Annotated in this window: 448 protein-coding genes, 2 tRNA genes and 1 pseudogene (1 of these 451 cut by a window edge); 188 read left to right on the top strand and 263 right to left on the bottom strand. The window is 53.8% G+C overall.

The window, feature by feature from the left end; all coding sequences use genetic code 11:
* Window positions 1-553 (top strand): T9SS type B sorting domain-containing protein (locus tag DYU11_RS19840; RefSeq protein ID WP_147367975.1); only part of this gene is annotated, 553 nt, incomplete at its 5' end.
* 97 nt (window positions 554-650) lie between these two features.
* On the opposite strand, the gene DYU11_RS19845 is transcribed toward DYU11_RS19840, so the two are convergent.
* Both DYU11_RS19845 and lysA read right to left on the bottom strand, forming a co-directional pair.
* Window positions 651-1364, bottom strand: a complete 714-nt coding sequence (locus DYU11_RS19845) for a YebC/PmpR family DNA-binding transcriptional regulator (protein WP_119669471.1) — start codon at window positions 1362-1364, stop codon at window positions 651-653.
* An 86-nt stretch (window positions 1365-1450) separates the two neighbouring features.
* Window positions 1451-2734, bottom strand: a complete 1284-nt coding sequence (gene lysA / locus DYU11_RS19850; protein ID WP_119669472.1) for a diaminopimelate decarboxylase — start codon at window positions 2732-2734, stop codon at window positions 1451-1453.
* A 41-nt stretch (window positions 2735-2775) separates the two neighbouring features.
* On the opposite strand from lysA, the gene DYU11_RS19855 reads away from it, so the two are divergent.
* Window positions 2776-3234: a DUF7800 domain-containing protein gene (locus DYU11_RS19855; RefSeq protein ID WP_229365948.1), complete on the top strand. Its 459-nt coding sequence runs from the start codon at window positions 2776-2778 to the stop codon at window positions 3232-3234.
* Window positions 3235-3660: 426 nt separating this feature from the next.
* Window positions 3661-5079 (top strand): tyrosine-type recombinase/integrase, encoded by a 1419-nt coding sequence (locus DYU11_RS19860; RefSeq protein ID WP_119669473.1) that lies wholly within the window; start codon window positions 3661-3663, stop codon window positions 5077-5079.
* A 200-nt stretch (window positions 5080-5279) separates the two neighbouring features.
* On the opposite strand, the gene DYU11_RS19865 is transcribed toward DYU11_RS19860, so the two are convergent.
* Window positions 5280-6449, bottom strand: coding sequence for an RNA polymerase sigma factor (locus DYU11_RS19865; protein WP_147367976.1), 1170 nt, complete (start codon window positions 6447-6449; stop codon window positions 5280-5282).
* A gap of 147 nt (window positions 6450-6596) precedes the next feature.
* Here DYU11_RS19865 and DYU11_RS19870 point away from each other — a divergent pair, with 147 nt between their 5' ends.
* From DYU11_RS19870 to DYU11_RS19915, 8 genes are all read left to right on the top strand, one after another.
* On the top strand, window positions 6597-6938 hold the full coding sequence (locus DYU11_RS19870) for an HNH endonuclease signature motif containing protein (protein ID WP_119669475.1): 342 nt from the start codon (window positions 6597-6599) through the stop codon (window positions 6936-6938).
* A complete protein-coding gene (locus tag DYU11_RS19875; RefSeq protein ID WP_147367977.1) occupies window positions 6925-7242 on the top strand; it encodes a hypothetical protein in 318 nt (105 codons plus the stop codon). Before DYU11_RS19870 ends, DYU11_RS19875 begins: the two co-directional genes overlap by 14 nt.
* Window positions 7235-7648 (top strand): hypothetical protein, encoded by a 414-nt coding sequence (locus DYU11_RS19880; protein ID WP_119669477.1) that lies wholly within the window; start codon window positions 7235-7237, stop codon window positions 7646-7648. Before DYU11_RS19875 ends, DYU11_RS19880 begins: the two co-directional genes overlap by 8 nt.
* 167 nt (window positions 7649-7815) lie before the next feature.
* Complete coding sequence (locus DYU11_RS19885) at window positions 7816-8085, top strand: hypothetical protein (RefSeq protein WP_119669478.1); 270 nt, start codon at window positions 7816-7818, stop codon at window positions 8083-8085.
* A gap of 590 nt (window positions 8086-8675) precedes the next feature.
* Window positions 8676-9149: a phage terminase small subunit P27 family gene (locus DYU11_RS19895; protein ID WP_119669480.1), complete on the top strand. Its 474-nt coding sequence runs from the start codon at window positions 8676-8678 to the stop codon at window positions 9147-9149.
* On the top strand, window positions 9142-10836 hold the full coding sequence (locus DYU11_RS19900) for a terminase large subunit (protein ID WP_119669481.1): 1695 nt from the start codon (window positions 9142-9144) through the stop codon (window positions 10834-10836). The genes DYU11_RS19895 and DYU11_RS19900 overlap by 8 nt, the downstream gene beginning before the upstream one ends.
* A gap of 203 nt (window positions 10837-11039) precedes the next feature.
* Window positions 11040-11228, top strand: a complete 189-nt coding sequence (locus tag DYU11_RS19905; RefSeq protein WP_119669482.1) for a hypothetical protein — start codon at window positions 11040-11042, stop codon at window positions 11226-11228.
* A gap of 496 nt (window positions 11229-11724) precedes the next feature.
* Complete coding sequence (locus DYU11_RS19915; protein WP_119669484.1) at window positions 11725-11922, top strand: hypothetical protein; 198 nt, start codon at window positions 11725-11727, stop codon at window positions 11920-11922.
* On the opposite strand, the gene DYU11_RS19920 is transcribed toward DYU11_RS19915, so the two are convergent.
* Window positions 11919-12722: an HIRAN domain-containing protein gene (locus DYU11_RS19920; RefSeq protein WP_119669485.1), complete on the bottom strand. Its 804-nt coding sequence runs from the start codon at window positions 12720-12722 to the stop codon at window positions 11919-11921. The two genes, DYU11_RS19915 and DYU11_RS19920, sit on opposite strands and share 4 nt — an antisense overlap.
* 383 nt (window positions 12723-13105) lie before the next feature.
* Between DYU11_RS19920 and DYU11_RS19925 the strand changes: the two genes are divergently transcribed.
* From DYU11_RS19925 to DYU11_RS20100, 35 genes are all read left to right on the top strand, one after another.
* Window positions 13106-13909 (top strand): antA/AntB antirepressor family protein, encoded by an 804-nt coding sequence (locus DYU11_RS19925; protein ID WP_158600321.1) that lies wholly within the window; start codon window positions 13106-13108, stop codon window positions 13907-13909.
* Window positions 13909-14553, top strand: a complete 645-nt coding sequence (locus DYU11_RS19930) for an antA/AntB antirepressor family protein (protein ID WP_119669487.1) — start codon at window positions 13909-13911, stop codon at window positions 14551-14553. Before DYU11_RS19925 ends, DYU11_RS19930 begins: the two co-directional genes overlap by 1 nt.
* A 225-nt stretch (window positions 14554-14778) precedes the next feature.
* Window positions 14779-16071, top strand: a complete 1293-nt coding sequence (locus DYU11_RS19935; protein WP_119669488.1) for a phage portal protein — start codon at window positions 14779-14781, stop codon at window positions 16069-16071.
* Window positions 16064-16714: an HK97 family phage prohead protease gene (locus DYU11_RS19940; protein WP_119669489.1), complete on the top strand. Its 651-nt coding sequence runs from the start codon at window positions 16064-16066 to the stop codon at window positions 16712-16714. Before DYU11_RS19935 ends, DYU11_RS19940 begins: the two co-directional genes overlap by 8 nt.
* Before the next feature lie 51 nt (window positions 16715-16765).
* Window positions 16766-18112, top strand: a complete 1347-nt coding sequence (locus DYU11_RS19945; protein WP_119669490.1) for a phage major capsid protein — start codon at window positions 16766-16768, stop codon at window positions 18110-18112.
* 68 nt (window positions 18113-18180) lie between these two features.
* Window positions 18181-18372: a hypothetical protein gene (locus DYU11_RS19950; RefSeq protein WP_147367978.1), complete on the top strand. Its 192-nt coding sequence runs from the start codon at window positions 18181-18183 to the stop codon at window positions 18370-18372.
* Window positions 18373-18375: 3 nt separating this feature from the next.
* Window positions 18376-18930 (top strand): head-tail connector protein, encoded by a 555-nt coding sequence (locus DYU11_RS19955; protein WP_147367979.1) that lies wholly within the window; start codon window positions 18376-18378, stop codon window positions 18928-18930.
* Window positions 18930-19274: a phage head closure protein gene (locus DYU11_RS19960; RefSeq protein WP_119669493.1), complete on the top strand. Its 345-nt coding sequence runs from the start codon at window positions 18930-18932 to the stop codon at window positions 19272-19274. Before DYU11_RS19955 ends, DYU11_RS19960 begins: the two co-directional genes overlap by 1 nt.
* Window positions 19271-19789 (top strand): HK97-gp10 family putative phage morphogenesis protein, encoded by a 519-nt coding sequence (locus tag DYU11_RS19965; protein WP_119669494.1) that lies wholly within the window; start codon window positions 19271-19273, stop codon window positions 19787-19789. The genes DYU11_RS19960 and DYU11_RS19965 overlap by 4 nt, the downstream gene beginning before the upstream one ends.
* Window positions 19786-20175 (top strand): tail completion protein gp17, encoded by a 390-nt coding sequence (gp17, locus tag DYU11_RS19970; protein WP_119669495.1) that lies wholly within the window; start codon window positions 19786-19788, stop codon window positions 20173-20175. Before DYU11_RS19965 ends, gp17 begins: the two co-directional genes overlap by 4 nt.
* Window positions 20176-20177: 2 nt before the next feature.
* Window positions 20178-20639 carry a hypothetical protein gene (locus tag DYU11_RS19975; RefSeq protein WP_119669496.1) on the top strand — a complete coding sequence of 154 codons (462 nt, stop codon included), beginning with the start codon at window positions 20178-20180 and terminating at the stop codon, window positions 20637-20639.
* Between the two features lie 2 nt (window positions 20640-20641).
* Entirely contained in the window at window positions 20642-21022 is a 381-nt protein-coding gene (locus DYU11_RS19980; RefSeq protein WP_119669497.1) for a hypothetical protein, read from the top strand.
* Window positions 21023-21039: 17 nt separating this feature from the next.
* Window positions 21040-21309, top strand: coding sequence for a hypothetical protein (locus DYU11_RS19985; protein ID WP_158600322.1), 270 nt, complete (start codon window positions 21040-21042; stop codon window positions 21307-21309).
* Window positions 21310-21315: 6 nt separating this feature from the next.
* Entirely contained in the window at window positions 21316-24039 is a 2724-nt protein-coding gene (locus DYU11_RS19990; protein WP_119669499.1) for a tape measure protein, read from the top strand.
* Window positions 24039-26474, top strand: coding sequence for a hypothetical protein (locus DYU11_RS19995; protein ID WP_119669500.1), 2436 nt, complete (start codon window positions 24039-24041; stop codon window positions 26472-26474). The genes DYU11_RS19990 and DYU11_RS19995 overlap by 1 nt, the downstream gene beginning before the upstream one ends.
* On the top strand, window positions 26467-27849 hold the full coding sequence (locus DYU11_RS20000; protein ID WP_119669501.1) for a hypothetical protein: 1383 nt from the start codon (window positions 26467-26469) through the stop codon (window positions 27847-27849). Before DYU11_RS19995 ends, DYU11_RS20000 begins: the two co-directional genes overlap by 8 nt.
* Before the next feature lie 2 nt (window positions 27850-27851).
* Window positions 27852-29969 carry a right-handed parallel beta-helix repeat-containing protein gene (locus tag DYU11_RS20005; RefSeq protein WP_119669502.1) on the top strand — a complete coding sequence of 706 codons (2118 nt, stop codon included), beginning with the start codon at window positions 27852-27854 and terminating at the stop codon, window positions 29967-29969.
* Between the two features lie 2 nt (window positions 29970-29971).
* Entirely contained in the window at window positions 29972-31192 is a 1221-nt protein-coding gene (locus DYU11_RS20010; protein ID WP_119669503.1) for a hypothetical protein, read from the top strand.
* A gap of 2 nt (window positions 31193-31194) precedes the next feature.
* On the top strand, window positions 31195-31743 hold the full coding sequence (locus DYU11_RS20015) for a hypothetical protein (RefSeq protein WP_119669504.1): 549 nt from the start codon (window positions 31195-31197) through the stop codon (window positions 31741-31743).
* A gap of 5 nt (window positions 31744-31748) precedes the next feature.
* Entirely contained in the window at window positions 31749-33149 is a 1401-nt protein-coding gene (locus tag DYU11_RS20020; RefSeq protein WP_119669505.1) for a hypothetical protein, read from the top strand.
* 4 nt (window positions 33150-33153) lie between these two features.
* The gene (locus tag DYU11_RS20025; RefSeq protein ID WP_119669506.1) at window positions 33154-33492 is read left to right on the top strand and encodes a hypothetical protein; all 339 of its coding nucleotides are present in this window, start codon (window positions 33154-33156) and stop codon (window positions 33490-33492) included.
* A 1-nt stretch (window position 33493) separates the two neighbouring features.
* On the top strand, window positions 33494-33877 hold the full coding sequence (locus DYU11_RS20030) for a hypothetical protein (RefSeq protein WP_119669507.1): 384 nt from the start codon (window positions 33494-33496) through the stop codon (window positions 33875-33877).
* A gap of 11 nt (window positions 33878-33888) precedes the next feature.
* Complete coding sequence (locus DYU11_RS20035; protein WP_199736751.1) at window positions 33889-34818, top strand: hypothetical protein; 930 nt, start codon at window positions 33889-33891, stop codon at window positions 34816-34818.
* Window positions 34819-34821: 3 nt separating this feature from the next.
* Window positions 34822-35250: a hypothetical protein gene (locus tag DYU11_RS20040; protein ID WP_119669508.1), complete on the top strand. Its 429-nt coding sequence runs from the start codon at window positions 34822-34824 to the stop codon at window positions 35248-35250.
* A 17-nt stretch (window positions 35251-35267) separates the two neighbouring features.
* Window positions 35268-36425, top strand: a complete 1158-nt coding sequence (locus tag DYU11_RS20045; RefSeq protein WP_119669509.1) for an SGNH/GDSL hydrolase family protein — start codon at window positions 35268-35270, stop codon at window positions 36423-36425.
* Window positions 36425-36754, top strand: coding sequence for a hypothetical protein (locus tag DYU11_RS20050; RefSeq protein ID WP_119669510.1), 330 nt, complete (start codon window positions 36425-36427; stop codon window positions 36752-36754). Before DYU11_RS20045 ends, DYU11_RS20050 begins: the two co-directional genes overlap by 1 nt.
* Before the next feature lie 2 nt (window positions 36755-36756).
* Window positions 36757-36978, top strand: a complete 222-nt coding sequence (locus DYU11_RS20055) for a hypothetical protein (protein ID WP_119669511.1) — start codon at window positions 36757-36759, stop codon at window positions 36976-36978.
* A gap of 75 nt (window positions 36979-37053) precedes the next feature.
* Entirely contained in the window at window positions 37054-37341 is a 288-nt protein-coding gene (locus tag DYU11_RS20060) for a hypothetical protein (RefSeq protein WP_119669512.1), read from the top strand.
* Window positions 37342-37351: 10 nt separating this feature from the next.
* Window positions 37352-38725 (top strand): right-handed parallel beta-helix repeat-containing protein, encoded by a 1374-nt coding sequence (locus DYU11_RS20065; RefSeq protein ID WP_119669513.1) that lies wholly within the window; start codon window positions 37352-37354, stop codon window positions 38723-38725.
* 1 nt (window position 38726) lies between these two features.
* Window positions 38727-39014: a hypothetical protein gene (locus DYU11_RS20070; protein ID WP_119669514.1), complete on the top strand. Its 288-nt coding sequence runs from the start codon at window positions 38727-38729 to the stop codon at window positions 39012-39014.
* A 132-nt stretch (window positions 39015-39146) separates the two neighbouring features.
* The gene (locus tag DYU11_RS20075; RefSeq protein ID WP_119669515.1) at window positions 39147-39335 is read left to right on the top strand and encodes a hypothetical protein; all 189 of its coding nucleotides are present in this window, start codon (window positions 39147-39149) and stop codon (window positions 39333-39335) included.
* 249 nt (window positions 39336-39584) lie between these two features.
* Window positions 39585-40220, top strand: a complete 636-nt coding sequence (locus tag DYU11_RS20085) for a hypothetical protein (RefSeq protein WP_119669517.1) — start codon at window positions 39585-39587, stop codon at window positions 40218-40220.
* Between the two features lie 2 nt (window positions 40221-40222).
* The gene (locus DYU11_RS20090) at window positions 40223-40510 is read left to right on the top strand and encodes a hypothetical protein (protein ID WP_119669518.1); all 288 of its coding nucleotides are present in this window, start codon (window positions 40223-40225) and stop codon (window positions 40508-40510) included.
* A gap of 214 nt (window positions 40511-40724) precedes the next feature.
* Window positions 40725-41135, top strand: coding sequence for a hypothetical protein (locus DYU11_RS20095; protein ID WP_158600323.1), 411 nt, complete (start codon window positions 40725-40727; stop codon window positions 41133-41135).
* A 2-nt stretch (window positions 41136-41137) separates the two neighbouring features.
* Entirely contained in the window at window positions 41138-42037 is a 900-nt protein-coding gene (locus tag DYU11_RS20100) for a hypothetical protein (protein WP_119669520.1), read from the top strand.
* Window positions 42038-42042: 5 nt separating this feature from the next.
* Here DYU11_RS20100 and DYU11_RS20105 read toward each other — a convergent pair whose 3' ends face one another.
* The 3 genes from DYU11_RS20105 to DYU11_RS20115 are packed head-to-tail and all read right to left on the bottom strand — an operon-like array spanning window position 42043 to window position 42691.
* The gene (locus tag DYU11_RS20105; protein ID WP_119669521.1) at window positions 42043-42258 is read right to left on the bottom strand and encodes a hypothetical protein; all 216 of its coding nucleotides are present in this window, start codon (window positions 42256-42258) and stop codon (window positions 42043-42045) included.
* Window positions 42255-42506, bottom strand: coding sequence for a hypothetical protein (locus tag DYU11_RS20110; RefSeq protein WP_119669522.1), 252 nt, complete (start codon window positions 42504-42506; stop codon window positions 42255-42257). Before DYU11_RS20110 ends, DYU11_RS20105 begins: the two co-directional genes overlap by 4 nt.
* Window positions 42507-42508: 2 nt before the next feature.
* Window positions 42509-42691: a hypothetical protein gene (locus DYU11_RS20115; protein ID WP_119669523.1), complete on the bottom strand. Its 183-nt coding sequence runs from the start codon at window positions 42689-42691 to the stop codon at window positions 42509-42511.
* Window positions 42692-42887: 196 nt separating this feature from the next.
* Between DYU11_RS20115 and DYU11_RS20120 the strand changes: the two genes are divergently transcribed.
* Together DYU11_RS20120 and DYU11_RS20125 are read left to right on the top strand one after the other, a co-directional pair.
* Window positions 42888-43181 (top strand): hypothetical protein, encoded by a 294-nt coding sequence (locus DYU11_RS20120; protein ID WP_158600324.1) that lies wholly within the window; start codon window positions 42888-42890, stop codon window positions 43179-43181.
* A gap of 216 nt (window positions 43182-43397) precedes the next feature.
* A complete protein-coding gene (locus tag DYU11_RS20125) occupies window positions 43398-43982 on the top strand; it encodes an N-acetylmuramidase family protein (protein ID WP_119669525.1) in 585 nt (194 codons plus the stop codon).
* Window positions 43983-44057: 75 nt separating this feature from the next.
* On the opposite strand, the gene DYU11_RS33280 is transcribed toward DYU11_RS20125, so the two are convergent.
* Complete coding sequence (locus tag DYU11_RS33280) at window positions 44058-44297, bottom strand: hypothetical protein (RefSeq protein ID WP_158600325.1); 240 nt, start codon at window positions 44295-44297, stop codon at window positions 44058-44060.
* Between DYU11_RS33280 and DYU11_RS20135 the strand changes: the two genes are divergently transcribed.
* On the top strand, window positions 44289-44606 hold the full coding sequence (locus DYU11_RS20135; protein ID WP_147367981.1) for a hypothetical protein: 318 nt from the start codon (window positions 44289-44291) through the stop codon (window positions 44604-44606). The genes DYU11_RS33280 and DYU11_RS20135 overlap by 9 nt on opposite strands.
* On the opposite strand, the gene DYU11_RS20140 is transcribed toward DYU11_RS20135, so the two are convergent.
* The 26 genes from DYU11_RS20140 to DYU11_RS20245 form a co-directional block, all read right to left on the bottom strand.
* On the bottom strand, window positions 44603-44827 hold the full coding sequence (locus DYU11_RS20140) for a hypothetical protein (RefSeq protein WP_119669528.1): 225 nt from the start codon (window positions 44825-44827) through the stop codon (window positions 44603-44605). The genes DYU11_RS20135 and DYU11_RS20140 overlap by 4 nt on opposite strands.
* Window positions 44824-44982, bottom strand: coding sequence for a hypothetical protein (locus DYU11_RS33285; protein WP_158600326.1), 159 nt, complete (start codon window positions 44980-44982; stop codon window positions 44824-44826). The genes DYU11_RS20140 and DYU11_RS33285 overlap by 4 nt, the downstream gene beginning before the upstream one ends.
* A 215-nt stretch (window positions 44983-45197) precedes the next feature.
* Window positions 45198-45479: a hypothetical protein gene (locus DYU11_RS20145; protein ID WP_119669529.1), complete on the bottom strand. Its 282-nt coding sequence runs from the start codon at window positions 45477-45479 to the stop codon at window positions 45198-45200.
* Window positions 45480-45711: 232 nt separating this feature from the next.
* The gene (locus DYU11_RS20150) at window positions 45712-45966 is read right to left on the bottom strand and encodes a hypothetical protein (RefSeq protein ID WP_119669530.1); all 255 of its coding nucleotides are present in this window, start codon (window positions 45964-45966) and stop codon (window positions 45712-45714) included.
* Window positions 45963-46250 carry a hypothetical protein gene (locus DYU11_RS20155; RefSeq protein WP_119669531.1) on the bottom strand — a complete coding sequence of 96 codons (288 nt, stop codon included), beginning with the start codon at window positions 46248-46250 and terminating at the stop codon, window positions 45963-45965. The genes DYU11_RS20150 and DYU11_RS20155 overlap by 4 nt, the downstream gene beginning before the upstream one ends.
* Before the next feature lie 265 nt (window positions 46251-46515).
* The gene (locus DYU11_RS20160) at window positions 46516-46788 is read right to left on the bottom strand and encodes a hypothetical protein (RefSeq protein ID WP_119669532.1); all 273 of its coding nucleotides are present in this window, start codon (window positions 46786-46788) and stop codon (window positions 46516-46518) included.
* Window positions 46789-46825: 37 nt separating this feature from the next.
* Entirely contained in the window at window positions 46826-47158 is a 333-nt protein-coding gene (locus DYU11_RS20165) for a dATP/dGTP pyrophosphohydrolase domain-containing protein (RefSeq protein ID WP_158600327.1), read from the bottom strand.
* On the bottom strand, window positions 47130-47339 hold the full coding sequence (locus DYU11_RS33290; RefSeq protein WP_158600328.1) for a hypothetical protein: 210 nt from the start codon (window positions 47337-47339) through the stop codon (window positions 47130-47132). Before DYU11_RS33290 ends, DYU11_RS20165 begins: the two co-directional genes overlap by 29 nt.
* On the bottom strand, window positions 47314-47775 hold the full coding sequence (locus tag DYU11_RS20170; RefSeq protein WP_119669534.1) for a YopX family phage-derived protein: 462 nt from the start codon (window positions 47773-47775) through the stop codon (window positions 47314-47316). Before DYU11_RS20170 ends, DYU11_RS33290 begins: the two co-directional genes overlap by 26 nt.
* A 13-nt stretch (window positions 47776-47788) precedes the next feature.
* Complete coding sequence (locus DYU11_RS20175) at window positions 47789-48304, bottom strand: hypothetical protein (protein WP_119669535.1); 516 nt, start codon at window positions 48302-48304, stop codon at window positions 47789-47791.
* Window positions 48305-48346: 42 nt separating this feature from the next.
* Window positions 48347-48604, bottom strand: a complete 258-nt coding sequence (locus tag DYU11_RS20180) for a hypothetical protein (protein ID WP_119669536.1) — start codon at window positions 48602-48604, stop codon at window positions 48347-48349.
* A gap of 1 nt (window position 48605) precedes the next feature.
* Window positions 48606-49361: a Rha family transcriptional regulator gene (locus DYU11_RS20185; RefSeq protein ID WP_119669537.1), complete on the bottom strand. Its 756-nt coding sequence runs from the start codon at window positions 49359-49361 to the stop codon at window positions 48606-48608.
* 2 nt (window positions 49362-49363) lie between these two features.
* On the bottom strand, window positions 49364-49669 hold the full coding sequence (locus DYU11_RS20190; protein WP_119669538.1) for a hypothetical protein: 306 nt from the start codon (window positions 49667-49669) through the stop codon (window positions 49364-49366).
* 297 nt (window positions 49670-49966) lie between these two features.
* Window positions 49967-50125 (bottom strand): hypothetical protein, encoded by a 159-nt coding sequence (locus DYU11_RS33295; protein ID WP_158600329.1) that lies wholly within the window; start codon window positions 50123-50125, stop codon window positions 49967-49969.
* Window positions 50112-50897 (bottom strand): DNA cytosine methyltransferase, encoded by a 786-nt coding sequence (locus tag DYU11_RS20195; protein ID WP_199736752.1) that lies wholly within the window; start codon window positions 50895-50897, stop codon window positions 50112-50114. Before DYU11_RS20195 ends, DYU11_RS33295 begins: the two co-directional genes overlap by 14 nt.
* Window positions 50876-50998 carry a hypothetical protein gene (locus DYU11_RS33835; protein ID WP_262697120.1) on the bottom strand — a complete coding sequence of 41 codons (123 nt, stop codon included), beginning with the start codon at window positions 50996-50998 and terminating at the stop codon, window positions 50876-50878. The genes DYU11_RS20195 and DYU11_RS33835 overlap by 22 nt, the downstream gene beginning before the upstream one ends.
* Window positions 50995-51186: a hypothetical protein gene (locus DYU11_RS20200; RefSeq protein WP_119669539.1), complete on the bottom strand. Its 192-nt coding sequence runs from the start codon at window positions 51184-51186 to the stop codon at window positions 50995-50997. Before DYU11_RS20200 ends, DYU11_RS33835 begins: the two co-directional genes overlap by 4 nt.
* A gap of 4 nt (window positions 51187-51190) precedes the next feature.
* On the bottom strand, window positions 51191-51718 hold the full coding sequence (locus DYU11_RS20205) for a hypothetical protein (RefSeq protein ID WP_119669540.1): 528 nt from the start codon (window positions 51716-51718) through the stop codon (window positions 51191-51193).
* On the bottom strand, window positions 51715-51984 hold the full coding sequence (locus DYU11_RS20210) for a hypothetical protein (protein WP_119669541.1): 270 nt from the start codon (window positions 51982-51984) through the stop codon (window positions 51715-51717). The genes DYU11_RS20205 and DYU11_RS20210 overlap by 4 nt, the downstream gene beginning before the upstream one ends.
* Complete coding sequence (locus DYU11_RS20215) at window positions 51981-52487, bottom strand: hypothetical protein (protein ID WP_119669542.1); 507 nt, start codon at window positions 52485-52487, stop codon at window positions 51981-51983. The genes DYU11_RS20210 and DYU11_RS20215 overlap by 4 nt, the downstream gene beginning before the upstream one ends.
* A 30-nt stretch (window positions 52488-52517) precedes the next feature.
* A complete protein-coding gene (locus tag DYU11_RS20220; protein ID WP_119669543.1) occupies window positions 52518-52766 on the bottom strand; it encodes a hypothetical protein in 249 nt (82 codons plus the stop codon).
* Entirely contained in the window at window positions 52763-53086 is a 324-nt protein-coding gene (locus DYU11_RS20225; protein WP_119669544.1) for a hypothetical protein, read from the bottom strand. The genes DYU11_RS20220 and DYU11_RS20225 overlap by 4 nt, the downstream gene beginning before the upstream one ends.
* A 2-nt stretch (window positions 53087-53088) precedes the next feature.
* Entirely contained in the window at window positions 53089-53343 is a 255-nt protein-coding gene (locus DYU11_RS20230) for a hypothetical protein (protein WP_119669545.1), read from the bottom strand.
* 90 nt (window positions 53344-53433) lie between these two features.
* Complete coding sequence (locus tag DYU11_RS20235; RefSeq protein ID WP_119669546.1) at window positions 53434-53832, bottom strand: hypothetical protein; 399 nt, start codon at window positions 53830-53832, stop codon at window positions 53434-53436.
* A 105-nt stretch (window positions 53833-53937) separates the two neighbouring features.
* A complete protein-coding gene (locus DYU11_RS20240) occupies window positions 53938-54576 on the bottom strand; it encodes a phage replication initiation protein, NGO0469 family (protein WP_119669547.1) in 639 nt (212 codons plus the stop codon).
* Between the two features lie 46 nt (window positions 54577-54622).
* On the bottom strand, window positions 54623-55051 hold the full coding sequence (locus tag DYU11_RS20245; RefSeq protein ID WP_119669548.1) for a hypothetical protein: 429 nt from the start codon (window positions 55049-55051) through the stop codon (window positions 54623-54625).
* Between the two features lie 383 nt (window positions 55052-55434).
* On the opposite strand from DYU11_RS20245, the gene DYU11_RS20250 reads away from it, so the two are divergent.
* Genes DYU11_RS20250 through DYU11_RS20260 form a run of 3 tightly spaced genes read left to right on the top strand, consistent with a single transcriptional unit; the run spans window position 55435 to window position 57284 of the window.
* Window positions 55435-55803: an SHOCT domain-containing protein gene (locus DYU11_RS20250; protein ID WP_119669549.1), complete on the top strand. Its 369-nt coding sequence runs from the start codon at window positions 55435-55437 to the stop codon at window positions 55801-55803.
* Window positions 55804-55857: 54 nt separating this feature from the next.
* Window positions 55858-56424 carry a hypothetical protein gene (locus tag DYU11_RS20255; RefSeq protein ID WP_119669550.1) on the top strand — a complete coding sequence of 189 codons (567 nt, stop codon included), beginning with the start codon at window positions 55858-55860 and terminating at the stop codon, window positions 56422-56424.
* Window positions 56424-57284: a hypothetical protein gene (locus DYU11_RS20260; RefSeq protein ID WP_119669551.1), complete on the top strand. Its 861-nt coding sequence runs from the start codon at window positions 56424-56426 to the stop codon at window positions 57282-57284. The genes DYU11_RS20255 and DYU11_RS20260 overlap by 1 nt, the downstream gene beginning before the upstream one ends.
* A gap of 2 nt (window positions 57285-57286) precedes the next feature.
* Here DYU11_RS20260 and DYU11_RS20265 read toward each other — a convergent pair whose 3' ends face one another.
* The 5 genes from DYU11_RS20265 to DYU11_RS20285 form a co-directional block, all read right to left on the bottom strand.
* Window positions 57287-57523 carry a hypothetical protein gene (locus DYU11_RS20265; RefSeq protein ID WP_119669552.1) on the bottom strand — a complete coding sequence of 79 codons (237 nt, stop codon included), beginning with the start codon at window positions 57521-57523 and terminating at the stop codon, window positions 57287-57289.
* A 115-nt stretch (window positions 57524-57638) separates the two neighbouring features.
* Window positions 57639-59474, bottom strand: a complete 1836-nt coding sequence (locus DYU11_RS20270; RefSeq protein ID WP_119669553.1) for a BT4734/BF3469 family protein — start codon at window positions 59472-59474, stop codon at window positions 57639-57641.
* Window positions 59459-60349, bottom strand: a complete 891-nt coding sequence (locus DYU11_RS20275; RefSeq protein ID WP_119669554.1) for a hypothetical protein — start codon at window positions 60347-60349, stop codon at window positions 59459-59461. The genes DYU11_RS20270 and DYU11_RS20275 overlap by 16 nt, the downstream gene beginning before the upstream one ends.
* Entirely contained in the window at window positions 60346-60651 is a 306-nt protein-coding gene (locus DYU11_RS20280; protein WP_119669555.1) for a J domain-containing protein, read from the bottom strand. Before DYU11_RS20280 ends, DYU11_RS20275 begins: the two co-directional genes overlap by 4 nt.
* Before the next feature lie 73 nt (window positions 60652-60724).
* Window positions 60725-60991, bottom strand: coding sequence for a hypothetical protein (locus DYU11_RS20285; RefSeq protein ID WP_119669556.1), 267 nt, complete (start codon window positions 60989-60991; stop codon window positions 60725-60727).
* 106 nt (window positions 60992-61097) lie between these two features.
* Here DYU11_RS20285 and DYU11_RS20290 point away from each other — a divergent pair, with 106 nt between their 5' ends.
* The 3 genes from DYU11_RS20290 to DYU11_RS20300 all read left to right on the top strand — a co-directional run bounded on the left by DYU11_RS20290 (window position 61098) and on the right by DYU11_RS20300 (window position 63630).
* Complete coding sequence (locus DYU11_RS20290; protein WP_119669557.1) at window positions 61098-61724, top strand: VIT1/CCC1 transporter family protein; 627 nt, start codon at window positions 61098-61100, stop codon at window positions 61722-61724.
* Between the two features lie 92 nt (window positions 61725-61816).
* Entirely contained in the window at window positions 61817-62839 is a 1023-nt protein-coding gene (locus tag DYU11_RS20295; RefSeq protein ID WP_229365952.1) for an alkaline phosphatase D family protein, read from the top strand.
* A gap of 62 nt (window positions 62840-62901) precedes the next feature.
* Entirely contained in the window at window positions 62902-63630 is a 729-nt protein-coding gene (locus DYU11_RS20300) for a 6-phosphogluconolactonase (RefSeq protein WP_119669558.1), read from the top strand.
* 64 nt (window positions 63631-63694) lie between these two features.
* Here DYU11_RS20300 and DYU11_RS20305 read toward each other — a convergent pair whose 3' ends face one another.
* Window positions 63695-64222, bottom strand: coding sequence for a DUF2911 domain-containing protein (locus DYU11_RS20305; protein WP_119669559.1), 528 nt, complete (start codon window positions 64220-64222; stop codon window positions 63695-63697).
* A gap of 151 nt (window positions 64223-64373) precedes the next feature.
* Between DYU11_RS20305 and DYU11_RS20310 the strand changes: the two genes are divergently transcribed.
* The 5 genes from DYU11_RS20310 (at window position 64374) to DYU11_RS20330 (ending at window position 71582) form a co-directional block, all read left to right on the top strand.
* A complete protein-coding gene (locus DYU11_RS20310; protein WP_119669560.1) occupies window positions 64374-66167 on the top strand; it encodes an acyl-CoA dehydrogenase in 1794 nt (597 codons plus the stop codon).
* Window positions 66168-66356: 189 nt separating this feature from the next.
* Window positions 66357-67376 carry a YheT family hydrolase gene (locus tag DYU11_RS20315; protein WP_119669561.1) on the top strand — a complete coding sequence of 340 codons (1020 nt, stop codon included), beginning with the start codon at window positions 66357-66359 and terminating at the stop codon, window positions 67374-67376.
* A gap of 206 nt (window positions 67377-67582) precedes the next feature.
* The gene (gene serA / locus DYU11_RS20320; protein WP_229365953.1) at window positions 67583-69568 is read left to right on the top strand and encodes a phosphoglycerate dehydrogenase; all 1986 of its coding nucleotides are present in this window, start codon (window positions 67583-67585) and stop codon (window positions 69566-69568) included.
* A 96-nt stretch (window positions 69569-69664) separates the two neighbouring features.
* Complete coding sequence (locus DYU11_RS20325) at window positions 69665-70741, top strand: aminotransferase class V-fold PLP-dependent enzyme (RefSeq protein WP_119669562.1); 1077 nt, start codon at window positions 69665-69667, stop codon at window positions 70739-70741.
* Between the two features lie 166 nt (window positions 70742-70907).
* Window positions 70908-71582, top strand: coding sequence for a hypothetical protein (locus tag DYU11_RS20330; protein WP_119669563.1), 675 nt, complete (start codon window positions 70908-70910; stop codon window positions 71580-71582).
* Window positions 71583-71656: 74 nt separating this feature from the next.
* Here the strand turns inward: DYU11_RS20330 and DYU11_RS20335 are convergent, their stop codons facing one another.
* Window positions 71657-72775 (bottom strand): acyltransferase family protein, encoded by a 1119-nt coding sequence (locus tag DYU11_RS20335; protein ID WP_119669564.1) that lies wholly within the window; start codon window positions 72773-72775, stop codon window positions 71657-71659.
* A gap of 80 nt (window positions 72776-72855) precedes the next feature.
* Entirely contained in the window at window positions 72856-73719 is an 864-nt protein-coding gene (locus DYU11_RS20340; protein ID WP_119669565.1) for an SMP-30/gluconolactonase/LRE family protein, read from the bottom strand.
* A gap of 202 nt (window positions 73720-73921) precedes the next feature.
* Here DYU11_RS20340 and DYU11_RS20345 point away from each other — a divergent pair, with 202 nt between their 5' ends.
* Complete coding sequence (locus tag DYU11_RS20345) at window positions 73922-74131, top strand: hypothetical protein (RefSeq protein ID WP_119669566.1); 210 nt, start codon at window positions 73922-73924, stop codon at window positions 74129-74131.
* 151 nt (window positions 74132-74282) lie between these two features.
* The gene (locus DYU11_RS20350) at window positions 74283-74861 is read left to right on the top strand and encodes a dTDP-4-dehydrorhamnose 3,5-epimerase family protein (RefSeq protein ID WP_119669567.1); all 579 of its coding nucleotides are present in this window, start codon (window positions 74283-74285) and stop codon (window positions 74859-74861) included.
* On the opposite strand, the gene DYU11_RS20355 is transcribed toward DYU11_RS20350, so the two are convergent.
* The 3 genes from DYU11_RS20355 to DYU11_RS20365 are packed head-to-tail and all read right to left on the bottom strand — an operon-like array spanning window position 74770 to window position 77827.
* Window positions 74770-75657 (bottom strand): glycosyltransferase family A protein, encoded by an 888-nt coding sequence (locus tag DYU11_RS20355; protein WP_119669568.1) that lies wholly within the window; start codon window positions 75655-75657, stop codon window positions 74770-74772. The two genes, DYU11_RS20350 and DYU11_RS20355, sit on opposite strands and share 92 nt — an antisense overlap.
* Window positions 75654-76568 (bottom strand): Gfo/Idh/MocA family protein, encoded by a 915-nt coding sequence (locus DYU11_RS20360; RefSeq protein ID WP_119669569.1) that lies wholly within the window; start codon window positions 76566-76568, stop codon window positions 75654-75656. Before DYU11_RS20360 ends, DYU11_RS20355 begins: the two co-directional genes overlap by 4 nt.
* 5 nt (window positions 76569-76573) lie before the next feature.
* Window positions 76574-77827 (bottom strand): MFS transporter, encoded by a 1254-nt coding sequence (locus DYU11_RS20365; RefSeq protein ID WP_119669570.1) that lies wholly within the window; start codon window positions 77825-77827, stop codon window positions 76574-76576.
* A gap of 117 nt (window positions 77828-77944) precedes the next feature.
* Between DYU11_RS20365 and DYU11_RS20370 the strand changes: the two genes are divergently transcribed.
* A complete protein-coding gene (locus DYU11_RS20370; protein WP_119669571.1) occupies window positions 77945-78589 on the top strand; it encodes a phosphoribosylanthranilate isomerase in 645 nt (214 codons plus the stop codon).
* An 86-nt stretch (window positions 78590-78675) separates the two neighbouring features.
* On the opposite strand, the gene DYU11_RS20375 is transcribed toward DYU11_RS20370, so the two are convergent.
* Entirely contained in the window at window positions 78676-79122 is a 447-nt protein-coding gene (locus tag DYU11_RS20375) for an Hsp20/alpha crystallin family protein (protein ID WP_119669572.1), read from the bottom strand.
* 369 nt (window positions 79123-79491) lie between these two features.
* Between DYU11_RS20375 and DYU11_RS20380 the strand changes: the two genes are divergently transcribed.
* Window positions 79492-80829 (top strand): tetratricopeptide repeat protein, encoded by a 1338-nt coding sequence (locus DYU11_RS20380; RefSeq protein ID WP_119669573.1) that lies wholly within the window; start codon window positions 79492-79494, stop codon window positions 80827-80829.
* A 77-nt stretch (window positions 80830-80906) separates the two neighbouring features.
* Here the strand turns inward: DYU11_RS20380 and DYU11_RS20385 are convergent, their stop codons facing one another.
* Both DYU11_RS20385 and DYU11_RS33960 read right to left on the bottom strand, forming a co-directional pair.
* A complete protein-coding gene (locus DYU11_RS20385) occupies window positions 80907-82433 on the bottom strand; it encodes a T9SS type B sorting domain-containing protein (RefSeq protein WP_119669574.1) in 1527 nt (508 codons plus the stop codon).
* Window positions 82434-82648: 215 nt separating this feature from the next.
* Window positions 82649-82783 carry a DUF4180 domain-containing protein gene (locus tag DYU11_RS33960; RefSeq protein ID WP_374755996.1) on the bottom strand — a complete coding sequence of 45 codons (135 nt, stop codon included), beginning with the start codon at window positions 82781-82783 and terminating at the stop codon, window positions 82649-82651.
* A gap of 42 nt (window positions 82784-82825) precedes the next feature.
* Between DYU11_RS33960 and DYU11_RS33965 the strand changes: the two genes are divergently transcribed.
* A complete protein-coding gene (locus DYU11_RS33965) occupies window positions 82826-82906 on the top strand; it encodes a hypothetical protein (RefSeq protein WP_374755997.1) in 81 nt (26 codons plus the stop codon).
* On the opposite strand, the gene DYU11_RS20395 is transcribed toward DYU11_RS33965, so the two are convergent.
* From DYU11_RS20395 to DYU11_RS20435, 9 genes are all read right to left on the bottom strand, one after another.
* Window positions 82893-83522: a hypothetical protein gene (locus tag DYU11_RS20395; RefSeq protein WP_147367983.1), complete on the bottom strand. Its 630-nt coding sequence runs from the start codon at window positions 83520-83522 to the stop codon at window positions 82893-82895. The genes DYU11_RS33965 and DYU11_RS20395 overlap by 14 nt on opposite strands.
* 246 nt (window positions 83523-83768) lie before the next feature.
* Complete coding sequence (locus tag DYU11_RS20400) at window positions 83769-84407, bottom strand: hypothetical protein (RefSeq protein WP_119669576.1); 639 nt, start codon at window positions 84405-84407, stop codon at window positions 83769-83771.
* Window positions 84408-85015: 608 nt separating this feature from the next.
* Window positions 85016-85864, bottom strand: a complete 849-nt coding sequence (locus DYU11_RS20405) for a hypothetical protein (protein ID WP_119669577.1) — start codon at window positions 85862-85864, stop codon at window positions 85016-85018.
* Window positions 85865-86130: 266 nt separating this feature from the next.
* The gene (locus DYU11_RS20410; protein WP_119669578.1) at window positions 86131-86556 is read right to left on the bottom strand and encodes a hypothetical protein; all 426 of its coding nucleotides are present in this window, start codon (window positions 86554-86556) and stop codon (window positions 86131-86133) included.
* A gap of 187 nt (window positions 86557-86743) precedes the next feature.
* On the bottom strand, window positions 86744-87778 hold the full coding sequence (locus DYU11_RS20415; RefSeq protein WP_229365956.1) for a transposase: 1035 nt from the start codon (window positions 87776-87778) through the stop codon (window positions 86744-86746).
* Window positions 87779-87806: 28 nt separating this feature from the next.
* Window positions 87807-88133, bottom strand: a complete 327-nt coding sequence (locus DYU11_RS33690) for an IS110 family transposase (RefSeq protein WP_229365958.1) — start codon at window positions 88131-88133, stop codon at window positions 87807-87809.
* Window positions 88134-88509: 376 nt separating this feature from the next.
* The gene (locus tag DYU11_RS20420; RefSeq protein ID WP_119669579.1) at window positions 88510-89181 is read right to left on the bottom strand and encodes a hypothetical protein; all 672 of its coding nucleotides are present in this window, start codon (window positions 89179-89181) and stop codon (window positions 88510-88512) included.
* Window positions 89182-89745: 564 nt separating this feature from the next.
* Complete coding sequence (locus DYU11_RS20430) at window positions 89746-90564, bottom strand: tyrosine-type recombinase/integrase (RefSeq protein WP_229365960.1); 819 nt, start codon at window positions 90562-90564, stop codon at window positions 89746-89748.
* A gap of 426 nt (window positions 90565-90990) precedes the next feature.
* Entirely contained in the window at window positions 90991-91761 is a 771-nt protein-coding gene (locus DYU11_RS20435; protein WP_119669582.1) for an AMP nucleosidase, read from the bottom strand.
* A 104-nt stretch (window positions 91762-91865) separates the two neighbouring features.
* On the opposite strand from DYU11_RS20435, the gene DYU11_RS20440 reads away from it, so the two are divergent.
* A complete protein-coding gene (locus DYU11_RS20440) occupies window positions 91866-92318 on the top strand; it encodes a type I restriction enzyme HsdR N-terminal domain-containing protein (protein ID WP_119669583.1) in 453 nt (150 codons plus the stop codon).
* Between the two features lie 11 nt (window positions 92319-92329).
* Here the strand turns inward: DYU11_RS20440 and DYU11_RS20445 are convergent, their stop codons facing one another.
* From DYU11_RS20445 to DYU11_RS20475, 7 genes are all read right to left on the bottom strand, one after another.
* Complete coding sequence (locus tag DYU11_RS20445; protein WP_119669584.1) at window positions 92330-93406, bottom strand: AI-2E family transporter; 1077 nt, start codon at window positions 93404-93406, stop codon at window positions 92330-92332.
* Between the two features lie 134 nt (window positions 93407-93540).
* Entirely contained in the window at window positions 93541-94917 is a 1377-nt protein-coding gene (locus DYU11_RS20450; protein WP_119669585.1) for an L-serine ammonia-lyase, read from the bottom strand.
* 42 nt (window positions 94918-94959) lie between these two features.
* Window positions 94960-95742, bottom strand: a complete 783-nt coding sequence (locus DYU11_RS20455) for an oxygenase MpaB family protein (RefSeq protein WP_119669586.1) — start codon at window positions 95740-95742, stop codon at window positions 94960-94962.
* A complete protein-coding gene (locus DYU11_RS20460; protein WP_119669587.1) occupies window positions 95739-96512 on the bottom strand; it encodes an OmpA family protein in 774 nt (257 codons plus the stop codon). Before DYU11_RS20460 ends, DYU11_RS20455 begins: the two co-directional genes overlap by 4 nt.
* A gap of 52 nt (window positions 96513-96564) precedes the next feature.
* On the bottom strand, window positions 96565-97566 hold the full coding sequence (locus DYU11_RS20465; RefSeq protein WP_119669588.1) for a bestrophin family protein: 1002 nt from the start codon (window positions 97564-97566) through the stop codon (window positions 96565-96567).
* Between the two features lie 94 nt (window positions 97567-97660).
* Entirely contained in the window at window positions 97661-98065 is a 405-nt protein-coding gene (locus tag DYU11_RS20470) for an OsmC family protein (RefSeq protein ID WP_119669589.1), read from the bottom strand.
* A gap of 35 nt (window positions 98066-98100) precedes the next feature.
* Window positions 98101-99015: a pirin family protein gene (locus DYU11_RS20475; RefSeq protein ID WP_119669590.1), complete on the bottom strand. Its 915-nt coding sequence runs from the start codon at window positions 99013-99015 to the stop codon at window positions 98101-98103.
* Window positions 99016-99308: 293 nt separating this feature from the next.
* On the opposite strand from DYU11_RS20475, the gene DYU11_RS20480 reads away from it, so the two are divergent.
* Window positions 99309-102836: a PAS domain-containing sensor histidine kinase gene (locus tag DYU11_RS20480; RefSeq protein ID WP_119669591.1), complete on the top strand. Its 3528-nt coding sequence runs from the start codon at window positions 99309-99311 to the stop codon at window positions 102834-102836.
* 110 nt (window positions 102837-102946) lie between these two features.
* Here DYU11_RS20480 and lepA read toward each other — a convergent pair whose 3' ends face one another.
* Together lepA and DYU11_RS20490 are read right to left on the bottom strand one after the other, a co-directional pair.
* Window positions 102947-104734 carry a translation elongation factor 4 gene (gene lepA, locus DYU11_RS20485; protein ID WP_119669592.1) on the bottom strand — a complete coding sequence of 596 codons (1788 nt, stop codon included), beginning with the start codon at window positions 104732-104734 and terminating at the stop codon, window positions 102947-102949.
* Window positions 104735-104962: 228 nt separating this feature from the next.
* Window positions 104963-105310 (bottom strand): hypothetical protein, encoded by a 348-nt coding sequence (locus DYU11_RS20490; RefSeq protein WP_119669593.1) that lies wholly within the window; start codon window positions 105308-105310, stop codon window positions 104963-104965.
* Window positions 105311-105869: 559 nt separating this feature from the next.
* Here DYU11_RS20490 and DYU11_RS20495 point away from each other — a divergent pair.
* A complete protein-coding gene (locus DYU11_RS20495; protein WP_119669594.1) occupies window positions 105870-106349 on the top strand; it encodes an Lrp/AsnC ligand binding domain-containing protein in 480 nt (159 codons plus the stop codon).
* 13 nt (window positions 106350-106362) lie between these two features.
* Here the strand turns inward: DYU11_RS20495 and DYU11_RS20500 are convergent, their stop codons facing one another.
* Window positions 106363-107442, bottom strand: coding sequence for an SMP-30/gluconolactonase/LRE family protein (locus DYU11_RS20500; protein WP_119669595.1), 1080 nt, complete (start codon window positions 107440-107442; stop codon window positions 106363-106365).
* 121 nt (window positions 107443-107563) lie between these two features.
* On the opposite strand from DYU11_RS20500, the gene hslV reads away from it, so the two are divergent.
* From hslV to DYU11_RS20515, 3 genes are all read left to right on the top strand, one after another.
* Window positions 107564-108103: an ATP-dependent protease subunit HslV gene (hslV, locus tag DYU11_RS20505; RefSeq protein ID WP_119669596.1), complete on the top strand. Its 540-nt coding sequence runs from the start codon at window positions 107564-107566 to the stop codon at window positions 108101-108103.
* 98 nt (window positions 108104-108201) lie between these two features.
* A complete protein-coding gene (locus tag DYU11_RS20510; protein WP_119669597.1) occupies window positions 108202-109686 on the top strand; it encodes a sensor histidine kinase in 1485 nt (494 codons plus the stop codon).
* Complete coding sequence (locus DYU11_RS20515; protein WP_119669598.1) at window positions 109640-110107, top strand: response regulator; 468 nt, start codon at window positions 109640-109642, stop codon at window positions 110105-110107. The genes DYU11_RS20510 and DYU11_RS20515 overlap by 47 nt, the downstream gene beginning before the upstream one ends.
* Before the next feature lie 85 nt (window positions 110108-110192).
* Here DYU11_RS20515 and dacB read toward each other — a convergent pair whose 3' ends face one another.
* Entirely contained in the window at window positions 110193-111782 is a 1590-nt protein-coding gene (gene dacB / locus DYU11_RS20520) for a D-alanyl-D-alanine carboxypeptidase/D-alanyl-D-alanine endopeptidase (protein ID WP_119669599.1), read from the bottom strand.
* Between the two features lie 98 nt (window positions 111783-111880).
* Here dacB and DYU11_RS20525 point away from each other — a divergent pair, with 98 nt between their 5' ends.
* Window positions 111881-113302, top strand: coding sequence for an MBL fold metallo-hydrolase RNA specificity domain-containing protein (locus DYU11_RS20525; RefSeq protein WP_119669600.1), 1422 nt, complete (start codon window positions 111881-111883; stop codon window positions 113300-113302).
* Between the two features lie 93 nt (window positions 113303-113395).
* The gene (locus DYU11_RS20530) at window positions 113396-114349 is read left to right on the top strand and encodes an acetyl-CoA carboxylase carboxyltransferase subunit alpha (RefSeq protein WP_119669601.1); all 954 of its coding nucleotides are present in this window, start codon (window positions 113396-113398) and stop codon (window positions 114347-114349) included.
* Window positions 114350-114494: 145 nt separating this feature from the next.
* Here DYU11_RS20530 and DYU11_RS20535 read toward each other — a convergent pair whose 3' ends face one another.
* From DYU11_RS20535 to aroQ, 4 genes are all read right to left on the bottom strand, one after another.
* A complete protein-coding gene (locus DYU11_RS20535) occupies window positions 114495-114968 on the bottom strand; it encodes a pyrophosphohydrolase domain-containing protein (protein WP_119669602.1) in 474 nt (157 codons plus the stop codon).
* Between the two features lie 119 nt (window positions 114969-115087).
* Window positions 115088-115663 carry a MarC family protein gene (locus DYU11_RS20540; RefSeq protein WP_119669603.1) on the bottom strand — a complete coding sequence of 192 codons (576 nt, stop codon included), beginning with the start codon at window positions 115661-115663 and terminating at the stop codon, window positions 115088-115090.
* Between the two features lie 35 nt (window positions 115664-115698).
* On the bottom strand, window positions 115699-116715 hold the full coding sequence (locus tag DYU11_RS20545) for an aminotransferase class V-fold PLP-dependent enzyme (protein ID WP_119669604.1): 1017 nt from the start codon (window positions 116713-116715) through the stop codon (window positions 115699-115701).
* A gap of 7 nt (window positions 116716-116722) precedes the next feature.
* Entirely contained in the window at window positions 116723-117145 is a 423-nt protein-coding gene (gene aroQ, locus DYU11_RS20550) for a type II 3-dehydroquinate dehydratase (RefSeq protein WP_119669605.1), read from the bottom strand.
* An 82-nt stretch (window positions 117146-117227) separates the two neighbouring features.
* Between aroQ and xerD the strand changes: the two genes are divergently transcribed.
* The gene (gene xerD / locus DYU11_RS20555) at window positions 117228-118151 is read left to right on the top strand and encodes a site-specific tyrosine recombinase XerD (RefSeq protein ID WP_119669606.1); all 924 of its coding nucleotides are present in this window, start codon (window positions 117228-117230) and stop codon (window positions 118149-118151) included.
* A 129-nt stretch (window positions 118152-118280) separates the two neighbouring features.
* Here xerD and DYU11_RS20560 read toward each other — a convergent pair whose 3' ends face one another.
* From DYU11_RS20560 to DYU11_RS20575, 4 genes are all read right to left on the bottom strand, one after another.
* Window positions 118281-118817 carry a DUF8685 domain-containing protein gene (locus DYU11_RS20560; protein ID WP_119669607.1) on the bottom strand — a complete coding sequence of 179 codons (537 nt, stop codon included), beginning with the start codon at window positions 118815-118817 and terminating at the stop codon, window positions 118281-118283.
* A gap of 94 nt (window positions 118818-118911) precedes the next feature.
* Window positions 118912-119301, bottom strand: coding sequence for an SMU1112c/YaeR family gloxylase I-like metalloprotein (gene gloA2, locus DYU11_RS20565; RefSeq protein WP_119669608.1), 390 nt, complete (start codon window positions 119299-119301; stop codon window positions 118912-118914).
* A 5-nt stretch (window positions 119302-119306) separates the two neighbouring features.
* A complete protein-coding gene (locus DYU11_RS20570) occupies window positions 119307-119516 on the bottom strand; it encodes a hypothetical protein (RefSeq protein WP_119669609.1) in 210 nt (69 codons plus the stop codon).
* A gap of 1 nt (window position 119517) precedes the next feature.
* Window positions 119518-120021, bottom strand: coding sequence for a SixA phosphatase family protein (locus DYU11_RS20575; protein WP_119669610.1), 504 nt, complete (start codon window positions 120019-120021; stop codon window positions 119518-119520).
* 284 nt (window positions 120022-120305) lie between these two features.
* Between DYU11_RS20575 and DYU11_RS20580 the strand changes: the two genes are divergently transcribed.
* From DYU11_RS20580 to DYU11_RS20610, 7 genes are all read left to right on the top strand, one after another.
* A complete protein-coding gene (locus DYU11_RS20580) occupies window positions 120306-120638 on the top strand; it encodes a hypothetical protein (protein WP_147367984.1) in 333 nt (110 codons plus the stop codon).
* Window positions 120639-120844: 206 nt separating this feature from the next.
* Entirely contained in the window at window positions 120845-122311 is a 1467-nt protein-coding gene (gene asnS / locus DYU11_RS20585; protein ID WP_119669612.1) for an asparagine--tRNA ligase, read from the top strand.
* A 108-nt stretch (window positions 122312-122419) separates the two neighbouring features.
* Window positions 122420-123505 carry a complex I subunit 1/NuoH family protein gene (locus tag DYU11_RS20590; protein ID WP_119669613.1) on the top strand — a complete coding sequence of 362 codons (1086 nt, stop codon included), beginning with the start codon at window positions 122420-122422 and terminating at the stop codon, window positions 123503-123505.
* Between the two features lie 55 nt (window positions 123506-123560).
* Entirely contained in the window at window positions 123561-124253 is a 693-nt protein-coding gene (locus DYU11_RS20595) for a phosphatase PAP2-related protein (RefSeq protein ID WP_119669614.1), read from the top strand.
* A 538-nt stretch (window positions 124254-124791) separates the two neighbouring features.
* Window positions 124792-125607 (top strand): phytanoyl-CoA dioxygenase family protein, encoded by an 816-nt coding sequence (locus DYU11_RS20600; protein ID WP_119669615.1) that lies wholly within the window; start codon window positions 124792-124794, stop codon window positions 125605-125607.
* A gap of 68 nt (window positions 125608-125675) precedes the next feature.
* Window positions 125676-126449 carry an SDR family NAD(P)-dependent oxidoreductase gene (locus tag DYU11_RS20605; RefSeq protein ID WP_119669616.1) on the top strand — a complete coding sequence of 258 codons (774 nt, stop codon included), beginning with the start codon at window positions 125676-125678 and terminating at the stop codon, window positions 126447-126449.
* Window positions 126450-126511: 62 nt separating this feature from the next.
* Complete coding sequence (locus tag DYU11_RS20610; protein ID WP_119669617.1) at window positions 126512-127780, top strand: DEAD/DEAH box helicase; 1269 nt, start codon at window positions 126512-126514, stop codon at window positions 127778-127780.
* Window positions 127781-127903: 123 nt separating this feature from the next.
* Here DYU11_RS20610 and DYU11_RS20615 read toward each other — a convergent pair whose 3' ends face one another.
* Window positions 127904-128686, bottom strand: a complete 783-nt coding sequence (locus tag DYU11_RS20615; RefSeq protein WP_119669618.1) for an MBL fold metallo-hydrolase — start codon at window positions 128684-128686, stop codon at window positions 127904-127906.
* A gap of 121 nt (window positions 128687-128807) precedes the next feature.
* On the opposite strand from DYU11_RS20615, the gene DYU11_RS20620 reads away from it, so the two are divergent.
* Window positions 128808-129140, top strand: a complete 333-nt coding sequence (locus tag DYU11_RS20620) for a winged helix-turn-helix transcriptional regulator (RefSeq protein ID WP_119669619.1) — start codon at window positions 128808-128810, stop codon at window positions 129138-129140.
* Window positions 129141-129266: 126 nt separating this feature from the next.
* Here the strand turns inward: DYU11_RS20620 and DYU11_RS20625 are convergent, their stop codons facing one another.
* The 6 genes from DYU11_RS20625 to DYU11_RS20650 form a co-directional block, all read right to left on the bottom strand.
* Window positions 129267-130313, bottom strand: coding sequence for an adenylate/guanylate cyclase domain-containing protein (locus tag DYU11_RS20625; protein ID WP_119669620.1), 1047 nt, complete (start codon window positions 130311-130313; stop codon window positions 129267-129269).
* Window positions 130310-130684 (bottom strand): response regulator, encoded by a 375-nt coding sequence (locus DYU11_RS20630; protein ID WP_119669621.1) that lies wholly within the window; start codon window positions 130682-130684, stop codon window positions 130310-130312. The genes DYU11_RS20625 and DYU11_RS20630 overlap by 4 nt, the downstream gene beginning before the upstream one ends.
* Before the next feature lie 72 nt (window positions 130685-130756).
* Entirely contained in the window at window positions 130757-132121 is a 1365-nt protein-coding gene (locus DYU11_RS20635; RefSeq protein ID WP_119669622.1) for a sensor histidine kinase, read from the bottom strand.
* A gap of 64 nt (window positions 132122-132185) precedes the next feature.
* Entirely contained in the window at window positions 132186-133625 is a 1440-nt protein-coding gene (locus tag DYU11_RS20640) for a sensor histidine kinase (protein WP_229365962.1), read from the bottom strand.
* A gap of 39 nt (window positions 133626-133664) precedes the next feature.
* A complete protein-coding gene (locus DYU11_RS20645) occupies window positions 133665-135437 on the bottom strand; it encodes a hydroxysqualene dehydroxylase (protein ID WP_119669623.1) in 1773 nt (590 codons plus the stop codon).
* 78 nt (window positions 135438-135515) lie between these two features.
* Window positions 135516-137759, bottom strand: coding sequence for a tetratricopeptide repeat-containing sensor histidine kinase (locus DYU11_RS20650; RefSeq protein WP_119669624.1), 2244 nt, complete (start codon window positions 137757-137759; stop codon window positions 135516-135518).
* Window positions 137760-137990: 231 nt separating this feature from the next.
* Between DYU11_RS20650 and DYU11_RS20655 the strand changes: the two genes are divergently transcribed.
* Window positions 137991-138572, top strand: a complete 582-nt coding sequence (locus tag DYU11_RS20655; protein ID WP_119669625.1) for an HD domain-containing protein — start codon at window positions 137991-137993, stop codon at window positions 138570-138572.
* On the opposite strand, the gene DYU11_RS20660 is transcribed toward DYU11_RS20655, so the two are convergent.
* Together DYU11_RS20660 and DYU11_RS20665 are read right to left on the bottom strand one after the other, a co-directional pair.
* Window positions 138569-141829 carry a cyclic nucleotide-binding domain-containing protein gene (locus tag DYU11_RS20660; protein ID WP_119669626.1) on the bottom strand — a complete coding sequence of 1087 codons (3261 nt, stop codon included), beginning with the start codon at window positions 141827-141829 and terminating at the stop codon, window positions 138569-138571. The two genes, DYU11_RS20655 and DYU11_RS20660, sit on opposite strands and share 4 nt — an antisense overlap.
* Window positions 141830-141980: 151 nt before the next feature.
* The gene (locus DYU11_RS20665) at window positions 141981-142940 is read right to left on the bottom strand and encodes a hydrogen peroxide-inducible genes activator (RefSeq protein WP_119669627.1); all 960 of its coding nucleotides are present in this window, start codon (window positions 142938-142940) and stop codon (window positions 141981-141983) included.
* A 103-nt stretch (window positions 142941-143043) separates the two neighbouring features.
* On the opposite strand from DYU11_RS20665, the gene DYU11_RS20670 reads away from it, so the two are divergent.
* The 3 genes from DYU11_RS20670 to DYU11_RS20680 all read left to right on the top strand — a co-directional run bounded on the left by DYU11_RS20670 (window position 143044) and on the right by DYU11_RS20680 (window position 149154).
* Entirely contained in the window at window positions 143044-143832 is a 789-nt protein-coding gene (locus DYU11_RS20670; RefSeq protein ID WP_119669628.1) for a hypothetical protein, read from the top strand.
* Window positions 143833-143872: 40 nt separating this feature from the next.
* Entirely contained in the window at window positions 143873-144961 is a 1089-nt protein-coding gene (gene hemH, locus DYU11_RS20675; RefSeq protein WP_119669629.1) for a ferrochelatase, read from the top strand.
* A gap of 302 nt (window positions 144962-145263) precedes the next feature.
* Complete coding sequence (locus tag DYU11_RS20680) at window positions 145264-149154, top strand: hypothetical protein (protein ID WP_147367985.1); 3891 nt, start codon at window positions 145264-145266, stop codon at window positions 149152-149154.
* A 111-nt stretch (window positions 149155-149265) separates the two neighbouring features.
* On the opposite strand, the gene DYU11_RS20685 is transcribed toward DYU11_RS20680, so the two are convergent.
* Window positions 149266-150330, bottom strand: a complete 1065-nt coding sequence (locus tag DYU11_RS20685; RefSeq protein ID WP_199736753.1) for a hypothetical protein — start codon at window positions 150328-150330, stop codon at window positions 149266-149268.
* Between the two features lie 254 nt (window positions 150331-150584).
* Here DYU11_RS20685 and DYU11_RS20690 point away from each other — a divergent pair, with 254 nt between their 5' ends.
* A complete protein-coding gene (locus tag DYU11_RS20690) occupies window positions 150585-151415 on the top strand; it encodes an OmpA family protein (RefSeq protein ID WP_229365963.1) in 831 nt (276 codons plus the stop codon).
* Between the two features lie 92 nt (window positions 151416-151507).
* On the top strand, window positions 151508-152011 hold the full coding sequence (locus DYU11_RS20695) for a helix-hairpin-helix domain-containing protein (RefSeq protein WP_119669633.1): 504 nt from the start codon (window positions 151508-151510) through the stop codon (window positions 152009-152011).
* A gap of 8 nt (window positions 152012-152019) precedes the next feature.
* Here DYU11_RS20695 and DYU11_RS20700 read toward each other — a convergent pair whose 3' ends face one another.
* Genes DYU11_RS20700 through nadE form a run of 3 tightly spaced genes read right to left on the bottom strand, consistent with a single transcriptional unit; the run spans window position 152020 to window position 155133 of the window.
* Window positions 152020-152889 carry a DMT family transporter gene (locus DYU11_RS20700; protein WP_229365964.1) on the bottom strand — a complete coding sequence of 290 codons (870 nt, stop codon included), beginning with the start codon at window positions 152887-152889 and terminating at the stop codon, window positions 152020-152022.
* Window positions 152890-152903: 14 nt separating this feature from the next.
* Entirely contained in the window at window positions 152904-153044 is a 141-nt protein-coding gene (locus tag DYU11_RS33970; RefSeq protein WP_119669635.1) for a DUF433 domain-containing protein, read from the bottom strand.
* Window positions 153045-153072: 28 nt separating this feature from the next.
* The gene (gene nadE, locus DYU11_RS20710; protein WP_119669636.1) at window positions 153073-155133 is read right to left on the bottom strand and encodes an NAD(+) synthase; all 2061 of its coding nucleotides are present in this window, start codon (window positions 155131-155133) and stop codon (window positions 153073-153075) included.
* Window positions 155134-155361: 228 nt separating this feature from the next.
* On the opposite strand from nadE, the gene DYU11_RS20715 reads away from it, so the two are divergent.
* A complete protein-coding gene (locus DYU11_RS20715; protein WP_119669637.1) occupies window positions 155362-155697 on the top strand; it encodes a DUF5615 family PIN-like protein in 336 nt (111 codons plus the stop codon).
* Between the two features lie 57 nt (window positions 155698-155754).
* Here the strand turns inward: DYU11_RS20715 and DYU11_RS20720 are convergent, their stop codons facing one another.
* The 21 genes and pseudogenes from DYU11_RS20720 to DYU11_RS20820 all read right to left on the bottom strand — a co-directional run bounded on the left by DYU11_RS20720 (window position 155755) and on the right by DYU11_RS20820 (window position 193266).
* Window positions 155755-156696: a phosphatase domain-containing protein gene (locus tag DYU11_RS20720; protein ID WP_119669638.1), complete on the bottom strand. Its 942-nt coding sequence runs from the start codon at window positions 156694-156696 to the stop codon at window positions 155755-155757.
* A 303-nt stretch (window positions 156697-156999) separates the two neighbouring features.
* Complete coding sequence (locus tag DYU11_RS20725) at window positions 157000-157848, bottom strand: hypothetical protein (RefSeq protein WP_119669639.1); 849 nt, start codon at window positions 157846-157848, stop codon at window positions 157000-157002.
* 70 nt (window positions 157849-157918) lie between these two features.
* Window positions 157919-159130, bottom strand: a complete 1212-nt coding sequence (locus DYU11_RS20730) for an alpha/beta hydrolase family protein (protein ID WP_119669640.1) — start codon at window positions 159128-159130, stop codon at window positions 157919-157921.
* Between the two features lie 274 nt (window positions 159131-159404).
* Window positions 159405-162107 (bottom strand): SMP-30/gluconolactonase/LRE family protein, encoded by a 2703-nt coding sequence (locus tag DYU11_RS20735; protein ID WP_158600330.1) that lies wholly within the window; start codon window positions 162105-162107, stop codon window positions 159405-159407.
* 821 nt (window positions 162108-162928) lie between these two features.
* Window positions 162929-164077 carry a hypothetical protein gene (locus tag DYU11_RS20740; RefSeq protein WP_119669642.1) on the bottom strand — a complete coding sequence of 383 codons (1149 nt, stop codon included), beginning with the start codon at window positions 164075-164077 and terminating at the stop codon, window positions 162929-162931.
* A gap of 200 nt (window positions 164078-164277) precedes the next feature.
* Window positions 164278-165414 carry a M23 family metallopeptidase gene (locus tag DYU11_RS20745; protein ID WP_119669643.1) on the bottom strand — a complete coding sequence of 379 codons (1137 nt, stop codon included), beginning with the start codon at window positions 165412-165414 and terminating at the stop codon, window positions 164278-164280.
* Window positions 165415-165475: 61 nt separating this feature from the next.
* Window positions 165476-165940 (bottom strand): hypothetical protein, encoded by a 465-nt coding sequence (locus DYU11_RS20750; protein ID WP_119669644.1) that lies wholly within the window; start codon window positions 165938-165940, stop codon window positions 165476-165478.
* A 231-nt stretch (window positions 165941-166171) separates the two neighbouring features.
* Window positions 166172-167422 (bottom strand): serine hydrolase domain-containing protein, encoded by a 1251-nt coding sequence (locus DYU11_RS20755; protein WP_119669645.1) that lies wholly within the window; start codon window positions 167420-167422, stop codon window positions 166172-166174.
* Window positions 167423-167723: 301 nt separating this feature from the next.
* On the bottom strand, window positions 167724-171956 hold the full coding sequence (locus tag DYU11_RS20760) for a two-component regulator propeller domain-containing protein (RefSeq protein ID WP_310589491.1): 4233 nt from the start codon (window positions 171954-171956) through the stop codon (window positions 167724-167726).
* 314 nt (window positions 171957-172270) lie between these two features.
* Entirely contained in the window at window positions 172271-173557 is a 1287-nt protein-coding gene (locus DYU11_RS20765) for a DUF5690 family protein (protein ID WP_119669647.1), read from the bottom strand.
* 103 nt (window positions 173558-173660) lie between these two features.
* Window positions 173661-174056, bottom strand: a pseudogene (locus tag DYU11_RS20770) (GxxExxY protein).
* Between the two features lie 71 nt (window positions 174057-174127).
* On the bottom strand, window positions 174128-176374 hold the full coding sequence (locus tag DYU11_RS20775) for a TonB-dependent receptor (protein WP_119669648.1): 2247 nt from the start codon (window positions 176372-176374) through the stop codon (window positions 174128-174130).
* A gap of 98 nt (window positions 176375-176472) precedes the next feature.
* On the bottom strand, window positions 176473-179226 hold the full coding sequence (locus DYU11_RS20780; RefSeq protein WP_119669649.1) for a bifunctional YncE family protein/alkaline phosphatase family protein: 2754 nt from the start codon (window positions 179224-179226) through the stop codon (window positions 176473-176475).
* A 79-nt stretch (window positions 179227-179305) separates the two neighbouring features.
* On the bottom strand, window positions 179306-179872 hold the full coding sequence (locus tag DYU11_RS20785) for a phosphonate degradation HD-domain oxygenase (protein ID WP_119669650.1): 567 nt from the start codon (window positions 179870-179872) through the stop codon (window positions 179306-179308).
* Window positions 179873-180041: 169 nt separating this feature from the next.
* Window positions 180042-180953: a metallophosphoesterase family protein gene (locus DYU11_RS20790; RefSeq protein WP_119669651.1), complete on the bottom strand. Its 912-nt coding sequence runs from the start codon at window positions 180951-180953 to the stop codon at window positions 180042-180044.
* Window positions 180954-181068: 115 nt separating this feature from the next.
* Entirely contained in the window at window positions 181069-182583 is a 1515-nt protein-coding gene (locus tag DYU11_RS20795) for a SusD/RagB family nutrient-binding outer membrane lipoprotein (protein WP_119669652.1), read from the bottom strand.
* Window positions 182584-182643: 60 nt separating this feature from the next.
* Complete coding sequence (locus tag DYU11_RS20800; protein WP_119669653.1) at window positions 182644-185973, bottom strand: SusC/RagA family TonB-linked outer membrane protein; 3330 nt, start codon at window positions 185971-185973, stop codon at window positions 182644-182646.
* Between the two features lie 243 nt (window positions 185974-186216).
* On the bottom strand, window positions 186217-187785 hold the full coding sequence (locus DYU11_RS20805) for a SusD/RagB family nutrient-binding outer membrane lipoprotein (protein ID WP_119669654.1): 1569 nt from the start codon (window positions 187783-187785) through the stop codon (window positions 186217-186219).
* Window positions 187786-187809: 24 nt separating this feature from the next.
* The gene (locus DYU11_RS20810; protein WP_119669655.1) at window positions 187810-191061 is read right to left on the bottom strand and encodes a SusC/RagA family TonB-linked outer membrane protein; all 3252 of its coding nucleotides are present in this window, start codon (window positions 191059-191061) and stop codon (window positions 187810-187812) included.
* Between the two features lie 198 nt (window positions 191062-191259).
* A complete protein-coding gene (locus DYU11_RS20815; protein WP_119669656.1) occupies window positions 191260-192429 on the bottom strand; it encodes a TIGR03364 family FAD-dependent oxidoreductase in 1170 nt (389 codons plus the stop codon).
* Window positions 192430-192531: 102 nt separating this feature from the next.
* Complete coding sequence (locus DYU11_RS20820; RefSeq protein ID WP_119669657.1) at window positions 192532-193266, bottom strand: HAD family hydrolase; 735 nt, start codon at window positions 193264-193266, stop codon at window positions 192532-192534.
* A 292-nt stretch (window positions 193267-193558) separates the two neighbouring features.
* Between DYU11_RS20820 and DYU11_RS33300 the strand changes: the two genes are divergently transcribed.
* Window positions 193559-193753 (top strand): hypothetical protein, encoded by a 195-nt coding sequence (locus DYU11_RS33300; protein WP_119669658.1) that lies wholly within the window; start codon window positions 193559-193561, stop codon window positions 193751-193753.
* Between the two features lie 263 nt (window positions 193754-194016).
* On the opposite strand, the gene DYU11_RS20830 is transcribed toward DYU11_RS33300, so the two are convergent.
* Together DYU11_RS20830 and DYU11_RS20835 are read right to left on the bottom strand one after the other, a co-directional pair.
* Window positions 194017-194757 (bottom strand): hypothetical protein, encoded by a 741-nt coding sequence (locus tag DYU11_RS20830; RefSeq protein WP_119669659.1) that lies wholly within the window; start codon window positions 194755-194757, stop codon window positions 194017-194019.
* Window positions 194758-194875: 118 nt separating this feature from the next.
* Window positions 194876-196372 carry a nicotinate phosphoribosyltransferase gene (locus tag DYU11_RS20835; RefSeq protein ID WP_119669660.1) on the bottom strand — a complete coding sequence of 499 codons (1497 nt, stop codon included), beginning with the start codon at window positions 196370-196372 and terminating at the stop codon, window positions 194876-194878.
* A gap of 153 nt (window positions 196373-196525) precedes the next feature.
* Between DYU11_RS20835 and rpoN the strand changes: the two genes are divergently transcribed.
* The 6 genes from rpoN (at window position 196526) to DYU11_RS20865 (ending at window position 202996) form a co-directional block, all read left to right on the top strand.
* Entirely contained in the window at window positions 196526-197977 is a 1452-nt protein-coding gene (gene rpoN, locus DYU11_RS20840; RefSeq protein WP_119669661.1) for an RNA polymerase factor sigma-54, read from the top strand.
* 132 nt (window positions 197978-198109) lie between these two features.
* Entirely contained in the window at window positions 198110-198748 is a 639-nt protein-coding gene (locus tag DYU11_RS20845) for a hypothetical protein (RefSeq protein ID WP_310589492.1), read from the top strand.
* Window positions 198749-198894: 146 nt separating this feature from the next.
* Window positions 198895-199692: an enoyl-CoA hydratase/isomerase family protein gene (locus tag DYU11_RS20850; protein WP_119669662.1), complete on the top strand. Its 798-nt coding sequence runs from the start codon at window positions 198895-198897 to the stop codon at window positions 199690-199692.
* 115 nt (window positions 199693-199807) lie between these two features.
* Window positions 199808-199881, top strand: a tRNA-Arg gene (locus DYU11_RS20855).
* Between the two features lie 233 nt (window positions 199882-200114).
* A complete protein-coding gene (locus tag DYU11_RS20860; protein WP_119669663.1) occupies window positions 200115-201338 on the top strand; it encodes a phage integrase SAM-like domain-containing protein in 1224 nt (407 codons plus the stop codon).
* A 488-nt stretch (window positions 201339-201826) separates the two neighbouring features.
* Window positions 201827-202996 carry an acyltransferase family protein gene (locus tag DYU11_RS20865; RefSeq protein WP_119669664.1) on the top strand — a complete coding sequence of 390 codons (1170 nt, stop codon included), beginning with the start codon at window positions 201827-201829 and terminating at the stop codon, window positions 202994-202996.
* A gap of 315 nt (window positions 202997-203311) precedes the next feature.
* Here the strand turns inward: DYU11_RS20865 and DYU11_RS20875 are convergent, their stop codons facing one another.
* The 3 genes from DYU11_RS20875 to DYU11_RS20885 are packed head-to-tail and all read right to left on the bottom strand — an operon-like array spanning window position 203312 to window position 205751.
* A complete protein-coding gene (locus DYU11_RS20875) occupies window positions 203312-204280 on the bottom strand; it encodes a DUF5677 domain-containing protein (protein WP_147367986.1) in 969 nt (322 codons plus the stop codon).
* A complete protein-coding gene (locus DYU11_RS20880; protein ID WP_119669667.1) occupies window positions 204258-205148 on the bottom strand; it encodes a DUF2971 domain-containing protein in 891 nt (296 codons plus the stop codon). The genes DYU11_RS20875 and DYU11_RS20880 overlap by 23 nt, the downstream gene beginning before the upstream one ends.
* A 27-nt stretch (window positions 205149-205175) precedes the next feature.
* Window positions 205176-205751, bottom strand: coding sequence for a recombinase family protein (locus DYU11_RS20885; RefSeq protein WP_119669668.1), 576 nt, complete (start codon window positions 205749-205751; stop codon window positions 205176-205178).
* A gap of 265 nt (window positions 205752-206016) precedes the next feature.
* Here DYU11_RS20885 and DYU11_RS20890 point away from each other — a divergent pair, with 265 nt between their 5' ends.
* Entirely contained in the window at window positions 206017-206352 is a 336-nt protein-coding gene (locus DYU11_RS20890; protein WP_119669669.1) for a hypothetical protein, read from the top strand.
* A 77-nt stretch (window positions 206353-206429) separates the two neighbouring features.
* Here the strand turns inward: DYU11_RS20890 and DYU11_RS20895 are convergent, their stop codons facing one another.
* From DYU11_RS20895 to DYU11_RS20915, 5 genes are all read right to left on the bottom strand, one after another.
* Window positions 206430-210062, bottom strand: coding sequence for a YobI family P-loop NTPase (locus tag DYU11_RS20895; RefSeq protein WP_119669670.1), 3633 nt, complete (start codon window positions 210060-210062; stop codon window positions 206430-206432).
* A 63-nt stretch (window positions 210063-210125) separates the two neighbouring features.
* Window positions 210126-210542, bottom strand: a complete 417-nt coding sequence (locus DYU11_RS20900; protein WP_147367987.1) for a hypothetical protein — start codon at window positions 210540-210542, stop codon at window positions 210126-210128.
* 81 nt (window positions 210543-210623) lie between these two features.
* A complete protein-coding gene (locus DYU11_RS20905) occupies window positions 210624-210809 on the bottom strand; it encodes a type II toxin-antitoxin system HicA family toxin (protein ID WP_119669672.1) in 186 nt (61 codons plus the stop codon).
* Window positions 210810-210955: 146 nt separating this feature from the next.
* Window positions 210956-211186: a hypothetical protein gene (locus DYU11_RS20910; protein WP_119669673.1), complete on the bottom strand. Its 231-nt coding sequence runs from the start codon at window positions 211184-211186 to the stop codon at window positions 210956-210958.
* On the bottom strand, window positions 211183-212112 hold the full coding sequence (locus DYU11_RS20915; protein WP_119669674.1) for an amidoligase family protein: 930 nt from the start codon (window positions 212110-212112) through the stop codon (window positions 211183-211185). Before DYU11_RS20915 ends, DYU11_RS20910 begins: the two co-directional genes overlap by 4 nt.
* A gap of 216 nt (window positions 212113-212328) precedes the next feature.
* Here DYU11_RS20915 and DYU11_RS33305 point away from each other — a divergent pair, with 216 nt between their 5' ends.
* The gene (locus tag DYU11_RS33305) at window positions 212329-212499 is read left to right on the top strand and encodes a hypothetical protein (protein WP_158600331.1); all 171 of its coding nucleotides are present in this window, start codon (window positions 212329-212331) and stop codon (window positions 212497-212499) included.
* A gap of 69 nt (window positions 212500-212568) precedes the next feature.
* Window positions 212569-212835 (top strand): hypothetical protein, encoded by a 267-nt coding sequence (locus DYU11_RS20920; RefSeq protein ID WP_119669675.1) that lies wholly within the window; start codon window positions 212569-212571, stop codon window positions 212833-212835.
* A gap of 197 nt (window positions 212836-213032) precedes the next feature.
* Here the strand turns inward: DYU11_RS20920 and DYU11_RS20925 are convergent, their stop codons facing one another.
* The 23 genes from DYU11_RS20925 to DYU11_RS21035 all read right to left on the bottom strand — a co-directional run bounded on the left by DYU11_RS20925 (window position 213033) and on the right by DYU11_RS21035 (window position 241292).
* Window positions 213033-213653 carry a hypothetical protein gene (locus tag DYU11_RS20925; RefSeq protein ID WP_147367988.1) on the bottom strand — a complete coding sequence of 207 codons (621 nt, stop codon included), beginning with the start codon at window positions 213651-213653 and terminating at the stop codon, window positions 213033-213035.
* Between the two features lie 117 nt (window positions 213654-213770).
* Window positions 213771-217268 carry a phage tail tape measure protein gene (locus DYU11_RS20930; protein ID WP_119669677.1) on the bottom strand — a complete coding sequence of 1166 codons (3498 nt, stop codon included), beginning with the start codon at window positions 217266-217268 and terminating at the stop codon, window positions 213771-213773.
* 63 nt (window positions 217269-217331) lie between these two features.
* A complete protein-coding gene (locus DYU11_RS20935; protein ID WP_119669678.1) occupies window positions 217332-217862 on the bottom strand; it encodes a hypothetical protein in 531 nt (176 codons plus the stop codon).
* A gap of 2 nt (window positions 217863-217864) precedes the next feature.
* A complete protein-coding gene (locus DYU11_RS20940) occupies window positions 217865-219952 on the bottom strand; it encodes a hypothetical protein (RefSeq protein ID WP_119669679.1) in 2088 nt (695 codons plus the stop codon).
* Window positions 219953-220037: 85 nt separating this feature from the next.
* Window positions 220038-221480, bottom strand: coding sequence for a right-handed parallel beta-helix repeat-containing protein (locus DYU11_RS20945; RefSeq protein WP_119669680.1), 1443 nt, complete (start codon window positions 221478-221480; stop codon window positions 220038-220040).
* 30 nt (window positions 221481-221510) lie between these two features.
* Complete coding sequence (locus DYU11_RS20950; RefSeq protein ID WP_119669681.1) at window positions 221511-222692, bottom strand: SGNH/GDSL hydrolase family protein; 1182 nt, start codon at window positions 222690-222692, stop codon at window positions 221511-221513.
* Window positions 222693-223601 (bottom strand): hypothetical protein, encoded by a 909-nt coding sequence (locus tag DYU11_RS20955; protein ID WP_158600332.1) that lies wholly within the window; start codon window positions 223599-223601, stop codon window positions 222693-222695.
* Window positions 223570-224037 carry a hypothetical protein gene (locus DYU11_RS20960; protein WP_119669683.1) on the bottom strand — a complete coding sequence of 156 codons (468 nt, stop codon included), beginning with the start codon at window positions 224035-224037 and terminating at the stop codon, window positions 223570-223572. The genes DYU11_RS20955 and DYU11_RS20960 overlap by 32 nt, the downstream gene beginning before the upstream one ends.
* Window positions 224037-224777, bottom strand: a complete 741-nt coding sequence (locus DYU11_RS20965; protein WP_119669684.1) for a hypothetical protein — start codon at window positions 224775-224777, stop codon at window positions 224037-224039. The genes DYU11_RS20960 and DYU11_RS20965 overlap by 1 nt, the downstream gene beginning before the upstream one ends.
* Before the next feature lie 19 nt (window positions 224778-224796).
* Complete coding sequence (locus DYU11_RS20970) at window positions 224797-225387, bottom strand: hypothetical protein (RefSeq protein ID WP_119669685.1); 591 nt, start codon at window positions 225385-225387, stop codon at window positions 224797-224799.
* Between the two features lie 79 nt (window positions 225388-225466).
* Window positions 225467-228211: an SGNH/GDSL hydrolase family protein gene (locus tag DYU11_RS20975; RefSeq protein ID WP_119669686.1), complete on the bottom strand. Its 2745-nt coding sequence runs from the start codon at window positions 228209-228211 to the stop codon at window positions 225467-225469.
* A gap of 29 nt (window positions 228212-228240) precedes the next feature.
* Window positions 228241-230331 carry a hypothetical protein gene (locus DYU11_RS20980; RefSeq protein ID WP_119669687.1) on the bottom strand — a complete coding sequence of 697 codons (2091 nt, stop codon included), beginning with the start codon at window positions 230329-230331 and terminating at the stop codon, window positions 228241-228243.
* Window positions 230332-230333: 2 nt separating this feature from the next.
* The gene (locus DYU11_RS20985; protein ID WP_119669688.1) at window positions 230334-232619 is read right to left on the bottom strand and encodes a right-handed parallel beta-helix repeat-containing protein; all 2286 of its coding nucleotides are present in this window, start codon (window positions 232617-232619) and stop codon (window positions 230334-230336) included.
* Window positions 232609-235341 (bottom strand): hypothetical protein, encoded by a 2733-nt coding sequence (locus tag DYU11_RS20990; RefSeq protein ID WP_119669689.1) that lies wholly within the window; start codon window positions 235339-235341, stop codon window positions 232609-232611. Before DYU11_RS20990 ends, DYU11_RS20985 begins: the two co-directional genes overlap by 11 nt.
* 57 nt (window positions 235342-235398) lie before the next feature.
* Window positions 235399-235899: a hypothetical protein gene (locus tag DYU11_RS20995; protein WP_119669690.1), complete on the bottom strand. Its 501-nt coding sequence runs from the start codon at window positions 235897-235899 to the stop codon at window positions 235399-235401.
* A complete protein-coding gene (locus DYU11_RS21000) occupies window positions 235896-236795 on the bottom strand; it encodes a hypothetical protein (RefSeq protein ID WP_119669691.1) in 900 nt (299 codons plus the stop codon). The genes DYU11_RS20995 and DYU11_RS21000 overlap by 4 nt, the downstream gene beginning before the upstream one ends.
* The gene (locus tag DYU11_RS21005) at window positions 236792-237124 is read right to left on the bottom strand and encodes a hypothetical protein (RefSeq protein WP_119669692.1); all 333 of its coding nucleotides are present in this window, start codon (window positions 237122-237124) and stop codon (window positions 236792-236794) included. Before DYU11_RS21005 ends, DYU11_RS21000 begins: the two co-directional genes overlap by 4 nt.
* 12 nt (window positions 237125-237136) lie before the next feature.
* Entirely contained in the window at window positions 237137-237733 is a 597-nt protein-coding gene (locus tag DYU11_RS21010) for an N-acetylmuramidase family protein (protein WP_119669693.1), read from the bottom strand.
* Window positions 237734-237745: 12 nt separating this feature from the next.
* Window positions 237746-238282: a hypothetical protein gene (locus tag DYU11_RS21015; RefSeq protein WP_147367989.1), complete on the bottom strand. Its 537-nt coding sequence runs from the start codon at window positions 238280-238282 to the stop codon at window positions 237746-237748.
* The gene (locus DYU11_RS21020) at window positions 238230-238631 is read right to left on the bottom strand and encodes a hypothetical protein (protein WP_119669695.1); all 402 of its coding nucleotides are present in this window, start codon (window positions 238629-238631) and stop codon (window positions 238230-238232) included. Before DYU11_RS21020 ends, DYU11_RS21015 begins: the two co-directional genes overlap by 53 nt.
* A gap of 11 nt (window positions 238632-238642) precedes the next feature.
* On the bottom strand, window positions 238643-239602 hold the full coding sequence (locus DYU11_RS21025; protein WP_119669696.1) for a DUF6712 family protein: 960 nt from the start codon (window positions 239600-239602) through the stop codon (window positions 238643-238645).
* Complete coding sequence (locus DYU11_RS21030) at window positions 239602-241023, bottom strand: hypothetical protein (RefSeq protein WP_119669697.1); 1422 nt, start codon at window positions 241021-241023, stop codon at window positions 239602-239604. The genes DYU11_RS21025 and DYU11_RS21030 overlap by 1 nt, the downstream gene beginning before the upstream one ends.
* Window positions 241023-241292 carry a hypothetical protein gene (locus DYU11_RS21035; protein WP_119669698.1) on the bottom strand — a complete coding sequence of 90 codons (270 nt, stop codon included), beginning with the start codon at window positions 241290-241292 and terminating at the stop codon, window positions 241023-241025. The genes DYU11_RS21030 and DYU11_RS21035 overlap by 1 nt, the downstream gene beginning before the upstream one ends.
* A 128-nt stretch (window positions 241293-241420) precedes the next feature.
* Between DYU11_RS21035 and DYU11_RS21040 the strand changes: the two genes are divergently transcribed.
* The 4 genes from DYU11_RS21040 (at window position 241421) to DYU11_RS21055 (ending at window position 244482) form a co-directional block, all read left to right on the top strand.
* Window positions 241421-241633, top strand: coding sequence for a hypothetical protein (locus tag DYU11_RS21040; protein ID WP_119669699.1), 213 nt, complete (start codon window positions 241421-241423; stop codon window positions 241631-241633).
* 206 nt (window positions 241634-241839) lie between these two features.
* Entirely contained in the window at window positions 241840-242697 is an 858-nt protein-coding gene (locus DYU11_RS21045) for a chromate resistance protein ChrB domain-containing protein (RefSeq protein ID WP_119669700.1), read from the top strand.
* Between the two features lie 209 nt (window positions 242698-242906).
* Window positions 242907-243326, top strand: coding sequence for a hypothetical protein (locus DYU11_RS21050; protein WP_229365968.1), 420 nt, complete (start codon window positions 242907-242909; stop codon window positions 243324-243326).
* A gap of 10 nt (window positions 243327-243336) precedes the next feature.
* Window positions 243337-244482, top strand: coding sequence for a chromate transporter (locus tag DYU11_RS21055; protein ID WP_119669701.1), 1146 nt, complete (start codon window positions 243337-243339; stop codon window positions 244480-244482).
* A 372-nt stretch (window positions 244483-244854) separates the two neighbouring features.
* Here the strand turns inward: DYU11_RS21055 and DYU11_RS21060 are convergent, their stop codons facing one another.
* The 10 genes from DYU11_RS21060 to DYU11_RS21105 form a co-directional block, all read right to left on the bottom strand.
* Window positions 244855-246630, bottom strand: coding sequence for a hypothetical protein (locus tag DYU11_RS21060; RefSeq protein ID WP_158600333.1), 1776 nt, complete (start codon window positions 246628-246630; stop codon window positions 244855-244857).
* Window positions 246596-247228 (bottom strand): hypothetical protein, encoded by a 633-nt coding sequence (locus DYU11_RS21065; RefSeq protein ID WP_119669703.1) that lies wholly within the window; start codon window positions 247226-247228, stop codon window positions 246596-246598. Before DYU11_RS21065 ends, DYU11_RS21060 begins: the two co-directional genes overlap by 35 nt.
* 12 nt (window positions 247229-247240) lie before the next feature.
* On the bottom strand, window positions 247241-247474 hold the full coding sequence (locus DYU11_RS21070; RefSeq protein WP_119669704.1) for a hypothetical protein: 234 nt from the start codon (window positions 247472-247474) through the stop codon (window positions 247241-247243).
* A 79-nt stretch (window positions 247475-247553) separates the two neighbouring features.
* Window positions 247554-248306 (bottom strand): DNA adenine methylase, encoded by a 753-nt coding sequence (locus DYU11_RS21075; protein ID WP_119669705.1) that lies wholly within the window; start codon window positions 248304-248306, stop codon window positions 247554-247556.
* A gap of 31 nt (window positions 248307-248337) precedes the next feature.
* Complete coding sequence (locus tag DYU11_RS21080; RefSeq protein ID WP_119669706.1) at window positions 248338-248976, bottom strand: hypothetical protein; 639 nt, start codon at window positions 248974-248976, stop codon at window positions 248338-248340.
* 62 nt (window positions 248977-249038) lie between these two features.
* Window positions 249039-249239 (bottom strand): hypothetical protein, encoded by a 201-nt coding sequence (locus tag DYU11_RS21085; RefSeq protein ID WP_119669707.1) that lies wholly within the window; start codon window positions 249237-249239, stop codon window positions 249039-249041.
* A gap of 7 nt (window positions 249240-249246) precedes the next feature.
* Window positions 249247-249777, bottom strand: coding sequence for a hypothetical protein (locus DYU11_RS21090; protein ID WP_119669708.1), 531 nt, complete (start codon window positions 249775-249777; stop codon window positions 249247-249249).
* A 93-nt stretch (window positions 249778-249870) separates the two neighbouring features.
* Window positions 249871-250290 (bottom strand): hypothetical protein, encoded by a 420-nt coding sequence (locus DYU11_RS21095; RefSeq protein ID WP_119669709.1) that lies wholly within the window; start codon window positions 250288-250290, stop codon window positions 249871-249873.
* Between the two features lie 112 nt (window positions 250291-250402).
* Window positions 250403-251497 carry a hypothetical protein gene (locus DYU11_RS21100; RefSeq protein ID WP_119669710.1) on the bottom strand — a complete coding sequence of 365 codons (1095 nt, stop codon included), beginning with the start codon at window positions 251495-251497 and terminating at the stop codon, window positions 250403-250405.
* 74 nt (window positions 251498-251571) lie between these two features.
* The gene (locus DYU11_RS21105) at window positions 251572-253080 is read right to left on the bottom strand and encodes a S49 family peptidase (RefSeq protein ID WP_119669711.1); all 1509 of its coding nucleotides are present in this window, start codon (window positions 253078-253080) and stop codon (window positions 251572-251574) included.
* 265 nt (window positions 253081-253345) lie between these two features.
* On the opposite strand from DYU11_RS21105, the gene DYU11_RS33310 reads away from it, so the two are divergent.
* Window positions 253346-253504, top strand: coding sequence for a hypothetical protein (locus DYU11_RS33310; RefSeq protein ID WP_158600334.1), 159 nt, complete (start codon window positions 253346-253348; stop codon window positions 253502-253504).
* Window positions 253505-253573: 69 nt separating this feature from the next.
* Here the strand turns inward: DYU11_RS33310 and DYU11_RS21110 are convergent, their stop codons facing one another.
* From DYU11_RS21110 to DYU11_RS33315, 4 genes are all read right to left on the bottom strand, one after another.
* Complete coding sequence (locus DYU11_RS21110; RefSeq protein ID WP_119669712.1) at window positions 253574-254050, bottom strand: hypothetical protein; 477 nt, start codon at window positions 254048-254050, stop codon at window positions 253574-253576.
* A gap of 436 nt (window positions 254051-254486) precedes the next feature.
* On the bottom strand, window positions 254487-254828 hold the full coding sequence (locus DYU11_RS21120) for a hypothetical protein (protein ID WP_119669714.1): 342 nt from the start codon (window positions 254826-254828) through the stop codon (window positions 254487-254489).
* 73 nt (window positions 254829-254901) lie between these two features.
* Complete coding sequence (locus DYU11_RS21125; RefSeq protein WP_147367990.1) at window positions 254902-255489, bottom strand: hypothetical protein; 588 nt, start codon at window positions 255487-255489, stop codon at window positions 254902-254904.
* Between the two features lie 361 nt (window positions 255490-255850).
* Window positions 255851-256036, bottom strand: a complete 186-nt coding sequence (locus DYU11_RS33315; protein WP_158600335.1) for a hypothetical protein — start codon at window positions 256034-256036, stop codon at window positions 255851-255853.
* Window positions 256037-256478: 442 nt separating this feature from the next.
* Here DYU11_RS33315 and DYU11_RS33020 point away from each other — a divergent pair, with 442 nt between their 5' ends.
* The 3 genes from DYU11_RS33020 (at window position 256479) to DYU11_RS33320 (ending at window position 258302) form a co-directional block, all read left to right on the top strand.
* Window positions 256479-257132 (top strand): T9SS type B sorting domain-containing protein, encoded by a 654-nt coding sequence (locus DYU11_RS33020; RefSeq protein WP_147367991.1) that lies wholly within the window; start codon window positions 256479-256481, stop codon window positions 257130-257132.
* Window positions 257133-257143: 11 nt separating this feature from the next.
* A complete protein-coding gene (locus DYU11_RS21130) occupies window positions 257144-257767 on the top strand; it encodes a T9SS type A sorting domain-containing protein (protein WP_119669716.1) in 624 nt (207 codons plus the stop codon).
* Between the two features lie 70 nt (window positions 257768-257837).
* Window positions 257838-258302 (top strand): hypothetical protein, encoded by a 465-nt coding sequence (locus tag DYU11_RS33320; RefSeq protein WP_158600336.1) that lies wholly within the window; start codon window positions 257838-257840, stop codon window positions 258300-258302.
* A 108-nt stretch (window positions 258303-258410) separates the two neighbouring features.
* Here the strand turns inward: DYU11_RS33320 and DYU11_RS21135 are convergent, their stop codons facing one another.
* The 16 genes from DYU11_RS21135 to DYU11_RS21205 form a co-directional block, all read right to left on the bottom strand.
* A complete protein-coding gene (locus DYU11_RS21135; RefSeq protein ID WP_147367993.1) occupies window positions 258411-258866 on the bottom strand; it encodes a DUF6011 domain-containing protein in 456 nt (151 codons plus the stop codon).
* Window positions 258867-258898: 32 nt separating this feature from the next.
* Window positions 258899-259285 carry a hypothetical protein gene (locus DYU11_RS21140; RefSeq protein WP_119669718.1) on the bottom strand — a complete coding sequence of 129 codons (387 nt, stop codon included), beginning with the start codon at window positions 259283-259285 and terminating at the stop codon, window positions 258899-258901.
* A gap of 18 nt (window positions 259286-259303) precedes the next feature.
* Window positions 259304-259663: a hypothetical protein gene (locus DYU11_RS21145; RefSeq protein WP_119669719.1), complete on the bottom strand. Its 360-nt coding sequence runs from the start codon at window positions 259661-259663 to the stop codon at window positions 259304-259306.
* On the bottom strand, window positions 259647-260012 hold the full coding sequence (locus DYU11_RS21150; RefSeq protein WP_119669720.1) for a hypothetical protein: 366 nt from the start codon (window positions 260010-260012) through the stop codon (window positions 259647-259649). The genes DYU11_RS21145 and DYU11_RS21150 overlap by 17 nt, the downstream gene beginning before the upstream one ends.
* Window positions 260005-260319 (bottom strand): hypothetical protein, encoded by a 315-nt coding sequence (locus DYU11_RS21155; RefSeq protein ID WP_119669721.1) that lies wholly within the window; start codon window positions 260317-260319, stop codon window positions 260005-260007. Before DYU11_RS21155 ends, DYU11_RS21150 begins: the two co-directional genes overlap by 8 nt.
* 11 nt (window positions 260320-260330) lie before the next feature.
* Window positions 260331-260495 carry a hypothetical protein gene (locus DYU11_RS33030; RefSeq protein WP_158600337.1) on the bottom strand — a complete coding sequence of 55 codons (165 nt, stop codon included), beginning with the start codon at window positions 260493-260495 and terminating at the stop codon, window positions 260331-260333.
* A gap of 16 nt (window positions 260496-260511) precedes the next feature.
* Window positions 260512-260862, bottom strand: coding sequence for a hypothetical protein (locus tag DYU11_RS21160; RefSeq protein WP_119669722.1), 351 nt, complete (start codon window positions 260860-260862; stop codon window positions 260512-260514).
* On the bottom strand, window positions 260859-261299 hold the full coding sequence (locus DYU11_RS21165; protein WP_119669723.1) for a hypothetical protein: 441 nt from the start codon (window positions 261297-261299) through the stop codon (window positions 260859-260861). Before DYU11_RS21165 ends, DYU11_RS21160 begins: the two co-directional genes overlap by 4 nt.
* A 6-nt stretch (window positions 261300-261305) precedes the next feature.
* Window positions 261306-261704: a hypothetical protein gene (locus DYU11_RS21170; RefSeq protein ID WP_147367995.1), complete on the bottom strand. Its 399-nt coding sequence runs from the start codon at window positions 261702-261704 to the stop codon at window positions 261306-261308.
* Between the two features lie 9 nt (window positions 261705-261713).
* Entirely contained in the window at window positions 261714-261998 is a 285-nt protein-coding gene (locus DYU11_RS21175) for a hypothetical protein (protein ID WP_119669725.1), read from the bottom strand.
* A 32-nt stretch (window positions 261999-262030) separates the two neighbouring features.
* On the bottom strand, window positions 262031-262750 hold the full coding sequence (locus tag DYU11_RS21180; RefSeq protein ID WP_147367996.1) for a hypothetical protein: 720 nt from the start codon (window positions 262748-262750) through the stop codon (window positions 262031-262033).
* Window positions 262751-263255: 505 nt separating this feature from the next.
* Window positions 263256-263347, bottom strand: a tRNA-Met gene (locus DYU11_RS21185).
* Between the two features lie 343 nt (window positions 263348-263690).
* Window positions 263691-264068: a hypothetical protein gene (locus tag DYU11_RS21190; RefSeq protein WP_147367997.1), complete on the bottom strand. Its 378-nt coding sequence runs from the start codon at window positions 264066-264068 to the stop codon at window positions 263691-263693.
* Between the two features lie 10 nt (window positions 264069-264078).
* The gene (locus DYU11_RS21195) at window positions 264079-264360 is read right to left on the bottom strand and encodes a hypothetical protein (protein WP_147367998.1); all 282 of its coding nucleotides are present in this window, start codon (window positions 264358-264360) and stop codon (window positions 264079-264081) included.
* A 141-nt stretch (window positions 264361-264501) separates the two neighbouring features.
* Window positions 264502-264738, bottom strand: a complete 237-nt coding sequence (locus DYU11_RS21200; protein WP_119669729.1) for a hypothetical protein — start codon at window positions 264736-264738, stop codon at window positions 264502-264504.
* A gap of 6 nt (window positions 264739-264744) precedes the next feature.
* Entirely contained in the window at window positions 264745-264975 is a 231-nt protein-coding gene (locus DYU11_RS21205; RefSeq protein ID WP_147367999.1) for a hypothetical protein, read from the bottom strand.
* A 629-nt stretch (window positions 264976-265604) separates the two neighbouring features.
* On the opposite strand from DYU11_RS21205, the gene DYU11_RS21215 reads away from it, so the two are divergent.
* Both DYU11_RS21215 and DYU11_RS21220 read left to right on the top strand, forming a co-directional pair.
* Entirely contained in the window at window positions 265605-266105 is a 501-nt protein-coding gene (locus tag DYU11_RS21215) for a helix-turn-helix domain-containing protein (protein ID WP_119669732.1), read from the top strand.
* A gap of 531 nt (window positions 266106-266636) precedes the next feature.
* Window positions 266637-271598, top strand: a complete 4962-nt coding sequence (locus DYU11_RS21220; protein ID WP_119669733.1) for an ATP-binding protein — start codon at window positions 266637-266639, stop codon at window positions 271596-271598.
* Between the two features lie 103 nt (window positions 271599-271701).
* On the opposite strand, the gene DYU11_RS21225 is transcribed toward DYU11_RS21220, so the two are convergent.
* Both DYU11_RS21225 and DYU11_RS21230 read right to left on the bottom strand, forming a co-directional pair.
* A complete protein-coding gene (locus tag DYU11_RS21225; RefSeq protein WP_147368000.1) occupies window positions 271702-272100 on the bottom strand; it encodes a hypothetical protein in 399 nt (132 codons plus the stop codon).
* Window positions 272101-272325: 225 nt separating this feature from the next.
* Window positions 272326-272913, bottom strand: coding sequence for a hypothetical protein (locus tag DYU11_RS21230; protein ID WP_147368001.1), 588 nt, complete (start codon window positions 272911-272913; stop codon window positions 272326-272328).
* A gap of 460 nt (window positions 272914-273373) precedes the next feature.
* Here DYU11_RS21230 and DYU11_RS21235 point away from each other — a divergent pair, with 460 nt between their 5' ends.
* Together DYU11_RS21235 and DYU11_RS21240 are read left to right on the top strand one after the other, a co-directional pair.
* Window positions 273374-275218, top strand: coding sequence for an alkaline phosphatase (locus tag DYU11_RS21235; RefSeq protein WP_119669736.1), 1845 nt, complete (start codon window positions 273374-273376; stop codon window positions 275216-275218).
* A 27-nt stretch (window positions 275219-275245) separates the two neighbouring features.
* Window positions 275246-276628, top strand: coding sequence for a purple acid phosphatase family protein (locus DYU11_RS21240; protein ID WP_119669737.1), 1383 nt, complete (start codon window positions 275246-275248; stop codon window positions 276626-276628).
* Between the two features lie 57 nt (window positions 276629-276685).
* Here DYU11_RS21240 and DYU11_RS21245 read toward each other — a convergent pair whose 3' ends face one another.
* Both DYU11_RS21245 and DYU11_RS21250 read right to left on the bottom strand, forming a co-directional pair.
* Window positions 276686-278293, bottom strand: coding sequence for a calcineurin-like phosphoesterase C-terminal domain-containing protein (locus tag DYU11_RS21245; RefSeq protein WP_119669738.1), 1608 nt, complete (start codon window positions 278291-278293; stop codon window positions 276686-276688).
* Window positions 278294-278344: 51 nt separating this feature from the next.
* On the bottom strand, window positions 278345-280852 hold the full coding sequence (locus DYU11_RS21250; RefSeq protein WP_119669964.1) for a phosphocholine-specific phospholipase C: 2508 nt from the start codon (window positions 280850-280852) through the stop codon (window positions 278345-278347).
* Between the two features lie 243 nt (window positions 280853-281095).
* Between DYU11_RS21250 and DYU11_RS21255 the strand changes: the two genes are divergently transcribed.
* Together DYU11_RS21255 and DYU11_RS21260 are read left to right on the top strand one after the other, a co-directional pair.
* Window positions 281096-282082, top strand: a complete 987-nt coding sequence (locus DYU11_RS21255; protein ID WP_119669965.1) for a ThuA domain-containing protein — start codon at window positions 281096-281098, stop codon at window positions 282080-282082.
* A 232-nt stretch (window positions 282083-282314) separates the two neighbouring features.
* Complete coding sequence (locus DYU11_RS21260) at window positions 282315-283004, top strand: YceI family protein (protein WP_119669739.1); 690 nt, start codon at window positions 282315-282317, stop codon at window positions 283002-283004.
* Window positions 283005-283171: 167 nt separating this feature from the next.
* Here DYU11_RS21260 and DYU11_RS21265 read toward each other — a convergent pair whose 3' ends face one another.
* The 5 genes from DYU11_RS21265 to DYU11_RS21285 all read right to left on the bottom strand — a co-directional run bounded on the left by DYU11_RS21265 (window position 283172) and on the right by DYU11_RS21285 (window position 287591).
* Window positions 283172-284224: a sugar phosphate isomerase/epimerase family protein gene (locus DYU11_RS21265; protein WP_119669740.1), complete on the bottom strand. Its 1053-nt coding sequence runs from the start codon at window positions 284222-284224 to the stop codon at window positions 283172-283174.
* Between the two features lie 93 nt (window positions 284225-284317).
* Window positions 284318-284743, bottom strand: a complete 426-nt coding sequence (locus DYU11_RS21270) for a four helix bundle protein (RefSeq protein ID WP_119669741.1) — start codon at window positions 284741-284743, stop codon at window positions 284318-284320.
* A 34-nt stretch (window positions 284744-284777) separates the two neighbouring features.
* The gene (locus DYU11_RS21275) at window positions 284778-285923 is read right to left on the bottom strand and encodes a Gfo/Idh/MocA family protein (protein WP_119669742.1); all 1146 of its coding nucleotides are present in this window, start codon (window positions 285921-285923) and stop codon (window positions 284778-284780) included.
* A 41-nt stretch (window positions 285924-285964) separates the two neighbouring features.
* Window positions 285965-286342, bottom strand: coding sequence for a four helix bundle protein (locus tag DYU11_RS21280; protein WP_119669743.1), 378 nt, complete (start codon window positions 286340-286342; stop codon window positions 285965-285967).
* Between the two features lie 115 nt (window positions 286343-286457).
* On the bottom strand, window positions 286458-287591 hold the full coding sequence (locus DYU11_RS21285; RefSeq protein WP_119669744.1) for a Gfo/Idh/MocA family protein: 1134 nt from the start codon (window positions 287589-287591) through the stop codon (window positions 286458-286460).
* Between the two features lie 244 nt (window positions 287592-287835).
* On the opposite strand from DYU11_RS21285, the gene DYU11_RS21290 reads away from it, so the two are divergent.
* The 5 genes from DYU11_RS21290 to DYU11_RS21305 all read left to right on the top strand — a co-directional run bounded on the left by DYU11_RS21290 (window position 287836) and on the right by DYU11_RS21305 (window position 293733).
* Window positions 287836-289092, top strand: a complete 1257-nt coding sequence (locus DYU11_RS21290) for an MFS transporter (RefSeq protein WP_119669745.1) — start codon at window positions 287836-287838, stop codon at window positions 289090-289092.
* An 89-nt stretch (window positions 289093-289181) separates the two neighbouring features.
* Window positions 289182-290714, top strand: a complete 1533-nt coding sequence (locus DYU11_RS21295; protein WP_119669746.1) for a serine hydrolase — start codon at window positions 289182-289184, stop codon at window positions 290712-290714.
* A 202-nt stretch (window positions 290715-290916) separates the two neighbouring features.
* Complete coding sequence (locus tag DYU11_RS33495) at window positions 290917-291063, top strand: hypothetical protein (RefSeq protein WP_199736754.1); 147 nt, start codon at window positions 290917-290919, stop codon at window positions 291061-291063.
* 837 nt (window positions 291064-291900) lie between these two features.
* Window positions 291901-292239 carry a hypothetical protein gene (locus DYU11_RS21300; protein WP_119669747.1) on the top strand — a complete coding sequence of 113 codons (339 nt, stop codon included), beginning with the start codon at window positions 291901-291903 and terminating at the stop codon, window positions 292237-292239.
* Between the two features lie 780 nt (window positions 292240-293019).
* Window positions 293020-293733: a hypothetical protein gene (locus DYU11_RS21305; protein WP_119669748.1), complete on the top strand. Its 714-nt coding sequence runs from the start codon at window positions 293020-293022 to the stop codon at window positions 293731-293733.
* A gap of 702 nt (window positions 293734-294435) precedes the next feature.
* Here the strand turns inward: DYU11_RS21305 and DYU11_RS33035 are convergent.
* Both DYU11_RS33035 and DYU11_RS21310 read right to left on the bottom strand, forming a co-directional pair.
* Window positions 294436-294726 carry a hypothetical protein gene (locus DYU11_RS33035; protein WP_147368002.1) on the bottom strand — a complete coding sequence of 97 codons (291 nt, stop codon included), beginning with the start codon at window positions 294724-294726 and terminating at the stop codon, window positions 294436-294438.
* A 412-nt stretch (window positions 294727-295138) separates the two neighbouring features.
* Window positions 295139-295993: an AraC family transcriptional regulator gene (locus DYU11_RS21310; protein WP_119669749.1), complete on the bottom strand. Its 855-nt coding sequence runs from the start codon at window positions 295991-295993 to the stop codon at window positions 295139-295141.
* A 113-nt stretch (window positions 295994-296106) separates the two neighbouring features.
* Here DYU11_RS21310 and DYU11_RS21315 point away from each other — a divergent pair, with 113 nt between their 5' ends.
* The gene (locus tag DYU11_RS21315; RefSeq protein ID WP_119669966.1) at window positions 296107-296982 is read left to right on the top strand and encodes a 3-keto-disaccharide hydrolase; all 876 of its coding nucleotides are present in this window, start codon (window positions 296107-296109) and stop codon (window positions 296980-296982) included.
* Window positions 296983-297286: 304 nt separating this feature from the next.
* On the opposite strand, the gene DYU11_RS21320 is transcribed toward DYU11_RS21315, so the two are convergent.
* From DYU11_RS21320 to DYU11_RS21340, 5 genes are all read right to left on the bottom strand, one after another.
* Entirely contained in the window at window positions 297287-298738 is a 1452-nt protein-coding gene (locus DYU11_RS21320; RefSeq protein WP_119669750.1) for a S41 family peptidase, read from the bottom strand.
* Between the two features lie 101 nt (window positions 298739-298839).
* Entirely contained in the window at window positions 298840-299670 is an 831-nt protein-coding gene (locus DYU11_RS21325) for a LytR/AlgR family response regulator transcription factor (RefSeq protein WP_119669751.1), read from the bottom strand.
* Entirely contained in the window at window positions 299651-300697 is a 1047-nt protein-coding gene (locus DYU11_RS21330; protein ID WP_119669752.1) for a sensor histidine kinase, read from the bottom strand. The genes DYU11_RS21325 and DYU11_RS21330 overlap by 20 nt, the downstream gene beginning before the upstream one ends.
* A 108-nt stretch (window positions 300698-300805) precedes the next feature.
* Window positions 300806-302263, bottom strand: a complete 1458-nt coding sequence (locus DYU11_RS21335) for a dihydrolipoyl dehydrogenase family protein (protein WP_119669753.1) — start codon at window positions 302261-302263, stop codon at window positions 300806-300808.
* A gap of 25 nt (window positions 302264-302288) precedes the next feature.
* On the bottom strand, window positions 302289-303197 hold the full coding sequence (locus tag DYU11_RS21340) for an LEA/WHy family protein (protein ID WP_119669754.1): 909 nt from the start codon (window positions 303195-303197) through the stop codon (window positions 302289-302291).
* Between the two features lie 95 nt (window positions 303198-303292).
* Between DYU11_RS21340 and DYU11_RS21345 the strand changes: the two genes are divergently transcribed.
* A complete protein-coding gene (locus DYU11_RS21345; protein ID WP_119669755.1) occupies window positions 303293-303865 on the top strand; it encodes a Uma2 family endonuclease in 573 nt (190 codons plus the stop codon).
* A gap of 68 nt (window positions 303866-303933) precedes the next feature.
* Here the strand turns inward: DYU11_RS21345 and DYU11_RS21350 are convergent, their stop codons facing one another.
* Window positions 303934-306351 (bottom strand): endonuclease MutS2, encoded by a 2418-nt coding sequence (locus DYU11_RS21350; RefSeq protein ID WP_119669756.1) that lies wholly within the window; start codon window positions 306349-306351, stop codon window positions 303934-303936.
* Between the two features lie 156 nt (window positions 306352-306507).
* Here DYU11_RS21350 and DYU11_RS21355 point away from each other — a divergent pair, with 156 nt between their 5' ends.
* The 4 genes from DYU11_RS21355 (at window position 306508) to DYU11_RS21370 (ending at window position 308779) form a co-directional block, all read left to right on the top strand.
* On the top strand, window positions 306508-307458 hold the full coding sequence (locus DYU11_RS21355) for a polysaccharide deacetylase family protein (protein ID WP_119669757.1): 951 nt from the start codon (window positions 306508-306510) through the stop codon (window positions 307456-307458).
* 94 nt (window positions 307459-307552) lie between these two features.
* Window positions 307553-307900, top strand: coding sequence for a hypothetical protein (locus DYU11_RS21360; protein ID WP_119669758.1), 348 nt, complete (start codon window positions 307553-307555; stop codon window positions 307898-307900).
* A 148-nt stretch (window positions 307901-308048) separates the two neighbouring features.
* Window positions 308049-308297: a molybdopterin converting factor subunit 1 gene (gene moaD, locus DYU11_RS21365; RefSeq protein WP_119669759.1), complete on the top strand. Its 249-nt coding sequence runs from the start codon at window positions 308049-308051 to the stop codon at window positions 308295-308297.
* Window positions 308298-308368: 71 nt separating this feature from the next.
* Window positions 308369-308779 carry a molybdenum cofactor biosynthesis protein MoaE gene (locus tag DYU11_RS21370; protein WP_119669760.1) on the top strand — a complete coding sequence of 137 codons (411 nt, stop codon included), beginning with the start codon at window positions 308369-308371 and terminating at the stop codon, window positions 308777-308779.
* A 3-nt stretch (window positions 308780-308782) separates the two neighbouring features.
* Here DYU11_RS21370 and DYU11_RS21375 read toward each other — a convergent pair whose 3' ends face one another.
* On the bottom strand, window positions 308783-309910 hold the full coding sequence (locus DYU11_RS21375; protein WP_119669761.1) for an endonuclease/exonuclease/phosphatase family protein: 1128 nt from the start codon (window positions 309908-309910) through the stop codon (window positions 308783-308785).
* A gap of 287 nt (window positions 309911-310197) precedes the next feature.
* Between DYU11_RS21375 and rimP the strand changes: the two genes are divergently transcribed.
* From rimP to DYU11_RS21435, 12 genes are all read left to right on the top strand, one after another.
* Complete coding sequence (rimP, locus tag DYU11_RS21380) at window positions 310198-310707, top strand: ribosome maturation factor RimP (protein WP_119669762.1); 510 nt, start codon at window positions 310198-310200, stop codon at window positions 310705-310707.
* Window positions 310708-310783: 76 nt separating this feature from the next.
* Window positions 310784-312028, top strand: coding sequence for a transcription termination factor NusA (gene nusA / locus DYU11_RS21385; RefSeq protein WP_119669763.1), 1245 nt, complete (start codon window positions 310784-310786; stop codon window positions 312026-312028).
* A gap of 176 nt (window positions 312029-312204) precedes the next feature.
* Entirely contained in the window at window positions 312205-315699 is a 3495-nt protein-coding gene (infB, locus tag DYU11_RS21390; RefSeq protein WP_119669764.1) for a translation initiation factor IF-2, read from the top strand.
* 170 nt (window positions 315700-315869) lie between these two features.
* The gene (locus tag DYU11_RS21395) at window positions 315870-316223 is read left to right on the top strand and encodes an S-adenosylmethionine decarboxylase family protein (RefSeq protein ID WP_119669765.1); all 354 of its coding nucleotides are present in this window, start codon (window positions 315870-315872) and stop codon (window positions 316221-316223) included.
* The gene (locus DYU11_RS21400) at window positions 316220-317527 is read left to right on the top strand and encodes a DUF4178 domain-containing protein (protein ID WP_119669766.1); all 1308 of its coding nucleotides are present in this window, start codon (window positions 316220-316222) and stop codon (window positions 317525-317527) included. The genes DYU11_RS21395 and DYU11_RS21400 overlap by 4 nt, the downstream gene beginning before the upstream one ends.
* A 6-nt stretch (window positions 317528-317533) precedes the next feature.
* The gene (locus DYU11_RS21405; RefSeq protein WP_119669767.1) at window positions 317534-317728 is read left to right on the top strand and encodes a hypothetical protein; all 195 of its coding nucleotides are present in this window, start codon (window positions 317534-317536) and stop codon (window positions 317726-317728) included.
* Window positions 317729-317740: 12 nt separating this feature from the next.
* On the top strand, window positions 317741-317947 hold the full coding sequence (locus DYU11_RS21410) for a DUF350 domain-containing protein (RefSeq protein WP_119669768.1): 207 nt from the start codon (window positions 317741-317743) through the stop codon (window positions 317945-317947).
* Entirely contained in the window at window positions 317940-319487 is a 1548-nt protein-coding gene (locus DYU11_RS21415; RefSeq protein ID WP_119669769.1) for a polyamine aminopropyltransferase, read from the top strand. Before DYU11_RS21410 ends, DYU11_RS21415 begins: the two co-directional genes overlap by 8 nt.
* Window positions 319477-321123, top strand: a complete 1647-nt coding sequence (locus DYU11_RS21420) for an NAD(P)-binding protein (protein ID WP_119669770.1) — start codon at window positions 319477-319479, stop codon at window positions 321121-321123. Before DYU11_RS21415 ends, DYU11_RS21420 begins: the two co-directional genes overlap by 11 nt.
* Entirely contained in the window at window positions 321120-322166 is a 1047-nt protein-coding gene (locus DYU11_RS21425; protein ID WP_119669771.1) for a hypothetical protein, read from the top strand. The genes DYU11_RS21420 and DYU11_RS21425 overlap by 4 nt, the downstream gene beginning before the upstream one ends.
* Window positions 322163-322864, top strand: a complete 702-nt coding sequence (locus DYU11_RS21430; RefSeq protein WP_119669772.1) for a metallophosphoesterase — start codon at window positions 322163-322165, stop codon at window positions 322862-322864. Before DYU11_RS21425 ends, DYU11_RS21430 begins: the two co-directional genes overlap by 4 nt.
* A gap of 107 nt (window positions 322865-322971) precedes the next feature.
* A complete protein-coding gene (locus DYU11_RS21435; RefSeq protein WP_119669773.1) occupies window positions 322972-325056 on the top strand; it encodes a BatA domain-containing protein in 2085 nt (694 codons plus the stop codon).
* Between the two features lie 10 nt (window positions 325057-325066).
* Here the strand turns inward: DYU11_RS21435 and DYU11_RS21440 are convergent, their stop codons facing one another.
* On the bottom strand, window positions 325067-326443 hold the full coding sequence (locus tag DYU11_RS21440) for an ethanolamine ammonia-lyase subunit EutB (RefSeq protein WP_119669774.1): 1377 nt from the start codon (window positions 326441-326443) through the stop codon (window positions 325067-325069).
* Window positions 326444-326563: 120 nt separating this feature from the next.
* On the opposite strand from DYU11_RS21440, the gene DYU11_RS21445 reads away from it, so the two are divergent.
* Window positions 326564-326683, top strand: a complete 120-nt coding sequence (locus DYU11_RS21445; RefSeq protein WP_119669775.1) for a 30S ribosomal protein THX — start codon at window positions 326564-326566, stop codon at window positions 326681-326683.
* A 69-nt stretch (window positions 326684-326752) separates the two neighbouring features.
* Here the strand turns inward: DYU11_RS21445 and DYU11_RS21450 are convergent, their stop codons facing one another.
* The 9 genes from DYU11_RS21450 to dusB form a co-directional block, all read right to left on the bottom strand.
* Entirely contained in the window at window positions 326753-327553 is an 801-nt protein-coding gene (locus DYU11_RS21450) for an alpha/beta hydrolase (protein ID WP_119669776.1), read from the bottom strand.
* Window positions 327554-327556: 3 nt separating this feature from the next.
* Window positions 327557-328660 carry an alcohol dehydrogenase catalytic domain-containing protein gene (locus DYU11_RS21455; protein WP_119669777.1) on the bottom strand — a complete coding sequence of 368 codons (1104 nt, stop codon included), beginning with the start codon at window positions 328658-328660 and terminating at the stop codon, window positions 327557-327559.
* Window positions 328661-328692: 32 nt separating this feature from the next.
* Window positions 328693-329841, bottom strand: coding sequence for a T9SS type B sorting domain-containing protein (locus DYU11_RS21460; protein ID WP_119669778.1), 1149 nt, complete (start codon window positions 329839-329841; stop codon window positions 328693-328695).
* A 5-nt stretch (window positions 329842-329846) separates the two neighbouring features.
* Window positions 329847-332462 carry a YfhO family protein gene (locus DYU11_RS21465; RefSeq protein ID WP_119669779.1) on the bottom strand — a complete coding sequence of 872 codons (2616 nt, stop codon included), beginning with the start codon at window positions 332460-332462 and terminating at the stop codon, window positions 329847-329849.
* A 395-nt stretch (window positions 332463-332857) separates the two neighbouring features.
* A complete protein-coding gene (gene frr, locus DYU11_RS21470; RefSeq protein ID WP_119669780.1) occupies window positions 332858-333418 on the bottom strand; it encodes a ribosome recycling factor in 561 nt (186 codons plus the stop codon).
* A gap of 88 nt (window positions 333419-333506) precedes the next feature.
* A complete protein-coding gene (gene pyrH / locus DYU11_RS21475; RefSeq protein ID WP_119669781.1) occupies window positions 333507-334226 on the bottom strand; it encodes a UMP kinase in 720 nt (239 codons plus the stop codon).
* 188 nt (window positions 334227-334414) lie between these two features.
* Window positions 334415-334909 carry an acyl-CoA carboxylase biotin carboxyl carrier protein subunit gene (locus DYU11_RS21480; protein WP_119669782.1) on the bottom strand — a complete coding sequence of 165 codons (495 nt, stop codon included), beginning with the start codon at window positions 334907-334909 and terminating at the stop codon, window positions 334415-334417.
* A gap of 60 nt (window positions 334910-334969) precedes the next feature.
* Window positions 334970-335881, bottom strand: coding sequence for a DMT family transporter (locus DYU11_RS21485; protein WP_119669783.1), 912 nt, complete (start codon window positions 335879-335881; stop codon window positions 334970-334972).
* A gap of 41 nt (window positions 335882-335922) precedes the next feature.
* Entirely contained in the window at window positions 335923-336915 is a 993-nt protein-coding gene (gene dusB / locus DYU11_RS21490; protein ID WP_119669784.1) for a tRNA dihydrouridine synthase DusB, read from the bottom strand.
* A 173-nt stretch (window positions 336916-337088) separates the two neighbouring features.
* On the opposite strand from dusB, the gene DYU11_RS21495 reads away from it, so the two are divergent.
* The 4 genes from DYU11_RS21495 (at window position 337089) to DYU11_RS21510 (ending at window position 340117) form a co-directional block, all read left to right on the top strand.
* Complete coding sequence (locus DYU11_RS21495; RefSeq protein ID WP_119669785.1) at window positions 337089-338033, top strand: CPBP family intramembrane glutamic endopeptidase; 945 nt, start codon at window positions 337089-337091, stop codon at window positions 338031-338033.
* A gap of 108 nt (window positions 338034-338141) precedes the next feature.
* Window positions 338142-338360, top strand: a complete 219-nt coding sequence (locus DYU11_RS21500; RefSeq protein ID WP_119669786.1) for a putative signal transducing protein — start codon at window positions 338142-338144, stop codon at window positions 338358-338360.
* Window positions 338341-339174, top strand: a complete 834-nt coding sequence (locus DYU11_RS21505) for a phosphatidate cytidylyltransferase (protein ID WP_119669787.1) — start codon at window positions 338341-338343, stop codon at window positions 339172-339174. The genes DYU11_RS21500 and DYU11_RS21505 overlap by 20 nt, the downstream gene beginning before the upstream one ends.
* Before the next feature lie 214 nt (window positions 339175-339388).
* A complete protein-coding gene (locus DYU11_RS21510; protein WP_119669788.1) occupies window positions 339389-340117 on the top strand; it encodes a carboxypeptidase-like regulatory domain-containing protein in 729 nt (242 codons plus the stop codon).
* 42 nt (window positions 340118-340159) lie between these two features.
* On the opposite strand, the gene DYU11_RS21515 is transcribed toward DYU11_RS21510, so the two are convergent.
* On the bottom strand, window positions 340160-340948 hold the full coding sequence (locus DYU11_RS21515) for a UDP-2,3-diacylglucosamine diphosphatase (protein WP_119669789.1): 789 nt from the start codon (window positions 340946-340948) through the stop codon (window positions 340160-340162).
* Window positions 340949-341103: 155 nt separating this feature from the next.
* On the opposite strand from DYU11_RS21515, the gene DYU11_RS21520 reads away from it, so the two are divergent.
* Window positions 341104-341907: a hypothetical protein gene (locus DYU11_RS21520; RefSeq protein ID WP_119669790.1), complete on the top strand. Its 804-nt coding sequence runs from the start codon at window positions 341104-341106 to the stop codon at window positions 341905-341907.
* 150 nt (window positions 341908-342057) lie between these two features.
* Here the strand turns inward: DYU11_RS21520 and DYU11_RS21525 are convergent, their stop codons facing one another.
* Together DYU11_RS21525 and bioB are read right to left on the bottom strand one after the other, a co-directional pair.
* Window positions 342058-342555, bottom strand: coding sequence for a hypothetical protein (locus DYU11_RS21525; RefSeq protein WP_119669791.1), 498 nt, complete (start codon window positions 342553-342555; stop codon window positions 342058-342060).
* Between the two features lie 44 nt (window positions 342556-342599).
* Window positions 342600-343601 (bottom strand): biotin synthase BioB, encoded by a 1002-nt coding sequence (gene bioB, locus DYU11_RS21530; RefSeq protein WP_119669792.1) that lies wholly within the window; start codon window positions 343599-343601, stop codon window positions 342600-342602.
* 215 nt (window positions 343602-343816) lie between these two features.
* Here bioB and DYU11_RS21535 point away from each other — a divergent pair, with 215 nt between their 5' ends.
* A complete protein-coding gene (locus DYU11_RS21535) occupies window positions 343817-345085 on the top strand; it encodes a glycosyltransferase family 4 protein (RefSeq protein ID WP_119669793.1) in 1269 nt (422 codons plus the stop codon).
* Window positions 345086-345094: 9 nt separating this feature from the next.
* On the opposite strand, the gene DYU11_RS21540 is transcribed toward DYU11_RS21535, so the two are convergent.
* The 12 genes from DYU11_RS21540 to pepT all read right to left on the bottom strand — a co-directional run bounded on the left by DYU11_RS21540 (window position 345095) and on the right by pepT (window position 356210).
* Window positions 345095-346303, bottom strand: coding sequence for an acyltransferase family protein (locus DYU11_RS21540; protein ID WP_119669794.1), 1209 nt, complete (start codon window positions 346301-346303; stop codon window positions 345095-345097).
* Between the two features lie 77 nt (window positions 346304-346380).
* Window positions 346381-347562: a helix-turn-helix transcriptional regulator gene (locus tag DYU11_RS21545; RefSeq protein ID WP_119669795.1), complete on the bottom strand. Its 1182-nt coding sequence runs from the start codon at window positions 347560-347562 to the stop codon at window positions 346381-346383.
* A gap of 78 nt (window positions 347563-347640) precedes the next feature.
* Entirely contained in the window at window positions 347641-349410 is a 1770-nt protein-coding gene (sppA, locus tag DYU11_RS21550; RefSeq protein WP_119669796.1) for a signal peptide peptidase SppA, read from the bottom strand.
* Between the two features lie 199 nt (window positions 349411-349609).
* Window positions 349610-350257 (bottom strand): inorganic pyrophosphatase, encoded by a 648-nt coding sequence (locus DYU11_RS21555; RefSeq protein WP_199736755.1) that lies wholly within the window; start codon window positions 350255-350257, stop codon window positions 349610-349612.
* A gap of 165 nt (window positions 350258-350422) precedes the next feature.
* The gene (locus tag DYU11_RS21560; protein ID WP_119669797.1) at window positions 350423-351415 is read right to left on the bottom strand and encodes a glycosyltransferase family 2 protein; all 993 of its coding nucleotides are present in this window, start codon (window positions 351413-351415) and stop codon (window positions 350423-350425) included.
* A gap of 73 nt (window positions 351416-351488) precedes the next feature.
* On the bottom strand, window positions 351489-352187 hold the full coding sequence (locus DYU11_RS21565) for a tRNA1(Val) (adenine(37)-N6)-methyltransferase (protein ID WP_119669798.1): 699 nt from the start codon (window positions 352185-352187) through the stop codon (window positions 351489-351491).
* A complete protein-coding gene (locus DYU11_RS21570; RefSeq protein ID WP_119669799.1) occupies window positions 352187-352819 on the bottom strand; it encodes a ribonuclease H1 domain-containing protein in 633 nt (210 codons plus the stop codon). Before DYU11_RS21570 ends, DYU11_RS21565 begins: the two co-directional genes overlap by 1 nt.
* Before the next feature lie 98 nt (window positions 352820-352917).
* Entirely contained in the window at window positions 352918-353844 is a 927-nt protein-coding gene (locus DYU11_RS21575) for an MBL fold metallo-hydrolase (RefSeq protein ID WP_119669968.1), read from the bottom strand.
* Window positions 353845-354036: 192 nt separating this feature from the next.
* The gene (locus DYU11_RS21580; RefSeq protein ID WP_119669800.1) at window positions 354037-354441 is read right to left on the bottom strand and encodes a hypothetical protein; all 405 of its coding nucleotides are present in this window, start codon (window positions 354439-354441) and stop codon (window positions 354037-354039) included.
* 14 nt (window positions 354442-354455) lie between these two features.
* On the bottom strand, window positions 354456-354797 hold the full coding sequence (locus DYU11_RS21585) for a DinB family protein (protein WP_310589493.1): 342 nt from the start codon (window positions 354795-354797) through the stop codon (window positions 354456-354458).
* Window positions 354782-354925, bottom strand: coding sequence for a hypothetical protein (locus tag DYU11_RS33915; RefSeq protein ID WP_310589494.1), 144 nt, complete (start codon window positions 354923-354925; stop codon window positions 354782-354784). Before DYU11_RS33915 ends, DYU11_RS21585 begins: the two co-directional genes overlap by 16 nt.
* Window positions 354926-354947: 22 nt before the next feature.
* Complete coding sequence (pepT, locus tag DYU11_RS21590) at window positions 354948-356210, bottom strand: peptidase T (RefSeq protein ID WP_119669801.1); 1263 nt, start codon at window positions 356208-356210, stop codon at window positions 354948-354950.
* Between the two features lie 83 nt (window positions 356211-356293).
* Here pepT and DYU11_RS21595 point away from each other — a divergent pair, with 83 nt between their 5' ends.
* Window positions 356294-356962: an HAD family hydrolase gene (locus DYU11_RS21595; RefSeq protein WP_119669802.1), complete on the top strand. Its 669-nt coding sequence runs from the start codon at window positions 356294-356296 to the stop codon at window positions 356960-356962.
* Window positions 356963-357025: 63 nt separating this feature from the next.
* Entirely contained in the window at window positions 357026-358207 is a 1182-nt protein-coding gene (locus DYU11_RS21600) for a site-2 protease family protein (protein ID WP_119669803.1), read from the top strand.
* Between the two features lie 50 nt (window positions 358208-358257).
* On the opposite strand, the gene radC is transcribed toward DYU11_RS21600, so the two are convergent.
* From radC to DYU11_RS21615, 3 genes are all read right to left on the bottom strand, one after another.
* Entirely contained in the window at window positions 358258-358953 is a 696-nt protein-coding gene (gene radC / locus DYU11_RS21605) for a RadC family protein (RefSeq protein WP_119669804.1), read from the bottom strand.
* Between the two features lie 160 nt (window positions 358954-359113).
* Window positions 359114-359386, bottom strand: a complete 273-nt coding sequence (rpsT, locus tag DYU11_RS21610) for a 30S ribosomal protein S20 (RefSeq protein WP_119669969.1) — start codon at window positions 359384-359386, stop codon at window positions 359114-359116.
* Window positions 359387-359588: 202 nt separating this feature from the next.
* Entirely contained in the window at window positions 359589-359987 is a 399-nt protein-coding gene (locus DYU11_RS21615) for a Dabb family protein (RefSeq protein WP_119669805.1), read from the bottom strand.
* A 130-nt stretch (window positions 359988-360117) separates the two neighbouring features.
* Between DYU11_RS21615 and DYU11_RS21620 the strand changes: the two genes are divergently transcribed.
* Window positions 360118-361146, top strand: a complete 1029-nt coding sequence (locus DYU11_RS21620) for a zinc dependent phospholipase C family protein (RefSeq protein WP_229365969.1) — start codon at window positions 360118-360120, stop codon at window positions 361144-361146.
* 105 nt (window positions 361147-361251) lie between these two features.
* On the opposite strand, the gene DYU11_RS21625 is transcribed toward DYU11_RS21620, so the two are convergent.
* Entirely contained in the window at window positions 361252-362121 is an 870-nt protein-coding gene (locus DYU11_RS21625) for a sugar phosphate isomerase/epimerase family protein (RefSeq protein ID WP_119669807.1), read from the bottom strand.
* 115 nt (window positions 362122-362236) lie between these two features.
* Here DYU11_RS21625 and DYU11_RS21630 point away from each other — a divergent pair, with 115 nt between their 5' ends.
* The 3 genes from DYU11_RS21630 (at window position 362237) to DYU11_RS21640 (ending at window position 366285) form a co-directional block, all read left to right on the top strand.
* A complete protein-coding gene (locus DYU11_RS21630; protein ID WP_119669970.1) occupies window positions 362237-363475 on the top strand; it encodes a class I SAM-dependent rRNA methyltransferase in 1239 nt (412 codons plus the stop codon).
* 87 nt (window positions 363476-363562) lie between these two features.
* Window positions 363563-364339 carry a hypothetical protein gene (locus tag DYU11_RS21635; protein ID WP_147368003.1) on the top strand — a complete coding sequence of 259 codons (777 nt, stop codon included), beginning with the start codon at window positions 363563-363565 and terminating at the stop codon, window positions 364337-364339.
* 191 nt (window positions 364340-364530) lie between these two features.
* Entirely contained in the window at window positions 364531-366285 is a 1755-nt protein-coding gene (locus DYU11_RS21640; RefSeq protein WP_119669809.1) for a pyruvate dehydrogenase complex dihydrolipoamide acetyltransferase, read from the top strand.
* A gap of 126 nt (window positions 366286-366411) precedes the next feature.
* On the opposite strand, the gene DYU11_RS21645 is transcribed toward DYU11_RS21640, so the two are convergent.
* A complete protein-coding gene (locus DYU11_RS21645; protein WP_119669810.1) occupies window positions 366412-366882 on the bottom strand; it encodes a hypothetical protein in 471 nt (156 codons plus the stop codon).
* A gap of 442 nt (window positions 366883-367324) precedes the next feature.
* Here DYU11_RS21645 and ispG point away from each other — a divergent pair, with 442 nt between their 5' ends.
* The 4 genes from ispG (at window position 367325) to DYU11_RS21665 (ending at window position 370632) form a co-directional block, all read left to right on the top strand.
* A complete protein-coding gene (ispG, locus tag DYU11_RS21650) occupies window positions 367325-369355 on the top strand; it encodes a (E)-4-hydroxy-3-methylbut-2-enyl-diphosphate synthase (RefSeq protein ID WP_119669971.1) in 2031 nt (676 codons plus the stop codon).
* Between the two features lie 124 nt (window positions 369356-369479).
* Window positions 369480-369668 carry a DUF6728 family protein gene (locus DYU11_RS21655; RefSeq protein ID WP_119669811.1) on the top strand — a complete coding sequence of 63 codons (189 nt, stop codon included), beginning with the start codon at window positions 369480-369482 and terminating at the stop codon, window positions 369666-369668.
* Window positions 369665-370015: an MmcQ/YjbR family DNA-binding protein gene (locus DYU11_RS21660; protein ID WP_119669812.1), complete on the top strand. Its 351-nt coding sequence runs from the start codon at window positions 369665-369667 to the stop codon at window positions 370013-370015. The genes DYU11_RS21655 and DYU11_RS21660 overlap by 4 nt, the downstream gene beginning before the upstream one ends.
* 62 nt (window positions 370016-370077) lie before the next feature.
* Window positions 370078-370632 carry a tetratricopeptide repeat protein gene (locus DYU11_RS21665; protein WP_119669813.1) on the top strand — a complete coding sequence of 185 codons (555 nt, stop codon included), beginning with the start codon at window positions 370078-370080 and terminating at the stop codon, window positions 370630-370632.
* Window positions 370633-370731: 99 nt separating this feature from the next.
* Here the strand turns inward: DYU11_RS21665 and DYU11_RS21670 are convergent, their stop codons facing one another.
* The 3 genes from DYU11_RS21670 to DYU11_RS21680 form a co-directional block, all read right to left on the bottom strand.
* The gene (locus DYU11_RS21670; RefSeq protein WP_119669814.1) at window positions 370732-371880 is read right to left on the bottom strand and encodes a DUF255 domain-containing protein; all 1149 of its coding nucleotides are present in this window, start codon (window positions 371878-371880) and stop codon (window positions 370732-370734) included.
* An 11-nt stretch (window positions 371881-371891) separates the two neighbouring features.
* Window positions 371892-372242, bottom strand: coding sequence for a gliding motility protein GldC (gene gldC / locus DYU11_RS21675; protein ID WP_009280699.1), 351 nt, complete (start codon window positions 372240-372242; stop codon window positions 371892-371894).
* A 61-nt stretch (window positions 372243-372303) separates the two neighbouring features.
* Window positions 372304-373065, bottom strand: coding sequence for a DUF4197 domain-containing protein (locus DYU11_RS21680; RefSeq protein WP_119669815.1), 762 nt, complete (start codon window positions 373063-373065; stop codon window positions 372304-372306).
* Window positions 373066-373162: 97 nt separating this feature from the next.
* Here DYU11_RS21680 and DYU11_RS21685 point away from each other — a divergent pair, with 97 nt between their 5' ends.
* From DYU11_RS21685 to DYU11_RS21695, 3 genes are all read left to right on the top strand, one after another.
* On the top strand, window positions 373163-374431 hold the full coding sequence (locus DYU11_RS21685) for a competence/damage-inducible protein A (RefSeq protein WP_119669816.1): 1269 nt from the start codon (window positions 373163-373165) through the stop codon (window positions 374429-374431).
* Between the two features lie 80 nt (window positions 374432-374511).
* Window positions 374512-375909, top strand: coding sequence for a dihydrolipoamide acetyltransferase family protein (locus tag DYU11_RS21690; RefSeq protein ID WP_119669817.1), 1398 nt, complete (start codon window positions 374512-374514; stop codon window positions 375907-375909).
* A gap of 85 nt (window positions 375910-375994) precedes the next feature.
* Window positions 375995-376522: a 5' nucleotidase, NT5C type gene (locus DYU11_RS21695; protein ID WP_119669818.1), complete on the top strand. Its 528-nt coding sequence runs from the start codon at window positions 375995-375997 to the stop codon at window positions 376520-376522.
* 66 nt (window positions 376523-376588) lie between these two features.
* Here DYU11_RS21695 and DYU11_RS21700 read toward each other — a convergent pair whose 3' ends face one another.
* The 12 genes from DYU11_RS21700 to DYU11_RS21755 form a co-directional block, all read right to left on the bottom strand.
* Window positions 376589-377395: an acyl-CoA desaturase gene (locus DYU11_RS21700; RefSeq protein ID WP_119669819.1), complete on the bottom strand. Its 807-nt coding sequence runs from the start codon at window positions 377393-377395 to the stop codon at window positions 376589-376591.
* A 101-nt stretch (window positions 377396-377496) separates the two neighbouring features.
* Window positions 377497-378156 carry a DUF4159 domain-containing protein gene (locus DYU11_RS21705; protein WP_119669820.1) on the bottom strand — a complete coding sequence of 220 codons (660 nt, stop codon included), beginning with the start codon at window positions 378154-378156 and terminating at the stop codon, window positions 377497-377499.
* 87 nt (window positions 378157-378243) lie between these two features.
* Window positions 378244-378957 carry a 16S rRNA (uracil(1498)-N(3))-methyltransferase gene (locus DYU11_RS21710; protein WP_119669821.1) on the bottom strand — a complete coding sequence of 238 codons (714 nt, stop codon included), beginning with the start codon at window positions 378955-378957 and terminating at the stop codon, window positions 378244-378246.
* Between the two features lie 24 nt (window positions 378958-378981).
* On the bottom strand, window positions 378982-379461 hold the full coding sequence (locus DYU11_RS21715) for a hypothetical protein (RefSeq protein WP_119669822.1): 480 nt from the start codon (window positions 379459-379461) through the stop codon (window positions 378982-378984).
* A gap of 24 nt (window positions 379462-379485) precedes the next feature.
* Window positions 379486-380268 carry a LytR/AlgR family response regulator transcription factor gene (locus tag DYU11_RS21720; RefSeq protein WP_119669823.1) on the bottom strand — a complete coding sequence of 261 codons (783 nt, stop codon included), beginning with the start codon at window positions 380266-380268 and terminating at the stop codon, window positions 379486-379488.
* Window positions 380265-381338 (bottom strand): sensor histidine kinase, encoded by a 1074-nt coding sequence (locus DYU11_RS21725; RefSeq protein WP_119669824.1) that lies wholly within the window; start codon window positions 381336-381338, stop codon window positions 380265-380267. Before DYU11_RS21725 ends, DYU11_RS21720 begins: the two co-directional genes overlap by 4 nt.
* On the bottom strand, window positions 381335-382384 hold the full coding sequence (locus DYU11_RS21730; RefSeq protein ID WP_119669825.1) for a sensor histidine kinase: 1050 nt from the start codon (window positions 382382-382384) through the stop codon (window positions 381335-381337). The genes DYU11_RS21725 and DYU11_RS21730 overlap by 4 nt, the downstream gene beginning before the upstream one ends.
* 35 nt (window positions 382385-382419) lie before the next feature.
* Window positions 382420-383490: a sensor histidine kinase gene (locus DYU11_RS21735; protein ID WP_229365971.1), complete on the bottom strand. Its 1071-nt coding sequence runs from the start codon at window positions 383488-383490 to the stop codon at window positions 382420-382422.
* A 203-nt stretch (window positions 383491-383693) separates the two neighbouring features.
* Window positions 383694-384224, bottom strand: coding sequence for an outer membrane beta-barrel protein (locus tag DYU11_RS21740; protein WP_119669826.1), 531 nt, complete (start codon window positions 384222-384224; stop codon window positions 383694-383696).
* 208 nt (window positions 384225-384432) lie between these two features.
* On the bottom strand, window positions 384433-385620 hold the full coding sequence (locus DYU11_RS21745) for a threonine synthase (protein WP_119669827.1): 1188 nt from the start codon (window positions 385618-385620) through the stop codon (window positions 384433-384435).
* A gap of 68 nt (window positions 385621-385688) precedes the next feature.
* Window positions 385689-386567 (bottom strand): LysR family transcriptional regulator, encoded by an 879-nt coding sequence (locus DYU11_RS21750; protein WP_229365972.1) that lies wholly within the window; start codon window positions 386565-386567, stop codon window positions 385689-385691.
* A 160-nt stretch (window positions 386568-386727) separates the two neighbouring features.
* Window positions 386728-388626: an AAA domain-containing protein gene (locus DYU11_RS21755; RefSeq protein WP_119669829.1), complete on the bottom strand. Its 1899-nt coding sequence runs from the start codon at window positions 388624-388626 to the stop codon at window positions 386728-386730.
* Between the two features lie 515 nt (window positions 388627-389141).
* Between DYU11_RS21755 and DYU11_RS21760 the strand changes: the two genes are divergently transcribed.
* The 6 genes from DYU11_RS21760 to DYU11_RS21780 all read left to right on the top strand — a co-directional run bounded on the left by DYU11_RS21760 (window position 389142) and on the right by DYU11_RS21780 (window position 393068).
* Complete coding sequence (locus DYU11_RS21760; protein WP_119669830.1) at window positions 389142-389711, top strand: cupin domain-containing protein; 570 nt, start codon at window positions 389142-389144, stop codon at window positions 389709-389711.
* Between the two features lie 7 nt (window positions 389712-389718).
* Window positions 389719-389853, top strand: a complete 135-nt coding sequence (locus DYU11_RS33840; RefSeq protein ID WP_262697132.1) for a hypothetical protein — start codon at window positions 389719-389721, stop codon at window positions 389851-389853.
* 198 nt (window positions 389854-390051) lie between these two features.
* Window positions 390052-390753 (top strand): outer membrane beta-barrel protein, encoded by a 702-nt coding sequence (locus DYU11_RS21765; RefSeq protein ID WP_119669831.1) that lies wholly within the window; start codon window positions 390052-390054, stop codon window positions 390751-390753.
* A gap of 387 nt (window positions 390754-391140) precedes the next feature.
* Window positions 391141-391614, top strand: a complete 474-nt coding sequence (locus DYU11_RS21770; RefSeq protein WP_119669832.1) for a cupin domain-containing protein — start codon at window positions 391141-391143, stop codon at window positions 391612-391614.
* Between the two features lie 110 nt (window positions 391615-391724).
* Window positions 391725-392246, top strand: a complete 522-nt coding sequence (locus DYU11_RS21775; protein WP_119669833.1) for a hypothetical protein — start codon at window positions 391725-391727, stop codon at window positions 392244-392246.
* A 180-nt stretch (window positions 392247-392426) separates the two neighbouring features.
* Window positions 392427-393068, top strand: coding sequence for a VOC family protein (locus DYU11_RS21780; protein WP_119669834.1), 642 nt, complete (start codon window positions 392427-392429; stop codon window positions 393066-393068).
* 73 nt (window positions 393069-393141) lie between these two features.
* On the opposite strand, the gene DYU11_RS33040 is transcribed toward DYU11_RS21780, so the two are convergent.
* The gene (locus tag DYU11_RS33040; RefSeq protein WP_147368004.1) at window positions 393142-393336 is read right to left on the bottom strand and encodes a hypothetical protein; all 195 of its coding nucleotides are present in this window, start codon (window positions 393334-393336) and stop codon (window positions 393142-393144) included.
* On the opposite strand from DYU11_RS33040, the gene DYU11_RS21785 reads away from it, so the two are divergent.
* Window positions 393326-394648 carry a glycosyltransferase gene (locus tag DYU11_RS21785; RefSeq protein WP_119669835.1) on the top strand — a complete coding sequence of 441 codons (1323 nt, stop codon included), beginning with the start codon at window positions 393326-393328 and terminating at the stop codon, window positions 394646-394648. The genes DYU11_RS33040 and DYU11_RS21785 overlap by 11 nt on opposite strands.
* Window positions 394649-394726: 78 nt before the next feature.
* Here DYU11_RS21785 and DYU11_RS21790 read toward each other — a convergent pair whose 3' ends face one another.
* The 4 genes from DYU11_RS21790 to DYU11_RS21805 are packed head-to-tail and all read right to left on the bottom strand — an operon-like array spanning window position 394727 to window position 396663.
* Window positions 394727-395293 (bottom strand): hypothetical protein, encoded by a 567-nt coding sequence (locus DYU11_RS21790; RefSeq protein WP_119669836.1) that lies wholly within the window; start codon window positions 395291-395293, stop codon window positions 394727-394729.
* Window positions 395290-395709, bottom strand: a complete 420-nt coding sequence (locus DYU11_RS21795) for a hypothetical protein (protein ID WP_119669837.1) — start codon at window positions 395707-395709, stop codon at window positions 395290-395292. Before DYU11_RS21795 ends, DYU11_RS21790 begins: the two co-directional genes overlap by 4 nt.
* Before the next feature lie 26 nt (window positions 395710-395735).
* Complete coding sequence (locus DYU11_RS21800) at window positions 395736-395957, bottom strand: hypothetical protein (RefSeq protein WP_199736756.1); 222 nt, start codon at window positions 395955-395957, stop codon at window positions 395736-395738.
* A gap of 52 nt (window positions 395958-396009) precedes the next feature.
* The gene (locus tag DYU11_RS21805; RefSeq protein WP_147368005.1) at window positions 396010-396663 is read right to left on the bottom strand and encodes a hypothetical protein; all 654 of its coding nucleotides are present in this window, start codon (window positions 396661-396663) and stop codon (window positions 396010-396012) included.
* Window positions 396664-396826: 163 nt separating this feature from the next.
* Between DYU11_RS21805 and DYU11_RS21810 the strand changes: the two genes are divergently transcribed.
* The 4 genes from DYU11_RS21810 to DYU11_RS21825 all read left to right on the top strand — a co-directional run bounded on the left by DYU11_RS21810 (window position 396827) and on the right by DYU11_RS21825 (window position 398998).
* Complete coding sequence (locus DYU11_RS21810) at window positions 396827-397246, top strand: hypothetical protein (RefSeq protein WP_199736757.1); 420 nt, start codon at window positions 396827-396829, stop codon at window positions 397244-397246.
* A gap of 78 nt (window positions 397247-397324) precedes the next feature.
* Window positions 397325-397900, top strand: coding sequence for a Crp/Fnr family transcriptional regulator (locus tag DYU11_RS21815; protein WP_119669839.1), 576 nt, complete (start codon window positions 397325-397327; stop codon window positions 397898-397900).
* A 74-nt stretch (window positions 397901-397974) separates the two neighbouring features.
* On the top strand, window positions 397975-398415 hold the full coding sequence (locus DYU11_RS21820; RefSeq protein ID WP_119669840.1) for a hypothetical protein: 441 nt from the start codon (window positions 397975-397977) through the stop codon (window positions 398413-398415).
* Between the two features lie 79 nt (window positions 398416-398494).
* Window positions 398495-398998: an SRPBCC family protein gene (locus DYU11_RS21825; RefSeq protein WP_147368006.1), complete on the top strand. Its 504-nt coding sequence runs from the start codon at window positions 398495-398497 to the stop codon at window positions 398996-398998.
* Here the strand turns inward: DYU11_RS21825 and DYU11_RS21830 are convergent.
* The 3 genes from DYU11_RS21830 to DYU11_RS21840 form a co-directional block, all read right to left on the bottom strand.
* Window positions 398976-399776 (bottom strand): LytR/AlgR family response regulator transcription factor, encoded by an 801-nt coding sequence (locus tag DYU11_RS21830; RefSeq protein WP_119669842.1) that lies wholly within the window; start codon window positions 399774-399776, stop codon window positions 398976-398978. The two genes, DYU11_RS21825 and DYU11_RS21830, sit on opposite strands and share 23 nt — an antisense overlap.
* Window positions 399777-399923: 147 nt before the next feature.
* Window positions 399924-400967 (bottom strand): sensor histidine kinase, encoded by a 1044-nt coding sequence (locus DYU11_RS21835; RefSeq protein WP_119669843.1) that lies wholly within the window; start codon window positions 400965-400967, stop codon window positions 399924-399926.
* Between the two features lie 67 nt (window positions 400968-401034).
* Window positions 401035-402081, bottom strand: coding sequence for a sensor histidine kinase (locus DYU11_RS21840; protein ID WP_119669844.1), 1047 nt, complete (start codon window positions 402079-402081; stop codon window positions 401035-401037).
* A gap of 371 nt (window positions 402082-402452) precedes the next feature.
* On the opposite strand from DYU11_RS21840, the gene DYU11_RS21845 reads away from it, so the two are divergent.
* Window positions 402453-402989 carry a hypothetical protein gene (locus DYU11_RS21845; protein ID WP_158600338.1) on the top strand — a complete coding sequence of 179 codons (537 nt, stop codon included), beginning with the start codon at window positions 402453-402455 and terminating at the stop codon, window positions 402987-402989.
* A gap of 558 nt (window positions 402990-403547) precedes the next feature.
* Here DYU11_RS21845 and DYU11_RS21850 read toward each other — a convergent pair.
* From DYU11_RS21850 to DYU11_RS21860, 3 genes are all read right to left on the bottom strand, one after another.
* On the bottom strand, window positions 403548-404111 hold the full coding sequence (locus DYU11_RS21850; protein ID WP_119669846.1) for a hypothetical protein: 564 nt from the start codon (window positions 404109-404111) through the stop codon (window positions 403548-403550).
* A 97-nt stretch (window positions 404112-404208) separates the two neighbouring features.
* Window positions 404209-405402, bottom strand: coding sequence for a M20/M25/M40 family metallo-hydrolase (locus tag DYU11_RS21855; RefSeq protein WP_119669847.1), 1194 nt, complete (start codon window positions 405400-405402; stop codon window positions 404209-404211).
* 77 nt (window positions 405403-405479) lie between these two features.
* Entirely contained in the window at window positions 405480-407669 is a 2190-nt protein-coding gene (locus DYU11_RS21860; RefSeq protein WP_119669848.1) for a glutamine synthetase III family protein, read from the bottom strand.
* A gap of 274 nt (window positions 407670-407943) precedes the next feature.
* Here DYU11_RS21860 and pta point away from each other — a divergent pair, with 274 nt between their 5' ends.
* From pta to DYU11_RS21875, 3 genes are all read left to right on the top strand, one after another.
* Window positions 407944-410043 (top strand): phosphate acetyltransferase, encoded by a 2100-nt coding sequence (gene pta / locus DYU11_RS21865; RefSeq protein WP_119669849.1) that lies wholly within the window; start codon window positions 407944-407946, stop codon window positions 410041-410043.
* Window positions 410044-410072: 29 nt separating this feature from the next.
* A complete protein-coding gene (locus DYU11_RS21870) occupies window positions 410073-411263 on the top strand; it encodes an acetate/propionate family kinase (RefSeq protein WP_119669850.1) in 1191 nt (396 codons plus the stop codon).
* Window positions 411264-411341: 78 nt separating this feature from the next.
* A complete protein-coding gene (locus tag DYU11_RS21875; protein ID WP_119669851.1) occupies window positions 411342-412592 on the top strand; it encodes a low temperature requirement protein A in 1251 nt (416 codons plus the stop codon).
* A gap of 159 nt (window positions 412593-412751) precedes the next feature.
* On the opposite strand, the gene DYU11_RS21880 is transcribed toward DYU11_RS21875, so the two are convergent.
* Complete coding sequence (locus DYU11_RS21880) at window positions 412752-413468, bottom strand: DUF2059 domain-containing protein (protein WP_119669852.1); 717 nt, start codon at window positions 413466-413468, stop codon at window positions 412752-412754.
* A gap of 216 nt (window positions 413469-413684) precedes the next feature.
* Here DYU11_RS21880 and DYU11_RS21885 point away from each other — a divergent pair, with 216 nt between their 5' ends.
* From DYU11_RS21885 to DYU11_RS21925, 9 genes are all read left to right on the top strand, one after another.
* Window positions 413685-414353 carry an RNA polymerase sigma-70 factor gene (locus tag DYU11_RS21885; RefSeq protein WP_119669853.1) on the top strand — a complete coding sequence of 223 codons (669 nt, stop codon included), beginning with the start codon at window positions 413685-413687 and terminating at the stop codon, window positions 414351-414353.
* Window positions 414354-414378: 25 nt separating this feature from the next.
* The gene (locus DYU11_RS21890) at window positions 414379-415401 is read left to right on the top strand and encodes a FecR family protein (RefSeq protein ID WP_119669854.1); all 1023 of its coding nucleotides are present in this window, start codon (window positions 414379-414381) and stop codon (window positions 415399-415401) included.
* Window positions 415398-418877, top strand: a complete 3480-nt coding sequence (locus DYU11_RS21895) for a SusC/RagA family TonB-linked outer membrane protein (RefSeq protein WP_119669855.1) — start codon at window positions 415398-415400, stop codon at window positions 418875-418877. The genes DYU11_RS21890 and DYU11_RS21895 overlap by 4 nt, the downstream gene beginning before the upstream one ends.
* Before the next feature lie 20 nt (window positions 418878-418897).
* Window positions 418898-420328, top strand: a complete 1431-nt coding sequence (locus tag DYU11_RS21900; protein ID WP_119669856.1) for a RagB/SusD family nutrient uptake outer membrane protein — start codon at window positions 418898-418900, stop codon at window positions 420326-420328.
* Between the two features lie 66 nt (window positions 420329-420394).
* Window positions 420395-422047, top strand: a complete 1653-nt coding sequence (locus tag DYU11_RS21905; protein WP_119669857.1) for an FAD-dependent oxidoreductase — start codon at window positions 420395-420397, stop codon at window positions 422045-422047.
* 25 nt (window positions 422048-422072) lie between these two features.
* On the top strand, window positions 422073-424073 hold the full coding sequence (locus DYU11_RS21910) for an FAD-dependent oxidoreductase (RefSeq protein WP_119669858.1): 2001 nt from the start codon (window positions 422073-422075) through the stop codon (window positions 424071-424073).
* Between the two features lie 69 nt (window positions 424074-424142).
* Window positions 424143-425087: a CHAD domain-containing protein gene (locus DYU11_RS21915; RefSeq protein WP_119669859.1), complete on the top strand. Its 945-nt coding sequence runs from the start codon at window positions 424143-424145 to the stop codon at window positions 425085-425087.
* 10 nt (window positions 425088-425097) lie between these two features.
* Entirely contained in the window at window positions 425098-425562 is a 465-nt protein-coding gene (locus tag DYU11_RS21920; RefSeq protein ID WP_229365974.1) for a CYTH domain-containing protein, read from the top strand.
* A gap of 139 nt (window positions 425563-425701) precedes the next feature.
* Window positions 425702-428209 (top strand): M1 family aminopeptidase, encoded by a 2508-nt coding sequence (locus DYU11_RS21925; RefSeq protein WP_119669973.1) that lies wholly within the window; start codon window positions 425702-425704, stop codon window positions 428207-428209.
* A gap of 52 nt (window positions 428210-428261) precedes the next feature.
* Here DYU11_RS21925 and nhaD read toward each other — a convergent pair whose 3' ends face one another.
* Complete coding sequence (nhaD, locus tag DYU11_RS21930; RefSeq protein WP_119669861.1) at window positions 428262-429557, bottom strand: sodium:proton antiporter NhaD; 1296 nt, start codon at window positions 429555-429557, stop codon at window positions 428262-428264.
* An 84-nt stretch (window positions 429558-429641) separates the two neighbouring features.
* On the opposite strand from nhaD, the gene DYU11_RS21935 reads away from it, so the two are divergent.
* On the top strand, window positions 429642-429989 hold the full coding sequence (locus DYU11_RS21935) for a hypothetical protein (protein ID WP_119669862.1): 348 nt from the start codon (window positions 429642-429644) through the stop codon (window positions 429987-429989).
* A gap of 18 nt (window positions 429990-430007) precedes the next feature.
* Here DYU11_RS21935 and DYU11_RS21940 read toward each other — a convergent pair whose 3' ends face one another.
* The 3 genes from DYU11_RS21940 to DYU11_RS21950 all read right to left on the bottom strand — a co-directional run bounded on the left by DYU11_RS21940 (window position 430008) and on the right by DYU11_RS21950 (window position 433811).
* Complete coding sequence (locus DYU11_RS21940; RefSeq protein WP_119669863.1) at window positions 430008-431183, bottom strand: sodium:proton exchanger; 1176 nt, start codon at window positions 431181-431183, stop codon at window positions 430008-430010.
* Between the two features lie 81 nt (window positions 431184-431264).
* Window positions 431265-432830, bottom strand: a complete 1566-nt coding sequence (locus tag DYU11_RS21945) for a phytoene desaturase family protein (RefSeq protein ID WP_119669864.1) — start codon at window positions 432828-432830, stop codon at window positions 431265-431267.
* A gap of 111 nt (window positions 432831-432941) precedes the next feature.
* Window positions 432942-433811, bottom strand: a complete 870-nt coding sequence (locus DYU11_RS21950) for a YjiK family protein (RefSeq protein WP_119669865.1) — start codon at window positions 433809-433811, stop codon at window positions 432942-432944.
* Between the two features lie 154 nt (window positions 433812-433965).
* Between DYU11_RS21950 and DYU11_RS21955 the strand changes: the two genes are divergently transcribed.
* Window positions 433966-436446: a S9 family peptidase gene (locus tag DYU11_RS21955; RefSeq protein WP_119669866.1), complete on the top strand. Its 2481-nt coding sequence runs from the start codon at window positions 433966-433968 to the stop codon at window positions 436444-436446.
* 583 nt (window positions 436447-437029) lie between these two features.
* Here DYU11_RS21955 and DYU11_RS21965 read toward each other — a convergent pair.
* From DYU11_RS21965 to DYU11_RS33325, 4 genes are all read right to left on the bottom strand, one after another.
* Window positions 437030-437431: a hypothetical protein gene (locus DYU11_RS21965; protein ID WP_119669868.1), complete on the bottom strand. Its 402-nt coding sequence runs from the start codon at window positions 437429-437431 to the stop codon at window positions 437030-437032.
* A gap of 550 nt (window positions 437432-437981) precedes the next feature.
* Complete coding sequence (locus DYU11_RS21970) at window positions 437982-439247, bottom strand: RNA polymerase sigma factor (RefSeq protein WP_119669869.1); 1266 nt, start codon at window positions 439245-439247, stop codon at window positions 437982-437984.
* Between the two features lie 65 nt (window positions 439248-439312).
* Complete coding sequence (locus tag DYU11_RS21975; RefSeq protein ID WP_119669870.1) at window positions 439313-439666, bottom strand: YciI family protein; 354 nt, start codon at window positions 439664-439666, stop codon at window positions 439313-439315.
* A 138-nt stretch (window positions 439667-439804) separates the two neighbouring features.
* Window positions 439805-439942, bottom strand: a complete 138-nt coding sequence (locus tag DYU11_RS33325; protein ID WP_158600339.1) for a hypothetical protein — start codon at window positions 439940-439942, stop codon at window positions 439805-439807.
* A gap of 650 nt (window positions 439943-440592) precedes the next feature.
* Here DYU11_RS33325 and DYU11_RS21980 point away from each other — a divergent pair.
* Together DYU11_RS21980 and DYU11_RS21985 are read left to right on the top strand one after the other, a co-directional pair.
* Window positions 440593-444654 (top strand): beta strand repeat-containing protein, encoded by a 4062-nt coding sequence (locus tag DYU11_RS21980; RefSeq protein WP_119669871.1) that lies wholly within the window; start codon window positions 440593-440595, stop codon window positions 444652-444654.
* Between the two features lie 84 nt (window positions 444655-444738).
* Complete coding sequence (locus DYU11_RS21985) at window positions 444739-445689, top strand: L-threonylcarbamoyladenylate synthase (RefSeq protein WP_119669872.1); 951 nt, start codon at window positions 444739-444741, stop codon at window positions 445687-445689.
* Here DYU11_RS21985 and DYU11_RS21990 read toward each other — a convergent pair.
* Window positions 445686-446633 carry a 1-aminocyclopropane-1-carboxylate deaminase/D-cysteine desulfhydrase gene (locus DYU11_RS21990; RefSeq protein WP_119669974.1) on the bottom strand — a complete coding sequence of 316 codons (948 nt, stop codon included), beginning with the start codon at window positions 446631-446633 and terminating at the stop codon, window positions 445686-445688. The genes DYU11_RS21985 and DYU11_RS21990 overlap by 4 nt on opposite strands.
* A 47-nt stretch (window positions 446634-446680) precedes the next feature.
* On the opposite strand from DYU11_RS21990, the gene DYU11_RS21995 reads away from it, so the two are divergent.
* Complete coding sequence (locus DYU11_RS21995; RefSeq protein ID WP_119669873.1) at window positions 446681-447706, top strand: RluA family pseudouridine synthase; 1026 nt, start codon at window positions 446681-446683, stop codon at window positions 447704-447706.
* A gap of 4 nt (window positions 447707-447710) precedes the next feature.
* Here the strand turns inward: DYU11_RS21995 and DYU11_RS22000 are convergent, their stop codons facing one another.
* On the bottom strand, window positions 447711-448151 hold the full coding sequence (locus DYU11_RS22000) for a hypothetical protein (protein WP_147368007.1): 441 nt from the start codon (window positions 448149-448151) through the stop codon (window positions 447711-447713).
* A 400-nt stretch (window positions 448152-448551) separates the two neighbouring features.
* On the opposite strand from DYU11_RS22000, the gene DYU11_RS22005 reads away from it, so the two are divergent.
* From DYU11_RS22005 to DYU11_RS22015, 3 genes are all read left to right on the top strand, one after another.
* A complete protein-coding gene (locus DYU11_RS22005; RefSeq protein ID WP_119669875.1) occupies window positions 448552-449334 on the top strand; it encodes an MBL fold metallo-hydrolase in 783 nt (260 codons plus the stop codon).
* 111 nt (window positions 449335-449445) lie between these two features.
* Window positions 449446-449898 (top strand): GNAT family N-acetyltransferase, encoded by a 453-nt coding sequence (locus DYU11_RS22010; protein ID WP_119669876.1) that lies wholly within the window; start codon window positions 449446-449448, stop codon window positions 449896-449898.
* Between the two features lie 130 nt (window positions 449899-450028).
* The gene (locus tag DYU11_RS22015; protein WP_119669877.1) at window positions 450029-452224 is read left to right on the top strand and encodes a transglycosylase domain-containing protein; all 2196 of its coding nucleotides are present in this window, start codon (window positions 450029-450031) and stop codon (window positions 452222-452224) included.
* Between the two features lie 6 nt (window positions 452225-452230).
* Here the strand turns inward: DYU11_RS22015 and trmD are convergent, their stop codons facing one another.
* From trmD to DYU11_RS22040, 5 genes are all read right to left on the bottom strand, one after another.
* Window positions 452231-452905 carry a tRNA (guanosine(37)-N1)-methyltransferase TrmD gene (gene trmD, locus DYU11_RS22020; protein ID WP_119669878.1) on the bottom strand — a complete coding sequence of 225 codons (675 nt, stop codon included), beginning with the start codon at window positions 452903-452905 and terminating at the stop codon, window positions 452231-452233.
* Window positions 452895-453482 (bottom strand): ribosome maturation factor RimM, encoded by a 588-nt coding sequence (rimM, locus tag DYU11_RS22025; protein WP_119669879.1) that lies wholly within the window; start codon window positions 453480-453482, stop codon window positions 452895-452897. The genes trmD and rimM overlap by 11 nt, the downstream gene beginning before the upstream one ends.
* A gap of 102 nt (window positions 453483-453584) precedes the next feature.
* On the bottom strand, window positions 453585-454151 hold the full coding sequence (locus tag DYU11_RS22030; RefSeq protein WP_119669880.1) for a 30S ribosomal protein S16: 567 nt from the start codon (window positions 454149-454151) through the stop codon (window positions 453585-453587).
* 138 nt (window positions 454152-454289) lie between these two features.
* Window positions 454290-455477 carry a glycoside hydrolase family 18 protein gene (locus DYU11_RS22035; RefSeq protein WP_119669881.1) on the bottom strand — a complete coding sequence of 396 codons (1188 nt, stop codon included), beginning with the start codon at window positions 455475-455477 and terminating at the stop codon, window positions 454290-454292.
* Window positions 455478-455709: 232 nt separating this feature from the next.
* Window positions 455710-457564, bottom strand: the 3' portion of a protein-coding gene (locus DYU11_RS22040) for a carboxylesterase family protein (protein WP_229365975.1). The gene runs 683 nt beyond the window's last position; the window shows 1855 of its 2538 coding nt (coding positions 684-2538); its start codon lies beyond the right edge, outside the window; its stop codon occupies window positions 455710-455712.

Raw genomic sequence — 457564 nt, forward strand, 5'->3', positions numbered from 1 at the left:
CAACCGGCTAACCTGGCAGCTGCAGGCGGCCCCGGGCTGCGACGTGAACGTGCTGCGCTACCGGATCTACTACGCCCGCTACGAGCAGGACGAGCTGACCCGGCTGGACAGCGTGGCGGCCCCGGGGACGTTGTACGAGCACGTGGGGCTGAACACGGTGGCGGGCTGCTACCAGGTGACGGCCGTGAGCCGGCGGGGGCTGGAGAGTGCGCCCTCCAACAAGGTGTGCGTCGATGCGTGTCCTCAGCTGGTGCTGCCCAACGTGTTCACGCCCAACGGGGACGGCAAGAACGATGTGTTCACGGCTTTGCGGTGTCCGCGGTTTGTGGAGTCGGTGGAGCTGGAGGTCTTCAACCGGTGGGGGGTTCGGGTGTACCGGGGTTCGGGCCCGGAGCTGCGCTGGGACGGTCGCAGCAGTTCGGGTGAGGAGCTGCCCAGCGGTTTGTACTACTACCAGGTGCGGGTGAGGTATGCGGTGGTGGACCGCAATGCGCCCCCAGAGGTGCTCAAGGGCTGGGTGCAGCTCATCCGCGACGGCGTCTCGATGAGGTAAAAGGAAGGAGGAAAGGAGGAAAGGGAGGAGAGGAGAAAAGGAGCTGGTCAAACAGCGATCACTCCCTTTCCTCCTCCCCTTCCTCCTTTCCTCCCTTTTACCTCATATTATGATAAACGTTCTGCACATCGTCGTCTTCTTCGATGCGCTCAATGAGCTTTTCAACATCGGCAGCTTCTTCGTCGGTCAGCTCTTTGTAATCGTTGGGAATCCGTTCGAATTCGGCCTGTTTGATCTCGTACCCCTTTTCTTCGAGGAATTTCTGAACAGCCCCAAAGGCCGTAAATTCGCCGTAGATGACGTACTGGTTGGTTTCTTCGTCCAGTTCAACCTCTTCGCCCCCAACGTCGATTAGTTCAAATTCCAGTTCTTCCTGATCAATACCTTCGGCCGAAATCCGGAATACACTCTTGCGGTCGAACATGAAATCAAGCATCCCCTGAGTGCCCAGACTACCGCCCAGTTTGTTAAGGTAGCTACGAATGTTGGCAACTGTGCGGTTATGGTTATCCGTAGCGGTCTCAATTACCAGCGCAATGCCGTGGGGCGCATACGCTTCGTATACAATCTCCTTGTAATCCTCCTGCTCTTTCGACGAGGCTTTCTTGATGGCCCGTTCAACGTTATCCTTCGGCATGTTGGCCGCTTTGGCGTTCTGGATAACCGCCCGTAACCGTCCGTTCGTATCGGGGTCGGGACCACCGTTTTTCACGGCAATCACAATGTCTTTACCAATCCGGGTAAACGTCTTGGCCATCTGACCCCACCGTTTCATTTTGCGCGCTTTTCGGTATTCAAACGCTCTTCCCATTGTGCATTTAGGTTTGTGGTTTGTAAATAGTAGTTTGTGGTTTGAAGTCATGGAACAACCTCAAACCCCGATCTACCAACGTCAAACTAAAGGGTTTGCTCAACTACCTCCGCATTCAGCACCGGTACGTCCACCTGCCCCCGCAGCAAATCTTCGAACGTTTCGCGCTGCCGGATCAGGTAGGGCGTCCCATCGTACACCAGCACCTCGGCAGGGCGAACCCGCGAGTTGTAGGTTGAAGCCATGCTGAAGCCATAGGCACCGGCGTTGTCGAACGACAGTACGTCGCCCGGGCGCACCTCCGGCAGCGACCGGTCGGTAGCAAACGTATCGGTTTCGCAGATGTAGCCCACAACGGTGTACAACTGCTCTGGCCCGGTCGGGTTCGATACGTTCCTGATATGGTGGTACGCGTCGTACATCATCGGGCGGATCAGGTGATTAAGCCCCGAATCGACCTGTACGAACGTCCGCGACGGATTCTTTTTCACGACGTTAACCCCCACCAGCAGGTGTCCACTCTCACTGACCAGCAGTTTGCCCGGCTCAAAGCACAGCTCCAGTTCACGGCCGTAGCGCTCGCAGAACGCCCGGAATGCCGTAGACACTTTAGCCCCCAGGTCGGTCAGGTCGGTGGCGTAATCGCCCGGATGATACGGCACTTTGAACCCGCTTCCAAAATCGATGAAGCGCAGGTTCGGGTAGTCAGCGGCCATGTCGAACAGGACGTCGGCAATTTTCAGGAACGTATTGCCGTCTTTGAAGTCCGAGCCGGTATGAATGTGCAGCCCTACCACCGGAATGTTGTACTGCTCGATGGTCGCTTTGATCTGCGCCCGGTAATCGTTCGGAATGCCGAATTTAGAATCGCCGTGCCCGGTCTGAATCTTGAAGTTTCCGCCCTCCGCAATGCTTGGATTGATCCGGAGGGCAATGGGGTACTGACTGCCATAAGTCTGGCCGATCTGCTCCAGCAGGGGCAGGCTGTCGACGTTCAGCTGCAGCCCCATCCCGATCGCTTCCTGGATTTCGGACCATGCATTACCGCTCGGGGTGTACATAATCTGCGACGGCTCAAAACCGGCCAGCAAAGCCAGCCGCCCTTCGTTGACCGAAACGACCTCCACATCAATTCCCTGCTGCCGCATGAGCTTCAGGATAGACAGGTTCGTCAGCGCTTTGGCCGCGTACTTTATTTTGAGGTTAACTCCGTGGAATGAAGTCCGGAGCAAGCTGATTTTTTCGATAATTTTGCTGGCATCGTACACATAGAGCGGCAGGCCAAACTGGTCGGCAATCTGGAGTACGTCAACGCCCTGAATCTGATAGCGGCCCGTCGTGTTTGGCGAGCCCTGATTGTCAATATGCATGGTTCATGAAACGAACCGCAAAATTACTTTATCTTTCTCCCATGTACAAAATTAGCCGTGTACTCTTGTTGCTGATTTGGGGAAGTGCAGGACCGGCCATTGCGCAGGTACCACCCAAAGCAGCATCGGCTACCAATGCCACCCCCCGAACTATCCAGTCGGGAACCGTCCGGTCGGAAACCATCCAGTCGGGTCCGATGGTCGGATACTCTGACATGCGTGAAGTGATGCTGTGGGTACAGACCAGACAGCCCGCCCGGGTCCAGATCCGCTACTACGAACCGGGCAATCCGACGCAGGCGCGTCTCACGAACGAAGTCAGGACGGAGGCTAAAACGGCTTTTACAGCCCACCTGCTCGCCGATCAGGTGGAACCCGGCAAAAAGTACGTGTACGACGTGTTGATCGAGGGCCGAAAGGCGAGCCTGCCCTACCCGACACGGTTCCAAACCCAAAACCTGTGGCAATGCCGCACAGACCAACTCCCCGCCGTCGGCTAACTCCCTCACTCAGACCACCAAACCGCCAACGCTAAAACACACCCATCCTAACAAAAACGCTTTTTAGCTCACGCAGAGCTACTTATATTCCGCTACCATGAACGGTACTGGTTTCGCTACCGAATGCGCCTATTTTGTGAACCGTTACCCTGTATACGCAGGCCCAAAACTGGTAACACAGCTAGAAAAACAAGCCCTTTCTAGGTTTTTTCACATACCGCCCAGTAACTATTTAGTTTTCTTCTCTATCTACTAAACCGGCTTGTTACCGGTAACTTTCTACTTAACCTGCTCATAGTGATATATGTGTCTTTTGGTTGATATGTCACCAATGGCGGGCAGACGGTTTTTAATCATTTGTTAATTTTAGGCAGACCCCTTGTTTTGGATTTGCGCTGGTAAAGCGCCAACCAAACCCGTAGCTGTATGCCTTTATTTTTCCGGCTGAAGATGGCCATTTCCGTCCGCTACAGACCCCGCACACTAGCGCGGGGCAAGCGTTACGCCCGCGTTCACAACGCGCAGCTCTACCACGAAAACCTGTCCGGCATTGACCCTGGCGACCCTCTGCCCTTGCAGGTCATCATTACCGTGAACGGCGTGGAAGACGGCGGATTCTATCTCAAGCTCCCCGAATCGGGCGCTCCCCCGGTGGACAGTCACGGCAACCCTATGCCCGGCGCGAATCACGGCGAAGTCGTCACGGTGAACCGCCACCTGTGGGATCAGAAGGCGCAAGGGGTTATCCTGCGTGATGCAAAGGGTCGCACGACCCGGCAGCGTAACCGCGACGTGGAGTTATTTAACGATAGGCTCGAGCGCATCAAACTCGAAATCAAAGACGTGCTCCTGACCCAGGAACGGCGTCACGCAGCCGGTCAGGCCCCCGCCCCCACGACCCAGAGCGTGAAAGAAGAGTGGCTAACCGGTACCCCGTACCAAAACCGTTCGATTGCCCCGCCGTTGGATGCGGAACGGCTGCTCACCGTTACGGAAGCCTATCAGGGGTACCTGGTGTATCTGTATTCCCTGAAAGACACCGAGAAGGCCGCGAGGCCCCGGACCATTGAGCACTACACCTGCGGGCTGAACCATCTGAAACGCTACCTGGAGCGCGAAGGTAAACCCGGCCTACGGTGCGAGGTCATTACCGCCCACTGGGGCAAACGCTACCAGCATTACCTTGTTACCGCCTACAAAATGCGCATCAATACGGCCAATCAGTACGTTCACATGGTGCGCACCGCGCTCTCGTATTACGTCGAAGAAGGTAAGCTGGTCCGTAACGGTTTGTCGGATCTTAAGCTCGACCGCTCGGATGACAAAGAAGTTGTCTGGCTTACCGACGCGGAAGTTGCCGCCGTGTGGGCCATGAAAGCCCCCGGCGCGCAGGGCGTGGCGCTCTGGTGGTTTAAGCTGATTCTGGCCACCGGCATGGATTTGGCCGACTGTCAGACCTACATCGACAACCAGGACGCCCACGAGGTCGAAATCGGCGGTTTGCGGAAAATAACTATCCGCCGGGCCAAAACCGGCGAATGGTCGCACATCCCGATTACGGGCAACGACCGGCTGGAAGAACTGCTACGCGGTCCTATCCCTGCCAAAATGGGGCTTGATAGTCTGAACATCTACCTGAAGTTCATCGGCGGCATGCTCAATCTGGCCTATCCGTTAACGACCAAAATCGGGCGCAAAACGGCCGGGGCGTTATTTTTGAAGCGCTATTCGATCAAAGCGGTATCGAGGATTTTGGGTCACAAAACCGTATCCATGACCGAGAAGTATTACGTAAAAGTATCCGGCAACTATGTCGATTTAGAAATGCAGTTAGTAAACCAGTAATCCGTACACACTCACTTAAGTCTATTCCACAAGCATCATGAAGAACACAATCCACAACCGCATCACGCATCTGAGTCCCAACACCCCGACCACTACGCTGGCCCCCAGGCAAGAACTTTCGCCACCTTAACATATACGCTTTATCCCGAGAGAGGGGCGGCTGCGGCTGTCCCCTTTTTTTTGTTATCCCGTTAATATCCCTACTCAAACAGCGTCACCGTCGGCGCAACCTGCACAACGCCGACTTTGCGAACCAGATCGATGCTGCCTGCCCGGTTCAGTAGTTCCTGCTTGGCCTGCTCAGCCGCTTCCGCAATGGAGGAAAACCACCGGGTCTGCCCCTCGAACGTAAAGCCCCATACATCGCCAATGTCGGCGTTTTTGGCGCTCACCATCTCACGCACTGGAACGTGATTGGTTGGCTCGAGACCTACACTGCGAACCAAGTGAATGCTATTCGACAACGGAACGACGGTTTGCAAATCATTGACAACCCGCTTCAGACCTTTCTTTTTGCCCGTCCCCTGCCCGCCCTGATAGCGTTTACGGGCTAGTTCTTCCGCCTTTGCCGGGTCGAACGTGGCCAGCTCGGGCGTACTGATGTACTCGTACCCATTCCCGAACGGCTGCCGTACCAGCGCCCCGGCATCGCTTAACGCCCCTAACAGCGCGTGGCCTAAGTGCATGGGAACGCCCGTTGCCTTGATAAGCTTCACGGCATCGATTCGGCGGTAGGTAGCGGGGTCAAGCTGTTCAGTAAGGTAATCCAGCGCCTTCTGCCAGGCTTCGGCGTTGTCCGGCTTTGCGGAGGTGCCCGGCATGGAAACGGGTGTAGCGAGTACGTTGTGACGGGGAGCAGTCATGTAGGTTTGCAGTTTTTGACGGTTAATGAATATTCGGTTTTTGATCGTGCCGACCGGCAAATCAAAGTGGGTAGCCAGTTCTTCGTAGCGGTGCCCATCCGCCCGCATCCGCATCAGATCAGCGTTCATGCCCTTCAGTGAATCCAGCGCCTTATCAATCAGATCCACCTCGAACGCCGTAACCCCTTCGTTCTGACTGATGCCCAGCGTCCCTACCCGTTCGTACAGGCTATCATCGGGTTCATCGACTTTCTTGAACCGTTTTGCCCGGTTGTAGCGGGTCACGAACTCATTGTAACAGATTGCACTCAGCCACCCCTTCAGGTTGCCCCCTTCCGGATTGTATTTATCCTCACTCATCAGGGCCTTTACGAGCACGTCCTGCGCTAAATCCTTGTAGTCGTCGGTGTCGGCAATGAGCTTACGGGCGCAGGCTCGTACGAACGATGTGTGCTGTTCGATCAGCTTCGGCCAGGGCGTCAGGTAGGCAGTCTTCGGGGCGGTCATGGGGCGATGCGGTGACAGCGTAAGATACGAAAACAGGAATGTTTTTTGCACCCATACCAGCAACTATTTCCTGTCAACCTTGCTTTTGATAGGAATTTTTCCTAGTATTTGCCTGTTTTCAGCTCATTTGTTCTAGCCAGCTTATCCATGCCCCGTCAGGAACGCATTATACGGCCGTGGGAACGACGAAAGGTTACGGAGGGCAAAACCGCCTACGTCAGTCGGGATCGTTCATTCTACGCGTCCAATGCGTGGCGTACGGCATCCGAGCGGTATCGGCGTGAGAACCCGTTCTGTGTGGAGTGTCTGAAAGCCGACATGCTGACCGACTGTTCACCGGGAACGGGCAATGGTGTGACCGATCACAAGGTACCCATCAGCAGTGGGGCCGATCCGTGGGATGAATCGAACTGGCAGGTTTTATGCCATAAACACCACAATTCTAAGCGTTTTAAGGAACGCAAAGACCGGCAACATGGAGATGATTGATACCAAGTTACTACCACCGCCCGAAGCGTTTAACCTGGTCGTATCGGGCTCGCTGATGCAACGGCTCTGTTTGGAAAATTATATCAATCAGGAAACGCCTATCGTTCGCCCAACGCAACAGGTCAGCGTTCAATGGGACGGCACGACTTTGATCGCTCAGGTAGTTGAAGTCGGCCAGGAGTCTACGTTCTTGTTTAGGCCAATCCGGTTAAGCGATGCAACCACGCTTGGCGAACAATGGTTACTACTGGCTTTAAGCCGGATTGCAACGGGCAAATCCATTACGGCAATGTTTCATGATTAGCGTAGAAGACAAACTCAGACAGGTCATAATTCAGCACATCGCTGAGGACATGGACCACATGGCATTGTACGGAACGCCCAAACCCAGACCAACCCCGCCTAAACCGACCCGGCGCGAGGTTTGGGCAAACCGCCTTCAATCCCTCTTCCGGTTTCTGTCCAATATGGACTTTGAGGTTGGCCGGGTAGCTGTTGGTCATGGCGATACGACCTACTGCGTGGCCCTGTTTTCGTTTGGCTATTCCCGGCGATACCTTAGCATTCATCTGCTACCGGCTTATACGATTCACGAAGAAGGACAGAGCCGGGAACGCGCCCTACTTGGCTTTACACTGCTAAAAACGAGTGAAGAGTTTTGTTTGTGGCCGTACCTGGCTTACCGGAAGTTTGACAACGCGTTAAGGTAAAAGTTATGCTAAAAGAACCTAAGTACATACCACCACGCCCAAAGAGCCTGGATTGGTCGTATTGGTATGATGAGCGCACAAAACTTAAACGGGCCATTCAAGCCAACCAGAAGCGCGGTCTGTGGATGCGGCCAGCCCCACGAAACAACCGTATAACGAACTAAACAATGGACGTTCAATCTACGACAGAACTTAAGCCACTTGACTATCAGAAGGGTTGGTGTCGCGCTTACATCAAAGGCGGGCGCATCGAATTGTTAACGCCCGATGGTCAATGGATGAGCTACATTCAGGATGTTGAGATTCACCACAGCCTTGACGCTTACTTTGGCCGCGAGATAAACATGGCGACAGTCAAAGTGCCGGTGTTTCTGTTCGATTCAGAAGAACAGGCCAAGGCGGTCAACACACCGGAAGCACCTACTAAAATAGATTAACCATGATATTAACGATCAATTACAAAGGCATTCCCATTTCAGCAGTTATTGAGTCTGGTAAACTTACTACTGATGAATTGTCGGGACTTAAACAGGTAATGGACTTAGTTGATGAGCGGGCAGGAAAAGAACAGACCTGCAACCTAACGTGCAACCTATCCGGTTCAGACCTGACATTGGCGCATGAACGAGCAACAGTGTATAGGAAGGGTTTTAAGTCATGAGATACCGAACCGCAACCGTACTATGGGCGTGTTCTGCCTCTATTTGGGCTGTTCAGGCTGGCATGGCATTAGCACGGCACGATAGTGTTGCAGCCATCATGTACGGTATAGTCGTCGCAAGTCATTTGTTCTGCGTCTATACCAATGCGCGTTGCATACGATGAAGAAGTACATGCAGACGCATTACATCGAACGCTGTAGCGATTGTCCGCTAGATGATGATGAGGATAGTACTATCAAAACGACGTAACTACCTGACCCCCAGGGGTGTGCGACAAATCAAAAAACCTTCATGTTTCACGACCGTATGCCCTGTTTTCTGTTTGATCGTGCAAAACTCCTATAGGGGGTTCTTAATGTATTCATATGAACGAAGGCAGACCACCCGTACCGACTGAATTAAAGGTCATTCGCGGTACGGACCAACCCAGCCGGGTTAAGAAAGACCAGATGCAGCCGCAGCGGCTCGAGTCGCTGCCGATGGCCCCCGAATGGCTCAACGAATACGCCAAAGATGAATGGTACGCCGTGGCCGAACAGCTCCACCGGCTCAAAATGCTGGCGTCAGTGGATATGGGCCTTCTGGCGGCATACTGTCAACAGTTGGGCGTGTTTCAGAAGGCGCAGCGCGAACTGGAAGCCAACGGCTACACGATGGAAACCCACAACGGCTTTGAAGTGCCTTCCCCCTGGGTGGCTATTGGCAACAAGGCGCTCGACCAGGCCGCAAAAATCGGGGTTCAGTTTGGCTTAACCCCGGCTTCGCGCACCCGGATACCGCAACCCAAACAGAAAGAAGCCAACCCATTCAAAGCCCTAAAAACCGGCACCAATGGCTGATTTTAACCGCATCGCCTTACGGTACGCTGAAGATGTGATTTCAGGCAAACAGATTGTCGGGAAATACATCCGACTTGCCTGTGAACGGCATTTGCGGGATATGGAGCGGGGTAAAGAGCGAGGCTTGCGCTTTGACCATGCGGCCGGTCAGCAGGTGATTGATTTTGTGTCGAATCTCCACCACTGGAAAGGGGCGAAAGCCCGCACGGCCATTGAGCTGGAACCTCATCAGCAATTTTATTTGTACAGTCTATTCGGCTGGAAGCGAGCCGATGGCACCAGGCGATTCCGCAAATCGTACAAAAAAGTAGCCCGTAAAAACGCCAAAACGACCGAATGCGCCGGTAAGGCCATGTACGCGGCTTACCTGGACAACGAACCCGGCGCTCAAATCTACTTTGTCGCTACTAAAGAGGATCAGGCCCGCATCGGCTTTAAAGACGTTCAGGAAATCATCAAAGTAACCCCGGGCCTACCGGAAATCTTTCAGACGTTCACCAAGTCGGTTGTTTGCCCCGAAAACAGCTCGTTCATGAAGCCGCTGGGTTCGGACTCGAAAACCTCCGACGGCTTCGACCCCTCCTACGGCATTATTGACGAATACCACGCCCACCCCAACGACGGGATGGTGAACGTCATTGAGTCCGGCACCGGGGCGCGTCGGCAACCGCTGCTGGACATCATCACCACGGCGGGTTTCAATAAACAAGGGCCTTGTTTTAAGTTTGAGAAAGTCGTTAAGAATGTGCTGGAGGGTGTACTGGAAGACGACGCCCTGTTTGGGCTGATTTACGATCTGGACGACGACGATCTGAAAGACACCAACTGGCAGAACGAAGACGTGTGGGTAAAGGCTAATCCGAACCTGCACGCATCGGTATACCTGTCCAACCTGCGCGATCTGTGTCGTTCTGCCCGCAACGAAGGGGGCGAAAAGGAGGTAAACTTTAAAACCAAGAACCTCAACATCTGGGTTGATGCGGCTAAAACGTGGATTACCGACGAAAACTGGATGAAAGGAGCGGGTAGTTTCAAGCCCGAAAGCCTTCAGGGCGCTACTTGCTACGGCGGGCTTGATTTGGCCGTTGTAGGTGACTTTTCAGCCCTTACGCTTACGTTTCCCATGCCGGACGGCAGTTTTAGGCAGCTTTACTACTTCTGGATACCCAAAGACACGGTTTCAGCCCGGGTTGCCAAAGGGTTGTCCAACCTTCAGACGTGGGTTAAGGATGGGTTTGTCAGGGTTACAGAGGGCAACGTGACCGACTTTGACGTGATTGAGCGCGATGTTATTGAGCTGTGCGAGATGTTCAACGTAGTCAGTATCGCCTATGACCGCAACCTGGCGAACCAGCTTGTGAACAACCTGAAAAACGAAGGGGTCAATCTGACGGAATACAAACAGACGGCCGTCAACTTTACCCCGCCTACCCAGGAATTTGAACGGTTGATCCTGTCGGGTAAACTTCACCACGGCAATAACCCGGTGATGCGCTGGATGATGGGGAACGTCGTCATCAAACGAGACATTAACGGCAACGTTCGGCCCGACAAAGACCGGGCGGCTGATAAAATCGACGGCCCGGTGTCTTCCATCATGTCGATTGGCGAATACCTGACGTTTGCCGGGCAGCCGGAAGACGACAGCGGTTCCAGCTACGAAAGCGAGGGGATTTTTTACGTGTAGGTTGAAGAATCTGTTTACAGAACGAAATGGGTTATATACGCCATAAAGCACTAATACTAACAGGCTTTCGACCCGAGGAAGTCGAAGCCGTCCATCAAGAAGCCAAACGGTTGTTGTCGGAGTACACGGCTAGTCTATTCCTAGATGCAAGCACATTGGTTACGCCTATTGTTAGGGGGATAGCAAACAACTACTGGTCGTTTATGATTGCGCCGGATGGTAGCAAGGAAGGGTGGCATGAGTCAGACTACTGTGATAAGGCCCGGCACGAACTGATTCGGTTCATTAAAAACCGCAAGCTGTATGTAGATTACGTCGAAGTAGCCTTTGGGGGAGACGATAAAGGGGCTGACCTGACGGCGTTCAATGAAGAGGAGGTAGACGACGATTAAATGGTCGTTTTTTCGTATCTTACGCTATGCTGACAGACAAGGATATTAGGGACATTGCTGCGTATTGGGGGGCACCCTGCGAGTACCGGTTTACCGAAGACCGGCGGTACGCGCAGGAGTTGTCACTTGTCAAAAATGTGGGCATTGAGCTACTACAGCACTTTCACTACGCCGATATTTTAACCCGAACGGTTAAACTCCACCTACGAACCCTGTCTAGTCTGACCGATGAAGAGGTAAGAGAATGCGCTAGAGTCGCATTGCCCGAAGACCGATCAAAGGATTTGTTTAATTACGAGGATGACGTAAAACGACAGCACGGCAAGTTGTTTTTAGACACGTTTTGCATACACACAAAAGGCTATTTCTACTTTTACTACCAATCACTTGGGCTACACGACCAAGTATCAAATTCAGGCCAGCTAATTACCTACCTGCAAAGCATCGGGGTCTACGTGCCGGGCACCATTCGAGAGGAACTAGTACAGCTACAACAATGAACGACAAACTACCCGACATCAAACAGGTATTTGAGGAACGGTATTTTAAACCGGCTAGAAAGGAGATTCACAAAGCATCCTACGAAGATGCCTTTATAGTTGGTCAGGAACGCTTTCAGCAAGAACACGGCTTTCGGCTCCCGTTCGGGCTGCGACAGTTTAAACGGCACCTATCGAGCCGTACGGGGTGTTAATCTTTCACAAATTTCCAGTCAATGAGCGCCCCGGTTTCGCCGTTAACCGTTCCTTCTGCGTAATTGACCACTTTTCCACCAAAGGCGTTTTTGCCCCGAAACGTCGTAAATACGTATACCGTACTGCCATTGTCTTTAAAGCGGGTAGATACATGTTCGTAACTGTCCGGATCGTTCATACTGCTTTTTATTGCTCGCTCTAAACCTGGGTGCGATCCGTCCCATGGCGAAAAGAAGCCTTCGACAACCTCAGACCGGGGGCGCACAGTACTTACGCTGTCTGAATCATCGCTCGGCGGCACAGTCAAACTATACAGGATAAACAGTCCTAAGCCAACTAACAATAGAAAGGCACACCCTTTGCCGACCGGCTTAACTTCTTTGGGCTTTGATTCAGTCGCAGAACCGGTATTAAGTATGGTCGCCTTCTGCTGTTCAAATTCGGCTTCTGTGATAGCTCCTTCCTGTTTTAGTTTTACAAGCCGTTCAAGTTGGGATAGTTGTTGTTCATCCATGGTGATTAGTATGTCTGCGTAATATGTTTTGCCTTCCTGTCGAACCTGTAGTAATGTTGCCCTAAACGCGGTGCCATTATCAAAACTATCAGCTATCTGAGCTGATACAGACGCGGGCACGTACCCTAATTGGTTCTTTTTGTAGTAAATCTTGATAGCGTTTGTGTCAAATTGGTTGGTTGGCTCTCGAATAAGGCGTAACAGTGTGTTTTCCGGAAGTGCTGGTAATAGATACTGGCCGTCGTATTTGTCTGTAGCAGCAATGTAAGTGCGTATTGGCTGCATGTATGGTGTGGTTTAGTGAATGGTTAACAGACGAAAGTAACAAACGCCCGGCATCTACTTCGTGCAACGCATCAAATTTTCACTTTCCGGCTACCTAATTTGCTTTTCTCGCACCGGTTCAGTACTTTAGCACTGTCCAGTACATAATTGCCAGCGGTACAATGCCGCCTGAACCGCCAATTCAGGTTTTTTTGTGCCTTACATACATCAAATTGCTATATTTACGGCTCAAACGAGCCAAAGTGGCGGTTTGTTACTCCCGTATCACGTCTGTAATGGATGTGGTAGTTACCTGGCAAGGTACTGGACAACGGGTCGGTAGCAAACCGCCACTTTTTTATTGCCTGACTTACAACGTAGTAAGTACATAAATGTCCAGTATAATGCTAAGTGCAAAATCTAATGGCGGTGTCAGCTACTCCCCGCCAAAAGCGCAGGAAAGTGCGCTGTCCCTCCCCGACGTTCACACCTACGAAAACGGTGTGCAGTACGTAACAGCTAGGTCGCTCTATAGGTCCCTGACCAGCAACGCCAACAATTTTAAACGTTGGTCTACAGACAACATCAAAAACAACAAATCGGCAATGCAAGGCATTGATTATCAAAGAATCATGCGCCGTGCAGAAAACAACCGACTGATTGAGGATTTTGATGTTGCGCTGGATTTTGCAAAGCATCTATGTATGCTAACGCAAACCGAGAACGCCCACAAAGTTCGTATGTACTTTATTGAAGCTGAAAAACGGTACCACACCTTACTAACAGAGCGCAATCAGCAGGTAGCTATTCAGCTTACAGCATTGATGGGCTTGTTAAACGAGCAAAACGAGCGCATCATAGGTTTGGAGCGACGTATTGACAAACTGCATCGTGATCGGGTGAAATATCTTAAGGCCAAAGTTGCTGACCGTAAGAGGGTCGAAATTGAACGTCGTCAACAATCCCAGGTTAAGGACCTGTTCGATTTATACGAACGCTACGTACGGATTGAACAGATTGACGGCCCCTTGTCCATATTCAGCGACCTGGTTGATGCGCTAAAGATGCACTACGGCATTGACATGTACGCTTACAGAGGTGTAAAGAAGGCAAACGAACATTGGTTTGATTTGGCCGGTCGGTACGGCTTTGCTGGCAGTCTGGTTGGTGTCTTAAAAATGCACATGCGTAAATCCCGCTATCTGTGATGAACGAGCTAATCAGAGTGGCAACTAACGAGCAAGGCTCACAGGTTGTTTCGGCGCGTGAACTTCACAGCTTCCTAGAAAGTAAACAGCAGTTTGCCGATTGGATCAAAAACCGGATTGACAAGTACGGATTCGTTGAGGATCAGGACTTCACGACTTTTTCAGAAATTTATGAAAAAGGCAGACCCCGTATCAACTATGCCTTAACGCTGGATATGGCGAAGGAGTTGGCAATGGTCGAAGCCAATGAAAAGGGACAACAGGCAAGGCGATACTTTATTGAGTGTGAAAAGCAATATCGCCAAGTAGCACCCAAACCCCTCACGCCTGCCGAACAACTTTTGCAACAGGCTCAGTTGATGGTCGAACAGGAACGGCGGGTTACGGCCCTCGAAAGCAAGGTGCAGGAAATCGAAGCCCGAACGACTACCCGGCCCGATTACTTCACTATCGCCGGGTATGCCAACGTAAACCGGATTCCGGTAAACCTCAAAGTAGCTGCCCGGGCGGGCCAACAGGCAACTAAACTCTGTAAAGAGCGCGGTTATTTGCTTGATGCCTGCGACGATCCCCGGTTTGGCCGGGTCAATATGTACCCTCGAACGGTGTTGGACGAAGTGTTTAGGACGCCGTTACAGTTGTAATGTTGCACAAATCCACGAAAAGCCGGGCCAAAACCCCGGCTTTTTTCTTTTCATCGCTGTACTAAACAAAGATTAGACCAGAACTCAGGTAGTCCAATCTACCCCTATTTCCCTCAAAATAGTGCCATTTTGACCTAAAATCCGGGCCTTTTTGACATCAATCCTGCCCCTTTTTGCCTGCTATTTCGCAACTAAGCTAAGCCGTAACAACTTAGCCCCCGCGCTTTGAGCATTCTGGGCAACTTGTGGGCGTCATTCTGGTCAACCGGCACCCCAACGGACACCGTTCCGCGTGGGCTGTCGCTGTCTACCGAAACCTACGACCCGTCCATCGCCCGGCTCATGGGCTTAAACGAGGGCAAAGTTGCCGTAACCGAGGAAAATGTACTGGGTTTATCCGCCGTGTACGCCTGCGTTGACCGGATTTCAAAATCCATTGCGTCGCTGCCGTGGGATGTCTACGATCAGCCTGACGAACGGACCAGCCGCAAGGCATACGAGCATCCGGTTTTTAAACTCCTACATACGCAGCCCCATCCGCTCTACAGTTCATCTACGTTCCGGCGCGTGATGCTCAATCACCTGCTGCTACGGGGTAACTTCTACGCCGAAATTCAGCGCGACGGTCGCAACCGTCCGATTGCGCTGAAAATCCTCAAACCCGGCGACGTTACGCCCTACCTCTACAACGATCAACTGTTTTACCAGCTCACCGACGGCCGGGTGCTGATGGACTACGAAGTCTTTCACCTGAAAGGCTACTCCACCGACGGATTGGTTGGCCGCTCCCCTATTCGTGTAGCGCGTGACGCCTTTGCCGCGAGTCTGGAAAGTCAACGGTTCGGCACCCAGTTTATGCAGAACGGGGCTCGGCCGGCCGGGATTCTCTTGCATTCGGGCAAACCCAGCCCGGAAAGCAAACAAAACCTCAAAGAGTCGTGGCAATCTCAGTACTCGGGTGACGGCATCGGCAAAACCGCGACGCTAACTGATGGCTGGACGTATACCAAACTCGGTATCGACCCGCAGGACGCGCAGTGGATCGACTCGAAAAAGCTCTCCAGGGCGGAAATCTGCGGCATTTTCGGCGTTCCGCCCCACATGGTAATGGATCTGGACAAGGCAACCTTTTCCAACATCGAAAACCAGAACATTTGGTACGTCGCCCACACCTTGACGCCGTATCTGATCGAAATGGAGCAGGAAGCGAACCGCAAGCTGTTCCGCGACTCCGAATCCGGCCGCTACACCAACAAACTGAACGTTAAGGGCCTCCTGCGGGGCGATACGGCCGCTCAGACCGCTCACCTGTCGGCTCTGGTTGACCGGGGCATCATGAGTCGAAACGAAGCCCGGGCGCTCGATGAGCTCAACCCCTACGAAGGCGGTGACGAATACCTTGTACAGGGTGCGATGGTGCCCGCCGATTTACTACGCGATTTCTACAACAAGAAAATTAACGACGGCAGCGTACCGGGCACCACGGCCCGGGCGGTGACGCCTAAGCACTATGGATAAGGAACTACGCATCATCGAAACCGCCGATTTTGGCATCGAAACCCGGACTGTGAAGCGGGCCGATGGGGAGGAGGTCGAACGGTCGGTCATTGTTGGCAAGGCGGTCACCTTCAACACCTACAGTCAGGTGCTGGGCTGGTTTCGTGAGCAGATTGTTCCGGCCGCGTTTGAGGGTTGCGACATGAGCGACGTGGTATGCCTGAAAAACCACGACAATAACCTGATTCTGGGCCGCACGGCTGACACGCTCTCGCTCGAAGTACGTAACGATGGGCTGTACTTTACGGCCTACCCTCCCGACACCCAGGCTGCCCGGGATGCGCTGGAAGAAATCCGTTCCAAAATGATCCGGGGCTGTTCATTCCAGTTCAGCATTGCCCCCGGCGGTTCGGATTGGGACACCGACCCCGCTACCGGCGCTGAGATTCGCACCATCAAGAAAATCTCCAAGCTCTACGACGTAGGGCCGGTCACGTTCCCCGCCTACCTCGACACCAATACGGATGTGGCTAAGCGCGATTACGACAGCGCCAAAGCCGAACGCGAACAACAGCAGCAGGAACAACAGGAGCAGCCACCCGTAGACCCCTTTACCCCAATTGATGTATTTCAGCGACGCGCCCGGGCGCTCAGTCTAGTTTAGCGGCCCTCCGCTACAGTACCAACTTTTATCAGGACAGCTAAAGGTAACACAATGAAAACAGTAAAACAGTTACGAGACGAGCGGGGCGAAAAGCTCGAAAAACTAAACGCCATCACGGCCACGGCCAACCAGGAAAAGCGGGAGTTAAAGCCCGAAGAGGTTACGGAGTTTGACGGGCTGGAAACCGAAATCCGCTCGTTGGATGAGCAGATTAAGCGGGCGGAAATCGCCGAACAGCGCAACGCTGAAGCCGCTGCCAGCCAGGGTAAACCCTTGGGCAAACTGGACAATGAGCAGAAGCGCCAGCAGCAACTTGGTCAGTTTTCATTCCTGAAGGCCATCCGCTCACTGACGGCCGTAAACCAGAATGACAAACTGACGGGCTTTGAGCTGGAGATGCACGAAGAAGCCGAACGCGAAGCCCGGGCCAGCCACCAGACCATCAACGGCGTGGGTATCCCTTCCATCGTCATGAAAGCCAAGTCGATGGAAACCCGCGACAACTCGGTTACGATGCCGACGCAGCCCGCCGATGGTTCAGCCGTGGTGCAGACCCAGAAGCTGATTTCAATGGAAGACATGCTCCGCAATGCGCTCATGACGCACCACCTGGGAGCAACCTACTACAGCGACCTGGCGGGCAACGTGGATTTTGTCCGCATGACCGAGCGCCCGGTGGCTACGTGGAAGCCCGAAGTTGGCAACCTCGACAAGTCGAACGTAAAGTTTGGCCCCGCCGGTAGTTTGACGCCGAACCGTATCGGTACCTACACGGTGCATTCGTTCCAGTTTTTGCGGCAAACGGCCCCGTCCATCGAGGCCCAAATCCGGCAGGAGCTGGCGTATTCAGTAGCGGAAGGTATTGACCGGGCGGCTATTCTGGGCGATGGCCTGGACAACGAGCCGACGGGTATCCTGAACGCTTCGGGCGTTACCAAAATATCAATGGGCGCCAACGGTGGGGCCATGAGCCGCCAATCGACCATCAACGCTCTGGGTCAACTGCTGGCTAAGAACGTCAACGGACGCAACCTGGGCTGGCTCATCAACGGCGCTACGGCTGCCGCCCTGCTGGGAACGCCCTACAACGAAACCTCAGACCGCTTCGTCATGGAAGCCCTCGACCGGATCGGACCCTACCCGGTTGCGCTGTCGAATACCGTGCCTTCCAACGGTACTAAGGGCACGACGACGACCGAAACGCTGTCTAAAGCCTTCTTCGGCGCTTGGGAAAACCTCTACATCGCGCAGTGGGGCGGCTACGATCTGATGGTCAACCCCTATACGCTGGGTAAAGCCGGCCAGGTGGAGCTCATCATTCAGGCGTTCGCCGACATCCTGGTCTACGAACCAAAGGCGTTCGTGGTCCTCGAAGACATCGACACTACGCTGTCGTAATCACCCGGCCGGGTTGCGCTGTTGGTAACAACTTGTCGATGGCGACCCGGCCCCAACTAACCAACGTCATGACGATCAAATTCAAAGAATCCCTTGCCGGTACAGGCTACGAGCAGTACGAAGGCAAAACGGTAGAGAATGCCGAAACCATTTTCGGACCCGCGCAGGCCGCGTATTTCCTTGAAACCGGAACCGCCGAAGCCGTCGGTGAGAAAAAGAAAACAGCGACCGCCCCGCAAGGCGAAACCCCCGAAAAATAAGCCGTGATCTATTCTGCCAACCGTTTGCCATTGCCCGACCAACAGGAGCGCGAACTGGCGCTACAGCCTAGTCAGGTAGCGTCGTGGCTACGGGTGGACGCGTTGGCAGAAGCAGAAACGATACTGTTTCTGATCAACAATGCGATGGATAGGGTCGAGGAGCTTTGCAATCAGCCCATTTTCGAAGGGTCATACCGCGTGACCTTACCGGGCTTTGTTAGCGGGAAACTGCCGGTTTTGACCCCTATCACACTGACAAGTGTAGCCTATCGGGTTGCAAACGCTAATACGGATATTGCCTTAACTGACACTGGCTATCTGCTAGATGCTAATTCACTCAGTTTCTCTGCCGCAACGCTTGCGTTACCCGATGTTGGCCGCGTAATAATTGAGTACAAGGCGGGCTACCCAATCGCGCAAGTGCCGGGGTCTATCAAAATGGCGATGTGCTACATGATCACCCAATGGTACGAATACCGGGCGGATGGGGGGCTTACTCCGGAAATGAAGCAGCGGTCGGCTGAGATGCTGGAAAGATTTATCAGACACACTACGTAATGGCAAAGAAAGTCACGCAGGCCGGGCAGTTGGACAGGTTCTGTACAATCTACACGAGGGACGCCCTGAAAGACACGCACGGCAAGCTACAAGGCTACGTGCCGACGCCGGTTTACTCGAATCTGCCCTGCAACAAACAGGACGGACCCGGCGACGAAAAAAACGAGCTGGACCAGCGCAAAACCGCTTACGGTACGACGGTCTTCACCATTCGCTACAAGGCTGACATTACCACGACCATGAAGCTATCGTGCGAGGGCGTAGACTACGACATTCTTCGGGTAGCGGAAGGCGAAGGACGCAAACAATGGTTGGTGCTAACCACCCAGAGTAAAGACAAATGAACGTAACGGTTGACACCACCCAGCTTGAACGATTAGACGGCCGGCTCACCCGGGCGGGCCGGTTCGTATCGGATCGGCAGGTGGTGGGCCGGGCGCTTAAAAAAGCCGGTGAGCCGGTCCTGAACCGGTTGCGCGTCAATACGCCCGTCGGTCCCGGCAACGAACGGATCAGTCTACGCCGGTCCACCCGGCGGGGCTATTCGAGCAATGCCTACCGGCAGGGAGGGGCTACCCGGCGCGATGCCCGGCTGAAGGTCGTCGCGGGCAAAGGCAACGAAGTCGCCCGGCTGCTGGCCGGTATCGACAAGCGCCGGGGCAAGGTGGGCTGGCGGACGCCGTTCACCACGCGCGGCACCCGTGACCGCTACACCAAAACCCCGCGCCGGTACGTCGGCCGGGTGCGGGCCAATGACTTTCTGGGGCGTACCGAGCGCGAAACCCTGCCGGGCTTCGTAGCGGATTACGGCCAGACCATGAGCGATCAGGTAGAACGGATACTGACGACGACCACATGATTTCACAGGCGCTTTACGCCCTGCTGAGTCAGGACGATACGATTAACGAACTGGTGGACGGCCGCATTTACGGGGCTTCGTTTGAGCAGGGGTCGGCCTTTCCGGCCATATGCTACGCAGCCAGCGACATGCGCCCACTGCCGTGCCGACGCCCGGGCAAGACCCGAACCGGAACGCTGGACCTTGATATTCTGGCCAACGACCTGGACGAACTGGGTCTGATTGCTGAAGCCCTGCACGAAAAGCTCGATAGTCTCGACACCATCGTAGCGGGCTACAGTCTGAGAACCGGCGAAGGCGAAGACGAACCCGACGACGAAGACACGGACCTTGAAAAGTATTACAAACGCATCCAATTCCGCCTGACGGCGACAAAACTAGACTAACCATGGCAACACGCACCGACCCCGTTGTACTCGGTAAACAACAGTGGTTCTACGTCAAAAAAGGCTCCGACTACGTAGCTCTGGGCTGCATGACCAACTACGACGAAAACGAACCCGGCTATCAGCCTCAGCGGTTGTCGTGCCGCTCCGGTACGAAGGTATCCCCCGGCGGTGAAAAAGACCTGGCTACGCTCAACATCGAAGGCGTCGCTCACGTCTACGCCAGCGGTCAGGTAGCCTCCAACGTATCGGCGGAAGAAATCCGGGGCTGGACGCAATCCGGTACGATTGTCGAAGCCAAGTGGGGCGGAACGCTCGAAGGCGACCCGGTTCACTCGGGCAAAGGCTACTTCACGGGCTTTAGCCGCCGGAACCCCAACGACAACAACACCACCTACTCGGTCACGTTCAACTGCACCGAAGAATACGCTACGGCCGCACTGGCTCCACCATCGGGTAACTAAGCATGGAAGAAAGACAGGGTGCCATTGACAAAAAAGGGCAGTCGGGTAAGGTGTATCATTTCAAATACGGATGGTACGCCTACCGCCTGCTGAGCAAACAGACCGACGTAACCAAAATGGGTGAGCTGCCGGTCGATCAGTACGTCGCGTATTTGTTTCTGGCGGGTCTGCTGGCCTGCAAAACAAAGAACGACCTACCGGACGGCTTTGAGCTGGATCACGTCTACGAAGTGCTGGACGATTTGAATGATGCCGACGCCAAAGAGGTCTACAAGCTGGCTGAACATGCGCTGGGGTTTATTCTGGAGAGCGTACAGAAGATGATGACGAACGGCCAGGCAACACCGGCCGATCAACAGGCCTTGACTGGAACGCCGTCCTAGACTTCGCCCTGGGCGACATGGGCTTGAAGCCCGATGAGTTCTGGAACCTGACCATTCCGGATTACAACCGGATGGCCGATGGGTTTCAGCGCAGACGCCGGGAGGAACTGGAATGGCGCGGCACGCTCATGGCGCACATCGCTACGTTCGGCGGGGTCTACGACCCGGCTAAGGTTCAGTTCAAACGGCAGGATTTTCTCTTGCTCCCCGGCGACAACCAACCCGCGAAGATCATCCTGCCGACGCCGGAAGAAATGGAGCGGATCAATAAACGATTTAATCAGTAAGTCCCCGTGGCAAGCGCAATAAACATTGTTCTCGGAGCGCAGGTAACGCCGTTCGTGCAGGGCATGACCCAGGCGCGGGCGGCTATCGGCTCCCTTGGCGGCTCGTTTAGCCAGTTGCGCGGCTCGATTGACCAGCCCCGGGGGGCGTTCGCGTCCCTGACCCGCCAGCTCAACATTACCAAGGCGGAGATGCAGGACATTCTGGCCGTGGGTGGGCGCATCCCGGCCGAACTTCAACAACGCTACCGGTTGCTTCAGGGCTCGGTTAACTCCGTCAATCAGGCGTTTGCCAGTCGGGACGCCAAAGGCTTTAGTCTGGGCCTGAGTGGTATGGCCATTGCCGCTACGGCCGCTACCGCAGCCATCGGCGGCATTAAAAAGGCGCTCGACATTACCAGCGAAGTACAGCGGCTGAACGTGAGTTTGGAAGCCGTCAGCAGCGGGGCGGCTGACTTTGCCAGAACGCAGCAGTTTCTAACCGCTGCGTCGGATGGGCTGGGCTTATCCTACGCGACGCTGGCCGGCAGCTACAAGGGCCTGAAAGCAGCCACCAACGGCACAGCCTTAGAAGGCCAGCAGACGGAAAAGATTTTTCTCTCCGTTGTTCGGGCATCGGCGGCTTTGCAGCTTTCTTCCGAACAAACCGAAGGCGCTCTACTGGCCCTGCAACAGATGATGTCGAAAGGCAAGGTGCAGGCGGAAGAATTGCGCGGTCAACTTGGCGAACGGATTCCCGGGGCGTTCCGGCTGTTTGCGCAGGCACTGGGCGTGAGTGAAAAACAGCTCAACAAGATGCTGGAGCAGGGCGAAGTGCTGGCGGCTGACGTGCTGCCCAAATTCGCCCAAAAGCTCGAAGAAGCCTATGGTTCCAAAGCCCAAAACAACGTCAATACGCTGACGGGCTCCATGACCCGGGCGACCGATCAGGCCAAATTGTTCTTTGCGGAATTTACCCAGGCCAGCGGGGTTGATGCGACGTTCACCAACATTAACAACAACATCGCCAATACCCTCAGGGGTATGCGCGAAGCGATCCGCTCAAAAGAGTGGGGTACGTTCTTTGCGGCCATTAGCCCGAACGCATCGGTACGCGACCTAGCGGATTTCCGCCTGGAACAGCTCAACCGCAACCGCACCGTCATTGATGAGTTCAGCCAGGCCAGCGCGGCTCAGCGGCAAGCCCGCATCGGCGTTTTGGCGGATGAAATCAAGCTGCTTGAAAAGCAACTGGCCGACCGGGATAACACCCTGATTGGCGGACGGAAATCCCGGATTACGGCCGATCTGGAAAACCAGAAGCGCCTGCTGGCGGACCTACTAAAGATCAACGCCGGGAAGTCGTTTCAGGATCTGTTCTCATTCGTCGGCGGGCTGGGTAAATCACCCGACGCTGACAAAACCGCTTACAACCTCGAAGCGGCCCGCAAACAGCAAAAGGCACTGGCGGAACGGATTCAGCAAATCACGTTTAGCCAGGGGGCCGGGGCTGTGCCGACTACCCTACGCCGGGAATACGATCAACTTACGGCAAAGATCGAAGCGGCCGAAAAGTCTACCCAGAAACTTAAGGCTACTACAGCTACCCTAACTGAAAGTACGCTGACCACAAATGAGCGGATATTAAACCGGCTAACAACCCAACTAAAAAAATACGGCGATACGGCCGACGGTTCGCTTAGCCGTCAAGTTGTCATTTTCCAAAACCTGGTTAAGCAAGAAAAAGAGCTAGCGAAAAATCCGCTAGGTCGAATGACGCTTGAAGTAAAGTCAATTCGTTTCACTGGCAAAAATAATCTATTAGACCAAGTTCAAGATATTGTAGGTCGGCAGGGGCGAGCCAGTGAGGGGTTACAAATACGGGCTGGGGAAATTACGCAGTTCGGATCACTGGCCTACTATCAGGAGCAGTTGGGTAAAATCGATTCCCAACTGCAAAAGCTAGCTGTAAAAGGTAATAGGATTCCGCCGATTGATGATTCTGTCATTGCATCAATTGTCGAATACAACGAAAAGCTTTCTTTAGCCAATACTACCCTACTTAAGTCGCAGCGGTTAGCCGAAAACGAGCGACTATCTAAGTTGCCACAGATAGGCGGCATCTCTTTTGGCGGGTTCGATTTAAAGCTATTTAATGACTCAGCCAACACTTTAGAGGAGAGAACTCTATCACTACGCAACTCAATCGTTGGCAGTATTCAGGAAGCGGCATCAGCTACTGTGGGGGCGTTTGGTGAATGGGTCGGCGCGATGATAGCAGGCACAGCGCAATTAGCCGATTTACCTAAAGCGTTAGGTGGTGTGTTTGCGAGCTTAGCCAAGTCAATGGGCCAAGCTTTAATTTCATTTGGAACTGCATCACTCGCAGCGCAAGCCCTCATTCCAAACCCTATCGGAGCCATTGCAGCCGGGGTGGCGCTGGTAGCTCTTGGATCGGCGCTTCAGGCAACCCTCCAGAAACAAACGCAGGGGGCATTCGGCGGCAATCGCCGGGTGGCATTGGCCCGGGGTGGTCTGGCCTACGGGCAAACCCAGGCCATCATTGGCGACAACTATGCCGCCCGCTTCAATCCTGAAGTGGTCAGCCCCTTAAGTGACTTACAGAAATTAATCCCCATGGCAGCCGCCCCGCAAGCGATCAGCGTATCGGGTGAACTGGTAGCCCGGGGTTCTGATTTGGTGCTGGTCTACGACCGCGCCATTCAATACCGTAACGGATTTAAAGGACGCTAATGCCCTACAATAAACGCTATACCGTACCGTTCATTTCCTCACCCCACCGGGATAAACTGGAAACAGTTAAACCGGTGCAGTGGGAGCTGGCGTTCTGGGGTAAAGACTACACGGGTAGCGTTACAGAGCTGTGTCTGAACGGCGACGATGCCGTAACCCTTGAAACCGTTGACAACGACGATAGCCGGTTTGGCACGACGGTGATCGGCACGAAACTAACCGCCAATCTGGAGTGTGACGCCCGATGGCAGTTTGACTCTCTGTTTGTTGAGGGGAACCGGGATCTATTGGTCACCCTCGACTACAACGCGGGCACGCCCGAAGCGCCGTTCTACCGTAGGTTTTGGACCGGTTGGGTGAAGCCCGAAGCCTCGAAGGAGCCGTATAGCCCAAAGCCGTACTTTGTGACCGTCAGCGCCGAATGCGGACTGGCCTCGCTGAAAGATACGCCCCTGACGGATATTCTGGGCAAGCGGTTGTCGGGCGTGGATAACATCAGCAACGTATTGCGCACAGCTTTGCGCCTGACGGGTCACGAACTGCCGTTTTCGGAGGTCGATAACCTCTACGAGCTGAGCCTGATGACGCCCCAGCGGCTGGTCAACGGCGTTGCTAACCCGGCGATTGATCCGCTTCACGAAACCAAACTCCGGCGCGATAGCTTCGTAACCGACAAGAACCTACCCCTCAACGCACTCGAAACCCTGGAACGCATTGCCCTGTGCCGGGGCGCAAAGATCATTCAGCACGACGGCGACTGGTGGTTCGTCCGCCGGTCGGAAATCGCCGGGGGCTGGAATCCGCTCGGCCCCGTCGCAACGGTCAACCGTCGGCGCTACGCGTTTGACAATTTTGAAACCTCGTCGGCCGCTTCCATTGGACTCGGCGTAACGGTCGATCTGGACGGCAACGTACGGGCTTTGTCGGGCGGCACCACCTGGTGGCAATCCCGGCTGAAACGACTTGCCGTTAGTCAGCAGTTTGGCGGCTACGTAACGAACCTGAAAAACGGCACGTTCTCCGATCTGGATGGCCCCAACCAGCCCACGAACTGGACGATTCGTAATTTCCAGCCGGGCGAAGTTCTCCGGGGCGGGGAAGGCACCGAGGCCAACCCGCACTATTTGGAACTTAGGGGCCTGGCGTCGTCTACGTTTAACTACACCGACCCATCGGTAGTGCAGCGCGTTCAGATTAGCCCCTTAAGTCTGGAGAATCAGATATACGCGCTCAACCAGGAATACGGCTTTACGCTGACCGGTCGGTTTCGGATTCAGAACACCCGGGGGGCGCTCGTAGCCGTGCTGGCCACCGTCGTAACGGGCGAAGGTGATACGATCATCGGCCCGAACGGCCCCATCCGCCAACCCAAACTCGGCGTGGCGATTCTAAAGGCTGATGGGAGCTGGAAGCTCAACCCCTCGCGCCGGGACATGGTAGCCATTCCCTTCAACCACGTCTCACGCATCGGCGGGGTTGAAGAGAAGGCGGAAAACTACTGGCAGAAGCCCAAACTCGGCTACGGAGATATTGAAATTACGACCGCCCCGCTGAAGGGTATTCTCTATGTAGATGTGTACCTGAAGCCCGGCGAACGGCTGGACGGACAACCTGCGACACCCCAGAGCTACATTCGCTACTACGACATCCGGGTAAATCCCGAAGACCCCGACGTAACGCTGGACGGACAGACCATCACCGAAGGGCTGACCCTGCCGCTCTTGGAATCGCCCCCCGACCCCGACGCTACGCACTATCTGGGCGACGTGCCGGATGTGGCGCTGGCTGACAAACGGCTCAATACCCTGCTTCGCGTAGACGGCCAGACGCCAACCACTACCTGGTACAACCCCAATGACGGCGACCGGCTCAACGGACGGAACCTGCTGGCGTATAACACCACCGAACGGTTTGCCGATGTGGCCAGTCCGTCGATGGTCTGGGAAGGTGAACTGGTGGGTAATCTCCCGATGGGGCCGCTGACGGTGCTGTACTTTACCGACGTGACGCGGAACGGTGGCCGGCCGCCGTTTGAGATCGTGCGCTACCGGTTCGATGTGCAGCGGCACTACCACCGCGTTACGGCGGTCGAAGTCAGACAGCCCGTCACCGTACAGCGCCAGCGCCATTGGGATACGCCCGACGGCCCGGTACTTCAGGAAGAAGACCCGGCCACCGGTAAAGAAGTCGGCATCGTCAAACGACTTGATGAAGTCGGTAAAAAAATTGGCAAAGTGCTGGTGAGCTACCAGAAAAAACCAGCCGGCGGCCGCGTGGGGGCTGATGAGCTGGAGGGGTACGTTGAAGTAGACGAAGACGACGAACTGCCAACGCTCTACGTGGGCGTTAAAAACCGCGACACCGGCAAGCTGATCGGCTCGGTAGCCGCCAAGTTCAGAAAGATCATTGACCTAGACGACTTTCTGAATGGCTAACTACGGACTACCCATATCAGGAACCGCCTACAACGAGGGCTTTCGCTATCGACTGAGCCGGGGGGCTTTTGCGTCCGCCTGGCAGGACTACCCGTTCAGTGAGTTCATAGCCGACCCCGAAGACGGCGGCCCCATCCGAACGGGGGTAGTGTATCTGGTCACCGCCGAAAACCCCGACACCCGGGTGGAGCTAACGGCGTATGTGAAATTAAATTCCAACGGCGTACCCATTCCGTACGATGGCTTAGGTAGTACCGAGCCCCCTACCCCCGACCCGGATACGCTGGATTCCGTAGCCCGTAACGGCAACATTACCGGCCAGTCCCTTCGGGCTGATGGCGGGTTTGGCCGGGCCGTGGTGCAGGAGGTAACGGCCGACATTGACGGTGTAGCGGTCTGGATCGGAACGGCTGTCAAGTTCATCGAAAAGATGCGGCTGTCCGTCCTGCGGGGGTTGATGGGCCTCTACCGGATGGTGCTGACCGCACCCGAAGCGGGGCAGGCGATGGTTCTGGAAGGCGATGCTGACGACGGCTGGCGGCTGGTCAACAAGGGGCTGACGCTAAACGACGTGGCCATTCGGGGGAACGTTACGGCCCAGCTCATTCAGGCGGATGGGGGCTTTGCCCGCGCCGACTTTTCCCGCTTCGAGGGTACGCCGTACGGGATGCTGGTTGCCCTGCCCGGCAATCCCAAATTTGTCGAACGCGCCCTGCCGCCCGAAGTCAGAAATTACCTGAACGTGCTGGCTACCACGCTGTCAGGCCCCGTTGCCGGGCAGTTGCTGGCCCTGCGGCAAACACCGTCCGGCTCATGGGAACACATCAACGTCAACCGGGACAATTTCGCAGATGTGACCGGCCGGGGCAACACCACACCCGACCCGATTCGTACGACGGGCTACGTCCGTGAAGGGCTGACGGGAGTAGAGCGGGCATGGGAGGATGCCGTCTGGGTAGAGATTGCGCCCAACATCTGGGCCATCGAAGCCCGTAATGCCAAACGGCGCGCCGATCAGACGCTGGAGCTGATGGACGATGCGGCTCTATACGAGAAAATCAAGCTGCTCATTCCCGGCAATCAGGAACTCTACCAGCTCTACGAAATCGTGGAGGTGCGGTGCATCGAAGTGGAGGTCGAAGACCCGGTTTCGTACGAGCGTATCGACATCACCAGTGGCGATCTGGACGACGAATGGGACCACCCGTACGCCAATCCCGAAGCCCTGTTCTGGAGCTTTTACCATTCGGGCGGGGGGCAGAATACCTACGTCGATTTTGACGTGCGTACGACGCCTTTTAAAGCCAAACTAACCAGCGCCCCGGCATCGATGCTGCCGCTGTCAGGAACCTTAATCATTGATTACAAACCGTAGATATGAAGCGTTTATTTGCCTTATTCTCCCTACTGCTTACCCTTTCCAGTACCGTACTGGCGCAGGGGTCGCTCTGGTTTCCTGATACATCGGGTCGTTACCGCCCCCGCTATCCGGATGCCGTCGAACCTTCGTATCTGGGGGGCTGGGTGTGGCTTAAGCCATCGAGCGGGCCTTCATTCCCCTTGTTGGTTGACACGACGTATGTCAAGGGCTTACCAGCCCGCCTGGCGGTTCTACAGGACCGGTTTCGTTCGACGGTGCAACCCATACCCCTATCCACCGTTCGGGCCAATACAACGAACACCTTACCAACGGTCATCACCGTAGCTGATGACGGCGGGGCGGGGCTGTTTCAACGCGATGATTCCGACCCCGGCGCTACTGACAACGGCGTGACCATCATCCGAACGGCCGCCAACGTGGTCTATAAACGGGTCGCCTACGACTTCATCAACGCCAACTGGACCTGCCGGGGCGATGCCGTAACGGATGATACAGCTAATTTCTTAAAGCTGTTCACGCTGATGGGCAAATCGCGCACCATCTACGTACCGCCCGGCATTTACCGCTTTTCGTATCCGGTTGAGATTCCCGACGGCGTGAAAATCATCTGCGATCCGGCGGCTACGTTTCGACCACTCACCGAGTATCCGGCCCTGTTCATCCGGGGCAACAACGGGCGCTACGTGTTCGTACCCGGCAACGACGTAACCATCGACGGGGGCATCTATGACCTTCGTTCCTACACGATGGGCGGCATCAACATCATTGCCGTAAAGAACGTCAAGGTTCGCGCTGCCGTGATTCACGGCTGGGCGGGGGCAACCTTCGGGGTGGGTATCGCGGGGGCTGACAACACGGAGGTAACGGGCTGTCTGATTTACAACGGCGATCACGCCATAAACGCCTACGCGAGTACCCGCACCCTGATTTCACACTGCGTCATTAACGAATGCTTTTCGGGGATTTACGGAGCCGTTACCGAGCGCATGACCGTTGCCTCGTGTATCGTCACCAACGTGGAGGATGTGGCTTTCGACTCTGAACACGGGCGGTACAACCTCTTCTACGGCTGCCACGCCGAAGGAGCCAAGCAGGGCGAATACACGCTGTATTCGGGGGGCGTTGACGGCAACGGCCGGGGTACGATGCACGATCTGTTTTTTGTTAATAACACTGCCCGGCGGGTGGCTCAGTACATCAAGAATTACGACAGCAGCGGCAATCCCGTCTACGAAGCATGCAATCCGGATGCCGGGGCGTTTACGGTGCACTCACTGGATACAGCCGCCTACAACGTTGGTTTCATCGGCAACAAGGTCTTAGCTGAGTTTGGCTACGGCTTCGTGCACATGCAGCTTTTGGAGCATTCGGCACGGCAGGTCATCGTGGCTGACAACCGCATTACCACCCAGAACGGCGGCAAGTTCTTCCGGATTCTCAACTCGGATGGACTGGAACTGACTCGTAACACCTTCACCGATCTAGGCGGGGGAGAAGCCACGGAAAACGAGTTCAGAGACGCCCACCGGGCGATCATCACCGACAACACCTTCACCTACCGGACGGCCAAAACGTCGGGTTACGCGCTACTGTTCAACGCTATTGGTGTAGAAACATCGCCGGGCTCAAACACCTACCAGCCGTTCGGCACCGTCGGCGGCTACATCGCCCGCAACACCTTCCGGGGCTGTGGGGTGTATGCGCTTCGGGTGGATATGTTCCGCTCCACGAGCCTGCGCCCCACGGTGGAAGCCAATACGCTCTCAGAAGGCTACATCAGTAACGGTGGGCTTAGCATCGGTAACGGCACCATCATCGCCCGCAACCAGAATCTAAAGCTCCTTATGCCGCCCGGCGTGTACAACGCGGGCGCGGCCCCGGCCCTGAACGGCTCGGGCGCCGGTAAGGCTGTGGGTAATTTCGGCATGGGGCGCGAGGGCTACAACGGATTGGTGGGTACTATCTACTTCGTACCGGGGTCGGGCTGGTTTAGCTCCACCGTCAACACCGTTGGCGGGCTTTCGCTCACCGCATCAGGCGACAACGTAACCGTCAGTGACGGTACCAGCACAGGGATTAATGCGTACGTGGACATCGTATTAAACAGCTACTAATCGTGGCGATCAAAAAGCAATTCATCACCAAAGCGCGGATTGTGCTGGACGACGGGAGCTTAGGCGAAGAGGTGGAATACACCTTTTTCCCGGTCGGGCAAACCCCGTTCGCCGGGCAGCGCATCCGGCCGGTGCTGCTGGGCTTTCCCTCGGCGTCGGTCGCGCAGTTTCTGGCCGCGATGACCGACTGCGGAGAAACGGGTGAACCCGAACCCGAACCGACGGGTGAGCCGACCAACCTCGTGGACAGCTACCCGGCCCTGAAAGGCGTGAGGATTCGGCGCGATCCGGTCAACACGCAAGGCAGCCACATGGAATGGACCGTACCGGCTACGACCGTCTGCGATTTCGAGTGCTACGGCCCGGCGGGCTTCGTCACCAAGAAAGGCAAGACGACCTACATCGCGGGCGCAGGCGATAACTACAAACAGTACCAGAGTCTGGGCGTGATGCCCATTGGCACCTACCGGCTCTACGTGCGGCCCGAAGGCAGCACCGCCTGGGTGAAAATCACCTTCACGGTAACGGCCGATTACGACGCCGTGGTGTACACCGGTCAGAACACCGATACGGTATCCTACGCCATCCTGCAACGCTGGACGCTCAGCGCCCTCGACCCCTCGGCCTCCGTGGTTATCAACTTTGTAGCCACCCGCTACGATGCCTCGGGGTTGATCGAGCTGTGCAACGCGACGGGTGAATGTGATATGCGCTTAGAGCCGCTCGAAGGGCAGACCGGCGTAGATACCAATTTCTACCCCACGACGCTGATTGGCGGTATACCCACGTCCGGCACCTACAAAGGCCGAACGCTGGGCAACCTGCCGCCGGGGCTGTACCGCTCTACGGCCCGGCCCAAAAACAGCGCCGATCAAAGCAAATGGGTGTCGAAGAACGTCCGGGTGGGCGCTTCGCTGATTACCGCCGTGGCGTGGGATACCATTGACACGGGCGTGGAAGATGCGTTTCTGGTCAAGGTCACGCAGGCCGCGGGCGTTCGCTTCCGATTCAAATACGATCAGGAACCCAACTGGGAGGAATGGCGCAACATGAGCCCGTTCGTAGACCCCTACCAGCAGGGCTACCAGTACAGCTACTCACTGCCGCAAGGGGCGTCAAGCTACGATGTGGAGTTTGAAACGCTCGACAATCCGGGCGTTACGACTGCTTTCCGCTTCAACCGGCCCAGTCCGCAACAACGAACCCAGCTATTCCCGGCTTAACTATGGCAACGGACTATATCGAAATCGCTGAAACCAAAAACGGCACGACCGTTAGCCGGTACTACCCCGTTGATTCGGTGGTGGACTGCGCAACAGGCGATAGTTTGTTCAACAGCGACAGCCAGAAGGCATCGAAGCTACTGAACTCCCGGCCAGCCGCCCCGGCAGGCTTTCAGTGGGTACTCAAGGACTGCTCAGCGGGTATTCCGCAACCGCCGGGTAGTACTGAAGGATTCGGCACCAGCTACGTTCAGCCCTCGGCGTCTACGCAGTTCATGGATTTAGCCCTTCGCTGGGTGCTGGTCGATGGGGCGTGGTGGGGTGAGGTCTACGAACGGCAGACGAGCCGCCAGCCCGACGCCGGCAACCGGCGCATGTGGTGGCTCGATGGTCAGACGACACCGGTATACGACAGCTTCAGTCCCAAGCTCTACGCACCCGGTACCCGGCTAAGCGTCTACTACGGCGAAGGCCCTACTAATAGCCTGTTTGGGCAGGGCTTCACCAGCAAGGCGCAGCAATCAATCTACATCGGCAATCCAAACACGTAAGCCCTATGGCCCGCATCGGACTACCATCATACCTAGATTTTGCCAATTGGTGCCAGCAAGGCATCCGCGTGGCACCCAAATTCACCCTGCCCGACGGGGTGAAGGTGGCCGTGATCCCGAAGCACCCGGACCTGAACCTTACGGACATCGTAGGCCGGGGCGGGGTGCAGTGGTTTCGCGCCAACAACGTAGCCGATTCGGCTAAACTCCGTTGGATGGAAAGCAAAGAGATGTTTCCCGGCTTCAACCCCGGCGGAGAGCGGCCCGGCCGTCAGAAAACACCTCAGCAGTGGGTGGACGTGGCTAACTCCATGCCGCTGTTTGCGGCTGAGATCGATGAGTTTCTGGAAGGTGAAGCCAATATCGACACCCAGGACAGCCAGTACACAAGCTTCAAGCAGGCCAGAAAAGCCAAATACCAGGCCGGCGGGGTTAGTGATCCCGAAATCTACCTCTGCTACGGGGCGCTGATCCTGTACGGGGCAAGGGGCTGGAAAGTGGACGGCGTGTATCAGGGGCCGCTCGGTACGTATTACCGCAACCTGTATAGTTCGCAGTCGGCGGCCCGTAACACCATGCCGGGCTATTTCAACGTCCACGAAGGCACGAGTTTGCCCAACGTCAAGTACTACCCCGAAGGACCTGCTACGGCGCCGGAGTTTTACGAGAAGCTCCATGAAATGGAGGTGATGATGAAGGGGCTGAACATCGCCAACCCTCGCTGCGCGTACGTGTCCTCACAGCTCATTGAATCCCTGCCCGATACCATCCCCGACAACCGGCCGGGCTGGGATACGCACATCCTGATTTATCAGGGGCGACAGGTCGGAACGGCGGGCAAGGTGACGGCGCAGGCGCATCCGGATTGGGACTGGGACCAGCAACTGGCTATGTATCTGATAATCGGTCTGATGACCGGTAAGCGCGTCATCGCCTGGGATGATACCAGCCAGTACGGTACCGACCCGGTCACCATCTACCAGTCGCAGCCGGGCGATTTTCATATCACCTACTGGAGTTCGCCCAATGGCACCCCACCCCCTTACGGTAATCCCGGCTACCCACCGCTTCGCCTAACCTGGTACGAAGCGATCTATGCCGCCTGCCACATCTACAAGCAGTTTGAGCGCACGGCGGGACAGAACTGGCAGTACCTGAAGTTTCGGGTTGGTGATGGGCCGTGGATTGAGCCGCAGGCCGATGGTTCGGATGTGCTGTTTGCAGCCGCGAACAGCCGGGGCATCGCCAAAGGGCGCTTCTATCAGGGGGCGTATGATTTTGTCTACTACAACCCCTCAAAGCCCAAAGACCGGACGGGGTATGAGACAATAACCGTGGAATTTTCAAACGGTCAGCAGTACACGCGCACCTGTCAGGGACGGGTGGTTAACCCCTTTGCAGAATAACGCCATGGAAGTAATCAACACCCCGCTTGAAGTGCCAATCGGTAACACCGTAACGTGGCCGGTGACGATGTACGACAAAAACAACGTCATCGACTACACAGATGACGAGTGGACTGTACGGGCTGAATACTACCGCGAAACGGGAGGGCCCATCGGCCACACGGATTTGACCATGACCAATACCACCGAAACCAGAAACGGGCTGACCGGGCGCAAGTGGATCGGTACGCTGAGCCTACCGGCCACACCCCGCCATCAAAGTCTGTACGTTCGGATTATTCTTATTCACAAAGATACAGGCGAACAACAGGCCTGTTTTCAGCGCGTCATCACCATCATCTGACATGGATAGCTACGTCGTCATACTCAACCCCGAACCCCCGACCTACCACGTTACGGTTGGCGAGGAAGCGGACCCCGTAGCAGTCACGGTGGCCGATGTGGACTACAACTACCACGTCACGACGGAAGCACTGGTGTTGCCGCCGTACGCGGGGGGTGGTACGGGCGGGCCCGGCCAGGCGTGGCCCGGCTCTTTCCTGCACACGCAATCAACGCCCGCGTCGGTCTGGACAATCAATCATAACCTGGGCTACCGGCCGGCCGGGATCGTCGTCAGGGATTCAGCTGGTTCACTTTGGGCCTATGAGGTGGAATACCTGACGACCAACACGCTTACGCTTTCGTTCGGCAACGCGCAGTTTGCCGGTAGTGCATATCTCTCTTAACGCAAACAGCCATGAACTTTGGACAGAACATCAATCTAAACAAAAACGAACTACAGAACGCACGGGTGCAAAACCTGTCGGCCAACCCGTCGGCACCCGTTACCGGGCAGTTGTTCTACAACACAACCGACAACTTTCTCTACGTCTACGACGGCACGGCGTTTCGGCAGCTCACGACGCTCACGCAGATACTAGCCTTACGGCTCGATCAGTTTGCCGCGCCCAACCAGAGTCTGAACCTTAACAGCCAGAAGATTACGGGCCTTGCCGATCCAACGTCTGCGCAGGAAGCGGCTACCAAAAACTACGTCGATGCCGCCATTCAGGGTGTGAAGTGGAAAGACGCGGTGCGGGTTGCCACGACGGGCAACATTACCCTGTCGGGCACGCAGACCATTGACGGTATTAGCGTTGTCGCAGGCGACCGCGTGGCCGTAATTGCTCAATCTGCCGGGGCGCAGAACGGCATCTACGTAGCCGCTTCGGGGGCGTGGAGCCGGGCCGCTGATGCCGACAGTGCGGCCGAAGTGCTGGGCATGAGCTTCTTTGTCTCGGAAGGCACCTCGAACGGCAACAAAGTCTACACCATGACGACCGATGCGCCAATCACGCTCGGCACCACGGCGCTGGTATTCGCTCAGATTGGCGGGGGTGGCGTCAGCTACTCCAACGGTACGGGCATTACGATTTCGGGCAACACCATCTCGATTGATACGGCGGTTGTCGCCCGTAAGTACGTCGCTCAGATCGGCAACGGCTCATTGACCAGCATTACGGTGACGCATAACCTCGGCACAAAAGCGGTCGTGGTGGCCCTTCGTAAAGTCAGCACCGATGAGCACTGGCTGACGGACGTAACCAGCGCCACCACCAACACCGTTACGCTCGGCTTTGCCGTAGCGCCCACGACTAACGAATTTGAAGTCATCGTCATTGGATAAGCTATGAAGTTTGGAAACGACATTGATCTGAACAGCAATGAGCTCAAGTCAGCCAATGGTTTGACTGATGCTAGTGGCGCACCGGCGGCAACATCGGGCATCCCTACGGTAGCCCCCGGTGCGGCTGCCGGTACGGGTGCAACGGCAACGCTCGAAGCGGGTAGCAACGACCGGCGCGGGGCTGTTACCATCAACTACGGCTCATCGGGTTCGCTGAACTCAGGGGCTATTTTCGCTCTGACGTTCAGCACCCCGTTCAGCGCCAAGCCGGTGGTACTCATCAACGGCGCCAACAACCTGACCCAGGGTAACAACACGCGCTTCTACATGGATGAAACGACCGTGTCTACCTCGCAGTTTGCCGTAGCCGCCCGTAGTACCACGTTCGGCAACAGCAGCGTAGTCCGGTTCACCTACATCGTACAACCTTAACAGCTAACTAACTACCAATGAAACACCTACTAACCATTCTGTTTCTGTTGCCCGCCCTGGCATGGGGCCAGTCGGGTATCACGGTGAAAACCAACCCGCGCAATCCGTTGGACGTAGAGACCGTCTATTCGGGTATGCTGGCCCGGTTTTCTGAACCCTTCGAGTCCAAGCTCGAACGCGAGGGTATGCCCATCTATCAGGCGTACAACAACACGAACCTAACATCTACCGCCCCCGCGCCAGTTACTGTTGCCAACAACCAGACCTACTTTAGTTTTACCCCACAGGTCGGCACAAAAGTGTGGATTGAGGAACTACAGATTACCGTACCCGAAGCGTTGACCATTGCCGTGCAGTGGCAGAACAGCCCGATTGCCGTGTCGGGATTCGGGGGTAACTACGTCGCCCGGCGGGTGCTACCCGGCGTGGAGAACCGCATTCCCATCCGGCGGTTCGTGCCGAATAACGTTACCCTGTCGGTGACGCAGGTCGGCAACTACACGCTGACGGCCGGACCCGGTACGGTGCAGATTGGCTTCACAGCGGGCATTCGCACGAGCATGGATTTCGGCCGCAACGCCGAACGCGTGATTTTGAAACTGCACGACTCGATTCTCGATGGTTCGGGCCCCAGCTCGTGGGATGATTATTTCGACGTGAAGCTACGTAACCGACTGGCGAAAGCGACGGGTAAGACGTGGGAGATTGTCTCAAAGGGCAAAGGGGGCTTTACCAGTGCGAGTATTGATGCGTTACGGGCGCAGGGGCAACTTAACGTCACCCAGGCGGATATTATCCTCTACGAGCCGATGATGAACGATACGGACACGGCCGCCTACAGCGCGAACCTGAGCCGGATCATCACCTGGAAGCAGACCTACTTTCCCAAAGCGTTCATGTTTGTTATCGGCATTACGCCCCGCTCGGACGCGCAGGAAGCGACGCTCGCGCAGCTACGCACCATCGCTCAGAACAAGGTAGCAGCCGCCCGCGCAGCAGGGGATGACCGAATCATCTCCGTTAACATGGGTGATCTATGGGCGTCCAACGCCACGCCCTCGCTGTACTGGTCGGACGGCAGTAGCCCGTATGTGCATCCCAACGCAGCCGGCCACGCCCTCGGAGATGCCCGATTGTGGCAGAGTGTTTCACCTATTGTTAGCCAACTTCCGTAATGAAAACTATCTTCGCCCGCTTCTGGGCCTACGTCAAGGCGTCGTATCAGCGCCTGTCCATCGAATCGCCTAAGTACTGGCGCAAGCTGCGCGGCTTCTTTCTCTGTCTGTCGGGCGTATCGGCCGTACTACAGCCCGAAATCGTAGCGGTGGTGAATCAATACCATTTACTCGGCTTTGAAGTGCCGACGCTCATTACCGATGTAGCCCGTATGCTGCTGGCCTTCAACATCGGCGCGGCTGCCGTAACCAAGTTCGCCATCGATCCCGACGCCGTGAGCCGGGCGACGTACGAGAAGCTGTCACAACCCACGCAAACCAACGCCTAGCCATGACGTACTACATGCTCATTGCTTACCGCACCGGCAGTCACACCCAGCAGACGCGGGGGTTCTACATGCAGGCCGAAAGCCTACCCAGCCGGGCGCAGATTGAAGCCGCCGTTACGGAGCAGTACCCCGGCGCGTACACCATTCAGTTCAGTGCCCCGGTGGTGGTGCCGGAAGAATTTGCTGCCGACTACGCGGGTGGCGAACCGCTTACTGAACGGTAATTAAATTGCTGTTAATCAGTTGTTTGCGTGATAAAAATTGCGTATCTTATAGCGTAATCAAACAGGAGAAAAGGTATGCAATTTGCCCCTGAAGAACGCTCAGTTACGTTTAAGTATCCCCTTCAATTGAAGGTGTATTTCATGCACAATGGTAAGCCGCACAGCGGTACAATCAGTGAACGCTATTACCGTGAACTGTTTCTGCCTGCTGATTGGGACTACGATAAAGACCGGGTAAGCAAGGACACCGTTTACGTAGTTCATTCAGCCGGTGTAAAGCACGAATTTAAGGAGTACGAGTTCAGCCGAAAGGTGTACACAGATAAGCAAAAGTTCATTGATGACAATGTAATCATTTCTTAGGTAATTAACCATGAAACACCTACTGCTTAGCCTCCTCCTGCTGTTGCCCCTGCTGAGTCAGGCGCAGCGCATCGTAACGGTGAACCCCGGCGATACGGTTGTGATCGTAGCCGCAAAGCCGATATCCACAACAACGATATCGGCACCCGACACAAACACGATATCAAAGCCGGACACCGTTGCGATATCAAAGCCAACACCTACACCCGCCCCGAAACCAGCCCAACGGCAGTGGGTGCCTAAATTCACGATATCAAAACCCGGCATGTACGACGGAGCATCAATTGGTGTCAAGCCCGGCGATACGATAGGGGTTGCCGGAACGCTATCGAACCTCATCCTGCGGAACGTCAAAGGCGCACCCGGCAAGCCCGTGGTGATTCTCAACTACGGCGGGGTGGCAACCATTCGCGGCAAAACGCAGAACAACGGCAACCTGTCCATGCAGGGTTGCGCGTTCATCAAGTTCTCCGGTTCGGGCGTGGATTCCATTCGTTACGGCTTTCGGATTGGTTCGGAGTGGAAAGATGTGTCGGCGTTGGTGCTGAGCAACAAAACCACGAACGTTGAAATCGAACGGGTTGAGATTGATACCAGCGGTTTTGCGGGCATCATGGCCAAAACCGATCCGGCCAAAGGCGACCCGTCTACGTGGCTTGGCAACTTCGTCATGCAGGATCTTAGCATCCACGATTGCTACGTGCATGACACGCGGGGCGAAGGGTTGTACATCGGCAACAGCTTCTGGAACGGCGGCATGAACGGGCTGTATCCGCATGAAATCCACGGGTTGCAGGTATACAACAACCTCATCGAGCGTGCCGGCTGCGAGGGCATACAGTACTCTTGTTCGCCTGATGCCAGCGTTCACCACAACACCGTACGGGTTACGGGCATTTCGCCGTTTTCCAATGCGCAAAACGCGGGGGTTCAGATTTCAGGCGGTTCGTCAGGAACATTCGAGCACAACACCATCGAAGGGGCAGCGGGGATCGGCTTGATCGTGGTCGGTGCCTGCCGGGCGGGTGACACGCTGCACATCCGGAACGTGCTGGTGAAAAACAGCAACGTGTTCGCGGGAACGGACAAGCTACCGGCTGAAACGGCGGGCGTGTTTTGTGATGAACGCGGCACCCCGCCCGGCATCGGTGTGGGTGGTCTGCTGGTCTTTGAGAACGTAACGGTAGACGGAGCGCGGCTAGACGGGTTCCGCTTGTACAACGAGAAGATGCAGAACGTAATCCGGCAGTCGGTCATTCGGAACTTCACCCGGTTTGCGGTGGATAGGTCGCCCAAGACGGTGCCGGTTTCGGAGAGTGGGAATGTAGTTGGAAACGGCGCTGTGCCCGTGGGTGTGGGGTATCAGGAAAACAAACAGCAGTAACATGGAAAATCAGACACGACTCATACAGCACAATAAGAGCGGCAGGCTCTACCGCATTTTAGGGGCCTGCAAACTACAGATCAACGGGGAATGGAAACGGGCGGTGGCTTATGTTCACAACGATGCCCGCTATCCGTACGATGATTGGAGTCAAATCTACGTCCGTGAGGAATCTGAGTTCTTAGCCGCGTTTACGGGCATTACATGGGCGAACCAGGTACAGCCGTGGCATATGGCTATGCCGTTTGAGGAATATTCTATTCCCGTTGCAGAAGAAGCAGGGGTATAGAAAAGCCGGGGCCGCACCGGCGGACCGTCGGCCCGGCTTACTGGTAAAAGGAACGCCCTAGCGCGCTATTCAATCGGGAAGCGCCGGGCCGCCGGTGCGGGGCGTTCATGTTAACACAAAAAGACGAAACAAATGGCTAATTTCTTTCTCCACTACAAAGCCCCTGCCGGCACGTTTGCGGCCGGCATGATCGCAGCCCGCAATTGGGACGAAGCAGAGCGCAAATGTCAGCCGGGGCAGTACGTAATCGGTCAGCAACTATCCGAACGGCAGCGGGCCGGTGTTGCTAGACGGTGGGCTAAACGGTCAGCAAGAGCATGATACACACCGTAATCATTCTTGAATACGCTGATGCCCCGCCGGTTTGGTATAACCACGAAGGGTTTGCTAAATCAGAAGCAGACGCAATGTGGCTTTTCGAGTTCTGCGGGTGGAAACCCATCAATGACGAATGTTACCCACAGCTTTGTCTCTTAGACGAAGAAGGGCGACTTTCTGAGGCTGAATTGGGGTATCAATCCAACCCGAGCGAATTACAGGTTCTGGGTACTTGCTTATTACTGAACTGATATGAAGCTCTCCCCCGCCTTTGTCACGTTCGCCCTGGTCGGTGCGGTGTTCATCGCGTCGGGTCTGGCCGTGCGGGAATGCTCCTACAAACAGGGCTACCGGGCCGAACGGGATCTTCTGGTTAAGGACACGGTTCGGCTGCGCAGGTGGGGCAACGAACTACGCCAGCAGGTAACGACCCTGCAACGCGACAACGCCAGAGCGATTGCAGCCGGTTTGCGCTATCGAAACGGTAGAGATAGTGCCGTAGCTCAAACGGATGCGTTAGTGGCTCAGAAGTCACGTTTGGCGCGTCAGGTGGGCATACTGGAACGGCTACGGGGCAACGGCACGCTCGATGTCCGCTACGTGACTCAGATCGACACGGTTCGGCAGTTGATTGCCGACCCAACGGTTGAGCTAGCTGTGGCCAAGACGGTGGAGCGTGAAGCCTACTTCCGAAAGCAGAACGACAGTCTCGCGAACGTAACGGGCCTGCTGAGTGTACAGGTAGACAATCTGGAAAACGATGTGCAGGACGCGAACGGGCGGCTACAGTCCGCCAGGGCGAAGGTCTTGAATGAAGCGGCTACCGGGCGGTTTCTGGGTATCGGCCGGAAAAAGGCCATGCGGGAACTGGCACAGGAGATGAAATAGCAATGGAAACTAAGACTTGGACGTACACTGTCAGTGTTGACGACCCCGCCCCGAAACCGGGCGAATACATTGTTACGGTTGGCAAGCGGGGTATCAATTCGGTTTTGCTGATTCGCAAGGTTCGCAAGGTGAATCACAAGCGGGTAAGTGAAGATCAAGGCTATGTAGTCGAGGTAATGTACAGACCGGACCTTAAGCCACTAGCGGACATAGAGTGGCACAGTGCTGAGGATTTGTCGGTCTGGGTGAAAGGTGAACCGGCTTGGCCGCTTTTCTGGAATCCGAGGTAAAAAAAGACCCCGTACCACTGGTAACAGCACGGGGCAAGTGAAAATGGATTTTTTCTTAAGGTCGCACTGTAAAGATACAAAGCATGGCTGGCTTTGCAAGTAGCTGACACAGAAAAGCCCGACCACGGGCCGGGCATCTGGACAACCACTAATGTATGAACAAATATACACACCAAAGATGAATGTTCATACGCCTACCTTGATGAGAATCGTAATGCACCCAGATCCACCCTTGACCGCTTTGCTGTTCAGGCTGTTGTTCTACGCTGTAAGCCTTCTGCTGATGGCCCCCGCGCCGTTCTGGAACGATGTAGTCGAGATGCTACAGATTCCTGATGAAGTGAAAACCGCAGCGGCCCCGGTGGCTGGTTCGGCCTGCTGGACAGCCGTAGAAATCATAGCGAACGCAAACCGGCAGGCACCGAGAGTGTTAAAATTATTGTGGCTTAAATTCCTTGTCGGATGGATTACCGGTCAGTTCTGCGTAAGCCTGATTACGCCGTGGCTCAAAAACCCACCCGACTGGTCAGCCGCCTTTGTGGCTGGAGCCGCCGGGTACATTTTCATCAGCAAGGTGCTGCCCAAGCGCATACAGAAACTTGAAGACGATTACGACGACGACTAACCATGCTTGACCTAGGCCAACAGTTCACCCGCGATTACCTCTGGCACATTCTGGGCATCATACCCAACCTGTGCTTTCAGGTCGTCCTGTATCTCCTCTGGCAGTACACGCACTGGCGCAGCCGGTGGCATCTGATTCTGGGTGGCCTGGGCAACCTATGGTACCTGTTTCTCATCATCATCATCGCCGTCAAGCCCGAATACCTCTACAACATTCGGCCGTTCAATTGGGGGCTGGTTATCTGGGGTGGCTACCATTTGTGGTTCATGAAGCGCAACCCCATCCCACGCAAGGTGTATGTAGACCAGTGGAAGCACCTATTACACATCCGTAAGGCGATGAACGAACCCGCTCCGATTGACCCGCCGTTCTGGTTTCGTACGGGGTTTCAGATAACCGGGCTGGTAGGGCTCGTTTTGCTGTTGGTCCTGTTCATCATTGCCAAGAGTGCGCAGCTCATCTACAAGGCATCGGAAACGTTCGAGGTTCAGGCGGCACAAACCACCAAAGAACTGACCATCCGCAACCGGCAACAGGCCAAACAGTTTCAGCAGGACAGCCTTAGTTACGTAGCGTTGCTGGAGTCCATTCGCCTGGATTCGCTGCAACTCATGGAAATCAAGCGCAGCCGGGCGCAGACGACCGCCGAACGCAGACAACAGCAACAGGAGAACGCCCGGCTGAACCGCAACCTGCAACGCTACCGCTCGGAAGCCGAACGCTTACGGCGGCAGATGAATCTACAGCCCATCCAACCCACCCCCAAACCCGTTCTGCCTGCCCCCGCCATCCCCGACGACTACCGCGCGCCGAATCCTAGCTACAAACGTCGCGGGTCGTTGGGCTACGAAAGCGACGTGCAGGGCCGGGATTCGCTTTGGGCGCGGTATGTGGAGCAGTGAGGGCGTTAAAGTATGTTGTATTCCCGAGTAGGTTGATACCCGATTATAGCCAACACATTTACAATGTTTTCCAGGTGGTGTTCAGGTATGCCCCGGCGATTATCCAGAAAGTGTTTAAGTGTACTGGCTGGCACTCCCGCCATCACTTCTACAGCCTTCACAGAAACCAGCTTGCGCCGGTTTGCTGTGAAATAGGCTTTTAAGTTTTCGGATTCAGTCATAAAAGAGGTGATCGACTCATATCAATGCCAAAACAGTAGTAGGCTATATCATCCTGTTGTTGTAGTGTGAAGTGAGGGTATTTAATGATGTTGCTAAAGTACTCGCCATCTGTAGAGCTATAGAATTCCATTTGATCGGCAGCATGTTCAGCAACGTCCCTTGGTAATTCATCTTCGTCCGTTTGGCGAAGAGCTTTTGCAAAGACGGCAGCGGTTTTGCCTGTTACAAATTTTAGCTTATTGTCCATGTCTATTTAGATTTAGTAGTGAAGGTTACCTTTTCATCATCCATTGAAATAATGTCAATAGGCATAGACATCATGTCGGCATGGAAATCAGAAACCTCCATGTTTGCTGTACCCAATCGAAGATACTGCTCATCTTCTTTCCAGTCTTCATAAGTTTTCGTGTATACTTTTTTGATCGTTTCCATTGTCGTGTTTGTTTATCGTTTAACTTGTACCAAAGGTAGTACATTGTATTGTAAGTACCAAATTTGGGACAAGAAAAATCAACAAATATTTTGCAGATTGATTAAACGGTACAAACCACCCCCTAACATTCCCCGCCCCGCGCTTGCATAAGTGATTGATTTGGCGTAACTTATGGACGAAACGAGACTAATAGTAATGGGATTCAATCCAACTAAAAAAGAGGTACAGATTGGGGCGCTTGTTAACGAAATGAAAAAGCACCCCAACTATAAGGAACTCACGCCTAATACCGGTGAAACGTTAGTAGCGTTTTCCCTTCGTTGTGCAGCTCACCTTATTTCACCTCCACAGGAAGAAGGCGAGGATTACGAATTGGAGTGCGTTGACGTAGCCGTTGCCATTCAGGCGTTAGCCCCGGACATTGAGCAAAAATGGAATGATTCACTAACCAACCATGTCAACCCGTCCTTGCATAACTCGCTGAAATAGCGTAACTTATGGACGAAACGAACGGGAAACGAGAATGGCAAATACTGAACATTGCGAACGCGAGGAAGCCAGCACCCAGCCTGAAAAGAGCTTCAGAGAGGTGTTTACTGAGCTAAGTGAAGACATTGGAAAGTACTACACCCATCCCTGCGTTTGCATGAACTTGCACAGAGACCCGTGTCATTTGAATTGTCCTGAACACGAAGACAACCAACCATGCCAACCAAGCAACCCCTAACCGCTGAGGATTACGAACTGGCAGCAGCAATACTTAGCACCGGTGTTGCCAACATTCGCGCCGTGTGTGAGGTCGAATCAGGTGGCCGGGGCTTCACCGTCGATGGCCGTTGCATTATCCGCTTTGAGCCGCATCTGTTCAGTAAGTATACCAAGCGGGTGTTCGACCTATCTCACCCCCTGCTGAGCTTTCAGCCGTGGCAGCCGGGTTATCCGAAAGGGGTCGATCATTCGTGGAAGCTGTTCAAGGAAGCGGCCGCGCTGAATCCAAACGCAGCGGTGATGTCAACATCATGGGGCGCCCCGCAAATATTAGGGTTAAATTTCGCGGCCTGTGGGTGCGCGAATCTTGGGGAGTTCGTTCAGCGCATGGAGCATTCAGAACAGGAGCAGTTATTGATGTTTTGTGAGTTGCTGCTGGATTGGGGGTTGGCTGATGAGTTGCAGCGCCGGGACTGGAAGACGTTCGCCCGCGTTTACAATGGGGTGGGGTTCCGGCGCAATCGCTACGATGAGAAGCTGGAAGCCGCTTACCGTAAATGGGGAAAGGTATATCCGAATTAGAGATATAGGTTGAAAGGGTTTAGGAATCGGTAATGCACAGAACGCCTACCCCGATGAGGTAGGCGTTTGTTTTTGTTAGGTGTGTTGTGGCGGCATTGGTGGGGTGTGTCCCTCCCGAATAACGCGGCTCTGCGGCTCTGCTGGCGGTTCGGGGATGGCATCCAATACAGCCGGGTTGCCGTGTAGCGTTCCGTCAATCGCCGCCTTGATGCGCATTGAATCAACTATCCGGTCATCGGCCCGTAAGTGGTTAGCCAGTAGGTCAGCATACCGTAGCGCCTTGTCGGTGTCACCGTCGTTGATGGCGTGAATCATTCGGCAAATCTGAGTTATCATCTTTTCTTCGCTAGTTATATCCTACGTATTCCATTCCTGTATTACCTTCGCGCCCTCCCTAACCCTCCCCCTATGGGCAAAGACGGCACCCTGATTACTGAACGCTCCTACGTGGCCAGTGACCTGCTGGCGATGATCGAGCCGACGATGGTTTCGTACGCCGAAGCGATTGAGCTGTACCATGCCTGCCAGAGTCTCGACACCTGCCGGGCGGTGATCGACCTCGCCCACCGGGGGCACCTGCCGCTGTGGGCCGCGTGGGAGGTGTGGCGGGCCGGGCGGGGTTAGTTACGTGATTGCACCCGGCGCAAAACGCGAAGTTCGCCTAAATCCATCCAGTGCGTCACCCGTTCAAGTACAACACCTTCCGCTTCGCAAACGTATTGGTCGCCTTGTTGGTAACAATAGCCGACTAGCATCTCTTCCTGATAGCCAATGGCTAGTACTTCGCGGTCTGGTTGCTTCTGGGTAATGTCTACCCATTCGATGTTTGGTTGTCTGGTTGTCATGGTTCAGTACGCTCTTCCTGTTTCATCATTCGTTTCTGTATCGTCCGCTCCAATTTGCGGTAGGCGCGTTTCCGGCGCTTAGCCGGATAGTCCACGCAGCAGGGACAATTGATGCCGCCCGGACCAATGCCAAGTTGTTTACGGGTGTGATTCATGGGATGGGGTTCGGTTAATACAGTTCTCCAATAGTAGTTCCCACTGGCACGGCTCCCACTTCTGATGGTGGTTCCAGCATACATACAGGGTATTGTGCCTGAGTTCGATGTTAGGCCGGTGGGCTTTGTTCAGCCGCTCAATGACCCGTAGCGCCGTTTCCCGGTCATAGCCTAACGGAAATGAATTGTTTGTATCGGCAGTGGTATAGAGTCCGCTATCGGTTTTGTTCAGCGTGTATGTCATGGCTGTTTGCTCGTTTCTGTTTCTGTTCCCTCCTCTTCTCAATCTTCGCCCGTGCCGTTTGGGCCGGGGCTTCGTTCACCGCCCCGATGCGGGTCAGCAGGATCTGTTGTACCCGTTGCATGGTCGCCACTTCCTCCGCGTGGAACGGGCCGTCGGGCAGGGTGGCCGTAAATGCGGTGATGGCCTCTCGAACCTGCGTCAGGTACCAGGCTTTTGCTTCTCGCTGGTTTAACCGGCGTCGGTTTTGGGGCATGGGTTAATCAGCAATGAACCTGAGAATAATAAACCAGTCAGGATGTTCGCTATTTCGCTTTGAAAGCAACGATTGCCCTTCTTCTTCACGGCACCATTCCCGACTTGCCGTAGGTTCGCACTGTGCATTTTCGTAAACCTCCTGATGGTACCTTAAAGGAGGGCAAGCGGCTAAAATGTAATGTATTTTCGGTGTTTCCATAGTGTTAATATACACAAAATCAACCTATTAATCAATAAGACACGCCCCATTCGCGGAGCTGGTTGATGATTGGCCAGAGGTTGCTAATATCCTGTGCGCCGTCGTATTCGATGGCACAATGAATATCGCCGTTAGGCATGAAGTTGGTTTCGTAGTAACTACTGGCCACAACTATACCGTGGGCATGCCGCGTTACTAATACGTATTCTTCTGAGCTGCTTCTTAATTTATGCGCCAACCGGTGAATTTGGGTTAGCTGGTCGTCGGTCAGGTCTGCGTAAGTCATAGCAAGTCCATCTCTTTTAGTTTTACAAGCATCTTACCGGCCGCTTCAACGGGCGACGCATCGGCCAGGGCCGCAAGGGCTACGGGGCGATCAACGGAGCGGTAAGCAATCACGGTTACATTCTTAATGCTGTCCTTTGTCAGTTCCAGCATCCACTTGGTATCATCGATGTCATAGCCCGATGGGAGCAACTGCCAGAGTTCAGAGAAGGACGGGGGACCTTTGTCAATAATGATACCGGCTTCGTAGAGCTTTAATGCTATTTCGCGTGATAGATAATTCATGTTGTTTGGTTTTAGCGCAATCGACGGGACTCGAACCCGCACGGTGTACACACACTCGGCCCGGCTGCATTCATAGTACGACAATATAACCGGCCCGGTGCCCAACCGTTGTTTAGTGGTTAGTTGCTAGACTGTTACAAGGTTCAGCCGGCCCGCCCCTTACCGTTCAGGGTCACGATTGCAAGACCCCCGCCCGCTGGTCTGCCATACCATTCTGCGAACCACCACAGGTTTATGGTTAAGACAGCCAGCGGGCGGGGAGGGGTTATTGAGAAGGGCGTAATCCTTTGGGTTTAGCCAGAGCAAGGTTCTTTGCTTCGTCGTGGGGTCCGTTTTGCGTGATAGTCAACTTGACCGGCATAAACCGAAATCCCTGTCGAATTAACGCTTCGGGCGTTTGGCCGTATCCTGCTTTGGCTAGAAGTTTGGTAATGGCGAACGATTCGGGTATGTCCTGCCCAAGTGTTGCCGTTTGTGGTGTGCCGTCTGGCGCAACCAACACAAAGAAATCTTCCTGATGCATTTCGTCTATTTTCATTGTTCCCTTGCCGATTACGCCCGGCACGGCGGTTGGGTTATTTGACGTGTGAATAGCTGTTATCGGGATTTTTTGCCCACTTTCGGGCCTTGTTCTTTGTCATCTTAGCTGCAAAGGCAGCCGTTATTAGCTCAACTGATATACCCGCTCGTCCTGCCGAATCAAACAGGCACATCAAACAATCAGCGTATTCTTCTGACAGTGCAGCTATCCAATCAAAAGGGTCTGCATCCGTCGGCACTGTGAGCAGTTCTTCAACTTCTTTAATTTCGCCTTCCAGCTTACGGAGGGAACTAACGGCGGTCGCTTCAGTGAATGTCTGTAAACTCCATTCCAAGCGTTCAGACTCTAATTCGGTTAGTGATTGCATGATGTCGTATGGGGTTAAGTGTTTCCTGCACCTCCTCGTTATCCCTGGCCATGTGGTACTGCTCGGCATCGCCGAGCAGGCGTTCTTGCTGTTCAGCGGTCAGCGGCCCCACGATGGCGGCAAGGGCGGTCAGAAGGGCGGTTTGGGCGGGGGAGTTAGCTAAGCAGGTGCGGGTGTTCATAGATGTTGCCGATGACCTCAGTTCGAGTTTTCTCGATTCGGGTTTGGCCCAACAATGGCTTTGAATAACTACCGTATTCGTCGCCCTCAGTTGTATTGGCGTACCACTGCAATGCGTATTTGTTCCAGCCTACAGTGTATCGCGACTTCTGCCTGCTAAGTTCAGTGTCCCAAATCTCAACTATATCCCCCTCGTAAATCTCCGTACCGTTCTTGTCGGTAAGCCCGGTAAACTGCATCAGAACAGGGCCGTTAGCTTCGTCGTACAAATTCCATTTGTAGCCAAAAATCTCCCATTCATCGCCAGTCCTTCCCAGCTTAACGCCGTCACAAACGCCCGTATCATCAGTGTAGGTTAAAACAAGTACATCGTTTCTGTCTGTACCCGTATAGCGCATTACTTTACCATCCCACGCTCTAAATTTCAGTTGCCTCATTGTCTTGCTTTCGTTAGTTGTTCTCAATCACCCTTACTTCGCGCTGCTCCTCCTCGGTCGCCCACCGGAATCTCTTGCCCCCTTTCGACACCACCCCGCGTTTGATCGAATCGTACACGGTAAGGTGTGCGGTGGTGTAGTAACGGGCCGCATCGTTGGTGGTTGCAAACAGTAGACCGTCTTCAACGCAGACCACGAAGCGGCTTTTCCCTCTGGGCCTTCCGATCAGTCCAGATGATGCGGATGTATCACCGGGCATAGATCGTTCGTCCTGCGCCGTTTCTGGCGCTTGTACGGGGCGATCTGCCCTATGGTAGCCCTGCTGCTCCAGTTGTTGCAATCGTGCCTCTAATCGGATCTTTCGGGTGGTGATGGTCGTTTCGCGGCCGAACGGGTCGATCAGGACAGCGCGTACCATGTCGGTGCGGGTCGATACGTCGCGGCTACCTACAGCCGGGTTGCCCGCCGGGGTGTAGCCGTGGCCGGGTGAAGAACCGAGCCGGATGGAAGATTGGTTGGTTGGGGTCATGGGTGAATAGCCCCCGCCCGGTGTGAGCGGGGGCGTTAGGGGTTATTGCTCAGCTTTTTCCACCATTTTAGGAGTGATGGTGAAATAGCGGCTTTCTAGTTGCTCAATCCGATTGCAAACAATTCCTATGATTGTTTCGTAGGCAATCATTTCGTCTCTATGCTGCTTATTGGCGGTCATGTTCCACAATTGAACAGCCCCTTCGTGATGCCTTTCTAGGCTTAGCAGTAAGCCGTAGGCCGCTGTCAATGACAGATTACCAATAGCTTCTTCGTCAATCATTACGTCTATTGTTTCCATGCTAGGCAGGTTGATTTAGTTGCAGAATGTTGGTTGCCACTACCCACAGCTTGTCAACATGACCCAGCCGCTTGAGCATTTGTAATTTGCTTTCACCTGGATTAGGCTTGCAGTGGTTGACCGACACCCGGTAACGGTAGTACATCTCCGTATAGATTTTGCGCCATACATCGGGAACGGGTGTTACTGTAGCCGATGCGTAGACGTTGACCATGCGCCGTACTTTATCTTCCGTCGATAGTTCAGGCATTTCTTCTGATGGGGCGGGCAAAGCCTGTAGTTCGGCGGTTGCTTCCTGCTGTATCTGCTGAAACTGGCCAAACCGCTCTTCGAGGTTGGATACCCGCCGTTCAGTTTCGACCATCTGCTTAGCCACTTCAACACTGGTTTGCAGCGATTGCAGAAGTAGTTCCATTGGGGTAAGCGGCAGGGCGGTTGCTGACTGAGCTACCTTATCGGCTTCAAGCTCCTGCCAACGCTGTACGATCTTGTGACGGGCTACAATATCGTAGCCGGATAGTAGTGTTGTGGTCGTGTTCTTGTCCAGCCGGTACATTTCCCGGGCCTTACCTTGCGCGTCGACGTAACTAGCTGTTTCACAATGCCAGCTCAAATTTGAGCCGGCCTCTTTCGCGGCCTCAAGTGTTTCAATCATTTTGCGGATGTCGCGAATGATGTTTTTGTGAAGCTTTCCTGTCAGTTCGGCAATCTCCAAACTCGACATGGTTTTGATCTGGGATGCGATTTCAGTTGTCATGGCTATTCAGTCGGTTTGGTGAGATCAGCAATTCGCAGGGAAAGAAATTCGTCCAACATCTCGTAGTAGAGAATCTGTAGAGCAAGCGTAGACCCGAAATTCGAGTCCCAGTTTTCGACGTTGCCCATGAACCAGGCACGTAAGTTGCGACGCACAACGTTTACCTCGTTGGGGTCACTGAACCAATCTTCCAGGAATTGTTGCGCCGTTTCTGGTACGGCAAAGGAGGGAACGGATGCGGCCGGGCCGCGTACGGCTTGCTCCGGAGAGCCGCCCGGATTGGGCTGGCAATTTGATAAATTGGACATTGGTATTGGACGGTTTATCCCTTGTACGGAAGGGGTTAAAAAGCAATGTAGGCGGACTACCGCACTAACCCGCCGTCCAAGCACCAAGTCCGGGGCCGCACACGCCATTACAACGTGTGCGCGGGGTTGCGATAATCCGCCTACATCCTTCTTAACAGGATATAAACCGTTACCAATAAGGCATAAAAAAAGCCCTACAACCGAATGTGAGGGCATCGCTGCCCCGGAACTATGATACTTGGACGGATGCAAGTTAACAGTTTTCATTCGGTTGTCAATAGGTTTGCGTTAATTTTCTTACGGCGTCGGTAGTTGTTGGTTCATAATTTCCGGTACGACCTGCCAATGATAGGCCAGCATACGCCACAGCAGGTACAGCAGCAGCCCGGCGAAGCCTGAACCGAGTATCCAGTTCAGCGTTTTCTCATCCGGCCGGGTAAAATCAATTGGTTTCATTTGATGTCTGTGTGGTTAGTTGGTCTTCGATGTGCTGAATGGCCTGGAAGAGCTGGTAGACCACCTGGGGCACTACAGCATTGCCTAAGGCTCCGAGTCGTTTACCATCGTCCAATCTTCGGGGAAACCCATCATCCACTCCACAAAGCATGGGTTTAGGGTACCAACTATCCCACTGTCCAGGATGCGTTGTCCGGTCTGGTCGGGTAGTAGAAATACGTCCCAGCCCAATTGACTCCCGATTTTCACGCCCGATGGTCGTTTTCCGTTGTTGTGAAGTTTGTTGTAGGCGGTCGTACGGTATCCGTTGACCATCTGAACCATTGAGTCCGATTTGACCGGCGTAGGCAACAAACCAAACGCGCTGCCGTTCGTGGGGAGCGTTGACACCCGCAGCCGGAAGGTTAACCGGCGGTATCGTTTCGTAACCGAGGCTTTCCAGGTCAGATAACACCTCGTGGACGACCAATCCATCTGACCAATTAAGAATGCCAGAAACGTTTTCCCCAACCACCCAACGCGGTTGGACTTCGCTAATGACTCTAAGCATTGACGGCCACAGGTGGCGTTCATCTTCTTTCCCTTTTCGTAACCCGGCCTGACTATACGGTTGGCATGGAAAGCCCCCGCAAATAAGGTCAATTGCTCCCCGGTACGGGGTGCCGTCAAACGTGTTGATGTCTCCATAGATTTCAGCATTTGGAAAATTCTTGCGTAGTACTTTCTGACAGAAGGGGTCTAATTCCACCATCACGCGGCTTTCCCATCCCATCCATTCGGCGGCCAGATCGAAGCCGCCGGCCTAATCCCCGCGAACAGCGACATTACAGAGAATGCCTTGCGTTCGCGGGGTATGTTGTTTTGGGTGTTCATGGTGTCGTTAGCAAGTCGCTTAGTTTGCAGTAGTACATCACGCACAGCCCCGCTTCAAGGCCCATAAAAAACCATTGCCAGCGGGCATCCTCACCGCGTTTTGCTTTCTGGTTGCCCTTGACGTAGTTCATTACTGCCAGTAGCAGGGCTGACAAAAACACGAGTAGGTGCGTTACAATCGGGTTCATGGTGTCAGCAGCCTAATGATTTCATGAAATCGTACATGCCGTTGTCCTTGCGGGTCACCATTTGTTCGAGCAGCATATCAGTTAGCTTGCCCCAATGGTCGACCAGCCGCGCCCAGACGGGACTAACCGCCCGCATACGGTCTAGCTTAGCGCGGAATTGCGGCACCGCTTCCAGCAGTAAGTGACAGCGCCGGAAATCAGACGGGTCAAGCGGGTGACTTTCCCACCGGCTACGCTCAATCGACACGTCGTCTGATAGGTACTTGAATATGGTTTCGGAGCTTACCCCCCGTTCCCCGTTGGCAAGCCACCACATCGCGTTTTGTTTCTCGGTTCGCTCGCTCGGTGTAGCGTTGACCGGCTCTGTCCAGGTCTTTTTGCAGCTTCGATGTAGCTTGGCGAACGACTTCATGAAGTCAGAAGCCAGCGTTACCGGCATGGGTAGGGGCATTGGCTGCGACACACCGCAATGGAAGCAGAATAGCGCCCCGTTGCGAAAGCCGGTATGTTCGGTTTTAGGTTGCTTTGTCATGGTGTCTTCTCATTTGCGCCCTGACGAATGAGCCAGGGCAGGTAATTCAGTTCAATCCCGTTCTGCTGACAGTACAGCAGAAAGGCAACCAGGTAGCGGTGCGGGGAAATGCAGGTGCTTGCTGAATCACGGTACGGGAAGGGTGACAGGGTGCTACCGATTGACCATTCACCATCTTCGTACTTGTGCAGATCGTGATTCACAGGCATCAAAATCAGCAGGTCGTCCGTAGACAACCCTTCGAGTTGTTCGCGGGTGAAGGTCATAGCTCCGTCCATTTTGCCGTTTCGACCATCGTACCGTCCTCCTGCACACATTCAAGCAGCCGGGCGTTGGCAGGTCCGAACCACTCCACGTAGCGGGGCGTGGGGTCGTCGATCAGTTCTTCCAGCGTCGGGCGCATGGTCAGCATCGCATCAACCTCGCGGGTGTAGCCGTTCGCGTCGAGCCACTCGAACTTCTTGAACAGCGCGTCGTAGGTTACCCAGGCGGCATCGAGTTTGCGCTGATACGCCACTTCCTGATTGAAGGCGTGTTCCTGCTCAGTGACAGCAGCAATCACCTGATCGTAGTGCGCAATGCTCTGCCTCAGGTCGTCGTTGGGGTCGGGGGCAATCAGGTTTCTACGAAAGAAAGCAAGCAAGGCCCCGCCAAGCACGATAAGGGTCAGATTGAACGTAACCACCAGGGCAATACCGCCTTCGTTGAACAGGGGTGCGTTAAGGGCAACGATGATGGCGCAAATGAGTAAGATTGTGGTGCGTTTCATTGTGCTGTGAATTCGGTTAAAATGTTAGTGTTAATCCTTCGGGTTGGGCCGGTACGTGCCGTCGCTACCGAGCCGGTAGCAGTTCAGCTCACGCGCCCGGCGGTTCAGGGCACCGTAGGCTTTGCCAAGCTCACCCGTGCGTTTGAAGGGATGGTAGCCGTGAAGCTGAGAAGCCCCTTTGCGCAGGAAGGTAACGGCGCCGTTCAGGGCGTGGTGATCGGTAAGTGTATCGACGTACCGGTACCACTCCTTAATGTTGGAAATGTTGAGGGTGCTCATGGTATTTCAGGTTGTCCCGCCCGCAGACGGGCGATGGCTTGTTCGATTTGGTCAATGCGCCAGGCCAGATCGTACATGACGCAGTTCGTGTCGGGCGCGTCGGCGTCGCCCCATTGGTCCCAAGCGTCCTGCAATTCCGCTTTGGCCTGGGTGATCTCGAGCGTAAGCTGAGCAATGCGGGTCGTTGCGTAATCAGGCCGGTTCGGCGCATCGGTCCACACATCCCCCAGCGTTACCGGGGCTGGCTCTACGGCTTCCATGTGTAGCCCCCCGTCCGCGTTGCGGATCAGGGCGTATTGTTGTTCGGGTGTCTGTTCCATCGCTACCGCCGTGAAAGGCCGTTTCCTTTTGGCATATCCGACATCACCCCGCCCGTATTGTTTTTTTTCACGGCAACACCATCATCGACCACTTCCAGTTGCTGTTGGTCGATGTATTCGCCGTCAGCAGACTTATTGTCTACCACGGGCGGTTTTACGCAGTACTGAACGCAACCGTTCAGGTATTCAACTTTGGAGATAGCGATGCCGGTGAAACCGGTTACAATGCAGCGAACTTTTTGGCCTAGCTTAATCATGATTGTCTGTTGTTTGTGTTTTGGTTATTAGCGTTCTAAGGGGTTTGTGAGAAACCGGAGCAGGAGCCCCGCCCCGGTTTGCTGCGTTATCTATCCACAGTTTTCTAAGCCGTCGCCCTCGAAGATTTCGACGCAGGCCAAGCGGTTAGACAAGGCAGCCGAATCAGCCTTTTCTCGTGTGGGATGTACAGCGCTGGTTTCAGCATACTTGTACACATTCACCCACCCCAGCGACCGGGCGGGAACGATTAGAAACAGATCGTATTCGGATTCGTCACCGCCGTAGTAGTATTTGCCATTCGCTGTATAATGGATGATGGCTTCTACTTTGTCTTTATCAATTAGGGCGATGACTGGATACTGCGCGCCTTTTAAATCCAGGCAGATCACTCGGACCGGTAAGCCCTCCCTCGTTTCAACGTGGAACGGTGTCTCTGTGCAAAGGCGCTGGTAGTCTTCGACGGTGAAGGGTATACGTTTGGTTTTCATGGCGTGTTATCATTTTCAAGGTTGGTGTAAGACCGGCCCGGCCGGGCCACGGAGGCCACAGGTGCGGCCGGGCGGTGCTGTTGTCAAACCTTCCTTACTGAATGCTTAGAATGGTAGGGCTTCATCCTCGCCCACTGGTGTATAGTCAAAAGCGGTGTTTTGCGTAGCAGGGGCAGGGTTAACAAGGGCCGCATATTCTTTGCTGGACTTAATCTTCTCCTGAATCCAGCCGGGCAGCTTGTCGAATACGCCAAAGTCAAAGTCAGCGAACGACAGGGCCTGCGTCGGGTTGATCTGGTCGGGGCAGGTCAGCCCTTTTGGTAGCGGGGCGATAGAGCCGATCTTGGCGATGGTTTCGCCTTTGGCGGTCGTGTGGTGAATCACGTTAATCATGCAGGGCACACCGAGCAGCTTGCCAGCATCGAACTTAGCTGCTTCTTCATCGGTGAAGGTTTTGCCCCGCCAACTGCCTAAGTCCTTGCGGAACGTGGCCTTTTCGTGCATAGAGAAGCTGTACTCCTTACCCAAAACGAACGGCTCCTCACCTTTTTCGGGACTGAACACGGCCTTTTCGGTGGGGAACTCCCAGGCTAGACGGATTTTGTTGACGGTTTTAGATTCGCCAAGATAGGTTTCTTCGACGGTGCCAATCTGAATCATCGAAAAGCAACGGGCAACATAATTGCCCTGCTCCATGAGCTTGCGGGTTGATGATCCGGCGACGGGGGCGACAAACGTAGACATACTTTGACAGGGGTTTGATTGGTTATAGATTGATTTGAATTGATTGCTAGGCATCCCACTCAATGAGCAGGTCTAATTCTGAACGGGTGAACTTATCGCAGACCAAGCCGGCAGAAACTTCAAACGGCCGGTTACCGACGGCAACGAAACTGACAATGCCCGCCGGGGCGATACGGGCCACGTAGTAGCCCTGTTCCCAGTTGTAGGATAGTTCGACCAATGCTGTAGGGTCAAGCTGCGTGGCGTACAGATACTTTTCGCGTACCTCGTCAAGCACTGTTTGCTTCTCCTGCTTCTTGGCGGCTGCCTGATCGCAACGAAGCGCGCACAAGTGTTGTACGTGGTTGTTGACCGGCTGGCTGAGCCGGTGGCGGTCGAACTCCTTACGCTGTGGTTCGCTCATGTGCAGATGAGCGTTATTGGCGTTGATAATTTCAGTGTAGCGGTTCACTACGTCTAGGTTGGTTAGGTTCATGGTTCTTGTGGGTTGATTTACTGTAGTTGTCGGGGCAGGGATCGAACCTGCGTTTGCAACCGGCTTGCGCCCGACAGTTTGTAATAGTCTTACTTCTAGGGCTGGATGGTTGACGACTTACGGTTGCGCCTGTTATCCCTTGACCACGGAAGTATGCTATGTCTTGCTGGTCCGTCCACCCGGCGCAGGTTCGTGGGGCCTGCTGTGGTGTGGTGCGAATCAGTAGGACAAATGTAAACACACGTTTACTAATATGCAAACAAACGCTTATGATTTTTTAACTGATTAGTTACGTTTTTTGTAAATATCTAGTTATCAAATAAATAGCTTTTGCAATTGATTACCTATGTCACTATTTTAGGCATACATATACCACTTGGATCATGACCGAACAGCAGTTGCATAAAATGGAGGAGCTTTTTGACCTACGTGATCAGGGGCTAATAGATAAAGAGTCTTACGAAAGGCTCAAGGCGAAAATTTTAAACCCGAAACCAGCAACTAAGCGGGTTTTTCATCAGATGCTTATTCTTCGTGAGCTATTAGATTCTAATGCTCGAATAGAGGCCATGCTTAGTTTGTTAATCGGCTCTGATACTCAACAAGTGGCCGCTAAATCCAAAAAAGGATTTGCTAGAACACAAAGGCATCGGTATAAGAAATTAAGCCAGTTAACAGACCAACTAAAAGAAGCTATGCAGAAGAGTGCGACCTACGAAAAGGAATATGTCGAGTTTAACGAAGAGGTTTAATTCTAACACACAAAAAACCCCGGCCGGATCGGGCGCGGGGCTGACTAGCTATCCATGTCAAGAGTTAATCAGATAGTAAAACGGGAGTATTCTACCTATTGCCAGTTATTTGATAAGGTTAAGTATGCTTATCCTGATGTCATTTCACTATATGCCGACAAAAAGCATAATCCTAATTGGTCAAAGGGGGAATTTGAAATGAAGTGCCTCAATCGCCCAGGCAAGATTAAGGTTCAGCAAAAGCACGTTAAAAAATCAATTTATGCTGTAGTCTTGCTGATTGAAACATTTATGACTGAGGCCATATGCCGCTTTGACTCAGATGGCCACATGCACATAAACAAGCATAGGCGAGATTACACGGAACTAGAAGAACGACTGGTTCCTACTCCGCACTTTCACCGCTGGGATGAAAACGGCTACGAGATTGCCTACACTACACCTGATGTAATAGGTTGTGCTAAAGCTATACACGCTGATATAAACGTTGGTCTTTATCACGTTTGCCAACAATTTAGTATCTTTACTCTTAATGAAGAGCCTATACAAGTAGCTACGTATGAGCTATTCCCAAGCGTCAGTTTAAAGGACAATAACAAGGGTATAGACTTTGATGTGTAATGGAAAATCTACTGCCACTGTTCAAAGCAATTAAGTCTGACTTTTGCAATATTGTAAATTATAAGTTGCGCGGAACAACAATAGAAATTATTACCGGTATTCAGACCATTACAAACGCGGTTGTTTCCATCTTTGTCAGTTATAAAGACGGAAAAATTGTTGTTTCGGATGGTGGATGGATTAACGAAGGCGAATATGAAACGTATTACGCTGAACATGATTCTGATGAAGTGATTGACCTGGTAGTGAGTCAGTATACCTCTTATTTTGATATTAAGTCAGTCAGGAGCAATTCGGGTACTGTTTACTATTACAAAAGCACTGATCGGATTGAGCATTTGTCTTCAATAGCGCATGATGTAGCTCACTTTATTGCCTATACCGTTAGTGCGCAACATACAACCTATAGAATTACAAATGAAGAAAAGACCCAAAAAACTGTGTTTACAAACCAGGTAAATAATGCGCTTAAAAGTCAATTTGGGGATCGTAATGTATTCACTAATGAATACATTAAACTTAAAGATGAACAATCAGTAAAAATAAATTCAGTTGTAAGGATAATCCATCGAGATATTTACAAACAATTCTATTTGATGTACGTATCGGGTTCAAGGCTAGATGCTTTTATTAAAGATGCTACTGAAGCAACTTCCAAGTTCCAATTAATTGACCAGTTTGGCGTAAAAGACAGTTACTTACAGAAGATTGCTGTACTTAATAAAAGTGCCGCAGGTTATAACCCTCAAAAATCAGGGATTTTCTTAAAACAGTTAGAAGAAACAACGGGTAGACCTTTGATTGAAATTGATGCCAACACATCAATGCGCAACTTGTTGGATGCTTTACCCCATAATTAATTTTATTTTAGTTTTCTCTGTTTTATCCATTCTCTAAACGCTTCCTGTAGCCCTGCCTTACCATCGTAACAGATCACGTCAGGCAGGGAGTCTACAAACTGTTCATACACCGCCATCGGGTATCCCAGATCGATCATTTGCGTAGCGTCCTCCCCGTCGATGGCGTAGCGGTCAGCGAGATAAATACGCTTATTGGCGCGGGGGTGTATTGGGGGTAGCTTGCCTAACGTTCGATGCATCGGTTCAGAGCTTTTAAGAGAGCCAGTTTATTTACCTGTAACGGCGGACGTTTGTAGGTTTTCCAAAGCCGGGCCACAGCAGGGTGTATTTCGGGTAGTGTGAGCGTTTCCATGCCTATACAGTCATTTTTAGCGGCCCATCAACTATACCGTCTGCATCTGAATTAATGGCTCCTAGTGGGCTCATATCCATACCCATTGTCAGGAAGTAGTACCGGTTGTGTTCGCGCTTGAAACTGAGCGTTATCGTGCCAGGTATGCCGACTAGCCGCTGTTTCTTGATCTTCTTGACGTGAATTTCAACCGTTGTATTGGCGGGTTCCGTGGATTGGTAAGGCCGGTGAACCGTAATCAGGTTGTCGGTTTTGTTTGCCCACATCGCCCCACCCGACAAGTCGTAAAAATCAACGGGATCGTATTCGCCGTCCTTGTTTTTCTTCATGGCTTTGGGGTGAATGACCATGATGTAGGGAATGTTGTGCAGGAGAGCAAACCGTTTGCGTGAGGTCAGAAACTCCTCCAGGTATTGATCGTCCCGGTCTTTAAACTCACGGCTTAGCTGATTGAACGGATCAATCAGAACGCCGTTTACCCCTAATTCACGCAGACAATATTCAAAGTTGGATTCAACCTCTTCAATCGTCTGGCGCTCTTCCGGGTAGATGTAGTAAAAGTGGTTGGCGATGAAGTTGGCCGCCTGAGCGTATTGATTAGGCTTCATCACGTTAGCGTAGCTCTTATCGCATGACTTGCCCACCAGCGCATGAATCAGCGTATCATAGAACTCTTCCGCCGGGTAGCTCTCAGGACTGAACACCGCCCATTTCCAGCCCGACAGAACCGATTTGTAGAGCATGAGTTGCAGAATAAATTCGGACTTGCCGCTGTTGGGCCTGCCGGTGATTAAGGTAAAGTCCCCTTTCTTCCAGGTAAAGTGGTTATCGAGCGGCTCTAAATGCGTGGTTTCTCCTCTGGCCTTGCCGTTTTTGAACTGATACTGCATGGTGTCCCAGACCGAGGAAAGAAACTTAATGCCGTGGGTCGTCTCGGTTTTAGGCGCGGGCTGTTCTTCAGCCGTTTGTTCGTAGATGGGCTTTTCTTTGCCGTAGCGTATTCCATCGGAAATCGTGCGCTGCGCTTGCAGCACATCATGAACGCCGGGTTTATCGCGTATTTCGTCTTCCAGTACCTTGATGGCGTCGCTTTCGGACACCTTTCCGGCGGCAATGTAGCCACCGGCTAACGTAGCAGCCTTAAGCAGTATGTTGTGCTTTTCGCCGTCTTTGGCCCGCCGGATCATGTTCACGCACTTGTTGAGCAAACCAAAGTCGGTTGCTACCGGCGGCTTTTGCTGAGGGGGCGTATCGTCGGGGGCACTGTACCGCTCATACACCTCTGCCTCTTCATTGATGAAAATATCAGGATCGTAACTTTCAAAGCAGATGCGGGCTACGTCTTTGCCGGATTTGTCCAGCTCCATACCCACCTCTCCTAGCTCTTCCTGCAACGCTGTGAAGTGGCCCCGGTGAGCCGTGGCATTTTTGGGGATTCGGACCAGCGCCTTTACCCCTGTTCCCGATGGCGAAATCCAGGCGGCATACACAAACGGCAGCGTAGCGAGGTATCGTTTTGCGCCCTGCGGATCAGGCAGTTTGTCGAAGTCAAGGCACACATAGCCCGAATGCTGTATGATCGCTTCGTTTGCCCGCTTGGAGAACCGGCCCGAAAAACAGATGCAGGGTAGTTGCCGTTTGATCACATCGGCTTCCGTATGGTTGCCTTCGGCCCGGTAGTACCTGAGTTTTTCAACCAGATCTCGGCTGGCGCCATCACGTATGCGGTCAATGGCCGTTTGAAGGAAAATGTATTCTGGATTGTCGGCGGCTTTAAGATGTGTGAAATACGTTACGCCGGTTGGCCACTTGTGGCTAGGGTTTAGATTTGGTTCCATGCGAATTGTCTTAATCGTTCTTGTCCTTGTTGTTGCACACGCGCCCGTTCACGCCGGGCTTCTTCACTGAGTAGTTCTTCGTACGTGGTATGATCGCCGTGAAGGGGCTTTACTTTGGCCTGTCTGGATTGGTGTTCCTGCCATTTTTCATCCGTGTTATCAAAGACGACGCCCTTCCACCCATTGCCCGCTGAATCGTTCATGAGCTGAACAGCAAACTCTTCGTCGTACTTAGCCAGTTTATTGAGGTTGAATTGCAGTTGTTGCGGGGTTTTCTTTCGCCAGTTCGGCGTCTGACAAAGGGCAGTCCAGGCGAAGTGGAACGGTTCCCCAGCATAGGCGGGGAATTGCAATTCCTGCGCCGGTTCGCGCGCGGGCTTTTCTCTCTTTGGCTTTTCAGTTGGTGGCTCTACAGGCGGAACCTCTTCAACTGCTTCAGCCGCCAATGGCTCTTCTTTCTTTTCCCTGTTTTCCCTGTTTTCTGGTGTTTTACCTGTTTTAGTTGTTTGCACTTCAATTGCATCGTAATTGCAGTCTAATTGCACTGTAATTGCATCGCTATTGCAGTGCTTTTGCATAAATGCAATAGCTAGTTTTACCTTAGTGCCCTGCCCCTTTGTCTGCATGATGATCTCAATAATTCCCCATTCGGCCAGATCATCAATGGCTTTGGCTAACGTGTGCTGTGAGCCGATAAAGCTCATTTGCATGGTGTACAGGACAGGCAAATCCAATACCTCACGTTTAGTCCGGTTGCGTAGCTCACAAATCCAGGTATACAAACTATGATGGTGAGGTTTGCACCCAATCTGCATGGCCTCATTCGTCTCTACTTCTGCGTAGAAAGCCTTTGTTAAAAGATAGCCTTGATTCATAGGGCGCTAAGGGCTTCGTAGAACTCATTAACTGCCTGCATTGCTACGTGCGAACCGCCTTTGTCAGGATGATATTTGACAGCCAATTGCCGGTAAATGCGCTTGACTTCTGATTTAGGCTCAGCTTCTACTTTCGCATGCTTAGACGTATGCACAGACAACCCAAACCGTTCAGCCAGTTCAATACGAATAGCTACCTGAAGCGGCTCCGGGATCGTAAATGTCTCCAAAGCCAATCCCAGGTAGGACGCCGGAACCTCACAAAGGGGCTGGTAAGCGTATTTGCCAAAGGTGAATTGCATAGCTGGCAGTTATCTGAGAGATTAAAAACAGATTAAAAATTGCAGTAGTCTGCAAACATTTGTTTATATGCCCTTAATCTTTTACAAGCTCCAGTACTTCTTTGGCATTTTTTAACCGACGCTCCTTTCTACGCTTGATAACTTCCTTTACAGCATCCCAAATGACCTCATTATAAACCTTATGTCTATGAGCCATTAACCACCGTATATATCCATCATCGTAGGAAAAACCCCGCTCAGTCAACACACCACACACTTCCGTCGTGTAGCGCGTATCCTTCACTTGACCATAGAGTAAATCGATAGTAGCGGCATCGTAAGCCCTGTTTGTATTTTCCATGTGTTTGTTTATGTTTGTATCGGCGTTTGTTTAGATGTGATAAACGATCACTTGACAAACATAACTAAACATTTACGTAAACACAAACACACGTAAACATAAATTTATGGAAAACTTAAAGATTGAGAGACGGCAGCGTCTTATCGACTGGATCAACGAACATGAAGAAAAGAACGGTTACCGCCGGGTGGCCGAAAAAGCAGGGCTTAGTTCAATGGGCCTTTATCACGTCGTAACGGGTAAGAACTTCGTTACCCTGGATTTGATGGATGCCATTCGTTCGGCTTACGGGGATGAGTTTCCTTACAGCTACATCATGGATGGCACCAGAGAGCCAAAACGCGAATCAACCACGAAAGCAGTAGAGCCAATTCCTATTGCCATCGAAGCAACTGAGTTCAACATTAAAGACCATCCTGAGTATCTTAAGGTGAAAGCTGAGGCAGACCGGTACAAAGCCTTATTTGAACTGGAGCGCATGATTCGTGAACGCTCAGAGCAGGAAGCTGTTGAACTTCGTCAGGAAAACCGCGAGAGTACCCAGCTACTTCGTCAGATTGCAGCCAAGCAACTGTCTTTTCGTAAGTCAGATAGCCGCGTCACCGCTCAGCAGATGGATTCAGAGTTTTGGGGGTTTATTCACTACTATGCGTCGAACTTTCTGGCGATGGATCAACCGTCGCGGATCGATGCACTGAAGGCGACCTTCCAAACTGCGAACGCATCGGCCTAAGCGGGCTATCTGTCAGACCAGGCTTCGGGCCCGGTCGGTGGCTGAATGAAATGGAGAACTGAGGTATTTCCCCTACAAAAACCGCTACAAGGTTGGAAAACCCCTCAAAATACGCTGAAAACGCCGGGATCGGTGCGCGGCAATGGCGGAGCGATCCCCCGGCGTTTCAGTTCGGCGTCGGAAGCTGCACGTACGTCAACGAACCAGCCGTTGACCGCCCCGGTACGCCCTACGGCGACGGCTACGAAATCTTCACGGCGCTGGCCGCTCAGAAACCGGATTTCATGCTCTGGACTGGCGACAATACCTACACCCGCGAGGTAGACTGGAATACCCGCACGGGCGTGCTGCGCCGGTATACCCACACCCGGTCGCTGCCCGAAATGCAGCCGTTGCTGGCCGCTACCCATAACTACGCCATCTGGGACGATCACGACTACGGCCCCAACGATTCGGACCGGAGCTACTGGATCAAACCGGTTACGCTGGAAGCCTTCAAGCTGTTCTGGGCCAATCCCAATTTCATCTTTAACGAGGGTTGCACCGGTACGTTCTTCTGGCAGGATTGCCAGTTTTTTCTGCTCGACGACCGTACGTTCCGCGCCCCCAACGAAATGCCCGATGGCCCCGAAAAAGTGTATTTCGGCCCAAAGCAGCTTACCTGGCTGATCGACGCCCTGCGGTTCAGCCGCGCTACGTTCAAGTTCATCGTAACCGGCGGGCAGGTTATCAATCCGGTGAAGGCGTTTGAAAACTATTCGATGTACGGCACCGAACGGGACCAACTGCTCAAAGCCATCGCCGACGCCAACATTCCCGGGGTGCTGTTTATTACCGGCGACCGCCACCACACGATCGTGCACAAGCTGGACCGGCCCGGTACGTACCCGCTCTACGACCTGACCATTTCGCCCCTGACATCGGGCCCGGCCAAACCCCGTCCCGACGAACTTCAGCAGCCTACGTTTGTAGACGGTACCCTTGTGACCGACCGTAATTTTGGCCTGTTTAGTGTCAGTGGTCCACTGAAAGACCGGGTGCTGACCATCGACGTGTATGATCAGAAGGGAGCAAAGCGCTGGAACCGGACCATTCGAGCCAGCGAGCTGAAGTAAGGCCGGGATTACATGATTTCCCGGCACCCAACCCGGGCAAGCTGACAAAAATTACTACCAACATGAACCTGGAACGTTTTCCTGACCACAATACCTTATCGCAGCACGCGGCCGAACGGATGGCGGCTATCATCCGGCAGAAACCCGATGCCATCATCTGTGTAGCCTCGGGCGATACACCCATCGAAACGTATCGGCGGTTCGTTGCGCTGGTGCAGGCGGGTGCGGTGGATATCGGCCGGTGTACGTTCGTTGGCCTGGACGAATGGGTGGGTTTCGGGCCGGACGATATGGGCAGTTGCTCCTACTACGTCTACCGCGACCTGCTGACGCCCCTGGCGCTGCGCCCCGGGCAGATTTACTACTTCAACGCCAGAGCCGACGACCTCCGGGCCGAGTGCGAACGTATCGACCGGGTCATTCTGGAACATGGAGGACTCGATCTGCTACTGGTCGGTATGGGCATGAATGGCCACATCGCCCTGAATGAGCCGGGGATACCGTTCTCCAACTACTGCCACGTAGCCGAACTGGCCGAGACAACCAAAACCGTAGGCCAGAAGTATTTTACCCAGGAAACCACACTTACGCAGGGCATCACCATCGGGCTGCGCCACCTGACCGAAGCCCGCGAGGTGATCCTGCTGGTCAGCGGAGCCAAAAAAGCCCAGATTCTGCATCAGGCCCTGACCGGGCCCGTAACGGAGGAGGTGCCGGCCAGCATCATCCAGACGCACCCCAACGCCTACGTCTGGGTCGATGAAGGAGCCGGCAGTCTGCTACCGGCTTAAACAGCAAGCCCCGGCCAGATGACCGGGGCTTGCTGTTTACTGATTGATACGTCTGGGTCGACGACTACGACTGACCGTGCTTTTGTACGGGCACGGAAACGGTCATGTTATCCCAGGCAATGGTTACGCTGCTGTTCGCAGGCGTGATGGTCAATTTTTCAATTGGCGACTTGGCCGCCGATACCGGCACTTTCACCTGAGCAACGTCGCTGGCTTTGATTTTATCGTAATCGTAGGCACCCCACTGGCCCAGCGTACTGTTCAGGATAACCGTCCACTCTTTCTCATTGGGAATCGTAAAGAGCGTGTAGGTGCCGGCTTTCACCATTTTACCGCCAAACATCACATCATTTTTAAACGTAATCTCGGTAGCTTCATTAGCGCCTGTCCGCCACACTTTACCGTATTTTTCGAGACCCTTCTCACCAAAAATTACCCGTCCCCGCTTCGACGGCTGACCGTAAGCAACTTTGATGGATTTGTCAGGGCTCTCGACGGTCACACGTGGACTCATAGGGGGTTTTTTATCCTGTGCCTGAGCCATGGATACCATTGCAAACAGAACAAACAGAAAGGCACTGATCTTTTTCATACGTACGATCTGGTTTTTGTAAGTATCGTTGAATACGACACAAAGTAAACGATAGTTTTTGGTGTCCAATATAATTATCAAGTAGAATTACAGTATTTTTACTGACTAATGGTATGCACGCATACCACTTTTCCTCAACCGTTTCATCCGTATGGCAACTCCGTATTTTAGTAAGCGCAACCTGCAGTTTCTGCTCCACGAAGTCTTTCGGGCCGAGGAACTGACTCAATATGAGTACTTCAGTGCCCACGACCGCGAGACCTTCAACCTGGCCCTTGATTCGGCAACCTCTATCGCCGACACCCTCATGCATCCGTATCTGAAGGAGATTGACAAGAATCAGCCAGAGCTCAGAAATGGCCAGGTAACGGTACATCCGAAGGTCAGAGACTACCTGAAGGCCATGGGCGACGCCGGACTGATTGGCGCAGGTTTCTCCTTCGAACACGGCGGGCAGCAGCTTCCCGAACTGATCAGTTCCAGCATCGGCTTCATCCTGATGGCGGCCAACAACGGCATGATGTACACCGGCCTGACCTCAGGAGCCGCTCACCTCATTACGTCGTTTGGATCGCCGGAGCTGCAGGCAGCGTATGTACCTAACATGCTGGCCGGTACGTGGCAGGGCACTATGGCCCTTACCGAACCGCAGGCCGGCTCTTCTCTTTCCGATGTTAGTACAACGGCTTACCCGCAGCCTGACGGCAGCTATAAAATCAAAGGGCAAAAGGTCTTTATTTCGGCCGGCGACCACGATGCCACCGACAATATTATTCACCTGATGCTGGCCCGCATTGAAGGAGCGCCCAGGGGGACTAAGGGCATTTCGCTGTTTGTGGTACCGAAATACCGGCTCGACGGCACCGACAACGACGTAACGTCGACGGGTATCTACCACAAAATGGGTCAGCATGGGGTTCCGGCCATGCACCTGACGATGGGTGAGCGCGACGATTGCATTGGCTACCTCGTTGGGGAACCGCACCACGGGCTCCCGTACATGTTCCAGATGATGAACGAGGCCCGGATTGGGGTGGGTATGACGGCTGCAGCCATCGCTACGGCGGCTTACCACGCGGCTCTTCAGTACGCCCGCGAGCGCCCCCAGAGCCGTCGCCTGAATGAGAAAAGCCAGCTTGATAGTCCCCAAACGCCCATCATCAACCACCCCGACGTCCGGCGGATGCTGCTGTTTCAGAAAGCGGTTACGGAAGGTTCCTTATCGCTGCTGCTCGAAGCCGCCCGGCTCTACGACATCAGCCAGGTAGCCGAGGGTGACGAGAAAGAAAATGCGTTTCTGCTGCTCGACCTGCTGATGCCCATGGCCAAGAGTTACCCGTCGGAGATGGGCGTTCAGTCGGTCAGCCAGAGCGTGCAGACGTTTGGCGGATACGGCTATACGGAAGACTTTCCGGTAGAACAGCTTTACCGGGATATTCGCATTACGCCCATCTACGAAGGCACGACGGGCATTCAGGCGCAGGATCTGCTGGGTCGGAAAATGACCATGAAGGGCGGTAAGGCTCCGCAGCTGCTGTTCGCCGAAATAAGCAAGACGATTGCCGAAGCCGGTACGTTCGACGATCTGAAACCCTATGCCGACCAGCTCACGGCCGAGTTGAAACGAACGCAGGACGTAATGATGGCCCTGATGCCGCATGCGCAGCAGGGAAATATCGAACGCTACCTGTCGGATGCTACGTTGTTCCTCGACCTGATGGGTATCGTAGTTGTGGCCTGGCAGTGGCTGAAGCAGGCCGTTGTGGCCAAACAGGCTCTGCTGACCCAGAACCCGCAGGGCGACGAACTGGCCTTTTACGAAGGGAAGATTCACACGATGAAGTTTTTCTTCCACTACGAAGTGCCCAAAACGCTGGGGCTCGCCGTGCGGCTGAAGGATACGGAAGTGCTGACAATCGTATCGGAGAAAGAGCTGGCACTGTAGTATTCTATAATTATCTATGGCTTAGTTTTTCTGTCATCCCAATGAACGAGGGATGACAGAAAACGCCCGGTTCGAACCGGGCGTTTTGGTTCCTGAGGCATAACAGCGGGTTATCGGGCATAGTATACTTTTAATCGGTCGCATACTGATAAGCTCGTACCTTTGTGGTTTAGTCAACTACGTTGTCGAATGCCTTTGATTGCTCCATCGAGTTATCAGCCACCGGCCCGGCTCTGGAACGGCCACCTGCAAACGATTGCCCCCTCCTTGTTCCGCAAGGTTGCGGTTTCCTACACCCGCGAACGCATCGATACGCCCGACGATGATTTTCTGGATCTGGATTGGGCGGAGGGCTCGGGGCATGGGGCTGGGGGTGCAGGCATGCTTCCTACGCCCGAAGCCCCGAGCCCCAAACCACCCTTAGCCATCCTCTCCCACGGTCTCGAAGGCGACACAACCCGGCCGTATCTGGCGGGGATGGTCCGGCATCTGACCCGGAACGGCTTCGACTGCCTGGCCTGGCACTACCGATCGTGCAGCGGTGAACTGAACCGGCAGGCCCGGTTCTACCACATTGGCGAAACGAGCGACCTGGACCTGGTCATCAACTACGCCCTCGACAAAGGATACACGTCGGTTAATCTGGTCGGTTTCAGCGCGGGCGGCAACGTAACGCTCAAATACCTCGGTGAGCGGGGCGATACGGTGCACCCGGCCATTCGGCGGGCCGTGGTGTTCTCGGTACCGCTGGACCTGATTACCGCTACCAGACGACTCGAAACCTGGGACAGCCTGATCTACAATTACCGGTTCAGCCGGACCCTCAAGCGCAAGGTGTTTGAGAAAGCGAAGGTGATGCCGGATAAAATCAACATCGATGGCCTGCGAAAAGCCCGGACGGTCCGCGAATTTGACGATCTGATCACGGCCCCGCTTCACGGCTTCCGGGACGTAACCGACTACTATACCCGCAACAGTTCGCTGCAGTTTGTATCAAAAATCACCGTACCGACCCTGATTGTTAACGCGCGGAATGACCCTTTTCTGTCGCCCGAATGTTTCCCCGAACAACTGGCGCGGGAACTAGCAAACGTATGGATGGAGTTTCCGCAGCAGGGCGGCCACTGTGGCTTCCCGTCAAAGACCGGTGGCCTTGCTGGTACGTACTGGTCGGAAGAGCGGGCCGTAGCGTTTTTAAAGGAAGCTTAACCCGGGTTATGTAAAACCGCTGACAAACCAAGCGGATGCGCATCATTCGACCCCGTGCTGTTCTGACCCATAACCACTTTGGTATCGATTATGAACTGATTTGGTGAATTATAACCGTACCTTTGTCTTCACTTCAACAAACTATCGAACCGATATTAAAAAGAGTCGCCCGGCGACTCAGTTGTTGAATCAGCCTGAATACTACTATGCTTACCAAAGCTTCCAATGTCGGCACAACCGACCAGGGTCCAACACCCACAGAGCACGGAACGCCCGATCGTGGCCCGGCTGAACGCAGCCCGACTGATCAAACGTACTTTGTCATTGATTTCGACAGCACCTTTACGAAGGTTGAAGCGCTCGACGTACTGGGTGAGATCTCGCTCATTGGCCGGCCCGACCGCGACGATGTGCTGAATCAGATCAAGGTCATCACCGATCGGGGCATGTCGGGTGAGATTTCGCTGGCCGAATCCCTCCGGCTCCGTCTGAAACTGCTGAATGCGCACCGGGACCATCTGCCGGCGCTCGTTGAAACGCTGATGGGTAAAATTTCCGATTCGTTTCAACGTAATAAATCGTTCCTGACCGAAAACGCTGACCGCATTTACGTTGTGTCGAGTGGGTTCAGAGAGTTCATCGTGCCCATCGTTACGGCACTGGGTATCAAGGAAGACCACGTTTTTGCCAATACGTTTGAGTTCGACGAAGCGGGCAACATCACCGGCTGCGACTGCAACAATCCGCTTTCGACCGACAAAGGTAAGGTCAAGCTCATCCGCGATATGAAACTCGACGGCGACGTGTACGTCATCGGCGACGGTTACACGGACTACGAAATCCGGGAGGCTGGTCTGGCCAACAAATTCTATGCGTTCACGGAAAACGTTGTTCGTCCGAAAGTGATCGAGAAAGCCGATTCCATCTCGCCGTCGCTGGACGATTTTCTCTTTGAAAACAAGCTGAGCCGGAGTCAGTCGTACCCGAAGAGCCGGATTAAAGTTCTGCTGCTCGAAAATGTTCACCCCGTAGCGGTGCAGTTGTTCGAACAGGAAGGCTTTAACGTCGAGATCCGCAAGGGTGCCCTCGACGAAGATGAGCTGATTGAAGCCATCCAGGGCGTTCATATTCTTGGTATCCGCTCAAAGACGCAGGTGACACGCCGGGTCATCGACAGTGCCAGCAAACTGATGGCCATCGGGGCGTTCTGCATCGGTACGAACCAGATCGACCTGGAAGCCTGCACCGAAAAAGGCATTGCCGTGTTCAATGCCCCCTATAGCAACACCCGGTCGGTAGTGGAACTGGCCATCGGCGAAATCATCATGCTCATCCGGAACATCGTCCCCAAGAGCAACCTGATGCACAAAGGTGTATGGGACAAATCGGCGAAAAACAGCTTTGAAGTCCGGGGCAAGAAACTGGGTCTGATCGGCTACGGTAATATCGGCACGCAGCTTTCGGTTGTGGCCGAAGCTTTGGGTATGGAAGTCTATTTCTACGACGTAGTGGACAAACTGGCCCTTGGCAACGCCCGCAAGTGCAAATCGCTCGACGAACTACTGGCGGTTTCGGACATCATCAGCCTGCACACCGACGGGCGCAAGGAAAACAAAGGCCTGATCAGCTACCGGGAGTTCGGGATGATGAAAAATGGCGTGATTTTTCTGAATCTGTCGCGTGGTCATATCGTAGACATTCCGGCGCTGGTCGATGCCATCGAGCGGGGCAAGGTAGCCGGCGCGGGCATTGACGTGTTCCCCTACGAACCGAAAACAAATCAGGAGGAATTTATAAACGACCTGCGTAACCTGCCGAACGTTATTCTGACCCCACACATCGGGGGCAGCACGGAAGAAGCTCAGGAAAACATCGGCAACTTCGTGCCGGGCAAGCTGCTGGAATACATCAACAACGGCAGCACCTACGGCAGCGTAAATTTTCCGGAACTGCAACTCCCCCTGCTGAAAGGGTCGCACCGGCTGCTGCATATCCACGCGAATGTACCGGGCATTCTGGCGCAGATGAATAACATTTTCGGCAAGTACCACATCAATATTCAGGGACAGTATCTGAAAACGACCGAGCAGATCGGCTACGTCATCTCCGACATTGCCAAAAACTACTCCGACGAAGTCGTGCAGGAACTGAAGAATATTGACAATACCATCAAGTTCAGATTGTTGTATTAAAAGGAGGAGGGAGGAAAGGAGTAAGGGAGAAAAGGAAATTGGCAATCCTGCTTTTCCCCTTCCTCCTTTCCTCCCCTTCCTCCTTTCCTCCTTTCTATGAAAAACACCTACTTCACGCCCGGCCCGGCCGAGTTATATCCAACGTTTTATCAACACCTGCAAACGGCGCTGGATGAGCAGATCGGCTCCATTTCGCACCGCAGCCAGACGTTTCGGGATATTTATAAGCATACCGACGAGCAACTCCGTACCTTGCTCAATATTCCGGCCACGCACGGTATTTTCTTTACCGGGTCCGCGTCGGAAGTGTGGGAGCGGATACTGCTCAATTGCGTCGAGCACGAGAGTTTTCACCTGGTCAACGGGTCGTTTTCAAGAAAATTTTACGACTACGCCCAGTCACTGCACAAATACGCCCACCTGGCCGAAAAGCCGTTTGGTGAGGGGTTCGACTACGCCGACATAGAGGTGCCCGAATACGCCGAACTGGTCTGCGTAACTCACAACGAAACCTCGTCGGGGGTGCAGATGCGTCCGGCCGAAATCCATAAACTGAAGCGGAAATACAGTAAAAAGCTGTTCTGCGTCGACATCGTGTCCTCGGCCCCCTACCCCGATCTTGATTTCAGCATCATCGACTCGGCGTTCTTTTCGGTACAGAAAGCGTTCGGCATGCCCGCCGGACTGGGCGTCTGGATCGCCGGGAAATCCTGTCTGGAAAAAGCTGAGCGCCTGCAACGCTACGACGGCATGACGATCGGTGCCCATCATACCCTGCCGACGCTCTGGAAAAACTACCAGACGTTTGAAACGCCCGCTACGCCCAATGTGCTGGGCATTTACATTCTGGGGAAGATAGCGGAAGATTTCAACCGGATCGGCATCGACACCCTGCGTCGGCAAACCGAGGAAAAAGCCCGGATGCTGTACAAATTCCTGGAAAACCACGCTGACTATGAGCCTTTTGTAGCCGACGACAGACACCGGTCCCAGACGGTCATCGTTGCTAAGACGAAGCAGCCTTCGGCCGACGTAATCAACGCGGCCCGACAGGCCAATATGGTTATAGGCAGCGGTTACGGTAAGTTCAAAGAGTCGCAGATACGTATTGCCAACTTCCCGGCAACTTCGGTTGACCAGGTAGCGGCCCTCATTGAGCAATTAAAAAAGTAGCCGCGCAAATTTAACATTATAAGGCATGAAGTCCACTGTTAAGCTACGGTGGACTTTTTTGTTGTATTTTACCGGCATCACCATTCTGACCGGCTAAACCTTAAATTTCTTTTTTAGTTAATGAGTTAGTAGTTCCAGACACACAAAAACGCATAACTCAACGACTATGAGATCTGTATTAGTTACCTCACTTATACTGCTGTTTACATCGGCCGCAGCGTTCGCGCAGAACGATTCGACTAACCGCGACCGACCCATTATCAGCAACGAAACCGAGCAGGAAATTCGCCAGAAAGCCAACAAGGTTAAAGAGGATATTCAGGAAGAGGTTGAAGAAAGCCGCGACTACATCCGCGCCAACCAGCTGGACTGGTTTCAGCCGGGTAGCGTATTCATTGGCGGGGGACTGGGCGTCGGAACGGGCGGTGGCAATGCCTACCTGGCCGTGAACACCCGCGCCGGCTACTTCTTCCAGGAGGGTTTCATGGGCGGCCTTCGCTACGATTTTGACCGGCGGGTCGGCGAACGCTACCGGGCCCGTCAGGCAGGTCTGTTCGTACGGTATTATCCCTTCCGGACGCGGGTCAGCAGCTTTCTGGGAGCCGGGTACAACTTCGGCCGTGAATTCTCAGACAACATTCCGGAAGATCAGAAAGCCCGTTACAACAGCGTCAACCTGGAACTGGGTATCATGTTCTGGATACTGCCCAGTCTGGGCTTCGAGGGAGCTTTTGAAAACAACTACTACGACCGGGTTGATCCGGCAGCCGGACGCAGCAAAGGTGGCCGGTTCAAATTCGGGGTCAACTATTATTTCGGCCGGACCGGGCAGCGGCTGTAAAGGCTGTTCAATGAAGCAGGGGCGTAGCCGCGTGGTTTGCACACGGCTACGCCCCTGCGTTATAAACCCGGTTTTTACGCGGTTACTTTCTGCACGGCCGGTTCCGGTGCGAGCGTAGCCATGCGCTTTTTGAGTTGTTTCTTCATGTAGTTACGTATCGGCTTCTCCATACCTTCGTACACAGCGGCCGACACCGCAATCAGCACAACCAGGAAGGCTACGCACACGTATTTGTAAGGCCAGTCAACGAACTCGTCGAAGAAGTACAGCATCAGAATAGACACGGGCACCTGCAGAATGAAAAGACCATAGCCAATCTCACCCAGGTAAATCAGCGGCCGGGTACTCAGCAGCCGGGAGAACCAGTTTTCGGCCAGGCATACGCTCATGATAATGAACATGAAAACCGGCGCGAAAATGATGCTGTTTTTGAACAGCACCTGCGTAGCGAAACCCATGATGAGCAGCATCGCTCCGGACCCGATGAACGCAGCCGCGTGTATTTTCGAAGCACTGGCTTTCAATTGCGGGTAGTGACGTACCATCATGAATCCGCCGAGCATACCAACAATGAATTCCGGTATGTGAAACGGAGGCCAGTAGAAGCCCCAGTCGACAGGCATACCGTTCTGGACACACAGGAAGTGCACAATCAGGCTGCCCACCCAGACCAGCACTATATTGCGGACCAGCGCCGGGGTTTCCTGCTTGTTCATCCAGCCATAGAGAGCCGGAGCCAGCAGGCTTAGCAGCACCTCGATGCAAAGCGTCCAGCTTACGTAGTTGTAGATCAGGGCGTAGTTGGGATACCAGGCGTGCAGGAGCAAAGCATTCAGAATCAGCTTATCAGCCCGCAACGGCGGTACGTCGGCCGTGGGGTTATAGCTCACAACAGCCAGTTGCAGACCCACGGTCAGGACCAGCGCCAGAATGTGCAGCGGGTAAATCCGGGCAAACCGGTTAATCCAGAACAGCCCGGACGGAATAGCCTTCGGTGCTTCGCCGTTGCGTACGATCGATACAATCAGCAGAAAACCCGTCAGCACGAAAAAATAGCTGAGCAACGAATTGGCGTATTCGAGAATGTGGCCGAAGAACGGAATCGACAGCATCGCTTCGGAATGGCCGAAGTGAAACAGCAGCACGATCATGGCCGCGATGAAGCGAGTAAATGTCAGTTGGGGGAAGCGCATAATGGTAACATAGCGAGACGTATCAGCAAGGTTACCGAACTCCCCCCAACTTCGCAATGAAATTTAGTAGATGGAGACTGCTACTCTACGCGGTAGGCCACCAGCTTGTTGCCAAAAAACGTAGGGACAACCAGCAGCTTGCGGCCGGCCACGTACTCAATATCGGCCGAGTTGATCTTTTGTTCGCGGGTGTCGAGCAGTTGCTGCTTGGTTCCGTCGGCACTGACGTGGAAGACCTGGCCATTCCAGTCAGAAACGAAGTAGTTCCCTTTTCCTTCTGGTACGATGCCATCCGTTGCGGCCATGCCATCCGCAATGGTCATCATGGTTTTGGTGTTGAGGTCGAGTGCCCGCAATGCACCGATTTTCGTACTGCCGACCATCAGCCGGTTTTTGTCGACCGCCAGCACGCCATTGGGATTATTCAGTTGATCGCCCTCCATCAAAACCTCCCATTTGTCGTCTTTCAGGCGGTACAGTTTATTGAAGCGGCTGTCAGAAACGAACACCGTGCCGTCCTTCGCTACGGTTACGTCGTTCAGAAAAGCGGCTTTGGTATCGACCGCATCCCAGGTTTTTTCGGCCTGACCGGTTTCAAGGTTGATAGCCACCAGCCGATACACGTCGGTTACGTACAGACGATTTTTATAAATCCCCATGCCTTTGGGCGCATTGAGCCCTGACGTCCAGCGCAGGTTTTCGATCTTACCATCGAGCGACACTTTCGAAATGAACCCGCTCCCATCCAGGGCATCCGCTTTTCCGTCGATATTGGCTACGTATAGCACCCTGGCTTTGTCGTCGTAGAGCACCGACTCGGGTGTGCGGAGAGTGGTGTCCGTTTCCCAGGCTTTCACCAGCTTCATGGGCTTCGGCTTGAAAGCAGGTGTGAGGGCTGCCAGACCAAGGCCAGCCAGAATTGCGGTTAAGGTAACAATCTTCATAGAACCACCAGGATAAAAAGAGATGACACAAAAAATCAAAAAAATTTTATTGCAAAAAAAAGGGCACTGATAGTGTATACGTTTCAAAAATGGTGGAACCATAGAATTTTTCCAACCAATACCCTAAGAACTCCTGCTTTTTAGCAAAACAAACTGAAAATGAACTCGTTTACTACCTCGCACACGAAACCAAAATACGGGTATGGAACAACAACAGTCTCTTGCTGCGTGGTCACAGGTACCAACGTTGCCGTTAAAGGAAAGCATCCGTGACATGATCCGGCTGCAACGCGACTATCAGTTATCTGATGAATTGTTCTGGGAAATCTTCAATGCCAGAGTACTACTCAACGAGCAAATCGACGTCAACGCCTTCGTTCAGGCCATTGGACATCCGCATGCCAGGGCCTGATCGTGTGTCATCATTCGTCATGCTGGTTCTGAATGACCGGCATGACGAATGCCGCACACGTTGTTACGTTTAGGTATCAAATTGCGCTCTTCCTGCAATTATTGTTTACAATTACGTAATTTAGGGCCGATCTGCCACATATCTGCCCTACATGATTGTAGAAATCAATCCTTCCTCACCTGGGTTATTCGCTGGTCAGCCTCTGACCGGTGTTGACTGTAAGTCACTTACCGAACATCAGGACAGCCGCGGCTCGTTCACCGAAGTTTTCCAGCAATATTGGGGTACCTGCCTGACGCCAACGCAATGGAGCCTGGTTCGTTCTGAACCGAATGTCTTTCGGGGAATGCACCTGCACCTGCGGCACGACGAATATTTTTGCCTGATCGAGGGCCATTGTCTGGTCGGTTTATACGATGCTCGCCCCCATTCGCCAACCCGCAACCAATGGGCACTGTACGAGTTGTTCGGCACGGATCTGAAAGCGCTTGTTTTCCCGAGGGGTTTACTCCACGGCTGGTATTTTTTCACGCCATCCGTCCATTTACAGGCCGTTTCGGAATCATTCGTTAACTACGGGCACGACGACAACCACGGTTGCCGCTGGGACGACCCCGATCTGGGGATTCCCTGGGGTATTACCGACCCGATTCTTTCGGAGCGGGCCAGTAACTTTCCTCCGCTGCGTCATCTGCTGGCGGATTTAGCCAACGATGCACCTTCCAGCTAAGCCAACCGGGCAATTCTGACAGGCTGCGTCCGCGCAGGGCCAGCCACGACAACCGCATGTGATTTCGATCCTGGATCAGGTGCATCAACGCCTGATCGACCACGGACTCTATGCCGCCCGGCTGCTCCAGCAGAGCACTCCAGGGTTTTAGTTCTTCATACCGCTGTGCTGTACTCCAGCCAGGGTGCCCTCCGCGCTTAAAATACAACAGGGTCGGCAGCCAGCCCGCCACCGGCCGACAGTCGGGCTGGGCCAGCATCTGCTGCCACATGTACCGATCGGTAGGTATACCGGCCGGGGTTGTTTGCCAGCCGTGTGGCAATGACCGGTAAAAGTCGAGCGTGTGCCCCACAGCCGACAAAATTGCCTGTACTGCTGCGTCGGCTTTTACGGGTCGGTACGGAACGAACAGCCGCTGATCGCGCCGGACCTGATAGAAGTTCGTAGCCGCCAGGTTTCCGCTTTCCAGCAGCCGGCTTAACGTTTGCAGGTGATTCGGCAGCCACAGATCGCGGTCGCAGAGGTAGGCAACCAGCCGCCCGCGGGCTTCCTGCAACGCTTCATGCCGATAGACCTCTCCCCGGCGTGGGTGCTTTGGGTAATCGAAGAAACGAATCCGGGCATCCTGCCGGATCAAGTCCTGTATGGTATCGCGGGTCTGATCGTTTACTCCATCACCGATGATGAATACTTCCAGGTCGGGCACGGTTTGCCGCAATACGCTGCCAATGCAGAACGGCAGCAACGGCCCGCGGTCCGTTGTAGTAGGAATAAGAACTGTAGCCGTCAGGCTCATGCGTTTTTTTGGCTCAAAGCTATTAATTCTTCCAGTACCCGCACCACCTCAATGCCCTCGGCCAGATCGCTGACCGGTGCATCGCCCCCCCGCAAGTACGTCAGAAAAGCGGCCAATTCCCGTTGCAGCGGGGATACGGCTTCAAAAAATCGGCGCTCGTGTCGGCGGGCATCGGGCGGGGTTTGGTCAGTTCCCCACCAGATATCCACGTAATCGACCAGTTCGTCGGCCAGTACGGCTACACCCCTGGTACCATGAAGCCGGATCTCCCGGCGTTTGTCGGCGTACCGGGTCGATACGTCGATCACAACTCCGGGGCGGTCGCCCAGCAGGGCCGTCATCCCCCGAATTGCGCTTCCGTGCCGCTCCGCAATGGCCGCCCTGGGCGGGGGTATGTGTCCGAGGAGTTCCAGAGCGATGGTTAGATCATGGGGAGCCAGCGTCCACAGACTATCAGTATCGGTACGCGGACTAGTCCAGTTGGTACGTGTCGTTTTCAGCAATAGTACGTCGCCCAGTTCGCCGGAGCGGGCCAGTTCGCCGAGCAGTTGTACACCGGAATGATAACGCCAGATGTGCATCAGGAAGGTTGGCGGCAAAACCAGCGCACCAATGGCCTGTGCATCGGCCAGAGACGTCGCCAACGGTTTTTCCACGAAGATGGGTTTGCCGAACGTAGCGATCTGCGTCAGCACGTCCCGGTGCGTAGTGGCCGGTGTCGCCACGATAAGGCCATCGCAGACACGAAGGGCGTCGGACTGGTCCGTTACGTGCAACGCCCCGTGTTGCAGCGCCCACTGACGCTGGTCAGCATCGGGGTCGCAGACAGTTACGCTGGCCCCGAGCGTAATCAGATCGTTCAGTATGTTCCGGCCCCAGATACCGCAGCCCAGCAATCCGATGTGCAGCATACCGGTCAGCTTAATCGAACATCAAACAGCTCCCTCGACCGGGCATACACGAAAGCGACAACCACCAGCGTGACAATGCCCCCCAGCATGACAGACGGTACGGTTCCCAGCAGGCTGGCCGCCAGTCCGGACTCAAAAGCACCGATTTCGTTGGACGAGCTCACGAAGATCCCGTTAACGGCCGCCACACGTCCGCGCATGTGGTCGGGCGGAAAAATCTGCAGGATCGTCTGCCGGATAATCACGCTGACGCTGTCGAAAGCGCCGGTGAGGGCCAGCATAACCAGGGACAGGTAAAAATTCGTAGAGATCGAAAAGATCAGGGTGGCCGCGCCAAAACCCGCAACGGCCAGCAGCATATTCCGCCAGGCATTATACGTGGGTGGGTATTTAGCCATGAGCAGCATCGTTACGACAGCCCCCACCGATGGTGCCGCCCGCAGAAAGCCCAGCCCCTCGGCACCTACCTTCAGAATATCTTCGGCAAACACGGGCAGGATCGCCACTACGCCACCGAACAGCACCGAAAACAGATCGAGCGAGATGGCGTACAGCACAATACGGGTGCTGAACACGAACCGGAACCCTTCCTTCAGGCTCTCGCGAAACCCGAGCAAAGGTTCGTCACTAACCGGTACGGGTCGGCGTTTGATGAAGGTAATCAACAGAAAGCACACCACCAGCAGGCCAATAATAACGATCAGGGTATTATCCAAACCCACCCAGTTATACAGAAACCCCGCTACGCCCGGACCGACAATGGCCCCCGCCTGCCAGAACGAACTGCTCCAGGTGGCCGAATTAGGGTACAGCGCCCGGGGCACCAGAAATGGCTTCAGCGATGAACTGGCCGGAGAATAGAAGCCCTTGGCCGTACCAATCAGCATCAGTACGCCATAGATTACCGCCAGCCGCGCCGTCTGCGTAAGTTGCTCGACCAGCGAAGGCTGAAACGCCAGATACAGGATAACGGACCCCAGAATGATAACCAGCAGGCTGTACTGCAACAATCGTTTTTTGTCGTACCGGTCGGCCAGATGCCCCCCAAACAGCGACAGCGCAATGAACGGAATGGCCTCGGCCAGCCCGACGAGTCCAAGGGCCAGCGGGTCGCGCGTCATCTTGTACAGTTCGTACCCCAGAATGACCTCCTGAATCAGCAACGTAGCCGTAATCAGGAAGCTGTTCGTGACGAAATATCGAAACTCAGGAATGCGCAGAGACGCGTAGGGATCATTGGGAAGCGGAACGGTCGTCATTCGTTTAATCACCAATTCAACGTTGGTTACGTTGATTAACCGATTAATCCTGAATTTTGTGCCGAAGTACCCAAGAATCTGATAAAGCCGTCTACGTCGCTCCGGCGACTGTGCCTCATGAAACTAAAAATCTGCTGCATCAGCAGCACCGACGAAGCCCGCACCGCCGTAACAGCCGGAGCCGATGCCCTCGGGCTGGTAGGAGCCATGCCCAGCGGTCCCGGCGTCATTGCCGACGATCTGGCGCAGGCCATCGTCCGCGTTACGCCCCCGCCCATCGCTACGTTCATGCTCACCAGCGAAATCACCGTCGACGGCATCCTTGCGCACCATCGCCGGGTCGGTGCCAACACCATTCAACTCGTCGATGCGGTGCCGGCCGGTACGTATGCGCAACTGCGGGCGGCACTCCCGGCCGTTAAACTGGTTCAGGTCATCCACGTGCTGGACGACGTCAGCGTTGACGAGGCCCTCCGGGCTGTCGACGACGGAGCCGACGCCCTCCTGCTTGACTCCGGCAACCCGAATCTGGCCGTGAAGGAACTGGGCGGCACCGGCCGGGTTCATAACTGGCAGGTTAGCCGAAAGATCGTTCAGCAGTCGGCGGTGCCGGTTTTTCTGGCGGGCGGTCTGCGGCTCCACAACGTACAGGAAGCCATCGATACCGTGCAGCCGTTCGGGCTGGACATCTGCAGTGGCGTCCGCACCGACGGCCATCTGGACCCCGCCAAACTGGAGGCCTTCGTAGCCGCCGTGCGCTGAGCGACAGGGGTTAACAAAAAAGCCGCGCCGGGACTGTCCTGGCGCGGCTTTAGGTATGGATACGAATCTGTGTACTCAGGCGAGCCTTAGGCAATCGCGATTTCTTTCACAGTCTTCTCTTCTTTTACTTCCACTTTGGGCAGATCAATTTTCAGAATACCGTCCGTATAAGCGGCCTGAATCTGATCAGCATTTACGTTTTTCGGCAGGCGGAAGCTGCGCTCAAACGCGCTGTAGCCAAACTCTTTACGCGTAAATTTCTCGGTAGTTTCTTCCGTCTTTTCTTCGTGCTTGTACGCGATAGTCAGGCGGTTATTCTCTACGTTAACTTTCACATCCTCTTTTTTCAAGCCGGGAGCGGCCAGTTCGAGGTGGAAAGCGGTTTCATCTTCTTTCACATTCACCGCCGGTACGTTCGGCCGTTCATTCTGATAACGGGCAATGACCGGACGGCCAAAGAAACGGTTAAAATCGCGGGCAAAAGCCTGGTCAAACAAGGTAGGGAAGTTATTATAACGAACTAAAGTTGCCATTGTCGTAGTGTTAATTGGTTGTTTATAATCAAACACACCGATCTATTGGCAAACAGTATACCACTGCCGAAAACATTATATTTTACAGACATTATGTCTTGTTTTGGGTTAAAACCTCGACCAATCCAGACAAAATGACACAAAAGGAATTTCTGAGCCTGTCAAAACATGAGTATACTTATCAACAAGTATACATTCAACGTACCTACTTTGAGTAGTTGACAGCAGCACTGTTTACTGATCTATTGAACTCATTTAGAGGGGGGCACGAAGAAACTTAACAGAGCTTTGCTTTTTTTCATCATATATAAACCCCTAATTTTAGCCCGCTAAATAATATAATACCTACCATTCCTACATTTTTATCCTATGACGCGACGTTTCCTGCCGCTGGCTCTGCTATGCATCTGGGCTGGTTTTTCAACGGCCACGGCCCAGCAAACAGCCGCCGATTTTTTTGAGAACGGGATTACCCGTAGTAAAACCGGCGATTTTACGGGCGCTCTTCAGGCTTTCAGTATGGCCATCACGATGAATCCGGAAAATGCAGCCAGCTATTACAACCGGGGTCTGGCCAAAGCTAATCTCAAAGATCACCGCGGGGCTATTCTGGACTACGACCGGGCCATCGAGCTCAATGCCAAAGATGCGCTGGCTTACCTCAGCCGGGGGGTCAGCAAGAGCAAACAGGATGATCACCGGGGGGCGCTGCTCGATTTCAGCCGGGCCATCGAACTCAACCCCGACGATCCGCAGACGTACTACAACCGGGGGGTCAGCCGGAGCCGAATCGAACAGCACCGGGGCGCCCTCGCCGACTTCACCAGAACCATCGAACTCGAACCCAACAACGTACCGGCGCTTTATGCCCGGGGCATTACCAAACAAAAGCTGGAGGATTACGCCGGTAGTCTTGCCGATTTCAGCAAGGTGCTGGAGATGAACCCCCGGCGTGCGCAGGCCTTCGCCGGTCGTGGGGTGTCAAAACTTGAGCTGAAAGATTACACCGGTGCCATCGCCGACCTCAATTCCGCCATTGAACTGGGTCCCGAAGATGCCGAATCCTTCTACTACCGCGGTTTTGCCAAGGCTAAACTCGAAGACTACAAAGGGGCGCTGGCCGATTACAGCCGCACCCTGACTCTCAACGGCGACAACTTCCGGGCCTACTACGGTCGGGGTTTCTGCCGCAGCAAACTGGGTGATCAGAAGGGCGCCATTCAGGATTTCAACACGGCCATCGAAGCGAACAACACGAATGCCGACGCCAAAATCTATTACAACGGGAAGATCACCCGGCAAACCCTCGACAACCTCCGCAACGTAGTGCAGGAACGTAATAAAATCAACGCCCTATCCGACGAACGGGCCGAAGCCTACTACAGCCGGGCGGTCAGCAAGAACAAACAGGGCGACGCCAAAGCCGCCATCGTCGACCTCAACAAGGCAATTGAACTCAGCCCAACCTATGCCGAAGCGTATTTTACCCTGGGCATGATCAAATCGGCGCTGGGCGACCAGAAAGGAGCCGTGATGGACTTGAACAGCGCCATCAAACTGAACCCCCGCTATGCCGAAGTGTATTACGTCCGGGGTGTCATCAAACATGCCCTCGGCGACGAAAACGGCGGCTGCCTCGACCTCTCGAAAGCCGGCGAACTGGGCTACACGCCGAGCTACAAAGTCATCAGCGATTATTGTAATTAGAGGGAGAAAAGGAGGAAGGGGAGGAAAGGAGAAAGGGGGGGCATCCTGATCTCCTTTCTTTTTTCCTCGAAATCTGGCTAGCGTACCAGTACGATGCGGCTCTGCTTTTGTTTGGTTACGGTTGCTCCGCCGGGTTGTCGGAGTGCGTAGTCAACATTCCAGGTGTAGATGGCCGTTGGGCAGCGTTCGCCTTTGTAGGTACCGTCCCATACAAACGGCGGGCTGGTGGTCTGAAAGATGATTTCGCCCCAGCGGTTGAAGACCGACAGCGACCGGAACGTAATGTCCCCACAGGCAAAGGGCTCAAGCACATCGTTCAGTCCATCGGCATTGGGCGAGAACGCATCGGGAGCCGATACGGTGCACTCACAGCCACTGTAGTCGACCATCACGGTATCGGTGACCGTCGCGCAATCGTTCGTCACCGACGCCCGAAACACATCCGACGACGTTACGGTCCGCGCTACCTCGCTAAACCCATCCAGCCACCGAAACGTACCCTCGGCAAACGACGGGATTAGGGTGTACACCTCAGTCCCGCACAGTTGTTTGTCGGATCCGAGATCCAGCCGGGGTGGCGGAACGTAGCGCACCCGGATTGTATCGCTGGCGGTGCAGGTGGCTTCGGATACCCGGACGGTATAGGTCCCGGCCTGGCGCACCTGAAACGAATTCTGCCCACTTCCGTCCTGCCAGCGGTACAGAGTGGCATCAGGAACGCGCAGCGTCATTGTCTGACCCTCACACAGGGTTGTGTCGGGTCCTAGGCTGTAATCGAGTTTGTAGTTGACGGTAACAGTATCGCGCAGTACCTTACAGGGCGTCGTTACAACTACCCAGTACTTGTCCGGTCTGGTTACCTGCAACGTGGGCGACGTACTGCCCGTACTCCACCGGTAGGAGGTCGCACCGGGGGTTTTGGCATCGAGCAGATACGTACTGTTCCGGCCGCATAAAGTCGTGTCCTTGCCTAGATCAAGCCGGATGGGCTGTAACGATACGTCGTCGATAAACAGGTAGTAATAGCCCAGCGTGACGGGGAGGGTGGCAAAATTCCCGACGGTAACGTACTTCTCTCCGCCTTTGGCCACGAAGCAGCCCCCCATATTTTCCCATTGAAACCGTCGGGTAAGCCGCTGCGGCAGATTGTCGATTACTTTCGCCTGCCCCGCCGTTACGAGCAGGGCTTTTTCGGGCGACGAAAGGGGCTGACTGGTAAAATACGCCCCGAACGACCCCACCGGATATCGATTAGGTGTGGCCGACGCTACGTAGAGGTCAAACTGATAAGCCTCCCCGGCATCGAGGGGCTGTTTGAGGGGTGTAGCCAGGTACTCGGCCCACCCAAAGTCCATGAACAAACGGGCCAATCCCCGGCCTGAGTGGGGCGGCAGTTCAATCTGGTCTGTGGGAAAACAATAGTGGTAAAAATCGGGAGTAGCCCGGTTAGGGTTGAACCAGGGGGCCGCTTCAAAAAGGAGGTTATCCTGCCGGGGGCAGTTCTGGAACGTTTCAAACCCTCCATTCGGAATCAGTTCCTGTCCGACCGCCCCAACCGGCAGCAGCAATACCAGAACCATCATCCAAACCAACGTCCGGCTCATCAGAAAACAGCAGCTTACAAGGCTATCAACGTATACTTTTTTTGATAAACAATTGTAAACTTACTAGCTCTGAATGGATTTTAAAATAGCTTACTGTAGAAAGATTTGACAGCTTCTATGCTGACTTACTTGTAGTTAGGCAGTGACCGTGCTATCGGGACGAACGCTGATACGTTCTGACTGCTTTTCGACTGGTTTTACGTCAATCAGATGCATTAAGGCTTTATCAGTTTATCAACTGCTTCGGTCAGCGAACCTATAAAGTTGATAGGCTCTGGTTTGTTGTTTTCGAATACGAAGTCGTTAAAACTTGGGGATGAATACGGCGAAAAATCGCCGACGATGGCCAGACGAACCCGGTAGTTTGAAAACTTCTGACTTCCGCCGTTTTGATGACGATACCTGTTGCAACGATCTCGGCGAGCTGTAGGCCGTTTACGTGGTGTGTTTTTATGTCCATTACCCTGGTTTGACAAGGTTGATTCTGGCGTCAAACTGATCAATCGTGACCAACAATTTCTCCAGCAGCAAAGCGATATCTATTTCCAAAGGAGGGCGACGCCATCGTACGGTTTGACCTTTGCTTTTGGTATTATACCGGGGCCAGAAATCATAGTTATAATAGTAATCCGAGGCTTGTTTCAGTAGTGGGTCGTCGTGGTACGGTAGCAGGTAGCTGTTTTGCTCGTCCTGGTAAGCAAAATCGCCAAATAGATTGCGCCAATCAACCAGGCGTTCAAGTGTCGATAGGTCTACTTTTTTATTTGCAATTAAAGCAGCCAACGCCTGCGTGTCATAAATGATAGCAACAGACGGCTCAAGCCCCTCTATCCTGGTCAGCCAGGCAATAAATTGCTCCGGCAGCGTCAACTGAACCTGAAGGGTGCTTATCAACTCAGGGATTGACTCAGTTGCGATCATATTGCCTGCCTGATCGGTCAACAGACGATCGGTACTATCCTCATCCGTATCCGTGTACCAGATCAGAAACAGGGGATTCGGCCAACGGGGCGACGTATAGCTGATGACAAAAATCAAATACTCCTGACTCAGAGCCTCGAATGGCTCAGTGTTGTGGGATTGGCTCATCGGGTGACGCTATAAATTCAGCTAGTCTATTCCATCCAAAAGCTGTCTTATTGCCAAGATATTATCCAGAAGCAACGGCTGTGAGGCTATGCACCCAACGCCCCTGGGGGCTGATGGCGGGTGCACGAACCAACTGAAGACAAACTACTTGCGGCCTTTACATCCCCAGTTTTGTTGGGTTGTCCTCCGCACTCCGGCGGGCAACCTGTCGCACGAAGGACGGCAGCGCGGAGCGAACTTTGCCACCTAAGTAATGGGGTATTTTTGGTTTCGCCAATCGTTATTGTCTTGCCACATCGTTTGTAAAACTTCACCTGTGATGATGTCCCTTTGGAGAAAAACTCTTTCGGTAGGATATTCTTGACTGCATTGTAATTTGTTCAGCCTTGCTCCTAAAGGTGTACTACGTAACGCCTTGATTTGCTTTACATTAAGGGTAGTATTTCTCAATTCTACTTCTTTTAAATTTGGGAGGTTGGCTTTTGTAAAAAACTCTAAATATCTTTCATAGCTTACTTTATCACCTGAAACACGACTGTCGTGCAGGGACTCAGTGAACCGTAAATACTTTAATGCCTTGAAGCAACGAGAGTGTGTGAGATTTTCAATAAAGTGCTGATTGTCGTACCAAAAACTTTGCACATCTAATCTTAGCAGAGGATGACTTTCAAGTTCAAAGAATGCCTTGTTTGGCGAATTAGGTACAACCAAATGTTTAAGATTAGGCATGGCATCTAATATTCTTCTACATACTCCTTCATCATTCTCAAATGAGCCGCTTAAAGCTGGAATATGTATATCCCCATAGAAAGGTTGCAATTTGAATGCCTGAATATTTGGAAAGATAGTACCATCTAACAGAGTGTCAAGATAGTAATAATACACCCCATTTGCCTGTTCTAAAGCAGGTTGGCCAATTGAAATGGCCCCTATTTTTCCACATAATTGGGCTTCTTTATTAGGGTAAAGAATCCGTCAAGATGCTCATTCAAATCACACCGTAACCAAAGTTCATAGAGTTCATTAGATGAAATTTCAGCATACTCAACAACATAGTGATGCTCAGTATGATACGAGGTTCGTTTGTGATTGTAATTCCAATTCTCTTGTAATTCAAGTGCTTCAACTTCTTTCAGTTTTGAAGCATAAAAGAAATCTAATAAGTCTTTTGAGAAGTCATTACAAAAATTCATCGTAGTAAAATTAACCTAACCGGGGCGTTCCCTTTGTCAACCGAAGCCGCCCCACGCGGGGGCAGAAACAAAACAAGCTGAATCACAGCAATTTGTCTTTCCAGGGCATTTACCCTGTCGGCCGCAACCCGGACCTGGAGACACTGGCTGAGACAGCACCCAACGCCCCTGAGTGTTGATGTATGATAACGCTATATGACTGAACGCGAAAACTTCCAGCCTTTACACACTCAGTCTGTTGGGTTGCCAACTTCCCTATGGGACGTGCTGCTTGTCGCCGGAGACTTGGCAGATCATAATTTATATCGCACCTACTCGTCGTAAGCTACCAATCATACGGTCATAGCGACGTTGAAGCGATGTACCGGTTTTTACTTTAAAAATTTCACTAATTTCAGATTCTAAAGATATGGGTTCTATTAGGCCCCAGGTGGCTACTGAAAGCTGCCCGAAATTAATGTCTTCTTGATCATGAAGTTCGATATACCAATCAGCATTAGGCAGATGTTCGATGTACGTTTTGCCAACATAAGATACGATTGCATCAAGTAGTCTTTTATTTTGTGGTAAAAACAAATCTCCCGGTTTATATGTACCCAGCAAATGGGTTTCTACAACTGATAATGACGAGATTGAACCATCAAGTTTTGCTGATAATCCTGCTGGTAACTCTTCAAGCCATTCTGAAATACGCTCGTCAACAAATTCGGCCCAACGGTCAAGTTCATCTATCCTTGAATTAATTTCCTCCTCTGTCAATGCAGGATGCAATACCACTTCTGGTTTAGGAAGAACTACTTCAACGACTATACCTCCAAATCGAGCCTCATCTGCCCAACATTGTACTCCATCAATGTAGCACTCGTGCGAATCGTACAATTCAAGGGTGTCCACATAATAACCCTCGCAGCCACCACTTAAAGCAATATTTCTAAAGCTTACAGCTTGACCTTTCTTGTCAATTGTCTTAGGCTTACATCTACGGCACACAGCATTTGGATAACGTGGAGTAAATATCATTTGCTGCTGACAGATAGGACAAACATATGTACTATTTGCCTCTTCTATCTGTTCGCGTTCTTTTGCTTCTTGTAGCATCCGCATCATTCGTGAACCAAACTCCTCATTCGTTTCCTCTGTAACTTCCATTGCCTTTAATTTGAATTATTTAGGCTTTTATGCTGTCAACCGAGGGCTGGTGCATACACAAAAACTGACCATTAGGGCGCGCTGCCTGTCGCCGAGACGCTGGCAAACGAGCATTTGATGAACCTTCACCCAACGCCCGCGAGGGCTGATGGTTGAACAAGCTACTCAACTAACCGCAAGTCGCTCCAACCTTTACACCCTTTCCATTGTTGGGCTGTTTACTCAACTTCGGGACGTGCCGCCTGTCGCCGGAGACCTAAAATCTGCTAATCCTTTACGTGTCTAATCAATTTTGCAAAACCTGTGTCCTCGTATAATAAAATACTCCCACAATACTGAGATAGATGTTGTAAGAATTCAATTATTGCTTGGTCATCCCCACGTTCAAAATGAAGGCAGGTCACTTTGTCGGTGTCAACTTCAACATTTTCTATGTAGATCGGTGTTTTTAGATGACCGTTCTTAAACAAACTACAAGCCCATTTTTTGGTGCCGTTCTCTTCAATCATTCCCTGGTCTACTTCGTAGGAGGTTTGAAAGGCTGCTGATTTGACTTGTTGAAGCATAGGATAGTCAAACGGCGGTGTGCTGGCAAGAACGAGGCCAACCTCTGTCGCAAAGGTTTCCGTTTGATTGTCCTCTTTATTGTCATAAAAGGACCGTTCTGGAAAACCAAACTTTAGTACTCCCATATACTCTTTTTCTACCCAATCTGGGACATATTTTGTCGCCCGAAAGCCCGAATTTAGAGCACTCCTTGGACACTACACCCAACACCCCTGAATGTTGATGGCCTGCAAGCTACTTCACTGAACGCACGTAGCCGCTGCCTTTACACATTCAGTTTTGATGTACGCATGTCTTCTAAAGCACTCATTATCAAGCTGTGCCTAAATTAGTAAAAAGACCTAAATCAGCACCCGTGATCCCGAACTTAACCAGCTTTTTCTTCATCTGACGAATCTGCTGCTGACGCACCTGCTCACCATCCCGTACCAATTTACCCGGATCATAAGCCGCACCCGTCGTCAGCATCTTGTACACCACAACTGCCAACTTCCGAGCCGTGGCGGTAATCGCTTTGATGCGACCCGCTTTGTAAGCAATCCGCTGGAAAAACGCGGTCATCGGATTCGGTTTCTTCATATTGCCCAGCGAGTTAGCCACCATCCGAAACGTATTGGGCAAGGTTGATTTATTCTTCAACGTTTTACGTGACAACACCTTCCCACCTGATGCTTTGTTGTTAGGGGTAAAGCCCAGCCACTTGGCAAAGGCTTTGGCCGAATGAAACTTTGCGACTGACTCGCCCACCTCGGCCATAAACGTCAACAATGCATCCCGACCAAAGCCTGGTATGTTACTCAGGTCAACTCCTAACAGCTTATGAGCATATTGTTCAATGGGTAAACGCGGGGTGTTGCGCGATTGGCGCAGCTTCACCCGGCCAACCGTGGGGTCAGCTACAACGGTTGGTTGCTCAAGCCCCTTGGTATGGTCGATGAAGTGTTGGTCAAGCTCTTTGTCTAATTCGGCGATTTCAGTCTGTAAGTTTAGGTAGAGCCGGTAGTTACTGCGAACTTCGAATCGCATGGCCCCATTCCAATTGCCCCGTAACAACTCGATAATTTCGGCGGGCTTCTTTTTGCAGCCAGCATCGACTAAAGCCGCCAGCTCGATGGGATCTTCCTGACCTTGGCAGATGGCGGCAATCACCCGCAGGCCAGACACCGAATTGGTGTCAGTTAGGACCGCATCGAGCCGTACGTTACCGGCTCGTAGTGCTTTCTGAATACGCCGGATGTAGTCAGCCGCATCCTCAACCAAATTCCGGCGCAGCCGGACCAAAGACCGAATGAGGGTGGAAAACTCATCGGGCAGGAAGATAGGCGGTAGTAGCCCCAGACTGTGCAAGGTACGAATGTGAATAGCATCGGAGGTGTCAGACCGCGCGGGCGGCCCCGTTGAAGCGACGATAGTTTTTGGTATTTGCCCCTGAGGTCACCAGCACCTCGAAGCCGGTTTCCTGAAGCACATTGACCAGTGCTCGTTCATAACCACCGGTTGCTTCTAGGGCCACATGCCTGACTTGATGGTCAGTCAGCCACTGAGTCAGCCGAAACAACTCTTTAGTGGAGACCCCAAACTGCTGAACATGCTGCTTGGGATCGTCGCCGATGGCTACCACATGGAACTGGGAGCCAATGTCGATACCGGCCACCTGCTGATGGATGACGGGCATAGCCAGATAGTCAGGCTGCTTTTTCATAGTTGAAAGGAAGTAAGCAGTTGAACACAAAAAGCTATCAGCGGGCTATTTTAATATAGACAATAATCAGAATGTACGGAGTAGGAGACTTAGCTCCTCTACCAGTTGGGTTCTCAAAGCATCCAAGGGCAAGCCCTTGAATGACGAATAGCTAAATCGGGCAGTTGGACGGGTTGATCAGCACCAACAAACAGAGACGACTTTCCCACCAGGGGCTACTGACAGCTAGGTAAAGATAGGGCCAAAAGGGGGCTCTTAGTTCTCATGCGTTCTTCTGGGTTCGTTCGCCCGCGAACACGGTGGCTGTTGGGCTGCTCGCTTTCCTTCGGGACGTGCAACTTGTCGCCCGTAACATGGCACTACATTTAGCTGAAATTTATAATGGTACAAAGCGTGGCTCTGGAAAATAACGAGTGTCAGCTTGATAGTTTTTCACAGTGAACTCGTCAATATTCACAACGTATCTATTTAACTCTTCTCTTGCTTCATCCAATGTCATTCTAGCTGGAAAACGAACTCCATCAAACTTTACCTCGCTTGCCTTGACCAAAAAGTTGTACTTAAATTCAAAGTCACCTTCATTGGATAAGGCAACCTTACCTGTCCAATTGATTGCATACAAACCGGATTCTTGCTTTTCAAATTCGATGGTATGCCCACAAACAAAATCGTGATCTAGAATGTAAGCGGCAAAACTTCGGTCTTCGTTTTCCCAGTAGCCTTCTAATGGGTCAGGGCAATAACTGGCATTACCAAGCCGCTCGAAAGTGAATGGTTCTACACTATTGCCTACTAAGAATCCCGTTTCCCATTCATCCGTCGAACTAATCCAACAAGCTCCTGAGTTAGCCCACATTCCTTTTGATTCCCAAAGCAGATGGTCTTCATCCTCAAAGTTTCCATCATAATCTGAGCAATAAGCTTCAGATTGAATATCAAAGTCAAAAAACAGACCTGCACCTGGAATAAGCCGTGCTGTCCAATCAAACTTAGTTAAAGCATGACCATTAGGAAATAAGCCAGTGTTTAAGAAAATTCGTCCTTTCATTCGTTTCTTTAATCAAAGCCGTCCAACGTAAGCGTTCATGTTGTCGCCGGAAAGCTGGAGATAGAAGCCCAAAGCTACCTCACCGGGACGTTTCTTCTGTCGCCCGACCCCTAACTAATTAAGCTGTCAAACGTACAATAACGTGTTGGGTGGGCGTGTCAGCAAGCGGCTTAGACTGGCCACCCAACAATATAAAGGGCGCGATTTTGCGGAACTACTTGTGCGTAAAGCACTCACTATAACCTACTTTTAGTTCCGTAATTTTTAGTAACCTTTTATGACTATTTTATTTTTTAAATCAACAGCTTAAGTTTAACAATCACAAATTAAAGTATAACCAAGTGATTAAACGGTATGTACAACAGGTCCCGGTGCAACGTAACTGGGACATTGAGGGGTATTCTAACTACTTTTTCGGCGACGACAACGAACTCTATCGCATTACGAAACGGGGAGAACTCCGGCGTATTCGGCGCAGCATAAAACGCTACACACAGGGTTACGTTCTTAAAAGTCGGTTCTATAGCCTGTCGCAGTTAAGAACAATGCTACGTCGGCATGATCTTACAGGTCGTCCAGAGGGCTTTTGAAGGTACTGATTCTATCGGTGGTTACGTGGGTGTAGCGCATGGTTGTCAGGATATTTTCGTGGCCCAGTAACGCCTGAATATTCCGAATGTCCATCCCTGACTCAAGGAGATGAGTAGCAAAGCTATGGCGTAATGAGTGAATGCCGCCTTTCTTTGTAATTCCCGCAAATCGCACTGCATCACTGTAAACCTGTTGAATAGCCCGGTTTGCTATAGGTTCACCTGTCTGCACTTCCTCAAACAAAAATCGCTTAGGCTTGTACCTAGTTAGATATTCGGCAAGAATGATGTCAAGTTTATTGGTCAACATAACAACCCTGTCTTTTCTGCCTTTTCCACTACAGACAGTTATCAAATGTCGATTTCGATCAAGGTCTGTCAAGCGCAGATGAGCCACTTCGCTAAGACGCAAACCCGTTCCGTAAACAACCTGAAATAACGTCCGGTACTTAAGGCTCGTTGTTGCCTTGAAAATCGCCTTTACTTCGTCAACGCTGTAAACTGTTGGTAGTTTCTGAGGTTGCCGTGGGTACGGAACGTCATAAAACTCTTTCTCGCGTTGCAGCACTTTTTCGCAGTAGAATTTCCAGGCGTTTATGTGTACGTTCAGCGTACCACTGCTCAATTGTTTTTTCTCGATCAGAAACAGGAGGTATTTCTGATACTGCGTCTTGGTCACTTGCTCAATTGGCTTATTACCGACGTAGCGAATTAACGTAATTAATGCCTGTTTATAGTTTTTGAAAGTCTTGAAGCTGTAATTACCTACCTTCAAGGCTTCACTAAGTGCCATAATAACCGGGTGCCGGTCATACTCGCGCCTGGGCGGCATATATCGGAAAGGCAATCGATGTGAGTCAGTTGTTCGCTTGCTCGGAGGTGGCCATGCCGGATTCGTTGCCCGTTCGATCTCGGCTACCGTAGCGGTAGGTTTGTAAAGCCGAACCACCGCTTCGTCAAACCGGCAGTACTCTTTGCCGAATAGCTGCCCGATTTTTACTACAGTTTCCCGACTATTGGGAACGACCCATGCTTTTCGTGAATAACTCCATCGACGGCCGGGTACTTGTCGAATTAGATCGTTACCGATAGGGTCTGCTGGAAACGAGACCGTCAGCAGCGCCGGGTCGCGTTCGTCAAGGTGAATGGTTATCATGTACGTACGGTAGGTAAGCTGCAAAGATGCAGCATTCTTCCGAAACGTATAGCGGACCGGTCTCTACTCAAATCGCAGGTGTTTCACCGACTCGCCCGATGAGGCCAGTTCCTGCAAGGCGTCGATGCCAATCTCCAGATGCTTGTTGACGAACTGGGTCGTGACAACCTTATCGCTTTCTTCGGTTTTGACGCCCTCCGGCACCAGCGGATTGTCCGATACGAGTAGCAACGCCCCGTGCGGGATGGCATTCACGAAGCCGACGGTAAAGACGGTGGCCGTTTCCATGTCGATGGCCATCGCCCGGATTTCACGGAGGTATTCTTTGAAGGTTTCGTCGTGTTCCCAGATGCGCCGGTTGGTGGTGTAGACGGTGCCGGTCCAGTAGTCGAGTTCGTGGCGCTTGATGGTCGAGGAAACCGCCCGTTGCAGCCGGAACGACGGCAGGGCCGGAATCTCGGGGCGCATGTAGTCGTTGCTGGTGCCTTCGCCCCGAATGGCCGCGATGGGCAGTACCAGGTCGCCGATCTGCGTTTTTTTCAGCCCGCCACACTTCCCCAGAAACAGCACCGCCTTGGGGTGAATCGCCGTCAGCAGATCCATGACCGTAGCGGCCATAGCGCTGCCCATCCCAAAGTTGATGATCGTAACGTTATTGGCGGTGGCGGTCTGCATGGCCCGACCCAGGCCGTAGATCTCAACGTCAAATTTCTGGGCGAACAACTCGACGTAGTTGATGAAATTGGTCAGCAGAATGTATTCGCCAAACAGCTCAATGGGCGTACCGGTGTAGCGGGGCAGCCAGTTCTGAACGATCTCGTCTTTGGTTTTCATTATCAATTGATTGACTTGTTGAATGATTGAGTGATTGAATGGAGAAGGCCAACGAACTAATTCAATCATTCAACAAGTCAATCACTCAATCATTATCTTCGCGTATGGACACGTTGAACCTGCCCGCGTTTGGCCACAAAATTAAGCAAGTCGAGGGGAAACCCTATATTTTCGATGAGCTCCGGCGCAAGTACGTCCGGTTGTCGCCGGAGGAGTGGGTGCGGCAGCACATCGTTCATCTGCTCATGTCGCACTACGCCTATCCGAAAGCCCTGATCCGCACCGAAGGCGGACTCACGCTCAATTTAACCCAGAAACGGACGGATGTGGTCGTGTTCGACCGGGAAGGCAAGCCGTTCCTGCTGGTCGAGTGCAAGGCCCCGCACGTACCGCTGACGCAAGCCGTGTTTGACCAGATTGCCCGCTACAACCACGTACACCGGGCTCCCTACCTCATAGTAACCAACGGCCTGACGCACTACTGCTGCTGCGTGGACCACGAAACCGCGGCCATTACGTTCCTGGATGATTTTCCGGCGTTCGACCGGGCTTTGTAAGTACCGACCGGCTATGTTCCGGTTTCAGCGTTTTCGGCTTTCTTTTCCACCTTCACCTCATCCTGCACCGCTTCGGCCCTCAACTGGCGGTTCTCCCGCTCAAATACGTTCATCAGCACAATAAAGTACGATAGCAGCAGCGGACCAATCACTAAACCCAGAATGCCGAAAATAGGGACGCCCAGCACGATTCCCGTCAACGTAACGAGCGGGTGGATATCGCCCATGCGCTTGGCCAGCATGATCCGAAGCAGGTTATCGATGTTGATTATCACCACAATACCCACGATCAGGATACCGACACCCTCGCCGGTATCGCCCTGCGAGAGTTTGATGAGTCCGGCCGGTCCCCACACCAACGGCGTACCCAGCACGGGAATAAAAGCCATGAAAAAAGCCACTACCCCCCAGAATGGCGCATCCGGAACGCCGAAAATCCATAACGTCAGACCCGTCAGGACACCCTGCACCAGCGAGACCAGCGCCTGCCCCAGTACGTTCGCGTTGACGTTGTTCTTGAGCGACTCGCCCAGTTCCTTCTGCGTATCCCGTTTGAACGGCAGATATTTCTGAAGCCCCTTCTGAAAGCTCTCCTGCTGCACGAACATAAAATACAGCGTGAAGAACATCAAGCCGATGATGACGATGAAATCCAGCGCTCCTCCCGCAATGGAAGGTAACAGCCGACTCGCGTAGGAGGCTCCCTGCTGCAAAATCTGACGGACATTCTGCGGACTGGTGACCTTGATGCCCGTCAGTTCTTCGCCTTTATGAATCAGGTTGAGAATATCGTCGACGTTCTGGCTGTAGTACTGTATCCGCCCAATAAGCAGCAGACTCAACGTCAGAAATGGCATGATGATGACAACCGTCGAAAAAATGATGATCAGGGTCGTTACCAGCGACCGGTTCCAGTGCCGTTTGAGAGCCAGTGCCGTAAACCACGGCCGGAACACTACGTAGAGGATACCGGCTCCTAGAAATGCGGTTGCATACCCGCGTAGCCCCGCTACGATGAATCCGGCTATGACGACCAGACTCGTGATCAGCAGCAGGCGCTGCTGACGGGGGGTGTATATGTTTGCCATTGAGATGAGTAAATCTTGTTAGTGTAAATGAGTAATTCAGCAATAAGTTTAAAAAAGTTAACCCCAAATCCAACAACTCACTGATTACTATAAGCTTACCCTATCCAACTGACCTACACACCCCGTCATGTATTCTAGCACTCGGTTGCGCTCAGTGCCAGACCGGCTTCCGATGTTTCCTTGTACTTGGTCGACATGTCCCGGCCGGTCGCTTTCATAACTTTTATGACCGAATCGAGCGAAATCTTCTGCATGGAAGCCGCCCCCGACGTAGCCAGCAGAAACGCGTTATACGCTTTTACAGCCCCCATCGCGTTCCGTTCGATGCAGGGAATCTGCACGTAACCGCCGATGGGGTCGCAGGTCATGCCGAGGTGGTGCTCGATCCCGATTTCGGCTGCTGCTTCGATGGCTTCGATGGGTTTGCCGGCACACTGGGCCAGAAAAGCCGCCCCCATCGCCGAAGCGGTACCGATCTCACCCATGCAGCCCATTTCGGCGCCCGAAATACTGGCGTTGTGTTTCACCAGAAACCCAACGGCCGCAGCGGCCAGCATCCCCGCCCGGAGTGTGGCGCGGTCGTAGTGGAAGTGGTGCCGGGCCAGGTACGTCAGCCCCGGAATCACCCCCGACGCGCCCGAGGTGGGAGCCGTCACGACGATGCCCCCGGCCGCGTTTTCTTCCGACGCGGCCAGGCAGTAGGCGTTCAGAAAAATCAGAAAACTGTCCGACGAATGAGCCAGTCCTTTGGCCTGCTGGTACAACACGGGCGCTTTTCGGCGCAGCCGGATGGAGCCGGGCAGTTCGCCTTTTTGCCGCAGGCCACGCCGGACAGCCCTGTGCATAAACTCCAGAATCTGATCAATCCGCTGGTTCACCTCCGACCGCGACCGTCCGGTCAGGGCTATTTCGTTACGCAGCATCAATTCATCGAGCGTCAGTTTATGGGCGGTCAGCAGCGCCTTCAGTTCGTTCATGGTGCCGTACGGGTACGGCGGTGGAATGGCCGCGGGGCCGGCTTCTGGTTCACCCTTGCGCAGAATGAAGCCGCCCCCGATGGAGTAGTATTCCTCTTCCAGCAATACGTCCTCGCCGGCCGTGAGCCGGAGGACCATCGTATTGGCGTAGGCTGACTCGTAGCGCTTCTTCTCGAAATGGATATGCTGCGGCCCGACGCCCAGCGTTCGTTCACCAACCGCTACGTCGTAGTGGGCGGCCAGGTCTTTCAGGAGCGTCAGCAGCGCGTCCGGATCGGTGGTTTCGGGTTGCCAGCCGAGCAGTCCGGCCACGATGGCGCGGTCGGTGCCGTGGCCTTTGCCCGTGGCGCTAAGCGATCCGTAGAGGTAGATATGGATGGCATCGGCCCGTTGCTGCTGTTCGGCGGGCAGGACACCGATCCGCTGCCGAAAATCAAAAGCGGCCTTCATAGGGCCGATCGTATGCGAACTCGACGGCCCCGGCCCGACCTTGAACAGGTCAAAAACAGAGGTCGTTATGGGTGTTGTTGTCATTGTTGATGAAGTAAAAAAGGCACCGAAAACCGGTTCAACCCGTCACTGATCCAGCGCCCGGATCTGATCGAGATAGGCAGTCGGCAACAAAATGCGCTGCACAACGGAGCGGAGTCCTACGGCATTAAAGACCTTGTACAGGCTCATGGTGTAATTCAGCAGAGGCTTCGCTGGCAGGTCGAGCAACCGGCTGACCTGCCTGGGTACCAGCAGAGCCTGGGCCTGCCGGAGCAGATCGTAGCGCCAGTTGCCGAGCTGCTCGCGGTAGCGCCGGAACAGCCGGTCGGTATACTCGCTGCGGACCAGGTCGCGGTTCAGGTGGCTCTCCCGGTCAATCTGCCAGTCGGCATACGTACCGGGCAGATCGGGCACGTGCATCCCCGCTCCTACCGCCCGAAACGTACTGAACACTTCGTCTTTCTCGGTCGGGGTCAATGGTCGGTGCAGGAGTTCAAAGGCACGAACGGAATAATCAATCAGCATGTATAATACGTCGCGGTAGGCCCAGTCGGGAATCTGATAACCGCGCTTCTGCTCCACGCCTTTATGGATAGCCCCCATCCGGCTGATGGCCTGGCGGGCTTTTGGGCCGGGTGCAAAAACAATCTCCTGGGCATAGCGCACCGTCGAAAACAAGCGGGCAATCGGATCGGCGGGCAGCTTCCCCGTAAAAAACAACCAGTCGACGGCCCGGTTCAGAGCGAACTCGGCCGCTGAACCGGCAAAAACCAGCAATATGACGTCAGCGTCGCCCCAAATCCGGCGAACGATGGAGTCGGGCTGCACGAACGGTTCAGCCGACTCTGAAACAACTGGATAGCTCATATTGCTAGAACAACGAATTCGACCCTTCGATTCTTTTTTTTGTTTTCTTCTGAATCATTGGGGGCCGCCGGGCGAGAATCGCCATAACCACGGTGCTGCAGCCGGTTTTCAGCGATCCCGCTACGAATTAAGTAGTTGGTAATCACTTTTGCACGGTTTTCCGATAAAAACTGGTTGAGCCGCCGGTCGCCTACATTGTCGGTATGGCCGGCGATTTCGATCATTAACTTAGGCGTCGTGGCCAGTGTCTTGGCCAGCTTATCCAACTGCGGATACGATTCGGGCCGCAGCACGTAGCTGCTTTGATCGAAATATACATTATCGAGCCGGAACGCCTGATTGACCTGTAGGTTCCGAAAAACACTGTCGGGCTTCGGTTCTTTTTTCGCCACCACCTCAGGTGCCGCCACAACGGGTGCAGGAGCCGCTTTCTCCAGCCGGACAATGTATTCGTAATCGGCGCAGGTATCGCACGAAACGACCATTATTTCCTCCGCTTCGTAATACCCCTTGACCGAGGCTACTACGTTCAGCGTGTCCGTCCGTTCGAGCACAAACACATACGGTTTTCCCGGCTGACTTTGACCTGCGTACCGCTTCCTGGCCACCTGAGCGTCAACGCGAAACTGCGCCGGCAACTCAGCCGACGTTTTATCATCAACGGCTTTGATGGAGAAGGCCGTTTTAATTGGCGTTTTCGTCAGCGACTGGGCCAGAGCATACGACCACGAGAGGCAAAAAGACAGAACAAGCAGAATCAGAGCGCGCACGGTACAAATCGGGTAGTTTACCCAAAGTAATCTGCAAAAAAAGTGCCGTACTCTACATCAGGATGTTATTCTGCGCGGTAATGGGCGCGGGCAAGCTGGTTTCGTCCAGCATATCACGCATATCGATCTCGATCGTTCGGGAGATGTTGCTGATGGGTACGTCGTTGGCACCCCCTTCAAACGGATTGGCGCTGCTGTCGCCCACCCGGTCGAGCGACACAAACACCCAGTTGAGTAACGTAGCAAACGGAATGTTGAACCAGACCGTGTAACCCTCCAGGAACGTCCCCTGCCCCATCGCGTTGAACTCTTTCAGCAAACCGAACGGCACGAGCAGAATGAACAAATACAGCAGGATCGACGATATGGACGAGAAATTGCGCGGATACGGGAAGTTCTTGATTCGCTCGGCCCGGCCCTGCAGGTCGTAGAAGGTAGTGACGACCGTTTGCAGCTGCATCAACTGGAAGTCGTTCAGGTCGCCCCGCAACGCATTGATGTGCTTCGATTGCAGCGCCATGAGTTGCGTAGCGCGGTTTTTCTTGGTCAGTACGTAGGTATGTTCGTCGTCCGAGAGGTAATTCCTCAATACGGCATCAAGTTTTTCTTCGCGCTCGGGAATGGTGTACAGGCGCTGGTATTCCACATTGTTGACGTCGTTCTGGCTTTCCCAGGTTCGTGGCTCGCGCAGTTGATACCGCAGGGCGGTCAGCCAGGCGAAGTGTCGGTAGAACAGTTGCCTGACGTCGTCGGCCTGCTCCGTCGACAGGAAATCCCGGACCATTACCCCAAACGCCCGGCTGTTGTTGATGATACCGCCGTAGATCTGCCGCCCTTCCCAGAGCCGGTTGTAGTTGGCGTTGTTTTTAAACCCGACAATAAAGGCCACGGCTGTACCCAGCATGGCCACCGGCACCCACGGCAGGGCCAGGAACGTGAAGTCGAAAAAGTGGTACAGAACCGTCGGGATGATCGACAACAGGGTCAGTTTATAAATGTCCCGGCGAGTCCAGAATACGAATTCAGCGAAGGTATAGCGTTTACCGGCGTGCATAAAGGATAACGTAGTGACTGATGGAGCCGAAAGATATCAAATGCCCTACGTTCTACCTATAGCCGTCACTTTATCAACCCAATACGCCCTGCATTCAATCAGCCCTCTGCAGCGACACCTGCACCCCTTTTCGCAGCGTATTGTGAATTTCGGCAACCGTGTCGACGTAGTGAATCAGGTCCTGAATCTCACTCTCGGGGCTATCGGACTCAATCTGCACCCGGTAGCTGATGTTTGACGCCGGGTCGCCTTCCCCACCGAACTCGCCGGTGACCGTTACATCGACCGATTCGATGGCCATGTTCCGTCGGGCGGCCTCGCGGTAGATGTCGTTGCAGAAGCAAGTGGCCAGCGCCAGAAACAACAGTTCTCCGCCGTTAACGGATGACCCTCCGCCCGCGGGTTTGCCGGGGATAGTGATCGTCTTCTGATTCCCCTGGGTGTTAACCGTTACGTCGTTTTGCTGACGGCTGTTTCGGATGGTGGCCGTTATGTTCATGCCTGGCTGTTGGGTTTGCAGTACGTATTGACTAATTACGAAAGTGCCTGGGGTGGTGGACTGCCGGCGGGCCGCGAATGATCCTCCGGTAGCGGCACAAACTCCTGATTGTCGGAAGGAGGCAGCAGGATTCGGCCTTCTTTCCAGTCGGCCTTGGCCTGCTCGATCCGCTCTTTCCGGGACGACACAAAGTTCCACCAAATGAAGCGTTCACCCAGCGGTTCGCCACCTAGCATCATCAACGTAGCGGACTCTTTGGCAACCAGTATCGGGTCCACGCTTTTCGTGAAAACCAGCATTTGACCGGCCGTGTAGGTTCGTCCGGCTACCTCAACACTGCCTTTAGCCACGTAAATAGCCCGCTCAGCATGTTCCTTCGGCAGTCCGAACCGCACGCCGGGTTGCAGTACGACGTGCAGGTAAAACATCGGTGAATGCGGTTTCACACCGTTGCGTAAGCCGAAGGCATCGCCCGCGATCAGCCGCATCCAGACACCGGTTTCCGTGAAAACAGGCAGTTGATCGGCGGTGTAGTTCGTGAACGAGGGCATGGCTTCTTCGTCTTTTTCCGGCAAGGCCACCCACGTCTGAATCATTTCCAGCGTACCACCGGCGAGGGCAGCCGGATCTTCAAACCGTTCCGAATGGGCAATACCCCGACCGGCCGTCATCCAGTTGACTTCGCCCGGCCGAATCACCTGCTCCACTCCCAGACTGTCGCGGTGAGTCACCTGCCCGCCAAACAGATAGCTGACGGTCGACAGGCCAATGTGCGGATGCGGCAGTACGTCCATCGAATGAGCCGACTGCGGCTGAATGGCCACCGGACCCGCATGGTCCATAAAAATGAAGGGACCGACCATCCGGCGCAGTCGAAAAGGAAGGATCCGGCGCACCTCCATCCCTGGTCCAATGGCCGCCTGGCGAGCCTCGATAACAATGTCCAGCATACCTTGAATAAACTGATAATTTTTGAAGAAGCAATATTCCCCCTCCTTGTCTCTAGGGCGCTCAACGGTCGAAGGCCTGAGGTAGTTTGTCTTATTTCAAGATCGTGGAAAATACGTATAAGCCTGACCGTCACCGGCTAGCTCGTCCTGGAAGATCCAGCTTATGATAAAGCATACAAATTGATAATCAGCTTTTTTACTCTAAAATAATATGATAGTTTACCGTAAAAACGTAAATTTACTCAACTGATTTCCACCGTCGTTGTTATACCGTTTTCCACTGTACTTATTTAATGCACCCATCTGACACGCAGCATTCATTCTCATATTTTGAGAGCGACCGGGGTATGGTGCAGCAGATCCAGACCTTCGACTGGTCGGTGACTTCCCTCGGCCCAACTCGGGTATGGCCCCGTAGTTTACTGACTACGGTTGATACCCTATTGAGTGCCGACTATCCGATCTGCTTGTTTTGGGGAAGCGAGTACACCTTTCTGTATAATGATGCCTTTGCGCTGCTCACTGATCGAGCCGAACGTGAGCTATGCATTGATGCAGCGGCTGTCTGGCCGACCCTGTGGGCTACCGTGAAGCCGCAGGTCGATGCCATCCTCAGCGGCAGCACCGCCGGCCGGCTTACCAATATCCCGATTCCGATGAACAAGGCTGGCCGATCACAACCCGCCTACTGGGATCTTTCGTTCGGCCGGGTCAAAGAGAAAGAAGCCATCGGGGGTGTGCTGCTAACCCTTCTCGACACAACGCAGCAGGTACTGACCCACGATTCCCTCGAACAACTCCACTTTTCGCTGGATTCCTGCGAACTGGGCACCTGGGACCTGAATCCAGATACCCTGCGGTTCAGCTGCAATCAGAAGACAAAAGAGATTCTGGGCCTGCCCCAGATCGATAACAACAGCCTGCAGGCCGCCCTGAACGAGATTATAACGGCTCCCGACCGCCTGAACGTGCAGGAAGCGCTTCAACAGGCTTTGCGTCCTTCTTCGGGTGGTCATTACGATGTAACGTACACCATTGTTAATCCGCTCACCAGCGAAACCCGAATCATTAGATCGAGGGGTAAAGCGTACTTCGACCGCGACGGAAAACCCATCCGGTTCAACGGCACCAATCAGGACATAACTTCCGAAGAACAGTTCAGAGGGCGGCAGGAAAAACTACAGCAGCTCGTCGAGAATGCCAAAGACTTTATGGGTATGGCTACCATCGGCGGGCAGATGACGTACATGAACGCGGCCGCCCGGGCGCTGGTTGGCCTGACGCCGGAACAGGACCTGACCCAGATTCAGATTAAAGATTTTTATTCGCCCGATCAGTTTCAGGTCGTGAAAGAGGTCATCATACCTGCGCTCGAAAACGATGGGTACTGGTCGGGGATCGTCAGGATCCGACATTTTCAGACAGGCGAGGAAATTCCCTGCTACGGTAACTACGCACTGGTACATGATACGGTTACTGGTAAGGTTATCTCCCGCGCCGTAACACTCCGGGATTTGCGCCCGGAACTCGTAGCCCGCAAAGAGCTGGAAGACAGCGAAAAGCGGTTCAGGAACCTGGTACAGGAAGCCCCCGTAGCCACGGCCATCTACGTTGGTCGTGACATGAAGATTCAGTGGGCCAACGATGCCATGATCAGCCTGTGGGGCAAAGACAAATCGGTCATCGGTAAAACCGTGCGCGAAGCCCTGCCGGAACTGGAAGACCAGCCTTTTCATGGGTTGCTGGAACAGGTATACACCAGCGGAAAGATGTACCAGGCTACCGAAGATCAGGGCGATCTGGTGGTCGATAACGTACTTCAGACGTTCTATTTCAACTTTAGCTACAAGCCGCTGCGGGATACGGAAGGCAATGTATACGGCATCCTGAACATGGCTATCGACGTTACGGAGCAGGTGAAGACCAAGCGTCGGCTGGAGGAAAGCGAAAAGAACTTCAGGAACCTGATTATGCAGGCGCCTGTCGGCATCTGCCTCCTTACGGGCGATAACTTCCTGATCGAACTGGCTAATGACCAGTACATGGAGCTCGTGGGTAAAAAGCTGGATGGGTATCAATACCGATCCATCTGGGACTTACTGCCCGAAGCCAAAGAACAGGGGTTCCCGGCTTTGCTGGAGCAGGTAAAGCAAACCGGCAAGCCCTATTTTGGGCATGAGCAGGAAGTAATTCTTCTGAGAAACAACAGGCCGGAAACCCTGTTCATCAATTTCGTGTATGAGCCTCTCCTCGACGAAAATGGTAAAACGCACAGCGTCCTGGTCATTGCCATCGACATTACGCAGCAGGTTACGTCCCGGCAATTGATCAAGGAAGCCGCCGACCGGGCCCGGCTGGCCGTCGAATCCGGAAAGTTAGGTACGTACGAAGTCGACGTTCAAACGCAGCACGTCATTCCGTCGCCCCGGTTCAACGACCTGTTCGACGTAGACGGCGCAGCCGGGCAGCCGGACTACGTCTCCCGGATTCACCCCGACGATCTGCTCCAGCGAAAATCAGCCCATGAAAAAGCCCTCGAAACGGGTCTGCTGACGTATGAGTGCCGGATAAACCGACGCGATGGCACCCAGAACTGGTTACAGATTTTCGGGCAGTATTACTTCAACGAGGAACAGCAGCCTACCAAAATTATCGGTATCGTTCAGGATATCACCCAGCAGAAGCTCGCCGACGAAGAACGCGAAAAGTTTCTGTCGATTTCCCACTACAGCCGCGACTTCATCGGCATGTGCGATATGCAGATGAAAACACTCTTTGTCAACAAAGCCGGTGTCGACATGCTGGGCATGGAAGGCAACGTACTGGAAATCAGCTTATGGGATTGCTTTTTTCCCGAAGACCATGCGTATCTGCGTGATCACTTCTTTCCATTAGTCAAACAGAAAGGCCACGGCGAGGTGGAGATTCGGTTCCGCCATTTCAAGACCAATCAGCCACACTGGGTCATCTACAGCGTGTTTATCATTCACGACAGCAAGGGCGAACCAGCCGTAATGGCAACCATCAGCCGGGATATTACCGAGCGAAAAACCATGGAAGCCGAACTGGAACGGCGCGTTAAAGAACGTACCTCCGAGCTGGAACGACTCAACGAAGAATTACAGCAGTTTACCTTCGTATCGAGCCACGACCTGAAGGAACCTCTGCGGAAAATTCAGCTGTTTGCCGGCCTGGCGCAGCAGGAAGTCGGTCAGGTTGATACGCCGTTAGTAAACTACCTGGAAAAGGTAAAACTCTCGGCTAATCGCATGTCGGGCCTGCTGACCGACCTGCTGAACTACTCAACCCTGGCCAACCCGGAACGAACCGTTGAAGACATTGACCTCAACGAGGTAGTTCGGGACATTGAAGACGATAACGAACTGTTGATTCAGGAGAAAAACGCGGTGCTTCGTACGAACCGGCTTCCGACGGTTCAGGGTGTTCCGTTCCAGTTGAAGCAGTTGTTCTACAATCTCGTAAACAATGCACTGAAATTCAGTAAATCCGGTGTATCCGTACAGATTCAGATCATCGCGGCTGAATTAACTCCCGACGAAAAACGCGCCATGCAGCTACCCGAAACCGATACGTATTTCAGAATTAATGTTATTGACAACGGAATCGGTTTCCGGCAGGAGTTTGCCGAAAAAATATTCGTGGCTTTCCAGCGACTGAACGATAAAAAACTCTACTCAGGCAATGGCATCGGCCTGTCGATCTGCAAGAAAATTGTCGAAAATCACAAAGGTAAACTAACTGTCCGGTCGGCTGTTGGTCAGGGTACGGTGTTCACCCTGCTTCTTCCCCGCAAGCAATAGCGCCGTTCTGTCGGGCGACTCGCGAAGCAGGTACGTCATAACGATCAAACACCCAAACACAACGGCCCGCCAGAAATCTGGCGGGCCGTTGTGTTTGGGTGAGCAATGCCTTAATTGATCTTCAGTACGGCCATAAACGCTTCCTGTGGAATCTCTACGTTACCGACCTGACGCATCCGCTTTTTACCCTTCTTCTGCTTTTCGAGCAGTTTGCGTTTCCGCGAAATATCACCACCGTAACACTTGGCCAGTACGTCCTTACGAAGCGCTTTCACCGTTTCGCGGGCGATGATTTTCTGCCCGATAGCCGCCTGGATGGCAATCTCGAACTGCTGGCGCGGCAACAGTTCCCGCAATTTTTCGCACAGCTTCTTTCCCCATTCATACGCCTTATCGCGGTGAACAATGGCCGACAGCGCGTCGACCCGGTCGCCGTTGAGCATGATATCCAGCTTTACCATGCTCGATTCGCGGTTACCCAAAAACTCGTAGTCGAGCGAGGCATAGCCACGAGAAATGGTTTTCAGCTTGTCGAAGAAGTCAAACACAACCTCGGCCAGCGGCATCTCGAACTGAAGCTCGACCCGGTCGGCAGTTAGGTACACCTGGTTCTTCAGTATACTCCGCTTGTCCATGCAAAGGCCCATAATCGCCCCGACGTACTCGGCTTTGCTGATGATCTGCGCTTTGATGAACGGCTCCTCAATCCAGTCAATCGTACTCGGATCGGGCATTTCGGCCGGAGCCGACACCACCAGCGTTTCACCCCTGGTCGTGATCACCTCAAACCGAACCGACGGCACGGTCGTGATTACGGTCATGTCGAACTCGCGCTCCAGTCGCTCCTGCACGATTTCCATGTGCAGCATCCCAAGAAAACCGCACCGGAAACCAAAGCCAAGGGCCGCCGACGTTTCGGGTTCCCAGACCAGGGCTGCGTCATTGAGCTGAAGCTTTTCCATGGCTTCGCGCAGGTCTTCAAACTCGCTGGTGTCTACCGGGTAGATACCAGCGAAGACCATCGGCTTCACCTCTTCAAACCCCTGAATTGGCTTGCTGGCCGGCTGTTCGATGTGCGTGATGGTATCCCCCACCTTGACCTCTTTCGCCACCTTGATCCCGGAGATCAGGTAGCCTACGTCGCCACACTCGATAACATCCCTGGGTTCTTTGTCCAGGCGGAGCGTACCGATTTCGTCGGCGAAGTACTCTTTGCCAGTCGCCATGAATTTAACCCGGTCGCCCTTTCGGATGCGGCCATTCACGTTCCGGAAAATAACCTCGATACCCCGGTAAGAATTAAACACAGAGTCGAAAATGAGAGCCTGTAACGGACCGTCGGGATTCCCTTTCGGGGCCGGAATCCGTTCAACAATAGCCGCGAGGATTTCCGGAACGCCGATACCCTCCTTTCCGCTGGCTGGGATAATTTCGTCGCGTTCGCAGCCGAGCAGGTCCACCATCTCGTCCTTTACCTCCTCCGGCATAGCCCCCGGCAGGTCGATCTTGTTCAGGACGGGGATGATCACCAGGTCGTTGTTCATCGCCAGATACAGGTTTGAGATCGTCTGCGCTTCGATACCCTGCGAGGCATCGACCAGCAGCAAGGCGCCCTCGCAGGCTGCAATCGACCGCGACACTTCATACGAGAAGTCAACGTGGCCCGGCGTATCGATCAGATTGAGCGTGTACGTTTCGCCCTGATAGGTATAATTCATCTGGATCGCGTGGCTCTTGATGGTGATGCCCCGCTCGCGCTCCAGATCCATATCGTCCAGCAATTGCGCCTGCATATCGCGTGCTCCGACGGTCTTGGTAAATTCGAGAAGCCGGTCGGCCAGCGTACTTTTGCCGTGGTCAATGTGGGCGATAATGCAGAAATTCCGGATATGTTTCACGTAGCTGATTACGGTTTATAACGTACTATCCATAACGTAGTTGTTATAGGTGTACATTCATAAAACACAAAATTAGACAAAAATGTCCGTTGGCATACTGCCAAAGTTGATTTAGGTTTATCAGGTCTTTTATGAAGCCCGGCAGGCTCGGTTAAACCGGCACCCAAACAAAAACCGCGGCATCCCAGATGCATCGCGGTCTTTGCTCGGCTTCCGATTCGTAATTCGTTAACGGGGTGGCTGATTCTCCGCCCGCTTCGACCGGTTGGCCGACTCTTTCCTGCGCGCCCGGTCTTCACGGCGCGTAGCCTTCTTTACACCACGCGGTGATCCCGAGGTTGTCAGTTCTGACTGAGCACTGTCGCCGGGCACAATTCCCAGCATACCCGAGCCGACTGCCGTAACGGTCATACTGTTGACATTGCTCGTGGGGGTGTTGACGGTCTGTCCGCTGTAGTAACCGGCCCCGGTTGAGGCCGTCGACCCTCCACTCTGCCCGCCAGTCATCGACTGAGCCTGAACGGAAAGCGAACCCATAGACACCGCGATCGCTCCTATCATCATACCTGCTTTCATATCCGTGTCTGTTTAGCGTCTGTATGAGATAAACCAGCCAGCGCCGGGAAAGGCCAGCCGACGGGGGTGATCTGAGTGAATGGCACCCGGCCAATGCCGTATAAAACAAACAACGCCGGTCTCATCGCGGAGCCGGCGTGTCTAATTACACTTCATCAACAAACTAAAAACCAAATTTCGCGTTTTTATTCGAAAAATCGAATAATCAGGCTGTAGGAGGGGGACTCGAACCACCCACGGTGCAGTTAGCCACAGTACAACATCTGGTGGTCAACCCCAGTCGTCCCGAAAGGAAGAACCATTCTGGACGGCATTATGCTGCGTTTATCCCGTTATCACCACCCCCGAGACAGGAGGGCACGTCTGCCAATTTCGACACCCTACAGTGTGAGAAACTTTGTCAAATTAGCCGGCGTGTGACCCCGTTCGACTAACTTGACATTGCAAAGTTAATACAGATGCAGTCCCTATTGCAAATTTTTTATGAAAATTTCGTAAAATTTAGAAAATACGTAAAATAAGGCTATTTTTGTTGACACTTCTCAAATTCCACGTAACTATGTCGGAGAAAAATTTAGAAATTGATAATGTTGACCTGAAGATCTTAACCTTACTAATGCAGGATGCCAACATGCCGTACACTGAAATTGGTAAGCGCATCTTCGTATCGGGGGGCACCGTACACGTCCGAATGAAAAAAATGGAGCAGATGGGAATCGTAAAAGGTTCTCAACTGGTCATAGACTACACCAAGCTCGGTTGGGACATCAGCGCCTTTCTGGGAATTTACCTCGATAAAAGTTCCTTGTATGAAGAGGTGGCGGTTGAACTGATGCGAATTCCTGAAGTGGTCAATATTCATTATACTACCGGCGTCTACAGCATTTTCGCCAAAATCGTTTGCCGCGACACCCAGCACCTGCGCGAAGTATTACACGACAAAATTCAGAAAGTGCAGGGCATCCAGCGTACCGAAACGATCATTTCGCTGGAGGAGAGCGTCAACCGACCGATCCCCTTCGGAGACATCAAAGAGTAACAGGATCTACAATCTACAGCTTCACCCGGTACACCCAGAACGGATAATTTACCTTATTCTGACCACTATTGAATTTTGGCAGCCGCTCGTACTGCGCGACCGTTACGTACAGGTACCCGTCCCGACCGACCGCGTAACTATCGGGCCAGCGCAGCCGCTCGTCGGTCACGAGGGGTTCCAGTTTCCCGACGGGGGTGTAGCGTCGGATTGTTTTGGCCGGCGAATCGCCCATGTACACATTCCCGGCGCGGTCGGCGATCATCCCATGTGAAAAGCCGGCGTCGCCCAGGTCCTCCACCCCGGCCGCTACCTGATCGGGCGTCAGGGTCGAATCCGTCAGAAACCGGGTCTGGATACGGAACAGCCGCTTCTTCGTGATCGGCCGGTAGTAGAGATACGTAAAATCCGGCGTCAGAGCAATGCCATTCACGTTGCTGGAAAAAGGCTTGCCGGACTGGTCGCGGACTTCCTTGCCATCGATGGTCATCACTACGTTCGGATCGGCGGTCGTAGACGGGTGTTTCTGAAGCAGACTTCGACTCTTTCCGGTTTTCAGGTCGAGTACGACAAGGCACGCCCGGCTGGGATCCGACAGATAAGCCACCTGCCGACGGGAATCGACCTGTATGTCGTTCAGCCCGGCCTGAGTCAATGGCAAGTCGTCAAACCGATACACGGTAGTGACCCGGTTGGTACTTAGGTCAATACGTAACAGTTTTACGCCAGCGGGTTTGGGCTTACCCAGATTCGGATTGGCGGGGTCGAGCGCCCAGAGGATATCATCGTCGTCGATAAAAAGCGCCTGCAGGCTGATAAAGTGCTGCCGGGGAGCGGTCGTATCCCAGCGGTTCCAGTCGGCATCCGGATACGGTCGGCGCTGCCCGTCTGCGGTGACCTCAACCAGGCCATACTGATACTGATCAGTCCAGTGCGGAAAGCTCACAAACATCCGGCCGGATTTTGATATGGCCAGCCCAACCGGCTGATAACGCCCGAACGAATGGACCTGCTCCAGCACCCGGCCGTCTGACTGAGCAAACAGAGCCGACATGGCAACGCACCCGATCAGCAGCAGCAAAAGAGACTTTTTCATGACGTGAAGCGTACTTTTTCAGATGATGAACCCCCGTTAGCCGGATTTGTTGACCATTTTTTTACAACATTGTGGACAAAACTTTGGAGCACCTTGTTATATAGATCAACGTAATTGATTCATGCAACCTAAGATTCACGCTACTACCGTTGTTGGCATCCGACACAACGGGCAGGTTTCACTCGGAGCCGATGGGCAGGCAACCATGGGCAATACAGTCGCCAAAAGTAATGTCCGCAAAGTACGTACCCTGATGGGTGGTAAAGTCCTGGCGGGCTTCGCGGGTTCAACGGCCGACGCCTTCACGCTCATTGAACGGTTCGAAGAAAAGCTCAACAGCTATGGCGGGAACCTGAAGCGGGCTGCCATCGAACTGGCCAAAGACTGGCGCACCGACCGGTACCTCCGGCGGCTGGAAGCGATGCTGATTGTAGCTACCAAAGAAGACCTGCTGGTTATTTCCGGTACCGGCGACGTACTGGAACCCGACAACGACATTGCCGCTATCGGCTCCGGCAGCATGTACGCGCAATCAGCGGCCGTTGCATTGAAAAAACACGCATCCAGCCTATCGGCCGAGGAGATGGTGCGCGAGAGTCTGCACATTGCCGCCGATATCTGCATTTACACCAATCATAATCTGACCGTCGAAACGTTGTAACACCGGTTTGACATCCGTGCCTCGTTGTCGCAACCCTTGGTTTTATCCCGGAACCAACCACATTTAATTATATTTGCTACGTTTATATACGTCGCCCGATGAATCTTATCCGACAAGTACTACCGCGCACAACAAACCGACGCATCGCGTTAGGGTTTGCGGTTGCCCTGGTAATGATTGCGGTAGGGTTCCTGATGTCTTTCTACAGCTACACCCGCAACGGGGATGATAGCGCTGAAGTACGGCGTACGTATCAGACGATGGGGCAGCTGGAGGACATCCTCTCGACGGTCAAAGACCTCGAAACCAGCGTACGTGGGTATATGCTCAGTAACGACAGGTCGTTTCTGGAGCACTACGAAGCAGCGCTCACCTCGTTGCCCGTACGCATGAGAACGCTGCGGAAAAGCCTGGCCGACCACCCGTTGCAGCAGCAGCGGGCCGACAGCCTGGCCTGGATGATCGAAGAAAAGATGGTGTATGCCAACCGTCTGCTCCGGGAAGCCGACAACATGGATTCGCGCAGCAGACCGATCTACCTGCGGCTGGGTAAAGTGAAGATGGATCAGATCAGGCAGGCCGTCGCTACAATGATGGAAACCGAGCAGGCACTGATGAAAGAGCGAACGGCGCAGTCGGCCCGCTCCTATCGAAACACACTGTTGATTATCTTTGCCCTGTCGGTGCTAACGTTCATCAGCCTTATTATTTCGTACACGGTGCTTGAGAACGAACTGGACCAACGCCAGCGTACGGAAGATCAGCTCCGGTCGTATGAGCAGGAACTACGGGAAAAGATCCGGCAGTTGGAGGCCTCCAATGAAGAGCTGGAGCGTTTTGCCTTTGTGGCCTCGCACGACCTGCAGGAGCCGTTACGCAAGATTCAGTCGTTTGCCAACCTGATTTCCGAACGGTATAGCACGCTCTTTGACGACGACAGCAAGATGTTCCTGCGCAAAATCACGCATTCGGCTGAGCGAATGTCGCGGTTAATCAAAGATCTGCTTAACTTTTCGCGGGTATCTAACCAGCGAACAGGTTTCCGCCCGGTCCGTCTGGGCGACATTGTGCAGCGGGTGCTGGACGATCAGGAGCTGCGGATCAAGGGGTTGGATGTTGATCTTTCCGTTGATCGGCTGCCGGCAATTGAAGCCATACCGGTTCAGATGGACCATCTGTTCACGAACCTTGTGTCGAACGCACTCAAGTTCACCCGGCCGGGCGTTCGGCCTATGCTCAGGATCAGTGCCCGGGTGATCGACGGGAGTTTGTATCCCGAACTGATTCCTCAGAAGAGTTACGTGGAAATTACCGTCGAAGACAACGGCATTGGCTTTGACGAAAAATATTTAGACCATATTTTTAAGGTTTTTCAGCGACTGCACGGCAAAACTGTCTTTGAAGGAACCGGCATTGGTCTGGCTATCTGCAAACGGATTGTGGTTCATCATAATGGCTACATCACCGCCCGCAGCCAACCGGATCAGGGCTCGGTTTTCGTGGTGGTTCTTCCCGAACAGCAGTCGACTTTAGACTATGAGCAATCAACTTCAGGTGAAACCTATTCATATTTTGCTGGCTGATGACGATGAGGACGACCGGTACCTCACTCGGGAAGCCTTTCACCAGCATTTTCCGGTCAGCAAGATGTCGTTCGTGGAGGACGGTGAAGAGCTCATGGAATTTCTGAGTTTTTCCGGTCGTTACGCCAACGCTGGCCACAACCTGCCGGAACTGATCCTGCTGGACCTGAACATGCCCCGAAAAGACGGCCGCGAAGCCCTGCGTGAGATCAAAGCCAGCGATCAGCTGCGCCACATTCCGGTGGTGGTCCTGACCACGTCAGACGCGAAGGACGACATCGAAACGTCTTACTACAACGGAGCCAACAGCTTTATTACCAAACCTTCGACGTTCCAGCGGCTCAGCGAAGTGACCAAGGCCATTGGCCAATACTGGTTCAACGTAGTGACCATCTGCGAACACGAGGTAGAAGGGAAGTAAACGTGTACGGCGGCCGGCACTCCGGTAGTTTGTGCTTATGTTGGTCCACTAAATCGTCGGCCGCCTTAAATCGTACACCAAAACCTCACTTCCCCGTCAGGCCGACTAACCCGGCGAGGATTTTCTCCAATTGGGCCGTAACGGCCCGGTTCTGCCCAACCGTATATTTATTGACCAGTACGGCGAATGTCATCAGCTCGCCATCGGCCGAGGTGAAATAACCGGCGTAGGCCCGTACGCCTTCAATCGATCCGCTCTTGGCTCTGACGTTTCCCGCAGCCGCAGTCCTCCGAGCCAGCGTCCGCACCGTACCGGTTTCGCCAACCACGGGAATAGTCCCGTAAAACTGCGGAAATACCGATTCACGGCTCATCGCACTCAGAATCCCGGTCATGTTATCGGCCGTCAGGCCACCCACCGCCGACAGCCCGCTACCGTCTTTGATGCGGAAACCATCCAGGTTTACGCCTTTTTTGCGCCAGAACTCGGTTATTACTTTCACAGACGCATCCGTAGAACGAACGGATTTATCGAGTGCCCGGGCCGTTGTGCGGAGCAGTGCTTCGGCGTACAGGTTGATACTCTGAAAATTGGTTTGCTGCGCCAGTTCGAGCAAGGCCGGTGATTTCTGCTGATGCAGTATGGTTCGTTTACTCCCCTCTGCCGACACCGTAGCGGCCAGCCCCCCGCCTACCGACGACACCGGCCCCGCAACCGCTACCCCGTCGCGCTGCAGTTGGTCGCGCAGGGCAAACGCAGCAAAATAAGCCGGATCAGGCAAGGCGCCCTTAACGCTGAATTCACTGTCGCGGGCCGACGTACTGAGCGGCACTTTACCCGTCAGCCATTGCTGCGTGGCAAATGGCGCGCCGTAGATGTTTACCTGATCGCCGGTGCCGACCGCATCGGTCGTAACGCTGTTCGTAAACGTCATGTACGGTAAAGCCGGGTCTGTGCGCAGCACCCCGGCCGCAGCACCAACCGTCCGGCCGGGCTTGAAAAACACGCGGTACAGGTTTTCGTTGATATTGAGCGCACTCAGGCTGGCTCCGTAATAATTGCCCAGATCACCGTATGGCCACGTATCGGGCGTAGTGAGGTCGTCGTACAGCGTCGCATCGCCAACAACGCTCCCCTGTATCTGCCGAATACCCGCCTTCCGGACCGCATCCGACCAGATGGCCTGCACCGTAGCCAGGTCCGGGTAGCCCGTAAATCGCCAGCTACCCAGCGATGGATCGCCCGAGCCCCGAATGTAGAGATTGCCCGTCAGCACACTATCCTTAACCGTTCCGTCGTATTCAAGGGTAGTGATGTACGAATAGCTGCTGCCCAGCACTGCCAGGGCCGTACCCGTCGTTATCAGTTTCAGCGTGGAGGCCGACGGCAAACTCATACGGGCATTGTAGCCAATCAGTTCCTGCCCATCGCGGGCGCGCCGAACCGACAGCGCTACGGTGCCGAAGCGGGCGGCCGGTCCGGACTGGAAGGCTTCGACGGTAGCCAGCAGACGCTGGGTTGCTACGGTATCGACCGAGCCGGGCTGAACGAGCGGCAGATCCTGCGCCGACGAAATCGTGACCGACCAACTCAGAAACAGACTGACACAGAGCCAACGGAACGTAAACAGGGGCATAAAGTGAACTAAACGGTAGTTAGGCGATTCGGGCTTCATTTCGTAAGTTTGCAAACTTACAGAATTCATGCCACCAAACTTGTGTTAATTAAACCAATACGACACTTCGAACCAACGCAGAATAGTAAGCTGTACGCATGAAATTATCATTTCTGGGGGCCGCCCGGCAGGTAACAGGCAGTATGTTCCTGCTAGAGGTGGATGATTATCGCATCCTGATCGATTGTGGGTCGGATCTGGAGCGATCCAATGGCCAGACTCCCCCGATTACACCGCATACTGGATTTTTCCCTTTTGAGGCTTCCAGTATTAATCTCGTCCTGCTGACCCACGCCCACGTTGACCACTCGGGCAACCTGCCAAATCTATACCGGGAGGGCTACGAAGGCCAGATTCTTTGCACCGAACCGACCTATGCCCTCACCGAGGTGCTGCTTCGGGATGCGGCTACGCTGAATCAGAAGCGAATCAACGAACTCAACGCCAGCAAAAAGCAGCGCGTCAGGGACCGCCAGGCGCAGATGATGAAGGATCTGTACCTCGAAAAGCAGGTCCGGGAGACCATGACCAACGTCGTGCCGATTGCGTTCAACCGGCGCTTCAAGGTAGCCGACGGGATCGACGTAACGTTCGTTCCGGCGGGGCACCTGCTCGGCGCTGCGCACATTGTGATCAACGTACTGGAGAACGGCGAACGCAAGAGCCTGTGCTTCTCGGGCGATATTGGCCGGCGTAACTACCCGCTGCTCGTCGATCCGGCACCGGTGCCTCAGGTTGATTACCTGGTCTGCGAAAGCACGTACGGCAACCGGCTCCACGAACACAAGATGTCGCCGATGGACGCGCTGGCCGACGTTATTCAGCGCACCTGCATCGATATTCCCGGCCGACTGATCATTCCGTCGTTCAGCGTCGGCCGGACGCAGGCGCTGCTGTACACGCTGAACCGCCTGTACAACGAGCGCAACTTTCCGCCGATCAAGGTCTTCTCCGACAGCCCTATGGCTTACGAGAGTACGAAGATCTACATGCAGAATATCCGGCTGATGAATACGGAAGCCAAGGAATTTTACGAAGAAAACGAAGCGTTGTTCGACTTTCAGAATTTTGAATTCCTTGAGTCGTCGAAAGCCAGCAAGGCGGTTTCGAACTACGGCGAGCCGTGCATCATCATCTCATCGTCGGGGATGGTACAGGGTGGTCGGGTCGAATACCACGTAGCGGCCAACATCAGCAACCCGTATTCAACGATCCTGATCATTGGCTACTGCGCCGAAGGGACGCTGGGCTGGCGGCTGCTCAACGGGCAATCGACACTCACCATCAAAGGCAAGGAGCACCAGGTGATGGCCAGGATCGAACGGACAGACGTATTCAGCGGTCATGGCGACCGGAACGACCTGATGCAGTTCGTGCAGATGCAGTCGCCCGAAACCCTGCGACGCCTGTTTTTAGTGCATGGTGAGTACGAAAGTATGGAAGCGTTCAGAGACACCCTCGCCGAAGCCGGTTACCCACAGGTAGAAATTCCCCGGCGCGGACAAACGTATGAATTGTAACAAGGAGGAAAGGAGAAAAGGAAGAAAGGAGAAAAGGGGGCAATGGCTTCCCACCCTTTCTCCTTTCCTCCTCTCCTGCTCTTCTCCCTTTTTATGAGAACATATCTTGATTTTGAAAAGCCCATCGCCGACCTTGAATCGAGGTTAGAAGAAACGAAGGCACTGGCCCAGAGCAGCAACGTCGACGTTAGCCAGGCGGTTGAGGTGCTGGAGCAAAGCATCGAAAAGCTGCGCCGGGAAATCTTTCAGAACCTTACCCGCTGGCAGCGCGTTCAACTGTCGCGCCACCCGGACCGCCCCTACACACTCGATTATATTTCGCTGATGTGCAGCCAGTTTATCGAACTGCACGGCGACCGTACCGTTCGCGACGATCCGGCCATGATCGGTGGTTTCTGCGAACTGGACGACCAGGCGGTTATGATCATTGGCCAGCAGAAAGGCCGTAATACGAAGCAACGGCAGCAACGTAACTTCGGTATGGCCAATCCGGAGGGCTACCGTAAAGCCCTGCGGCTCATGAAGCTGGCCGAAAAATTCAACAAGCCCATCATCACGCTGATCGACACGCCGGGGGCTTTTCCGGGCCTCGAAGCCGAAGAACGGGGTCAGGGCGAAGCAATCGCCCGCAACCTGAAGGAAATGTTCATGCTGAAGGTGCCGGTGATCTGCATCATCATCGGCGAGGGCGCATCGGGCGGGGCACTGGGTATCGCTATCGGCGACCGGGTGTTCATGCTCGAAAATACCTGGTACTCGGTGATTTCGCCGGAATCCTGCTCCTCTATTTTGTGGCGGAGCTGGAATTTTAAGGAACAGGCCGCCGAAGCGTTGAAGCTGACTGCCAAGGACATGGCAACCTTCAACCTGGTGGATGGCATTATCGACGAACCGCTGGGTGGCGCGCATACCGACCACGGCGCAATGGCCCTGCATCTGAAGGAGGTCATTCTGAAAAGCCTGGCTGAACTGAATGCCCTCGACCCCGATGAACGAATCGACCAGCGGATCGACAAGTTCTGCTCGATGGGCGTTGTGGTCGAGTAAATGAATGTAGTGAGGGTTAGAAAGCTACAGTCTCTTTTACCCCAACCCTCTGAAGGGGGCTTAGCGCTGCTAGAGTTAGATAGCTGAGTTTGGCGGAGCTAAGCCCCCTTCAGAGGGTTGGGGGTAATACCTTATCTGACAGCTATCAAACTGGCTGGTTCAATACGCTTTCCAGATCGGCCGGTGAATAATTGATGTTCTTGAGCGTTTTGTGGTCGACGTCGCGGTAGACCAGATACCGGCCGTCCGATTCGATGTAGTGGCAATCCACACCCTGGCTGCGGTAATGGGCGACGGTTGCTTCGGCTTCCTCAACCGTCAGGCAGGCCTTACTCATGTTCGACCGCTGCACCTCTTCGAACAATGCTCTGAACTTATCGCCCAGCCCAAATTCAAGCACTGCCCCCGACAATACGTATTGCAGATCGCAGAGTGCGTCGGCCACCGCTACGATATCACCAGCTGCGATAGCATCCCGGAACTCGTCCAGTTCTTCAGCCAGTAACGAAACACGCAGCCGACACCGGGCCTCGGACGGAATCTGAGGGGTGTCCAGCACGGGCGCATGGAATGTACGGTGAAATTCGGCGACCTGATTGAGGGAATCGGGGGATTGCATAGGATGTCTTGTTTTCTTCGTGCAAATCTCCGTTTCCTGCGGCTCTAAACAAAGCCTTCCGACGTAGCGATTCGCCTTTAGTGTTCCGGTTGACCTTAAACCCCTGCAGGCGGTCGGGGTCAAAAATCAGCAATCAGGTTGCTTTTCAGGAGCTTGATGGCAATCGCCAGCAGAATAATTCCGAATACTTTCCGCAGCACGTCCAGGCCGCCGGGCCCGATGCGCCGACCCAGCCAGGCCGACGATTTCAGGACGGCGTAGATCAAGATCAGGTTGAGCAGAATGCCAACCAGGATATTGACCGTCTGGTATTCAGCCCGGAGCGAAATAATGGTGGTGAGCGTACCGGCACCGGCAATCAGCGGAAACGCAATCGGGACAATATGAGCCGCCCCGCCCGCTTCCACCTCCGATTTAAAGATCGTCCGGCCCAGAATCATCTCCAGTCCCAGCAGGAAAATAATGAGCGCTCCGGCTACGGCAAACGACGATACGTCCACCCCAAACAGGCTCAGAATGCGTTCGCCTACGAACAGAAACGACACCATCAGCACCCCCGACACGATGGTGGCCTTTTCGGACTCAATCTGCCCTACTTTTTTACGCAGGTCAATGATGACCGGCAGGGAACCGACCACATCGATGACCGAGAAAAGAATCAGCGTAACGGATATAACCTCTTTAAAACTAAGCATACACTTACCGAGCAACCTACGGGCACTTCGGCTGTTCAGGGCCGGTAGGTACGTAAAAACGTTTTTAATTGTTCCCGCTCCTCGTCGTCAATAGCCGGGAAGTTAGCGATGCGGAACGTAGTGGTTTTCCAGTCGCCGTAGCCATTGCCGAGGGTGATACCCGCCTGCTGAGCGGCCACCTTCACGGCCTTGATGTCGGTGTCGCTGCCGGCTACGGCAATGACCGTGTCGGAGCGCAGGACCGGGTTCTGAATGAGCAGCTTCCAGGGCGAATCGGCTAGCTCCTGCTCAAAAAACACGTACCAGTCGGCCGCTTGCCGGCGAATTCGCCTGTCGACCTCGGCAATGGGCGGTACGTGTTGAAGAACCCGCATCAGCAGGTAGATTCCCAGTCCGTTGGGCGTGTAGGGAGTCTGGAACTTAGCGAAGTTTTCGTGAATGAACAGCAGACTGTTGTAATGGTCATTTTCGCCGATGATCTCGGCGCGTTTCAGCGCATCGGGCGAATAAACGAGTACGGCCAGTCCGGCGGGCAGTCCAAAGCATTTCTGCACCGACGCAAACCAGACGTCGGCCAGCGGCCAGTCGAACCCCAGCCCCGCCATCGACGACACCGCATCCACGGCAATCAATCCCGAAAACTCGCGACGAAAATCAGTCAGCGTGTCCATTCGAACCTGCGTACCGTTGGAGGTTTCGTTCTGCACCACACACAACGTATCGGCCAGTTCGGGGTCAAGCAGCGGTTTGATCCGGTGGGCGTATTCCATCCATTTTTTTCCGAACGCGCCCCCGTAGGGATGCAGGCTGGAGGTAGCCGTCAGCGACTGCGCAACGATCTCCCAGCACTCCGTTGCCGACGATACGAGTGCTACGTGGTAGTCGGCCGGAATGTCCAGTTTTTCGTGCAGCAGCCGAACGGTTTCTTTCACTACGTCCATAAAGCCTGCGCTCCGGTGGTTCAGGCTTACAATACCCTGCTCCACAGCTTCCTGAGCGTACTGAGCCACCTGCGGATACACCTTAGACGGACCAGGATAGAAGGTTGGCATATCGTGCTTACAACGTTAAAAGGTAACGAATGGCCAGTTCGTAGCCGGTCAGGCCCAGGCCTACAATAACGCCTTTGCACTTGGGCGACAGGTAGCTGTGGTGCCGGTACGACTCACGGGCGTGAACGTTTGAAATATGGACCTCCACGGCCGGTGCCGTCACGGCCCCCAGCGCATCGGCCAGGGCAATTGACGTATGGGTTAGCGCCCCGGCGTTGATCACGATACCGTCGATGTCGAAGCCCAGTTCGTGAATTTTATCCAGCAGTTCACCCTCGTGGTTTGACTGAAAATAGCGTAGTTGCACGTTGGGAAACTGGTCTTCGATCGTTTTGAGATAGTCCAGAAACGATTGACTGCCGTAAATTGCCGGTTCGCGCTTCCCCAGCAAATTGAGGTTGGGGCCGTTAATGATCAGAATCTTTTTCATGTTTGGTCCGTCGTTTACTGTTTTCAGTGATTGAACCGGTCCCGTAAATCGTATCCCGACAACCCTTTACCGAAAACCGACCGTGTGGCAAAGTTATATAAACGCCTTTAAGAACTACCTTACGCTCGAACGGTCGCTGTCCGAAAACTCGGTCGAAGCGTATCTGCACGATGCCGAGAAACTGTACGAATACATACTGCTGACCGAGCCGGCTCTCTCGCCCATGCAGGTATCAGAAAAGCAGTTGATGAATTTTCTGGCGTATCTGGGCGAACTTGGGCTGTCGGCCCACAGCCAGGCCCGGATGCTGTCGGGGCTGAAATCGTTTTTTAAGTACCTGCTGCTCGAAGGCCTCATTGACCACGACCCGACCAAGCTTCTGGAAGCGCCCAAACTGGGTCGTAAGCTCCCCGATACGTTGAGCTTTCCGGAAATTGAAGCGATGCTGGCCGTTATTGACCTGTCGACGCCCGGCGGCACCCGCGACCGGGCCATGCTCGAAGTGCTGTATAGCTCCGGCCTGCGCGTGTCCGAACTCCTCGACCTGCGGCTGACCAACTGCTATTTCGATGCGGGCTTCATCCGGATTCTGGGCAAAGGCAGTAAAGTCCGGCTGGTTCCGATTGGGCAGGACGCTATGCACTACACCCGAATTTACATCGACCACGTCCGTAGCCAGCTTAATGTTCAGAAAGGAGCCGAAGATCTGGTCTTCCTGAACCTGCGCGGGAGTGGGTTGTCGCGGATTTCGGTGTTCACAACCATTAAACGGATAGCCGACGAAGCCGGGATTCAGAAGAACATCAGTCCGCATACGTTCCGGCACTCGTTCGCGACGCACCTGATCGAGGGCGGTGCCGACCTGCGGGCGGTGCAGCAGATGCTCGGTCATGAGTCGATCACGACCACCGAAATCTACACCCACCTCGACCGCGACTACCTGAAGCAGACGTTGCGCGAGTTTCATCCGCGGGCCGCCGGCAAGGGGCACAGGGCCAGGGGCTGACACTGTGGGTACGCCCCTGGCTTCCCCACGCCCTTGGCCCCATGCCCTGCTGCAAAAAAGTCCCCGCTATCAACCGACGGCGGGGACTACATATCCACTTTACTAACCCAAAACCACATGGAATCGGTACTAGGCGTCGGCCATTGATTTTTCGCCGACGAACTGATGTTCGGTATGCTTGAAAAGCAGATTGAAAGAAGTCAGGCTTCCGTATATGCGGGTGATGTATTGCTGGATGTTTACCTTTTCTTCATCGTCGAGCGGGCTGGCATTGACCCGTTGTTCGAGTACCCGGAGCCGGTCACGTACCATCACAATCTTATGAAAGAACGTATCGATCGGAATTTCTTTGGCGGCCAGGTCGGTCCGGCCCGGTTTCAGGATCAGCTTGCCGCCTTTCCACTTGTCGCCCAGCGGCACCACCTCCGTCTGATCGGCCCACCGCTGCAGCACCCGCGACAGGGTCTGCTCTACGTCGAAAAGGCTGACCTGATCGCGGTCGAGTTCTATTAAGTCAAGTACGTCGAAGGGCGAATCGAACTTGAGAACTTTTACGCCGTGCTGGATGAACGTAACGACGTAGCCGGTTGATTTTACGTTGATCACCACCCCATCGCCAAATTCGGCGTGGTGGACGCGGGAGCCAATGCCCAGAAGGGTCGTCATGCTGTTGTTCTTAGTAGGGTTCGTTGCAGGTAAAACAAACCCCGTGCCAGATTCCAGCCGACGCTCCGTAATTTATGCTGTCTGGGCTGTTTGCTTACTGCTCATACAATTCGAGGGGCAGGCCATCGGGGTCGGCGAAAAAGGTGAAGCGACGGCCCGAGTGCTCATCGACCCGAATCGGCTCCGTATCGACACCGTGCTCATTCAGATGCGCGACGGCGGTGTCGAGGTCCGCGACGGCAAAGGCCAGGTGCCGCAGCCCGACGGCTTCGGGCCGCGACGGGCGTTTGGGCGGATCCGGAAACGAGAACAGTTCAATCTGGTAGCGGTCGTTGACAGCCAGGTCCAGTTTATACGACTGTCGCTCGGCCCGGTATACCTCCTGCAGGATGGTTAAGCCCAGCACCTCCGTATAAAACCGCTTCGACACGGCGTAATCTGAACAAATAATGGCAATGTGGTGAACAGCCGATAAAGTAAGCATGTGAGTCAGGGCGTATAAAGCGTATCGGCCGCGAGCGTATCTACCTGGGTTCCGTCGATTTCCGTTACCGGATCCTCGCCGGGCAGGGCCCGTTCGACCTGTTTACGCCGGTTCCAGGGGGCTGTTGTCCGGCGGGCCATGTCGATGGCAAATAAGGCAACGATGGCCGTAAAAACAATGAAGACAATGATGAATAGGCGTCGGTTACGGTTCATGCTACTCGTTACTTAATTGTTTGGGAGCAATCTGAAAATCAATCTGGCCCGTTCGTCCGGAGACTTCCGCCCAGCTCAGATCCTCAAACCGAACGGCCACAACCGCCCCCTTGCTCATTGACCCTACGTCCTGGTGCGTCAGAAACTCCGCAAAATACGATACGTCGGGGTTATGCCCCACAATAAAAGCCGCCGTGCACGTATCGGGCAGGGCATTTACCGCGGCCAGGTACGCTTTGGGGCCACCGTCAAACAAATCAGGGTCCTGCCGAATCTGGTCAACGTCGTAACCAATCTGCTCGGCAACGCCCCGGGCGGTATCGCGGGCCCGGGGGGCCGTGCTGCTGACGATTATATCGGCCCGAACGGCGTGTTCGTGCAGGTACCGGCCGATGCGGGCAGCCGCAATGATTCCCTCAGGTATCAGTTCGCGGTCATGATCCCGCTGAAAGCTGGCCCGGTCTTCCGCCTTGGCGTGACGAACGATGTAGAGTGTTCGTTGCATGAATTTTACTTAATTTGTGGCCCAATATCGGACCATGTACTGAATACGTTACAAAACTAACGACTTGTTGAAGGATGGCGAAACATCCATCAATCAAAACAGTATTCGTAAAAGATGGTTTATGTTAGTAGGTTGGTTACTTATAAGTATAAATACTAAGCGGCTGGTGGAGTGCGCGCAGAGTTATGCGATTTCAAGGTGAGAATTGTACATTATCGTTCGGGCTTTCGTTTGAAGGTGATACGGTCTGGTTAAACGCAACAGTTTGGCCACAGCGGCAGCCATTGCATGACGTACATCAGCCGCATCCCCGCCTTCGTTTTACCACTCAGTTGCCTCAGAAGGACATCCTTCAGCTTCAGCAGTGGCTTACGTCCAATTCGGATGAACCGCTGCATTTTACCGATCCCATTCGGCTGGTCCGGCGCGTCAAAACCGGTGAACACGACGAAACTGTCCGGCTCGAACTGGATTATTACTTACAACCTGAGCCCGCCTGGTGGGACTGGGAGGTATCATTTCCACTTAAAATCCGGCTGGAGATGCGTCCCGCAGAGTTCAATTATCTGACCAACGCCCTCAACCGCGAACAATGGTCGAGGGATCTGACCTGGTAAGCGCTCGTGTTGAACCTTTCGGAAGTTGTCGTTAGACAAATTTCAGCGTTTTCCACATAAGGATGTATAGTATGTATATACGTCGAAAAGGGCTGTTTTGTAGAAGGCAGGGTTAAACAAATACCCGGCACAGGCAGCATGCACCTCGGCGATTCAACGCACTTTTGTACCTTTGCCCCACCAAAACCATCCGGTAGCCAGTTGGCATGAGTTATTTACCAATACAGCAACTTCTTCAAGCTACGCCGGGCACAGACGTGACCGTCAAAGGCTGGGTCCGCACCAAGCGCGAAAGTAAAAACGCCGTTTTTATCGCCATCAACGACGGCTCCACCATCAACACCATCCAGGCCGTTGCCGAAGCCGGCCAGCTGCCGGACGATCTGCTCAGGCAGATTACGACCGGTGCCTGCGTGGCCATTACGGGGCAGCTCGTCGAATCCATCGGCTCGGGCCAGAATGTAGAGGTTAAAATCACCGACGTGCTGGTGTATGGCCCCGCTGATCCGGAAAAATATCCGCTGCAGCCCAAGCGCCACTCGCTGGAGTTCCTGCGCGAAATTGCCCACCTGCGTCCGCGGACCAATACGTTCAGTGCGATTCTGCGGGTACGGCACGCCCTGGCCTTTGCGGTGCACAAGTATTTCAACGACAACGGGTTTTACTACCTCAACACCCCCATCATCACGGCCTCTGATGCGGAGGGAGCAGGCGAGATGTTCCGCGTAACAACCCTCGACCCCGTGAACCCGCCCCGCACCGAAGACGGGAAAGTGGACTACAGCGAGGATTTCTTCGGCCGTGAAACCAACCTGACCGTATCCGGTCAGTTGGAAGGAGAACTCGGGGCATTGGCATTGGGTAAGATCTACACCTTCGGGCCGACGTTCCGGGCCGAGAACTCCAACACCACCCGCCACCTCGCCGAATTCTGGATGATTGAACCGGAAATGGCTTTCCATGAACTGGAAGATAACATGAACCTGGCCGAGGAATTTGTCAAGAGCGTTATTCGCTACGCCCTCGATCACTGCGCCGACGACCTCGCTTTCCTGGACAATCGCCTGAAAGACGAAGAGAAAACCAAAAAGAAAGACGAACAGAGCGACCTGAGCCTGCTCGAAAAGCTGCGGTTCGTGGTCGACAACCAGTTCGAACGGCTCACCTACACCGAAGCTGTCGATATTCTGATTAATTCAAAACCGGCCAAAAAAGGCCAGTTTCAGTACGAAGTGAAGTGGGGCATCGACCTGCAATCGGAGCACGAACGGTATCTGGTAGAGCGCCATTTCAAGAAACCGGTCATTCTGACCAACTACCCGCGGGCGATCAAGGCGTTCTACATGAAGCAGGACAGCGACCCCGCCACCAACAGCCGGGGTGACGTCTTTGGCCCAACCGTTCGGGCCATGGACGTACTGTTTCCGGGTATCGGCGAAATCATTGGCGGCTCACAGCGCGAAGATGACCTGGATAAACTCGTTGCCCGCATGCAGGAAGTAGGCATCGAACCCGAAGCGCTCTGGTGGTACCTCGATACGCGCCGGTTCGGTTCAGCGCCCCACGCCGGCTTTGGGCTTGGTTTCGAGCGCCTGGTTCAGTTCGTAACCGGCATGGGTAACATCCGCGACGTTATTCCGTTCCCACGGGCGCCGAAATCCGCCGAGTTTTAAAAAGGTTTACGGTATTTGGTTTACAGTGATTGACGCCCGCCCTCTGCTGAAGTCCATAAGCCAAATACCGTACCCTGACTCCTGTAAACCGAATACCGGTAAGACCGTATGATTCCTCTGCTTATTTTCCTGGCCATGGTTCCCGGCTTTGTGGTCGTAGGGGTGTACCTCGAACGCAAAGTGTCGGCGTTTATACAGGACCGTCTGGGACCGATGGAAGTAGGAAAATATGGTTTACTTCAGCTATTCGCCGACCTGCTGAAGCTGCTTCAGAAAGAAGACATTGTTCCGACAGCCGCCGACCGCCGGTTGTTTCTGCTGGCACCGGCAGTCATTTTTGCCTCCGTTTTTGCGGGCTTTGCCGTACTGCCCCTGTCGCCCGATTTGCAGGGCTCCGGCGCTGCGGTGGGCGTTTTTTACCTGATGGCAGTCGTTTCGTTCGACGTAGTCGGCATTTTGATGGCGGGCTGGGGATCCAACAACAAGTATTCGCTCTTTGGCGCGATGCGGTCGGTTGCCCAGATCATCTCCTACGAAATTCCGCTCGGGCTGACCATTTTGTGCGCCGTTATGATCTGCCAGACGCTCAATCTACAGGAAATCAGCTTTCAGCAGGGCATTTACACCTACGAACCAAACTACCTGTTCGGGATTCAGGCCCTGGGGATTGAGGTGACCGAATGGGGCGGCATTTTCAGCTGGAATATCCTGCGTAATCCGTTCCTGCTGGTGGCCTACGTGATCTTTTTCATCTGCACACTGGCCGAATCCAACCGCGCTCCGTTCGACCTCCCCGAAGGCGAATCAGAGATCGTGGCCGGCTACCATACCGAGTATTCCGGCATGCGTTTCGCCCTGCTCTATCTCTCCGAATACGGCATGATGCTGCTGGTGTCGTTTCTGGGGGCTATTTTATTCCTCGGTAGCTGGAACACTCCCCTGCCGAACCTCGGCCCCATTCGCCTGGCCGACTGGACCAGTGGCGAACCCGGAACCGTCTGGGGCTACATAACCGGGGTGTTCTGGCTGCTGTCGAAAGCCCTGTTTGCGGTTCTGCTCCAGATGTGGGTCCGGTGGACTTTTCCGAGGGTTCGGGTCGATCAGATGATGTTTCTCTGCTGGAAAGTATTGACTCCGGCCGGGCTGCTGCTACTGCTGTTGTCGGGAGTCTGGCGGCTGCTCATGGTATCCTGATTCAAATTTGTCTCCCCAAAACAAAGTAGTACCTTTGCGGTCTTTTTAGTATACAATGGGGGTATTACATCCTGAACCAAACGAAGATATAGCCTGGCGAGTGGCCTGGCAGTCAGCGGTTTTCCGCCGGAAAGTTGTCATAGGCATCGTTGCTTTAGTGCTTTTACTGATTGCATTTCCTTTCTTTTTTCAGGCCATCGAACAGCACACCGGCCCCGTGCTGAACGACTGGGTACTGAGTCAACTACCCGCCCGGGATATGTCTCTGCCCATCTTCCTGTTGATCTGGTCAACGGGCGTTCTGCTGCTGGTTCGGGTTCGGCGCGACCCGGCTATGTTCATGACCTTTGTTTACAGCTACCTCATTGTGAGCCTGTCGCGCATGGTAAGCATTAGTCTGGTTCCGTTGAATCCGCCGGTGGGCTTACTGCCGCTCATCGATCCGATCAGTAATGCATTCTACGGCCGGACGTTTATTACCAAAGACCTGTTTTACTCGGGGCATACCTCTACAATCTTCCTGATGTTTTTGTGCCTGCGTCGACGGTGGGACAGGTTGTTTGCCCTGGCCGGTTCGTTTGTGGTGGGCCTTCTGCTGTTGATCCAACATGTACACTATACCGTTGACGTAGTGGCTGCCCCGCTCCTAACGTATCTGTTCTTTCGATTGGCCAAACGTATAGCGTTGTCAGGCTGGAACAATACTGCCCCGGTTAAGTCTCCGGAAAGTTCAGCTACAACGGAATAACCCTACTCCCCTCTCTATCCCTACATCTACATTTGACAATTTATTCTCCCGGCAGAAAAATCTGAATCAGCCTGTTCGTAATATTGGCTTAACAAATCGGAAGGTACATATATGCATATAAAATTTTAAATCTATAGTTTTTGTATTTTTTCCGAAAAATTAAGACCGTTTACGAAAAAGATGGGTTCATTTGTAGCCAGCCCCTTTTCTTTGCCAGTTCTAATAAAAACAGCGCTTGAAACTGCATTTGGTGACTTTTACAGCCTAGATGAATCGATCAAGTGTAGCCGATAAATTAGCTTGCTTCACAGCGCACCCAGTTAACAATTCCTTAAAACAAAACCACATGAAGAAACAGCCGCTCACTAAAGGAAGGCCATCTGATTAAAGTACCATTAAACAGAAGCCTGCCCGATGGAGCTAACAGCCTAATTTTATAGATTTGGCTTGCTACCCATCGATTAAACAACACGTACAAATCAATCAGTTAATTGCCGGGCTGTTGGTCCGCACAACGGTCCGACCACCGATAACCAGTATGAGAAAATTAAACTGCCCGCACTTTACATTAGGAGAATCACTAACGCCCGATCAACGTGATTTTTTTAACAGGCATGGCGTCATTATTTTCCGCAATTTCATAAACCCCGAGACGGTTCAATTATTCATCAGGGAAGTTGACCGCATTGAAAAGCAATGGCTAGCCGAAGATCGCGATAAGGTGAATGGCGTACCGCTGAAATTTGGTCAGGACGAAGCGGGCAACACCATTATCCAGCGTATGTGCTTCCTGTCGCAATACAGCAATGCCCTCCACGAGTTTCTGCAGGACCCCCGCCTTCAGACCGTGGTTGAACTCCTACATCCGTACGAAGGCCGCATCGGCGAGGTTGAGAAAGATGGCCTGATTCTGAATCACTACGTCCGGACACCCAACAGTAAGTTTTCGCAAATGGGCTGGCATACGGATAGCCCGCGCGACATTTTCCTGGGTCAGCGCATCATGCCCATGCTGAACGTTGGCATTCACCTGAATTCAACCCCGTTTGAAAGCGGTGGCCTGCGGGTGATTCCCGGTACGCACAGGCAGGGTATATTCCGGATGCTGTTCCGCAAACGGTACTTTGTCGACAACAACCCCGACAAAGACGAAGTTGGTTTTGATATCAATGCCGGCGATCTGACCGTTCATGACGGGCGTTTATGGCACCGGGCGCAGCAGTCGCCCTATTTCGGCGAAGCCAGCCGCCGTCGGGTCATGTACGTGCCGGTCGTGACGGGTAAGTACATGCCCAAAGACGAGAACAGTAAAACACCGTTCTACCACCGCTTTATCTCTAAAGTTAATATTTAACGAGTTTTCGGTTTACTGTTTCTGGGGGAAACACAGCCCGGAAACAGTAAACCGAAAACCATCTTTCCATGCCCTACGCGCTTGTTACGGGAGCCAGCAAAGGTATCGGCCTGGCCATTGCCGAAGAACTGGCCCGCCGGAAATACAATGTCCTGCTTGTGGCCCGGTCTGCGTCGCTGCTACAGCAACTCGCGCAACGGCTGACGGCTACCTACGGAGTACAGGCCGATTTTCTTCCCGTTGATCTGGCTACGACCGACGCTGCCCGGCAGATTTTCGACTGGTGCCGCGAGCGATCCTATTCGGTTCAGCTACTGGTTAACAACGCGGGCTACGGCCTGAGTGGTCCGTTCGACAACTACACGGCGGCCGAGCATACGGATATGATGACCGTCAACATGACGGCGCTGGTGCAGTTATGCCGGTTGTTTCTCCCCCAGCTTAAAGAGCAGCCCCGCGCCTACATCCTGAATATCGGCAGTTCGGCGGCTTATCAGGCAGTGCCGCTGCTGAGTGTTTACGCGGCCTCCAAAGCCTTTGTGGTTAGTTTTAGCCGGGGCCTGCGGCAGGAACTGCGCCGGACGTCGGTGTCGGTTACGTGTATTTCGCCCGGCGCAACCGACACCGAATTCGTAAACCGGGCGCAGATTGGCGAAAAAGGCCGGAAAGCGGCCCAACAGGTAAACATGACCCCAGCCGACGTAGCCCGAATGGCCATCGATGCCGCCCTGTCCGGCAAAGGGGAGGTCATAACCGGATTTATCAATAAGCTGGGAGCGTTTGCCGCCTGGCTTTTGCCCAAAGGGTTCGTCGAACGAACCGCCGGAAGCATCTACGAATAACTTGCGGCACTTTATTTGCACGAATGCCGTTGTACTCCAAGCAGAGTACTTATCTCATACGCATGTTATTTTCTGAATTACCACTGATTTCACCCATTCTGACAGCCCTCTCCGAAGAAGGTTATACGAATCCAACCCCCATACAGGAGCAAGCCATACCGCCCCTGCTAAGCCGCCGGGACCTGCTCGGCTGCGCTCAGACGGGCACCGGTAAAACCGCTGCCTTTGCCATTCCTATCCTTCAGTTGCTGCACGAAGACCGGAAGCAGCAACAAGGGCCACGACGCATCCGGGCGCTGATTCTGACACCCACCCGCGAATTAGCCATCCAGATCAACGAGAGTTTTGCGGCCTATGGCCGCCACCTCGACGTTCGGCATACGGTGATTTTCGGGGGCGTTTCGCAGCACGCGCAGGTCAACACCCTTAAGTCAGGGGTTGATATACTGATTGCCACCCCCGGTCGCCTGCTCGACCTCATGAGCCAGGGATTCGTTTCCCTGCGGAACATCGATCTGTTTGTGCTGGACGAGGCCGACCGGATGCTCGACATGGGCTTTATTCATGACGTCAAAAAAGTAATTGTCCGTCTCCCCGAACGTCGGCAGTCGCTGTTTTTCTCGGCAACGATGCCACCCGACGTAGCCAAACTGGCCGATACGATCCTGAACAAACCCGTAAAGGTTGAAGTAACGCCGGTTTCGTCCACGGCTGATACCATTCAGCAGTCGGTATATTTTGTTGACAAAAACGACAAGCGGAAGCTGTTGGTACACGTACTGAACGACAACCGCATTGCATCGGCGCTGGTCTTTGCCCGCACGAAACACGGCGCCGACAAGGTTGCCAAAGATCTGGTGAAAGCCGGCATCAAGGCAGAAGCCATTCACGGCAACAAGTCGCAGAACGCCCGGCAGCGCGCCCTCAGCAATTTCAAATCGCGACAAACCCGCGTACTGGTAGCGACGGATATTGCCGCCCGGGGTATTGACGTCGAAGAATTATCGCACGTTATCAACTATGAACTGCCGAACGTACCTGAAACCTACGTTCACCGCATCGGCCGGACCGGCCGCGCCGGAAACAACGGCGTCGCCCTGTCGTTCTGCGACGAAGAAGAAACCGCTTACCTGAAAGACATCAACAAGCTGATCGGCAAGCAGGTACCGGTTGTCAATGATCATCCGTATCCACTGGATGTAGCCGCAGCTACGGTAACGCCCGCTGCCCCGAAACCCGCGCCACGTCCGAATTCTGGTCGGGCACCCGGCGCGTCAACTGGTTCAAACAGCCGGAACAGCTCCAGCCGAAACAGGTTCCGCCGGTCCTGACAGGCTGAAACCCGTAAATGAACTTAAAGACTCCACGCCGTTTGCCGGACAAAGCAACGTGGAGTCACTTCGTTGACACCCACCGGTAAATAGCCCGGTGCCAGGTGCGGAGAAAAACGCGGATTAATACGTAAGCTGGGTTGCAACGCCTGGTCTGAGCCACTGAAACCGCTTGGTTAGTCCTGCCTGGGCCAGCGCCTTCTTAACCTCGGCCGGAGACTCTGAGAAATGGGTCCACCCTTCGACATGCACCGGCATTAGAATCGCCTTATCAAACGTTCGGGCGGCTTCTATTGCTCCCTGGGCGTTCATAGTCAGGTCGATTGGTCCAATCATATCAATTCGGGCGGCACCCAGGTTCAATAAGGCTGCTCCAACCTGAAATTGCCGGGCGATCTGGGATAGTTCCTCGTACCATACCGTATCCCCCGAAACGTAAAAAGCGCGACTGTCGGGGTGGTCCTGGCTCAGCACGAAACCCGTCACATGACCACTGTAGGCCTCGGCCCCATGTGGGCCATGACGTGCCGGTGTTGCGGTGATGGTTAGCTGCTGGCCGGTTGCGGTCCGAAGCGAGGCCGTTTCCCAACTGGCCAGACCAACTGCATTGGCTCCTAAGTTCATCGCGCTTTCGGGTGTGGTAAACACCCGGCCAACGGTCGACAGCAAGGCTCGTCCCGTTTCGTCCAAATTGTCGCTGTGCTGTTCGTGGCTGAGTAATACCGCATCAATACGGCCCAATGATTCAATTGTTCGGGCTGGATCGGTCGTTTTAGAGAGTGTCACAGGCCCCAGGTGATAATCATTACCCGCAGGATCAAAGGTCGGATCGGTCAAAAGCCGAAGTCCATCAATCTCAATCAGAACGGTCGGTCCTCCAATCAGCGTAAGTTGTACATGGTTCATTCGTCTGTAGCACCGGCCGTGGGAGTTGGTTACTGGCCGGGCGATGAACAAAGGTAGCCCACGCCCGGAAACCAAATCCGATCGACACCTGTTGGTAACCAGGATACGTTCTGGTAACCGGATGACCTACAACGACTTTGAGAACTGCGCGGTGAATATCACCATTGGTATGCTCGCTGGTAAGTGGAAGCCCGTTATTTTACAGCACCTTGCCGCCGGCGAACTGCGTTTTATCCAGCTGTGGCGCCTACTGCCCCGAGTTTCCAAGAAAGTGCTTCTGGAACAGCTTCGCCAACTGGAAAACGATGGACTGGTACAACGGCATGAGCACATCAAATTCCCTCCTGAAGTTGGTTACGCCCTGACGGTCAAAGGCGAATCTCTGATCCCCGTTCTACGGCAGATTGACCAATGGGCCAGGGTAAACCTGGGCGATGTCAAAGTTATGCCTTAAAAGGCCGTCGGTTGTCAACCGGTTGAGCCGACTCTCGATCCTGCCAGCAATGATCGGGTTCATTGAGCCTCGGCAGTTCAGAAAGTGCGCACATTGGTTTACTTTCCTGCACCATCCGGTACAACCTCAACCGACCACATCGTAAATCACGACCGGGAGGGCTTTGTTTTTGAGCGCTACTTCCCCGATCAGGTTGCAGTTGAACGACTCTTTGACGATCTCCTGAGCGGATTCGGTGATGACGATCTGCCCCGGCTTGGCAACGGTCTGGAGCCGCTGCGCCATATTGACCGTATCGCCGATGACCGTGTAATCCAGTCGACGCAGGGTAGCCGAGCCGATATTCCCCGACACCATCTCGCCGGTGTTGATGCCAATTGCTACCTGCGGCCGATAGTCGGGTTTGCTGGGTAGACTCCCTTCAATGGCGGCTACCTGATTCCGAACGGCGAGAGCGGCTTCAATGGCGCGGTCGAGGTGGTATTCGCCCTGGAACACAGCCATCACCGCGTCGCCGATGAACTTATCGACGTAGCCGCCCTGCGCGATGATTTCCTTCACCATCACATCGAAGTAATTGTTGAGCAGCGCCACGACCGTATCGGCCGGTTCGCGCTCGGAAATGGACGTAAACCCACAGATATCGAAGAAAGCAACCGTAGCCTCGATGGTTTCGCTGGCGGTCAGCGACTGTTCAAACTCCACCCGGCTCATGAACGTCAGCACGCTTTCGTCGACGTACATCCGCAGAATGTTGTTCTCCTTGATCGCCTGAAGCGTCTGGCGGAGTTGCGCGACGTGCTGAATGGTTTTCTGCATGGTCACCTCCAGATCGTCGAAATTGACCGGCTTGGTCACGAAGTCAAAGGCACCCCGGTTCATGGCCATCCGGATGTTATCCATGTCGCCGTAGGCCGACACGATTACGGCCTTCAGCACGGGGTTGGTTTCGTTGAGCTTCACCAGCAGGGTAAGGCCATCCATACCCGGCATGTTTATATCACTGAGTACTACGTCGGTATCGGGGTGTTGCTGAAGTAGCCGTAAGGCCTCGGCACCGTCGTGGGCGAAAATGAATTCGTACTGTTTTTCGCGGATCTGACGTCTGAACTTCTGTTTGATGAGCAGTTCGAGGTCAGTTTCATCATCGACCACCAGAATTTTTGCCTTCATACCACGCTTTTAAGTTTTTCTTTGAGCGCCTGAAAGTCGAGCGGTTTGGATAACAAATCATTGGCTCCGAGCGAAATCGCCTGCTGCCGGGACTGATCATCGCCGTAGGCCGTTACCATCAGTACGGTAGGCGGAGGAGTTGGGTAGTTCGTCCGGATGTGCCGCAGGAGCTCAAAGCCGCTCATTCCCGGCATGTTGATATCGGACAAGATCAAAACGATTTCTGAGTGATGGGCCGTTAAATAATCAACGGCCTGTTCGCCGGAGTAGCAGAAAGCCAGTTGCATTTCGCCGGATCGTACTTCCCGACGGAACCGCTGCTCAAATAACGTCTGTACGTCCGTTTCGTCGTCAACTACCAGTATTTTCATAAAGTGCTGCTATAAGGGTAAAAATACGAAGGCTTTCTGGTCTTGCTGGTGCAATTCTACGGGAAAGTCCACTTAAACCGGTATGCGAATAATAAATTCCGTTCCTTTTCCCTCCTCAGTTTCGACCTCCATCGTTCCGCCGTGCCCTTTGGTGATGATGTCAAAGGCCAGCGACAGGCCCAGGCCGGTCCCTTCGCCGGTGGGCTTGGTCGTGAAAAACGGCTGAAATATTTTTGACCTCACCGAATCAGGAATACCCACTCCGTTGTCGCGCACGCGAATCTCTACGTCCTCATCGCACCGGTTTGTACTCACCGTTACGGTTGGCTGATACTGGGCATCCGGGTTGCGTTTTTGTTTCTGCTGAACGGCGTAGAAGGCGTTGGTGAACAGATTCAGCAACACCCGGCCCATGTCCTGCGGCAGTACGTCGACCTTTCCTACGTTTTCGTTGAGATCAGCAACGAGGCTGGCGTTGAAGTTTTTATCCTTGGCCCGCAGCCCGTGGTAGGCCAGCCGCAGGTACTCGTCGGCGAGGCTGTTGAGATCGGTGGGCTCTTTTCGCCCTGATCCGGCCCGGGAGTGCTGCAGCATGCCTTTCACGATGCTGTCGGCCCGCTTGCCGTGGTGAGCAATTTTCTGCTGATTCTGCACCAGATCGCTGATGATTCCCCCCACGTAGTCGCGGTCCGAGTCGGATAAGTCGACTTTGGCCAGCTCGTCGTTGAGTTCCTGGCACAACTCGACCGATACTTCGGCGAAGTTGTTAACGAAGTTGAGCGGATTCTGAATCTCGTGGGCGATACCGGCGGTGAGCTCCCCCAGCGACGCCATCTTCTCCTGTTGGATCAACTGGGCCTGCGTGGCCCGGAGTTCGGTCAGGGTTTCTTCCAGTTCCTCTTTCTGACGTACCAGTTCGGCGGTACGTTCGGCGACCATACTTTCGAGCTGGGTATTCTGCGCGGCAATGAGTCGGTTCCGTTCTTCTTCTTCCAGGCGTTTCTGCCGTTCTTTTTCGAGGGCTTTCTGCTGGCGCTGGGTACTGACCCAGGCCGCAATGACCCAGCCGAACGCCAGCAGTTGCGCCATGTCGAAGTAGTTGTTGTATTTCTTGTCAAAGGCGGGCGCAACCAGCTCAATGAAATCAACGACGATGTTGACCAGCACCAGGGGGAATACGGCGGAAACGATGTTTCGGGTGGGGCGGAACTCGGGCCGAGGATAGACAAACCACAGCAAGCCAAGCAGAAACACATGCCAGGCCCACTGAAAAACGTGGTCTTCGTCAATTATGACGTCAACTACCAGGAGGGCAAGGGCTGCGTACTGGGCCCGGAGCAGCGTACGGTCCCAGAAGGGCGCCAATCCGGTATTCTGGGCAAATTTGCGCAGATGCCGAATCAGAAGAAACGCAATCAGAAAAGAATCTATTGACATGCTGTTACCGCTAAGCCAGGTAAGGTAGGTTAATGGTGGCGTACTTGCTTAGCTGGCAGACAAATTAATTTTTTATCGGTAGTCGTACAATCATTTCGGTGAATTGGTTGGCTTCCGTTTGCACGGCCATCTCGCCGTTATGCCCTTTTGTGATGATGTCGTAGCTCAGCGAGAGCCCCAGCCCTGTTCCTTCGCCCGTTGGCTTCGTGGTAAAAAACGGCTGGTAGATTTTATGTACGATCTCCGGCGGAATACCCGTCCCGTTGTCTTTTATCCGCAGTTCAACCTTGTCGTTTTTGAGGCAGGTACTGACCTGAACCAAAGGCTGATAGCCAATGCCCTGCTGGTTACGTTTCTGTTGTGTGGCATAAAAGGCGTTGTTAAACAGGTTGAGCAACACCCGGCCTATGTCCTGAGGTACCCCCTCCACCTTGTCCAGCTTCTCATCGAAATCAGTAACTAATTCGGCGTTGAACGACTTATCCTTGGCCCGCAGCCCGTGGTAGGCCAGCCGGAAATACTCGTCTGCCAGGGCGTTCAGGTCGATTGGCTGCTTCTCTCCGGTCGACAGCCTGCTGTGTTCAAGCATAGCTTTAACGATAGAGTCGGCCCGCTTACCGTGGTAGGTAATCTTTTGCATGTTCATGGTCAGATCACTCAGTACCTCAACGAGGTAGTCGTCCGCCGTACCGTTCAGTTTCTGCTCCAGATCTTCCTTTAGTTCGTCGATCAGCTCAACACTTACTTCCGAAAAGTTATTGACAAAGTTGAGTGGGTTCTGGATCTCATGGGCAATGCCGGCCGTTAGCTCCCCCAGCGACGCCATTTTTTCGGCCTGAATCAACTGAGTCTGGGTCTTCTGTAAATTATCCAGCGACTGCTGAAGCTCAGCCGTACGTTCAGACAGTAACTGGTTTTTTTCAGCGACCAGCCTGAGGCTACGCTGATTTATGTTGTAAAAAACCAGGGCAATCATTAATTGAATAAGTATCAAGCCGACGATTACATTCAGGCTAAACAGAAGCTGGTAATCGGGCAAAATAAAATTGGTTAGCACGACCTGCCGGCTCTCCAGCCACCACAGTATCATCAATGCGGTCAGGGAGGCTACGGTAAAAATAATTCCGCCCCGGCGTCCGAGCAGAAAGGTTCCAACGATTGGATACGCAACCAGCCAGGCCATAATGGGTGAGTAGTAAGCCCCCGTTGCCAGGCAATTAAAAAAAACGGCGCCGAAGGAAGAAGCAATGAAAGCATAGCCGACCATCCGGTAGCTGAGCAGCTTCCACTTGAAAAAAAACGGCAGCACCAGCACAATGACGAAATCGATCAGCATCGAATATACGCCCGGCCAATAGTTCATCGACCAACTGATCAGTACGTAGTTAAGGGAGAACAAACTCGTCAGCAACGATGTGTTGACGACGATGCGAGCCTGGCGGTACTCGTCGTTGCTGCCGGTGAAGCTAGGAGGAAAAAAGTAGTTTGTAACGTTATGTAGCATAGTAGATAGCTTGGACAAATCCACCAACAGCGCCCTTTTCTAAACCCGTACTGGTTTTGATGCCCGACGGAACCCCGTCAGTTTATGAAACAAATACACGACTTCGTGCAGCAGCCCAAACAGCCAGGGCACTTCGTTAGTCCAGGGCAGCCCCCGTTCGTACCGACGCCGGTCGAGCCAGCGCAGCACAGCCAGAATATTCGGCTCATGAAGCGGCCAGACTTTGCATAATTCTACGTTCGCACCGGTGGCCGTAATGACTCCGTTCACAGCCCGGCGGGCCGCTTCGTTAGCGCCTTCCATCGTAGCCAGATCGGTATGCGTCCGGACGTAGTCGGCGGCCAGAAAGAGATTTTTGATGTTCGAGTAGGCTTCCGGGCGTTTGCTCCACGAGTTGGGTGTATTGACCAGCAGCGGTTCGGCATTTCGGGTTTTGAAATCATGGGGAGCAATTTCTGTATCCCTGATATCGCAGTCGAGATGGGTTGTGATAATCATGGAGCGGTCCAGCACCTTCTGGCCGTCGACGTTCAGGCTTTTCTCCATCTGATTCCATACCTCGTCGATAATTTCCTCCATAGAGCAGTCGCAGGCAGATTTACCGTTCAGTCCTTTGGAGAACCAGTCCGACACATCGACCGACAGAATACCTTTTACCTCCCCATTACCGTACTGACGGATGTCAAAATTTTTCCAGAACTGAAGCTGTGAGATGGCGGTCACGGCCCAGGGCGAATCGATGAAGATCACGTGACCTTTCGTCAGTTGCACATCTTCCCGCAGGTAATACTGAATGCCGCTCATCCAGTTTAGGCTCTTGGCCCGTTTGGCGGCCAGATCGTCGATGAAATCAAACGCCGTATCCACCGCGATCATGTTGTCATTTACCAGCTTGGCCATACGCTCCAACGGAACGGCCGCAATGTAATAATCGGCTTTGATGAGCTTTTCCTCCCCGGTCTGGGTGTTCTTTACCATCACACCCTTGATAGACCGGGTTTCGCGGTCGCAATGAAAGGCTGTCGCTTCGTGGTGGTGGTAGTAGGCAACGCCTTTCTGCTTCAGGTAGTTGAGCCAGGGAAAGAGCCAGGCTTCGTTGGTAGGACCGTTCAGCACCCGGTCGGCATGGCCAGTCGGATTGAGCATCAGAAACAGGAGTTGCAGCAGCATGTCCCCGCCGGTTTTGGTGCTCATCAGTTTCGGCTGAGCCGCCACGAGCGTATGCGTCAGGCCACCCACAAAATACTCTTCATACGGGCTGGGCTGGCGACCGTCAGTTTCCTGATCGGCCTCCATAAACTGCCACCAACTGATTCGCTCGTATTCCTGCTGTCGACGGTCGTAACTGCTCGACATCACCTGCCACAGCTTATCGGCAAACAGTTTCTTATCAGCCTCGGTAACACCCGTGTTGGCGTGCGTAACGGCGTTGATTAGTACCTTCAGATCGGCCCGGTTCTTTGGAAAGTTAACGGTGCTGACGATGGGCGGCTTACCAAACCGAGCCAGCATAACCCGCTCCGACTGCACCAGATTATCGAAAACCCCGTTGACATTACCCGGAAATGGAATGCGTTTCATGGTATCGGTAATGTGCTTATAGAACCCAGGAAAGAACCGGAATCCGTGTTCGCCCGGCAACGGTTTCCGGCCCCCTTTAGCGGTGTGCTCGGCGTCGACGCTTCGGGCTTTCCCCCCGACATATACCGGCTGTTTTTCATACACAGCCACTTCGAAGCCGCGCTCAATTAACTCATGGGCAGCGCTCATACCGGCTACTCCACCGCCGATTACGGCTACTTTTATGTTCATGGATGAGGGTTAATTGAAATAACGAGTGTGAGTAAAACGTCTTTATAGATAGCGGTCTGCCATTCGCGGACAGACGAATTAAGCTTGTATTGGTAGCCGCACAATCATCTCGGTGAATTGGTTGGCTTCGGTCTGTACGGCCATCTCGCCGTTATGCCCTTTTGTGATGATGTCGTAGCTCAGCGAGAGCCCAAGCCCTGTTCCTTCGCCCGTTGGCTTGGTTGTGAAAAACGGCTGGTAGATTTTAGTCAGAATCGATTCCGGAATACCCGTGCCGTTATCCTTGACGCGCAGTTCGACGTTCCCGTTCGCTGCGTGCGTACTTACCCAAACCTGGGGCTGATACCCAGCAATCGACTGCTTAGCTTTTTCCTGCGTTGCGTAGAAAGCGTTGGTTAACAGATTCAGCAGTACCCGGCCAAGGTCCTGCGGCACGGCCTGGATTTTGCCCAGCGACGGATCAAAGCTGGTGACAAGCGTAGCGTTGTACAGCTTATCCTTGGCCCGCAGCCCGTGGTAGGCCAGCCGCAGGTATTCATCGGCTAAGGCGTTCAGATCGGTCGGTTCCTTCTGGCCGGTACTGACCCGACTGTGCTCCAGCATGCTTTTGACGATTCCGTCGGCCCGTTTACCATGGTGCACAATTTTCTGCAGATTCTGCCTGATGTCGCCCAGCAGTTCCTGCTCCAGTTGCGCGTCGCGCTCGGGATTCTGCTGCTCTTGTTCCAGCTCCTCAATCAGCTCAGCCCCCAGCTCGGCAAAATTATTGACAAAGTTGAGCGGGTTCTGGATCTCATGGGCAATGCCGGCGGTGAGTTCGCCCAGCGACGCCATCTTCTCGCGCTGAATCAACTGGGTCTGCGTGGTTCTGAGTTCAGTCAGCGTTCGCTGAATTTCCTCTTTTTGCTGCTCAAGCAGCCTATTGGCTTTTTGTTTGCTCCGGTAGGCGTTGTAGGCAACACCCGCCAGCAGCAGCGTCAGCACGAGGCCGCCCCCCAGCCCCACCTGCCTGGTATTGGCAATAGCCGCTTCTTTCAATCGCTCGGTCCGCTCCAGTTGCTGCTTCTTGTCAAACTCATAGTTGAGGGTCAATTCGGTCGTTTTCCGGATGTTTTCCTTATTCCGGATCGAGTCGCCAATTGCCGAGGCTTTACGGTCCGCCAGCAGGGCCTGCCTGTAATTACCTGACTTTTCGTAGCAGTCGGACAGCGACTGATAGGAAGCCTCAATCTGTTCATCGTAAATATCGGAGTCAGACAATACCTGAAACCCCTTTTCAAAATACGGGATGGCGGCCTTACAGTCGCCCCGCATTTTCAGCAGCGTACCCATAACTGAGTGTACCTGGTAGGTTATCAACGGCTGACGGGCCAGGCCGGCAACGGCAATCGCCTGTTCAGCCAGCGCCTGGGCTTTGGCAAACCGTTCGGCCCGAGCGACTGACGTCCGAAGCGCCATCGAATGGGCGGCTTTCGACATGCTGGCAGCCTCGATACCCTGATCGCCCTGTTGTTTGCCAAGTTCGGCCGATTTGATCGCATAGCGATAGGCCAGATCATACTCCTGTTTTGTGTCGAACAGCGTCGCCAGATTGGAATACGCGTATAACTCAACGTTTTTAATTCCAGCCGTCTGAGCAGCTTTTACCGCTCTGAAAAACGATTGCTGAGCCCTGCCATAGTCTCTGAGTGCTTTATAGGTTATCCCCATATTCGTCAGCACATAAGCCAGGCTACTTGCGTTATTCGTCTGCTCAGCGATGGCCATCGCTTTCTGCTGGTACGTCAGCGCACGCGAATAATTCGACTGCATCTGATAGGCGATGGCAATATTCTGATAATAGCTGCTCAATGACGCATGGTTAATTGCCTGGCCGATCTGAATAGCTTTGTCGAGGAAGAAAATAGAACTATCGTATTTACTCCGCATGCCATACATCATACCGTATCCGGAGTATACATCGCTCAGAAGTGCCTGTTCATCCAATGACAACAGGAGTTGTTCGGCTTTGAGCAGGTTTTCCTTCGCTGCGGTAAAATCGCCCTTCATGCTATAATTGTTGGCCAGTCGGGTAAGCGCTTTGATCTGCCCCTGGGCGTACTCAAGCTGTTTTGCATCCGCGATAACTGTCTTACCCAGTTTTATGGCAGCATCAATATCGTTCCCGCTCAGGATATACACCTTGCGGTTCAGCAGATTGATGCGCCCCGTATCGGTCGTCGCCCTCTTAATCAGGCGGTCGAGACTATCCAGTTTTGCCGTTTGCGCCCACGTGAAGCCGCCACCAAGCGACAGGAAAAGTACCGTAGCAATGAGTTTCATGGTCGAAAAGATTGAAGCCAGTCATGAACGTTTAGAAAACAAACTTACTCGTACCAGCATCAGACGAGGCTTCTGGTACTTATCACTGATGATCAACGGATTGACAAGATACAACCCGATAAGCTATAAATAGAAGATCGAGTATCTATAATAGCAAGAAAGATGTGGATGGCTGGACGAACGTTTCTTTTTTTGCTTACTTGGTAACTCGTTAGCCCATTTACCCTGCCTATGGATATCCAGCGTGCCGAAACTTTCCTGATGGATCAACTACGGACTGGCTTGTTGCCTACGCTGTACTACCACGGCCTGCACCATACCCTCGACGTAGCAGGGGCCGCCCTTGACATTGCTCAGCGGGAAGGAATCACGGATGCGGAATCGCTCACTTTGTTAAAAACGGCGGCCCTTTACCACGACAGTGGGTTCATGACTACGTACCAGGGCCACGAAGAAGCGGGATGCCGACTAGCCCTCGAAACGCTGCCGGACTTTGGTTACTCCGACCAGCAGATTGTAACAATTTGTGACCTGATCCGGGCCACAAAGGTACCCCAGCAACCGCGAACGCACCTGGAACGAATCCTGTGCGATGCCGATCTGGACTACCTGGGGCGCGACGATTTTGAACCGATTGCTCATACCCTGTATGAAGAGCTGAAAACCCGCAACGCCGTAGCCGACGAAGCGGCCTGGAACCAGATGCAGGTCCGTTTTCTGACGAATCACACGTACTGGACGCCCACCAGCATCGCCCGGCGCGAACCGGGTAAACAGGCAAATCTGGCCCGACTGCGGGCTCTGACTGATTAGCCGACCGGTCGGGTTACGGTCTGATTCAGTACCCGGATCCGCTGACAAAGGGTGCGAACGATGCTGCGCAGTACTTCGCCCCGCTCTTCCATCAGGTCGTAGAAGTCCTCCTGGTCGATGCGCAGCAGCCGCACGTCGGTCAGGGCTTCGGCAGTGGCCGATCGGGCTTCAGCGTCCAGCAGGGCCAGTTCGCCGAAAAAATCCCCGCGTTTGAAACGGGCCAACTGCTTACCGCTGTCGTAGATACCGATTTCACCCGCGTAAATAACAAACATCGACGACCCCAGATCACCCTTATTGAATACGGTCTGTCCCTCCGCATACGTCACCTCATTCATGATCGGGGCGATGCTGCTCAGAACATTCTCGGGCGTCTGGGCAAAGAGACTGGTTCCTTTCAGCACCATAATCAACTCAATTTCAGGAATACGGCTGTTGGCCGCGGACGAATGGCTCATAAATCGCGACGACAAGTCGGGGAATCGTTTCAGTAAATCGCTGAAGTTGCGGGGCTGCTGCGTTTGCAAATGCTGCATAGCCGCCACCACGCTATCCCGCAGCAACGGAATAGCATCCAGGTAATGCAGAATGGTTGACGCCGGGCTGACGCCGGGCGTCCATCGGCGCAGGGCGACACTCACCGTCCAGTCGGAAAATAAAGTCTGGCCCTGCTCAATTATAAACGGCAGAATGGCTTTCTCCTCATGAAGCGGCCCGAGAGCCGCGTCGATCAACCGGATACGTTCGGCGCGGGGCTGGTCGTCGATGAGCGCCTGCATGGTCTGGTACACCGGTCGCGGCACCAGGTTGTCGAGCCGTTCGAGGGCGTTGGCCCGCCGTTCGCGCGACGGGTGCGCCACCCCAATCCGAACACTGTCGAGTACATTCCGGTCGTGCCGTTGCTCCAGGGCGTAGAACAGCCGTTGCAGCAGCAGCGTCAGCTCGTAATCGAGCGTATCGGTCAGTTCCGCATCCTCGCCGTAACTGCCATGCAGCAACCGGTGGGCCAGGGCAACCTCCTGGTCAACAAGCCGTTCGAACAGCTCGTCGTCGGCGGGATGTCGACCGAATCGGCTTAACGCCCGAAGAGCCGTTGCTCGTACGGCCAGCGAAGGCTGGCTGGCCAGCTTGATCAAGAGCTGCCGACTGTGGTTGGTCCGGATTCCTTCGCAGATACCCGCAATCCGGGCCGCCACGAGTCGGTCAGGCGACCCCTCAACCGTTCGGGTAAGCAGCGGCAGCACATCGGCTCCCATGGCTTTCAGGCTGTTGGCTGCCGTTCGGCCATACGTACCATCGCTCAGCCGATCGACGAGTCGCTGCGTAAGCTCGGGATCGCGCAGTACCCCGGCCGTTTGCAGGGCCGCTTTCACTACGCTGGTATCGCTATGCGTCAGGCAGTTCCGGACAAACGGTACGTAGGCCGTGAGCCGCAGGGCCTGCACCACCGATAAGGCCGCTTTCAGGCTCAGCACCGCACTTTCTTTCGTCAGGGCCGTCAGGCTACCGAGGGCATCGGCGTTGGCCGGCTGGATTTCGAGCGTCCCGCGAATGGCCCCCTGCCGGATCGCGATGTCGGAATGATGCAGCAGCGGAGCCAGCATGCTCACTTCCGTATCGGCCCGGCGGCTGATCAGGTACGAAGCCCGTTCGCGCAGGGTTGGTTCGGTATCGTAGAGCGCCTGGTGGTATAGCAGCTGCGTCGGCACGGGCCAGTCGAGCGTAGCGGTTGCGTCGAGGGTCCGGCGACGTACGGCCGCGGTCGGGTGATTCAGCAGCATGGGCGTCTGCTTTCCCAATTGGGGCGGATTATGCCGTTCGAGCCAGCCGATAGCCGCCACCACTTCGTCGGGGTTAGCGCTCTGGAGTGTATCGGCAACCCGATTGAGCGCTTCAGTAGGAATGGCAATCTGGTCGCTCTCCAGAAAACGCCGGGCAATGGCGTCATTCAGTTCCGTTACGTAGTGCCGGTACGTGCGTTGCAACAGCACGAGGGCCGTGATCATCAACGCGATCCACGCCACGGGCATCCAGAATTCCAGAGCCGGCAACGCATGGATGATGTACAGCAGCACCCCGGCCAGACCAATCCCCAGCGGTTCGTACATCCCTTTCGCAAGGGTGTGACCATGCAGCCGCTGCTGGGGCGACAGGGGCTGGAACAGGACCAGAAAAACCGGATCGAACAAGGCCCGGCGCGCCACCTCGAACACCAGATACAACCCACAGAAATAAATCAGCAGCCGCGTGGTATCGGTTTGAACGGCCGCCATGGCCTCCAGTCCCAGCAGCCCCACCAGGGCCGTGAGGGGGAGTACAAGCAGCGACCGACGCACCCCAAACCGGTCGAGGGCATGGCGCGACAGCAGCAGTTTTACGATCATGGCAACGCCGTAGGTCAAGGCCAGCACAATCCCAACGTACCGGATAACATCCTCCTGGGCGTGAAACCGGTGCTTCACGTTGACAAAGAAATTGTATTCAATCTGCGTGGCCACCGTAGCAATGGTCGCCACGCTCAGGCACATCATAAATACCAGTTCACTACCACCGAAAAGCTGCTCGACAAACCGGGGACGCGCCCGCTTAACCACCCGGGCGGGCCGGTGTGGCGCATAAACTTCATGGGACTGGATGGTTAGCCGAAGGGTGTAGAGGGCTGCCCCGAACGCCACAAAAGCAACGACCAGCAGCCGAAGAATGTCGGTATGCGCGTGGACCAGTACCGCCAGGATAGCCCCCATCGCTTTGGCCGGCATATCGCCGGAGCTAATCACGCTGAACAGCCGTTTGCTCTGGCGGGTATCGAACACCACCGCCGAAACGCCCCAGAACTCCAGATTGGTGAGCAGGTAGATAAGTCGGTACCCTACCATAATGGTCACGGCCGCAGCCACCGAATGACCGACAATCACCAGCACGCCGATAACGGCCGTCATAACTACCACGGCGATCAGTGCGCGCCCGGCCAGGCGGCTCAGAAGCAGGTGATGCTCAACGTATTCGTACAGCTTCCCCACCGCCATCATGGCAATGGCCGATGCGATGTAGGCAATCGGAAGACTCGCTTCGGGGTTATTCTCCAGCAGAATAGCATTGGCCGCTACGTACACCAGAATGGTACCGATACCCAGCAGAAAATTGTGCAGAAAAAACAATCCAACCGTCCGCGTTTCTTCCTGCCGCACACCCAACGCCCGCTGAATCCACGACATCTGAGAGGGAGTTTCTATTACGTTGTTTACGCCAGCGTCCATTGGAAAGAATAAGAAAGGCCTTCGGAGCAGCCACTACCGACCGAAGCAGCCGTTTTGTTAGCAATTTACGCACAAAACCACAAGGGCAAGCTACCTCCGCGACTTTTGCAATACCGCGGCCAGCCGGCAGAAACCCGTTTTTCCTTGTTTATCAGCTTTTTGCAGCCGACAGCCCCGGATCAATCACCGCGCTGCTTCTGGCCACGGTGCCCAGTTCGGCGGGTAAGTGAGCCATAATTTCGTTCCGGAGCGCGTTGATCAATTTACGCTTCAGAAAGCTCCGGTGCATGACCAGACTAACCTCCCGAACCGGCTGGGGAGCGACAAACGGGCGAATTTTGGCCCGCCGTGCGTCGTCCATGTCGATCGTAGCCAGGTACGGCAAGAGCGTAAACCCGTCCTGTTTATCGATCAGTTTGATGAGAGTTTCGAGGGAACCGGTTTCATAACGCAGGGCATTGGCTCCGTTTGCCGGGCGGTTAGCCCCGCACAGATTAGCCACCTGATTCCGGAAACAGTGCCCTTCGGTCAGCAACCAGAGCCCCTCCGTATGCAGATCGGCCGGCGCAATGGCCGACTTGGCCGCCAGAGCGTGGGATTCGGCGGTGTAGACCAGAAACGGTTCACGAAACAACGGAATTTCGGTAATCCCGTTTTCGGTGAGGGGTGTCACCACAATACCCACATCGATCAGGCCATTTTTGAGTTTTTCGATTACCTGCTCCGTAACCAGTTCCTGAATCTGCACCGACACGGCCGGATACCGCTCCACAAACTCCCGGATAAAGTAGGGCAGCAGATACGGGGCCAGCGTTGGAATAATACCGATCTTCAGGTCCCCCCGAAAGTTGTCTTTCGACTCATTGACGAGTTCGGGAATGCGCCGGGCCGCCCGCAATACGTCCCGGGCCTGGGCCAGTATGGCCTGACCGGTTTCGGTCGGCACGACGGGTTGCTTTGACCGATCGAAAACCAAAACACCCAGTTCATCTTCCAGCTTCTGAATCTGCATACTGAGCGTTGGCTGCGTAACATGACAATGCTCGGCTGCAGTGGCAAAATGCCGGTGGGTATCGACCGCTACGATGTACTCCAGTTGCGTCAACGTCATAACGTGTATATTATATCAATAAAATCTATGCAAATCTAACTTTTATCAATCAAAACAAATTGAGACTTATTTTACTTTTGTTCACGAAATAGCCCATTTATTCATGAAAACGTATCAATATATTGTTTATATTCTCTTACTCAACAGCGTAGCTGGCTTTGCCCAGCGTAATTCGAACCCACCGGCCCCGGGCTTTGATCTCGCCGGCTCTGACCCGCGCGCCGTTCAGATTGCCGATCAGGTCATGAACGCGATGGGAGGTCGGAAAGCCTGGGACAATACGCATTTGATTGCCTGGAATTTCTTCGGTAGCCGACGATTGATCTGGGACAAATGGTCGGGTAATGTCCGGATCGATAACCTGAAAGACGATCAGACGGTGATTCTGAACGTCAACAATGACAAAGGCCGGGTATTCCGGAACGGGAAGGAAGTAGATGAGCCCGATTCGGTGGCGAAATACCTGAAGCAGGGAAAAGGAGCCTGGATCAACGATTCCTATTGGCTCGTGATGCCGTTTAAACTAAAGGATTCGGGCGTAACGCTCAAGTACGCAGGCGAAGAAAAAACAGCCGATGCCAAACTGGCCGACAAGCTGCAGCTAACCTTCAAAGGCGTTGGCAACACACCCGACAACAAGTATTATATCTGGGTCGACAAGCAGACGCACCTGGTTTCGCAGTGGGCGTATTTTCCGAAATACACCGACGAAACGCCCCGCTTTACTCTGCCGTGGGCTGATTACCAGAAACGGGGCAAAATTCTGCTGTCGGGCGAACGGGGCGAACGCGACCTGACTGATATTATGGTCTTTACGGGTCTGCCGGGCGAAGTCTTTACCGATTTTACCCGGCCCGATCTGAACCGCTATCCGCAGGCCGATCAAGATTAATTCCTTGCAACCATCAGCTTAGAAAAGCTGTTTTCCACGTATGGAAACACCTGCGTTATCATCACCCACCACGTACCCGTCGACCGGCGGCCCTGCTGCGGCATCGGCCCAGCCTGGCCGCACTGGCGTTCTCATCGTAAACCTCGGTACGCCCGACAGCCCGTCTGTGCCCGACGTTCGCAAATACCTGCGGGAGTTTCTGATGGACGGCCGGGTTATCGACATTCCGGCGGTTCCGCGTTTCCTGCTCGTCAACGGCGTCATTGCGCCGTTCAGAGCCCCCAAATCGGCTAAAACGTACCGTCAGCTCTGGACCGAGACCGGTTCTCCACTCAAGTACTACGGGCAGGTCATTGAACGCGAGCTACAGCGCGAGCTCGGCGACGCCTACGTAGTAAAGCTGGCGATGCGGTACCAGAACCCGAGCATCGATGCCGGTCTGGCCGAATTTCAGCGGCTGGGCCTTACCGAAATCGTTGTGATTCCGTTCTTTCCGCAATACGCTTCGGCTACCACCGGCTCGGTATACGAGAAGGTCATGGACGTGCTGAAAACCTGGCAGGTGATGCCGCAGCTTCGGTTCGTCAACCGGTTTCTGGAGCATCCCAAGTTTATCGAAGGCTTCGTTCAACTCGGTCGTAAGCACATGGCCGAGCATGACTATGATCACTTTGTGTTCAGCTACCACGGCCTGCCCGAACGCCAGATCCGCAAAGGCGACGTAACGAAAGACGTTTGCCGGCTGGGCGATTGCTGCTCGTCCCTGCACGCCCTCAACCAGCATTGTTACAGGGCGCAGTGTTTCGAAACCACCCGTCGACTGGTGCGTGAACTGGGCATTCCGGACGGTAAACACACGACCTGCTTTCAGTCGCGCCTGGGTAAAGATCCGTGGATTCAGCCCTATACCGAGGATGTGGTTAAAGAACTCGCGGCCAAAGGTGTCAAACGCGTACTGGCGTTTTCGCCTGCGTTCGTAGCCGACTGCCTCGAAACCACCATTGAGGTAGGTGAAGAATACAAAGAATTGTTCGAACAGAACGGTGGCCAGCACTGGCAGCTGGTCGAAAGCCTCAACGACAGCTCCCTCTGGGTTGAAACGCTGGTCGATCTGGTCAAAACCCGCTGATGGTTTTGCCGGACTGGGCGCCTAACAAAAATGATGCTTGATACAAAAGACCGGGGTCGCCCCGGTCTTTTTTGTTTCCTACGTCCGGTCCGCTACGTTTCGACCGTTTGGCTCAATGCCTTATCTATTAGCTTGCTATGGGTGCTACGTGGTACTTTTCGCGCCTTCAGTCAAATTTTTGTTACCGTTTATTCCATAATACAAAAAAAACATACCGGAAAATAAACAACTGGATTAATTATTGATAAAAGCCTAGGAAACCCATCCAGTATCGATTGTAAAAATTTTATCTGGCAAGCCACATGCGATTTCTTTCGTTGCCTATTCAGCGCATACGCCGGTATGCTATGCTGTCTCTGACTACCCTCATGGCCGTCAGCCTGTCGGCGGCCTCAGACCCACCGGCCAATACGCCACCTGGAAAGTATGCTTCCAAGCCGTATGTTTCGCTGCTCCGATCGCCGGGGAATCCGCTTATCCGCATTCCGCTGGCAGCCAACGACCCGATCCGGTTTAGTCTCACGGTCAACAAACCAACGGTTCGGTTAGGGGAGGAAGTTGAGCTGACCATTACGGCCGAACTGCTGAACGTATCACCTAACCTCATGTTTTTCTTTCCCGGCTCCAACGCCTTCAGCCTTAAGCTGTTGCTGCCGCCGGGTTTCCAGCAGACCGGGGGTACTTACGTCGACTACGTTGGCGACGAACTGACGTACCCAGCCAAACCAACCGTAACCTACCGACTCAAAGGCCACTTCACATCGGTAACAGCCGGTTCTGGCTTCCGGCTGCTACGCAGTCAGCGGCAGGCCGGCGACCAAAGCCAGTTTGTGGAGAAAGCCCGGCTTCAAACGGAACCGTTTACAGGCAGTCAGCCCCTACCCCGTCGACAACCTGCTGTGCTCTACGTTCTGACCCCGTCGGAAGGCTCGTCGGCGAATGCCCGTACGGCCGCATCCAATGTCAGCTACCGGGGGTTCTTTGAGTTTGCGCACTGTGATATCATTGGTGGCTGGGCCATGAACGACAATGCCCGCCGGCGGTCAACCAGCGTCGACATCTTCATTGATAATCAGAAAGTAGCCACCGTCCCGGCTGATCAGATCCGGCAGGACGTAGCCGATGCGTTCGACGTTCGGGATTACAACCGCTATGGTTTTCGGTGGGAAATGCCGGCCAAATACAGAAACAACCGAGCCATGCGAATCTCGGCCCGCTTCAGCGGCACCGATACGGAACTGACCCTCAGTCCCCGCACCACCGACGTTTGCCAGGGTTCGGGGCCCGTAACTCCGCCGGTCAGTCCGCCGGAAACAGAAACGCCGGTTACGCCCCCGGCCAATGCCCGCTACCGGGGTTTCCTGGACTGGGCGTCCTGCGAGCGCATTACGGGCTGGGTCATGAACGAAGGCACCCGGAATCAGTCGGCCAGCATTGACATTTTCATTAATGATCAGAAAGCCGCGACAATACTAGCCGATCAGCAGCGGCCGGACGTAGCGGCTGCGTTTGGCGTGAAAGGGTTTGACAAGTTCGGTTATAACTGGACGATTCCCGACCGCTATAAAAGAAATGGCCGGTTAACAATTACGGTCAAAGGTGCCGGCTCAACCCAGGAATTGACCAACAGTCCCCGTACGACCGCGGTATGTGAGAGCACCACTCCGGTGCAGGACAGTTGCCGGTTTATGGTCGCGGCCAGTTCCGTTACGGCTACCTGTGGCAGCGCCGTTACCTTAACGGCTGCTTGTCAGGGTGAGGACTGCAACGCCGTAAGCTACACCTGGACCGGCAACGGCATCACTAAAACTGGCGCTTCCATTAGCGTTGATGCACCGTCGACCAATGGCGCTTACTCCTACACGGTGACGGCCAGTCGCCCCGGTTGCGCGACGCAGACGGCGGTTTCGACCGTCACGGTCAACGGCTGTGTAACGACACCGCCCCCAGTCAGGGACAGCTGCCGGTTTACGGTCTCAGCCAGTTCCGTTACGGCTACCTGTGGCAGCACCGTTACCTTAACGGCTGCTTGTCAGGGCGAGGACTGCAACGCCGTAAGCTACGCCTGGAGCGGTAATGGGGTGAACAAAACCGGCTCAACTGTCAGCATTGATGCGCCGTCGACCAATGGCACGTACTCTTATACGGTGACGGCCAGCCGTTCGGGCTGTGCCACGCAGACGGCCGTTTCGAGCGTCACGGTCAGCGGCTGTGTAACGACACCGCCACCGGTCAGGGACAGTTGTCGGTTTACGGTCGCGGCCAGTTCGGTAACAGCCACCTGCGGCAGCGCCGTTACCTTAACGGCCGCTTGTCAGGGCGAGGACTGCGGAGCCGTTACATACAACTGGACCGGTAACGGCATCACTAAAACTGGCGCTTCCATTAGCGTTGATGCACCGTCGACCAATGGCGCTTACTCCTACACGGTGACGGCCAGTCGCCCCGGTTGCGCGACGCAGACGGCGGTTTCGACCGTCACGGTCAGCGGCTGTGTAACGACACCGCCCCCAGTCAGGGACAGCTGCCGGTTTACGGTCTCAGCGAGTTCCGTTACGGCTACCTGCGGCAGCGCCGTTACCTTGACGGCTGCCTGCCAGGGTGAGGACTGCAACGCCGTAAGCTACGCCTGGGCCGGTAACGGGGTGAACAAAACCGGTTCGGTCATCAATTTCAACGCTCCTTTAGCCGACGGTACGTATTTCTACACCGTAACGGCCACTCGAAACGGCTGCGCGACCAAGACAGATACTGCAACCATTTCAGTCAACGGCTGCACCCCGCCATCCAACGAGGAGTATCCTATTCTAAACAGCCCTTATCCGGCCGATAAACGCCCTGTTTTGCAAAACGAGCGGGTTCGGGTAGCCATCGATCTGGGTGTTGGGGGCGTAATCCGCGAAGTAACCGACCTGGAAGTCGGCGAAAATATGATCAACTGCATGGTCAAATCCGACGGCGTACGCGATCCGGGCCGCGATGATCAGATTTCGCTGTATAGCCTCCCGGGCGACAATACGGGCTGGAAACAAGGCAAAGGGCCACTCCTTCAGGACATCGGCTACAACCCCGTACAGGGTGGAGATCTTGCCGGCAACTTCTCTCCGATTCTGGGCTACGGACGTACTGACAAGATGTTGTATTCGAAAACACGGGGACTGCACTGGGGGTTGAACAACGAACTGGGCGACTACATTGTGGAGCAGTGGATTCGGCTTGATGGCAACATTGTCCGGCGGCACGTCCGCATCACCGGCGACCGAAAAGATGAGACCCGGTACAGCGACGCCCGTCAGCAGGAATTACCGTGCACGTACACCAACAGCGCCTACTATCAGTACTACGTCGTGCAAGCAGATCCGTATACCAACGGCGAACTGATCAACGTCAATGCCCTGTCCAACATCGGCGGCACGCAGGAAAGCCTGAGTCAGCACAACAACCGGCCGGTTTCGGGTCCCTACGACATCGATGCCTCGGAACCGTGGATTGTTGCCGTCCGGCCCAGCAACAACCGGGGTCTGGCGCTGCATACACCGTTTTCGCATGAATTCAGAGCCGGCCTGTTCGGAGAGATCGGCTGGGGACCGGCCGAGTCGAGTAACGCAGGGTACATTGCCAACGGTATTACGATGATTCTCGACCGGAACGGGGTGTATGAGTTCGATATTAACATGGTGGTCGGTACGCTCCCCGAAATCCGTTCCATCATCAATACGTTGCCGCGCTCGGAAACAAAGCCCAACTACGTATTTGCGGGCCAGGGCAAACGACACGGCTTTTTCTACCGTAAAGGCTACGACCAGGGTTACCCCGTCGGGGATGAACTGATCGTTACACCCACCGACAAGCGGTTCCGGATCAATTCGCCAACGAAAGGATACCGAACCAGTGAATTCAAAACGGTCTACGTCCGGATGCGGGCCAGAACGCGCGAAACTCAGATGGTTTTCGACTGGCGCAAAGTAGGGCAAACCGAACTGCAGGCCGCTCAGGCCGGTCAGCAGGTGACGTTCACCATCACCGGCGATAACCAATACCGGACCATCGCCATTCCGGTTGGCAATCACCCGGAGTGGAACGGTACGATTGCAGAATTCGGCATCAAGTACGTCAACCCGACCGAAACGCCCGTCTACAATCAGGAATTTGGGATTAAATGGTTGTCGGCTGACAATCTGGGCAATGAATAGGAATACAACCTGATACGTAAAAGCGGCACCGGGCGGTGCCGCTTTTTTTTGTCCACAAAAAAGCCGGACAGGCTTGCTGTTCGGCTTTCAAATAGGAGCTGATTGCTACGCTTAGACCGATGCAGCCTTGTCAGGTTGCTCCAGCATCGGTACAATGATGGTATTCATACGCTCGCGGACAAAACTCTCCTGGAGGTACGACGGCAGCTTGCTGACCAGTTGGCGGTAGCCGTCCAGTCCGAGCGCCTTGGCAATGTATACTTCATGGACTGAGTTGACATGCGACACGATGCTCACCAGGCTCTGGTGGAAGAGCTTGACATCGATCTCCGAATCCACGAACCGCTCGATTTCGCGGTTGGTCGACGAAATACGCAGACGACTCAGCATATCAAAAAACGTAGTGTAGCCGATCTGGCGGGCTAGTTGCTTGTACTGCTCCACGCTGAACTTCTGCAGAATCTCACCCGTCCGCGGGCTGCGCAGCGCCGTTTTGGGGTTGTTCTGAATCGCATTGCGCAGGGCCTTCACACGCTGGTCACGGGTGGTTTTCAGAAACTGCGCCAGTTCAAGCTGAGCCGAGTTCTCCCGCGATGGTAACGTCAGATCAGACCGACCGGCCGTCAGCTTGAAGTTAGCCATCGGCAGGCGCTGAATGCGGTAATTATTGATCGGACCAAGCGCATAGTAGCCGATGGAAGCCGGGTAGTACCCCCGAACGACCATGTTGCCGATCCGCTTGCGAATCAGTTCCTCGTTGCTGACGTTGATACCCTGCACGGCCAGAAACGCCCGGGCGCTGAACAACGCACTGTAATACGCCTGCGGAAAGGTCCAGTGCAGCGAACTTTGCAGATACTGCTCGTCGTTCACAACGGGCGTAATCCGCAGGGCGTACTCAGCGCTCCAGCTATTCAATAGTAATTTCTCCAGTGCCTTCCGTTGCTCATCGGTCACGCGCCCCCCAAACTGTTGAAAAATGGGAAACTTCGCTACGTCGAACAGGTCGTTCTGGTACTGGATATGATAATCCATTGCAAAAAAATGGTTCAGAAACACCTGTGCCGGAATTGATTTCCGCCAGTTTTCGTCCATCGGCATAGTGCCCGACGAAGCCGGCGCGAGAGGTGCCTTAGGGTCTACGGAATGCATCGTCACGTTGGTTGTTTGTCTCATACTTTACTAACAAAAGGCACGTTCCAATCGTTCGTTTTTGAGCATTATTTTCACTATGTAACTCTAATGATTATCAACTACTTAACAACTACTTTTACTAATCATGAATTACCATTTTTTCGTTTGTTTTTCTTAGCGTAACGAACCTGTTTCTAGCGGGAAGCACGTACTTTTGAGGCTTGGTTCAGCGTTGCAGATAAATGATCAAATACATTCGGAAAGCAGTCGTTTCAATCAGTTGTTTCTTGTGCTTTATGCTGGTTCTGCCAGCGGGGGTTTGCGGCCAGTCCCGACCCATGTCGACGAGTACGTCGGATGTGGCTTCTCTGGAAGGTAATGTCGTTGATGCTGACACCCGGCAGCCGATTCCGGGTGCGACCATCCTGGCCCGCACCGAATCCGGCAAGGTAAGTGGCGAACAGACCGTCCCAGCCGATGGCGCGTTTCATTTTACCCTCGATCCAAAACAGACCTACGTACTGGTGACCAAAGCCAGCGGCTACCAGCCAGCCGAAGAGCGCCTGGCCTTTACGTCGAGCTATACCAACCGGCTTTACGGCAAGCTGATCCGGCTAAAACGAACCGATACCCCCACCCCTGCTACCCAACCAGCAACTTCGCGGCAGGAAAACGCACCCCGCCCAACGCCCCCTGCCCAAACGGCCGGTGCCGCCACGGCGACCAATACCGCGACCGTGGCTACCCGCCCAACGCCCCCACCACCGCTGGTGGCCAAAACCGGCGAAACTACCCAGCTCCGCGCCATCCAGTTTGTGCAGAGCAAGCCGGATTTGCTACCCGAAGCCCAGCCCGCCCTGGAGCAGCTGCTGGCCTTCATGCAGAACAACCCGACTGTTGAAATTGAGCTATCCGGCCACACAGATAACCAAGGTAATTTTGACAAGAATATGGCGCTGTCGAAGGAGCGCGTGGACGTAGTGAAGAAGTTTCTGGTGAAGAACGGCATCAAAGCCCGCCGTATTTCGACAAAAGGCTATGGCCCAACACGTCCCATTGCCAGCAACAACAGCGAGGAAACCCGGCGGCTGAATCGGCGGGTCGAAATGACGGTGCTGAAACAGTAGCTTTCGGCAGAAACTGACAACAATGCAAACACCAGTGGGTTTTAACGTATGAGCCAAAGCACAGGCTTTAACAACTCAACGTGTTTGCCGTTATGAAGAATCGCCCCAATACTAACCCGAAAACGCCCGGAAAACCGGCATTCCCCCTCGACGAAACCGACGAACCGATCGGCGATGTCCTGGACGAGAACACAACCCTCGACGTGATCATCAGCCCAACCGGTTACGTCACCGAATTATCGGATACGGTCGATGCGATGGACGGAGCCGCTGTGGAAGTGATTGACATCGTGAACCAGGCCGACGGTACCGACATCGAACTGACAATTATTGAAGAACCGACCGACCAGCCCGGCATCGACAGCGTGGACCGCTTCGTTGAAATTAAGGGCATTGGTCCTAAAGTAGCCGAACTGCTGAGTCAGGCGGGCATCCGGAGTTTTGCTCAACTCGCCGAAACGCCGGTCGAACGGATCCGCGACATTCTGTCGGCGGCCGGTTCCCGCTACCGGATTTTCGACGCGGCTACGTGGCCCGAGCAGGCCCGGCAATTGGCTCAGCGCAAAACCGATGGGGTGAGCAGGTCTGTGGAGTAAATCTGTGCTTATTGCCGCCCCAGCCATAACCCACCGATCACCAGTCCCGTACCGATAAGGGTATAAAGCGTGATGGGCTCGCCCAGCAACAGGTACGAGTACACAAAGCCGAAAATCGGGCACAGAAACAGCCAGAGCGACGCCCGGACGGGGTCTTTCCGAATGAGGAAAAACCACAGTTGCAGCGCCCCGACCGATACCGGAATAATCAACCAGAAGACCGACAGCCAGAAACGCTCATCGTAGTGTGCGTCATTGAAGTCGGCCGTCAGCACCGTGAGGGGCAGGAGTAAAATCCCGCCCAGCAGCACCTGCCAGCCGTTAATTACCAGGCTCGGCAACTGCCACGATACCCGGGCGTAGTAGACCGTTGCGGCTGAAACAGAGATCATGCCAAACAGCAGAATAAGCAGCCCTTCGACGGTAGCGTGAGCCTCTTCCAGCAATGGGTATGTAGCCACGGCGACGCCCAGCAAGCCAAGGGCCAGGCCCGTAGCTTCGAACCAGCGTAGGGGCCGCTTCAACCAGACCGCCGACAGCAACGTAATGAACAGCGGATTGGTGGCCGTCGATAAGCTGCCAATACCGGCTGAGACTTGTTTTAACGCCAGTACGAAGGCCCCGAGGTAGATGGTTGTGTTGAGCAGGGCAAAGATGGTCAGGTGCCGCCACTCGGCCCCTTTCGGCCAGGCGCTACGTTCCTGCTGAACACCGGTTCGCTGGATACCGTAGGCCCAGACGAGCATTCCGGTTCCGGCGATGAAGAAACGGACGTTGGCCAGGATCAGCGGATGCACCGACTGCACGCCGAACTTGGTAGCAGCCGAAGCCGACGCCCACAACATGGCAAAAAGAAGCCCGGGGAGAAGTTGTCGCACTGGCTTTTTACAAGTTACGCATTAGCAGCACAGTGAAGACAGATTAAAACTGACGCGCGCGTCAGATGCGGATAAGCCTCCAAAATGTCATGTATCATTTCACCGTGCCCCATTCGCTCCACAACTGGCTCTACAGTTGTCCGAGTTCTCTTCATGACCGTACTGTTTTCGGCAAATATACGTTCAAAACCCAATCCGGCCTTTGCGGCCCTTTCCGCTCTGGCCGGCTACCCACTGCTTCATTTCGTCGATCTCTTTCTCGTAGCCACCCGACAGAATTGGAAAGCGCATCCACGAGCGCGGATCGAGGTTATGATCGTCCAGGTGGAACGAGGGCGCGTACCGTTCACGCTTCCACTGGTTGCGGCTCCAGAGCTTAAAGAACCGCTCTACCCAGATCATCAGTTTCTCGCGGTCGTACACCCCGGCAAACCGGACTTCCAGCCACTTGAGCACTTCGACCGGCGGCTGCTTGTCTCGAATCCCCGCCGATTCGATAGCGTTCAGTACGTCGTACGGCATCAGGTCGTCTTCGTCGGTCTGCTTCTTGTCCAGCGGCCGTAGCTCGGCAGTTGGCTGCAGGTTGTTGACCCGATGCAGCCCTTCAATCCTGATGGCCGTTTCGGGCGACGGCGTCGATGCGATGTTCAGCCCGGTGGTTTCGAGCCAGCGCAGCCAACCCCGCAGAAAATGTTTGTCGATGCCCGTAATCGGCGAAATACTGCCCGCTGTGTCGCCATCCATGGTGGCATAGCCCACGGCCGCTTCGGAGCGGTTCGACGTACTGAGCAGCAATGCATTTTTGAGGTTGGCCAGCATCCAGACGCCCGGAGCCCGCACCCGGGCCTGGATGTTCTGCAGGGCCAGATCGTCGGTTTCCCAGGTCAGCGTCCGGCCGATCTGCTGTTCGATCAGGCTCGTGTACGTCTCGACCAGACCGTTGATGTTGATGTTAAGAAACGTCGCCCCGATGCTCTCGGCCAGTTCTTTCGCCGACAGGAACGTATCTTCCGACGAGTTTTCGGTGCCCTGGTAGATCACCGTCAGCAATTTGCCGACCATCTCCTCCGACGACTGACAATCCTGCAAGGCCGGTATATAGCTTAGTTTCTTTTTGACCCCATCCAGCCCCAGGTTCTCGACGGCCATCCGGATCATCAGGAACACGGTTGCGGCAATGGACGAAGAGTCGGCCCCACCACTGAGCGACAGTACGTAGCCCTGCGAGCGGCTTTTGCGCAGGTAGTCGAACAGCCCAAGCGCCACGGCCCGGGCAAACTCCTCTTCTTTGAGGAAGCCGGTGCGTTCCCAGGATTCCAGCTGGTTCTGGTGCATGACCGGAGCGATTTCGGGCCAGTCGAACGTACCGGGCACGCGCAGGTTTGGGTAAGCCAGCGCGATGTTGGCCCGGTTCTGCACCTGATTCAGGCGGGTGTTGTCTATGTCGATCACCGCCGACACGATCAGATGGTCTTCGTAACTTAGCCGCGGCCCCGACACCAGCAGTTCGCCGTTGGAGGCCACCATGGCGTCGCCGTCGTAGATGGCCCGGCCTGCTTCGTTGCCCAGCATGTTGGTGTACACGTAGCTGACGCCAAACGACCGCGACGCATCAATCACGAACCGCTCCCGCGTCTGCGACTTCAGGAACGAGAAATGGCTGGCGCTGGGGTTCATGATGATGTCGACGCCCCGTTCGTAGAGCGTCCGGCCGGGGCGGTTGGCGATCCAGGCATCTTCGCAGATTTCGAAGCCAATCCGGACTGCACCGGCGGCCCCACCCGACAGCTCATACACAATATCCCCGAACGGGTAGGTAAACTCCCCGACTTTGATTTCGTCGCGCACAAAGATCGGCCACGGCTGAAACCAGCGCGCTTCGTAGTGAATGCCGTTGTTGGCCAGGTACTGCTTGGCCGTAAAGCCCAGAATCCGCTTGTTGGCCACCAGCGCCACCACGTCGAACGTGCGGTTGTTGTGGCGCATGGGCAGACCGACCGCTACAGCAATGTCGTTGGTGTATTCAACAATGTCGAGCAGCGAAGCAATGGACTGATCCATTGTGTTCTGCGCAAAAAAGGCGTCCTCGCAGCCGTAGCCCGAAATGCAGAACTCGGGCAGGCACAGCAGACTAACGTTCTGCTTTTTGGCGTCCTCAATGGCGTTGATGATGTTTTGCTTATTATGGTCCCAGGCCAAAGGCGTCTGGTTCAGTACTCCGGCGGCAACTTTGAGTAATTTCATTCGGTGCAATGAGCGAAAGAGTGACCGGGTCGCCGATGCGATGAGCGAAAGAGCGTTACCCTGCGTTATTTATCGAATAACAAAGATGGGACGAAAATAGATTATTTAGTAAGCGACGATTTGTAGCAAGCTTTACCAGGAGCCCACGTCTTCAATCAAAGAACACATTCGGGCAGCGCTGGCCTTTGCCGCCGATAGTGAACGGCGTACTCGTTTGATGGCTGCCTGATGAAGCTATTGCTTGATGCTAACTTGTCGTACCGTCTCGTGAAGAAGTTGGCCTATACATTTCCAGACTGTTTACATGTCACAAAAACAGGCTTGCCGATTCCGGCCGAAGACATAGCCATTTGGCAATGGGCACGGGTTAATAATCGAATAATTGTGACTAACGACGATGATTATTATAATTTAGCCAATACGTATGGATTTCCGCCGAAGGTAGTCTTGCTGCGCCTGGGTAATCAGTCATCGGCAAGTGTAGCAGAAACACGGCAAAAGCATCTTGATGACGTTCAAAAATTGAATGAGTCAAATAAATATGGCCTACTAAAGACATTCTAACTGTTTCATCAAACCTATCCTGGTTTATGGTGTAAAATACGGCTTTTATCCACCCGATCAAAAATCGCCGTAATCCACCTGTACGCACGTCAGACCCAGCGTCCGACGCCACATGTCGACTACCTGCTGGCGATCATCGACCACAAACTCAACGTAGTAGCGCCCTACGACGTGCTGCTCGAACAGTTCCTGCTTAATGATCGAATCTTTCCGGTTGTCCTGCCTGGGGCGCATGAATAGCTGATAATCAGTAGGTGCCCAGCCGAAGTGCTGACAAAGCCAGTCGGTCGTTTCGCGCCGGCAGACGGCATCGCGACCTGAAAAGAACACGATCGCATAACCCGCTACACGCATGGCCTGCACCAGCCGGATAATCGGCCATTTGGGTGTATCCAGCCCCACTTTAGACCAATCATAGGGCGACCGGTCGCCTTTTTCGGCTACGGTACCGTCGATATCCACCAGAATGCAGCGGGGCAGCGATTCGTCCTGAATGCGCCGATGAACGGCATCGCGGGTAAGCGTTACTGGCCGGAATTTGAAGTTTTTCTTCAACACGGCCAGTTGCTCGGCCTGCTTCCGGATGACAGCCTCCCCTACCGAATCCGACCGTTCGGCATCACGACGGATGCATTCGTCCACCGGTACGTCGAGCAACTGATACTGAACCTCCACCGCGTCGAAATGCGCCGACAGCAACCGGTTAAACTCATTCAGGTAGCTCAACTTCAGGTTGGTGTTGTCGATCAGTACGTGCCAGTTACGGTTCAGGGCTTCGAGGATAGCCGTTTTCTGCAACTCATTCACAAGCTGTTCGATTCGATTTTTCTCGTGATCCGGCCAATTTTTCCAGTACTCCCCCAGCGGCACCGGCAGCAGGCTACGTCGAAGATCGTCGCGGTTGATCCGCACGTAGTTAGGATTTTCTGCGCAAAACTGCCGGGCAAAGGTTGATTTACCACTGCCACTCAGACCAGTCAGGATCAGGACTTTTTTCATAATTCTATCGAAACGTATTGCTCTTCGGCACCCGGAAAATTACAGCCTCCGCTTGAGTTTATCAGTAAACTTCACAAAAAAGCCCGCTTCTATGCAGAAGCGGGCAACGATTACAAAATGTTTACCTATTGCTTTGCCAAACGTTTTTTCATCAGGCATCAGGCTGTAAATGATACGGCGTCTCTTCCGCCCGCAACCGACGCTGGAAATACAGAAAGGTAGTAAACCAGATTACCAATCCATTAATGGACGGTAGAGGCCGATGGGTTGACGTGTAATTACCGCCGGTCAGTAACGCCGGGCTTATCCGTTGGCGACCTGGCTCATTTGTCCACCTTTACTTAACGACGTACGCAACAGATAGGATCTTTCCAGCTTCTCTCGAATCCATTTACGCGTTGGCCAAAGAAGGCTTATTACGCCAGGAATGGACACAAAAGAAGCAATCTTCAAAAAGTAGGTGATTTCACCACTTTCCAAAGGATTACCCGAGTAGATTATGCCTAGTATACCACCAAACCAGCCAAATAGAAGCAAAACACAGAGGACCATAATGCCAGCTTGCAAAGGTAGGTTGATAATAGTCAGGTTGACATACAGTGAAATCATGGTTTGAGTGAAGAATTGCCACATCAAATACGCCACCGGATAGCCCACCAGAACGAACACCCACCAGGGAGAAATATGCAAACCACGAACCATATTGGCAATGTCTCCTCCGTGAGCAAACGTGCGGATCGGAACGTAATCATACAAATTGCCCAGGTTCATCAGATGAAACCAGAAAGTAAAATAATACAGATAGGGGTGTTGTTTGATCCGAGGCTCTTTTAAGAACAGCCCTCCCAGCACAAACATCAGGACCGTTCCAATGCCAGGCCCAGCAAATGCACATAAGGCCGCCTGAAAGTCATGTCCCTGCGCAAACATCCGGCTGTAGTCTACATTCTCATCAATGTTCCACAGCAGCAACAGGTTTCTCCAACTGGTCCCACCATAGTCGAGCGCGAATGGATTTTCCTTTTCACCCACCAACCAGGCCATTATTGAATGGGCATATTCGTGGGGAAACACCGCTAAATAATGGCTTAACCAGATAAAGAGAAGAGTAATAACTATAAAAAAGGAGGGTGAAATCGTTTGTCTGGTCATATTACGGACGTTAATCAGGCTTCCAATCCGACAATTGCTTTACGTATTGATGAGTATGTGATTGCTGCCGTTAGGCGAAAACGTCATCAAGCCAGTCCAATACCCGTCGGTTCAGTAACGACCGGTTCATCAGTTCACAGTGATCACCAGCGCCCCGATCGGCTGAAAACGTCAGTAAGGTTTTGGGGCAGGTAAGCGATTCGTAGAACGCGGTTGCTGCCGTTGAAAGCGAATCGTTCTGAGCCATTGTCAGTAACGTCGGGCAGCGAATCAACGACTCACGACCACTCATGGTGTATAAGTCTAATGAAGTCAGGTACGCCCGCAGGTCGTTAACGCCATTTACCCAGAAACCCCGCTGAACGACGCTCCAGCTCAGTTTTCGGTTATTGGTAAAAAGATGCCAAATCTGATCCAGTAATTGCTGATCCATTTTCCCCAGATCCGCGACCGCTTCAGGCGAAGCGCCCAGTACGTTGATGATTAGTTGGCGAAAACTATCCGGCAGACTGGGTACGCCCGGATCGGCAATACAAGCGGCAATCCGGGCATCGCCCGACGCGGCCCGTGGTGCGAGATACCCGCCTAAGCTCCAGCCGCTGATCGCGATACGGGCTACGTCCACCAGTGGAAGCGTTACAGCTACATCAATAACGGCGCTGACCACGGTTTCCCAGTCCGGCCGGAGCGAAACCCCCTGTTCAATCAGCAGTTCGCCCTGCCCAGGTCCGTCAAACAACAGGCAGTGATACCCCCGATTGAGGGCGGCAACGGCCGAGGCAAAATACATGTCTGTAACAGTGCCATCGTAGCCATTGGTCAGAATCAGCAGAGGTCGCACCGAATCCGGGTAGTCCACGGCCGGGATGAAATATGCTGGCAAGCTTCCCTTTTCAAACGGAATACGCATGGGCGTTACCGGCGTTTTCGATAAAGCCATCGCCTGGTCGAAAGCGGCCGTTTGTTTGCGAAAAGCCTCGACCAGTCCTGGATCGACCGGAAATCCAAAAATTGGATGTTTAGCCGTTGCGTAGCATTCGCTGGCTTTCAGAAACAGGTCGCGGGCGACAGCCTGCCTGCCTTTGGCGAGCGTATCGATTGCTTCGGTACTAAATCGGTCGCCAGCCGCCACCCAGGCTTCGTAAAAAGCCGAATCATCGCCGTCGCCGACGGCCTGCGCTACGGCCGTAATTTCACCGAAATCAATCCCACCATATGGAATAAAGCCTAGTGCCCAGGTACCAAACTCGTCATGAAAGTCACGTTTGAATAATAATCCCATCGGTATGAACAGGTAAAAGGCTCATTATACATGAAAAAAGTACGGGCACTTTTATACACTACGACAGCGCCTTATACATCCCTCAGAAGCATTAGTCTGATCCTACCACATTTGCTGGTTACCGAATTGGTGAGCGGTTAGTCATTGTCCGGGTTGCCACCGCAGGGTCACCAGCCGCCGGGAAACCGTGCCAGACAGACGCTCACAGGAACAGGGTCAACTTATAATGAAGTTTAAAAAAAGAGGAAGGTTACACCTGGATGAGCAGGAGCGCTTATTGTCCTTTGAGCACTTTGAGGGTTTTGGTCTGGTCTGCCGTGCTCACCCGCAGCAGGTAGATTCCCGCCGGGGACTCACCCAGCTTCAGCCGTTCCTGATGGGTGGCCTGTTCGACCAGCACCTGCCTATCGACCAGCACCTGCCCCCTCAGATTCGTCAGCACCAGACGTACCGACGCCTGCCGAACACCCTCAAGTTTTACCGTAAATTCCTGGCCTACCGGGTTTGGATATACCGTTACCTGCCACGTAGCGGGGCCTTCGCCAATGGACGCTCCAAATCGGGCGCTGACCGGACCGGAAGCCCCCATTGGACAGATGGCCCGCATATCCCAGACGTAGTTGTCTTCCTGATATGCCCCCGTACTGGTCCGCTGACGTACCCGAAGCAGCAGCGGCTGGGCATCGGCGGCCTGGCGCAGTTCCCGGTCAACGAACTGGTTAGGGTTGGTCGTCCAGCCCGTGATGCCCGCAGCCATGTACTCAATGGGCGAGTTGTTGCCTCCCTGGGTCTGGAAGGTGATGGCTCCTGCGGCACAGTCATACAGCGGGGCCACTAGCCGCAGCTGGCCGGGTGCACCCACCGGGCAGGTGGCCCGGATATCCCAGACGTAGCGCACGGTCTGCCCATTCTGGCGGGCCCACAGGGTAATGGGCTGGGCATCGGCAGCCTGGCGCAGTTCAAAATCAACAAACTGGTTAGGATTGGTGGTCCAGCCGGTGATGCCCGCGGCCATGTACTCGATGGGTGCGGCCGGCGCTCCGGAGCTATCCCCTCCCTGGGTCATAAAGCTAAAGGCTCCACTGGGGCAGTCGTACAGGGGCGCTATCAGTTGGAACGCAGACGGCGTCGCTGCCCCGCCTAATAGGCCTCCCGACCTTGTATGAACAGAGCTGAACTTCTGGATGCGAGCGTTACCATAATCGGCTACGTAGATGGCCCCGGCCCCGTCTACAGCTACACCAGTTGGGTAATCCAACTGATTGGCCCCGTTGCCAGACTTACCATCACTGGCCCCGGCGACGGTGGTGCCGGAGGTGGGTCCAGAGGCCCACTTCTGGATGCGATTGTTACGTGTATCGGCCACATAAATGGCCCCTAACTCGTCGACATAGACGCCACTTGGAGAATGCAACTGATTGGGCCCGTTGCCGAATGTACCATCGCCGACCCCGGCGACAGTTGTGCCGGGGGTGGTCCCATTGGAGCCGGGAGGAAACTTCTGGATGCGATGGTTACGCGTATCGGCCACATACAGGGCTCCGGACTCGTCTAAAAATATGCCACCTGGATTATCTAACTGAGTGGGGCCCGAGCCTTGCGAACCATTGCCGGCAACGGTTGCGACGAGGATGCCATTGTTGGTGGTAGGAGTATATTTCTGGATGCGATGGTTTTTCGTATCTGCTACGTAGATGGCTCCGTCCCCGTCCACAACGACGCCACCTGGAGAATCCAACTGACGGACATCCCGGCCTTGTCCCTGGCCCCCAGCGACGGTGGTGCCGAAAGTGCCCGTAGTGGAGCCGCGAGGGAACTTCATGATGCGATGGTTGGCACTATCCGACACATAGATGGCCCCCTGCTCGTCCAAAGCTACACCCGTTGGATACCCCAACTGATTGAGTTCCGAGCCGTATCCATTCCCGGCGACGATGGTGCCGGCGGTGTCACTGCTGGAGTTGGGAGGAAACTTCATGATGCGATTGTTGACTTGATCCGCCACATAGATGGCCCTGGAATCATCCACAAAGAGGCCCCGCGGACCATGCAACTGACTGGTTTCGTTGCCTGGTTGTGACGTGACCCCGGCGACGGTGATGCCCACGTGGGCCACAGGAATTGCGGGAGTCAGAGGGGTGGGGGGAACCTCCACAGGGACCGGAGGGACGCTCGCGGGGAGAAACTTCTGGATGCGGTAGTTTTCACCATCCGCCACATAGATGGCCCCGGCCTGGTCCACAAAGACACCAGTTGGATGACGCAATTGATTGGCCCCGTTGCCTGGTTTAGTACTATCCCCGACGACGGTAGTACCCTCGCTGGCCCCGCGGCTCCACTTCATGATGCGATTATTAAGATAATCTGCCACATAGACGGCCCCAGCCTGGTCCACAAAGACGCCTGCTGGAGCATTCAATTGTTTAGGCAACGAGCCGAAATCATTGCCCCCAGCGACGGTAGTACCCTCGCTGGCCCCGCGGGGCCACTTCATAATACGATTGTTACCAGCATCCGCCACATAGACGGTCTTGGAGTCGTCCACAAAGACACTAGTTGGGTAACGTAACCGATTGACCTCATTGCCGAATTTACCATCGCGGGCCCCTGCGACAACGGTGCCGGGGGTGCCCATACTAGAATTACGAGGAAACTGCATGATGCGATGGTTATTCAGATCCGCCACATAGATGGCCCCATCATTATCCAAATAGACGCCACTTGGCGTATTCAACTGATTGGGGGCCGAGCCTTGTCCAGTGTACCCGGCGACGATGGTGCCGGGGGTGCCCATACTGGAATTACGAGGAAACTTCATGATGCGATGGTTATCCCGATCCGCCACGTAGATGGCCCCAAATGTGTCCACAAAAACGCCAGTTGGATATTTCAACTGAGTGAAGTCCGAGCCGTAACCCATGCCCCCGGCGACGATGGTGCCGGCAGTGCCCACACTGGAGTTGGGGGGGAACTTCATGATACGATTGTTAACTTGATCTGCCACATAGATGAACCCGGCCCGGTCTACAAATACGGCTTGTACCGTATCCAACTGATTAAGCTCATTGCCTTTTCTACCCCCGGCGACGGTGGACCCAGTGAGCCCCTGCTGGGCTCTAGCGTTGGTTGAACAGGCCAGCCCAAGTAGCCACAGCAGGGCCACAAGCCACCGCCCATGCCCCGACCGGGTAAGGCTAAGGGTGGGTCGGCTCCACCCAACGCCTTGGAATGAGTACCGGGACCGGCGTAAAAGGGATAGGCTTAAAAGGACCGTCCAGCGGGCGGCCTGAGCAACAGAAGCAGTAAACGTGGTCTTCATGAGTTTGCCTGGGTCTAACGTAACGAGAGATGATAGCTTGGGTATTCGGGTTGAGGCTCAACCGCAGTAAGCAGACAAAGCGGCAACGTATGCCCAATCGGTCAGTGTCGACTGGCAGTCGCCTATTGTTAAGACGAATATGGAGTTGGGGTATGGGGCGTTGGCAGGCTGGCGTGGTTCTTTCCACTCGATAAACTGTTTGGAGTTACCGGTCCAGCCCGTGATGCCCGTAGTTTTGTATATGATAGATGCAGTTGGCGGGTTAAATTCGAAAACTTGCCACCAGCAATGCCCAGATAGTGCTTACTGTAATGGCCTATCTGCGAAAGGCCCAGCTCATCACCTAAGAATAAAACCAGTTAGTTATCCCGGTTAAAGTCAAACCAGACCGTCCTGCCTTCATTATTTTCAGCTCACATAATGCCAAACCGAAGAGCTGTGACGTTTTCTGCTTTCCTCACAGTTCTTCAATACTTCTATTAGATTTTTGTGAAGGTACCGCCTGTGAATTTATACTCAGAGCAATCATAATAAGTATTCGGCTCCGTTGACACATCACAGTATTTACCGAAATCATATCTTTCATCGCGAAACTGTTTGAAAACGTAGTCACGTTCGAACAAAGCATCTGGGTTGATGATACGGCCTTTCACATCATCTTTAAAGAGTTCTTTTACACCTTCATCACTAATATTTTTGTCCTCAAACCGGAACTCATATTCCATGACCCAAGTAACGCCCAGACCATTATCGTAGTACGCTCTATAGTAAGCCGCAGAGACATCCGTACTGTTAGCATATATGTCGCTAATTATTTTACGAGGATCTGTACCATAGGTGTATTCTTGCCAACCTGTAGAATGTAGATGCAGTACACCGGCTTTTCTTATGATAGCCTCCCATATTAATGTTTTGAAGCTGTGTTCTGCTGGTGTGATGAGGGTGACGAAGTCAGCACTTTCTTTGACCGGAAAATCATATTCTGCCAAATCTCTAAAGGTGTATTTTCTTTTGTTGAATTCAATGCTTCCTCCATTCTTAAACGCATCCCTTAAGTATCCGTAGTCTGCGTAGCCATTCGACGGCTTCGGGTCTTGCAGAACAGACAGGCGGTTATCAACTTTATCATATATCTCACCTAAGATTGTTTCAAATTCACCAAATGCAGCATCTACCGAACCTCCTTTGCTTTTTTCGGAACCCCATTTCTCGTATTCTTCGGCGGCAATCGCAATGGCCGCTCCTAGACCGGGTATTTCTTCTGTAGCTGCCTCCAAGAATTCTATACCTATTTTAACAAAGACATCGATAAGAATATCTTTCCAATTGGCGGGGGGCGTTTTACCTCCTTTTACATACTTATACACACGAGATAGATAGTCGTTATTACGCTTGTGAAGTTCCTCGTACCAAGCCTGCATTTTTTTTAAATTAGCTGCTGCCTGGGGATACAGAGCATCATCTGGTGGTGCGCTCGCCCCCCCCAGGTCACCACCCCCAGGATTTACCCGATGATCGGCACAGCCGGTAAGCAAAGAGGGCATAACAGCGGCACTGGTAGTCGCAATAGCAGCATCACGTAGCCACCTCCTCCGATTTTGTTTGTTGGGTCTGTTTTGTGATTTCATGGTAATGATTGTTTTAATAACGTTGTTTTTTATGGTAGGATAAACAGGCTCAGGCGGGCCATCTGGCAAGCAGCCTGAGAGACGTAGGCAGCAGGCATTGTTATCATACGTTGGATTGAGGTTAATGTGACGAGTAATCCAGAGCCATAGTATTAGCGGTGGCACTGCGCCCAGTGAAAGCCCACGTGAGACATGGCTTATCAAAACTCGATGACTGCGCTTTTCTGGGGAATTACATTGGTGAACAGCTCGGATGTGGTGGGCGTGAAGAGAGAGACAGGCTGCTTAGTCAGGAAATTATCGGGTGCTGTACCCAGTTTCCTAAAGGCAGGAAAGGAATAAGGAAGTCCTTCCAGGAACAGGCCATCGGAGTAATTGACCAGCTTTTTCCTGTCCGGATTGGCCACCACATGAAAATGAAGATGCGGGGCTATTGAATTTCCTGAATTCCCTAAACGACCCAACTCCTGACCGGCCGTTACTTTTTGCCCTACCTTGACCCGTATGGAGTTGGGAATCATGTGCGCATACATAGCCAGCGTACCATCACTATGCTCAATGTAGACCACATTACCCGTTATGTTGGTAAAATCTATTGGGTAATCTATTTTTCCCGGCGTGCCGTTATTAGCGAAGCCGTCTGCTGTAAATACGACCGTCCCCCCCTCAGCGGCCATGACGGGCAGGTTATAGTTATACCAGTCTTCGTTTTTATCACCCTTGTTTTTGTAGGGAAGCCCATCGACAACCTTGGTGAAATCAATAGCGTACCGCTGGGGATTATTGCCAATAACATACCCATTCTGCGCGGGATCAAACACCGGCTGGGGAAACAGGAACAGGGCTCTTGTGTGGAGGGAGCTGGGGTCAGGCGCATCTTCGGTAAACCAGGTGCCGGATGGTACCGGAAACCCAACGCGTCTTTGATCCGGATATTGACGATCTATCTTTACCTGGAACGTACTGACACTCGTCCTGCCGGATTGAGACACCTGAAACCGATTGGTCAGTACGTCCACATCCCATCCGCTCCTGGGGTAAGGAAGCCAGATGTGGGCCAGATAAAAACTATCTTTTCTTATCGAAAAATCCGTAAACGTCGATAGTACTTCATTGCCCCGCATCACGTCGATTTTTTGCAGTGTACTGCCCGGGGGCGTGTGCAAATGCAAATCGTAGACCAGCCATTCGCCGACCGTATTCGTCACTTTAACGGGTAATGAAGGGAGAGCGACTGATACCTTGGGGGTACCATCTGGATTGACCTGATGATCCTGGCAACCCAGAAATAATCCGGCGAATAAAAGACAGATTATAACAGTTATACGATAGGTCATAGTGTCATCAATAGGTTAAACTGAGTTGAAGAGTTGTCAAAGAACATGCCTGTGCACTATTCTAAAATTTAGTACCTTTTATGTCACTCGTTTCTTCAACTAAAGCGCCAGAACCAAAAAGTTTTTGAGTAGTACTCATCTCAAGACCGTTAGGCGTGAATTTGCCAGCACCCGCACTGTTAATATATGTAGTACTAATCGCAGGTAATTTGAATGCATCTCCGACTAAAGTAACTTCAAAACTTTGCCTCCATTTAAGAACAGCTAAATCGTCTGTAAACAACAATGTATTAGGCATACTCCCTTTACTTACTGATACAGTACCGACCCTTGTATTTGTTGTTGCATCCAGCACGCCATTACGTGTGATACTCTCTGTAACGGTAACCTTATAAATGCCTAAATAAATAGAATTTGGATCCGGCTTAGGATCCGGCTCAGGATCCGAATTAGATTTTGAACAGCCAGCTAACACAGAGCCAACCAATACGAAAAAAGCAACGAGTTTTAAGTTTGTAGTTTTCATGAGTTTGTTAGACTAGATAATGGTTTTGGGTGTCTGTTAAGGAGAAGCGAACCCAATTGATACGGTCTGTCCGGAGTAGCCCAGCGCCACCCTCCAACCAGGATCAGGCAGACAACCGCACGGCTTGTGCGGGTAGTTAGTTGTCTGTGCGATTGAATGAGGTAGCCCGGAACGTTTCACCGTCAGAACGGTTAGGGTTGGGTCAGACAAGAAATAAGGAGAATCCGTTCGTTAGCGATTGATGATCTGGGCCCCTTGTCTCCCCATATCCCGCAGCCCATAGGCGAGCTCCAGGAAATCAGGACCGGGTTGTTTTTCCTCGGGATCTTTGACATAGATAAATGTGGCCACCACGAGCACGGTGGTTTTGGTGTTGGGGTCATAGCGCAGCCTGGACAAATAACTTGGCTTAAACCCATCATGACCAAATCCCAGCCCCTCATCGAAGGTCAGACCGAGGCCGTAACGCTCGTTTCCGGCATCCCCCGGCAGCATCTTCTTCATTTCCTCCACGGTGGCCGCCGAAAGGCCGGCCTGTCCGCTGATGAGCAGTTCCATCCAGCGGGAGATGTCAGCCGGTGTGGACACTATGTGACCATCGGCTACTGCATTAGACATATTGCTCACTGTCGAATTTATCACTACCCGGCTGCTACCAGGAGGGAACACGTGCAGGAACGATTCAATAAAGGGGGCTCTTATGCGCTGATCGGTTCCCAGCACTACGCCATAGGTATTGGTCAGCTTGAGGGGCTCAATAAAGGTTTTGGTGATATACTCGTTGAAGGACATGTTCGTGAGTCCTTCCACAATTTTGGCCAGCAGTTGATAGCCCGAATTTGAGTAGTAAAACTGCGCATTGGGAAGGTGGTTGGCCAGCCTGTTCTGGGATATAACCCCAAAAAGTTCATCGTAAGTAAAGGTATGATTGGGATCATTGAGGCCAACTGGAGCCGGCTCCGTGATGTAATCGCTGTAGCGTTTGCGGGCATAGTCCTGCTTGACGGTGTCTGGAATATTTTGGTTGGTTACGTCAAAGACGCCCGCCCGGTGCTGGAGCAAGAGCTTGATAGTGATCTTTTCTTTATTGGGTATGTTGTAGGCTGGCGTGTTGGGCAGGTACTTGGTAATGGTGTCGTCAAGCGCCAATTTTCCCTCCTGTTTGAGACGCATGATGGCGGCCGCCGTAAAGGTTTTGCTGATGCTGGCGACTCTAAAATGGGTATTATCCTGCACCAGGGGAGTGATGTTGCTGGAAACCAGATACGAACCCGACGGATTCATGACCCGCATGAAAATACCGCCCTGCCTGATGTCCCATTTGGTACTATAAAGCGTAAAAATGCTGTCGGTGAGTTGCTGGAGTTGAGCTTGCGTATTAGCGGGTTCCGGCGCTCTATGATCCAGTACCGAACAGGATTGGATCATAGAGCTAAACAGCACAAGTGTAAAGATCAGAGTTGGAAGTAAGCGACGTTTCATAACATGAATGGTTTAACAGTACTGATTTTGTAGGAAATGGAGTTGCACGACCAGTCAGGCAACTGACCAGTGCCGAGCCAGGTAACAGCGGAAGGGTTAGCCTGCTTAATACCTGAGGTATATTGTCAGGTATCAATGGACAAAGACAAGAGAAAGCCGATGAGGCTGACTAGAAAGCGGTAACAAGTTTGACCATACGATGTACGTTGAGTGTTTTTAAAGGGTATCAATCAACAGTACAAGAGTACCAGCATTGGCAAAAAAACAGGTGGAGGATTGTTCCGAAAAGGTGGAGAATTGTTCAGGCCCTGGCTGAATGGCGAAAATTTCCCGGAGAAACGCCGAATTCGTCTGAAAACACCCGGCTGAAGTACTTCGGGTCGTCGAAGCCTACGGCATACGCCACTTCGGAAACGGATAAAGACGAGTCCGCCAACAGTGTCTGGGCTTTGCGAAGGCGCAAGGTGCGCAGGTATCGATTGATGGACATGCCGGTCAGTGCCGTCAGTTTGTTATGGAGGGTCGTGCGGCTCATCCCCACTGCCTGACAGATGTCATCAACCGAAAGCTGGGCATTATCTACGTTTGCCTCCAGGGCGGCCCGCAGCTTACTTAAAAACGCATCCTCCAGTGGCTCGTCCGGCTGGTCAGCGGAAGCCGTAGCAGGAACAGTCTCCATTTGCGTGTGGCCCAGTGCCAGCTGGCGGTAATGCCGTTGCAGCAGTCGGCGGGTCTGAATCAGATTTGACAGCACGACCAGCAGTTCTTCGCGCAGGAACGGTTTGACTAAATAGGCATCTGCGCCCCGTCGTAAGCCGGCGAGCCGGTCGCTCACGGCGGCCCGGGCAGTCAGCAGCAGGATGGGAATATGGCTGGTTCGCTCATCGTTTTTCAACGTATCGCACAGGTCAAACCCATCTTTAACGGGCATCATTACGTCGCTCAGAATTACGTCGGGGCTCTTCTCAAAGGCCAGGTCGATACCCACCTGCCCGTTTTCAGCCCGGATCACCTGGTAATCGGTCCTGAGGCAGGTTTGAATGTAGGTGGCTACGTCGTCGTTATCCTCTACCAGCAAGAGCAGTGGCTGATTAGCGGCAGAAGGAAGTCTCTCTGGTTCGCTCCATTCCATACGGTCAGGGCTGATCAGAACCGGAGCTACCGATAGCTCCTGAGCAGGTCCCGCCTGGATGGGTCCAGCCTGGATTGGCCCCGCCTGGATGGGCCCGGCCTGTCGGGTGAGTGGTAAGCTGACCACAAACTCAGCGCCGACACCCGAACGGTTGCGAACGGCTAGTCCACCGTGCATGAGCAACACCAGCTCCCGCACCAGCGATAGCCCGATACCGGTGCCATGAACCGGCATTTCGGACTGATTATCTACCTGAAAGAAGCGGTCGAAGACCTTGGACAGGATCGATGGCTCAATACCGGGTCCGGTATCGCTGACGCTGAATCGAATCCAGGGGGTATCCAGATTATTCGTTGGCGTAAGTTCTTCATAGTACCCTTCCGGGCACAGAGGTTGCCAGCTATCCAGGCGCTTCAGCTGGTAGTCGATTTGGCCGCCTTCGGGGGTAAACTTCAAGGCATTGGTCAGCAAATTCGACAGAATATCCTGCAGCTTGTCTTTATCAAAATCGACGTCGCATTCCTCTTCCCCAAAAACACGCAGTTGTATGTTCTTAACCCTGGCCATCGACTGGAACGATTCGATGATGTAGCGGGAAAAGGCCGCCAGATCGGCCCGCACCGGGTGCAGATGCATCTCGCCGGCTTCGAGTTTGGAGAGGTCCAGTAGCTGATTGATCAGCCGAAGCAGGTTAGTGCCGTTGCGCTTGATTAAATCAGCCGCCTGCCGCAGCTGGTGGGGTTTTTCGTCCGGTTTGTATTCTTCCAGCCCGGCGGCCATACCCAGGATGACCGTCAGTGGAGTGCGAAACTCATGCGAAATGTTGGCAAAAAAGTGAGAGCGGGTCTGGTTGAGCCGGAGCAGGTCCTGCGCCTGCTGCTCAATGATCTCTTTATCGTGCTCAATACGGGCGGTTGCCAGTCTAACCTGGGTTTCCAGTCGGCGTTGTTCGGCCTGATGCTGCCAGATTCGCCACCGTAACCAGGCCCAGATGCCAGCCCCCGTCAGCAAAATCACCAGAACCAGGAACCAGGACCGTAAATAAAACGGGGGCACCGCTATCAGCTTTATTTGCAGCGTGTTGGTTGACCACTGACCGTCAATGGCCTGCGCCTTGATCAGCAATTGATGTTCACCATAGGGCAGATTGCTCAAACGCAGCGTTGGCTCCGACTGGTAGGTCCAGTCTTTATCCAGGTCTTCGAACCGGTACGCATACAGGTTCTTTTCGGCATTGGCGTAGTTGAGCAGGGCAAAATCCAGTACGCTGGATCGATCATCCGGCTGAATGGTAATAGTCTGGCTCGTTACTACGTCCTGCGTTTTGTCGACGACCTTATCGGTTGCCTTGTCGTACTGCCGAAACGAGGTGACCCGCACCAGTAGCTCAGGCATGGGTTTTTGAGCCTGGAAATCCTGCGGGTCAAAGGCCGTAATGCCGTTCAGTCCCCCAAAGTAGATACGGCCGTTCTTGTCCTGGAAATGGGCAATCCGGTTGAATTCGTTATGGGTAATCCCATCTTCGATCAGATACGCCCGGGTCGTCAGTCGGACGGGGTCAAACTGCATGATGCCAAAATCGCTGCTCAGCCAGAGGTGGCCCCGGTGGTCGGGATACACGGCATAGATGTTATCGTTAGCTAAGCCTTCGCTACGCCTAAACTGCCGGTACGCTCGCTTTCGGCGATCCCACCGGATTAGTCCGGCATTAGCGGTAGCCAGCCAGTAAACGCCCTCGGCATCCTGGTAGATATGTTGAAAGCTTTCGGCAGGCAGATAAAACCCCCGCTTTCCTTCACTCCCGTAACGGGCCGTAATACCTTGTTGCGGATGGAGGATGTATAAGCCCGTGTTGGCGCAAATCCAGACGACGCCCTGTCGGTCAGGAGCGATGTGCAGTACCTGCGCCTGGGCCAGTTCGGTAAACTGATTATACTTGATGTAGGGCGTCAGCTGCCCCTGTACCGTGTCAAATAGGTACAATCCTCTTCGGCCACCTAACAGCCATTGTCTGGAGTCCAACGGGTAAATAGCCCAGGCATCCCAGAGTTGAGGCAATTCGGTCACCCTGGAGCGGCCGGTAGCCGGCTCGTAACGAACAAGCTTATTCCGGATCCCGCTATAGAGCGTGCCCTGCCCGTCCTGCGTTAACCCATACGACAATGCAAACTCATCGCTGTTGGTCGTGAAGGTTTTGGGAGGGTAGTGTTTCCTGGCCACTCCGCCCCATCGTGGGATGCTATACAAGCCAAACTTCTCCAGACTGGCAAAGACCTGATCGCCCAGAACGGTAATCCCCCGAACAGCCGCTACCCGTTTGTCCGTCTTATTATCCTGATAAAACAGGCGGTGGAAGTAGTTCTCGGCCAATTTTACCTGATACACGCCAAAACTGGTACCTAGCCAGAACAACCCGTTCCGATCGCAAAAAAAGCTTCGGTTAACAATCGGCTCGGCCGATAGCTGAGGGGCAATCGTCAGAACAACGCCTTTGGTCGCATCCCGTAAACTCGTTCCATCCCAGATTAACCCGCTACGGTCAACGGCGTAACAAACCGGGAAAAGGAATTGGTTTGATGAAGCCAGTAACGAATTCGGCAACTCTTTCTGGTGGCCCGACTCATCTACGCTATAAAGGCCCCCGGACGCTGGCTTTACCGGGTCCCGGGCCACATAGAAAAACTCAATACCGGCGTTTCGCTGACCATAACAGATACGAATTGACCCCGACTCATGAGCAAACTGATGCACAATACGTCCATCAAGCGTTAGCTCAATCACAAACTGATCATCGGCAACGGCCCAAACCGTATGGTGGTTTGTAGCCTGAAAGGCAACCAGCTTTTTAAATTGCGGCACGGCCACGTAGCGTAGACCAGACCGGGGATGGTACGAAATCAACTGGGCCGGTTGACCGTCGGTGAAGATGATCGTGCCGTTGCCGCTGCTGAGCAGGCGATACCGGTCATCAGGCACCGTCGGTGGGCGTTTTTTACCGAATTTTTCTTCAAAGGAAATGGCCTGACCGGTCAACGGATTAAACAGCGTAATCTGCGACTGACCGTTGGCGCCCATAAGCCACAGATAGCCTTCCGCATCCTGAGCGATGGATTGTATATCATCAAAATCGAGCCCGTTCCGTTCTTTCGTATACGTGGTAAATTTTAAGCCATCGAAGCGGTTAAGACCGAACTTGGTGCCGAACCACATAAAGCCCTGCTTGTCCTGCAGAATGGCGTTCACCTCCCGGTGCGACAGGCCCTGTTCGGGTCCATAATAGTTTACTGAAGCCGTATAGGATTGAGCCTGCACATACACACTGCCCCAAAGCCATAGCACCATCACCAGACCGGTTAGGCCTATGCGTATTTTATCGACTCCCAAGGCAGTAGTCTTACTCATGTTGGTTACTAAGCAGCCTTACCAGCCTGTCTACTAACTATATTTTTTAACTAGTGAAAAAGGCGCTCATATATACGGAATAACTAAGTCACACAGTTTGCCAAGATGTATAAAAGTCGGAACGTAAGTAGTGAACAGATACGCTTCAGTTGCTGCAGTTCGACCGTGTGTTGCACAAAAAGCCCGGCTTTGTCGGGAAGCCGGGCGGAAGTTGGTTGATACGTTTGTGCGTAAACTTTTAGCTCATTATCGATGTCTGCGGTCGGCGAGCTACTACGAGTGGCTGTCTGTACGCCTTTGTACGGCGTAACTCATCAGGCATCAGGCTGTAAACGATACGGTGTCTCTTCCGCCCGCAACCGACGCTGGAAATACAGAAAGGAGGCAATAATCAGTACGGTATACACCAGGGCGAGGATGTACGCCCCATACACAAAGAACTCCCGAAAGCTGATGGTCGCCTGACCGAAGTTTTTGTACAGCAGCACGGCCACACTGCCCAGGTACCCGTACCAGTCGGCCAGCGTCACGATGAAGCCAACCGTGCTGACGTAGCGGAAACTGGCCACCAGCCGTTCAAAATATAGACCATTGCAGGGTACGTAGCCCATGTACAAGCCCAGACCTGTCAGCAGAAACCAGACACCGGGCGACAGCACACCCGACATGTAGAGCCACGTACTGATGCCTACCAGACCGGCACCGGCCAGCATGATGGCGTTCAGCAGGGCGAACGCCCGAAAATTATCAGTCACGCGTTGCAGCAGGGCCATGACGATCAGAATACCGACCGCAATCAGCGTTTCGGTTTGGGTGAACACTCCAGGGTTGGACACGCCCGCATCGTTCAGAATCTCAGGTCCGAAGTTGTCGCGGAAGTCGCGGAAGGCCGTCAGGAGTACGTAAGACGCGATGAGCAGCACCAGCCCCGGTCCAAAATTGCGTACAAAGGCCTGCCGCTCGGCCTGGTTCATGGGTTTGCGTTCGGTTCGCAGCGCCCGGTCCTCGTCGGTTGGTGGGGGAAGCAACGTCAGGCCATACACCGAGACCAGCATCGGTACTACAAACAACGCACCCGTTACGAACGGTAGCCAGAACTCGGATACGCCCCAATCGGCCTTGATGGTCAGGGCCACGGTCTTGACGAAACCCGACGCAAAAATAAACGAGGCCGTCAGTCCGGCCACCAGCGCGTCGGTTTGGCGTCGCCCTTCGAGAAAGCCCAGCGTAATGCCGTAGACCATACCCAGCGGGAGGCCGTTCAGGAACAGGAAGATGATGTTGTAGGGGGCCGGCACGGTAGCAAAGCCGAACAGGGCCAGCAGTGCCGCGCCTACCAGCAGCAGCATATTTCCGGCCCGCCGGGCAGGCGACATCTCCGACACAAACTTGATACCCAGCCCTTTGGAAGCCGCATAGCCCAGCACCTGCGCCGTCACAAGCCAGATTTTGTAGCTTATGCCCGCGAATGCCATTCCCTCGAACGTAACGGCCGTGATCCCCTTGCGGAAGGCGTACATGCAGGCGTAGGTACAGAACGCGGCCGTCGCCCCGAAGAGCATAAAGGCGGTGGGATTGCGGAGAAAAGCAGGTGAACGCATAGGGCTGAGGGTTGTGTGCTGATGTCAGGGAGACAATATAATACAATCAATCCTGTTGCCACTTCCAATCCATATAGAACGCTGATTTTTAAGATTCTTAGGATTAAAAATGATTTTTGCGGTCGTTGGCGAAGACTTTGCGTTTGTGCTGTGGCTGCTGACCGAAGTTGAGCAGTAATCCTACTTCTATGTGGGTGGCTTTAAGATAGTTCGTAAGCTGCGCTTCATGTTATGGAGCTAATCCAGCAGCCGCCTTCAGTTCAACAATAACGCAATCATTCACGATTAGATCGGCATAATACAGGCCTACTTTTTCGCCATCATAATACACTTCAATTGATTGCTGAGCAGAACAAAAAAGCCCCATTTTATCCAGTTCGAGCCGCATTGCGTTTTCATAAACCTTCTCCAAAAATCCAAAATCCAGTTTATTATAAACTCGATAGAAGGCCTTTAAAAATAATTGAGTAATCTCAGAGTGCTGATAATTATCGTTCATGATTGTTACGGCTACATAATAAAATCATAAAGTAACCATAACAACCATAAACATCAGCGTGCTATTCCTGATCAAAACCGATAGTTCACGGCCAGCCAGGCGCTCCGCCCGACGCCGTCAACGCCCGAGCCGTGTGTCCGGTACGCTTCATTGGTCAGGTTCTGGAGTTCGGCGCTGATCGTGACATTCCGCCAGCGGTAACCGCCATTCAGGTTGATGACCTGCCAGGCTGCCGTACCGTTTTTGCCAATGCGGTTATCGTCTTTGTCGCCCTGCGCCAGCCGGGTTTGCGCGCCCGCGTAGAGGAACTCGGCCCGTGCCCACCAGCCATCAGCAGGCTGATACGTAACACCAACGCGACCGTTGAGGGGCGGAATGCGCCGGAATGGCTCGGCGGCCGTTACGTTCTGACCAAAGGTGTAGGTCATGCTGCCGTACGCCAGCCAGTTGCGGATAAACTCATACTCAGCGTCGGCTTCAAATCCGCGGATATACGATTCGGCGCTGTTCTGCTTCAGGTACACCGGATATCCCTGAATTGAATCCCGCCCCGCCCGCACGCGGCTGATGAAGTTTGTCAGGCGGTTGTTGTACGCCAGCAAAGCCGCCGAGAACCGGCTTGTGCGTACTTTCACTCCGGCTTCGGTGTTCAGCGACCGCTCCGGCTCCAGGTTGGCATTGGGTACCTCGTACCGGAAATCGACGATACCCAGTGTGCCGAGGTCATCGACGTTGGGCGACCGGAACGCCGATTGCACCGACGCAACCAGGCGCACAGCCGGCAGCACGGCAAACGAAGCGCCCAGGTTGCCGACCAGCGCCGATGGCTGGATCGAGGCTTCCCCCAGGGTTTCGTTGGGTGTTGTGATCTGGAACGCGTTGTAGCGCCCACCGGCCGTCAGCGTCAACCGGTTAAGGGTAAAGGTGTGCAGCGAAAACAAGGCCAGACTGCTCATTGTAGCCCGGTCAGGGTAGAGCCCGCGTCTTTTGGTAACGGCCCGGGTCTGCGTGTTGACGTCCTCGCGGCTGCTCTCAACCCGATCGTAGTACCACTCAACGCCGTTCTGCATCCGCCAGACCGAAGTCGGCTCGGCATTCATCAGGAGGGTCAGGCCCGTAGTAGCCGTTTCGTCGCGTTCGTACACGGCCGTGGGGTTAGCGTTTCGCTGGCTCTGACGCCCTTCGATCTGCCGCTGCCATGAGGCCGTCAGCTGCACCGATTGCAGAAACCGCCGGTTATAAAAGCCTTCGAGCCGGGCGTAGGCCAGTTGCCGCCGTTGCGGGTCAAATTGATGATAGGCGAAGTTTTCCAGTTTAACGCGATGGTACAGGGGCACGCTGTCCTGCTCCAGATCCTGGTAGGCCACGGTAGCTACGTACCGATCCGACAGACGGAATTTTGCTTTGACATCGCCCGAAATCTGGCTGTAGCCGGTGGGCGTCAAACGGCCTAACCCCTGCCCCGCCACCAGATCGCCGAACTTCCGGTAGGCCAGTCCGCCGAGCACCGCTACATTGGCCGACTGATAGCCGACTTCTACCCGTCCGGTGTACTCCATCCCCTGCGTGGCCGCTTTCAGGAATACATTCCCCGTAAATCCACCCTGCTCGGCAAACTGCGGGCTTTTGGTCAGCACATTGACCACGCCCCCAATGGCATCGCTGCCATAAGCCACGGACCCCGTACTCCGCACGACTTCAATCTGCCCGACGCTCTGCGGGTCGATGGTGTTCAGGTACTGGTTTGGCCCCGAGCGGAACGTAGCGTTGTTGAGCCGGATACCGTCGACCAGCAGCAGGGTCTGCTGACCGGTCAGGCCCCGCACGAACGGCGAACCGCCCCCGTGATTGGTTTTCTGCAGAAAAACGCCCGTGACGCCGATCAGTGCTTCCGGCACCGACCGGGGTGCCCGCTGGCGCAGGTCGCGGGGGGTCACGACCGAGATAACTTCCGGCCGGACAAACTCCGGCGCTTCGGTGCGCTGGGCGGTGGTAACGAGCTGTTCGTTGAGCTGAATAACCGCAGGCTGTACGTTTATCACGACGGGGCCGGCCGTTCCCGCCGACCACGTCACCGACTGCTCAGTGGTTCGGTAGCCGACCGAGCTGACCCGCAGCTGATACGTACCTTCGGCCAGGTTAGTAAACACAAAACGGCCCTGCCGGTCGGTCTGGGTCCCCCTGGCTGAGGAGACAAGCTGCACCGTAGCGCCGACCAGGGGCGCGTCGGTCCGGGCATCACGAACCACCCCCGTACCCAGTTGACCGTAGCAGACGCTGGCCAGAAAAGAAAGTAAAATGGTAAAGATTCTGAACATGTCGAGTAATGTTTTGGCTGTTAACGCAGCAAATAAAGACGCTGCCGATCGAGGAATCCGCTGTGGCTCATTAACGTTTTGTTAATATTAATCCGGATTCAGTTGCCGGTTTCCTGCTGACGGTAATGTTCAGCCCGCTGGTCGGCGCGGTCGTCCATCTCGGGTCCTTTCTGGATTTTCCGCCAGTCGAACGTTTTGTTATACGGCTTCATGGCCGTTTGCGGATCAAACACCCGCCCGTCGGGCAGCACGACCTCATAAGGCCGCAAATCAGGCTTGTCGGTGAAGAAATCCTGCAGCAGGGATGCCGTCTGGTCATACTGGTTCACATACGGTACGTTCAGCAGGTTATAGATCACCTTCAGAATTGACCCGAAGTTGGCATGGGTATGCGACACGTAGCCGCGTTTCACATACGGCCCGGCCAGCATCAGCACCGAGCGGTGGGCATCGATGTGATCGACCCCGCCCTGTGGATCGTCTTCAGTGATAATCACGAGCATGTTTTTCCAGTACGGTGTCCGGCTCAGAAAGTGCAGAATCCGGCCGGTGGCCAGGTCATTGTCGGCCATGTAGGAGTGCAGGTACGGGTAGCCTTCGCCCGCCCGCGGCCCGGCCCCGTGGTCGTTCGGCAGCATGACCGTCAGCAGTTGGGGTAATGTTTCTCTGGGAGCTTTACCTTTGGTCGGCAGCCACTTAGCCGTAAACTCCCGCTCAAACTGATCCATGCGAAACTGGTCGGGAATGTTGGTATTATAACCGGCGAAGTTCCGCGATGTATGCCGGAACGCAGCCGCCGGCATCGGAAACGCGACCGGATGAGCCGCGCCGAAGGTGGTGTCGTACTGCTCTTCGTAATTCCCGGCGTATTCGTTTACCTGTCCAAAATTGTAGAACGTCACCTTATTCCGTTCGAGGGCCTCCCACAACCCACCAATCTCGTTGTAATCTTCGGGGTCGATGGCACCCGACGCTTTCGGGAATCGACGGCCGGGTGCTTTTGAGAACGCATCGAACCGCCCCGCCGAGGCCGCGTTGGCTTCTACCCACTCGTTCGGAATGGTGCCCATCATCCAGTGGTGGCCGTGGATGCTGGCGTCGGAATCGCAGTAGAAATTGTCCGAATACGCAAACTGCTGCGCAATGCGGCTGTGGTTCGGCATAATGTCTGCTTTCGTAATATCGAGCGTATCGCCGGGCCGATCGGTGGTACGTCCGCTGTTGCCACGATCCGTCGCGATTCGGTTTTTGATTGTTACGCCCGTGCCGAACCGGGCCAGCGTGGAGTCGCCCCGGCCGGTTTTGAGCTGTCCGAATACTTCGTCGTACGTCCGGTTTTCCTTCGTGATGTACACAATGTATTTGATTGGACTTTGCCGCACTTTGGGCAGCGGAGGCAACGGATTCCGGCCGTTGTCCGCCACGGCAACGGTCTGGTACGTGTTGCCCAGCACCTGCCGGGTGTACGTGGCGAGCTGAGCTGCGTCCGGCACGGGGACAGCCTGAAACGTACCGAGCTGAATATCGCCGATGTAAGTGCCCTGCGGGGGTTTTACGAAGGTTCGACCGCCGTTCGGGCCGGCACCGTAGCCCCGTGCCGACGTAACGTACACTGTTTTTTCGTCGGGCGAGAGCGCCACCCGGGTTGGTCCCCAGCCGGTGGGAATCAGGCCACGGACTTTCCGGGTTGGCACATCGACGACGGCCACGGCGTTGAGCGCCAGCAGCGCGACGTACAGGGTTTTCTCGTCTTTAGTAAGCGTCAGTCCGAACGGCATCAGCCCCCGGTACCGATCCAGCTTTGCATCTATTTTGAGTGGAATGGTCCCCACCAGCTTACGAGTCCTGTAGTCAATGATTGAGATATTATCGTTGGTGGCGTTGGAAACGTAGGCAAAGCGGTTCCCCACCACGACCGAGTTTGGGCTGGACCCGCCCACCACCTCAGCCTCTTCAATCATTTCGCCGATCTGCACACCCGTTTTTAGCTTACTGCTTACTTTACCGGTTTTCAGGTCCACTACCCAGACGCTCATGGCTTCATCGGCCAGCGGATCGCCCAGACCAGGAATTTTGCGACCGTTAATTTCGACGCCCTCCCGCGACTCTTTGGTGTGCGCGCCGTAGGCCGGGAATTGCAGCATCATGTTATCTTTGTTGGTCGGCGTCACGCCCGGCACTTTGGGGTATTCGTACAGCCCGACGTTGGCCACAAACGCCAGCGACCGGTCTGCACTCACGGCCAGCCCGAACGGTTGCCGCCCTGTCGGGATTGACGCGGTGATCTGCTTCGTCCGCAGGTCGATGCGTACCAGGCGGAAATTGGCCCGGTCCAGCACCAGCAGTTCATTGCCGTTCAGCAGCAGATCGGATGTAAAGCTGTCGGTATAGCCGTTGCCATCCAGCGCGATGCTATCGATGGTCTGCAACCGTTCGATGTCGTACACGATCACCCGGCCTTTGTCGCCATTGCTGAGGTACACCGTTTTGTTGTCAGGCGCGAAGGCCACGCCCAGGAACGTAGCGCCATTGACCGGCGACTTGATCGTACCGGCGTAGTCAGGAATTCGGGTAGTTGTTAGCGGGCCGTCGAGCTTAAGTACCGTCAGTACGCCATCGTGGAGCGTAACGGCTTTTTTCCCATCCGTCGACAGCGCCAGCCCGAACGGGTCGTTGGTGATCCGGAGGGTCCGGCCAACCGGGGTTACGTAGCGACCACTCGGCAGCACGGAGCGCCCGGCGGTGTCGATGACGCAGAACGCCGAACGGCCCGGCACCTGAAGGGTCTGGTAGGTTTTCTGGGCACTGGCAATAAACGGCAAAACGAGAACGGCAAGGAAGAGGTGCTTCATAGTGGTGACAGGTCAGGTAGTGAATTGCCGCAGATTACGGAATTTCCAGAAACTTCTCTTTAGTAATCAGCGGAGTACGTTACGCCAAGCGACTTTCGAGGTGGTTGTAGCACTTCTCCAGATACCGAATGGGATCAGGCAGTACAATCCCCGTTTCTTTTGCCTGCTCGTCCCAGCCCCGAACCTGCAGGATTTGGCGGAAATACGGATTCTTTTCAAAAGCCGTGGCTTCATCAGTCGACATGGGTCCGCCCTGAAACTCCAGCGTTTTCAGACTGGCTTCCGACAGCCTGGCCAGATACTCCGGCTTTTGCGCGACCAGATACCGCTTGGCATTGACGTGGTGTTCGATCAGTTGCGCTACCTTCTCCGAGAAACCGCGCTGACGCAGGTAATCGGCTCCCAGCCGTTCGTGGTCAACGGTACCGTAGCCGTCCATGTAACCGCCCGCCATGTCGGGGGGCAGCAGGTGCCCGATGTCGTGCAGAAAGGCCGCAATGATGGTTTCGTCGTCGGCCCCGGCGCGTTCGGCCAGGCTCGCACACTGGAGGGCGTGTTCCAGCTGCGTAACGGGCTCGCCAAAGTAGGCATCGTTGCCGCCCTGTTCGAACAGCGTCGACAGGTCAGAGATAGTTTGTTCAATCATGTAGGTAAATTGATGGGTATGCTTCGGGGTTTGAGGTCTGACGGGTCAACAGTTATGCCGGGCTGTCGGATGCTTATAGTAAGCCTGAGCGGGTGTTGGGCCTACTCCTGGGCCAACAAGGAGCGTAGCCCGGCTATGCGTCAGACGTACCGTACGGACGCGAGTCGGGTTACGCATACGCGACATACGTCCGCTCGACGGTGCCATCGTCGTAGAGGTCGATCAGGGCGTAGCCGGCTTTGGTTTGCTGGTGCGTATCGGTTTTCCACCAGTTGCCGCTGACGGCCCCGTTGCAGAGGTACGATACGCCGTTGTAATCGACTCGCTCAAGCAGGTGCGTGTGCCCGCTCAGGGCGGTTTTTACGTTTGGATACTGGTAGAAAAGCTTGATCAGGTCACCGAAATCGGTGTGCATCAATCCGGCCGGGATGGTTGTCGGATTACTCTGCTGGCCGTTGAACGCAAATACCGTCGTGGTCAGAATCGGGATATGCGACAGCACGAGCACCGGTGTTCTGGCACTGGTTTTGGCCAGATCCTGCTTCAGCCAGTCCATCTGTTCCGGGTCGAGATTGCCCGTGTACCAGCTCCCGTCCGGCTTCAGCTGCACACTGTCGAGCACGACGAAATGCCAGCCGTTGCGGTCGAAGCTCCGGTAGCGACCACTGATCCGCATCTGATCCACGGCCCATTTCTTGCCGTACTCCGGCTCAGCCTTCGCGTTTTCGTAGCCCCACACGTCGTGGTTGCCGATGCAGTACTCAATCGGCAGCGAGCTGTTGGCTTTCACCACCTGATGCCAGGCATCCCACTGGGCCTTCACTTTGTCGCGACCTTCGGCCAGGGCATCCATGATCGTATCGCCCCCGTGCAGGATAAACTGCGGCCGGTCAGCCTGGTTCTGGATGTGTTGCAGACAGGCCGCAATCCCGTTCATGGGTTTGGACTCGGGCAACACGTGCGTATCGCCGATGTAAGCCAGCCGGACACTCCGTTTTCGGGCCAGACCCGGTGCCAGGGGTTCAGACGTTGTGGACAGCGGCAGCAGGGCAGCCGATTTGAGCAGGTCTCTGCGGTTCATACGGTTTACGGTTTCGGTATATGGTTTTCGGTAAGAGGCTGGTAGTTACCCCGCTCCTTACCGAAAACCATATACGGTCTACCTTCTACTAATCGGATCAGACTACACTAACTGATTACTTGTCCCACCAGACGGGTGTGTTGATGTCGTCGGTTCCCTGCCGGGTCACGGCCTCGGTCCGGTTGGTACCGTTCAGCGACTGTTCGTTCAGTGGGTACGGATAGCGAACCGGTACGCGGTTATTGTTGAGATTATCCGGTCCCGGCGTCACGGTCGGGATACCGGTCCGGCGCCAGTCGAACCAGGCTTCCAGCCCGTTAAAAAACAGGGCGACCCACTTCTGCGTACCGATTTTCTGCAGCTTCTCCTGCTGCGTACCGGTGTAGGCAACGCCGGGCTGCGTAAAGTACGTTGCCGGCGGGGTTACGTTAATCCCGTATTCGGTCGGCACGATCGCTCTGTAAAAATCGAAGTTAGCCCGGATACCGTCAAGGTAATACGTCTCGGCGCTGCCGGTCGTGATCAGGCCTTTCTCGCGGGCTTCGGCCAGCAGAAACTGCAGTTCGGCGAACGTCATCAGCAGGCCACGCATGACGTTCGGGACGGGTGCGGGCGTGCTGCACACGAGGCAGGCAAACGACAGCCCTACGCGTGATACGCCCTGCGGGCCACCGTTGTAGCTCAGCGCCGGGGTATCGCCCAACCCGTTCGGAATGCCCGTGTATTCAACCCGGCCGGCCGACGAGGGCCGCTCAACCGGACGCGCAAATATGGGCAAACGCGGGTCGTTCAGGGCGGTCAGCCGGTCAACGAGCGGCTTGCTGGCCCGGAACTCATCGAACGAACCTACGCGTGAGCCGTAGAGGGGCCACTGGTTCGGGGCCGTGGCCTGATAAACCAGTGCGGCATTATCGGCGTTGCTTTCGAAAATCGGGAATTTTGCTTGATCACTCAGGATTTCCTGCAGGTCCGGACCAACGTTCCGGCGATTGGAAATCCGCATCAGATACCGGATCCGGAGCGAATTGGCCAGCTTCCGCCACTTGATGATGGCCCCGGAACCGCCCCCGAACAGAATATCGCCACTGATGGATTCTGAGCTGGTGCCCAGTATCTCGTTGGCCCGCTTCAGATCGGCCAGGATTCCGTTGTAGACCACTTCCTGCGTATCGTATTTGGGCGCGTACACCCCGTCTGACTTGGCTTTGGTCGCATCGGCATACGGAATGTCGCCGTAGGTATCGGTCGCAATTGAAAACAGCCACGACTTCAGCACGAGCCCCACACCGAGGTAGTTGTTCTGCTGGCTGGCGGTGGCCAGGCTGATGATGTTCTGCACGTTGCGCATGTTGCCATACACGCTGTTCCAGACGCCGTTGCGCTCCCCCCAGAGGTAGCGGTCTTCGTTCACAAACTGAATCTTGGCCGTATGCTGCACCACAATGTTGCCGATGCCCCAGGCTTCGTTGACCTGATCGTTGATCGTATTGCGGATTACACCCGCCAGCAGCAGATCGGGCGACACCTGCGTGGGTACGTTGGGGTTGTTGTTGATCTGCTCAAACTCATTGTCGCAGGACGTAACCACCAGCAGGAATAGAATGGAGAGGATATATGTTATTGATTTCATAATTCAGATGTTAGCGGATCGAACGCCGACACTCATGAGTATCGGCGTTCGATCCATTTGTTACAACTTCACGCCCAGGTTAAAGCCAAAGCTCCGGGTGGTTGGAATGGCCATGTACTCGATACCGGGCAGGGCCGTTCCACCCGCGTACGACAGCGTTTCGGGGTCCACGTGGGGTACCTTCGACCAAACGGCCAGGTTCCGGCCGACCAGCGTGAACGTAACGCCCCGCAGCGGTACGCGGCCCCAGATACGGTCCGGGATGGCAAACCCAAGCTGTACTTCGCGCAGCTTGACGAACGACGCGTCGTACATTACCCCTTCGGCAATGTTCCGGCCACCCGTCCAGGCGGTGTGCCACTGCCGCGAGTTGACTTTGACGTCGTTCGGCGCAAACGTAGTTGTCCCATCGGTGTTCGTGCTGACCACTTTTACCCCTTGCCCAATGACACCGTTGCCGGGCAGATTCAGGTTGTAGCCATTGGCGCGGCCTTCGAGGGTTTCGATAATGATGCCACCCTCGCGCCCAACGGTCTGGGTTTCGGAGTATAGTTTACCCCCCTGCCGCATGTCGAACAGGAAGCTCAGCCGCAGGTTGCGATAGGTCAGGCTGTTGTTGATACCCAGCAGAAAGTCCGGGTTATAGTTACCCAGTTTGATCCGGTCGGTCGTGGCGATGGGACGTCCCTGGCTGAACACCATCTGTCCAACGTACTGGCCCGTGGCGTCGTAGTAAGGCTTGGTTGGATCGGTGTTCTGCACGCGGGCGAAGCCGATGCCGTACATATCGCCCATGCGCTCACCGACGCGGGCTTCAATGCTTACCCGGCGGCTGGCCATCACGAAGTTCTGGATGTTGTCGGCCAGGCGAATCACCTTGCTGCGGTTGGCCGAGAAGTTAAAGTCAACCCCCCAGCGCAGGCTGTTGGGCAGTTCAACCGGCACGAGGTTCAGCGCCACCTCTACCCCATTGTTCCGAATCAGACCGGCGTTGATCGCCCGGCTGTTGTAGCCACTGGTAATCGAGAGCGGGATGTTCAGAATCTGGTTGCGGGTGTTGGTCTGGTAATACGACACGTCGAGCCCTACCCGCCGTTTGAACAGCTTCAGTTCAACCCCGCCCTCAAACGAATCGCTGATTTCGGGCTTGAGGTTGAAGTTGGCCAGCCGGTCGGTCTCGCCATACACCTGGCTGCTGCCAAACGGATCGCTGGGGTTGTAGGACTGCGTGAACGTAAACGCATCGGTATCGTTACCCACCGACGCGTAGTTCAGGCGGGCTTTCAGGAATGAAACCGACTGGGGAAGGGTGAACATATCACTCAGCACCGCGCTCACCGCCACGGATGGGTAGAAGTACGAGTTGTCCTGCGTCCCGAACGTGCGGGCGTATTCCGGAAGGGTGAGCGCACTCGACCAGTCATTGCGGGCCGTTACTTCCAGGAACAGGTAGTTACGGAACGCTACCTGCGCTGAGCCGTAGAGCGAGTTAACCCGCTTTTCGACCAGGCTCTGCGACGTTTGCAGGGGTATCCGCGAATTGGTCAGGTTATAAATCCCCGGAATGTTCAGCTGCCCGGCGTTGGTTTCCAGGAAGTCGGATTTCTGCCGGAGCTGGTTTCCGCCGAACGTACCCGACACGGTCCAGGTCTCGTTGAACTCTTTGTTTGCCGTGAACAGGAAGTCGGTGTTCCGCTCTTCGGTGATGATGCGATTATCGCGGTACTGTCCGAAGGGAAACCGCTGCGTACTGAACGCCCGTTTGTATTCCCGTTTTTCGCTGCTGTAGTCGATGGCCGTACGCCCCTGTACGCTTAACCAGGGAGTCAGATCGTACTTCAGCGACGCATTACCGATAACGCGGTCGTACAGCTGTCCGTTGGTGTTTTCGTAGACGGTCAGATACGGGTTATCGTGGTAGTTGTAGTTCCAGCTATACTGACGAACCCCCTCCTGGCCGCGCATCCAGTAGTCTTCCATCGGCTCAAGCTGCACCGACGGCGGCAGCCAGCAGTTGAACAGATACATGATGCTTTCGGTACCGTAGCTGATAGAAGGGCGATTTCCACTCTCGCCTTTGATGTAGCTCACGAAGGCATTGGCCGAGAATTTCGGCGTAAAATTAAACCCACCGCTCAGCGAGGTTGTGTACCTCTTGAGGTCGGTGTTGGGCACAATCCCGGTCTGGTTCAGCATGGTATGGGCGAGCCGGAAGTTACCCGCGTCGTTGCTACCCGTCAGGGCGATGCTGGTGGTATTGGTACGGCCCGTTTGCAGGAATTTCCGGAGGTTGTCGGTCTCAGCAACCCAGGGCGTCGGCGTAATCACGCTGCCCGTTGGCGCATTCAGGTCGCCACCCCGGAAGTTGGTAGGCTGGCCGTTGAGCGTCCGGGGTGAATCGTACTGGGGGTAACTTTTGTTCAGCGAGAACGCCGGTCCCCAGGCTTCGTCGGTACCGTCGGTCAGGCCGGCTCCCCCACCGTTGACGAAGGCAAAATCCCCCCCGTTACCGTTTCCCTGACCGTATACGGTCTGGTATTCGGGCAGCACGAGCGGAGTTTCAACGGTCTGGTTCGTATTGATTTCCACCCCGATGCCTTTGTTACCGCGTCCCGACTTGGTTTTAATGACGATCACGCCATTGGCCGCCCGGGCGCCGTAGAGGGCCGAAGCGGCTCCGCCTTTCAGTACGTTGATCGACTCAATGTCGTCGGGGTTGATGAAGCTGGCTCCGTTCCCAAAATCAACTTCGAGGTTGTTCCGGCCCGACCCGCCCGTAAACCCATTCGAGATGGGCACCCCGTCGATGACGTAGAGCGGCTGGTTCTTATTAAGATCTACCGAGCGTTCTCCGCGGATGGTGACCCGCGACGACCCGCCGATACCCGATGGGCTGCCTACTACCGTCACGCCCGCGATCTTGCCGGCCAACTGGTTGGTTACGTTGGTTTCGCGGGCAATGGTCAGGGCACTTCCCTGTATCTCCTGGGTGGCGTAGCCAAGCGCTTTTTTCTCGCGCTGAATACCCAGTGCCGTTACCACAACCTCGCCGAGGGTCTGGGCATCGCCCCGGAGCGTTACGTCAATCGTCGTCCGATTACCAACGGTCACGTCCTGGGTTTCGTAGCCAATGTACGAGAACGTCAGAACAGCCGTTGACGGAGCGTTGATTGAGTACTTACCATCAGCTCCGGTGGTAGTCCCGGTTGTGGTTCCTTTTATAACAATAGATACGCCCGGCAGCGGCTGGTTATCATCGGCGGATGCCACGCGCCCGGTTATCGTTTGCGCCACGGCCGACAGGCCCGACAGCAGGCAAAACAAAAACACCACCAGTAGCCTGCGGTTGACAGGAACTGATGGCGTCAAGAGACGTAAAAAGATGGTCATAAGTCGTTTACGGTTTAGCGTAATTAGGTGCAAGCACAAAAGTACTTAGCTACTATTACGTCAGTACTGATTGTGAATCAACGATTTATGAACTCAGTATTAAAAGACTTCACAACTACTTAACACACCTGATACGTTTAATTAAAACCTGATTGATAACTGCTTCCGGGCTTAGCCTAACCCCCTGCAAACAGAAACGGTGAAGATTTCTCCCACCGTTGTCTGCCTGCGCTGTTAACGGGTTTATTTCAAAAGCCACATCATGGCGTTGATGTCATCCGATCCGCCGTACTGAGTGGTAAGAGCGGCTGAGTAGTTCGCCTTGTTGTACGAGTTTTCGGTGGTTGGGTACTGCCACCGCTTCGGTATCCGGCCACTGTTGCCGGTACCGGGGCCCAGCAGAAACGTTGGTACCCCTGTTCTGCGCTGGTTGTACCAGGCTTCCATGCCCGAGTTTTGCGCAAACGCCAGGTATTTCTGGGTCAGAATCTGCTTCTGGCCATCGGCGTTGTTGCCGGCGTATTTAACAGCCGGCTGTGCGTAGTAATCGGCAAAGCTGACGTTTACCTGGTAGGTGTTGAAGTTCCGATAACCACCGTCGGCCGAAAAATACACGTCGTTGCTGCCGTCTTTCAGACCATAGAACGCCCACGATGCCTGAATGCCCTTTCTATAATACTCTTCGGCATTGCCCGACGCCCAGCCGCGGCTGATGCCTTCGGCAAGGTTGAACTGAAGCTCCGGGTAACCGATGAGGATGTACGGCTCGGCGGTGTAGGTGCTGTAGTAGCGACGGCGATTCTGGAACGAATACTCACCCCGATTGGCCTTCGACGACATGTCGGCGAGGTCCTCGCCCGACGATGCCCCGACAAACGCAGCGAAATCGGTTGGTTTCACCCCGGCCGCGACCTTGGCCGACGCGGGTTCAGCCACGATAAACGTCCGTGGGTCTTTCAGCGACGTCAACGTACCGAGGTACGTAGCAGCCATGTTTTCGCGGGTAGCGTTCTGCCCGAAGTTGTCGGGGTTCCGGGTGTACTTGTTGAAGCTGCTGTTGTAGATGTACTGCAGGTTATCGTCAGCACTCGCCATCAGCGGGTACTTCGTTGGGTTACTGAGTACCTCCGCAAAGCGCTGCTTCACTTTCAGATCCGCGTCATTTTCCTTCAGGCTCAGGCTGATCAGCACCCGTACTTTGTACGTATTGACCACCTTCTGCCACTTGCCCAGGGTGTTGCTCAGGTAAATGTCTCCCTGCAGGTTGTTGTCATTCTTGGCGATCAGCGCAGCCAGGTCATCATTCGCCTGATCGAGCCATTGGAGCGCCTGCACATACACGTCCTTCTGTGAATTGTACGTGGGCGTCAGGTTATCCAGCCCTTTCAACGCATCCGTCAACGGCAGGTCACCCACCCGCTGAGTCATGTTCACGTAGAAGTACGCCCGGAAAAACTTGCCCAGCGCCGAGTACGGATTCACATCCGGCAGACCGGCCCGCTTGGCTTCTTCCTCCATTTTCACCACGTTTTTCAGCGTGGTGAACTGAAGCCCGGTGGTCGTCCAGGCGTAATCGTTGGTTGCGTAGTAGTTGTAGTTACTGGCGTAGAACTGGTTCCAGCGCTGCTCCGGTCCCCACGGTCCGCCCGTAACGTCCTCATACATATCATTTACGACCCCGTTGAACACCAGCGAGGCCGGGGCGTTAGTTGGCCGGTTGGGGTCTTTTTCGAGCGCGTCGAACGGCTGCTCACAGGCCGTCAGCGTCAGACCCAGCGCCAGACTGGCAAAAATATATCGGTTGATTGTCATGACTTTCGGTTCTCAGTTTACGGATTAGAATGTCAGATTCAGGTTGATACCGTACCGGCGCGTCGTGGGTGTTTGCAGATCCGAAATACCACCGTTCACGAACTGGTCGAGGTCGAGGTCGTTCCGTTCGGCGAAGTACAACAGATTCCGGCCCACCAGCGACACCGTTGCCTGGCGAACGCCTACGCGGTTAAGCAGCGTACTGGGCAGGGTGTACCCAATCACTACCTCGCGTAGTTTGGCGTAGCTCCGGCTGATGAGGAAGGCTTCGGTCTGGCCGTACACCCGGGCAATGTAATCCTGGGCGAACGTTTTAGTCGTGTTCGGCGTGAACTGCAGCTCTCCATAGTTCGTGATGGCCCCCGTTTGCGGATCGTACTTGATCACCGCCCCGTTCGATACCTGAACACCCTCCCCGACGTAGGCTTTCACGCCAAGTACGTCCTGCTTGCGGGCGTCGCCGATGGCCCCCTGCGCCGTTTCCAGGTTACGGCCACCCTGATACGTCTTCTGTTTGATATAATCACCGATGACACCACCCACGCGGCCGTCGAACTGGAAGCTGAAATTCCAGTTTTTGTAGGCAAAGCGGTTGTTGATCCCCCACACGAACTTAGGGTTAACGTACCCCAGAAACTGTGCAACCGGGTTTACGATGGGGCGGCCACCGGCATCGTTGATGAGCTGGCCGTCCGGCGTGCGGTAGAACGCACCCGAATAGAAACCATCCACCCGATCACCGGCCGTCAGGAAGCGGTTGCCGCTGCTGCTACCCACGAAATAACTTGAAGCCAGGGTGTTGATTCCACCTTCAGGATACACTTCGCGCAGCTTTTCGGTGTAGGTTGAATAGTTGGCTGTTACATCCCAGCTCAGCCCGTTTGCCATGCGCAGCGCCTTACCCGTAACCGACACTTCGATCCCCTGCTTCTGCGTCCGGATACCATTCACCAGGCGGGCATTGTAGCCGGTTGTTTCCGAAGTCGGCAGGCTGAAAATCCGCGGACCATCATTACTGTTGAAATACACCCCATCCACGGCAATCCGGTTGTTCAGGAAACGAACATCCAGACCGGCCTCAAACTGCGAGGTTGAGTTGGGCTTCAGGTCGGGGTTGCTCAGCGTATTAGTGAAGTAGGCGGCCGGCCGGTTGTTGTACACCAGCGGTACCGAATACACCGCCGAGTTCTGGTACGTCGGGCCACCGTACGACGACGAGTAATTGTCGCCGTAGCCGAGCGGATACGACAACCCCGGCGTGGTGCCGATGGTTGACTGCGTCAGGGCGTCTTTCACGTTGGCGTACGACGCCCGCAGCTTCAGGAACGACACCGCGTCCGGCAGCTTGATGTAGTCCGACACCACCGTACTCAACGCTACCGAGGGATAGAAGTACGTATTGTTTTGAGCGGGCAGCGTCGAGAGCTTATCCACCCGACCCGTCGTTGACAGAGTCACCAGATCACGGAAGGTAAAGTCAGCGGAGTAATACGCCGACAGCACGCGCATGTTGGCCGTGTAGTTGGTGGCAATGACCGGGTTCGCTGAGTTGGCGAAATTGTAGACACCCGGTACGTTCAGGTAGTTGGTACTGGCAAAATCGGAGTTGTAGTTCAGCACCCGCAGTTCGCCACCGGCCAGGGCGCTGACGGTAAGGTCGGGCGTGATGGACTTGTTGTACTGCAGCAGCACCTGATTGATGTTGTCGAGCAGGTTCCGCCGGTCTTCGCGGTAGTCGCCCCGGCCTTCTTCACGGCCGTACACCGTCATTGAATACGGAAATTTTTCGTTGCGGAGCAGGTTCCAGGTCGTCAACTGCGCCTTACCGGTCAGTTGCAGACCGTCGGCAAGCTGGTAACGCAGCGAGGTATAGCCGTAGAGGTCGTTTTTATAGTGGCCGCGCTGCCAGTACTTGGCCATGAACCAGGGGTTGTTGTACCGCTGGTATTCGGCGTAAATCTGCTGCGTACCTTCCTTACCCGGCTGCCAGATCTGCTTCATGTCATCGACGTTCCAGTCGGCACCGCCCCAGATGTTCATGTTATAGATGAGGGAGTTCGGACCGTAATTCACATCCGGGAAGTTAGGCGTTGTCTGACGGCTGAAGTTCAGGTTCGATTCAAAGCGCAGTTTCGGAGAGAAGTTCAGCCCCAGCGACGTATTGAAGTTCGTGATGTTCAGTCGGGTGTTCGGTACCAGCCCCCGCTGGTAGTTGTGCGACAGCGAGAAACGCAGGTCGTACTTCTCGGTCGACGACGATACGGCTACGTTGTTGGTCGACAGGATGCCCGTTTGCAGGAACCGGCGCAGGTTATCCTTACCGCGTGGCGTCCAGGGCGTCGGCTGGCGGTTGCTCGTAAATTTAGCGCCGTTCGGAAACGTCGTCGTGAACGTTTGCCCGGGCACTACGGGGCTGTCGTACTGCGGCAGCAGACGGCCATCCAACGGCGGCCCCCAGATGTCGTAGTCTCCGTCGTTCAGGCCGTTCCCTTTCCCGTCGCCGAACGCATACACGCCATGGTCGCCGGGACCGTACTCATCCTGAACCTTCGGGATGGCGATGAATCCGTTGTCGAACTGCTGGCTGGTGTTTACCTCCACCGAGAACCCACGCTTGTCTTTCGAACCCCGCTTGGTGGTGATCAGGATAGCGCCGTTCTTACCCCGGAAACCGTACAGAGCCGACGCTGAAGCGCCTTTCAGAACGGTGTAGGTTTCGATGTCATCGTTGCTGATGTTCCAGGTGTCGGAGTTGATCGGTACCCCGTCAACAACGAACAGCACGTCCGTGTATCCCCTTAGGGCAATCGTCGGCCGGCGCAGCAGTTCGGCCGAGGCACCGATGGTCAGGCCGGCCACCTTACCAACCAGGTTGTTGATCGGGTTCGGCTCGCGGGCTTTTACGAGCGACGCGCCGTCGACCGTCTGGATGGCCACCCCCGTGTTGCGTACGTCTTTTTTAATACCGAGCGCGGTAATCACAACCTCGTTCAGCGCTTTGGGGCTGCTGGCCAGCGTCACGTCGATAGTACTGCGGTTGCCAACCGTAATCTCCTGCGAATCATACCCAATGAATGAGAACGTCAATGTAGCGTTTGACGAAGGAACATTGATTGAATACGTACCGTCGGCGCGAGTGGTTGTACCGGTGGTTGTACCTTTGAGTACGATAGACACACCCGGAAGGGGTTGCTGATCATCGCCGGAAACTACCCGACCGCTGATCGTTTGCGCCAGGGCCGAAAACCCCGACAGCAGGCAAAACAAAAACACCATAATCGGTCGGCGCGGAACGCAACGGACTGGTGTTGAGTAAAGTAAAAGAAGCTTCATACATTTATGGATTTACCCGGTGCTGATTTCCACAAATGTACTTAGACAGTATTACGCGTATATTTATTGGCTATCAATGGTTTATGAACAGCCCTTGGATTTAGTTCACATAAATATAACACCAGCGGCTACCGCTTCTACTTATACGGCCACCCCGAGCCACTGCCGGATGCTGGCTTCGGCATAGCCCGCGCCGGAGGTCATGCCCTTCCCGCCGATGCCCGTGATGATGCGGATGTGCTCGTCAACATCGTATTCGAAAATCTCTTTGTCGGTCTGGCTGTAGAAACCGGCCCATTCCTTCCGGATGGGCTCGACCGGGAAGCGGACAATCCGGCGGGCTTCGTTCAGGATCAACCGGTTGATGTGGGCCTGGGTATGGTAGCCGAGGTCTTCAACCCGCGTAGCGGGGGCGTATTCGTGCGAATCGCCGATGATAAACGACCCATCGGTTGCCTGCTTGAACAGAATGTGAATGCCCCACTGCTTCAGCTCGGCCAGGTAGTCGGGTGTGGTCAGTCCGGCGTAGGACGGACACTCGCGAAACGACTCATACCGCCGGATGGTCAGGCCGGTCAGGATGTTGCCGCGTAAGGCCACATCAGGCATCGGCTCCGTCATCAGCATCTGTAATTTACTGATGATCAAATCGGCGTCGGCAAAAATATCGGGGAACAACAGCCGGACTTCGTGCCCGCTGCAGAGCAGCAGCCGGTCGGCCTGAAACCGCTGCCGGTTCGTCTGGCGCGGCCCGGCAAGCGTCACGATAGCACCGTTGTAGTTCGACTGGCAGTCGATCACCGCCGATCCGGACTGGTACGTTACCTTGTATTTCTGGCAGATGTAATCAATCAGCCGGTGGACCATCTGCTCCGGTTCCACGCTTACCTCATCGGGAAAATACAGTCCACCCAGCACATAGTCTGGTTGCAGAGCCGGGTACTGCGCCAGACACCGGGCTTTCGTCAGCAGTTCGCAGGGGTAACCAACGCTCACGTAGCGGTCGTGCAGTTCGTTGATGAGGGCGAGTTCATCGGCATCGGAAGCGATGTACACTGACCCATTGGCCCGAACGGTCAGGTCGGTTTCCTGCTGGATGGCTTTGTAGATCTCCAGGCTCCGGCGACCGTAGTCGAACCAGCGCCCGGCGAGACCGGAGGGCACCACCTGGCCAAAATTACGCACGGTAGCGCCCGCAGGATACGCGTCTTTTTCGAGCAGCAGCACGCGCTGGCCGGCCCGGGCGGCATGGTAGGCATGAAACGTACCGAGGGCTCCGGCACCGACAACAATCAGGTCGTAGAAAGCCATGTTTAGGAAGGTTATCGTTCGAGGGATGAAGTTCAGCCGGTTAGCCCGGCGATTCACGGGTTGGAACCGCCCAGCCAACCGGCTGAACCAGTACTGCCGGAATCAGACAACGGCTGTCTCGCGGGTAGCCAGAAGCTCAGGCAGTTCGCGCAGGGAGGCTAGCAGGTAGTCGTGCGGATACGAGTCGAGCTGATCGCGCGTATGCGTACCGTTGGTCACCCCCAGATTAAGCGCGACCCCGGCTGCCCGGCCCGACAGCAGGTCGGACGGCGTATCACCGATGTTGACAACCGCCTTCACGGGTTTCACGTTCAGGAGCTGCATGGCCCGCTCGATCATGTTCGGATACGGTCGTCCGCGCTCTACCTCATCGCTGGCAATCGACACCTGAATCAGGCTATCCGGGCCGCCCAGCCGCTGATCGTCGAGTCCGTCGAGCCAGCCGAGCTTATCCAGAATAATGTCGGTTACGACGCGGTAGAAACCCGTAGTCAGGGCGATCTTGATGCCCCGCTGCCGGAGGTACTCAAACACCTCCAGACACCCTTCCGTAGGCGTAGCGCCCTGCGTCAGGTAATGGGTTTCCAGGATTGTCCGGAAAGCGTCGTACGACGCATCGACCTGATGCGGTACGTCGGGGTGGTTTTCGCCCAGTCGCTCCTTCCAGAGCGTCTCGAAGACATACCGTTTCGACAAGCCCTGCATGGCCAGAATACGTTCATCGCTCACGTACAAGCCGGTTTCGGCAGCTGCCCCGGCAAAACACCGCTCGACCTCGTGATGGTCTGTCACGGTCGTCCCGGCCATGTCAAAGACCACTAATTCAATTGGTTGCATACAAACTGGAAGGAGAAAAGGGACGGTAAACAACGGAAAAAATCAGATACGGTCCGCCAGACTGTCATTAATAAATTAAGAAAAACGGAAACGTACATCATGACATGCGTTAACATAACCGCGTTGTGTCCGGGTTATGTTTTTGCTGGTTTGCCGAGCTGGTTCATTCGCCCGCCCCTGCTCAACAGGCTTCCGCCGACTGGTTCAGCCAGCGAAGCGAGTCACCTCCTCCATAACTACACTAGTACCATAGAAAAACTAATTAACCGACCTCGTTCGCAAAACGAAACGGATGGATGAGAAGAAAAAGGATGTGGTTAGCAAATCCATTGTTGCCAACCAGTCAAAACAGAAGCATTTTTGGCTGAACGGAGAAGGCGAACCCGTCCAAACAGCTTTTCTTCTATCCACACCATTTTTATCTAATTCCATGAAGACTACTTTATCTACCCTGCTGTTAGCGTTATACTGTTCAGAACCTGGTTAAAGACGTACCCCAGTCCGGCACGTCATTGTGTACGGCAAGGTGAAAGGAGGCCGTTTTGCAGCCACTGACTGGACGGATTATGCCGACGTGAAAAAGGCGCTGAACCTTAAGGATTAACGTCAGGACAGGACCAGCAGGCCAGGTGATCCGTTCACGATGGGTACGTAACGGGAACAAAGCTACAGGTTTAGCTACCTGAGCAACCGGTTGGCAGGGCCTATCCATCATAAGCTACTGCCAACCGGCAATAAGTACAGGAAAGATTACTTTGACCGCTTCGTTGCCAGTACCCCTTCAGACACGGCTGGCGTATCAATTTGCACCACGGCCTTTTGCGATCCGTAGTTGAGGGTAACCGGCTGTTGGTACTGCTGCGTTGCGCCCTTTACCCGAACCTGATAGGTACCTTCCGGCATGCCCAGCATGTCGAGTTGAAACCGGCGGCCGGGTTCCCAGCTTACTGCTTCATACACTACTTTATTCTCAGCCGATAGCAGTTGGATCGTTATACGCTCCTCAGCCGGGTTAACAACGATCAGATGCACGGCTGGTTTGGCGGCTGGGACGTAGCATTGAACACGCAAAGACGACGCATCCAGAGCGAGACGAGCACCAGCCTTCGAACGAGCAGCCGATAAAGCGGGGGCCTGACCCGTCGGTTCAGAGTAAACAACCGGCAGGTTAGACACCGTTACGGCTGAAGCTACCAGTTGGGCATCCACCAGCCGGGCCAGTGTCTGATCCAGCCGCCGGATATTTTTAGGCGACAGTTTGATAAACTGATTGGGAAGCGACTCCTGATAGATCTGCTGGCTATCGCTGCCATAGAAGCGGATGATGGTACCACGAATGGCAGGGTCAGTTTTCAGGCTCCAGTGCCCCTTATGCTGAGCATTGACCGGCGCATACTGGCCACTGGTCTGCGCCAGCGCACCGTGGTTGCCTACAAACTGTACTCCTATGATGACGATCAGGTAAACGGCATGTGTGAATAGCGATTTCATGGCTTTGGTTGGTTTTGATTACGTATCAAAGGTCCCCATTCGCCAACGAAACAAGGCTTGTTTTTTGGCCAGAAATGTTTGTTTTCAGGCCATTATTCACACGAACTACCGACCGACCTTACCGGCCGACGACACCTTCCTTTTCCCGCAGCGACAGGATCAGGTTCGTCTTCAGGTCGTGCAGGTTTTTCTCCAGACCAACCGGATACGTATGCGGGTTCACGAACCGCTTCACACCGGAGTGCAGGCTCTTCATCTGCGTCTGCACCCGCGCCCGGATCGTATGGATGTCGGGGCTTTCGTAGACCCGCTTACCCGCCCGGAACACCGGCACGAGCAGGTCTTCCGACAAATGCGTCGGTTCGAAACGCCGTCGTTTAGTAAAATCCAGCGGGTCAATCATCGTCACGGTCCCTTCTGCCGCCCGTTCCTCGTCAAAGATCATGTCGGCCAGGAAATTGGGCGTTCCATCGGCGGTCAGTTCATAGAACCGACGTACCTGCTGGATACCCGGCGTTGACGTTTTGATGGCCTGCTCCGACAGTTTGATTTTGTATTCCCATTGCCCGGTGGTTTCGTTGCGGAGCGCGGCCAGTTTATAAACCCCGCCCAGCGCCGGCTGATCGTAGGCCGTCACGAGCTTGGTACCAACGCCCCAGACGTTGATTTTAGCGCCCTGCTGCTTCAGGCTGTTGATGATCGTTTCGTCCAGATCGTTGCTCGCTACGATGGCCGTATCCTGAAAACCCGCTTCGTCCAGCAGCTTGCGGGCCTCGATACTCAGATACGCCAGATCGCCGGAGTCCAGCCGGATCCCGGCCAGTTTATGCCCGCGAGCCACCAGTTGCCGACCAGCTTCGATCGCGTGCCGGACGCCCTGCAACGTATCGTACGTATCAACCAGCAGCGTTACGTTGTTGGGCAGCACTCCGGCGTAGGTTTCGAACGCCTGCAGCTCGTTGTCAAACGACATCACCCAGCTGTGGGCGTGGGTGCCCCGCACGGGAATGTCGTACAGCTTGCCGGCCAGTACGTTGGAGGTAGCGTCGCAGCCGCCGATGTAGGCCGCCCGGCTGGCCGTCATGCCCCCATCAACGCCCTGCGCCCGGCGCAGACCAAATTCCAGAATGGTATCGGTTTCGGCCACCAGCCGCAGTCGGGCGGCTTTGGTCGCTATCAGCGTCTGGAAATTGATGAGGTTCAGCAACGGCGTTTCCAGGAGCTGACACTGGAGAATCGGGCCGCGCACCCGCACCAGCGGCTCATTCGGAAACACGACCGTTCCCTCCGGCATAGCCTCCACCTCACAGGTCAGTTCCAGATTGGCCAGATACTCCAGAAACCCTTCGTCGAACAGGGGTTGTCCGTCGTTGCCGGTCAGGGTCCGCAGGTAGCGAATGTCCTTCTTCGACAGGCTGAACTCTTCCAGGTACCCGATCACACTCGCCAGTCCGCAGGCTACGGTAAAGCCCCCCCCGAACGGATGTTTTCGAAAATACAGGTTGAAAACGGCTTCTTTTTCGGCGGTACCGGACTTCCAGTACCCGTAGGCCATCGTGACCTGATAGAGGTCCGTAAGCAGGCTGAGCGAGGTGTCGTATAATTTATTGATCATGCCGCGAAGGTAGCGGGATTGGGCTAATCAGAAAATTTTCTATGGCCCCAAACAAACTTTTAACTAAATTGGTCTGATAATTGTGAGGGGCAATTTGCATCTGTTCCTCCACTCAACGTAACCTATTGACTCATAGCCCAAAGTGTACCACCCATGCAGAAGTTAAGCCTAACCCAATCGCTGCAGCAAAAACTGTCTCCTCAACAGATCCAGTTCATCAAGCTGCTGCAAATACCCACGGCCGAGCTCGAAACGCGGATTGAAGAAGAACTGGAAATTAATCCGGCGCTTGAAGAAGGAATGGGCGAAGAGTCGGATACAAACGAAGATGACCCCTTTGCCGACGAGTTTGACGACGACTACAAAGACCGCAACGACGAGCTCGACATCGACAATTACCTTCAGGGCGAAGATTATACCGGCTATAAAATGCAGGGCGACGGCAATTACGGCGACGACGACCGGGAGATGCCGCTCGCGACCAGTTCGAGCCTCATCGATTCGCTTCTACAGCAGTTCGGATACCTGCAACTAACGGAAGAACAACGCATTATCGGCCTTCAGCTGATCGGTAGTATCGAAGCCGACGGCTACATCCGCCGGTCGATGCAGGCCATCGTGAACGACCTCGCCTTTTCGCAGAACGTCTTCACCGACGTCAAGGAACTGGAGGAGGTGCTGAGAAAAGTTCAGACTTTCGACCCGCCCGGTATTGCCGCCCGGTCGCTGCAGGAATGCCTGCTGCTGCAATTGCACCGCAAAGACACCACCGATCCGTACGTCGTGCTGGCCATCCGGATCATCGAGGATTTCTTCGACGAGTTCTCGAAGAAGCACTACGAAAAAATTCAACGGCGACTCAACATCAGCGACGACTCGCTCAAGAAAGTCATCGATATTATCATCAAGCTGAACCCTAAACCCGGTTCGGTGGAAGGCGAAGAAGGCACGGCCCAGTACCTGATTCCGGATTTTATTCTGACCAACAACAACGGCAAGCTCGAACTGACGCTCAACTCCAAGAATGCGCCCGAGCTACGCATCAGCCGGTCGTTTGCCGAGATGCTCGATACCTACGACAAGAGCAGCAAGCAGAACAAGTCCCTTCGCGAAACCGTAACGTTCGTCAAACAGAAGCTAGACGCGGCCAAGTGGTTCATCGACGCCATCAAGCAACGGCAGCAAACCCTGCTCAAGACGATGAACGCCATCGTGCAGTTCCAGTACGATTTCTTCCTGACCGGCGATGAATCCAAACTCCGGCCGATGATTCTGAAGGACATTGCTGGGATGATCGACATGGACGTATCGACCGTTTCGCGGGTAGCCAACAGCAAATCGGTGCAGACCGAGTTCGGTATTTACCCGCTGAAGTACTTCTTCTCGGAGGGGATTTCGACCGATACGGGCGAGGACGTCAGCAGCCGCGAGGTAAAAAACATCCTCAAGGAACTGATCGACAACGAACCCAAACTGAACCCGCTGTCGGACGATAAGCTCGAAAAAATTCTCAACGACCGGGGCTACAACATCGCCCGCCGGACCGTAGCCAAATACCGCGAACAACTCAATATTCCGGTTGCCCGGCTTCGGAAACAATTGTAAATCCATTTTTTGCTTTATGTCGACCCGCCCGAGTGAACTGGTCATTACAGTTTACTGGTTTTCAGGCGGTATATTTGCAGGGCAGATCGGTTGCGCCGGTCTGCCCGTAAACCGACAACGCCCCTTTTGATTTTGAGTACGCGAGTAGCCAAATTTCTTTCCATCGTTTTCCATCCGCTGCTGATGCCAACGCTGTTGTTTGGCATTTTGCTGTATCTGGCCCCCGGGGTCCTGGGCGTCGATGCGTTCACCGGTACGTTGCGGGCCAGCCTGCTGGTGTTGCTGTTCATCGGTACGTTCGGGGTTCCGGCCCTGTTGATTTACTACCTGTACCGTAGCGGCTTTTTGAGCAGTCTGCACATGGACGACCGGCAGGAGCGCCGAGTACCGTACCTGCTGACCGGTCTGATCTATACGTTCCTGACGTTCCTGTTTGCCTTCCGGATGCAGCTGATTTCAGTGGTAGCCCCCGAAATTGCGATCCTGCTGGGAAGTACGGCCGTTTCGGTCCTGCTGGTCGGCATCATCAGTTTATTCTGGAAGATCAGCGCTCACAGCGTCGGTATCGGGGGCGTCGTGGGCACCCTGGCCGGGGTTATGCTGAAATTTAGTCAGACCGACCTGTTCATGGCGCTGCTGGCAGTAATCATTCTGGCCGGTGTGCTGGCCAGCGCCCGGCTTCAACTGAACGCCCACACGCCGGGGCAGATCGGGGCGGGTCTGGCCCTCGGGCTAACCATCAGCCTGATTGCCGTGCTGTGGCTCGTTTAACGTCCCCTACCCGCTCCGGTACGTATCGACGTCGTCATGGGCATTTGAGCAGCGGAACGCCCCCGGCTGGACCGCTAGCTCTCAATGGTTTGGCGATCTCCGCTAAAAACCGTATGCTTGCATACTATCTTTAGACGATACGTCTTATGTATGAATTCCTGACCTACGAACTGCAAGCCGGCGTTTGCCGCCTTACGCTCAACCGCCCGCAGGTGTATAATGCCCTAAGCCAGGGACTGATCCACGACATCACGGCCGCCATTGAAGCCGCCGGTGCCGACGAGAGCGTGCGGGTCGTGGTACTGACCGGCGCGGGCGACAAGGCATTTTGCTCGGGCGCGGACCTCAAAGAAGGGGTTGCGAACGCAGCGGCAGCGGGCGGTTCCATGCAACTTGGCGATACACTGCGCAGTGGTTACAACCCAATGATCAAGGCCATCCGAAACCTGCCCAAACCGGTTATTGGCCGCATCAACGGCGTAGCGGCCGGTGCGGGGTGCTCACTGGCCCTGGCCTGCGACGTTGTGATCTGCGCCGATGATGCGTATTTCAGCCAGATTTTCGTTAATATCGGTCTCATGCCCGATGCCGGCTCTACGTTCTTTCTGCCACGGCTGATCGGTCCACAGAAGGCGTTTGAACTGTGCAGCACCGGCCGGCGCGTGTACGGCCCCGAAGCCGCTCAGCTCGGCCTCGTCAGTCGCTCGGTGCCCGCCACGGAGTTAGATCAAGCCGTCGACGACGTAGTGGCTTATTACGCTACGGCCCCCACCAAAGCCATTGGTGCGATGAAAAAGGTCCTGAATCAATCCCTGTATTCGGATCTGGATCACCTGTTGGAGCAGGAAGCTGAAAATCAGGACACCCTGGGCCGTTCGCACGATGCAGCCGAGGGTATCGGTGCGTTTCTGATGAAACGTAAAGCAAATTTTTCGGGCAAATAGATTGACAAGCGCCTTTTTTCTCCCTACTTTTGCACTCCCAATCAACGGGAAACGCATTTGTACCGGGGTCGCGCTCGACATCAATTGGATAGAAGCCCCTGTAAACATGCAAAACGCATTCGTAGCTCAATTGGATAGAGCACCTGACTACGGATCAGGAGGTTTGGGGTTCGAATCCCTACGAGTGCACAGAAGTTAGTCAAATTCACCAAGGTGCCCGGTACAGACCACGTATCGGGCTTTTTTTGTGCCCCGCTAACTGGCTGTAAATCAATTCGCTTCTTTTTGATCTATGCTTACCCATACCCGTGGTGGCAAAAGTGGTGGCACCTAAACTCGTTGGTGGCACTTGGTATTGTCTAACATCTTCACACCATTATTCAATTGTTCATAGCGCATTAATTAACCAATCCACATGCTCTATGAAAATCAATCGTATGGAAGTTTCTTTTTGGTTACACAATTCAAAGCAACGGGGTTTTGCACAGATCTACTGTCGTATTAGTGTCAAAGGGGAGCGGGCCGATATTGGCTCCACCGGCATTACCATCCACCGCGACCACTGGGACCCGCTTACCTCGACCATCAAGGGAGCCGATCCGACGGCCCACTTCAAAAACGAACAGCTTACCACCATACGGCTTCAGTTGATGGCCCTCTTCAATGACCTCTTCAGACGAAAAGCCCCCATTACGGCCGGAAAAATTAAACGCTTGTACCGTAAAGGCGGCAATGACATTGCTTTTATCACGGCCTTTGAACTCTATCTGAAGGAAGTGAAGGCCAATCCCGACGTGACTGACGAAACCTGGACGGTCTACGACACGGCCCGTAAAAAGGTGGTTGATTTTCTCATCATCGAAAAAGCGCTGGACATGCCTCTGGAGGATTTTGATGCCGCCTGGCTGAAGAAGTTCCGGCGCTGGATGAAGTCCATTCCGGTTGGCGACAAGGTTGGCCACGCCGATTCCTACATCCATAAACATGCCACCACCATCAAGCAGGTAACCCGCTGGGCCAAGATCAATCACCTGGCCGGCGATAACCCCCTGGAGGGGCTAAAACTTCCCCAGGTAAACTATGACGATCCGATCTACCTCACTGAAGCCGAATTTGTCCGGCTGAAAAATCACCGGTTTACCAATCCTCACCTCCAGGCGGTTGCCGATGTGTTTATTATCTATTGTCGAACGGGGTTTCACTTCGGCGACCTGAAAGACTTTGTGAAGCGGTATCGAACGGCCCTGCGCCGGGGCATCGACGGCGAGGTATGGCTGATCAAGGACCGGATCAAGACCGAGGTCACGGCCCGCGTTCCCCAGTTTGCTGAAGTGGCCGACATCGTAGCCAAATACGGCGGCTGGGAACACCTGCCGCTGAAGTCCAATAAGACCATGAACCTGCAGCTCAAGGTGATTGCCGCTGAACTGGGTTTGCATCCGGATCTATCCACAAAAGCCGGCCGCAAGACGTTTACGGATTGGTGTTTCAACACGCTGGGCTTAACCACCGATGCCGTCAAAGTGATGCTGGGTCGGAAGAGTGCGATCGGCCTGGAGGTATACGGCCGTCCGGACGAACGCCGGGTCATTGCTGAGCTACGCGAAAGCAAGACGTATCAACAGGAGCTTCGTAAAGCCTCCTGACACCCGCCCAGGCGAACAGGCGATGCTGCTCTGACCCGCTGCTCAAGATCACCGCGTGGGGATACTTATTTGCACCATTACAATGCAAATACGGGGGAACAGCACCGCCTACTCGACAGGTCGGTGCCGCTCCCCACGCGGTAATTAATCTTGAGCATCGCAAAGGTAATGAAAAAGCCCGGCTGGAGCCGGGCTTCTATATTGTTGTAAGCGTCTTTCAGCAACAAGCTGATCTGCACAAGAACCGCTCTGGTCAAATCAGCTAATAAAACAAACACTTGTTATGTTAGCCTAGCCCCTGTATTCTAATGAGCCAGTAAAGCCAAATCATTGCACTTCTGCTAACTTACCGTTTATCGCTTCTGATCAACAGCAACAAAACTGATTGAGTATGCCCCTCAAGCCTTGGCTCCACTTAGTAAATTAGTTTTATAGAGAAAGTAGCGCTTCTACTTTTATGGAAGCAACTCTATTTCTTCTGTAGATCGATGCACTACCATTCACTCGACAATCTGAGAACGAGCATGATGCTGATGGGACTAGTGCTCCACGCAGCCGGCCCGTACATGAACACTGCCTACTTCCCGGATGATCCCAAAGCGAATCATGAAGTTTTTGACACCCTATTCCTCTTCATTCATACGTTCAGAATGCCCGCTTTTTTCATCATGTCCGGCTTTTTTTCTGCGCTGCTGGTTGAGCGTCGGGGCGTGAGTTTGTTTATCAAAAATCGAGCACACCGAATTCTACTCCCTTTTCTTGTTGGCTATTTTACGGTTAATATTCTAATTCAGGCAGCATACGTTTACTGCTTTTCAAATCACACCATCGCACCCGTCATCGAATGGTTTTCAACCGGTACGTTTCTGCTGCCCGTTATAACGCCTACTGTTCACCTGTGGTTTTTGTACTTCCTGCTTATATATTACCTAGGCGTGTACGTAGCTGTACGACTAAACGGCTCTAAGCCCTCGCTTCCCGGTCAGGCCATCAGCCGCTGGCTGGTATCCAGTTGGGCGATTCCGGCCTGGATTGCCTTTAGTGCGCTGTTTTTGTGGTTCATGCCGGGTGCTACTTTTTACACGCCTAGTGACCTGACCCCTAGCCCTATCATTCTGGCGGGTCTATTTACGTATTTCGTTTTTGGGTGGCTGTTATTCCAACAAGCCCACCGGTTAGCCTTACTGAAGCGACCGGCTTGGTGGCTGCTGCTGGGGGGACTGGTCGTGTTCGTATTCTACGCGAGGCTGATGTGGCAGATCAACGCCAACACAGCCCTTCCGACAACCTACCGCGTTGATCTTTCTATCCTCTCGGCGTCCAGTACATGGTTAATTTCATTCGGTCTGATTGGCCTCTTCGAGCGCTACCTCAACCAACCCTCCGCTGTTTCACGTTACCTGGCCCAATCATCGTATTGGGTCTACATCATTCACCTGCTGATCTGCGTCTACATTCAGGTCTGGCTAATACCCATCGAGTGGTCGGCCTTTGAAAAATATGCCCTCGTGCTGGTCATAACCGTTGTTCTTTCCCTTGTCAGCTACGATTTGCTGGTCCGTGACACGGTTTTGGGGCAGGTTCTAAACGGGCGTCGTGCAACCCCGATTTGGCGTATGCTGTTCCAACAACGGCGTAGCTCGGTAGAAGGTGTGTAGTCACATTGCAGAAAGAGGGCATCTTTACACTCCAATTCGTAAATCAATACAGGCTACTCCTGCACTACTTAAACTCCTTGATACTGGTTGAAACTCTTTGCCGGTGAGCTAGTCCGTAGGACGAATCGTTTGTAGCGAGGCAACTGTAATCTAGAACCCAATGAAAACTGAATCGTGTCGAGATCATCCAACGACTTAAGTAATACTTCAAACTCTGGCATGCCCGTACGGTACATTTGGAAGGCCCCCTTCAGCGCTTCTGTGTACTGGTCCTGGGTGATCCAAAGAGTTTGCATAAGCGTCTTCGATTTAACCTCATAATGGATTGGGCGCAGCAACAAGATTAAATTTGATGCGTTCAACCTTGTTTCTATGAACCATTTTATACATTCGGCTCCATTGCCTATAATTATTCAGTTCTTTCGGAACGCACTTTGTAATTAATAATTCATATACGCTCAATACAATCATTGTTGTTGATTGAACAAGTTCTGGAGCTTGATCAGGCATGCGCAGTTGGTTGAATGCACCATACCCTTCTTCTGCTTTTACTATTACGCCACGATGCAAATTTGTACTGTGCACCTCCTCTGACCATGGCTTATAACAGTAATCGTAAAAATCCCGCCTATTTAGATAGTTAGCCAATCTAAACGTACTTTTTGGCCCATTATATAAAGCATGCCATTTAAGATCATTTATATCTTTTGTATTGTCTTTAGTGTATATATTGTATTCTTCTTTAGCTTCACGATAGAGTGGACTATTGATCAAACGTTTTATATTTTCTAGCTCTGCACTTGTGTCTGGCAGGTCCTCATCTCTTATGTATTTTGCGTGCTTTTTTAGGTCCTCCATCTGGATTCTATATTCTTCCGTTCCTGGAGTGTGCTTCATTAAAAAATTATAGGATTTGTAATAACCAACTAAGAAATAAGCTGCGGCCCTTTGGGCTATATTTTCCGGCTTCTCTAATAGATACTCCAAGCTAAGGAATGCTTCAAGAATCACCCTGAGCTGAACTTTAGACGGAACAATTGCACTGGCTTTTATTTGTATAGCCATTGAATCTAAATGCTCCAGTATGTGCCTAAACAGAAGCGCGTGAGCAATATTTAGCTCTGTGCTTTCAGGCAAGATCTTTTTGTTTTCTTTTAGTATCCAATGAAGTATATGCGTACCGTAACACACCATTTCATGTATTGCATCGTGATAGGTATCTAATGCAGATTGAATACTAGGTTCTGTTGGCGGCAGCATTTCAAGCTTTGGGACCGTTTTCATTTTGCTGGTTAAGCTTTTCAGTTTTTATATCGAATGTGCTTTTATCAATCTTCATTCTATAACTAGAATAGTGTTTATAACCATGTTCATCAAGTAAATTCTGGAATGATAAGATTTCTTCATCCGTTACTTTACAGCCGTAATAAATCTCTTTAATGCATCCTTTGTCAAAATCAAACAAGCATTGACCATCGGTCCCGAAAAGGATGGCTCTGACCTCCTCTTCGTAAGACCAGATATGTGATTTGGTGAAAATCCAATGCCTCAGTATTTCTTCTTCGTATTCATAATAGTTTTTCGCTATTATTCTTTCTGAATAAGCCACTTCCCCAATCATCATAGTTGTCAAATGCCTTCTTTGAAAAGGATATATTTCAAACCCAATGCAAATTCCCTTGTGAGCGTCAGCATAATGACTCCACATCAGTGTTTTACTTGGGCTTTTGCTAAAGCAACAAACTCCAGTTTGTTCTTTAAGAGAGGAAAAACCTTGTCTTCGAAAATCAGCGAATTGGTCACCAATCTCATTAGCCCTTCTGGTTAATTTCCGTCTTTCCTTTCTACCTCTAGATTTAAATTTATTATTTACCCAATTTTTTGCTTGTGTTCCGTGTGCTTTGAAATCAATCAAGTCTTCCATCATATCAAAAGGATCATTAAATCTATCCGGGTTACTAAAGTTTAGCTTATGCCCTTTTATTATCAATTCGGCCGTATTTAGCTTTGTATAATGGTAGATTACTTTTGGTGGCAGGTCAAATTTTTCAAGTGTAGTATTAGGAACGTCGGCAAAAAAGCTCCCCGAAAAATTTTCTACTTTTCTATCGTAATAGGGAATCAAGATTGGGATAGGAGGAATATTATACATTGATCTATTAAGAAGATGATTTTATAATTATCCGATTACAATCCCCCGATGCTTTAAATACGTATACAGCGTAGGTTTTGAAATTCCGATCTGCTTGGCAATTTCCTGCACGGTGAATTTTCCTTCCTTATAGAGGCTCTCGGCAATCCGGCTTTTGTTCTCTGCTTCCTGTGAAAGCCCTTTTTTTCGGCCGAGGGTCTGACCGCGCCGGCGGGCTGATGCCAGACCGGCATTCGTACGCTCCCGGATTACCTCCCGCTCAAACTCGGCCAGGCTGGCGAAGATCCGGAACACCAATCGCCCCTGGGCAGTAGTGGTGTCGATGGGATCGTTCAGACTGATCAGGCCAACGCCCTGCTTCTCCAGGTCGGATACCAGTTGTACCAGGTGCGCCAGTGACCGACCGAGTCGATCCAGTTTCCAGATCACAACCGTATCGCCCTGCCGAACGTGCTCCAATAATTTCATGAGCTCCGGCCGGTCAGCTTTGGCACCACTGGCTTTCTCTTCGTAGATGCGATCGCAACCGGCTCCTTTCAAGGCGTCGAGTTGGAGGGATAACTTCTGATCCTGGGTTGATACCCGGGCGTAGCCGATTTTCATCCTCAAAGCGTTAAAGAAATGCACTTCAAGATACAAAAAATTTAACTAATTAATTTAACCAGTTTATTTAACGCTTTGACTGCTATGTTTGGCTTGTCTGATCGTAGCGGTTAGCCGTAAAAAGAAACGACCGTTTTTTTGAACCATCAGTGGCACAAAAAAAGAAGACCGGCACCAGGCCAGTCTTCTTTCCGATTCTATCCACACCATTTCAGGCTCCAGTGAGAAACCTGATTGATTGTGGCAATTTAACACCTAAACGAATATGCAAACATCCATCAACGAGATGCCCGACTGGATTGCCGCCACGACCTGGGAGATGAATATGACTGAAGAGCTGGGCGGGCGCTGGCAGATTAAAAAGTACAAACACGAGATCGGCTATAAACCTGGCGAGGACAAGCCACCTAATACGCGGGAGGTGCTGATGGCTATTGCTGAAAACACCATGTTTCTGTATGCCGATGTGAATGAGTTATGGCACGCGGTCGGCCGGGACTTCGTGATCCTCGAAACGATCGTCGATATCGCAGCCAGGGAGTTCATGCCGCTAGAGGTTGCGGCCGTCAAGTGGTCCCGCTGGTGGACGGACTATAAATAACAGCATCCCGACATAGGGCTCTGGCTCAAACAATAATGACTGGACACACATGATCCAGTCATTAGCTATTCCATCTATTATTCTATGGTCAGCTTAAGCTTATCCCCCTTCTTGTTTACGCGCTGAATGAGTCTCTGCTCTTTCAATTTCTGAGCAAGCCAGTAGTTAGCAGGATTGTAGTCCCAAGTTTTTTGTTGGTAAGAGAATGTGCTTGCATACATGGGTCCTAAGGTTTCTAAGAAAGCTTTGTAGTTAAACGACGTCAATCGTAGATGATACATTTGTAGTATCTTGACTCTGGTCACTGAGCGAATACTTTCCTTGTTGATCAGGTGGCTAAGAAGCGTTGCAGACACCGTAGGTACCGGATTGTCGGTAATAAAGGTTATTAGCCAGTCCAAAGAACCAGTATAGGCTATCAATTCAGTAGGCTCTATGAAATTAATTAGTAAAACTTTTCGCGACATGGAGAGTGAGCTAGAGACGACCATATATTCTACTAGTCGAATTGATATTGAAAATTTCTCGTCTGACTTTTCAAGTTCGTCGATATTTTTTTCCAAGAAAGACACGCTAATTGCCCGATCAATATTAAATACTGCATCGAGCGATAAGGACCTAAAATAAAGCGCGCCCGTATCACATAGTGCGGCCAATTTATCTCTCGAAACACTTGCCAAGCTAATTTCATATTCAAAGTACACATTTGGAATAAGGCTACAGATTGTTCGGTAGGCCGAATCACTAATAGCATTACAGTTCATTAGTTGCGAAAACAACTGATCATACAGTTGTTTTTGCTCATCTTCAATTTCTTCTATGTTACCCAACATAGCAGCGTTCTCATCCTTCGACAAAAAGGAAATCAACTCTGAACTAAGGGTTAAGTCGTTGGTATCAAAGACTATTGCCACATTCGCCCAGGTTGCAGCCACTTTCCCTTGCGCAAGGAGATCGGGATACAGGTCTATAGTTTTCAGTTCAGACAGCTTAGAGAAGGTCGTCGTACTTTTTGTCAGTATCTGTTGTTTGATAGGCAAACGCAACGAGTCATCATTGAGCAGCGTCAGTAACGTAGTTTCGAGTTCGTGCCTATTTTCCGGTAGGGTGAGAAATACCTCAGTGACGTATGCTTCCCTATTGGCATTAATATACGCAATCATTGATGTCAGACCGGTATCCAGCAGGGCACTAAAGTTACGCTGTGCAAAAGCTACGGGGTCGTACTTACCTTTCTTCTTAACCAGCAGCGCAATCATGAAATCATTAATTTCATAATGACTCCCTGTGTAGATAAACTCAATCAAATCATCCGGACAAAGCGTTTCGTACAGAGTTATAAATTGAAGATCAAAGTCCGTAATTAAGCTTTTTAGATTGCCTTTTGCCGAAATTTTATACAGAAGCTCAGGCTTATCGACTAAATATTGACCAATGCTTGTCGCGGCATTCAGATTGATAATTTGTTTCGTGGGAACGTGTTCTACCAGTAGGATGTAAAATGCTTCTTTGTCAGCTGCGGATACCTGTAAGCTGGTTTCGATGAAACGCCAGCAATTTGGCCACTGCTGAACCAAGGCAGGCAGTAGATACCGGGGTTGAAGTGGCTTTTGAAGCAACGCGAGCAGGAACTGTATTGATGCTTCGGATTCCGTGGCGAACGTAGCAAACAAATAATTAAGCTGGGAAGTGTACCGGCCTTTACCCAGCATATAGTCAAGCAGCGATAGATTGTAGCAAGCAGGGTGCGAAAAATCAGTAAGGCTTAGTTTGGAAAGTATCTTCTCTAAATTGGTTAGGGGCAAATCAAACGCTTTGGGCCTGCGAGTTTTGACCGCTAACAGAAAATCGTAGTCGTTTCGACTCAGGGAACCTTCGTAGAAGATCGAAACATAATCAAGGTAGCTTTCGTCGATATAGCCAGTTCTGAGCATAAGGCTTAGAAACATCGACTGTCGACTCTCGTCAGTAAAAAGTTCGTTGGTAGTGTTAGTTAGCAATTCTTTAAAAGTTGCTTCCTGGCAGGATCGCTTTTGGGTTTCGAGTGCCTGTATGTCGATTGAAAGATTTTTGGCTGCTTTGTTATTTTTAGCGTTGATAGTAGCCAATCGTTGTTGAAAGGACTGGGTAGGATCGACTTCCTTTTCGATGACTTCAAACTTTTTAGGCAGATTGCGATTATAGCCATTGTAGTTATATTGAAGTTCATTCTCAACGAGCAAATTGAATTTTTCCTCTACTACCTGCTGAATTGAATAAGTATAATACTTGTGCTGGAATTCTTGGAACCCCCCAATCGATTCAATGACTTTTAGTAAGTACACTGATTTCAATTCATGCTCATCTTTTAAGGCAACTCTCTCCAATATCCTTAATTCTTCTTCCTTCTCTTTGATTTCGGATTCTATCGTAGAAATTGTTGATTTAATCAGTGTTTGTTTTTTTTGAAAATGACCATATAAAACACCTTGGCCTTGACTGAGCGCCACAAAATCGCTCGGATAGCAATTTTTGTAGACTAAAAGGGCCAGCAGTTTATTTTTATCCAGTGAGGGGTGAAGGGAAGCGTTATACAGGTAAAATTCATTGGTGACGTTGTACAATAGCCGCATGTCATCAATGAAAAGTGCGATATCGTCGATTAATGGCTGATACCACCCGTAATTATTGGCGTTAGAAATCGATAATAGTTTCTCACTAGAATTAGAATAGTTGATGACAGGAATGATCGGAATGATAAAATCAAAGAATTTTGCCCGGTCTTTGTCGTTAAACATGTCATCACGTACTGCATACAGAAAGACAATTTTCCGGCCTATTGTCTTTGAATCATTCAGGATCGTGTTAATCTCACGAAGTTTGGTGAAAATTTCCGGCTGGTTAAAACGGTCAAGGTCTTCAATGACAACTACGTTGTATACGGTCTTTTTAAAAAAGTAAATGATTTCATCCAGGTGCTGATTCAGGATTGATGGGGTAGCTAAGGCATCTATTTCCAACTCAGCCTCAAACACATTGATTTTATTTAGTCTAATCCGAGCAAGTAACCGGATACCTTTGTAGACTGCCCACGCAATACCAGCCAAAAAGATAAGCATCGGAACATAGGCAGGAACCTCTAGGTAGGTCAGCCAGGTATACGATGGCATGTTTTTTATTTGCTTGGCAAAGCTGTCCGGGAAGCCTATTGCGTAAAAGGACAAAAGCCAGCCACAGATAGCCAAGGCAGAGAAAACGCGTGTTGACCGCGAGTAATGTTTGATTTTTTTAAAACGAGAATCCGGTATGCTGGCATCATCTTCCCGGTAGAATAGCTGCTGAAGAATGCTAGCTTCGATTCGATTTAGATCTACAAGTGAAGCGTGTTCAGTTGTTAAAGTCTTCGCTGGCTGCTGGTCATCTCGGAATGTAGCTAAGGAAATGTTCAAAAACTCGTAACCAAACCCACCGTAATCGAGCTCAAATGTGCGGATGACGCTACTTTTTCCCGAACCGTAGGGACCTGTCAGGGCCACATTATGGATACGTTTATCATGCGGCTGGCTGAGTGCCCATTGGATTGCCTCACCATATTTTTTGTTCTCAACGGAATTAATTGGCGTTAGCGGGGCAAATGGAGGTGGAGAAACTGAGGTTGATGGAATCGATTCTATACGACGAATTAACTGTTTCAGTAAAGTAAGTACGCGTTGTCGTAGCTGTAGTTTCATTTAGAGAGATTGATTGTAAGTTAATACAGGCCCGGAGGGTAGGCCGGGCCTGTGCCTATGTAATTACGCAACTGTTATCTGCATGAGCCGTTCGCCTAACTGACGAATAGCCGCTTCGATCTTCTTGGCTTGCTGCTTGGACGGATTTTTAACCCCTGACGCATATTGACGCATAAGCGCCTGATTGATCCCTGCCAGCTTGGCAATGGAGTTAATTTTGATAGCGTCAAAGACCTCGAACAACACCGCCACATCGTATTCAAAATTGAACGTTACCTGCTCTGCAGTGACGCCCTGCCATTCGGCCATGTCCTTGCCTTCGTGCTTCAGAAAATCGGCCAACAGCATCCTCATGTTGTTAGTGATTTCCTCTTCGTTGGCTCCTACAGTCGCGTAGAAGAAACCGGGCGCTTCCATAGTTGCACCTAATTCAGTGTCATCAGCGCCTTTTTCGATGACAATGACGATGTGCTTTTCCATTCGGGTAATGTTTAGAGTGTTGAACATATAAGGCGTTGACTCGTAACTGATCATTCGGCGGAAGCCCTGAAGGGGCCGGGACTATTTCAGCCCGGCCTGCTTCAGAAGTTTGTTAACTAACCCCGGTTTCAGGTCCTGCTTTCCGTGATCGGGGACTGACAGGTTATGTTGAAAGTTGGGGTTCTTGAAGATCCGGTGGCTTCCGGCTTGTCTGACCTCTACCCACCCGGCGGCTTCCAGCCTTTTGATCAGTTCACGTGCTGTCATATCGTCCTCTTTTTTTCATGTTCTAAAGGTAGCTTTTTTGCTACTTTCAGGCAAGTAATTTGGTAGCCTTTTTGCTACTAATTTCAATAAAAAGCCCGCCGACAGAGTCAGCGGGCTTTCCGGAGGCAGATAGTTATAAATTACACTTATTTGGCCGGCGTCAGGTACCCTACTCGCAGGAGCTCCTCGACAAAGCTTTTTTCATCCGAGTACGTGAGTACCTCGCCGTTCCATTCCTTGAGCCGCTCGGCAAAGCCGGTCATGTAGGCGGGGCGATCCTGATCGGCCGAGAAGCGGCCCCCGGCCTTCATCGCGTCTATGATTTCGGTAGGCGAGGAGCCTTCGATCTCCTCGCCTAATGCGGTTTTGTATGTCATGCGGCTAACTCGCTGATGCGGTTGTTTAAGTAGGTGATAACTCCGTCCTGCTGAAACGACCGCAGGCTCTCGAAGGTAGCGTTTTCTACCCGTTGGTTGCGGCTGTATTCAACCAGGTTATGTAAAAATAAGACCCAGTTCGAGATCTTCTCAAACTCGATCGTACCGCTGTGCTGGCGGAATTCAATCGTCTTGTGGCGCAGGTAAGCCTGCAGGTTTACCTTGTAATACCGGGTGTGCATTACCCCGCAGAGGGCGTTCATCGTGCTGGCCGATTCGATTCGGCTGAGCTGACTTGCAAAACTCAGGCAGTAGCCGTTGTTGCCGGCCCGGCGGCTGATCGGCATAAAGCTATCAATTACCCGCTCAAACCGGCTGTAGTTGATCAGCAGGTTTTTCGTGTGTGAGAGGCCGATGTGTTCGGCGTCGAAATGTACGTGCAGGCCGCAGGAGCGGTTGATGTAGGCGTTTTTTTGCTTCAGCACCCGGCAGACCGTCTGGAGTTGGTTCAACCCGTCCTGGCCTTCCAAAATCGGGCTGACCAGTTCGAAGGTGTTGTTGCCGTTCAAACTACCGTCGGTTACGATTTTCCAGTGGGCGCGGGTGGTGTGGTTGTAGCCTTCTACCGCTACGTCGATGCCTGCCTCGCGCAGGGCGCTGGCCAGCGTGTGCTTTTCTACGTTGTACGCTTCAATCTCGATACCAAAGCGCCGGTTGAAGGCTACGAATGCAAAGCCCTGGGGGGCCTGATTCTGGCGGCTCCGCACCTGCTCGGGCCAGTATTTAGCAAAGACGTTCTGAACAAATCCGTAGTTGCCTCCGGTCAGGTCGGTTACCTGCCGCCGGGTGAGGCCCAGGGCTAATAATTGCCGGATTTTTTCGGTCTTGGTTAGGTTCGGGTTGGTTAAAATCGCTTGCGTATTCATCTGACTATCTGCGTGTTATTGTTGAAACAAAGCACGCACTTCAGTGCCCGACATGCAAGTGACACTACGCAGATTCCACGCACAGTCCATGCATCCACTGGACGTGTCCAATGCCCAAAAAAATCTTCGATTTTCTTAAAAAAAAGTCGCCTAAATGCTTGTTAAGTCAGTTAACAATACTACCTTTGTTAAGTCACTTAACAATCACAAGACGACATGAATGAAGGGTTTATTAAACGAATTAAGGCCGCCATTGCCGCCACCAAAAAAGAGTTAGCCGATAAAAAGGCTGGTCAGCCCGACAGCGAATTGACCGAAGAACAGGAAAACGAGCTGTTGGAACAACTAGGGAAGCTGATCTCGCTTCTCCAACAATTTGAAGAATAAGGGAACGGGGCCAACAGGCCCCCAACCCTTCTCTTATATAACACTTACAATCACTCTCTGACTTGAGCCATGGAAATTCAATTAAACAAAACCGAACAACTCCTGACCGACAACCGGGCGTTGATCAACGAAGCCCGCTCGTTTCTGGAAGCGAACGGCAAACGCTACGACTTATCCGAATGGGTAACGTTGAAGGAGTACGCTAAACGGCACAACCTCGAAACGATTAGCGTCGTCTCCAACTGGATCAATCGCGGTCGCATTCCGGCCGAGGATATAATTGAGGTAGAAGAACTGAACGGCCTGAAACTCATCCGGGATAAGGTCTATCAGTAACCTTCGACACTCGAAACGTCTTGTCTAATTAAAAAAGCCTGGCTGATCTTCGGCCAGGCTTTTTACTGTATTGGGGGTATCTGAAGATCTAATTTATTCGTAGTTGTCCTTATAGATCTTCTCCAGCTTTTCATCGCCAGGAAAAAGAAGAAGCAGAAAGGCAACGAAACAGCCTTTACAATAACGAATAAGTGATTTCATTTTTTCTTTTTGGCGATTTGCTTGGGTGTAGGCACCGCTTTCGGAGTCGCAGTAAACGGAGTGGCGAATAACATCCCAGCCCCTTTGGTAAAAGCCCTGCCGAAATCAGCCATTGGGTACCAGTCGTCCGTCACCATATCCGATTCGTTTGTACTAACCTTGTTGATGCGCAGCACGCCAATCCGTTGCTGTTGCAAAAGCCGGGCGGTCGGCGCATCGATGCGGGCGGAAGCCAGGAGCGGGCCCTGCCGCGTATGATAGCCTTTCACCAAAAGAAGATCCACAATTTTATCTTCGTCGGCTGACTTACGGCCGTATAATTTTAGCTGCAGCAAGGCATCTTCGGGAACATCATAGCCCCGGTCAGGATGAATCCGAGCGTAGAACAAGGTTGTATCAACAGCTGTAATTTTCAAAAACAAATAGTGGTTTTGATTCAAGGACTTGACCGGCGTTGACGAAAGGGCCGACATCACCAGCGAAAAATCAGATTCGCCGACCGTCATCATTCGGCTACGCTCACCGGTAAAAGGGTCTTTGTGGGTGTACACTCGAGGTTGGAGCAAACAACCGATCAATGATGTGGAAATAAGCAGTAGAACTATAAGTTGTTTCATACAGGATTTGGTTAAGCCCGAAACTAACCAAATCCTGTATGTATACATATACGTTACCAATCGGTAACATCGAAAATTAACTAATAGGTTAATTTCTAAAGCTTAGTCGCAGCCTGGTCACAGCTTGGTCGTGGTACGAATTTGCTGGATTCGGTTTGCCTCCTGCTCAAACAACCGGTAATTCTGTACAATCGGCCGTTCGGCATACTCACGCATCACCTCGCGGGTTTGCTGCAACTCCCGAACGATAGCCAGGCCCATTTCGGCACTGAAACCAACCGACTCCGCCCTGTTTTGGGCCAGGCTGCCGCCCGTCAGGCCCGTGCCCACCACCTGATTTAACGCCGAGAAATTACCCGTCTGCTGGGCCACGTCCATCATCCTGGCCAGGTCAGCTACCACCGGGTTCTGGAGGGCCTTGTTGCTAATAATGAACTCCCGGCCGGCTTCCCCGGCGAGGTACCGCCGTTTGCCCATCGAAAACATCGTGGGTTCGTCCACAAAGCCCGACGGCCCGTCACCCAAACCCGTAAATCCGCCAGCTGCGAAGGCCGGTGTTGACGGACTCAGGGCCAGTACCTTTGCCGTTTGAATCGCGGCCATCCCTACGGCTCCGGCAATCTGGAAGCCTTTCATAATTTTGGCCGCGATGCCTACCCCCGGAAATATACCTTCGAAGGCTGACAACGCGCCGGCACCGGCATTAATGGCCGAAATTTGCTTTTGCAGGTTCATAGCGATTTCGGCAATGGCGTAGGCCCGCTGGGCTAAAAAAGCCGCTTTCTGCAGAACGGTTGATTCTTTGAGGAATTTTTTATGGCCTGCCAGCGTCTCCGTCCAGTTGTTGACCATCACCCCGTAGAGGTCAGTGACAAACTGCTTTTGCTGATCATGATTTTCTTTATCCCGTTTCTTTTTGTCTTTAGCTTTCTCATCGGCATCCTCAATTTCGGCTTTCTTGATGGCCATCCGGGCCTTAGCCTGTTGCCGCTCGTTGTCGGTTAGGGCCTGGTCCAGATCCATCATTTGCTCATTATAGGTTTTGGTCGCCTTTGTGATCAGCTCTTTGTTATCAAAGAACATGGCACCGAACGATTGGTACCAGCCTTCATAAAGGGTCTGCTTCGCCCGTAAAAACGTCTGTTCTTCAATGATTTCTTGCTTCTTTGCCTCTTCTTTGGTCAGATTACCGGCCTCCAGCTCGTCCGTTATAGCCTGCAAACGAATTTTCTTTTCCGACTCCAGATCCTCAATGGCCAGCTTAAGAAGTTGCTCAGACTCCAGCGCCTGCATTTCCTGCTCTTTCTGAAAATACTTCTTGCGGACGCCGGCCAGGTCGGCCTCAAGCAGTTCCTCAATCGAGCGTTTACGTTTCCACTTAAGATTGGCGGAGGCAGCCGACTGGTCCACTTCCTGTTTGGCCACATCCGCTTTGAAGCGAAGCATAGCCAGCTCCCGCTCTTTCTCGTCGGCAATGGCCCGAATCTGGTCTTCCCGGATGGCGTTCTGAGTGTCTTGATTAGCTTTTTTTCGTTTGAGTTTTTCTTCATTGCTCAATCCTCCACCCCCACCTCCAGTTGCTGTAGCCGTTTTACTACCGCCAAGCTGCTCTTTTAGCCCGTTAATAGTATTCAGGGCATTCTGGGCGGTGGCAATCTGCTCGCTGAACTGCTCGTCGATCACCCGGGTATTCTCTCCCATCTGCTGAGCCAGTATAGCCGAGAAACTGGCCGAATTCCCACCGGCCTTGAGCATGGCCATCATCTTATCCCACAGCGTAGGATTCTGAATCATCTGGGTTTTGAGCAGTTCCTTCTCAATGATGAGTCGCTGCAGTTTTAGCCGGGCCATGCGGGCCTCGGCATTAATCTGCATCTCGAGCTTTTCTTTCTGCTCGTCGGTCAACTGATTGTAGTTGGCGAGTTGTCCGTTCAGTTTCTTATACGTCCCCTCCATCTGAGCGGTGGCCGTATTGAACTTCTCCGACAGTTTGGCCCGGTCCCGCTCCAGGCGAATAGCTGCGGCTGTATTATCCGAGTACAACTTGACGGCCGCTACCAGGCCCATGACGGCCGTAACCACCAAACCCACCGGATTCATGCGGAGTACGGCGTTCCAGGCGGAGGTAGCCGCCGTGGCCAGTGTGATGCGGCCCGTGGCTAAGCCCACCGCTACCGACCAGGCTCCCTGCGCGGCCGTCTGAATGACTAGCCAACGATACCCGAGTTCATACGCAGCTTTATTCAGCAGGACGGCCGTTGTGTTCGCTGCAGCTGAAACCGTAGCCCGGATAAAGTTGGCGTTTAGTACAACTAATGCGTAGGCAAGCGAACCAATGGCTACTGAGTTCTCTTTAGTCCACTGCCAGGCGCGGCCCGTGGATAACCCACTTGTCAACAGTTTGAGTAACGTTGTCCCCGCACTAACGACGGCAGAAAACGCTGGTTCTACCTTAGAAAAAAGGGCTACCGCCAATCCGCTTGCGGTAGCGGAAAGTTGCGCTAGTTGGTAATCAAGGGTTGCGTTGTTCTTAGCCGCCTGGCCAAAAGCTTCCTGAGTCCCTGTGACTTTTTTGGTCAGTTCAGTAATTTCCTTCCGGTGCCCAATGATGTGCTGAGCCGCCACCAGGTTTTCTTTGCCGAACAGCTTGGTCATCTCGGCCGTGCTGAGGTTTTTCTTACCCAGGTTCTCCAGGGCCGTTTCCAGTCCCACCACCTTCGGATTCGTTTCGTTAGCGCCTGATCCCAGCGTCAATAGCACGTTCCGCAGCCCGGTACCGGCTTCTCCCCCTTTCAGGGCGATTGTCGACATCGACTGCAGGATGGCGTTGGTCTGCTCAAAGCTGAGGCCCTGTGCCGCAGCTACGGTACCGGAATTTTTCAGGGCCGCCCCCATCTGGTTGATTTCGGCACTCCCCTCTTTGGCGCCAGCCGCGATGACGTTGATGAAGCGATTAGCCTGATCAGCACTCTCGCCAAACTGGTTCAGCGATTCGGCCGTCACCGACGTAGCTTCCGCCAGATCGATTTTACCGGCCTGGCTGAGGGTAATCGCGGCCAGAGTCGTTTCGGCCAGCAACTCCTTCTGGGCCAGCAGTTCGGGCTTCGCCGACCCCATGAGCTTATAGGCCTCCAGCATTTCGGCGGCCGATTTGCCCAGGCCCGGACCCATCTGCTGGGCCTGCTGGTTGAGATACGCCAGATCCGCTCCGGTCAGGCCCGTCACGGCCGACAGTTCCTGGCTGGCGGAGTTGAACTCGCGGTACGCATTCACGACAGCCGGCCCCAGGCTGGCGATCTTCTCCAGCGTTGAGGTGATGATGTTGCCACCCACGATACCCGCCGTCAGGTTGGCAAATGAGAACTGCTGCTTGAAGCGACCCCAGGCCGTGGTCGTTTCATTGACCCGGCCGGCCATCTGGCGCTGGGCCTCCAGCAATTTCTGGTATTCAGCCAGCTTGGCCCGGTAGAGTTCCGGATTGTCTTCCTCGCGGAGTTTTTTGAATTCGATACGCGCCAGTACGACCGCCCGTTCGACTTCCTTCAGGCTGGTTTTGGCCTGTTGGCCATTGATCACGAGGTCGATGACCGCGCGATCCTGTTGGGTTTTTGCCATGGTGATTGCTCTGTTGAGCAATCGGCCGGAAAACGGCCAGGCCTCTGCTTAAAGTGGTAAGGATTACACCCGAACGGTGACCGAATCAGTCAGGACCTGTTCGAGGGCATCCAGGGTAACATTGACGTAGTATTTACTGAGCAATTCGCGCAGGCGGTAGGTTTCGTAGCCTTTGCGCCGGCTATACCAGCGTTTGGGCCTGCGCTGGGTGGGCTCGCCATTGGCACGCACCCTACGGTATTTTGATTCAGCGTAGTCGATGCCGTTGCCTACGCCCATGTCGACAAAGCGGCCGTAGAGCAGAAAGCTGATGCGCAGGCCACTGATGCCCCCGCCTTTTTCTGCATACACCCGGCTCTGCCAGTCGCTCCGCAGGCGCATCGTGCGGCCGTAGCTGTTATTCGACGACTTGGCGTATTTGCCCCTGGCGTCGCGGAACCTGTTGCGGTACTTACGCTGCACGGACCGGTACACCTTATCGTCGAGCTCACCCTGCCAGCGCTGGATGGCGATGTCGTTCCAGGCCAGAATCAACCCTTTCAGGTTTATCTTTTCGTTTATGCTCAGCTCCTGATAACTAACCGGTTTCGCCATGGTTACACGATTACGTTATAGTCGTCCCCGGGATCGAGCTGCACGAACCCTTTGTACTGATCGATAATCCGCTTGGTGGAGTCGTACTCCCGTTTTTCGGTCACAAACGGCGTGGGTAGGACCATCGATGAGCCGTTGCAGACAACCGTCGTCAGGTAATCGAACTGCTGGCCGGCCCGTGGATCGGAGCCGTAGCCAAACGGACCGAGCCGGGCATCGTAGCGATAGTCTTTCCGCTGCCGCAGCGTAACGGCCAACCCCTGGGTAATGTAGGGCTGGGTTTTCTGCGCATTGGCCCAGAACGACAGCGTCACTGTCGTTTCGATATGATAGGCCGGCACGCCTGCCGGCGGGTCGGTAACACTCTTGTGAGTAACCGCCATCGACACCCACACCAGCGGCAAATCAGCCTCGGCCGATAGCTCCAGGCCTGAAGGCAGGGTCAGACACTCCAGACGCACCCGCACGCGCCCCTCACTACCGGGCGACTCGGCCGACAGTTTGGTTACCAGATACGACCGCCGGATCTGGTCCTTTAAGGTCAGACCCACCGGCTCGTGCAGCTTTAGCTGGGCCAGTACGGCCACCGGCAGCAGGAGCGGCTGTGTGATCGGCTGGGCCTGGTCCCGAAAATGGTAGTAATCGCGCAGGCCCGACCGCCACAAGCCTGACCGGCCGCCCAGGCTCGTACTCTGTTTGCCGATCGGTTCCTGCTTGCCATTCCGGATATCGGGTGTTCCCAGGGGATAGGCATTGCCTTTAGTGTCGACACTCATGCCCCGGTAGCTGATCAACTTGAGGCCAATGTTGTTTTTACGTTTACCTTCCTGGTCGAGGTACCGCTCCGAAGCCTGGTACGCCCCGTCGACGGTGTTGCCCGCTTGTTTGACCGTCGGAACAATCCAGTGCCCACCGGCCTGGGCAGCATTCACGATGGGTGAGGCCTCCAGGATGGCCTGCGTCGTACCACAACGCAGCTGCAGCTCGTCCAGCCCTTTGCCGATCACAAACGGGGCAGGCCGTACTACGTTGCCCTTCGCGTCTTTATAGAGCTCATCCTGCTCGTCGATAAAATCAATCACCCGAAAACCCCGGTCGAGTGCCTTATCGACGCTATACCGACCGGTTTGGTAGGCCGTCAGGTCCTGCACGGTACCGGACTGCACGGTTTTTTTAAACTGGACGATGGTGCAAATCCGCGTGTTGGCATTGAACGTTATGGCCAGGCCGTAGCGGCCCTTGATCGCTTTCAGAAAATCAGACACCGACATATCGGGCAGGTGCATGCCGGCCGTGACGGTATGGCCCAGCGGAGCCGTGATGCTCCGCTTCACCTCCATAGCCGTCATGCCCGTCACCGTCAGCATCTGCACCTCGGGGTCACTCAGGAAGTTTCCTTCGATCCGGTAACCGGCCAGGTTCATGATCCGCTCCAGTACCCAGGAGAGGTAAAACTGGGGGCAGATGGGATAGCCGGTTACTGTAGACGAGTCGGTTAAAAACTGGCCATTAAACGCATTGACATACACCTGACGGACAAAGCCGGGTACCTTGCGGGTATTCTCGTACTCGTTGGTGATATCGGCTTCGAAGAAGGAGTCGTTGCGGATGGGAAAAAACACGCAGGGAAAAAGGCCTGGCTTCAGCTGAGCCAGTTCGTACATCCGCTGTCTGAGCGTTTTCAGGGACAGCTGGCCGCCCGGCTGAATGCCATCGCCCAGATGAATCCGGTCCGGCAGGGCCTCCAGCAGGCTGAGGTTACGCAGTTTGTCGTAGGCTTCCGAGGAGTCTATTTTCAGGAATCCGTCGCCCTTATCGTCAACAATCCGGTAGCTGAGCAGGCACCGACGATACAAGACCCCCTCCAGATTGACCGTAACCGGCAACTCCATCTCCGGATGGGTGGAGTCGGGACGAAACTGAAGCTGCAGAAACCGCAGATTGCTTTCGTTTAACGGGAATTTGATCGGGTAGCTGAACTCACCCGGCAATTCGTCATCGGCCGTCCAGGCGCATACCTGCTCGGTCACCAGCGCCTGGCCGGGGACTAGTTCCAGGGTAAGCCCAAGGACGTTGGTGATGGCAATCATAAACTGGTAAAAGTTAGTTATCACCTACTGACACCGGTGTCGGTAGGTGACTAGTGGTTAAAGGGAAGCAAATGGCACCTAACCATTATCGCCGAAACGTATTCGTTGGATAGATATAGGGCTGGTAACCTACGCCACTGGGTGCTTCGGATACGGGTCCAACGTGGCTGTTGGTTACCGAAAAGGGGACCGTTTTAGGTGAACGGTCAATCTGAAAGCGACTAAAGCCATCAAACACACAGTTCACGAAATACGTCGTCTGGGTTTCGTTGTACAGCCGAACCGCATCAACCTGACTATTTTTAATCGTTACATTGATGAACCGGACGTTGGTAGCTGGCACCGTTCCAAACCCAGATGGGTCTTTCCGCTCGTCGATGAAAACGCCCGGCATCTCAGGGAATTTAGCCGCTACGTTACCTTTCCCCGAGTTCTCGATTAAGACGTTCCGAATCTCCAGGTCACCGCCGTGCCCCACGATGATCAGCCCGATGCCTGAACTATTCCGGATCTCATTGTCGTAAAACGCTCCGGAGGAAAGTCCACCGATCTGTACACCGTTGTTCTGGTTGGCGGCAAACGGTGACAGCCCCGAGTTACTGACCCGGTTATCGTGCACCCTGGCCCCTGGTGAGCAGGAGTACTGGATACCCTCGCAGCCCGTCGAGTCGGTGATGTTATACGCAATCTCCAGACTCGAGATGTAGTGCGGGTAGAGGTAATACACCTCCTCTTTGCCCGCTACGCGCCGGGTTCGTCTGACGCCCGAATTCATGAACGAACTCCCGACGTAGAAGCCCTCCCCGCGCACGTTGTGGATGTAGTTGTGGTGCAGATACACCCGACCCATGTCGAAGTTGCCCCGCTGGGTGCGCACGTCGTCGGTGGGATCGGTTTTGGCCATCAGGCCGGCAAAACCAGCGCTGTCGACCTCCACATGATGCACCTCCACGTTTTTAGTAAAGCCAGAGAGTACCAGGGCACTTACATCTTTGTACTGAGCCGCCAGACGAATTCCATATTTTATCGAGTCGACGCCATCGCCGGCGATGACGATTTGATCACAACCCTCAAACGTAAAATTCGCCTGATTGGCAGTGTTGCTGCGGTGGCGAACAACGCCCTGGTAGTTGCGGAATACGACGGGCTTTGCGGCCGTGCCTACCGCGTTAAGGATTTTCAGGAACGTATAATTGCCGCCCTGAATGCCGACGGTATCTCCGGGCAAAACCCCCATTTTGGCCAGGTCATACTGACCAGACTTCGAGATGATCACTTTGGGTACCCAGGGCTTGGGAACTGGCTTTACGATAACTACCGTATCACGGCTCGGAAGCGGAGACACGACGACGGAATCTTTTGGCGTTGGCACCGGCGGCTCAATAACAACCGTGTCCGGTATTGGCGTTGGTACTGGTTTTGCAACTTCAATGAGGATGCGCTGGCCAGGCTGCACCCGGATCGTGTCGATGGTCTGGGCCTGGGTGAGTTGAGCTAGCAGAAGGCAGACAAGCAGGAAAGGTTTCATGAGGGTTACGATGGATTGATAGGTGAAACGTTAGGGTATTAAATGCAGTACTGGCGAAACTCTGGACCATAGCCTGGTGAACATCAGGCCGTGCCCGGTGGCATTCGGGTGAACATACGGGGGGGAGCTATCGACCCAGTAGCTCGACGGGGTTGCACCCGGCGACCATAGATCGCCCATATTTACCAGTATTACTCGATTGTCATTAGTGGCCAAAACCCGGGCCTCGGCTTTCGCGCGGCATTGAGCCAAAATTGATTCATTCGCATCCGAGCGCGGTGTAATGCCAATGACGAACATAAGTGCCCCCGGAAAGTACGTCTGCTTTTCAGCGATCATCTTAGCCAGGTTCGCGTCGTACACATTGGCATCATTGTCGTTCATCATGGGCTCATAGAGTATGATGTCCGGTTGGATGATGTTACGTATTTCGCCCTGGGAGCGCATGGCCTCGATCTGCGACGAGGTAAACCCGCCGTTCCCTTTGCCAATAATTTCCCAGGTCTTCCCCGTCACTTTCTGAAGTTCAGTACGAAGCCTGGCGTCGAAATAATCCTCCCAGCTGGACGGCCCCGATCCATTCAGAATACTGTCGTGAATCTTCAGAATGACCTTTTCGGCATTCCGGCCAAAATCCATCGTGGTACGAACGGCCGCGCTGACGCCGACCCGGACCCAGAAATTCTGCGTGGTTGTAAAACTGCCAACCTGGGTGATGGCAATCGTTTCGTTATTGTAGACCCAGTTGTTGATCGTGAATTTGTAGGGCTGATTCGGCGTCACATAAACCGGGTCATAGTTGGCCGCAAACCCGGCGATGTTTAAGGGCGAGTTCTGCCACTGCAGCGCGATGTACGTGGGCTCGCTTACACTCACATTGATTTCCTCGAACCAGGTCTTGTTACCTACCTGGGGCGTATAGGAGAAATAGGCTGTGTTATTGTTGATGGTGAGCGTTTGCGTTTGGGGGGGGGTTACGGTGAGGCTCTGCGCGTAGGTCGTGTAGGCCTGGTTAACCCGCATACCCTCCCGGCGCATACGATCCTTTTCGGGCTGCATGATGCGGGCCAGATAGTGACTATTACCTACCGTCACCGGCACCGTGCCACTGATGCTGACTGGTTGCGTCTGATACGTAGGAAATCCAGGCTGCTGAGCCTGACTAGCTACACCAAGCAGAGCGAAGGCAATGAGATAGAGTACGCGTTTCATTTAGTTACGGGGTATAAGAGGTGTTACGTACCAGGCCGCACCATCCCAGAGCGTTAGGCTTGAGCCGTAGCTGGCGTCGGCGGTAATGATGAACAGCACGGGCTTTCCGGCCTGGACCTGGGCCTGCGCCTGAGCAAACGTGCTGACCAGGCTCAGTGTCGGTTTGGCCGCATCGACCTGCGTTTTGGTGTAGACACTGGCCGCATCGGCCTTTTGGCTGATGCTAAGCATCTGGGCCGTTTTTTCGGTGTTATAAGTCGACTGGTTGACCTTCCCCCCCAGCAGCTCGTCAGTTTGCGTTTTGGTGTAGGTTGTCGTCAGGTCGGCTTTCTGGCTGATGCTAAGCTGCTGCTGCAACTGATCCGCTTCGTATAGCGCCCGGTCGACTTTCTCGGCCAGCATCGCATCCAGGCCCGGAATGTCGCCCATGGTAACCGGCTGGTAGTTGGGTACCGATATCGTCAGCGGCATCTCGTCGGTGGTGCGCAGATACACCGTATCGGCCCGCACCACTCCACTGGGAGGTGCCTCTTTCCTGAACAGTAAAAACCCTTTCAGCTGCACCCGGCCCGACCAGCTGATCTCCTGCCAGACGGCGGCCGGCAACGTGGCGGTTTTGCTGTAGCGAAGGGTTACGAACGGCCCGTTATAGATTACCGCCGGCTGATCGGGAACCGGCAGAATCCGGCCTTCAGGCCCGTCATAGGCGCGGCACGTCACAAATGGCGGGTCGGCGGCAAAGCGCAGGACCAGATTGATGGGGTTGCCCCGAAAACCCGTCACGTTGACCGTCGGCGGCACGTTCGTCAGCGTCTGGGCGAAGGCACTGACTGACAGCAGAAGCCACAACAGCCCCGTATTGAGTGCGTTCATCTGGTTATTGACTGATTTGCTCGTAGTTGCTTCCATTCCAAACAAACCCCCAGTGCCGTGTCCCGCCCCCGGTGGGCAAGAGAATTCCGTCCCCAAACTGCCCGAGCGTGTTCTGCATTTGCGCCGTGCCGGTCGCGTTGATCTGCACGTTGGCCGTCGAGCTGTTGTCATACCGCTTCACCACAACGATGGCCCCGACTGTCGAGGCCGGATCGAGGTTGACAGCGATGGCCGTAGAGCCATTATCGACGGAAATCACCGTATACCCTGCGGTGGGCGCAATCGTGGACGTGGCCGTAATTTTCTGGTAGGCGACCGATGAGCCGCCCCCGCCGGTGGCGTTCAGCACGCCGTTCGTTACGCTCAGGCCTGTGCCAATCTTGACGACGCCGTACTGGGTCGAGCTGGCCACCTGGCCAAAGCTGGCCAGCCCCATCAGCAGGCCAGCCAGCAGAAGTACAATGGCTCTCATTACTTCTCCGAAATGGTTACGATCTTATCGGCGTGCATGGTGCCGGTACCATCGGCCCAGACCATGTACCACTGATTTGCTTTCCCGTAGATTTCGTCAGCCACAACGAGCACTCTTCGGGCCGTATTGGCTGAAAAGCTCAGTGCGTTCATGGCCGCGTACGTAGCGGCCGTCTGGTACGGATCAGCGTCCGTAATGCCGTAGCCGGCCAGCGTGGTGGCCGTGTTGGCTTTACCATTCAGCGCCGTCTGGGTGGCCGTACTGATCGGTTTGTTGGCATCGGACGTATTGTCGACGTTGCCGAGTCCGACGTCGGCTTTCGATCCCGACGTGGCCACGGTGGCCAGGCCCGTCACTTTAGCCGCGGCAAGTGAGGTGATCCAGGCCGGATTGGCGTAGGAGCCGGTTAGTTGCGGATACAGCGCATTGCCCCGGGCAGTGGTCCAGTACAGGTTGGTCCCCTCGGCTACGTTTGTGGTGGTCAGCGTGACCGTAGGGCCGCTCTGGCCGTTGACGCTGGTGATAGCGCCACCCGTGGCCGCCGTCACCTCGGAGACCAGGGCGTAGGGCGAGAAATTACCGGTGTTACCTTTCTGGCCCAGGCGGCCGGCGCTGTTCGCTCCGATGCGCAGGCGGGTTGATTTGGAGGCCGAGGCTGTGTCGCCCTTGGCGACCTCCAGCTGGGCGAAGGCGCTGACCGACAGCAGCGAGAAACAGAGTACTTTGATAACAGTTTTCATGACGAGTTACGGGGTTTGTTTAATTGGAAAGCTTTTTATACACCGTCACCACAACGGTACCGGAAAAGGTCTCGCTGGGTGGACCTCTCAACACACACGTGTTATCGTCGAAAGCTTCCACTCGCCAGAGTGGATCGGCGGTCGACCGATCGCTCGGGTAGCAATCCCCCACCAGCAGTCGACTGGCTCCCGAGTGGGGCAGCACGTGCCCGGAAGCGACGTTCTCCAAGGTGAAGAATTTGGTCAGGTTGCTGCTGGGCGGAGCCACGAACGATTTGGGGTCCTTGCTGATCAGCAGCCAGCCGGCGTACCGCACAGTGCTGCCCATCCGGATCTCAATCCAGCTCTGGTCGGGCAGGGCGATGGTGTTGGCCCAGCGAATCAGCAGCTGCTTGCCGGTTTTGCTGACTGACGGCTGATCGGTCGGGGCCAACAGCGCAGCCTTGTTTTCCTGATAGGCTGATACCGATACGGTCGCGGCCGTATCGGTGCCCATCAGGGTAATGACCCGGTCGAAGGGATTACCCCGGTAGCCAGTCCACCCCTTCAGCTCGGTTTGGGCGAAGCTGTTACCGGCCAGCAGCAGCAATATGATGAGCAGCTTTTTCATTGTTTTTATGGTGTTACTACATTTCTGGTGTGTCCAACAGCGGGAACAGGTGATTCCGGCCTTTGCCCGTCCGTGATTGTCACAGCTTGCGAATACGAATCAGATCCATGTACGCCCCGTTGCTGGTGCTGCCATTGGTAGCCCCGATCCCGATGGTTGACAACATTCCGTTCCAGTCCGGATGACTCGTGGAGATGACAATCGTCTGTTGACTCCCCGTCGGGGTGACGCTGATTGTTTTGGTATAGCCGTTCGAGTTCTCTGGACCGGGCTTTTCCCAATTCAGATTCAGCGCGGAAAAGCCCTGGCCAATGAAGGTGATCTCCAGCTGAGTAATCTCACTGGCTTTGTAGCTCCGGTAAGGAGCCGATATCTTGCCAATGAAGCTGGTGACGTTATTGTCGGTCTTGGCATCCCCGACATAGAAGCGCCACTTCCCATTCTCCTTTCTGAACTTGGCGTCGAAATTCCACCACTTGACGTTGTCCTTGGTGAAGTCGAAGTCAAACGAATAGTCCGGCCGAGGCAGATCGTTGTAGATGTGGCTGCGGGCCTGGCTTTCGGTGCCCACAATCACGTAGCCGTAGTCTTCGTAGACGCCCGGTGAGTCGTAGTTGACCAGCGGGGCTCCGTTGATGTAGCCCGCATCGTTGCCGAACTCGCCGGCGTTGAGGTCCCCGAAGTTGAACAAACCCGCTTTGAACGAACTGTTCTGGGGCTGATACAGCGTCAGGCCGATGCCGGAGCCGGCCACGTCGTAGCCGCCTACCCAGTGCTCGGTCGTGCGCACCGTCGGGGTGAAATAGCCCTGATAGTTGCTCCAGTTGGTAGCGCCCGCTCCGCTGAAGGGATTGCCGGCCAGCGATACTTTGTGGTTGCGCAGGCGCGGTATGGTATAGATACAGGGGTTCTCCTGCTCCCGCGATTGCCAGGTGGTTTGGCTGTTATCCCGCTCCAGCACCGTATGGCGGGCGAAGTAGCCCAGAATCGGCTTACCCGGCTCCAGCCAGATCCACTGCTCCAGAATGATGTTGCCATCTTTATCATTGGCTCCCCATATCTTCGGTCTGACTTTGACGTACAATCCCTGCCCTCCGCTGCGGTGGGTAAAGGTGGAGCTGGCCAGAACGGTCGATTCGTTGAAGAACGGAGCCTGACTACCCCCCTGCACGGTGTTGGCGCCCGTGTCAAAGCCGTGCCAGCCGGTGTTGTCGCCCCCGATCTGGTATTGAACACCCGGCGTAAAGTAATCCGAGCCAACCTGCATCTGCCGGCCTTTGTCGGAGCCGATGCCCCGGCCGCCCCCCAGATCAACCAGGTAGTCGTTGACCAGCCCCCGGCCGTCGCTGTTACTGGATAGATGACAGACGCAGCCGCCAACACTCCGGCGAATCTTGACCGTCACCAGGCCATTGTTCAGGGTCTTGTAGTCGGCTCCCGACCAGCCCTGATCGGCGTAGCTGATAAATTCGCCGTTACCAGGACTGGGACCAGGCCCGGGACCAGGATTGCCGCCCGATCCGCTGTTGTTGATCACCGCCCAGCTCTTGTTGGCAATGGCCGTCATGCCGTTGTTGCCCGGGTGACGCTTCACACCCGGACTAGCCTGCTGCCAGTCATTCTGGGCCGTATAGGCGCTTCCCTCCCGGATGTCCGACAGATCGACGAAGCCGTAGCCTTTCTGGGTCGCATAGTTCTGCAGGACCGCATTGACGTTCTCCTTGCCGTTCCAGAAACTGTTGCGCAGGTAGATCCTGGTGGTCGGAGCCGGGTTGTGGGCGGCAATGAGCTGATCCAGTCCCGAGCGGAAGGCCGCTTCGTTGAATTGGCCGGCATCGACGTTCTCCGAAATCGAAATGTAGATATGGGTCGGTGGCAAACCACCGAAGGCGGTATTAACCTCATTGGTAATTTGGCTGTAATTGTAGCCCGACTGGTACTGCTGTTCCCAGAACGACCCGTTGCCCGAGGCCAGATACTGCACGTCCGGCGAACTCTGGCGCATGAGCGCTACGAGCTTATGTACGTAGTCATTGGCCTGCGTGGTGGCCGCCATACCCCAGGCGTTGCCCTCGCCAATCGTAAAGCCCTGACTGCCTTCCTGACCCGGTGGGGTGTTGGGGTGCTTGGTGATGCTGTTGCCCTGGAAGACGACCCGGACAAAGGTGGCCCCACCCGTTGGCGGAGGATCGTTACCCGATGAGCGGGTAAACAAGAGCTGCTTAGTGGCCGTCACCGGACCAAACACGTAGCTATGGGTCACCCCATCCGAGATCCTGCGCCAGGTGATGCGGATCGGTACCTGCGGCATATTGTACAGACTCCACTCCTGGGTGTATTCGCCCTGGTTCTGAAGCGGCCCTGACGGATAGTAGGTACCCGGCGTCAGGTTCTGGCCGAGGTTGGAGCGGATCTGGGGCAGACTGCCCGTTACCGGCTCGAACTTCAGTTCGACGGGCTGACCCGGGGCCGGAGCCCCTTCGATGCTCAGCTGCTGATTGCTGTTGTAGGTAAAGCGGGATGAAAGCAGCGGATTCGTACCGGTGGGCGGCTGGGGCTTCTCCAGGGGCGGTACCGTGCCGGCCGGAATAACAATGCCGTTCTCCTCAACAATCAGATTCAGCAGGCCGCTGCTGGCATCGCGCTGGTACTGAGTTTTGCCACCCGGCACACTATACGTATTCGTCGGTACCGAGCCGAGCAGGTAGTACTTGATCTGACCCGTGGCCGGATCACGGCGGGCCAGGCGCTGGGGCGTCTTTTTCTGGGCGATACTGGGTAAGGCCAGCAAGAGCCCTACCCAGATAATCAGCAAACGTTTCATGATAAGTTACGGTGTTCGTTGGTTGGGGATTACGAATTGAAGCTGTCGTCCTCGACGGTGACGATGGTGGCCCCGCTGGCGCTGGGATAGATCTCCTGCCAGGCTGAGTCAACCGTATTCGCCAGGAGGCTGAAACTGCCCAGGTCCTGCTTGGTGGCCTTGTCGCGCACCACGCCCCGGTAGGCCGTTGTCGAATTGCCGTTCGTCTGATTGTAGCCGTAGAAGGTCTCACCCAGGCGGGTAGCCGCCGAACAGGTTTCCCAGAACGAGCCGGGCGTCTGACCATTCTGCCAACCCGGGTCCTGCGCCGGATCGCGGTCGGTCACCACCGATACCTCGGTCTCGGCACTGCCCGTGCGGGTGACGCGGATCAGCAGCGTTTTGATGGCCCCCGCCCCGGTCTGCGGATCGGCATTGGTGCCGTCGTAGTCGTAGCGCACCTCGATTTTGGTGATGGCATCGGCCACGGACGTATCGCGCACGATGAACGACTTTTCGGCCGTAGCGTTGGTCGAGTCCTTGACCACCAGAATGGCCGATCGGGTGTCATTGGTAGCCGTGTTGTTACCCACTGTGACCAATCCCTGCGCCGAGGCCGATACCCCGCTGACGACCTGCTTGAGGTAGTAGGTGTAGGGGGGCGTGCCGCCGGTGGCCGTAAACTGACGGGAGCCGCCTTCGGGCACTTCGTCCGGACCCGGCAGGGCGAGCGCCGAACTCGGTGGCGTGTCGGTCAGCGTCAGCTCGTAGTTCTGGGCCGTTGCCGTTACCTGAATCTGAGCGTACTTGACGATGCCGCCCGGGAAGGTTACCTTGATCAGGTAGGTACCCGGCAGGATGTTGTTATAATCCCTGCGCGACCAGGTGAACGCCTTGGGGATATCGACGTCGAAATCATCCATCGTCCGCTCATCGGTCTGCGTCCAGGCGTACTGGCCGGCCAGTTTGGTTACCTGCACCAGCGGAGGCTCGCCCTGGTCGGGATTGGCCCCTACAGTCAGCGTCTGACCCAACACCCGCGCCCCGGCCTCCAGCTCAGTGGTCTGGCCGTAGGTGAAGGTGAACGTCTTGTCGGCAGAGCCGTAGGCGTTGGTCGCCCGCAGCGTAATCGTTTCGGCGTCGCCTGGTACCAGCCCGGGGGCCGTACCGGTGAAGCCCCGCAGGCCGTCGAAGATGAGCCAGTTCGGTTTTGAGACTACCGTGTAGTTGGGCGAGCCCGATGCGGCATCCGGCGTGAGCACCCACGCGTAATCCTGACCCGGCTCGATCTGGTTCGGTTTTACGCCATCCTGCCAGACCGGCGCGGCCCCATCGGCCCGCACGTAGACGAAGCGGGGCACGAACGCCCCCTGCCCCTGCACGTTGACCCGCACTTCGAGGTTCATGCCATCGTCGATGTCGGGGTAAGCGAAGCTGTGGGTGAAAAGGCCATCCGCCTGGGCGTTCATCTCAAAGACACCCGAATTGGGCCAGTTCGTGCCCTCGATACCCTGCATGCGCACCTCCAGCTTGGTACCGGGCTTGGGATTGAGTACCTGCGCCCGGATGTTGAGCTGCGAGCGGTCGGTGGTCAGTTTAGGCTCCACCTCACCGACCGAGGGTTCTACTTCCGGCTGGAAGATGGTGTCGTCATACTGGTCGGTCAGGGTAAATTCTTTGAGCGACCAGTCGGTAGCGCCTTCGGGCTGGTAGTAGAGCTGGTAGTCCCCGGCAATCAGCGTGGCCACGTTCGAGAGCTGCTGGTAGGCGCTGGGCTCGGTGGGCCGGTAGTCGGTGATGCCGGCCCGGGCCGTGTAGCCGGCGGGGCCAAACAGCCGGTAGGCCATGCGCTTAGACAGCGGGTCCATCCACACGGCCATCCAGCCCGTCGAGCGGGTGATGCGGATGTCGCGCACCGAAGCCGGCCGGCCCGGCACGACGTTGGTCGGCGGCTGAACCACCACCACGCCCCCGCAGTCAGCATCGGCTGTAGCGAAGACCACCCCGTTGACGTCGATGATGAAGCCTTCCTTTTTGGGCCGAAACGTGACTTCCAGCCGGGCGGTGTAGCCCAGGGGCGGAATAAAAAACTGCTTTTCGCCGGTGCGCTTGTTGCGGGCCCGGCCGACAGGTCGTTTCACGATTAGTAGGAGTTTAAAATCAGATCCGCATAGGCCGAAATTCCCGTGCTGGTACCGTCGGTGACGGTCACGTTGTCACCCGAAGCGGTGACCGACAGCCCATTGACTGAGTTGACGGCGCTGATCAGCCAGCCCGTACCCGAGATGTAGGCCGCGTTGCTGAGCTGGCCATTGTAGCCGGACCGACCCATGACGATGTTGCCCACCGCCTTGGAAGCGCCCGATCGGTACAGCGCCGGTATGGCCCCGACGTTGGTGACGCCGGCCGGCAGCAGGATCTTGAGGGGCTGACCCCGGGCGATGATATCGCCGTTGGCGGTCACGTTAATGCCGCCATTTGCCGAATAGCCGCCCAGGTCGTTGTTTTCCAGGGTGGGTTTAAGCCCACCACTGCGGTACATATCGACCTTGATGGCCAGGCCGTCCGCGCCCCGGAAGTGGTTGCGGGCGATGTAGGCTCCCACCGTGCCGAAGGGGCCGTAGTTGCCCGATCCGGTGGGCGTTTCCACGCCGATCGCGTTGCAGTTGATGACGTAGCCCGAGGTTTTGGGGCTGCGGTAAATGAACTGGTTGTCGGTGATCACCAGCCGGTGGGCATCGCGCACCTGGTTCTCGGTAGCCTCACCACCGCCCAGATCCTCGAAGATGTTGCCGGTAATGGTCACTCCGTCGGAGTTCAGCAGGTTCCAGTTCCGGGCCCCGTTGCGGGTGGTGATGTAATTGCTTTTAAAGACGACCTGCTTGTTGCTGATCTCAAAGCCCTGGTAGTGGGCAATGCCCAGCCCAAACTGCACGTCGGCAATGTTGTTCTCAAAGGAAATGCCGACCGCATTGGTGTCCAGCGACCAGATGCTGAAGGCTCCCCAGTTGGGATCACAATTGTCATATACGGGCGTTCCGTTGGCCTGGTAGCTGATGATGTACTGGGGGGTGCGAACGGCCACGTTGCCCGTGAAGCGGAGATCACGCATCTGGCCCTTACCGTTGCCGTAGAACCCGCCGTCGTAGATGGTGTACTCGCCGTTTTTACAGCCCTCGACGTAGTTGCTGTAGCCGTGACAGTTGCGGCCGTGCTCAAAGTCGATGCCCACGTCCTGCATCCACTTGACGATGTTGCCGTCGACCTCACAGTTGTAGCTGACGCCGGTGTAGATGCCCGAAAAGCACTGGTAGATAAAGTTGTGGCTCACACGGGTGCCGTTGCCGTCGAAGCCGTTGATGCCGTGGTCACCGTTGTAGAGGAGATTCCTGGCGACAATGCAGTTGTCAGCGCCGACGATCCCGACGCCAAACGCGGCTCCCCGCCAGCCGTGAATCTCACAGTCGTAGATGCGGATGTTATCGCGCTGAATGGCGCAGATGCCGCCCATGGTGTAGCCCTTCACGTCGAGGTGAATCGACTGAATGGTGACGTTCTGATCGGGCAGCAGCAGGTAGCGGCCGTTGTTGCCCCGGACCGTGATGGAGGGCGCAAACTCCCCGCCGGCGAAGATCCGGGAGGCATGGCCCGTGCCGTAGGTGATCACGTTCTGAGGAATCTCTACTTCACCCGTTACGCGGTAGTTGCCGGCGGCTACAAACGCAATCTTGGTAACGGGATCATTGGCCGCAGCCAGATAGAAGGCCCGCAGGTTCTGGGTGTCGTCGGTGAGGGAATCGCCCTTGCACCACCACAGCGAGTTGAGGGCCGTGTAGCCCACGCGCTTATAGCGGTACCCCGTCAGGCTGTTAATGATGACGGTAGCCCCGTTGTCGGGGGTGGTGAAGTCGTTATCGTCGCGCCGGAAGACGCCCTCCTTATTTTTGTCAGTGACGATGTAAGCGGCCTGGCTCTGGCCGTCGAGTAGTCCGGCCAGGCGGATCTGGGCCATGCTGCGACTCTCCAGCTTGCCGATCAGGGCCGTGCGGGCAGCGGCCGACAGGGGTTTTTCCTCGTCGGAGGTGTTATTGGCCCGCTCCAGGCCGACCTCCAGGGCGGTGGCCGAATAGGACTTAGGTTTGAACAGGCTGGTGGCCTGCTCGCGGGTGTAGACGTCGTACTTGGGTGCCAGCTGGCCCAGTCGCTGCTGAAGGCCCACCACGCTCTGGGTATCGATAAACATCCGCTGGGGCGTCTCACCATAGCGCAGGATGAGTTTACTCGAATCGGGCAGGCCGACGATGTTTATCTGGCCCTGCACGTTGGGCCGGTATTTGGCCGCTTCGGTGAGGTTGGGAACCAGCCGCTGGGCGGTGGCCGAAAACGTTACTAAAAACAGCAGCAGGCTGTAGAACACGTTACGATTCATGTATTTGGAAGAATAGTTTACCGGGGAATGGATTCAGATTAGGCGGTACGATCGCGCGGAGCTTGAAGGGCTGCTCATTGATTTTCCAGCCGATGGCATCGTTGCGGGTGCCGTCCTGATTGTAGGCGGTGATGTAGAGCTTAGTGTAGTCGCCAAAGGGAATGTCGTAGAGCTGATCATGGACGATTCCGCCGGGCGGTTGCAGCTTCCAGGTGTTGGTGATCACGTCTGGGGCATCCCAGCAGCGCAGTTCTTCCCACTCCCATTCGTCCTCTTCAGGTTCATCGGGCTTATCCAGGGCGTCGAGTTTCTTTTTGAGATCGACGATATCCAGCTCGGGCTGAATATCTTCCCGGACGAACGTTCTGGGCGTCTTGAAGACGATTGGCCAGGTTTTACTGATTGAATCGTAGTAGGTGATGGCAATGAGCTGCGCCTTGCCGTTGAGTATGCGTAGACTGCGATGCGAATAGAGCCCTGATATGACCTCCTCACCGGTTTCACGGCCGGCTTTTACCACCGCATCATAGGTGTCAGGTGGTGGCGGGAACACCCGGGTGTAAGGCTTTTCGCCATTGATCTTAAAGCCGTCATCTTCCAGGGCAATGGCCAGCCCTTTCGGGTTCGAGCCGATGGCGATTGAGCCATCATCCCGCATCATCATGTAGCCGACGATCTGGGAGCCGTCTTCATTAGCGAAGAAGATACCCCGCTGCAACTCGTCGGCCTGAAAAACGACGTTGGCCTTCAGGAAAACCGCATCCCGCTGAGCTACCGGATTGTTGAGCAGGGTTTCGTCGAAGCCGTATTTGAGGAAATCTTTTACCTGCTCGGCCGTGGCCAGCTCATCCTTCTTGGTGGCTGAATTGTAGGTCTTCAGGTTTTGAAGCCCTATCTCCTCAGTCGTGACGGCTGAATCGGGCGTGTAAATTTTGCCGTACAGCTGATCAGCTGTGCCCTGCTTCAGATAACCCTCGTTGCGGTGATCCGGAATAGCGGCCTTCGCCCGGATGTTGTTAAACTCAGCCGTGGTGACCGAGCGCAGGATATCGGGTACGGTGTTGTCCCGGCTCTGCACGACGGTCGGCTGTTCGATGGTGATGTTGCCGGCCGGCGTAAAGCCCTGCGGGGGAAGCGCATCGCCTGGCTCCTCGTCCTCTTCCGTGTAAAATTCATTCCGGAGCTGCTCGACAAATTCAAATTTGTGGGAGAACAGCGTATCACCATCTTTAAGCTGACGGATGGATTTGCTAACGATCGAAATGGGTAGCTGCCGGCCGTTTCGCAGCAGCAGGCGCCAGGGCGACCGGTAGAAGTCGTTGAAAAGCTTCAATTCGTCCAGCCGGCGAAAGCCCGAGGTTACCTCAACCTGCTGCTGCAGGGTGATATCATAATCGACGAACTGGCCATCTTGCACCTGGTAGCCGACCGGCAAATACCGTTCGGCCTGCTCATAGAAGCGCTGGAGTTCACTGGAGCCTTTGCCCCAGGTAACGAGCGTTTCAACCACGCCCAGCGAGTTCTGATAAACGAAATAGCGACGATACGGCTCGTGGCGGTACCAGATGATAAACCGGTAGGGCTCACTGTAGTCCGCGTCAGATGTTTTGATTTTAACGTAGTATTCGACCAGGCGTTTGCCGCCCGGGATGTTGTCGAACACGTCGAGGTGCCCCGGCCCCACGGCGAAGGTGATCTTCGCGCCCAGCGGCCAGGTCTGATCGGCGTAGGGGGATATAGTATCAGTCGAGCCGTCGTCAAACTTGCGGAACACGTCCAGCTGCAGGCCTTCGACCGTGGCCCGAGTGTTTAAGAACGTAAGGAATTGGGGTTCATCGGGCCTGACGTACCTCGTTTTGGACCCGAAGCGCAGGGCTTTGTCATCGGCCGGCGAATCGCGCTGAACGAAAAGCTGCAAATCAAATCCGGCATCGGCTTTATGTACGTAATCCGCTCCGCCGAGGTAGGCTGTCCGGATCTCGGATTTTTGCATGCGGCCGATCTGGAGGGGTTGCCCCCAGGCCTCGCCGTAGGCCACAAAGTATTTTCGCTGGCTGTTGAACGAGCCACTCGGGTTGAGAAAGCCCCAGGTTGGCCAGTCGGGCTGCAGCTGGCTGTGCAGGATGCTGCCCACGTCGATGCGGGCCAGCCCGTCCTCATCCGTTTCGATGGGGTACCCGTTGCCGAGCCGCTCAAAATGGGCGTCCTGGGTGCCATCCGTGCCGGCTTTCTGCACCCAGATTTCAGTGTAGATTGAGTACTGGGTCCGGTACTGGGGATCACTGCCCTCGTTGGACTGGGTGATCTTACAATTCGAAGAGGTTGTGGTACCGGAAATGGAAAAGGCTTTGCCGGGCCGCAGGGCCGTAAAGACAATGGTGCGAACGGCCCCCATAATGGCCGCATGGCAGGTAAAATCCTCCCGGAAGGAAAAGTACTCCTTGAAAAAAGGCTCCAGACTAATCGCGTAGTCTGCCGAGCCGTCGCCACTGGGGATTTCGTTGGGCTGCACCGGGTTGTCGCGCACGACAAGCTTCTCGGTGCGCCCGTTCCAGCGCAGGTTGATCACGGTACCTTCCGCGAGCGGTCCCGATAGCTCCAGCAAACTGATCGCGCTGGAGCCGGTCGTAATCAACCGGCCTGATCCGGAGAATGTAAACGACATGCGCCCCCCTTTGGTAAGTGCATAGCGGTCGGGGGTGCTGACAACGGTGACGGGCATGGGGCGAATTTGCCCGCCAGGCTAGTGCTGGGCCGCGACACCCGCGATGACGCAGAGCTACAAATCAATCCAGTCACCCGGATCAACGGCTACCTGGGAAGGAAGCCAAAGCTCAAACGAATACCCCCAGCCGACGGCATTGGGAACCAGGTCAGGAGCCGGCTCGCCCCGGAATTCAAACTCGGGTTTTATGTTTTTGCCCTGGAATTTACCCCCTGGGGAAAGGCAATCCCGGCGCAGGCGAAACAATACGCTACGGGCAATTCGCCGGGCTTCGTCCCGGGCCCGACGCTCGTCGAAGACGTCGCCTTTTCGGCATTGCACCAAGACGTTTACCCCGCCCATGATCTTAGCCTGGTAGTTGTCATGAGCCGTGTCCAGATCATCCAGGTAGGGATCGACAAGGAGAATGGGAAACTCAATCGTGCGCTGCGCCTTTCGGAGCTCGGCCTGGTTTTCGTCGAGCACGTAGAACCGGCGCGTCGCGTCGGAGTGCCGGATGGCTTTGTGCAAACTGGCCAGCTCGCTGAAGTAATCGATGTACTGCTGCTCGCTCATTTTTTCTTTAGTTTTTCCAGTTCAGCCTCCAGTTCGGCCGCCTGGCGACTTTGCTCGTTGAGCACTTTCAGGGCCAGATAGACGTTGGTCTGCTCAATCTGCTCAATTTTGGTCACGTCCAGTTTGGCCATGCCGATCGCCACATCAAGCCAGGTCGCTTTCTGGGGCTTGCCAAACCGCACTTTCGTGGGTACCTGGTCGGTGGGTTCCTCCTCGGCCGGAAAAACGTATTTGAACGCCCGCTGCAGCAGCAGCATCGTGCACGAAAAATTAAACTGAACCAGCGACAGCAGCGCCGGATCAAGCTGCTTAAACCGGGTAGCCCGGGCCTCGACGCTATAGGCGTCAAAGGGCTGTCTGACATCGTGGCCAGGCAGCGCATCGGGATTCACCGGCCGGTACAGCACGGCCGTCAGTTGCGCCCAATTTCGATCCTGGTAGGCTTTGTAGGCCGAGATGAATTCAGCAAACGTCGACGTACCCAGGCCGGCACTGGGGCCGGCGTAGACCGTGCGGTGCCGCAGCCATACCGACGGTCGGCCGAATTTGAAGTCGTGCAGCCGGAACTGGGGCACCGGAAACTCAGCGGCCGGATCGATATCGCCCACCCACAGCAAGGTTTCCAGCAGGCTGTTGCCCAGATCAACCGTGTAGACAATGGCCTCATCCTCGTAGCCTCTACGCTTTAGAAACGCCCGGTCAAACAGCCAGCGCTGGTCCCGCCGTTTCATGCCGTAGATTAGCTGCAGGGCCGGAAACAACACCGAAAAATTACCCTCGACCTGTTCCCGGACGCGCATCAGACCAATCGCCTGGTGGGCTGTCACCTCCGACCAGTTGGATGGGCCTGTAAAGCGCTTCAGGGTGTTGCCCAGGTACAGATCGATCGTGTTCATGCCGTAGGGGTTGTCGTTTTGCGGGCCGGCAGAGTGCGGCCGTTCCGGGCTTTCTGTGAGGCTTCCAGCGATGTTAGTCGCTGATCGACAGTCTTGCCCCAGTTGTCAACCGATTGAGCGAGCTGAACGTTACTGAGCGAGTTCTGATTGAACGCCGTCAAAAGCTTCTCCTGCTGCTGGTCTTGCTTTTCAGTGTGTTTCTGCACCACATCCAGCAGCGTCTGGTCTTTCTTTTCATTTGATTTCCAGAGTGTGTACAGACAGAATACCAATACGGCGGCAAAGGGCGATACTTTCAGGATTTCGGGAATAAGCGTAGTTGCATCCATTGTGCTTGGGGGTTAGGGGTATAATCGTGAATAGCGGGCGAACTCGCGGGCGAGTTTCAAATCGTAATCGTCGTCGAGCGTATCGGGCCGGCCCCGGAAGTTGGTGCCGTTATAGCCAAGGGCTAAATCAGGCCAGCGGTGTTCACGCAGATCATCGTCCAGGCGGTTGCTGATCAGGAATTGGCAGACGGCGTCGAGTTGTTTGCCTTCCGACTCCTTCATGGCATCGACAAACTGGTGAATCGAGCCGTACCCACAAACGCGGTGGTTGAAACCCATGATCTGGAACATACCCCAGCTGCAGGCTTTCATGGCCGCTTCGGGGGCCAGTTCCATGGCCTGACGGAGCCTTGCGTAATCCCTGGCAACACCCTTGTTATAGGGATAGGTTGGATCGTAGGGGTGCGACAAGGTTGGGTAGCTGCGGTCATAACGACCACCGGTCAGTTTGCGAAAAATGTGGCCTTCGAAACGAATGACAACGCGGCCATCGCGCAAAAAGCCAAGGCCGTTGCTTTCCACTGCCGCCAGTGTCCGGACTTCAGCCACACCGGTCCTGAGCAGCCGGGCCGCTGACTTGAAGTCATCCAGGGTGAGAAGTTTGCTCATGGTCGGGTTTCGTTACAGCATCAGAGCCAGGCCAAGTACAAACCCAACGCCTGCCCCAAACCCACCCCATTTCCACTGGCGTGATTGCAGCGTACGGACGTAGTTGACGGTCGCCCTGGCAATTTCGTCGGCCGTCCGGAGGGATTTACGGACCCGACGAGGTAACGCGGTTAAGACTTCATCAAAGGCTAATTGAGCCAGGCGCAGGCTGGTCTGGGCATCGACGAGCAGACTCTGCTGCACGTTCATCTGCGTAGCCAGCGCACCCGCCCGGCCGGCGTCGTACTGACCCAACCGAACCTGATCATCGAGTTGCTTGCGGGTCAGCCGGATTTCCAGCTGCAGCGAATCCACGGCCCGTTTGGAACGAATACGCAGCGTATCGGCCAGCACGAGTCTGGTTTTGATGCGGGCGTAGAGCAGCGTATCCATGGCTACACCGGTAGCATACGGAAAGGGCTGATCTTTGACCATCGCCTGCACGGACTGGGCCCGGCTATGGCAGTACGATAGCAGAATCAGCATCAAAGCGCTTAAGAGCGTCTTCATAATCAGTTACGGTTTGTTTGGCTTTTTTTTGAATGCGGGTAACCTGGTTGCTGCTCGTTTCAAGCTGGCGTTCCAGGTGCTGCCGGTGGGTGTCCGGCCGAACGACCGGTGACGCTGGCGAAGCCACGGGTTTGGGTTTGGGTTTGCAGCCCGACAGAAACCCAATGGCAGCCACGGCCAGCACGACCAGCAACGTGGCAATGACTGTGCGGGCCGCTCTGGTCATCCGGGAGGTAATTTCTTCATCTGGTAGCACCCAGATTTTAGCCAGGCGAAAAAGATACCAGCCCACCAAAACGACGGTGAGTACCTTAAGCAGATCAATGTGGAGGGTTAACAGGGCTTTCATAGACTGGCAGGTTAGAGAAGTACGACGGCGTCAGTACTGGCCATGCCGGCACCGCCGTCCTGATCCGACGGGGGCGTCGGAGGCATGAGCTCATCGATGGCCTGGCTGAAGGTTGACCAGGCCAGATCCGTTTGTTTGCGAAGGTTGCCCAGCACCCAGTCCAGTTCATCCCGGCCGGGCGGCTGGAAGTACTGCGCGTTGCCGAACTGGGTGCCGTAGTTGACTTGAACGTTCACCCCGTTGACCTCGATGCTCAGATTCGGAATCGCTTCCAGCATCGTCTGGTAGGCCATCGCCCGGAGCAGCTTTTTGCGGATGAGTTTTTTCTGGGTATCGGTCACCGTTTCCGGCAGGGCCTGTAGCCGTACCAGCGCTGATCCTCCGTATTCGTCCTCGACGGCCCGTATATAGGGCCTCAGCGCCCAGAACGTCAGCCAGCGGTCCTGGATCGGGTAGAACCGACTAAACTCCTCAGGGGTCTTAAAAATGGCCTCAGCGAATTCGTCCGCGTAAGGCGATTCATCCCACCCCGGAAACTCATCGGGGTTTTTCGACACCAGCGTGATCAGCTCGTCCAACGACCGCCAGCCCACTTCCAGCAGCGCCCGCTCCAGCTTTTTGGTCTGGTATTCGTAGGCGGCCTTGCGGTCGGGACTCCCCGGCACGGTAATGCCGTCGTCGCCGATCTGCACCTCAGCGAAAGGCAGATACTCGGCAAAGCCAATGCGGGCGACGGCGACCCGGATCAGGTGCAGTGCCCGCTTGCGTTTGCGGTTTTCCGGCCCCTCCAGATCCTCGGGCTTTTCATCGGCCAGGCTGATCAGCTGCTCGGTCAGGGTGTCGCCCAGAAAACGCGGCAGTAGAGTTTCCTGCGTCGATTCCAGTTGCGGCAGGACGTCGTCGAGCGTGAAGCTTACGTTCACGGCTACGTACTGACGAAACTGTTCGGTATCTCCAGTGAATAAACCCATTACTTCTCTTGCTTGTCTTTCGGTTTGGTTTTGGCTTTCGCTTCCGGTGTAGCGATAATTTTCTGATCCCGGAAGCGGAACCGCAGGTTAGGAAAGCGCCTTTTCCACCCGTTGAATTCAGCCACAAACTCCAGGGGTTCGATCAGCATGCCCCGGAACGGGGAGAGCTGCTCCAGGGCAATCAGATACGCCTGCTGCTTGTCGGAGCCGCCCGAGCGTGCCCCCATCTTCTGGCCACCGGCGTAGCCCACCAGCGTCGGGTCGACGTTCAGGGCGTAGAGGATCTGGGCGGAAGCCTCGAGGTTGTCCTCAATGTATTTGCCATCTTTCATCGAATCGGTCACGGGCGTGACCGTTACGAAATCCTTGGTAACTTTTCCGTCGAGTGATACCTGAACGGTCGTAACCAGCGTCGTGGCCGCGTGATCGACGTCGGTGAGCATCTTGGTGATGCTGTCGATCCAGCTTTTGCGTAGTTTGAGCTTCTCCTCGTCCGAGGCCATCGTGTACTTATCGCCCCACAATTCCTTCCAGTAGTCCTTGTCCACTTTGACGTGGTACTTCAACGACATCTGGTTTTTCATCAGGTATTTCTTGAAGGACGGCACGGCCAGGTGCACATCCATCCAGCCTGATTCAACGATGCTGTAGTGATGCGCCAGGCTGTAGAAACGGGTGCCCGGCGTGGGGTAACTGATCGGATAAACGACGTTGTAGAAGCTGCTGTCGCGCACCCAGTCGACGCGGTCCCAGCGGTGGGGATCGAGCGCATCGACGCGTTTGGTGTTGAGGTTTTCAATCGTCGTGTGGGGCCAGTCGGCGCTGACGTACACGTAGGGCATGTTGCCGAATTCATCCATGCGGGCCCAGCGACATTCCTCGGCGTTGAGCGGGTGCATCTGCACGATTTTCTGCCGATTCTTGGAGATGATCATCTCGGGAAACCCGTTGAAAAACCAGGCCGCATCGCCGGCCATTTCCCGCAGATAAAGACTCATCATCGTCGAGGTGATGAAGGCGAGAATCTCCTGCGTCACCGGATCATTCTGGGGCAGCGGCCGGTCGATTTCTTCGCCATCATCGTTGATGTCCTCCAGTACGGCCATTATGCCCCGGCCGGTGAGCATCGAGGCTACCTTGCCCAGGGTGGCGGGAATGATGGTGCTCTTGTTGTAAAGCTTAAAAATGCGCTGCGGAAAGTCGTTGCCTTCGCCCCAGGGCATGATATCCCCGCCGGCCGTCGTGTAGCGGGCCAGGTCGGGTTGTACAATGGTCGGCGACGTGCCCGGCTGCAGGCCCGAAGCGGCTGAATTGCCGGCCGAACGATGAGGCCGGTCGTTCTCCAGGGCGAAGCTGATACCCAGCCTGGGGGATAGGGCCACATCGAAACCGTCGCCAGGGAAAAATTCGTACGCGCTCATCAAACCAGGTCCTGATTGTTGAAGTAGAGAATCAGATCGAGGTGAATGGATATGATGTCGCGGGTACCAAGGGGCTGCACGTTAACTTTCCAACCCCTGGATTTGCCGGCACGACGCGTGCTGACCAGAAACGCTTTTCGGATTTCGCGGATCTGGCCCCCGGTGCCGCGTTTGCGATCGGCTGTACAGTAGATGAGGGCAAACGGTTTAGGGCGATTAGGCCCAATCGTTGCCCGCATCTGCTGCACCATGTCCTGCACCTTGATCATGAGGTGGGCAAATTGGCTACAGGCCCAGCCCGCAGCCGCGACACCCGCGATGACGCAGAGGGACTGACTGCATCAAAGCCGTTGCATCTTCGTAGCTTTAGACAGACAAATTCAGCATCTCAATTATAATGTCCAATAAAGCACCCACGACCGATGAGGCCTTCGCTATGCTCATGACCAGTGATTATTACTGGTCGTTTACGGGTTTATCCCACCAGCATAAGCGCGTGATGCGGGTGCGATGGAGAAAGGATCAGGTGAGTGCCGAAAAAAAAGAGGAATTATTGGAGAAAGCCGGCTTCTGCATCAAGCAGGAGAAACTCTGGCAGCTTCCGGAGTAGAAAGAAGCTTGAATTTATCTACTATGGCTCTTAAAGCCAGTGATAACGATAAATATGAGACGATGAAACGGGAGACGAGAATTTGAGACTGCGATTGGAACAGATTGATAATTATGGCGACTTTTAACTAAACGTCATTCAATTCGGGCGTTTTATGATTCGGTAAAAGAGCAACAAGAAAGCAAGCTATACTGTAAGTTCGGGCCATGAACTGGATAACCCGCGAACGACCCAAGATTGACCGCCTGGCTTGCCCCTGGCTCATCAAACGATTCATCGACCAAGAAGCCACTATTATTTTTGTTCCTAATGATCAAGTTATTGCCCAAGCCCAAACCCTAAACGCAATTCCCTTCGATGTGCCAGGAGTCGAGTACACCCATTACGAGGATCGTTGCACATTCGATTATTTCCTCCAAAAACATGACCTTACCGACTCCGCTTTGCAAGCAATAGCTCCCATTGTTCGTGGGGCCGATACCGATAACCATGCTATAGCGGCACAGTCGGCGGGGCTTTGGGCCATTTCAGCAGGGCTTGCCTTCAATATCCAGGATGATCAACAACTGCTCTCCCAAGCCATGTTGATCTATGATGCCCTTTATAGCTGGGCGAAGCATCTTCAGGCAGTCAAACACACCCAAAGCCCAACCGAACAGCTCCTATTAGCGGTCTTACAAGCCTATCACAAACCAGCCAGTAAGCGAAAACTACCCGTTTGGGTGCAGGAGTTGAAGTGCTTGATTCAGGATCAGATTGATACGAATCTTTCACTCAGCCTGAATGAGTTATCGGAAAGCCTCGACGTTAATCCGGCCTATGTGTCGCGCACATTTGCCCGCTATTTCGATGACCTTTCCTTTGGCGAATATATTCGTAAGCTCCGCATCAAAAAAGCCATCCAATTGCTGGAAAATACTTCCTATACCCTAACCGAAATTGCTTATCTGACGGGTTTCTCCGATCAAAGTCACTTTACCCGCATATTCAAAAAAACGATGGACCAAAATCCGTCGGATTATCGAAAAAATAAGCAAAAAAGTAAAACCAATACAAACAGGTAGAATCTATTCTATTTTTGGCCCTATCGAGCCCGTATCCTTGTCAAAAAGATACTCATTCGATGCATAAACTGTACTGTATATGTTCAGTCGGGCCAGCGCCTAAAGCGGCCTTTATTCTTCTCTGTATTATGGCGTTATGGTCAGTAACGCCCTCAGTCAGGGTCTTAGCTCAAGCACCCTTACCGCCCACCACACCCGTATATCCACGCATGGTTGGCTATTTAGGCGTATTACATCCGCTTGTGACTTGGAATGATACGGGAACCGAAACTAATTTTGACCGCTATTATGCAGTTGGCTTTCCCATTGGCTTGAATCTATGGAAAACCAAGTTGCTTGGTTTTAGTGTAGAAGTGGTTCCGCTAGTGCGGGCTGAGCAGGGGACTAGTAAGGTCACCAACGTACTGTTTCATCCCGGTGTGTTAGTAAACTTGGGCAAAGATTATACACTAGCTACCCGGTTAGCTTTTGAAACATCGGGGCGCTATGGATTCACACCCGTACTCAATAAAATCGTACGCAAAGGTCCAACCAACAGCTACTTTGTGGCTGTACCGCTACCCGTTCGTTTCGGAAATAATCATGGCCCTTCGCTGACGGTAGGATTTCAGTTTGGTATCGTCTTCTGATTCATATACGATGGAACCGCACCTTGTTTCGTACACCCGAAGGGAGCTAATCGCTTATTTTCTGCGCTTAGGTACCGTTGGTTTCGGGGGGCCACCCGCTCTAGTCAGTGCCATGCACCGCGACTTAGTGATGGAACGTCAATGGGTCTCAGAAGAAGACTACCGAGAAGGATTAGCCTTGGCTCAATTAGCGCCAGGGCCGTTGGCGGCTCAATTAGCCATTTATATAGGCTACATTCATTATGGTGTTGCTGGAGCCACGTTTACTGGACTGGCTTTTGTGTTACCCTCCTTTGCGATGGTGCTAGGGGTAAGTTGGGCTTATGTAGAGTTTAACGGCTTGCCCTGGATGCAAGCTATCTTTTATGGCATTGGTGCCGCTGTGATTGGCATTATTGCCATTGGCACCCACAAACTAGCCCTAAAAACCGTGAGTAAAGATGCTCTGAGTTGGATTTTGTTTACGGTCTCAGCTCTGGCTACAGTTATTGCTGAACAAGAGATCCTATGGCTGGTGTTATTGTCAGGTGGTATTTATTGGTTGGTCAAAACCAGGGGGCCTATTCGTTCAGATTCAGGAAGTAGTTACGCTCCGTTGTTGCTACAACTTTTCGCCCTGCCATCTGATTCGATCCTGTGGCAATTAGCGCTCTTCTTTATGAAAGCGGGAGCTTTTGTTTTCGGCAGTGGGCTGGCTATTGTGCCCTTTTTGTATGGAGGGGTGGTAAAAGAATATGGCTGGCTAAGCGAACAACAGTTTCTGGATGCGGTCGCCGTAGCCATGATCACACCTGGCCCTGTGGTCATTACGGTGGCCTTTATAGGCTACCTAGTGGCTGGATTTTCGGGGGCCTGCGTAGCCGCCATAGCCACGTTTCTGCCTTGCTATTTGTTTACAGTACTGCCAGCCCCTTATTTCAAACGCTGGGGCAAGCATCCCGGCGTAAAGGCCATCGTGGATGGTATTACAATCGCGGCCGTAGGAGCGATAGGTGGAGCGGTAATTGTACTAGGGCGAAGGCAGTTAGTTGATTTGCCAGCATTTCTGATTGCTTTAACTTCACTTGGCTTACTGTACCGATATAAAAAGCTGTCTGAACTCTATCTTATTGGGGGAGCTGCTTTAGTTGGCTTGTTACTACGTTACATTGCCTAAAGTGCTTATTCTCAAAATACGCTCCTTTTATAAGGATAGTTGCTAGAAGTTATAGCACAGGTCATGCAGTTCGCCCTATGAATTTGAGCAGTAACCCTTTTGTATAACTTGTTGTTTATGAACGGTTATTAGCTGCAATTTCAGACTTGTAACGCTTCTTACCGCCTTTTTGAAACAAATATCGACGGTGTACTACTGAAAAACAGGCAGTTATCCGGCATATTTGAAAATAAACATTACTCTGCCACACGATGCCCTCCATGCCGCGCACTGGGGAGAAAAGCAATTGCACAGGGGGTGGGGTATGGGGCGGTAAATGAAGAGGGGTTGATCTGATGACCAACCCCTCTTTGAACCTCAGATTGTGCTTGTCTAACGGCCGAATAGGCTGTCGAAGGTGTCTCCGCTCGAGCCGAACTTATGCAGCATGTGGGCACCCGTGAGCAGCGTATCCACCGCATCGGAGAAGTGCGTGGTCTCCCGCTGATCCAGGCTCAGATTCTTCTCGTCGCTCTTATCTTTCTCGAAGCGCTGCGAGCCCTGCTTGATCTGGGCCTGCTGCATACTGATGCGCAGGAACTCGGTGTTCTCCCGGTTGAACATCGCCCGGTAGATCTGGGCATCCCCACCGCGCAGGGCACGTCCCCACAACTCATATCGATGTTCAGGCGTCGGGGTGTGGCCAATATACTGATGCTCGACGTTCCAGCCCTCACGGCCCAGGTAATCAGCAAACACCTCCATGGCCGATACGTCACTGATGGGTGAGGTACCAATAGCCGTGTGGTCATAGAAGTAGTTGACTGTACGCGTTGGGTGATGCCTATAGTACCGGCAGAACAACCTGGCCAGGTCCTGCACCCGCTCGGGTGTACGTACGTATAGCTCCTTAAGCATTCGATACTCCCGGCCAGAAGGCTGACCTACCACCAGGGTGTTGATCTTGGCGCCATAGTCAAGGGCTACATCCAGGGGCCGGTACTTATCGACGTCCAGGTCCTTGCGTGAATCGTCGAGCAGGCCCTTACCAAACTGATCCGTATTCAGCGAATTGACAAACCCGTAATCGATCAGATCATAGAAGTGGCAATCGTCGAGATCGGGATAGAACGGGTTTTCCGACAGAAAGGGCCGCCGGTTCAGGATGGCCGTATCGAAGATGAACGGAGGCAGCTTTTCGCGGAGCCGGGCAATGTTTTTCGCCCCAAAGCCGTGGATGTTGTCCAGCGTCGAGGCTTCTGAGAAAAAGACTGTATTGATCCGGGCTTTATTCCACTGCTGCTGCAGCTCAGCAATCTCCGTCAGGATGGCATTGCGCCGGGCCGGATACACCAGCAGTTTCTCGTACAGGGCGTAGATGTTGGCCCGAATCGAGAGAATAAATTGAATGCGGTCGAAGCCCAGATCTTTCCACTGCTGCTTCATCCGCTTTTCTTCCTCCAGAATCCACATGGCCGACTTCGACGTCGGCATGTCGGTACAAAACAGCAGGGAATGAAACTCGGGAATGCCACCAAAGAAGCGCTCATCGCCCCGGTTGGTCATCAGCAGTTCGTTATCGAGCTTGGGCTTATCGAGGAATTTGGCCTCGTCGCCCGCAATCCAGTGCACGGTCTTACCATTGGCCGAACCAGGCCGGTCCTGGCTGACCATGCTGGCCACGGCCCCGTTTTTGAAAAAAATGCAGTGCTCGGCCGTCAGGGGCCCAACGATCGGTTGTTTAATCCCCAGCTTTTTGGGAGGGCGCTCTCTGATCCAGAAATCCCGGCCGCGGACCATGCCCATCTGCTCCCAGCCTTTGATAACCGGCGGCAGCGTACGTTCCAGCAGCTGCAGATACGTAGCGCCCACGAAGCAACCATGGCTCCTGGGCATGACCTCGACGTTGCGGAACGTTTTGGGGGCAATCAGCCCTTCGGACTTACCGGTACCGCGGCCCCAGACGGCATACTCTTCGTTAGCGCCGACCAGCATGCTCCGCATCTGGGGCTTGTTGTAATGCTTGCTGATGACGCGCACATCGTCCGACAGGCCCAGGGCGTTCAGATCGACGCCGGCCAGACGAGCCGCGGCCGACAAATCGTCGACCAACAGATCATCCATTCGGTAGCTCTTAGGCAGGGTCTTCTGGGGCGTTGCTGCTGACATCTTCGTAATCGTCAAAAAGGTCCTCCTGCTTTTTCTTGTCGGCCGCCAGCAGCTTCTCCATCATGGTCTCCAGTGCCTCGTCGCTAATGACCTGGCCACCCAGTTGTTCGGGGTTGAAGTTGATGATGTTGAGAATCGTCGTATTCTCGACCGGCTGCTCCTCCTTATCGGCCCCAATGAGTTTGGTGTAGATCTTGCGGAAGCTGGCCAGCGCTTTCAAATCCCCACGTTCTTTGGCCAGGCGCATGTCATCCTTCAGCTCCTCAATGAGGCATACTTTTTCGAAGGCCAGGTTAGGAGCCTCCAGTACCGAAAAGAAGCGTTTGGTGTCGGCCAGGTAGTTGCGGGCCGTGCGGCTGGTAATGCCCGGAATGGCCTGCAGGACGGCATTGATCTGCTGGGTAGTTGTTGCGTACTTACCCGTATTGAGCAGCCCAAAGATGAGCTGCCACCGATCGAACTGCAGCTTCAGGTCGGCCGGCAGTTGAATTTTCTTGGGGTCGTCTTCGGCCCGGGTGTCCCGGGCCCAGCGCAGGATGAGGTCAAATTTATCCTCACGACCCGTTTTGTCATCCAGCGGTGCTAAGTCAGTCGTCATAGCTGGATGCGGTTACTCGTCACGTTTCGCCCGCAGGTGATAAACCCAGTTCGGTTTATCAGTATCATTAGCATCGGGATACCGTTTGACCAGGTGCAGCTCAACACCCTGGCGGGCCACTTTGCGCACGAACGCCCCGAGGAGCTTCTGCTCAATGTCGGGGCTAACCTCTTTGTGGGTGAAAATCAATACCGGCTCGTCCTCGTCGTCGAGGTCGATGGTAATCAGGTCTGGTTTTAAGTCCATACAGGTTACGGATTTTAATAACTATCCACACTCAGCACATGGAGTGTGGATAGCTCGAACGGCCGCCCTGTAAGGCGGCCTAATAATTGGTGATCAGAATCTCAGTTCGCCGGTTTTTCATGTTCTGACGCTCACCGATTTCAATCACGTTCAGGCCTCGCCCCCGGGCGAGCTCCAGGATGAACGGGTGATCAAATTCAGAGATCGCAAACCGGCAGTTGGAAGCCACCAGGCAGTCGAACAAATCGATGGAATCCTTCTTGGTGAAGGCTTCGTAGTTGCCACCTTTGGTATCCAGGTACGGGGGATCGGCGTAGATAAAGGCCTTTTTGTTACCCCCCGCTTCGGCGTACCGATCCCGCAGCGAGATGCGGCTGATGACCTGGCGGAAATCGCAGTTCATGAGTTGCACCCCCTGCAGCTGCTGCTGCACCTCCTTCAGCCGCATCAGCACCAGCCAGTAGGTATTTGATCTGTCAAACTTCAGGGTCGTCATGCGGCCCATAAAGCTGAAATTCGAGAAGAACAGAAACCGGGCGGCTTTCCGGATGGGATCGCTTTCGGTGTGCTGCTTCCAGTACTTCCACAGATCCTCGTGGATGGGCATCTGCTCCCAAAAATGGGCCAGCTCTTCCTTACGGTGGATGATGACGTCAAACAGATTGAAGACTTCCGAATCGTAGTCATTGACGATGTTGTGCTTGGCCCGGGGCTTGTTGAAAAACATACCACCGGCCCCGAAAAACAGGTCGATGAACAAGTCGTGGTCGGGAAAATGCGGATGGATTTTCTCGGCGATTCGCCGTTTGTTTCCTGGTCGAGTCAGGATCATTGGCTTAATTGGGTTTAGTTATCGATTGATTTTAAGTTGATCCAATCCTGGTTAGCGCATCCAGTTGCATCTCAATGGTATGCAACTCAGACTGGTACTGCGCCAGCTTTTGGGTGTACGTCTGCATCTGCTCTTCTGAAAGCGCCCCCCGGAGCTTTTTAGAATAGCGGGTGATGTACGTCCGTAGCGTGAGTCGACGCGTGACGAGCTCTTCCGGAGCCAGTTCCGCATCGACGGCCGCCACTTCGGGTAGATAGCCATGTTGGTCGTAGAAATTTCGCCGGCCGTAGATGGTGTCGAGCTCATCCTTAATGGCCAGGATTCGAAACGCCCACCCCTTCAGCTCCTCGCTTTCAGTGACCCCCGAGTTAAATTGATTACGCATCCGCTCCTTCAGAATCGTGCGTTCATCCATCAGCCGTTTCGCCTGCTCCAAACTGCTTACCAGGGGTTGTGGGTAGGCCGACTGACGCGCCTGGTGCTCGGCCGACAGCTGCTCGTGCTTAGCCTCGAGGGCTTCCCGGAGCTTCTGCCGGTTATAGTCATCGGGTCCCTTCTTGAGCATGGCCAGCAAGAAACCCGTACCCAGGTGTTTCTCGTAGAGCATGACGCCAACTTCGTATTTGGGAGCATCCAGCCAGGCGGCCAGCTCATCAAGAGTGTCTTGCATGGGACAGGGCTTTTTAACAAAGAAGCCCGGCAAAACCGGGCTTTTTTGCCATTAACACCACCTTAAGCATCGGCCTGGTCAGAACCAGTCACGACTGCTGTTTTCGTTAGTCTGAGGTAGGGCACCTGCTCAGGATACTGCAGCAGGAAAGCCAGTTCCTCGGCCGACAAGTCCGCCAGGTCGAAATCCCGCCCGGCGAACTTGATCGGCATGCTGTCGGCCAAAACCAGGCCGACGATTTGATACGGTTTTGCCTTCGTCATAGCGGATTTAGACGCCCGGCGTGAGCGGGACGGCGGCAGCGTAGACATAGATGTACGGCGTAAAGCAGGTAATCTCCAGTTCAGTGCCCCGGCCGCGACCCGACGTGGTCGTGGTTTTGAAGTTGGGCTTCACCGTGCAGAAGAAGCGGGCCGATCCCAACTGCAGCATCTTGCCGTCGGGCAATTCGACGATGAACAACAGTTTGTCGTTCTTGATGTCGTTGATGAACTGCAGGGCGTCATCGGTAATGCCCGGATAGAAGGCTTTGAAGGTCGGCTTGAAGCTCATGCCGTCCTGCTCACCGTTCGAGCCGAAGTCAACCTCACCAGTGTCCTGGGTGATGTACAGCTTGTGAAAAAGCTTGCCGGTTTTCATCACGTGGGGCGTCGTCAACACGTACTGGTTAGCCGGCGCAGCGGCCGGCGTAGCAAACGTCTTGATGTCGTCGATGCGGGCAAAATAGCAGATCTGGGCAACACCGCCCATGTTGACCTCGGTACCTTCAGGGCCCAGCAGGTCTTTGTAATCGAGTGGCACGTTCGTTAGCTGTCTAGTGTAAGTTACGGTAGACAAAACCCCCGTTTGGGGAGCCTATACGTTGTCGCCAGGCTCCCAAAAGGGCGGCTTTGTTTAGCTTTTCTTGATGACTTTGCGCAGGGTGCTGACGCCCTCTTTGACCAGTTCAGCAGCTAGTTTGGCGTCCTCGCGGAGTACATCGATGGTAATCTCCTGACCTTTCCAGCTGAAATCAGTGAGCAGTTCGTAGGTCTCTTTGCCCACCGATACGGTCGGAATTTCTACCGATGTCGTTTCCTTGTCGGCCAGCTTCTGCTTGAGCTCATCGATGATGGTAGCCGCTTCACCCAGGGCAGCAGCCTGCGATTCATTTACGTTTTTCAGAGTCGACACCTGCCGGCTCAGCTCAGCCACCTGAGCTTCTGCTTTCGTCAGGTCCTCTTTTACCAGTTTGACCACTGAAGGTTCTTTTTCAAGCGTTTCGACTTTTTTCTGAAGCTCAGCGATGGTTTTGTCTTTGTCTTGCTCGGCCATGGTAGGCGTACCGGGGTTCCGGCGGGTTAGGGGTTAGCCAGGAGGCATTTTGCCTGGCCTCCTGGCGTTGGGTTCGGTTTAGGAATAGTCGGTCGGTGCAGGAGATGGTGATTTACTCCTGGTCGTTGACGAAGAGCAGATCCAGGTCGGCAAAGTTGAAGGCCAGGATCATCTTCATCACCGTCGTGTAGCCGTGCAGGAACGGTACGATCTGACCCAGGCTGTTAAAGTCGGCCGTCTGGTCAGTGCCTACGTAGAGGTTCCGGTTCACGTCGGTAAAGAGCCGGCGCGAACCACGCATCCAGGACTGAGGCTTGAGAATCCACAGACCGTCTGATCCGAAGATGTACATGCCCGACATTTTCTTGCCCGACGCGTCGACAACCTGCATGAAGTCAGTACCGTTGGTGAACGTCGTCAGCAGGTTCTGGCAGTAGTCGTCGTACACCCCGCGGCTGCAGCGGATGATGCCGCCCAGCGCCCGGATCTCCTCGGGGATACCCAGGTAGAAGTCAGTGATCTTCCGGAAGGCGTTGGTGCGGTCGATCGTACCCGTAGCAATCTTGTTGCGGGCGGGCAGGGTGGCGTATACCTCCTTAATGATCGTACCGGGGCCTTTGGCAACGGCTTTGTTATTGATGTTCTTAAACTTAGCCGCGTGGCTCACCGGTGTCTGGCCGGCCGTAGTTGCCGTTACCACCTCGAAGTAATCCTTGTCGTACAGCAGCGTTGAGCCCACCGTGTAGGCCGTGCCGGCATCATACGGCAGGATGTCCTCCGAATCGATACCGTTGTAGCTGTTGTCGTTGATTTCCGACTGCAGTTTTTTGATCTGCTCGGCCCAGTAATACTCGGCAAATCCACCCGGATACTCTTTGGCGTTTGGCGAGAGGCCCTCAGAGAGGTACGTCTTGCGGAGCTCTTCCGGTACAATGCGGAAAATCTTCATGCCGACCCGCGGCACGAGCTTACGGATGCTGAACTTGCCAGCCAGGCCTGACGGATCGACGATCGACGTATCCAGGGGCCGGAAACCGTCGTTAGCCGCGTATTTAGGGAGGTTGCGTGGTGCGGTCAGGTTGCGCACGACGTTGAGGTCATTGACGATGTCAAGACCGTTGAACACCGACAGACGGATCTGCCGTTCATACGTCCCCGCGTAGTTACCGATCGCGGTGATGTCGTTTTGTTGGGTTACAGTTGCCACTTTCCTTTAGCTGTCTGAGTTACAATGGGTAGTGCGGCCTAAACCCGGCCGCCGGGTGTTTCCTGGGGGCCGGGTTATTTGCCTTTCAGCTTAGCCTTCTCGCGGGCCAGCTCAGCGTCGGTGTCGGAGATGTAGATGACCTGGTCGTCGCTCAGCGCTTCTTCGGTTTTCTGCACTTTAGTAGGCACCACGCCCGGCTGGTTGCCGAATTTCTCGGCCTGTTCCTTGAAGCGATCGCGCTCTTCGGTCAGCGTTGTGATTTGCGCTTGAGCCGTGGCCAGGTTGGCTACCGATTGCTCAGCTTCCTGCAGATAGGTCGTCGAGATCACTCGCACGCCTTTGATGTTGAGGCCATCCAGTTCGGTGTTGGCAGCATTCAACTGCTCGTCCGTAATGGCCGAAGCCTCCAGGCCGGCGAGGGCCGTCAGGTTCTTGTGTTTGTTGCCAAACATGTCGTCTTGGGTTTGATTGGTTGGGGTTGGTTCTGCGCCCTCAGCAGAAGCTGGAGCGGTATCAGGAGCCGGCTCGGTCGGATCAGTATCCGCTAAGGCCGGCGAAGAATCAGGGGTAGTTGAACTGGCTTTCGTGTTTTTTTGGCCAGCCGGGTTGGATTGAGCCTCGGCGAGTTCGATGACTTTGTCGATGGCCGTATTCAGATTGCCGAAGCCGTCAATCAGGCCCATCTCGAGGGCATCCTCGGCTGAATACAGCTTGCCGGTGAAGGGCTCATCTTCCTCAGTGGCCTGGATTTTGTCACCCCGGCCCTGGCGGACGGCCGCTTCGAAATGAGCAACCGACTCGTTCAGCTCCTGCTCCAGTAGTTTGGTATCGCCCTTGAGCGCATCCCGGTACGGTTTGTTTTTGTCCTTCGAGCGGGGGGCATAGACGGTGATTTCCTTAATGCCATTTTTCTTGAGGCCTTCGCTGTAGTCGCGCAGCCGGCAGAAAACGCCGATCGAGCCGATCTGGTCGGTGGGCTGGGAAGCCAGGATGTAGTCAGCACCACACGCCAGCCAGTAGGCGGCCGACGCCATCATGCCGTCATTAACGAGCACGACAGTGGGCTTGACGGGGTTACGAACCGTGTCGTAGAACGTAGGGGTTCCGCTCAGCTGCCCACCCCCTGAATCGACAAGAATCACCGCACCCAGCAAACTGTCATTGGCGTAGACCGCCTGCAGTTCCCGGGTATAGTCTTCCGTACCGTACGATCCGCAGAAGCCTTCCTTCATGATGGCCCCGCGCACGTCGATGATAGCTACGCTGTTGGCTGGGATGTCCGGATCGTCGAAGACGAGACCAGCCGAATGACTGGCACTGGCGCGGCCGGATTCAGCGGCAGCCTTCTGATAGCGAATCAGGTCACCCGCCGAAATTCGAGTACGGCCAGAGGAGGAGATTTTGGTTTTGGGCGTGAGCGCATACCCAATGGGCCGCTGCTCATCGTCGCCCACGAGCATGGAGCCGGCAAACGTACCGTCGAGGTACGCATTGATCAGGGGCAATTGACTAGCTGCAAAGCTTTCATCAATCGCCCAATCGTGTCGCAGGAGCGCCGAAAGCTGTCGGAAGTGCCGATTCATAGCCCGAAGCTCCCGGTTTGGCCCTAGGCCAGCCGCGACACCCGCGATGACGCGTTTAGGGATTTCGGTGTAACTTGCATTACCAGGCCGGCGTACTGGTCGGCCGCGCCTAATCGCCTAACCTCAAAGAATGCTACCATCGTAACCTTCGCTTCGATCCGTCGGGGCCGTCACCGTATGCCATATCTAATTCCAGGAGCCCTTCGCGCCCTGCCTGCCCAAACGCCCCGCGACCGCATCGGCGGTCCGACTGGTCTATTACCTGATGGGTAATACCCGCACCACGCTCAATTTTTCCGATGAGCTCTTTATGCGCGACTTCGCCGTTAAATTCCAAGATTTTAGTGGCCAGCTACTAAGTACTGACAGCCACGATCGTTTTGTGAGCGACCTGGTTCATTCCGGCTGGCTGCTGGAGCAATAAAAAAGCCATGCGTCAGCGACACCTGGCTTTCTGATCAAATTTGTATGAAAATCCAAAAATCTTTGTTAGTTATTGACTGATGATTGGGGCCGGCCTGAGCAGATTACCCGAAAAGGTAATGGTCGAACCGCGCCGATCGCCGGGCTGATCACCCGTAGTGAATCGATATTTGAACGTGAGGGGCTCAGTGAGTGTGCCTACGCGTCGCCACAGGCCAGTGTTATCCTGCACCTCGACGACAAAGCGGTGATCACTCATCTCCCGCAGCTGGCCGCGGACCAGGGCTGAATCACCCGGGAAAAACACCGAGATCGATACCGACCAGACGGGGCCGTTATCGTCTTCCTGCTCATCTTCCACGTAACTTTTGGTGCCCTGCGTCCCGTATAAAGTAAACCAGGTATAGCCCAGCTTGAATAGAACAGGGTCGGAAAGTGGACCGTCGGTGGCCGGGATGGGCATAGAAGCGATGCCCACCACCGGCACAAAGCGGACGAGGTCGTTGCCGCCTATGTTATTACCACCGATGAAGTAGAGGTCCGTCATGGGTTCAAAACTGCCCATGATCGCAGGCCTGCACCGCGACACCCGCGATGACGCAACTAATTTTATCGACGTTTAATGGTATAATCCGCTTTACCCAGTACTGGCCGTTTGTCACGGTTCCTGCGTCTATAGTGGGGCGGGTGTTTGGGCGTTTCCTGCCTGTCCAGAACAACCTGTTCCTTTGTGGGCTTTGCAAGTTGGCGAAGCTCATCCAAGCTTGCAGTTGGAAAAGCCTTCTCGACAGCTGAGGCAAATGCCCGGCACTCCTCAAACGTTATCAGTAAAGTGTCGGCTAAGATTTGCTGCGCCTGAAGCAGACTTTCCGCTAGAAACGAATGGCTCGATCCGTTTGCTCCCCCAATGATGATTAGCCACGGGTTTTTGCCTGGCGACAGGTTTTCCATTTCTAATTCAAGGCTAGCATACAGTATAGAAATTAGTAATCCGTGGCGTTTTTATCAGCAATCCAGTTTACCCAGGCACGACCGGTCCACCGGCCGCAGCGCTCTCCTACCACTACCTGGTCGCCATCCTGGTATTTGACGTAGTTGAGGATTGAGGTTTCCACGTTGGCTACGTGCTCAGGATTGGCTACGTACACCAGCAGGTGAAATTCGGCCGAGTGGTAGGTTTTGTTTTCGTAGTACGGGGGATTATATACGTGCCCTTGCACGGTGCCCGGGCAGTAGCGGGTATGCCCAAAAATGGATTCGACGATAACAAAGACGATAAATAGCAGGACAATAATGCCTACAATCGATTTACCTGAATCATCCATACGGCCGGTAGTTTAGCGTGAACTAAACCTACCGGCCGTGAATGATCAGTACCGCGACACCCGCGATGACGCATTAAGCCGCCATCGCCGTAATTGGCTGAAAATGCAGCTGTTGGCTGATTTCCACGTCAAACTCATGGCCGCCTATCCCTTTGCGGTGACGAAGGTAGACCTGCCGTAGACTATGTTCTGACAGCTCGTCTTCCGAAAAGTCGTAGCGATCAGTGAACTGCTTAATGCGTTTCATAGGTAACTCATCCGGAGCGGCTTCGCAGTAGCAAACCATCTCGTTGAGGATGATGTAATCCACGAAATTGGAAAATACGTTCAGTTCAGCGATGTTCAGCAGGTACTGGTGGCGTGAGGGATGAAATTTACAAATGCCAACCCCGATATCAGCGGTGAAATCCTCGGGGGTTAAAATTCGCAGCCCTCCTGATCTGGGTCCCCGGTGTGAACCAGGGCGACTGTGCGTGCCACTCCAGAGACAAACTTTGCGTGCCTGAGCTAACATGTAGAGCATTAAGCCTGCGCCCTCACAATGAGCGGAGACCAACATAGGTTGAGGGTTACCGGCAGCGTCCTGAAGCTTGACGGCGATGTACTTTTTGACCCGGGGTAAAACCGGAAGTTCAAAAAGTACGGGATCAGAAAAGTGCATGTTACGGAGAAATACGGATCAACTACGAAAGATAAAGAGTTTCCTAAAGATATTTTAAATCCATGTTACCACGTAGGAACATAAATTTTTCTGTTTCTCCGTTTAATAAAGGAATCAGCCGTAAGAAGGCCTTTTCTGCGCAAAAAATCAGGATTTCAACCTATGCAATTAGTGAGTGTATCAGGTTAAAATTCAATTTAAAATTTTGTACTTAGCTTTAATACTGAGGTGTTACACTTGTAAAAAGATAATTATCATTACCCCCATTCCTCAGCGGGATCCAGCTTTTCCAATCACTAACATAGTCACCACGTACCTAGCACGGTGGAGGCGGATATGAAGCAGAGATACCCAGTGCGGTTTACATAATCGGTTCTCCGGGCGATGGACCGGGAGGTGGCAGGGGAGACGGTCCAGGAGGTGGTGGGGGCACAGCACTGATGCCAAAATGATTCTTTATCATTTTCAAGTCAGCAAGGGCGGTAGCCAAATCCCGTTGCAACGCTTTCAACAACTCTATTTGCTCAGCATTCGATTCGTTTTCCATGATACAAAAGTTTAGTTGAACACAAGAAATCACATGGCTGATAAATTCCCTCTACCAAAGTCAGACGAGTCTTTAGGCTAACGCTCATCATTTTGTCCATTAAGCGCTGATAGTAGCTACCTGTTAATTTATGAATTTATCAACCAGAAGTCAAATAGAGCTGTGATAATTCTGTACAAGCCAGGCATCATTCGGTTGTGGGATTGATCATCTAAGCCACCCGGTCATACTACAATGGGTCAACTCAACAACAGGGACTGTATAATGCCCACTGCTACGTTGAGAGTGAATCTCATTTTTGTTACCATCAATTAATTTAAAGTTTATTATTTATAAATTTTATTAATTATTTAACATTAAGTATATTGTATACTAAGCTAATAGTTTTAATATTGTTATAATTATTAACGTATATATTCAATAACTTAATCAAACAAACTTCATGAAAAACGCTTTTTTTACCCTTCTAGCTTTAGGGCTCTGTCAATTGACAGCAAAGGCTCAGCTAACAATTAGTATCACTGGCCCAGATAATAGTCCGAGCACTTGCACTCGGACTTTAACAGCCAACGTTTCGGGCGGTTCAGGCAACTACAGTTACACATGGGGAACTACGAACTCGTGTACACCGCCTAATAATACATCTAACTCTATCACAATCACTTGTGATAACAATAGTGTTGCTTATGTTTTTGTTACGGATAATGTAACTGGCGATTTCAATCGTTCAGTCAATGTAGCGGTAAATAAAATTATCCGCGGGCCGTTTAATGTATTCGTTCCGAACGTTTTTACGCCCAATGGGGATGGCATTAACGATACCTGGGGACCTGCCGGCGCAGACCCAAACCAACGAAACGCTCCCCTGAACGCCTACTTCGCACATATTGAAGGAGTGTGGAGTCAACAGCGCATGGTACAAGCGTTTAACTCAGATTTTTACGCAAACCCAGGCCAAACAGATGGTATTCTAGGCAATCAAGCAACTTGGAATGGAGGCAGCTACGCCAGCGGCTCCTATTTCTATACTTATGTTAGACTACAAAACTGTACTAACTCTCAGGAATACTTTACGAATGTCACTTTACTTAGATAAGTCAACTGATCATGAAAAACATTCTCATTACTCTCAGTCTGCTTTTTGCAGTACAAAGCATGGCTTGGTCACAAAACTTGAAGGTTTTACTTACGACCGGCAAAATTGAATATAAACCAGAAGCCAACTCAAAGGTCCGCACTGAATACAGAACCTTGAAGGCAGTTGTCCCGGATGGGAGTGGCGACTATACGTATACATGGGGAGCTTCAGAGCCGCAATACATCATTAGCGATAGGTCAACCGGCCAAGTAACGGCCTTGCTAAACGAAGAAGATGTACAATACCGGGTTTTCGTTGAAGATAAGAAGACAGGTAAATTAGGTTATGCTGCCATCAACTTCAAGAAAGTTCCTGTCGGAAAGTCAACCGTTCATGTGACTGTGTATCCTAATCCATCAGCAAATGATTTAACGATCCGTTTAGAAGGACAAGAATCAAAGAAGGTACCAACAAAAGTTGAGCTATTCAGCGAGAAGTCTTCGATCGCCATCCGTTCGGTTCCAAAAGATCAACTATCTTCAAGTCAGTATGTGATGAGTACATCTAACCTTGATCCAGGTGTCTATTATGTTCATGTACATTACGAAGACGAGCCAACACCCCAGCAAGTCCGTGTACTGATTAGTCGTTGATTAAACAATTTCAAAGCAAAACGAGTAGACAGAACTGTCTGCTACTCGTTTTGCTTTATCCATGTTTGTCATGAAAGCAATAGTAACCTTACTGGCTGTGGGAATGGTTTCGTGCATGGAATTATACCCAATACCTGAATCTCAACCTGTATTACCAGACCCACCGAGGCCCAGCACTCCACCAGTGTTTACTCCAAGTTGCCCTTCCTTGGATAAGAAAATACTTGGATCATGGAAATGCACAACCACTCGTTTGCTGAATGCTCGCGGGGGGAGTACCAATTATTCAGGACGTATAACCCTCAATGCGGACATGACCATGTTAGACCCAGATTCATTGTTAGGTTATAAAATAGAAGATGAGCCAGTTACTCGCAGGGCTTATACGCTAATTGGTGACTCGCTTATACTTTATGTCGCAGATCGTCTTGAACGGCAGGTGGGCGTAATTTTGGCGCTTCAAACCGATCACTGTGATAACCCTAAGTTTTTAACAACTGGTACTGGTGGTGCGATCACCGTACTAACTCGATAAAGAAAAGTTTATCTTGGTTGATTAAGCCGGTATTAGTTTCTAAATGCTAGGTGATCGCTAATTCATTAAAAACTTTGCGTTGTAATTTAGGTCTGTTTCCCATACTTTTTATGGGCTAAATTCGAATAACTCCATCTGCCCATCCCCCATGTACAGCAGGCCCACTTTAGGCTGCTCGTCTTCACTCTTGCGGGCGTAATAACCATCACCTTGGCAGGCCGACCGCCGGCGCAGGACGTTGCCGTCGACGAGCTTTTTGAGCACCTCACAGTATCCACCGATGGCATCCTTGTCAAAGTCGGCCCGGCGATTTTTCATCGTTACTACCCGTTTGTTTCCTTCGGTGATTTCTTCGCTTTCGGCCGGAATCGTGAAGTGCCGGCATGAGTAGCAGGGTTCGTTGGCTTTTTCCCATTCGTCATGGGAGCTCCAGCCGTAGCCGCTTTGGCCGAACCGGTTCATGATCCGGCTCATGTAGCTGCGCCCACCGCAGATGGGACCAACTCCTCGCTGAACGCTGGCCGGGTTAGTAAGCGGCCGGCCGCAGATTGCACAATTTGCCATGGTGCTGTACAGGGAAATGAACAGTGGATTAGCTATTTACGCCTGAGCATTTCGAACAGGTCATCAACACTATCCCGGCTCTTTTCACGTATCATCGATTTGGTCGTACTGAAGATGCTGTCGACGATTCGGCAGACGGCGTGATGTTTGGCTAGCAGATCCCCTATTGTATCACCTGGCAAAAGCTCATCGGCCTTCTGGGCCATTAGCCGGTGCAGGGTCGTGTGATCGTTCAAATTAGCCTCCACGTGCTTGCGCAGCGTATTGGTTAGCACGAGTTCGGCAAAGTAGAGCTGCAGCTTGATCATCAGCTCACCGGCCGCCGGGTTGCTCGTGTACATGGCCAGGTCTGACTTGCTTTCCGGATTGAACAGAATGTACTGCGCGAGAGAAAACGGATTGGGGTTCTGAGATTCCATGAACTAGGCGTTTAAGCGTTAAGAAATACCGCCAGGAGCGGTCAAATTTATATCGGGTAAAGCGCCAGTATGGCGCATGAACTGGGCCATCACATTCGTTGTCGAATTCATCATGCTGATGGCTGTAATCGGATCGTTGGTGCCAATGGCGGTCGACAGCCGATGCGGCTCCTGAGCCTCCTGAACGGTTAAAATGAATGCGTCAAAGCCACTGTCTAAAGTGAGTTCAAGCACTTTAGTGACCAGTTGCCGATACCGCTGCTGATACTCATCGTCGATTGATTCGCTTTCCCGGCTTACCGTGAAGTTGGCCTTAACGGCCCGTTCCTCAGACCCAGGCGGTTGGCGTTTTGTGGGTTCTTTAGTCTTCTTTTTCATGCCCAGTGTCGGTGAGTGAGTGGCCAGCATCGTTTTGGTTGGCAGGGTCACTGGCCAGGTCTTTTTTCAGCTCCCAGTAGCTGAAAATCTGGTTGAAGGCGATGTCGCGGTTGATGGTATAAATCGAATCGTCGGGCATCACAAACAGCAGTGATCCGTCGCGTTTGTTGGCCAGCACCTGGGCCCGGCCGTGATCGGAGTCGAACGTACCCAGCAGAGTGTACAGGGTTCGTCGCTGCTGCCGGTTAGGTCCTTTTGGCAGGTGTACGGCCGCGATGGGCACGATGTCGTCCCGCTTGGTTACTGAGGCCTCCTCGGCCGGGGGGGTCGGATTTTCTTGATTACTCATTGGTCGAATTGGGAGAAGAATGAAGAATATCCCCGCACAGCACATACGGGTTCGGGTACGTAGCAAAATCCCAGTTGTCAATCATCAGGCTATTGCGGAGCTGGCACTGCATGATGAAGCCCAGGTCTTCGAAGCGACCCATCAGCCACCACTCGACCTGCCCACCACCATCGAGACCTTTAGGATCTGGCGGGTAGTCGACGCCAACGGCTGCCAGGTACTGCTCCCGAGAAATCTGATAGGTGGCTGCCGGCACCTCCCGGGTAATCGTGCCGTTTTTATCGGCGATTTGAGCGGTTTGAAGCATGGTTTTAAGGGTTACATGTGGTCATAGAAATGGGAATCAAAATCTCGATCCTTATCCTCATCCGAGGAGTTCAATTGCCCAATAGGCAGGCAAAAGCCGATGGCTACGACGACAATACAGACAATAAGGCCGAGTACCAGGTCCAGCAAGGGGACCTGCGAATCATTGGTTTCCATGAAAAAAGGGGGTGTGTTATGTTGCTGATTGTTGATTACGTCGCCAGACGTGAACATTCCAGCGTTTAACCGTGCGGGCCTGGCCCGATTCAACCCGGTCCCAGACTTTCTCCTCGGCCGTGCGGGGCCGCTGAGCCTCCCGATCCTCCAGGACCAGGTTGATGATGCGTATTCGTTCCGTAATCCATTCGACCGGTGGCCGGCTGCGATCGCCCGCGCAGGCCGCATCGTGGTCACGCTCCAGGCCGGCGCGAACCTTGATCAGCAATCCCGTTGAAAACAGGCCGTAGAAGCCGAGTATCGATACCGGTGTACCGGCATTGAATTTTCGGAGTATTTCGTGGCGGAAGTCTTTAAGCGAGCTCATGCTGATACCATATTGTTATAGGCTTTGACGTAAAGCCCCCATTCGACTATGTATGGACAAGGCTTTTCAGGATGCTTATCACGAAATGCCTGTTCATCAAAACCGTACATGGTAACCGGCGACAAATCGAACATATCGACCAAATACCAATTGTCTTTGATCCAATGTGCATCCGGAAGAAAAGGTGAGTAAACTAACGCTTCCTCGGTCGGGTGATTAATAGCCTGGATATACAGAATGCTACCACTAGCCAAACAATAAAGCCGGTCTGGATCATAACGACAGTTAGGCTTTTTGGAACGGTCAAGGTTATAGCCCAAGATCATATTCTCCTGAGTTAGGAGTCCCGCTTCAGGCAGCCAATTATACCACTTCCACGTATTGACATTACGCTTGCGGTTACGTAGCTCCCAGGACGAAAACAGATTTAGTATCATGATGCTTTAGGGATAAATCGTTCGAGAAACAGCCTGACCCACAAGCGGCCGAATTGGCGCCAGATCGCCTAACAGGTAAGGTTCACTTGGATGCCGGTAGTTTACCATTGCCTGGTCGAGCCGGGCCAGGAGATCCTGCTCATAGCCCGTCAGGTTCGTGGCCAGCATCTCCTGGTAAAGCGCTTTGGCAACGGGTAGCGGTATACGTAGATTGTAAGCCTTTAGCGGATTTCGGGTCCGCCAGACCAGCAGGCGCTGCGTATTCCAGCTCTCCAGATACGGCCGCAGCACCAGCATGCTAAGGGGCTGGTCAGCCAGGGAAAGTCGGTGGCAATCACCGGTGCAGATCCTGAGAAAATTGATCAGCACTCGGATCTCAGACGGAAACACCTTCAGCCTCAACATATACGTTAGTCAAGACTGTTCACTTCCCGGAAATGAACGAGTGGAAGGATTTAGCAATTCTGCTTCCTGACTATAAGCACCCATTGCTGATGGGGCTATGGCAGATGCATCTGTAATCATCGGAAGAATCTGGGCAAACGGTTGCAGGGAGCGCAATACGCGACCGTCTTTCAGCCTAATCTCGGTCCCTTTGTCATAAAGACCGGTTATTGTGACAATTTCGGCCACATTAATCAGCATCATGCTATAACTAGTCTCAACAGACACGAGTAGGGCAATGAATTGCGGTTTCATACTTGTTGGGGTTTTGTAGTAGATATAAAATTTTATTTTCGGCTTGACGGATGCCTGCCGTACATCTTATTCAACTGATCGATGGCCAGCTGAGCGCCTTCCTGGGTCGGGGAGCTGTGCACCTGATGAATCAGCGCATTCTCGATGTCCGCGTTGAAGAGCTCAGGCTGAAAGTCGGCGTGCTTGGCAAACCAATCGTTCATGCACGTGGCCGAATACTTCTCATATCGGCTCTGGCAAAACTGGGTTAACTCCTCCAGGGTCTTGAAGGTGTACTTGCTGTGATCAAGCTCAGCCATATACTCCGCCTTCCGTACGTTCTTACGCCGATCCTCCACCGGTGGCATCGTGCCGGTTTGAATAAATTCGGTGTAATAAGCATTCAGAAACTGATTCAGGAACGTGTCCTTCTGTACCCAGTCAAACGTCTTGAAATCGTTTGAGCGCAGCTCAATGAGTTTCTTGTGGTATTCCTTGGGCAGGGCTTTGTTGTTCTCAAAAACCAGAATGGCATCACAACGCGTGAGATACGGCAGCAACGGGTTCATGAGCTTCCGGTGCAGGAGCACCACCTTATTTGGATTCTCAAAGCCCATACCCTTGCTATAGCCGTCCATCAGGCCTACTTTGTTCAGGGGATGACCAGGGGTCAGATACAGCTCCCAACGATACGTACTTCCGATGGGATCGGCTTCAAATTTGGGTGAGCCGGTATTGGGTCTGCGGGCGTAAGTCGCCGGTTGATTCATCATAGACGGTGTTAATTACAATTGATAGCGGACGTTGCGCGGGGCGCTAGGAGCCCGTATTTGACTTGTGCCGCGTGTTGATATGTGGATAAGTCGGGGGCCGTTTTTCGATTTTTTTTCGCGTGCTCCTAACTTAGTTAACCGTTAACCAAGGTTGACAACAGTTGAGACCTTGGACTAACCGGGACTAACTTTTTTACATACTCTACCCTAACCGAATAACTGCATAGCCGGGGCCAAAAAAAAGGTGGTCAGTAAGGGCAATAGTTATCCTGCCAGGCGCTGATTTTGATTTTTTTCAGCGACATTGCAGGTACGGGATGCGCGTACGATTCCTCACAGGCCTGATTTGCAACTCAGGCCCGGCATCCTGGGGCGATATGGTCCGCGGAACTAAGGGGGCGAGTGGATGTGTATCATGAATGTTGTAAATATGATAGAACCGGATCAGCCTGGGGGGACTACCCTCCAGCGCTGACTTCAAGCCAGCCGACGCTCTGTCGACTGCTGGTAGCGGGGGCCGGACTCGAACCGGCGACCTCGGGCTTATGAGACCCACGATCGGACCGCCGAAGCGGCTACCTACTGCTCCACCCCGCTTTGTATAATTAGGCGCGTTCTGCTAGATTTGAAGCTGTCGGCCCGGATCAGGCCACCGTGCGGTTCCCCGCCGGGACGCGGCCAGACCGACAGGCTTTACAATCGATCATTTACTCTTGTACGCTTCCTGCGACCGCTTCTGCCTCGGCCGCAAGTCCTTATCCGAATAGCGAAGCCTGGCAGGGTTGTTCTGCCTGGGGCAGCTTCTCCAGGGCTTTGTCTACTCGGATCTCCAGATTGCGGGCCTCGCTAAGTGCCAGGCCTGACTTCGTCCGGAAATATCGTTTCCGCTTCGGCGGTCCGATGGGCCTCACGCATAAGACGTACGTCCCTGATCAGCTCTTCAAGCTGTTGCGGTGTTGCTTCCATAGATTGGGTGATTTTGTAGGCGTTGGAATCGCTCTTCGCGGATCATGGCCGCACGGTCGTGCAGCATGGGAGCGAGTGTAGACAGGATTGTACTGGTAACGAACGTGCAATAAGCAAGCTGGTTGATGGTCTGGGGCTTTACGTGCTCATCGATCAGCCTGAAAGCTTCCTTCAGCAGGTAGCACTCATGCATTTTGCTCTCATCGCCTGATTGAATAAGGGCTGTCAGGAGCGACTCCACGTAGCGGGTCAACCCATCTGCAATTTTTGGTATCCGTCGGCCGAATTCCTCATCCACGCCAAAGTGCTCATAAACCATCCGATGGTAACCCTCCTCGAGCAGTTCGCTCATCGTCTCGAATTCAATTTGCATGGCAGCCGATCCGGATAAGGGTGTTAAACTTTGGGTAGAAGCTATTCCAGACCGTGAACCGCTTCAGCCGCAGGGCCTGCAGCGTTTTGCGAGCTTCCGCTTCGGTTAGGCTACCTGGGAAGGACATCTTTTCCAGGGTTTGGAAACGATCGATGCGGGCGTCGATCTGGTCGATGAGCTGCCAGCGTTCGGCTTTGCTCAACGCCTGATGGTCGGTGGAAATCAAATCGTCCGCCGAAAAACTGGCGAGCATTTGGGCTAGAGTGACCATATAGTTAAAGGTTTAACGGTTGTTTAGGTCTAGGTCGCCAGATTTGCAAGATCATCACGATGGCATGCAGAATCAGCCCCAGGGCGATCAAAAGACGCAGTTCGTAGCTGTGAAGGCTGGCAAAGTCAAGTAGCCGGGTTATCATAGCGCTTCCAGAATGGGATAGGTAACAGGTTCAGTTGAGCGGCCCGGCCGCTCCGAGCGAACCAGCTCCCGGATGCGTTGTGTCTGGTATTCGGCTAGGGCATCCCTGAGGGCCGGGTCATCGTCCAGGCGCTGCACCAACCGGCCGTCTTCGTCCAGCAGGCAGATGCCTACGATTTTGCTGGTTTCAATTCGCTCCAGCCAGGCGCGTTCGGTGTCGATAGTAGTGGTCATGGTGCGTTATAAAGGGTTTGCCTGCCGAATGGCGTCAATGGCTTGTTCTGACCGTTGATTCGCGGTAAGGTTAAGCACTACCGGCTTATCTTCCATATTTGCTTCAGACAGGCGGTGGTACTGACGCACGACGCAGTGCAGCAGCTCGGTGAGGTTCTCCCGAAGCTGGGTTTCGCTCCCACCGTCGTACGCCCCAGCTATTTTCACCAGCTTGATCAGCACACCAGGTGCTATCATGCTGTAGTAACCCATGGGCAATTCTGTATTTATAGAGGCCATAAACATGTACTGGCTTAAAGGCTAGTTAAACAGGCTCAGCGTCCCGTTCTCAGGGGCTGATTTGCGAGGCTTTGAGGGTGCCTTTAAACCAAACATGGGTGCTGACTCGGGCATAAGCCTAACAAAGACATCTCTCAAAGGAGCTTTAGCCATTCGTAGGTCATAATCAGCCTTACTAGCAGTTTCCCACCAGTAGCGAAACAGACCTATCTTTTTAAGCTCAAGGATAATTTCGGCCCGCAGCATAGGAGCCGCGCACCTGTAAGCAGCCCACAGCGCATTCTTGCTGGGATTGATTGTCGGTTGCTTCCGCATAACACCTACTGTTTTGTAACGCCCGTTGCATAAATTGGTAATAACCATTACAAAAAATGGTAATAGCCATTACTTGTTTTTGTAGTAATCATCACGAATATTTGTGCTGTATAGCACAAAAAATTGTTATGATTACACCCAAAAATCGGCACCATTTGTACAGACATTCTACGGTTGTGCGTGTTGTCTATCACGAATATCCGATGCAATTCTAATTCATTGGAATATTGTTTCCAAATTCTTTAGAATATTTTTCTAAATATTAGAAGGTTATGCTTGGAGAAAAATTAAAAAAGGCTGTAAATCAGTCCAGACTTACAGCTGATGAAGCAGCGAGAGGCTTAGGTGTAAGCGTGTCTAATCTATATGTGCTTTATAAAAAAGACACATTCAGTCTAGACTACGTGAAAAAGGCTTCTGAACTGCTGGGCGTCCCAATGTCATATTTTTTGGGAACAGAGATTGAGGGGGTAATAAAAACTCCAAAACGTAATGACTCTGAAGTGACAGCTCTAGGAGCTATTGCTGATGAGCTTAGAATATTAAGGGAGCAGCTACAAATTAAGGACCAGCAGATTGCTGGCCTACAACGCACAGTAGATGTGCTAGTGGGAAAGTCTGAGGGTGCCATCGTTGAACCGCTTTTCGCCGGGATGGATGACTTCGAACGGAAATTACTTCTTTATAGACTCGTTGGAGGTTTACAGATGAAGAAGTATAAGCAATCCTTACGTAGATCCAGGCCGGTGGCAAAGTTGGTGGCACCCCGTTAGCCTACGAGGTTAACACGGTGAATTTTAGCTTCTTAACCGCATTCCGTACGAATCCCTACGAGTGCACATTGATTATCAGCCAGTTACTATTTCAAATATAGTGACTGGCTTTTTGTTTTCAAAAAATTCTCAATAACAAATTACTTCTAGTAAATTAAAAAAATGTTTAGCTTAAATTAATTGTATTTATACAAATATGTAGTTATTATAATATTTATAAGAATACTTTTTTTCAAAAATTATTACAAATTCAATGCAACAATTTCTAAGTATTCATAAATTGTAAAATAAAATACTTAAGTTGCAACCACAAAGAAAATAGTATTGTCATAAAAAAAGCACAAAATACCTGTAATTTATATAAACATGTTAATTTATTAATTTTTCAAAAATAACGATTGCTGGTATGAAGCACATGTTGAAATTCAAATTATCTATAAGTTAAAATGTAAAACTTTTTCAAGTTTAATATTTGAACACATCACAATTTTTAGTGAAGGATTAATTTCAAACGAAGAACAAGAAGAGGAAATGGAAGCAAATGTTATATCGCTTAGGGATTTTTCAATTTCATATAACAGTTTAAACAATGATTTTTCAGTGGTCCGAGAGAACCTTATTGATGATATTGAAGAGCTTACAAAAAGAGGATATAAAATTATCATTATTGAAGGCAATGAAGGAAGTGGCAAAACTAATTTGCTTTTACAATATTCAAAAAAATACAATCAAAACACATTTACTTACTTTATAAACCCTTCATGTAGTTCAACATATAAACAAGACTACTTGATGGAGGATATAGGTAAACAATTGTATTTTTATGTTAAATCTGAAATTCCAGAAGATAACCTAATTATTGATGAGGGAAATTTCACAAATTTACTTTTTGAATTATTAAAATTGAATGGTAGGAAAAAACATCCAATATTTTTTGTATTAGATGGATTAGACCAAATCGAAAAAACGGATTTAGAACTACTAAAAACGACTTTACAAGCATTACCATGGAATACAAACAATTTCTATTTTATACTATCAGGTGACTCAAAAAAGATATTAAATAGTTTTAATAATATAAATCAAAATAGTACAAAAACCCTATGGGTAACAAGATTCACATTTGAAGAATGCAAACAATTTTTTAATATTAATAGTGATAATGAAAAAAGGTATTTAAGGGGAATTTATGACACATGGAAAGGACATCCAGAAGATTTAAGTCAAATTAAAGCAGTAATTGATAGTGGTGTAAGTTTGGAAGAGTTTGCAAATAATGACAGCATTAATGAGAAAAATGATTTGCTAGAAATATTGTGGGAAAAAAGTAATTTGAGTAAGTCCACTTTTGATGATGAAATAATTCAAACACTCTCAATCCTGACATTTAACGATAACGTTCAAAGTATTCAGAAAATAAGTGACATATTAAATAGCGAATTTAAATTAATTGAAAGTCGCCTAAAGAAATTATCATTTCTTTATATAAACAATGATAATGTTTATTTTTCATTTAAGTCATTTAAAAGCTTCTTGTCTAAAAAATTAAAAAAATACGAAAGAAATGCTTCGTCTATTTTAATTAATTACTATACAAAAAGAAACGATTTTGATTCAATTACAAATTTACCATCATTATATGATAGAGTTAAAAAATGGTCAGATATTATTGATATTTTATCAATAGAAAATTTTAAAGTTGTTATTAATAATAGCAGATCATTTTCTGAAATAAAAAATCAAATCACTTATGGCTATAGAGCTTCAATACATTTAAAAAAATCACCAGTAGATCTGTTCACTTTTTCGTTATATCGTAGCACTGTAATAGGGCTGCAAAAAAGTGATACAAAAGAGCAACAAATCAAAGCATTAGTTTCTCTTGGAAAACAGGATGATGCTTTTTCAATAATTTCGAGCACTTCTTTAAAAGAAGATCGACTCAAAATGCTCATAAATTATGTTAAAGAGTGTAAGCGACAACGCTTAAATATTGATGATTTGCTTGTTGAAGAAATTAAAAACTCTTTGGAAGAGGTAGATAGAGAGTATTTAAGAGAGAATGTCATAGAAATAGTGATAGGTCTTGCATACTTTCTTCCCGAATTTTCAGTTAAAATCATTGAAAAGGTTAGTGGTTTAAAAGCTGATGATAATTCCTTAGAATGGTTATTAGGTTACGTGGCAACAATTGTAAATTCAAACAAAATTGACGAAGAAAACGAAGATATATCAGTATCCAAAAATTCAGCAAATTCTCCTAGCAACGCTTTTTTAGAAAAATTTGCAAAATCAATTGGTTTCGGCATTGCTGATGTGGCTGAAGAAAATGTTATTAATTACATTAATGAAATAGATTCATTAACAGATAAAGTATATCTAATTAGAAACTGGATCAAAAAAAATCAAACTGCTTCAAATATTTATGAAATTATAGAATTTGCTATTTCTATATTATTACAAAGTTCATCAAATCAGAAACCAACAACAACAATATTGTTAGATATATTAAGTCCACTACCATATATAATAGATGACGCAAAAGTTCATTTATTAATAGACAAAATAGACGAATTAAGTCCTATAATTAATAGTCCTACAAGCGATAAAATTAAAGTCGATGCTTTGATAATTGAGAGTTTAATAAATTTTAACCTTGAAAAAGCAAATGAAAGAACTATTCTCTTAGAGAGTTATATAAATAATTTGACTGACTATTCAATTAAAGTTGAAGCTCTCGCAGTTCTTTGGGCACTAGTATTTAAAGCAGAAATTGATGGAAATACAAATTTAGATGACTTTATTTTAGATAAAAAATATGCACAAGATTCATTAATTAATTCTATCAAAGAACTACTTGAGTCCGTTGCTGATCATCATGGAGAATTGAAAAGCGTATTGCAAATTATTGCTGATAAAGACTTTGATTTAGCTATATCTATTGCAGAGATGTTAAATACTGAAGAAAGAAGATGTTTAGCAATAGAAGATTGTTTTGAGACTTATACTGAAAAAAATTTGATTAAATTTTGGGATGAAAAAACATTATATCAACAAATAAAAAAGGTAACAATCAACGAAATCTATTCTAATATAGTATATACAATATTCAGTTCAGCTAAAGATCAACAAGATGATACAAAAAACAACTTGAAAAAGATTGAAACTTTAGTACCTTTAATCAACAAAGTAGATGATGTTCCATTGAAATGCGCATTAATTACTGATGCAATCAGCTTACTTAAGCTTGAACCTACTGAATACACAAATATTAGGCCCAATTATAATAGGTTTATTAAAACACTTGAAGTTCATTTACAAACAATATGGAATAAGATTGATATTCCTTGGAAAAAGACTGTTGAAGGTTACAAAATTTGCTCAAAACTAGCAAAGTACAATAAAGTATTAGCAGAAGAATATTATTCACAAGCTGGACAAATCTCAGATGAATACTTAGTTGATAATGAATTTCATGCAAAAATATTCTTGGAATCAATAAGATTAATGATTAGATTTTATGGTGCAATTGTTGCGAATGATAAAGAGTATAAATTTGATAAAATTGAGAGTTTAATTAATCAATTACCCTCACGATTTGAGAAAGCACAATTATGGTCTGAACTTGCGGTAAGAACTAAGTTGGTCAATGCCGTTGAATTAGCCGAAAATATTGTCTCAAAAAAGGTAATTCCTTTAGTTAATTATTTTTACGATAAAAACGATAAGAATGATTATTTTAATATTTTAGCAATTTGTGCTTCAGCTATACATCAAACACAACCCGAAACTTTAAAATTATACCTTGATAACGTTCCAACCCACAGAAAGGAATGGATTATTTCGATTGTTTGTTACACACTAATAACAAAACAACATGAATTAGATCCTTATCATTCTACTGTTGGCCATTCAAAATTCAATTATCAAGATGCCACAGAATATATTAGCCTCTTGAACAATATTGACTCTGACGTAGAATTATACCAGCATATAAAAAGATTGTGTTACATTGGAAAGAAATATTCTAATAATTTTGTTAGAATACAAAAAGTAAATATCCATCATAGCCTCACTAAATTGATTAAAAATAAACTACCTAACTCAACAAGAGGAATTGTACATGATGGGTTTTCAATAGCTTGTGAAGCTTGTATTGAGCATTTTAACGTTAATACAACTACTCAAAGTATAATTAATAATTTTGATGAATTAGCATTGCGTACTTCAAAAATTCCAAATACAACTGATAGAGCTTATGTTTATGGTATACTAGCAACAGAATGTACAGTTGTCAAGAAGAAAAAAGAATTTATTGCACTAGCATTCAATGAAGCAGATAAAATTTTATCATTGAAAGAAAGGGTTGCAACAACTTTTAGGCTTTTAGAAATAACTAAAGAATTTAGCCGAGAAATATTAAATGAAAGAATTAATCTGATTAATGAAGAAATATACAAACTTGATTCTTCTGAAATGTTTCCATCATTTAGAAGATTAATTGACATTACCTATGGTGTTGATAAAACAGTAGCTCAAAGAGTAATATCGTCATTAGATTCAGATCCTGCAAGAAAAAAAATGGTAATTCCATCGAATAATCATTTTGAAAATTTAGAATTAGAGAAAACAGTTTCAAATGATTATACTCAATTTAGCCGTATCAAGAATAGAAAGCAGATGTCTGAAATTGCATTTGATTTATTAGGTGAATTAAATTCTAATAAACGTTTAAGTAAGGACATTAATCTATGTGATTCAATAATAAGATCCGCTTCAAAAATTCCTTTTCTATTTTCATTAAATTTATTTACGTTTTACACTCAAAATGCAATAAAAAATGAAGGCACTTCTAAAAATTTATTAATTCCTTTCTTTGAAGCAGCTTATTCAAATTCACGATTAACGTTTGATTTAATTTGCAATATCAGTGATAAAAATAATCAATTAACTTTTAATCAGTATAGTCATAAAAACAGCTTTCTTGCTCAACCGGGTACAAGAGAAGCTGCAATGAAGTACATTGGATCAATTATAAAAAGTTCAGCATCAAAAGAGATTTATATTGTTGATCCTTACTTTTCAATAAATGACATAACTTTTATTAAAAATATTTCTGAGTGGAGTTATGATTCAAAATTATACGTCTTAACTAGTGTTGAAGCAAAGGAAGAGTTTTCAAATTATTCTTTTACACAAGCTTGGAATAATATATCTTCAGAAAAGACTCCTAATGCTCTCTTTGTAAAAGCTTCTAATCAATTTAAAGAAACTCCTTTTCATGATCGATGGATTTTGCTATTAGATAAAAAAATTGGGATTAGATTAGGAACCTCAATTAAATCTATTGGAATAAAAAAAGTATCTGATATCTCATTAATGAATGAAGACGATGTGCTTGAAAGGTATGAAAATGTTGTATTACCCTTAATGATTCATAGAGTTCGTGAATATGAAGAACATTTAGTCAAATATGAATCCTTCGATTTTTAATAATTAAAACTTTTAACTATTGAAATATTTTTTTTTATATGAGCTGTTCATGTTTAAAAAAAAAACAATGAATTGTTTAACATAACCTACTTAAACACATTTATCAATACCTTTCGTAATTATAGGTTACCGTATTGATTAGTTTGTTATCAACATAACGAGCAGCTTTTTCCATCTTACCCTCAGTGTCGTAGGTAAGTTCAAATTTGATTACAGCATTTTGAGGGGTATGCGTTCGATCAAAGTAGGTTCCTCCGACTGCATTATTAGCGCCCATGTAATAGGCCTCAGCTATTGGCATTGGCAGGTTGGCAATTTTGGCATAATTGGCCTTGTTATCATAATTCATCGTTTCGACAACCGCTCCGTTAATTTGACTCCATTCTACAATGTTGTCATTTCCATCATATTTATAGGTGTCTACCGAAGTATTGCCCGCTGTAGTAACACTTTCTTTGACAGGGCGATTCTTGGCATCATATTCCAATATATAGGTTTTCACCCTGCTGCCTTCAATTTCCTTAAATTTCGGAACGGTATTTGGCTTATTGCTGGTGCCGGGTCTCTACGTCATCTTTGCCGGACTGGCCAGCCCGATAAAGCCTAATCGTCTAAAGCAACGTCAAACCGCATCAACCAAAGATCAGACTAACGGTGCCCTACGTCAAACGTCATAAGCAGCTCGTCTTTTTTTAGGCCTCACGCAGCATTGTAAGAACGGAAAGCTCTACAACTTATCGTCGTAAGTGTCTCCACCTAGTAAGGCAAAGGCTTCCTGTTCTTTTTTGGTTAAACCGTAACCAATAGCAATCCGTAAGCTGTTAGGGCTTGAAGAACGGTACGTATCCGATTTGGTTAGTACCAAAAAGCAATCTTCGTTGATATGCGCTACCCAGATTGGTTTAAGCCCGGAAAAGTCTCCTCTCGATTCAGTAAATTGCAACGGTTTAAGGGGCTGTTTATAGTATTGTTCTAAAGCGGTTTTGACTGAGTCAAACTTACTTTCCTTGTTGCTCAGAAACATGACGACTCCATGAGAGGGGCTGTCAGGATACCGATTGGATTTGCTATCAAATCCCGAAGTGTCAAACCACCATTCCGTTTTAATGGATTGTGTCGAATCAACAAACCGATCATAACCAACACCAACAGTACGTCCATCAGGATACTCCTTCTGCAACTCCGCTACGGTTATGGGAAAACGAATGGAGTAGCCGGCCAGTTGGGTCTGAAAAGGTTTAGGCGTGTGGCCATGTCCGCACCCGCAAAGCAATAGCAACAAACTTATTCTTAGATACATCAACTTTCGTTTCAATGGTTTGTGGGGGTTGGATGAGCAGCACCCAGTCTTTTTACAACTATGTTGAACTTATTGATAATTATGGCTTTGTCGAGTCATCTTCCATGGTTAAATACCATTTGACGGACTTTTACTGTTTCTTGAAGTCCTTTAGCCAAACCCAAATGTAACTAAACATCGTAAATAAATCTACTTCTGTATTTCAAAACGACAATACTCATCACCCACGAGTCCGCACGTATCAGTGGCCGCTTCAGATGAAGTGTCTTTTTATTTTCATGCAGGTTTAGCTCCTCGCCAGATGCATTCCGCTCATACAAGCGGCCTCCAACATTACCAATCTATTAAGAGTGCCTCCCTACCGTTCGTAATGGATGGCGCCTGTCTACTTTTGGGGTTTCAAACCGACTTCTCAAATCAAACAAGTCACTTGACTAAGGGTCCATTCCCGGTTGGTCGGGTGTTTTTGATACCCATGAACAAACAACTTCTGTCGGCCCTATTCCTATGGCTCTGCTTGGCTTATCTGGCCAGCGCTCAGTCTGCAGGAAGCTACTCCCCTGCCCAGGCGCATTCGCACAACGATTATGAGCAGACTATTCCGTTCTGGCAGGCTTACGACCAGCAGTTTGGCTCGATTGAAGCCGACATCTACGCCCGTGACGGTCAGCTTTACGTAGCCCATGCTCCGGCTGATATTAAGCCCTCCCGGACGTTAGAAGCGTTGTACATCAACCCAATGGTCGAAAAAGTACGGGCAAACAAGGGAAAAGTGTACGCCGATGCTGGGTACGGTTTACAGTGGCTGATCGACCTGAAAACACCGGCTTCGGTGTCGTTACCGCTGCTGGTACGTTCGCTCAGCGCCTATCCCGACGTGTTTGGTCCGGGCGGTCCGGTAAAGGTGGTCGTGAGTGGCAATGTGCCGAAACCCGATCAGTTTGCCAGTTACCCTAACTGGATCCAGTTCGATGGTCGGCCAGATGCTGCCTACACGCCGGAACAACTGGCGCATGTCGGTCTGATCAGTCAGGACTTCAAGAAGTACACGCGCTGGAATGGCAAAGGGCTGATCGTCAAAAAAGAGCGGGAACAGATTCAGCAGGTTATCCGGCAGGTACACCAGCAAGGTAAAAAAATCCGGTTCTGGGCTACCCCCGACAACGTAAACACCTGGAAAGCGCTGATGAATCTGGGCGTCGACTACATCAACACCGACCAGATTGCCGGTCTTGGCCATTTTTTACAACAACGCCAGACGGCCGAATACCTGAACCCGACCCCGCATACGCTCTATCAGCCGACCTACCGCAACAACGACAGTCGCAGCCGCGTCCGGAACGTGATTCTGCTGATCGGCGACGGTATGGGGCTGGCCCAGATTTACGCCGGACTGACTGCGAACCGGGGTGATTTGAACCTGGCTAAACTCCTGAACATCGGGTTTTCGAAGACCAGCGCGGCCGATACGTACATCACCGATTCGGCGGCCGGCGCAACGGCGATGGCAACGGGACACAAAACGAACAACCGTGCCATTGGCGTTGATTCTACGGGTAAATCCGTATCGGCGATTCCAAGCCTGATCCGGAAATGGAACATGGTGAGTGGACTCATCTCGGCCGGCGCCATCACCGACGCTACGCCAGCCGCGTTTTACGCCCACGAGCCCGATCGCATGTTTGAGCGGGAGATTGCCCATGATTTCCTGCGCGAACCGGTCGACATCCTCATCGGGGGTGGCTATCGGTATTTTAAAGAAGAAAACGTGCTGGATACGCTCCGGCAACGGGGCTATCAGATCGGCACGGCGTTTGACCAACTGGCCAGTCTGAAGCGCCCGTTTGTGCTGCTGGACGATCAATCGGTCGTAGCGATGAACAAAGGCCGGAAGGACTTTCTGCAGAAAAGCCTGCAAAAAACGCTGAACGAGCTGAAGGCTAACAAGGCGGGCTTTTTCGTGATGGCCGAAGGTGCTCAGATTGACTACGGCGGCCACTCGAACGACGTGCGCTACGTAGTGCAGGAGATGCTCGACTTTGATCAGACCATTGGCGATGCCATTCGGTTTGCGGACTCGAACGGCGAAACGCTGGTGATCGTCACGGCCGACCACGAAACGGGCGGGCTCAGTCTGCTGGATGGCGACCTGAAGCGCGGGTACGTTGATGGCCACTTCAGCACCAACGACCACTCGGGTATTATGGTGCCGGTCTTTGCGTACGGGCCACACTCCCTGGATTTTCGCGGTGTTTATGAAAACACTGACATCCAACGAAAAATCATGACTATTTTGCAACAGTACCAGTCGTCTAATTAACCGTTCTCTCACAAGCATTCACCCCGAATGAAACCTATTCTTTTACTCATAGCCATTGCGTCTGGTCTGCTTTCGGCTCGGGCGCAGACGCACAAAGACTACCCGCCATCGGTGTATCCGGATCGGGTCATTCTGGGCTGGCAGGGCAATCCGGCTACGTCCCAATCGGTCAACTGGCGAACCGACTCGACGGTCAGCAACGCAGTCGGAGCCATTGCGGAAGCCGACCCGTCACCTGATCTGGCCACCAAGGCAACAGTTGTGCCGGCCACCACCGAACGCGTCGTGATTGACGACAAAACGGTACTCTACCATACCGTTCACTTTACCAACCTCAAACCGGCTACCCAATACAACTACCGGGTGGGCGATGGTACGCACTGGACGGAGTGGTTTCAGTTCAAAACAGCGCAGGACAAACCTGCTCCGTTCTCATTTCTGTACTTTGGCGATGCGCAGAATGACATCCGGTCGCTCTGGTCGCGGGCCATTCGCGGGGCGTATTCCAAACTGCCAACTGCGAGCCTGATGATCCATGCGGGCGATCTGATCAATAATTCGAATATCGACTGGCAATGGGGCGAATGGTTCGAAGCGGGCGGCTGGCTCAACGGCATGGTCCCTACCCTCGCCACGCCCGGCAACCACGAGTACTTCAGAAATGAGCAGGGCAAGCCGAGCGTATCGAAACACTGGCGCCCTTCGTTTGTGCTGCCCACGAACGGCCCCGCCGGCTTTGAAGAAACGGCGTATTACATTGACTATCAAGGTACGCGATTTATTTCCCTGAACTCGCAACTCGCCATTGTTGATTCATCAGCGATGAAAACCCAGGCAAACTGGCTTGAGCAGGTCTTGAAAACCAACCCCAATCGCTGGACGGTAGTGACGCACCACCACCCCGTTTATTCAACCGCCAAAGGGCGCGACAACCGTACTTGGCGGGAACGCATGGAGCCGATTTACAAGCAATACAAGGTCGATCTGGTACTGCAGGGCCACGATCATACCTACGGCCGGGGCTTGAATATGCCGCTCGGCAAGAGCCGAAAGCATCCCGACGGCCCTATCTACGTCGTGTCGGTCAGCGGCCCAAAAATGTACGACCTCGGCTTGCAGGACTGGATGGACCGGGCGGCTTCGAACACGCAGTTGTACCAAACCATTACGATCAACGGCGATAAGCTGACGTATCAGTCGTACACGGTAACGGGTGAACCTTACGATTCCTTTGAGCTTGTTAAGAACAGTAAAGGCCAGAACACGCTCACCGATCAGTCGCCGGTGCTACCCCCCGAGCGGCTCGAACTTCCCGTCGAGTACCAGAAACGCTACAAGCCCGAACAGATGGACGAGTATCGAAACCGGTTTCAGGAGTACAAAGCCCGGAAACAGGCTAAGAAAGACTAACGAAAATGGGGGCCGGTTTTGAAAACCGGCCCCCATTTTTATGAAAGGTATCTGCGCTTATTTACCCGCTGTCGGCTGCGGATCCGCTACGACCTGAAATGACGTATTGGCCGTGAACGTACGACCATAGGCATCCCGGGCCTGCACCTCAATTTTGTGCTCACCCACGGCTAGTTTACCACCCAGCCGGGCTTTCCACAGGTGCGTAGACGGCACCGGATTGGAAGGCCGGGTCCCAACCAGCGGTTTTTCGGCGGTATCCCAATGGTAACGTACACCACTCATGACCGGATCAGGCTCCTCAGCGTGCTGCATGGACCGCCAGTCGCCACCGTCAACCCGGTACTGCAACGAATCGCGCTCACTGCCCTGGAAGAAGTTGGCGTATACATCGTAGCGCCCGTTCTGCCCTTCGGTAACAATCTTAGGCGCATACAAGCCAATCTTGTGGCCCTCGGGCTGACCAGCGATCCGGTAGTCAAATGAGTAGCGATTCCCCTCGAACGTCAGGAAGCAATACCCCTTCGGCGTACCATCGCGCATGGTCGACACCGGAACGCCCTGCTGGTTCATCTCGCCCGAATACCAGTCGCCGGAAGTCGTGCCTACGTTGTATTCGTGATGCGGGGTGGCCCGCTCAAAGCCGTCTTTAGCGCCGTGAAAATAATGCTGCTGTACGTGCGTATGCGCCGACAGCGACAGCGTGTTCGGAAACGACTTCAACGCAGCAAACAACCGCTGCCGGTCGGCCGTCCGGAAGGTTTCATTGCCGCCTTCGCTGAAAAGCGGAATGTGGTGGCAGAGCACAATGAGGTAATCCTTCGGGACGTGTTTGAGGTCGTTCTCCACGAACGTTAGTTGATCGGGGCGCAGACCACCCTGATAACCCGCTCCGTCCCGGGGATCGGGGTACAGGATATTATCCAGTACAATGAAATGGACTTTACCCTGATTAAAGGCGTAGTTGTTCGGGCCGTACATCGCTTCGAAACTCTCGTCGGACAGCGTATCGGCCTTTACGTCGTAGTTCATGTCGTGGTTGCCGAGCACCTGAAACCAGGGCAGGGCCAGCCGCCGGATCGCGCCGTTATAGGCTGGGTACAAGGTCGGGTTGTCGCCTACCTGATCGCCCAGACTAATGCCGAATTGAAAAGGGGTCGTTTTACCTTCTAATTCAGCGATGACACCCCGTTCAAAGAAGTCAACCTGTTGATTCGTGTACACCTGCGGATCACCAAACACCAGCACCTGGTAATTCGCGGGCTCCTCGGCCTTGCGCAACGCAAAATCCACTGATTTGGGTAACTGGCCCGTTGGCGCCACACCCGCATATTTCAGCGACGGCGAGCCGGCGGGTTTGTGCCGATAATAAAATTGAGGCAAATTCTGATCATTCGTCGGCAACTTGTAGCCGGTCGGCTTGATCACAAACAGGATGTCATCACCATCGACGGGCAGCTGATACCGGCCGTTCTGGTCGGTGAGCGTGACGTCGTGGCCGTTCGATACGGCGACATTCGCCAAACCCGGCTCGGCCTTTTCTTTTTTACCATTACCATTACGATCCTCATACACCAGCCCGGTGGCGGTTTGCTGAGCCCACGCGGGTATGCTGCCGATCAGCAGTGCCCCTAGTGTCATACCGTACATGATCGAGAACTTCATACGTTGTGTTTATTGGATTAGTAATAATTGTTGCTGCGTTGGTGGAACAGACTACCGGCTCGCCAGCGTTTCGACACGGCCCATGAAGGGATCGGTGAAGCCCGCGCTTCCGGTTTCGACCCGCCCGGCATACCGTTGGCTGAACGTATCGTGTCCGACTACGTTTACGGTGAAGTCGTACCAGTGGTGACTCGTTGACAGATTGATTGTGATGGATTGCTCGGCAGCCCGGACCAGTTGAATCGTGCGCGGAGTTGTGCCGTACGCATTATCGATCAGTTGAACCACATAGCTATAGACCGGGTCCGTGTTGTGCAGCGTCACGACGAGGTTACCGGTAAACCGCTTTTTCGTATCCAGTTCATAGAGACAACCCACTTTAATCGGTGGATTACCCCGGTCACCCTTAAACTCCCGGTAAAAACCGTTCGGCCCCTGCACACACAGATGAAGCGGACCGTCCAGCGGCCAGCCCTCGGTCAACGTATCGCCGGGAGCCACCGTGTACGACCGAACGTGCAGGTCCTTGCCGCCACGTTCGTAGACCTGAAACGGCGCTCCGGCCGACCGCTTGCCGAACTGTTTGTTGCCCGCCGATAGTGCCAGGATAAACTGCCCGTTCTTCGTTTGCCCGTCGGCGTAGAGTTCATAAGGCAGCGCGGTGGATGGCCGCACCCCTGTTTCCTGTTTGGGTAAATGCGCAGCAGCCGTCGGGCTGGCGATGCATTGACGAATATCCGTTTCGGTCAGTTTCTGGAAATTCGTGGGTACGTCTTTGAACTGCGCTTTATGAATACCTTCGATGAACGGCTCTTTAGCGACAAACGTGGGTAGTTTGATCGTCTCGCCTTTATAGGGCCGGAACGCCGACGACAGGTCTCCGCATACGGTACGTCGCCAGGCGCTGATGTTAGTTTCCTGTATTTTACGGCCGGTTTTATGGCTGATCAGATTCTCCAGCATCTGCAGCGTAGAGGTGTGATCGAATACTTCCGAGCACACGTACCCACCCCGGCTCCAGGGCGAAACAATCACCAGCGGCACCCGGTAGCCTAAGCCAATGGGGCCGGTTCGGCCACCGTTCGGCCGTTTGGCTTCCTGGTCGGCGGTCACAAACTCCAGCCGGGTATCAATGCCCTTGCTGCTCCGGCCGGTTTCGGGGCGATCGGGGTGAGCGGGCACAAACGGCGGTATGTGATCGAAATAACCGTCGTTTTCGTCGTAGGCCAGAATGAAAATCGTCTTTTGCCAGACCTCCGGCTTCTGGGTCAGGATGTCGAGCATTTCGGACAGGTACCAGGCACCGTACCAGGGCGACGACGGATGGTCGGAGAAGTTTTCGGGAGCCACCACCCACGACACCGTGGGCAGGGCGCCGTTCTTCACGTCCTGCCGGAACTGGTGCAGTACGTCCCCTTTCGGTACGTTTACTTTACGTTCGGTGCCTCCGTCCTCATACGTCATCGCGGTCAGGCTGTGATAATCCGGATCGCCCGAATTCGTCGTGAACGCCCGTCGGCAAAGCGCCTGCTCACGTTCGGGAAGCTGGCTGAATTTCTCAGGCGAGTAGGTAACCAGATCCTGTTGAACGGTCTGCTGCCACGCCCGCTGTTGATCCAGGTTTTTCTTAACCGACGTATACGCCGAATCTGTTTCGGCAAGCTGGCTCAGTTTAGCTTCCAGTGTCCGCAGGCGTTCGGGCAGGGCTTTTTCTTCCTGCTGGATGTACCGGTAGTAGGCCGGATGGAACCGCACGCGATACTGACTAAACCACTCGATGGGATTGTCGGTAAAGTTGCTCAGCCAGCCGTCGGCTTCACCCGCCAGGCCCGTAGGCAGGCTAATCTCGTTCTGGTAGATTTTCCAGGAAACCCCGGCGTCCTGAAGCCGTTCGGGGAAGGTCGTCCAGCTTACTTCGGCCCCGTAATCCACGTTCTCATTGCGGACATTGGCCATAGCCGCCGGATCGCGCGGGTCGCGGACCGTACCCGTCCAGAAATACAGCCGGTTGGGCGTCGTACCGGTGAGCGACGAACAGAAGTTCTGATCGCAGACGGTGAAGGCATCGGCCAGGGCGTAGTAGAACGGCAGATCCTGCCGATTGTAATACCCCAGCGTCAGGGGCATGTCTGCGTAGGTCTTACGCCCCGACCGCTTGGCGTCGAGCCACTTATCATACCGACCACCATTGAGGGCGTCGACCTGATTCTCCCAGGAGTGCGGCAACGAACTCATCCAGGTAGCCTTGGTGTCGTGCATGTTCAGCCGGAACGGCGCGTAGGTTTCGCCTTTCGCGTTCGTCTGAAGCCAGACCGGGTGGTTGTTCGGCAGCGTAAACGCCCGGGGATCGTTGAAACCACGTACGCCCTGCAGCGCACCATAAAGGTGGTCGAACGAGCGGTTCTCCTGCATCAGAATTACGACGTGCTCGGCATCGAGGTACGTCGTTCCGGGCTGAGGGTCAATGGCAAACGCCTTGTGAATTGACTCTGGCCAGCTGCTCAGTCCACTCGTAGCCAGCAGGGCCGCTTTCTTAAGAAACTCCCGTCTTGAATCCATCATCGTTACGCCGAATGTCGGTCTGGTAGCTTTTAACGGCTCTAAAATACGGAATGCGTTACGTAAGCGAACGTTGCCTGTGTTACGATTACGTTATGTTACAAAGTTGCACCCTCAAGTGCCCCGGGCAGCCTGACTACCAGGCGTGTGTGCATCACTTCGCAGTCAGCGCTTCTCTTTTTGCTACCTTCTGCCCACTTTTACGGAGGAGTTACGTACCTTAACCAAACCTTATGCATGGCTATGAACGCACGATACGTCTTCCTGCTGCTGTTACTGATCGGCCTTGGCTCGCCGAGTGTCGCGGGGCCTATTAAAGGCAAACCCAAAAAGGTGCTGAACGTCCTCATCATCGACGGTCAGAACAACCACGTACAGTGGCCCAAGATCACCTTCATGATGAAGCAGTACCTCGAAGAAACCGGAAAATTTACGGTCGACGTAAGCCGGACCTACTACACCTGGAACGGCGACGATCTGGTGCAGCAGTATCAGATTCCGGGCGTCGGCAAGTCGGTACCGCTGCCCAAGCCGCGCATGGACTCGGCCTACCACCCCAATTTTTCGAAGTACGACGTAGTGATCTGTAATTTTGGCTGGAATGCGGCCCCCTGGTCGGATGCGACCCAGGCTGACTTTGAGCAGTACATCAAAAAAGGCGGTGGCCTGGTTGTTGTCCACGCAGCCAACAATTCGTTTCCCAACTGGCCAGCCTACAACCGGATGATCGGCCTCGGCGGCTGGGGCGACCGCAGCGAAAAAGATGGCCCCTACGTCTACTACGACCAGAACGGCAAGCTCGTGCGGGACACCAAACCCGGCAATGCCGGCTCCCATGGTGCACAGACCGAGTTCATGATCACCGTCCGCAACCCGAAGCACCCGATCATGAAAGGCATACCCGAGCGCTGGCTGCACGCCAAAGACGAACTGTATGACCGGTTACGTGGTCCGGCTGAGAATATGGACGTACTGGCAACGGCTTTTTCGCCTAAATCAAACCGGGGCACCGACCAGAACGAACCGATGCTGATGACGATCCAGTACGGCAAAGGCCGCATCTTTCATACCGCCCTGGGCCACGCCGATTATTCGGTGGCCTGCGTAGGCTTCATTACGACCCTGCAGCGGGGTACGCAGTGGGCTGCAACCGGCAAGGTGGACATCCCCGTGCCCGACGACTTCCCGACCGAACAGGCAACCCGCCAGCGTGCGATTGCAGAAAAGTAATCCGCAGAAATGCTTCGCCGTACTATCGGTCGACTGCCTTATAGCGTAAATGCAGACTGGAACTGGTAGGGTACCCCGAACTACCAGCCAGTTACTTCTTTAATGCCAAAATAATGTCCCCTATCAGTAAGGATTGATTGCATCCGCCCTTTGGATACCATAGCGATAAGTCGTCAGTTTCAATGGTAATTTTTATATAAATAATCCGTAATCTAACCAATCCCATTTTTTTATGAAGACCAATTCATTCGTTGCCGGTCTGCTGTCGGCAGTAGTAATCGTTAGTTCGCCCCTGATGGCTCATTCAATCGTGAATGACGGCCCTGACAAGACCGCGAAAACGGTAGTGGCCAAAGCGGTAAACTATACCGTCGACACCGAGCAGAGTTCACTGACGTGGAACGCCAAGAAAGTAGGTGGTGAACATACCGGAACTCTGAAACTGGCCAAAGGGCAACTGACGGCAGAGGGCAACAAGCTGACGGCCGGTAATTTCATGATTGATATGACGACCATCGTCGATACGGACATTACAAATCCATCCGGTAACAAGCGGCTCACCGACCACCTGAAATCCGAAGATTTCTTCTCGGTGGAAAAGAACCCAACCGCTACCTTCAAGATTACGAAAGTAACTCCTGTTGCCGGTGCGAAAGCGGGCGAACCAACCCATACCGTCACGGGCGACCTGAGCATCAAAGGAACCACCAAATCAATTTCCTTCCCGGCCGCGGTCAACGTATCAGGCAACCGGGTTGAAGCGACGGGTACAGCTACCGTAAACCGGCTCGATTACGACATCAAATACCGGGCAGCCATCATCGGCACCGCAGCCGATAAAATCATTGACGACACCTTCACGCTGAACATCAAGCTGATAGCCAACAAAGGCGATAAACTCACGGCCGAGAAAGTGAAGTAACATCTCCAGAATGAGCAGTGGCGGTTAGTGCGGTAGCTGTGGGGTCAGGTTCATGAATCTGATACCACAGCTACCACACTAACCGCCACTGCATTTACGTTGATGAACAAACAAAAAGTGTCGGGTTTATGAACCCGACACCACGCACACTACAACTTATTGCTAATTTATAAACCCAGCACCCGCTTGTTAAAGGCTTCGTCGGCGCCCGTACCGGCGAAATCGTCGAACGCCCGCTCAGTCACACGGATGATGTGATCGGCAATGAACGGCGCTCCTTCGGCGGCTCCCTGCTCGGGGTGTTTCAGAGCACACTCCCACTCCAGTACGGCCCACCGGTCGTAGTCGTACTGTGCCAGTTTTGAGAAGATCCCCGAAAAGTCGACCTGCCCATCGCCGAGTGAACGGAAGCGGCCGGCCCGCTCAACCCATCCCTGATAACCACCATATACGCCCTGCTTACCCGTTGGGTTGAACTCGGCGTCTTTAACGTGATAGGCAAAAATCCGCTCGTGGTAGAAATCGATGAACTGCAGGTAGTCGAGCTGCTGCAGCACGAAGTGGCTTGGGTCGTAGTTTATACCGGCCCGTGGGTGGTTGTTGGTATGCTCCAGGAACATCTCGAACGTAACGCCGTCGTGCAGGTCTTCGCCGGGATGCAGTTCATAGGCAACATCCACCCCAGCTTCTTCGTAGGCATTCAGAATCGGCAACCAGCGGTCGGCCAGCTCCTTGAAGCCGGTTTCAACCAGACCAGCCGGACGTTGTGGCCAGGGATAAATAAACGGCCACAGCAACGCGCCTGAGAACGTAGGGCTGGCCTTCAAACCAAGGTTTTTACTGGCTTTAGCCGTCATGATCAACTGATCGGTTGCCCAGGCCTGCTGTTCTTTCGGCTTGCCAGCCAGTTCGGCCGGACCAAACCCGTCGAACATGGCACCGTACGCGGGATGAATGGCTACCAGTTGTCCTTGCAGGTGCGTGGCCAGTTCCGTGATTTCGAGACCTACATCGGCCAGTTTACCCTTCAGCTCATCGCAGTACGTCTGGCTGTCGGCAGCCTGTTTGAGATCAATCACCCGCGGGTCCCAGGTTGGAAGCTGGATCCCTTTGTAGCCTAGCCCGGCCATATAGCGGGCAATGGAGTCGAGGGAGTTAAAGGGTTCAGCATCGCCCATAAACTGAGCGAGAAAAATGCCGGGGCCTTTCATTGTTTTCATGTGCTTAAAGAGCGAAAGAGTGAATGAGTGAATGAGTGATCAGCGGACTCGATTTTTTCGCTCGTTCACTCTTTCTTTCAGTCACTCTATATTTCAGTCGCTCGCTGTTTTGCGTGATTTTGATAGAATTTTCAGTAACTGATATCCTTCATCAATTAAATCTGCCAAGCGATGCTCAGGCATAAGATCAGTAGAAACAAGCGTTTCGAGCCAAAACAACGACTCATCTAGCTCCTCAATCGTTACGCTTAGCTTAGCAAAATATTCTTTCTGGCTTCTCCCCCGGCGAACGGCCCGAAAATTGGCAGCAGCTGAAGAAGATGAGCGAATGAGCTGCTGACCGAAATGTTGGCCATCATAAGAGCCGGGCAGCGTGCGACAAACTTTCACACATCGGACCATGAACAGTTTTAGCCGTCGTTCGACATCGTCCAGAAACTGACTCTTCGTGTGATTTGAGTAGTCAAAAGATGATTCGCCAACCTCTCCATCGTCCCAACCAGCTTCCCAATTTTCCATTGGATCATTCGCTCATTCACTCTTTCGCTCTTTCTTACACCTCCACCCAGGCCTGCTTGCGGTTGCTTTCCAGAATTCGCTCGCAGATGAGCAGTTCGCGGTAACCGTCAGCAAAGGTCGGGAAAGTCGGGTTCTCGGGTTGTTTACCGGCCTCAATAGCCGCGTACACCTCCTTGAACATCTGCTTCGACGTATCCGGGAAGCCTTCGTTGTGGCCACCGGGGAAGCTGATCACCGACCGAACATCCGGATGCACCAGCGCCGGGTCACGCATCAGCATCTCGTTGTAACCGTCGCGGTTACCGATCCACATTTCGTTCGGCGCTTCCGAATTCCAGGCAAACGTCTTTTTCGATCCGGCGATTTCGAGCTTCAGCTGGTTCTTGCGGCCTGCCGACACCTGCGACACGGTGATGACACCGCGATTGCCATTGTCGAAACGCAGCAGTACGTTGGCGTGGTCTTCGGTGTTGATCGCTACGTCGGCGTAATCTTCGGGTTGGAGCATCTTGCCCGAATACGTTTCGACCGGCTTCAGCGGCTTCTTGCGGGTTTTGTGAATGGTGTTGAAGTCGGCCAGTACCGCCGTCGTCTTCAGGCCCGTGATGTACTCGATGATGTCCATCAGGTGCGAACCAATGTCGGCAATGGCCCGCGAGTCGCCCGATTTGTCCGGCTCCAGACGCCAGTTATAGTCGGTCTCGTAGAACAGCCAGTCTTGCAGATACGAACCGATGATGCTGTATACATCGCCGAGTTCGCCCTGCTCGCGCATCGCCTTCATCTGCCGCGCCAGCGGGTAGTAGCGCAGGTTGAAGTGTACGGCGTTGACGAGGCCCGTTTCTTTGGCCAGCTGCACCAGCTCCTCGGCTTCGTGCAGGTCTTTAGCCAGTGGCTTCTCACAGATGACGTGCTTACCGGCCAGCAGCGCGGCCTTCGACTGCTGGTAGTGCAGGAAGTTAGGCGTACAGATGTGGATCGACTGGATGTCGTCCTGTTTGAGCAGGTCGTCAAACGTATAGGCACGTTCGATACCGAGCTGATTGGCTTTTTGCTGAGCCAGTTCCAGGTTTACTTCGCAGAGGGCGGCAACGTCAACATTGGGCAAGCGACGGAGGGCTTCGATATGGGCGGGACCAATGAATCCGGTGCCAACAACACCAACTTTGATTTTTTGCATTGAGGGGAGTGATTGGGTGAATGAATTGTTGAATGATTGAATTACGGTTTGCGTTGTACAAACCGTGAGTTTTTTCGGGACGTGGCAAAAATAGAGAGTAGTTCAGTAGCTTCCTGCATCAGGCTTGCTAACTTAGCTTCAGGCATGATATCAGCTTCAACCATCAACTCCAGCCAGAATAACGATTCATCGGCTTCTTCAACAACAATGCTCAATTTGGCGAAGTATTCAGCTTGGCTACGAGCGCGACATACAGCCCGATAATTTGCTGCCATTGAAGTTGCCGAGCGCAAATACTGTTTACCAACTACGCGGGCCTCTCCTGTTTTGGGCAAGGCCCGATACAGCCGAATACTTCGAATAGCAAACTGTTTGGTACGCTGCTGCAGTTGCTGTACAAAGTCGATCTTGTCATTCATATATAGTTACGGAGGGTTTGATGATTGGTTACAACATAATTGAGTGGTTGAATGATTGAATTGTTGAATTGGAGCATGTAAATCAATTCAACAATTCAATCATTCAACCACTCAATCATTGAATAAACTTCGTCCACTTCTCGGCCGATTTGTTGGACGCCAGTACGGTCTCGATGAACGCCAGACCACGAACACCGTCCTGAGCACTTGGGAAGTCGTAGACGGGGTCGAGTTGCTCGCCGTTCATGTGCGCTTTCACGGCATAGGCGAAGTTGCGGTAGATGTTGGCGAAAGCTTCAAAGAACCCTTCGGGATGACCGGCCGGCAACCGGATGTGCGCTTTAGCCGCGGGCGACATCTCCCCTACGTTCGGGCGAAGCAGCCGGTGGCCTTCCTGCGATTTGTAATGCAGCGTGTTGGGTTCCATCTGGTGCCACTCCAGACCGCCCAGTTCGCCGTAGACGAAGATTTTAAGCGAGTTTTCTTCGCCATTGCTGATCTGGCTGGCGTGCAGCACCCCTTTGGCACCGCTGTCGAACCGGAGCAGCACATTCCCATCGTCGTCGAGCAGGCGACCCGGAACGAAGGTGGTCAGGTCGGCGCACAGTTCATCGATTTTCAGGCCGGTGATATACTCCGCCAGGTTTTCGGCGTGGGTGCCAATGTCGCCCATACAGCCCGCAGCGCCCGAGCGGGCCGGGTCCGTTCGCCAGATGGCCTGCTTGTAGTCGTTGCCTTCCTCGTACTTCGACAGCCAGCCCTGCGGGTATTCGACAACCACCTTACGGATCGTACCCAGCTTACCGCTTCGAACGATCTCGCGGGCTTCTTTCACCATTGGGTAGCCCGTGTAGTTGTGGGTCAAGGCAAACACCAGTCCCGACTTTTCAACAATCTGAGCCAGTTCTTTAGCCTCCTGGAGGTTTAGCGTCATGGGCTTGTCGCAGATGACGTGGAAACCGTTTTCGAGCGCCATTTTCGCCGGTGGAAAGTGCAGGTGGTTGGGTGTGACGATGGAAACAAAATCCATCCGTTCCCCTTCCGGCAGCTCCTTTTCGCGCTGAATCATTTCCTCAAACGAATCATAGATGCGGTCGTCGGGCAGGTAAAGTGATTGACCGGTACGTCTCGATTTTTCGGGCGATGCACTAAATGAACCACAGACCAGTTCAATTTCGTGATCAAAAACGGCAGCGCGCCGGTGAACGGCCCCGATAAACGCGTCGAGGCCCCCCCCGACCATGCCCATTCTTAATTTCCTATGCATAGGTTGTGTTGTTGATTATGAGCGGTTTAAGAAATGATAGGATGAAAGACAGAAAAATATACTGTAGATTCCGGCCCGATTTAGCCATTTTTTGTGGCGGGAAATTAGCGGTTTTACTTTTTTTTCGGAAATTTTGCACAGAGAGCGGCTTTCTGTTGGTAAAACTGCAACGATTGGCGCTTTACTGTTGAAACTAGTTTTCATCCAAACCCCTCTTCTGCATACAATGAACCTAACCGTCAATCAAACGCGGCTTTTCTACGCAAGCTGTTTCGCTCTGATCACCACGGCCTTTTCGTTTAGTATCCGGGCCGGTATTCTGGCCCAGTTAGGGTCTGAACTGAACCTGTCTGCCGAACAACTGGGCTTCATCAACTCCATGTGGTTTTTGGGCTTTCCCATTTCCATGATTCTTGGTGGGTTGGTGTATTATACTGTTGGCCCTAAAACAATCATGCAGATTGCGTTTGTGTGTCACCTGCTGGGCATTCTACTGACAATCTACGCTGGTGGGTACACAACCTTGCTGATTTCTACGTTCCTGATCGGGATCGGCAACGGCTGCACCGAAGCGGCCTGTAACCCCATGATTGCCGACATGTACTCAGGCATCACCATGAACAAGATGCTCAACCGGTTCCACATGTGGTTCCCCGGCGGCATCGTGGTGGGTAGTCTGATCTCGCTGTTCATGGGGCCTGAGAACCTGAACCTTCCCTGGCAGGCACAGATCTGGGTGATTCTGGTTCCGACGCTGTTGTACGCGTTCCTGTTCTTCGGGCAGACGTTCCCAACCGCGAAAATGGCTGACTCGACTTCGCTGACCAGTAACTTCCAGGCGATGCTGACTCCGCTCTACTTCTTCATGTTCTGCTGCATGGCCCTCACCGCTATCAGCGAGTTTGGTCCGCAACAGTGGGTGGGTTTGATTATGAGTAAGTCGGGAGCCAGCCCGCTGCTGATTCTGGCCCTGGTAACGGGACTGATGGCCGTTGGCCGCTACTTTGGTGGTCCCATCATTCACCGGTTCGACCAGACGGGCGTATTGCTCGGTGGAGCGGTTTTTGCAGCCATTGGTATCTACCTCTTCAGCAGCGTTACGGGCCCAATGGCCTACGTAGCGGCTGTTTTCTTCGCCATTGGCGTATGTTACTTCTGGCCGACAATGATTGGTTTTGTGGCCGAACGGATTCCGGCTTCGGGTGCCCTTGGCATGTCGGTTATGGGCGGTGTAGGTATGTTCTCGACCTCCATCTTTCAGCCCATCATCGGCGGCTGGATTGATGCTGAGCGGGTCGAAAAACAGGCAGCGGGTCTGACAGGCGACGCGCTGGAACTGGCGGCTGGTCAGGCTACGCTGGCCAAGATGGTCACCTTCCCCGGCATCCTGATTGTTGCCTTTATCGGTCTGTATATCTTCATGCGCAATCGTCGGCCGGTATATGTCGATGAAAGCAAGGTAGCGCAGCAGCCGCAGTTGTAATCAGCTATGTGATAGTCTGATAAAAAGCCCCGGAGCAAGTATGTTTCGGGGCTTTTTGATTTACTTGCCGTACGCAAACCCGATCCACTATGAAACGTTTCCTGTTCGCCTGCCTGTTCATCTCTTCACTTGCCGGTCGGGCGCAATCGCCTGCGTTCATCACCGACAGCCTCGACGCGTACATCAGGCGCGGCATGGCCGACTGGCAGATTCCCGGCCTGGCCATCGCCATCGTGAAAGACGGGAAGGTTGTAGTTTCCAAAGGCTACGGCACTCGGGAAATCGGTCGCACTGAGCCGGTTGACGATAACACGCTGTTCCTGATTGCGTCGAACACCAAGCTGTTTACGGGTACGGCCCTAGCCAAACTGGAAGACGACAAAAAACTGTCGCTCAACGACAAGGTCACCAAATACTTCCCCGACTATAAACTCTACGACCCAGCCGCTACGCAGCTCGTCACCGTCCGTGACCTGCTTTGCCACCGGCTCGGCACCAAGACTTTCCAGGGCGATTTTACGTTCTGGGACACTAACCTGCCCCGCGCCGAGGTCATCCGGCGGATGCGGCTGCTGAAACCACCGGGGCAGTTTCGGCAGGATTACGGCTACTGCAACTCGGGCTTTGTAACGGCGGGTGAAATCATTCCGAAAGTAACGGGGCAATCGTGGGAGCAGTACGTCGAGAGTACCATCGTTCAGCCGCTGGGCATGACCAATACGTACATGCTGACGGCTGGTGCCGAAGGACGACCAAACATGGCCCGCCCCTACACAACCAGCTTTACACTGGATGGCAAACCGGTACGTCTGCCCTACGACAACGTTGACAACCTGGCCCCGGCCGGCAGCATGGTATCGTGCGTGAAAGACCTCAGCAAGTGGCTGATGATGCAGCTCGACAGCGGGCGTTTTGCCGGCAACCAGATGCTGCCGTGGCGGGTTCTGCAACGGACCCGCGATGCCAACACCATCCTGGGCAGCCGTAAATCAGCGGTGTATCCGCGGCATTTTCAGGCGTATGGGCTCGGCACCATCATGTCCGACCACAACGGCCGACAGGTGTACGCGCACACGGGTGGTGCGTTCGGTTTTGTGACCAACACCTGTTTCGTACCCGAAGCGAAACTGGGCATCACCATTCTGACCAATCAGGATAACCAAAACTTCTTCGAACTGCTGCGCTACATGATTCTGGATGCGTACCTGGGCGTGCCGTACACCGACCGCAGCCGGTTCTTCCTCAATCTGACCAGACCCGAAACCGAGAAGCAGGTGCAGGAACTGAAGGCATTGGCCGACCGGGTAGCGAAGAAGAACAAACCGGCTCTGCCGCTGGCAAACTATGCCGGTACGTATCAGAACGAGCTGTACGGCACCATCACGATCCGGCCCGATGGCGATGGCCTGAGCATTGCGTTCGAACATCACCCCAACCTGACCGCCCGACTCGACTACATGGACGGCAACGAGTTCAGGATGACGTACTCCAATCAGGCGTTTGGCGTATTTCCAACCAGGTTTACGGTCAATGGCAACACCGTGCAGGGCGTTGAGATAAAGGCCAGTGATTTCGTTGAGTACGATCCGTATCCGTTTACGAAGGTAACGCGGGGCCAATAGTTACTAACCCGTGCAGGCAACAGAAGTTGCCGATATCAGAGCAATGCAAGTTCACAACAAGGCTGACATCAGAACTTTTATTGCTGTAGTCGAATAACGTAATCCTAGTTACAGTACGGTTCTGGGAGAAGTGCAAACGAAACAATTCTGAATTTTTGTACTTTGTTAATCTAACGTTAGAATACTTTAAACCCTAAATCAGATGGTAGAGATATGGCTTTTAGTTGGTGCGTTGTCGGTATGGTATGGCTATAAGGCTGTTAAAGCGAATCCTAAAAAACCAGATTGGGGCAAGGCTCTTGCAGCCACCGCTTTTTGGCCGCTTTCTATTTTTGTGAAGAAATATTAGCATCCTACCTGAAGCCTTCTTTCTTCAGAAAGTACAAAGACCAGATTCATATAAAGAGATTTGAGCTTTATACTTTCTGAAGAGCCGCTTTATAAATACACTTACATTATAAAATTTATTTTATATATTGAGAGACATATGGATGAACTGTTATGACGCTAATCTAAGATAGATACAAATGAGGTCGTATTATCCTTAAAGATCTTTTATAAAGAAGTGGGTGTATTGATGGTATTATCAATAGCTTGCTTCGGGAATCTTATCCCATCCCTCGGGCGGAATTTTAATAACAGCAGCTGATACTTCCTTATCGATCTCAACTTTTGATAGGCTCGGTTGGCTACAAGAGAAGCGAACGTAATACCTCTTAGCTAAAGCGCTTTGCTCCCTTTGACCAGTTATTCCATAATTACCCAGATGATAACTCGTTTTGTATCTCTGTCCATTTACTTCGTAATGTAAATTCAACGAAACCCCTGTTTTAGGTGATCCTGAAGTTCCATAAGGAACGGCGACAGTAACCCGGCTGCACCTTGATAACATTATTCTTGTGAAAGCTGGTCTGAAAATAGCATAGATTGATACACCTATTATTAGGTAAAGTACCCAAGCGTTCTTTCTGATTTTCATTGAGAACTTTGAAAATAGTAAGCAATTATTCAAAGAATAGCTGTTGTATAAATGTCGTGGCTGTTGCAAAGTCTGGAATGGCCAGCAATGGCTCGATCCGCCCGCCAACTTCTGGTAACTGACCACCTGAAAATGGCCGGTTCTCCGAGCTACCGTAAGCGCGTATCGACTTTTACAACAGCCACGCCACTTATATAACAACCAACCATGCCAGAAGAAGACTTCGTAAAAGGTTTTCATGAACTAAAAACTAACTTGCTTAAAAGCTATTTCAATCCCTCTCAAGATGGATTTGGTGAATCCCATATAGCCAAAATGGTTGATTCACTAGGTGTAGATAGTAGCGAAACGAGTACTCTCTATCAAATTCTTGATGGTGCCTTAACAGATGCTTTGTATACAGTTTTGCTAGGCTTAGATGGCGAAGCATCAATTGGTAATAATAACCAGCAGATGTATAAACTATTCGATGAAGCTGGTAATGAACTCACTAAAAGAGGAGAAATAGAGGGATACGCTTGGGAATACTTTCACAATCGGAAGTAGTATTTTATACTTTTCTAAGCGTGTTCGATTTAGGGTACACTCGTTGATTCTACATTTATTTCACTAACATAAACGACTTAACTACTAAAAGTTATAGCTGTGAGCCTATAAGTGTTTGAAGTATTTTTATACTTTATTTAGGCACAACGAATGGTAATTCATTCCAACCTTGGTTAGGGATGTAACGTAATGTATCAGGTACGTGAACACCCCATTTGATACGATGTACCGTTTTATCCCTACAATACACTTGTACCAATAAACGTCTTTTTCGTAATTTATCTAAGTCAACTATCCACGCTTCGATCGTATCGTAATTATTGACGCTTTGATTTGCTTTTACAAGTTGAGACTCAATTTTGTATCGATATTCAGCATGTGGCATCCCTCTTAATGTATATACTCTCACTATAGTAGCCACAGTGTAAACAGAGCACTTAGACAGCATACGATCTCGGTTGGTATTCTGCAAGAATAGAGCAATCAATGCTCCGCCGACTATTATAGTATATATCAGCGCGTTGATCTTCTGACCTTTTGTCATTATTCTAAGAAAAGTATTAAATTTATATCCCGTACAGTTATTAAATTATTCATATAACAGTTGTATAACTATTATGGCTGTTGTAAAAGTCGATACGCGCTTACGGTAGCTCGGAGCACCGGCCATTTTCAGGTGGTCAGTTACCAGAAATTGGCGGGCGGATCGAGCCATTGCTGGCTATTCCAGACTTTTGTAACAGCCACGGCACTTGTACAACAGTATTCAATCGGTTCATTATGGGTTATAAACAAATAAGTCTAAACAGAGATCCCAAAGTTTCTGGCATTCGAGGAGGAACCGATCAAGCGTACTTCTCTGATGCGTTTTGGCAAGAACACCCCGAACTGGATCAATTTATGTTTGGGGATGACAATTCAGACTACATGGCTGGTTTACAGCCAAACTTCCCTGTGAAAATGGAAGGAATAACTCTAAACTATGGGGCAAAGCTTACTGACTTTGTAAGTGTTGGTGCACTCTTACGAGGTTATGTTGTCAGTGACCGCTTAAAGAACCTTCTACAACAAGCTCGTCTGCCTAATCACAAATTCTACGAAGTCACTTTTCATCAGTTTAATCGAAATAAAGAGATCATCAAACAAGTTGGTGGCTACTGGTGGCTTTATTTTCAAATGGAGACTGGCGAGCAGAACGTCAATTTTGAAGCCTCCGTGTTCGATCACAACGTACATGATGAACGTTATCCAGGTCAACTACTCTTCCCCAACACATTTACTACTTATCAGCAAATCTTTAATCAGTACCCTCCAGCCATGCGGGCTTTAAAGCTAGTGTTGAAATCGAGTTTTGATCGTAGTCAAGACTTATGGGGAACTCGCTTCTTAACATTAAGCAATTATATATCTGAGGAGTTATTAACAGAATTTAAATCTACCAAGATCACGGGATACAAGTCAGATGAGCTGAAAGACGACTTATTCTTTGAATAATCTCTTTACATAAAGTTAGTGGCTGTTGCAAAATTCGATACGCGCTTACGGCGGCTCGGTAAACCAGCCATTTTCAGGTGGTCAGTTACCAGAAATTGGCGGGCGGATCGAGCCATTACTGGCTATTCCAGACTTTTGCAACAGCCACAAATGTTATGTTATGTGGTTTTAATCATAGATGACAAAACTTTTACGGTTAGGCTCATCTGAGATTAATGTTATTTCTTCAGTTATTCTGCGAATGTTGTTTTAGGAAAATCAGCTGGCAATCTCTCCCATCCCTCCTCGGGAGCACTTTCCACCCAAGTAGGAATCGAATGAGTCCAATCGACTTCGTTAAGCTCCGGTGCTTTACAGTTTACTCGCACTAGAAACCGCTTACCAATGAAGGTTTTGGGATCTAGGTTTGAATTAACCATCTCGTTCAAGTTTCGAGGATTAATCCACCAAGTCCCTGTAAATTCTTTCCCTCTAAAAGAATAGCGATAATTAACCTTTTTGTTTAAGACTATGGTACTATAGGCAATAGTATATCTAGGACACTGATCGATGGTATTACGTCTGTTCCAATTAAACAGGATAATGGATAAAAATATCACTGTTATTAGAGTGAGATAGATTCCCCATTGTGGTTTAGTCTTAGTCAAAAGAATTTGTCTGCGTTTCACAACTGTTGTATAAGTGGCATTATGTTAGGTAGCACTACGATAGCACAGTTAGAATACTTCCACCTAGTAGAATAAAGGCTTGTAGATGAAGATTACGTAATACTAATAAGGGCAAACTTAAATAACTTACTAATAGTAGTAGCCGACCATCTTTACCTAAATGAGAAGCTATAGGATCAAAGGTGAAATAGTACAGGATTGCGCTAAGCACTACTGTTATCCAGAATATTACCCAAAATTTAGGCTGGTGTTGAGTTAATGCTCCCTCAGTATAGAGTTGGAACCAAACTTTGAGGTTATCAATCATTTCATTTTGTTTTTCCATACGTTGTCTGATTTATAATATCTTATATATTAACCAATGGCTAATATATGACAAAGTGAGCACTATCATACAATCCCTCGCGACCTTATTTACGATCACAACACAGCCGTATCAATGCACTCCCGGCAGTGCGAAAAAAGGACTTTGAACAGTACAAGCCCGACCAATGTCGACAGACTCTGGCCGGGCCTGGTGGTAATAGAATCTACTCTGACTTGATCAGGGTGGCTTTCCGGCTCTGAATCAAGTTAAGTGTATACGCCATCGCCCGGTCGTGGCCAGTTGATACGTCCTCGACGGTTGGTTCCACAAGGCGAAGGGATGATACCTTGCCTGAGATCTGTATCAATTTACGAAGGTAACGCAGGGGCAGTAGTAACGTTCTTCGGTTTCTACAGAAGGTGAACTACCATCAACTACTCAATAGATGAGCCTGTCTGCGGAAGGCACTTGGGGTACTTCCCGTATACTTCCTGAACTGTTTACACAGGTGGCTTTCGTCGGTATAGCCAAATTCATCCGCAATCTGGGCCAGGTTCAGGGAACTATACAGCAAGCGGGCTTCAATGAGTCTGATTTTATACTTGACAATATAGTGCTTCAGCGATTCGCCCGTCTGCTTCTTGAAAAACAGGCTTATGTACGCGGGGGCGTAATGAAATACGTCGGCCAGGTGGTCGATGGTGAGCTTTTGAGGCTGATAGATGTGCTGCCGAATGTACATCAGGATTGCTTCCACAGAGTCGTTTGTCTGAGCACTGGCCATCGGGTGGTGGCCAAACAGATTGCGGGCCAGAATGATTAGCATACTTCGTAGTAAGCTGTCCCGAATGAGGGCAAAATAGGGCGACTGCTCCCGTCTGTATTCTTCTTCCAGCACCGTCAGCAGATGGTGTAGTTTCTGCTTCTCCTGTTTATCCTCCACTATGGTGCCACGACTTTGGGAAGATGTCGTCAGCAAGGTGGTTATGATCGGCTGCCAGGGACTCTCTTTTTCCCCTGCGGGGTCTTTATGAATCGATTCGTTGAAGCGAATAAAGCAGAACTCGGTTAACGCCTGAATGGAAAAATGATGGTAATCTTCAGGCCCCAGCAGAAACACATCCCCCTCGTTATAGCCGAACGTATTGCCGTTGATGTTATGGATGCCGTGGCCCTTTAGTATGAAGATAATCTCGAAGTAGGTATGCTTATGAACCGCGTGCGTCCAGGCTGTCGCTTCAAAGTGGTAGATGTTAAAGGGAGCATGTAAAATGTAGCGTTTCATAGGCTTTTCCGTGAGCAATAAATCTACCAGTAAAGAATGGATTTTTACAATTTATCAGCAAGCAGCCTCTCGTAGCTTTGCCGCAGTACGATCCGTTATTCTTCCAGGACAATATGCGAACGAAACAACTGGCCTTGCTAATTATCAGCGTATTAGCAACAAGCTTTCACTCTCCCAGGCCCGAACCCAACGAATGGGTCTCCCTGCTGGACAAAGACCTGACCCAATGGGAAAACTACCTCAGCTACGCCCATCAGTCCGGCTATAATGGAACTGTACCGAAAGATGCCTCGGGCGCTCCTATTCAACCGATTGGGTACAACAAAGATGATACCCACGTATTTTCGGTGCTGACGGAGCCCGGTGGTCCTGTCTTACGGATAAGCGGAGAGAAGTACGGTTGCCTGTTCACCCGCCAGTCGTACCAAAACTATCACCTGACGTTGCAGGTCAAATGGGGCACCCAGAAATACGAACCCCGCAAAACCAAATTGCGCGATTCGGGCATACTCTATCATTCCATTGGCGAAGCGGGTGCTGAATACTGGCGTTCTTGGATGCTCTCGCAGGAGTTTCAAATCATGGAAGGGCACATGGGTGACTTCTGGTGTCAGGCCAACTCGGCTATTGATATTCGTTCTTTCCAATCTGAGGGCGCCATGAACCGGGTGGCCGACGAAAAACAACCCTTCGGCATTTTCAGGAAAGGTGGTGATTCGTTTTGCCTACGGTCAGCAAACTACGAAAGTCCCGCCGGGGAGTGGACAACCCTGGAGCTGATTTGCTTCGAGGGGAAAAGCCTTCATATAGTCAACGGCCATGTGGTGATGGTGTTGAAAGACTCCCGCTATACAAACCCCGACGGGCAGGACGTACCCATGAGAAAGGGCAAGATTCAACTACAGAGCGAAGCCGCCGAAGTTTTCTACCGGGACATTCGTATCAAGCCCCTGACAGCTATGCCCAAAGCCTATGCAGCGCTATTTTAACATGAATTATGGATGCGTACTCGCCTAAGCCACTAAGACAGATAGTAAACTGGGGCATTTTGTCATCCCGACGAAAGGAGGGATCTTTGGGTGAGGCTAAGAATTCATTCCATTTACCGAAGATCCCTCCTTTCGTCGGGATGACAACAACCGGCTTACATGGATCAAATGCTTATCCGTAATGCACGTTAGTTTAATTCTGTTTTGGGTGGGTTCTAAAACTACCCGAAGGCTCGATGAAGTAGCTAAAGCACAAAGCCCTGCCAAAGTCGATAGCTCTGGCCGGGCCTGGTGGTAATAGAATCTACTCTGACTTGGTCAGGGCAGCTTTTTGACCCTGAATCAGGCTACGCGTATACGCCATTGCCCGGTCGTGGCCAGTCAATACGTCCTCGACGGTCGGTGCAACGAGGTGGTCGGGAACGATGCCCTGTCCCGGCTTCAGGTCGTTCGGGAGGTTAGCCATGTGGAAGCCAAACATACCGATGCCGAGGTCAATTTTTGAGTTAGGGAGTTGGGTAATGGCAAAGATTCCGCTGCTGTTCAGGCCGTAGCCGCCACCCGTTTCCTGCCCGATGAAGGTAGCCCGATTATCGGCGTGAGTGCGGGCCGCAAACTCAGTGGTTACAGAAAAGCTGTTGCCGTTGACGAGTACGTACAAATTACCATGGAAGGCATCGCGCTCCGGTTTCACGGTTTTCAGGCCCCGCTGGTGGGTAAATACATAGCCATCGCCCCGCTTCTTTACCACCAGCCACCGCATTTTCAGGTACAGCTTCGATGTCCAGACGGGAAACGAGAACTTTTGCTTCTGCCGAACGCTGATGTGGTCGTAATAGCGAAACGGTTTTGCGGCCAGGTACGCGTAAAGCTGAACGCCGTACGACTCTTCCCCACCTTCGTTGTTCCGCAGGTCGAGCACTACATTTTTTATCTGCCACTGCTTAATCTGACCAAACGCTTCTTTCAGGAACGCTGAATAGTCCTGCTCGCCCTTGTTGGTGTAAAACCGCTCGATGGTCACGACAGCGGTTTGTGGTGAGGAACCGCCGTTTTCCAGAAATGTAATCCGAAATGGCTTTTGACCCGCCGGTTTATGGGTTTCGGCGTAGGCTTTGATGGTTTTCTCATCCACCGGTGATAGCGTCGCTGTCTTCTCATCACTGCCAGTCCGGTACGTGACTGTGAAAGCGTCGGGGCCTCCGAAGTGCGTAGCGTAATAGCCCGAAAAGAACTGATTCAGGTCTTCGTACTTGCCACCAACCCGGTTACCGTCCGCGAAGGTCATGTTAGACAATAACTTCTGGACAATCATCAATGTGCGCTGCCCGTTAATCGACGTAAGCTCCGCGCCGTTCGGTACACTGGCGTTGCCGTAGTTACCAACGACCCACACCTTTTCGCCCTGAAAATAGAGCTTCAGCGGAAACAGCTTATCGGTGAAGAACGGGTAATGCTCATCCCGCCCCGACACAATCCATTTGATGTGTCCGTCGCGCAGGGCGACCAGCAGCGGCAGCATCGTTATGTAAAACTCGTGCTGCGTCATCGGGCGGTTGAGTTCGGCCGACGTTGCCGCAAAGAGGGAGTCAAATGTGGGCTTCGGCGTGTAGCGGTACATTTCCGGATGGGCTTCGTTCAGGGCCGTCCGGAAGCGGGTAAAATCGGCCTGGAGTTGCTCGGGCGTTAAGGTCTGCCCCCGCAGCGACAGACATAACAGCATACTAAAACAGATTGTGAGGAAGGGAGTTTTCATGACTATCGTTCGTGATTGACGACGTAAAGCTGGTCGGAAAAATCCGCGCCCGAAACGAAGCAGCTACCGAAAAGACGGGATTAGCGACCGGAGTGTCGGTTTCATTCGCCCAACCAAAGCTTGAAATCGCCCGCCTTTTCGCGGCTCACAATCACTTCCTCATCGAAGACCGGCTGTAGGTTAATCTTCAGCTTGCCATTGAAATACAGGTGTACCTTGTCGACGGCCCGGAGTTCGGTAATCACCTGACGGTTCAGCCGGAAAAACCGCCGGGGGTCAAGCATGTGGCTCAGTTCGTCGATGGTGTAGTCGAGCAACCACTCGTGGTTATCGCGCGTCTTCAGAAACGACATTTTGTTTCGGGTGAAGAAATACGCGACCTCCTCTATGCCGACCGAAAACAACCGCTGACCCTGTTTAATCATGAACCGGTCCCGGAACGTAGCGGGCGGCTGGGTCGTACTGGTCAGCGGTGGAACCGGCGTCGGTGTAGCACTCCGTAGGTAATCGAGCAGATTAGCCAGCGAATCATCCAGGCCACCGGTACCGGTTTCGCCCGTATGCCCGACCAGCACCTGCCGGAGGGCCTGCAATTTGGCGAGGGCCTGACGCAAATCGTCTTCCTTGACGGGCTTCAGCAAATAGTCGATACTGTTAACCCTGAACGCTTTAATGGCGTACTCGTCGTACGCTGTCGTGAATATAACGGGGCTTTTTACGGCTATCTGGTTGAAAATATCGAAGCTCTGACCATCAGCCAGTTCAATATCCATAAAAATCAGGTCCGGTCGCGGGTGGGTTCGTAGCCACTCCACCGACTCCTCCACGCTGACCGTCATGCCGACGACACGTGCCGCAGGGGCTACGTCAGTCAACAAGCGCTGGAGTTTACGCGCGGTCAGTTCTTCGTCTTCAATGATGAGAATAGTCATAGCGGGTTTCGGGAATAAGCGGCACCATCACCTGAAAGCAATCTTCCGTCTGCCTTACAACCACATCTGGTTGACCCAGCAGCCGATATTTGGCCGTAATATTGGCCAGACCGGTCTGGTTTGAGGGCACTACCTTCTGTTTCCGACGTACCGAATTGATAACAAACAGGTTGCTGGCTTCGTCGGTATAAATCCGAATCAGCAAGGGCTTACTGGGCAGGGCCGCGTTGTGCTTCACGGCGTTTTCGACCAGCAGTTGCAGTGTCAGGGGCGGAATCAGAAAGGTGTTATAGCGTTCATCAACGGCCACATCCAGCTCCACACTGCGTCCGAACCGCATTTGCAGCAGGTGAAAATAGGCCCGAATAAAATCCAGTTCGTTGGTCAGACTGGTGAGCAGTTGCTCGTTGGTTTGCAGCACGTAGCGGTACACCGACGCCAGTTCCTCAATGAATCGCTCGGCCTGTTTCGGGTTCTCCCCTACCAGCGACGACAAGGTACTTAGACTATTGAACAGAAAGTGCGGGTTAATCTGGGCTTTCAGCGAGTCGAGCTGACTTTGCAGAGCCTGTTTCTTCAACTGCTCGGCTTCGTAGTAGGTGACCCACCATTGGCGGTAAAGGTAACGGCCTTCGTAAATAGCCGCCATGGGTACGGTGAACAGAAACGGAACCAACGTATTGATCCAGTACGCCCGTTCGGACATTGGGTAGCCCCAGAACTGCGTCACATCGTAGACGTACATGATGAGTACGCGCTGCACAACCGTCGCGACAATAAACCAGGCCACCTGCGTCAGTATCCGTGGTCTTGTCTGGTTCAGGCGTGGGTACCGCTGGCGCGCCCACACAATACCCAACCGTACGGTTTCCCAAAGCAGTATGCACTCAATGAGGCTGACGCCCAGCGCCATCCAGCGGCTGATGTGGTTGGCATCGTTGGCGGGCTGGAAGAATATAAAATTGGAAACGATGGAAATGAGCGGTACGCCCACTAACCGCATCCACCGGTCGTTCAGTTTTTCCATGGCGTTAAAGATGCCAAGATGCCATAAATCTCACTGAAGCGAAAGGCAGCGGTTACCGAAGTGTCGGAAAGGCTGACTCAACAGGCTAAAAATGGTCTCTGCGGGAGGCTAGTACAGCCACTTCACCGCTTTCTTCAACACGCCCGGTACGCCCTCCAGAATCCGGTCGACCCACACGTTCTTGTTGACGCGACTGGCCGTTGGGTACGGGTATATCTTGTTGAAGAAGTCGCCCGCGGTCAGTTTGTGCTGAACCGCCAGAATCAGTTCCTGGGCCAGTTCACCGGCGTTGGGTGCAATGACCGTTCCGCCGAAGATTTTGGTGCTGAACGGATTAATCGACTGGGGCTCCACGAACAGAATCATTCTGGCGTACTCGTAGTCTTCAACAACAGCCCGGTCGTCCTGAGCGAACTCGTAGACGATGCGTTCGAACGCGATGTCGCGTTTTTTAAGGTCCTCTTCCAGTAAGCCGAACGTAGCAATTTCGGGGTCTGTGAAGGTCACCCACGAGAAGTTATCATAGCTGAGTTTCTTGTCGAACGGTTTGCCGCCCGGACTAATCAGGTTCGTAATCAGCGTCGATGCGTGGAGTTCGGCCGCGTGGGAGAAGTATCGTGCCCCAGCCGGAGCGCCCGCGGCTGCATCACCGGCGGCAAACACGTGCGGGTTGGTCGTTTGCAGGTAATCGTTCAGCTTCAGCCGCCCTTTGTCGTCGAGGTCAATGCCGGCCGCGGGCAAGTTCAGGTCGTCGAAGCGGAACGTCCGGCCAATGGCTACCAGCACCACATCGAACGGCACCTGCTCGGTTTCGCCATCGGCAAGGGTCACTTCGGCTGTATGCGCATCCGTAAACGCCGTTACTTTAGCGCCTAGCCGGAACGTAATGCCTTCTTCCTCCAGCCGGTTTTGCAGAATGGCTGATGCGTCGGGCAACTCTTTACTCAGAATCCGGTCGTCGGAGCCAACCACCGTTACGTTGCTGCCCAGCCGCCGAAACGCCTGGCTCATTTCCATACCGATCGGCCCCGCCCCCACCACGAGCAGGCGTTTGGGCAGTTGGTCCAGTTCGAACAGGTTCTGGTGCGTGTACACGGTTACCTGCTCAACCCCAGGCACATTGAGTGTTTGCGGTAACGAACCTGTACAGAGCACAATATTTTTTGCGGACGTTCGCTCACCGTTCACCTCAATCTCCTGCGAGCCAACGAACCGGGCCGTGCCTAGCTCAACGTCCAGCCCTTCGGCCTTGCGGAAGTAAGCTGCGTTCTCGTGCGCCCGAATAATGTCCTGCCGCTCGCGGACGTACTGCATGACCGTAGCAAGGTCAATATCGCCGTCGACCTTCATGCCGAAACGGGTCGACTGCCGGGCCTGGTGCACCATCCGGCTGACGTGAATCAGGGCTTTGCTGGGTACGCAGCCGTCGTTGAGGCAATCGCCCCCGACGCGGTGGTCGTTCCGTTCAATCAGCAGGACGTCGAAGCCCAGCCGTTTCATGCCAATCGCGACGCTCAGGCCAGCCGAACCCGCCCCGATTACAATCAGGTCATAGTGTTGTTTCATGGTGGTCAGGTCGCTGGTGGGTCGTTTAATCCTTCTTAAAGTCCGCCAGCGTGCCGCGTATGGTGGTGTTCAGTTTGCTGTTATCAAAGGCTGCGTTACCGTCCTTGTCGATGATTTTGCAGCGGAACGTCACCAGAAACGGTGTGTTTTTCTTGTCAAACAGCATTTTAGGCAGCAGACTCAGCGACTGACCCGGTTTCACCGTAACGGGAAAGACAACGGGCGTGGTGGCCTGTTCCTTAATCAGGATTGGCTCCGGCTGACTACCTTCGGCTATTTCTTTGCCGTCAATCGAAACGGTGTAATGCGTATCGGTGATGTTGTAGGGAAACTTGTTTTTGTTCACCACGTTCACCTTAGCCGCTACATCGGTCTGCTTCAACCCCAGTTTACCAAAGTCGATATCTTCTACTTTGATTTCGGGGATGTAATATGTAGGCAGCCGTTTTTCGATGGTTTGCGTAAACGTTCGCTCGCCCAGAATCGGTACATCCAGATCAAACGCGGCCCGAACGCCGTAGGTCGTGCTGTCGATACCTTTTTCTTCCAGTGTTTTCAGTACCGTCGTCAGCTTTTTGCTGAGCAGCTTCATCGGCAAAGTAATGAGCGTGCTGTCGCCTGATTCAACTTCGATGGGTTTGCCGTACGTTTCCTCAATAATGGGCGTTTTGGCCATGTACACGGTGTACTTGAGGTTGTTCGCTTTAAAACCAACCGGCAACGGGTTGTCGATGAGCATCTTCACGTTCATGCTGATGACGTCGTCATCGATGTTGGTGATTTCCAGGGTGCTTACCTCCAGCCGGGGTTTCAGGGTGTCGTCATAGGCCCCTCCTTCAGCTTCAGCGTTGTTCTTCAGACGGTTATACCAAATATACGCGCCAATGCAACCTAAAAGCAGCAATCCAAGTGCTATTAACCATCCTTTTTTCATATCGCTGTCGCAAATGTGTCTATCGCTAAACTGACAGCAACGATGAAGGGTTATATTTTTTATATTGCTGTCTCCAATCACCCAATACGTTGCTCATGCTTGCCGAATCAGTTAAAAAGACCTATACGTTTGATGAGTACGAAGCGCTCGAACGAGCCGAAGGCGTGCGATATGAATTCTATGACGGCGAGGTTGTCGCAATGGCCGGTACCACCAAGCGGCATAATCTGATCGTTAACGCACTGTCAAGGCTTTTATATTCTTTTGCCCGACAAAAAGGATGTCAGGTGTACACAGAAAATGTCAGGCAGCAGCTCCGCACGGGCGAGCGGTACGTTTACCCGGACGTGATTTACACCTGCGATCCAACCGACCTGGCCAATGATACGGATACCATTGTTAAATCGCCCAGTTTACTAATCGAAGTCTTATCTGACTCAACAGAAACCAAGGACGCCCACGATAAACGGCTGGAGTATTTCAAGATTCCGTCGCTCCAATATTACATCATTATCTCGCAGCGTAGTCCACTGGTGGAGGTATATGAACGAGCAGTAGACTTCTGGAAATACCGCGTGTTCGAAGGCCCTGACGCTCAGTTTCAGCTTGAACTACTGGAAATTACGCTCACTCTTCGCGAGATTTACGAAGGCATCTACCAGGAGTAAGCCAGCTAAAACAAGGTGGGGTCAGGTTCTCAAACCTGACCCCACCTTGTTTTAGCTAACCAGCCAACTTATTTCATCTTCACGATCGTTACCCCGGCACCACCTCGGTCGGCGTGTTCATCTTCCATGCGGGCAACCTGTTTGTACGTCCGCAGGTGATTTCGCACGAGGTTCCGCAGTATGCCGTCACCTTTGCCGTGTACGACCCGCAGTTCGGGGTAACCCAGCATCAGGGCGTTGTCCATAAACCGGTCTACTTCGCCGAGGGCTTCTTCGCCCCGCTTCCCCCGGATGTCGAGGTTGAAGCTGAAGTTCATCATCTTCTCGTTCAGGTCGAGGTTACCGCCCACGCCACGTGGTTTTTCGTCGCTGGCAGTCGCTTCTTTGAACACCTTACGGCTTACTTTTTCCAGGCGGTTCAGCTTTATGTTCGATTTCAGATCGCCGATGCGGATTTCGGCATCTTTGCCCCGCAACGCCAGCACCTCGCCGATGGCATTCTGACCGTTGATCCGGACGTAGCTGCCGACGGTGATCTCACCGCCCGCCGTTTCGAATTCTTCCTGCTGCTGCGGCTTGTCAACCACCAGCGTTTCGGGCTTCAGTTCTTTCTGCTCGAACTGCTCCAGTTGCTGCCGGACCTGCCGGGTTGCGTCGCGTTCGGCTTTGTTTTCCTTAATCTCCCGGATGGTATTCTCGATCCGCTGATTTGCTTCCTGAACCAGTGCTTTGGCCTTCTGCTTGGCGTCGTTCAGCAGTTGCTTCTGCTCGTTGTCAAGCTTAGTTTTCAGCGCATTGTACTCGGCCAGCTGCTGGGCCAGTTTGCGCTGGTTGATGCTGACTTCCAGGTTCTTCTCCGCAAAAACGCGCTTTTCGATGTCCAGTTCCTTGAGCAGCTTTTCAAAATTAACCTGCTGCGTGCCCAGCTTCTCCTTCGCCCGGTCAACCACCGTTTTGGGCAAACCAATCTTGGAGGCAATCTCAAAGGCAAACGAGCTACCCGGCCGGCCAATTTCGAGGGCGTACAGGGGTTCCAGATGCTCACCGTCGAAGCGCATCGCTCCGTTGACCAGCCCCGGCGTTTTGTCCGCGAACAGCTTCAGGTTGGTGTAGTGGGTGTTGATCACGCCATAGGCTCCGGACTTGTTCAGGTCTTCGAGAATCGCTTCGGCAATGGCCCCGCCCAGCCCCGGCTCCGTACCCGTACCAAACTCGTCGATCAGAAACAGGGTCCGCTTGTTGGCCCCCACCAGAAACTGCTTCATGGCCGTCAGGTGCGAGCTGTACGTACTGAGGTCATTCTCCAGCGATTGCTCGTCACCAATGTCGATGAACAGGTTCTGAAACACGCCCATTTCCGAATGCTCCATCACAGGCACCAGCATGCCGCATTGCAGCATGTACTGCACCAGCCCAATGGTCTTCAGCGCTACCGACTTACCACCGGCGTTCGGACCGGAAATGATCAGAATGCGCTGCTTCTCGTCCAGCCGGACGCCGAGCGGTACTACGCTCTTGCCTTGCTTCTGAAAGGAAAGGTACAGCAGCGGATGGCAGGCATCGACCCAACTCACCAGGGGCCTGTTTTGCAGTTTTGGTAAGGTAGCGTTCAACTGCACCGCCAGCTTTGCCTTAGCGCGGATAAAGTCAATCTGCGCCAGAAAATTAACGGCTTTCTGCAACTCGGGCAGGTGCGGACGAACCTGATCCGTCAGGGCCAGCAGGATGCGGAAAATCTCGCGCCGTTCTTCATACTCCAGCTCGCGGATTTCGTTGTTGGCATCGAACACTTCGGCCGGTTCCAGAAACACGGTCTGCCCCGTCTGCGACTCGTCGTGCACAAAACCCTTGATCTTGCGCTTGTGCTCAGCCGCAATCGGAATCACCAGTCGACCGCCCCGTACCGTCAGGCTCAGGTCGTCAGGAATCCAGCCGTTTTGCCGGGCCTGCTTCAAAATACTATCCAGGCGTTTGCGCAGGTTGTTCTGCTCGGCAATGATCTGCCGCCGGATGCGGGCCAGCTCAGGGGAGGCTGAATCGCGGACATTGCCGCGGTCATCAATCACGCGCTCCAGGGCATCGGTCAGCTTCCGGTCAACGGCAACCGGCCCGGCCAGTTCTTTCAGGAACGGAAACGCCCCCTCCTCGTCCCGCTTTTCGAGAAAGCGCAGGCAATCCTGGATGGTACGCAGGGCCAGCTTGAGGTCAAAAAATTCGGCTTCGGTCAGGGCCAGGCCTTCGATACGAGCCCGGCTGAGCTGCGACCGAACGTCGATGTAATTCGATTGCGGAAAATCAGGCTCGTACTGAACAATCTGCTTGAACTCGGCCGTCTGGCGAAGCAGCTTATCGATCAGTTGAAAATTATCGGTAAAGCGAATCTTGTCGACGTAGTCCTGTCCCAGCGGGCTGACACAGGCCTCTTTCAAGCGTTCGCGAATGGCATCGAAACCTAACTTACTTTCTAATTTATCAGGGTAAAGCATCTAACAAAAGTATGGCGTAGCGGGGCCAGAATAGCCCACGTAATAAATAACGTTTTCGGCAAATCACTGGTTCGTCAGCATTAAAAAGCCTTTAGAAAAGAAGATACCAGACAGGACATTATAGTTTTTCAGTATGTTTGGGCATACTAAATCGCTATGGTAACTCGTCCATTTTTACCTTTTGTAACAGCCCTTGGGCTATTTGTTTTGAGTGTCAGCAGCTTAACCAGCTGCAAGCAGGGTCAGTCAGCCGATACGACTTCGGCAAACACCAGCGCCGGCGCGGTGGCCACCGCCGAAGGCTCCGCATCGGTCATTACGGCCGCCAACACTACTGAACCTGCGGCCACCCCGGTAACCGACCCGACAACGATCCCGGCCGAAAAGATTGCCGACCCGGCTACCATTCTGGGCCGTCAGCAGGTGCCTGTGCTTTGTTACCACCAGATCCGCGACTGGCGGCCCCGTGACTCGAAAAGTGCCAAGGATTACATCATGCCGCCGGCGCTGTTCAAGGAACAGATGCAGATGCTGGCCGACAGCGGTTATCACACCATCCTGCCCGATCAGTATTACGCGTACCTGACCACCGGTGCCCCGCTGCCATCAAAGCCCGTCATGATCACCTTCGACGACGGCGACCTCGACCAGTATACCGTAGCTGCCCCGATTCTGGAAAAGCACGGTTTTAAAGCCTCGTTCTTCATCATGACCGTAGCCATTGGTCGCAGGGGCTATCAGCCGTACATGGACAAGCAGCAGATCAAGGACCTGTCTGACCGCGGCCATACCATCGGTGCCCACACCTGGGACCATCACAATGTAAAGAAATACCAGGGCGACGACTGGAAAACCCAGATTGAAGAACCGAACCAGAAGCTAGAGTCAATCACGGGCAAACCCGTACGCTATTTTGCGTATCCCTTTGGCTTATGGAACGAGGCCGCCCTGCCGGAGCTCAAAAAACGGGGGTATCTGATGGCGTTTACGCTGGCCGAAAAAAAACGCGACCCGCAGCTACCGCTGCTGACCACCCGACGAATCATTGCCGGTGGCCCCTGGAGTGCTAAAACCCTCCATCGAAACATGGTAGGTAGTTTCCGGTAAGGTACGTCCTGCGCTAACTCCGCTAAACATTCTCAGTCAGTAATCGTTACAGAGTTGATATCATCTTGATCAACTACCTATTATTACAACGATTATGAAAAAGCTCATGATGCTGGCCGCTGCGCTGGTTTTCTCGGTAGCAGTCGCTACGGCTCAGGACGTTAAAGATAACGCCAAAGAAACTGGCCGCCAGGCAAAACGTACGGCAAAAGCCGCCGGCAACAAAGTTGAACGCGAAGCGGACGAAGCCGGTGACAAGATCTCGGACGCGGCTCAGGAAACCAGCCAGGACGTAAAGCGGGGTGCCAAAAAAGCAGGTCGGAAAATCGACCGGGCCGCTGAAAATACGAAAGAAGACGTAAAAGACGGCACAAACAAAGCCCTCGACAAAACCGACCGCAAGCTGAAAAAAGCGGAACGGAAACTCGACAATTCAAAATAAGTCAGCCAACGATCTGACTGCTATTCAGGATGCCACCGCTCGAAACAGCGGTGGCATTTTTGTGTAAAACCAGCGCCCGATGCAACGAAAAATAATACGCTCTGGTCTATACGTTGACATGATCCCATTTGTGGTGTTACTTTGAGGTATGAATGCATCCATTTCAGTATTATTGTTCGGGATCACCCGCGACATCACGGGTCAGTCGGCCGTATCGGTACCGTTAGCCGACGGAAATCGCGTGGGTGATCTGCTGCTACAGCTTCAGCAGCAGTACCCTCGCCTGGCCGACATCCGATCGCTGCTGGTAGCCGTCAACGGCGAATACGCTGAACCCGATACGGTCATCAACAGCCGGGACGAAGTAGCCCTGATTCCGCCCGTTAGTGGTGGTTAAGCCGGGCGTTGCCCCGGCCTGGATTGTGCCCGCTCCATCTGTTGCCTTTCACTCACTGACCCTTGTTAGCCATGATTGCCATTACGACCGACCCCATCGATGTTGCTTCAGCGCTCAAACTGCTGCAGGCCAGCGAAGCGGGGGCCATAGACCTGTTTCTGGGCGTTGTTCGCGATAATACGCAGGAGCGCCCCGTCGATCACCTTCAATACGAAGCCTACGACCGCATGGCAATCAGCGAAATGCAGAAAATTATGGACGAAGCCCACCAACGCTGGCAGTTGCTTCGCCACGTGGTTATTCACCGTAAGGGAACGCTTCGCATCGGCGAAATTGCCGTACTGATCGGAGTAGCTACACCGCACCGCGCCGACGCCTTCGACGCCACCCGCTACGTAATCGACACCATCAAGCAAACCGTTCCAATCTGGAAAAAGGAAATCTTTACCGATGGTGAGGTGTGGGTCAATGCCACACCGTAACGATTACTTGATACGGTACGTGCCTGCAATCGGGTAGTGATCCGAGTAGCGCACGTAATTGATGGTTTCGAAATCGACCGCATCGAAGTGCTGCGGATCAAAGAACTGGTAGTCGATCCGGATAAAGCCCGGCGGGCGGTTATACGTAAAGCCAAACCCACTGCCGGCAGCCTCGAAGCTGTTGCGTAATATCCGACGCAACCGCTCATACACGACGCTGTAGGGCGTATCGTTGTGGTCGCCGGTCACGATTACCGGAAACTCACTTTCGGTGATGTGACGCTCGACCTTACGAACCTGTTCACGACGCTCCATAAAGCCGAACCGCAGGGCGCTCAGAATACCCCGGGTTTCCTGTTTCACCCCCGTCAGTTCGTCCTGCCGAAGCACCTTACCCACCCTGATTCCCATCGAGTGCAGGTGTACATTGATGATCCGGATCGTGTCGTTACCGACCTTGATGTTGGCCCAAACCAATCCGTTCCGGCCATTAAAAATTTCCCGCCCCGAGTGAATGATCGGGTATTTTGAAAAGATCGCGACGCCAACGTCGCCATAATCTGTGCCGAGCAGTTCGGGATACAGGACTACCGAATGCTCGTAGCCCGCGTTCCGCAACCGGCGGACCATGTTATACTCGGGCAGTGTGGTAGACGAACAGAACTCCTGAAAACACTTGATTGGCGCATCGTAGCGCAGCACATAGTTGAGGGTTCGGCGAATAGGGGGCGAACTCCGGTGGCGTGACCAGTAATCGCTGAGGTTGAACATCCCTACGTTGTAACTGAACACTTTAATAACCGGATGATCGGGCGTTGATACGGCAGCGTCGCCCGCCGGCTGATGCCACTGGAAGGTCCGCTGCCCGAACAGAATAATGCCCAGGATCAAAACCAGGCCCGACAGCCAGCTTCGCCAGGGTCGGGTAGCCAGCCAGAAAAACACCACAATCAGGTTAAAAACCCAGACTACCGGCAGGGTGATCATGATCATTCCGGCCGACCAATGTTCAACCGGAAGCTTGTATAAAAGCCAGTAAGCCAGTAGCGTATATAAAACCAGTAGCAGATTGAACGACCAGAACAGCGATCGAAAAAAATACGCAATAAGCTCCCCAACTCGAAAACGCATCAGTAATCGTACGTTTGGCATCAGACCTCACCGACGCACACAAGCCCAAAAGTACGGCATAATTAACAGAAACGTACAATTATCCCGAATCAGCCCCCTGAATACAACCACCATACGGCCTGATGGTATCCTCTACAACGCTTTGACGGGCGGCTGCTCCTGCGGGTAGGCGTCTGGTATCGGCGCGTTTGCAATTCGCTTGTAAATCTGCTATATTTGCAACCGTAATAGGTTTTTCTGTTAAGTAAGCAAGGGAGTCGCACTCCCTTTTTTGTTAGCCCTACTGCATGGATGACAAAACGCGTATTGCGGAGTTGATTCAGCCGTATTTACAAAACGGCCAGTTTTACATTGTAGATTGTCAGGTAGCCGGTCGCCAGGGTGGCCGTATTAAAGTGACCATCCTGCTGGACAGCGACACGGGGATTACGATTGACGAGTGCGTTGATATCAGCCGCCGATTCGGGGCGCAGCTCGACGAAACCGACCTGTTCGACGGAGCGCCTTTTACGTTAGAAATTTCGTCGCCGGGTGTAGACCATCCGCTGACGTTTCCACGCCAGTACCGACGGAATGTCGGCCGACGCCTGAAACTGACCCTTACTGACGGTACGACCCGAAACGGCGTACTCGACTCGGTTGCCGATGATCATATTATTTTGACCATCACACCGGAGCAGAAATCCAAAACGCAGAAAAAGAAGGAAGCTAAGCTTGGCATTGAAGAACTAACCGGCCCCGTGCCGATTCGCTTCGACGCGATTCAGAAAGCAAACGTAGAACTATCATTCAAATGAGTCAGCCAGCCGGTGAAACCTTTATAACCTATCCGCCCGGCCACTGACTGATCAACTGATTAACTTGCAAACTACCATGACCAGTGGATTACTGATCGAATCATTCGCGGACTTTGCCCGGTCTAAAAATATTGACCGGCCCACCATGATCGCCATACTGGAGGACGTGTTCAGAACGATGATCCGCAAAAAGTTCGGCACCGATGAAAACTTCGACGTAATCATCAACGCCGAAAGTGGCGACCTTGAAATGTGGCGCACCCGTGAGATTGTCGATGATAACTCGGAGGATATCTGGGATTATGACAAAATTCCTCTTGCCGAAGCCCGCAAAATTCAGGACGACTTCGAAGTCGGCGAACAGGTGGCCGAAGAGGTGAAACTGGAAGATTTTGGCCGGCGGGTGGTGCAAACAGCCCGTCAGACACTCATCCAGAAAATCAAGGACTTAGAAAAGGAGTTACTGTACCAGAAATACAAGGACCAGGTTGGAGATCTGATCACCGCCGAAGTCTATCAGTTACTCAAGCACGAAATTATTCTGGTCGACCCTGAGAATAACGAACTAAGTTTGCCGCGTACCGAGCAGATTTCGAAGGATCGGTACCGGAAAGGCGAAACCATCAAAGCCGTCGTGAGCCGCGTGGAAATGATCAACGGATCGCCCAAGATCATTCTGTCCCGCACGTCGCCGGTCTTTCTGGAGCGGCTGTTCGAGATTGAAGTTCCCGAAATCTACGACGGTCTGATCTCCATCCGGAAGATCGTCCGCGAACCGGGCGAACGGGCCAAGGTAGCCGTAGAATCCTACGACGACCGGATCGACCCTGTAGGTGCCTGCGTGGGTATGAAAGGCTCCCGGATTCACGGCATCGTTCGTGAACTGGGTAACGAAAACATCGACGTAATCAACTATACCGAAAACCTCGAACTGCTCATCAGCCGGGCCCTCAGCCCTGCCAAGATCAGTTCGATGCAGATCGACCGGGAAGCCAAACGCGTTTCGGTGTTTCTGAAACCCGATCAGGTGTCGCTCGCTATTGGTAAAGGGGGGCAGAACATTAAGCTGGCGGGTCGGTTAGTGGATATGGAAATCGACGTATTCCGCGACAATGAAGGCCAGGAAGACGACGAAGACGTTGACCTGTCGGAATTTACTGACGAAATTGACGAGTGGATGATCGACGAACTGCGCCGGGTAGGTCTCGATACGGCGAAGAGCGTACTGGCACTGAACCGCGACGAACTTGTTCGCCGGACGGACCTCGAAGAAGATACCGTCGACGAAATCCTGAGCATTCTGCGCCGGGAATTCGAGTAACTTTCAGGTGCCGGATGGCGATCAGCCCGATGGCCGTCAGCATCCTCAACCTGGGGTCAACGACTGCCATCGGGCAGCCTGCGGCCATTTTAATGACTACGTGGGATTTTTATTTAACAAACCGGTGTTCTTAGGATACCAACAAGCATTAAATTTGCCGAACATAAACCGAATTTATGGCAGAAGATAAGTCAATGCGCCTTAGCCAAGTGGCAAAAATCCTCAACAAAGGTATTTCCTCTGTTGTAGGTAGTCTGTCTGCCAAAGGGTTCAAGGTTGATAGTAATCCCAACACCAAAATCAACGCAGAGCAGTTGGAGGTGTTGGCGAAGGAATACAAATCCAATGAACTCCTGACCGGAGCTCGCCGTTCCGAATCGTCGGTTGCGGTCGCCGAGCCACCGCGCCGTAAGGAGGAGGATGTTATATTGTACCGTCGTGATGACGCAGGTCGTCCTATTGTGGACACTCCCAAACCCGAAGCATCAAAACCAGCGGAAACGCCACGGCCCTCTACTCCACAGCCAGCCACACCGTCTACCCAGTCTGTAGGAACGGGACTTCCTGGTCTTAAAGTAGTTGGCAAAATTGATCTGAACGCCCGACCAGGGACATCATCGTCTCAACCTGCGCCGGAGCAGCCTAAGGTAGTCTCTCCGCAGCCTGCCCCCGCGCCGACTGTTGAACGTACCCGTCCCACGGAGCCGGTCGCTCCGCCAAAGCCGGCCCCTACGGTACCTGCAGCAACTCCCCCCCAGGCGGAAGTTGCTAAACCCGTAGAGAAGCCGCAGCCTGCTCCGGTTCAACCGCAGCCGGTTGCTGTAACACCACCGGCTCCACCGAAACCGGTTGAAACACCGAAACCCGAAGCACCCCAGCCGGTTGCTGCGCAGCCAGTTGCCCGTCCGGAAGAAAAACCGGCAGCTCCGGTTGAAAATCGGCAGCCCGCTGCTCAACAGCCTGCTCAGCCGACACCAACGCCACAGCAGCCGGGCAATCAGCAGCGAACTCAGCCGACTGGTAATGCACCCCAGGAACGGCGCGATGACCGCCGGGATGGCCAGCGTCCTCACGGACAAGCCGACCGCCCCGCTAATCAGTCGAACCGCCCGGCCAATCAGCAGAATCAGCCCCGGCCGGAGCAAAACCGTCCGCGCGAGGAGCGTACCCCTACGCCCCCTGCCGCCCCCGTTACTGATTCCGACGAAACGAGCGTAGAACCTGAAACGATTCGGGCCGCCGGAAGCCATCAGCTCGGTGGATTGAAGATTCTAGGTAAGATTGAATTACCGGTAAATAACCCGCGTCAGGGCGGAGGCAACAGTGCCGAAGACCGTAAGAAGAAGCGCAAGCGGATTCGCGGTCGCGAAGGCGCTGTTGGTGGTACCGGCCAGCCTAACCAACCGGGTACACCGCGCGAAGGCGGTCAGCCACAGGGCCAGGGTGGCAACAATTTCCGGAATGACCGAAATGACCGCGGCCCCCGCGAAGGTGGTCAGCGGGATGGTGCTCCGCGGGAAGCTCGCGATGGGCAGGGTCAGAACCAGGGAGATCGTAATCAGGCACCCGCCAACCGCAACACCAATCCAAATCAGCAAGGCCAGGGTGGCGGTGGTAACAACACCAATAACCGCAACCAGGGACAAGGTGGCGGAGGCCGGAGTAATACGAATACAAACAACCGCCCGGGTCAGGGTGGTGGAAATAACGCCAATCGGGGTGGTACAGGCCGCGACAACAACCGTCGCGACCGCCGGGAAGCTCCTTCAGAAGCCGACGTACGGGCAAGTATCCGGGCTACCAACGCCCGGATGGCCGGCAACCAGCCTAACCGCGGTGCCGACCGTCGTCGGGATCGCCGGAATGAACGTGCCGAACGGAGCCGTCTGCTCGATGAACAGGAACAACTCGAAGCAAAAACGCTGAAAGTAACCGAGTTTGTTTCAGCCAACGACCTGGCGTCGCTGATGAGCGTATCGGTGAACGAAGTCATCTCGGTGTGTCTGAACCTGGGTATGTTCGTGTCGATTAACCAGCGACTCGATGCCGAAGCCATTACGGTAATTGCCGACGAATTTGGTTTCGACGTACAGTTTGTCTCGGCTGAAGACGAAACCGAAGCGGGTGTCGACGTTGAAGCTGACGATCCGCAAGATCTGGCACCACGAGCCCCGATCGTGACCATCATGGGTCACGTTGACCACGGTAAAACGTCTTTGCTTGACTACATCCGCCGGGCGAAAGTGGCCGCCGGTGAAGCCGGTGGTATTACGCAGCACATTGGTGCGTACAGCGTGAAAACCGCCGACGACCGCATGATTACTTTCCTCGATACGCCTGGTCACGAAGCGTTTACGGCCATGCGTGCCCGCGGTGCGAAAGTAACAGACGTTGTTATTATCGTGATTGCGGCCGACGACAGTGTCATGCCACAAACCCGGGAAGCTATCAATCACGCTCAGGTAGCCGGCGTTCCGATTGTGTTTGCCTTTTCGAAGGTGGATAAGCCGGGTGCCGATGCCGAAAAGATTCGTCAGGAACTGGCCACAATGAACCTCCTCGTTGAAGAGTGGGGTGGTAAATACCAGGCTCAGGAAATTTCGTCGAAATCCGGTATGGGTGTAGACGATCTGCTGGAGAAAGTCCTGCTCGAAGCCGAACTGCTCGAACTGAAAGCTAACCCGAGTCGTCGGGCGCTGGGTACGGTTATCGAAGCCTCGCTCGACAAGGGTCGTGGATACGTCTCGACGGTGCTGGTTGAAAACGGTACGCTCCGCCAGGGCGATATCATGCTCGTGGGTGCCCATTACGGACGCATCCGGGCTATGACCAACGACCGTGGCGAACGGATCAAGGAAGCCGGTCCGGCAACTCCCGTCCAGATTCTGGGTCTGCCCGGCGCACCACAGGCCGGCGACAAGTTCAACGTGATGGAAACGGAGCGCGAAGCCCGCGAGATTGCGAACAAGCGCGAGCAACTGCTGCGTGAGCAGACGTTACGTACCCGCAAGCACATCACGCTCGAAGAAATTGGCCGCCGGAAAGCGATCGGTAGCTTCAAGGAGTTGAACGTGATTGTGAAAGGTGACGTGGACGGATCCGTCGAAGCCCTCTCCGATTCACTGTTGCAGCTGTCGACGGAAGAAGTTCAGGTGAACATCATTCACAAGGCCGTTGGTCAGATTTCGGAATCGGATATTCTGCTGGCTTCCGCATCAGACGCCATCATTGTCGGCTTCCAGGTACGTCCGTCGGCCAACGCTCGTCGTCTGGCAGAACAGGAGCAGATCGAGATTCGTCTGTACTCGATTATCTACGACGCCATCAACGAGGTGAAGGACGCCATGGAAGGTCTGTTGGCACCGACAACCGAGGAGGTGATCACAGGTAACATTGAGGTTCGCGATGTGTTCAAGATCAGCAAGGTGGGTACGGTAGCCGGCTGTTACGTAACAGAAGGGACCATCAAGCGGAACAACAAGATTCGGGTGATCCGCGACTTCATCGTGATCCATACCGGCGAAATCAGCGCCCTGAAACGCTTCAAGGACGACGTTGGTGAAGTACGGTCGGGCTACGAGTGTGGTCTGAGTGTCAAAAACTTCAACGACATCGAAGTAGGCGATACGATCGAAGCCTTTGAAATCAAAGAAGTGAAGCGTACGTTGTAAGACAACGTTCTACATACCACTAGTTTACAGCCCTCCGGACTTCGAGTCTGGAGGGCTTTTTTATGCCGATTGTCTAGCCGTCAAACCGATACTCCGATTTTTCAATACCGCCCGATTTCCACGAATACATTTGTGTCACTATCTTACACAGCGTTACGTTAACCTAAACCATGACAGCATACCGACCCGGTTTGCACCTCCTGTCAACCTTTTCGTCTTCGCCGGAGCGCCTGAGCGATGCCGCTGCCTGCCGGGCCGCGTTCGATCAACTCATTGACGTTCTGGAGCTCAACAAGGTTGGCGAGGCCTATCACATCTTTCCGAACGGCGGGTTCACAGCCGTGGTTTGCCTGACGGAGTCGCACGTATCGATTCATACCTGGCCGGAACTGAGCCTGGCAACCTTCGACGTCTTTCTGTCAAACTACCTGCGCGACAACTCGGCCAAAACCCGCCGGTTCTACGCCGATGTACTGACGTATTTCGCGGCCACCGAACTTTCTAAACAGGAACTTACGCGATGACAGAAGCCGTTCCTTCCGGTCAGACTCCCCAGTCGGCCACGCTCCACTGCCCCGGGTGTCAGTCTGCAATTACGTACTACGACGTAAAGAACAGTTCATTTTACGGCTGCCCGACCTGCCACACCTTTTTCGAGTATGCCTACGAAGGGCCACCTAAAGTAATGGCCACCTTCGCCGGCACGACGACACTCATTCCCATACCCATCGGGACCGAAGGTTATCTGGAAGGTCAGTTTATGCGGGTGGTTGGGTTTATGCGTAAAAAAGAAGCCTCAGCTCCCTACGAGTGGACTGAATACATGTTGTTGCGGCAAAACGGCCAGTATGCCCAGTTAGCTGAGTACAATGGCCACTGGATGTATATTGAACCGACGAACAAAACATATACCGAATACCACACCACCGGAAACGCGTATTACGTCGATACGGAGCAACGTCAGTATCGGCTTTACAACCGGTATCAGGTAACTTTACTGGATGCTGCCGGCGAATTTGACTGGAACATCCTTACTGATGAACAATTAACTATTTCTGAATATATACATCCCCCTTTTATGCTCATCGGCGAGCAGGCAAAGGCTCACTCCGACTGGTACGTCGCCCACTACGTTCAGCACACCGACCTGATCAAGGCTTTTGCTCTTGCTGCCGACGCCTTGCCAACCCCGTATGGCGTGGGGGCCATTCAACCGGCCGATCCGAAAGGGCGCTGGGATGCGTTGCTGTCCTTTACGGGTATGGCCGTTGTACTGGTGTTGCTGATTCAGGCGGTTATCAGTTTTAGTCGGCCGCCCCGGCAGGTATTCAGCGCTTCGTACCAGACCGAGCCGACACAGGATTCTGCTTCGGCCGGCTTCAAGCCTATCATAACGCCCTCGTTTCCGGTCGACGGTCCTACAATCCTGAGCATTGATCTACGCGCCGTACTGGATAACCAGTGGCTTGAACTACCCATGTCGCTGATTAATGAACAGACAGGTAAAACGTACGAGTGTACGAAAGCGCTGGAGTATTATTCTGGCCGTGAAGGCGGAGAAAACTGGTCAGAAGGCAGCCGAACTGATGAGGCTGTGCTGTCGCGTATACCATCCGGACGCTATCACCTGAACATCTACCCGGCCACGGCCCCTGGCAGTACCGTTTCATTTAAGGTGTCGGTCAAACAAAACCCAATGATGTGGTCCAACCTGATTATTCTTCTGCTACTGCTCAGCCTGTATCCGGTGATTCTCTACTGGCGTCGGCAGTGGTATGAACAAAGCCGTTGGACCAACAGCGATTTTTCGGACATAGAAGACAACTAATCGCTTATGCTGAACGAGATACGCAAGATCAGGTATTACGCGGTCGCTGTCCTTGTGGCACTGGGTATGTTTGCCTGGGCCGGCTTTACAGGTACCCGCCTGCTGGGCGACGATGATGAACGCGTCGAAACCAAACAAGGCTACTACGGCCGCTCCGGCAGTTCGGGCGGTTATCGACGAACCGGATTTTATCATAAATAACCCTTATCCCACATGGAACTTAAGTACATCACGGCCTCTATCGTTTACTCACTACTGGGCGTAATCATCCTTTTGATTTGCTTCGTCGTCATCGAGAAAGTTGCCCCGGAAAACCTCTGGAAAAAAATTGTTGACGAGCAGAACGTAGCCCTGGCTATTCTGGCGGCTGCGTTCATGATCGCCGTATCCATAATCATCAGTTCGGCCATTCATGGTTAGCGAAGACGAACGGGTAGCCGTACGACCGGGCTTGACACCCCTGCACTGGCTGCTGCTGGTGTCGGTGTTTATCATCGCTACCTGCGGCCTCATCTACGAGCTGGTTGCCGGTACGCTGGCCAGTTACCTGCTCGGCGACTCGGTCACGCAGTTTTCGACGATCATCGGGGCGTATCTGTTTTCGATGGGTATCGGCTCCTGGTTGTCGAAATACCTCGACGGCAATCTGATAAAATGGTTTATCCGCATTGAAATTTTAGTCGGTCTGGTCGGCGGATGCAGCGCTCCTTTGTTGTTTGTTCTGTTCGAGTACGTTGCGTCGTTCCGTCTGATTCTGTACACATTGGTAGGCCTGACGGGGATTCTGGTTGGGTTGGAGATTCCGCTTCTGATGCGGATTCTGGAGAATCAGCTTACGTTCAAAGACCTGGTTTCCCGGGTTTTCACGTTCGATTACATCGGCGCGCTGCTGGCGTCGCTCATCTTTCCCCTGATTCTGATTCCGCAGTTAGGGCTCATCCGGACGTCGCTGTTCTTTGGCCTGCTGAACATTGGTGTAGCGGCCTTTCTGTTGTACCGGTTTTCAGAAACCCGATCATTTCGCCACAGCTTCAGTTTTATTCTGCTGGCGTCGGTTGGGCTACTCACCACGGGTTTTGTCTACGCCGACCGCATCATGACCTATGCCGAAGGACTGGCGTTTCAGGATACGGTGATCTACAGCAAAAGCACAGCGTACCAACGGATCGTACTGACGCGCAACAACCGTGAATTACGGCTGTATTTAAACGGGAATCTACAGTTTAGTTCGGCGGACGAGTACCGCTACCACGAAGCGCTGGTGCATCCGGCCATGCAGGCCCGTCCTTTCGCCAGCAACATCCTGGTGCTGGGCGGGGGCGATGGGCTGGCGGTGCGCGAGTTATTAAAATATCCGTCTGTTCAACGGGTTACCCTGGTTGACCTTGACCCCGGCATGACGAAGCTGTTTCAGCAGAATTTCACGCTGGTGCAGTTGAATAACCGTTCGCTGCTGTCGCCTAACGTTCGGGTTATCAACAACGACGCGTTTACCTGGATACGGCAGGACACCACCCGCTACGATGTCGTCATTGTCGACTTCCCGGACCCTTCGAACTACTCGATTGGTAAATTATACAGCACTACGTTCTACACCGAGCTGGAAAAACGGCTGGCTCCCGACGGGTTGGCGGTGGTGCAGTCGACCTCCCCCTACATAGCAAGAAAATCATTCTGGTGCATAAAGAACACGCTGGCCGCCGTTGGCTTTCAAACGATTCCGTATCATACCTACGTACCGTCGTTTGGCGAATGGGGGTACGTGCTGGCGTTGCGAAATCAGCATTGGCGGGTCGGTGGGCCATTACCGAAAGGGCTGCGTTACGTTACCCCATCGACCATTCGCGACATGCTCTACTTCCCTCCCGATATGGCGGAGGTGCCGACGGAGGTGAATAAGTTGAATAATCAGGTGTTGGTTCAGTCGTTTGAAGAAGAGTGGGCACCGTATGGACACTAATTCTGACGCCGTCGGTCGACGGACGTTTTTAGCTCAGGCGGGGGCCGGTATGGCGGTTCTGCTGACGGGAGGTATTGGCGTATCGGGTTGTGCATCGGCTCGGTCAATCAGCCACATCCAGGGAGGCATGGCGGGTGCGAATCACCAGTCGGGCCACCGCCTGCGGGCGATCAGTGAACTGGTCAGGCTTCCCGTTTCGGAGAAGCTGACGACAAACGTGCTCATCGCAGGGGGCGGGATTTCGGGCCTCTCGGCTCGCCGTTGGCTGCAGCGGCAGGGCATCAGCGATACGTTACTGGCTGAGATGGACGGGCAAACCGGCGGCAACGCAGCGTACGGGCAAAATTCTGTTTCTGCTTACCCCTACGGAGCACACTACCTGCCAATCCCTGACCTGCGCAATCAGGAACTACTCGATTTCCTGACCGAAAGCAGGATCATTACCGGTTCAGATGCGCAGGGCCTGCCCATCTACGACGACTACTTTCTGTGCCACGATCCCGAAGAACGGCTGTTTATCAACGGCTTCTGGCAGGAAGGGCTTGTGCCGGAAGCCGGCGTACCGGAAAGCGACCGGGACCAGATCAGGCGTTTTTTTCAGCTAATCGACCGATTCAAAACAGCCAGGGGTTCGGATAACCTCGACGCATTTACGATCCCACTCGATCGATCATCTACCGATGAAACGTTTCGCCAGCTGGACCGCGTATCGTTTGCCAGTTACCTCGATACAGCGGGCTTTACATCACCTTACCTGCGGTGGTACCTGACGTATTGCTGCCGCGACGACTACGGCGCTACGCTGGAAACTACCTCGGCCTGGGCGGGTATTCACTACTTTGCCTCCCGCAAAGGCCAGGCGGCCAATGCCAATGCGTCGTCGGTGCTGACCTGGCCGCAGGGCAATGGTTTCCTGGCTGACCAGTTACGGGCCGGAGCAGCCTCGCCAATTCGCCGGAATCTGCTGGTTTACGAGGTGCGACTGAACGATACCGGCGTAACTGTCGTGGCCTTTGACGCCACAACGAACCGGAACGTAGTGATCGACGCAAACAAGGTGATTCTGGCAACGCCCCATTTTATTACGAAACACATCGTTCAGAAAATAGCCCCCGAACGGAGTGCATGGACCGGCTTTCGGTACGCACCCTGGGTTGTGGCAAACTTAACCCTCAATGGGCTGCCGCAGGGCCGGGGAATGCCGCTATGCTGGGATAACGTTCTTTACGGCGCGTCATCGGTCGGGTATATTACGGCTAACCATCAGGATTTGCGGGACGGCCCCCGCAAGGTCATCACGTACTATAAGCCACTGACGGATACCGAACCGGACGCAGCGCGTCGGCAAGCCTACGGCACCACCTACGAACAATGGCTGACACAGATTATGGATGAATTAGAAACGGCTCACCCGGGCCTGACACCCTATGTATCGGAGGCAGACATCTGGGTGTGGGGACATGGTATGATGGCTCCATCGCCGGGATTTGTGTGGGGAAACGAACGCCGTCAGGCCGCTCAGCCCATCGCAAACCGGGTGTTTTTTGCCCATTCCGATTTGAGTGGCGTTTCAATTTTTGAGGAAGCCTTTTACCAGGGCATCCGGGCGGCTCGGGAGGTAGCCGAAGCCGTATGAAACAGCCGTGGATCAAAAGCCCGTGGTTCGACGGCCTCTACGTGCTGTCTCCTCCGTTTGTGGCGCTGCTGATTGTTTTTCTACTCCCCGATCGGTTCAAAACCACGGACGACATGCCCGTTATCGGCTGGGTAGTTCTGGTTCTGCTGATCGACGTAGCGCATGTCTACAGTACGCTGTTTCGGACGTATTTCAACAAATCACGATTTCAGCGCCAGCGGATACTCTTCCTGACGGTGCCGTTGCTGTGCTACGTCGCGGGGGTTCTGCTGCATAGTGCGGGGAGTTTATGGTTCTGGCGCTGCCTGGCTTACCTGGCGGTTTTTCACTTCGTTCGGCAGCAGTACGGTTTCATGCGGATCTACAGCCGCACCGAAACCCGGCCAGGGTGGTCGGCCGCCCTCGATACGTGTATGATCTACACCGCTACGTTGTACCCCATCCTCTGGTGGCACCTAACCCCCGACCGGCATTTCAACTGGTTTATAAACGGCGATTTTATCCAGGGCGAGTTTGCCGGGTTAAAATGTTTGGCTGAGGGCTTATACGGGTTGCTGCTGAGCACCTACGTAGTCAAAGAGGTCTGGTTGTGTGTTCACACCCGTTGGTTCAACTGGCCCCGCAACCTCCTGATTGCGGGTACAGGCTTTTCCTGGTACTTTGGTATTATCTGGTTTAACGGCGATCTGGCGTTCACCATGCTGAACGTTGTCTCGCACGGGATTCCGTACATGGCCCTGATCTGGATCAGTGATCGCCCCGGCGTATCGTCTGCTAAGCGCACCGCGGTCCGCTTCCGGGTATTGGCCGGACGGACTTGGGTAGTTTTTGTTGGTGTACTCGTTATCCTGGCGTATCTTGAGGAGGGTTTATGGGACGGGTTTATCTGGCGCGAACACACGGCTGTCTTCGGCTGGTTTCAGGCCTTACCAGCCGTAACGGACCATCAGGTCCTGGCGTTGCTGGTTCCGCTGCTGGCCCTTCCCCAAATGACGCATTACGTGCTGGATGGCTTCATCTGGCGACGAAACCAAACGGCATGAAACTCGTTACAATTAGTGATATACACGGCCGGGGCGATTGGGTACATGTGGATGTAGCCGCCTACGACCGGGTACTCTTTCTGGGCGATTACGTGGATAGCCATTCGCTCAGTGACGGTGTGATTCTGAATAATTTTCATCAGATCCTTAAGCTCAGGCAACGGTATCCCGAAAAAATTGTCCTTCTACTTGGTAACCACGACGCTCAGTACCTGCATTATCCAAAATACAGTTGCTCCGGTTTTCGGGCCGCCATGCAGCCGATGCTTACCGACCTGTTTCGGCACCATCAGGATGCATTCCAGGTAGCGTATCAGGAAAGAAGGTACCTGTTTACGCATGCGGGGGTGACCAACGGCTGGTTTACCAGGGCGAAACAACAACTTGACGATGCCACGATTCTGGACCGATTGAATAACCCGGAAACGGTCGCCGACGGTCTGAACCGGCTGCACCAGAACCCGGACTTTCAGCCGATTCTGTTTGAGGTGGCGCCCGTCCGGGGTGGAGACGACCCGTTCAGCGGACCGGTCTGGGCGGATCGATCCGAAACGCTGGCCGACCACCTGACGGGTTTCCATCAGGTAGTTGGCCATACGCCAATCAGTGATTTTAGAACGGTTGGCGACGAAACGAGTTCCATTACCTATACCGACGTCTTGCAAACGCAGACGGCGTTTTATAATCTTGACCTTTGACGAACGTTAGACTAATAGACCTGGATGCTTCAGTAAATAGAGCAGCCGTTCGGCCGTCCGATTGTCTAACGTTCTGAATTAACCCATCGCTTCGGCGAACTGTCTGAATGAGTTTCCTGTATCCGTCGTTTTTATTCGGTCTGCTGGCCGTTTCGGTACCTATCGCCATTCATTTATTCAATTTCCGCCGGACGCGTCGGGTGTTTTTCTCCAACGTGGCCCTGCTGAAAACTGTCCAGACCGAAACCAAGTCGTTTCGGCGGCTGAAACATTGGCTGATTCTGGTAGCCCGCTGTTTATTTCTGGCGTGTCTGGTGCTGGCCTTTGCTCAGCCTTTCATTCCCAGCAAAAATAAAATTGGGCTATCGAGGCAGGGTGTCACCAGCCTGTACATCGACAATTCGTATAGCATGCAGAACGAGCGTAACACAAAGCGGTATCTGGATATTGCTATCGGCCGACTCGACGAGTTGCTGACTCTTTTCCGCAACGCGGCTTCGCTTCAGTTGCTAACCAATGATTTTTCGGCGGCCGAGCAGCAGGCCGGCTCGTCGGAGGCCATCCGCGATCGTGTTACGTCAATACGGTTTGCGCATACCCCCCGCACCCTGGAAAGTGTGTACAGGCGGCAGCGTAATCTGCTCAGTTCGCTTAGCCCCAGTGGCGGCAATCAGTTGTTCTGGTTTTCTGATTTTCAAAAAAGCACCGTTGGGGACTTATCCCGCCTACAGATTGACACGACCGACCGGCTGTTTCTGGTGCCGCTGGATGCACAGGCAACTAAAAATGTGTACGTCGATTCGGTCTGGCTCAGTACGCCCTTCATCCGGGAAATGCAGAACAACAGCCTGAACGTCAAGCTCAGCAACGGAGGCCGGGAAGAGGTCCGCAACCTGCCAATCCGACTGTATCTGGATGATACACAGACGTCGACGGCATCGGCTTCCATTGCACCGGGTGGTTCGGCAACGGTTTCGCTTAACTTCAACGTAACGTCGAAGGGCTATCATCGCGGCCGGATTGTGTTTGAGGATTACCCCATTACGTTCGATAACCAGTATTTTTTCGTCATCGAAGCGTCGCCGGCGGTTCGGGTCATGCACGTGTATGAACAACGGGCCAATACGGACTACATCAACACGGTTTTCTCGAACGACAGTCTGTTCGTCCGCCGTAGCTTCAACGCCCAGAATTTTGACGTTGGGCAGCTAAAAGAAACGGATCTGGTGGTGCTCGAAGGCGTTTCGCAGGTGAGCGGCACCCTGCGTAGTGAACTGGAGCGCTTTGTCCGGCAGGGCGGTAGTCTGGCTATCATTCCCTCGCCTTCGCCGGATGTCAGCAGCTACAGTCCGTTCCTGAGCGCGTTGGGCGTAGCGGGTGTGCAGAGCGTCGGGGCAGCCGGTGCCACGCCTGCGCTGCTACCTTTATCGGAACCCGACCGCCGGAATCCCTTCTTTCGGGATGTGTTCCAGCAGACGTATCAGTCCGATCCGCTGAACCTGCCGAGTGCAGCCCCCGTCTGGCGCTGGAATGGTGGCGAACGGCTGCTGAGTCTGCGCGACGGCAGTCCCCTGCTCACGCAGGTACGGGCCGGGCAAGGCTACGTATACGTGATGGCCAATCCGCTGGCCAGCCAGTACGGCAACCTGGCCGAACACGCCCTGTTCGTACCGGTCATGTACAAGATGGCGGCTTTGAGCGTCCGGCCACAACGGACAGCCTACTCGTTTGACGAGAACCTGATCTCGTTGCTCATCAGCAATCCATCCGAACGAGCGGTGTACAAACTCAAGCGTGATAAGCTGGAGATAATTCCCGTTCAGCGACTGGTTGGTAATCAACTGCTGCTGGAAATGCCAAAGAGTAACGAACTGGCTACCGGTCAGGAAGTAGAGTCGGGCTATTACGAATTACAGCTCAACAACGGCCCCGGAGCCGGTAAAACGGAGCGCTTGCTGGCCCTCAATCATGGCAATCAGGAATCGGCGATGGATTTTTACTCGGCCGACGAGCTTCGCCGGGCGTTTGCCAACCAGCCGAACGTCGAAGTCTTCGACAGCATTCAGGATGGTGATTTTGTGCAGGTACTGGAGCAGGAAAATCTGGGCCGGAGCTTGTGGAAGTACTTCCTGATGGCTGCCTTGGCCTTCCTGCTGATCGAGGTAGCGCTGGTGCGGTTTATGAAAGGCTAATCAACACTTTTCAGCCTGCCAGCTCCAGCAGTCGATGCCCTTTCGGCACCGGCTGCAACTGCCCCTGTTCGTTCAGCAACCCCATGCGCAGCAGCCAGGCTTCAAATTCGGGGGCGGGACGTAGTTTCAGCAGGTCGCGGAGGTACAAGGCATCGTGGAAACTCGTGCTCTGGTAGTGCAGCATTACGTCGTCGGCACCGGGAATACCCATGATGAACGTAACGCCCGCCGTACCGAGCAGGGTCAGCAGCGTGTCCATGTCGTCCTGGTCGGCTTCGGCGTGATTGGTGTAGCAGATGTCGACGCCCATCGGTAGCCCCAGCAGTTTGCCGCAGCAGTGATCTTCCAGCCCGGCCCTGATGATCTGTTTGCCGTCGTAGAGGTATTCAGGGCCGATGAACCCCACCACGGAATTGACCAGCAGCGGCTCAAACGCCCGCGCTACGGCGTAGGCCCGCACCTCGCAGGTTTGCTGATCAACGCCCTGGTGCGCATTGGCCGACAGCGCACTCCCCTGCCCTGTTTCGAAATACATGGCGTTCTGCCCCACCGTACCACGCCCCAGCGACCGCGTTGCGTCGAAGCCTTCGCGCAGGAGGCTCAGGTTCACGCCGAAGGAAGCATTGACGCCTTCCGTCCCACCTATCGACTGAAACGCCAGATCGACTGGAGCGCCCTGTTCAATCGCCTGCAGCGTTGTGGTCAGGTGGCTGAGAACGCACGATTGCGTTGGAATGTCGAATCGCTGGCGAATCTGGTCAATCATATCCAGCAGACGCACAACGGTCTGGATGTGATCCGTAGCGGGGTTGATGCCGATCACGGCGTCGCCGGAGCCGTAGAGCAAACCGTCAACGATGCTGGCGGCAATGCCCCGATAATCGTCCGTTGGGTGATTAGGCTGCAACCGGGTCGAAAACCGACCGCGCAGGCCGATCGTATTCCGGAAACGCGTCACCACTTCACATTTGGCCGCAACGGTAATCAAATCCTGATTCCGCATCAGTTTCGATACGGCAGCTACCATCTCGGGCGTCAGGCCGGGAGCCAGCGCCTGTAAGGTTGCCGTATTGGTCTGCTCCGACAACAGAAAATCGCGAAACCCGCCGACGGTGAGGTGTCGAACAGGCGCAAAGGCATCGGCATCGTGGGTGTCGATGATCAGGCGCGTCACATCGTCCCGTTCGTATGGAATTACGGCTTCATTCAGGAACGTCGTCAGGGGCAAATCAGCCAGCGCCATCTGAGCCGCTACGCGCTCCTCGGCCGACCCAGCCGCCACACCCGCCAGTTGATCGCCTGACCGACCGGGCGTCGCTTTAGCCATCAGGGCTTTCAGGTCCTCGAAAACGTAGGTTGTCTGACGAACGGTATGGCGGTACGGCATGAGCTAAATTCTTGGTAAGCAAAGACTTCAGCCGAATGCACAGTTTCCGGCTGATACACCAATCAAACAAAAATCTCCTTAAATTGGTAATAAAAGTCTAATCAATCTAAACCAACCAATATGGGAAAAGGAGATAAGCGAAGCCGCCGGGGTAAAATTACCATAGGGTCTTACGGGAAAACCCGGCCTGGAAAAACGCAGCAACCACCACCGCCAAAGCCCACTCAGGAAACCGCTTGACGGTTCATCAACGGTAATCCGTGCAGGCATCGCCGACCTCAGCAGGTCAGCGATGCCTTTTTTTGAACTCTATTGCGGACTTTTGCGCGCTACACCGTCAAAAAACAGCAGCGTTTCGACCAGGTGCGTTTCCCAGTATGCCCATTCATGGCCACCGTCAAATTCTTCGTACTGATGCGGAATGCCGTCGTCCAGCAGGGCCTGGTGCAGTGCGCGGTTATGCTCGATCAGCAGATCGTCGCGGCCGCAGTCGAAGCGAATGAGCGGTAGCCGGTCGCGGTTGAGACGCATCAGAGACAGGACTGATTCATCCTCGGGATTGGCCTGCTGATACGCTACCAGCGGTTCCTCCACAAACAGTTTGATCTGCTTCAGATCCGTGATAGACGACAATCCGCTGATGGCCCTGAACCGGTCGGGGTGGCAGGCTCCGAGCCGCAATGCTCCGTAGCCCCCCATCGACAGACCACTGATAAACAGTCCGTCTGGCTCCAGTCCCACGCCTTCGGTTACAGCCCGGGGTACGTCGTCCAGAATCCAGCGGTCAAATGCATTACCGTCGTGGGGCAGGTAGCCGCTGCCGTCGCCCCATAACCCATCGGAGGGCATCACCAGGGCCATCGGTTGCATGCGGCCGTCGCGAATGAGCCGGTCGGCCGTGCGGTGCGCTCCGCCTTTCTGGGACCACACCCAGTGGCTGCCGTACACGCCGTGCAGGAGAATGACGAGCGGCATCGGATGATTAACCCCATCGGGAAGCCAGAGTGTCATATCACCCCGACCGCGCAGGTTCGGCGATTTGACCGTAATGAGCCGCAGCCCATCGCGTTCAAATCGCGGATCAGAAACTTCAATGGTTCGGAATGGCATACGTCAGAACACAATTACCCCCTTCGCATTACGTCCGGCGAGCATATCGTCGAACGCCTGGCTCAGGTTATCGAGGGCGTACGTACGGGTGACTAAATCGTCAAGAATCAGATCGCCTTTCTGGTACAGGTTCAGCAGAATAGGCATGTCGATTTCCGGGCGGCACTGGCCGTAGAGCGGATTGATGTAAAGTTTATCCCACTCAAACAGGTTCATGTCGATGGAAATGGTCTGCTCGATACCACTTACCTGACAGGCCACACCCGCGTTGCGTACCATCGCCAGGGGAGCCGCACCCAGCGCCGGAATGGCTGTACACTCGAACGCATAGTCGGCTCCGCGTCCCCCGGTCATGGCCTTGACCTGCTGAGCGGCCTGCAGCAGTCCTTCGTCGGCGCGGTCGGCCAGCAGGGTGTGCGTGGCGCCGTATTGCCGGGCCATGTTCAGGCGGTTCTCGTTTACGTCGACGGCAATGATCATGCCCGCTCCGGCGATCCGGGCACCCTGGATTACGTTCAGGCCAACGCCCCCCGTACCGAGCACCACCACCGACCGCCCCGGCTTTACCTTTGCCGCGTTCACGACCGAGCCATAGCCGGTCATGACCCCACAGCTTACGATAGCAGCCGATGGAAAAGGGATGTCGACGGTAATGCGAACGGCGGCTGCCTCGCGCACCAGCGTCCACTCCGACAGCGTACCGAGGCTGAACGACCGCTCGATGGGTATACCGTCGAGGGTGGTGCTCGCCAACGTAGCATGGCCGCCACTGACCCGATTTCCGGCCGTAACGGGTGAATTTACTTCACAAATGTGCTGGTTGCCTTCCTGGCATTGAAAACACCGGCCGCAGGGAATGGCCCAGTTGAGGATAACCGAATCGCCGGGTTTGAATCTGGTGACGGCCGGGCCAACCTGCCGGACAATACCCGCTCCTTCGTGGCCCATGACCAGAGGCTTTCCCCATGCCATGGAATCGTAGTCGGTATGGCAGAGCCCGGCGGCTTTCAGTTCGATCAGGAGTTCGTCGCCCTGTGGCTCCTGCACATCGATGCTTTGAATGGAAAACGACCCATTGCCGGTGGCAATAGCGGCTTTGGCTTGCATGGTGGTTCGTCAGAATAGTCGGGTAAAGCTACTCAACGAATCAATTGCACCCGTCCGCTCCGTCGACTAATTTGTCCGCCCGACAGGCGAATTTCGAGCTGGTAGGCATACGTACCGGTGGGGAGCGACTGTCCGTTCAACACCCCATTCCACGGACTCAGTGGGTCGTCGGTAGAGAACACAATGCGGCCCCAGCGGTCGGCAACCGTCAGGCGAAAGTCGCCGGGGGGCAGCTTTCCGACCGGTCCGAACGTATCATTTACCCCATCGTCGTTTGGGCTAAACGCATCGGGCAGGTACACCGCGTCGGCCACCGCCTGATTGGGGGGTGTGTAGCACAGTTCCGGCGACGGACTCTCGCCCGGGCAGTTGGACGTGGGTACAACCCGGAAGCAGGTGATTTCGGCCGAATCGAGGGTCACATTCGTGGAGGGCGCATTACCGGACAACGTACCGGGCAGTTTCGTGTAGACGCCATTTCCCAACCGCCGTTCAACTGTTAAGGGAGTACCGCTCGGATTATCAATCCGTAACTGCCCTGTTTGAGCGTTCAATAGATCCAGCCCGCGCACGACCGCCGGTTGGTTCGGCACAAACAGCCGGGTCGTGGTGCCTCCACACTGGCCGTATCGATGGAAGCCCTGCACCTGAATCCGGCGCGGGGAAACCGTGGAATACGTATGCCCGATTGCCACGGGAATGGTTTTCAGGGTATCGACGCGTCCGTCGTCCCAACGCACGACCATGTAATCGTACCGCCAGAAATCCATCTGCGAATCGCTCACCCGGAGCGTCACCTGCGTACCACAGGCGGTCAGGTTTACCGTCGGCGGAATGGTATCGTACACGATGACGGTGGCGCAGGCCCGGAGCGGCAGCCCTTCTTTCTCGGATAGCTGTAAAATCCGGTATTCCCCCGGCTTTTTGTAGGTGTAAGTGCCGGCCGTCGTCACCGGCATTTCGCGCTGCCCGTCATATTCGTACACGTACCGAACGTTCTGCACCCCAATCAGGTCACTACCGGTCTGCACGGTCAGCGGTACGCAGCCGATTCCGTTCCGAACCCGCAGCGAACCCGTGAACGAAGTCGACGTAGCGCATTGCGCAAACACTACGGACGAGCCACTGATCATCAGCAGTAACCCAAGTACAAGCCCGATGCCAGTCACTCGTCCGTTCATAGCCGTCAGCGCGATTTAGCCTTCGTCGTTTTTTTCTTTGGCGTCTGCTCAACGGGCTCCTGTGCAATAGCCGGGGCTGGCGATGGGGCCGGGGTTGGCTCAGGCTCCGGACGGGGCCGGCGACCTTCCCGGAAAATCACAACGCCAAACAAGGCCAGCAGCAGCACATTACAGATCAGGTCGATGGTATCGCCGGTCTTCGCCAGGGGCGGCTCAAACCGGAATTCGACCGTATGCCGGCCAGCCGGAATCCGCATCGCCCGCAACACGTAGTTGGCCCGCATGTGCGGCACGGGTTTACCATCCAGATACGCCTGCCAGTCTTCATGACCCCGGTAATAAATTTCGGAGAACACAGCCAATCCGTCGCGGGCGGCATTCACTTCGTACGTCAGTTTATCGCCCCGGTAGCTCGTCAGTCGGATGGTGCTGCCGGACGGATCCATCGTAGCGGGAAGCCCGGTCAGTTGTTCCGCGAATCGCTTGTCGACCACGGCCGTATCGCGCGGATTCAACGTTTTCATAGCCGCCATTTCCGCATCGGCGTTCTCAACCGGCTGTACTGTCCGGACAAACCAGGCCGCTCCCAACACCTCCGGATTCTGCTGCGCCACCGGTGCCGGTGGCTCCTGCTGCTGCGGATTGGCGGATGGTTGTCCCTGCGTGATGACGTACTTGGCGTTCAACATGTTCAGGATGTTGAGCGTGTTGACCGGAAATGCGTACGTAATCAATTCGTTATAGCGACGCAGCCGCGCTACGTTATAGCCCCCGATCGACCGGTGAAAATACGACGCCCGGTTGCTCTCCATGAACGAGCCGGTCTGGTCGAACACCCGGTAGCCGAGCGATTTATCCTGCGAAATCTGCTGGTCGGCGGCAGTGGGCTGGTACGGTATGCTCAGTTCCGTTTTCGCAACAAAATCTGAGTTGTTCAAAAACCGCTTGTCGACCGCAAACAGGTCGAATACAACCACAGCAAACACCAGCGGGTAGAAAACAGACGGCTTCAGTTTGTTGGTCACAAACAACCAGACAGCCCCTGCCGTCAGCAGAATCAGAATAATCGACCGGAAGGCATCGCCCCGCATCAGGCTGATCCGGTCGCTGACGAGTGCCCGCACCATGTCGTTGGCGACGCTCGCATCGCCGAAGATGCGGGTCAGTCGATCTACGTCGAAGTCCGACCGGAAATCGAAGAAGGACCCACCCAGCACCGCCAGAATAAGCGCTACGCCCGCCGTCAGGCCGAGGCTAACCAGCAGAGGCTGCTTCAACTGCGCAAACGTCAGCTTCTGGTTTATAATGGTCTGGATAGCCAGCGCTGCCCCAACGGCAATGAACAGTTGCGCCAGTGTAAAAGCCATCGTCATGGCCCGGAATTTGTTCAGATACGGCAGGGTGTCGAACAGCAGGTAGTTAAAAGCCGCGAAGTTCTTCCCCCAGGTCAGCATAACCAGCAGCACGGTCGCGCTGAGTAGCCACCACCGGAGCGGGGTCCGGATGATGAACATCCCGAGCACAAACAAAAACAGCAGGGCTGCTCCCGCGTAGGCCGGGCCACCCACGGCCGGCTGATCGCCCCAATAGGTCGGCGCTCCGAGTTCGACAAACTGCCGGGCTGCGGCCGGGTCTACCCCTTTGTTGACCATCGCCTTGTAAAACTCCGAATCAGCGCCAAGCCCTCCGCCAACGGATGCCCCACCGGAAAAGTTGGGAATCAGCAGCGTCAGTGTTTCGGCGATGCCGTAGCTGTACGTAAACGCATAGTCTTTATCGAGACCGCCTTTCGACTCGCTGCTGGTCGACTGTCCGTCGGGGTTTGTAGTTTTCGCCGTCAGCTCCGACGCCCCCCGGATGGTTTCTTTTGTGTACTGGTTCAGCACCAGCAGCCGCTTGCCGAAGCTGCCGGCCGCTACGACGCCAACAACCGCCAGGGTCGCCAGTCCCAGGGTAAGTTGCCGCGTCTTGCCCGCCCGAAACAGGGCAATGGTTTCATACAGCACGTACAGACCGATGGTCATGAAGAGGTAGTACGTAATCTGGATGTGGTTGGCTCCAAACTCCATACTGGTAAACAGGCCGGTTACGGCCGCTCCGACCCAGTAGCGCCCACGCAGGCAAAGGACCACACCCGCCAGCATACCGGCGCCGTAGCCCAGCGCAAACAGCTTCGATACGTGTCCGGCTTCCAGGCTAACAATGCTGAACGTACCCAACCCATAGGCAGCGGCTCCCAGCGCCGACAGCCAGGGGTTGCACCCCAGCACAACCAGGAGAATATAAGCCCCCAGCATCATTAAAAACACAATGTTGGCATTGGCCGGCAACCACCAGACAACCGTACTGACGGCTTTGTAAACGAAGATATACGGATATTCAAAATCAATCATGTAGGCCGGCATCCCGCTGAAGACGGCATCCGTCCAGATCGGTTTATCGCCGGTGGCTTTGGCAATTTCGCGGATTTCGCGGGCAGCGGCTGCACTCTCCTGCACGTCGGGCATAGCCAGCGTTTTACCCGACAGCACCGGGGCGAAGTAGATGGTAGCGAGTACCAGCAGCCCCAGCACCGCGATCAGATGCGGCCGAAAGCGCTGAAAAAAGGTAGGTTGATTCATAGAGCAAACGATACGTAGCCCAAAGATACAGGTTTAGGGGATAACGGCAGGCGGGGCAGGCGGATTGTTGGTCAAACACGTAGATACGCAACACATGGCGTCTCTACATTCTGCATCTCTACGGTCGGGACAATCTGGCCAAAATATGATTCCCGGCTCTGGGTACAGATAGTCCCGAAATACATCCCATTCGATCCATACTCGTAACCAGCCAGACGTGCCGTATCAATACGGTACCGGCGTTGGAACAACCGCCCAACCGGATCATCAGAAGTAGACTATAGTAATGTGTAATTAGGATGAATCGGTAAAAAGCAAAAAAAACAACCGATTCTGTTTAACAGAATCGGTTGGAAATTATATGGTTCGTAGAGACGCAACCTTTTGCGTCTCTACTATACCGACAAAATATCTTTTTCCTTGGCGGCAAACACATCATCCACCCGGGCGATGAAACTGTCGGTCAGCTTCTGAACGCGCTCTTCACCCTGTTTCACGGCGTCTTCCGAAACGCCTTCCTTGGTCAGTTTGCGAATGTCTTCGTTGGTGTCTTTGCGGATGTTGCGGATGTTCACTTTAGCCACCTCGACTTCCTGCTTTACCTTCTTGACCAGGTCGCGCCGACGCTCTTCGGTCAGGGGCGGGATGCTCAGCCGGATCAATTCGCCGTCGTTCATCGGGGACAGGCCCAGATTACTGTTGCGAATGGCTTTTTCGACCTCGCCGATAATCTTCTTTTCGAACGGCTTGATGGCTATGGTCCGGGCATCGGGCGTATTGACGGAGGCCACCTGGTTAAGGGGCGTCATGGACCCGTAGTATTCAATCTGAATGCCGTTCAGCATATCGGGCGATGCCTTACCGGCGCGGATTTTGGTCAGTTCGATGGATAGGTGCTTGAGTGCCTTCTCCATCGTGTCTTTCGCGTCTTCGAGATATAGCTCGATGTCTTCCATTGGTCTGGCTTTCGGTTTATGGTTTACGGTTTTCGGCGCATGGCAGTACTACCAAAAACTGTAAACCGAAAACACTGTTTTGATGAAATCAGTGAATCAGCGTGCCTGCATCTTCGTCGCCCTGCACCACCCGGAGCAGACTGCCCTGCTGGTTCATATTGAAGACGATGATCGGGAGATTATTTTCCTGACAGAGCGTAAAAGCCGTCAGATCCATCACGTTCAGTTTCTTTTCGTAAACGTCCTGAAACGAGATGCTTGTATACCGTTCGGCGGTTTTGTCCTTCATCGGATCAGCCGAGTACACGCCATCAACCTTCGTTCCTTTCAGCACCACGTCGGCTTCAATTTCGATGGCCCGCAGGCTGGCTGTCGTGTCGGTCGTGAAGTAGGGACTACCGGTTCCGGCCCCGAAGATGACCACCCGCCCTTTTTCAAGGTGACGTACGGCCCGCCGACGCACGTACGGTTCGCAGACCTGCTCCATCTTGATGGCCGACATTACCCGGGTGAACATCCCGTGCTTTTCGAGCGAACTCTGAATGGCCATGGCGTTGATGACCGTCGCCAGCATCCCCATGTAGTCGCCCTGCACCCGGTCGATACCCGACCGCTCGCCCGACACGCCCCGGAAGATGTTACCTCCGCCGATCACGATGGCCACCTGGACACCCATGTCAACAACTTGTCTGATTTCTTTACTGTACTGCTCCAGTACGGCGGGATCGATGTTGTAGCCGCTGGGGCCGGCCAAAGCTTCTCCGCTCAACTTGAGCAGAATTCGTTTGTACTTAGTTGGCTGAGACATTCGGAAAATTTTGCGGGCAAAGATAGGGAAAGGGAGGAAAGGAGGAAAGGAGGATGGGAGAAAAGGATCGGAAGGAGGAAAGGATGGGAAGGAGGAAAGGGAGGAAAGGACGAAAGGGAGGAGGGATCGAGCTTTTGCCCGTTCTTTCTCTTTCCTTCTCTCCTCCCCTTTCTCCTTTCCTCCTCCTTTTAAAATTCAATCAACACCTGCCCTTTTTCGACGCGGTCGCCTTTGCCTACGCGAATGGTCCGGATGGTTCCTTCGCCGGGGGCTTTCAGCACGTTTTCCATCTTCATAGCCTCCAGAATCAGCAGACTGTCCCCTTTTTTGACGTCATCGCCGGGCTGAACGCTGATGCCTACGATTAAACCCGGCATGGGTGCTTTCAGGTCGTTGACTTTCGAACCGGCCGCACTGCTCATCCCCATCTGTTCCAGCAGCAGATCGAAGCGGTCTTTCAGTTTGACCTCGTGGATACGGTCGTTGATTTTTACCCGAACGGTCTTCTCGGCGGCATTGAATTCGAGCACTTCAGCCCGAAACGATCGGTTTTCGTGCAGGATGTGAAAGTGCCGATCAGAAAGCCGAACAACATCCCAGGCGTAGGACTGACCGTTGATGGTTGGACCTTCGGCGGTGAAATCAATGGTAATCGGCTGATCGGTAAGGGTTGTCTGGTACATACTCTCAAATACGTTTACGTTGTTGATTGATTTAGTTAGCGGCCCTGGGCAACCGCTTTGTCAAGATTTATTGATCAGCCAGATCCCAAACAGACAAATTCCCATGCCGGCGTATTGCACCAGATGGACCTGTTCGCCGTCCAGTACGCCCCACAACAGGGCCACGCCGGGCATAAGATACGTTACCGACGACGCAAACAGGGGCGACGCCAGTTGGATGATCCGGTTGAACAACACCGACATAGCGCCTGATCCAAGAATACCGAGGCAAGCCAGTGCCGACAGCGCCAGCGACGCATTGGCGAGGGTAATGCGGCTGAAAAAGTCGGTGGTGAGCAGAATCAGCACAGCTACCGGCCCAATGAAGGCAAACAGCCAGGCCGTCGACACAACCGCGGGCAGATGGCTCAGGTATCGACCGATAAGGTTAATGTTCGTGCCGTAGCAAACGGTAGCCAGCACGATCAGCAGGGCATACCCGTTGACGGAAAACGAGCCGGTAGCACTGTAAAAAATCAACAGTATTGAGCCTCCGAGCCCAATCAGAATTCCCAATACCTGCGTGGGACGAATCACCCGCCCGAAAAACAGAGCGCCGGTAACCAGCGTGAACAAAGGGCTTAAGGCATTGAGTGCGCCCGCCAGCGAACTGTTCAGGTGCGCGCCGGCAATGGCAAACAAGAAGGCCGGAAACAAAAAACCCAGCAGCCCGGCCACCACCAACGCTACCCATCGGCCCTGTACAGACTGCCGGACGTCGGCGTTACGTGCCTGAACGCCCAGAAAAGGGATGAAGAACAGCAGCGCAAAAAAGATACGTCCGGCGGCTACCTGCTCCGGCGGAAAAACCGTCAGACTCCGCTTGATCAGAATAAAGGAACTGCCCCACACGAGTGCCAGCACAAACAACAGTCCCCAGACCAGCAGCGGACGTTTTTGATCAACAGCAACGGGGGCAGTCGTTGTATTCATGTAGTCGATGGGCACAGAACCGAACGTAGCGTCCGGTTCTATCAGGCTAATTCAGCTTCGGCATACTGCTCGGAAACCTCCTCCAGAATGCGAAGCAATTCGGTATACGTACCAGCCTGCACCAGTTGCATGCGGTACGCTTTAAAGTTATCCAGTCCTTTGAAGTAGTTGGCGTAATGCCGGCGCATTTCGAAGATTCCGGTGATTTCACCTTTCCAGCGGATCGAGAAATCCAGGTGCTGCCGACAAACGGCCACCCGGTCGGCTACGGTCGGCGCGGGCAGGTGCTCACCGGTTTTCAGAAAATGCTTGATTTCGTTGAAAATCCAGGGATAACCGATCGTAGCCCGGCCGATCATGACGCCATCGACGCCGTACCGGTTTTTATACTCCAGCGCCTTTTCGGGGCTGTCGATGTCACCGTTGCCGAAGATGGGAATCCGGATGCGCGGATTCTCTTTGATCCGGCCAATCAGCGTCCAGTCGGCCTCGCCTTTGTACATCTGTACCCGCGTCCGGCCGTGAACAGTAAGCGCCTGAATGCCAATATCCTGCAGCCGTTCAGCTACCTCCAGTATGTTTTTCGTGCTTTCGTCCCAGCCGAGCCGCGTTTTGACCGTCACGGGCAGGTGCGTCGCTTTCACAACGGCCTCGGTCATGCGTACCATTTTAGGAATATCCTGCAGCAAGGCAGCTCCGGCTCCCCGGCACGCTACGTTCTTGACCGGACAGCCGTAGTTAATATCGATCAGGTCTGGGTTGGCCCGGGTGGCAATTTCAGCGCAGGCACCCATGGTTTCCACATCGGAGCCGAACAGCTGAATACCAATGGGCCGCTCATATTCAAATATATCGAGCTTCTGCACACTCTTGGCGGCATCGCGAATCAGTCCTTCCGACGAAATAAACTCGGTATACATCAGGTCGGCACCGTTTGCTTTACAAACCGCCCGAAACGGCGGATCGCTGACATCCTCCATCGGGGCCAGCAGCAGCGGAAAATCCGGTAAGTCTATGTTGCCTATTTTAACCATATTAGTATGCCTGGGGCCAGGGACAGCAGGCCTGGGGTAATCGCTGCGCTGCGTGCCTGGCCCCTCACCTATTTTTTAACAACCTTTTCAAACGGTAGGTTTAGTACAATACGTAGCTGAAACAAGTTCAACGCACCGATTGTGCAAATGAGTCTGTAAATTTACGAGGAATTATGCAACCAATTTATACATCCAACCACCCATCCTCGCGTCCGCCCACGCTGGGTGGCCTGATGATGCTCGTGGGATTTACGCTGCTGGGGGGTGTTTTCAGCGCCGTTCTTGCCTTGCTGGGCTTCATTGCAATCAAAGGCATCGGCCTGACTGAGGCCCAGGCGTATCTGATGTCGCTCGCAGCCCGGCCGGCTTCCCAACCGAACGGCTGGTACGAACTGATGGCCCTGCAGGCTGTTAACCACCTCGGCACCTTTCTCCTTCCTTCGTTAGCCTATTGGTATTGGGTCGAACACCGAACCTGGCCGCAGTTCAATCGTCGGCCGCTTTCGGCGGTGGCCGGACTTGGCTTAGTGGTATTGGTCGTCATCGCGTTTATGCCTTTCAACGGGCTGGTGATCGAATGGAATCAGAACCTGCGGCTCCCGCAGACACTCGCCCCGATCGAGCAATGGATTCGCGACAAAGAGAAAGACCTCGAAGGCGTTACCAAATACCTGACTACGTTCAGGACTCCCCTTCAGCTCATCGTCGCCCTGCTCGTGATCGCCATCATTCCCGCCATCGGCGAAGAAGTGCTGTTCCGGGGTATTCTGCAACGGAACCTGGTCGTCTGGACCGGCAACGTCCACGCCGGAATCTGGCTGGCGGCCATTCTGTTCAGCGCCATTCACGTCCAGTTTCTCGGCTTCGTGCCCCGGATGCTGCTGGGTGCGCTGTTTGGGTATCTCTACGTCTGGTCGGGCAGTTTATGGGTGCCGATTCTGGCCCATTTTGTCAACAATGGTTTTACGGTGCTGATGGTCTACATGTACCAGCAGAAGATGGTCCCGGTCGACATTGAAAGCACTGACGCCGTACCGGTAGCCGCAGCCCTGGCGTCTTTGGCGGTGTCGTTAGGGATATTATATTACTTTCGTGAACGGAACCGGGCGATTCCCTGACCGGTCGTCGGTTTTCAGCGTACGGTATACGCTGATTCGATGATCTGACCCGAGAAAAAACTGACGTACACCATAAACCGACAACCGCCCGGCAAACACAACATCATCATGACTGAAAACTGGGAAAAAGTGTATGTATCCCCACTGCCCCACCGGGCCGAGCTAGCCAAAGCGCTGCTCGCCGAACACGACATACCGGCGGTGGTGGTCAATCGGCAAAGCAGCAGTTACCCAACCATTGGCTGGGGGAAAAGTGAAGTACACGTACCGGTCAGTCACGCTGTACTGGCCAAAGTAATTCTGGAGAATGAAGCAACGTTTAGCTAAGATGTCCAACCTCCAGCAACGTGTCATTGCGGCCGTTGTGGGGGTGTTGGTAATTTTTTTCTGCATCTGGTACCAGGACTGGACCTTCGCCCTGCTGTTCTGCGTCATTAGTGCCCTCACCCAACTTGAATTTTACAGGCTGCTGGGTCTCGACGGCTTCCAGCCCCTGACCGTCTACGGCACGATTGTCGGCTGTTTTGTCTGTGCCCTGGCTTTTTTTATCGAAAAGCGGATGATCGGCTTCGACAACTATTTTCTGATCTGCCCGGCCGCGTCGATGATCTTCCTGATCAAGCTGTACAAAAAGCGCGACATGAAGCCCTTCACCAACATCGGCTTTACGTTCCTGGGTATCATCTACGTAGCCGTACCATTTGCCCTGCTGATTGTGCTGGCGCTGCGGGGCGGCACCTACCACCCCACCCTGATTCTGGGTTGCCTGCTGTTGCTCTGGGCCAGCGACATCGGAGCTTACTTTGCCGGAACCAAGTTTGGCCGACGGAAACTATTCGAGCGGGTATCGCCCAAGAAATCGTGGGAAGGTGCCCTTGGCGGGGCAGCCGCAGCCGCCCTGATTGCGCTGGGTCTGGCGTTCTACGCGCCCGAACTGCGGCCGTGGCAGTGGTACTGCGTTGGCGCTATTATCGTCGTAACGGGTACATACGGCGATCTGGTCGAATCGTTGTTCAAACGGAGCATTGCCATCAAAGATTCAGGGAGCAGCATTCCGGGCCACGGCGGCTTTCTGGACCGGTTTGACGGTCTGCTGCTGGCGGCCCCCTTTATCACTACCTTCCTGAAGCTGTTTGCCTAATCCGGGGGTACTATAGGGGTAGTTTATGAACCGGTAAGGAGAAAGCAGGCAGGGTACCTGGCTTACGTTCATTCTATAAAAGACGCCTTTGCTGCGTCCGCAGGCAGGAATTCCTAACTTTTCTTAAATTATTCACTATTATATCGGACATTACCAATTCATTCGTTGTTTTGTATACTAGTACAGTCTTTCTGACCCCCGTTGGTCTTTTGATATGAAACAAGCACTGACTCATATTGTAGTCGGGCTGGGTCTGCTCGTGATGACGGGGTTCTTTACCACCGCGTTTGGGCAGGGTCAGGATCGACAGGTTACGTTTACGGGATTTATAACCGGTGGCAAGTCCAACGAGCCGCTGCCGGGTGCCTATATTTACATTCCTAAAGCCGGAAAGGGCGTTTTATCAGCCCAGAACGGGTATTTTGCCCTGCCCGTCTTCCCCGGCGACAGTATCATTTTCAGCTACGTCGGTTTTAAAACCCAGTATCACATTATCCCCCGCCGTCTCGCCGACGTTACGTACTCGGCGGTGGTTGCGCTGCAGGAAGATGTAAAAACACTGGCCGAAGTAAAGGTGTATCCGTATGCTACGGAGGAGCTGTTTAAGAACGCGTTCGTTAACCTGAAGCTCCCCGACGAGCAGGAACGCGAAAACCTGGCCAAAAACCTGGACCCACAGGCCATTCTGCGTCAGGCGGCTACCATGCCGATGGGCGCCGTGGCCAACCACCAGAACTTTGTCAATCAGCAGTTCTTCGGGCGGGAAAACATACTCAACCGCAGTCAGGCCACTACGTTTGCGTTCACAAACCCTTTTGCCTGGGCTAATTTTATCCGATCGGTCAAACGGGGCGACCTCAAGAACAAGGAATGGCGGAGCGAGCTGAATAAAGCCCCACGCGAGAACGTATCCCGCAAAGACATCTTGCAGAACGGCAATTAAACCCGCATCCCGGCTACCCCTCTTTTTGTCGCCAATCCGGGGTTACTCCTGACCGGATTTCCACGTCTTTAAGTGCAGATCGGTACCGTCGAACTCAGCGTATGTTCGGGCGGAGACCCATTCGCCAAGGTTCACGTACCGGCTGCTGTCGGTTACGGCCAGATCAAGGGGCAGATGCCGGTGGCCAAAGATGTAAAAATCGTGGTGTTGCCGCTTCTCCACTTCCCGGCAGTACAGCATCAACCACTCACGGTCTTCGCCCAGGAATTGGTCTTCCCCTTTTTCCGTATTGCTGATCCGGCTGCGGTGCGACCACGCGTGCGCAAGCCGAATACCCACGTCGGGATGCACCCAGCGGAACAGGCTCCGGGCCAGATCATTCTCAAACACTTGTTTCAGGCGCTTGTAGACGTAGTCGCCGGGGCCAAGTCCGTCGCCATGCCCAATCAGGAAACGCTTCCCCCCGATGTCGTACTGCCTTGGCTGCCGATACACCGGAATGCCCAGTTCCTGCGTAAAGTAATCGCTCATCCACATATCGTGGTTGCCCGTGAACAGCACGACCCGCGTCCCGGCATCCGTCAACTGGGCCAGTTTACCCTGCAACCGGATAAAGCCTTTTGGAATGGCCCGCTTGTACTCGAACCAGAAGTCAAAGACATCACCTACCAGAAAAATAAGTTCGGCATCGGCTTCAACGCTTTGCAGCCAGTTCACAACCGCCTGTTCCCGTTGGCGGCTCTTCTCGGGCGGGGGAGCACCCAGGTGAAAGTCAGAAGCAAAATAGGTCTTTCGACCGGCAGGCAAGGTAATCGTTTCGATAACGGACATTCGTTCAGTGCAACGCACAAAAATAGCACCCCGGCCCGAATTGTCGGTAAAGGTTCCTGGTCTGAAACCGAATTCCTCAAATTGTAGCGGGAAATCAAACAACCCGGCGGGCAAATTGGTAGTATCAGAAACGCTGAATTTACGACATACTCGTTATGAAAACCAAATTACTCTGGCTGGCCATTCCGTTGGTGAGTCTTTCCTCTTGCTTTCAGGGCGATAATGGTAATACCACCGACGACGCCAACGATGCAGGTGGTACGGGTAGCCCTTATCTGGCCCGGGAAGTATCGGGTGTCTGGCTGCTCAGCACCGACCACCGCTTCGCCTACGATGCACCGTGCAACGTACTGGATGAAGGCATGATTCAAAGTACGTTTAATGTAGGACTGACTGAAGAACTGTCGGTGACGGATGCCCGCAACGGCTGCACCTTCGAGTGGGAAGGCAATCAGGTAAGCGTAGCTTTCGGTGGTCCGAAACCGTATCCGTCCATCTACCACGCCGAATACATTTTCGACAAGATGTATCAGCCCTCTAAACAGGGCATCACAACGGGTCAGATGGGCGATGTAGGCGCGGCAACCCTGTTCGGCCCCGACCCCACAGGAACCGGCTCCGAGCGCCCCCCCGTTTTACCGACCAGTCCGGCCGGCCGCGATACGTTGGCCCAGAACGATACGGCTACGACGGTGGCACGCGTTCCGCCCCAGGCCACGGTGTTTACTGAACCGGCTACAAATACAGCTACCGGCGTTGCTATAACGGGCGTTGGGGATAAGGCCCTCTGGGAGCCGGCTAAAAACACGCTGCACGTCCTGTACAACAACCATATTCTGAATCTGAAAGTCCAGACAAAAGAGAAGCCGGAGGTTCGTATGAACAAGGCCGTTCAGCTGGCTGGTGTGATTTTGTCTCACTTCGACGACAAAAATGCCGATCTGGATGTGGCCGAGTAAGGGAGGTAGTTTTATTAAAGTAGCTTTTACGCATTATACCTCAAACTCCCGAAGGGGTTTGGGGCAATACAAATGAAGCCTGAATTCATACACTACAGACAAAAAAGGCCCGCTACGTAGTGGGCCTTTTTTGTCTGTAATGTATAACATTTAGTCAGTTAGACCCAGCCATTGCTTAGCCGTTGCGTACTCATTCCAGTTGGCCGTTGCGAGAGCCTCCTTCGGTACAACTACCCAGCGGTATTCACCCGCTACAGGCTGCCCGCCTTCCTGCTCGATGCTGATAATGCCTTTGTCGTTGAGAGCATGGTAGGAGAACGAAACCAACTGACCGCCGATTACTGCCGGCAGAGTTTTGATCTCCCGGGTAACAGCATCGCGGTAAAACGCCACCACCATGCCATCGGCGACGATAGACGATGTGATCGCATTATCAACAAAACCAGCGACCCGCAATCCCGGATTTGTCGCATTTTTGGTCCAGTTTTCGGCTTTAACGGCTGTCCAGTCAGATGCCGACGTTACGGTATTGATGGCTACTGTCTGCGTAGGCGTTACGATGTCGGATTGCGTCTGGCAGGCATTCAGGGCCATCTGGCCGATAACTACAGCAGCAGCCAGCCACCCTTTCTTTTGTACAAATTGCATAGGTCTTTTTTCAGACCAACGCCCGGATTGCGATTATCGTATCCTCAGACAGGAATCTGCTCAAACTTTATGGCGGGCTGACTGGCATCCTTAAACGCCTGACGGGGGCGGATGTTCAGCGTCTGGAACAACTGCTGATCCAGATCGTCGCCCGGGTTAGGGGTTGTCAGCAGCTTGTCGCCCGCGAAAATAGAATTTGCGCCGGCCAGGAAGCACAGCGCCTGTTCTTCGACGCTCATCCGGACGCGGCCCGCCGAGAGACGTACCATGGCTTTCGGCATGATGATGCGGGCGGTAGCAATCATCCGTACCATTTCCCATACCGACACACGCGGCTGATCTTCCAGCGGGGTTCCTTCGACCGGTACGAGGGCATTTACGGGCACGGATTCGGGGTGTTCGGGCAACGTAGCCAGCGTGTGCAGCATACCAATCCGGTCGACATCAGTTTCGCCCATGCCAATGATTCCGCCCGAGCAGACCGAAATACCGGCTTTGCGGGCGTGTCCGATGGTTTCCAGCCGGTCGTCGTACGTACGGGTGCTGATGATGTCTCCGTAGAACTCTTCGCTGGTGTCGAGGTTGTGGTTGTAAGCATACAGCCCGGCATCTTTCAGCTTCTGCGCCTGGCTTTCGGTCAGCATACCGAGCGTGCAACAGACCTCCATGCCCATGGCATTAACGCCCTGTACCATATCGAGCACCTTGTCGAAATCGCGGTTATCGCGAACTTCCCGCCAGGCCGCACCCATGCAGAAACGCGTGCTGCCGGCTTCTTTGGCCCGTTGTGCGGCTGTCAGCACCTCATCGACCTCCATCAGCTTATGCACCGTTACGCCCGTATGGTACCGGGCGGCCTGGGGGCAATAGGCGCAGTCCTCCGGGCAACCGCCCGTCTTGACCGACAACAGGGTACAAACCTGCACTTCCTGAGGATCGTGGTGCTGGCGGTGGACCGTAGCAGCCCGGTATATGAGATCAAGAACCGGAGAATTGTATATTTCGGTGATTTCGGCGCGAGTCCAGTCGTTACGTATAGCGGTCATAGTGTTGCAAGTCGAAAGCCAAAAATAGGTAGAGTTCGTCAGTTTGCCAATCTTATCCGTAAACCAATCACCTACCTTGTACACAATTATTGCTATATTCGTGTAATAAATATGTAAGTTTAGTTGTAAGTCAATCGACAAAATAATTACGTTTGGTACCGAAATTTTCGGGCTTTTTCGTACAACTCCATTCCATTACACTGTTTTATTGAATTATGAAAATCGCGGTATGGCACAACCTGCCTAGTGGCGGTGCGAGCCGGGCGTTACACCAGCACATAAAAGGACTAGCTGAGCGAGGTCATCATATCGAAGTTTGGACATCGTCGCTGGCCGACAGTCGTTTTCTGGACGTAGACGCGTACGTTGCCCAGACGCATATTTTGCCTCTGACTATTGCCACCCGCTTGCGGATCGAATACATTGATGACGTCCGTTCGCTGCTGTTTCTGAACAGCACCCGCATCAAGCGGATGATGGCGTTCTGCGAAGCCTGCGCCAAAGAGATTGAAGCAGGTGATTTTGATATTCTCTTTGCCAATTCGTGTCACTTCTTCAACATGCCCTTTATTGGGCGTTTTGTCAAGCGGATTCCTAAAGTGCTGTACCTACAGGAACCGAACCGCAGTCTGTACGAAGCCTATCCCAATCTGATCTGGAAAGGACTACCCTCTATTCAGCAAAATTTACTTAAACCTTCTTATTATTCCTCCTACTGGCAGGATTTGCTCAAGACGCACCGCGCCCGTGTACTGGTACGTGAGGAGTTCATGAACTACCAGAGTTACGACAAGATTCTGGTTAATTCGTATTTCAGCAACGAAAGCCTGCTGCGGGCCTACGGTGGCCCCGGCGAAGTCTGCTACCTGGGTGTCGATGTGGACCTGTTCCCGTTTCTGGACATGGCGCGGGAGAACTTCGTGATGGGGCTGGGGTCGTTTCACCCGCCCAAGGGCGTCGATACGGCGATTCGGGCGGTGGCCCGTATACCCGAGTCGATCCGGCCTAAACTGGTATGGGTCGGCAACATTGGCAACAAGGATTACATGGCCGGTCTGATCACACTCAGTCAGCAGCAAGGCGTCGATTTTGAACCCCGCCAGTACGTACCGCACCGCGAACTGATTCAGCTGCTGAATACGGCGTCGTGTTTGCTCTACACCTCAACGCTCGAACCGTTCGGCTTTGCCCCGCTGGAAGCCAACGCCTGTGGCCTGCCCGTAGTAGCCATCGGCGAGGGTGGGGTACGGGAAACGGTAATCAACGGCTACAACGGTCTGCTGACCGGACGAAATCCCGGCGAAATTGCCCGGGCCATGGAGCACGTATTGACCGATGCGGCCCTGTTCGAACGATTATCGGCCAACGGACGGCAGGTTGTTCGGGAACGGTGGAGTGTTGACGACGCTGTCGACCGCCTGGAGAACGCCCTGATGGCGAGCTGCCCCGTACCGCAGCAGGAAGGCGTAGGGCAGCAGGCGTAAGCACTACGTTCAATGTACGCCTGCCCGACGGGGTTTCAGCCCAAACAGCACCCGTGTTATACGAAACGGACGAATCAGCAACAGGTAGATGGCTATTGAAACCAGGCCCGAGGTTAAACTGACAACCAGAAAGCCATCGTAAACCCCCAGGCTGGTTTTCAGGATGTAGTAGCCGATAACGACGATGACCGTCTGGTGCAGAATGTAGAATGGATAAACCGCTTCGGTCAGGTGTGGTAAGATGGGACGGTTTACGTTCAGGTAACGGTATCCATACGCTACCGTCATCAATACCGAAAACCAGGTCAAGCCCAGTTTGTCGAAACTGAATAGCGTCGTAAGCAGCACCGAATCATCAATGCGGTTGTAGCCCAGCGCCAAAGGAGCCGCGTACAGGATGCAGGTACAGATCAGCGTGGCTACCACAAAGTATCGGCGTTGGTCCGTAATCGTCTGCCAGAAGCTCGGCCGGCTGATCAATACATAACCCAGCCAGAACAGAATCAGGTTTTTCATAAAATACGCCCAGTCGTCGGTAAGGGCATGGGTTTCATCAGGAAACAGACCACCCAGCGCTACGTCGTTCACCAGCAGAGGAACTACCAGCCACAAAGCTCCTCCTTTCCTGGCAATCAGCCGGCCAATGCGGTCGATGAAGCGTTGTCCACGTTCCGTGTTTAGAAACCAGAACACCGGAATGCTCAGAATAGCATAATGGAACAGGTAGGCAACGAACCATAAGTGATGCCAGCTAAAGGCCCCACCCGTTCCACCATCTTTGTACGATTCGAACGCAAAAACGTTTGGGTAAAATTCAGCGTAACTACCCACGAAACGTCCACGAAACAGCCATTCGTAATAAATCTGGGGAGGTACAATCACGAATATGCCGAATACGACCGGAATGAAAAGCCGCTGAAAACGCTCGCCAGCGTATTTGCCATAGGACCTTTTACGGAGAGCGAAGAAGCTGCCTGCCCCGGAAATGAAAAACAGCAGTGGCATCCGCCAGTTATGAAGCCAGCGCATAATCTGCTCAAATACAGGGCTGGTTTCCTTGCTCTGTATGTGCCAGCCCCAGCTCACGTACATCATACCGGTATGATAAAAGAGGAGGGTGATGATCGCAATTATACGCAGCCAGTCCAGGTCGTACCGTCGACCTGAACCAAGCAATGAATGGGATAAGATGGGAGGATTTGTGGAAGCCGTGACCATTTTTGTGGGGATTTGAATGATGCACAAAAGTGGCCCTCGCAACCGCAAAAAAACCTATTTTCCGATAATTATGAAGTTCATGCCGACCGGGACGAAGTTGCAGCAGCCCGAAACTGGGCGGGGGTCTGGCCGGTAATGCGTTTAAATGCCGTGTGGAATGCTGATGTAGAGTTGTACCCCACCCGTTCGGCTATCTCATCAATCTTGAGGTGTGCGGTAGCCGGGTCCCGAAGCAGAGCCTGGGCTTCCCGAATACGGTAATCAGCCATCATGTCAAAAAAACTCTGCCGCAACCTGTCGTTGAGCAACTGCGAAAGGAGGTGTGGGGTGGTGTTCAGCTGCGCAGCCAGCCTGGGCAGCGACAAATCGCTTTGCAGATACGGCTTTTCATCGGCCATCAGGCGGTTTAGCTTCTGCAGAACCGCTTCTTCCATTTCCTCCGAGATGGATGACTTCTCGTACTTTTTCCGGGATTCGCCGACTGCCTCGGCTTCCTTCGCGGGCGGTTCAGATTGAAAAAAGCTGGAACCCCGCATCACCAGAAAGCTGGTTACGTAAATCGTCAGGGCTATGTACGATGCCAGCAGATGATCCCCCAGGTCGTTGTAAAACTGCGGCTTCACAACGACGATCAGCACCGGCACCAACGCAAACAACCAGCTTAGGTACCGCAGCATCGGTAATCGGGCTGCGGTTTGCGTAGCGACGGACTTCCCTGCTCGCCGAATGGTCAGCAGGGCCATCACTGCATAAATCACGCAACTCACCAGGGTCAGCTCATTGATTAAATGCCGAATGCCCGTAAAATCCTCGTCCAGATACGATCCGGAGGGCACGTACATGATTTCAGGGTGCCAGGAGTCGATGTATGAGTTGTATTTGAATTCCGGAGGCTGATAGACCCAGGTCACGGCATTGACCAGCCAGATCGCAAATGGCAGTAAATGCCACCCCCAGCGCCGGGGCAGTCGCTGATAAATGCGGCTGAATACGTAGCAGTAAAACAATGGCCCCAGCACAAAATTGAACGGCTCAGCCAGATCGACCGTCCACAAGACCTGGAATGTGTAGTTGGTGTAGTTGAGAAAAATTTCGGCACTGATGGCCGATAGAGCCAGATTAAACCACCCCAGACACCGGTTGGCCACCATTCGCCCCCGGCTGCCGGTCAGGAAAAACAAGCCCAGAAACAGACCTTGTGCTACTCCAAGCAGGATAATTACAGCGAACAGATCAAGGTTTGGGGGCAGTGTACGCATGAAAATCGAAGATAACCGCTCTAAATTACAAAAGCGGGCGGTTTAAACCGCCCGCTTTTGTAAACGACTTGCCTGGTCTTAGCGAATATCGACGTCAAACGGGAGCCGCATCTGAATCCCCTCCATTGTGCGGAGCTTCTTTAGATACTTGACGTAAGGCGCCAATTCACCGAGTTGGGTTTGAATGTGAGCATCTTCGCTATCGCTGAACGAGCTGAACAACTGCTCAATGAATTCCTTCTTGCGGGGCTGGTACCGCACGCGGTAGTCACCTTCTTTGAGTTTGGCCGACTGAGCCGCAACTTTGATAGCATCGTCGAGGCCACCCAACTGATCGACCAGTCCGATTGCTTTGGCCTGCTGACCCGTCCAGACGCGCCCGCCCGCAATGGCTTTCACGCTGTCGATGGGCAGTTTGCGGCCGTTGGCTACCTTCGTCGTAAAGATGCGGTAGAACCGGTCGGTACCGCGCTGGAGCACCTGCTTCTGAAACGGCGTCATCTCGTGCGTAACGGCCGGGAAGTCGGCGTTCGTGTTGGTTTTCACCCGGTCGTACGTAATACCGAGCTTATCTTTAAAGAACGTTTCGGTATTGAACAGCAACGAAAACACACCGATCGATCCCGTTATGGTGTTCGGTTCGGCAATGATCCGGTTGCAGCTCATAAGCATGTAATAACCGCCCGAAGCCGCGTAGTCGGACATGGAGCCGATAACCGGTTTTACTTTTCGGGCCAGTTCCACTTCCCGATACATGGCGTCGGATGCCTGACCACTCCCTCCGCCCGAGTTAACGCGGAGTACGATGGCTTTCACTTTTTCATCGAGCCGGGCTTTGCGCAGTTCTTCAATTACCGTTTCCGAACCGATGGTTCCTTCACCACTCTCGCCGTCGGTGATGTCGCCCGACGCCACAATCACCGCAATCCGGTTTCGGCTACTGCCCAGTTCAGCATCGGGTTTGTTGGCATCTTCGTACTTACCGAGCGAGACGTAATTGATCTTTTTCTTTTCGTCGATGCCCAGTTGTTTCCGGATCTGACTTTCAAACTCGTCCTGATAGCCTACGTTGGTGATCAGCTTAGTACGCAGCGCATCTTCAGGCTCTTCAATTCGCAGGTTGTCGGCGTATTGCTTCAGCGAGTCCACGCGTACTTTCCGGCTCTCAGCCACCTTCACGAGCATGTGGTTGTTCACCGAGTTCAGAAACGACGACACCTGAAGCCGGTTTGGTTCACTCATGTTGTCGCGGACAAACGGCTCAATGGCGCTCTTGAACTCGCCTACGCGGAAAATTTCCGGCTTCACGCCGAGTTTCTCCAGCGTACCTTTGAAAAACGTCAGTTCGGCGTTCAGGCCGTTCCACTCCAGACCACCGGTTGGGGTGATGTAGATTTTGTCAGCGACCGACGCCACGTAGTAGCCTTTCTCGGTTATGTTTTCACCGAAGGCGTACACAAACTTTTTCGAGGTTTTAAAATCGATCAGGGCGTTACGCACTTCCTCCAGCGACGCCCAGCCACCCTGTGGGTATTCACTTTGCAGATAAATACCTTTGATGTTATCGTCTTCCTTGGCTGCTTTAAGGGCCTGTTTGAGTTCAACCAGGCCAATTACGTCGCCTGTCGAACTAAATGGTCCAAATCCGTTGAAAGGGTTATCAACGCTACGTTCTTCAATGGGGCTGTTCAGGTTAAGCTTCAACACCGAATTCTCTTTCACTGTGGTTTTCCGGTCGGCCGTCGACGAAATTGCCGATCCGATGCCGATTAACAGCAGAAATCCAACAATTGAGAACAGTAACAGGCCTACAATCGTGGCCAGTACGTATTTAAAAAACTGTCGCATGTATGGGTTTTACGCGTTGGTTAATCATTGGATGAATAACAAAAGTAAGAGCACTTTATGCGTCACATTATGCAAAAAATGTTGAATGTACAATATGGCGGATAAATGGTACCAAACAAAATAGCCCGGCGTTAGCCGGGCCAGTTGATAGTCAGTGCCAATTGGTTGTTGCCGTACGTTCTGAACGGCAGGTAATCCATTACGAAGGCATTTCGGCGTAATCCTCCATAGACGTCCGAATCACCTCAAGGGCTTCGTCGCGGCCGTAGATGCTGGCCAGTTCCATGATTTCGGGTTCACCCGGCAAGTTCTTATAGGTCAGGAAATAGTGACGCAGGCGCTTGACCACCGCTTCCGGCAGTTCACTCAGTTCCCGATACTGACCATACATGGCGTCTCCTTTCAGAACGGCAATAATTTTGTCGTCAGCCTCACCTTTGTCGATCAGCCGGAAGCCACCGATGGGAATAGCCTGCAACAGAATGTCGCCGTGGGTAATTTCGCGCTCGGTCAAGACGCAGATGTCCAGCGGGTCACCATCGCCCATTTCGACCAGCCGACCCGACCGCTCCGAGGCCAGTTGAGCAATCCGATCGCCACAGTACGTCCGGGGCACGAAGCCGTACAGGGCCGGAATAATATTTGAATACTGCTGCGGGCGGTCAATCTTGAGGTAGCCCGACTCTTTGTCAATTTCGTACTTGACGGTATCGGTCGGTACAATTTCAATGAAGGCCGTAATAATTTCAGGAGCATTCTCGCCCGCCGAGATACCATGCCAGGGATGCGCTTTTGAAGGGGTTTTAGCCATTAGATCCAGTTGAGTAACGTCAAACTGTGCTTGCATACGATTTTAAAGAAAAAACTGTAAAAATCTTGGTTTATCAGGTTGCTTAAACGCACATTCCGCCCCTGCTTTATCAATTTGCGTTACGCAAATTGATAAAGCAGGGGCGGAATGGCTATACGTGTCAAAAATACAAAGTTACATCGACAACAGCCGTTTTTATTTTTAAACGGAGACGTTGTCGGCAAAGCCGATCCGCTCGGCAATCTGGAAATCGGCCGTTTTATGCTGATTCTGCCGCACAAGCATTTCGCCTAGGAAGCCGGTCAGAAACAACTGTACACCAAGAATAATCGCGACCAGCGCCAGAAAAAACAGCGGATTGTCCGTGACGTTGCGGTAACGGATCTGGTGGGCGATGTTGTACAGTTTCTCACCGATCAGGTACGTCGTCAGGACCGTACCGACAAAGAACGACAACGTACCCAGCCCGCCGAACAGGTGCATGGGGCGTTTGCTGAACCGGTGTACGAACGCAATGACCAGAACGTCGAGAAAGCCGTTGATAAACCGCTCCAGGCCGAATTTGGTGCTACCGTATTTACGGGCCCGGTGCTGCACCACTTTCTCCCCGATTTTCCGAAAGCCGTTCCAGTTGGCTACAATGGGCAGGTTGCGGTGCATATCGCCGTAGAGCGTGGGGGCAATGGATTTGACGACTTTCTGCTTATAAGCTTTCAGGCCGCAGTTGAAGTCGTGCAGCTGAACGCCCGAAATCCAGCGCGATACGCCGTTAAACAGTTTGGTCGGCAGGGTCTTGCTGAGGGGATCGTAGCGTTTCTGCTTCCAGCCCGACACGAGGTCATACCCCTCCTGCGTAATCAGCCGGTACAGTTCCGGTATCTCGTCGGGGCTATCCTGCAGGTCGGCATCCATCGTAATAACGACCTGTCCCCGTGCGGCCAGAAAACCGGTTTGCAGGGCGGCCGTTTTCCCGTAGTTGCGGTTGAACCGGATGGCCCGGACGTGCGCATCAACGCTCGCCAGTTGTTCGATCACATCCCAGGAGTTGTCGGTACTGCCGTCGTCGATGAACAGAATTTCGTAGGTATACTGTTGTTCCGTCGCGACCCGCGTGATCCAGTCGTGCAGTTCGGGCAGCGACTCATCTTCATTCAGCAGCGGGATAAGGACGGTAAGTTGCAAGGTGTCAGTCATGAATGTATCTCCACCGGAGACAAACTATAAACGCAAAGTTCGCAAGGATTCGCGCAAGGGCTGCAACAACTCATCAGAAAATCAAATAAAACGGCTGTAGCAGCGCCCGGAACGCAGCCGTGTACGTCCGGCCGTCCGGCTCATAGATGTCCAGCGTTTCGTCGGTAACGGCCTCAGCGCCATACCTCAGGCCGGAAATAAGTCGAAAAACCGGCTTGCGGGCGTGGTGCCGCAGGTGTAATCGCCTGAATGGCCGCAGGTTCATTGCTTCAGCCAGTTGGGTTAGCACGCCCATCTCGTAAGGCGGCAGCAGCACCCACCACTGTCCATCTGCTTTCAGTAACCGTCCGACAACCTCAATCAGTTCCGGAAACGGCAGATCATCAGTGTGCAAAGCCCGGTTGACGGCCCCATCCGGCGACCGAAGGTGATTGGTGTAGAAGGGCGGATTGGTCAGAATACGGTCGTAGCGTTTTTCCTCCCCGCCAACTGCCTGTATCCGGCTGTGAATAACCTGAATACGTTCCCCCAGTGAACTGGCGGCTACGTTCTCTGTGGCCTGACTATAAGCCGCATCGTCCAGCTCGACCGCATCGATAAAGGCATCCGGATTTCGCTGGGCTGCCATGAGTGCCAGCAGGCCCGTTCCAGTACCGATGTCAAGGATTCGGTCGGCCGTTACGTCGGCGAGGGCCCCCAGCACACAGGCGTCCGTGCAGACCTTCATAGCCGTCCGATCCTGCTGAATGGTAAATTGCTTGAAGCGGAACATTACTTTCGGCCAAAATCAGCCGGGTTTTCGCCCCAGTATTCGGTTTCCCACTTCAATACGGGGTTGGCGAAGCGATGTGTCCGGAGCCACGTTTCGGCTCGTTCGATCAGGTCGAAGAGGATTTCGTTACGTGACGTTTCCTCCAGTTTTGTGTTTGCTTTCTTTTTGCTGACCCAGCCGATGGCCGTCCGGGAGTCGGAATACACGGGAATGTTACTCCCTTTCTGGTGCAACAGGGCCAGCGCATGCACGATCGCCAGGAATTCGCCGATATTGTTGGTCCCGTCGGCGTAGGGTCCCATGGTAAACAGCTTCTGCTTCGTGGCCAGGTATATACCCTGATATTCCATATCGCCGGTGGCGGTGTTCCAGGCCGCATCCACGACCAGACTATCCTGAATAGGGCTACCCACCAGTTCCGACAGCTTTCCCTGTTTGGCGGGCTTTGGGGTAGCGCCAATGTGCAGATGCGGTTTTTCCTGGAACGCCTTCAGGGCCGCCGGCTTGGTATCGAATGACTTGTACAGCGCCCCATCAAAACCGGCCGTCTGGGCCTGACAGTCTTCCCAGCTATCATAAACCCCGGTTTTCCGGCCGCGCCAGACAACATAAAATTTTGGCTTCTTCGCCATGTAACATCAACTAAGTGATCAGCAAAGATACGGAGCTCTCCCGAAACAAAAGCGGCTCTGACTACCTCGTCAGAGCCGCCTGGCAGGTCAGATCAGGTTTACTCGTCGTCATCGCTGTCGCCGGGCCAGAGCAGGTAGAGTGCCACCCCGGCCAGCAGCCCCCATCCAATAGCCCGGGCTACGTTATACGACGTAGGGGCCGGCATATCAACGATACCGTTCTCGTCGGTAACGGCCGGCTGTTTTACGTACCGCCCTTCCGACGGAATCGACATAGCTTCAAAATCATGCGCCAGCCGGTTCAATCCGACCTGAAGGTCCAGACCGCGTACGGATACGCCGTGTCCGACGCCCGCAGCCGCCGGATTCAGATTATTCAGCTTCGTTACCGATGCTTTGGCGGCCTGCCAGTCGATGGTAAAGTAAGCCGGTGGTCCGTGGAACTCCTGCCGTTGCGACGCAACAGCCGTCACCGAATTCTGATCGGTCGTAATGAACGCATCACCGGCAATCAACGTCCGGTCGCTATCACGAAACAGCGAGATATGACCGGGGGCGTGACCAGGGGTGTGAATCACCCGCCAGCCGGCCAGTTCCGGAATCTCAGCACCGTCGTCGATGGTCCGAAGACGGTCGCCCAGATCGGTAGGGCTCGTCGGGAACATCCACGACATATACGCCATGGCCCCACCACCAATTGCCGGGTCCGGTGGTGGATAATGTGATTTGCCACGTAAAAACGGCGTTTCCAGCGTATGAGCGTAGACGGGCACATCCCACTCTTTCAACAGTCCTTTCAGCGCTCCGGTGTGATCAAAGTGACCATGGGTCAGTACAATAGCCTGCGGTTTGGCACCGGGCCCATACAATTCTTCGGCTCGTTTTCTGATTTGGCCCGCATAGCCCGGCAATCCAGCATCGACCAGCACCCAGGGATTGCCGGGGCCGGGCGTACCGATGAAGAATACGTTTACGAACAGGATTTTCATGCCCCGAACGTCGTCGGTTACGTCGTAGGGGTTCATAGGCATCCCACTTGCATCAGGCGTTTCGGCCACGGGCCGATCAGCAATTGGCGTTGTTTCCATAACGTTTGGCGTCAATGAGTTTATAACATGACGTAACGGTGGGCTGGTTGGAATGTTCAATACTCCAAGCCAATGGCCTACTTGCGAAGTAGAGTGTAGAACAAAGGAGAAAAGTTATACTCCCGCCGGTCAACCTTTCCGCACTAAGCCCAGCAGGAAGATAAGCGTCCAGACCACCGTCCGCGACCAGTTGACCTGAATCAGCCGTTCGATGGTGTCTGATACGTTCATCCCGGCGCCAAGCTGGTTATGCAGCGGCACCGCCTGAAACGCCGTCGAGAACCAGGTAAACCCCACCAGCAAAGCCGAAATCAAGGCCAGCCACGAAAAGCGACTGACTACCTCCCACCCTATCACGGCCACCTGCGCCAGCATAAGCGGTCCGACTACCAGCGTAATCAGGGTGGTGTATTTCGGGTGCCAGATGGCCAGTTGTTCCGGACTCATGTACCGAAAGCTCGGATAGATGATCAGTTGCACGAGCCAGATCAGCACAACCAAACCAAAATCCACGACGAGTCGGGCGGTAGGCATAGTTTAATGAGAAGTCATTGTACGTACGTAACGCGTTGGCCGCTGGTCAGCAGGCGACGGTGATAGTCGATCTGCCCCAGGTGGTAATTCAAGTGCCCGTTCAGGTGCGTCAGAAAATAATGAGTTGTCATGGGATAGCCCAGCACCTCCTCGGGGTAGGGTTCGCTGAGAACCTCATCCGACAACGCGGCCAACGTCCGGCTTACTACCTCGCTCGTAGTGGCGAGCCGCGCCAGCAGTTCAGTTTTCGGTACGTGTCTGGTGGTAAATTCTGCCTCCCGGTCGCGCACGTAGTCCGTCCCGCCCAACTGCTTACCGATATACGTATTCAGATTCCCGATCAGGTGCAGGCACAAATACCGGCCGAATTGCTGATGCCTGGTGCCAGTTCCCACAACCCGGCTTCGTCGGGATAAGCCTCAATCTGCTGCGCCAGCCGCTTCAGATCCCGGGTAAACAGCACGACAAACGTTTCGATTAGCATACGATGTGTAGTACAAGACCTGCTACGCCCGCTCTTCCCAGACCTGACATACGTTTACAATCACCTCGACGGCCTTTTGCATATCCTGCACCGACACCCACTCCAACCGGGAGTGAAACGCGTGTTCGCCCGCAAAAATGTTCGGGCAGGGCAGCCCCATGAACGACAGCCGCGACCCGTCCGTACCGCCCCGGATACTACGCCGTTCGGGCGACAGGCCGGTCCGGCGAATGGCTTCGAGGGCATTGTCCACTACGGCCGGATGCTGATCAAGCACCTCTTTCATGTTCCGGTACTGTTCTTTCACGACAAACTGCGCGGTCGAATTAGGGTAGTGGGTCAGTACGTTGTTCAGTCGGTCCTGAAGATACGCTTCCTTTTCGTGTAAGCCCGCCACCGTAAAGTCACGGATGATCAACTCAACCACGGCCTGGTCCTGGTTGCCTTCCATCCGGGTCGGGTGAACAAAACCCTCTTTACCCTCGGTCATTTCGGGCGACATCGTGTCCTTAGGCAGGGTAGCCAGAAAATCGGCGGCCATTTTCAGCGCGTTTTCGAGTTTTCCCTTTGCGAAGCCGGGGTGCGCACTGACGCCCTGGATCGTGATCCTGACGGCGTCGGCCGAGAACGTTTCATCCTCCAGCGTTCCGAGGGCTTCGCCGTCGATCGTGTAGCCGAACTGAGCCCCCAGTTTCTGAATATTGACCTTTTCGGTGCCGCGCCCCACTTCTTCGTCGGGCGTAAACAGCAGCCGGATGGTGCCGTGCTTCACCTCCGGATGAGTCATCAGATAATTGGCGGCATCCATAATTTCGGCCACCCCCGCTTTGTTGTCGGCACCCAGGAGCGTTGTGCCACTGGCCGTAACAATATCGTTGCCAATCTGCTCCCGCAGATCCGGGTGATCGGCCACGCGAATGACCGGCAAAGGCTCGTCGGCGGCCCGGCGTTCCGGCAACACGATGTCAGTTCCGTCCCAGCGCTCATGCACCATCGGTTTCACACCGGCCCCGGTTACGTCGGGCGATGTGTCGACGTGCGAGCAAAAGCAGATAACTGGTACGTCAGCTTTGTCGGTATTAGCCGGAATGGTCGCGTAGACGTAACCCCATTCATCAAGTTCAGCATCCGAAATGCCCATCTCGTGTAGTTCCTGCACCAGAACGCGGCTCAGGTCTTTCTGCTTTTCGGTCGATGGGTTAGCCGTCGATTGCGGGTCCGACTGGGTATCAATCTGTACGTAGCGGAGAAACCGCTCGAGTGCCGTGAAGCGATAGTCATTCATATCGTTTGCCGTTATTGGCGTCGGCTGCAAATGTAAACGTAAGTTTGGCTTACTTTGCGCCGACGAACATTCAACCGCCACAAATGTCCTCGATTCTGTCTCAACCCAATCTGAAAAATATCATCTTCGACCTCGGCGATGTGATCATACCGATCGACCTGAGCGCTCCTCTCCGCAACTTTGCCATGCTGGCCAACCTGCCTGAAGACGACGTACGGGCGCTCTGGAATCAACACAACATCGGGATGCAGTACGAAACCGGCCTGATCGACGACGACGCGTTCCGCAACCACGTCCGGCAATTGCTCAACAACCGCAGCAACAACCCCGATACGGAAGCAGCAGACCACTGGGCGGATGAAGTAATCGATACAGCCTGGAACACCGTCCTGCTCGAACTACCCATCGAACGGATTGAGCGGATCAGGCAGCTAAAAGATCGGTACCGTCTGTTCCTGCTCAGCAATACCAGTCCGATTCACATCCGGCAGGTAAACCGCATCCTGACGGAACTGGGCCAGCCCACTCTGGAGGAACTCTTCGAACGTGTTTTTTATTCCTATGATATCCGGCTGGCCAAGCCGTCGCCCGAGATCTACCAGCACGTACTGTCCGAAGCGGGTATTGCAGCCGAAGAAACGGCTTTCCTCGACGACAATGCCGCGAACATCCGGGCCGCTGCTGAGTTAGGTATAACGGCTGTGCACGTTCAGCCGCCGTTAACGATCATCGATTACCTGAAATACGTATGATGTAGCCTATATGATGTATTCACCTGAATTTATACATCCTACCTCATACATCATATCTCCTCAATGAACCCACGCATTCGAAGTTACCTTATCCACATCGGCTTGTTTGTGATTACACTCATTACTACCACCCTGGCGGGTGCCGAGTGGATCTATGGCCGGCTGTTTATTCCGCTTGAGTACATTGATCCGGCAACAAAACAACCCGTTCGTATGCCAACCCTCGGCTGGCCGGAGTTTGTAGCTGGTTTTCAGTTTTCGATTCCGTTTCTGGCTATCCTGACGGTTCATGAATTTGGTCATTATTTCGTAGCCAAAGCCAATCGGGTACGGGTCACGCTGCCTTATTACATTCCGCTGTGGTTTGGCATTGGCCAGAGCATCGGCACGCTGGGGGCGTTTATTCGCATTCAGGATTACGTGAACAGCCGCCGGAAATACTTCGACATTGGCATCGCCGGGCCGCTGGCCGGTTTTGTGCTGGCGCTGGTTGTACTGTGGTATGGGTTTACGCACCTCCCTCCGATCGATTACATTTTTACGATACACCCGGAATATAAAAAATGGGGGCTGCGCTACGGCGAGTACGCCTATCTGAACCTGCCGAAAGGCACCGCCGTCAGCTTGGGTAATTCGCCCCTGTTCTGGTTTTTCAAGACCTACGTAGCCGACCCGGCGCTTTTGCCGCATCCAAACGAGATCACACACTATCCATTCCTGCTGGCGGGGTATCTGGCTCTGTTCTTTACCTCTCTGAACCTGATCCCCATCGGGCAACTGGACGGCGGGCATATTCTCTACGGCCTGATCGGCCGGGAGCGCTTTCAGTGGGTAGCCCCATCGTTGTTTATTGTCTTTATATTCTACGCAGGTCTGGGCGTTTTCAAACCCACTGATTTCGCGGTATCGACTGACGAGGCTTTCTTCTCGGAGATGCTCTACTTTGCCGGCTACATTCTGTTCGTTTACATCTGCTGTTCGCGCATCAGCGAAAACCGAATGAACAGTCTGGTGATAGCCCTCAGTATCGTAGCGGCTCAACTGTTGTTTTCGTGGCTACGTCCGGACTGGGAGGGGTATTCCAACTTTCTCGTCTTTACGTTCGTACTCGGGCGTGTTTTAGGCATCCATCATCCCGAAACCCAGCTCGACGAGCCACTTGACGTAAAACGGCAGATTCTCGGCTGGCTGGCGCTGGTGGTGTTTGTGCTTTGTTTCAGCCCCCGCCCTTTCATACTCAACTAATACGTTCGGGCAGGACGTAGCCTCCTACCCGAACGGTCAGGCTCAGCCGACTACAGCAACCCTTCGTCGGCAAAGCTGAAATACGACTTGTCGGTAAAAATCAGGTGATCCAGCACCGGAATGTCGAGCAAACGCCCGGCGTCCTTCAGTTTTCTTGTCAGGTCCTTATCGGCCTGCGAGGGCGTCAGGTTTCCCGACGGATGGTTGTGAAACAGGATCATGGAACTGGCCAGATGCTCGATAGCCTGTTTGAAAATCAGCTTGGGGTCGGCTACCGTTCCCGAAACCCCTCCGGCACTGATCTGCACCGGACGCAAAATCTCGTTGGCCCGGTTCATCAGCAGAATCCAGAATTCTTCGTGCGGCTTGTCCATCAGGTGCGGTATCATCTCATTGTAGGCATCGCGGGAGCAGGTCACCCGTGCCCGCTGGGGCCGGTCCTGCTCTTTCCGCCGACGGCCCAGTTCCAGCGCTGACACGATACTAATTGCTTTGGCTTCGCCGATTCCTTTGAATTTTGAGAGGTCTTTGACGCTCAGCCTGGCCAGGTCATTCAGGTTATTACTGACACTCTGAAGGATAATTTTCGATACGTCGACGGCCGTCAGATCGGTGGTGCCGGAGCCGATCAGGATCGCAATGAGTTCGGCGTCGGAGAGGGCGGCTTTGCCCTTGAGCATCAGTTTTTCGCGGGGACGGTCTTCTTCTGCCCAGCTCAGGATTTTGCGGGGATTATCGTAGGACATTAATTCGGATTACGTTACGGATGGAATACGTCCCGAAAATGCATAAAAAAACCTTACCCGACATGCAGATAAGGTCTGATTTGTAAATGCAGGGGCGGCCTCAGTAAGAGCCAGCTACTGCATAAATACGGGAAAACCGGCCGCGATACGACGCAAATCCTTAGGCAGTTGCCTGAGCCGGAGCCAGTTTGTTAACAAAACGAGCCAGCTTCGATTTGTTGTTAGCGGCTTTGTTTTTGTGAATAACGTTACGCTTCGCCAGCTTGTCCAGGGCTGATGAAACTTTCTTGAACAGTTCAACTGCCATCGCGTGGTCAGTCGTCGTGCGCAGTTTTTTAACTAAGTTCCGGGTCGTTGTGTGCTGATAACGATTCAACAGCCGCTTCTTTGCACTTGACCGGATCGCTTTCTTAGCGGATTTGTGGTTTGCCATTTTTATGCAATAAATTTCGTAGTCGCCAAATGAGTCCGCAAAGATAGCAGAATTAGTCAAAATCAGCAACAACTCCGCTCAAAAATCTTAGTTTAGCGACTGGTAGTCATTTGGTTTACGGTTTTCATTTTTCGGTAGTACGTCCCTGTTTCGGTAAGTACACCCCGTAATCAGAAAACCGTAAACCAGTAACGTACCTGTTCTACTGCCGGATATCGGCATTGACAACCAGGATCTTCTCCCAGGCTCCTTTGTTCCGTTCGATGAACTGGCGATACGCTTCGCTTTTCTCATACGCAAGAATATCGTCTTCACTCTGAAACGTCAGGTAATGCATTACGTCATAATCAGCAACGGCTCCATCTGGCAAAATGGTCCGGCCTGACGAGTAATTTACGATCTGTGGAATTTCATGTTTTAGGGATGCAAAACCGTGCATATGCTGCTCAACTGCTTGATTTTCTACCCCTTTTTTGAATTTAACGCACACAATTCGCTGTTTCTGCGCTTTGCGGGCAGGTGAATAGGCGCCGTAGATTATCAGGGCAAAGGCCAGAAAGAACCCCGTAACTAATGCGTATCCAATGGCTTTACGATTCATTATTTTGGCAAGTTATGTTTTTAACAAAATTTTATTCCGAATGGGGTGGTCGTTTTATCTGAATCTTTAAATAAATTCAAAGAATAGTACCACAACACCACAAATGTACTTAACTTTTATTTTGCAACTAATGTTCCGTTACTTTTTTATCATTTGTTTCCTGCTTCTGGGCACCGACACCGCTGGTGCATCCACCGGCTTGCCATCATCAACGTCAATCGGTTCTGGTAATCAACCCATTATACTTGCCCCCCGCTGGGGCTTTTACGCGCATCAGCAGATTAACCGGCTGGCCGTTTTTACACTCCCCGCCGATATGATGCCTTTTTTCAAAAAACACATTGGTTTTCTGGCCGACAACGCCGTAAATCCCGATAAACGCCGGTACGCTGTCGTCGGCGAAGCTCCCCGGCATTTTATCGATCTGGATGTATACAGTGATACGTCGGCGACAACCCTCCCGCGCCTGTACCGCGATGCTACCGAGCGGTATGGGGCCGATACGTTAGCCTTGCATGGTATTGTGCCGTGGCAGATTCAACTAACCAAGTACCAGTTAACCGAAGCGTTCCGGCAACGGGACGTCCGGCGCATTCTGCGCGTAGCCGCCGATCTGGGGCATTACATCGCCGATGCCAACGTACCGCTTCACACAACCCGCAACTACAATGGCCAGTTAACCGGCCAGCAGGGTATTCATGGCTTCTGGGAGTCGCGTTTGCCAGAGCTGTTCAGTTCCAGTTATGATTTTCTGACGGGGCCGGCCGAATACCTTTATTCACCCCAGAAAGCGGCCTGGCGGGCAGTGTTCAATGCGCATGCGGCTCTGGATTCGGTGCTGCGGTTCGAACGGGAGCTGACCGTTGCTACCGGCGACACCCGTAAGTTCAGCTTTGAGGAACGGAATGGACTGACCACGAAAGTCTATGCTGCCGATTTTTCGCAACAATATCATGCTCTGCTGCGGGGGCAGGTCGAGCGGCAGATGCGGGCGTCGGTGAAGATGATCGGTGATTTCTGGTACACCTGCTGGGTCGATGCCGGTCAGCCCGACCTGAAAGCACTGGCCAAATACCAGTTTACGGAACGGGAACAGCAGGAAGACGTAGAAGAAAAAAAGAGCTGGCTGAAACGACTGTTTTCAGCGCGGGACGAATAGACGGTTGTAACCTTAAACCCCTGGAGGGGCTTAGCGCTGCTACTTCAGGATTTAGAGTAAGCAGCGTTAAGCCCCTCCAGGGGTTTGGGGGTTTAACGTAAAGAACTACACCACCAGCTTCTTCATGTACTCGGCGTCATTTTTCATGCTGGTCATGACTGCCTGTGGGTATTCTTCCTGCTCAACAATGAAGTACTTGATGCCGCTGTCTTTGGCAACGCGCAGGGTCTTTTTGAAATCAACCGCACCTTTGCCGAGGTCATTCTGCACCGGTTTGCCGTTCTGCTTCGTATAATCTTTGATGTGGCACAGTTCGTACCGCTTACCATACTTGTTCAGGTGCGCGATCGTGTCCTGACCCGCTACGTCAATCCAGCACAGGTCCAGTTCGAACATAACGTTTTTGGGATCAGTATTGGCCAGCAGATACTCCTGCGGAATCTGACCGTTGAGCGGCTTAAAGGAATAATCGTGGTTATGATAACCGAATTTAAGCCCGCTTTTGCGCACCAGTTCACCGTCCCGGTTGAAACCGTCGGCAATACGTTTCCAGTCGTCCATGGTCTTCTGCGCACCAATGTACGGGCACAGTAGATAGCTCAGTCCAGCCTCGCTGGCCATGTCGATGCTTTTTTTCAATTCGTCGGGCTTACCGGCCTGCGCCCCATAGTTGAAGTGTGTACTGACCATCGTCACGCCCTGATCGTTCAGGAACGATTTGATTTCTTTCGGCGACATGCCCCACAGAAACCCCTGCGGCCCGCTGTAACTTTCAAACTGCTTGTAGCCCATCTGCGCTAGTTGGGTCATAATGCCTTTTGGATCTTTGGGCAATACGTCCCGAACGCTGTACAGTTGAACACCAAAGGTTTTGAATGTCTGGGCGGGTGCACCGGCCAACAGGTCGGTCTGGCTAAGGGCAAAGGCGCCGGCGCTCAGGAAGCCGGCTTGTTTCAGAAATAAGCGACGTTGCATACAGAGAAAAGGATTTATAATACTAAACGCAAAGGTTATTAAGTTTTGGCAAAATCAACACCGGATTCTTTGCGACCTTTGCAATCCGTTTTTCGTTAGAGCATACATGGAACGCATGAGTTCATCAAAAATATATTTGCAGAATGGCCGCGATGAAGCCGTCCGGCGGTTTCACCCCTGGGTGTTTTCAGGCGCTATCGGGCGCTACGAAGGCAACCCGCAGGATGGGGATGTCGTTGAAGTCTACGACCGGAAGGGGCATTATCTCGCAACGGGCCACTACCACGACGGCAGCATCGCGGTTCGCATTTTCTCCTTTGCGGCCACGGAAGAAGGCCCGGTTACGCCCGATGTCGACTACTGGACCCGCAAGCTGACCGGCATCCGGAGTGTCCGGCAGGCCATAATTCCGGCGGATACGAATTGCTACCGGCTCGTTCACGGCGAGGGCGACGGCTGCACCGGTCTGATCATCGACGTCTACAACGGCGTGGCGGTTGTGCAGGCGCATTCGATTGGTATGCACCGCGAACGCCAGCTGATTACTGACGCCCTCAAACAGGTACTGGGCGATGAACTAACCGCCGTTTACGACAAAAGCGCCGAAACCCTGCCGGAGCAGTACGGCCAGACCGTACAGAACGGCTATCTTTTCGGGCGGGTTGAAACGCCCCATCCAGTGCTCGAAAACGGGCATACGTTCATGGTCGACTGGATTACGGGTCAGAAAACTGGTTTCTTCCTCGATCAGCGCGACAACCGCTACCTGCTTTCGCGCTACGCCAAAGGCAAAAAAGTGCTGAACGCGTTTTGCTATTCGGGTGGCTTTTCCATCTACGCTCTGAAGGCCGGTGCCCGGGCGGTGCATTCGGTTGATGTGTCGCAGAAAGCCATTGAACTAACGAACCGGAACGTAGCGGCTAATTTCGATCAGGCCGATGCGCACGACTCCTATGCCGACGATGTCATGCACTTTCTGAAAGCACGGACCCGCGCTTATGAAACGCCCGACGAAGATGAACCATCGGCCGAGGATGAGCAGTACGACGTAGTGATTCTGGACCCACCGGCCTACGCCAAAAGTTTGTCGGCACGGCACCGGGCCGTCCAGGGCTACAAACGCCTGAACGCCGAAGGCCTACGCCGGGTAGCCAAAGGCGGTATTCTGTTTACATTCTCCTGTTCGCAGGTGGTGGATCGCGAGTTGTTCTACAATACCATCGTAGCGGCTGCTATCGAAGCTGGTCGGCAGGTCCGGGTGCTGCACCACCTGAGCCAGCCCGCCGACCACCCGGTGAGTCTCTTTCACCCCGAGGGCGGTTATCTGAAGGGATTGGTATTGTGGGTTGAATAAATAAAGAGAGTGAAATGAAACAATTTTGAACAGTTTTTAGCTTATCGAGCTCCGATTTAAGTTTTATAACTTTCAGTACGCTACGTTATGTCAACTAGTCGTCGGTTCAGGCACCACACGTATTTATTGATAGGCTATTTTTCTGGTTTTACCCTGTTGATTTTTCTTACGGGTTTCTCCAGAACTACAGTGAAAACAAGTTCACTTTCGGCCGTTTCAACATCACCTTCTGTTTCGTGGGCGTATCTGCGAGCAGTCGCCCGCACCGAGGGGAATACCAGTTTAGTCACGTTGCTAAAACAATACAAGCAACTGGCACCTATGCATGCAGTAGCTGTTGATTGCGAAAGCAGGAATCCGTTTGACGAAGGCTGTACAAATGGGCTACTTAACCAAACCGACAGCTCACTAAGGGCGGTTCGGCTTGATTTTCCGTTGCGGATAAATCGTCAATTAGTAACGGTTTCCTGTGTAGCAATCTATCACGTAACGGGGAAAGTGCTGGCCTCAGGCGCTACGATGTATGGTTCGGCCGCACCTCAAAAAATCAATAATTATGCGGCACCGGTTGCTGCTTTATCCGAAGATACGATTCAGTTTATCGGTAATCTCAGCTTTCGATATGATTCAACCGCAGAACGAACGGTGTCGGCTGCCCAGGAAGCGCGAATAGCTATAACGAATGGTAAAAATACCTTGGTAACCTATCGCAGAAACATAAAGCAGCCAGTCAGGTTTTTACAGGCAGACGTAGCGTACATTACGTTTTCATTGAATCCTTCAACCGGTTATGGGGAGGCCAGTTTACAAGTCAATGGTGTTTCAGGACCAACCCACAAATATGATATAAAGCCCCAGCTATAATTGACTTAGCTGAAGTTTCTATTTTCAGGTTGATGAATGCATTATCGTGTAGTGCAGGCTATAACCTGTCTGGTCTTGAACTCGCAATACCAAAAAATCAGACAGAAGCCTGTGCTACATGAGCGCTTTCCGCTAATTTTGACCCATCAGTACACAATTGTCTCGTTGCATAAATCGATATAGCGTTTCGTATGGCTGAACTAATCCGAATGCCCAAAATGAGCGACACCATGACCGAAGGCGTCATTGCGGAGTGGCACAAAAAGGTGGGCGATAAAGTGAAATCCGGCGATATCCTGGCCGAAGTGGAAACTGATAAAGCCACGATGGACCTCGAATCGTACGAAGAAGGCACCCTGCTGTACATCGGCGTAGAAAAAGGCCAGTCCGTACCGGTCGATGGCGTAATTGCCGTTATCGGTGCCGATGGCGAGGATTACAAAGCCCTGCTGAATGGATCAAGTGGTGGCAGCCAGGCGCCGGCCGAAGAAGCCAAACCGGCACCGGCAGCGTCAAACGGCGCAGCCCCGGCTCCGAGCGGCCCAATCAAGCAGGACGAAGTGGCGAAGAACTTACCCGATCAGGAAGCCGTTTCGGCCGCACCAGCCGAAGACGTGAATGCCGCGGTAATCCGGATGCCGAAGATGAGCGACACCATGACCGAAGGAACCATTGTCGCCTGGCACAAAAAAGAAGGGGATACCGTAAAATCCGGCGATATCCTGGCCGAAGTGGAAACTGATAAAGCCACGATGGACCTCGAAGCCTACGAAGAGGGCACCCTGCTGTACATCGGCGTGAAAGAAGGACAGGCCGTTGCGGTCGATGACATCATTGCCGTCGTTGGTGAAAAGGGCGCTAACTTCAAGGTTCTGATCGACGGAGGTGGCTCAGCAGCCCCGGCTCCCGCAGCCAGCCAGCCGGCTGAGTCCGGGAATGCAACCGCTCAGCAGAATCCGCAGGCAAGCCAGCCCGACAATGCCGCCACGGACCTGTCGTATGCAGGCGAAAACGAAGAAGTAGCCGGCTCAAACGGCCGCGTCAAAGCGTCTCCGCTGGCCAAACGTATCGCCGAAGAACGCGGCATCAACCTCGCTCAGGTACAGGGCAGCGGTCCGGAAGGGCGAATTGTAAAAAGCGACGTTGAGTCCTTTGTTCCCCAGCAGAAACCCGCTCAGCCGGCCCAGGCTCCGCAGCCGGCTCCGGCGCAACCGCAGGCCGCTCAACCGGCTCCTGCACCAGCTGCCCAGGCTCCATCCGCCGGCGGAGACTTTGAGGACCTGCCTATCAGCCAGATGCGCAAAACCATTGCCCGTCGTCTGAGCGAGAGCATGTACACGGCTCCTCACTTCTACCTGACCATGGAAATCAACATGGACAAGGCTATGGAACTGCGGGGTACGGTCAACGGCATCAGTCCGGTCAAGATTTCCTTCAACGACTTCGTGATCAAGGCGGCTGCCATCGCGCTGAAACAGCACCCGAACGTAAACGCATCGTGGCTCGGCGACAAAATCCGGAAATACCACTACGTCAACATCGGCGTGGCGGTGGCCATCGACGAAGGGTTGCTGGTGCCGGTGGTACGTAATGCCGATCAGAAGACGCTGTCGACCATTGCGGGTGAGGTGAAAGACCTGGCCGGCAAAGCGAAAGATCGCAAGCTGCAGCCAAAAGACTGGGAAGGTAGTACGTTCTCGATTTCGAACCTGGGTATGTTCGGTATTGATGAATTCACGGCCATTATCAACCCGCCGGATTCCTGCATTCTGGCCGTTGGAACAATCAAGCAAACCGTCAAGTTTGACGGCGAAACACCGAAGCCAACCAACGTAATGAAAGTGACGCTGTCGTGCGATCACCGCGTCGTTGACGGTGCTACGGGTGCCGCTTTCCTGCAAACATTTAAAGAACTGCTGGAAAACCCGATGCGTATGCTGGTGTAAACCGGAATTTAAAAATCGTATATACCAAAAACGTCGACTTAAGTAAGTCGACGTTTTTGTTTGAATATAGGTACTGATTTACAAGAATTAGTAGCCTGTTTTCATCAGAATACCGTGTGTACGGGATCAGCTTGCTGCTTGATTTTTGGGTCGGCGACCGCGCGGTTTTGGCACACGCGGCTCGTCGGAAACCTCCTCCAATCGCAGTTCGTAACCCGTTGTTCCTTCTTCGTAATCAAACGGCTTTACCGAAAACCCTAGTTTATTTGTCGTGTAATCGACGCCTTGTTTCTGCAGAATGCCACTCAGCGGAATACCGTATGTACGGCCTACTTTCGACAGTTCAAATGTGTTCTCGTTATCGTCGGTTGTTGGGATCAGATACAGTGATTTTAACTTCCGTTTACCCTGGGGCGTACCGATTTTAAAACGAGCTTCAGACGGCCTGAGACCCAATCCTTCGATGGTTTTTAAAGGAAAAACCAACTTACCAGCGCTTGAAATAGACCCTTTTAACGGTTCTGCTTTGGCCACTTTTTCGGGTGCAGGCAAGTCATTGTCAGACGGCGAGAAAAAATGAAGAGGTTTATTTTTCATATCAATGAAACGCTAATTTTTGTGTGTCCATACAAGATTAATAAAAGAATTTAAGATTGCACAATCTAGTCTTAAATAATGTAATTTATATTCGATAATCACATCTAAGATTAAAACAGATTGTGCAGCAGGTAACGGTCTGGAATTGCAATTAGTTGTAATAAGCAATTCCAGGCTTTTTTGTTATAAATGAACATCAGGTTCATTAGAAAAGTAATTTAACTAGGTGTCAAATCACCTTTTTGATATCATTTGATACTAATTTAATTCACCGATATTTCGTGATCAAATTCACCAACAATTTCTATACCAATGCGCAATTTTACTCATCATTAATATCTAATAGTTAGCGAACAATACCATTGAGCCTTCTGTTTTACCTCTGAGGGTTAGCCACTTTTTGCGTACCTTTGTTTTATACATTGTCTTTGCTGACAAGCACATGCTCGATTCACTGCAAACGCCAGTAAAACCGGTTGAAGCCAGTAGTTCGCCGGTTCTCTATACACCTTCATTAACGGCATACGTTCGTCGTAAAACCATTACGGTAAACATAGGCGACGTACCGATGGGGTCAGCGTATCCCATTCGGGTCCAGTCGATGACAACCATCGACACGATGGACACGCTCGGTTCGGTTGAGCAGTCTATCCGCATGATTGAAGCCGGCTGCGAATACATTCGCATTACGGCCCCCAGCGTGAAGGAAGCGCAGAACCTGGAAAACATCCGGAAAGAACTTCGGGCACGGGGCTACACTACGCCCCTCGTTGCGGATATTCACTTTACGCCAAATGCCGCCGAACTGGCCGCCCGGATTGTAGAGAAAGTGCGGATTAATCCCGGTAATTACGCCGACCGGAAACGGTTTGAACACATCGATTATACCGATGCTTCCTACGCGGCCGAACTGGAGCGTATTCGCGAAAAATTTCTGCCGCTGGTGCGTATCTGCAAGGAATACGGAACGGCTATGCGCATTGGTACCAACCACGGTTCTCTCTCGGATCGTATCCTGAGCCGTTACGGCGATACCCCCGTCGGGATGGTAGAGTCGGCGCTGGAGTTTCTGCGCATCTGCGAAGACGAGAACTATTACAACATCGTGCTGTCGATGAAGTCCAGCAATCCGCAGGTGATGGTACAGGCGTACCGGCTTTTGGTTCAGCGGCTGGACGAGGAAGGCCTGAAGCCGTATCCGCTGCACCTGGGGGTTACGGAAGCGGGCGAAGCCGAAGACGGCCGTATTAAGTCGGCCGTAGGCATTGGTACGCTGCTGGAAGATGGGCTTGGAGATACCGTTCGCGTGTCGCTGACCGAGGAACCAGAACGCGAAGCTCCGGTAGCCAAGGCGCTGATTGACCGGTACACCAACCGGGCCAGCCAAAGCGCTCCGATACCGGCCATTACGACCTACCCGATCAATCCGTTCCAGTACACCCGCCGGGCTACACACGAGACCGCCAATTTCGGCGGCAGCAACGTACCACGCGTTATTGCCGACTTCAGCCACGTAGCCGTTACAGATCATGAAGTGCTGCGGCCTGTTGGGCACTTCTACCTGCCTGTTCCCGATAAATGGCGGATGAACGACCTCGGCGCGGACTATATCTACACGGGTTCTCAACCGGCGCAGTTTATGCTGCCCAACGGATTAAAGGAAATTCTGGATTACGCCGTTTGGCAAACGGTACCGGATCAGGTCAATAAATTTCCATTGCTACGTATCGGGGAGTACCTCAATACCGGGGTCCGGCATGGGCGATTAAATTTCGTGCGGGTGACTCTGGAAGATTTACTATCTCCCCTGACGGAAAGCAATCTGCTGAAGGCTCTACAAAACGACCCGACGGTTGTTCTGCTGGCCCAAACCGACAACGCCCATGCGATGCCTGAACTGCGCAGACTATTCGTCGAACTGATCAATAGCGGTGTCACCGCGCCGGTTGTGCTTCAGCGCAGCTATCCGGACGTACCTTCCGAAGATATTCCCCTCTACGCAGCCACCGATCTCGGCGGTTTGCTGGTCGACGGGCTTGGTGATGGCGTGATGCTCTCTCCCACTCTTACGGAGGCTGAGCACCCAGCGCCCGACGCGATCAAGGCGCTTAATAACGTAGCGTTCGGCATTTTGCAGGCCGCCCGGACCCGCATTACCAAAACCGAGTACATCTCGTGTCCGTCGTGCGGCCGTACGCTGTTTGATCTTCAGGAAACCACGGCTATGATCCGCCAGCGCACCGACCACCTCAAGGGCGTCAAGATCGGCATCATGGGCTGTATCGTAAACGGCCCCGGCGAGATGGCCGATGCGGATTACGGGTACGTCGGCATTGGGCGAGACAAGATCGCGCTGTATCGTGGCCAGCAGGTCATCAAGAAATCGGTGCCGGCCGATCGCGCCGTTGACGAACTGATCGAGCTGATCCGCGAGGATGGACGCTGGATTGAAGCCGAGGTCGTAACGGCCTGAACGAGCCGGAAACCGGTGTTTTTCGGCTTGTCTGACCCGGCTAAAATTACCGCAAAATAGTTGCTCCAAGCGGGAACAATCTGCTTAAACACTTCCTTATCAATGTGAAGCAACACCAGAACCTGTGAGTAGAATCAGTGATTATTTCAAGTTAGGCGATGTTTTTCGGTACTTCCTGCGCGTTTTCCGCAAGCCGGACCCTAATCACCCGACAAGTGTAAACCTGCGCATGATGCATGGCATTAACCGAATCTCCATCATCATGTTCACCATTTGTTTACTTGTGATGATTTTTCGCGCCTGTACGCGATGAACAGTGAGAGCATACGAGACTATTGTATAGCGAAACCAGGAGTCACTGAGTCGTTTCCATTTGACGAGGTGACGCTGGTTTTCAAAGTAAGTGGTAAGATATTCGCCCTGTTATCGCTGGACAATCAGCCGTTAACGCTGGCGCTCAAATGCGATCCGGAGCGGGCTCTACAACTTCGTGATATGTTCCCGGCCGTACGCCCGGGCTATCACATGAATAAAATGCACTGGAACACGATTACGCTGGATGGAACCGTCCGGACAAATCAGATTCAGGAATGGATTGACCACTCTTACGAACTGGTAAAAAAAGGATTACCGAAAGCCGTACGGGAGCAATTAAACTGAGCAACACACTTGTCTGCCTGCGGGCAAAATGCGTAATTTGAGGTTCTAAACCAGACTGAGTTATGGAAGTTGCGCTGTTAAGTCTGCTGTTTATCCCCTATTTAGTTATCCGCTATTACCTGACTGACCACGACACGCCGGCCGACAAGGATCTCAAGCGTTTTCAGAAAGGTATCAAGCTGATTCAGAGCCGGAATTTCGTCGAAGCTCACCGGTTTTTCGACGAAGCCGTCCGGCAATACCCGAAATCGGCCGTTGCGTATGCGTACCGGGGTAAATGCCAGCTTGCACAGGAAAATTACTACTCGGCCATCTACGATCTCACGCAGGCAGTCAGCCGCGACAATACCCTTGCCGATTGCTACTTAGACCGCGGTATTGCTCATTATTACGTCGAACAGTACAACGAAGCCTTCCGGGAGTTTGATAAAGCCGTCTGGCACTTCCGCGATGAGAACCCGGATGCGTACCGCTGGCGCGCATTGGCCCGTATTCAGGTGCGGCAGCTTCCGCAGGCCGAGAGCGATCTGCGCCGGGCCGTATCGCTGGGCGACGAAAACTCATTCCATCTTCTCTGCCAGCCGCCCTTCACCCGGACGGTTTATCAGCAGAAATAAAGTACGGATTTCGGTATACAGTTTTCGGTGGGTAGCATTTAGCAGCTACCTCCAGCTGAACCCAAAACCGAGAACTGTATACCGAACCCCGTAAATCGCTTACCGCCTTGCCTGGGTTAACTCTTTTGACCGCTGCGCGGCTTTCTGAGCTTCATCCGCTTTTCCACCCCGGCGGTACGCATTCGCCAATTCTGCGTACAGATCAGCCTGTTCCTTAACGGACGGCTTTAAGGTCAGCGCTTTGTTAATCCACTTCACCACCGTCGGTACGTCGCCGGCATCCGGGCTGTTCCGGTTGAACAACCGCGAAATGTACAGGTACTCAGGCACCGTCAGCGGATTGGCGTTGGCCTGGGCATCCATGCGTTCGGTCGCTTTAGCCGTCTGACGGGTCCGGAAATAGGCATTCACTTCCGGCAGCAGGGTCCGGTTGGCTGCTACGCGGGGCTCGATTCCCGCCTTCACCAGTTGCTGTTGAATCTGCAGAATCTTGGCCGGCGGATACTGGGCACCCCGGCTGCTGTACAGCGACGACATCAGAATGTTTTCGGCAACCCGTAGCGTAGGCTCCGCACCGTAGGCTTTCCGGTACGTATCGAGGTGCCCCATCATGTGTTGGAAGATAGGGTTTTCGTAGTCCAGAATCAGCTTCTGCAACACCAGCCAGTTAGTCTGATTGGCAAACGTAGCCGGACTTTGCTGTTTGGCATAGTCATTCATGGCCGCCATGCCGGCTACGGTGTCGCGCGTGACCCGGGCGTACATCGCATAATCGATCAGGAAATTGGCCGACCGTTCACCCTGCTGGTAGCGGGCTTTCATCGTCTGGCTACGGGCCTGCGGATTCACGGCGTTGGTACCGTGGCGGATCACTTCGTCGGTGGAGTTGTTACTCATCGCGAAGTGGATCAGGTTCTGCTGCGGATCGAAATACAGAAACAACGGCAGCGACGGCACAAACAACTGGCGTCGGTCCAGAAACTGCTTCGTAGCCGGGAGGCCAATGTCCAGCTTGGTGCTGATAAATTTATCGTTGTAGAACCGACCCACCCGCGCGTCGTTCAGCGTTGGCACGAAGCTTTCACAGACGTGGCAGGTCGGTGAAAAAACCTCCACGAACACCGGTTTCCCCGTCCGCCGGGCTTCCTGGAAAACCTTTTCCAGCGGAGTAGCCCGAAACTGAATACCCGCTTTCTGAGCCACGGCCGCGTGGACAATCAGAAAAAACAAAACCACTACTTTTTTCATACAGGCGACGCTTACTGTTGTTGCTTTTGCGCCCGAATCTCTTCCTCCAGTCGTTTGCTCAGAATACGGCAGGTGTTTTCAATGTCGGTCGCCATGCGCTGATCGCCGGTAGCGCTGACGGCTGTATCAGCAATACCACTCATGATTTCGATCAGGAAGCGCTTCATATCGACCACCTCCATATCCTTCGTCCAAAGGTCAATTTTGAGCGTACTGTTGTGATAATGATCCCAGAGCGCAATCGCAATGGCCCGCGTGTCGCTCAGCCCTTCGTTGGGGTTATCGGTTGCATCCCAGTAAATTTTATCGGGAACACTCTGGTCGTCTAATTCAACGCTAAAATGGATGTCAGATTTTCTCATACAAAAAAATTGCCAACGTGTATTACGTTGGCAAAGTTAACGCCTATCGTCGAAGGGATTGCTATTGTCGGTTAAACACCCGCTTCAGAAGCTCCGTTACGCGGGCCTGCGGATTCTCGCGAATCCGTTTTTCTTCCTGTGCAATCAGCAGAAAAAGTCCATCCACCGCCCTGTTGGTAGCATATTCCGTCAGGTTCGGGTTGGCTTTCTGGACCAGCGGCAGTTTGTTGTAGGTGGTCACCAGATCACTGTAGTACCGTGTTGCTTTGTTCTGGGCCAGCGCATTATCCACAATGGGCGTAAACTCGCGAACCAGTTCAGCACCCGACGTCCGGCGCAGGTACTGCGTTGCGGCATTGTCCTGCCCCCTCAGAATCCCTACGGCATCCTGAATGGTCATCTGCGTAATGGCCTTGAGAAACACCGGTTTTGCTTTTTTGGCCGCATCCTCAGCGGCCCGGTTCAACGACAGTTCGAACTGATCGACCTGTTTGTTGAACCCTAGCTGCCGCAGCCGGGTAGCTACCCGCTGAGCTTCGGGTGGAAACGCAATTCGGATGAGTGGATTTTTAAAATATCCGTCGACTGCCGAGGCCTGGTCGGCCCCCTTGCCGACACCGATCTGTAAGGCTTCTTTAAGGCCCTGGGCAATTTCGGTAGCCGAGAGGTTACCATCTCCGCCGGTAGCGGTCGTAATTACTTTTTCGAGAAATCCGCCCAACCCGTTACGTTTCTGGGGTTGAGTCTGGGATGAATCCTGGGCCAAAGCCGGTTGGATAAAGAACGAGGCCAATACAAAGGCCAGCCACATCTTCCTGTTCATGCAATACAACGTTTTTACGTACTTTTGATCGCGTTCGGAAGCAAACGTTTAATGCGCGCTTCCCTTGATTAATACAGGCTTGAGCCTGTGCTATAGTATGACCAACACCATACGGGCCGAAGTGGTTACGATCGGCGACGAAATTTTGTTCGGGCAAATCACCGACACAAACACCCAGTGGATCAGCACCGAGCTTACAAACATTGGTATTCGCACCGTCCGCAAGTCGTCGGTGGGCGATCAGGCCGAGGCCATTCTGGCTATTCTGCACGAAGCGCACCAGCGCGCGGATGTCATTATCCTGACGGGTGGGCTGGGACCGACCAAGGATGACATCACTAAAAAAACGCTATGTGATTACTTTGGAGTCGGATTGGTCCGCAACGAGGAAGCACTGGCACTGGTCACGGGCTTTTTTGAGAAGCGAGGCCGCCCCATGACTGACCTTAACCGCGGTCAGGCCGACCTGCCGGCCAATGCAGTCTATATCCAGAACGACTGGGGCACGGCCCCCGGGATGTGGTTTGAACACGACCGGGGCGACGACCGGGGGCGGGTGTACGTATCGCTGCCCGGCGTTCCGTTCGAGATGAAAAACCTGATGACCCATCGGATTCTGCCCCGGTTGCAGGCCTATTTTCAAACCCCGGTCATCAAGCACAAAATCATCCGGACAGTCGGTATTGGCGAGTCGTTTCTGGCCGAACGCATCGCCGATTGGGAGGATAGCCTGCCCCCGCACATCCGGCTGGCGTATCTGCCCAGCTTCGGCCAGGTGAAACTACGGCTGACGGCCACGGGTCAGGATTCGGCCCAGCTTGACCGCGAATTAGCCGCTCTGGTCGATGAGGTCATGCCCCTCATACAGCAGAACGTATTCGGCTTTGATGACGACGAGCTGGAGAGCGTGGTAGGTCGATTGCTTAAAAGCAAAAACCAGACGCTGAGCATCGCCGAAAGCTGTACCGGTGGCTTCGTGTCGGCCCAAATCACAAAGGTACCCGGCTCTTCGGCCTACTTCTGGGGCAGCGTTGTCAGCTATAGCAACGCGATTAAGAGCAGTCAGTTGGGCGTAAAGCCCGAAACCCTGGCGCAGTATGGTGCCGTCAGCGAAGAAACCATCCGGCAAATGGCCGAGGGCGTTCGGAAAACCCTTGGCACCGACGTCGGCATTGCCACCAGTGGAATTGCCGGTCCGGACGGCGGCACGCCCGATAAACCCGTCGGTACGATCTGGATTGCCTGCGCCACAGCGCAGCGTACCGTGACCCGCCTGCTTAAACTTGGGCAGTATCGCGACCAAAATATTCAACTCACCAGCACGTATCTGTTAAATTTGCTCCGTGAAGAACTCGTAAACCAATGATGCGGGATAAATGATGAACATCGATTCGCTACGTTCGTTTTTCTTTTATCACTCATCATTCCTTTTATCAGTACAAACAAATGGCACTCATCGACATGGTTATGCCCAGAATGGGCGAAAGTATAATGGAATGTACGGTCATTACGTGGCTCAAAAAGCCCGGCGACCGTATTGAAATCGACGAATCTGTACTGGAAGTGGCTACTGATAAGGTGGACACGGAGGTACCGGCCCTGCACAACGGCATTCTGAAAGAAACGCTCGTCAACGAAGGCGACGTCGTGGCGGTTGGCGCTCCCATCGCCCGGATTGACGTTGAGGCCTCCGTCGCTCAAGACTCCGGAGAGCCCATTCCGGCAAAGACGCCCCCCGTTGAAAACGTCGAACCGGCACCCACTGAGGAACATGAGGTGGCACGGGAACTGGAAGCCAGCATTTCGTCGATGAGTAGCCGCGGCTCCGAAAAAGCCGTAGCGGCATCGGCTACAGCGCTTACGACCGACGCGCCCGTGTACGAAAACCGGTTCTACTCGCCCCTGGTGCTGAACATTGCGAAAGAAGAAGGCATTTCGCGGGACGAACTCGACCGCATTCCCGGCTCTGGTGCCGGCAACCGCGTAACGAAAAAAGATATTCTGGCCTACGTGCAGCAACGGCCCGAGGGTACTGAACCGGAAAGCGCCCCTACGGCCCCCGAACCGGCCCCAAAGCCCCAAACCGCAGGCCAGTCAACGAACGGGCACGCCAAACCTGCTACGTCTTTGAACGGGCAATCGGATATCATCCAGATGGACCGGATGCGCAAGATGATTGCGCAGCGCATGGTCGAGTCGAAGCAGATTTCGCCCCACGTCAGTTCGTTCGTTGAAGCCGACATGACTCCGGTCGTGCAGTGGCGTACCAAAATCAAAGATCAGTTTAAGCAGCAGACCGGCGAAAATCTGACGTATACACCCCTGCTGATAGAAGCGGTGGCAAAAGCCATCCGGGACTTCCCGATGATCAACGTATCGGTCGACGGCGACAACATCATCGTTAAGCGGTCCATCAACATTGGCATGGCGGTGGCTCTGCCGAGCGGCAATCTGATCGTGCCGGTCATTCATGACGCCGATCAGTACAACCTCATCGGTCTGACCAAGAAGGTGAATGATCTGAGCAAACGCGCCCGCGAGAACAAGCTTACCGCCGATGATCTGGCCGGGGGTACCTATACCGTTTCCAACATCGGTACGTTTGGCAACGTCATGGGCACACCGATCATTCTGCAGCCGCAGGTGGCCATCATGGCGTTCGGTGCCATCGTGAAAAAGCCCGCCGTGATTGAAACGCCACAGGGCGATCTGATCGGCATACGGCAGCTAATGTTCCTTTCTCACTCCTACGACCACCGGGTCGTGGATGGGTCGCTGGGCGGTCAGTTTGTCCGGCGCGTGGCAGATTATCTGGAGCAGTTTGATATAAACCGAACATTATAAACGTTGGATGCCAGCTGTTGGCTATCAGACCAGCTACGACTAAGAGCCTGGTAGCCAACGATCAACGTCTACAATTCTAACAAGCATGAAACAACGCATTGCCATAGACATGGACGATGTCATGGCCGATACCCACGCTAAGTTTATTCAATTGTATCTGGCAGGCGAAGCGCCCCGCTATACGCTGGAGCAGCTGAAGGAGAAGTCATTCCACGAGCTGTTCGACGAGAACGAATATCAAACCATATCCCGTCGCGTCTACGAACCGGGGTTTTTCCGTGATATTCCGGTCATGGAAGGAGCGCAGGACGTTATTGCGGATCTGATGCAAAAATACGACGTCTATGTGGCGTCCGCAGCTCAGGAATTCCCCAATTCACTGCGCGAAAAATGGGACTGGCTCCAGGAGCATTTTCCGGCTATCTCGTGGCGCAATTACATTTTCATGGGCGATAAGAGTGTACTGAACACAGACTTCCTGATCGACGATCTGCCCCGCAACATCCGTACGTTTCAGGGACATGGGCTGTTGTTTACCGCCCTGCACAACCGCGACGAAACCGCCTACCAGCGCGTTAATGACTGGAAGGAGGTAGCGGCCGTTCTGTTATAATGCAGCCGGTTCATACAAAAAAAGGGTACTCGACTGAGTACCCTTTTTTTGTATGAGTTCACTGGCTTAAGCCTCTACCTCTTTGTCAATAACGCGATCATGACCGACCTCGTGCTGGGCCTGATTGCTTTGCTTCGGCGACCGCAGCTCAATAATCCGCAGTTTGTGTAAGACTTTGATCACCGGGTAGGTAGGATCAAACTCAAACCATTTAGCGCCAAAGTTAGCGGAATTAGGCCGCTTGTGGTGGTTGTTCTGGAACAGTTCGCCCAGCATCAATACGTCCAGCATGAGCGAATTCTTCGAATGATCGTGGTTATCAAAGTTCGAATACCCGTATTTGTGACCGCTCCAGTTCACGATTGCGCCGTGAATCGGTCCCATCAGGAAGTGGATCGGCAACAGGAAGAAAAACGCCCAGTGCATATCCAGGTAGATGTATGCGAAAATGTAAAACAGGCTATAGAGCACACCCCAGCCGATCCGCGATACCCACGAATCGCCTACTTTCTCCATCCAGTTCCAGACGGGGTAGTTGCGGTCGAACTGCCGCTCGACCGTCTGGTGGCGGTGCAGCACCGCGTTATAAATGTCTTTCGTCTTCCACATCATCGTGAACACGTTCTTGGTGTGATGCGGAGAGTGGGGGTCTTTGGGCGTGTCGCTGAAGGCATGGTGCATCCGGTGGAGCACAGCATAAGCCCGGGGGCTGAGGTACGACGATCCCTGCGAGACGTACGTCAGGAAATAGAAGAACCGCTCCCAGAATTTGCTCATAGAAAACATCTTATGAGCCGCGTAGCGATGCAGAAAGAATGTTTGGCAGAACAGAGACAGGTACCAATGCCCAATAAATGCAGCCAGTACAATCACAACGTAATATAGTTAAAGTGAATAAAGACAGACTTGGAAAATCTATACAAAACTAACGTATTTCGCGCGGTTTTGTATTTCGACAACCGAAAAATACCAAATTAATTTATGGTTGTCGCGTATTGGAGCAGATTGGCGCCCATTCGTAAGGCCTGCTGCCGTACGGGCTCGGGATCGTTGTAAACACTCTGATCTTCCCAGCCGTTGCCCAGATCACACTCGTAGCTATAGAAACACACCAGCCTCCCCTGGTAGATCAGGCCAAACCCCTGGGGTGCTTTGCCGTCGTGCTCGTGCACCTTCGGCAGGCCCGTAGCAAACTTGTACTTCTGCTGATACACCGGGTGGTTGAACGGCAACTCGATGAAGTTTAGTTCCGGGAACACCTTTTTCATCTCCCGCCGGATGAACTTGTCCATCCCGTAGTTATCGTCGACGTGCAGGAATCCCCCCGACATCAGGTACCGGCGCAGGTTCTGGGCCTCTGCGTCCGTGAAAACTACGTTGCCGTGGCCGGTCATGTGCACAAACGGGTAGTTAAAAATATCGGGGCTGCCCGGCTCCACAATGTCTTCTTCGGGGAAGATATTCATCCGGAGGTTCGCGTTGGCGAACTTAATCAGGTTCGGCAGCGACGTTTTGTTGGCGTACCAGTCGCCCCCGCCGTTGTACTTCAGTTTAGCAATTTTGTAGGCATACTGCGCCCTGGCCGTAGCCAATGAGACAAACCCAACTACCAGGAAACAAATTAATTTTCTCATCTCGTCTTATACAGGCGCCAATTACGCGGATTACACCAGCATCCCATCTGGTCAGGGTCAGATCCGGGTAATCGGCGGCAACACTTTCTACGTGTTCAATATAGTCAAAATCTGGCAAGCTACCAGCGCGGCCGTTTCGGTTCGCAATCGATTTTGTCCGAGTGTTACCATACGGAATCCTGCCGTAGTAGCCGCCTGCAATTCCCGTTCCGAAAAGTCTCCCTCCGGCCCAATCAGTACGGTATACTGCCCACCCGAGGTGGCTGCCCGCAGCAAATGCGCCGGTGGCTCATCCGTGTTGGCCGACTGCTCGGGTAGATGCGCTATAAACCGCTGATCCTCCCCTACGGTTTTCAGTAAGTTATCGAATGAAACAGCTTCGTCCAGCTGGGGCAGCCAGCTTTGCAGCGACTGCTTCATGGCGGCTACGGCAATCTTTTCCAGCCGCTCCAGTTTGAGCACCCGTCGCTCGGAATGCTGCCCGAAAAAGAAGCTGATCCGTTCGATACCTACCTCAACGGCTTTTTCGACAAACCACTCAATACGGTCCAGGTTTTTGGTTGGCGCTACGCACAATCGAATGGAAAAGGGCCGCGAAGGAGTGCTTTGCTGACCCGTGATCCGGAAGGCACACTGGCGGGGGTCGGCTTTGGTAATAACGGCAGAAAACCGGTTTCCGTGCCCATCCGTCACAGCAATAGTGTCGCCCACACCCAGGCGCAGGGTTTTGACCGCATGGCGGGATTCATCGTCGGTCAGGCAGGGAACCGTCTGGACGTCGGGTTGATAAAACAGATGCATACTCACCCAAAGATACGGCCAAAATCAACGGGCTGGATTGACACCGAGGTAGGAATAAGCCGCAGCAACGGCCAGACCCAGCCACGACTTGCCCGACGCGGTCAGCGACGGCACTACGTCGGCATGCTGCATATACCCGACAACCAGGGCGGCCAAACCACAGATGAGCCACACGATCACGTAGGCGACCGAAACGCCCGTTACGACATTTTGGGTGGTTTTGGTCAGGTCTACCGGGCGGATTTTAGCGGTCAGCGCCAGGGCAGACGGCGGATCGTCGGGTTTGGTTACGGCCAGTACGGCCACTACCAGGGCCGACACCAGCCCACCCACCAGATTCAGGATGGTAGTAAAGCCTTCGGTCAGGTTTGGCCCGTACTGGCAGGTCGAATTCGGCCCGTGCTGCACCAGACATTCGACCGTTATGATCGCGACGATGGTGGCGTAGGCATACAACCCCAGCAGAAGAATGGCAATAATACCCCCAAAAATAAGTCTGGCCATGGGCGTAGAAAGTAGATACGTAGTCTATTTCCCCATCCACTTTTTGAAGTCGCTCACCTTTTCGCGGCTCACGATGGCCTCCTTTTCAAACGCCGGGCGGAGTGTTAACGCCAGCCGGTTGCCAAAGTACGGCTGCATCTGTTCTACGGCCCGGTGGGTCAGAATTAGTCCACGGTTGATGCGGAAAAACTGGGCTGGGTCGAGCGCGTCGGCCAGTTCGTCGAGGGTGTAATCGACCAGAAATTTCTGATTGTTGTGCGTCCGGAAAAAGCTGAACCGCTCGTCGGTGTAGAAGTATGAAATCTCGCCGGTTTCGATCGAGAGCAGCCGCTGGCCCTGCCGAACCAGGAATCGCTTGCGGTATTCTTTCGGTTGCTGCTGCAATTGTAGTTCGCGCAGCAGTTTATCCAGGTTCAAGGGTTGAGCCGTGGCCTCCTGCGCCTGGTTGCGGCCATGCAGATCGTAGAATTTTTTCAGACTCCGCTGAAGATCTTCGCGCTGGATGGGTTTCAGCAGGTAATCGATGCTGTTGACCTTAAAGGCCTGGAGAGCGTATTCATCGTAGGACGTCGTGAAGATGACCGTACTGCGCACGTCGACCCGCTCGAATATCTCGAAACTCTGCCCATCGGCCAGTTCAATATCCATAAAAATCAGGTCGGGGGCGGGGTGCTGGTTCATCCACTCAACCGTATCTTCAATGCTGGCCGTAACGCCCGCGATATCGAGCGTCGGGTCGACCTCCTGCACCAGTTTTCTCAGTTTACGAACCGCTAAATCTTCGTCCTCCACGATTAATACATTCATACAGTTACAGGGGATAAAAGGGGTAAAACAACGGTAAAATAACCACCATCGTCGCTGACGGTCGGTTCGATCTGGGTTAAGAGACGATATTTAGCTGAAATATTAGCCAACCCAACTCGGTTGGAAGCGACCCGAACGGATTTCCGCTGCAGGTTATTCCGAACCTGCAACTGACCGGATTCGTCGACCCGGATATCAATAGTCAGCGGACGGCCCACGTGGATAACATTATGTTTGACGGCGTTTTCGATCAGCATCTGGAGCGTCAGGGGCGGCAGCTGGTACGTTTCATACGGTGCCGCTACGGCTACGTTCAGCTGAATGCCGGCCCCGTAGCGGGTTTTCAGCAGGTGGTAATACGACCGCGTGAACGCCAGTTCCGTTTCCAGCGTCGTCAGTTCGCCTTCGTTGGTCTGCAGCAGGTACCGGTATACCTTGGACATCTCATCGACAAACTCCTCGGCTTTGCGGGGTTCGTCGGCGATCAGCGATGAGAGCGAGTTGAGGCTGTTGAACAGAAAGTGTGGGTTTACCTGGTTTTTCAGGCTTTCGAACTGGCTTTGCAGATTGGCCTTTTTCAGCTGTTCTTTTTCGAGCATGTTCTCCCGCCATTTGTTGAGCGAGTATACACTTTCGTAGACGCCTACCGAAACGAGGTTAGCGGCTATGTTGAACAGCATGATCCGTTTGAGCGTGGCGGGGTGAACAGAGTACCCGAACAGATGGAAGTGGTCGTACAGCCAGAGGCCACCCAGAATGGCCACGGGTGTAACCAGCAGGAACACCAGCAGCAGGAGCAGCACCCGCTGGCCTGTCTGCCGCAGGCCCGGAAACCAGCCAACGACACTCTTCGTCAGCGAATCGAGCGAGAAATGACACAGAACGCCGATGGCCAGGTTTAGGGCCGTAGCCCCCACAAACGTCTGCCAGTCGGCGAGGTAGCGAGGTCCCAGCAGCAGGTAGCTGACCAGCGGAATGAACCACGGAAACAGCAGCAGCATGTGCCACTGCATCCGGGCATTCAGACTGAGCCACCAGGGTGCCCGCTGTTTGGGAGGAAGTGTCATCATGAAACGGCTACTGATTTAGGCTGACTGATCAGCGGCAGCAGCACGGTAAAGTGCACCCCGTCGTCGTCGAGCACGATGTTCTGATCGCCCAGCAGGCGGTAACGGGCCGAAATATTCGACAAGCCAACCTGGTTGGACAAGACCTTTACGGTACGTCGCTGCAGGTTGTTACGTACCATCAACCAGCCCGGTCCGGTCGTTTTGATTTCAATATGAAGTGGGCTGTTAGGCATGGTTGCGTTATGCTTTACGGCGTTTTCGACCAGCATTTGAAGCGTTAAAGGTGGTAAATAACTGTCAAAACTGGCCGATTCCACGTCAATACTTACCGAAATGCCCTTTCCGTAGCGCGTATTGAGCAAATGCGTGTACGAATAGATAAACCGCAGTTCATTGTCCAATGTTGTCAGCTCCCGTTCGTTGTTCTGAAGCAGATACCGATACACACTTGACATCTCATCCACGAACGTTTCGGCTTTCTTCGGATCGTCGGCGATCAGTGATGAGAGCGAGTTGAGGCTGTTGAACAGGAAGTGCGGATTCACCTGGCTCTTGAGCGAATCGAACCGCGACTGCCACTGTGCCTTCAGCAACGCTTCCTTTTCGGCATAGGTCTGCTGCCATTCGCGATACAGATAGATGCCTTCGTAGATACCCACGTAAATGCAGTGGTAGAAAATCTGAATGCCGGTTGTTTCGACGTAATCGAACAGGTCGGGAAACGCCAGCCCTTTCCCGGCCAGCAACCGATGTACCTCTACCCGCAGCAGTACGGCAAAGTTGACCAGCAGCGGAAACGCCAGCCCAATCCACAGCAGCCGCTCCCTGGTACGTGGCAGTCCCGGAAATCGGCGCTGGATGGCGCGTACGGTCCAGCGCGTCAGGTTCCAGCAGATATACCCGGCCGTCAGCGCCACGGTATTGAACTGAAGGATGGCGGACAACGCCAGATCAAAATAGATATTCAGCCGGAAGAAGATTGTCCCGAACAGAAAAAGTACAATCGGGCCGAGCACGCGCAATCGGGTATCGTTGTAGTCGTTCATCGGCTTTCGGGTCTGGGGCTGCCTGGTTCGGTCGGTTACGGTGTCAATACACCGGAAACGGTAAGTAAAGGCAGTGTTACCCCGAAATTTACCTCCGTTTGTTCAATACTGACCGGAGTGTTGCTCAATAACCGATATTTTGCCATCAGGTTGGTCAGTCCCGACCGGTGGGTCTCGAACCGGCGGGTTTTGCGCTGTACGTTATTGACCACCTGCAACTGCCCCCCCGGCGTTGTGCGGATTGAAATGCAGAGTGGCTTGTCGGCCAGCATAACGTTGTGCTTGATGGCATTATCGACCAGCACCTGAAGACTCAGCGGGGGTAAACTACTGTCCAGCAACGCCGGATCAATGGCCTGCTCAACCTGCAGGCTACTTCCATGCCGGGTTTGCAGCAGGTTAATATAGGCCGTAATAAAATCCAGTTCCGTTCGAAGAGGAACCAGATCGCGGGTATTTGCCTGTAATAAATACCGGTACACCTTCGCCAGCTGATCGACGAACTGTTCGGCCCGTTCGGTGTCCTCGCCAATCAGCGACGAGAGCGAGTTGAGGCTGTTGAACAGAAAATGCGGATTGATCTGGTTTTTGAGCGTATCGAATTGATGCTGCAGGGCCTCGCGTTTAAGCAGTTCCGTTTCGGCCTGGTTTTCATGCCACTTCGTATAGGTATAAAGCATGGTCAGGGTGAGACACAGCGATACGTCGAAGACCAACCCCAACGCCCAGATTGGCTGCACTGCCCCCCACGAAAACCGGACGCCGGTCAGCGGAAACAGGCTGTACACCCAGACGTTGAAGACCGCCAGCAACACCGTTAATAAACCCACCAGCACGAGCATCACCAGCGATCGGGGGAGGGTTTGCCGGACATCCGGAAACCACTGGATCGCGCGCCGAACCGTTAAAGTCAGCAATATGACTGAAATCCAGTATAGTACGAAGATGATTGCCGTACCCACCACGCACACCCGGGTATCGTCGAAGTACCGCGTTCCGATGAAGTAATAGTTGCCGAGGGGAAACAGCAACGGCATCATCAGGACGTGGTACCACCACTCCGGTTTGGAGAAAAAGGAAAGTGCGCGGTTAATGAAAACGTTCATACTGACTATTATCAAATTTAACAGAATTCGGCAAAACATCCGCCCGGGCGAATGCATGAACTGCGTATCTGCCCGGATGAATTGAGGATAAACCCTGATGAGTTGTATCCCGTTTGTCACAACGGTGATGGCCATCATAAAAAACTCCCCGGCGACAGGGTCGCCGGGGAGTCAGCCTTCTATCCAAACTCTATGTAGTAATCCTAGAATTTTGCGCTCAGGCCAAGTTTCAGGGCTGCGATTCCGTAGCCTACTTCGCCGAACACCCCAAATTTTTCGCTGAACCGGTAGCGGCTCCCGATGTGCAGACCCAGGAACAGGCCGCTGTTGTAGGGGTTGTAGTAGTTGTCTGCATAGCCGGTGTTATCCTTGTACGAAGCGGCCCGGAAGCCCAGTGATACCCCGGCGTACGGGTCAAATTTATCGTTGCTGATGTTCAGCAGTTCCCCGGCATGGTACGAAGCCCGGGCACCGATGTACATGAAGGTGTAGTTCCACTTGTAGCCACCGTAGTTGTAGCCGTAGCGGGCGAAGTCGAACGAGCCCCCAACGCTGATCTGATCGGTAATGCCTTTTTCGAATGAAGCACCAATGGGCAAGCCGCCGGCTGTGTACGCTCCCAGACCGATACCGACATTCAGGAGGTTATCGCCGTTTTTGTACGACTGAGCAAAGGCGCTGGTTGCAAAGGCGCTCAGGAACAGCGCAGTAGCGAGGGTAAGTAGTTGTTTCATTGTAGTTGTTGCTGGTTAAAAAAGAGGAAGATTCTGTTTGTTTTTTGTGTTTGACGATACAAAGGTGGTGGGCAAAGCGCGCGTCTGCCATATAAATTCACCTCAAGTGCTTCCTTTCCTGTATGAATTGTTATCTGTTGCATTTGAACCGGCAGGAAAGCTCAGGCGATACGGGCTGGTTGCCGGATAGGCCACGCCGTCGAACGCATTACACCGTCAGATTATCCATGTATTTCTGGCCCGAGCCGGTGTTCAGCAACAGGACGTGTTCGTGCGGCTGAATCCAGCCCTGTTCCTTCAGCTGGAGCAAAGCTGCCCAAAGTGCGCCCCCTTCGGGCGCGACAAAGAGCCCTTCGTGCCGGGCCAGCGCCCGGGTTCCCGCCAGCAGCGCATTTTCGGAAACGGCGAGGGCGGTTCCCTTCGACTCCCGCAAAGCAGCCAGGATCAGCGGCTCACCGATGGGTCTGGGAACCGCCAGGCCATTGGCCAGGGTAGGCCGCCCTTCATAGTGTTTGCTGTTGGGTTGAAGCCCCCGGTACGTAGCCACCACGGGACAACACTGATCGGATTGAACCGCAACCAGGCGAGGCAGGGCCTGGTTCGGTGCGAGCCAGCCTAACGCCTGCATTTCGCGGAAGGCTTTCCAGATTCCCACGAGTCCGGTGCCGCCACCAGTCGGGTACAATATTACGTCGGGCAGTTGCCAGTTCAGTTGCTCGGCTATTTCATACCCCATCGTTTTCTTGCCTTCCAGCCGGTAGGGTTCTTTCAGCGTCGATACGTCGAAATAACGGCCATCCCGGTTCAGCGTCTGGACTTCGGCGGCACAGTCGTTGATAAGACCGTCGACCTCAATGAGCCGGGCATTGTAGAATCGGCATTCATCCTTGAACGAGTCCGGTGTGTGACGGGGCATGACCACAACCGCTTCCAGGCCCGCCCGGGCGCAATAGGCCGCCATAGCCACCCCCGCATTACCGGCGGTTGGAATAATGCAGGCCTGTTCGCCGTTTTCTTTGGCCTTGGAGATGGCCATGCTCAACCCCCTGGCTTTGAAAGAGCCCGTAGGATTCAGCCCCTCATCTTTCAGAGTCACCCGCTCCAGGCCCGTCAGAGAAGCCAGCCGATCCAGTGTAAGCAGCGGGGTGAAGCCCTCGCCCAGACTCACCTGGTGTTGGGGGTCCAAAACCGGCAGTACCTCCCAGTAGCGCCACATCGTGGCGGGCCGGGCCAGCAAGTCGGCGGGGCGGAATCGGTCCGGGGCCAGATCATAGCGGCTCAACAAAGGCATGCGGCAGCACGCTGAAAGCGTTTGACGGATGAAGGCAGACTGTTCCTGGCCACACTGGGAACAGTGTAACGCCTGAAGCAGAGAACGGGGCTGGGTCGCGGTCATGATTTTTCGGTTACGAGCCGAAAATTGTCTGCTCGCAGGGCCACAGGCAAATAGCGTTTGGGTATGGGTTATTCCCGGAGCGCATAATGGCGTTCCATAAACCGAATAAAGGTGTTGACCAGCGCGTTGTTTTCAGTGCCTTTTCGCTGAATGAAGGAAAATGTCCGATGGATCGTTACGTCCTCAATCGGCACATGAATCAGCTCTCCCCTGACCAGTTCTTTCTGAATGGCCCGCTTCGGCAGAAAAGCGAGGCAGGTATCGGCCAGCACAAAATTTTTCAAGGCTTCGGTGCCCCCTAACCGAATCCGAATGGCGAGAGAAGCCAGGTGTATCCCCCACTGTCCCAAGGCATTCTCGACCGCCCTCAACGTACCGGACCCGGATTCGCGCAACGCTACAGGAATGTCAGGCAAGTCGCGAACGGCCAGTCGTCGGTCTTTCAGGGGGCTGTTGGCTGAGCAAACCGCTACCACCTCGTCGGTCATAAACGGTGTATAGGTCAGGGTGTTGACAGGGTTCAGGCCTTCAACAATCCCCAGATCGATCTCATGATCGAGGAGCGCCTGCCGGATATTCGCCGAATTCCGGTTGAGCACATTAATCTGCACCTGCGGATATGCCTGCAGATACGCCGACAGCACGGGCGGTAATACGTACAGGCTGATCGTCGTGCTGCCACCAATGGCGAGTTTGGTGGGTGGAAAAAACGTGTCGTTCAGCAGCCGCAGTTCCTGATGGAGCTGCTGTTGTACCTGCCAGACGTCGGTCAGTTTAGTGTACAGCAGTTGACCGGCCTGGGTCAGGCTGATGGAGTTACCGTGGCGTTCGAAGAGGGCGGTTTTATAGAAATGTTCGAGGGCCTTGATCTGTTTACTGATGGCCGACTGGCTGATGAACAACGTCTGGCTTGCCTTCGTAAAGCTCCGCAGGCGGGCAACTTCCATGAACATTTGGTGTTGAAGTGATAACACGGAATCAATCAGGTTAAAGCGGATCAGCTACACGACAAACAGGGAAGAAAAGCCCTCAGAAAACTTCAAAGTACGGATTTTGCCGGTCATTAAAAAGCGCTGAGTGTGGCTTTTCAAAGCAATCAGGGTAAGGTTATAGCCACTCCCACGCGCTTTGGTACGTGTTGAGGGCTTCAGCGTAAGCGATAAAATCGGCGTAGAACGGCAGCCCGGCCAACGTAGCGCTATCGCCGACGATCACGAGTTTTTTGCGGGCCCGCGTCATCGCTACGTTCATGCGCCGGATGTCCGACAGAAAGCCAATATCACCTTCGGCATTGCTGCGGACCATCGAGATATAGACGATATCCCGCTCCTGCCCCTGAAAACTGTCGATGGTGTTGACCGAAATAGCATGGCCATACGGCCGTAATTCCGGCGTGTTCGCGATCTGCTCGTTCAGCAGACTGACCTGCTGTTTGTAGGGCGAAATGACGGCGATGGTCGGGAAGCTCTGCGGTACGTACCGCGTACTGAGGTCGGTAACGAGCTGGGTCAGATGCCTGACCAATAGAGCCGCTTCTTCGGGATTGGTGGAGCTGGTACCGTCGAGCTTTTCGTCGAAACCGCAACCGGCCGTATCCACAAACACTAGCGACGTATCGCCGTCGAACAGCGCATGGCGGGCTACCGACGCGTGGGCCTTGAGGCTGTTTTCGTAAAACACCTGCGACGAATACCCCATGATATGCTCGTGCATCCGGTACTGTTCGTCAAGCCGCGAAACGGCTTCGGGGTGCAGGGCCACGCATTTTTCGAGCAGGGTCTCACTCAACCCACGCCGGGCCGCTTCGGGCGATTTGATGGTCGGGGGCAGTTGACAGTGATCGCCGGCCAGGACGACTTTCTGCGCTTTCAGAATTGGAATCCAGCAGGCCGGTTCGAGGGCCTGCCCCGCTTCGTCGATGACGACGGTATGATACGTCAGATTACGGACGGTGTAGTGGTTGGCACCCACCAGCGTTGCGGTGATGACCTGCGCCCGGGCAATCAGATCGTCGATGACGTACTGTTCCGAATTGGCGACCTCCTTCATGATCCGGTGGGCTTCATCGAAGAGGGCTTTCCGTTGCTCGCGTTCGGCTTTCCCAAACTGACGCTTGTATTTATGCGCCATGTTCCGAAATTCATTCGCCTGTTTCTTCAGCTTTTTGGCTTCCTTCATATACGGGTGTTCGCTCACCTTATGGTCCAGCGTAAGGGCCATCAGCCGCTCCGAAACCCGGGCCGGGTTGCCAACCCGCAGTACGTTTATTCCCTGGTCGTGCAGTCGCTCGCTCAGCAGATCGACGGCGGTGTTGCTGGGAGCCACCACCAGCACTTTCTGGTTGTCCTGCCCGATCAGCGCTTTAATGGCCTGCACGACCGTAGTGGTTTTGCCCGTTCCCGGGGGGCCGTGTACGATTGCCAGTTCGTTGGCCGCCAGAATCTTGTTGACGGCCGCAACCTGGCTGGGATTCAGCTGGGGCAGCAGACGTTCAGGAACATCCGGGTGGAACGTCGGCGACTGCTGGCCGGTCAGAATGCTGATGAGCCGATGGGACGATTTTTCGCTTTGTGTATTGGCCGTTTTAAGGGCCTGCTCCATTTCGTCGTAGCTGTTGTCGTCGAACAGCAGCTCAACCCCCAGCTTTCCATCGCGCGACCAGTCGGGGAGTTCATCGGTCCGCAGGCTGAGTTTAAGCCGATTGCCACTCTGGTGTGAAATGGTGCCTTCGATGCGGTCGATTTTCGGATCGTGGTTGCTGAACAGGACAGCGGGCATGCCGAACCGGAATTGATGCGGAATCTCCTGGTGCGTAGTGCGTTCAAGTTCGACGGTCAAGTAGTCACCCCGGCCCAGCTCCGAGCCCCGGATGGCAATTGGATACCAGGTTAACCCGTTGGCCCGGCGTTCGGCAACGGAGGTAGTTTGGGTGAGTTTTTGATATTGATTCCGGTCTTCGTCTCGTTCGAGCTTTAGTAGGTCAAGCAGCTGGTTGAAATAATTCATGTACAAAGATCCTTATTTACCAGCAATCCTCAATTTTCCTGAACTAGCCTGACCGCAGTACCGGCGGCCGCTGCCAGGTAAGGCCAATCGGTCCGGAGGTTCAGGTACCCATTGACCTTGCTGAAGCCCTTCTGTTAAGGCAATGCAAGCCGGCAGACACACATTTCGTACAGCCAGATCACCCATTCAGCGGTTATCCGCGGCACTTCATACCAATTTAGTTGATCTGCCTGCCTGTATTTTGGATGTTTGTATCCGTTGGCTACCCACACGAAGACGTTCCATACATTCCAGAAAGTACTGCAGCCTATGGGCGGGTAGGATTATTAGGCATTAAAATTGCCTTGTTCAATGATGATAGACTAAAGACTCATCCGAAAAACAAGGATTGGCTGTCGAGCGGTCAGTAACCGATGCCGTAATTTTTTTTGACATCCCTTACAACCCTTTCCGCTTAAAAAGGCTCTTTACAAGCACACATAGACTCTTTACGTTAACCAGAAACACTCCACATCATGGTCACTCAGGGAAGACACGTTCTGAGAACAATACGAAATCCGATCGCCCGGGACTATATTACCTTTATCGAGACCAGCAGCGAGAGCAAGGGGCAGCATACGTTACTTGAAGTGATTCTCCCCCCGAACGGCAACGTACCGGCCCATGCCCAGCACCAGCACGAAGAAACTTTCACGTGTGTGGAGGGCGAACTGACGCTCCTGATCAACAGACAGTACGTTCACCTGAAGTCCGGCGAGTCGGTAACCATCCTGCCCGGAACACGGCACCGCATCACGAACCGGTCCGCTCAGCCCTGCCAGTTTCGGTGGGAAATCGCTCCGGGCTGCCCCAACTTCGAGCAATCGATCCAGATTGCGTATGGTCTGGCCTGCGACGGCCAATACAGTCACCGGACGGGCGTTCCGAGGAATCCGTTCGCGATGGGCTACCTCTATACGCTCGACGATGCGGGATTACCCCGCTGGCTGCTGCTGGCGGCTCCGGTCATGCGCTGGCTGTCCCGTAAAGCGGTAGAAAAAGGGGTTGCTGCCACCCTGCATCGGCGGTACGTCATGATTCGCTAACAACACTATGCTACTGTTCCTACATACATTTCGCCGATGGATCGGCCAGCTTACCGGCTACCAGCCCGGCTATACATCGCCTTCTGAGGCTTACCAGTTCTCGAACCTGGAGGAGATGTCGCAACGTACGTTCATTATGTAAACTGCCGCGAACCGGCAGTTCATTCATTTGGTTTCGCCCGGCTTCGGTCTCTTCGACAGCCGGGCGTTTTTGTGTAGCAACTGACACCGCAACTACATCAGTCCAGCCAGCGGTTATACCAGTTCGGACAGACTGCCATTGCCAGTCTGTCACCAACCCGGCATCTTTGGTAGTATAACCAACTACATCCGCCAACCAATGTCTTTCCGCTTAGCAGTACTCGCGGTTTCACTTAGTGTATCAGCCCTTGCCTTTCCCTGTCAGGCGCAGTCGGGCAAGAAAATGACAGTGGGTCTGAGAATTGGGGCCAACTTCTCCCAGTTGAACACCCTGGAATTCCAGGCACCCCGATTGATGCAGAATGGTATGCCCGTATTGTCGGGCGGCCAGGTCGTTTACGATTTTTTCCAGTCAAACAACTCACGGACAACAGGCATCGTCGGGGGCGTGTTCGTGCGGCTGGGCAACAAGGTGTTTCTGCAGCCGGAACTGCTGCTGTCCTCGAAGGGTGGTACGTTCGATCTGGTGCAGACGGGCCTGATGACCCAGCAGGTGAACGTTAAGTTTACCACGTTCGACATCCCCCTGCTGGTGGGCTTCCGGCTGGGGCCGCTGCGGTTCAACGCCGGCCCGATTGCGTCGGTGACGGTTTCGGAGAACAACAGCCTCAAAGAAGCGTTCAAACAATACACCACGCAGTCGATTGACAAAACCGCCAAACAGGCCGTGTTCGGCTACCAGGCCGGCGGTGGCCTTTCACTATTAGGGCTGCAGCTCGATCTGCGCTACGAGGGCAATCTGTCGGATTTCTCGTCGGTCGGTTTCAAAACCCCGAACAACGACGCCCGCTTCGTCGGCAAAACGAGCCTCTGGCAGATTACGGCCGGTTTTGCGTTCTGAACACCGGGAACGGCCATAGTAGCCAGAAGCCGGTTTTTGTCATGCCGACCAAAGGAGGGATCTTTGGTAAGTGAAAAAGAACAGAGCCTCACCCGAAGATCCCTCCTAACGTCGGGATGACAAAAATAACCTGACTGTCCTTCAGTGGATTAAACTAGTACGTATCCATAATCCACAGTATCCGTTGACCACTGCGACCGCGACGTACTGCGGTCGTTTTTGTTTTGGTCGGCATTTACGCCAGACCGAGACAACGTCGGCTGACAGGCGTGAAAATTCGGTTCATCGTTCTGTTTTTCCGGTTGACTGGAGTAGCCCATAGAATACGCGCAGTACAGCGCCAACTTTGACCTGTCAAACAAATACAGACCTCAATTTTAACCAGCCATGACAACTGAAATTTCACAGCCCATTGCCCAATCCGGCGCTATCCGGTACTTCAGCGGATACCTGATGCGCGTACACGTCAGCAGTGAGCAAACCAACGGGGCTTTCTCACTCGTCGAATTCAACATGCGCCCCGGCTCCGAGCCCCCCATGCACATCCACGAACGGGAGGACGAAATGTTCTACGTCAAAGACGGTGTGCTGCGCGTAACGGTCGGCGAAAAAACCATCGAGGCTACTGCCGGTCAGACGGTGTTTCTGCCCCGCCAGGTTCCCCACGCCTACACCGTCATCAGCCCGACGGCCAACATCCTGGTGTACCTGACGCCCGGCAACTTTGTCAACTTCTTCTACGAGTTGAGCGAAGCCGCTACGGAAGCCATCATGCCGCCGAAGCCCGAGGGGCCCATGCCGGCCGAAGCCATGCAGGTATTCCTGGACGCATCGACCCGCTACGGCATCAGGTTCGTATAGTAATCGGGTTTCAGGAGGCAACGGTTCAGGTTGCTCAACTCTGAACCTGAGCCGTTGCCTCCTGAAACCTACCCAACCAAACCAATTTCAGCCAACAACAAATACACAACATGAACCGCACATCAACCCTTTCTCTCTGGTCAATACTACTTGGCCTCCTTCTGTTCGCAGCCGCCTGCGATAAACCCAAAGACGGCGTGGAGCCGCAAACCGGCCAGCCCGGCAACGGTACGTCGGTCCCGAGCTTTGTGGGTAAAAAATGGCAGATGACCGCCTTTACACTTGACCCGGCCATCGACCTCGACGGCGACGGTAAACTTGATTCGGACCTGACCAGGTTTCTGCGCGCCTGCGACCTCGACAATACCGTTACGTTCGAACGGGGCGGCAAGATGACCGGTGATGCCGGCCGGCTCCGCTGCGACGATAGTACGGACCCGAGTCCGGTTAAGCCCAGCACCTGGTCGTACGACGACCAATCGAAGAAATTACGGATCATCGACGGTCAGAACCCAACCGACGTATCGGAATGGACCGTTGTGGAATCGTCATCCAGCACGCTGAAGGTAAAGGTATCAATCACGGAAGACGGACAAGCCCACGCGGCTTTCATGACCTGGAAATCAGTGTAAACCATGAAACGACTCATCCAGATCCTTCTTCCGAAGCCTCGCCGGCGGCCCGTTCACCGGCCCAGGCCCCGCACCCAGGTATGGTGGGGACACGAATAGACGCACGTCAGTAACAATACCTGTAGTCATCCTGAGCCAACCCTCACACCCGGCGACTACCAACACCAATCACGACCAGCTATGAAAATTGTACGCCTTGAACTCGAAACCAACGACCTGCTCGCTACGCAGCAGTTTTACGCCCGGCAGTTGCTGCTGCCGATGGTCAGCTACACGTACTGGAGCGCTACGTTTCGGGTGGGTTGGAGCGAGCTGGTGTTCCGGCAGACGGACAAGCCTGTACAGCCGTACCACTTTGCTTTTAACATCCCGCTCTATGCACTGGAGCAGTACCAGAACTCGTTCCAACTCCCCTACATCGATACCAGCCCGTCGCACTGTAAAGTAGCGTATTTCCCGAACTGGAAAGCGCGGGCCGCTTACTTCTTCGACAACAACGGTAACCTGGTGGAGTTTATCGAGCGGCAGGATGCAGGCTTTGCCGAACCGGCGGACGACATCTTCCAGGGTATCAGCGAAATCGGTCTGGTAACCAACGACGTACCGGCCACGACCCGGCAACTGACGCAGCGATTCGGCATCGGACAGTTCATAAAAAGCCAGCCGTTACCCGACTTCAATGCCATCGGTGATGACTACGGTCTGTTCATTCTGGCTAAAACCGGCCGCAACTGGCGATTTACCGACGTACCGGCCGTTGCGCAGCAATGCAAGGTTGTGTTTCAGACCGATGATACCGCGATCCATTCACTACGAATTTGACCGTATACGCCTACCAGCAAAAAGCCCCGACCGTCTTCGGTCGGGGCTTTTTGCTGGTAGGCACATGAACACATTACGCGGCTTTTTTCAGCGCCATTACCCGTATAGACCGGCTTCTTTCAAGGGTTACAATCAGCAGTTCATCGGCGGCTTTTTCCGTTTCAGGCGGCTGCTGATTGCTTCCGGGCAGGGTTGAGCGCCATTTTTGACCCGTCGACAGACACCTTCCTTTTTTTGACCTTTTACCAACAAATACGATGACATCCAAAAAAATTCTGTTCGCCACCATGCCGATGGATGGCCACTTTAATCCCCTGACGGGCCTGGCGGTTCACCTGCGCGACCAGGGCCACGACGTTCGCTGGTACGTAGGCGGGCACTACGGTGCCAAAGTGAAAAAGCTGGGCCTGATTCACTACCCCTATCATGAAGCCAAGGTGATCAACCAGGAGAACCTCGACGAGGTGTTCCCCGAGCGGCAGCGCATCAAGGGAACCATCGCCCGGCTGCGCTTCGATTTCAACCATGTTTTCCTCCTGCGAGCTCCTGAGTACATTACCGATGTTACGGCCATCCACAAATCGTTTCCGTTCGATCTGCTGGTGTGCGATACGATGTTCTCAGCCGCGCCTATGCTGCGCCATATCCTGAAGGTTCCGGTGGCCACCGTAGGCATTGCACCGCTTAGTGAAACGTCAAAAGACCTGCCGCCTGCCGGCCTCGGCCTGGAGCCGGCCACTACGATCTTTGGCCGGCTAAAGCACGACTTCCTGCGGTTTTTAACCACGCGCATTCTCTTCAAGCCCTGCAACGATCTGTACAACGAGATCCGGCAGCGCTACCAGATGGAACCCGCCCGTGATTTCGTTTTCGACTCGTTTATCCGCACGCCGGACCTGTACCTGCAAAGTGGGGTTCCCGGCTTTGAATACAAACGGAGTACCATGAGCCCCAACGTTCGGTTTGTCGGCCCGCTCCTCCCCCATTCGAGCGGTCTGCGGCCTAACTTCGCGCACGCGGCCAAACTCAAGGGCTATAAAAAGGTGATCCTGGCCACGCAGGGCACCGTGGAGCGCGACCCGGAGAAAATCCTGGTACCCACGCTGGAAGCGTTCAAGGATACGGATTATTTAGTGGTCGTGACGACCGGGGGCTCAAAAACGGGCGAACTCCGGGCGCGCTACCCCCAGGCCAATGTCCTGATCGAAGACTTTATCGACTTCAACCTGATCATGCCCCATGCCGATGTCTACGTCACAAACGCAGGCTTTGGTGGCGTAATGCTGAGCATCCAGCACGGATTACCGATGGTGGCCGCCGGTATTCACGAAGGAAAAAGCGAGATCGCGGCCCGCATCGGCTACTTCAAACTGGGCGTAAACCTACGCACCGAAACCCCAACGCCGGACCAGATTCGGGCGAGCGTCGAAACGGTAGTGACCGACCCGGCGTATCGGCGGAACGTAGCGCGGCTGCGGACGGAATTCGCTCAATACGATTCGCTGGCTCTGAGCGAACAATACATTAACGAGCTGCTGGCGAAACAACCGCGAAAGCCAAAAGCCGTAGAAGCGATTTAAGCTCAACTACACTCATACTACAAAGGCCGCTGGTATTGACCGGCGGCCTTTGTAGTATGATCATGTCAATCGTCTCCATCAGTTACCCAGCCGAAATGAGGCTGCAACCTGCTCGTACGCCGGCCGAAGCTGTTCAAACTGATCCGTTCGGTACGTAGCGCTGATGCCGTAACGGATGCCGTTTCTGTAGGCGTACCGCGTCACGAAGGTCATGCCGCCGGCCGTGGTCGTAACTTCGTAGCCAGGCAAACTGCCCAACTGTGCCTCCTGAATAGCAGGCGTAGCGCCCATCAGTTTGCTGGCCGCGTTCGCATTATCAACGAACTGTTCTTTAGATAGAGTCGGTTTCTTGTGCGCAAATACGAACAGTTGCCAATTAGGGTCCGCTTCCTTGTAGAGTTGCAGGCCATTCACCGCCGACGCAGCGGCCGATGTACTACTCGCCGAAAAGCCTTTTCGGAGCGATTCGGTATTGGGTAGTACGTCGTACATATCCAGCGGTTGCGACACCCATCCCGTCGGCAGCGTTATCTGATACCTGAACAGATCGTTCGCAACCGTCTTATTGCCGGCAGACTGAGCCTGTGCGTGGCGTGTAGAAAGTATCAATCCCAGCCCTATGGCCAGGAGTACTAGCTTGTTCATGAGTTGATGGGGTTAGCAGACGCAGTCTGTTCGCCTTCGCCAACGGGTTCAGGACCGGTAAAGAGCGAGAAACTGGTAATAACTGCCGACTGCCCGGCTGCCGGTTCCTGATCGTACTGGAGCCGTACGGACACCGGTTTTTCGTTGCGCAGCAGGTCGTAGTATAACGGAAACTCCTCGGCCGGCAGGCGGGCACTGGCCCGGAACGTACCATCCGATAGTTTGATAACGTCTCCCGTTGATGCCGCCTGCCGGTCGGGCACAAAACTCAGGATGAACAGCGTCAGCTGGGGGGCACTCCCCTCAAAGCGCAGGTGGATGAACTTGGTCCGCCAGTCGGGCTGGGCCGGGGTCTTGCCGCGGCCGTGATCAAAATGCAGGTCGTAGGTGCTGATTCTGCCTTCTACAGTTGCCATATTGTTTTGGGATCGTTTGTAAACAGTTAATTAGCCGGTACCAAAAGATACTCGTTTACGCTGTTTCCTGTTTTTCGGCTTTCCGACGTACGTAACAGGTGAAGTTCGGCTTCGGTAGGTGTAGCCGTAATGTAGAACTCGACGGTACCGATACTGCCCGATGGTTTCGGTGTCAGGTTCTCCAGAATCAGCCGCTGGTTGTCGGGCGATACGCTCCAGGTACCAGTCGTTGGGCCACACCATACCAATCGGGGCAGGAATATCTTCCTGCCCCGGCTTGTCCTTACTGACGATTCCTGGCTACTTTGAAAAATTAACCGACACCTGCATGGTACGCCAGGCCTCGACCCGATCACGATCGTGGTGATACGTAGGCTTGGTCATCTTGGCGTAGGTAACGGGGTTTTCGAGCATAAGCAGCTGAATCGGCGCTACCAGGAACGGTGGCTGGTTAGCCGAAACCGCGTAATTCAGTTGCAGCTTGAACATCACGCGATTCGGGCGAATGTAAGGAGGAGGCAGATTCGGACTCACCGCAATCGTACTATCCACAACAGTGGTTTCGCCCGGCGAAATCGGGTCCGTAATGGAAGCTCTGGTCAGCCGGTAGGTTGATGTAGCGAACGACGGCGTATTCACCCGCCGGAAGTCGATTGATACGTTGTAGAACAACGACCCACCTGACGAATTGGTTGTATGGCTAATCGCCTTGCTTTTCGGTAACGAAACCGGCTGACCATTTGCCGTGCTGGTAGCCAGCACCTCGTTGTTCTGCCCCATGAAGTAAATTGTACCAATCTGAAATTCACAGGCATACGGACGGTCTTTCCCGTTGAGCATTTGACAGCTAGTGGCCGCTACCCGGGCGCTTTGCGTAGAGTCAGGCGTGACTACCGGCGTCGAACAAGAATCGATCAAAACGACTAAAAAGCAGAGAAGAATTGCAGTTTTCATTGGGCAAAAGGGGTTTGGTAGGCACTCGGCGAGGGCCTGGTTGAACAAAACTTGAATGAACAGTTGATCAGGATTTTAGTGGATAGTCGACAAAACGCAGCCGGCGGGAAACAACGGTTTTCGTCAGCGGTCGATTCGTTTTATTTACCGAAACATACCCGTCTTGAGGGTTTTGGCCACGGCCGTACCGCTTCAATACCAGTCCGGCCGGGTATATAACAGGATGACGTCGGGCAGGTCGCACGTTACGTTCCCGACGGCCGCCAGGGCCCGGCCCCTCTTGCCGGATTCAGCTGCTCGTCGCGAATGCGGTAAAGCACAATATCGTGCTGCCAAATCACCCTCTAACCATCGAGATTGCAACCGACGATCGGGCTCAGCTTACGTTCGGAACAACCTGCAGCGCAAGTTGGTCCGGGTAGCGTCCAACGGCGTTGGGCTTAGCAACATTCTGACCCAATACCGGGTGATGGGCCAGCCGGCGCCGACCATTATCGACAACGGCCAGGAGTTTTCCGTTATCTTACCGTTGATCGGCGAGCTGACGTCGGTGGTGTCGAACAACTCCGCCACCCCGGTATAATGTCCCCAAAGCTGCCCGGTTTTGATTGTCCGCCAACGTTTTAATAGTTTCGTGCCGTAACCCTCCTGCCGTCAGCGTATGCAGCGCGTTTTGTTCAATATTAACCGGATCGTAAAGCCGACCGACGAGGAAAGAGCCGCTTTCGAACGCATTCTCCGTCCGCGTGTCCTTGCCAAAGACGAGCTCTACGTCGGCGAAGGCGATGTCTGCGCCACCCTTGCGTTCATTGAGAAAGGCTGCGGACGGCTGTACTACGAATTTGACGGCTGGGACGTATCGAAAGAATTTGTGTTTGAAAACGGACTACTGGGATCCTTTGTCAGTTTTTTCAGCCAGCGTCCTTCCAATGTCAACGTAGCGGCCCTCGAAGAAACGCATATCCTCGAAATGCGGTATGCCGACGTAATGACGCTTTGTCAGACCTACCCGGTCTGGCAGCGCTTTGGTGTACTGCTCCTGCAGGATCAGCTCACCCGCCTGGAACGCCGGGAAACATCGCTGCTGAAAGATGCCCCCGAAGAGCGCTACCGACGGCTGATTACCGAGCATCCCAAGGTTCTCAAACGCATTCCGCCGGACTACGTTGCCAGCTATCTGGGCATAACACCCGAGACATTGGTCGTTTACCAGACCCGGCAGGAGTCCTCGGCTTAACCAACCGGATGTCGACATTTATTGCGATTAATTATATATCTTAGACATTTATTTTCAACCAGGTGCTACCCACGGTGAATCCCATAGCTCGTATTGAAAACGCCGATGGCGAGGTCTACGCCGTCCTGAGTTACCAGCCCGACCTGAACTACCTGTTGATGAAGTGGATTGGCTTCTGCACCGACGACGAGTTAAAGCAGGCTACTCTCCACATGCTTCACTGGCAGAAAACAGAAGGAAACACGTACGGCTGCCGTGTTCACGTACACGATACCAAGGAGTTTGACGTAGCGTGGGTCGGTGCGATTGACTGGATTGTCAACGATTTTTTTGCCAACGCCTACGACGCCGGTCTGCGGCTCAACATCAGCGTTTTGTCGCCGGATCTGTTTTCCAAACTGTCGTCGGAAGCGCTGTTTCAGCAACCGGATTCAAAAGTGCCTACGCACCTGTTTGAGACCCTGGAAGCGGCCGAATCCTGGATTCGCGACAACGGTCCGGGGCTGGACCAGTAGCTGGTTCTGATTATTTGTACGTTATTGCAACGACTAATTTACGGTTCGACATCGCCTTTCCTGACTCATTACCCAGCCTGTGATAACCGTACGACATACCGAATCGATTCGATTGCCGTTAACGGACGTCTACGGATTGCTGGGCTGTTATCAGTACGATATCCTCTGGCGAACCAATCTGAGCGAACTGGTGCAGGACACGCCGGGACTGGCCCGGTCGGGTATGCGATTCCGCCAGGTCATTCAGTTGCTGGGTCAGGCCATGACGCTCACGACCGAGGTAACCGTAGCGGCCCCCAACCGACGAACGGCCTGCGAAAGCGTCGGCGGGCCGGTGCAGTTGTGGGAGCAGCGTATCGTTGAACGCACGGAGAAAGGTACGCTCGTCACCTACGAACTGAGCATTGAACTGAAAGGCTGGCAACGCCTGACGGCCCCCCTGCTGGTAGCGCAGTTGCAGCGGCAGGTCAGAACCGATCTGGAAGCGTTCAGGACTCTGGTCGAAACGACCCCCAACCCACTCGTTGAACTACCCCGGCAACTGGCCGCCCGCGCTTCGCTTACTTCCCCATCCACTTCTTGAACTCAGTGGCCCGTTCGCGGCTGACGAGTACTTCCTCGTCGGTAACAGGACGTAGCGACAGCTTCAGCTTATTGTTAAAGTACGGGTGAATCTGCTGTACGCTGTTGATATCAACAATGAACTGGCGGTTAGCCCGGAAAAAATGGCTGGGGTCGAGCATCGATTCCAGTTCGTCCAGCGTGTAGTCCACCGAAAATTTCTGGTTCGACCGCGTGCGGAACAAACTAACCCCCTCTTCGGAATAGAAGTAGGCAATGTCGGACACTTCGACCGGCATCCACTGCGAGAGGTGCTTCACCAGAAACCGCTTGCGGTATTCGGCGGGCTGGATCTGCTGCCGGAGCTGCTGCACCAGCGCATCAATGGCCATCCGTCCCTGATCGGGCGTACTGACCATCTCCACCCCTTCTGAATCGGTCTGGCTCCGGAGCCGACGGTGCTTGTCGAGACTGGCTTCCAGTTCCTGCCGCTTGATGGGTTTCAGCAGGTAGTCGATGCTGTTGACCTTGAAAGCCCGCAGCGCGTATTCATCGTATGATGTCGTGAAGATAACGGGCGCATTGACAGACGTCTGTTCAAATATCTCGAAGCTCTGACCGTCGGCCAGTTCGATGTCCATCAGGATCAGGTCCGGCGTCGGGTGATTCTGCAACCAGTCTACCGATGCCCGAACGCTGGCCGCCGTACCCACGACCTGAACGCTCGTATCTACTTCCAGCAGGAGTTTTGTCAGCTTGCGAACAGCCAGTTCTTCGTCTTCAATCAGGAGTACGTTCATCGTCGGTTGGTGTTAGGTTGGGGTGTTGCGGGTGGAAACGTGTTTAAAGATACGTATAGGATTAGCCGTGATTCAATGCCGTAGTTGACCAATCCGCCAAACAGCCGGTTGAACCGGCGCGAACGAGCGCTGAATTGTATAGGCGAATCAGACCGACGCCGGCCGTAGCAGCGGGAGCGTGACGGTAAAGAACTGACTATCATCCTGCACCACAACCTGGCCCCGGCCCAGCAGTTCGTACTTGGTAGCGATGTTGGCCAGCCCAACCTGATTCGACAGCACCCGCATCCGCCGACGTTGCAGGTTGTTTTTCACCACCAGTTCGCCCGTGGGTTTCGTTTCAATCCGGATGTGCAGGGGCTGATCGGGCAGAATCACGTTGTGTTTCACTACGTTCTCAAGCAGCAGCTGAAGGGTTAGTGGCGGCAGCAGATACGTACTATACTGGGTGTCGACGACCTGTTCAAGCTGAATGTGCTCGCCGTAGCGGGTGCGCAGCAGGTGAAAATAGGAGTTGGCAAACTGCATTTCAGCCGCCAGTGTGGTCAGTTCGGATTCGTTGCTGCGGAGCAGGTAGCGGTATACGCTGCTCATCTCCTCAATGAACCGCTCGGCCTGTCCGGTGTCTTCCTCAATCAGCGACGAGAGCGTATTGAGGCTGTTGAACAGAAAATGGGGATTGACCTGGTTCTTCAGCCCTTCGAACTGACTTTGCAGGTTCGCTTTTTTAAGGCGTTCGGTCTCCTGCAGGGTTTCGGTCCACCGTTCGAAGGTATACGTGCTTTCGTGAATGACGTTAGCCACGATGTTGCCGGCAATACTCAGTGTCATGGCCCACCGCAGCCGGGTTGCGTCGAAGGTGTAGCCCGGAAAGCCGATCCAGTCGTACCCGTAAAAGAACAGCAGCACGGTCGCCCACGACATGAGGATATGCGCACCCAATGCCAGCAGCAGCCGCAGCCACGTATCCCGAATTTCCGGGAAGCGGTTGCGCAGGTAAATGGCCGGTACGGCGTGCAGAAAGTAGATCGGCGTCCAGACAAGCACCGTAACCAGCGTCGACAGCAGAAAGATATCCAGCCGCTGAACGTACTTGATGCCGAACAGGAAATAATTCATCAGCCCATAATAAACCGGCAGGAGAGCCAGCGCAATCCAGGTATCCTGCTTGGTAAACTGGGGCATCTTCATACGTTTGTAAGCAGCGTTTCTTTACTTTTTAACGTGTTCAGCGTGCGTTTTCCTCAACTTCCGCCGATCAGGCGGCATGAACCAGCGCGTCGGCCTGCTTTTTGGACAGCACCGGCACCCGAACCGTAAAATAGCCGTTGTCGTCGCTGATCATCACCCGGGGCAACGCAAGTGCTTTATACCGGGCGATGAGGTCCGTCAAGCCCGTTGGCCGGGTCTGTATCTGTACGTTTTTGCGCTGAATGTTGTTGATCACGTCGATGTGGCCGTCGTCCGTTGCCCGGATCGTGATGGTCAATGGCTGATCCGGCAGCAGTATGTTATGGCGCAGGGCGTTCTCGACCAGCGTCTGGAACGTCAGGGGCGGCAGCAGGTTATCAGCCAGTTCGTCGCTGATGGTCACCTGCCAGCGCAGGGCCGTTCCGTGACGGGCTTCGAGCAGGTGCAGAAACGACCGGATAAAGGCCGTCTCGGTCTGGATCGACACCAGGGGTCGCTGTCCGGCCTGCAGCAGATACCGGTACACGCTCGCCATCTCGTCGAGAAACTCCGTAGCCTGCTGTTTGTCTTCACCGATCAGGGCCGACAAGGCCGACAGCGAGTTGAACAGAAAGTGCGGATTGATCTGGTTTTTAAGGGTATCGTATTGATTCTGCAGCGCCACTTTCTGCACGATTTCGGCCTCCTGAACGGCATCACGGTATTTGTTGAGGAAGTACAGCGTTTCATACACGGCCCCCGTTACGACAACGGCCAGTTGCCCAACCAGCAGATGAATGACAAACTCGCGGGTAGTGAGGGGAGTACCGGCCCAGGCCGTCTGGGAGGCAACCGCCACAAAAAGAAACTGCGCCAGTCCGGCAATTCCCATGTAGCCGAGAAACGTCAGCAGAATGCGGATTCGGGTCTGTTTAATGTCCGGATAGCGCTCCCGGATTTTCAGCATCCACCCGACCAGCCGCTCCCACACCAGTTGCACGTACAGAATACCCACCAGCGACCACCCCAGATACCGCCACAGGCTGTCGTACTCCTCCCAGTAGGCTGCATTTGCTACCAGAAGCAGAACCGGAATTATGATTCGCTGAAGCCATTTGTCGTTTGGGTATTCCATACTACACCAGTCGTACACTGCCTGTACACCAGCAGCTATTCATGTACTACGTTAAGCAATTAGTAGTAAACGGGCTGCTCCGTTTGTGATTATAAAATTAAAAAGCAGTAGTTTTTATTCAGCGGTAAACTGGTTGAACCGACGAAAGGGTTGATTGGAGTGCATGTATGCGCTGATGAATCTCCGACCATTAATCAGGGCGCAATGTCAGCCGGGGATTCCTCAGGCAATGCATGGCCTAGATCAAACCCACCAGCGTCAGGGGAAATATCTATAAGAACAGTGTACGCTAATTAAAGCTTTTCAAAAAAAGTTTATCAAGTCTACTCTTTGGTTACTATTTTTATAGTATAATAAAGCTTATGAATGGCATGTTTAAGTTTTTAATCTTTGGTTGTGCATGGGCACTCGTCTTATTAATAACTAATGTGGCTTGTTCACAAGATGCTTCACACGATAAGTACTGGTTTAGTGCAGGTGCAGGAAAGAGCCAGTTTCCAAGCGGAATGCTTGCAGTAGGATATGAATTTAAGAACAATCCGACTCACCTTGTTGCACGATACACGATTAATACTCAAATCTTTTCGGACATCCAGCCGAATATCAGAGTAAGTGAGATCGGACTGCTGTATGGGATTGGAATGGGGAAATTTCGTTTTTCAACCGGATTGAGTGGTGTTTGGGGTACTAACCGAGGAAAATATCTGTACTCCGATCCAGATCCGCTGATATATGGTTCAACGTACTATGAACCAGTTAAATACACTACCATAGGCTTGCCGGCCGAAATTCGGTTCATTACTTCGTCTAAAGATGTAGGAATTGGTGTGACTGGCTTTGGCAACTGGAATGCGAAGCGCTCATTCGTCGGTTTGAACCTATCTGTTTACGTCGGCAGAATGAAATAACTTAAGATGTATTGAGTACAGCGATCTTATTGGTTCAGGGGAATTGTCTACAAAATCACGCTGTACTGCACGTATTGCTTACCAGGCGTACTGAATTTAGTACAGCTTGGTGATAGCAGACGCTCTTTTAAAAACCTCACTCAAAAACAGGTATCAATTTGAACCTCTATGATGACCACTCTTTACGTGCTAACTCAATCATCCATAGTAGACTTGCTACATTTGGCTGGAAACTTTTTTAGGCAGATTTGGGACCAAATTCCAATTTGACTCTTGTTAAAAACTCGTGTGTGACGAAGCCCTCAAGGGATGGCTTCGCACCGGCAGGCCGTCGAATCATCGTATGCAAAGGGATCAATTCAAGATGCTACCCGTGAGTTGGGGGGTAAGCCTGGCCGAATCCCCAAATGGAGGCACTGATGGCAACGGGCTAAGCTCGCGGGTTGCTACGTAGGAGACTGTAGCAAGGAATTGGTCCATAAGTAAAAAAAAAGTTTGACGCTCAAAGTCAGGTTAATCAGACTCTGAACGCCAAACCTTACCTGTTACCCTACTAATTTACTCTTCCTGAGCGTCGCTGGTGAACGAATAGAGCGTATTATCCAGCGACAGCGCGTTGCTGTTAAAACTCCGGATAAAGTTTTCGACCACTTCGTCGGTAATTTCTTCCGTGTTCAGGCAAACGTCAAGACTAATCCCGTAATCAAACTCAGTATCGATTTCGACGTGTTCCTGCACCTTCACCGTTTCGGTTTCCTCGATCTCTTCGATGATTTCGGTCAGGGCCATTTCGGCTTCCTCTTCATCTTCGGGCGAAATGCGGTAGCCGGGCTGCCGATCTTCGGGCGGTACGTATTCGGGGAACGTCTTTTTCACCTGATCGACGGCCATTTCGTACACCATGCTGCTGTGGTGGAGCCGAAGGGTGTAGATCAGCGCATCATAAATTACCTCCTCTGTTTTGTACTGACCCGGAAACTGCACATGCACGCACTCACCGGATTCCAGTACGTCCAGGTCATCATCCTCAACGTAAACAAACGACCTACCAGCCTGGCGGCATTCATCTTTGAGGGCTTGTATTTCCTGGGGGTCATACCCCTCGTTTTTATACGTAGCCATACGCTTACTCGATTTGCAATTAGTTAACCAATAAATTTCGTAAAGCTACTGTCTCATGCTCCTCTTAACAAACGTATGTAACAGACTACCTAATTTTTTAATATGGCGATGAGCGAACGGTCTGCCCGCTTATCCATTGTTGCACAACCACTTCTGCCAGCTCAACGGCCGTGAGCAGCGGCTGGGTATCCACCCGGGCAAACGTATCGGCGGGCTGGTGAATACGCGGCATCTGCCCGTTCTCATCCAGCGCACAAAGACCCAGCGCCGGGATACCGGCCCGCACGAACCAGACGCTGTCGAAGTCGGCCGTATGCCAGCGGCCCAGTTTCGCCCGCCCCCGGAATAAGCCGGATTCGACCTGCGTTCGGGCTAGTTTCGTGACAACACTGTCATATTTTATAACCTCGACCGTACCGGTTTGTTCGACCACGGTCAGCATTCCGGCCCCCAGCGTATCGAAGTTGACGACCATTGTCCGGTCCCGCGTCCATCTCGTTCGATGCCGCCGAACGTAGTGCTGCGCGCCAATCATCCCCACTTCCTCGGCGCTGGTCAGCACCACTTCCAGGTCCAGCCCGGGCAGGCCGGCCTGCCGGAGCCGGTCGGCGGTGGCCAGCGCGGCCGCTACCCCGGTGGCATTATCACTGGCCCCGCTGGTGTAGCCGTGCAGGTAATACCCAATGGTACTGAGCAGTGCCTGCCCCAAAAAATAAACGATGCATCCGTAGCGGAGGTATGTCAGCAGCGGCAAAGTATTCCCCAGGGCTTCGAGCGTGGCCGCTCCGGCTGCCACACCCATCAAACTAAGCGAGACGATCAGCGAGGCCCGAAAATTACTCACCTGACGGGCACCGTACAGCAGCGACACCGGGGCCGTATCGTAATGCGCCATCAGAAGCACTTTGTGTGTAGCGGCCGGAGCGGGCCAGTGTCCCACTACGTTGTAGGCGGTATGCTGCACCGGAAACCGGGTGACGGGCGAGTACCGCCAGTTGAAAAACAGCCAGGCCAGCCCAGCGAACGCCCAGGCGACCCCCACCCCTACCCACCGAACTACCGGACTCCCGGCCGATACCAGCACCAGCCCCAGCAGCAAACCGCCGATCAGCCAGTAGACCACCGTTACGTAGGTTTTCGGGGTTCGGAACGGCTCCGTGCGCACGGTTGCGCCCATCTCGGTCAGGTACGAGCCGATCAGGGCAGCCGCTTCGCGTTCGCAGGGTGTGGCAGCGCCACGGTGGGGCAGGTTTGTAAGTTCCTGCAGGAAAGTCAAGACCGGAAAACGCATACTGGGTATGATTTACAGGGCCTTATAAAAAGCAAACGTGCCGGGCGTTTCTACCCGACACGTTCAGTACCCGCCATTTATTTCACAAACAGCATCTCCCGGTATTTGACCAGCGGCCAGTCTTCGTCGTCGATGATCAGTTCCAGTTTGTCTACTTCGTAGCGGATCACCTCGAAGAAATCCTTTACCTCAGTAGCATACATCCGGGCCGTGGCCACCGTATTGCCCAGATTGTTGGCTTTCTTACGGGTTTCGGTCATGGCTTCGACTTTTTGCTTGATCACGATCACGCGGGTCGAAATTTCGCGCAGCAGATCCTTCAGCGGTTCAGCTTCGGCATTCATCCCCAGATCGACCAGCGCCCGGGCGGTTTCGGCCAGCTTATTCTGGTACTTCAGGGCCGTCGATACGACATGGTTCATGGCCAGGTCGCCGATCACCCGCGATTCAATCTGTACTTTTTTGATGTATTTCTCCAGTTCAATCTCGTAGCGCGATTCTACTTCGGCGTGGCCCATAACCCCGGTCCGCTCAAACAACGCCAGCGATTCCGGCTTGACGTAGACAGCCAGCGCTTCGGGCGACGATTTGATGTTCGACAAACCCCGCCGGGCAGCCTCCTCGACCCACTCCTCGGAGTAGCCGTTGCCTTCGAACAGAATCCGCTTCGATGCGCGGTAATACTGCTTCAGGATGTCGACGATGGCCAGTTCTTTCTTCTCGCCGTTGGCCAGCCGAACGTCCAGATCCTGCTTGAACTTGGTCAACTGGTCGGCTACGATGCTGTTCAGCACGGTCATCGTGGACGCCGAATTGGCGCTGCCGCCCACCGCCCGGAACTCGAATTTATTGCCGGTAAAGGCAAACGGCGACGTTCGGTTCCGGTCGGTATTGTCGCGCATCAGCGACGGAATCCGGTTCAGCCCCAGTTTGTAATACACGTTGTCGCCTTTGTTGAGCGAGATTTCGTTTTTCGTTTCGAGGTCTTCGAGCGCTTTGGTCAGCGTTTCGCCGAGGAAGACCGACACAATAGCCGGAGGGGCTTCGTTGGCCCCCAGCCGGTGTTCGTTGCCGGCCGATGCGATGGACGCTCGCAGCAAGTCGGCGTTGTCGTGGACGGCCTTCACAACGTTGGTCAGGAACGTCAGGAAACGCAGACTTTCTTTTGGTTTCGTACTCGGTGCCAGGAGGTTAACACCCGTATTGGTACCCATCGACCAGTTGTTGTGCTTCCCGCTGCCGTTAATGCCCGCAAACGGTTTTTCGTGGAACAGCACCTTGAAGTTATGCTTCTCGGCCACTTTTTCCATCAAATCCATCAGCAGGGCGTTGTGGTCGATGGCCAGGTTCACCTCCTCGAACGTAGGAGCCACCTCAAACTGACCGGGAGCTACCTCGTTGTGGCGGGTCCGCACCGGCATACCGAGTTTCATGGCTTCAAACTCAAAATCGACCATGAAGGCGTTGACCCGGGGCGGAATGGAACCGAAATAATGGTCTTCGAGCTGCTGACCACGGGCCGGCGAGTGCCCGAACACCGTCCGGCCCGCCAGCACCAGATCCGGCCGGGCGTAGAACAAGGCCCGGTCCACGAGGAAGTATTCCTGCTCCGGGCCGAGTGTCGCGGTTACTTTATCGATATTCCGGTCGAAGTACTGCCCCACGGCCGTAGCGGCTTTGTCCAGCGCGGCCAGGGATTTCAGCAGGGGGGTTTTATAGTCCAGCGCTTCGCCGGTGTAGGAAATAAAAACCGACGGAATGCAGAGGGTTTTGCCACCGGCCCCGTTGTCCATCAGAAAAGCCGGCGACGACGGGTCCCAGCCGGTATAGCCGCGGGCTTCGAACGTATTGCGCAGCCCCCCGCTCGGAAACGACGACGCATCCGGCTCCTGCTGAACCAACGCCCCACCCTTGAATTTTTCAATGGCTTTGCCGTCTACGGTGATGTCGAAGAACGCGTCGTGCTTCTCGGCCGTTTCGCCCGTCAGGGGCTGGAACCAGTGCGTGTAGTGGGTAGCTCCTTTCGATATCGCCCACGATTTCATGGCGCCGGCCACTTCATCGGCAATGTCGCGGTCTACTTTACCACCGGTTTCAATGGCTTCGGTGATGCGCAGGTACGCTTCCGGCGACAGCAGCGCCCGCATAACTTCTTTATTGAATGTATTGATACCGTAGTAATCACCTACTCGTTCGGCCGGTGGGGCTACAGCAATCGCCTGGCGGCTCTGGGCAATTTCCAGCGCCTTGAATCGAAAATTAGACATTCGCGGAAAGGATGGTTTTGGCTACAATACGTCAAACTTAGTCACCTTCCGACTGTTTATCAACAGCCTTGTTAAAACGTACCGGGCGGAGGCATGCTTCATGAACCGATGTTTCCGGCTTATCTTGCCGATCGGCTCAAGCCAACAGGACCCGCTACAAAAATTAAAAGCGTTCTGACCCGGTAGGGCACAACCAGACAGGGCCTGTTCTGGTTGCTACATACGGGTATGAGCTGGTGCTGATCAGGTCTGCCCGAACATCAATTCATACAGCATGACAAAGGCAATCTACATCGCTTCGGTTGAACCGTATACCGGTAAGTCACTAATCGCTCTCGGCCTGGTTAATATGTTGCTGGGTAAAACCAAGAAAGTAGGCTATTTCAAACCCATTATCTCTCAGCAGGCACCCGGCCGGAAAGAGATTCATATCGAAGCGATTCTGGACTACTTTGCGTTGCCCATCAACTACGAAGATACTTACGCCTTCAGCCGGGACGAAGTGCTGCAGCACATGGAATCGGAAGGCCGGGGCGACATGCTGAACACCATCATCAGCAAATTCAAACAGCAGGAGGAGCGCTACGATTTTACCGTCATTGAAGGCAGTGATTTTCTGGGCGAAGGCATTGCGTTTGAGTTTGAATCGAACGCATCCATTGCCAAAAACCTGGGCGTACCGGTGCTGATTGTCGTCAGTGGCGAACACCGGTCAACGGCTCAGATTATCAGTGCGGCCCTGAGTGCCCTGCAGGGCTTCGAAACCCGCGAGGTACAGGTGCTGGGAATCGTGGCCAACCGGGTGAAGGCTGAGCAGGTAGATGACGTCCGGGAACTGCTGAAAATGCAGCTGCCTACCGACATCATGATCACCGTCATCCCCTGGGAAAAAGGCCTGCAAAGCCCGACCATGAAGGAAATCAAGGACGGCCTCGACGCTACGCTGCTGTTCGGAGAAGAGCTGCTTGCCAATCAGGTCGACAATTTTGTGACCGGCGCGATGATGCTGCCCAACTTCCTGAACTACATTAAGGAAAACGTTTTGATTGTGACGCCGGGCGACCGGGGGGACATTATCATTGGGGCCATACAAGCCAATCTGTCGGCCAATTACCCCAAAGTAGCCGGAATTGTGCTGACGGCCGGAACCGTGCCGGATGAGCCCATCACCCGCCTGCTTGAGGGGTTGCAAACAGTCATTCCGATCCTGAGCGTACAGAAGGGCACGTTTGAAACGACAACCACCATCGGCGCCATCCACTCCCGCATCACGGCCGATAACCGAAAGAAGATTGAACTGGCCATCAACGTATTCGAGAAGTACGTGGACACCCAGGCGCTGGACGACAAGATCGTTACGTTCCAGCCGGAGGGCATCACCCCCCACATGTTTCAGTACCAGTTGCTCAAAACGGCCAAGAGTCAGAAGAAACACATTGTTCTGCCCGAAGGAAATGATGATCGGATTCTGCGGGCAGCCGCCCGGCTGATCAGCCAGGATGTGGTGAGTCTGACGATTCTGGGCGATCCGGCCGAAGTCATGACGTCGATCCGGCGGTTAGGGCTGAACCTGGATACGAATTTGGTCAACATCATCGATCCAGCCCGGTCCGACAACTACGAATCGTACGCAGAAACGCTGTATGAACTGCGCAAAGCCAAAAACGTGACCCTGGACATGGCAAAGGATATGATGCTGGACGTATCGTATTTCGGTACCATGATGGTCTACAAAGGCCATGCCGACGGTATGGTATCGGGAGCGATCCACACGACCCAGCATACGATTCGCCCGGCGCTTCAGTTCATCAAAACCAGACCCGGCGTTTCGCTGGTGTCGTCGGTGTTTTTCATGTGTCTGCCGGAGCGCGTATCGGTGTTTGGCGACTGCGCCGTGAATCCCAACCCGACCGCCCCGCAGCTGGCTGAAATCGCGATTTCGTCGGCCGAAAGCAGCGCCCGCTTCGGGATCGAGCCCCGTATTGCCATGCTGTCGTATTCATCCGGTACGTCGGGCGAGGGCGAGGATGTCGAAAAGGTCAGGCAGGCTACGGAGCTGGTTCGTCAGAAACGGCCCGATCTGAAAATAGAAGGGCCAATCCAGTACGATGCGGCTGTTGACCCCTCGGTTGGCAGCCAGAAACTTCCGAACTCGGAGGTGGCGGGCCGGGCCAGCGTGCTGATCTTTCCGGATCTGAACACGGGCAACAACACGTACAAAGCGGTACAGCGCGAAACCGGGGCGCTGGCCATCGGTCCGATGCTCCAGGGGCTCAACAAACCCATCAATGACCTGAGCCGGGGCTGCACCGTCGATGACATTTTCAATACGGTGGTCATCACGGCCATCCAGTGCCAGGACGAGGCACTGTAACCTTGACCGGATTGACGTACTTTTGCGGCATGCACATTCTCGTTATAAACTCCGGCAGTAGTTCGTTAAAATACCAGCTCTTTGCGATGCCCTCCGACCAGCCCCTGTGTGTGGGGCAGATCGAGCGGATTGGCCTCGACGGCTCGTTCGTTCGCCATCAGGTTACGGGCGCCGACCGCCTGGAACGTACGGAGCCCATCGCCGATCATGCGGTTGGTCTTCAACGGGTGCTGGAGCTGTTGTCCGATCCGGTCTCGGGAGTCATCAGTTCGCCCGATGCCATCGAAGCCATCGGCCACCGGGTTGTGCATGGTGGCGAACGGTTCGCGCGTGCTACCCGCATCACGCCCGCCGTTAAAGACACCATCAAGGCGCTTTTCGCCCTGGCTCCGCTGCACAACCCCATCAATTATCAGTGCATCGAGATTGCGGAGAAGACATTCCCCAAAGCGGTTCAGATCGCGGTGTTTGATACGGCTTTCCACCAGACTATGCCCGAATACGCCTTTCGGTACGCCATACCGGAGGCCTTATACCGCCAGGAAGCCATCCGGGTATACGGTTTCCACGGCACCAGCCACCGGTACGTAAGCAAGCAGGCCACCGCCTGGCTGAACAGGCCGGATGCCAAACTCATCAGCATCCATCTGGGCAACGGCAGCAGCATCACCGCCGTTCGGGCCGGCCAATCCATCGACACGAGCATGGGCTTCAGCCCGCTTGCCGGGCTGGTGATGGGCACCCGATCGGGTGATATTGACCCGGCGGTTATTTTCCATCTGATCAGCCGCGGCCACAGTCCGGACGATGTCAATCGGCTGCTGAACAAGCAGTCGGGTATGCAGGGCCTGACGGGGTTCAGCGATATGCGCGACATCCGGAAAGCCATGGAAGCGGGCAACCGGGAAGCCGCGCTGGCCTACGAACTCTACGCCTACCGGGTACGAAAGTATATCGGTGCCTACGCGGCCGTCCTGAACGGCCTGGATGCGCTCATTTTTACGGCGGGTATCGGCGAAAACGACGCCACGATGCGGGCTATGATCTGCCGCGACCTTGGTTTTCTGAACGTCTACCTCGATTCCGATAAAAACAATTCATCCGCCCGCGACCTCCGCGATGTCAGTACACCGGATTCGCCGGTTAAAATCCTGATTATCCCCACCAACGAAGAACTGGAAATCGCTCAGCAGAGCTACGAACTGCTGCAGGTAGCCTGACCAATAGGTCCAAATGCAGCAAGGGCGACTAACCGAAAGTAACATTCGGTAGTTATAGGGAGACAACCGGGTACGTACATGGCCAACCCCAGCGACAAAGCCTCCCATTTGCCCCGACTTCGCCCGAAAGAAAAAGAGGGCGACCGGCGTACCACCTGGACCGAACTACTCAACGATCTCGTCTTCACGGTGATTATCGGGCAACTGGCCCAGCGGCTTCAGAAAGACATGAGCGGGCCGGCGTTCGGCCAGTTTCTGCTGCTATACGTACCAGTCTGGTGGCTCTGGAACGGAGAAACACATTACTCAACCCGGTTTGACAACGAGCGCGACGTCGTTCACCGGCTTCTGGTGAGTCTGCAACTCGTGGGGCTGATCGTGCTGGCCGCGGCTATTCCCAACGCGCTGGAATCCGGCTCCCGAACCTACGCCCTGACCTACGCAGCCGTACGAATGATTCTGTTGATTGAGTACGGCCGCGCCTGGTACTACGTGCCCGAAGCCCGTCCGTACATCCGGCACATCGTTACTGGCTTCGGCATCTCAGTAGTACTCTGGATTGGGTCGGTATTTATGCCGGTTTCGTACCGCTACGTGTTGTGGGGCATCGGCCTGCTGATCGAGTTAACCACCCCGCTTACACCCACCGGTGGCCGGCTGCACCGCCAGTTTCCGCCCGACGTGCGGCATCTGCCCGAACGCTACGGTCTGTTTACGCTGCTCGTGCTGGGGCAGTCCGTGACGGGTACGACCCAGGGGCTGATCGCCAGCGGCTTTGATGCAATTCCCTTGCTGACGACCGTACTGGGCGGTATTGTTATTATCGGTCTGTGGTGGGCGTATTTCGACCGTCTGGACGATGACGCGGTGCGGCAGGTGAGCGAAGGCGGTACAGCCCGGCTCTATGCGGCCTGGCTGTATCTGCACCTCCCGCTAACCATTGCTCTGACGTTAATAGGTGTGGGCCTGTCGTACGTGATTCAGGCCTCGGCACAGGCCGAACTCACGGCCAGTGTCCGCTGGCTTCTGGTCGGCTCAGTAGCCGCTTATCTGCTGACCGAGGCCGGTATCAGCCTGACGACTCTGAAAGCCGGGCCACCGCACGCCAGCTTTGTTCGGGGCATGAGTGTACGGGGCGGAGTGGCGGTTCTTCTCCTGGTGGTTGGCCTGTTCTGGCCGTTCAATGCCGTCTGGCTCATGGGCTTCACCGCCACCCTCATCGTCGGACTGATTCTCAGCGACTACTTCGCGCCGGAGCCACCCGGCAGCGAAGAGCGCATCAACCAGGAAGCCGATACCGGTGGGGTTGAGCAGGATGCGAGCAGATAGTGGTTTGTGGTTTGTGGTTTGTAGTTGTGGTTAGGGGTTCTTGGTTTGTGGTTAGTGGTTTGCAGTTGGGTGTACACTACCCTGATTCAATACCCCAGTAATCCACAAACTACGAACCACCAACTACCAACCACGAACTACAAACCACAAACCACAAACTCAATTCGCTGCGAATTCAGAATCTTTCGTGCCTTCGTTGAATTTGACCTTGTCGACGGTCATCTGGCGCTGCTGTCCACCACCCGATTGCATGATTGTGGTTGGGTATTTCAACCCCTTGAAATCTTTGTAATCGCTGTAGGTTGTAGTCTGCTCGACCTCGTTACCGCCCCGTCCCATACGCTGTTTTGAGATGGTCTGGACCTTCAGGCCGGATTCCGCGTCGTAGAAGTCTGTCCAGGAAACACTCCCGTCCGATGAGGTGTGTACTACTTTGTGGGCGTCTTTGCCGTTCACCTTTTCTGTACCGGCAACCGTGCTTTTTATGCCGGCTTCGGCAGCCCGCAGTTCCGGAAACAGCATGCTTTGCAGGATCATGGGCTGCGCGTCGGCGCCCTCGATGGTCCGGTTACCCTGCATGCCGCCCATGGCCACCTTTGAGCCATCGCTGGTCATTTTCATCACTTCCATGCCGTTGGCATTCACCACCATGGCAAACTTATTGGGCGCTTTCGACTTCCGGGTGATCATAATCGGGTTCCCGTTGAAATCCGACGACATATCGACCCGCAGGTCGGTAATGCCTTTCACCATATCCTTACCGCCAATGGCCGCGAGGTATTTGTCCATTACGTCCTGGGCCGAGGGTGTCGTCTGGGCCAGGGCCGAAAAGCTGATTAACAGAAACAGGCTGAGGGATACCGTTAGTTTTTTCATTGTATTGGCTGATTAAACGATGTTGCTGGCTGTATGGACCTGATTGCTTCATCCACGGGTCGGCCGGGCCGACTAATCAGGCAGGGGTTCATGGACTGAGGTTCGTAATTTTTGTCCAATCTATCATTATTTGCATTATATCACCAAAAAATTGACTAACGTATTGGGGGATTTACGGGGGCAAACTTGTCTTACTCATGATCGTCCCTTAACCGAATGTCCGCTAACACGTTTCCTTTTCGTCCGCCTGGGGAAGGTACACCGCTATCGAGTCCGCTCGCCGAGTCGTCGGTGCCGGGCATGTATGACCAGGACCTGTTCATACGAAAAACGTTCGAGCAGGATGCCCGGCAAGGTTGTGAGCAGTTGTTTCGGCTCTACTTTGCTCCGCTTTGCAGCCATGCCGTCCGGTTTGTGTACAACCGCCAGGTCGCCGAAGACCTGGTCGCCGATCTGTTTTATCAGTTTTACGCGGACCGGCAGTATGAACGCGTAACGGGTTCGTACCGGGCCTACCTCTACCAGGCCATTCGGAACCGGGCGTTCAACTACATCCGCTGGGAACTGGGCCGGCAGGGCGCAGACGAACCCGATCCAGACAGACCGGACCTGGAATCCGGACAACCCGATCAGCTCCTGTTACAGGACGAACTCTACCAGACCCTGGAACGAGCCGTTCAGGGGCTTTCTCCCCAACGGCAGCGCGTTTTTATCATGAGCCGGTTCGACGGCAAGTCCTACAAGGAGATCGCCGGTGAACTGGACCTCTCCCCCAAAACGGTCGAAAATCATCTGCTACGGGCCTTGTCGACCGTTCGGGCCGCGCTGCGTCGCAGTAATCTGTTAAGTCTGGTCGTGGGGATTCTACTGACTACACTGCGCTAATTCTCAACGCTTTTATCACAGGTTTATGGAGCCAACCAAAGAACTAGTATACACGTACTTTGCCGGATACGCTACGTCGGTGCAGAAGAAAATCATCGGCGAGTGGCTGGACCGACCCGACGCCCGCGAGCAGTTTTTTCAGTGGCTCGACGAGTGGGAACGCAGCTATCCGCAGTACAGCCCCGATTCGGCCGCCGTACTGGAACGGCTTCGGCAACGCTTCGACGATCCGGCCCGGACTACGTCGCCTTTCCGACACGTTCACCAGGCCGAGCCTTTCTCCCGGCCCTGGCTACGCTGGCAATGGGCCGCGGCCGTGGTCATACCGGTGCTGGTAGCCGCCGGTCTGTATCGTACGCAGGACTGGTGGAACTATCGAACCATCACCACCACCGCCCGCCAGCTACGTACCGTTACGTTGCCCGACGGTTCAACCGTGGCCCTGAATGGTCAGTCGATGCTGCGGGTCCCCCGTTGGGGCTACGGCTTCCTGTCGCGTCGGGTGCAGTTTCGGGGGGAGGCCGTATTCAGTGTCCGCCATTTACCCGACCATCAGCCCTTTGTTGTGCAGACTCCCGAAGGCGTGAACGTGGAAGTGCTGGGCACCGAATTTTCGGTAAGCAATCGGCAGACGAACACGGACGTCGTTCTGAAGAAAGGGAAAGTAAAACTAGCCTACAGGTCGGCCCAGCAGGTTCAGAAAAACCTGATTATGAAGCCCGGCGACTGGGTGTCGCTTGATCAGAAAGGTCGGCTCAAGCTTCGGCAGCAGACCGATTCGCTCCAGTTTGCCGGCTGGCGGTACCGTCATTTTGTCTTCAACAGCACGCCCCTACCTGAAGTCTTTCGGCAGATGCGGGAGGTGTTCGGCGTAACGGTTCATTTCAAAGACCCCGAGCTGGCCCGGCGCACACTGACGGGCACCATTCGCGCCGGTTCCTCCGACGAACTGGCCGAAGCCCTGGCTGAGCTGCTCGACTTACACGTTACGCACAGTAACCAAACCCTTGTCTTTTATCAGAATACCGATAAACCCACGAATCAATGAGAAAACTGCTACCGTTTGCAATGACCTCAGGCTGGCTTCTGATCATAGCGACCACTCCTCTACTGGCGCAGGCTCTGGCGTCTGTACAACCCAACGCAGCCACCTGGCAGACTACCCGGTTGCACCAGAGCGCTACCCCGCAAGGTCTCTCGCTGCGTCAGACCTTGCTGCAACTTAAGCAACATTACGGTGCCGACATCCTGTTCGAAGAGTCGGTTATTGCCGAAACCGACGGCAGACCCGCGGACCCCGTCAGCCTCAGTGCCCGGCTCGAAACGAATCTGACTACGTTGCTCAAACCGCGCGGGCTGCGTTTCAAAAAACTCCGTTCGGGGGCTTACCTGATTCTGTCGAACAAAAAGATCGAGAAAACGAGCTTCGTTCAGCCCACCTTACTGCCCACTACGTCGGCGGCTACGTCCGTGCCGGTCCCGGAGAGTCTTTCAGGCTTGCGGACGATCCAACCAATGGAAACGGTGCTGGCTGAGGTTCGGATCGTAGGCCGCGTCACGAGCGAAACCGGCGAAGGTTTACCGGGCGTGAGCGTAGTGGTGAAAGGGTCGACCCGCGGCACGAACACCGATGCCAACGGCCGCTACCAGATCAGCGTACCGGACAGCAAAGCAACGCTGGTTTTCAGTTTCGTAGGCTACGTCAGCCAGGAAGTTGCGGTCGGCAGCCGCACAACGGTCGATGTCCAACTGGTGGCCGACAACCGGTCGCTGAATGAGGTGGTAGTGATTGGTTACGGCGTGCAGAAGAAAAGCGATCTGACCGGATCGGTAGCCACCGTACCCGTCGAAGAAATTCGGAAAGTGGCCGTTACATCCCTCGACCAGTCGCTGCAGGGTCGGGCGGCCGGTGTTCAGATTACGCAGAACTCCGGTCAGCCGGGCGGTACGACCACCATCCGGATTCGGGGCGGCAACTCGATCCAGGGTGATAACGAGCCGCTGTATGTGATTGATGGGGTTCCCTTCAAAAATGACGGCGCCAACAACGGCGGTAACTTCAACGTCCTGAGTACCCTGAATCCAAGTGACATCGAATCCATTTCTGTATTAAAAGATGCTTCGTCTACGGCTATTTACGGGTCGCGGGGGGCCAACGGCGTAGTAATCATCACCACCAAGCGAGGAAAAGCCGGTAAGTCGACGGTCAATTTCGAAACGTACTACGGCGTTCAGAACGTCCGGCGTAAATACCCGGTGCTGAACGCCCGCGAATACGCCCAGTTTGTAAACGAAGCCAACACCAATGAAGGCCGGAACCCCGTCTACACCCAGGCGCAGGTTGATGCGTTCGGAGAAGGCACCGACTGGCAGGACGAAATCTTCCGGTCGGCCCCGATCCAGAATTATCAGCTATCGATTTCCGGTGGCGACGAGCGCACGCAGTACGCCATTGGCGGTGGGTATTTCAAGCAGCAGGGTATTGTGGTCAATTCAGACTTTGACCGGTATTCATTCCGCATCAACCTCGACCGGAAGCTGACCAACCGGATAAAAATCGGCAACAGCCTGACCGTAAACCGGACGGTGGCCAACCAGTCGCGCTCCGACGGTGACCTGGGCAGCGCCGGTCTGGTAACCATAGCCGCCCTGCAGTTTCCGCCCATCATTCCGGTTCGCAATCCGGACGGCAGCTACTTCACGACCGGCCCGCAGTTGAATTTCACCGCCGACAACCCCGTGGCCCTGGCCCGCGACAGCAAGAACCGCAACACCGCCTTCCGGACCTTCGGCAATGTGTTCGGCGAGTACCAGATCATCGACGGGCTGACGTTGAAGGTGCTGCTGGGCATAGACGCGATTCTGCAAAAACAGGATTCGTACTTACCCCGGAGCGTAACGAGCGGCCTGTCGCAGGGTGGCGTCGGTTCGCTGTTCAACAGCCAGGCCGTTACGTGGCTGAACGAGAACCTGCTCACCTACAACCGAACCATCAACGACGTGCATAGCCTTGGGGCGCTGGTAGGCTTCACGCAGCAGGCCAGCCGTACGGAAAATAGTACGGCCGCTTCCCGGAATTTCGTCAACGACAACCTGAACACCGGCAATCTCGGCTCCGGATCGGTGCCGCTGACCCCTTCGTCCGGCATCGGTACCTGGGGACTTCGGTCGTACCTGGCGCGGGTCAATTACGGCTACCGGGACAAATACCTCGTTACGGCTTCGTTCCGGGCGGATGGCTCGTCGCGTTTCGGCGCCAACAAACGGTATGGCTATTTCCCATCGGCCGCTCTCGCCTGGCGCCTGTCAGAAGAAAACTTCCTGAAAAGTGTTCGTGTGCTGAGCGATCTGAAACTACGGGCTACCTACGGCCTAACCGGCAATCAGGACGGCATTGGCAACTATCCGGCCTATTCGCTGCTGGCTACGCAGAACTACACCCTCGGCAATGCGGTCTCGACCGGCATTGGCCCCAACCAGATTGCCAATCCGGATTTATCGTGGGAAACAACCACCCAGGCCGACGTGGGCATTGATCTTGGTCTGCTTAACAACCGCATCACCGTGACGGCCGATGCGTACCTGAAACGGACCCGCGACCTGCTGCTGAACGTAACGATCCCGAGTACGTCGGGCTATTCGAGCGCCATTCAGAACCTGGGCCGGGTTGAAAACAAGGGCTTTGAACTGAGCATTTCGTCGGTGAACGTAGATCAGGCATTCCGCTGGACCTCCGATCTGAATTTCTCGCTGAACCGCAACAAAGTGCTGGACATTGGTGGGGCACCCCAGATTTTTGCGGGGCAGGTTGCCAACATCGCGCAGAACGTCAACTCGGGCATCATTCGCGTCGGCGAACCGCTGGGGTCCTTCTACGGATACGTGACGGATGGATTATACCAGTCCACCGACGAACTAGCCGCTCTGGTAGACCCCCAGGCCCGGAAACCGGGCGATCGGAAATACCTCGACCTGAACGGAGACAAGCGAATCGACGACAACGACCGTACCATTATCGGTCGGGCGCAGCCTAAGTTCCTCGGGGGTCTCAACAACACCTTTTCGTACAAAGGACTGGAGCTGACGGTATTCGTCCAGGGCGTTTATGGCAACCAGATTCTGAACGCCAACCGCTTCGAACTGGAGTACCTGAACGGCACCAACAACCAGAACCGCGACATGCTCCAGCGCTGGACGCCAACCAACACGAACACGGACATTCCGCGGGCGTCGACGACCCGGCCAGCTAACCGCATCTCGACCCGGCAGATTGAAGATGGGTCGTACCTGCGGCTGAAGAACGTTCAGCTAGCGTACAACCTGCCGGCCACAATCGTGAAGAAGCTCAACATTCAGTCGCTGCGGGTGTATGCCACCGCGCAGAATGTTGCCACCTGGACAAGCTATTCGGGCTACGATCCGGAGGTGAACCGCTTCGGTCAGGACAGCCGCAGCCAGGGCTTCGACTACGCCAGCTACCCGGCCGCTAAAATCTGGATGCTTGGTTTAAACGTTGGTTTCTAACCCTTTGCTTGACAACCACTATGAAAAAGATACTCTTATTAAGCCTCCTGCTAACGACCGGGCTAAGTGGCTGCGAAGTGCTGGAACAGATCCCCGAGTCGAGCTTCACACCCGACAATTTCTATAAAAACGCGGACGACGCCCGAGCCGCCGTCAGCAGTGTCTACGATCCGCTGAACAGCTCCAATATGTTTGGGCAGGTAGTGTGGATTCTCCAGGACCAGGCCACCGACGATGCCGAATGGGGCGGTGGGCGTTCAACGGCGAACCAGGCGAAAAACGACCTCGATAAACACACGTTTACCCCGGCCACGTCCACGTTCCAGTCGATCTGGACGACAACGTACCAGGGCATTAACCGGGCCAACGCGGTCGTGGAACGCCTGCCGGGCATTACGATGGACGAAACGCTGAAGGCCCGCTACGTTGCCGAGGCCAAGTTCATGCGGGGGTTCTACTACTTTACGCTGGTTCGGTTGTTTGGTGGTGTGCCGCTGGTTCTGCAGGAGACAACGTCGCTGAATAACCTCAACGTAGCGCGGGCGTCGGTCGACGACGTGTACAAACAGATCGTCCAGGATTTTACGGATGCCGAAGCCATCCTGCCCGCTACATACACGGGGGCCGACCGGGGTCGGGCAACAAAAGGAGCCGCCACGGCCTTTCTGGCCAAAGTTTATCTGACCCGACGCGACTGGGCCAATGCCGTAACGAAGACCAAGCAGGTGATCGATTCTGGTACGTACGACCTGTGGACTACCTTTCCGGAAGTGTTCCTGATTGCGAACAAAAACGGGAAAGAGTCTGTGTTTGAGATGCAGGCGCTGGGGGGTGGCTTCAACGAAGGCAGCCTCATGCAGGGCTACATGCGCCCCCCGTTTGACCGGGTAAATGGGGTGGCCGGTTTCGGCGACGATCCCCCGACCGAAAACCTGTACAGAACGTACCGGGCCGATGACCGACGCCGGGATGTGACCCTGAGACTGTATTCAGCAACGAGCACCCCGGCCGCACCGGCCAGTATTACGTTCCCGTGCTACGTCTACAAATATTTAGACCCCTCAGCAACGGGCAATGGAGAAGGCACCAACAACTATCCGATTCTCCGCTACGCTGATGTGCTGCTGATGTATGCCGAAGCCCTCAACGAACAGAACGGCCCGACACCGGAGGCATACGCAGCCATTAACCGCATCCGCCGACGGGCGGGACTGGCTGACCTCAGCGGGTTGACCAAAGACCAGTTCCGCGACGCTGTCCTGCTCGAACGGCGGCTCGAACTGGCGTTTGAAGGCCACCGCTGGTACGACCTTGTCCGCACCGGTCGGCTCATCGACGCCATAAAAGCCCAGAACCCGACCATTGTCGTTCCGGAAAGTCATCTGTTGTACCCCATTCCGCAGACGGAACGGGACGTTAATGCGCAACTGACGCAGAATCCCGGCTATTAATCTACCACCCGTTGATTAGGCCCGCACCGACTTTGCCTTTTGTAAACAAGCATACCTTTCGACCGTATGAAACGCCTTACTTTCTTTATTACCCTTACGAGCCTGGTGCTGCTGTCCGGCTTTGCGCCTACTCACCGCCCAACCGCCACCCGCCGGGCCGATGTGATTATCTACGGCGGTACGTCGGCGGCCGTCATGGCGGCCGTGCAGGTCAGGAAGATGGGCAAATCGGTGATCGTCGTATCGCCGGACAAGCACCTCGGCGGTTTGTCGGCGGGCGGGCTTGGCTTCACCGATACGGGCAACAAGGAAGTGATCGGTGGGCTGTCGCGGCAGTTTTACCAGCGACTGTACACTTATTATCAGTCGCCGGAGGCCTGGAAATGGCAGAAACGCGACGAATACGGCAACAAAGGCCAGGGTACGCCCGCCATCGACGGCAACGCCCGGACGATGTGGATCTTTGAGCCGCATGCCGCCGAGCAGGTGTTTGAGGATTTTGTCAGGGAAAACAAGCTGACCATCTACCGCGACGAATGGCTCGACCGCTCCGCGAAAGGCATCTCGAAAAAGTCGGGTGGGATTCAATCGTTCCGGACCCTGAGCGGAAATGTCTATGAAGGCAAGATGTTCATCGACGCGACCTACGAGGGTGACCTGATGGCGGCTGTGGGGGTTCGCTACCACGTTGGCCGCGAAGCGAACAGCGTCTATGGTGAGAAATGGAACGGCGTGCAAACGGACGTGTTTCACCACCGGCACCATTTCACAGCCAACATCAGCCCCTACAAAGTGGCAAACAACCCGGAGAGCGGCCTGCTGCCCGAAGTGTCGGCGGAACCGCCGGGCCAATACGGGGCCGGCGACAATAAAATTCAGGCGTATTGCTTCCGGATGTGCCTGAGCAATCACCCCGATAACCGGATTCCGTTTCCTAAACCGGAAGGCTACGACCCCGCCCGCTACGAACTGCTGGCCCGCGTGTTTGATTCGGGCTGGCGCGAAACGTTCAGCAAATTTGACCCGATTCCGAACCGCAAAACCGATACGAACAACCACGGTCCGTTCAGTACCGACTACATTGGCAAGAACTACGACTACCCCGAAGCGACCTACGAGCGCCGGAAGCAAATCATTAAGGAACACGAGCTGTACCAGAAAGGCCTGATGTATTTTTTGCAGAACGACCCGCGCGTACCGGCTGATGTTCGGGAGAAGATGCAGCAGTGGGGCTTACCCAAAGATGAATTTGTCGACAACGGCGGCTGGCCGCATCAGCTTTACATCCGTGAAGCCCGGCGTATGCTCGGTGAGTTTGTGATGAAAGAAGCCGACGCCCTGGGCAAAACGACCGTTCCAAATCCGATTGGCATGGGGTCGTACACCCTCGACGCGCACCAGGCTCAGCGGTACGTTAAAACCGATGGATTCGTGCAGAACGAAGGCGATATCGGCGTTCACCCCGACAAGCCCTACTCCATCGCCTACGGGTCCATTCTGCCGAAGGAACAGGAGTGCAACAACCTGCTGGTGCCGGTCTGCGTGTCGAGTTCGCACATTGCGTTCGGGTCGATTCGGATGGAGCCGGTGTTCATGATTCTGGGTCAGTCGGCGGCTACGGCCGCGGTGCTGGCCATTGACAACAAGGTGTCACCGCAGCGGCTTCCCTATCAGAAATTAAGGGACGTACTGCTGAAAGACGGTCAGCGGCTGGAGTAAAAACGGTTTAACGCTTAGTGTATTCATGAAAAGAACGCTTGTCTGGCTACTTCTGATTAGCTCGGTTAATCAATTGCCTGCCCAATCCATCCGAACGGTCGACGTCTGCGTGTATGGCGGTACATCGGGGGGTGTCATGGCCGCGTATGCCGCCCGAAAGATGGGCAAGTCGGTAGTCCTGATCGAGCCGGGTCGTCACCTCGGCGGCCTGACCACAGGCGGTTTAGGCTACACCGACATTGGCAACAAATACGCCATTACGGGATTATCACTCGATTTCTACCGGCGACTCGGCAAGCATTACGGCAACTTTGAGCAATGGATCTTTGAGCCGAGCGTAGCCGAAAATCTATTCAGGGAATACATCAAGCGAGGGGACGTACCGGTCGTGTACGGCCACCGTATCGTTTCGGCGAAGAAGGTAAACGGCACGATTCAGGAGATTACCCTCGAAACACCCCTGTCGTCGGTGCAGCCGGTCAGCACAGTGCGGGCGAAGATGTTCATCGACGCGACCTATGAGGGCGATTTAATGGCCAGGGCGGGGGTAAACTATACCATTGGCCGCGAAGCCAACAGCCAGTACAACGAAACCTGGAACGGTGTCCAGATCCTGAACGGTCACCAGTTTGCCGACGGCGTTGACCCGTATAAAGTGCCGGGCAAGCCGGAAAGTGGGCTGCTGTGGGGCATCAGCCCCGAACCGCCAGCCGCACCCGGCACCGGCGACAAGAAAGTTCAGGCCTACAATTTCCGCATCTGCCTGACCAGCAACCCGGCCAACCGGATTCCCATTACCAGACCGGAGGGCTACGACTCGACGCGTTACGAGTTACTCCTGCGGGCGATGGAAAAAGACCCGAAGCTGACGTTCAACCGGATTCTCAAGCCCGACCGCATGCCGAATCAGAAGACGGACATCAACAATTTCGGCCCATTTTCGACCGACATGATCGGGATGAACTACGATTTCCCCGAAGCCGACTACAACCGCCGGGCGCAGATTCAGCGGGAACACGAACTGTATAACAAAGGGCTGCTGTACTTCATCGGCCACGACCCCAGAATGCGCCCCGACATTAGAGAGCAGATGCTGACGTTCGGCTACCCGAAAGACGAATACACCGACAACGGCAACTGGTCACCCCAGATGTACGTCCGCGAAGCCCGGCGGCTGATCGGTGACTACGTGATGACGCAGGCCAACTGCGAAGGCAAAGACGTCGTGAAAGACGGCGTCGGTATGGCGGCTTATACGATGGATTCGCACAACTGCCAGCGCGTAGTGATCGAGAAAAACGGCATGAAGATGGTCAAGAACGAAGGCAACGTTGAGGTGGGGGGCTTTCCGCCCTACCCCATCAGCTACCGGTCGTTGATTCCGAAGCAGAACGAGTGCAGGAACCTGCTGGTGCCGGTCTGTCTGTCGGCCAGCCACATCGCCTACGGATCGATCCGGATGGAGCCGGTCTTCATGGTGCTGGGCCAGTCGGCGGCCGTAGCGGCCAGCCTGGCCATTGATCAGAAACAACCCGTCCAGCAGGTCAACGTAGCGGCCGTGCAGAAAATCCTGATCGAAAACCCACTGCTCGACGGCAGCACACCCGACGTAGTGGTGGACAACGACAACGCGGGGCAGGTGACCCTGACGGGCGACTGGAAGAACGAAACGCGCGGTAGCTACGGCCGGTCGCTGGTGGTTGATGACAGCAAAGGCCAGTCGGCCAAAGCCGTCCGGTTTTCGCCTACGTTGCCCAAAGCAGGGCAGTACGACCTCTACGCTTATTTCCCCCGCCGACCCGACGCCAGTTCACAAACGACCCTGCTGATTCACGACGGTACCAGAACGCAACCCGTTACGTTGAAGAAAGAAACGATTCAGGTGGAAGGCCAGACCGCGGGCGCGTGGGTGAAGATCGGTACGTTCGCGTTCCCGGCCGGCAAGAAGGCCTACGTCGACGTCACGAACCAGGGCGCCGACGGTGTCGTTGTGGCCGACGCGATGCAATGGATTGCGGTTAAATAAGGATTTACTAATCCAATCGGCCTTTTACTTGTTTATAATCCATCAAACGACACCAAACAAGTAACGAAAATGGGCTACGTATTTAACCGGGACGAATCAATAGCCGTCAATATAAATAGAATATTAGCTGAGCTGGTTACGGGTGCTATTGAGTCGCTGGAGGCTCCTGGCGAATCGAAGGCAGAGTCGGTTCATGATGTCAGAAAACGCATCAAAAAGATCAGGGCGCTTTTCAGACTGGTCAGGAGCGAACTCGACAAGGACGTTTTCCGGCAGGCCAACACGCACTACCGGGCGATCGGTCAGGCGCTTTCCCATTTAAGGGATGCCACCGTAATGATCAAAACCATGGAGAAACTTCGGGAAGCCAATCCGGATCAGCTATCCGCCCGGGTTTTTGCCACAATCCGAAAAGCCCTGAACCAGAAGCAGGACCAGGTATCCAGGGAGTTTTTCGACGATGAACGCAACATTCGGGGGGTAGTCGATGAATTGCGGCAAGCGCCACTAACCGTTCCGGGCCTGTCTGAGAAGCATCATTCGTTTTCCGTTATTGCCCCAAATCTCAAAGAAATCTACCGGCGTGGCCGCAAGGCTCTGGCACTCGCCACGCAGGAGCCGAGCATTCATAATCTGCACGAATTGCGAAAAGAAGTAAAAAACCTCTGGTACCATACCCGGTTAGTGGAGCCGGTCTGGCCCGGACTTTTTGGGGCTTACGAACATGAATTTGATCGATTGGGCGAGCTGCTGGGCGATGACCATGACTTTGGCGTACTAGCCGACGAGATTGAGTCCGGCAGGCTTCTGGTACGTAACCGACAAACGAAAGAAACGATAGTACATTTGCTGCATCAGCAACGAGCATCGTTGCAGGAGCAGCTTTTCCCTTTAGCAAACCGGTTATTTGCCGAGAAGACACGTGATTTTGTCGGCCGGTACCGGCTGTACTGGAAGCTATGGTGGGACGAGGTATCTCAGGAACAGGTAGCGGATAACCTTCAGACGGCTTAACGGGATGGGAATGGAAATTGAGCGCAAGTTTCTGGTCAACGGAACCGACTGGAAACAAGAAGTATCGGGTCTGTTTTACCGCCAGGGGTATCTGAGCAGTCAGCCGGATCGGACCGTCCGGGTACGTACGGTAGAGGATAAGGGGTATCTGACCATAAAAGGCAAGACCTCAGGAGCCAGCCGGAGTGAGTACGAATACGTTATTCCGTACGAGGATGCCGTAGCGATGCTGGATCAGCTGTGCGAAACGCCCATCATTGAAAAGGTTCGCTACCGGATTCCGTACGAGGGCTTAGTCTGGGAAATCGATGAATTTCAGGGCGAGAACCTTGGCCTGATCGTAGCGGAGGTGGAGTTAACCGACGAAAAGCAGGCCATTCAACTCCCTCCCTGGGTTGGGAAAGAAGTAACCACGGAAGCAAAATACTACAACGCCAATCTGTTTAAACACCCCTTTTCGAAGTGGATCGATTAATTGAACCACGCAGTTTGTCAGCCGTATGCGTTTGAACCTGAATGCTATCTGGAAGTGGTGTTACGCCACTTCCTTTTTTCTATTGCTGTCCGCGACCAGCTTCAGCCAGTCCGGGGCCAGACCGGGTCAATCCAAGGCCATGCTCACTAGTCAACCTACCGTCGAGACGGGCGTGTCGGAAGCCCTGGCGCGCTTTCGGAAACAAACCATCAGCGGGCTGGCGTACACCTTACAGTTCGATATTCCGGCTCACAAAAACGCGCCCATTCCGGCATCCGAAACCATTTCGTTTGCCTGGAAACCCAACACCCAACCGCTCCAGATCGATTTCAAAGAGCAACGCGACCACCTGACGCGGATTCTGGTCAATCAAACGGAGATACCGGTCCGCTTTGAAAACGAACATATTCTGATTGACGCCAGTCATCTGAAACCGGGGTCAAATACGGTAGCCATTCAGTTTACGGCGGGCAACCTCTCCCTGAACCGCAACGATGACTACCTCTACACCTTGCTCGTGCCCGACCGCGCCCGCACCGTATTCCCCTGCTTCGACCAGCCCGACCTGAAGGCCTCCTTCCAGCTAACGCTGACGGTACCGGCTAATTGGCAGGCCATGACCAACAGCCCCTTGCAGAGCCAAACGCCCTCGGGCGACCGCCAGACCTTCCGCTTTGCCCCCAGCGAAACGATCAGTACGTACCTGTTTTCGTTTGCCGCCGGCCGGTTCGAGCCGGTTACTCAGCAACGGAATGGCCGGACCATGCAGTTTCTGCACCGGGAAACGGATTCGACCAAGATCCGGCTGAGCATGGAACCGATTTTTACACTTCACGGCGATGCGTTGAGGTTTCTGGAAGACTACACCCAGATTCCGTATCCGTTCAGGAAGTTTGATTTCGTAGCCATTCCCGATTTTCAGTACGGCGGTATGGAACACGTCGGGGCAATTCAGTACCGGGCGTCAAGTTTATTCCTGGACGATGGAGCCACCCGCGACCAGAAACTGAGCCGGGCCACGTTGATCGCCCACGAAACGGCGCACATGTGGTTTGGCGATCTGGTGACCATGCGGTGGTTCGACGATGTGTGGATGAAAGAGGTGTTTGCCAACTTCATCGCCGACAAGATTACCCAGGTCAGTATGCCCGAAAGCAATTATGACCTTGAATTTCTGATTGCTCACTTCCCGGCGGCTTACGACGTAGACCGGACCGAAGGAGCCAATCCGATTGGGCAGCCCCTCGCTAATTTGCAGGAGGCCGGGACGCTCTACGGGGGTATCATCTACCACAAAGCCCCCATCATGATGCGGCAGCTGGAGCGGCTGATGGGTAAAGAAGCGCTGCGCAACGGACTGCGGGAGTACCTTAAAAAATACGCGTACAGCAACGCGTCGTGGCCCGATCTGATTACCATTCTGGATGCCTACACCCCCGCCGACCTGCAACGCTGGAACCGGGTGTGGGTCAACGAGACGGGTCGCCCCCGGTTTTCGTATCAACTCAAAACAGCGAGCAACAAAATCGCTTCGTTCGTGATTACCCAGGCGGGCGAAAACGGTGCGGACCGGCTGTGGCCCCAGCTGTTTGAGGTGGCGCTGGTGTATGCGGACCGGGTAGAGCAACTGACCGTCGACATGAACCAGAGGCAGGTAGCGTTGAAAGAAGCCGTTGGTAAGGCGGCTCCCCTGTTTGTCGTCTTTAATTCAACGGGGCAGGGGTATGGGCTGTTTCCGGTGGACGAGCGGATGGTGTCGGGACTGGACAAGCTCAAGGACCCCGTAACGCGGGCGGCTGCGTACATCAGCCTGTACGAAAACATGCTGAGTGGGCAATCGGTAGCACCGGCGCAACTGGCCAGGGTTTATCTGCAGCAGCTGGCCCACGAACCCGAAGAACTGAACATCCGGCTGCTGACGAGTCAGTTGTCGGATCTCGTCTGGCGATTTACCCGACCCGACGACCGGCTGGCGCTGGCCACGGCGGCTGAGAAGGCAATCTGGCCCCTGATGCAGCAGGAGACGCACGCCGGTAAAAAGAAACTGTTGTTCCGGTGTTACCAGAGCCTGGCGCTGACTACCGAAGCCCGCGACCGGCTGTATACAATCTGGAAAGATCAGCAGGCACCCGCTGGCGTGACGCTCACTGAAGATGATTATACGAGCCTGGCGCTGGCCCTGGCGGTACGGGATTATCCGGCGGAGGGGTTGCTGGAGCAACAGTTGAAGCGGATCAAAAACCCCGACCGCCGGAAGCGGCTGCAGTTCATGATGCCGGCCCTATCGCCCGATGTTGCCACCCGCGACGCCTTTTTTGCCTCGCTGAAGGACGTATCCAACCGGGAGCGCGAAGCCTACGTAACGGCCGCCTTAGGGTATCTGCATCATCCGTTGCGGGCGGCTACGTCGGCAAAGTACCTGCGGGCCAGTCTGGATCTGCTGGAGGAGATTCAGCGAACGGGCGACATTTTCTTCCCCGAATCGTGGCTACGGTCTACGCTGAGTACGTACCAGACCTCCGAAGCAGCGAACCTGATCCGAACGTTCCTGACGGAACATCCAGCCTACAACCCTCGGCTGAAAGCCAAGTTGCTGCAGGCCGCGGATGGACCGTTCCGGGCCGCTACACTGCTCTACCCGAAATGACGGTACGCTGGCTTTTGGGGAATCAATGCGGGCAGTTTCCACAACCGGTTCCTTACTCTTTTATCCAGAACTCGGCCAGGTACACGAGCGCTCCGGCAAGGTAGCCGATCAGGGCCAGCCAGCTGATCCGGCGCAGGTACCAGCCAAATTCCAGCCGTTCCATACCCATCACGGCCACGCCCGCGGCTGAGCCGATCACGAGCATACTGCCCCCCGTACCGGCGCAGTACGCCAGAAACTCCCAAAGTTTAGCGTCGGCCGGGTAGGTTTGCAGGTCGTACATGCCCATGGCAGCCGCTACGATCGGTACGTTATCGACCACGGCCGACACCATGCCGATCAGAAGCACGATCACATCCAGATTACCAACCGATTCGTTGAGCGATTCGGCCAGGCCGCGTAATACACCCGTTGCCTGCAGGGAGCCTACCGCCAGCAGAATACCGAGGAAAAACAGCACACTGGGCGTATCAATTTTACTGAGTGCGTAAGAGGCCGAAAAGCGTTGCCGGTCAGCCTCATCCTTATCCCGGTGAATCAGCTCCGAAACAAGCCAGATGAAGCCCAGCGCCAGCATCATGCCCATGTAAGGCGGCAGGTGCGTAACGGTTTTGAAGATAGGCACCCACAACAGCCCCCCCAGGCCAACGGCCAGCATCAGCCGCCGGTCGCGCCGGGCTTCAGGGGTTACATACGGCCGGCTGATACCCTGCGTCGCCGTCGCGACCGATGCCTGCGTGTCTGCCTTATACATCATCGTCAGGATGGTCAGGGGGGCCAGCAGCGACACCAGACTGGGCAGCAGCAAGGTTTTGATGATGTTGGTGGTCGTTACCTGCCCGCCAATCCAGAGCATGGTCGTCGTTACGTCGCCGATGGGCGACCAGGCTCCGCCGGAGTTGGCGGCCAGAATGACCATACCCGCCATTACTTTCCGCTGCTCCGGGTCACGAACCAGTTTCCGAATCACCGACACCATCACAATAGACGACGTCAGGTTGTCCAGTACGGCCGAAAGGAAAAAAGCCAGAAAGCTAATGATCCACAGCAGTGTCCGCGTGTTGCGGCTGGCAATCCGGTCGGTAATAACCGTAAAGCCGTCGTGGGCGTCGATCAGCTCCACGATGGTCATGGCTCCGATCAGAAAAAAGAGTATTTCCGAAATTTCAATCAGATGCTCGCCTAATTGCTCGACCACTTCGGTTACGTCGTGACCCGCCAGGGCATAAATTGTCCAGCAGACAACGCCTGTAATCAGCGCCGTAGCCGTTTTATTAATGCCGATGGAATGCTCAATAGTGATAAATAGATATCCGACAATAAAAATGAGGATTAGTGTTAACGTCATGTTGAGTGAGCGAAGGTTTTACTGTATGTTATAGGTAAATCAATGGCAAAGGGCCATTATAACCAGGAAAGCCCGTATTTTGGAATGGCAAAATTGTCGAAAAAGTTAATAATCAGAGTGCCTTTTCTAGGCCCGGACGGCATGGCGCTGTTCCCGTTTATTCTGGTGCGACGGCCTGATCCCGGCCCTACGCTGCTTAATCACGAACGCATTCACCTGCGGCAGCAGCTCGAACTGGGCATCGTGCCGTTCTACCTCTGGTACGTGATCGAGTACCTTATCCGTCGCTGGCAGTACAGCGATCATTACACCGCCTACCGCAACATCAGCTTCGAGCGCGAAGCCTTTTCCAACGAGCACAACCTACAATACCTAACCACCCGAGCCTGGTTTGCGTTCAGCCGGTACCTGCATACTGTTCAGAAAGCGTGAAGAAACTAAACGACCAGGTTATTGAACCCGGCCCCGGTAGCCAACAACACCGGCCATCATCACCAGCGACGACAGCACGACCACCAGCATGGGTATCCCCTCCCGGAACCCTACCAGCCGCAGGTCTTCCGGAATGTTCAGGTACAGCAGAATGGTTATCAGACCCCGCGGGGCAATCCAGAGCAGAGGGCGCAAACTACCCCGGTACGTCAGCCGGAGGGTCAGCCAACGCCAGGCGATAACGATGAGTACAAACAGGGCGCTCACAATCAGGGCGTCGGGATCGATCAGTTCGCGGGGCACAACAACGTAGCCGAACAGCAGAAAGAAAAACGTCCGCACTACAAACGCCCCCTCGGCCGTCAGGTTTTTAAGCTGGTCAAGTTCTTTCTCGAACAGGTCATTCTTCAGAACCTGATTGAGCCGACCCCGAATGAACAACTCGGTATTGTTGAGAAACAGGCCAAAAATCAGAATCAGCAGCAACGACGACAGCCGGTAAATCTCCGCTATGGCGTAGACTAGAAACAGTACCGAAATGATGGGCAGGAACTTGATGCGGTGGTTGATCCGGCCGATCAGATACAGCAGTAAAAAACAACATCCCAGCGACACCAGCGCCATCACGACCGTATCGCGCGTAAACATCCAGACAGCCCCCAGCACCGAATCGCGGCTCAATAAGAGAAAATTAAACGCCATCACGCCCAGGATGGCCGAGAAGGCCGATTCGTATACCACAAATTCGCCCTGCTCGCCCGACAGATTCGACAAACTGGGTACGGCCACGGCACTACTCAGAATGGAAAACGGCAGCGCCGTGATAAGACAATGGTAGAACGTATCGTTCAGGAGCAGATACAGGGCGCCGGCCAGCAGCAACGTAGTACCCACAATTTCGACCAGCGACGAGAGCAGTGTTCGCCGGAGCAGGCCGTATTTTTCGGGGTGAAGTTCCAGATCGAGCCCCCCTTCCAGTACGATCAGGATCAGCCCGAGTGTTCCGAGAATCGGCAGAATGGCATTGGCAAACGGCACCTGAACACCTAAGTAGCTGGTTGCCTGTCGAATCAGCACACCCAGCAACAGAAGCAGCAGCACCGACGGCGTTTTGAACCGGCTGCTGAACAGGTCGAAGGCGTATGAAATCAGGACCGACAGGCTTAAAACAATAATCAGATACGACGAATCCATGTGGCAAGTTTAGTGGGCGCAGGGCTTGGGGCCAAAGGCGTAGGGTAAAAAAGCACAGTTTCCCAATCTTTACCCTTTGCCCTACGCCCCCTGCACGAAATCCGTCGCGATCTTGGCCGACAGCAGACAAAGCGGAATCCCCCCGCCCGGGTGAACACTCCCCCCTACGAAGTACAGGTTTTCGAACTCGCGCGAGAAGTTGGCGTGGCGCAGAAAAGCCGCAAACCGATTATTGCTGCTGTTGCCATACAGGGCACCCTGCGAGCTGGAGGTTCTGCTCTCAATCGTCCGGGGGTCCAGAACGGATTCGGTTTCAATCAGCGAACCGACATCAACCCCCAGGTTGTGACTTAGTTTACGAATCACATCCTGCCGCGCCCGGGCGATGATCGCGTCCCAGTCCTGACCGGTGTTGTTGGGCGCATTGAGCAGAATGAACCAGTTTTCGCAGCCGGGGGGCGCATCGTCGGGCTTGTGCTTTGACGTGATGTTGAGGTAGATCGTTGGGTCGTCGTACAGTTCGTTACGCCGGAACAGGTAATCGAACTCCGTGCGGTAGTCGTTGCTGAAAAAAATAGTGTGCAGCCCCAACTGAGCAAACTCCCGCTTGATACCCCAGTAAAAAATCAGTCCCGAACTCGACTTGGGCTGGCGCAGAATCCGTTCCGGCTGCTTTGCATTGGGCAACAACTTCCGAAAGGCGTTGACAACGTCCATGTTTGTCACGCAAAGGGCAATGGGCGCGGGGCGCGGGGCATGGGGTTCGGCCCCCGGAGTGTTGACAGCCGACGGCTCTGCGCTGAGGCCTATTCCCTCAGCCCCAAGCCCCATACCCTCAGCCCTGACCCCCACCACCCGTTTCCCCTCCGTCACGATCTCCGTTACGCGGGTGTTGTAGTGGAACCGGACGCCCAGCTCTTCGGCCAGGCTGACCAGGCTGTTGGTGATGCTGATCATGCCGTCTTTCGGAAAAAACGCGCCGATGTTGTATTCAAGATGCGGAATGATGTTCAGGGTCGCGGGGGTCTGGTACGGATCGGAGCCGTTATACGTAGCGTACCGGTTAAACAGTTGTACCAGCTTGGGATGCCGGAAACGCCGTTCGTTCGCGCCGTTCATGGTACCAAATACGCCCAGCTTCGGCAGGTTGAGGTAGCCACGCAGCGCATCCCGGTTCAGCCAGGTCGATGCCTTGTGCAGCGACCGGTGCAGAAACAGCTTTTCGGTTACGCCGTATTTCAGCGCGCTGTCGTTCAGATGTGCCAGCAGGTGCTCACCCGGCTCACCCAGTACAGTTTCGACTTCGGCCGCAAACCGGTCGTGATCGGCCCAGGCCGTCAGGCGCGTACCATCGTCCCAGAAGTAGCGGCAGGTTTCGTCTAAGCGAACGTACTGAAAATAGTCGGCCGGGTTGCGCCCCGCCAGCCGGAATAGCTCCACAACCAGATGCGGCATGGTAAACAGCGACGGTCCGGCATCAAAGCGGTACACGTTCCCATCCGCTCGCGTATGTTCAAAACTCGATAGTTTGCCGCCGGGGTAGGCGTTGGCTTCGTAGACATCGACTGAATACCCTTTTACGGCCAGCCGGATAGCCGACGCAATACCGGCAATGCCGGCACCAATAACAACAGCGTTTTTACTCACAGAAACGAATGACTGTATTTCACGACTAAAAGCGCCGGTCTAACAAAAAAGTTTTGCCGGGCCGGTTGTGTTCCTGTCTGTCAGCCGAGCCCGGTTGGCGAATGCAGCCGTTTACCTTTTGGCGTAGTAATACAGATTGACGCTTGAGGCTCCGGCTTTTTCGCTGATGGTGAAATACCCCCGACCGTCGCGCCCGAAGCAGATGGCTTCGCCCTGGGGTTCCTGACGGTAGGGCAACGTACGGGCCGACTGTTTCTGCATCGCATCGGCAATGCTTTGGCCGTCCTGCCGCTTCCAGTACACGATCTGAGTATAGGTTCGCAGTACAATCTCAGTGCCATCGGGCGAAATAGCGGCTCCCGTAACGAAGGTGTACGGCAGTTCGCCAAACGGCTGAGCGGTGGTCACTTCGTTGATATTCTGCGGGTAAGGCAGCTTGTATAACCGTACGTTAGGCTCCCGCTTCGAGATGATCCAGATGTCTTTGGTTTTCGGATCCACGAACATCGCTTCGGCATCGCGGGGTCCGTCGGGGTATCTGAAATTGATGCGTTCAACCTGGGTAATGGGTGTCTGGAGGTTTGCCGGTTCGGGCAAGCGGTAGATAAGGCAGGCCGGGTGTTGCCCGTTGTTATCGCCGATCTCGCCAATGTAGAGGTAATTGACCCCATCCTGCGGTCCCGGACCACTGGCCATTTCTTCCCAGTCGCGGTTCGATGCGTTCGGAACGGCCAGCTTTCCCTTAACGGCACCATCGTGCCCCAGCAGCACCAGTTCGGGAGGGCTCCCGCTGTCCTGCTGAATCCAGAGGTTACCCGGCTGGCTGCGGCTATCCGCCATGCCTGAAGCCTCGTCGATCTGTCCCGGCGCGACTGGCGTAGTGGTCGGATCCGACGAGAATTGAACCTCCGATGAACCGGGCGTTGTCAGTTCACAGGAAACCAGCGCCAGCAGGCTGATCAGAAATACGGGGATACGCATGTAAAGCTGTCTTGTTGATTAAACCATCAAAGTAACGAAAGAAACCCATGAATTAGCCGTGAATTTGAGCATTTGGCTGTTGTCTTTTCGTTAAACTCCTGTTATCTGCATAATAAAATTTTGTAGTTTTGAGTTTCCCCAACTCGTTCAACGCATGATTTGTTCTTTCCGCAGTATGATGCGTCGGTTGACGCTCATTTTGTTGCTAGGTTTTTCTGGTGGGCTTCCCCTCAGCGCACAGGACAACGCAACAGCATACCAGACCCCGCCCAAAGCCCTGGCCGACCTGGTGAACGTACCACCAACGCCCGGGGTCAGCGTTACGTCAAAAGGTGACTACCTGCTCATTCTGGAACAGGCGCTGGCACCATCCATCGCCGAACTGTCCCAGCCGGAACTTCGTCTGGCCGGTCTGCGGCTGAATCCAGCCAACAACGGTCCAAGCCGGATTCGGTACATCACCGGATTGAAACTCAGAAAAATGGCGGGTAAAGACGAGGTGGCGGTCAGCGGCCTGCCAGCCTCCCCCCTCATCAGCAACGTACAGTGGTCGCCCGACGAGAAAACGTTTGCCTTTACCAACTCGACCGATAGTAAAATCGAGCTGTACGTAGCCGATGTGGCGACGGCCACAGCCAGAAAAGTGAGTGAGCTGGCACTCAACGCCGTGTATGGCGCTCCTTTCCGCTGGATGCCCGACAGCAAAAGCCTGCTCGTCAAAACAATTCCGGCGTCGCGCGGGAATGCACCTGAGATCAGCCGCGTCCCGACGGGGCCAACCGTACAGGAAAATATGGGGCGTAAAGCGCAGGCTCCTACGTTCCAGGACCTGCTGAAAAACACGTCTGACGAGCGTCAGTTTGAGTACTACGCCACATCACAGGTAATGCGGATCGGGCTTGACGGCACAACGCAGCCCATTGGTCCGGTTGGTCTGGTAGCCTCGGCCGAGCCGTCGCCGGATGGTCAGTACGTGATGCTGGAAGCCGTACACCGGCCGTTCTCCTACCTCGTTCCGGTAGGACGCTTTCCGCTCCGTACGGACATCTATGCGATTGGTGGGGCGCTGGTCAAAACGCTGAACCAGGGTGAACTGCACGAAAACGTCCCCTACAGCGCCGACGGCGTTCCGACGGGACCCCGCAATTACGAGTGGCGGAATGATACACCGGCTTCCGTGTACTGGACCGTTGCCCAGGACAACGGCGACCCGAAACAGAAAGCCGACATCCGGGATAAGGTTTACCTGCTCGAAGCCCCTTTTTCGGCTGAGCCGAAGGAAATTTATGCCGCTACGTTCCGCTTCGCCGGCTTTGAGTGGGGCAACGAAACCACGGCCCTGGCGTCTGAACGCTGGTGGCAAACCCGCAAAACAATTACGAAGGTTGTGAACCCCAAGACGGGTCAGGCTACCGTGCTGTTCGACCGGTCGTATGAAGATCGCTACTCAAATCCCGGCCAGCCCGATATGCGCCGGAACCAGTATGGCCGTGAGGTGCTGAACCTCCAGCCGAACGGCGAACTACTGATGCTTGGTTTCCAGGGCGCATCCCCCGAAGGCGACCGACCCTTTGTCAGCAGCCTGAACCTGAATACCAAACAGACAAAAGAACTCTGGCGGTCGCAGGCACCCTATTTCGAGCGGCCGGTTGCCGTTATCGACGCGGCAGGGGGCGTCATCCTGACAACCCGCGAATCGCCCGAAGAAAACCCGAATTACTTCGTTCGGAACCTCAAGAAACGGATTGCGCCGATTCAGGTCACGTCGTTCCCGCATCCTTACCCGCAGTTCAAAGGCGTACAGAAACAGCAGCTTCGCTACAAGCGCCCGGATGGTGTAGACCTGACGGCGACGCTGTATCTGCCGGCCGGCTACAAGAAAGAGCAGGGCCCGCTGCCTACGTTCCTGTGGGCGTATCCGGCCGAGTTCAAAAGCAAAGATGCCGCCGGACAAGTGCAGGGCTCTCCGTACCAGTTTAACCGGATCAGCTACTGGACCGGCGCTGCGTTCGTAACGATGGGCTATGCTGTACTCGAAAACGCCAGCATTCCTATCGTAGGGGAGGGCGATAAAGAACCGAACGATACGTATGTAGAGCAGCTGGTATCCAGTGCAAAAGCCGCCATCGATGAGGGCGTTCGGCTGGGGGTTGTCGATGCGAACCGGGTTGGCGTGGGTGGCCACTCCTATGGTGCGTTCATGACGGCCAATCTGCTTACCCACAGTAATTTGTTTAAAGGCGGTATTGCCCGGAGCGGAGCCTACAACCGTACCCTGACTCCCTTTGGCTTTCAGAACGAACAGCGTACTTACTGGCAGGCTCCGGAGGTGTACAATACCATGTCGCCGTTCATGAACGCCAATAAGATGAAGACGCCCCTGCTGCTGATCCACGGCGAAGCCGACAACAACACCGGAACGTTCCCAATCCAGTCGGAGCGGTACTACAACGCGCTGAAAGGCATGGGAGCCACTACCCGGTTCGTGCTGCTCCCCTACGAGAGCCACGGCTACGTAGCGAAGGAGTCGCTGCTACACATGCTGAACGAAATGAACGGCTGGCTGGAGAAGTTCGTGAAGGAGCCGAGCAGCCAGACGGCCAGCCAGCCAAATCGGGCTGGTAGCGGGAAATAAGGCCTGAATGGCCCGTGTTGGCCCAAAATCAATAGAAATAGTCCCAAAACTGAAAGTGATTCTCACACCTAACTGCCACCTTTGAGTGTGTTTTAGATGCCCCTGTCAGTGCTCCGAATCGAGACACGGCAAGCATGAAACAGGGGACAGTTAGGCGTACCGTAAAGGGGCTAATCAATGATTAGCCCCTTTATTTTTTTTCTCATTTCATGTTGCGGGGAACACTTCTTTTACCAATTTTATCGTCCGGTAGATAACCAACCTGTATGTATTTAAAATAAATCTACTAGACTTGTATAACTTTTAACAGTACGCCTTAACAGGCAGTCTGCCTACGTAGCAGGAACACTCACTCCAGGACCTATTCTGTTCAATACAAAAGGATACAGACGCTATGGAGAAGAACCCCCGGATTGATCCAACTCGGTTTAAACAGCTGGCCGAAGATTACGTAACCCTGGTAAATGCCCGGCTTGCCGGCTCGATACCAAACGGTTTACGTGAAAAGTACACCCGTTTGATTAATACGATCTACAAGCCCCAGCCTCCGTTTAGGTCCAATCCCGGACAGTGAGGCAACTGTTCAGGAAGGACTCAGGCCTGCCAGCCACAGGCGGCTTTCGGCTTGCTGGTTTAACCGATTAAGTCGCCGGGTTTGGTCAGCAAGTTTCTGGTTCTTTTGGGGCGAGGTTAGTCGGCGCCCCTGATGCTCCTTCTTGTCAAGTCGCTTCATCTCCCTGACGAGTATCTCCAGTTCAGTCTGCATAGCGATAGCGACATTCACAAGCTCATCAAGCGGACATTGGCCCAAAAACAGAGGCCTCTTGTCCGACGAGACAATATTTGTTGACTGGCCAATGCAGGCTATCAACTGATTGTAATTTATATAGAAGTTGGTCGACGCATCCAACCAATCTTCCAGAATTCCTGCTGAAATCGATTTGTTACCCGAAGTAACAGCAGTTTTTGAACGGTAAGGCTTCATCTCCACTACTTTGTTTAACTTTATAGCTATTTTGTAAGGGCAATGTTAAACAAAACTTTTTATTTAACAGCTTGTAAAGTATACAAAATTGATTTAGCGGAGTATTCTTTACGTATAATGTACAATCAAACACAAGTTAATCATAATTCATAATCGTTAACTTTTGATTTTCAATAGGTTATATGTACCTTTTTTTGATTAACCAAGCTTATACAATTGTACTGACCTTTTCCTCTGTTTATCAAGCGGCTTTCCTCGTCATTGACTGCTCCTGCTTCATTACTACTGTCTGTAGTTTCGGCACACCGCATGCACGCTTTGCAAGCCGTCGTACCACGCACTTTTGTGACTCCGAAAAGCGGATAGCCACCCTTCTCCGTCAATAGGCAGGTGCGTACTGTTTCATGCGAAGCAACCAGCCACACGGCATAGGTACCCGTTGCAAGGCCAATAACTGGTCAATTCAGTAGCGCGATGGCAGGTCAGTCCTCGGGATGGTGCTTTGCCCAAACAAGTCGTTCCTCCGGATGATTCATGCAGGTGAATCAGACTAATTACCTACCCCACATTGATGTAGCTTGCGGGTCAACAATTCCTTCTCGGCTGGCGAAGGAGTCAGTTGATGAGCGCGCTGGTAGTGCTGCCGGGCACGGTCGGGCTGCCGGTTTTGCTCGTACAAATCGCCCAGAACGGCATGGTAATACTGGTTTGTCTCCAGCCCGCTCAGGTTCGATAAAGCCAGGATGGCGTTTAGTGGCCCCTCTACGTTAGCCAGGGCCACGGCCCGGTGCAAGGCCACCACCGGCGAGGGCTGGTGCTGAAGCAGCAGATCGTAGTATAGCAGGATCGTCGGCCAGTCGGTGGCGTCGTACGACGGGGCTATGCAGTGCAGCATGGCAATACCGGCTTCCAGATGGTATTCGCTCAGGTTATCGCCTTCGGCAGAGCGATTCAGGTATTCGTGTCCTTTCTGGATCAGGTCGCGGTTCCAGCGGCTCCGGTCCTGATCGGCCAGCAACACAATAGCTCCGGTTTCGGTGGTACGGGCGTCAAATCGGGCGGCCTGAAAACACATCAGCGATAGCAGCGCCTGACCAGCCGGCATCGCCGTACGCGGATTCTGAGTCAGCAGCAGACACAGCCGCATGGCCTCTTCACACAAATCCCGCCGGATAAGCTGGTCGGGGTGAAGTGAGTTATACCCTTCGTTGAACAGCAGGTACAGGCTTTTCAGGACGGCATTCAGCCGGGACGGTAGCTGAGGTCCACCCGGCACTTCGAGCCGGATACCGCCCGAACGAATTTTCTCCTTAGCGCGGTAGAGCCGTTTTTCGATGGTATCGGGCGTGGTCAGAAAAGCACCCGCAATTTCTTTGACGCTAAGTCCGCACAGGATTTTCAGACACATAGCCACCTGCGATTCCATCGCAATCGACGGATCACAGCAGGCAAACAGCATCCGAAGCTGGCTGTCGTTGATATCGTCCTCAAAAAAATACTGATCAACCATAGCTTCTATTGCGTTCTGCCGATGGTCACACTCCAGTTCGGCGCTAATTTGCCGAAATAGGTTTTCGCGTCGTACCACATCCAGCGCCTTATTCTTCGCTACCCGATAGAGCCAGGCCCGGGGGTTGTCCGGAGTGCCCTGAAACGGCCAGCAATACAGGGCCTGCATCATAGCATCCTGTACAATGTCTTCGGCTAGCTGGAGCCGATCGAAGCCAAGCATGCACGTCAGCACCGACGCCATACGGCCCGCTTCATGGCGGAACAGGTGAGCGACTAACTGATTGGGTTCAGAGGAAGGGGTCATGCTGCAAAAAACCGTCTTTGTGCCACCGGGCGGTGGCACAAAGACAAGTTACCGGAATTCAGTCATTAGTCAAACTTCATAATCTGCCGGATTTCGAGCAGCCCTTCGCTGTCGAAAATAGGGCAGCCCTTGGCCAGTTCGGCGGCTTCATCGATGGTGTCGGCGCAAACGACGGTGTAGCCACCCACAATCTCCTTACCCTCCGTGTACGGTCCGTCGGTAATGAGTTGACCGCCCTTGCTCATAACCTTGCCGAACGGCAGCAGAGCCTCCGTACCCAGCATTTTACCCTGGGCCGCAATGCCGCCGATCCACTGGTTCCATTTCTGGATTTCAGCCTGGATTTCTTCGGGCGACTGTTGAACAAAAGCCGTTTCCTGTGCGTACGGCGAGTGGAAAATGAGCATAAACTTTTCCATGATACGTGATTGACTGGATTGTGATGGATGAATAAACAGAAAAGAACAACTAGGTAAACACTAGGTAAAATGATGACTGTTGCTGGTTTTCTGGTCGACTTGCCACAGCCGTGATGGGCTCGTTGACCGGGTAGGCGCTCAACAAACAAGGTCCCGACCCATCCGGATGGACCCGAACAGTTCAACGGAGCGAGCGCGGGGAGCCGGCATAGCCAATACAATGCCAATGACAGGAAAACCGGCAGTGGCATACCCGATGGTGGTGACGCTTTTCATAAAACGGGTTCGTCAGACAGTACATCAATTTATTTTTCACCACTAAGACGAACGAGCCATACGAAACCGGACAACTAGCTGACTTTATTTAAAAATATTTTTACGCCAGAACCCTTTTCCACCATAACCTACTGTTAACCAGGAATATGTATTCATACCGATAGAAATAAATTTATTGGCTTCGGCCCGTAAAACGTATGGTTTTATAAAATACTATCCGTCTTTAAGCGTCCGGAAGCCCTTCCGTATTGCCGCCTGGCAAGCGTCTTATTCGCTGCAAATATTTATTATCTTCTTTTCATATGCTTTGGCAGGAAAATTGTCATGTATTCCGTTTAGCCACAATTGATATACATAACTACGCTATTTTGTTTACAATCTATTCATTTACAACTACATAGCTATTCTTACCATTTATTCCCCAGCCTACTTACCTGTTTGCAAGACTTTTGCATAGATCGGATTAGCCTGAAAACCATCCACGGGCCATTCATCCGTATGTCTGAAAGTTTACTTCACACTTCTGCACTCGTTACGTGCCTACAGCCTTCGCCGGCATGGGCTTGCTCTGAGCGTACGCTGCTTCGTCGAATCTACACCTGCTGCTCTTCATAGACACTCAACTTTTCACGCAAACCGACTCACTTAAGATGAAACACATCTTCTCCTGCCTGCATCCAAGGAATTGGCGGCTGTGGGTAGCCGGCCTTTTGGCCCTGATGGTGCAGATGGCCTGGGCAACGACGCCCGGAAAAGCACCTACCCGCCTGATGGCGCCCATGGCCCTTGGTCTGGGCGACCGCGTTTTCGATGATCTGAACAGAAATGGTGTTCAGGATACTGGTGAACCGGGTATCGCCAACATACCGATTCGAATTTATCTGAATGGTGTCGAACGGGGTACTACTACTACCGACGCAACAGGTACGTTTGCCTTCACCAACGCCAACGTCCAGGGTGGTCTGCTTCCGAATACTGTTTACGAACTTCGGATTCTGGGGGCTGATTTTCCGGACGACCGGTCACTAACGCTCCGGCAGCAGGGTAGTGATAATGCTGCCGACAGCGACGCTCAGCTCGTTGGCGGCAATGCGGTCATCTACGCCGTCACCAGCGCCAACGATACCCCAACCAACTCATACGATTTTGGTTTTACGGCCGGCAATCCCGACCTGGCTATCAGTAAGGTAGCGGACACGCCACAGGTCTCGTACGGATCGAACGCATCATTTACTCTTCAGATCAACAACATCGGTCAGGGAACCGCCACAAACGTAGTTGTGCGGGATACCCTTGATCCCGGGTTGGTTTACGTGTCTTCAACCCCGGCAGCAACGGTCGATGGCAACATCCTGACCTGGAATCTGGGCAACGTAGCACCGGGCAATATCACGAGCCTGTCGGTGACAGCCACTGCGCAGGCCGATGGGGTACTGTTTAATGCTGCGGGTGTCTCCACCACCGATACGGAAGATTTCACCCGGAATAACAGCACCCGGGCCTGTATCTCGGTACCGATTGTGCTCTGCCCCGACGAAGCTTACGTAGCCCAGATCCCGGCAGAGTTCACCAATGTGGAGTGGTTTAAAGACGGAGGCACAACGCCAATTGCTACCGGAAACAGTTTTACGATTGTTGAAGCAGGAAGTTACCGGTTTACGACAACGACGAATATCCAATGCCCGGCGGGCGGATGCTGCCCGATCGTGGTAGAAAATGGAACGATACCGGATCTCGCCATTGCACCGGCCACACCGGCTATTTGTATTGGCGAAACGGTTTCGCTGACCGCTACCGGTTGCACCAGTGGCACAATTGCCTGGAGTACCGGCGAAACAACAGCCAGTATTCAGGTAGCCCCAACGATTACTTCGACGTATTCGGTTACCTGTACGTCGACTCAACGCGGTTTCTGTACGACCTCAGCTTCGACCACGGTTACGGTTAATCAAATTCCCGAGCTGGCTCTGACCTCGGCCACCATCTGCGCCGGCGAATCGGCCACGCTGACAGCCAGCACGGGCTTCGCTTCGTACACCTTTAGTGCAGGCGCCACCCAGATCGGTACGTCCAACCAAGCTGTGGTGAGCACCGCTGGCACCTACACGGTGACGGCCACTACGGCGGAGGGTTGTACGACGGTCGCTACGGGCACGGTCATTGTCAATCCGATTCCGGAACTGGCCCTGACCTCGGCCACCATCTGCGCCGGCGAATCGGCTACGCTGACAGCCAGCACCGGCTTTGCGTCCTACACCTTCAGTACGGGCGCCACCCAGATCGGTACGTCTAATCAAGCGGTCGTCTCAACGGCAGGCACCTACACGGTGACGGCTACGACGGCCGAAGGTTGTACGACGGTCGCTACGGGCACGGTCATTGTCAACCCGATTCCCGAGCTGGCTCTGACCTCGGCCACCATCTGCGCCGGTGAGTCGGCTACGCTGACAGCGTCAACTGGCTTTGCGTCCTACACCTTCAGTGCGGGCGCTACTCAGATCGGCAGCAGCAATCAGGCTGTGGTGAGCACCGCTGGTACGTACACGGTGACGGCCACCACGGCCGAAGGTTGTACCACCGTGGCTACGGGTACGGTCATCGTCAACCCGATTCCCGAGCTAGCTCTGACTTCGGCCACCATCTGCGCTGGAGAGTCGGCTACGCTGACAGCCAGCACCGGCTTTGCGTCCTACACCTTCAGTGCGGGCGCCACCCAGATCGGTACGTCTAATCAAGCTGTGGTGAGCACCGCCGGTACGTATACAGTCACGGCTACGACGGCTGAAGGCTGTACGACGGTCGCTACGGGCACGGTCATCGTCAATCCGATTCCGGAACTGGCCCTGACCTCGGCCACCATCTGCGCTGGAGAGTCGGCTACGCTGACAGCGTCAACGGGCTTCGCTTCGTACACCTTCAGTGCGGGCGCTACCCAGATCGGTACGTCCAACCAGGCGGTCGTCTCAACGGCGGGCACCTACACGGTGACAGCTACGACGGCCGAAGGTTGTACCACCCTGGCTACGGGCACGGTCATTGTCAACCCGATTCCCGAGCTGGCTCTGACCTCGGCCACCATCTGCGCCGGCGAGTCGGCTACGCTAACGGCCAGCACGGGCTTCGCTTCGTACACCTTCAGTGCAGGCGCTACCCAGATCGGTACGTCCAACCAGGCGGTCGTCTCAACGGCGGGCACCTACACGGTGACAGCTACGACGGCCGAAGGTTGTACCACCCTGGCTACGGGCACGGTCATTGTCAACCCGATTCCCGAGCTGGCTCTGACCTCAGCCACCATCTGCGCGGGTGAATCGGCTACGCTGACAGCCAGCACCGGCTTTGCGTCCTACACCTTCAGTGCAGGTGCTACCCAGATCGGCAGCAGCAATCAGGCTGTGGTGAGCACCGCTGGTACGTACACGGTGACGGCCACCACGGCCGAAGGTTGTACCACCGTGGCTACGGGTACGGTCATCGTCAACCCGATTCCCGAGCTGACCCTGACCTCGGCCACCATCTGCGCCGGCGAGTCGGCTACGCTAACGGCCAGCACGGGCTTCGCGTCCTACACCTTCAGTGCGGGCGCCACCCAGATCGGTACGTCCAATCAAGCGGTCGTTTCAACGGCGGGCACCTACACGGTGACAGCTACGACGGCTGAAGGCTGTACGACGGTCGCTACGGGCACGGTCATCGTCAATCCGATTCCGGAACTAGCCCTGACCTCGGCCACCATCTGCGCCGGCGAATCGGCTACGCTGACAGCCAGCACCGGCTTCGCTTCGTACACCTTCAGTGCGGGCGCTACCCAGATCGGTAGCAGCAACCAGGCGGTCGTCTCAACGGCGGGCACCTACACGGTGACAGCCACTACGGCTGAGGGCTGTACGACGGTCGCTACGGGCATCCTGACGGTGAACCCTGTACCCGTAGCAGCCATAACGCCGACGAGCGCGACTGTCTGTGAAGGCGAAAGCGTGACGCTCACGGCCAGCGGTGGCACCAGCTACCTATGGTCGACAAGCGAAACGACGGCGACCATCTCGGTGACGGCAACCGGAGTTTACTCAGTAACGGTTAGCAACGAGCAGGGTTGTTCGGATGTCGCCAGCACCACGATCACGGTTAACCCGACACCGGTGCTGACCGTCAGCTCGGCCACCATCTGCGCGGGTACATCAACCACGCTGACCATAGGCGGCTGCGAAGGCGGTACGCTGGTCTGGTCAACGGGCGACAGCTCGGCATCTCTGGTGGTGGCACCGACCCTGACTACGACTTACTCGGCTACGTGTACGTTTGCAACGGGCTGCTCGTCAATCACGGCCGCAACCGTGACGGTCAGCGACGCCCCAAGCTTCACGGCAGCACCGGCGGTTACCCCCGCTACGTGTAACGGCGCAACGGCAAACAACAACGCGCGGATCACGCTGACGACGCTGGTGAATACCGAACGGGCCGACCTTGTGGCAGGCGCTACCTACGCGGGTGGTCCGGCCTACGGCGCATCGACCAACGTATTGGTGGTGAATGGAACGGTAGTGTTTGAGAACCTCCCGAATCCGACTACAGCTCAACCGTACACAGTCCGGTTGTTCAGTGCGGGCGGTAGCTGCTTCATCGACGTTACGGTTACCCTCCAGCCGGCCGATTGCCAGTGTCCGGCACCGAAGTGCGTACCGGTGGTGATTCAGAAGATAAGCCGACGCTAGTTTCAATAGCAATTACGTTTCGGAAACCGGCCACTGTCAAGTGGCCGGTTTCTTTGCTTGTAGACTCCTTCGTACTTTTGCACCATGACACAAATTGGTCAGGATATTCAGGTTGCCAAACAACTGCTGGAACAGAATCAGGTCGTTGGCATCCCCACCGAAACCGTCTACGGATTAGCCGCCAATGCCCTCAGTCCGGATGCGGTGCTGACAATATTCCGGGTAAAAAACCGGCCCGCTTTTGACCCCCTGATTGTTCACATTGATTCGCCGGACAAACTCGACCGGTTGGTTCAATCCATTCCGGAACCGGCCTTTCAACTGGCCGAAGCGTTCTGGCCGGGGCCGCTGACGCTCTTGTTACCCAGAAAAGCCATCGTGCCGGACCTCACTACGTCGGGGCTGGATACGGTAGCGGTTCGCATTCCTGACCATCCGCTTACGCTCGATTTGCTGCGCGCACTCGACTTCCCGCTGGCAGCCCCGAGCGCCAATCCATTCGGGTACATCAGCCCCACGTCGGCCCAGCACGTAGCCGATCAGCTTGGGGACCAGGTGTCGTATATTCTGGACGGTGGGACCAGTCAGGTTGGGCTGGAATCAACGATTGTGGGTTTTGAAGCGAATCAGCCGACGATATTCCGGCTGGGCGGCATTGCTTTGGAAGCGATTGAAGCGGTGATTGGCCCTGTAGCCGTTCGTAGCCATTCGACATCCAATCCCAAAGCGCCGGGTATGCTGAGCAGCCACTACGCCCCCCGCAAGCCGCTGACGTTGCTGGCGGCTAATCTGCCGCCAACTCCAGACGCAGCCGGTGGAGCGCTGGTTTTTACGACCCCATTCGAGGGCATTCCCGCCAAAAACCAGTACGTCCTCTCTCCTACCGGCGACCTGAACGAAGCCGCCCGCAACCTGTTCAGCTACCTTCGGGCGCTTGATAAGCTACCCATCCGTCAGATTTACGCCGAGTTGCTTCCCGACGAGGGCTTAGGACGGGCTATCAATGACCGGCTGCGACGAGCTGCGACTCGTTAGGGAGTATCCAACAGGGAACTTCGGCCCTGCAGGCCGCCCGTATGCACGGCTACCACAACGGAACCAGCCGGAAAGTAGCCGGTACGAGCCAGATCATACAGGCCGAACAGCATTTTTCCCGTATACACCTGTTCAATACGTATTCCTGTTTTCTGTTCAAAAACCCGCATGAAAGCGAGTAGTTCGGGAGTTGTTCTGGCGTAGCCGCCACCGTGATACTCCGTCTGGATACGTAGGTTTTGGGGGGCGTAGCCTAGCAGCCGTTCTACCTCATCCCTGAGGAAACTTCCCCCTTTCAAGGCGGAAAAGCCGACTACAGTGGTTGACGATGAGGCCGAACTGGCCAAGCCCGCTACGGTACCGCCCGTACCGACGGGGCAGCAAACGAAATCCGGCGTTCGGCCCAACTGCATCTGAATGTCGGGTAACAGTTCGGCCACGCCCCGAACGGCCAGGGCATTGGTTCCTCCCTCAGGCAGTACGTAAAAACCAGCCGGCATCCCGGTTACACGAGTCACAAAATCAGTCTGCTCCGACGCAGTGCCCGAAGACGTTACGTCGCGGTAAGCTGACCGGCTAATCCCATACAGGCGCATTCCGGCCCGGCGGCAAAAAGCCAGGGTCGATGTATCCCGCTGCGGATATTCTTCACCCCGAACGATACCGATCGTCCGGAAGCCGAATACCTGCCCGGCCGCAGCCGTTGCGTACAGATGATTCGAAAACGCCCCACCGAACGTCACGAGCGTATCGAGGTTCTGCCGACGGGCGTCGAGCAGGTTGTATTTCAGCTTGCGCCATTTATTGCCCGACACCAGCGGGTGCAGCCGATCGTCCCGCTTCATATACAGGTGAATCGGGACCGGATCGGGAAAGGGATCGTCGAGCCGCTGCAGGGGCGAGTCGCGGACGAAAGCCGCCAGTTGCCGTTCCAATTCATCCATAATACCGTACTTTTGCGGGATAAAAACGGCGTAAATCTGCATAAACCGTGGCTGACGAGGTAGAAGAATTTCTGGAAGAGGACGAGTTATTTGAACATCATCGCATTGTAGTCGACAAGGGGCAGGGGCTGCTGCGCGTAGATCGGTTTCTGATGGACCGGCTCCCCAACGCCACCCGAACCAAAATCCAGGCGGCTATCGACGCCGAATCCGTCCGCGTCAACGACCGCACGACCAAAGCCAGCTACAAGGTAAAGCCGCTGGATATCATTACGATTTCGCTGCCGCACCCGCCCCGCGAAACCGACCTGGTCCCGGAAGATATTCCGCTCACGATTATCTACGAAGACGACGAGCTGCTGGTGCTCAACAAACCCGCCGGTATGGTGGTCCACCCCGCCTTTGGAAACTGGACCGGAACGGTGGTAAACGCGCTGGTGTATCATTTTCAGAACCTGCCGACCACGCAGAACGGAGTGGCCCGACCCGGACTGGTTCACCGGATTGACAAGGATACGTCCGGTCTGATGGTAATCGCCAAAACCGAGTACGCCATGACGCACCTGGCCAGGCAGTTCTACGACCATACCATCGAGCGAACCTACAACGCACTGACCTGGGGCGTTCCTACTCCGCCGGACGGTACCGTTACGGGCTACATCGGCCGCAGCGTGAAGGACCGGAAGGTACAGACGATTTATGACGACGAAAGCAAGGGCAAATGGGCCGTCACGCACTACAAGCTGCTGGAAGACCTGCGGTACGTGGCGCTTGTGCAGTGCAACCTTGAAACCGGACGGACGCACCAGATTCGGGCCCATATGAAGCATATCGGGCACCCCCTGTTCAGCGACGCCATGTACGGCGGGGACCGGATTCTGCGCGGCAACCCCGTGGGCAGCTACAAATCGTTCGTCGAGAACGCGTTCAAGCTGTTGCCCCGGCAGGCACTCCATGCGAAATCGCTGGGGTTTGAGCACCCCCGCACCCGCCAGTGGTTACAGTTTGATTCGGAACTCCCCGACGACTTCCGGTCTGTGCTGGAAAAATGGAGAAACTACGTAACCGTGTAACAAACTACCGCTTGGTGCCGCTCATCTGCGCCGACTGCGAGTAGCCAGTTTCGTTGTTGGCATCAACAGCCGTGTAGCTGATTGACAACTGGTTGTTCATGTTAGACCCCTGCCCAATCACATTAACCTCCCCGTTATACCGATTGGTGGCGTATAAATACACCTTCTGTCTGGAAATAACCAGGTTACTCCCCATCCTGATTTCGGCTTCCATGCGCAGCCCTGACGAATCCGGGAAGGCAATAAGAACCCGATTGTCGTCAATTGCAGAAATATCTACCTGACTAATCTTCCGAAAGCTACGAGGGTTTTTAATATTGGTTTCCGTTATGGACACCTGGCAATCCCAGGATCCTTCATAGCGCTCGGCGGCAGTCATCCCCTTTGGGCGGCAAGTTGCTACAAACAGACCAACACCTACTAATAATATAGCTTTTACTTTCATAAACGGACAAGCGTTTGACTTACGAATGGCTAATTTACGTAATTCGCCAAGCGGGTCGGCAGCTTGATTTCGTTTACGTACCAATATTTCGTAAGTGGTCGCTCACCCGGTATCCGGCAGGCAGCTTTAGCAACCAATCAGACATTCAATTGTAAACGAGCGCATTACTTTAACGTGCCCCCTCATTTTGCCGCCTTGAGCGGCCCGGCTTCTGTACGGGAGCGGCCGTTCAGACGGTCACAGACGTAACGAACGGCCGGGGCCACTCTGTCTGAACGGTTGCCGTATCACCAGGTTTTGTACAAGACGATAGTCAATGCATACAAGCCGTACGTAGTCGCCGATTTATCCCTGCTGTCGGGGAGCTTTGTTTGCCAAAAAATCGTTACTTTGCTTAACGATGCCACTTTTTATTACCTCACTGAATTCCGGCAGTAACGGCAATTGTTACTACGTCGGAAATGCCCACGAAGCTGTTCTGATTGATGCGGGCCTATCCTGCCGACAGACCGAAAAGCGGATGCAACGGCTGGGTTTGCCGCTGCAGCAGGTCAAAGCTATTTTCATTTCGCACGAACACACTGATCACATCAGCGGAGCTGCCCAGGTCGCCAGGAAATACCGACTACCTGTTTTTATTACGCCCCGAACGCTGCGGCAGTCGCGGCTGGAGCAACCCGGCCTCGATATCCGTCCTCTCCGGAGCAACCAGCCGGTTTCGATCGGCGGCATTACCATTACGGCCTTTCCCAAGCTCCACGACGCCAGCGATCCGCACAGCTTCGTGATCGACTACGAATCGACCAGAGTAGGGGTGTTTACCGACATCGGCATGGCTTGCGATCAGGTCATTCATCATTTCAGCCAGTGCCACGCTGCCTTTCTGGAAGCGAATTACGACGAGGCTATGCTCGAACAGGGCCGGTATCCGATGTACCTCAAACGCCGGATCAGCGGAGAAAAAGGGCACCTGTCCAACCAGCAGGCGCTGGCTTTGTTCCGGGCGCACAAGCCGTCGTTCATGAGCCACGTCCTGCTGTCGCACCTTTCAAAAGAAAACAACTGCCCCCAGTTGGCCCGGGATCTGTTCGTACCCCACTGCGATGGAACCGAAATCATCGTGGCTTCCCGATCCGAAGAAACACCCGTGTTCACCATCGGTGCCGTTCGGGAGATCGCCTGATTACGGGTCTGTCAACGCTTTGACGCGTAGCCGATCCAGAATCGCCCGATCAACGCAACAGCGTAACTAAACACTATATTCCATACCTTCGTCCCCCAAACCACTCCTCTTATGATCAGTATCCGTCCTGGTGTACGCGCTGATATTCCTCAGGCTTTTGCGCTCGTAACCGAACTCGCTGTCTACGAAAAAGCAGCCGATCAGGTTACGAACACCGCCGAACAGATGGCCGACGACGGGTTCGGCATTAATCCACTGTATGGTTTTCTAGTAGCCGAAGACTCCGATACCAACCAGATTGTCGGCATAGCGCTTTACTACTTCCGGTATTCGACCTGGAAAGGCAAGCGGCTGTATCTGGAAGACATCATTGTAACGGAACGCTACCGGGGCTACGGCATCGGCAAGCTGCTTTTCGACGCCACCATTGAAACCGCCCGCGAAACCCACTGCACCGGTATGATGTGGCAGGTGCTCGACTGGAACGCGCCCGCTATCGGGTTCTACCAGCAGTTCGGTACCCGATTCGACGACGGCTGGACTAACTGCCACCTGGATTTTTAGCCACGAGCACAGGGCGTGGGGCAAAGGTCAATTAAGCACCCTTATTGACCTTTTACTCTAAACCCCTCGCTCTACGCCCCCCGCCCTTCGTCTAAAAACCCTATCTTTGCACTGGAATACTTAGTTAAGCATGACGGATCGTCAACGTAAAGCCCTTCGCCTTGTCGGCTGGACCCTCCTGGGTCTTATTATTCTGGCCGGTATTGGCGCGGGAATCGCTTACTCCAAACGCGAAAGTTTATTACAGGTTGCTCTCAACCGGGCCATCCGCAAGGCCAAACGCGATTATAACCTCGATGTACGGATTGGTTCAGCCACCTTTACGGGTTTCTCCTCGCTGGCGTTCACCAACGTTTCGGTGGTTCCGGCCGAGCGCGATACGCTGGCCCGCATCCGGAAAACAGAGGTTAGTGTCCGGTTCTGGCCGTTGATTCTGGGGAAAGTGAGCCTCGCCGGTCTGTCGCTCGAAAATGGCCTGGTGCAGGTTATCCGGCGCGACTCCCTGACCAATATCGATTTCCTGATCCGTCGGCAGCGCGATTCCACCAAAACCACCGCCAGCCGACGCGCCGACCTCTCCGACGTAGCCGAAAACCTGATTGATAACCTGCTGTCGAAGATCCCTGACGATCTGAACGTGCAGAACCTGGAGTTTCGGGTGCAGGATAAAAAAGATACCATTTCACTGCTGACCCAAACGGCGCTCATCGACGATGAAGACGTTTCGTCAACACTCCTGCTCAATGGCGGTCAGGCAACCTGGCACGTAACGGGTACCGCCGACCCCGGCGACCGCGAATACGATCTGGCGCTGTATGCGGACAACAAGCCGCTTGAATTGCCTTATATCGAGAAGAAATTCAACCTGAAGCTGCAGGCCGATACGCTCCGGGCCGAACTCCGCGACGTTGACCGGTCGGGGGGCGAATTTCGGATGGAAGGCATTGGGTCGGTCCGCAACCTTCGGCTCAATCACCCAGCCATCGCCCGCACGGACGTAGTGGTTGCCAAAGCGGCCATGGACGCCAATCTGTTCGTGGGCGAGAACTACATCGGCATCGACAGTTCCTCAACTTTGTACCTGGGGGAAGTCAGTGCCCACCCCTTTGTCAAGTATACGCTGTCGCCAAACAAGGTCTACGAACTGCAGCTACACACCACTCCGCTCGATGCCCAGGCCCTGTTCAACTCGTTTCCCCAGGGGCTGTTCGAGTCGCTGGAAGGCATGAAGGTATCCGGCAAACTGAAATACGATCTGGCGTTTCAACTGGACGCGTCGCTGCCCGATTCGGTAAAATTCAATTCCAGTCTGACGCCCGAGAACTTCCGAATTCTGAAAATGGGGGAAACCAACTTCACGGCGATCAATCAGCCGTTCGTTTATACCCCCTACGAAAAAGGCAAACCCGTTCGCGATATCGTGGTTGGGCCGGAAAACCCCGATTTTACCCCGCTGAACGCCATTTCCCGCGATTTACGCAACGCCGTACTGACGTCGGAAGATTATAATTTCTTTACCCATAAGGGCTTCAACGAGAAGGCGTTCCGCGTATCGATTGCTACCAACTTCAAGGAAAAGTCGTTCAAGCGCGGGGCCAGCACCATCTCGATGCAGCTCGTCAAGAACGCGTTCCTGAACCGGAACAAAACGCTGTCTCGGAAGGTCGAGGAGATCTTGATTGTCTGGCTGATTGAAAACGAACGGCTGATCCCCAAAGAGCGGATGTACGAAGTATACCTCAACATCATTGAGTGGGGACGTAACATCTACGGCATCAGCGAAGCAGCCCGGTATTATTTCGCCAAGTCGCCTTCCAACCTGTCGCTGGGCGAAAGTATCTTTCTGGCGTTCGTGATTCCCAGTCCGAAACGGGCGCTGAACTGGTTCAACCCCGACGGTACGCTGCAAAGCCGCAACGTACGGGGGTATTTCCGCATCATCGGCCGAATCATGGCCCGGCGCGGCCTGACTGAACCGGACAGCGGTGCCTACGGATTCTACGGTGTTCGGCTGCGCGAGGGCCTGCGCCGGGAGGTGGCCCCGCCGGATTCCCTGTTCCAGAGCGACAGCCTGATGACGGAACCCGACGAAGGCAGCGATTTCAACAATTTCCTGCGCGACCTGTTCAACGGCAATCGGAACGACCAGCGCGAGGATACAGACCGGCCAACGGTTCAGCCGGAACGTAGTGCGCCCACTGAACCGGTGACGGCCCCGACCGATACGGTCAAAACCCGCCGACAACTCCGGCAGGAACGGCGGGAACGTAAGCGTCGGGAGCGTGAACTTCAGGAGCAGGCAAACGGGCAGCAGGAAGACGGTTGACCTTTCCTACTCCAGCAGATCAGGACGGCGGGCCCGGGTGCGGGCCAGCGCCTGCTCGTGCCGCCACTCATCAATTTTAGCTTCGTGACCAGACAACAGGATGTCGGGGACCTTCAAGCCTTCGAACTCCGCCGGGCGGGTGTACACCGGTGGCGCCAGCAGGTTGTCCTGAAACGAGTCGGTCAGGGCCGAGGTTTCGTCGTTCAGTACGCCCGGTAAGAGCCGGATGATGGCATCCGACAGCACAGCCGCAGCCAGTTCTCCCCCCGACAGCACATAATCGCCGATGCTGATTTCTTTGGTCACAAACTGTTCGCGTACCCGCTCATCAACCCCTTTGTAGTGACCGCAAAGGATGATCAGATTCTGTTTCAGCGACAGCGTATTAGCCGTTTTCTGCGTTAAACGCTCCCCGTCGGGCGTCATGTAAATAATGTCGTCATAGCTGCGGTCGGCCTGAAGCGACCGAATGCAGCGGGCAATCGGCTCGATTTGCATGACCATACCGGCCCCACCACCGAAGGCATAATCGTCTACGCGCCGGTGTTTGTCCGTTGAGTAATCGCGGAGGTCGTGCGTGACAACCTCTACAAAACCACCCTGCTGCGCCCGCTGCAGGATGGAGTGGGCAAAGAAGCTGTCCAGTAGCCGGGGCAGGCACGTAATAATATCAATCCTCATCCGTATCGTCCCGGTCGCCGTTGGTTTCGGCTTTAGTCGTGGTATCGTCTTCGAGGTAGATGGCCAGCAGTCCATCGGGCAGCGTTACGTTCAGGCGCTGATTGGCCCGATCGATGGTGTGTACGATATCGCTGTTGATGGGAATCAGCACTTCTTTCTGCTGATAATCCATAGCAATCAGGTCCTGGGCGTTCATGGCATACACGCCCCTGACAATACCCAGTTCGCCCTCCCGGCTATCGACTACGCGGTAGCCGACAATCTCGTGAAAATAGAAGCGGTCTTCATCTTCGATTGGTTCGAGGTTTTCGAGTGGCAGGAACACGCCACAATTGATGAGCCGTTCGGCCTGCTCAATCGTATCGACATCCTCGAAGGCCACAATCGCCCGGCTTCCTTTCACGATCGCAATGGACTCGATAAAATAAGGCAATAGTTCACCTTTGACATCGAGCAGAATGGAGTCCAGGTCGGCGTAATCCGAAGGCTCATCGACGTCCAGAAAAATGACCAGCTCCCCGTTAACGCCGTGCGTCTTGGTGATGTGGCCTACCTGATAGCAATCGTCTTTCGTCACAGTTTTAATCAGACTTTGTACGGCAGAAGTTGCTGCCGTGGTATTTACAAAAAGAGCCTGCTCAACTGAACAGGCTCATTGATAACACATTCTTCGGTCGATTTATTCCGCAGCGGTCGTATCCGTTGAGGTTGATTCTTCCGTTGCGGCCGGCGTTTCTTCGGCTGCTCCTTCTTCAGCGGCAGGTGCCGCTTCAGCAACGGGCTCTTCTACCTTGTTTTTCTTGGCGATAGCCTCAGCGCGGGCTTCATTTACCTTACGCTCAGCTTCCAGACGGGCCTCCCGATCCTGTTGCTTCTGCTGCTGCTTAACGTCAGAAGCGCCAGTGACGCGGCCTTCCTTGTCCTGCTTCCAGGTGCTGAATTTTTCGTCGGCCTGCTCCTGCGTGATAGCGCCTTTGTTAACGCCTACCTGCAGGTGCTTGCGCAGCATAATACCCTCGTGCGACAGAATTGACCGAGCGGTATCGGTCGGTTCTGCACCAACCATGAGCCAATGAACGGCCCGCTCCGACTTCAATACGACCGTCGATGGGTCGGTGTTGGGGTTGTACGTACCGATTTTCTCGATAAACCGGCCATCGCGGGGTGACCGGGCTTCGGCCACAACGATGTCGTACATCGCCATCTTCTTGCGTCCACGACGCGATAAACGAATTTTAACAGCCATTTTTGCTTGCTTGTTTTTGATGAGGGACGCATCCCTCCGGTAAAACGTGGCCGCAAAAGTACGGAAAAATGCTGGAATAGTGAACGGCGACGGCTAAGTTTATTTGTAAATGTCAGCCCCGGCTGGTCAGCCGTCTGCCTACCGGCCGGTACCCAGCTTCGCAGCTGGTTCTTTCAGGCCATCAACCAGCTTGTTCAGCAGTACGTTCTGTTGCTGCAGATCGTAGATGTATTCCCAGAACATCACTCCCGCTAACCCCTTCTGTTTGACGTAGTCTACCTTCGGACCAAACGATTCAGCATCGGCGTAGGAGATAAACGTGCGTGAGGTCGGGTTCCACAGGTACGGCGCCTTCGCATCGGCATCCCAGTACCGAACGAAGCCATTCTTGTTGATGTACTTGGCAACCAGTTCATCGTAGCTGAGAAAGGAGTGCTTCCCCGCTGCGGGCTGGAACAGGCCATTGTCGACCGGCTTCACATCGGCCCAGCCACGGCCGTAGAATGGGATACCGAGCACAATCTTTTCTACGGGAACACCGGCCCGAATGTGGCCATCGACCGCCGACATGGAGCTATTGCGCGACTGATCTCCTTTTTTCGACTGGTCCAGCGGGCTGTGGTGCCCCGTCACCTTATCGTTACCGTGGTACAGGTCGTAGGTCATGATGTTGACGTAGTCGAGGTACTGCTGTGCTTCACCCAGATTGGTATGACTAACAAAGGCCGTGTCGCCCCCCGTAGCCGCCGTCAGCAGGTAATGATTCCGGCCGGTCCGGTTGTCGAGCCGCCCCTGCTCGTCGAGCCGGTCGCGAATGGCTTTCAGAAACAAGGTAAAATTCGCTTTGTCTTCGGGTCGGTAGATATTGCCCGCACCCACCTGAGCCGGGTACTCCCAGTCGATGTCCACCCCGTCAAGCTTGTGTTTTTTAAGGAAAGCGACAGCACTGTTGGCAAACTTCCGACGGGAAGCCTCTGTCAGGGCCGCGTCTGAAAAGTACTTGCATCCGCCCCACCCCCCTACGGAGATCAACACCTTCAGGTTCCTGTTAACCGACCGGAGTGCGGTCAGGACGGCCATATTAGCGGAATCCCGGGGGGTAATGGCTGCCAGTTCGCCGTTTTGAGCCGGTACGGCAAAGGCGTAATTGATATGCGTCAGTTTGAACGGATCAATCTGTTCTTTCGTCCAGCCTTTATCTGTTACGTACCCAATGACAACGTACGATCGGGACGATTGAGCAGACTGGGCCTGCCCGGCAATACCTCCGCTGAGGAATAGAGCAGCTATGAACAGACCTGTACAGAATGAGCGGAAATTTTGCATGAATAAATGGGATATATCAGGAGCCTTGTTTACGAACAAACGTGTATTCTGAGGTTTAGAGCGGGTGTGGCCTGAAGGCTGTTGGGCGTTTTTTGTTAGCCCAACGACAGATTTTGTCATCCTGACGACAGGAAGGTTCTTTGGTAGAGGCTATAAAAAGCGATAGGCTGTACTATCCCTAACTACCGAAGATCCTTCCTAACGTCAGGATGACAAACAATACTATTCACCCCTACTGTTTCGCCATTGTCTGGCTCGGTAACGCCCAGTTGTTATCAAAGAAGCCCGCGGTTTTGATGCCTTTGGCACCATCGGCGAGCATGCTGACGTCGAACACCATGTAATCCGGGAAACCACTGGCACCCGCAAAATACTGATTGGCGTTGGCAGCTTTCAGACCCGGCATACCGGTACCGGTTACGACGGCCACCGATGCTATCTGACTATCCTGGCGCGGCCAGACAAAGTAAGCCCCGAGGCTGTCGCCGGTATAGCGCTGGCTGCCTACCATCAACTGCCCGCGACTCACCTGAATCGGGCAATTGGCCAGCAGGGCATTCCAGGCCCGGTTTGTCGTCTGATTTCCAAAGAGGATTACCCCCCGGTTGGCGTACCGGGCTGGGTCAAAGGCCTTGTCGGGGATGACATCCACGGCTCCGTTGCCCCGGTAATACCAGGTTTCGGCATCGTAGCGGGCTTTATTGTACGCCCACGCGTTTTCCTCGGCCGTGCCGGTTGTTCCATACACAAACACCATGCGGTGATTAAAGGCGTCCTTAAACGTTCCGTTGCGGTGAGGCCCTTTCTGAGCCAGATCGAGCCGGCTGGCTGGCGTCCAGCGGTCGCCTTCCCGACGCAGTACCAACGTATCGCCGGCACTGGCCGTCGTATGTTCGATAGCGGGCTGACCATCCAATGTAATTTTTACCGGTGCTTTCGCCCCGAATTCGTTCAGCGCCAGCTTCAGCACCGCTACGTTCGATGTTGTACCGGTAATCCCCTGCCGGCTCCGGTTGAGCTGAATCCGGCTGTAGTCGAGCGGCTGTATCTGCTGCTCAATCGACGCCCAGCGGTAAGCCGAAGAAATGCCGGGATTCGCCGTGGTAAAATCAATGGCATTGACGGTTGAATCGAGGGGTAACTGGTGCCATTTGAAGAAGTCGAACAGTGGTTTCCAGTCAACACTGTGGTCGCCAAACCAGTGGCTGCCACCGGGGTATTCGTAATAGCTTAGATCCGGCTGTATTTCCCCTAATAGTTTGCGCATCTGGCGGGCGTAGGTAACGGGCACGGTCCGGTCGGCATCGCCGTGGAATACGTACACGCCCAGCGGCTTGTAGTTGCTTACCAGCTTCAGTACATCACTTTGGTTGGCGGCCCGCAGCAACACCTGTTCCAGCGGGTTACTGCTCCCGTCCGGAATGACCCCGTCTGCCGAACCGTATTCTTTCAGGGTCGGATAACCCGCGCAGGGCGCAATGGCCGCCCACTTGTCGGGATAGGTAGCGCCCAGAAACCAGGTGCCGTGGCCCCCCATCGAGTGCCCGGTCAGGTAGATTTGCCGGGGGTCTGGTTTAAACTGCTGTTTCGCCAGCGCCAGCACTTCCAGCGCATCCAGACGCCCCCAGTCTTCCCAGTTGAAGCCGCGCGGCCGACGGTTCGTAGCGGCTACCAGGTTCCCCCAGTCTTTAGGTTTATAGGCCCGGGCCTGCCCGCTGGCTTCAACCCCGGCCCCGTGGACCGACAGGAACAGGGCCGATGGCGTACCGCTGGCTGCGGATACGGACTGGGGCGTTACGGCGTAATACTGCAGGCTGCCGTCGATCTGACTGATAAACGTTTGGCTAAACGAAGCCCCCGGTGCAGCGGCATCGATCGATACGGTGCTTTCGTCCAGCGTTTTACCTTTCTGCGTAAGACTCAGGCGGCAGGATTGCGGCCCTCTGGCCGTTACGCCACTCCCGTCGAAGTTGAAGGGTACTTTGCGGCTCGACATGGCCGGTATGGCAGGTAGCGTTGTCGATTGTTCCTTGCCCGCCAGATTACTCGTCAGCTGGAGACCCGTTAGCGGGCTGCCTGACGCATTG

The sequence above is a fragment of the Fibrisoma montanum genome, from assembly GCF_003583365.1.
GTDB classification, from domain to species: Bacteria; Bacteroidota; Bacteroidia; order Cytophagales; family Spirosomataceae; genus Fibrisoma; species Fibrisoma montanum.

Bases quoted from the DNA above. Each gene is read 5' to 3' on its own strand.
- DYU11_RS20110 (WP_119669522.1), bottom strand. From the start codon at position 42,506: ATGGACAATAAGCTAAAATTTGTAACAGGCAAAACCGCTGCCGTCTTT.
- DYU11_RS20545 (WP_119669604.1), bottom strand. From the start codon at position 116,715: ATGCCAACCTTCTATCCTGGTCCGTCTAAGGTGTATCCGCAGGTGGCT.
- DYU11_RS21170 (WP_147367995.1), bottom strand. From the start codon at position 261,704: ATGTTGAGGCTGAAGGTGTTTCCGTCTGAGATCCGAGTGCTGATCAAT.
- DYU11_RS21330 (WP_119669752.1), bottom strand. From the start codon at position 300,697: ATGGAAAAACTGAACGACCGGTGGATGCGGTTAGTGGGCGTACCGCTC.
- DYU11_RS21625 (WP_119669807.1), bottom strand. From the start codon at position 362,121: ATGCAACGTCGCTTATTTCTGAAACAAGCCGGCTTCCTGAGCGCCGGC.
- DYU11_RS20635 (WP_119669622.1), bottom strand. From the start codon at position 132,121: ATGTCAATAGATTCTTTTCTGATTGCGTTTCTTCTGATTCGGCATCTG.
- DYU11_RS20050 (WP_119669510.1), top strand. From the start codon at position 36,425: ATGAAAACTATCTTCGCCCGCTTCTGGGCCTACGTCAAGGCGTCGTAT.
- DYU11_RS21615 (WP_119669805.1), bottom strand. From the start codon at position 359,987: ATGAATCGTAAAGCCATTGGATACGCATTAGTTACGGGGTTCTTTCTG.
- DYU11_RS21180 (WP_147367996.1), bottom strand. From the start codon at position 262,750: ATGATGAATCAACCGGCGACTTACGCCCGCAGACCCAATACCGGCTCA.
- DYU11_RS21000 (WP_119669691.1), bottom strand. From the start codon at position 236,795: ATGAACACGATCGATCTGTACCTGGGCAACACCCTGAAGCGCTTTACA.
- DYU11_RS21710 (WP_119669821.1), bottom strand. From the start codon at position 378,957: ATGCATCTGTTTTATCAACCCGACGTCCAGACGGTTCCCTGCCTGACC.
- DYU11_RS21135 (WP_147367993.1), bottom strand. From the start codon at position 258,866: ATGGCAAATTGTGCAATCTGCGGCCGGCCGCTTACTAACCCGGCCAGC.
- DYU11_RS21450 (WP_119669776.1), bottom strand. From the start codon at position 327,553: ATGCCATTCCGAACCATTGAAGTTTCTGATCCGCGATTTGAACGCGAT.
- DYU11_RS20025 (WP_119669506.1), top strand. From the start codon at position 33,154: ATGGAAGTAATCAACACCCCGCTTGAAGTGCCAATCGGTAACACCGTA.
- DYU11_RS21215 (WP_119669732.1), top strand. From the start codon at position 265,605: ATGCTTGGAGAAAAATTAAAAAAGGCTGTAAATCAGTCCAGACTTACA.
- DYU11_RS21410 (WP_119669768.1), top strand. From the start codon at position 317,741: ATGGAACTTAAGTACATCACGGCCTCTATCGTTTACTCACTACTGGGC.
- DYU11_RS21870 (WP_119669850.1), top strand. From the start codon at position 410,073: ATGCACATTCTCGTTATAAACTCCGGCAGTAGTTCGTTAAAATACCAG.
- DYU11_RS21435 (WP_119669773.1), top strand. From the start codon at position 322,972: ATGAGTTTCCTGTATCCGTCGTTTTTATTCGGTCTGCTGGCCGTTTCG.
- DYU11_RS33290 (WP_158600328.1), bottom strand. From the start codon at position 47,339: ATGAACACCCGCACCTGCTTAGCTAACTCCCCCGCCCAAACCGCCCTT.
- DYU11_RS20905 (WP_119669672.1), bottom strand. From the start codon at position 210,809: ATGACAGCACGTGAACTGATCAAAAGGCTGGAAGCCGCCGGGTGGGTA.
- DYU11_RS21370 (WP_119669760.1), top strand. From the start codon at position 308,369: ATGATTGCCATTACGACCGACCCCATCGATGTTGCTTCAGCGCTCAAA.
- DYU11_RS20155 (WP_119669531.1), bottom strand. From the start codon at position 46,250: ATGAATTATCTATCACGCGAAATAGCATTAAAGCTCTACGAAGCCGGT.
- DYU11_RS20020 (WP_119669505.1), top strand. From the start codon at position 31,749: ATGGCCCGCATCGGACTACCATCATACCTAGATTTTGCCAATTGGTGC.
- DYU11_RS21635 (WP_147368003.1), top strand. From the start codon at position 363,563: ATGTCAACTAGTCGTCGGTTCAGGCACCACACGTATTTATTGATAGGC.
- DYU11_RS19940 (WP_119669489.1), top strand. From the start codon at position 16,064: ATGGATAAGGAACTACGCATCATCGAAACCGCCGATTTTGGCATCGAA.
- DYU11_RS21805 (WP_147368005.1), bottom strand. From the start codon at position 396,663: ATGAAAACTGCAATTCTTCTCTGCTTTTTAGTCGTTTTGATCGATTCT.
- DYU11_RS20785 (WP_119669650.1), bottom strand. From the start codon at position 179,872: ATGATTGAACAAACTATCTCTGACCTGTCGACGCTGTTCGAACAGGGC.
- DYU11_RS20495 (WP_119669594.1), top strand. From the start codon at position 105,870: ATGTCGGAGAAAAATTTAGAAATTGATAATGTTGACCTGAAGATCTTA.
- DYU11_RS20620 (WP_119669619.1), top strand. From the start codon at position 128,808: ATGACCTACAACGACTTTGAGAACTGCGCGGTGAATATCACCATTGGT.
- hslV (WP_119669596.1), top strand. From the start codon at position 107,564: ATGCAACCTAAGATTCACGCTACTACCGTTGTTGGCATCCGACACAAC.
- DYU11_RS20795 (WP_119669652.1), bottom strand. From the start codon at position 182,583: ATGAAATCAATAACATATATCCTCTCCATTCTATTCCTGCTGGTGGTT.
- gldC (WP_009280699.1), bottom strand. From the start codon at position 372,242: ATGAGAAAATCTGACATCCATTTTAGCGTTGAATTAGACGACCAGAGT.
- DYU11_RS21885 (WP_119669853.1), top strand. From the start codon at position 413,685: ATGTCCGCTAACACGTTTCCTTTTCGTCCGCCTGGGGAAGGTACACCG.
- sppA (WP_119669796.1), bottom strand. From the start codon at position 349,410: ATGCGACAGTTTTTTAAATACGTACTGGCCACGATTGTAGGCCTGTTA.
- DYU11_RS20990 (WP_119669689.1), bottom strand. From the start codon at position 235,341: ATGCCCGTCACCGTTGTCAGCACCCCCGACCGCTATGCACTTACCAAA.
- DYU11_RS21580 (WP_119669800.1), bottom strand. From the start codon at position 354,441: ATGCCTACCGCCCGACTCGTCGTGGATTTTGGTTTGGTTGTGCTGATC.
- DYU11_RS33690 (WP_229365958.1), bottom strand. From the start codon at position 88,133: ATGAAAAAGCAGCCTGACTATCTGGCTATGCCCGTCATCCATCAGCAG.
- DYU11_RS21980 (WP_119669871.1), top strand. From the start codon at position 440,593: ATGAAACACATCTTCTCCTGCCTGCATCCAAGGAATTGGCGGCTGTGG.
- DYU11_RS21925 (WP_119669973.1), top strand. From the start codon at position 425,702: ATGCTCACTAGTCAACCTACCGTCGAGACGGGCGTGTCGGAAGCCCTG.
- DYU11_RS22005 (WP_119669875.1), top strand. From the start codon at position 448,552: ATGCCACTTTTTATTACCTCACTGAATTCCGGCAGTAACGGCAATTGT.
- DYU11_RS21790 (WP_119669836.1), bottom strand. From the start codon at position 395,293: ATGAACAAGCTAGTACTCCTGGCCATAGGGCTGGGATTGATACTTTCT.
- DYU11_RS21670 (WP_119669814.1), bottom strand. From the start codon at position 371,880: ATGAAAAAAGTAGTGGTTTTGTTTTTTCTGATTGTCCACGCGGCCGTG.
- DYU11_RS33300 (WP_119669658.1), top strand. From the start codon at position 193,559: ATGGATGAGAAGAAAAAGGATGTGGTTAGCAAATCCATTGTTGCCAAC.
- DYU11_RS20305 (WP_119669559.1), bottom strand. From the start codon at position 64,222: ATGAAAAAGATCAGTGCCTTTCTGTTTGTTCTGTTTGCAATGGTATCC.
- trmD (WP_119669878.1), bottom strand. From the start codon at position 452,905: ATGAGGATTGATATTATTACGTGCCTGCCCCGGCTACTGGACAGCTTC.
- DYU11_RS20235 (WP_119669546.1), bottom strand. From the start codon at position 53,832: ATGAAAACCAAACGTATACCCTTCACCGTCGAAGACTACCAGCGCCTT.
- DYU11_RS20695 (WP_119669633.1), top strand. From the start codon at position 151,508: ATGAAGAATCGCCCCAATACTAACCCGAAAACGCCCGGAAAACCGGCA.
- DYU11_RS20940 (WP_119669679.1), bottom strand. From the start codon at position 219,952: ATGATTGCCATCACCAACGTCCTTGGGCTTACCCTGGAACTAGTCCCC.
- DYU11_RS20165 (WP_158600327.1), bottom strand. From the start codon at position 47,158: ATGCAATCACTAACCGAATTAGAGTCTGAACGCTTGGAATGGAGTTTA.
- DYU11_RS21260 (WP_119669739.1), top strand. From the start codon at position 282,315: ATGAAGACCAATTCATTCGTTGCCGGTCTGCTGTCGGCAGTAGTAATC.
- DYU11_RS20380 (WP_119669573.1), top strand. From the start codon at position 79,492: ATGACGCGACGTTTCCTGCCGCTGGCTCTGCTATGCATCTGGGCTGGT.
- DYU11_RS20225 (WP_119669544.1), bottom strand. From the start codon at position 53,086: ATGGAACAGACACCCGAACAACAATACGCCCTGATCCGCAACGCGGAC.
- DYU11_RS22010 (WP_119669876.1), top strand. From the start codon at position 449,446: ATGATCAGTATCCGTCCTGGTGTACGCGCTGATATTCCTCAGGCTTTT.
- DYU11_RS21900 (WP_119669856.1), top strand. From the start codon at position 418,898: ATGAAAAAGATACTCTTATTAAGCCTCCTGCTAACGACCGGGCTAAGT.
- DYU11_RS20150 (WP_119669530.1), bottom strand. From the start codon at position 45,966: ATGACTTACGCAGACCTGACCGACGACCAGCTAACCCAAATTCACCGG.
- lysA (WP_119669472.1), bottom strand. From the start codon at position 2,734: ATGCATATTGACAATCAGGGCTCGCCAAACACGACGGGCCGCTATCAG.
- DYU11_RS21645 (WP_119669810.1), bottom strand. From the start codon at position 366,882: ATGAAAAATAAACCTCTTCATTTTTTCTCGCCGTCTGACAATGACTTG.
- DYU11_RS21515 (WP_119669789.1), bottom strand. From the start codon at position 340,948: ATGTCCGTTATCGAAACGATTACCTTGCCTGCCGGTCGAAAGACCTAT.
- DYU11_RS20530 (WP_119669601.1), top strand. From the start codon at position 113,396: ATGAGAACATATCTTGATTTTGAAAAGCCCATCGCCGACCTTGAATCG.
- DYU11_RS21915 (WP_119669859.1), top strand. From the start codon at position 424,143: ATGGGCTACGTATTTAACCGGGACGAATCAATAGCCGTCAATATAAAT.
- DYU11_RS20440 (WP_119669583.1), top strand. From the start codon at position 91,866: ATGGACACGTTGAACCTGCCCGCGTTTGGCCACAAAATTAAGCAAGTC.
- DYU11_RS33285 (WP_158600326.1), bottom strand. From the start codon at position 44,982: ATGAATCACACCCGTAAACAACTTGGCATTGGTCCGGGCGGCATCAAT.
- DYU11_RS21890 (WP_119669854.1), top strand. From the start codon at position 414,379: ATGGAGCCAACCAAAGAACTAGTATACACGTACTTTGCCGGATACGCT.
- DYU11_RS20885 (WP_119669668.1), bottom strand. From the start codon at position 205,751: ATGAAAATCGGCTACGCCCGGGTATCAACCCAGGATCAGAAGTTATCC.
- DYU11_RS21775 (WP_119669833.1), top strand. From the start codon at position 391,725: ATGAACCGCACATCAACCCTTTCTCTCTGGTCAATACTACTTGGCCTC.
- DYU11_RS19930 (WP_119669487.1), top strand. From the start codon at position 13,909: ATGAACGAGCTAATCAGAGTGGCAACTAACGAGCAAGGCTCACAGGTT.
- DYU11_RS19880 (WP_119669477.1), top strand. From the start codon at position 7,235: ATGATTAGCGTAGAAGACAAACTCAGACAGGTCATAATTCAGCACATC.
- DYU11_RS21880 (WP_119669852.1), bottom strand. From the start codon at position 413,468: ATGAAAAAACTAACGGTATCCCTCAGCCTGTTTCTGTTAATCAGCTTT.
- DYU11_RS33965 (WP_374755997.1), top strand. From the start codon at position 82,826: ATGACGATACCTGTTGCAACGATCTCGGCGAGCTGTAGGCCGTTTACG.
- dacB (WP_119669599.1), bottom strand. From the start codon at position 111,782: ATGAAGCCCGAATCGCCTAACTACCGTTTAGTTCACTTTATGCCCCTG.
- DYU11_RS20725 (WP_119669639.1), bottom strand. From the start codon at position 157,848: ATGACCAGACAAACGATTTCACCCTCCTTTTTTATAGTTATTACTCTT.
- DYU11_RS33840 (WP_262697132.1), top strand. From the start codon at position 389,719: ATGCTACTGTTCCTACATACATTTCGCCGATGGATCGGCCAGCTTACC.
- DYU11_RS21845 (WP_158600338.1), top strand. From the start codon at position 402,453: ATGTTTAAGTTTTTAATCTTTGGTTGTGCATGGGCACTCGTCTTATTA.
- DYU11_RS21755 (WP_119669829.1), bottom strand. From the start codon at position 388,626: ATGAATTATTTCAACCAGCTGCTTGACCTACTAAAGCTCGAACGAGAC.
- DYU11_RS20650 (WP_119669624.1), bottom strand. From the start codon at position 137,759: ATGAAACTCATTGCTACGGTACTTTTCCTGTCGCTTGGTGGCGGCTTC.
- DYU11_RS20610 (WP_119669617.1), top strand. From the start codon at position 126,512: ATGTTATTTTCTGAATTACCACTGATTTCACCCATTCTGACAGCCCTC.
- DYU11_RS20105 (WP_119669521.1), bottom strand. From the start codon at position 42,258: ATGACTGAATCCGAAAACTTAAAAGCCTATTTCACAGCAAACCGGCGC.
- DYU11_RS21220 (WP_119669733.1), top strand. From the start codon at position 266,637: ATGGAAGCAAATGTTATATCGCTTAGGGATTTTTCAATTTCATATAAC.
- DYU11_RS21505 (WP_119669787.1), top strand. From the start codon at position 338,341: ATGAAGCAACGTTTAGCTAAGATGTCCAACCTCCAGCAACGTGTCATT.
- DYU11_RS21830 (WP_119669842.1), bottom strand. From the start codon at position 399,776: ATGAACGTACTCCTGATTGAAGACGAAGAACTGGCTGTTCGCAAGCTG.
- DYU11_RS21400 (WP_119669766.1), top strand. From the start codon at position 316,220: ATGACAGAAGCCGTTCCTTCCGGTCAGACTCCCCAGTCGGCCACGCTC.
- DYU11_RS20510 (WP_119669597.1), top strand. From the start codon at position 108,202: ATGAATCTTATCCGACAAGTACTACCGCGCACAACAAACCGACGCATC.
- DYU11_RS20060 (WP_119669512.1), top strand. From the start codon at position 37,054: ATGCAATTTGCCCCTGAAGAACGCTCAGTTACGTTTAAGTATCCCCTT.
- DYU11_RS21275 (WP_119669742.1), bottom strand. From the start codon at position 285,923: ATGCAAAAAATCAAAGTTGGTGTTGTTGGCACCGGATTCATTGGTCCC.
- DYU11_RS21250 (WP_119669964.1), bottom strand. From the start codon at position 280,852: ATGGATTCAAGACGGGAGTTTCTTAAGAAAGCGGCCCTGCTGGCTACG.
- bioB (WP_119669792.1), bottom strand. From the start codon at position 343,601: ATGACCGCTATACGTAACGACTGGACTCGCGCCGAAATCACCGAAATA.
- DYU11_RS19855 (WP_229365948.1), top strand. From the start codon at position 2,776: ATGTACAAAATTAGCCGTGTACTCTTGTTGCTGATTTGGGGAAGTGCA.
- DYU11_RS20340 (WP_119669565.1), bottom strand. From the start codon at position 73,719: ATGAAGATTGTTACCTTAACCGCAATTCTGGCTGGCCTTGGTCTGGCA.
- DYU11_RS21535 (WP_119669793.1), top strand. From the start codon at position 343,817: ATGAAAATCGCGGTATGGCACAACCTGCCTAGTGGCGGTGCGAGCCGG.
- DYU11_RS21155 (WP_119669721.1), bottom strand. From the start codon at position 260,319: ATGCTTCAAACCGCTCAAATCGCCGATAAAAACGGCACGATTACCCGG.
- DYU11_RS20275 (WP_119669554.1), bottom strand. From the start codon at position 60,349: ATGAATCAAGGCTATCTTTTAACAAAGGCTTTCTACGCAGAAGTAGAG.
- DYU11_RS21315 (WP_119669966.1), top strand. From the start codon at position 296,107: ATGCGAACGAAACAACTGGCCTTGCTAATTATCAGCGTATTAGCAACA.
- DYU11_RS21975 (WP_119669870.1), bottom strand. From the start codon at position 439,666: ATGGAAAAGTTTATGCTCATTTTCCACTCGCCGTACGCACAGGAAACG.
- DYU11_RS20065 (WP_119669513.1), top strand. From the start codon at position 37,352: ATGAAACACCTACTGCTTAGCCTCCTCCTGCTGTTGCCCCTGCTGAGT.
- DYU11_RS21920 (WP_229365974.1), top strand. From the start codon at position 425,098: ATGGAAATTGAGCGCAAGTTTCTGGTCAACGGAACCGACTGGAAACAA.
- DYU11_RS21310 (WP_119669749.1), bottom strand. From the start codon at position 295,993: ATGAAACGCTACATTTTACATGCTCCCTTTAACATCTACCACTTTGAA.
- hemH (WP_119669629.1), top strand. From the start codon at position 143,873: ATGGAAACACCTGCGTTATCATCACCCACCACGTACCCGTCGACCGGC.
- DYU11_RS20810 (WP_119669655.1), bottom strand. From the start codon at position 191,061: ATGGTGTTTTTGTTTTGCCTGCTGTCGGGGTTTTCGGCCCTGGCGCAA.
- DYU11_RS19945 (WP_119669490.1), top strand. From the start codon at position 16,766: ATGAAAACAGTAAAACAGTTACGAGACGAGCGGGGCGAAAAGCTCGAA.
- DYU11_RS20385 (WP_119669574.1), bottom strand. From the start codon at position 82,433: ATGAGCCGGACGTTGGTTTGGATGATGGTTCTGGTATTGCTGCTGCCG.
- DYU11_RS21950 (WP_119669865.1), bottom strand. From the start codon at position 433,811: ATGCGTATCCCCGTATTTCTGATCAGCCTGCTGGCGCTGGTTTCCTGT.
- DYU11_RS21430 (WP_119669772.1), top strand. From the start codon at position 322,163: ATGAAACTCGTTACAATTAGTGATATACACGGCCGGGGCGATTGGGTA.
- DYU11_RS33310 (WP_158600334.1), top strand. From the start codon at position 253,346: ATGGGTAATACCCGCACCACGCTCAATTTTTCCGATGAGCTCTTTATG.
- DYU11_RS21075 (WP_119669705.1), bottom strand. From the start codon at position 248,306: ATGATCCTGACTCGACCAGGAAACAAACGGCGAATCGCCGAGAAAATC.
- DYU11_RS20035 (WP_199736751.1), top strand. From the start codon at position 33,889: ATGAACTTTGGACAGAACATCAATCTAAACAAAAACGAACTACAGAAC.
- DYU11_RS21955 (WP_119669866.1), top strand. From the start codon at position 433,966: ATGATTTGTTCTTTCCGCAGTATGATGCGTCGGTTGACGCTCATTTTG.
- DYU11_RS21895 (WP_119669855.1), top strand. From the start codon at position 415,398: ATGAGAAAACTGCTACCGTTTGCAATGACCTCAGGCTGGCTTCTGATC.
- DYU11_RS21045 (WP_119669700.1), top strand. From the start codon at position 241,840: ATGAACTGGATAACCCGCGAACGACCCAAGATTGACCGCCTGGCTTGC.
- DYU11_RS20145 (WP_119669529.1), bottom strand. From the start codon at position 45,479: ATGCCCCAAAACCGACGCCGGTTAAACCAGCGAGAAGCAAAAGCCTGG.
- DYU11_RS20975 (WP_119669686.1), bottom strand. From the start codon at position 228,211: ATGAAACGTTTGCTGATTATCTGGGTAGGGCTCTTGCTGGCCTTACCC.
- DYU11_RS20880 (WP_119669667.1), bottom strand. From the start codon at position 205,148: ATGTATAATATTCCTCCTATCCCAATCTTGATTCCCTATTACGATAGA.
- DYU11_RS20740 (WP_119669642.1), bottom strand. From the start codon at position 164,077: ATGAAATCACAAAACAGACCCAACAAACAAAATCGGAGGAGGTGGCTA.
- DYU11_RS21560 (WP_119669797.1), bottom strand. From the start codon at position 351,415: ATGACTGACACCTTGCAACTTACCGTCCTTATCCCGCTGCTGAATGAA.
- DYU11_RS19845 (WP_119669471.1), bottom strand. From the start codon at position 1,364: ATGGGAAGAGCGTTTGAATACCGAAAAGCGCGCAAAATGAAACGGTGG.
- DYU11_RS20360 (WP_119669569.1), bottom strand. From the start codon at position 76,568: ATGCTGCACATCGGATTGCTGGGCTGCGGTATCTGGGGCCGGAACATA.
- DYU11_RS20995 (WP_119669690.1), bottom strand. From the start codon at position 235,899: ATGAGCGAGCAGCAGTACATCGATTACTTCAGCGAGCTGGCCAGTTTG.
- DYU11_RS20655 (WP_119669625.1), top strand. From the start codon at position 137,991: ATGGATATCCAGCGTGCCGAAACTTTCCTGATGGATCAACTACGGACT.
- gp17 (WP_119669495.1), top strand. From the start codon at position 19,786: ATGATTTCACAGGCGCTTTACGCCCTGCTGAGTCAGGACGATACGATT.
- DYU11_RS21510 (WP_119669788.1), top strand. From the start codon at position 339,389: ATGAAACAAGCACTGACTCATATTGTAGTCGGGCTGGGTCTGCTCGTG.
- DYU11_RS19905 (WP_119669482.1), top strand. From the start codon at position 11,040: ATGATTGCGCCGGATGGTAGCAAGGAAGGGTGGCATGAGTCAGACTAC.
- DYU11_RS20735 (WP_158600330.1), bottom strand. From the start codon at position 162,107: ATGAAGTTCCCCCCCAACTCCAGTGTGGGCACTGCCGGCACCATCGTC.
- DYU11_RS21280 (WP_119669743.1), bottom strand. From the start codon at position 286,342: ATGAATGACAAGATCGACTTTGTACAGCAACTGCAGCAGCGTACCAAA.
- DYU11_RS20355 (WP_119669568.1), bottom strand. From the start codon at position 75,657: ATGAGCCTGACGGCTACAGTTCTTATTCCTACTACAACGGACCGCGGG.
- DYU11_RS21190 (WP_147367997.1), bottom strand. From the start codon at position 264,068: ATGAGCGAACTGCTCGAGGAGGGTTACCATCGGATGGTTTATGAGCAC.
- DYU11_RS20000 (WP_119669501.1), top strand. From the start codon at position 26,467: ATGGCTAACTACGGACTACCCATATCAGGAACCGCCTACAACGAGGGC.
- DYU11_RS21295 (WP_119669746.1), top strand. From the start codon at position 289,182: ATGAAACGTTTCCTGTTCGCCTGCCTGTTCATCTCTTCACTTGCCGGT.
- nadE (WP_119669636.1), bottom strand. From the start codon at position 155,133: ATGAAATTACTCAAAGTTGCCGCCGGAGTACTGAACCAGACGCCTTTG.
- DYU11_RS21035 (WP_119669698.1), bottom strand. From the start codon at position 241,292: ATGATCAAGGTGCAGGACATGGTGCAGCAGATGCGGGCAACGATTGGG.
- DYU11_RS20915 (WP_119669674.1), bottom strand. From the start codon at position 212,112: ATGAATACGCAAGCGATTTTAACCAACCCGAACCTAACCAAGACCGAA.
- DYU11_RS20920 (WP_119669675.1), top strand. From the start codon at position 212,569: ATGGAAATTCAATTAAACAAAACCGAACAACTCCTGACCGACAACCGG.
- DYU11_RS20310 (WP_119669560.1), top strand. From the start codon at position 64,374: ATGGCAACTCCGTATTTTAGTAAGCGCAACCTGCAGTTTCTGCTCCAC.
- DYU11_RS20965 (WP_119669684.1), bottom strand. From the start codon at position 224,777: ATGAAAACTGTTATCAAAGTACTCTGTTTCTCGCTGCTGTCGGTCAGC.
- DYU11_RS21575 (WP_119669968.1), bottom strand. From the start codon at position 353,844: ATGAACCCCTACGACGTAACCGACGACGTTCGGGGCATGAAAATCCTG.
- DYU11_RS20325 (WP_119669562.1), top strand. From the start codon at position 69,665: ATGAAAAACACCTACTTCACGCCCGGCCCGGCCGAGTTATATCCAACG.
- DYU11_RS21350 (WP_119669756.1), bottom strand. From the start codon at position 306,351: ATGCTTTACCCTGATAAATTAGAAAGTAAGTTAGGTTTCGATGCCATT.
- DYU11_RS21965 (WP_119669868.1), bottom strand. From the start codon at position 437,431: ATGAAGCCTTACCGTTCAAAAACTGCTGTTACTTCGGGTAACAAATCG.
- DYU11_RS20420 (WP_119669579.1), bottom strand. From the start codon at position 89,181: ATGAAAGGACGAATTTTCTTAAACACTGGCTTATTTCCTAATGGTCAT.
- rpsT (WP_119669969.1), bottom strand. From the start codon at position 359,386: ATGGCAAACCACAAATCCGCTAAGAAAGCGATCCGGTCAAGTGCAAAG.
- DYU11_RS20090 (WP_119669518.1), top strand. From the start codon at position 40,223: ATGGAAACTAAGACTTGGACGTACACTGTCAGTGTTGACGACCCCGCC.
- DYU11_RS21235 (WP_119669736.1), top strand. From the start codon at position 273,374: ATGAACAAACAACTTCTGTCGGCCCTATTCCTATGGCTCTGCTTGGCT.
- DYU11_RS20680 (WP_147367985.1), top strand. From the start codon at position 145,264: ATGCGATTTCTTTCGTTGCCTATTCAGCGCATACGCCGGTATGCTATG.
- DYU11_RS20410 (WP_119669578.1), bottom strand. From the start codon at position 86,556: ATGGGAGTACTAAAGTTTGGTTTTCCAGAACGGTCCTTTTATGACAAT.
- DYU11_RS19925 (WP_158600321.1), top strand. From the start codon at position 13,106: ATGCTAAGTGCAAAATCTAATGGCGGTGTCAGCTACTCCCCGCCAAAA.
- DYU11_RS21205 (WP_147367999.1), bottom strand. From the start codon at position 264,975: ATGATAGCACCTGGTGTGCTGATCAAGCTGGTGAAAATAGCTGGGGCG.
- DYU11_RS20950 (WP_119669681.1), bottom strand. From the start codon at position 222,692: ATGAAACGCGTACTCTATCTCATTGCCTTCGCTCTGCTTGGTGTAGCT.
- DYU11_RS21990 (WP_119669974.1), bottom strand. From the start codon at position 446,633: ATGGATGAATTGGAACGGCAACTGGCGGCTTTCGTCCGCGACTCGCCC.
- DYU11_RS20935 (WP_119669678.1), bottom strand. From the start codon at position 217,862: ATGGCGAAACCGGTTAGTTATCAGGAGCTGAGCATAAACGAAAAGATA.
- DYU11_RS20895 (WP_119669670.1), bottom strand. From the start codon at position 210,062: ATGAAACTACAGCTACGACAACGCGTACTTACTTTACTGAAACAGTTA.
- DYU11_RS20970 (WP_119669685.1), bottom strand. From the start codon at position 225,387: ATGAAAAAGCTGCTCATCATATTGCTGCTGCTGGCCGGTAACAGCTTC.
- DYU11_RS20300 (WP_119669558.1), top strand. From the start codon at position 62,902: ATGAACCTGGAACGTTTTCCTGACCACAATACCTTATCGCAGCACGCG.
- DYU11_RS20180 (WP_119669536.1), bottom strand. From the start codon at position 48,604: ATGGAAACAATAGACGTAATGATTGACGAAGAAGCTATTGGTAATCTG.
- DYU11_RS21770 (WP_119669832.1), top strand. From the start codon at position 391,141: ATGACAACTGAAATTTCACAGCCCATTGCCCAATCCGGCGCTATCCGG.
- DYU11_RS21705 (WP_119669820.1), bottom strand. From the start codon at position 378,156: ATGAGAAAATTAATTTGTTTCCTGGTAGTTGGGTTTGTCTCATTGGCT.
- DYU11_RS20190 (WP_119669538.1), bottom strand. From the start codon at position 49,669: ATGTCCAATTTATCAAATTGCCAGCCCAATCCGGGCGGCTCTCCGGAG.
- DYU11_RS21130 (WP_119669716.1), top strand. From the start codon at position 257,144: ATGAAAAACATTCTCATTACTCTCAGTCTGCTTTTTGCAGTACAAAGC.
- DYU11_RS21545 (WP_119669795.1), bottom strand. From the start codon at position 347,562: ATGCGTACACTGCCCCCAAACCTTGATCTGTTCGCTGTAATTATCCTG.
- DYU11_RS21065 (WP_119669703.1), bottom strand. From the start codon at position 247,228: ATGACGACTGACTTAGCACCGCTGGATGACAAAACGGGTCGTGAGGAT.
- DYU11_RS33305 (WP_158600331.1), top strand. From the start codon at position 212,329: ATGAATGAAGGGTTTATTAAACGAATTAAGGCCGCCATTGCCGCCACC.
- DYU11_RS21255 (WP_119669965.1), top strand. From the start codon at position 281,096: ATGAACGCACGATACGTCTTCCTGCTGCTGTTACTGATCGGCCTTGGC.
- DYU11_RS20405 (WP_119669577.1), bottom strand. From the start codon at position 85,864: ATGGAAGTTACAGAGGAAACGAATGAGGAGTTTGGTTCACGAATGATG.
- DYU11_RS21395 (WP_119669765.1), top strand. From the start codon at position 315,870: ATGACAGCATACCGACCCGGTTTGCACCTCCTGTCAACCTTTTCGTCT.
- DYU11_RS20140 (WP_119669528.1), bottom strand. From the start codon at position 44,827: ATGACAACCAGACAACCAAACATCGAATGGGTAGACATTACCCAGAAG.
- DYU11_RS21010 (WP_119669693.1), bottom strand. From the start codon at position 237,733: ATGAGCAAACTTCTCACCCTGGATGACTTCAAGTCAGCGGCCCGGCTG.
- DYU11_RS20820 (WP_119669657.1), bottom strand. From the start codon at position 193,266: ATGCAACCAATTGAATTAGTGGTCTTTGACATGGCCGGGACGACCGTG.
- DYU11_RS20085 (WP_119669517.1), top strand. From the start codon at position 39,585: ATGAAGCTCTCCCCCGCCTTTGTCACGTTCGCCCTGGTCGGTGCGGTG.
- DYU11_RS20290 (WP_119669557.1), top strand. From the start codon at position 61,098: ATGGAAAACTTAAAGATTGAGAGACGGCAGCGTCTTATCGACTGGATC.
- DYU11_RS19915 (WP_119669484.1), top strand. From the start codon at position 11,725: ATGAACGACAAACTACCCGACATCAAACAGGTATTTGAGGAACGGTAT.
- DYU11_RS20760 (WP_310589491.1), bottom strand. From the start codon at position 171,956: ATGAGTAAGACTACTGCCTTGGGAGTCGATAAAATACGCATAGGCCTA.
- DYU11_RS21480 (WP_119669782.1), bottom strand. From the start codon at position 334,909: ATGTACCAGACAACCCTTACCGATCAGCCGATTACCATTGATTTCACC.
- DYU11_RS20205 (WP_119669540.1), bottom strand. From the start codon at position 51,718: ATGACAAAGCAACCTAAAACCGAACATACCGGCTTTCGCAACGGGGCG.
- DYU11_RS21040 (WP_119669699.1), top strand. From the start codon at position 241,421: ATGTCCAATAAAGCACCCACGACCGATGAGGCCTTCGCTATGCTCATG.
- DYU11_RS21910 (WP_119669858.1), top strand. From the start codon at position 422,073: ATGAAAAGAACGCTTGTCTGGCTACTTCTGATTAGCTCGGTTAATCAA.
- DYU11_RS19900 (WP_119669481.1), top strand. From the start codon at position 9,142: ATGGCTGATTTTAACCGCATCGCCTTACGGTACGCTGAAGATGTGATT.
- DYU11_RS21740 (WP_119669826.1), bottom strand. From the start codon at position 384,224: ATGAAACAACTACTTACCCTCGCTACTGCGCTGTTCCTGAGCGCCTTT.
- DYU11_RS20350 (WP_119669567.1), top strand. From the start codon at position 74,283: ATGATTGTAGAAATCAATCCTTCCTCACCTGGGTTATTCGCTGGTCAG.
- DYU11_RS20455 (WP_119669586.1), bottom strand. From the start codon at position 95,742: ATGAGCTATCCAGTTGTTTCAGAGTCGGCTGAACCGTTCGTGCAGCCC.
- DYU11_RS21270 (WP_119669741.1), bottom strand. From the start codon at position 284,743: ATGGAAAATTGGGAAGCTGGTTGGGACGATGGAGAGGTTGGCGAATCA.
- DYU11_RS21095 (WP_119669709.1), bottom strand. From the start codon at position 250,290: ATGGCCGAGCAAGACAAAGACAAAACCATCGCTGAGCTTCAGAAAAAA.
- DYU11_RS20220 (WP_119669543.1), bottom strand. From the start codon at position 52,766: ATGAGCACCCTCAACATTTCCAACATTAAGGAGTGGTACCGGTACGTC.
- DYU11_RS33320 (WP_158600336.1), top strand. From the start codon at position 257,838: ATGAAAGCAATAGTAACCTTACTGGCTGTGGGAATGGTTTCGTGCATG.
- DYU11_RS20370 (WP_119669571.1), top strand. From the start codon at position 77,945: ATGAAACTAAAAATCTGCTGCATCAGCAGCACCGACGAAGCCCGCACC.
- DYU11_RS21540 (WP_119669794.1), bottom strand. From the start codon at position 346,303: ATGGTCACGGCTTCCACAAATCCTCCCATCTTATCCCATTCATTGCTT.
- DYU11_RS20265 (WP_119669552.1), bottom strand. From the start codon at position 57,523: ATGCATCGAACGTTAGGCAAGCTACCCCCAATACACCCCCGCGCCAAT.
- DYU11_RS20475 (WP_119669590.1), bottom strand. From the start codon at position 99,015: ATGCTGGACATTGTTATCGAGGCTCGCCAGGCGGCCATTGGACCAGGG.
- DYU11_RS21060 (WP_158600333.1), bottom strand. From the start codon at position 246,630: ATGTCAGCAGCAACGCCCCAGAAGACCCTGCCTAAGAGCTACCGAATG.
- DYU11_RS21970 (WP_119669869.1), bottom strand. From the start codon at position 439,247: ATGACCCCTTCCTCTGAACCCAATCAGTTAGTCGCTCACCTGTTCCGC.
- DYU11_RS20930 (WP_119669677.1), bottom strand. From the start codon at position 217,268: ATGGCAAAAACCCAACAGGATCGCGCGGTCATCGACCTCGTGATCAAT.
- DYU11_RS20335 (WP_119669564.1), bottom strand. From the start codon at position 72,775: ATGCGCTTCCCCCAACTGACATTTACTCGCTTCATCGCGGCCATGATC.
- DYU11_RS33325 (WP_158600339.1), bottom strand. From the start codon at position 439,942: ATGAAAAGCGTCACCACCATCGGGTATGCCACTGCCGGTTTTCCTGTC.
- DYU11_RS21460 (WP_119669778.1), bottom strand. From the start codon at position 329,841: ATGAACGGACGAGTGACTGGCATCGGGCTTGTACTTGGGTTACTGCTG.
- DYU11_RS21570 (WP_119669799.1), bottom strand. From the start codon at position 352,819: ATGGCGAAGAAGCCAAAATTTTATGTTGTCTGGCGCGGCCGGAAAACC.
- DYU11_RS33970 (WP_119669635.1), bottom strand. From the start codon at position 153,044: ATGAAGAGAACTCGGACAACTGTAGAGCCAGTTGTGGAGCGAATGGGG.
- DYU11_RS21300 (WP_119669747.1), top strand. From the start codon at position 291,901: ATGCCAGAAGAAGACTTCGTAAAAGGTTTTCATGAACTAAAAACTAAC.
- DYU11_RS21840 (WP_119669844.1), bottom strand. From the start codon at position 402,081: ATGGAATACCCAAACGACAAATGGCTTCAGCGAATCATAATTCCGGTT.
- pta (WP_119669849.1), top strand. From the start codon at position 407,944: ATGACAAAGGCAATCTACATCGCTTCGGTTGAACCGTATACCGGTAAG.
- DYU11_RS20945 (WP_119669680.1), bottom strand. From the start codon at position 221,480: ATGAAACCTTTCCTGCTTGTCTGCCTTCTGCTAGCTCAACTCACCCAG.
- DYU11_RS19885 (WP_119669478.1), top strand. From the start codon at position 7,816: ATGGACGTTCAATCTACGACAGAACTTAAGCCACTTGACTATCAGAAG.
- DYU11_RS21050 (WP_229365968.1), top strand. From the start codon at position 242,907: ATGGTTGGCTATTTAGGCGTATTACATCCGCTTGTGACTTGGAATGAT.
- DYU11_RS21005 (WP_119669692.1), bottom strand. From the start codon at position 237,124: ATGGATGCAACTACGCTTATTCCCGAAATCCTGAAAGTATCGCCCTTT.
- DYU11_RS21120 (WP_119669714.1), bottom strand. From the start codon at position 254,828: ATGGATGATTCAGGTAAATCGATTGTAGGCATTATTGTCCTGCTATTT.
- DYU11_RS20910 (WP_119669673.1), bottom strand. From the start codon at position 211,186: ATGACATACAAAACCGCATTAGGCGAGGAGATCGAAGGCTCCTCGCCT.
- DYU11_RS21355 (WP_119669757.1), top strand. From the start codon at position 306,508: ATGGTAACTCGTCCATTTTTACCTTTTGTAACAGCCCTTGGGCTATTT.
- DYU11_RS21855 (WP_119669847.1), bottom strand. From the start codon at position 405,402: ATGCGTTTTCCGGTCTTGACTTTCCTGCAGGAACTTACAAACCTGCCC.
- DYU11_RS20835 (WP_119669660.1), bottom strand. From the start codon at position 196,372: ATGATCAATAAATTATACGACACCTCGCTCAGCCTGCTTACGGACCTC.
- DYU11_RS20525 (WP_119669600.1), top strand. From the start codon at position 111,881: ATGAAATTATCATTTCTGGGGGCCGCCCGGCAGGTAACAGGCAGTATG.
- DYU11_RS19995 (WP_119669500.1), top strand. From the start codon at position 24,039: ATGCCCTACAATAAACGCTATACCGTACCGTTCATTTCCTCACCCCAC.
- DYU11_RS21150 (WP_119669720.1), bottom strand. From the start codon at position 260,012: ATGAGTAATCAAGAAAATCCGACCCCCCCGGCCGAGGAGGCCTCAGTA.
- DYU11_RS21715 (WP_119669822.1), bottom strand. From the start codon at position 379,461: ATGGCCAGACTTATTTTTGGGGGTATTATTGCCATTCTTCTGCTGGGG.
- DYU11_RS21785 (WP_119669835.1), top strand. From the start codon at position 393,326: ATGACATCCAAAAAAATTCTGTTCGCCACCATGCCGATGGATGGCCAC.
- DYU11_RS21750 (WP_229365972.1), bottom strand. From the start codon at position 386,567: ATGGAAGTTGCCCGCCTGCGGAGCTTTACGAAGGCAAGCCAGACGTTG.
- DYU11_RS33915 (WP_310589494.1), bottom strand. From the start codon at position 354,925: ATGCTAATCGAAACGTTTGTCGTGCTGTTTACCCGGGATCTGAAGCGG.
- DYU11_RS20245 (WP_119669548.1), bottom strand. From the start codon at position 55,051: ATGAACCTAACCAACCTAGACGTAGTGAACCGCTACACTGAAATTATC.
- DYU11_RS20595 (WP_119669614.1), top strand. From the start codon at position 123,561: ATGGGGGTATTACATCCTGAACCAAACGAAGATATAGCCTGGCGAGTG.
- DYU11_RS20800 (WP_119669653.1), bottom strand. From the start codon at position 185,973: ATGACCATCTTTTTACGTCTCTTGACGCCATCAGTTCCTGTCAACCGC.
- DYU11_RS22035 (WP_119669881.1), bottom strand. From the start codon at position 455,477: ATGCAAAATTTCCGCTCATTCTGTACAGGTCTGTTCATAGCTGCTCTA.
- DYU11_RS19875 (WP_147367977.1), top strand. From the start codon at position 6,925: ATGGAGATGATTGATACCAAGTTACTACCACCGCCCGAAGCGTTTAAC.
- DYU11_RS21745 (WP_119669827.1), bottom strand. From the start codon at position 385,620: ATGACCGCGACCCAGCCCCGTTCTCTGCTTCAGGCGTTACACTGTTCC.
- DYU11_RS21940 (WP_119669863.1), bottom strand. From the start codon at position 431,183: ATGGATTCGTCGTATCTGATTATTGTTTTAAGCCTGTCGGTCCTGATT.
- DYU11_RS33295 (WP_158600329.1), bottom strand. From the start codon at position 50,125: ATGAAACCAATTGATTTTACCCGGCCGGATGAGAAAACGCTGAACTGG.
- DYU11_RS21520 (WP_119669790.1), top strand. From the start codon at position 341,104: ATGAAAACCAAATTACTCTGGCTGGCCATTCCGTTGGTGAGTCTTTCC.
- DYU11_RS22030 (WP_119669880.1), bottom strand. From the start codon at position 454,151: ATGGCTGTTAAAATTCGTTTATCGCGTCGTGGACGCAAGAAGATGGCG.
- DYU11_RS19870 (WP_119669475.1), top strand. From the start codon at position 6,597: ATGCCCCGTCAGGAACGCATTATACGGCCGTGGGAACGACGAAAGGTT.
- DYU11_RS21595 (WP_119669802.1), top strand. From the start codon at position 356,294: ATGTCCTCGATTCTGTCTCAACCCAATCTGAAAAATATCATCTTCGAC.
- DYU11_RS33495 (WP_199736754.1), top strand. From the start codon at position 290,917: ATGGTAGAGATATGGCTTTTAGTTGGTGCGTTGTCGGTATGGTATGGC.
- DYU11_RS21630 (WP_119669970.1), top strand. From the start codon at position 362,237: ATGAGTTCATCAAAAATATATTTGCAGAATGGCCGCGATGAAGCCGTC.
- DYU11_RS21145 (WP_119669719.1), bottom strand. From the start codon at position 259,663: ATGAAAAAGAAGACTAAAGAACCCACAAAACGCCAACCGCCTGGGTCT.
- DYU11_RS19865 (WP_147367976.1), bottom strand. From the start codon at position 6,449: ATGACCGCCCCGAAGACTGCCTACCTGACGCCCTGGCCGAAGCTGATC.
- DYU11_RS21030 (WP_119669697.1), bottom strand. From the start codon at position 241,023: ATGAGCGCGTACGAATTTTTCCCTGGCGACGGTTTCGATGTGGCCCTA.
- DYU11_RS21730 (WP_119669825.1), bottom strand. From the start codon at position 382,384: ATGAACGACTACAACGATACCCGATTGCGCGTGCTCGGCCCGATTGTA.
- DYU11_RS20690 (WP_229365963.1), top strand. From the start codon at position 150,585: ATGCTGGTTCTGCCAGCGGGGGTTTGCGGCCAGTCCCGACCCATGTCG.
- DYU11_RS21360 (WP_119669758.1), top strand. From the start codon at position 307,553: ATGAAAAAGCTCATGATGCTGGCCGCTGCGCTGGTTTTCTCGGTAGCA.
- DYU11_RS20850 (WP_119669662.1), top strand. From the start codon at position 198,895: ATGTATGAATTCCTGACCTACGAACTGCAAGCCGGCGTTTGCCGCCTT.
- DYU11_RS21290 (WP_119669745.1), top strand. From the start codon at position 287,836: ATGAACCTAACCGTCAATCAAACGCGGCTTTTCTACGCAAGCTGTTTC.
- DYU11_RS20260 (WP_119669551.1), top strand. From the start codon at position 56,424: ATGGAAAATCTACTGCCACTGTTCAAAGCAATTAAGTCTGACTTTTGC.
- frr (WP_119669780.1), bottom strand. From the start codon at position 333,418: ATGGAAGACATCGAGCTATATCTCGAAGACGCGAAAGACACGATGGAG.
- nhaD (WP_119669861.1), bottom strand. From the start codon at position 429,557: ATGACGTTAACACTAATCCTCATTTTTATTGTCGGATATCTATTTATC.
- DYU11_RS20395 (WP_147367983.1), bottom strand. From the start codon at position 83,522: ATGAGCCAATCCCACAACACTGAGCCATTCGAGGCTCTGAGTCAGGAG.
- DYU11_RS20570 (WP_119669609.1), bottom strand. From the start codon at position 119,516: ATGAACCGTAACCGACGCCTATTCATCATTGTCTTCATTGTTTTTACG.
- DYU11_RS20095 (WP_158600323.1), top strand. From the start codon at position 40,725: ATGCACCCAGATCCACCCTTGACCGCTTTGCTGTTCAGGCTGTTGTTC.
- DYU11_RS20175 (WP_119669535.1), bottom strand. From the start codon at position 48,304: ATGACCCCAACCAACCAATCTTCCATCCGGCTCGGTTCTTCACCCGGC.
- DYU11_RS20450 (WP_119669585.1), bottom strand. From the start codon at position 94,917: ATGACAACAACACCCATAACGACCTCTGTTTTTGACCTGTTCAAGGTC.
- DYU11_RS22000 (WP_147368007.1), bottom strand. From the start codon at position 448,151: ATGAAAGTAAAAGCTATATTATTAGTAGGTGTTGGTCTGTTTGTAGCA.
- DYU11_RS21500 (WP_119669786.1), top strand. From the start codon at position 338,142: ATGACTGAAAACTGGGAAAAAGTGTATGTATCCCCACTGCCCCACCGG.
- gloA2 (WP_119669608.1), bottom strand. From the start codon at position 119,301: ATGCTTACTTTATCGGCTGTTCACCACATTGCCATTATTTGTTCAGAT.
- DYU11_RS20815 (WP_119669656.1), bottom strand. From the start codon at position 192,429: ATGGCTTTCTACGACCTGATTGTTGTCGGTGCCGGAGCCCTCGGTACG.
- DYU11_RS20215 (WP_119669542.1), bottom strand. From the start codon at position 52,487: ATGAAACGCACCACAATCTTACTCATTTGCGCCATCATCGTTGCCCTT.
- DYU11_RS20280 (WP_119669555.1), bottom strand. From the start codon at position 60,651: ATGCAATTCACCTTTGGCAAATACGCTTACCAGCCCCTTTGTGAGGTT.
- DYU11_RS21680 (WP_119669815.1), bottom strand. From the start codon at position 373,065: ATGAACAGGAAGATGTGGCTGGCCTTTGTATTGGCCTCGTTCTTTATC.
- DYU11_RS19965 (WP_119669494.1), top strand. From the start codon at position 19,271: ATGAACGTAACGGTTGACACCACCCAGCTTGAACGATTAGACGGCCGG.
- DYU11_RS21780 (WP_119669834.1), top strand. From the start codon at position 392,427: ATGAAAATTGTACGCCTTGAACTCGAAACCAACGACCTGCTCGCTACG.
- DYU11_RS21325 (WP_119669751.1), bottom strand. From the start codon at position 299,670: ATGACTATTCTCATCATTGAAGACGAAGAACTGACCGCGCGTAAACTC.
- DYU11_RS19950 (WP_147367978.1), top strand. From the start codon at position 18,181: ATGACGATCAAATTCAAAGAATCCCTTGCCGGTACAGGCTACGAGCAG.
- DYU11_RS20955 (WP_158600332.1), bottom strand. From the start codon at position 223,601: ATGGAAGCAACTACGAGCAAATCAGTCAATAACCAGATGAACGCACTC.
- DYU11_RS33030 (WP_158600337.1), bottom strand. From the start codon at position 260,495: ATGGAAACCAATGATTCGCAGGTCCCCTTGCTGGACCTGGTACTCGGC.
- DYU11_RS20660 (WP_119669626.1), bottom strand. From the start codon at position 141,829: ATGGACGCTGGCGTAAACAACGTAATAGAAACTCCCTCTCAGATGTCG.
- DYU11_RS21875 (WP_119669851.1), top strand. From the start codon at position 411,342: ATGGCCAACCCCAGCGACAAAGCCTCCCATTTGCCCCGACTTCGCCCG.
- serA (WP_229365953.1), top strand. From the start codon at position 67,583: ATGCTTACCAAAGCTTCCAATGTCGGCACAACCGACCAGGGTCCAACA.
- DYU11_RS20195 (WP_199736752.1), bottom strand. From the start codon at position 50,897: ATGGGATGGGAAAGCCGCGTGATGGTGGAATTAGACCCCTTCTGTCAG.
- DYU11_RS20755 (WP_119669645.1), bottom strand. From the start codon at position 167,422: ATGAAACGTCGCTTACTTCCAACTCTGATCTTTACACTTGTGCTGTTT.
- DYU11_RS21815 (WP_119669839.1), top strand. From the start codon at position 397,325: ATGCAGCGCGTTTTGTTCAATATTAACCGGATCGTAAAGCCGACCGAC.
- DYU11_RS21720 (WP_119669823.1), bottom strand. From the start codon at position 380,268: ATGAATGTATTAATCGTGGAGGACGAAGATTTAGCGGTTCGTAAACTG.
- DYU11_RS20625 (WP_119669620.1), bottom strand. From the start codon at position 130,313: ATGAAGGCAAAAATTCTGGTGGTCGATGATGAAACTGACCTCGAACTG.
- DYU11_RS20470 (WP_119669589.1), bottom strand. From the start codon at position 98,065: ATGAACATAACGGCCACCATCCGAAACAGCCGTCAGCAAAACGACGTA.
- DYU11_RS21465 (WP_119669779.1), bottom strand. From the start codon at position 332,462: ATGAATCAACCTACCTTTTTTCAGCGCTTTCGGCCGCATCTGATCGCG.
- DYU11_RS20285 (WP_119669556.1), bottom strand. From the start codon at position 60,991: ATGGAAAATACAAACAGGGCTTACGATGCCGCTACTATCGATTTACTC.
- DYU11_RS20830 (WP_119669659.1), bottom strand. From the start codon at position 194,757: ATGAAATCGCTATTCACACATGCCGTTTACCTGATCGTCATCATAGGA.
- rimP (WP_119669762.1), top strand. From the start codon at position 310,198: ATGGATGACAAAACGCGTATTGCGGAGTTGATTCAGCCGTATTTACAA.
- DYU11_RS20865 (WP_119669664.1), top strand. From the start codon at position 201,827: ATGCACTACCATTCACTCGACAATCTGAGAACGAGCATGATGCTGATG.
- DYU11_RS20730 (WP_119669640.1), bottom strand. From the start codon at position 159,130: ATGGGATTATTATTCAAACGTGACTTTCATGACGAGTTTGGTACCTGG.
- DYU11_RS21440 (WP_119669774.1), bottom strand. From the start codon at position 326,443: ATGCCGTACCGCCATACCGTTCGTCAGACAACCTACGTTTTCGAGGAC.
- dusB (WP_119669784.1), bottom strand. From the start codon at position 336,915: ATGGTTAAAATAGGCAACATAGACTTACCGGATTTTCCGCTGCTGCTG.
- DYU11_RS21285 (WP_119669744.1), bottom strand. From the start codon at position 287,591: ATGGGCATGGTCGGGGGGGGCCTCGACGCGTTTATCGGGGCCGTTCAC.
- DYU11_RS21565 (WP_119669798.1), bottom strand. From the start codon at position 352,187: ATGTTCCGCTTCAAGCAATTTACCATTCAGCAGGATCGGACGGCTATG.
- DYU11_RS21455 (WP_119669777.1), bottom strand. From the start codon at position 328,660: ATGCAAGCCAAAGCCGCTATTGCCACCGGCAATGGGTCGTTTTCCATT.
- DYU11_RS19960 (WP_119669493.1), top strand. From the start codon at position 18,930: ATGGCAAAGAAAGTCACGCAGGCCGGGCAGTTGGACAGGTTCTGTACA.
- DYU11_RS21690 (WP_119669817.1), top strand. From the start codon at position 374,512: ATGGCACTCATCGACATGGTTATGCCCAGAATGGGCGAAAGTATAATG.
- DYU11_RS21415 (WP_119669769.1), top strand. From the start codon at position 317,940: ATGGTTAGCGAAGACGAACGGGTAGCCGTACGACCGGGCTTGACACCC.
- DYU11_RS20120 (WP_158600324.1), top strand. From the start codon at position 42,888: ATGGGATTCAATCCAACTAAAAAAGAGGTACAGATTGGGGCGCTTGTT.
- DYU11_RS20250 (WP_119669549.1), top strand. From the start codon at position 55,435: ATGACCGAACAGCAGTTGCATAAAATGGAGGAGCTTTTTGACCTACGT.
- DYU11_RS21685 (WP_119669816.1), top strand. From the start codon at position 373,163: ATGACCAACACCATACGGGCCGAAGTGGTTACGATCGGCGACGAAATT.
- DYU11_RS20640 (WP_229365962.1), bottom strand. From the start codon at position 133,625: ATGCTACATAACGTTACAAACTACTTTTTTCCTCCTAGCTTCACCGGC.
- moaD (WP_119669759.1), top strand. From the start codon at position 308,049: ATGAATGCATCCATTTCAGTATTATTGTTCGGGATCACCCGCGACATC.
- DYU11_RS20005 (WP_119669502.1), top strand. From the start codon at position 27,852: ATGAAGCGTTTATTTGCCTTATTCTCCCTACTGCTTACCCTTTCCAGT.
- DYU11_RS20890 (WP_119669669.1), top strand. From the start codon at position 206,017: ATGCAAACATCCATCAACGAGATGCCCGACTGGATTGCCGCCACGACC.
- DYU11_RS20365 (WP_119669570.1), bottom strand. From the start codon at position 77,827: ATGACGACCGTTCCGCTTCCCAATGATCCCTACGCGTCTCTGCGCATT.
- DYU11_RS33315 (WP_158600335.1), bottom strand. From the start codon at position 256,036: ATGGAAAACGAATCGAATGCTGAGCAAATAGAGTTGTTGAAAGCGTTG.
- DYU11_RS21140 (WP_119669718.1), bottom strand. From the start codon at position 259,285: ATGGAATCTCAGAACCCCAATCCGTTTTCTCTCGCGCAGTACATTCTG.
- DYU11_RS21375 (WP_119669761.1), bottom strand. From the start codon at position 309,910: ATGCGTTTTCGAGTTGGGGAGCTTATTGCGTATTTTTTTCGATCGCTG.
- DYU11_RS21200 (WP_119669729.1), bottom strand. From the start codon at position 264,738: ATGACCACTACTATCGACACCGAACGCGCCTGGCTGGAGCGAATTGAA.
- DYU11_RS21175 (WP_119669725.1), bottom strand. From the start codon at position 261,998: ATGAAACCGCAATTCATTGCCCTACTCGTGTCTGTTGAGACTAGTTAT.
- DYU11_RS20230 (WP_119669545.1), bottom strand. From the start codon at position 53,343: ATGATTAAGCTAGGCCAAAAAGTTCGCTGCATTGTAACCGGTTTCACC.
- rpoN (WP_119669661.1), top strand. From the start codon at position 196,526: ATGCAGAAGTTAAGCCTAACCCAATCGCTGCAGCAAAAACTGTCTCCT.
- DYU11_RS21125 (WP_147367990.1), bottom strand. From the start codon at position 255,489: ATGCACTTTTCTGATCCCGTACTTTTTGAACTTCCGGTTTTACCCCGG.
- DYU11_RS21985 (WP_119669872.1), top strand. From the start codon at position 444,739: ATGACACAAATTGGTCAGGATATTCAGGTTGCCAAACAACTGCTGGAA.
- DYU11_RS19975 (WP_119669496.1), top strand. From the start codon at position 20,178: ATGGCAACACGCACCGACCCCGTTGTACTCGGTAAACAACAGTGGTTC.
- DYU11_RS21110 (WP_119669712.1), bottom strand. From the start codon at position 254,050: ATGACGGACCTCTACTTCATCGGTGGTAATAACATAGGCGGCAACGAC.
- DYU11_RS21640 (WP_119669809.1), top strand. From the start codon at position 364,531: ATGGCTGAACTAATCCGAATGCCCAAAATGAGCGACACCATGACCGAA.
- DYU11_RS20435 (WP_119669582.1), bottom strand. From the start codon at position 91,761: ATGAAAACCAAAGACGAGATCGTTCAGAACTGGCTGCCCCGCTACACC.
- DYU11_RS20775 (WP_119669648.1), bottom strand. From the start codon at position 176,374: ATGTTCAGAATCTTTACCATTTTACTTTCTTTTCTGGCCAGCGTCTGC.
- DYU11_RS21525 (WP_119669791.1), bottom strand. From the start codon at position 342,555: ATGCAATTTGTACAAAAGAAAGGGTGGCTGGCTGCTGCTGTAGTTATC.
- DYU11_RS20540 (WP_119669603.1), bottom strand. From the start codon at position 115,663: ATGCTTAGTTTTAAAGAGGTTATATCCGTTACGCTGATTCTTTTCTCG.
- DYU11_RS20375 (WP_119669572.1), bottom strand. From the start codon at position 79,122: ATGGCAACTTTAGTTCGTTATAATAACTTCCCTACCTTGTTTGACCAG.
- DYU11_RS20745 (WP_119669643.1), bottom strand. From the start codon at position 165,414: ATGACCTATCGTATAACTGTTATAATCTGTCTTTTATTCGCCGGATTA.
- DYU11_RS21555 (WP_199736755.1), bottom strand. From the start codon at position 350,257: ATGCAAGCACAGTTTGACGTTACTCAACTGGATCTAATGGCTAAAACC.
- DYU11_RS20185 (WP_119669537.1), bottom strand. From the start codon at position 49,361: ATGACAACTGAAATCGCATCCCAGATCAAAACCATGTCGAGTTTGGAG.
- DYU11_RS21015 (WP_147367989.1), bottom strand. From the start codon at position 238,282: ATGAAGACGCTCTTAAGCGCTTTGATGCTGATTCTGCTATCGTACTGC.
- pepT (WP_119669801.1), bottom strand. From the start codon at position 356,210: ATGAATGACTATCGCTTCACGGCACTCGAGCGGTTTCTCCGCTACGTA.
- DYU11_RS21695 (WP_119669818.1), top strand. From the start codon at position 375,995: ATGAAACAACGCATTGCCATAGACATGGACGATGTCATGGCCGATACC.
- DYU11_RS19980 (WP_119669497.1), top strand. From the start codon at position 20,642: ATGGAAGAAAGACAGGGTGCCATTGACAAAAAAGGGCAGTCGGGTAAG.
- DYU11_RS20715 (WP_119669637.1), top strand. From the start codon at position 155,362: ATGAAGCTATTGCTTGATGCTAACTTGTCGTACCGTCTCGTGAAGAAG.
- DYU11_RS20330 (WP_119669563.1), top strand. From the start codon at position 70,908: ATGAGATCTGTATTAGTTACCTCACTTATACTGCTGTTTACATCGGCC.
- DYU11_RS20750 (WP_119669644.1), bottom strand. From the start codon at position 165,940: ATGAAAACTACAAACTTAAAACTCGTTGCTTTTTTCGTATTGGTTGGC.
- DYU11_RS21665 (WP_119669813.1), top strand. From the start codon at position 370,078: ATGGAAGTTGCGCTGTTAAGTCTGCTGTTTATCCCCTATTTAGTTATC.
- DYU11_RS20160 (WP_119669532.1), bottom strand. From the start codon at position 46,788: ATGAAAATAGACGAAATGCATCAGGAAGATTTCTTTGTGTTGGTTGCG.
- DYU11_RS20670 (WP_119669628.1), top strand. From the start codon at position 143,044: ATGAAAACGTATCAATATATTGTTTATATTCTCTTACTCAACAGCGTA.
- pyrH (WP_119669781.1), bottom strand. From the start codon at position 334,226: ATGTCTCAGCCAACTAAGTACAAACGAATTCTGCTCAAGTTGAGCGGA.
- DYU11_RS20015 (WP_119669504.1), top strand. From the start codon at position 31,195: ATGGCAACGGACTATATCGAAATCGCTGAAACCAAAAACGGCACGACC.
- DYU11_RS21020 (WP_119669695.1), bottom strand. From the start codon at position 238,631: ATGAAAGCCCTGTTAACCCTCCACATTGATCTGCTTAAGGTACTCACC.
- DYU11_RS22015 (WP_119669877.1), top strand. From the start codon at position 450,029: ATGACGGATCGTCAACGTAAAGCCCTTCGCCTTGTCGGCTGGACCCTC.
- DYU11_RS33020 (WP_147367991.1), top strand. From the start codon at position 256,479: ATGAAAAACGCTTTTTTTACCCTTCTAGCTTTAGGGCTCTGTCAATTG.
- DYU11_RS20590 (WP_119669613.1), top strand. From the start codon at position 122,420: ATGATTCCTCTGCTTATTTTCCTGGCCATGGTTCCCGGCTTTGTGGTC.
- DYU11_RS20100 (WP_119669520.1), top strand. From the start codon at position 41,138: ATGCTTGACCTAGGCCAACAGTTCACCCGCGATTACCTCTGGCACATT.
- DYU11_RS21335 (WP_119669753.1), bottom strand. From the start codon at position 302,263: ATGAAACAACACTATGACCTGATTGTAATCGGGGCGGGTTCGGCTGGC.
- DYU11_RS20040 (WP_119669508.1), top strand. From the start codon at position 34,822: ATGAAGTTTGGAAACGACATTGATCTGAACAGCAATGAGCTCAAGTCA.
- DYU11_RS21725 (WP_119669824.1), bottom strand. From the start codon at position 381,338: ATGATGACACTTCCTCCCAAACAGCGGGCACCCTGGTGGCTCAGTCTG.
- DYU11_RS20515 (WP_119669598.1), top strand. From the start codon at position 109,640: ATGAGCAATCAACTTCAGGTGAAACCTATTCATATTTTGCTGGCTGAT.
- DYU11_RS20765 (WP_119669647.1), bottom strand. From the start codon at position 173,557: ATGCGTTCACCTGCTTTTCTCCGCAATCCCACCGCCTTTATGCTCTTC.
- DYU11_RS20900 (WP_147367987.1), bottom strand. From the start codon at position 210,542: ATGGAAAAGCACATCGTCATTGTCATCGAAAAAGGCGCTGATGACACT.
- DYU11_RS20030 (WP_119669507.1), top strand. From the start codon at position 33,494: ATGGATAGCTACGTCGTCATACTCAACCCCGAACCCCCGACCTACCAC.
- DYU11_RS20630 (WP_119669621.1), bottom strand. From the start codon at position 130,684: ATGAAAATACTGGTAGTTGACGACGAAACGGACGTACAGACGTTATTT.
- DYU11_RS20070 (WP_119669514.1), top strand. From the start codon at position 38,727: ATGGAAAATCAGACACGACTCATACAGCACAATAAGAGCGGCAGGCTC.
- DYU11_RS20605 (WP_119669616.1), top strand. From the start codon at position 125,676: ATGCCCTACGCGCTTGTTACGGGAGCCAGCAAAGGTATCGGCCTGGCC.
- DYU11_RS20790 (WP_119669651.1), bottom strand. From the start codon at position 180,953: ATGAACCGCAGAGACCTGCTCAAATCGGCTGCCCTGCTGCCGCTGTCC.
- DYU11_RS21345 (WP_119669755.1), top strand. From the start codon at position 303,293: ATGCTTGCCGAATCAGTTAAAAAGACCTATACGTTTGATGAGTACGAA.
- DYU11_RS20985 (WP_119669688.1), bottom strand. From the start codon at position 232,619: ATGAATCGTAACGTGTTCTACAGCCTGCTGCTGTTTTTAGTAACGTTT.
- DYU11_RS21795 (WP_119669837.1), bottom strand. From the start codon at position 395,709: ATGGCAACTGTAGAAGGCAGAATCAGCACCTACGACCTGCATTTTGAT.
- DYU11_RS20200 (WP_119669539.1), bottom strand. From the start codon at position 51,186: ATGAACCCGATTGTAACGCACCTACTCGTGTTTTTGTCAGCCCTGCTA.
- DYU11_RS20500 (WP_119669595.1), bottom strand. From the start codon at position 107,442: ATGAAAAAGTCTCTTTTGCTGCTGCTGATCGGGTGCGTTGCCATGTCG.
- DYU11_RS20125 (WP_119669525.1), top strand. From the start codon at position 43,398: ATGCCAACCAAGCAACCCCTAACCGCTGAGGATTACGAACTGGCAGCA.
- DYU11_RS20345 (WP_119669566.1), top strand. From the start codon at position 73,922: ATGGAACAACAACAGTCTCTTGCTGCGTGGTCACAGGTACCAACGTTG.
- DYU11_RS20600 (WP_119669615.1), top strand. From the start codon at position 124,792: ATGAGAAAATTAAACTGCCCGCACTTTACATTAGGAGAATCACTAACG.
- DYU11_RS20780 (WP_119669649.1), bottom strand. From the start codon at position 179,226: ATGAAGCACCTCTTCCTTGCCGTTCTCGTTTTGCCGTTTATTGCCAGT.
- DYU11_RS21165 (WP_119669723.1), bottom strand. From the start codon at position 261,299: ATGATACTAAATCTGTTTTCGTCCTGGGAGCTACGTAACCGCAAGCGT.
- DYU11_RS21245 (WP_119669738.1), bottom strand. From the start codon at position 278,293: ATGAAGTTCTCGATCATGTACGGTATGACACTAGGGGCACTGCTGATC.
- DYU11_RS21760 (WP_119669830.1), top strand. From the start codon at position 389,142: ATGGTCACTCAGGGAAGACACGTTCTGAGAACAATACGAAATCCGATC.
- DYU11_RS20210 (WP_119669541.1), bottom strand. From the start codon at position 51,984: ATGACCTTCACCCGCGAACAACTCGAAGGGTTGTCTACGGACGACCTG.
- DYU11_RS20685 (WP_199736753.1), bottom strand. From the start codon at position 150,330: ATGAGACAAACAACCAACGTGACGATGCATTCCGTAGACCCTAAGGCA.
- DYU11_RS21860 (WP_119669848.1), bottom strand. From the start codon at position 407,669: ATGTCTAATTTTCGATTCAAGGCGCTGGAAATTGCCCAGAGCCGCCAG.
- DYU11_RS21445 (WP_119669775.1), top strand. From the start codon at position 326,564: ATGGGAAAAGGAGATAAGCGAAGCCGCCGGGGTAAAATTACCATAGGG.
- DYU11_RS20615 (WP_119669618.1), bottom strand. From the start codon at position 128,686: ATGAACCATGTACAACTTACGCTGATTGGAGGACCGACCGTTCTGATT.
- DYU11_RS21660 (WP_119669812.1), top strand. From the start codon at position 369,665: ATGAACAGTGAGAGCATACGAGACTATTGTATAGCGAAACCAGGAGTC.
- DYU11_RS20445 (WP_119669584.1), bottom strand. From the start codon at position 93,406: ATGGCAAACATATACACCCCCCGTCAGCAGCGCCTGCTGCTGATCACG.
- DYU11_RS20720 (WP_119669638.1), bottom strand. From the start codon at position 156,696: ATGAAAAAAGTCCTGATCCTGACTGGTCTGAGTGGCAGTGGTAAATCA.
- DYU11_RS20115 (WP_119669523.1), bottom strand. From the start codon at position 42,691: ATGGAAACGATCAAAAAAGTATACACGAAAACTTATGAAGACTGGAAA.
- DYU11_RS21495 (WP_119669785.1), top strand. From the start codon at position 337,089: ATGCAACCAATTTATACATCCAACCACCCATCCTCGCGTCCGCCCACG.
- DYU11_RS20465 (WP_119669588.1), bottom strand. From the start codon at position 97,566: ATGCACGCCGGTAAACGCTATACCTTCGCTGAATTCGTATTCTGGACT.
- DYU11_RS20430 (WP_229365960.1), bottom strand. From the start codon at position 90,564: ATGGCACTTAGTGAAGCCTTGAAGGTAGGTAATTACAGCTTCAAGACT.
- DYU11_RS21265 (WP_119669740.1), bottom strand. From the start codon at position 284,224: ATGAAAACAATGAAAGGCCCCGGCATTTTTCTCGCTCAGTTTATGGGC.
- DYU11_RS20535 (WP_119669602.1), bottom strand. From the start codon at position 114,968: ATGCAATCCCCCGATTCCCTCAATCAGGTCGCCGAATTTCACCGTACA.
- DYU11_RS19920 (WP_119669485.1), bottom strand. From the start codon at position 12,722: ATGCAGCCAATACGCACTTACATTGCTGCTACAGACAAATACGACGGC.
- DYU11_RS21425 (WP_119669771.1), top strand. From the start codon at position 321,120: ATGAAACAGCCGTGGATCAAAAGCCCGTGGTTCGACGGCCTCTACGTG.
- DYU11_RS21835 (WP_119669843.1), bottom strand. From the start codon at position 400,967: ATGAAGATGCCCCAGTTTACCAAGCAGGATACCTGGATTGCGCTGGCT.
- DYU11_RS20255 (WP_119669550.1), top strand. From the start codon at position 55,858: ATGTCAAGAGTTAATCAGATAGTAAAACGGGAGTATTCTACCTATTGC.
- DYU11_RS20575 (WP_119669610.1), bottom strand. From the start codon at position 120,021: ATGCAACGAACACTCTACATCGTTCGTCACGCCAAGGCGGAAGACCGG.
- DYU11_RS20480 (WP_119669591.1), top strand. From the start codon at position 99,309: ATGCACCCATCTGACACGCAGCATTCATTCTCATATTTTGAGAGCGAC.
- radC (WP_119669804.1), bottom strand. From the start codon at position 358,953: ATGTCCTACGATAATCCCCGCAAAATCCTGAGCTGGGCAGAAGAAGAC.
- DYU11_RS20240 (WP_119669547.1), bottom strand. From the start codon at position 54,576: ATGTCTACGTTTGTCGCCCCCGTCGCCGGATCATCAACCCGCAAGCTC.
- DYU11_RS21765 (WP_119669831.1), top strand. From the start codon at position 390,052: ATGTCTTTCCGCTTAGCAGTACTCGCGGTTTCACTTAGTGTATCAGCC.
- DYU11_RS21080 (WP_119669706.1), bottom strand. From the start codon at position 248,976: ATGCAAGACACTCTTGATGAGCTGGCCGCCTGGCTGGATGCTCCCAAA.
- DYU11_RS20315 (WP_119669561.1), top strand. From the start codon at position 66,357: ATGCCTTTGATTGCTCCATCGAGTTATCAGCCACCGGCCCGGCTCTGG.
- DYU11_RS21320 (WP_119669750.1), bottom strand. From the start codon at position 298,738: ATGAAAACTCCCTTCCTCACAATCTGTTTTAGTATGCTGTTATGTCTG.
- aroQ (WP_119669605.1), bottom strand. From the start codon at position 117,145: ATGAAAAAGATTCTGATCATTAACGGCCCCAACCTCAATTTGCTGGGG.
- DYU11_RS21485 (WP_119669783.1), bottom strand. From the start codon at position 335,881: ATGAATACAACGACTGCCCCCGTTGCTGTTGATCAAAAACGTCCGCTG.
- DYU11_RS20875 (WP_147367986.1), bottom strand. From the start codon at position 204,280: ATGAAAACGGTCCCAAAGCTTGAAATGCTGCCGCCAACAGAACCTAGT.
- DYU11_RS20665 (WP_119669627.1), bottom strand. From the start codon at position 142,940: ATGACGTTGACGCAACTGGAGTACATCGTAGCGGTCGATACCCACCGG.
- DYU11_RS20560 (WP_119669607.1), bottom strand. From the start codon at position 118,817: ATGACGACCCTTCTGGGCATTGGCTCCCGCGTCCACCACGCCGAATTT.
- DYU11_RS21405 (WP_119669767.1), top strand. From the start codon at position 317,534: ATGCTGAACGAGATACGCAAGATCAGGTATTACGCGGTCGCTGTCCTT.
- DYU11_RS21905 (WP_119669857.1), top strand. From the start codon at position 420,395: ATGAAACGCCTTACTTTCTTTATTACCCTTACGAGCCTGGTGCTGCTG.
- DYU11_RS21620 (WP_229365969.1), top strand. From the start codon at position 360,118: ATGTTCCGTTACTTTTTTATCATTTGTTTCCTGCTTCTGGGCACCGAC.
- DYU11_RS20645 (WP_119669623.1), bottom strand. From the start codon at position 135,437: ATGAACATAAAAGTAGCCGTAATCGGCGGTGGAGTAGCCGGTATGAGC.
- DYU11_RS33280 (WP_158600325.1), bottom strand. From the start codon at position 44,297: ATGATTCACGCCATCAACGACGGTGACACCGACAAGGCGCTACGGTAT.
- DYU11_RS21850 (WP_119669846.1), bottom strand. From the start codon at position 404,111: ATGGCTACGTATAAAAACGAGGGGTATGACCCCCAGGAAATACAAGCC.
- DYU11_RS20170 (WP_119669534.1), bottom strand. From the start codon at position 47,775: ATGAGGCAACTGAAATTTAGAGCGTGGGATGGTAAAGTAATGCGCTAT.
- DYU11_RS21240 (WP_119669737.1), top strand. From the start codon at position 275,246: ATGAAACCTATTCTTTTACTCATAGCCATTGCGTCTGGTCTGCTTTCG.
- DYU11_RS19860 (WP_119669473.1), top strand. From the start codon at position 3,661: ATGCCTTTATTTTTCCGGCTGAAGATGGCCATTTCCGTCCGCTACAGA.
- DYU11_RS21070 (WP_119669704.1), bottom strand. From the start codon at position 247,474: ATGGACTTAAAACCAGACCTGATTACCATCGACCTCGACGACGAGGAC.
- DYU11_RS20045 (WP_119669509.1), top strand. From the start codon at position 35,268: ATGAAACACCTACTAACCATTCTGTTTCTGTTGCCCGCCCTGGCATGG.
- DYU11_RS21735 (WP_229365971.1), bottom strand. From the start codon at position 383,490: ATGAACGTTTTCATTAACCGCGCACTTTCCTTTTTCTCCAAACCGGAG.
- DYU11_RS19985 (WP_158600322.1), top strand. From the start codon at position 21,040: ATGGGCTTGAAGCCCGATGAGTTCTGGAACCTGACCATTCCGGATTAC.
- asnS (WP_119669612.1), top strand. From the start codon at position 120,845: ATGAGTTATTTACCAATACAGCAACTTCTTCAAGCTACGCCGGGCACA.
- DYU11_RS20925 (WP_147367988.1), bottom strand. From the start codon at position 213,653: ATGAAACAACTTATAGTTCTACTGCTTATTTCCACATCATTGATCGGT.
- DYU11_RS20805 (WP_119669654.1), bottom strand. From the start codon at position 187,785: ATGACAATCAACCGATATATTTTTGCCAGTCTGGCGCTGGGTCTGACG.
- DYU11_RS21085 (WP_119669707.1), bottom strand. From the start codon at position 249,239: ATGACGAAGGCAAAACCGTATCAAATCGTCGGCCTGGTTTTGGCCGAC.
- infB (WP_119669764.1), top strand. From the start codon at position 312,205: ATGGCAGAAGATAAGTCAATGCGCCTTAGCCAAGTGGCAAAAATCCTC.
- DYU11_RS21420 (WP_119669770.1), top strand. From the start codon at position 319,477: ATGGACACTAATTCTGACGCCGTCGGTCGACGGACGTTTTTAGCTCAG.
- DYU11_RS21340 (WP_119669754.1), bottom strand. From the start codon at position 303,197: ATGAAAAAAGGATGGTTAATAGCACTTGGATTGCTGCTTTTAGGTTGC.
- DYU11_RS21600 (WP_119669803.1), top strand. From the start codon at position 357,026: ATGAACCCACGCATTCGAAGTTACCTTATCCACATCGGCTTGTTTGTG.
- DYU11_RS21025 (WP_119669696.1), bottom strand. From the start codon at position 239,602: ATGGGTTTATTCACTGGAGATACCGAACAGTTTCGTCAGTACGTAGCC.
- DYU11_RS33035 (WP_147368002.1), bottom strand. From the start codon at position 294,726: ATGGAAAAACAAAATGAAATGATTGATAACCTCAAAGTTTGGTTCCAA.
- DYU11_RS33835 (WP_262697120.1), bottom strand. From the start codon at position 50,998: ATGAACACCCAAAACAACATACCCCGCGAACGCAAGGCATTCTCTGTA.
- DYU11_RS20055 (WP_119669511.1), top strand. From the start codon at position 36,757: ATGACGTACTACATGCTCATTGCTTACCGCACCGGCAGTCACACCCAG.
- DYU11_RS20960 (WP_119669683.1), bottom strand. From the start codon at position 224,037: ATGAGAGCCATTGTACTTCTGCTGGCTGGCCTGCTGATGGGGCTGGCC.
- DYU11_RS21055 (WP_119669701.1), top strand. From the start codon at position 243,337: ATGGAACCGCACCTTGTTTCGTACACCCGAAGGGAGCTAATCGCTTAT.
- DYU11_RS21105 (WP_119669711.1), bottom strand. From the start codon at position 253,080: ATGAATCGGCACTTCCGACAGCTTTCGGCGCTCCTGCGACACGATTGG.
- DYU11_RS20490 (WP_119669593.1), bottom strand. From the start codon at position 105,310: ATGAAAGCAGGTATGATGATAGGAGCGATCGCGGTGTCTATGGGTTCG.
- DYU11_RS21935 (WP_119669862.1), top strand. From the start codon at position 429,642: ATGGCAAAATTGTCGAAAAAGTTAATAATCAGAGTGCCTTTTCTAGGC.
- DYU11_RS21195 (WP_147367998.1), bottom strand. From the start codon at position 264,360: ATGGTCACTCTAGCCCAAATGCTCGCCAGTTTTTCGGCGGACGATTTG.
- nusA (WP_119669763.1), top strand. From the start codon at position 310,784: ATGACCAGTGGATTACTGATCGAATCATTCGCGGACTTTGCCCGGTCT.
- DYU11_RS20075 (WP_119669515.1), top strand. From the start codon at position 39,147: ATGGCTAATTTCTTTCTCCACTACAAAGCCCCTGCCGGCACGTTTGCG.
- DYU11_RS21305 (WP_119669748.1), top strand. From the start codon at position 293,020: ATGGGTTATAAACAAATAAGTCTAAACAGAGATCCCAAAGTTTCTGGC.
- ispG (WP_119669971.1), top strand. From the start codon at position 367,325: ATGCTCGATTCACTGCAAACGCCAGTAAAACCGGTTGAAGCCAGTAGT.
- DYU11_RS20860 (WP_119669663.1), top strand. From the start codon at position 200,115: ATGAAAATCAATCGTATGGAAGTTTCTTTTTGGTTACACAATTCAAAG.
- DYU11_RS21160 (WP_119669722.1), bottom strand. From the start codon at position 260,862: ATGAGCTCGCTTAAAGACTTCCGCCACGAAATACTCCGAAAATTCAAT.
- DYU11_RS19895 (WP_119669480.1), top strand. From the start codon at position 8,676: ATGAACGAAGGCAGACCACCCGTACCGACTGAATTAAAGGTCATTCGC.
- DYU11_RS20270 (WP_119669553.1), bottom strand. From the start codon at position 59,474: ATGGAACCAAATCTAAACCCTAGCCACAAGTGGCCAACCGGCGTAACG.